The following is a 374,217-nucleotide window of genomic DNA, read 5'->3' as shown; positions in this document are numbered from 1 at the left end:
CTTATTGTTTGCTGTAAAGCAAAAAGATCTTATGGTGGTTTTGCCAAGGGTGTTCACCTCTTCCCATTCCGAACAGAGAAGTTAAGCCCCTTATGGCCGATGGTACTGCACAACAATGCGGGAGAGTAGGTAGCTGCCATATTTATTTAAAAGAGCCTTAGTGATTTCACTAAGGCTTTTTTATTTTATGCCATCCCCAAACACCACTTCAAAAAATACTACCTCTTTTTTCTCATTAACTTCTACATCGTGTTTGCCATACATATATGTCTGAAATGTACTGGAGGTCGACATTTACGGCGATATTTCAAAGGTTCCCTTGCTTGTGAGTACAGATGTGGCCTGGTGTAAATAAGGCACGCAAAGCGGTATTATGTACTATTAAGGGTGCATAGAAAAATGCCACCATGTTGTTTGGCTGTTATCTCCCAATATCTAAAAGTAGCCATATAATGCACTAGTTTATAAAACTGATGAACTCCTCATCAAAGGACCATTTGGTAAAAGTTGTAGTTGTTGTCTCTCTAAAATATTAATAAGTCCTCCGGGAATCAAGGTAGTATTATCGGAAATAAACGCAAGGCTGTAGCTGTATCGGAAAAGTATTCTTGTTTGTCAGTGTAGACGGGCTTAATAATTCACGCAAAGCAGTATTACATAGAAAAGTACCAACATGGTGTTTGGCTGTTATCTCCCAATATCTAAAAGTAGCCGTATAATGCACTAGTATATAAAGCTGATGAACTCCTCATCAAAGGACCAGTTGGTAAAAGTTGTACCTGTCGTCTCCCTAAAAATTAATAAAACCCCGTTCAACTATAAGATAACCGGAAGCTATTGCTGGTGCCGCTTTCATCTCCGGTTATACTAGCCTAATTAACGGTTCACTGGAGTGTACAAAATGATCTCTCAACTGCCGAAAATATCATTAAGGAAATGTTCATTTTAAAAGTAGTTTTCTCCCTAAATATTAATAAAAAATCCCGGCCATCTCTGAGATAACCGGGATCTATTTATGGTGGAGAAAAAGCCGCTTGTGCAACTGTTATCTCCCGATATATTTTTCTTATTTACGATTCTTAGAATGGTACCATTTGGCGATATCGAGTGTTGCTCCCACATTGAAAGAAACGGGTTCAAAGTAGGTGGTAAAACCATTGGTATTATTACTGGAAAGTGAAACAGAAGGCTGCAACTGCATCTGAAATTTTCCGTATTTATATCCCACTCTTACGGTAAATGCTGGTTCATAAAAGAACCTAGTATGCGCTCCAATTTCGTAGAAATTACTTCTGTCATTATAGGTAGAATCATAAGGCGTGGCGCGGCTCCCAGCGTGTAATCCATAGAAGTTGACCATTGAAAAACGACTAGTGAAGATTGTTTCTACCACTGGATGCACCCATGCGATACTTGGCTGGATAAAGATCTTGCTGAACCTGGTTTCTAACTTGTAGTCGTTTGTGCTACCAGTACTATTCTTACCGTCGTAATTTCTGTCTAAAGTATTGAATCCGCCTATGCCATAACCTGCGTAAACATCAAACACTCCGCTTTTTCTCCCCTTATCATTTATGGGAAGAAAATAACCAATAGCAAATTCTCCACTTCCACCCTGCACAAATTTGTCAAATCCATTACTGCTTTTCGTATAGCCGTCGGAGGTATAGAGATTGCTACGGTAGACATATTGTCCGTTGGCCATTACTGCCACATGATCAGTAATCGCGAACGCAGTTTGCAAACTGTTCGGGCCTACTGTTGCTTTGAATTCGTGCTTTTCTTTTAATGCAGGCACATTCGTAGCACTAGGGACATAAACAGTTGTGCGACAGGCGGCTGTAAGCATAACAGTCGCAGCAGCAAGGATTTTAAGATGCCTCATAAAGTGGTAGGTTTAAACAGAAGAATTATCAGAATATAGATCGTTAATTACATAGTTGATTCCCTTTGTATTAATTCTACCGGGAACACATAATTCTTTGTCACTTTAATGCCTTCGTCCTGGTTGATTAACTGAATAATCGTGCTGGCGGCCTTCTGGCCCATGTTGTAGCCTGATTGTTCAATAGTAGTAAGGGATGGAGAGATGATACGGGAAGACAAGTCATTAGAGTAGCCTACAACTTTAATCTGTTTCGGGATATCAATTCCTTGTTTTTTAGCTTCCTGTATAAATGCTACGGCCGATGAATCGTTGGCAGAGAAAAGGCCGTCTGGCAGTTGACCTTTGCTGAAGATCTTTTGAGCCGCAACAGCCGCGGAGGTCATGGTAAGATCGTGTACATGGATCAAGCTTTCATCGAAAGGAATATCGTAAGCCGCTAATGCCGCTTTATAGCCTGCCAAACGTTGTTGATACAGATTACATGTCAGGATACCGGAGAAGTGTGCAATTCTTTTACAACCCTGACGGATCAGATGTTCCGTAGCGAGGTAACCGCCTTGGTAATCATCGCCGGTGATCGTATAGCCATTGAAATCCGTAGGAACGCGATCGTAGAAAACAATAGGGATGTTATTCTTAACGAATGGATTGAAATGATCTGTATTAGTTGTGAACATAGATGAAACGGCGAGCAGACCATCTACGCGGAGGGAATAGAAGGTATGTACCAGTTCCTTTTCCATGGCCACGCTTTCGTCTGACTGGCCGATCATGATCGAAAAGCCATATTTATGAGCCTCATGCTGAATACCGGAGATCGCCGTACTCTGAAAGTACATAGAAGTGCGCGGAACAATCAGACCGAGAATATTTGAACGCTTTTTACGTAGACTCGAAGCTATCCAGTTAGGCACATATCCCATTTCAGTGGCCATTTCCTGTACTTTGAGGCGAGTTTCCTCATTGATCAGGGGATTGTTCTGTAGGGCACGAGAAACCGTGGAAGCGGATAGGTTCAGCTTTTGTGCGATGTCGTATATCGTTATTTTATTAGAGCGATCTTTCACTTTTGAGGCTTAGTGGTTAAAAATTCGCGCTATATTAAGCAATTATCCGTAAAAAATAAGCCCCTTCCATTATGGAAGGGGCTCAGCGATATATTTTAATACCTTGATCTATTTATTATCAATGGCTTTGGAGATAGCAGCCACTAGGTCCTGGTAGTGACCACGGGTAGTTGCATCGCCGGAGGCAGCAGCAGCGCGGAGTTCTGTTCTCAGGGAATTGAGAGAGATGCGCGCCAGGGCAGTAGCATCGGTGAAGCGATTGTTGGCCGCGTTAGGACTGGTTGGTGATGCTGGTGGCGGCGTCATCATTTTGATCAGTTTATCCACATAAGAGCGTTGGAGGTTTCTTTTGAAGACATCCACACTTTGATGGGTAGCTAATTCGGAGAAAATAGTGCCTTTAAGATCCGCCAGCAGTTCTGTTGGTTTATAGGCATTTGCGCCGAGTACAGACTCCGCAGCAACCAGTTTCGCTACAGTGGCGTAGTTGATAATTTTCTCCAGGATAGCATCCTGTTTCTCGCTTATAACATAGGCGCCATCTTCGCTGATTCTGTTGAAGATATCCTGGTTGATGAGCCATTTAGGAGTGGTAAACAGTTGTTGGTTGAGAAATGCAACGGCTTCCTTCTGTGTCGCTTTAGGAACAAATTCCATTACAGCCCCTTCCTGTTCAGAAGTTTTAGGAGTAGTGTAGATACCACCTATATTTTTAGCCACGTGGCCCATGTAGCGGCCGTATTGGGTAACGAGTTCCTTATACAGTTCGGCGAGATTTGCATAACCTTCATTAGGCGTGTTGGTCCAGGTAATGAGATTAGGCATAATGCGTTGCAGGTTTTTGATACCGTACATGCTGGCTTTCATAGCGTTATCGCCGAGGTCCTCGTTTTGGCTACGTGGATCGTTAGGATCCATTTCATGGCCGAACCAGAATTTCTTGTCTTTCAGTTTTTCAACCGTTAGTGTATTCAGTTTAACTTTCTGATCTTCTGCTGTTTTCAGGTCAGGGAACTGGCGATAGCCCCATTCGATAGCCCATTTATCGTAGTAATTGATACGAGGGTAGAGATCAGCGCCAGAGATACCGTCGCCGGGTTGTGCCACATAGTTAAAGCGAGCATAGTCCATGATAGACGCCGCATGTCCATTTTTCTTCACCCATTCTTTATCGCGGAGTTTTTCCACAGGATAAGTAGAGCTGGAGCCGTAGTTGTGACGGAGACCGAGGGTATGGCCTACTTCGTGAGAAGAAACGAATCGGATCAGTTCACCCATCAGTTCATCGCTGAATTGCATGTTACGGGCGCGTGGATCGTTCGGTGCGGCCTGGATGAAGTACCAGTTACGGAGGAGGCGCATTACGTTATGATACCAGTTGATATGGCTTTCCAGGATTTCGCCGGAGCGAGGGTCATGGATATGTGGGCCACTGGCATTAGGAATGGCGGAAGGTTTATATACGATCGCAGAGAATCTTGCGTCATCGAGGGACCAGGTAGAGTCTTCCTCTTTAGTAGGCGCCATTTTAGCGATGATAGCGTTTTTGAAGCCAGCTTCTTCGAAGGCAGACTGCCAGTCGTTCACCCCTTGGATCAGGTATTTGCGCCATTTAACGGGAGTAGCAGGATCAATATAAAATACGATAGGTTTCTGTGGTTCTACGAGTTCACCGCGTTTATATTTCTCCATGTCTTCTGGTTTTGGTTCCAGTCTCCAGCGGGTGATCATGGACAATTTTTTCACGCCTTGTGGGTCTGCGTCGAAGTCGGTAGTGCTGGTAGTAAAGTAACCTACGCGAGGATCCGCATATCGGGCTTGCATAGGCACTTTAGGTAGGAGGACGATCGAGCTATTGAGTTCCACGGTCGCGTTTCCGCCTGGTGTAGGGGGCATACCGGGGAACATTGCAGCGGGTGCTTTCGCGTAAGTTTTAACGGTTCTGATTTCCGTGTTCATCGGGTATGATTTCACGTCGATGATATAGGATTTATCAGGTTGGAAAGCTGCCAATTTGAGGGCAGTTTTCATTTGTTGATCGAAGAAGAGGATATCGTTATCGCTGTTGATATAGTCGGTCAGGTCTATAACAGCGCTGTTATTGTTTTTAGAATAAGCTTTCACATCGAAGGCCGCCACGATTGGTTGGATATTAGAGTTCATCACAGAGGTGAACATTGGTTGTGTGGAGTCTTTCGATGTTTCCGTGAAGGAGATATTCCGGAGGAATATTTTATTATTTGGGCCTTTTTCGAAACGGATAACGTTTTGGTTAATGAGATCGCCGCCGAATCCGGACATGCCGACGCGCAGGTCAGCGGCGGATTTAGAGAGGCGGTTCACGACGAGGATATCACGACCGATGATGGAATCGGGGATTTCGAAGAAGAATTTGTCTTCGTGTTTATAGATATTAATCAGGCCGGAGTCGGACTTAGCGCCTTGCGGGATAACTTCCGCGAAGGGTTTAGGGCCGGGTTTGGGACCTGGTTTCATCATTGGTTGGCTGGCAGGTTTGCTGGTATCTTTAGCCATTGTGGTGGCATTTGGAGCAGCGGGTGCATCTTTTTTCTTTTGTGCTACCGCTGGGACGGCGATGCTACTAAAAGCGATAGCACCGGCCAGGGTGGCCAACACGAGAGGGTGTTGCGACGATTTGTTCATGTTAGTTGGTTGGTTTTTTAGCGGAATGCGGCTAAAATTTTTTTTAGCGCGTTGCAAGTAAGTATATAAAGTCTTAACTTAAGAGGAAATTCCACGAGCGTAAAAAAGATGTTAAGAAAGGGGAAAAGGTGGGATAAAAGAGATGGGTGTTAGGGAAAAACGGAGGAAACGGGGAAATTTTTTTATGTGAGCATTAATTCTTATAGTATATATAATGCTAATATGGGGATTTCACGTTAGTAAAGGATAACTACCGCGATGGTATTGCATTTGGGCGGAAAGTGGTTATAGATATTAGATAAATGTGATGGAAAAGAGGCAGATTTTGGCTCAAAGACAGGACTGGCGCGGAAAGAAATAACTTATAATTCCGACAAGATTTCTGTTGGAACATTTGAAAATTTTCTTAAATTGTGCGTCCAACTTTGAAAAAAATCAATCTATTTCAAGTTTAGGGACAGTGATTGGTCGGGGATACTGACTGCGATAAATATTGGTTTATTTGCTGAATGAAGTGTTTGCTCAAACAAAAACGGGATGAAATGCGCGCTGGTAGTGTATTTCAGTGTAGAGGTTAATTTTCGTGGGATTTTTTGAGCTGCACTTGTTTTTTTGAGCCAACCTTATAACTTTGCGAATCACTGAATAAAGAGTAAATTGAATGCCATCGAGCATTACAGGGTAAAACAGTAATTCATAACTTCTAACAAACAATAGTTTAATTTTTAACACTAAAATTTCAATCAACATGGCTGAGACTAAAACAACTGTGACTGCAGCTACTGCTAAGGCGTCTTCCCATCAACCTAAAAAATCATCCAACTTATTTGCAACGTTGGCTGTACCTATCTGTTTGGTAATTGGTTTTGTGATCTTCTTCTTTGTACTGGGTAACCCTGCAAACTTTGAAGGTAACAATCCTGATGGTCATCCAATTTCCGAAGGTATTGGTAAATGGTTTGGAACCGTTTATAAAGGTGGTTATGTAGTACCAGTTCTGATTTCTGTGCTGCTGATCTGTCTGACTTTCGTAATTGAGCGTTTCCTGTACCTGGCAAAAGCAAAAGGTAAATTCTCTGGTTCTGAGCTGGTACGTAAAGTACAGTACCACCTGGCTAACAAAAACGTTGATGCTGCTCTGGCTGAGTGTGACAAACAGAAAGGTTCTGTTGGTAACGTTCTGAAAGCTGGTCTGAAAAAGTACAAAGAGATGATTTCCAACACTGAGTTGGATACAGACCAAAAAATCCTGACTATTAAAAATGAGATCGAAGAAACTACTGCACTGGAACTGCCAATGATGGAAAAGAACCTGGTGTTCTTGTCTACTATTGCATCAGTAGCAACCCTGTTGGGTCTGTTCGGTACAGTATTGGGTATGATCAAGGCGTTTTCTGCGATGTCTAACGCGGGTGCTCCTGATTCATCTCAGCTGGCATTGGGTATCTCTGAGGCGTTGATCAACACCGCTCTGGGTATCGGTACTTCTGCTATCGCGATCATCATGTATAACTACTTTACTACCAACATCGATAGCATCACTTACGCTATTGACGAGTCTGGCTTTACTTTAACTCAGAGCTTCGCAGCTAACCACAAATAATTTAGATTATTTGTGTGGAAAGTGAGCGGTTTTGAATCTTATTAAAGTAAACCATAAAAAAAGTAAAGATGCCAAAAGTTAAAATGCCCAGGAAAAGCACGTTGGTCGATATGACGGCTATGTGTGACGTGGCTTTTCTGCTCTTAACTTTCTTCATGTTGGCAACTAAGTTCAAGCCGGACGAGCCGGTGACCGTAGTTACACCGTCTTCTATCAACACTACCCTTTTACCTGATTCTGACGTATTGTTATTTACGGTAGATAAGGATGGCAGAGTGTTTTTCAGCATGGACGGTCAGCCTAAAAGAAGAAAACTGATTGAGGATCTGAATACTCAGTTTAAACTGGGTCTGGATGACAAAGAAATGCAGAGTTTTGTACTGGGTGCTTCTGTAGGTACTCCGTTAAAGAATCTGAAACAGTATTTGTCAGAAACTCCTGATCAGCGTAAAAAGACTAATCTGGATACAGGAATTCCAACTGACTCAACTAACAATGAGTTAGCTACCTGGATTGAGTATGGTATGGCAGCGCAAGGCGGTAACTTCGCTAAACTGAAGTTCTGTATTAAAGCGGACAACCAGACTCCTTATCCAAAGATCAAGGACATCCTGGATACATTCAAACAGAAGCATATCCAGAAACTGAACCTGGTTACAAATCTGGAGGCACCTCCTCCAGGTACTGCAGCTTATCAAGAAATGATGAGTGCAGATACTAAAAAACACTAACCGGTACAGTAACTAGTAAATAGCAGCATACGACCGCTGGACGGCGTAACTTCCTGGCCTGGAAGGCTGCTGATTTCAAAACCAAAAAAGCTTACTACTATGGCAGAAATGGATACCAGTAGTAGTGGTGGAAAAGGTAAACACGGTGGTACGAAATCGAAGAAACATTCTACCCGTGTGGATATGACTCCAATGGTGGACTTGGGATTTCTCCTGATTACCTTTTTCATGCTTACCACTACAATGGCCAAGCCCAAAACAATGGACTTGATCATGCCAAAAGATACAAAAGATGAGAAGGACCAGAACAAAGTAAAAGAAAGTACTGCCCTGACCATCTTACTCGGAAAAGATAATAGAGTATATTATTACGAAGGTTTAGCACAAGATCCAAACGCATCAGCTGATCCTAATTTTTTCAAAGCAACCACTTTCGCTAACAAGGGTGGTATCAGAGATGAGATCATCCATAAAAGAGATGAGGTTGCTAAGCAGAGAAATGCAAAAGGTGAACCAGAAGACGTGGTAGTGATTATAAAAGCGGATAACGACGCTACTTATAAGAACTTCGTGGATATCCTGGACGAAATGGCTATCAACCGTATTTCGCGTTATGCGACTGTTGATATCTCCGATCAGGATAAGACGTGGATTAAGCAGACAGAAGCTGCTAATGGCGTGAAATAGTCTTATGGAATAATTTAATTTTTTGCATCCATCATAAAACATTAACAATGGATTCTGCTAAAGTCTTAAAGTCCGATTTTCTGGATATCCTGTTTGACGGCAGGAATAAGGATTATGGGGCTTACGAGCTGAGAAGAGCATATAACAAACGTGTGCGGAACGCCATTATTGGTACTTCTTCACTGTTCGTATTGCTGATCGGTGGTTACCTGGTTTCCAACTGGGTAAAAGCTTCTGAGGGAGATGTTTCGAAGAAGCCGATAATTAAGGAAATTAAGATGGAAGACGTGAAGATTCCGGATGATCCGAAAACTCCACCTCCTCCACCACCTCCTCCGGCACCACCACCACCGGTAAAACCGTCAGTACAGTTCACTCCTCCTGTGATCAAGAAAGATAACGAGGTACCACCAGATGAGATACCTCCTAAACATGAGGATATTAAGGACAAATCTATCGCCACCAAAACTGTAGAAGGTGACCCGAACGGTATCGATGCGGGCCTGCTGGAAGACAGTAAAGGTACAGGTGTGGTAGAAGCGCCTCCTGCTCCTGCGAAAGAAGAGATCTTCACCTTCGTAGAACAGCCGCCAACCTTCCCAGGTGGTGAAGATGCGCTGAACAAATACCTGAACAAGAATATCCGTTACCCACGCGTTGCGCAGGAAAACGGCATCTCCGGTACTGTATTCGTACAGTTCGTAGTTGATTCTGATGGTAATATCAAAGACGTTAAAACAGTCGGAGCCGCAAAAGGCGGCGGTCTGGAAGAAGAAGCTGTTCGCGTGGTGAAAACCATGCCTAAATGGAAACCTGGTAAACAAAATGGTCGCCAGGTATCTGTACAGTTCAACCTGCCTATCCGCTTTACGCTGCAAGAGTAGTACTGTCACAAATATTTGATAGCGAATCCCCGTCCTTCTAGAAAGGACGGGGATTTTTGCATTATACACTTTATACTACCTTTGCAACTTCTAATCAATAACTATTCGATATGCTAGGAAAACTTGCTGGATTTGATGATACCATCGTGGCCGTAGCCACCGCACCTGGATTAGGCGCCATTGCCGTTATTCGACTGAGTGGGAGCCAGGCGTTTGATATCACCAATTCCCTCTTTCCTTCCAAAGACCTTTTACTGCAAGCTAGTCATACGCTTCATTTCGGGGGCGTAGTTGCAGATGGACGATTAATCGATGAAGTAGTAGTAAGCCTTTATAAAGGCCCTAGGTCCTATACTGGTGAAGATGTTATTGAGATCTCGTGTCACGGGTCTCCCTATATCCAACAGCAAATCATTGATGCAGTTACTAAAGCAGGCGCCCGACTGGCAAAGCCAGGAGAATTTACCCAGCGCGCATTTCTGAATGGTAAACTGGATCTTACACAGGCCGAATCCGTAGCAGATTTGATTGCCAGTAATTCTGCTGCCTCCCATCAAACGGCGATGCAACAAATGAGAGGCGGTTTCTCCAAAGAGCTACACCAATTGCGGGAACAACTGATTACTTTCTCCGCCCTCATTGAACTGGAGCTAGATTTCAGTCAGGAAGATGTGGAGTTTGCCGATCGTACCCGTTTATATGAGTTGGTTACTGCTGCTACCAGTACTATCCGTCATTTGATAGATTCTTTCCGAATGGGAAATGTGATCAAAAATGGGGTAAATACGGCTATTGTGGGCAAACCAAATGCTGGAAAGTCTACCCTGCTTAATACACTTTTGAACGAAAATAGGGCTATTGTAAGCGATATTGCGGGTACTACACGCGATACGATTGAGGAGGTATTGAATATCGAGGGGATCCTATTCCGCCTGATTGATACCGCTGGTATCCGCGAGAGTGATGATACCATCGAAAGTATTGGCGTTCAAAAGACCATGGAAAAAATCAAAGAGGCCGGCGTAGTGGTTTATATGTTTGATGTAAATGAAATTTCGGCTGCAGACCTGCAACAACAAATTGATGCTTTCCAAGCAGATAATATCAATTTCCTCCTCGTAGGTAATAAAACAGACATTGCCGGTGAGGCTGCTATAAGGGAGAAATTCTCCAAAATTCCGGGTATTTTGTTCATTTCTGCAAAAAATCATGCCCATGTGGACGATCTCAAGAAAGCCCTTGTGGAAAAAGTGCTGTCCGGAGATATTAACACAGAAGATACTATTATCACCAATGCCCGGCATCATTCTGCCCTGCAAGAAGTACTGAAATCTCTCCATGATGTGAAAAATGGAATGGATAATGGTTTACCTGGCGATTTGCTGGCATTGGATATTCGTAGAGCATTACATTTCTTGGGTGAGATCACTGGGGAGGTGACGAATGAGGATAGGTTGGATTATATATTTAGTAAGTTTTGTATCGGGAAATAAAAAGAATCAAAACAAAGGAATGCAAACTTATAGAAAAGCCTTACTTGTAGGGCTTTTTTTATACCCCCTGTTTTGTGATGGTGTAATATATTTTGCTATGGTTATTTATAGCATAATCATGAATTTGGGAACTGTAATGATACTTATAAGTAGTAGCCCGCAATTATTGAATGTACTACTCTGATTTTAAAAGATATCCATATAATCCTGGACTGTATTTAAATCCTTCTTTTCGTAGCTGAGCGGAAATCTTATCGCGGTGATGCAAGCGAATTATCAACCCTAAAAATGATTTTTTACAAATACAAAGTAAAATGATTGATGATTCTTTTATTGCTGTTTATAGGTATAGGCCTGCTTTTTTATATTTCGTTGGCTTCCAACTCTTACTTGGTTAAAAGTATTTGCTTAATCTTAATGGCACCTCTTTTACTTTTAGCCATGAGGTTTAGCAAAGGAAAAACACTTCTGATATTAAGACGATATATGATTGAGTATGATTTAATCTGCCAATAAGTATGGCAGATTAATAGTGGTAGTAGAGAATTATTATCTAAGTATGAGCTGAAAGCATGTTTACGAATCCTAACATTCCTTTTTTCTTAAAATAAAGGGTGAAATTAGAAGACTTTTTCTTTCCCATTAAGTAACATAACCTATGCAGCGACTGCATCAATTTCTACAAAAACAAGTAGATATATCCAACGAAGACTGGCTTCTTTTCTCTTCGCGTTTTGAAGAGAAAATTTACCCTGCCAAATCCTTTTATTTGAAAGCAGGAGAAACGGAGAACTATCTAACATTTGTGGATCGAGGATTGGTGCGGTTTTATGTGGAAGATATGGAGGGAAACGAAACGACGGTTGGGTTTTCATTTGAAGGTTGGTTTCTGAATGTTTTCAGTTCTTTCTATACCCGCAAGCCTTCGATGTACTATGGAGAAATACTCATAGAAACCAGTCTATGGCGTATCCATTACGATGATTTGCAGGAAATGTATAACCGGTTAAAAATCGTAGAGAGAATAGGGCGATTGGCTACAGAGCAATTGGTATTACTGAAGTCGGAGCGCGAGCTTTCTTTTCTTACAAAGTCCGCCGAGGAGCGCTATCTTGATCTCTTTAATAAAGCACCTCATCTATTGCAGCAGGTACCTTTAAAGTACTTGGCTTCCTATATCGGTGTTACACCTCAGGCACTCAGCCGAATAAGGAAACGGATATCGTAACCTAAAAAGATAACCCGTCCTAAAATGAGCATATTGCAGGACGGGTTATCGTTAGCATTATTATCAGTCGTTATCTTCTTTGGATTTAGGGTCTACTTTCAGACCGAGGGCTTTCAGTCCCTTCTGGTGTGCGCCGAAATATTGTTTAGGAAAGGGTTCGTCGCCATGAATAGTGGACCATACATACTGACTGAATATCAAAGCGTCTTTATCAATCAGGTCTGGCTTGGAGAAATCCATTTTCTCTGTCCGTGGTGCTAATTTGGCGGTAGTTTTACTTTTGATCTTATCCTTAGGAGGATTCATCTCGTTGATGGCAATGGATGGCACCAGGGAGTTGTAAGCAGTGTAGTCAGGGTGCTGTTGAAAGCATTCCGTCATTAACGGAGCTGCTGCCACCAATTGATTCATGGGCTGTACGCCGAATATCTGACAGATAGTATGCAATACAGAGGATTGATTGTAAAAATTACTGATGACAGTGTCGCGCTTTACATGAGGGCCTGCCACCAAGCAATAGGAACGATGTCCGTCCACATGATCTGTGCCGCTTTGAGGATCGTCTTCATTAATGAATATCGCCATATCCTTCCAGAAAGAACTTTTCGAAAGCGCTTCCACCACGCGGCCTGTTGCCCAGTCGTTATCTGTTACATAGGCGCGGGGAGTAGGGCTATGCTCGCTATAGCCACTGGTGTGATCGTTGGGTAAATAAATAACCATAAATTCTGGGAGATTGCCAGTTGCTTCGTATTCCTTCAGTGCATTAATGAATACGTCGGCCCTCACCTGATCTGTAATATCCATGTTCCAGCCGGGGTAGCGCAAATCGCTGTACTTTTCCAGGCTTTTCATGGCATAGGAACATTTGAATTGGGCAGAGTCATTTTTATTTTTCCAGGCGTTATAGACATCGGTCCAGGTTTTTCCTTTAGTTATTTCAGCCAGGTCGGTTTCTCCAAAATTTCTGAAGGAAATACCTTTACGCAGTAAGTGATCCCAAATGAAGCCACAACCTGCATAAGATAGCGGGTCTGTTCCAAAATCATAAGCACAATGGCCATTTGAAAAATCTTTTTCGTGATATGGGGTAGTAATCCCCTGGATAGCCCATTGGTGGCCGTCGCTGGAGTTAACGCCATTACAATAATAGTTGTCCAGGAGCACAAATTGTTTGGCAATTTCATGTGTATTGGGTGTTGTCTCCTTACCAAATTCCACCAATTTTGGATCGCAGTTGCCTTTCCCAAAATCTCCCAGCACCTGGTCAAATTTTTTATTCTCTTTAATGATGTATACTACGTGTTTGATAGAAGAGGGTTCCCCTACGTTATCAGGGATAGGTTTAGGCTTTGCGTTGGAATGGGCGGTGGCTTGGGCTCTCAGCAAATCAATGAAATGAAAACCTTTGGTGGCTTCTATTGTATATGCCTCTATCTCTGCTTTATTAGCTGGAAGTGCCACTTTTTGTAGTTCTCCTTTCATAGCCGTCACATTCCCAATAAATAGATTATTTCCGCTCACGCCTATGGTTCCTGGAAATCCACCTGCTGCAATAAAGCCATAGGGTGCTTTCTGAGGATGTGCGGGGTCGATGAGGGCGATGGAATTATTACCAGCATTGGCTGCCAAGAGTGTTTTTCCGTCGGAACTGAATGCCAGCGCTGTGGTTAGGCTACCATAAGGAAGAGAAGGGTCTGGTTTAGTGTTAATAGTATGCACGACTTTTAAAGACTTTACATCTATCACACTAATGCCATCGCCGCTATCGTCTGTTACGTAAAGGGATTTGCCATCAGGAGATAAAACCATTGACTCCGGGTGGATACGGGTAGTGATCTCGGTAATCTTTTTTCTTGACTGCACATCAATGACTGTAATGGAGCCTCGTAAGGCCACGGACCGGTCGTCTACCGCTACATCTGTTCCGGCTGATTTTTCTGTCCGATCTCCTTTGCCAGCACGTGGTCCTCCGAAATTGCTCACAAATGCGAGCTTTTTATCTTTACTAATGATGACCGCATAAGGACAAACACCTACAGGGATGGTGCTTAATACTTTCCCCTTTGGAAGGTCGACAACGGCAATTTCGTTGGTGATGGCAAGTGCTACAAAGGCGATATTATTGTTGCATAATCCAATTCCTAAAGGGTTGGTTTTTTTATTATTTGCTGATAAGTCGATTTTCTTTGTAAGCGTGAAGGTTCCTGCTTTGCTCACATTTCCAACATATAGATTCTTTTCAAGGCCAGTAAAATAAATGGTAGAATCGTTGTCATCTACGGCAAGACCATTCATGGAGCCGGCTTCCTTATCTTGATAGTCGAAGGAATTTAGCGTGGTGAAGTCTTTCGCATCAATAAAAGACAGGCGCCTGTTGGTTTTTGCAATGAGTATATGTTGTTGCTGGGCGAGTCCTAGGTTTAAAACCCTGGTTCCTTTTGTTAGATTGAGGCTTTGGCCTGCTGGATTCAATAATTGACCATTTGCCAACAGTTTATCTCCCGCCAAAAACTTGTTCCAGGAAGTATCTACGGGTTTTCTGATATCCTTTCTTGGTTCCGGACTATTGGGTATTACCTGTGCCTGTAGGCCTGGAGCGGCCAATAAAAAGCACGCAAAAATGCTTTTTAACGAAAATTGTTGCACTGTTTTCATAATATATTTTAGCAATTATTGAAATTGTTTCGGGAGACATGTGCCCCCGAATGGGCGATGAGGCCATCTAATATAGCAAACCACAAATTTATCCTAAAGTACGGCAGCCAGCTTAATCTTGCAATGAATATATCATTAATAATGTTGAGTGGTTAAAAGGAGTGAAAAACGCATTTATTAACCCAGGTTCATTTTTCGAAGGAAGCTTGTCCACTAATTTTGCTATTGTAAAGTTAAAAGATCTATGATAACTCAATATTTCTGGGGCATTGGCTCCGCCATTATCGGCCTGATGGGCCTCTCGCACGTTCGCGCTACACTCTTTAGCAATAAGTTATATCCGCGTGATGAAAAGCTGATTCCTGAAATGGAAGATAGTTCGCTCTTGTTAACAGACAAGGCTAATATGTGGAAAGCTTGGTTGGGATTTAATGCTACGCATGGTAGCGGCGCCGCTTTTATTGGGATTGTGAATTTATACCTGGCTATAAATGGTTTTACTTTTTTGAAGTCTAGTCAGTTTTTACTGTTGTTAACCATCTTGACAATGGGGTTTTATGTATGGGTAGCCAGAAAATACTGGTTTAAAATAGTGATGGTAATGCTTATGGTGTCATGGACGTTTTTTATTGCATCTTATATATTGATGATGATGCAGTAAGATTATAAAAATTATTATTAACCTACTTAACGTTTAAGGTTAACCCCAATTTTAATAAAGACAAGAAGATTGAGGAAATTATCTTCCTGGTCACCGGAGAATGAATGACCATTACAACCATATATAAATGAAATATGTGTAAATCACCTACTAATATTTTTACCTGAGAAGACCAGCTCCCGCGATAACTTCCTATCTCCCGATCCCTTTCCACCTATTTTTCTGATATTTTTGTTCTTCTGTATTTGATTGATTTTCAATTAAATAAAACTTTGATCGCATTTTGTTTGCACTTTGTACTGGCTTTTTGAGTGATTTAATTTGTATCTCCGTCCATCTCCGTAATATTTTTGGTAGCAACGATTGAGCTTATTTAGTCGCAACTTCTACGTATATGAAAAACATGAATGTGTCCTATTTTATAAGGCGATCACTCCCTTATGGAATTACTTTTCCACGAATGAAAATGCACCGATTGCTATGCATTGTACTTTTCCTGTTGACATCTTTTGCGAGGGCACAGGACCCTCATCCACCGACCACCGTGGTTAAAGGAATGGTTGTTTCTGAACAGAATGAACCAGTTCCCGGCGCCACAGTAGTGGAAGATGGCACCACCAACGGTACCACCACCGATGGTAGTGGCCAGTTTACTATCAAATTAACCAAGGCCTCCGCGAGTTTGACTATCCGCAGTGTTGGATTTACCGACTATAATGTGGCGGTGAGTAAACAAAATGCTGCCCTCAGAATAGTATTAATTTCTTCCTCAAAACAACTGCAAGACGTTGTGGTGATCGGTTATAGCGCGCAGAAGAAAGCGAATCTCTTAGGCGCTGTATCTTCCATCAACACAAAAGATATTTCCAAAATGGCTGTTACCGGGGTGGCCAACATGTTACAAGGTCGTGCGGCGGGTGTACAGGTTACCAACGCCAGCGGCGACCCTCGATCAACTGGTACGGTAGTGATCAGAGGAGTAGGAAATATCCGCGGGATGTCGCCATTATATGTGATTGATGGGGTACCTGCCTTGGGTAATACTGGCTTTGGTATCAATCCCCGTGATATCGAAAATATCCAAGTACTTAGGGATGCCTCTTCCGCAGCGATTTATGGCGCGAGAGCTGCAGGTGGTGTGATTCTTATCACCACTAAAAAAGGCTCCCGGAAAGAAAGAACAAATGTGGATATCTCCCTAAATCAAGGCTTCAGCAATGGCACCTTCATGCCTAAATTACTGGGAACAAAAGATTATAAAAGAGCTTGGTCTGCCATCAATCCCGCGGCTGCCAACTGGGATGAATCTGTAAACACAGATTGGGTAAATTACCTCTATCGCACCGGAAAAGAACAAAACTATAATGTGGCAATTAGTGGTGGTGGCCCTAAACAGAACTATTACATCTCCGCTGGCTATCGTAGGGCCGATGGTATTGTCATTAATTCCTGGTCTGAAAGATATAGCCTGCGTATCAACAGTGATTATGATCTGGGAAAAAGAGTAAAAGTAGGGGAACGTGTGAACCTCTATTCTTATGCGGATAACCCTCCAGTGATCACCGGCAACCAGGCCAATGCTTACGCATTGCCATTCAGGTCATCGCCGATGATGCGACCTAAGAATGCAGACGGTACCTGGGGCGGACTTCCATCTTCCGGTAACTATAACGGCGGTAACTGGGCCGCCTATGTGAATACCACTAATAGAAGATATAATTCCCTCGAAGCAGAAGGCAATCTATACATCGATGTGGAACCCATAAACGGCCTGCATGTACGCGCAACAGGCGGGGGCGACTTCGTTACCAGCATGGCACGTCAGTTTGAGGCGAAATGGTATGTATCCGGTCAATCGAACCAACCACAGGATAATCTCAGAAAGCAAAGTAGCCTCACCATGGCATATGTAGGAAGCATTGTGGCTTCTTATGATAAGAAGATCGGTAATCATGAGTTTAAATTGTTAGCTGGTACGGAAGGAAGAAAATCATCTTCGGATAATCTTTCTGGATCTATCTATGCGGTCAACTCAGCTTATTCTGTACCCGTTATCTCTGATGCGTTCCCGGTTGGCTTCTCTGAGTCTTCCGCGCTGAGTAACGTGCCTGGCAATACCAGCGGACGCTCCTCCGATATGGATTATGGTATCGCCCGCATGCTCAGTTACTTCGGAAAGGTGAACTATGCTTATAAGAATAAATACTTGCTGGAAGCCAATCTGCGTCAGGATATCAGCGACCGCTTTGCGCCTAGCTATCGAAAAGGGAATTTCCCTTCAGCCGCCGCGGGTTGGAGAATCTCAGAAGAAAGTTTCCTGAAAGACAGATTTAGCATTTTATCAGATCTTAAATTAAGAGCGTCTTACGGTAGTTTGGGTAACGATGGCGTAGGTAGCTATGTGTATATCCCATCTCTGGCCAACTACGATAAAACGCAATTCAATGAATTACCTGGAACCGGCGCTGTAAGCGGCTGGGGAATAGGTCGCGTGGCCAATCAGAATATCCACTGGGAAACGGTTACCACCTCCAATGTGGGTATGGACGTGGGTTTACTCAATAATAAATTAACCCTGACCCTGGATTATTATATCCGTGATACAAAAGACATGTTGTATCAACGCAGTCTCCCGCCTAGCGCTGGCATGACTGGTGGTCACTCTGCTTCTGATTCCTATGTATTGGATATGAACCTGGGAAAAATGAGAAACAAAGGGTTTGAATTCACTGTCAACTACCAGGAGAATTTCGGGAAATTGGGTGTTAATATTGGATTTAATGCTGCTTTCAACCGAAATAAAATATTGTCTTTCGGTGGGGAGAGTCTGCCTATTGATGCGGGTACCGCAGGTGAGTACTGGTCTGGTATCGTAACCCGTACGCAACTGAACTCACCTATCTCTCAATTCTATGGCTACAAAACAAAAGGATTGATTCCTGATCAGAAAACCATGGATGAATTGAACGCTAAGGCGCAAGCCGGTGGCAATGCCTACTGGAATGCTGCGGGATCAGGGCCTGGCGATATCTGGTACCAGGACCTGAATGGAGACGGTGTTATCAATGATAAAGACAGAACTATCATCGGGAACCCGCTGCCTAAAATGACTTATGGATTTAACATTGGTCTGACTTATCGCAACTTCGACCTGGCGTGCTTCTTCAATGGCGTATATGGCAATGATGTTTACAATGGAATGGATGGATACTACAACAGTATCTACAACGATTTCAACACCACTGCCAATGTATTCAACAGCTCCTTTATGTACGGCAATGGCCTCACTAATCAACCAAGATGGGGTTATCTCAACAATAATGCCTTCCAGTATGATCCGAATGGTAACTACAAAAAGATCTCGGATTATCACATCCAAAAAGGCTCCTTCCTACGCTTACAGAACTTACAGATTGGCTATAACCTGCCTGAAAAAGTGTTGAGTCGTATCAAAGTAAGACAGCTTAGGGTTTACTACAACGGACAGAACTTATTTGTGATCTCGAAAGTGAAAAATGTAGATCCTGAAGTCGGCTTTTCCGGCGCTAACGGCAGTGCACTCGCGCAAGGAATTATTTCAGCGGAAGTGTATCCGAAAACAAGGATTCATTCCTTCGGTATTGAATTCGGATTCTAATCCCATCTATCAAGCTAAAAATTACGATTCATGAAACGCACCATCATAAAACTTTCCTTCATTCTTGGTTTGGGCATTTCCTTGCTAGGGTGTAAGAAGGATTTTGTAGACGACTCCAAGCCATACAACGTATTGAATCCGGATATTTTCCCGGAGAATATGGCACAGGTAGATTACTTCCTCAATTCTCCTTATGCGAATATTCATAGCGTGGAGCTGTTTGGCCTTACTGGATTAGGAAGATTCTTTTATAATATTGATCACACCGGAGACTTAGCTTGGCTGGGAACCAGCGACTGGAACGAATTACAGGTACTCCACATAAATGCTGCTAATGCATATGCCGGCTCTCAATGGCGGGGATTGTATAGAGGCGTTCAACAGGCCAGAACCTTCATCGACCAGATTGTTCCTAACTATAAACAGAAAAAAGGCAATACTATTTCTGCTGCGGATACCCTTGCCTTAAGGTATAAACTAGGAGAAGCTTACTACCTCCGTGCATGGCATTATTTCTTCCTGATGAATCTCTATGCACAGGAAGTAGTGGTGAAAGGAAATGGAGATAATAAAAATCCTGGTGTTATTCTCTTTACCTCTGATGTGAAAATCGGCGATCGTACGGATGAAATGCGCCCGCGCAGTACGGTGAAGCAATGCTGGGACTACATCATATCCGATCTAAAAAATGCAACCGCATTATTAACCGTTCCCGGCGATGGTACCAAGAAAACATGGATAGGTGTTGACAAAGGCCGTATTGATTATTATGCTGCCGAAGCCTTGCTGGGCCGTTCTCTGATGTATGAAGAGCGCTGGGCTGAAGCGCGGGATGCGTTCTTGGACATTGTGCAAGGCTCCGGCAAATCACTGATGAGCTTCAAGGATTATTACAATATGTGGAATGGTAATCCACAATACGCATACACGGAGAATAATAATACCGAAGCACTGCACCAGATTACTATTGTAAGATCCGGAGATAATGCGATGGCTGGACCTTCCACCGCTTCTGCTGTGGCACTGCTTATTACGCCGTTCTTCGACAATGGTACGCCTGGTGGCGCTACTCCTGGCTATGGCAATATGTATATGCACGATAGAAACCTTGGCCGCTTCGGATTCCCACAGAACTATTACCCTATCATGCAGGGCCTGGGCACTCCTGGCCGTACGGTTGTTTCTTCGTATGTGGATTCCTGTTATCATATGAAAACCCTGAAGCGTTATGATACAGATCCTGATCCTCGTTTGTGGGTATCTGCCTATCAGCCATGGGTAGATACCGTGATGAATGCATCCACCAAAGCCGCCATATTGCCTTATGGTGGCGGTACGGAAACAGAATACCAAATGAATGCTGCACAGGGTAAAGATGTGATCAAACATGGATGGAGTCTGCGCAAATTCAATTTATATGATATGCAGGCCAGCCAGAACCCACGCATGCACGGCGCTGATTTTTATTTCACCCGCTTGCCGGAAGTATACCTGAATTTGGCGGAATGCTATTGGAAACTGAGTGGTAATGATAATGATGCACAAGCACTGGATTACATCAATAGAGTACATCGTCGGGCATGGGATAATCCGAGTCAGTTTGTGGATTATAATGTGATTGCTTCCGGTACTAAGATCACGAAAGCCGCGCTGCATCCCAATAGTGCTGATCCAGGATTCCAGGACCAACTGTCCTTAAATGCACTGTATTATGAAACATGGGCAGAAACATTTGGGGAAGCAAAATGGTGGTTTAATGTGAGACGCTGGTCCCTCGGGCCTAATGAGGCAAAAGTATATGAAAAAAGCAGGGCTGGTGCCATCACTTGGAATACCGATAACCAGTATGCGCTGCCGATCTATCAGACAGAATTAGACAGGAATATCAATTGTCAGCAGAATAAAGGCTATTAGTATGCGAATGATGATGGGGGCCATTCTCCTGCTGCTTTTTTCGGGATTTAAACCTGCTACCCACGTGGTATGGCTGGATCAATTGGATTTAACGAATGTGGATCAGTCGGCAGGCAAAGCTTTGGCCAATCAGTCGATGTGGAAAACGCCGCTGTTGATTGCTGGAACGCATTTCGACAGGGGAGTGGGCACTCATGCCGAAAGTGTCTTCAGGATTGCCCTTGACGGAAGCGCCATTGCTTTCAAAGCCCGCGTTGGCCTGGACGATTCACCGCCAGAACACGAATCCAGGCAGGCGAGTGCTGAATTTATTGTAATGGGAGATGGCCAGGTTCTCTGGCGGAGTGGTATCATGCATGCAAAGGACACGGCCAAACCATTGGCCGTGTCAACGAAAGGAATCAAATCACTGGTGTTATATGTAGATCATACTGGCGATGGCACTGTAGGAGATCGTGCTGACTGGGTAGATGCCTACTTTGAAGTAGCAGGCGCTGATCCTATATCCATCCAGCGGCCAAAAGAACAAGCATATATCACTACGCCGCTTCCGTCAAAAAATCCTGTTATCCATGCGCCTTATGTATACGGCGCACGTGCAGGCAATCCTTTCCTGTTTACAGTTCCTGTATCAGGTGAACATCCTGTATCTATAAAGGCGGTGGGGCTTCCCGAAGGACTGGCACTCAATTCCAAAACAGGAATCATCACCGGCAAAGCGGCCAAGAACGGCACTTACAAGGTGGTGGTTACAGCACAAAACAGTTATGGTGCTGATACGAAAGAACTGGAAATAGTTATCGGTGAGAAAATAGCCCTCACTCCGCCAATGGGTTGGAATAGCTGGAATGTATTTGGCGCTAATATCAACGACCAGAAAATAAGAGATATGGCGGATGCCATGGTCAACCTAGGATTGCTCCAGTATGGATACGCTTACATCAACATCGACGATGGATGGCAGGGTCAACGTGGCGGGAAATTCAATGCCATTATGCCTAATGCCAATTTCCCCGACATGAAAGCACTCGTGGAATATGTGCATAGCAAAGGAATTAAAATTGGTATCTATTCTTCGCCTTGGGTGCAGACTTACGCCGGTTTTATTGGTGGTGGCGCTGATACCCGCGATGGGAAAGTAATCAACTCTTCCCGTAGATATGGCGCATTCTCTTTTGTGAAAAATGATGTGCAACAATGGGCGGAATGGGGCTTTGATTATGTGAAATACGATTGGGTAACCAATGATATTGCACATACCGCAGAACTCACTTATCTTCTGCGTCAATCCGGAAGAGATATGGTGTACAGCATTTCCAATGCGGCTCCTTTTGAACTGGCGGAAGACTGGAGTCGCCTAACCAATTCCTGGCGCACTACCGGCGATATACACGATTCCTGGTGCAGTATGACCACTATCGGATTTATGCAAGATAAATGGCAGCCATATGGACAGCCAGGCAGTTGGAACGATCCAGATATGTTGGTAGTCGGGAAAGTGGGCTGGGGAAAAGATATTCATCCCACGCATCTCTCGCCAGACGAACAGTATACCCATGTTACTCTTTGGAGCATATTGGCCGCGCCCTTATTGATTGGGTGCGATTTAAAACAGGTGGATTCCTTCACCTTGCGCCTATTGACCAATCAAGAAGTAATTGCAGTTGACCAAGATCCAGCAGGCATACAAGGGAAAAGAATCATCGCCGACCGCACTAAAAAAACAGAAATATGGGCTAGGCCATTACAAGACGGCTCCATCGCAGTTGGACTATTTAATTTATCAGACAACAAGCAGGAACTCTCTATTCAATGGGATCAACTCGGTGTAAAAGGATCACAACACATTCGCGACTTATGGCGACAAAAGGAACTAGGAGTGGCCAACAATAGCTATTCCGCCCAGGTGCCTCCACATGGCGTATTATTTTTGAAAATGAAAGCAGCAAATTAAAGATGAAAACCATTATCCATATAAAGACCATCCTATTGTTATTGCTGGTGGCTATCAATATTAAACCTGCATCTGCGCAACAGCATCTGGAACTTCCACTCTGGCCTGAAAAAGCCGGAGTGGAAGATTATAGCGATGCCTCCGTTCAGGTGTTTCTCCCGGAGAAAGGGAATGGAATGGCTGTGGTGGCCTGTCCGGGAGGAGGCTATGCTTATTTGGCGTTGGAAAAAGAAGGGACTAAGTTCGCCTCTTTCTTCAATGAACAGGGCATTGCGTTGATTGTATTGAAATACCGCTTGCCTAAAGGGCGCGCTGCGGTACCACTTGCTGATGCGAAAAAAGCCATGCAGTTGGTCAGAGAACATGCCACGGAATGGCATATAAACCCATCCAAATTGGGTATCATGGGTTCTTCTGCAGGCGGACATCTGGCTGCAACGTTATCCACACATACCACTGGCGCAGAAAAACCAGCCTTCCAGATTTTGCTATATCCTGTTATCACTATGGATGCGGCGCTTACGCATGAAGGTTCCCGGAAATGTTTATTAGGGGAAAAGCCGGGTCGTAAATTAGTAGGTGAGTATTGTAACGAGAGACACGTGTCTCCCGAAACACCACCCGCCTTTATAGCTGTAAGTGATGATGATAAAACAGTGTCGTCTCTCAACAGCATCTGCTACTACAAAGCATTGCATGAAAATAAGGTTCCCGCCGAAATGCACATCTATCCAAAAGGCAACCATGGCTGGGCTTTGAACGACAATTTTATCTACAAGAGCGACTGGACGGCAGCCCTGAGAAAATGGCTGTTGGCCTTATCTGGAAACTAGATCCACATAGTAATGATGAAGAAATATATTACCACGTTATTGTTTGTTCTTTTGGCGATACTCAGTAGCAAGGCACAACAGGTAAACGAAAACCCACCGCCCGTTGAAAAAATAAAAAAGATAGGCGACAAACTAATACGGGAAACTCCTTTCGCTTATCAACTGATATTACCAGCGCGTAATCCACGATTTAATGGCCTTTCCTTTGTTGATTTCGGACAAACATTTGGCAAAGGAAAGGCAGCAGTGGCTTATGCTTACACACAATTGACCGTTGGGAGAGACACGACTTTTACCATTGAAATAGCACATAATGATGCGTGCAAAATATGGTGTAATGGCAACTTGGTCTATGAAAAAAATGGAGACACTCATATTGCTATTGTACGAGATGAAAGGAGTATGACCATGTCGGACTCCTTTCGGGTACCATTAAAAAAAGGGAATAACGACCTGCTAATAAAATCGTCTACTAGTGGAAAAGAGTGGTGTGTTTTCTTACAACCACCCAGTGAACATGATGCCGTATTGAATGGCCCACGGAATTATGCAGCCATCGGATTAAGTCATGTGAAAAATGTGGATAGCAGTGTAGCTAATTTGAGCAACTGGCTTATCTGTGGCCCCTTTGCACCGGAAATCAATACCCCACATGCACCCGAAAATGAATTCCGATTTGGCGCGATGTATCCGGGATTGGCCACCTCTGTAACATGGACAGTTCCTAAACCGGAAGTCCTGGGAGATGTAATCGGCGCCAAAGCATGGGGTACTACTTATCAGTGGAATTATCATAATGGTGGCGTAGCCTGGGCCATGGAGCAATTGAGCGAACTGACGGGAACACCACAATACAATCAATGGGCGGTGAATTTCTGCGATTTCCAAATGGAAGGAATGCCATTTGTGGATTACCAGGTAAATGGGCTCAGGGCTTATAATTCAGCCAATGCTATGGTGATCAATTCCAGGCTGTTGGATTTTACTTTGGCGCCTTCTATTCCGTTGATTTATCGCTTGCGTAAAGCCAAAGATTTTAAAAACGAAGCTATCTATAAAGCCTACATCGATAAAATGATGCACTATGCAAAAGTAGGACAGATAAGGAGTCCGGGTTATACGAACTATACTCGTACCACACCGGAGGAATACACGGTTTGGGTGGATGATATGTTTATGGGGATTCCTTTCCTAATGCAGGCAGGGCTGTATACCACTGACCCACCAGAACGAGAATTATTCTTTGATGATGCCGCCAATCAATTGCTAGATTTTACGAAACATGTATGGGATAAGGATGCGCAGCTTTTTATGCATGCGAACTATTCCCGTCGCCCACAGGTGAAACTGCCTTATTGGTCGCGGGCCAATGGCTGGGCTATCTGGGCCATGACGGAGGTATTGATGGCATTACCACAGGATCATCCAAAATATAAAACCATTCTGCGCCTATATCAGGATTTCTGTAATTCATTAATCCGGTATCAAAGTAAAGAGGGGTATTGGCATAATGTCATCACTCGAAACGACTCTCCCGTAGAGGTTTCTGGCACCGCCATATTCACCATGGCAATGGCCAGAGGCGTGCGATTAGGATGGCTGAACAAGAAAAAGTTTACACCGGTAGTAACAGATGGCTGGAAGGCCATCGCGTCTGAAATTGAGGAAGACGGCACCGTACATAAGATCTGCGTAGGCACCATGTGCTCTGAAGACGTGAACTATTACATGAACCGGCCTTTCTATGATAATGATACTCATGGATCTTTTGCCGTCATCTTTGCTGGCATAGAGGTACAGAAAATGTTGGATCAGCAAAAAAATGGGAAAAAATGAAAAAGTCAATTGCGCTGATCATTGCGTCTGCATGGCTTTTGGGCGGATGTGCTTATCATAGCAGCGATATCCGTACCCATACTGAACGCTTGACGCAGGAAGAGATCGGCCTACTGAAAAAAGAGTTGCATACCAGTGCGGAGCAATATGATGCCGGCCAACATATGATATGGTCCGTTACGAAGGAAAAACACTATCACAGCGATCTGGATAGTGGCGTCAGCGTGCATGATACGCGCAGTTCCATTCAATATGCAGCCGCTTTATTTCATACCGGCGATACTGCAGATATACAGCGCGGCATTGCTATCGTGAAAGCAATACTGCCATTGCAAGAAAAAGATACCAGTAAGGCATATTGCGGCGTTTGGCCTTATTATCCAGAGGATCCGTTGAAAGGTCGGAAGGCGCCAGTGGATTATAACTGGGCCGATTTTATGTCAGTGTCCTTGATTGATATTGTACTCAATGGTTCCTCGCATCTGGATGAAAACCTAAAATCCCAGATAAAAGAAGCGCTTATCCTCGCTGCGCGTTCCATTATGAAACGCAATGTGAAGGCGGATTACACCAATATCTGCATCATGGGAACGTACGTCTGTTACGTAGTGGGACGTTTATATGGGCAGCCTGGTATCAGTAACTATGGCCAGCATAAATTGGCTTACTTCCACGACTATACGAAAAATAGTAAAGGTTTTACGGAATATAACAGTCCCACCTATACGATTGTGGCCATGAATGAGCTGTTGCGCATGAAACAGACCATTATCAATCCTACAGATAAAAAAATGGTAGATGAGTTGTATGCGTTGTGCTGGCGTATGATTGCACGTCATTTTCATACGGGTTCAGGACAATGGTGCGGACCCAATCTGAGAGCCTATAATGACCTATTAACCCCTGAGCTTAAACAGTTATTTTTCTATGCCTCAAAAGGAAAGGTGCATCTTCCCGGAGATTATCCAAGAGAGGCGCGGGTACTGGAACCGCATGAAATCCCTACTGCACTTATTCCCGCTTTCCTGCACCAGGATTTACCACGTATTGCAGTGGATACCTTTATGGTAGGGGCATTTCAATTGCGCAATACAGATGGCGTCCTGAAGGCGAAAGATATTGTGGGTAAATTATATGTACATCCTCAGTATGCCCTTGCTTCCGTGAATCAGGGGTATTTATGGAATCAGTGTCGGCCGCTGATAGCGGATTGGGGAACACCGGAAAAACCTGCTTACCTGCGGGTGCGCTTCCTCCATGACAGCTACGATTTCGCTGCGGTACATATCAAAAATGTGCAGGATTCTTCTACTGTATTATCTATTCTGAATATCGCTTACAACGGTGGGGATAAACACCCCACCATTGATAAAATAAAAGACAGCACGATTACCGCTAATGATTTGCGCTTAAGGATCGAAACTGGCGGTGATGTGGACGTGTCTTCCTTTACTATCTCTGGAAAAAATGAATTGGTGTTTACATCCGGTGCGGTGCGAATGCTGATTCGCGTGCCCTATTGCAATTGGGACGGCATGCAAGGACACTGGGAAACTGGTGGGGCTGGCAATAAAAAATGGGCCGATTATATCATCCACTCTGGCAGTAAAAAGGAATTTAACCTTGCTGCCATGAAAGAAGCCGTGATAGGGCTTTCCTTGATAGTGCAGCCTGGAGTAGAAGAACCGAAAATCGCCGTAAAAACAGAGGATAAGTATCTCCGTTTATCTATGAAAGGCATGTCTGTACAGGCTTTGAAGAAACCCGACGATGAATTCAGGATTAAAAACGATTTCGAAACAGATTCAAAATAATTTTGCCGTGAGACTTTTTATACTGGGAACCATATTGCTGGCTATTGTACAGTCGGCGCAATGCCAAATGAAAGACCCACAGGACTGGGTAAGTTATGAAGAGGTGTTGGGCGTAAAGAACGGATTAAGAAGTTATGATTTTGATGTAAACCTGATAGAATCGTCCGCACCGGCCAATGTATTCTGGCCAGGGGATGCTATCCGGCTGAAATTCCAGTTATTGAATAACACCAATCATGCGATGGATGTAGATGCCAAAGCATATGTTATTCGTTATGGCACCAAAGGCATACCCAATGATATCTGGTTGCCGCAGATGGTGAAAATGGATTACGAAAAGGTCATCCCTGTAAAGCTAAATATGGCACCCAATGGTTGGGCCAATGCGAGTATTACTATTGATGATATTACCGCATATGGTGGTTATGCCGTTGTATTTGATCTGGGGAAAAACGGACGCAGACTGGGCACCAGCTTTGTATACAGCATGCAGCCTTCTCCTGTGAAGATGCAGTATCCGAAGCAATCACTGGACTACCTAGGGGTTGATTTTCTACGTCGTATGGGGGTCCAGGCGATTCGTTATGGCATTCCGTACATCGCCACTACTAATCCTGGTTACCAGGCACATATGCAGGAGTTGAAGCGCTTGATGAAAAACTTCCAAGATAATAATATCACGGTGATGTTGATGTTTGGCGAGGGGCAAACTGCACAGTCGATGCCGCTGGGCATCAGTAGGCCACACTTGGATAGCAGTGGAAAAATGCTGCGCACCAAGCAGGACTTAGCCTGGATGCCAGACATGGATGAAGATTTCAAAAAGTATGTAAAAGAGTTGTGTTTGGAATTTGGCTGGCCTAAAGGACCGATTACTTCGGTATGCTTGTGGAATGAGCCTTGGGAGGGATCGTCGATTTCTGGTTGGCAGGCAGATATGATTCGCTATCGCGAGATATATACCAAAATGGCGGAAGCCGTACTGGAAGCCCGGAAAGAAGACCGAGACGTACTGGTAGGCGGCGGCGATTCCAACTCCAATGCCATGGATAAGTTTTTTGCCGATGGTACCCAAAAGATGCTGCCGATATTCGATTTCCTGTCTATTCACTACCAGGGAATGGAATCGCCGGTATTGTACCCTGAATTTAACCACCGGAAAGATTATAAAGGTCGCGTGAAAATCTGGGATACGGAGAGCTGGGTAGGTAATACCGATGACCGTATTGGGTTGGTAGTAGCAGCGAACCGTTCTGCTGGATATGACCGATCTATGGGTGTTTACGGAGGATATATGTATTCGGGAGACCCGCATCGCTCTGTCCAAACGCTGTCCCTCCGAACAAAGAATGGGCTGGAAACGGTTCCTAAACTGCATAATACCTGGTCTACTGCCGCCGCGATGGGCGCAGTACAAAGCTTTATCGGGGAACGTGATTTTAATCGGCTATTGTTTACAAATGGCCTTCCTTGGGTGATGGTCTTTGATGGCTATAATAAGAACAAAGAGGATGGTAGTATCGTGATTACTGGGGATCTTGGAGAAGCCTTCGGTGCTACACATATTTTGTTCCGGAATGTGCGGAGCCTGACAGAAGCCAAGAAAAGACAGGAATTGTACAAAAAATTAAACGCTACCACGGACAAGGATACACGAAAAAAAATAACAGATGAGCTTTCTCAGTATTATCCTATCACAGATGGAAAGATGATCATCAAGGCAGATTCGGCTTTCTTACTGTATGATTTTTACGGCAATAAAATTGCGCCGCAAAATGGTGTATTCACGATTCCTTTGAATTACCAAGGGTACTTTTTGCGGGTAAATGGCGCCAGTGGCGGATTTGATAAATTAGTAGCTGCTGTTGGTAAGGCGAGGATAGAAGGGTATGAGCCACTGGAGATCATTGCAAAAGATTTCACTGCTCCTATTGCCGCCAAACCCGCGATAGAACTACAGGTAACGAATGTATTAAATCGTGCGGTGAGTGGTAAACTGGTGGCCACAGTAGGTGACTTACAACTTACTTATCCACAAACAGTTTCATTTAAACCCCATGAAACTAAAACCGTATTGGTGAAAGTGAAAAATGGAGCTGCCAACAAAGAAAATAGTTATCCGTTGCATGTGCATTTCGATGCAGGAAAGGATGGTTTTGCAGAGCATTATGAGGAGATGCATGTCAACTATATTGCAAAGAAAACTATCCAAGTGGATGGGGATCTTGGCGATTGGGCAGGGTGCATTCCGCAGACCATAAAAGGATCTTCCAAAGCCAGCATTTCCTTAACAGAAGCCGCTTGGCATCCATATGAAAATTTCGATACCGTTTCCGACGGACTGGCCAATACCTATATGGCCTACGATGATCAGTATTTTTATTTTGCCGCAAAAGTAGCCGATAAAACCCCGAATAAAGGAGCGCCCAGATTTGAAACCCGCGATGAAGATCAACACTTTTATCCAGATACTGCCTACATGCAAACGCAGTATGCGATGGAATCAGTACTCATCCAGCAGCCCGTTTCAGCTACCGATAAAGCCGCGCTGCAACTGCCTACCGGCGGACGTGTGATGAACTACTTTGAGAACTCCGCCACCACCCGATCTATTGGCATGGACATCGATTTACCGCTGGACAAGTATACACGTACTGCCTTGTATTTCCCTGGCATCAATCAGCGAAATGTGACCGTCACTGTATACGACAGAGAGAGCGGGAAGGAATTAATGACCACCAATATTGAGAACTGTTGGAACGGCGCCTATTTAAACCTGGAACTCGCTGGGAAGCTGCGTATTCGTTGCTCCGCCATTAGCTGGGATAGTTGGAGAAATACCACCAAACTGGCAGGTATTTTCTTTGATCCTGCTGATAAGGTAATGAGTAACAATAACAGAAATGCGGCAGCCGCCTTGGTTACAAAAGATTTTGATACCCAAGGTAATTGGATGGGGGTATATGGTAAATCCGGTTATTACTTAGTAGGAGCGCAACATGCATTGGCTGCAAATATACAATGCGCGCCGGTTTCCCAGAATGACCTGGTGCCTTTGGTTTGGCCAAGTGGCGTAAGAAGATTTTCTTATCGTAAAACAGGCACCTTGCCCGATGGCATGACCGGAGAGAAATTTGATAATATCTTGATTGCATTCAACGTACTCCCTATTGGAGAAGATGGCATGGAAGCGGCTCCCAAGGGGACCATGCCTCGTTATACGGGTTATAAGTGCACCGATTATGAATATGCGTTGAATACAGTGGCCGATGAATATGGAGGAGGTTTTGAGATATGGAGACTCCTAGTACCCGGAATGCCACGCAAACACTTTTTCCCGCGTCAGCCTAAATCCCCTTTCGACGGCCCTGTTAAAAACGGAAAACTGGTGACAATACGTAAAGGCAATACCCTGTTTACGGAATGTGCCATCCCATGGAGTGAAATCCCAGATGTGAAGCGGGTGATAGACAGTGGCGGAAAAGTGAAATTTTCTGTAAGAGTGAACGATGATACCGCCGGAGCCGCTTGTATGGAGCTTGCCCGCGACCGCAGTGTGTCCAAAATAAACGCCAGGGCTTTCCATCCGGATTGGAAAGAGCACTGGGCCAATGAAGTGGAATTCGGAGTGGAAAAATAATGTTACCCATGGCCAGATATTTAGTTTTGCTTTTGTGGATCTCCTTCCTGGTGGGATGTAGCGGATCAGAGAATAATCAACAAACCAGTGTGGATGTGCTGGGCTTTGTTAATCCATTTATTGGCACTGGTAATCATGGCCATACATTTCCTGGAGCAGCTTATCCATCTGGTATGGTGCAATTAAGTCCTCATACAGGTGTGGATACATGTGCAGGCTATCATTACCAGGATAGTACCATCACTGGATTTTCTCATGTGCAACTTTCCACACCAGGAAACCCGGATGTAATACTGATGCCTACTGTTGGTAAGGCCACTGGAGCGGATTCCCGCTCCAGGTTTTCGCATGATGAAGAACTCGCATCGCCGGGGTATTATAAAGTGAAGTTGAAGGACTTTGACATCATGGCCGAACTAACAGTCGCGCAACATTGCGGAATGCACCGGTATACGTTTCCGGCTAGTAAGGAATCGCATATTGTAGTGAACTTTACTCAGCCAGGAGGCCGTAATGCTTTACAGGTGAAGGATAGCTGTACGATAACAGGAAGGAGTTCAATTGGGGATAATGCGGAGATGTACTTTGTAATTAAAGTATCTAAACCTTTTCGAGCAGTTATTTCCGCGGAGCAACAGTCGAATGCTATCCTGCATTTTGAAACCTCCGACAATGAAATGGTATTGGTAAAAGTGGGCATATCGCCGGCTAGTGTACAACAGGCGCAGGAAAACCTTTCTGCCGAAATTCCGGATTGGGATTTTAACGAGGTACTTACCCAGGCGCAACTAAAATGGGAGCAGGAATTGTCTGGAATGAATGTTGTCGCGCCAGCTAAAACCAAAATTATTTTCTATACGGCCCTGTATCATAGCCTGATTACCCCATGCAGGGTTTCGGCGCAGCATGATTTTTCATTTACTACCCACGCATCTCTCGATAGCATCACGTCTTTATACACGGATCAACCAGATGGATTGCCAGGAGATGATGACTGTGGACAACTATCATCCTGGTATCTATATAGTGCCATAGGATTATACCTGGTTAATCCGGCTGAAGGCATGTATTTATTGGGAAAGCCTTCGGTCTCTGCTGCATCTGTTAATGTACAGAACCGAAAATTCACCATGAAAGCGACTAATTTGAGTGATAAAAATATATATGTGCAGGCGGTAAAGCTGAATGGAAAGGATTATAATAAATTGTACATTACCAATAAGGATATCATGGAAGGCGGCAGTATTGAGTTTAGTATGGGGCCAACGCCCGGTGTGTTTGAACGGGCAGTACCACCATCTTCACAAAAAGGGATACAGTTATGAAGATTTTAAATACAGTTGCCGCAATGATGGTATTTGTTGCTGGCGCCAGCAACGTTTCAGCGCAGCAATCGCCAGCAAAATGTAATATTGTTTTTGTTGGGAATAGCATTACTTATGGTGCTAACTTGAAATCCAGGGAAGTAGAATGTCCGCCATATCAGGCGGTAAAACTATTACAGGAAAAAGGCTATGCCATTAGATATGCCAATTGTGGCCACAGTGGCAGCACAACGGTAGATTTCTTGCCGAGTGCTCAAAAGCTGTTCACAAAAATATTACAAGCTGCTGATACGCTTTATGATGCAAAAGTGGGACTGATCTTTTCGATTACCCTCGGCACGAACGATAGCGCCATCGAAGGCCCAACAGGAGCGCCGGTTTCAGCGGAAGACTATAAAAAGAACCTACAGATTATCATCGACAGTTTACATAGAAAATATCCACAGAGTATTTTTGTTTTGCATCGGCCTATCTGGTATAGTCCTAATACCTATAACAGTTCGAAGTATTTGGCAGAAGGGTTAAATCGCCTGCAAACCTATACGCCGGCCTTAGATGGATTGGTAAAAGCTCATCCAGACTATATCTTTAAAGGAGACCGGAATGCTTTTGCCTTTTTTAAGAAAAAGCCGGAACTATATTTCACTGCGGAACAGGGAAATGCAGGCATCTTTTTCTTGCATCCCAATGCGTTGGGCGCAGCGCAACTAGGAAGGTTTTGGGCGGAAAATTTACAACCTGTTATTCAGGCACTTTATCGAAATTCTCCTCGTATACCACCTGCCCGTCGAGTTTATTGAGTTTTACATAGTCTACTGCACCACAACCTTTAAATCGTAGGATCAATTCATTGGCTGGGCCTATGGGTTTTGTGTAATCTATATTGTAGATTTTTTGTCCGTCGAGGTAGAAGGTAGATTTTTTGTTTTCCACTTTGATGGCCATGACATGCCAGGAGGATGCATCAAAGTGGAATTTGCTCATATTGTATTCATCTCCTTTGATGCTTTTTTCTCCGCTAATAAACTTGATATAGGCATAGCCTGCCTCGTTTAAAGCAAAGCCGTGCATGCCGGTATCGGAGAGAATGTACATCATCACATCAGAACGCGGTATGGCGAAGTCTTTGGCCGAATTGCGGACCCTCGCTTCCAACCTAAAGTTATCCCCATCCACTAATTTTTCCTTGTAGTAAACATAACTCACAAACAAGTGACCAGGGCGGGCCTCCGGTACTACGCTATCCAAAGGAAGGCTCACATATCCTTCCTGGTGGAAGCCTTGGCTAATAGGTAGCGTTCTGAAAATACCTTTTCGTTCATTGCGCGTATAGATAGACCAGCCTAGTTTGCGGTTTTCTATGGTAATGGATTTTATAGTACGGCCATTGTATTGCAGATGACAGAAGCCGTCGCCTTCATAAATGTAAGTGGCATTTACTTTTCCGATGTTTCTAGTAAGGTGTTTTTCGGAGGTATCGCCGTTGGCTTCCTCATATACTAATTTGATATCTTTTAGCAGAGAAGAGGGAATACTATATGAAAAGCTGACCGTTAAAGGGTTTGCGCCTTTAGGATTAGAGACGGAAAATTCAATTTTAGAGAGCAGGTAATCCGTGTACAGTTCTTTGATTTTTAGTATGTACAGGAGATACGAGCAAACGATTAATAACAATGCCGTTAGTAGGTAGATATAGATGCGATTGGACTTTTGAGCCTTAGCAGGCGCTGGCGCACTAGGTATTTCCTTTGGTACGTCTTCTAGATCGTCTTCGGCTGTTTCAGCAGTAGGATGGGTGGCTTCTACGATGCGGGTTTTTTTAATGACAAAATCAGTATAGCCGGTATAGCCCAGGAATCGGCAGAGGGCATCTCTCGTAGCCAGTTGTGGGTTGCCGGTGCGTTGTTGAAAGAATCTTTTAAGGGTGTTGGCATTTACGGTAATATCTGTAGCGTCCAAGATCATATTCTCCAGTGTTTTGAATTGATCCAGGTCCCAGGATTCCGGCGGGCCCCAAGCAGCAAAACGGGTAGTGTATTCGCTGATGATTTCCTTTATATATCGTCTGTCCCTTACTTCATCCATATAATGTCTACAAAGATAATTTTGGCTAATAAATGATACTGGTGCTATTCTTACGGGAATATTACAACAATTTCCCGCAGCTTCCGTGAAATTTAATATTACTATTTTTCTTAAGCTGGCCTTTCTCTTTTAGGTTGGTGCTGATGTAGCGGGAAAAGAGGATAATTCCTAAAATTACGTTTTTGGAAATGAATTCCTGCTACTTTGTAAGTAAGGTTTCAATAATTAGATATTCAGAATATTCGGGGCTATGGGAGGGGGCTGGGACCCGATTAGCTTCATGATCCCAGTAATGTGTGCAATTGCTTATTAAAGCCTGGCAACTTATTACCCAGTGCAGCAAAAAACTCCTGATCGAATTTTTCTACTACAGGTACGGTTTCTTTAATCAGTTTTTTACCGGTATCCGTTAGTTTAACCACTTTAGCGCGGGTATCTGTAGGATGTTCTGCGCGTAATACCAGCTTTTTTTCCTGGAGCGTGCGCAGGACAGTGGAGGTGGTCATTACGTCAATTTTGGTGTGGTTCGACAGCAATACTTGCGTAACCGCCTGTTCTTGCATGGATAACCAGTAAATGCTGGCGAGGATCACAAACTGCGAATGGGTGAGGCCATGCGGTTCCAGGGCTCTTCTTATTTCGCGTTGCCATATGCTGGTCACCTGCCATAGCAAGAAGCCGGAGCTTTCTCCGGCCTCTTCTACACTGAAAATATGTTCATTGTTTTTCGCCATAATTACAATTTTGATGCAACTGTTATTTTCTTCATCATATCCTTTGGCAAATTATCTCCTAACTGTTTTGCCACCAATTTCACCCAAAGAAAACCCAGTAAGCCCGTTACCTTCAGCGTATTCGTAACACGCAGGCCTTCAGGCGTTTCTTCAAAGATATGTTCATCATACATTTTAGCCAAAGGAAATAGGGTCACATCTGTAAAACGCTTGTTGGGCTGTACGTCTACCAATACTACTTTCACTTTAGGGCCTCCTTTGGGTTTCAACATAAAATGATTCCCCTTTTCGAAAGCGCCTTTCAGGTCTGTTGCTTCCAGCTCATCATCCCATGATGGCCAGTTATTAACGTCTTCGTATAAACGCCAGAGCTGTTCTTTAGTTACTGCTGAAGAGGTGATGGTGTGAGTGCGGGTCCACATAAGTTTAAATTTTTTATTGCTTGTTTTATAAGTGCAAATATAATAAGTGTACTTATAATAAGCAAAATTATATTTTTGGTCATGATAAGATTATGGCAAATAAGAAAGGCTTCGAGTAGTCAGTTTTATGACTGCTGGAAGCCTTTCAATTATTTGGATATCAATAGATTAATTACCTATGATCTCATCAAATGTGGCACTAATAAATCCTTTTTCTTTTAATTTCAGTTTATCGATTTTTTCTATGCCTTTCTGTAAATCCTTTTTGTAAGCGGGATCGAACTGCATCGCTTTATGCCACAGGAGCACCTGTGTTTCGTAGAATGGATGTAGTACACTTTTCTCTTCAATCGGCGCGATGGTTTTCATCGTGGTTTTGATATGCTGTAATCCTTCTTTTACCTCCTGAAGATTGCTGGCTGTTTGGTAATAAAAATACGCTAGGCTATTATGTGCATTACGCAATGCTGCACGAATAGGGTTGAATGATTCCAGGTAATCCCACAACGCCACTTTACCCAACGCTGTCACGATCTTACGACACAGCGCCAGCGATGCTTCTTGTTGACCAGCCTCATATAATGCGTAACGCTGATGGTCCCAAACTTGTGCCCACAGCCCCATCTCACTACATTGCCCATCTTGCAGAAGCTTTTCTACACTGGATAGTAGCGCTAATGCAGGAGGATAATTATTACTTTCTATTAATAAAGCGGCTTCTCGCAGTTGGGCGTCAAATTCATCCCGACGGAATTCATACACATCGTTTACGGGGACTAGTTGGAAGTCGGCGTATGGAAAAGTGAGCCAGTATTCTTTCTCGATTTTCTGTGCTTTAGCATAGTCTTGCGCCTGCTGCCAGTATTCGCTGGCTGGTTGGGTGTCGCCTGTCAGATGATAGCTCCAGCCTAAATAGTAGAGGGCTTGATGCCAATAGTGAGGGCGCACTTCTTCCGCTTTTTCTACTTGCAGCAATATGGATCTTGCCTCCACATATTTTTGCGCTATAATCAGGCCCAGTCCGCGATTGACGAGTAGCATATCTGCATAGAAGTGACCCTTATGCTTTTTAAGCAGCGTCTCAAAAATGGTTGCGTAATGTTCGTAAGGGATAAATTGCAGGTAGTTACTATTGCGTAGCATGACCCGGGTACAAACATCTGCTGTACGTAATGCCAACGGCATGAACCTGATATTTTCCCCATCCCGGCCTAATGCCAGTCCGCAGACTTTCTCCGTGCGCATGGCCAGTGGCACATATTCGAGCGCAGTGCCGTAGTCTTGAGCGCAGGCTGTCTCACACATAGCCGCTGTTATATATTCCTTGGGAACAAATTGGAAGTCGTAGGAATTACGTTGCACGGCGATATCGCATATCTTCTGTGTGAGGTATTGCGGTGGCACCTCATAAATCCGTTCGTTGGACCCCTGACTGTTGGCTGTCAGCGCGCTAATAATGAAGTCTTCATCCCAGAAACAGGCCCATACCTTGCTGAAAGTATTGTAGTCAAATTCCTGAGGGGTATCATAGGAAACAGTAGTCCGTGTCTCCCAACCATATTTCTTCACCTGTTGTTCGAAATCTGGCAGATGTCCCAGGTGTTTTTTGATGTATTGATAGACTTGTTGATTGACACGATCCGCTTCGATGTGTTTGAAAATGTCCATGCCATGTTTCAATAATATCTTACCTATCCATTCAATATCGTGGCTGGATCCGTACCGCCAGGTATTGCGATCGTACTGCTCCACGATAAAAGGCCATTCCGGTTGCTGACCGTATTTATTTGCTGCATATTGATAGACCGTTTTATCTACCAATCTTGTTGGAATGCGGGTAATGACATGGATGCCCAAGTCTATGGCCTGTTGGATGTATTCGCTGGTATGATATTTCGAAGGAAGTACTTTCCCCGATGAATTTCCCAATACGCCACCAGCGATCAACGCAATATTCATTCGTTCATCTTTGAAGGCCGCAGGTATATAGCTATAATTATATTGATTGGTACTTACCGCCAGGAAACAAATATCATAGGTCTTTTTCTCGTCAGACACATAGGACAAATCTATACCTTTTGGATGCGCATTAAAGATTTCCTCCGTGAGCAAAGCCGACGGAATATGCGAATAATGACACGCCGATTGACGGCTAACAGCCAGCAGGGCTAATGCTGGCGTCATCAGTTCCTGGCTGAAAAACTGGATGATATTACCATCTATATCATATTCGCCATTGGTTTGGTGTTGCAGTAATCCCTCCAACATTTCGCCGGATCGGTATTCCTGTGGTATGGTCCCTATTTTACTGGAAAGCCATTGATCAGGGAAGTAGCCGGTGCTTTTGTATAATCCAGGTCCATATTGACTTAGCGCATTATTGAAAAACTGGTTCCAATACGCCTGATCTTTTACCTGAGCTTGCTGTTGCGTTTCCCAGTTAACGTCTACAGAGGCGCCATAGATATAAGAGAGGTCTGTATGTTCGCTATAGGGGCGTGCTTTATTGTTTTTGCTGTAAGCTGTTTTATAAAAGACTTCGGCTTGTGTTGCATCCCCTGTCAGATGGTAAATTAATCCTAAGAGCCAGTTATTGGAAAAAATCGATTTTATGCCGATGGATTGCTCCAAGTAGGTTTTGGCCGCTTCCAACTGTTGCTTTTTTATCAATGCTTCCCCGATGATGCGCATGGCAAAGTGCGCAGAAGGAAATTTTTGTAGAGTCATTTCTGCCCATTCCATGGCTTTGTCGTGAGCACCGGTGATGACTGCACAAAGGGCCGCTTCCTGCATACAATCAAATTCGTAGGCTACTTTTGCTGGTGTATAGGGAATACCCTTTGCGAAATATTCCATCGCCTGCGTATATGCCTTCTTTTCAAACAGGCACTTACCTGCATTGTAATAGCCCCAGTAATAGCCAGGAGCCACTTTAACCGCCTCTTTGAAACACTGATATGCACCAGGCAAATCGTCTTGGTTTTTCAGTTTAATTCCTTTGGCGATCAGTTTAATACCTTCCCCTGTAACGCCCTCCTGGAGGATCGGTTGGTTATTCTGGAGTGCCTCGTAAATTTTAGAGGTATACAACCCGAAGCCATCATGGTAGCTTTCTTCGATCTTGCCGTAGTATTCTGGACGGAAAACATAGGCGTAATCATGCCAAGCTAGGAGGGTGTTATCGGTAGTGTAGGCCGACAAATCTTCCGTATTATAAATAGCGGTGATCAGCGTCTGTGGGGCAAAGTCGAAGCAGTGGAGGTTATAAAACCAGGAGAAGAAATAAGGCGCATTTATTTTCCGATGAGCCATGGTGTGAACTATTTCATCATCCTGTCCCATGGCTATGGCTATATAACGTACCGTTTCTACGCCACATGTTTTCTGAAACTCACTCAGGTGGATATAATCCATGGTAGTGTTGCCTGCCACATAATAGGGAACCCCTGCACCGTAGTAGGAGGTTACTTTCCCTCGGATGTTCATATTACCTTTCACGATGAGTAGGTCCATATCATCGTTCGGGATTTTTAAGTCGCCATCTATATCAAGATCACCGTCACAGAAATAAATTCTGGCATACTGTTCAAAATATTCGCCCTCATTCTCATATTCTTCGGTGGTCCAGTTGGCATTTTCTTCATGTTCCCAATAATCGAATAAGTGGGAAACTCCTAGTCGTTCGAGGGCTTCTTCGTAGCTTATTTTTTCGAGGTGGTATTGATTTAGGAAGACACGCATCTCCCGATCTTCATCTTCCTCCTCTGTGGCTGGTTCTGCTGTATCTTCTACTTCGGGTGCTGGTAGCTGAAAGTGGTCTTTCAAGCCAGTTAGACTAGAGAAGTTTTCTGCAAGAATATCATCGTTGATATCCTTGAATGGGGTAGGGATGTGAATATGGTGTACTTGGCCGGAAGGGTCGCTGAGGAAGAAATGTTTATCCTCATCATTCATGATCATGCCTAGCATCCAGCAGTGGGAGAGCAGGTGTTTTTCTGCTTGGAACCATTCGCTCTCCACGCGATAGATATTGAGAAACATCTGTAAGAGACTGTACGGCGTAGTAGCATTATCTGCATTATCGTTGTAGGCGTAGATCGCGCAGAGAAAATCATCCTTTTCAAAGTAGAAATAGCCTTTGCGGAGCCAGAACTCGCGGAACGCTGTAGGGAGGGAGAAACCTGCTGTCTCCTCCATACGGGCTATATGGGCCTTAGAAGAAGGATGTATTTCCACTTTTTCCGGCCGTTGTTTTTCGAGATAGTCGGCTAATGCGAGGATATCATCGTACAGCGGAGCGGGGATGTTGAAACTATTATCTGTAGTGTCTTCCTGTAGTTGGTATCCTTTTTTTACTTTTTCTGCAATAAGCTTGTCGTAAGCTTTCTGACATTCTGCCTCTGTAGCAAAGGATTTGGTCTGGCTCTGCCCTTGCGTACCTACTTTACCAAAGGTGACATTTATCTCTGTGCCATTGATATCAATGTTCCAAAACTTATGGGAGTTATCGTCTTGGTAAATGAAATTCTTTTTCATGTGTAGCATGCGTTTTCTTCCGTTGTGGCAGTTCTCAGCCCGCGATTTTCATAGATGGTCTGGGGTGTAGCTGCACAGTATATGACGGGTTTACAATAGGACTAAGATAGGGTAAGATCTTTGAAAATCCGAATTTCTGGAAGTAAGGAATGACGGTCTTCATGAATACTTTAAGGATGTGCGATCTATCATCTAAAAAGAGAGCGGCGACCAATTCCTTGATCGCCGCTCCTTTTTATTGTCCACAGTTCTATTTTTTCAATAGATACTCTTTCACACCCATTCCTGGAATGCTGATATTATTATCTACAGCTTGCTGATCTGCGTAAATGCTGGTGGCCTGATAACCTTCCCATATAAATTTCCCTGTTTCGACACTTGTAACGGGATTGTATACACGCACTTTTAATCCGCCATTTTCCACAGGCGTAACGCTGGTGATGATCAGATTTGGGTTAGACAACCGGAACAGCGATCCTGGCAGTTTTATTCCATTCTTCACCTGGAATGCCAGCAATGGTTGCGTAAATGCAGTTGCGGCTTGCTCTTGTTCGGTGGCAGTAGCAACTGTATGCGGGCGCAAAGCATAATGATAACTACTGAGGCCATCTTGGTCCGATTTGTAGTTGGTATGCCAGTAGTTGTTCATAATATAGTTAAACCAAGTAGCAGTAGGCTCCCCTGATTTCCGCCATTCCTTATGACTCTGCATAATTACATTCCGCTCATCTATCATCTGTGAAGGCTCTACCATAGGGGTTTCCAGCAACATCCACTGTACGCCATGGCTAGTATTGGCGATATCCACCCAACGACGGCCAAAAAGAAAATCCATATTGGAGCCGGGGAGCTGATCCGTCAAATAGCGCAAGGTGCCATAACCCGCATCCAGAGTAGTTTGTGGACTGCTGATATTGAATGGAAAACCAAAATGCACCGCCTCTTTTTCACGGACCGCTTTTTTATCCAGGATGTTTTCCAGGATGGCTGCATCTGCATTGGCATATAAAGTGATTCTTTTCTCCAGTTTGTTCAAACCAGGACCTGCACTCATTAACGCGATGGTGGTCACTACAGGGCCTGTTTCCAGCACTTTTACCTGCACTGCATTATTAGTGGTGGCTGCGACAGGATCTAACCCTGGCACATACCAATAGCTGTTTAAGCCCTGCTCCCGATAAACGCCTGCGTAGTTATATACATCGCCTGTGCGGAGCGTGGTAATACTGCCATTATGAGGATCCCAGGTGAGGGTAATGCGGCCATTGCTAAGACTATTATTCGTTTGTGTGAAAACAGTGGCAGCAGGTGCAGGAGCGTCTGTTACTTGGTATACCGCTGTTCCCAGGGCTGGAATATTCCGTGCAAGGAAAACATATTCTCCGGATTGCAGTTGTTGTAAAGGATATCGGTTGCCCTGTGCATCCGTTACGGATTTGCCTGGAGTGGATATCTTCACGATACCGTCTCTGTTCCAGGATAAAGTGTTTACCACAGCAATTTTACGGGACGCAGCATCCGTAAAGGAACCCAAGAGGGAGGTTTCTATTTTACGAGTGATGCTGTCTGCATCCAGCATAAACTGTTTCTTAATGCGCCATTGCTCAGTCACAAAGGGCACATCTGGTTCAGTGATGCTGTTATGAGCTCCCCAGGTATGCTCATGGAACATAATTACGTTGGTCCATGCCCGGTAGTAGTCATTTTCGTTATAGCCGGCAGGATGGAGGATCGCGGCGGCTGTAGTCAGTTCCTGTAGTTTTAGACTATTGATCCTGTTTTGGCCAGATTCCTGGGCCGTAGAAGCGGCACCATCTTCCCAATAGGGAGTGATGTCGCCTCTGACCACAGGTAACTGGTTACCATAACGGGAATTAAAGGTCTCGAATAATTTGTCGGTAGTATTGAGAATGAGTTTAGGTGATTTATATTTTTCATTCCAAGCTTTTACGAACCGGGAAATGGAGGTGTCGATAGGGCCGTTATCTGCCACTATATTGTATCTCCATTGTACCATATCATAGGGGTAGTGTTTGGCATCCAGTTCTTGGAGGTAAGCGGCGATGCGTTGAGGGCCACGTTCAAATACGCCACCAGGGGCAGTTCCATGCCAGGAGGAATAACCTTTACCGCCTGCCCAGAAAAGAATCTTTTCCTTGCCAGAAGGGGATTCCCACCATACGGGCTTATCTCCCCAAGTTCTTACAAAATGGCCAACACGATCCCCTAGGTAAGGATGATTTTCACCCAGGTAGTTGGGGCCGCTGGAAAAATATTTCACACCGCCGTGTGCCAGTGCTGTCACCGTATTCCAGGTATAACCGGGTACATCGGAAATCATGGCAGACGGTATTTTTATGCCGTATTCTTTGGTGAGTTGGTTCGCATAGTCGGTATAGTGGAACATTTCTTCCGGTAAGCTCAAACCTGTTAGGATATTGGCGTACAAAGCAGATAAGCAGATACTGCCAGATTTCACGGCTTGTATGAATGCCGTCTTTTGCTCTGGAGTGGCCTGTTTTAGGTAGTTTTCTACTGCCCAGAGCGACTCAATATTCCATTTAAAACGAGCTGCTTCAGGGTAATCGCGAGTAGCCGCAATCATCTTCAAGGCATCGTCAATGTTTTTTAGGTGGATTTTAAGTACATCTGGTTGCAGATGAGAATAGCCGATATCCGTGTGAGAATGATGAATGAGGCTGATTTCCCTGTAGGTTACGGGCGACAACTGCACATATTTATCCGCCAATATTTTTTTACTATCACGTACGACTATACGAATACTATCGGGGTGAGTAACCGCGTCTACCGGAATATCAAAATGACTAACGCCATCTTCTATTTTATAGGTGGCTACTTGTTTACCGCCGGCGCTAATCTGGATCGTCTGAGGAGTGCCAAAATGAAGCGCAGTGAGGGCTATCGGTTGTTTACCATTTTGCAGAAGGAAGGGTTGTGGATGAATATCCACTTTTTCCTGGAAGGTAAACTTGAAGGTCATGAACCAGTCGTTGCTTTGCTGGGCCTGCCCGATAATTTTCAGTGTAACTGGTTGGCCAGGTGTTACCAGGTTTTTAGGGAGACGCAGAAACATCAGCCCATGGGCGTCACTGGCGCCATCGCGGGTGGTCTGTTGGAATACAAGCCTACTACTGTCTGGTGTTGCAAAAGACCATACAGGAGATTGATTTCCCGGAAGCGTAGTAAAGGTCAGTAGCTTTTTATCGTTGACATAAAGATCGAAATGGCGTGGGCCACTGCTGGTAGCGGTAGAGTGGCCGGCTACCCAACTGAAATAGACATATGGCCCGCTGGTGTTGGCGGGAACCTTGGCCGTTTGCCAGGCAATCGTTTTATGGCCATCCGTGGCGCGCGTCAGGAGGGCAGTGGTGGCATAGTCTGGGAAGGCGGAATAATACTGAATATTTTCTCCAGTAATCTCTTTCTCATAACCACTGATCCAGTTAATTTTTCCCAGCCAGGGAACTGTTTTCTGGGCATAGCCGTGGAGGGCCGACATGATTAGTATGCCGACTAAATACATCAGTTTTGTTTTCATCTTACGTTAAATCGGGCGTTTAATTTCTATGCTATACGTAAACCAGTCGCTGCGATAGTAGCAGATATTATACTCAATAGGCTTTCTGCCAGCGTCCAGTACTAGTCTTTTGCGTTCCAGTACTGGCGCTTCGGCAGGGATTTTCAATAAAGCGGCTATCTGTTCTGAAGCGGCGATGGCTTTAATTTCTTCTTGGGAATAAACAGGAACAGTATGGAATTCTTCATCGAGCAGTTCGTACAACGGACGCTTAAAGTTTTCGTTGCCGGTAAGTCCGATGCGTGGATGGAAGTAGGATTCAAAATATACCATTGGATTGCGGCCGGTACTGCGGGTACGTTCTAGGCATACCACGGGAGTACCTACTGGAATTTGCAATTGCAAGGCCACGTGTTTGTTGGCTTTTACAATGGTGACTTCATGCTTCAAGTCTTTAAATGGAGTACCTTTATCTTCCATCTCATGACTGAAGCTGAGCCAATTGGCGAGGTCTGTTGTGATTTTCTTTTTACGAACGGTGGTACCACTTCTTTTCTTTCGCTCTAAGAGGCCATCCTTTACCAGGTTGGAAATGGCTTGTCGAAGGGTGTTTCGGGAGATACCCCATCTCTTGGCCAAATCCGTCTCTTTCGGAAAGGTGTCACCAACACGAAAATGATTGTCTCGTATCAACTTGCGCAGTTGTTCTTCCGCTTGTAGATGCAAGGGTACTTTACTATCATGATCCAGTAATGGTATATTGTTCATATGTTCAAACATATTACTTTTCTAGCTTCCACACAAAATAACTTTGATGAAATGTTAAGATAGGAAAGTGTGAATTTGTTTTTTATTAGTAATCAATATGTAATAATTTAATTAAAAGAATATTTGAAAAGATCCACTGATTATTTTCAAAGGATGGAGTAGGTCTGGTAATTTTGAGAAAACCATATTTTACCTCCACACTTTATTATGTATAACCAAGTTATAAAGCGGTTGCTATGTGCAACTGCGTTGACCTTTTCTGGCATCTTTGTCCAAGCCCAGCAAACCCAGGTGAAAGAACCTAAAGATGTTCCGGCCGAATGGTCGAAACCATATGCACCATTTAGGATGGCTGGAAACCTGTATTATGTAGGCACTGCTGATCTGGCGTCCTACCTGATTACCACGAATGCTGGTAATATCCTGATCAATACGGGCCTGGCAGGGTCGCTGCCTATCATCAAGCGCAATATTGAAGCGCTGGGATTTAAATTCAAGGACACTAAAATATTGCTCACCATGCAGGCCCATTACGATCATATGGGCGCGATGGCTGCCATTCAAAAAATGACAGGGGCAAAATTTATGGTAGATGAAAAAGAGGAAGATGTGGTCAATTCTGGAGGGGCTACCGATTACGCCCTCGGAAAAGGCGTGTCTACCTACCAACCCGCTAAAATTAACCGGCTACTCCATGACGGCGATACCATTCACCTAGGAGAAATGAATCTCGTCATGCTGCATCATCCTGGCCATACCAAAGGCTCTTGCAGCTTCCTGTTTGATACCCGCGACAGCAGCAGATCCTACAGGGTATTACTGGCAAATTTCCCCACCATTGTTACAGACAAACATTTTCATGATGTAACTACCTATCCAGAGATTGCTAAAGATTACGCCTATACGCTACAATCATTGGCAGGACTACAGTTCGATGTCTGGGCCGCCGCACATGCCAGCCAGTTTAACTTGGCAGCAAAACATCATCCGGGAGATGCCTATAATCCTGCCGTCTTCAAAGACAGAGCCGGATATGACAAAGCCCTGGCTGAATTGAAAGCCCAATACGAGAAAAAAATGATGGAAGAAAAATAGGGAGCAAGTGTCTCCCTAAAAAAACAAAACACCCGGTAGCTCACGCCACCGGGTGTTTTGTTTTTATTTTAAAACTGATTATTTCAGTTTAGTAGCATCGAGATCTTCGATTTCTGCTAATGTAGTTTGTTTGGTCATCAACAGGTTGTTCTGTGCACGCGCTTTGATCCAGCGTCCGAGACCTGGACTATACACGCCACCGAGTTTAATGAAATAACCTGCATCGCCGGTTACATAAGACAAGTACATGGTGTTGGTACCTGCTTTAAAGTAAGGCTGAGTTTTCAGGGTGATAGGATCCTGGACATCGTAGAAATCGTTGTTCGTGATTAGGTATCCTGAAGAAGGCGCTGCATAGATAGAACCGCCATTGCTAATGAAAACAACATCTGTAGGAACAGTAGTAGCAGTTACCTTCGTACCCGCGAAAAGCGCAATACCAAAGGCGTTACCACTGTTGGCCATCAAGTTGGTAGTTTTTGTACCAAAATCATCTCCGTTGTTGGCAGCATAATCAAATGCACGTACCCAGTTGGCCGCACTGATATCTGTTGAGTTTTCGCCGTTGATCGTTTTCTTGGTACCGCCCACATAGCAGTATGTACCTTTTTTCACCACACCGGAAGTGATATTGATTTTATAAGTACGCATACCGCCAGTAGCCCAGCCATTAACAGGATTACCTGTTGGCGTAGAGGCGTTGGCGTTATTATTAACGATGATGGAATATGGCGTTACAGAGAAGTTGATATCCTGCGTAGCCAGCAACTGTACATACTCGTAGTTGGCATCCGGGCCAGCAGGGTCGTTTACAAAACCGGAGATCACCAGTGGCGCTACCGTGATAGTAGAACTGAGCTGCGTGTAATCGGCGCCAGTACGCATATTGAAACGTGGTAATAACGTATCACCGGATGGCGTGTTTAACACGATACCGTAATAGTTTGCCAGTACAGGCACGGTAGTATTTGCAAAAGCTGCTTTCGCATCTGTATGCAGGGTGATTTCACCGAAACCGTCTGTCATGATACGATCGCCACCAAGTGTAGATTGCGCCGGAGGAGTAGGATCGAAGCCCCCTTTCACGATGATAGACAAGGTACTTTCGTAGTTATCGGAATTCGCCATGATAGCACCTGTAGTCACTCTGTTCAGCGGAATGTTATTGCCAGATGATACTTTGGTCACATTAGCCGAAGGTACCCCCGTGATTTGTAAAATACCATCCACTCTTTTCAGAATACCGCCTTCCACTTTGATGATAACGGAGTCTCCTGGAACATACTTCGCAGCGTCATCGCCCAGAGCGATGCTGATACCACGAATTTTGGCGAGTCGGCGTGCATCTTGCACAATCAGCAAACCTTTAGGGAGATTACCACCACTGTGATCAGAAACCACGACAGCAGTGATTTTGGAAGAACCGCCCAGGTTATCGCGGTTAAGGGTGATATCCTTTCCTTTATACAAAGAGCGGACATCCATAATACCGATGATATCAGAAACTATGCCGCCAGGATAGGTGTCATCTTTCGCACATCCCCATAAAAATACCAGGGACATGAGCAGCGATATATATAAGTTTTTGTTGTTCATTGCTACAATTTTTACAGTTAGAAGTGTGTGCCGGTTATGGTTTCTGCCACCATACTTGGGTGGAAATCAGATCTGGCCCCTGTTTGTTGACAGCATCCTTGTAATTGCTTGGGTTGGTAGACTGTACAAATACAGGATAAGGCATTCTGGCAGGCATCACACCATCATTCTTCAGACCAGCCCCTTTAGGCAGCACCGGATGTCCAGTACGACGGTATTCAAACCACTGCTGTAAATCGGTCAGGAACATCGCGTAGTATTTCTGGATATGGATTTTTTCCATTTTATCGTCCAGGGATACGGCATCGTTCCATTGCATATCCGCCGCTGTCAGGTATGGATCGAGGTTCGCCTGCACGAATTTTGGCACCCATTGGTTGATGGAATACAGTACGCCATTGTTATAGTAGGTAGCAGCGCTTCCGCTGATATAGCCTTTGGCAGCACATTCCGCCAGGATGAAGCAAAGCTCCGGATAGTTCATGATCATACCGGTCATGGGATCGTTCATCAAACTTGGCGCAGTATTACCAGCTACATACGAGTTGAAATATGTTTTCTTTGGAACACCCGTACCAGGAGAGTATCCACTTGGTACGCCTACAAACATACCGCTGTAAGGGATGATCGCCCAACGGTTGTAGCCATTGGCGCCATAAGTAGGAATATCGATACGAGGATCGTTCCATGCAGCCAGATGATCTATAAAGAAGCTGCCGATTGCCGGAGCTCTAAAATCTTGTTCCCTAACGCCCAGTAGTGGAGAAGTATAAGGACCAACGCCTGTCCAGCGCAGGATCGCTGATTCCGCAGTGCTGGTCATGATAGGATACTGTGCAGCACTGGTTTCTACGATATCCTTGATTTTAGCTTTCACCATATCCGCTACTTCCGCTTTACCAGAAACACGCAGCAGGAGGCGGAGGTAGAGCGAGTTACCGAATTTGCGCCATTTGGAAACGTCGCCATTGTAAACAGGATCACTACCCGCAGCGATAGCATCGTTTTTAGACAACAGGGAGTTTGCAGAGTCCAACTGTTTGAAAATATCTATGTAGATATCTTTCTGTCTGTCAAATATCGGATGATAGATAGCGCTATCCTTACCGAGAATCGCCTGTGAATAAGGTAAGTCGCCATAAGTATCCGTCAGCAATGAGAATACCCAAGACTGACAAATCAGGGCAATACCTTGGAAAGACCTGTTCCTGGTGAGAGAATCAGAGGCCGTCTTATAGAGTTCTTTGTAATTGGTGATATTCTGGTACCAGGTGGTATACAGGTAATCAGACCAGCTACTGCGGAAATCATATCGGAATACCTTACCCTCTGCGTCATTCATATCTACCGTAATCTGCATCAATTCATTATTGAAGCTACGGTTCCTAGAAAGATTGGCAGATACGGTGTTGACCAATGCAGGCGCCAACAATTGCTGTGGCAGTGCATTCTGGGTACTGTTTGGATCTGTATTGAGGGTATCAAAATCTTTTTTGCAGGATGTCAGCATACCGGTGCTAAACAAGGCCACACATCCTATGATATATATTAATTGCTTCATGTTCGCTTATTAAAGACCAATAATTACATTAAATCCAAATGTGCGGGTAGATGGGAACTGACCGATTTCAAAACCCCTAACGATATCCGTACCACTCAGGGTACCGAATTCAGGATCGAAGATTGGCCATGGAGACCAGATAAACAGGTCACGACCATACACCCCAACAGTTAAACGTTGTAAGCCCAGTTTCTTCAGGGTGGCTGGTTTCAGGCTGTAGTCAATACGTGCTTCTCTGAATTTGATGAAGTCGGTGCTGAATACGCTACCTTCCGCATTATCCATACCGAAGTGAGAGCGGTAGTATTCATCGATATTAGTGGCTACTACATCATTCTTGCGGTAAGTGCCGTCTTCGTTTTGTACTACCCCGTTTCCGATGATACCGCTGTAACGGCCTGGGAGGGTATTGGTAGTTTTACCTTGTTCCGCCAGTTTGTAGTGGGTCAGGGAGTGGCCTACAGCGCCGAATTGCCCATCAAACAGGAGGTTCATGGTAAATTGTTTGTAACTGAAGTTGTTGGTAAAACCTATTTTGTATTTAGGGATGGTGTTACCGAGGTATTTGATATCGGTAGTCAGCAAAGCCACACCGGTTTTACCATCGTATACCACTTGACCGTCTGGAGAGCGCTGATAGCCGCGTCCGTAGAGGTCGCCCATGCTACCGCCAACAGTTGCAACTACCTGACCACCGCCAACAGGGCCTGTTTGCAGTACGAGGAAGCTGTCTGGCAGCGATTTGATAATGTTTTTATTAGAAGAGAATACTACGCTAGAAGTCCATTTGAAACCGCTCTTAGTAGTAATCGGCGTACCGTTAATAGCTACCTCTATACCTTTATTCTGTACCTCACCAGCGTTTACGATCATAGAGCTATAACCGGTAGAAGGATCCAGGAAAGGAGTCAGGATTTGGTTTTTGGTTCTGCCAGAGTACAGCGCGATGTCAAAGCCCAGGCGGTTTCTGAACAACTGCACATTGGTACCCACTTCATAAGTGGTCGTCTTCAACGGCAGGAGGTTTGGATTAGCGAGGGTATTTGGAAGCTGTAAGCCACCACTGTAAAGACTTCCTGCTGAATTATAGTAGAATGCAGTTCTGTATGGAGTAGTCATACCACTACCTACACCGGCTACGGATAAACGCAGTTTACCGAAGGATACCCAGGATGGGAGTTTCGCTACTTCAGAGAAAACGAAGCTACCATTCATAGACGGATAGAAGAAACCGGCGTTATCAGTACGTTTAGGCGTTGCCAGTACAGAGTTCCAGTCTTCACGTGCAGTCAAATCCAAGAAGAGGAAATTTTTATAGCCAGCAGTAATCAGACCATAAAAACTGTTGATACCATATTCTTCTTTTCTTGGCATGGTTACTAGCGGACCTGCAGCATTCGCCAGGGTGAATACGCCTGGATAAGTCAGGGAGTCTGCGCGGTTTTCATCTCTATTGTATTTGTTTCTCATGGTGCTACCACCGACAGTAACAGAGAAGTCAAAATCATTATTAATTTTCTTGGCATACTTCAGGAGGAAGTCGCTGGTAGCTTCCATAGAGAAGATATTCTGCGTACGGAAACTTCCTTTAGCGTATTTAGCACCGGCGCCCCAAGGACGTTGCTGGGAGCGCATTTCGTACGCCAGATCCACAGCCGTTCTCACCTGTAAGCTCAGTTCAGGTGTGAAGGTATACGTAGCACTAAAGTTACCGGTAACGTTATGTCTGTTGGATTTATTCAGGTATTCATAAGCAACTGCATATGGGTTGGAAGGATAAGAGCTGAAAGGATATTTGAGCACTTTACCTTCTTGTCCTTTACCCCAGTAGTTTTTCAACCAGTTGAGATCAGCACTTGGCTGCCAGAAAATATACCAGTACATGATGGATTGGTTACCATAACCTGCACCTGGGAGGTTATCGCTCCATTTGTTGGTATAGTTTACTTTAGTAGACACCTGGAGTTTGTCGTTGATCTTAGAGTTCACAGACATGGCCAGGGTGTTTCTTTTATAGCCGGTATTAGGGATGATCCAGGTATTATTCACGTTAGTGAAGGAGAACCTAGCGGAAGTTTTATCAGTACCGCCATCTAGTGTAACCGTATTCGTGAGTGTTTTACCAGTATTGAAGAAAGAGTTAATATTATTATATGGGACCCAAGGAGTTCTTGTTTTACTCTGTCCCTGAATAGTTGGATCGTACTGGTAAAATGATTGGCCATTAAATTTAGGACCGTAAGCAGAGCTGGTACCGCTGGTACTAGCGCCATCAGGGCCTGCACCGTAAGAGTAATAATCAGCGCCGTCTAACCCTTGACCATATTGATATTGGAGGTCAGGGAAACGGTTTACTTGTTCCATAGAACCGTTAGAATTCAAAGTAACACCGAAGCCTTTCTTTTTCTTGTTACCTGATTTAGTGGTGATGATGATAGCACCGTTTGCACCACGTTGGCCATACAACGCAGATGCGCCTGGGCCTTTCAACACGGTGATGGTTTCAATATCTTCCGGGTTGATGTCATTCAGACTGCTACCATAATCTGCAGGCATGTTGTCGTTGTTTGTGCCATAGGCAGACTCGCCTCCAACGGCAGTTCTGCGGGCACTACCTGTGTTGATAATCACACCGTCTACAACGATTAATGCCTCGTTATTATCAGTAAGGTTGTTTTCTCCGCGAAGGATAATTTTGTTAGAACCAGCAGGACCACTATTGGATCGGATGAGGTTCAAACCTGCTACCTTACCGGAGAGTGCGTCTGTCCAGTTACCGGAGAGAGCTTCCGTGAGTTGTTCTCCTTTTACTACCGTAGTAGCATAACCTAAGGCTTTTTCTTCACGTTTGATACCGAGGGCAGTAACCACTACGTTATCGAGTTGTTTAACATCACTAGCCATTTCCACATGGATGACAGTCTGGTTGCCAACTAGAATTTCTTTTGGCATAAGACCTACAGCAGAGAAAACGAGTGTTTCTTTATCGTCAGCCATAATGGTAAAGAAACCATTACCATCTGATTGTGTTCCGCGGTTGCTACCTTTTACGCGGATGTTAACACCTGGAAGTGCACTCTTATCAGTGCGTTCTTTTACAGTACCAGTGATTTTCTTTTGCTGAGCAAAAAGCACATTATCCGTCATCACGAAGATGACGAAGAATAATAGAAAATTCTTCATACAAGGTTGATTAATACAGTACTATCGGCCGATAACTACGTGTGTTGATTTTTGTTGTGAAAATAGGTTGTGCAATGCGGCCGCAAGCTAATACCGTTTTCACAAACCTTTCACAAATGAGTATTAAGGTTATGTGAACTTTGCGTGCATGGCATAAAATGCGCACATTAATATATACATTAATCATTATGCTTGCAATAGGTGGATTCTATTTTATTTGGGTAGGATATTGATTTGATTGATGAGGGGCGTCTTATGGCTAGACCCAAAGCTCAGCGTAGGCTTCGCCCGGTTGCTACCGCAGGTATATCAATGGTTTTAAAAAGACTTTAGACAGCTCCATCGCGATAATGCGAATAGGAAAGGCATAAAAAAAAGCTGCCGGTGAAGGCAGCTTTTTTTTCGAATTAAGCAGGGTTTAGGAAGAAATATTATTTCAGACCTAAGTTGTACAGGGTTTCTCTGTCTGGAACCACCCATGTCCATTTATTTTTATCTTGAGGCTGGATCTTCACTGCCAGTGGCGTGATGAAGTTACCGCCAGCAGGGTAATCTTTACGATCAATAGGATCAGCCCAACGTTTCATATCGAACCAGTCGAAACCTTCACCCCACAGTTCAATTGCGCGGTAGAGTTTAATCTCGTTCAGCAGATCTGTACCGGTTTTGGTGCAGGTATAAGAAGTATCACGGCCAGTTCCTTTGTTCAGGTTAACCAGCAGTTGCTGAATTTCAGCGGCTGGTTTGTTCTGGAAGTATTTAGCTTCTGCTTCAACGAGTACCATTTCTGAAGATCTGAAGTGGTTCACATTGCTCACACCTGGTTGGTCAATCACTTTGATCTTGAATTGCATGTAAGCAAATACAGAAGCGGTTGCGTACAGATCTGGTCTTTCTGCGAAAGCACGGTTGTACATTGGTTTACCAGCAGCACCAGCAGCGATGGCGCCGGTTTCATAGTTGTAAACATCAGACTTCGGATCAAAGAACAGGTTCCTACGAATATCTGTAGTAGGAATTTTGTTATACAGTTCGCGGCTGATACATTTAGGTGTACTACGTACAGCAGCAGCGCTGGAGTTGTAACCGATCATAGCGCCGTAAGAATAGTAATACAGTGTTTCATCAGATGCACCATAGCTACTCCAGATCCACTCGCTGGTAGGCTTTGCAAAACCGGCGTTGTAATCTGTAACGTTCATCAGGCTATAACCATTTCTTGCCAGGGCTGCATATTTCTCAGCAGTTGCATAATCCTGACGGGTGAGCGCAGCGCGTGCATAAATAGCATATGCTACGTTCGAATTGGTCATGTAGTTATTGGTATGGTTGTTTACATCACCAGAGCTAGCAAACAACTGGATCGCCTGATCCAGGTCGGCATAGATCTGAGCGTAGGTTTCTGCTAGGGTAGACAAAGGCATATCACCGTTAGACAGGTCTGTACGCAGTACCAGCCCTTTTGAAGCACCATTGTTGGAATCAGCCCATCTGTAGCAATACAGTTGAGACGCCATGAAGAAAGCGTATGCACGGAAGGTCAGTGCCTGCGCTTTGATGGACTGTCTTTCTGATTCTGTACCAGCAGCTTTATCGATGTTGTTGATAATCGCATTGGCATTACCGATAATTTTATAGTAGTAATACCATGGATAATAGTTATAGAGAGACTGGGAGTTCTCGTTATAGAGACTGTTAATGATAGCAGCCCAACCACTCAGGTTCACAAAGAAGTGATTACCTGGGTAGTTACCGTAGTACATTTTGATAGTACCTTCCCCATTAAAGCCCTGCTGACCAAGGTACTGCATGGTCATCATTTTAGCCAGACCGTTTACCGCCAACTTAGCGTTGGTGGTATTTTCGAATACAGCCTTGTCGCTTACACTGTCAGTTGGCCTTGTATCCAGCATATCTTTTTTGCAGGCACTTGCAAAAAGTGTCAGTGATAAAAGCCCTATTTTATATATTTTATTCATTTTTATCAGAATTATTATAATCCAACATTAACACCGAAAGAAACTACACGAGGAGTAACGAAAGCGTTCAGGCTTCTACCATTGAAGGACTGTTGAGGGTTCATACCTCTCAGTTTGGTAAAGGTGGCCAGGTTTTCTACGCTGAGGTTCAGACGAGCAGATTTGAGTTCAATTTTCTGTAACAGGGTAGCAGGCAACTGATAGCTCAGTGCGATGTTCTTAATTACAAAGTAGGAACCATCCACCAGGAAGCGGGAAGACATCGCATTGTTCAGTGTACTGCGATTGAAGTCTACCACCGGAATTCCTTTAGAATCCACACGGTTTGTGGAAGTTGCAGTCATACCAGCAGGTATGCCATTCCATGAATTCAGGAGGTCGGTGTGCATCTGGTAAACAGAACCAGTCATAGACATCATGCTGAAGTAAGAATCATCATATACTTTTCCACCCAGTGCATAAGTAAATACGCCGCTCAGTACAAAGCTTTTGTAAGTAAGGCTGGTGTTGAAGCTACCGAATACGTTAGGAATCGGGCTACCAGACCAGTCACGTTTTGCGTAAGTAGCGTTGGTAGTATAGTACTGGCCATTGATGTTAACCAGGTACTGATAGTGCGCACCGGAAGTATTGGTAGGATCGTATTTCTGGTTATCTGGAATATACAGCGCGTTACCAGTCATCTGGTCTACACCGGCATATTGGAAGGTATAGAATTCATTTACACCATGTCCTTCTGCATATTTGTAGTTACCGATTACGATACCATCTTTTCTGTTCTGGTCAGGCAGACGGAGAATTTCGTTCTTGATGAAAGTAGCATTCAGACCTACATTCCATTTCAGATCTTTTTTCTTCAGTACATCTACATCTACACCAATTTCCCATCCACGGTTAGATACGGAACCGATGTTCTGTGTGATAGTAGCTTGTGCTTTATCTACAGAGGTAGCACCGGCAGACAGTGGCAGGTAAGAATCGAACAGCAGGTTTTTGGAACGTTTGTCGAAGTATTCAATGCTGATGTTTGCACGATTGAAGATGCGTGCATCCAGTGCAGCAGAAAGTGCTCCGGAAGTTTCCCATTGAATATCGGCAGCATTCTGTGATTTATATACGGCACCGAGGTTGTTATTCTGATCAGTAGCGTACAGGCTCATGTATGCATATCTTGCAGCAGTGAGGTCATTACCAACCTGGCCGTAAGAAGCACGCAGTTTTGCATAGTTTACATATTTAGTCAGGCTTTCGAAGAAATCTTCTTTAGAAAGTACCCAACCACCACCGATAGAGTAGAAGTTACCCCAACGAGTAGAAGGTGCGAATTTAGAGCTACCATCTCTTCTGAAGGATCCATCCACGAAGTATTTATCAGCATAGCTATAACGGCCACGTGCAAAATAACCTTCAGAACGATAGTTCTGCTGGAAGTCGGTCAGGGAGGATGTTTTGGTGAAGTTCACCCATTCAGGAGCACCAGCCAGGATCTGAGCGGTTTTCATACCATCCAGGTACCAGTAGTTATCAGAGTAGTACTCATGACCCACCATACCTTCCACGCTGTGTAAACCATAAGAATGGTTCCAGTTCAGTAACTGTTGAACAGTATAGGTATTGTAACGGTAGTTAGTACGGGATGCACGACCACCATTACCAGCACCATCACCTACGATAGCGTTGTTGTAGGTAGCCCTGTCAGAGTTACGAACGTTCAGGTCTCCTTTAGCAGTGAAGGTGAAATCTTTCAGGAATTTCACATCCATGTAAATCTGGCCATTCACGGTATTTCTGGTAGTCATATCCTTGTTCAGCATATTTTCATATACCACATGACGTCCCCCAAACTGGTTACGGGAGTTACCATCGCCCAGATCAAAACGCTTGTTGCCATTTTCATCCAGCAGATACTCGCCCGTAGTAGGGTTGTGCATATGTACAGGATAGATAGGAGCAATATTTCTAGCGAACATGAATGGGTTGGTGAAAGCGGAGGCGTTATCAGCATTACCACTGATGTTGTTAGTAACCTGATGAGAACCAGCGAGGTTAAAACCATATTTCAACCAGGTTTTAGCCTGTACGTCCGCATTGATTCTACCAGTAAATCTTTTGTAGTCTGTGTTGGTTACGTAACCTTTTTCGTCCAGGTAACCAGCAGAGTAGTACAGATTAGTTTTCTTGGTGCTGCTGGATGCATTGATAGCATATTCCTGACGGTGGCCCAGTCTCTCCATATCTTTATACCAATCCAGATCATCTGCATAACCACCCAGGATATGAGCATCGCTGCGCAGTTTACCATTGGCGTCAAACAGTTGGTTAGCTGGTTTGTCGTAGATATTCAGGTAGAGATAAACAGGTAACAGGGACTCAGTAGCCTTCGCGTTAGCTGATTCCACAGTAGGGTATTTGGAAGGAGAACCAGATAACAGACTGTTACGGTAACCTCTCCACATGGTTTCCATGAACTCAGTAGTATTCATGGTTTTGTAATCTCTTACACCACGGGAATACACACCCTGGTTTACCATTACATTGATATTACCTTCATTACCTTTTGCACCTCTTTTGGTAGTCATGATCACCACACCATTGGAAGCTTTGTTACCATATAGTGCAGCAGAAGCAGCATCTTTCAGTACAGAGATAGACTCGATATCTGCAGGGTTGATGTCTGTTACATTACCAGTGAACAATACGCCATCAATTACATACAGCGGATCATTATCACCGTTTACAGTGGAGAAACCACGGATTTGAATTTTAGGCTGTGCACCTGGAGAACCAACGGTGTTATTTACTTGGATACCAGTGGTACCTTCCAGTACGCCAACAGCGTTAGATACAGGACGTTTGTCAATGTCTTTTGCTTTAATACCAGATACAGAACCAGTGATGGATCCTTTCTTAGCGGTACCATAAGCTACTACCACTACTTCGTTCAGGTCATCACGTTGAGATGCCAACTGTACATTCAGTACATTGTTGGTTCCAACAGCTACAGATTTAGCGGTAAAACCGATAGAACGGAAAAGGAGTGTTTTACCAGCAGGAACGGTAATAGAGAATTTACCTTCCGGATCGGTAAGCGTACCAGTAGAACTACCTTCTACCATTACAGAAACGCCAGGGATGGCACTTCCGTCGGTAGCAGTTACCTTACCGGTAATTTTTTTGTCCTGAGCAAATGCAGCGATCTGCATCAAACTCAAAAAGAAAAAAACAAGCAATCTTTTTCTCATGAAGATTCGGATTTAGTGTTTAGATTTTAGATATAGAATTATTGATATTGTATTTCGTGTATTCGTTGACGTTATATTTTCAAAAAATGGAATCCATGCCCGACAGCAAAGCCGTCGGAAAAAGCAACATGACTACAATCTGTAAAAATTTACAGATGATTAAATAAGCAAAACCTTTCTCCCTGAAAACAGCCGTTTTCAGCTACATGATTTCCTAAAGCAAAAAATGATGGTAAGCCGCGTGTACTATACTACAGTCTCAGAATAAAACTCCACATAAGCATATCTTGGTATAGCTATTACTATCCTAATTTGTTGTAACTCTAAAAATTTTTATAAGCAAATTTTCCGTCTCGATTCAATGAAATAGCGTTGTTGAGAACTACAGTACGAAATTTTCAAAATCGAGGCCGTGAAATTAATGTAAAATTTTAACTTTTTAGATTAAAATTCGATCGAAAATTATTTGTATGCCGGTTTTATTTCGAAATTAAAAATCTATTACAGATGTTTTAATTTAAATATGACTTATATTCCCCGCTGACTATTTTGAAATCGATGCCGAAGGCATCGATTTTTTAGTTCCGCGCTTCGCGCGGTGCGCTGGCGCTACAGCGCAAATTAAATCCGCACCTAAGCTTAAAATAAAAAAACATCGGGAGTGAAAATCTCCTGTCTGTCACCCTGTACCCTATAAAATAAAAACAAGAGGAGACGAAAATCTCCTGTCTGTCGCCTTGTACCCTATAAAATAAAAACAAGAGGAGATGAAGATCTCCTGTCTGTCGCCTTGTACCCTATAAAATAAAAACGAGAGGAGACGAAGATCTCTTGTCTGTCACCCTGTACCCTACAAAATAAAAACGAGAGGAGACGAAAATCTCCTGTCTGTCGCCTTGTTCACTGTAAAATAAAAACAAGAGGAGACGAAAATCTCCTGTCTGTCGCCCTCGTCACTGTAAAATAAAAACAAAAGGAGACGAAGATTCCCTGTCTGTCGGCCCTGCCCACCGGGCAGGGCCGACGAAAAAAATAAAAAAAGGGAGTGAGGTCGAAGACCTCACTCCCTTTTTTTCACTATAAAATGTATTGCTTAGTTAATCCATCCTGGATTCTGAATCAGATTCGGATTACGCTCAATCTCACTCTGCGGAATAGGCCAGTAGTAAATATAATCGCCTTTCCAGGAATAATTCACCACATTGCCACCCCAGATCTGCTGGATACCAGCGCCAGGTGCAAATGTTTTTTCTTTCCAGGTTTTCCAGCGAAGCTCATCGAAGAAGTTGATACCTTCATTGACAAATTCTACTCTGCGTTCGTTACGGATTCTTTCTCTCATGGCTGATTGATCAGCAACGAAAGTTGGTTTGGTTGCATCTGCATTTTGCAGTGCAGGCATGTTTACTCTTGCACGTACTTTGTTTACCAGATCGAGGGATTGTTGGTTAAACCCTTGTTCGTTCAGCGCTTCCGCCCACATGAGCAAGACGTCTGCAAAACGGATCACAGGGAAGTCTGTAGGACCATAAGCACGGTTGATAGTTTCTGTAGCGCCTTCGTAAACGAATTTGCGGTGCAGATAATAGAAGTATGCTTTGGTATCTGTTGCCACATCCCATGTAGGCGTGGTGTTGGAACGGAATGGCCATCTCGATACATAAACCTGGTTAGCACTACCGTTCACACCCAAGTATTCAGAATACGGGGTGATAACGTTGGCGCCCAAACGAGGATCACGATTGGTATATGCCGCTTTGATCCTGGCTTCATTACCAACAGGCAGATATTTGGTCATATCCAGTCCGCGTGCAGTAGCTCCGGCAATTTCAGAAGCAGTCAAACCATCTCTGAAGAAATACACTTCACGCTGCGCTACTGGCAGGGAAGAGAAACCTGGTACCACCTGGTTCCAGTTAAATTTGCTTCCATCTGCATTTTCGTAGAGGTCTACTACCACTGGAGAAACCAAGTAGGTATTCCAGCAAGAACCGAAAGAGCTTCTGTTACCGCAGAAGAACTGGGTAGTAGAACCGAAGTTCTGTACCGCAATATTCTGAATGGAGAAGATCATTTCATCGCTCTGTTCATTGGCTTCTTTAAACAATGCTTTGTAATCGCCGTTAAACAGGGTATAACCTGCCGACTGTACCTGTGCGAAGTCCGCTGCTGCAGCGGCGTAGTTCTTCATGTACAGGTATGCTTTACCTCTCAATGCATAAGCCGCCCCTTTGGTAATATGGCCATAGTTGGCAGCTCCCTTGGAATATTTTAAAGGGAGATTCGTTTCATTGATACAATCAGTGAGATCATTAACGACTACACGCCATACGCTGTCTTCTGTTTCACGGCCTTTGGTTGCTTCGGTAGCGGAGAAAGGCTTCAGATACACTGGTACGCCATGCCACAGTTGGTTCAGGCGCAGATAGAAGTAGGCGCGCAGGAACTTGGATTCCGCAATATAACGGGCCTTTTTATCGTCGGCAGAAGGTGATTTCAGCGGAATATTCACAATGGCATTGTTAGCACGCTGAATACCATCATAAAGCTGTTTCCAGTTATCGCTAAACATAGAGCTGCTTGGAGTGATGGTACCTACCTGCAAACCATCGGCATCACGTGTCATACCCGTTACGCCGTAACGGTCCAGTTGATACAATTCATTGCCGGAAGCACTGGACGGATCAATATTCAGTCGCAATGCAGCATACACACCAGCCATACCCTGGTCGGTAAGGTTATCCGTTGTCCACATTTGGGAATCACCCTCCTGTGTATAGGAAGTGGTGTCCAGCAGGTTTTTCTTACAACTGGCTAAGGACAATAAACCAGCGGCATATATCAGAATTCTGAATTTTTTCATACAATTTCTTTTAAATACTAGAATGTTACATTAAGACCCAATGCATACTGTTTCATGGTTGGATAACCCACACTAGGACCGATTTCTGGGTCAAGACCCGGATACTTGGTGATAGTCAGCAGGTTTTCACCACTTACATAAATAATGGCCTTGCTAATAGATGCACGTTTGAGCAAACTTTCTGGTATCTGATAACCAATTTGGAGGTTTTTCAGCTTCAGGTAAGATGCATTATAGAGATAGAAATTGTTAGCAAGACTGTTTTGTGGGTCTGTATTGAGTTTCAGACGTGGGTAAGTCGCATTGATATTGTTCGCCGGATCAGAAGGATTGGCGTCATTATAATAGTAGTGATCATTGGCTACTGTCAGACCAATAGCATTACCGGCAGAAGTTACGGAACTCAGATAACCACGGTCATTGTAGTAGTACTGGAATCCTGCACTACCTGCCCAGATCATGTTCACATAGAATCCTTTCCAGGAGGCGCTCAGGTTGAAACCATAGTTATATTTTGGTGTAGCGCTGGTGCCGGTGAACGTTCTGTCATAGTTGTTACCATAAACACCGTCACCGTTGGTATCAGCATAGATGAAATCACCATACCAGATTTTACCTTTATCCACACCTTGGGAAGGCAGGAAGGTATAACCTGCGGCCATCATGTCTTTAACCCACTGCAGATCTTTTGGTGTACGAACCATACCATCTTTCGGACCACCATTTTTGTTTACACTACCATCTGCTTTATAGTAAGAACCATCGCCGGAATACAGTTTGTTCACGTAGTATTCATCAATCTGATGACCTTCTAACCGATAGGTATTAGAGCTGCTAGAAGCTACTTTTCCGATATTGGAAGACCATACTTTATTGCCATTGGCATCAGTAGTCCAACCTTCCTGGAAAGTACCTTGGTATTTGGTGATGACGTTTTTGTTATAAGAGAAGTTACCACCGATGGTAAGGTCTACCTCACCAAATTTATGGTTATAGCTGGCTACCACCTCAATACCTTTGTTATTAACAGTAGCAGTGTTTACTGTTGGAGCAGTGGCATTACCTACTGTCAAAGGAATAGGAGGGGTGGTGATGATACCAGTGGTGGTTTTGTTGTAGTAATCAATCGATACATTCACTGTATTGTTCAGGAACGTTGCATCTACGCCAACGTCTGCAATGGCAGTAGCTTCCCACAGCAGGAACGGATTACCGAATTTGGTTACAGCCAGGGCGTTAACCGCTGTATTGTTGAAAGAGTAATATACCTGGTTGTAGAGTGTTTGCCAGTCGTAGTTGCCTTTAGATCTGTCACCACCGCCGTTGTTACCCAGTTTACCCCAAGAACCACGCAGTTTCAGTTGTTGGAAATCTTTCAACGCATCTTTCAGGAATCCTTCTTCTGTCAGGCGCCATCCTGCGGAGAAGGATGGATAATAACCCCAACGGGAAGCTGGCGCAAAACGGGAAGACCCATCGCGGCGCAGGTTAGCTTCAAAGAGGTATTTGTTTCTGTAAGCATAGTTCACACGACCAAACCAGCTACGCAGTGCGTTGTCATATTCTGTACCATCAAATATGTTGTTGGTATTACCTGCCACGTTGATATTCGTAACGTCTTGGGAAATCAATCCTTTTCTGCTAGCGAAATCGCGGTTATAGTAATAATAGTTCTGGTTGTAACCTACGAGGGCACTGAAGTCATGACCACCTTTGAAGGAAGTGGAATAACGCAGTACGTTATCGAAGGTGGTGGTAAAGTCCTTATTATGCTCTACGCTGGTGGTCAGTTGGTCAGGAGTAGCTGCTGGCGATTTGGCTATATTGGTAGTGAGGTCCCATTTAGCAAAAGGCACATCATGATACTGTTTGTCCTGGAAACGAGTCTGGTAGTTAAATTTAGTTTCGAAAGTCAGTCCTTTAAGGATAGAGATAGTGGCATAAACAGTAGAGTTGAATCTGTTCAGCACATTTTTACCAGCCACGTTATTGAGGTATAACAGAATGTTATTGGCTGTCTGAGATTCTTCCAGGGCAGAAGGGAATCCATATTTGCCATCGTAAATAGCCGGTACGCCTGGGGTAGTCTGACGCAAATAGTTGAAAGCATTATCAGTATTACCCAGTCCGAATGATTCTTGTGATGCAAACGTTTGCGTACCTACTGTAATAAAATTATTGATTTTGCTGTTCACGTTCAAACGGAGCTGATAGCGTTTAGCTTCCGTATGATCCATGGTACCAGGGTTGTTCTGGTAGCCTGCGGACAACAAGAAGGTGGATTTATCTCCGCCGCCGGCAACAGATACATTATGCTGTTGCAGGATGTTGTGTTTGAAGATGGTCTTAGACCAGTCTGTATTCGCATACACCACGGAATTAGGAATACCTACCGCATTCAGGTCATTTGGATGCTGATTGGCATTCACCCAGGTATCGATGGTGGATTGTTTGAATAACTCTGCTTGTCCGAGGTTACGTGCACTCTCGTTGTACAGCTTCATATAACGTACATAGTCGTTTACGAATTTAGGCAGGTTGCTAGGCTGTACGGTAGACATTGTTCCACTGTAGGTTACAGTAGTGCGGTTACGGCTACCTTTTTTAGTGGTAATGAGGATAACGCCATTCGCTGCCAGTGTACCATAAATGGAAGAAGAGGCCGCGTCTTTCAATACAGAAATACTTTCTATATCTGTCGGATTAACGGCATCCATAGATCCAATGATACCATCAATGACTACCAGTGGATCACTGTTGTTCAGGGTACCTACGCCGCGTACACGAATGGTAGCGCCATCGGAACCAGGTTTACCGGAACTCTGACGTACCTGCAAACCAGGACTTAAACCCGCCAGTGCACTGGATACGTTAGTTACCGGACGGTTTTCAATGCTTTTGCTGGTAACAGTTGCAACCGCACCTGTCAGGTTTACACGCTTCTGTGTAGCATATCCCACTACTACCACGTCTGTCAGGTCCGCATTTTTTTGTTTCAGGGTAATGGTAATGGAAGAACGGCCCTGCAGGCTAACTTCCTGTACTTCAAAACCGATATAATTTACTACCAGTACGCCATTTTCAGGGTTGATATTCTTCAGTTGGAATTCCCCTTTTGCATCTGTCATAGCACCTTTGGTGGTACCTTTCAGTACTACGGAAGCACCAGGCAGTGATTCACCTTTTTCATTTACAACCTGACCTTTTAAGTCAATCGTTTGCATAACATTAATAGATGCTTTTTCTTTCTTTGCATCTACTACAATTACTTTATCCACGATGGAATAGGTAAGAGGTTGACCTTGAAAACATGCATCCAGTGCAGATTTCAGATCTACGTTAGTAACGGAGATAGTTACACGTTGTGCTTTGGAAAGCATTTCATTACGGTACATGAAATTGTACCCGCTTTGTTGGGTAATGCTTTTAAAGATTTCGGTGATAGGTGCATTGCTTTTGTGCAATGTCAATGTTTGTGAATAACCGAGTGCTACCACCTGCAAGGAAATAAATACCAGCAGAAAGGCGGTTAGTTTGGCAACCCGGAGTGTGGTTGAATAACGGGATTTAATGGCATGCAACATCCCATTGTACTGAGTGGAACTCATACATCAGCGTGTTTGGTGAATTATAATTGTACCGGAATAGAATAGCAGTGGTCATTTCGACGGAATGACCTTCGTGTGCTGTTTTTTAACTTGAAATTTTCATTGTCCTATTACTTATCAGTTGTTACTTATCAGTTGTTTTACAATATCAGTTTATGTCCCTTTGAATTATTTTAAGTCAGTTTTTACTGACTATAAGTTGGCGATCATTTATTTGACAGTGAATGCCGCTTAATTCTAGCATTTTCAGTACATTTTCCAGACTGGTAGTTCGTGGAAACGCTGCACTGACGTGCCCTTCGGCGGCGCCTTCTTCTATTTGCAGTTGCAGGTCATACCATCTGGTAAGCTGTCGGAGTGCTACAGCAATATCTTCTCCGTTGAATTCAAATTTCCCTTCTTTCCAGGCAATAGCGGCACTTACATCGGCATCGCTCACGGTAAATTGTTCTTGGTGATTCAGGGTAGCCTGTTGTCCAGGAAGTAATCGTTTCGTGGCATTGGCGTTGGTGACGTTAACGGCTCCAGTAACAAGGGTAGTGGTGGTGGCATGCTCATCTGGGTATGCCATAATATTGAAGGACGTACCCAATACTTCCACCTTCATTTTATTCACAGCTACAAAAAACGGTTTGTTTTTATCTGCTGCAATTTCGAAATAGGCTTCCCCTGTCAGTTCCACTGTTCTGTGGTCATCAGTAAAGCTGGTAGGATATTTCAGCGAGCTGGCGGCATTCAACCATACCTTGCTGCCATCCGGTAATACTACAGTAAACTGCCCTCCCTGCGGGGTACGCAAGGTATTATACCGAACGGTGTTGGTGGTATTGCCCGCCTGATCATATACCAGGGATTCCCCTTGTACCTGTGCACCATTGATAGCAGGGTGAATACTGTCATCGAGGGCTACAGGGGTGCCGTCATCCAGGAATAATACAGCTTTGTTACTCCCTGGCATTACTGTTGTAGGTTGGGGCGACACGGTTACGCTGGCATGCATGGTCAACTTGCGTTTAGGCATGAGCGAGAAACCTACTCCCAGCAGCACAGCAATACTTGCGGCTACGGCGGTACGTTTCATCCATACCGGGTACACTTTCCGGCGGTGGACAGGCGTCTCCACAACTTTATCCAGTTGCATTTGTATCCTGCTGAAAATTTCATTTTCGCTGAATCCAGGTACGGGAGGTACCATAATTTCCGCGTCATCGAAGGAGTTATACCACTGATTTACCAACGCGCGCTCCTCTGCAGTGGCTTCCCCACGCAGATATCTTTCTATGGCGTTTAATAGATCTTGGTTTTCTTTCATAACGAGCAATTACATAGGTTAGTCGAACAACTAAAGGAAATCCCCTACGTTGTCTTAAAAAAAGTTAAAAAAAGATGGAAAAGAGGTGCTTGATGTTTCCTTTCAACTGCCGTAACGCTTTGGTGATCTGATTCTCCACGGTTTTGTGAGAGATATTAAGGGTTTGTGCAATTTCCTTTACGGGCATACCTTGTTCCCGGCTGTATTGGAAAATGAGCCGGCATTTTTCGGGCAATTTGTTCACTTCTTCTTGCAGGAGTTGCTGGATATGTTTGTATTGAAGGGCAGCATCAGGGTCGGCAGTGTTAACGGGCAAATCGGTGCTGTAAACCTGCTGGTATTGCCGCAACAACTGCTCCCGGCGGAAACGGTCCAGGATTTTGTATTTGACGGCAGTGGCCAGATAGGCGCCGGCATCATTGATCTGATGATGATGTCTTTGGTTCCAGAGACTGATAAACACATCTTGGACAATATCTTCGGCAGCCTGTAAATCTGATAGTCTGTTAAACGCCATTGCCAACAGCTTCTCGCGATAAGCCTCGTAGATTTCGGTAAAGGCGGCGGCATCATCCTCCCGCAGCCTTTTCATCCACAAAATATCGTTGTTTGGTTGATCTGTCATCGACATATGGCACAAGTACGTACGCGATATTAAAAATTATTTTTCGCTTTCACATAATTATCATGAAATCTTTCAGATTCTAGTGGCATATTCCCCTATCAATTTCTGATGAGGATGAGGCTCATAGCCGGCATCCATCAGGGGCGCAAATTTTAATCGTACTTGCTTTAAGGTGATCAGACCCGCTTCTTCAGCATCGGTAGGATGAAAAGTACTGCAAGGCTCATCCATGAGCCGCTGGTCCGTAATGGGATGCTGACATTGTTCACAGTGATTGAACCAATATACCTGGGAGGCCATATCCGACTTTACTGGCCGGAATTGAGGATATCCTTCCTCCAACAGGTGACGGAGATTATCCGACATCGTGGTAATCTGGTGAAAAAGGATAAAGAAATCCTGTTCCAGCCAAACATGTTCATCCCGTTCATTGATGTCTTTCTCAAAAAACTGCTCTGCTCCAATGGCAATGACCTGATTGGTATGCCCACAATGTGGACAAACCGTCTTCCCCCTGGCTATCAGTAAGGTTTCTGTAAGAATCAGGTAAGCATTTTCAGGCAGGATCCAATTTTCCACCTCTTTTAATCTGCCATAGGCCGTATCCGGCAGTATCCAGACATTCGCATCAGTATTATATACGGCGCCTGCTGCCAGGGCCTGCACTTTGTCTGCCTCAGGAACATTCAGTAATAATGACATAATACGGGTATGAAAAATTCAATTGATCACTGAATTTATGAAAATTCCCGCAAAGGGCATTTGATCAATAGGTATCATTATTTATTTCCAACCAGTATCCATCAGGGTCTTTCAGGTATACCTGTTTGACGCCATCTACACGATTGGTAATGCCACCAGGCTTTCCTGGCCAGTCTTCGTAGGCAATATTATTTTTTTTGAGTTTGGCGAGAAATTCCTCCATAGAAGTCACGGAGAAACAGAGATGGGCGTTTTTGTCGTGTGGCACTGCGGCCGCGGCGCCGGAAATAATATGTACTTGCGCGTGAGGGCCTACTTTAAACCAACTATGACGGCCATCTTTAAATGGTTCGTCCATGGTTTCCAGGCCAATAACATCCCGATAGAAAGCGGTGCTTTGCTCCAGGTTTACCACGTAAATGGCTATATGATTTAAGGACGGTTTTTTCATGGACTGAGCAGTCGCGAACGTGGAAATGCCGGTGAGTGCCAGGGCAGTCAATCCGGACAGCAGTAATTTTTTCATATTACAAGATAACTATCCGGATTGACCGATGCAAGGGCTTTTATCAGTTACTTTTAAAGGAGATGGACTGAATTACCACGTCTAGTTTTTTCAACACGGCCATATCAGAACGAAGTTTTTTATCTCCGGTAACCTGGTCATATTGTTTAGGATCACCGGTATTATTGGCTTTGAGCAAGATAGTAACACCCTTGCCATCGAGCTGACCACCTTCCCAGCTCACTACCATGCCGCCATCGGCCCATTCAAAGCCATTGATTTTGAAGGCGCGACCATTGATTTTGTTCAGTTTTTCCAGGTTATCGCCGGGTTTTATACCGAAAGGAGTTTTCCATTTGGTGTGTTCATGGGCAAAAATCAGGGTATTGCCATTGTCGCCATCCATATTAATTTCTAGCTCATCATCTGACTCTGGATATACTACATAGGCCATTTTGCCGGTGGCATTCCCTGCAATGTCGCTACCATCGCGCTGTCCGATGTTTTCTTTGCCGTATAGTGTGGCCAGTTGGTCGGTGGTGCGGGCTTGGAAAACAGGTTTTACTTCCCAATTACGTGTATCCACTGGCGTAGGAGCTGTTGTCGTAGCTGCAGTAGTACTTTCGGCGGCCACTTCGCCAGGAGTTGCGGCAGGAGCGGAGCTATTACCCGCTGCAGGAGCGGCAGCAGCAACAGGGGCAGCGGCCATATGGCCGGTATGTGGCCCTGTATAAGTCACCAGGAAATCTTTCTTGTCGTCCAGCAGTTCCTTGGTCTGATCTTTATATTTATTAGCGGTATAAGTGGCTACAGGGAAAACATTATTGGTTTTTATCCCCATTTCGCGCAGGTTTTCAATGAACCGTTGGCGGTTACAGTCGCTATATTGATATAAATATTTTAATGCGGCATCTAATGCCACAGGATCTTTGCTGAGATTGGTAACGGTGGAGTCTATATCCAGTCCGCCGGAACCGCTACGGGTAAGCTGTTCCGCGATATACCCCATGATAGAATCATTTTTCAGTTGATAATGGTAGGCTGCCCGGGAGGAAAAATCGTCGATAATATTTTGAGCCAGCTTGCTTTGCGCCTTCATAGTGAGGGGGGCAGCAAGGATGAACAATGCGAGAAACCTTTTCATATACGCTGTTTAATGAGAAATGCTGGTTTACTAATTTAATTATATTTTATGATAGCCGGATAAATAACGGCTTATTTGCACAAAGGTTACTTTAATAACGTTTGTCCGACAGAATAATTTTCTTCCAACCGGTAATTCATTCTTTTATATTCGCATTTCAAAACGTATTGACTGCATGAAATACAGGTCGTTACTGCTGGCAATTTTCGTACTGTTATGCTCCTGTCAGCAGGAGAAACATAAATTCTCCCCCAATGATATCCCAGATCCTAAGCAACAGGATGGCGGTTATGTGAGTGACCCCAAACATATGTTGTCCGACGCTACGGTGTCGGAGCTCAACGGCATGCTAGCTGGCCTCGACAAGGAGGGGACGGCCCAAGTGGCAGTGGTATTGCAGGAACAGATCGGCGATAATGAGCCGAAAGAGTTTGCACACCAATTGTTCAATACCTGGGGAATTGGCCGCAAAGAAACCAATAACGGCCTGTTGATCTTCCTCGTGAAAGATGCGCATAAACTGGTATTTGAAACGGGCAAGGGATTGGAAGGCGATCTGCCGGATATATTATGTTTCCATATTCAGCAGGAGTACATGATTCCTAAGATTAAGGAGAATAACTATGATGAAGCCTTTATTAATGGTGTAAAAGCCGTGGCGTCACAGTTAAAAACAGGGAATTATGTGTATGATCGGCCTTCGGCAGACACGGTTCCGCCAGCCGATAACTCCCTCTTATCTGCAAACGCAGAGGATTCTGCGGGCTATGAAGCCACCCCGTTATTAGAGCGGGTCCCTGTAGCTTCCAACGAAGAATATGTGGATAACTCTCCAGGAGCAGGGTTTGTCATCTGCCTATTCATCTGTTTCTTCCTCTCTATTATATTGATGTATGCATGGTTTGGACGTACGCCGAAGAAAAGGAAAGCCTCCACAGATGAAGACGTAATGCCGGTCAGCATTAGCGACACTGCCAATGAATTCCTGCGACCAGGATGGATTGGATTGGTGATGATCAATTTAGCGGCTGTTGTTGCGCTCTGGTATATGGAAAGCGCTTGGAGTATGCGTATGGGCTTCTTTAAGGTATTGATGGTGTATTATTTGTGCTGGGCCATATTCATGCATGGCGCGGTACTGATTATCCGCATGAGAGCCGAAATTGCTCTGAAGGGAGCGGACCGTCATACCCGCTGGCAGCGCCTGAATGCAGCGCATAAGAACCTGGATTTCGCAGGTTACCTGTTTCCGCTTCCGTTCTTGCTGTTATATATGCGGATTTTTCATCGATATATGCAACGACTGAGAGATGAAAGCTATAGCTGTCCGCATTGTAATAAACCGATGCACAAATTGGATGAAAAAACAGAAGATCATTTCCTGGATCAAGCCCAGATAATTGAAGAAAAATTGCATTCTGTGGATTATGACGTTTGGGTATGCGATACAGATAATTATCAGCTAGTATTGGATTACACCGACCTGCATACCGTTATTTCAGAATGCCCGACCTGTCATCATAAGACATACCAGTGCAAAAAATCGAAAACGCAGAAGCGTGCCACTACTTATTCCGCTGGTTGGGGCTTAAAAACCTATGTCTGTGCTGCCTGTGCTTTTACGGCAGATTATCGGTTTGTTATTCCGAAGATCTCTGAATCGTCTAGTTCTTCATCCGGTGGTTCCTCTTCCTCTTCTTCCTGGGGTGGAGGTTCTTCCGGAGGAGGTGGTGCCAGCAGTAGTTGGTAGCATAAAAATCTCCTGTCCTGTCGTCCCTGCCCAACGGGCAGGGACGACGAAAAACAAACAAAGGGCTGGACGTCGCAGACGTCCAGCCCTTTGTAACTTATTCATTCATGTCAATTATTGACCTGCATCCGTTTTTCCTACAACGATGTATCCCGTAGTACCGTTGACGGTAGTCTGTTGGTAATACATGCCATCAGGTGAAAGGTAATACACCTGTCCGTTGATATTCACTGTCCTGGAACCTTCCGGGAGAGTGGTAATCATATTGTCAGGAGTAGTTGGGGCAGCATTTGTAGCAGGGGCCTGGGAGTTTGTATTCTGAGGCGCTTTACCTACCACTTTATATCTGCGGCCATTATCGGTCATTACTTCCTGGTAGTAAGTACCATTTACATCGTAGTAAACATTACCGTTTACAGTCACTTGCTGCGCGTCATCGGGGATATTCGGAACTACTGCGCCTTCAGGGGCATTAGCTACGGTATATCCTGCACCGTCGTCACTAGGTTGGTAGAAAGTACCGCCATAATAGTACATTGGTCCCCATGGGTAACCCAAGCCGAGGGAGAAATACCCAAATGGAAGGGCGGAAACATAGAAACCATATGGAGGATAATAATAACGCCAGTATGGTCTGAAACCGTGGTAGTGGTAACGGTACATACCAGGATATCCACCACCGAAGCTTACACGATTGTGAACAATGACAGTATTGCGTGGGGCAGCAAAGTCACGGCTGAAGCCAGATGATGGCATTCGGTTAATCCTTGGAGCTGGAGTACTGTTCACTCTTGGGCTGGAGTTTGCAAAATGAGGAGAGGACATTACCCGACCGCTAAAGTGTCCGCCACCGCCACCTCCTCCGAAGTGGCCGCCACCACCGCCGACACGGCCTCTCTGTGCATCTGCTGTTACAACTGTACAGGTGCTTAAAACTCCACACAGCACCAACAGTCGGATTATTTTGTTTTTCATGATTCAAGCATTTCCTGTAGTATCTAAGGCAAATTTGGTACCCGAAATACTAATTATTAGACCTTCAAGCGGGCTGAAAGTTTAATGCAGCTTGGAATCGTTCGGAGAGGGAAAGAATATCTTCATGCCTTGCCAATGCCTGGATCCATTTGGCTGGAATTGCCTCATAACCATAGTGTAATCCGGCCAATGCGCCAGCTACGACCCCGGTAGTATCGGTATCTTCTCCCAGGTTTACCGCTTTGAGTACACATTCTTCATAAGAATTGGTGGTTAGGAAGCACCAAATGGCGGCTTCCAAGGTGTTTACCACATATCCGGAAGCATTTATTTCATTTTCGTTAACAGTAGGAATGACGCCATCTATTACCCTTTTATACAGTTTGATTTCTGCGGGACTAAAATTCCTTACTGCCAGGAAACTCTGGATGGTATTTTGTAATCGCTGGTAGGCCAACATTTTATCAGATGTTGTCATCAGAACACGCATAAATTCCACGTAGATAAAGCAGGCGAATATGGAGCGGAAATGCTGATGGGTGATGGTAGACACTTCTTTCACCATCTGGTATCTTTTCTCTATGTCCATTTCATTGGCAACATAAAAAGCTACCGGGGAGATCCGCATCAATGAACCGTTTCCATTTTCGAAGTCCTCAAATCCACCTGTTAAAGTGGGGGAAGTACCCTGACTAAACCTATGCAAGGCACGACGGGTGGTATGCCCAATATCGAAGAATTTGCCATGAGCGGTCCAGTACCCTTCCGTATACCATTTCAGGAAGGTTTTGGCCATTTGCTGAAGGTCATATCCGTTGATCAAGCTTTCTGCTGTGCAGAATGTCAGGGAAGAATCGTCTGAGAAAGTGCCGGGAGGCTGGTTCCAACTGCCGTAACCAATCATATCGGTAATTGGGTTGTCTTGAAGATAAGCTCTTGTCTTAAATTCCACTGGTACACCAAGTGCATCACCTATGGCAAGTCCAAAGAAAGTCCCGCTAATCTGTTGCAGCATATGTTAAATTTTTTTGGATGTTCGCGTGAAATCTGTATCAGCAGGGTTCTCCGGGATCGCCAGGTTTCACTAAAAATGGTTACTATTTCTTTTACTGCGGTATGAATTACAGGCTGTTCATTTTGTTCAGTCTGCCATTTTCCTGTTCATTCTCATTCGCAGATTTATTTCTTCGTTTTCCAGGATTCTGTACCAATGTGGATACTACCTTTGGGTCATGATAATAACATTATCATTTTAACATTGGTAGTTTAAAACTGGAAGGATAAAATACTTAAAATTTACCAGAATATGAAGTATCAGCCATTATTGTTATTGAAGAACCATTAAGCCGTTTTTTCCGCAGTTAATCCCGGTGTCTTCAGACAGCAGTTATACATTTCAAATTCCCGGATATTCCAATTTACAAAAAATTGGTTGTAGTGAGCTGGCAGTAGTGCCATAGCTATTGCTTTGTCTAAATGTTGGTAATGATTAACTGTTATCAGATGCAGGGATACTGCAAGGTGACTTGAGTATCAGAGGGGGCTTTCTGTCTAGTTAGTCCCGCTATTCTAGGGCTTTGCGTCTAACATGATGTGGATGTCGCTTTGTGCCTAACGCTTTGCGTCAATCATGATATACTTGTCAATTCATTTTGGGGCAGCAGCTTTGTGTTTATCGCATAGTGTTCATCGGTGTCTCTTTTGTCTCTATCGTATTGTCTCTATTGGCTTGTGTTGATTGGTTTGTGTTTATCGGTACGTGAATGAGTTGAGTCAGGTGAATATGCTTAGTCTAGTCATAATATATCGGATTTCTCATGCAAGTCCCAGTTCTATTCTGTCGCTTCTATTGCACAAGGTATTGCATCAAAGAACTTTGACATGCCATAATAGAAGAATAGAAGGAAATGGGTAAAGAACCGGATTGTTTTTCCAAGCAGTCCGTTTGTTTGAACAACCCAGTTGGAGGGAGTTTCCGGCTGTCAATATATTTTTTTCGGCACCATTTGTTGAACGATTGATTCAGTTTCATAGGATAAAAGGGACTTTCTTTCTAGTCAGTCCTGAGTATATCAGCAAATAATTAAGTTTTATAAACAAGTGTGTTCTAGAGTCTATTCATACTATAAGGACATAGCCTACAGGAGCGGCTTTTCCAGGCTGTTCCTTTTATTTAGAAAATCCAGCAGTAGCCTTCAGTGGACTGCTGTCAACATAAAACTACTGTCAACATAAAAGATGAATAAAAGATAGCTGTTAGCATATCATTTAGGGTGGTACAATTGAAGACTGAAATGATGGGCTGTTTGTCTAAGCGGCCCCTGGATTTACATTACGGGCATGCATAATTACAATGCTTTTCTTATTTTGCTGTCAATGCAAATCAATACAGTATGCAATACCATCAATTGGGACGTTCTGAATTACTGGTAAGTGAGATTACCTTCGGCTGTATGTCCCTGGGAGCAGATGATCAGGCAAATGCGAGTCTTATAGGGCATGCATTACAACAAGGGATCAACTTTTTTGATACCGCTGATCTCTATGATCATGGCCGTAATGAGGAAACGCTCGGTAAAGCATTGCTAGGGGTTTCCCGGGAGAAAGTAATGATTGCCTCCAAGGTGGGTAATCAATGGAGGCCTGATAAAAGCGGGTGGGACTGGAATCCCAGGAAGGAATATATTTTGTCAGCCGTGGAGGAGAGCCTCCGTAGGCTGCAGACAGATTATATTGATCTTTATCAGTTACATGGTGGTACCATGGAAGATCCTATTGATGAAACCATCGAGGCTTTTGAAATACTAGTGCAGCAAGGGAAAATAAGATATTATGGTATTTCTTCCATCCGGCCGCAGGTCATCAGGGAATACGTGAAGCGTTCCCAGATTGTCAGCGTCATGATGCAGTACAGTCTCCTGGACCGCAGGCCAGTGGAAACATGCTTCCCGTTATTACAGGAACATAAAATCGGGGTACTGGCAAGAGGAACAGTGGCTAAAGGATTACTGGTAGGAAAAGCGCCCGCACCTTACCTCAATTACACTGCTGAGGAAGTGCAGGCGGCCGCAACAGCAGTGGCCATGGTAGCAGGGGAGGAACGATCTGCTTCTCAAACTGCTATCCGTTATGTATTGCAACAGCCCGCAGTAACAACTGCGGTACTGGGAATTCGTACTTCCAGTCATTTGCAGGATGCCATAGCAGCCACCATCACTCCTGCCTTGACACCAGCCGAAATAGAAAAGCTGAATGCGAGTATTCCCATCAACGTATATGATCAGCATAGGTAAAATGCGGATTGCACTGATAACTCACTAGCAGGCATATACGTTATATTGGTATCTGATCTAAATTCCCGTTTATGCAAAAATTAAAAGTCGGGATGCTGTTATTCCCCGGCGTGACTATCCTGGATTTCACTGGTCCGTATGAGGTTTTCTCAAAAGCTTGGTGTTTTGATGTACTCGTCCTCGGTGAAAATACTACCCCCATAAAGGCGGAGGGAGGTCTTTTATTGCAGGCCAATATCTCATTGGCGGAGTGTCCGCAACTGGATGTAATCTTTATTCCGGGCGGGAAAGGGATCAATGATTTACTGACAAACCCGGCAGTAATAGGATTCCTGCAACAACAAGCGCCACAGGTGAAATATTTTACTTCCGTTTGTACAGGCGCGCTGGTACTGGCTGCAGCAGGTTTACTGGATGGGTATAAAGCTACCACACACTGGCGTTCTCTTGAATTGCTACGCATGTTTGGGGTGGAAACCCTGGAAGAGCGCGTGGTAAAGGATCGTAACCGCATAACGGGCGGAGGTGTAACCGCAGGCATCGACTTTGGATTATCCTTTACCGCAATGATCGCCGGAGAAGAACTGGCTAAAATAATTCAACTACAATTAGAATATAATCCACAACCGCCCTTTCATGCCGGTTCTCCCAGAACAGCAGAAATGCCGGTATTACAACAAACCCGTGAAATAACACAACTCATGCTTGAAACAAGAAAACGAATTATTCGAGATCTATTGCTAACAAAGTCAACCAATTGAGCAACACCACCGAATATTTGTAAAAATAACCATGGATCGTTGAGCAGAATTGCACTCTTTTTGCAGTGCAATCTGGTCTCATTATCACTATTCTGAAATTTTTTTAAGAAAAATACCGCTGTGGAACCTTTGTCATGGCCACTTTCAAAAAGCGGTGATTGTCATCATTGACCGATAATCCAAATAAATCTAATTTATGATACGAAATAGATTGAGAAGCATCTCAGGAGTAACAATTGCGGCCCTGTTGATACTGTTCCTGACCAATTGTGCCCGGAATCCTTATCGCTCTGCAAACAAATCCTATAAAAAGCAGGCGAAGAATTATGGTAGCACCGTACGTCAGCAACCAAACACCCTCCGGGGTGCGGATGGAATTGAACCCGCAAATTGGGTAGGAACAACAAATTTCAACCTTAGAAAGCCGAATATGGTCATTATACACCATACGGCTCAAAACTCCTGCGAACAGACGCTGAGCACTTTTACAATGGAAAGAACGCAGGTGAGTGCGCATTATGTAGTCTGTCGGAATGGTATGATTCATCATATGCTGAACGACTATCTGCGCGCCTGGCATGGTGGCCTCTCCAAATGGGGTAGTTGTACAGATGTTAATTCGTCATCCATAGGTATCGAATTAGACAATAACGGCACTGAACCATTCGCTGATATTCAGATTCAAAGTCTACTCGTACTACTGGATACGTTGCAACACCGCTACAATATCCCAGCAGCCAATTTTATTGGCCATGGGGATATCGCACCCACTCGTAAAAACGATCCAAGCGCCTATTTCCCTTGGCAGCTCCTGGCACAAAAGGGATTTGGCCTTTGGTACAACGATACAACAAATGTCCAAGTGCCGGAGCACTTTAATGCACTCCTGGCACTCAGGTTAATCGGCTATGATATCCGTGATACCACCGCCGCTATGACTGCTTTTAAACGACATTTTATACCGCAAGACTCCGCGGTCATCGGTCTTTCCGATGCTGATAAAAAAATCCTATGGAACCTGCAGCAAAAGTACCAATAAGGTACTCTGCACAGATTCCATAGAATTTTTTGGGGTTTACAATTGAAAAATGAAGACAGAATCCCGGCATCTGCCGGGATTATTTTTTGCCATTTCCCTTAAATATGTTATTTTAATAATAGGTAGTACGAATCGAAACCCAAAATCTGAGCATATCAACCGACTGGTAAAACTGATCATCCCTGTATTTAGCAAATACTCCATTCATCATTAATTCCACATGCCATGAAAATTCATTTAAAATCCCTGTTATTACCGGCATTCCCGGTGTTACTCTTCCTTGGCCTTGCTAGTAAATCATCCGCTGCCATTCCAACGACCCGCATTAATAATGATACTTGCCTCGTCAAAACTGAAACTAATTATGACCTCCCCGATAGTCTCCGTAAAAAAGTGCGGGATATCGTGGAAGATAAATTCGGAGGCGGTATTGAGGAGAAAGGCGTCATCACCTGGGAGAACTCCCCTGATGCAACAGAATATTACCAACTCATTCTCCGGAAAAATAAGCTGTCTCTTAAATACAAAGGCGTTGCCTGCCAGGATAAATTCATCTGGGATAATGTAAAAGCTTGCCAGGAGGAGCTAAAGAAGCTATTAAGTAAATAAAAAAAGGGCGCCTAGAAAAGGTGCCCCGATTGATTCAAATTATAATCACGACTATTTTTTCTTTGGCGGATTGGCAGCGTGATAACGCGCTATTTCAATACCAGCCTCGATTACAGGTCCGATGCCATGAAAATCATTCAACTCTGTCGGACGCGTGTAATAAAATGATATATCAGCAGAAGTATTGGTACCGATGCAGACATCCTTCAGTTGTCCGTCTTCGGTGATCTTCTCTTTTACCAATCCTTCCCAACCTCTTTCTGCAATAGTAATATAACGCTTGTCCAGCCAGCCTTCATTTACAGCGCGTGCTATGCAGTACACAAACATCGCTGTACAAGAAGTTTCTGTGTAGGAGTCCGTACGATCCAGCACTTGATGGAAAATACCACTGGCCGACTGATAAGGCGCCACACCGAGAATCTGTCTGGTAAGATCCGCCACTACCTCATTTCTTCCCGGATGATTTTGCGGCAGATAGTTCAATAACTGTACTTTCGCCATCATAATCCACCCATTCGCTCGTCCCCAATGGGCCACACCCTGACGTTTCAGGTCTTCGTAATAGTAATGCACATATAAACCAGCCTTTTCATCCCAGAGGTAATTGGAGAAATGCTTCACCTGAGAAACGGCATCGTCAAAGTATTTATTGTCACCAGTCAATTTTCCCATACGGGCAAGGAAAGGTACACTCATATACAAATCATCTCCCCAAAGCGTCCATTTGTAAGGATTGGGCCTACAAAGCGTGCCATCTGCCAAACGCTCTTGCTTATTGGAAATATGATTTGCAGCATTGTCTATATAAGTCTTGTAATCAGGTCTTTTCACACTACCATATACATCAATCACACTGGCCCCCATCGCACCGCAGTCGTCTAGTACTCGAAAATTGATCATCTGGTTAAATGGAAACCCAGGATACTTTTCGTTTTTCTGCTGTAGTATCTCGAATGGCTTGTAATTATCGAATGCAAAAGCAAGATGCCGTTTGGCATAGTTGCTATACTTCTCATCTTTTAAGTAATTACCCAAGTCCACCATGGCAATATTCAATACCCCGTTAGGATAATGCCAAGCACTAAGATTATCGGAAATTTTGGCTTTTACACCAGCAGGAATCTCTTTACTGGTATTGTAGGTCAGGTTGTTATCTCCTACAAATTTGAAGGCTGCATGGGCTACAGCATAGTCGGCCACTTTTTTGACCACGGAGATATCATTATTCTCCTGGGCCGAGCAAATACCCGTCAGCCCTATGCCCAGGCATAATAAGGCAAGTTTTCTCATAACGTTAGGTGTGGATTTGTAAGTCCAAATTAAGTCACCTTTTTCATTTATGCAAACGATTGCATAAAATTCTCAGATTCCGATAGTTTTATGCTTTAATTTAGTGGCCCTCAAAATAGCATGAAAGGCTATACGAAAAAATGCCGTTAAATCGGGAAAGACTATGTACAGAGTAATATGCCTGCTGATGTTGGCAGCAACAACCGGCTGCTATAGTAACCAGTCGGTAGAGGAAACCGACCAGGTAGCCGTAGCGGCGCCTGCTGAAAACCTGGAATCGCCAGAAGAGAGAGGCGCAAATATGGAAACCCGACAGGATATATCCTGGGAAATCGTTGAAATATTTGATTTCTCCAATGCAAAGGTGAACAAAACAATGCCACTGTATGCCACCAGGCAGCAGTTCGAGAACGCCTGGGGACAGGCCGACAGCCTGGCAACGCCAGATTATGACGCTGTTTGCGCCGCACAGTTCGACGATGAATTTGAATACTTATACACCCATGGTTCCCGCTTTGAACGCTGTCGGGATTCGGTGGTATGTGATCTCTATAACTTTCAGCCCGGCACCGTACTGACAAGCGGAAACATCACTTTATCGGCTGCCACTAGCTGGCAAGACGCTAAAAAAATGTTTCCTATGGCAGTGCAACAGGCTGAAAATGAGGGCAGATCGGATGTCATCACCCTTCGGGATGCCAAAGAAAGCGATGCCGGTATCCGGCTCCACTTCCGGGATGGCAAGCTGGTTAGCATTAGTTATAACCTGCCCTGCTAATAGGGGATAACCCTATCGGCTACACGTTTTTAGACAAGATATACACTCAAACTCCTGGCGCCCTGTGCGCCATGGACCAGTACTGCCCCAATATCAGCAGTGGCGGATGGTCCCATCATAAAACAACCATAGGCGGTATCTTCCAGGGATACCTTCACATAGGCATCATACATATCCGCTACCAAGGCGGTAGGTTTGAGTAGTATCACCAGGTGCTGCGAAAGAAAGCCCAGTGCATTTACTACCAGGTCTTCTTCTGTTAACCATACCATACCATTTTCGGCTACGCCAAAACTGGCCCTGATAACGCCTACATCTACATCCGCCAGTTCATGCGGATTTTTTACTTTGCGAATATCCCGGTTCCCTTTAATATCAGGAGTAGCAGAGCAGATCACGCTGCCACCTCCATGTTGTTGGACCAGTAACTGCTGGGCTTCTTTTAAATCTGCTGGCAGAAAGAAAGTGGCGCCGGCTTCTAGCAAACGTTCCTCAAATGCGGGCAACAATTCAGTAATCGTTTTCTGGAAAACGGGAATTTGAGGATAATCAATTTTTTCAGCGGGCAGATGATTGCGCACAGCATCGAAGATTTGTTCACGTGGGTTCATCTTGAAAAGTTTTAAAATGTAAACAGTTAAGGTTGCTGCTTGTCTTCCTGGTTTTTAAGTTTATACTGCATAAACCACTCTCGAAAAGTCTGTTTGGCAAAATGTGGTAACTCACGGTGACGCCCCCACGGATTTAGTGCCCGGTTATATAGCAAGAAATGCGGGGTGATCTTTAAAGCCGCACTGGCAACAGTTTCTACACCATGAAATAAGGTGGGCCGCTCAAATATCCTGCCTGCAGCCGTGAAAGCCAACCTCCGACTGATGGGCAAATATTTCTTCTCTGCCATTACCTTTCTCCATCGCAGGATCTGATCGCTGATATCAATTTTTACCGGACAAACATCCGTACAGGAGCCACAGAGCGTAGAATGGTAAGGCAGCTCACTATATTTAGATTCGTCAAAAGTAGGATCTAGGATGATGCCTATAGGGCCAGAATAGGTGGCGCCATAGGAGAGGCCGCCACTACGGCGGTACACCGGACAAGTATTCATACAGGCGCCACAACGAATGCATTTCAAGGAATGCCAGAAATCATCCATGCCTAAACGTTTACTCCGTCCATTATCCGTGATGATGATATGCAGTTCTCCTCCTTTACGCGGTCCGCTGAAATGAGAGGTATACTGCGTAGCCAGTGTTCCCAATGCACTCCGGGATAATAGCCGAATAAAAATGCCCAGGTCTGTTACCTTCGGCAGTATTTTTTCGATACCGATAGACGCGATATGCACCCGCGGAACGGCTGCACCAATATCGGCATTGCCTTCATTCGTACAAACGACAAAAGTACCGGTTTCGGCTATAGCAAAGTTGGCTCCTGTCATTCCCGCACCGGCCTGCAGAAAGCGTTTGCGGGCATCTTCGCGCATAGCTTCATTCAGATAATGAGGATCTGTATTATCTGGATCTGTACCGATGGCTTTGGAGAAAATCTTTGCAATATCCGCAGGAGTTTTATGAATGGCCGGCATCACAATATGACTCGGCGGTTGATTATCCAGTTGCTGGATACGCTCACCCAGATCCGATTCCGTGACAGTAATACCGCGGGTTTCGAGGAACTGTGTCATGCCACATTCTTCCTGTAGCATCGACTTACTTTTGATAATGGAAGATATTTTTCGCTCGTTCAATATGTTCCAAACATGTTGGTTATGTTCGGCGGCATCCCTGGCCCAGTATATTTTTGCACCCCTTTTGGTAGCATTGGCTTCAAATTGTTCCAGGTATTGGTCGAGATGAGTAAGGGTATGCTCCTTAATCTGGGACGCGATGTTCCGGAGCTCTTCCCATTCAGGGATCGCTTTGGCAGCAGCATCCCGCTTCATGCGGGCAGCCCAAAGATTCTGGTCGTGGGCCGGTTCATGGATATCGTCTTGATCAAGAAATGCAGCCGCGTTGGCCGCGGGATCTACACGTTTTGCTGCCATATAAAGCTATTAAAATGGTCCTCCGTTTAATACTTGTGCGATATGTATAAATTTCAGATCAATGCCGGCTTTCCGTGCAATGCCTTGTTGATGCATCAGACAAGACATATCCGGGGATATAATGAATTCCGCCTCATTTCTGATATAATCATCAATTTTGTCCAGCCCCATCTTGGCACTGACTGCTTCATCCGTCACACAAAAAGTACCACCAAATCCACAGCACTCATCGGGCCTGTCCATCGGTACGAGTTCCAATCCTTCTACCATTCGAAGAAGATGCTCGCTTTTATTAAAGTACGGTCCCATCAGCTCAGAAGGTTGTGCAATACCTAGCCCGCGAATAGAACTGCAACTATTATGCAGGGTCGCTTTATATCGGAAATAAGCCCAGGGTAAGGCATCCACGCGTAATACATCATGCAGGAATTCCACCAATTCCCAGGTATTGGCACGTACTGCCTTCACTTCATCCGTTTGGGGGATCGCGTCGAAATGTTGTTTTACATGCTTTACACAACTGCCTGCCGGCCCAACGATGTAATCATACCCAGAAAAATTTTGCACAAAAAGCTTTTCTGCTGCAGCACTGTTTCCTTGGTCTCCTTCATTGGCCATGGGCTGACCACAGCAGGTTTGATTAGGCGGATACTCCACCGTTACGCCGAAACGTTGTAGTAGCTCATAAGTGGCAATGCCTGCTTCGGGGTAAATAGCATCAATGTAACATGGTATAAATAAGGCTACTTTCATACGTAGAGCGGGTAAAGTCCGCCTTTGATTAACACCTTAGCCGATAATTTGTTGCACACAAGCATGAAGGCAAAACGCTCCTGCCTGTCGTGCCTGCCCAACGGCCAGTTATTTATTAAAATACCAAAAGGAAATGAAGGCAAATTGCTGCTGTCTGTCGTGCCTGCCCAACGGTCAGTTATTTATTAAAATTAACCCAAAGGAAATGAAGGCAAAACGCTCCTGCCTGTCGTCCCTGCCCAACGGGCAGGGACGACGAAAAATAAAAAAAACGAAAATGAAGTCGCAGACTTCATTTTCGTTTTTTTATACAGCTATAATAAGACGGTATTGCCTACATGACAGGCGTCTTCCCACCATCAACCGCTATACTGGTACCAGAAATATAAGAAGCAGCAGGCGATGCCAGGAAAGCGGCCAGTGCAGCTATTTCCTTCGGTTCTCCAAAACGTTTCATAGGAATTTCACTTAACCATTCATTGGAAACAACTTCCGGAGCTACCTTCCTCTGTTTGGCGCTATGCTCAAAAAGGGCAGTTAACCTGGCGGTATTAGTAGAACCAGGGAGTACGTTATTCACGGTGATTCCATGTGGTGCTACTTCTGTGGCTAATGTTTTGGCCCAGGAAGCCACCGCCCAACGAATCGTATTAGAAACACCCAGATTTTTCAGTGGTGTTTTTACAGAGGTACTTATGATATTGATGATACGGCCATATCCAGCTTCAATCATACCTGGAACTAACGCTTGTACGAGCACCTGGTTGCAGAGCAGGTGCTGTTCAAAGGCATCTGCGAAAGACTTAGTTTCCGCCTGGAGAATAGGTCCAGCAGCAGGACCTCCAGTATTATTGATGAGAATATGTACAGGAGTAGTAGCCGCTAGATCATTCGCTACGCTGATAACTTCATGGATATCTGAAAAATCAGCTATTTCAATGCGGTGTTTCTGGCCGTGTCCGTTGTGGAGCTGCCCCAAGGCCGCCTGCAACCGTTCTTCATTTCTGGCTAGCAGTATACAGTTGGCGCCCAGTTGCGACAGTTCAATGGCTGTGGCCAACCCTATTCCCTGTGAGCTGCCGCATATCAACGCGGTTTTTCCTTTAAGTGAGAGATCCATATAACCTGTTTATTTGCTACTAATGTAACAATTACTGCTTACACTCGGACATAGATCCGCTTTCTATCCAGTATAAAACCTACCAGCCAACACAGCAGCATAAAACTAAGGGAGAATAACAGCGAACCGAATTTACCGGGAGAAATCGACTGAAAGAAACCATTTACCCACGTATAGGCGCTGCCGTTATTCACTAAGAAAAAGTACAACAGGATCGCCAGGATTTCCGACAAAAGGTATAAAAACAGGGGATTTTTGCCAAAAACAGTAAAAAATCCCGTCCCAAAAGTAATGTGTAAGATGTCTATGAGGTATATCAAAAAGGCAATGATCAGCAAATCAATACCAACTGTCAGGAATACATATGAGCTGGTCCAGAGTTTCTTGTTGATAGGAAAAACAGTATTCCATAAGAGGGCTACTATAATACAACAGATCCCCGCCAGGATCAGTGTGGCTATGCCTTTCGAGGACTTGCCGTCTCTCTGAATATACATTCCTGCATAATATCCTGCTACTACATTTACAATGGCGGGGAAGGTGCTCAATAATCCTTCTGGATCAAAGGCAACGCCTTCTCCATGATAAAGGTGGAGATCTCCTAATAACCAGCGGTCCAGCGCCAAGCCGGCATTGCCTTGCAAGGTGTATTGCTCTCCCGGCGTGCCACAAAACCAAAGTACGGCCCAATAACCCAATAGGAGCAAGGCACTGATGCTCCATACCACCTTGCTGTTGAAATAATAAATCAGCAAGGAGGCGAAACAGTAACATAAGGCTATCCGTTGCAATACCCCAAATACACGGGTATACGAAAATGAGGTGAAGCTGAGCCCACTGCCATCAGTGGTGTGATGGAAAAATGGAAACCAATACATCAAGAACCCCAATAGAAATATGATGGCAGTACGTTTGAATATTTTTCCCAATACCACGGCCTGCGATAGCGTGGAAAACTTCTTCATACTGAAACTCATGGCATTACCAACGGCAAAAAGAAAAGAAGGGAAAACCAGGTCCGTGGGCGTAAACCCGTGCCAGGCAGCATGTTCCAGGGGTGCATATACGCCGCCCGTACCGCCGGTATTGACAATGATCATAAAACAAATGGTAAGTCCCCGGAAAACATCCAGTGGCAGGAATCGTTGGGTTGTCTGTGTCATAGACCAGTTTGGTTGATAAGATAGTAAGGAATGTGAGACGTATTAAATATAGAAAGCAATCTTCCAAAAAACAAATGACTGCCCGAAAAAAGGACATACAACGAACTTTCTATTTGATTATTTTTAGAGAGATGCCACCATGGCCAACTAAAAACGCTACGTTATGCAGAAAACTCTTCTCCTCTTTACATGCTTGTTTTTGCTGCTGATTAGTGCCTGTACAAGGGAACGATCGATTTGGACATTGAAAAAGGCCAACGACTGGTATGCCGCCAAAGGTTGGATGAGCGGGGTGGATTTTATCCCCAGTTCCGCTGTTAATCAATTGGAAATGTGGCAGGCAGCAACTTTTGACTCTGCAGGAATTGACCGGGAACTGGACTATGCGTCCGGCCTCGGCTTCAATGCAGTACGTGTCTACCTACATCATCTCCCATGGGTGGAGGATGCCTCCGGATTCAAAAAACGGATGGATACTTACCTGGCCATCGCTAATCGTCATCGGATAGGTACTATTTTCGTCTTTTTTGATGATTGCTGGAATGATTATCCCCAAAGCGGTCCACAGCCCGCTCCTAGGCCTGGTATTCATAATTCCGGCTGGGTGAGGGACCCCGGATCTGCGATTTATCATAGCCCACATCTCATTGATACCCTCCAAGCCTACGTAAAAGATGTGCTACAAACCTTTAAAAATGATAAACGCATCATTATGTGGGATCTGTATAATGAGCCAGGAAATAGCGGTTATGGAGATTCCAGCGCTGTCTTGCTGACAGATGTTTTCCAATGGGGGCGACAGGTAAATCCGGATCAACCGTTAACTTCCGGCGTCTGGATGCCTGCACTGGCCAATCTGAATAAAATCCAACTAGAGAAATCAGATATCATCACCTATCATAACTACCAGGATGAGCGCACGCATCAAAAAGCCATTGATTCCCTGCGTAAATTTGGCCGTCCGTTGATCTGTACGGAATATATGGCGCGTACGCATGGCAGTAGATTTGAGAATATCCTCCCCATGTTGAAGGAAGAAAAGGTAAGTGCTATCAGTTGGGGATTAGTGGATGGGAAGACGAATACTAAATATGCCTGGAACGACCCTATTCCAAGTGGTGAGGATCCAAAAGTATGGTTCCATGATATCTTACATAAAAACGGTTTACCGTATGATAGCGCAGAAGTGCGACTGATTAAAGAAGTAAACGGTGTAAAACCATAAAGTTGTTGTGGTTAATTCCGCGCCAGGTGTGGAATTAACCACAACAAAAAAGCCCGATAGCGCAGCTATCGGGCTTTTTTGTTGCAGCAATAATATTACATGGAAAATCCTCTTCCCAACACCTCATGCACTTCATGAATCACCAAGAAAGCCTCTGCATCGGTTTCCTGTACGAGTGATTTCAGTCGCATTAACTCCTGCTTCCCGATCACCACATATAGCACCTCTTTAGGCGCTTTCGTATAGGCGCCATGGCCATGCAGTACAGTGCAACCTCTTTTCAGCTCACTAGTAATGCGATCTGCAATCTTTTCCGGCTGTTGGGAGATGATAGTGATAGCACGTTTGGTATTCAGACCATCCACAATGAAATCCACTGTTCTAGCCCCAATGTACACTGCAATAAAGGTATACATGGTTTTCTCAATGCCTATAATGAAGGAGGATATTAGAATAACGAAAATGTCAAAAATCAGCATGGAATTCCCCAAAGACATCCCAGTGAATTTATTGACCAACCGCGCTAAGATGGCGGAACCGCCGGTAGTGCCACCGGAAAGGAATACAAGGCCAATCCCGATACCCACCAGTAGTCCGGCAAAGATGGCTGCCAGTAAGGTATTCTGGGTAATAGGTATCAGCGGGTGTTCGGTAAGATACAGGAACAGGGAACAAAAGATAACGCCCAGCACCGTGTAGGCCATAGTCCTTTTGTCCAGCACTTTATATCCGACTACAAAGAGTATGAGGTTGGCGATCATGTTCGTTATGCCCGGCGACCAGCCAAAATAGTAATAGGTAACGATAGTAAGACCAATCACACCGCCTTCAGAGAGCTTATTGGGGATGGCCAGATAGTTAATGCCCACAGAAAAGATGAAAGCACCTAAAATGATGAGCAGGAGATTTTTCACATGTTCTTTCATGCTGCAAAATTATAGCATTTTAAAGCAACCCGTAAAGTATTACTGCCTTGGATTTGTTACCAGGAAATTATTTTTTAAAAAAATCGAAGATCTGTTTGGAATTATTAAAAGCGGATGTATATTTGTCTACCAATTCGATAGACTAATACATCTCACTGCATCTTGAGCCACCAGCAAGGAGCTGTGCCAGTTAAAACTTAATGTGTAAAAGTATACACTATGAAACAGCACAACCTGACAAGTGGCAAGCGTATAAAAGCGCTTCTCTCCAATCAATATACCTGTTCCCGTTATCCATCCGCAGTTATTTACAGTTGTTGCTGTAACTGCTGAAGGAAAAGTTTATGCGTTCTGTAAGCTGTAAATAGAATGCCTGTGTAGTACGCGGGGACGGTATGCTGCAAATTTATTGGTGGTAAATTTCTCAGTATCATATCTCCCCGTAGCTACCCGGCATATAAGTTACAAAATTTTTTTCCATTTAATAAGTATCAGACACGGTTCTACGAGGCATTGCCGCGAACATACTGGTGGGGTTTGCTGGTAGTCGCCTCTGGAACTGTTTGTCAATTATTCGCTTAAGAAGGTTACATCAAAATATTACTGCTAACAGTGAAACTAACGTCTATGTATATACGTTTTTCGGAAAGCCTAATAACTTAAGGAACCACCTGTTTTCAGGTAAGGTGCCCCAGTGCCAGCAAGTCCCGGTCTAAGGCCGGGACTTCTTTATGCGCTATACTTTCCAAGTGCTCAAAAAAATTTTAAGAAACTTTTATGGAAAATTATTTTCTGCGTCATCTAGTAGAAAAGCCATTCGCCATGAACACAACTAAAATCAGAGGAGATGAATTTCTCGATATTCTCTTCACCGGAAGGAACAAGGATTATGGTGCTTATGAATTGAGGAGTAGGTATGATAAACGTGTACGCAATGCTATTTTGTGCACCGCATCCATTGCATTATTACTCGTAGGTGGTTATGTAGTAAACAACTCTTGGGCAGCAGATAAAGGTGATACAAAACCCTTTGTGTACAAGCCTATTGCGCCGATTGATCCAATAATAGAACAGCCGCGTAATACGCCGCCACCGCCGCCGCCAGTAGCACAAACACCGCCACCAGCCGCGCCTACATCCAAGTTTGTTGCACCCAAAATCGCACCTGATGATCAGGCGCCAGATGAAATACCTCCACAGGAAGAACTAAGGCATAATAACATCGGTGTGAAAAATGAAGTTGGTGTAGAAGGTGGTGCTGATATTCCTCCTGAATTGGCTGGTAATGGAGGATCTGGTGTTGTGAAGCTGGAAGTCCCTCCTGCAAGAGACGAGCCTTTTATCACTGTGGAGATAATGCCGGAATTCCCTGGTGGCTTGGATGCATTGGGCAGATACTTGCAGAGGAATATGCGTTATCCAGATGCAGCAAGAGAGAATGGTATCTATGGAACAGTTCCAGTGCAATTTGTAGTGAGTCCTGACGGAAGTATCGGAGATGTGAAAGTACTTGGTGCCCGTAAAGGAGGTGGATTAGAAGAAGAAGCCATGCGTGTGATAAAAGGGATGCCTAAATGGAAACCTGGCCGTCAGGGAGGACGTAACGTACCAGTGTACTTTACCATCCCTGTTAAATTTCAACTGGATAATTGATGATCATCTGTAGCAAAAATCTCCATGTAACTCTCCTTCCGCCAGAAGCCTGTTGCATCTACTAAAATCAACCGCCGCTCCGATGCAGTTTGCAGACTGTTGGAGCGGCGGGCTTTTTAATGGTTATAATGAGGACATGAATTAATGCCTTGTTTCATTCATCCCTACTGTCTTTGCCATACTATTATTGGCTGCTTTCTTAGAATACACCAGCTTGCCATCTTTGTAAGTCTGTAATATCGTAGTCACGCCTGGTTGTATCTTCAACGGATCGCCTGAAACCAATATCATATCTGCCCTTTTGTCTTTCTCAAATGTTCCTTTGGTACTTTGTTCACCCCATTGGATGGCTGCATTAATGGTCATAGCTTTTAAAGCATTGTATCCATCGAGGCGTTGCTCCGGGCCAAGAACGGTGGGAGTAGGGTCCATCAACGTAGTGCGATTCACTGCACTATACGCTGCTGTGAGCATATCCGGCGGTGTAACGGGAGCGTCTGTATGAATAGTGAAAACAATGTTATTGTCTAATGCTTCTTTACATGGACTGATACGCCTTGCACGATCTGGTCCTATTGTGACATCCCGATGCCATGCTCCCCAGATATAGGTATGTGTAGGGAAAAAACTAGGCATCAGGAAGGCAGCATCTTTTTTGAGTCGTTGTATCTGGTTAGATGTACACATTTGGGTATGTATGATTACATTCGGTAACGGCGCTTTGTAACGACCTATTACACTTTCAATTACATTCAATCCTTCTTCAATAGCAGAGTCTCCGTTGCAATGTATATTCACGCTCATACCCATATCAAATACCTTTCCTACGTATTCTTTCAATTTTGTGGTGTCTGGATAGATGGGATCGCCGTTGAAGTCCGCTGATTCCCAAGTTGGAGGATGGGTGTATGGTTTAACTAGCCATGCATCTCTCCCTTGTGGAGATCCATCAAAGGTGAATTTAACGCCACCGATTTTGAAGTGATGGTAACCAGCGTCGTAATTGTTATAATATGGTTGCCATTTCGCGAGATTATCTTTGTTGGAGTCAAAATCAGGGAGTACAATGAAATCTGCTGTCAGTGCGCCTTTATCATTTAACTGGTGTATCAATTCCAATGATTGCGGATCACAGCGGCCTTCGCAGACAGTCGTCAATCCGTTTGCAAACCAGAGTTTTTCTGCTCTTAGCATCCTTGCTATGGCAGTATCTTTACTAATGGGAGCGTGACTAAATATATATCCCAAAGCCGCAATATTGGCATTTTCTGTCAACAAGCCGGTGGGTTTTCCATGTTCCCGTACAATCGTACCCCCTTCTACGGTAGTATCAGGCTTCATAAATCCTAATAAATTCATCATAGCCGTGTTGGCTACTCCCATATGACCGGACGTATGGATCAGGTACATGGGATGCTTTCCTGAGATAAGATCCAAATCTTCCCTTCTTGGATGCTTCATGGGTTGCAGGCGGGCATCATCATAATTATTACCTACTATCAAGGCTGTTGGATCCTTTACCCCTTTTACAGAGAGATACATGGTATCATATAATTTCTTCATGGTATTGATATCTCCATATGGTTTCGGGGAAAGGTCTATCATGCCATAGGCACTGGTTTGCTGTGCAATATGCGCATGTGGGTCAATGAAGCCTGGCATGAGGATCGTTCCTGGATTTACATAAGTACTGATGAAGTGTACACCGCTAGGATACTTTTGGGCTTTTATAAATGCCATTGCACCTTCGTTACTTCCAACATATTTAATTTTTCCTTCGTCTACCACCATCGATTCCACATAATTATCAGGATCTTTTTCATTCGTACCTCTCATCGTCAGAATGTAGTGTGTTTTGGCACCTTGCGGGGTAGGACGTGATCGGTATACCATAATAGTTTTTACCTGTGCTATGGTAGGTAAACACAGTAAAAATGCCGATAACAGGCAGAATACATGTAAAAGGTTTTTTTTCATAAGATGTATTTTAAATGAGTGCTTCAGAAAATGGTTATTAAAAGCCGACAGTAGCAAACCTTTGTAGGAGCAATGCGGAGGCTTTATCCGCTATGGAAGAGGACTGGTGCGGTACGCACCCGGTTACCAACAGCGCAACAAGGCTGCTGAATAGGATAGTATACTTCATTGGAGTTAATTTCTTTGTCTAATATATAGATAGGATTCCTGATGTTAAAAATGCAAAGAAAATGCGGATGGCGCAATTAAACCTTGACTTATGTCAAATTTTTCTCCTGATCCTGCTTAATGTTTCCATATTAATGCACAAATAAGATGCAATCAAGTGTAACGGTACCCGCCGTACGATTTCACCATGATATTCCAGCAGAAACCTATATCTGTCGGTCGCTTCCCGCTTGCGTAAATTGAATGCCCGCTCTTCACTCAGCATATAATAATGCTCTATCAGGGTCGTATAAATGTTATGAAAACAAGGATGGTCCTGGATTAGCCGCTTCATGTTTTCATATTTCAATCCCACCGCTACACAATCTTCAATAGCAGTAATGGTTTCCTTCGAGGGCTTCTGCCGTAGGTAACTCTCCACAGAAATAACAAACTCATTTTCTTTCATGAACCAAGTTGTAGCCGTGTATTTCGTTTCTTCATAACTACTATACAACAACCCTTCTTCCAGAAATAAGGCATACCTGCAAATTTCTCCATAAGATACCCACTGTGTTTTTCTAGGAATATGTATCGACTCCAATGCCATGGACAAGTCATGGATAAACTCCTCCGACAAAGGCTGAATCTTGGAAAATAGGTTGATCATTTGAGGGGATACATGCATGACAGATTTAAAAATTTTAAATATTTCGGGTTAAAAAATTGTATAACAGATTGGCTATAAAATTGTTCTGAAGGAGAGGAGGCTATTCGGCTTATATTTATATATCTATTTTAGATAAATTTCAAACATTTTAGATATCTGTAAAAAAATAATTAATAAATAATGGGTTTGGTATATAAACAACTAAACAAAATAATTATTAATTTAACGCCCGCTTAGTTACGCATCTTGGTCCAAACATAGGAAAATCATAGTTATGGAAGCTCCGGTTAATAATTCGCTGCAACAGTTTAAGAATCTGGTTGGGACAAAGTTTCAGCTTTATAACAGCCTCTTCACCTCGCTGCCTTTCCATCGCGTAGAGAAGACGGGAATTTTTCTCTCCCTCTTCCTCCTCCACTGCGAAGAAGGCTATGCGAAGGGCGGGAGTCCACATGAAATAATGGACTCTTTCTTCGATCAATACACCAATTACAAGGATGAACAGCAAAAAATAGATCTGCTGTTCCGGTTTGTTCAATACGCAGAAAGACAGGTCGTATTATTCGATGCCCTGGAAGATGCTGCTTTCCGCCATATTCGTGACATGCAAGGCGCCGGTACCCTCCGACACCTGCAATCAGAAGTTGTACAGGAGCAAGCACAGGATAAACTAAAGGAAAAACTGAAGGACTTCTCTGTAAGATTAGTGCTCACAGCCCATCCCACCCAGTTTTATCCCGGCGAAGTACTGGGAATTATTAACGACCTGGCCAAAGCCCTCATTGAGGATAATACGGCCCAGGTGAACATGTACCTCCAACAACTGGGTAAAACGCCTTTCTTTAAAAAGGAAAAACCAACCCCCTATGATGAGGCGATCAGCCTAGTCTGGTTCCTGGAGAATATCTTCTACCAAGCCGGCGGAAGAATTATGTCATTCCTGAAAGGACAACTCCCAGGTGTGGTGACAGACAGCTCAAAGGTCCTCCGTATGGGCTTCTGGCCAGGCGGCGACCGCGACGGGAACCCGTTTGTAAACGCGCCCACTACCGTGGAAGTGGCCGCAGCACTACGCAATAGCATTATGAAATGCTATTTCCGCGAAGTGAGAACACTGCGCCGCCGACTCACCTTCAAAAATGTGGAAAACGTAGTAGCCGCACTGGAAGCCAAATTGTCGCGCAATCTCTTCCAACCAGGACATGTATTTGATATCTCCCAACAGGAAATGTTGGAAACGTTGGCGACTATACGTAAAACGATTATAGAAGAACATAACGGCCTGTTCGTGCACCTTGTGGATAACCTCATCAGTAAAGTGCAGATCTTCGGTTTGTACTTTGCCACACTGGATATCCGCCAGGACAGCTCTGTTCATGAAGCGTTGCTGGATAACATCGCGGCCGTGTCGGATGTGCTACCAAAGCAGTACGCAGAAATGAAAGAAGCGGAGAAAATACAGGCGTTATTAAATATTTCCCGGGAGATGAATGTCGATCTGCTGGAAAAACCCCTCTTCAAAGACACGCTGGAAACCATTGCCGATATTAAGAAAATCCAAAAGGCGAATGGGGAAGAGGGTTGTAATCGCTATATTATCAGTCACAGTACCAGCGCGCTCAGCGTGATGGAGGTATATGGACTGTTCCTGCTCAGTGGCTGGAAAAAAGAGGAGATGTCTGTGGATATCGTACCGCTTTTTGAAACCATCGACGATTTACGTCATGCAGGACGTGTGATGGCCAACCTCTACGAGAACCCGGAGTACATGCAGCACCTGCAACGCAGAAATAGCAAGCAAACGATCATGCTGGGCTTCTCCGATGGTACCAAAGATGGTGGCTACCTGATGGCCAACTGGAGTATATACAAAGCCAAAGAGGAACTGACAGCGGTTTCTGAGAAATACGGTATTAATGTGGTCTTCTTTGATGGCCGTGGTGGTCCTCCAGCGCGTGGTGGTGGTAAAACGCACCAGTTCTACGCCAGTATGGGCCGTAACATTGCTAATAAAGAAATCCAGCAAACCATCCAGGGGCAAACGATTAGCTCCAATTTTGGAACAGTCGATGCCGCACAGTTTAACATGGAACAATTGGTGCATGCCGGTATATCCAATGAACTGTTTTCTTCCAGGGAAGTAACGCTGACCAGGGAGGAAGAGCATGTGATGCAGTCATTGGCAGACGCGGGCTACACGTCTTACAACAAGCTAAAGAATCATCCATTCTTCTTGGAGTACTTGGACCATGCCAGCCCGCTCCGGTATTATGCGGAAGCTAATATTGGGAGTCGCCCCAGCAAGCGAAACGCGTCTGCGAAGCTAAATCTAAACGACCTCCGTGCAGTACCTTATGTGGGCGCTTGGAGTCAACTGAAGCAGAATGTACCCGGCTATTACGGCGTGGGCAGCGCGTTACAGCAGTTGGACCAACAAGGAAAATGGGAGGCAGTACAACACCTTTATAAACATTCCTTGTTCTTCCGCACCCTGCTCGACAACTGTGAAATGGCCATGAAGAAGAGCTATTTCCCGCTGACGGCTTATCTGGCCAATCATCCGCAGTATGGAGAAGTATGGAATATGATTTATAATGAATATGAGCTGACACGCAAATATCTCCTGATGCTCACCGGCGAATCTGAACTGATGGCAGGAAGTCCGATCGACCAATTGTCCATCCAGATGCGGGAAAGAATCGTATTGCCACTATTGACTATTCAACAGTTTGCGCTGACACAAATCCGCGAACTAGATAGTCACGTAGGCAATGGCCAGGGTAGGGAAGTATGGGAGAAACTGGTGATGCGATGCAGCTTCGGTATTATTAATGCCGGTCGTAACAGTGCCTAATTGCAGATAGCCAGCGCAGCGCCACCGCCCGAAAGGGCGGAACCTCGCAAATCGACATCGAAGATGTCGATTTAAATATCAGACAACGATAATTTCCATTGTTGGACAATAAAGTTGACATCGAAGATGTCAACTTGCGGGGTTCCGGGCTTCGCCCGGTTGCTACCGCAGGTTGATATCTATAGATTGAAATATAGTATAGATTGTTTGTTTAGAAGAGGAGTTTGTTGATAATAGCCTTTCTTTTTTCGCTTACAGCATGAATTAGAACATGTGAACACTGTTTTAAAATTGTAAAAATTTTATTACAGAGAAATTACATATAACTAATTCATCTTGTGAGATGTTATGAAAAAATGGGTCACTATTATCAGCAAACTCCTTTACTGCTTTATATAGTGCAGTATTCAAAGATTTTACACATCGGGAAGCTATTAGGGATCATCGGGCATAAAATCAGTATTCATCCACTTGGGCGCAGAAAAAAAACTGTGGCAAGCACGAAAAACAACTACTTTTACAACTCCATTTATAGTAACTATTCTTCATTATGGCAAACAGCTTATATGATTTTGGAATGATTGGTCTGGGAGTAATGGGTCGGAACCTGTTGCTCAACATGGCTGATCATGGCTTTTCCGTTATCGGCTTTGATAAAGACGCCACCAAGACAGGCGCACTGGAATCCGCTGCCACAGCCGGTACTACCGTTAAAGGAGTAGCCGACCTGGCAACTATGGTACAACTGCTGGAGCGCCCCCGCAAGTTAATGATGCTGGTGCCCGCAGGACAACCCGTTGATGATGTTATCGCTTCTCTGCTCCCATTGCTGGAGCCAGGAGATGTGGTAATCGATGGTGGTAACTCCCACTATACAGACACCCTGCGCCGCGTTAAATATCTCCGTGAAAAAAATATTCATTTCATGGGTATAGGTGTTTCCGGTGGGGAACAAGGCGCCCGTACAGGTCCTAGCATTATGCCTGGTGGAGATCAGGACGCTTATGCTAAGGTGAAACCTATGCTGGAAGCGATTGCTGCCAAAGTGAAAGAGACTCCTTGTGTAGCTTACCTCGGTAAAGAAGGCGCTGGTCACTATGTGAAAATGGTGCACAACGGTATCGAATATGCTATCATGCAACTTATCAGTGAAGCATATACGTTGTTGCAGAAAGGTGCAGGCCTCAACAATGATCAGTTGCACGAAGTATTCGATAGTTGGAACAAAGGCGCATTGCAGTCTTTCCTCGTAGAAATTACCGCAGATATCTTCCTGCAAAAGGACGATAAAACCGCTGGTAGACTTGTGGATATGATCTCTGATAAAGCTGGTTCTAAAGGTACTGGTAAATGGACATCACAAGATGCCATGGAACTGCCAGTAGCGGTGCCAGTCATCGATACGGCGGTTGCGATGCGTACCATCTCCGCTTACAAAGACCAACGCGTTGCTGCTGAAGAAATCTACGGCGCACCTGCTGGTATTCATGCTACCGCAGAAATGTGGATCAAACAAGTACATGATGCCCTGTATTTCGCCACCATCCTGAGCTATGCACAGGGCCTGGCGATGCTGCACGAAGCCTCGAAAGATCTCCAGATGGATATTCCACTGCCAGAAGTAGTAAAAGTATGGCGTGGCGGATGTATCATCCGTTCTACCCTGCTGGAAGTATTCACACAAGCATACCAACAAGATGCTGACCTCGCCAATATCCTGCTGGATAAAGGAGTTGCCTACCTCGTTAAATCAGTGGAAGCAAACACCCGCAGCGTAGTAGCACAAGCCGCTACCGCAGGTTTCCCTGTTGCTGGATTTATGTCTGCCCTCTCTTACTTCGATGCATTCCGCACCGGAAGAATGGCGACCAACCTGATCCAGGCACAGCGCGACTACTTCGGCGCTCATACTTATCAGCGTATTGATATGCCTGGCACTTTCCACACAGAGTGGCAGCATCAGTAAACTAAATCTCATCTACAATTAAACATATGCAGATCCATAAACGCCCTCCTGCTTCCATACTATTCATTTTCGGAGGTAGTGGCGATTTAAACTACCGGAAACTTACACCTGCGTTATACAATCTGTTTTTGGATGATTGGATGCCCGAGCAATTCGCTATTGCAGGCTTGGGCCGCAGCCCTTACACCGACGATGATTACCGCAACCACCTCCTCGAAGGTATCAGCAAGTTTTCTCGTCGGAAAGGTGAGGAGAACGGTCACTGGCAGGATTTCAGCCAACACGTATCCTATCTGCAATTGGATGCGGAAGATGCTAGCCACTACAATAAAATTACAGACCTGGTAAAAGCCAAAGAAGAAGAATGGGGCGTACACCCTAATGTTGTCTTCTATCTGGCAGTAGCACCGCAGTTGGTGCCTAATATCGTTACTAAACTGGGTGATCTCAACCTCTGTAGCGATAAGCATTGTACACGTATTGTGGTGGAAAAACCATTCGGCCACGATCTGCAAAGTGCACATGAACTCAATCAACTCCTGGCTTCCCGTTTCACGGAAGAACAGATCTATCGTATAGACCACTACCTCGGTAAAGAAACTGTACAGAACATCCTGGCTTTCCGCTTTGCGAATGCCCTGTTCGAACCAGTATGGAACCGTAACTTCATCGATTATATCCAGATCACTGCCGCTGAAAGCGTAGGCCTGGAAGGTCGTGGCGGTTACTACGAAAGAGCCGGAGCCCTTCGCGATATGGTGCAAAACCATATCCTCCAGATCCTCTGCATGGTAGCGATGGAAGCGCCTGTTTCCTTCGATGCCAATGAAATCCGTAATAAAAAAGTAGACGTACTCAATGCCATCCGTCGTATTACCACGGATAAAGTACATGAGTATGCTGTACGCGGACAATACTCCAGCGGCTGGATGAAAGGACAACAGGTAGTTGGTTACCGCGAAGAAAAAGGAGTGGACCCACAATCTAATATCGATACCTACGCCGCTGTTAAGTTCTTTATCGACAACTGGCGTTGGCAGGGCGTTCCTTTCTATGTACGTACTGGTAAGTACATGCATCAGAAAGCAACCAATATCGTTATCCAGTTTAAAGAAGCTCCTCACTATTCATTCCCTTCTGAAGCTGCACAGACATGGCGCCCTAACCGCCTGACCATCAGCATTCAGCCAGAAATGGATATCCGTATCCGCTTCCAGGCTAAACGTCCTGGCCAGTCCATGACCCTGGATCCAGTGGATATGACTTTCAACTACGATGCGGCCAACGGTGAACATGCTCCTGAAGCATATGAAACCCTGCTGCTCGATGTGATGGAAGGTGATGCTACCCTCTTCATGCGTGGTGATCAAGTAGACGCTGCATGGAAAGTAATCATGCCAATCCTGGAAACTTGGGAAAGTCGCCTTCCGCAAGACTTCCCGAACTATGCTCCTGACTCATGGGGCCCGGATGAAGCAGATGTGCTGGTAGCCCGCGATGGTCACAGTTGGATTAACTTGCCTTCCAAATAATATTCGGTCAAAAATATTGACTCAGGAAAAGGACACCACGCCAAAAGCGCTAGGAGCCTTTTTCTGAGTCATCTTTGTTTAAGCGCGTAAAATTCTTCATTCATGGAAATGCATATTGCCAAAGATCCCGCCCAACTGAGCGAGAATGTGGCGGCCTGGATCAGCAACTATATTCTGGAAGTACTCCAAACCCAGGAGCGTTTCACCCTGGTGATGTCTGGTGGTAGTACCCCCAAACAACTCTTTGGCCTGCTGGCAAAAGCGCCTTATAATCAGATGATCCCATGGGAAAGAATCCATTTCTTCTGGGGCGATGAAAGGGCGGTGCCTTTTGAGGATGATCGTAATAATGCCCGCATGGCTTATGAAGTGCTGCTAGACAAAGTACCTGTGAATCCAGAACATATCCATATCATGCGTACGGATATGGCTCCAGAGGAATCTGCCGCTGCATATGAAAAACTGCTGCATAAATATTTTGGAAAGGAAGAAGTGACTTTTGATTTAGTGTTGTTAGGTATGGGAGACGATGGTCACACGCTATCTCTCTTTCCCGGCACTGCAGTAGTGCATGAGCAAAAAGCTTGGGTAAAAGCGTTCTTCCTGGCAGCACAGGATATGTACCGTATTACCCTCACTGCGCCTGTTGTAAACAAAGCAGCCTGTGTACTCTTCCTCGCTACTGGCGCTGGAAAAGCAATTACTTTAAAGAATGTGATCCAAGGAACTTTCGATGCAGAGAAATATCCATCTCAAATGATTCGCCCTGAAAATGGCGAACTGCATTGGTTTGTGGATGAAGCAGCTACCTCTGCCATGGAATAAAAAAATCTCTGCCTGTCGCATTGGTCCGTGAATAAAGCGGCCAAAAAACTTCTGGCTGTCGTCCCTGCCCTGCGGGCAGGGACGACGAAAAAACAAAAACAAAGGCTTGCCGTCGCAGACGGCAAGCCTTTGTTTTAAATAAAAAAAACTTCAGCTACCTCTGCTTTCTACTTTCATCAAATTTCGCTAGCTTAGAAGTCATAAGCGATGAGATATGTTTGAAAAGCCCATATTCGATGCACACTTGCATATCATTGACCGTCAGCACCCCTTACAACCTAATCAGGGATTCCTGCCGTCAGATTTTACTGTAGCCGACTATAAAAACAGTACAGCAGAAATGGAGATTATAGGTGGTGCGGTGGTATCAGGCTCCTTCCAGGGGTTTGATCAGTCATACTTATTGGATGCTCTCCGAGACCTGGGGCCTTCTTTCGTTGGCGTAACCCAGATTCCTACTACTACCACCGATGAAGAAATTATAGCATTGAATGATGCTGGCGTACGTGCGGTAAGATTTAATGTGCAAAGGGGCGGTTCTGAAAGTATCCGTTACCTGGAAAACCTGGCCCTGCGTGTATACGACCTCGTAAAATGGCATGTGGAATTATATATCGATTCTCGCCAGTTGCCTAGTATGTCTACTACACTCCGCAAATTGCCTAAAGTAGTCATTGATCACCTGGGATTATCCAAAGCAGGATTTAAATACCTGCTGCCATTAGTGGAAAAAGGGGCGGTGGTGAAAGCTACAGGGTTTAGTCGCTGCGATTTTGACGTGGTGCCGGCTATGAAACAGATTGTAGCCATCCATCCTTCTGCGCTGATTTTTGGTACGGATTTGCCTTCTACGAGGGCACCGCGGCCATTCTCTCTGAGCGACTTACAGTTGATCGTAAAAAACTTCTCTTCAGACTTGGTTAATAGAATTTGCAGAGATAATGCACTGAAACTGTACAAACCGGCCCAAACAGCAGTAGCTGGATAGGCCGGAGTGCTGGCTGTCTACCAATGATCTATACTAACTGTTTCCAGTTGCTGACGCAACGCCTCTGAAGCGCTGCCATTCAATAATATACCTGGAACCATGCTAGGGTAGATATCTTCAAATGTTCTTACTTGGTTCATAAATACCCTGCGGTACATATGTCGGCGTGTAACATTATGGATGCTCGGTAATCCTGCCGCTGCAGCCAGTTCTATCGCACTTTCTACGGTATCTCTATGGTAATTCGATACCCTTTGTTTCTTATCCGCTACCACCAAGCCTTTCATCAGCCCTTTGTCCTGCGTAGCCACGCCAGTAGGACAGGTATTGGTATTACACAATAATGCCTGTATACATCCCAAGGCCATCATCATGGCACGAGCACTATTGCAGGTATCCGCTCCCAGCGATAAAGCTCTCAGGATATGATACCCCGTCATGATCTTACCGGAAACAATGAGTTTTACTTTACTACGTATATTGAAGCCCGTTAGGGTATCATGTACAAACGCTAATCCATCCATCATTGGCATACCCACTGAATTCGAAAACTCAGGAGGAGCAGCCCCGGTACCACCTTCGCCACCATCTACTGTAATGAAATCTGGGTAAATATCTGTGGCGATCATTGCTTTACAAATGGCGTAAAATTCGCCCGGCTGGCCTATACACAATTTAAAACCTACCGGTTTGCCTTTGCTGAGCTGGCGCATCCTGCCAATAAATAACATCATTTCTTTCGGCGTGTTGAAGGCCGTATGGTAAGGAGGAGAGAAGACCGTTGTTCCTGGCTTCACATGACGGATAGCTGCAATTTCAGGCGTATTTTTAGAGGCAGGAAGAATACCACCATGGCCCGGTTTAGCGCCCTGAGAGATTTTCAACTCTATCATCTTTACTTGAGGTAATGCCGTTTTCTCTGCAAATAATTCATCAGAGAAATTACCATTTTCATCTCGGCATCCGAAATAACCGGTACCTATCTGCCAGATAATATCTCCTCCTTGCTTCAGGTGAAAATCACTGATACCTCCCTCACCGGTATTATGTGCGAAGTTTCCTAGTTTAGCGCCGCCATTCAATGCCTCTACTGCATTGGAACTCAGAGAACCATAACTCATGGCGCTCACATTGAGAATACTGGCAGAATAAGGTTGCAGGCAGTCTTTCCCACCAATTACTACCCTTGGATCTTTATCCATTTTTTCAAAGTCCTGTGGCTGGATGGAATGGGCCATCCATTCGTAACCTTCTGCATACACATTGAACTGGGTACCGAAAGGCTGTGAGTCCAGTTCTCTTTTAGCGCGCTGATAAACGGTAGACCGGTCGATACGATTGATCGGACGTCCGTCTATATCACTTTCAACAAAGTACTGATGGATTTTCGGACGCATACCTTCCATCCAGTAACGCATCCTGCCCACTACGGGGAAATTGCGGATGATCGCATGTTTGGTCTGCGTCATATCATTGATGCCCATCACGATAAGCGGAACGGCCAGGATTAATAACCACCAGACCCAAGAAAAGAAAAATCCCAACCCGATAATCAGGAATAAACTTATAACAGAAATAGCAACGAATCTTTTAGCCATAGGATGTAGATTTCGTTGAATTTAAGACTTTTTTGCAGCACAATTTGCTTTGCAAAAGTTGCAAATTATTTTTTGCAAGGTTTGCAAAATTGCATAGAACGCTATATATTACGTCATCAACCAGATATTATATGCCATTTGACACAAATCCCGCAGGAACCCAGAGATGTTGTAGAATATTCCATTTTAAGTTCTTACATAATTCATCCAACAAATGATGTTTAAGCATTTCAGTAAACTGGTTGCAGCTCCCATACTGATGGCAGCCTCCATGCATTTACAAGCCCAGGATAACAGCTCTTATGACGTAGCCCGCCTGAAATCTAGCTGGGAAGTTGTGGAAAACAACTACGAAGGAAAGGCGCAATTCCTTTCTTCATTTACGTTTATCAACACCGGAAACAAACCCTTTCCGGCAAAAAATTGGCAGTTATACTTCAACTTCGTGCGAATGGTGAAACCTGGGCAACAGCTCAACGGTGTAACCATCGAACACGTAAACGGCGACCTGTTCAGGGTGGTACCTGGTCCAGATTTTAAAGGCATTGCTCCTGGCGATTCCCTCAAGGTAAACTTCAGCAGTGAGGCTTGGGCCATCAACTTCACCGACGCACCCAAAGGGCTATACGTAGTTTGGAATCAACAACCGGCAAAAGGTTATCCGATCTCTGACTTCAGCATTCGTCCTTCTACATCCGCCAAACAATTAATGCGTTTTGCTGGTGATAAAAGCGCGGTTATAACGCCAACGAATATATTTAAACAGAATGCTGCTGCGAAAGACATTCCGTTGTCGCAGTTGCCTTTAATTTTACCCACTCCGGCATCTTACAAAACCGCATCAGGCGAACTCGTCCTGGATGCGATCCCGGAAGTACAGGCAGACCCTCGTCTGGCCAATACAGCCAAATTCCTCAACAATGAATTGATAACGTTGATGGGTAAACGTGCGAAAGGAAAAGTGGTTATTCATTTAAAGGTGGATGAGTCCCTGGCTCCGGATGCCTATAAACTCGATGTTACGCCGCAAGGTGTTAGCATCAGCGCTTCTGATAACGAAGGCGCTTTTTATGGTGTGCAGTCCTTGAAAGCCCTCATATCACCTGCAGCATGGGCCGGCAACGCTAAGACTATCAGCATTCCGGCCGTGCAGGTGAACGATCACCCACGTTTCAAGCATCGGGCATTTATGATCGATGTTGCCCGCAACTTCCACAGCAAGCAAGATTTGCTTCGTTTGATAGATGTGATGGCATTGTATAAATTGAATATCCTGCACTTCCACTTCAGCGATGATGAAGGTTGGAGACTGGAAATTCCTGGATTGCCAGAACTGACACAAGTAGGCGGTAGAAGAGGCCATACGCCTGACTTTAAAAGCATGTTGCCGCCATCATATGGCTCTGGTCCAGATTCTACCAATACTGCCGGTAGTGGATTTTTCACTCGCAATGATTTTATCGAACTCCTGAAATATGCCACAGAAAGACATATCCAGGTGATGCCTGAAATCGAGAGTCCGGGTCATGCCCGTGCTGCGGTGAAATCCATGGAAGTACGTTACGAGCGCCTTGCAGCACAAGGTCGTCAGCAAGAAGCGGAAGAGTACTTGCTCTCTGATCTGAAAGATAAATCCACTTACCATTCTGTACAAGCCTGGAATGATAACGTGATGAACGTTGCTGTACCTTCTGTGTATAAGTTCCTGGATAAAGTAGTAGTGGAAATACAGGCGATGTATAAAGAAGCCGGTGCGCCGCTATCCACCATTCATATGGGAGGAGACGAAGTACCTAACGGCGTATACCAACAATCACCTGCCTGCCTGGCTTTGATGGAAAAAGATAAATCCATTAAAAGCGTGGATGATCTCTGGTATTACTACTATAGGAATGTACATAATTTGCTGAAGGCAAGAGGCTTAGATCTGGCTGGTTGGGAAGAAGCAGGTATGCGCAAAACCACTATTGACGGCAAAAATGTGGGCATTCCAAACCCGGATTTCGCCAACGATAATTTCCAGATAAATGTTTGGAATAACGTAATTGGTGGTGGTCAGGAAGATTTATCTTATCGACTCGCTAACGCTGGTTATAAAGTGATTCTTTCCGGTGTAAGCAATTTCTATTTTGATATGGCCTACATGAAATCCTTTGACGAACCAGGGTTCTATTGGGGTGGATTTGTAGACATCGATAAACCTTTCTACTTCATTCCATTCGACTATTACAAGAATTCTAAAGTAGATGGTAAAGGCGATCCAGTAACCGCAAATACCTTCATGGGCAAAGACAGGCTGACAGGCTTCGGACAGTCCAATATTCGCGGTATCATGGGATTACTCTGGAGTGAAACGGTATCCAACTCCGAGCGCATGGAATACATGATTCTACCTAAACTCTTGGGCCTCGCTGAGAGAGCATGGGCACAAGATCCTGATTGGGCTACTGAAAAAGATCCTGTAAAAGCAGATGCATTGTATAACCAGGCCTGGAGCGTATTTACAAATGTTGTAGGTAAACGCGAGTTACCGCGTCTGGACAAGCTCAACGGTGGTTATGCCTACCGCATTCCAACGCCAGGCGTACAGGTAGATGAAGGGGAAGTAAGCGCCAATGTGCAGTTCCCCGGCATGGTGATTCGTTACACTACTAACGGTGAAGAACCTACGCTGAAGAGCCCTGTTTATACTGCGCCATTTAAAGCGGTGGGTAAAACAGTGAAATTCAAAGTATTCGATACTCGTGGTCGTGGCAGCAAAACCACTGCTGTAAAGGTTCCGCAGCCGCAAGAACAATTGAGAAACAATAGAGATTAAAAAATCTTTCCAACCAGTCGCCCTGCCCAATGGCCGACAGAAAGGAAATAAATGCAACCCTTTCTGGTTTGTCGCCCCTGGTCATCAGGCTGTGGCTGACGCAAAAAAAGGGTAAATTTTTCTAGCCTGTCGCCCTGCCCAATGGCCGACAGAAAGGAAATAAATGCAACCCTTTCTGGTTTGTCGCCCCTGCTCAACAGGCTGTGGCTGACGCAAAAAAAGGGTAAATTTTTCTAGACTGTCGCCCTGCCCGCAGGGCAGGGCGACGAAAAAAATAAAAAAAAATTGGTTGACGTCGCAGACGTCAACCAATTTTTTTTCTACTATGACCAGCATAATATCTTTTGTATTTTGTAATCAGACCTAACCCAATTTACTGTGTTACGCATTCCACGTTTACTCTGCTTAAGCCTGCTTTGGGCGCCGCTCCTCTATGGACAAAAGAAAAACGAAGCCTGGAAACTATCCATCACCAGGGCAGTATCCCCGATTAAAATTGATGGTATCATGGATGAGGAAGCCTGGAAACACGCCGCTGTGGCCACTAATTTCAGGATGGTGCTGCCAATGGATACCAGTGCTGCCAAACTTCGCACGGATGTACGCATGCTCTATGATCAGCAACGTTTATACATCCTGGTGGAAAACTATACTAGTGGCGGCGGGCCTTATATGGTGGAATCGCTGCGCAGGGATTTTTCTTTTCTGAAGAATGATAACTTCATCTTCTTCATGGACCCCTTCGATGATCAGACGAATGGTTTCACTTTTGGGGCCAATGCCGCAGGCGCGCAGTGGGACGGACTGATGTATGAAGGCGGTAAAGTAGACCTAAGTTGGGATAATAAATGGGTATCTGCTGTGAAGAATTACCCGGATAAATGGGTGTTTGAGGCGGCGATTCCGTTTAAGAGTATCCGTTATAAAAAAGGCATTATGCAATGGGGGATCAACTTCAGCAGGAATGACCTGAAAACAACGGAGAAATCGGCCTGGGCGCCTGTTCCTCGACAGTTTCCAACTGCTTCGCTGGCATATACGGGCACGCTGCAATGGGACACCATTCCGCCGGCTGCGGGACCGAATATTTCCATCATACCTTATGTATTGGGAGGTTTATCGAAAGATTATGTGAGTCAAGGAAAGACGGCCTGGCGTCGGGATGCAGGGCTGGACGCCAAGATTGGGATTACCAGTTCTCTTAACCTGGATCTCACCGTCAATCCTGATTTTTCGCAAGTGGATGTGGATAAACAGGTGACTAACCTCGATCGCTTTGAGTTATTTTTTCCTGAAAAAAGGCAGTTTTTCCTGGAAAATGGGGACCAGTTCTCCAATTTCGGATATAGTACCATCCGACCGTTTTTCTCCAGGAGAATAGGCTTGGGCGTGCCTATACAGTTCGGGGCCAGGCTGAGTGGAAAACTCAATCGAAACTGGCGATTAGGATTGATGAACATGCAAACCGCTGCCAAGGAGGAAATAGGACTGCCTTCGCAGAACTATACCGTGGCTGCATTGCAGCGGAGAGTGTTTTCAAGGTCTAATGTTGGGTTTATATTTATCAACAAAGAATCGCTGAATTATCACCCGGAAGAGGAAGCGCAGAAACCACTCTATACCCGCTATAACCGGAATATGGGATTTGAATATAACCTGGCTTCTCGTAATAATTTCTGGACAGGTAAAGCGATGTTGTTGAAATCGTATAGTCCTGGCCGAGAGGGCAGCGATTTTGCGCATGCCGCTAATCTGCAATATACCAGTAAGGTCTGGAATGTCAGTTGGCAGCACGAATACGTGGGGCATAACTTCAACGCCGAAGTAGGATACGTGCCCCGCCAAGGCTATATAAAGGTAGCCCCGCAGATTACTCGTCTTTTCTTCCCGGTATCGGGAATGGTCTTGAGCCATGGGCCGCAGTTGACAGGGACTATGTTCATGGATGAGCATTTCAATCGCACCGACAATGAAACGATGTTAAACTATGGGATTGTATTCCGTAAACGCAATACGTTGAATATCTGGGCATCTAATACGTATATCCGTTTACTGCAGGGTTTTGACCCAACTAATACGGGGAAAGATAGTTTGCCTGCTGGTAGTACTAATAGCTGGAATACAGTAGGGGCGGACTATGTGTCACAGCCTCAGCAGTTGTTTACCTATGCCTTTTCCGCCCGGTACGGCGGCTATTACGCCGGTGGGCGCCGATTGATGCTCAATTCCGAGTTGGGGTACAGGTTTCAGCCTTATGTAAGTATTGCGTTGAGTGCTAATTATAATAATATAGCGCTGACGCAACCCTGGGGGAATCAATCTTTTTGGTTGGTAGGGCCTAGGCTAGATATCACGATGACGAATACACTGTTTTTCACAGGGTTTATGCAGTACAATGAACAGCAAAAGAACATCAACCTGAATACCAGGCTACAATGGCGATACCGCCCTGCATCTGATTTATTCATCGTATACACAGATAATTATTTACCGGAACCGATGTATGTCCGTAATCGTGCATTGGTGTTGAAACTTGTATATTGGTTTAATATTTAATTTTATGTTGGTTGTAAGTTGCTACTGTGGCTGATTTGGTGACTGTTGGTTAGTTGTGCTGACTAAGATATTTTTTGTTAATCTCGCGGGCGTTAACAAGTAATAAACATTCTGACCGCATGATCCATTTATTATTGCAATACAATACGCGGTTAATTTTCTCCACTGCATTACTACAAGCATTGGGCTACGTAAAGTTTTCATTTACTATCGTTGTGAATACAAGCCCCCTGTGGTGTCTACCATGGGGATTTTGTATGTATATACAGATTAACCATTGCTTAACAAATGCATAACAAGCGCTGGGAACTAATGCGCTTATCATTGCAGTGATGCAGCAATTATATCCTATTCGAAGCCTGTGGTCCCGTTTCATGCTATGGATCATAGCAGGTTTGTTAATCACTACTTGTGTTCGTGGGCAATCTGCCACTATAACCGGGAAAGTAGCCGGTGGAAAAACAGGTCAACATGTATCACTTACCTACTGGGTACAACCAGGCATATCTCCTGGAATAACGATGGACGCTGTTTTAGCAAAGGATTCCTTTTATTTTTCATTACCTCCATGGACAGGAGATCCACTGTTTTTTTATGTGGATGCAGGGGGAGGATTTTATGGGATCATCAGTAGAGGAGATCATATTCATCTGGATTTTACGGGAGACACGATTTACTTTGCCGGCCGCGGATCCGCGGCCAATAGGGCTTTATACCTCGGGCGCATAGCCGGAAAAGGACGGCAAGATATGCGCGTAGCAGATCAGTTGGAGTATGATCGGAAGGCCATACAAGCGGTGGATCAGGTACTACAATCTTATAAAGACAGTATGCCGGGTCAATTGTACTCCGTGCTACGAGCAGATTTGCTGGGGATGATAGGATCGCGAATGATTGGCGCATATTGGGAACAAGAACCGGACGTACAAGAAAGTATTTACAATCGGCATATAGGCCCGGCCTTACCGCAGTTGCCATTGGATGAAACAAGTGCTTTATCCGGGCATTTTCTAGATTATCTTTTAGATAAGGCCCAATTGGATTATCATAGGGCGATGCATCGGCAATGCACACACGGAGCAGTATATGAATGGATTAAAAACCACTACAGTGGCGTGTTACAGGAGAAGTTACTGGCCCATCAACTGTTGCTAGCATTTGCCACTGGCGGCCAACAGGAAGAACTGGAACAATGTGCAGAAGATTATCTGAAGATGGTACGTTCAGAAAGTTGTAAAGAAGCCGTAGCAATTCCTTTCAGCAAAATGAGAAGAGGCATTCGAAGAGGCTTGCCAGCGCCGGGTTTCAGTCTGCCGGATCATAAAGGCAATATGATTTCACTAAGCCAGTTTGCCGGAAAGGTAGTATTACTGCACTTCTGTGCAGATGATGATAACCTGGTAACTACGTTAAATGAGATCAGTAAATGCTTTGATAAAAAAGACGTAGTATTTCTGCATATTGGCATGACCCCATTGCCTATCCATGAAAATGGTATTCAATTATATCCTGGTAATCAATTACCTGCCATTCAACGGGCTTATAATGTTTCCGCTTGTCCTACGCTGATAGTGATCGCCCGCAATGGTCGTGTTTTTGCGGTAAAGCCGCCTAATCCATCCAATGATCAGGGCACCGAACTGACGAATGTAATATATGAAGCACTACAACAATAAAAAATGTGGATTCCTGCCAATATATTGCAGTTAGCTGCGTTATATTAGCGGACTCAGATAACCGAAAGGACGCGACTGTAGCGCATAAGCGCTATTTATACGCAGCATGGATTATCAGAACTTCAATTAAATCAAGTTACTAATATTTATATTTAAATATATATGATACAGCCTTGGTTTAATCAGTACAAATCCGTAAATTAATTATTATACTCATCGTTAAGCCCCTCTATGCCACATGCCAAAGCGTTATTTTGACCGTTTACAGACCATTGATTACTTGATTAGGATCAAAGGTACCGGTAAGCCCGCTCAGTTAGCCAAGCGGCTCCGTATTTCAGAGAGAACTCTGTATGAATTCCTCAAAATGATGAAGGAGTTAGGAGCTCCCATTGAGTACGACCGGTACAAAGAAAGTTACTATTACTCGGAAAAAGGTGGATTCAATATCCGGTTCACCAAGAACCTGGTCACCGCGAGTACAGTCTTTCTAATGATCCTTTTCGCTGCCTGGTAATCATGACCTGACGCTTCACTCACTTCCGGGTGATGCCATCGTACCTGCACCGTACTACACGGTGTTTAGATTCTATTGCCTGCCAGGCCCTTAGCCGGCTTCCACAGAATCTTTTGCTAAATCCATCTTATTAGGTGGACAGGGATACCCTTGTGTCTCTGTCTGCCTAATCTTTTGTTTTTCTTATTCTGTTAACATCCAATATACATTTGCCCCATTTTTTACCTCGACCTTTATCATGGAAAAAAACGAATGATGTGCCAGAACAGTAACAACAAATCATTATCAGCCAGCATAGGCAACCATATAAGATATTTTTTTCATAACGCGGTTTAGATTAGATTTTTGAAACTACGCAGGTTTCTATCCAGTCACCTGCCATTTTTTTAAACTAAACCCAGGCAACGCTTACAGCATGTGCCACGTAATTCAAAACAAATAATACATCAAATAGTATGATGTTAAATTGTCTAATTCTCGGGGAAATACCAAATGGCTTTCAAAACCTCGAAAAGTATATCAATGATACTTCCTTCACCTTCCTGGCAGAACATTGCCAGACCTTCAATGAAGCACTACCACTGCTGGAAACAGAAGCTATACACCTCCTGTTCGCAGGAAATCCACCAGCAAACCCCTTCACGCCCAACCACGAAGATCAACACGATTTAAAAATCCTCGTTATCTCATATCCCGATGAGAATCCTTACCCATTCCATGTTTGCCATGAAGAGATACTGTTCCCTGACTTTACCTACGAAGCTTTTTATAACACCGTACACAGACTTTACAACCTCATCGACATGGAAGGACATGAAACTATTCCCCCTAGAACAGCCGACCACTTTATGCTCCGCTGTGATAATCGCTATGAAAAAATAGTATATGAAGATCTCCGCTATCTGGAAGTAATGGATAACCATATTCTGCTCCATACAAAAGATAACCAGATTGCTACCACGGAGAAACTAGACTGGATCATGGCCCAGTTGCCCATTAACGCATTTATGCACGTGCATAGATGGTATGTAGTGGGATTCCGCCATATAGACCATATCGAAAAAGATCATGTCTATATTGGCACTGCCAGGATTCCACTGGCCAAGAATGTTAGCCAGGAACTGGAAAGAAGATATAAGAAACGTTGGTGAAAATCTTCCAGCACAAAAAAAGAGCAGTGCAACCGCACTGCTCCTGCATTTCATCCTTAAGTATATTTATTGTGCAAACATGGCCATCAGTCGGGCTGCTACACCACCGGCATCCTCATCGTAAGTATGCCCTCCCGGTAATAACAACCGCTTGTAATTGTGAATAGTTAACTCCATTAAGTTGAAGTCTTTCTCCTCAGATCCAAACACCAATAATACAGGTTTACTAATTTTATTGATCTCCGCTGGCACACTCAAACCCTTGTTATTGCTCTTTCCTAGCATATCTGATAAATGTACTTCCAGATCCGTAAACCTAGAGGGAGATAATAAAATTACCTGCTGCACCGCATTTTCCAAATCCCCGGGTAAATGAGTATAGATAAAGGGCATCACGTCTGCCCCTAACGAATATCCTATGAGAATAATACCGTGATGGTTATTCCACTGCGACTGGTAAAACTTTATCAGATTGGCTACGTCAATCCCAGCTTGTGCAGGTGTTTTCTTGTTCCAGAAATACTTCAACGCATTCAGTGCCACTACCGGATAACTCTTTTTATGGAATTCCTCAATTACGTTGACGGAGAATTTCTTCATGCCACCATCTCCAGTAATGTAAAAGATCAATGGCTGGTTACTGTTGATATCTGCAGATTTCGCCTGCACGGGTAGATTCCCTGGTGCGTTTTGTGCCTGTATTCCCGTATGAAGCAGCAGCAATGCCGCAATGGTTAAAATCAGTAGAATTATTCGTCTGTTTCCTGTTATCATAGCTTAAATCCCTTCCACAAAAAAACAAAATCCGTTCCGTATTGTTCGTAACTATTATGGCTGCATTACCTTACTGAGGGCCACCGGCAATTGTAACAAATCAAAATCATGTTCATATACCAGGTATTTATTGGTCCACTCGGTGGCATACTTGTCCTTGAACTCTCTGAGACCCTGGTAATGACGGAATAATCTTAACTTTTCATATGCATATTTCACCATCTGCTCGGCTGCATTTTCCGGCTGACTGATACCAGACATCGGTACCATGCCCAAGTTCAGGAACTCCAGCCCTTTAGCCTGTGCATCCTGAATCAGTGCGATAATCAAAGCATCCATCACACCGCCTGGCGCATCTGAACGTTTACGAATCAAATCGTAAGTACATTCTCCAGGGGTATAGTCCGGAATGATATTCAAAAATGCTACAATCTCGCCTTCAGCATTGGACACTGTAATTACATCCTGATGGCGAATGGCATCCTCATCAAATAAGCCTTGGGAGAATGTCATCTCCTTTACTTCATATTGTTTCAGCCACTCGTCGCTCACGGATTTTAATTCCGCTAGTCGCGCATCCGTTTGTGGCGCCACATGCATCTCCGTGATATAACCTTTGTTGGCAAGACTGTTCAGACCATTACGGAGCGATTTCTTATCCTTACCACTGAGGGTGAAGTTGCGAATGTCCATAAGCGCTTCCTGGCCTATCAACATTCGTTTCTTTTTCAGTATGTTGAAGTAGTAGGTACTTTCTTCATCCACTCGGTAAAATGCCGGTCGCAGACCCATTTTACGGCATTGTTGCTCGAACTCTTCCAGTATCGCGAGTTTGTCGTCTTCACTACAAACCGGTTCTTCCAATACAATCGCAAAACTGCTCGCTACCCTGTAAGCAACAAACCCTTCATATTCTTCTGAAACAAATAGCAGTTTATCGCTACCTACTTTGAAATAATCCATCGGAGAGCTGCCGTATTGACTCAAATAGAACCTTGCTTTTTCCAGTGCGGTATTACTATGCTTGGCTACGTGCAGATAAGGTCGGATGATGGTATAAAATAGGAAAGCCCAAGCACTGACGCCCAATACCCTGATGGCGGACATGAATTCCCGTCCGAATTTGGTGATGGGTACCAGTCCATCGTCGTCTAGCAGCATGAAGCCATGAAAGGCATGACGCAGGGATTGCTGTAAGGTGAAATCAATACCAAAGTGGCGGACATTCAAGAAATAGAATCCGACACTACCGAATATCAGTACTACCATAAAGGTAGCGATGGCCGTGACCACGCCAATATTCACCAGTTGTGGATTGCTTTTTACACGATATTGTTTTGCCGTGATCAGCAGAATTACACTCGTTAATAACGCCAGAGACGCTTCTTCGTAATCCAGCGCTTTACTGATATGTCCAATAACAGACAACAGCGAAACGGAGAGGGCTACAATCCAAGCACTGCGCAATCCACGGAAAAGGAAGGTGGCTGTTACCAGCAATATCAATCCCAGGAAAACCACCAATAGGTTGGAGGCATGGATGGAAGTACCAGGTATCAATGCACGCAGTAAATGCATACGGGAAGCTAATGGTGGCGTCAGTACGGAAAATATATTTACCATTCCCAGCAGGAAGATGAGAATGGGTGGTAATAAACGTAATACCAGTTCTTTACCTTTTAATGCAAAGGCGATCATGCCGGCCATCAATGGTAACCAGAATTCGAACAAGCGGAATAATAAAGTAATTTCCAATGCTTGCAGGGAGGTGAAGCCATACCCGGAAAGCAGATATGTCAGTGACAGTTCAATGGCGCCAAGACCACGCAGGAATGGGGAAATGATCAGGAAGATCGTTGCCACAATGTATCCCACACAAGCCGCTTCCAGTGATGGATGCGCGCCTACAGCCAGCATACTGATATACAAATGAGCTACTCCCGCCACTTCGATAAACACAGATGCTAACACCGTTTTCATGAATGCGGGAACAGACAGATGGAACGTGAAGATCGTGTCTACCTGCTCTGCAGCCCCTGGGAAATATTTCAATAAGAAACGGTATAATACTCCTTTTTGCTGCATGGATCTGACTACGCCCACTACTGCTCCCAGTAGGAGACAGATGGTAACGAGTCCCCATGCTGCATCGCGCATAGAGCCAGCATGTAGCATAGCATACAACACCACGGGTATGCCCACTAGGAATACGGATAGGATACCTACAAATCCATAAATACCTGATGCCTGATGAATTTGTTGTTTATGAAGATGTTGTTCGCGACGTAAACTCTGTGGCAAATAGGCCAGGGAACTGATTCCTCCGGCAGGAAGGAATACAGAAAGTAAATTTCTTTTCAGAAAAAGTTCTGTACTTAAATAAAGATTCAATTTCGCTCCCACAGAACGGAAACTATATACGTACATGCCTGCTTGTAAGAGTATATACGCTGCCGTTATAGCCACGCCAATCACTACCCAAATCCTGTCGGCCTGTTCTATGGCGGGTATCAGGGCTTTTAATTCGTGACGTTGGGAACGGAAAAAATAAATGGCAAGAAGGATGAACAGCACAGCTAATAGTTCCTTCCAGTGTAATTTTCGCAAAAATGCTAAAGAAAAAAAGTTGCTTCCCCTGGACATAATCGATAACGCTTCAGTCTTATAGATTTAACTTACAAAGTTAGCCTTTGTTGGGTTGAAATGGCCGCCTGAGCTCGACTTTAATTATATTTTAATGTCTTATAATCTGTTGATAATGATTACTTTTTCGGTATGAATTATTTTGTTGTCATCAATGATGAACTGTAAGAAGTAAGTTCCTGCGCTGAGATTTGTTGGGATGGTAAATTCATAATAATTCCTGTTAATCGTTGGCTGCGGGAATGTGGCATAGCCTACCCGACGACCAGGAACATCTACGAGAGACATCGCTTTGATATTCAATGGTGCACCATAGAAAATATGCAGTATGGTGCCCGTTTTGACAGGATTTGGAAAGACATAGATTTCTCCATTTACATATTTTCCAGGTACTAATCTGATCGGACTATAGAAGAAACTTCCATCTGTCATGATAACTTTCAGCCTGTAAAGCAGTGTTAATGAGGAGTCTTGTATATCGCTGCTTTGGTAACCAACAGGTACATAACTGATTCCGTTAGGACTCTTGGTTTTCACGAATCCGATAGAATCAAAGTTAGGTGCATCCACCTTTTTCCTTTCTATGCTAAATCCTTTCAGGAAGTATTCCCGCGAGGTGGCCCAGCGTAAAATGATAGAATCTGCATTGGTCGCATCCCTAAATGCATCAAAGAATTCCAGCGTGGTCTTACGTGGACTGTTACTAATTTCCGCTACCATACTTGTAAAGAAGGAGTTGCCGTTCAGCAGTTGGAACCCTCTGCTATTAAAGGCTGCCGACGGATTAGGAGAGCCCGTGGTATAGATATTGGGAGACGAGGGGACCGACTGACTGCGGGCCGTATCCCAATTGGCGCCATTAAACCAGGACACATAGCTGCTGCCCCGATTCGCTTCATAATCCGGTCCTTCATCCGACAATAAATGTACAAGGGTGATATTGGCGTTGGTATTGGGCGTTAGTGGATCTATCTGCCATGTTTTATTCACCGTAGTCAGGAAGAGATTTTGTCCTTGCGTCAATCCGGACAGCACACTATCGCTAACGGCTGCACGAACGGTGCTGTTGTTTCCACTAACGCTGACCGCAGCCGGTGTATACGTTGCGGGCTTCGTACCAATTGGGAATATCACTGCGCCATCATTTGGGGAAATATTGGATCTATAGAGGAATCCGCTCCCAAATTTGCCACCAGTAACAATGAAGTTACTATCGGAATAATTACGTATATCCCCTGACGTATGATGACCTACCACTAAGTTCCATCCATTCAGAAAAATGGAACCCCGCCGTAAATCAAGCACATGGCTGATTTTCAGATCGTTTAGGTCTTCTAATATCAATCCGGGTGAATTGATCAGTCGAAGATTAGGAAATATCGTACCGGAATTTTGGGAGACACTATACCCTCCGCTCACAAACTGATACACTACGGCTGGATTTAATTTTCCTGGTTGGATAAACTGAAACCAGCCGCCAGTGCCGCTTAAACCATCGTTGCTTTCATCCAGGATGGAGGCCCCGGGATTATTTCTCCATCGAAGTCCGTAAAAGTTTACAACAGAATTTGGAGTGGATAAGATGCTTCCTTCATGTGTCATATCTCCGAAAATAGCGACCGTATCGCCGCTATATACAGCCATATTCCCACCTGGATGCAGCCAGGCGCCTGATTGTGCCTGCAATATCAAGGTGCAGTACAACAGAAAGAGAGTTAATATCGTTTTTCGTATATGGATAACTGTTGTTTTAATATCCCGTTATCGTAAAATAAACTTTATGTGTTACGTCAGTGTCCATGACCATACCACTCAGTAGGGCCACCAGTGCGGAATTTCCGACTGTTACTGTGAATTGTATCTTAGTCAAACTAAAAGATGACACTGTCACTAGAGGTGAATTCGAATTATTTGTTCCTCCTACGCCAGTTGCCTGGATATTGACGATTTTGGTAAAAAAACCTGTAGGTAATGTTACGGACGGTAATCCGGTACTGATGTTCGGTATGGAATCGACAATGATTTTTAATGGACTGGTCAGCGGCGTATTGGTGCCTGCTCCGGCAACTGAATAATAAGCTTGAGCGGAATTCGGTGCTGTGATCTTTTGCCAGGTAGTGCCTACGCGCACATATAAACTGCTATCTGTTGTGCTGAAAACAATCATTCCTGCTGGTGCCGAACTTAGCGGAGCTGCTGTCATGGAGGTTTGAGTAACACGTGTAAGCAACAGGCCCTGATTAGTAGAGCTCAATTCCAGCACAGCAGACTTATTAGTGGCAGTGGTACCAAGGTCGCCTAATCGTAATTGCTGAGCATGAGTAACATGACACAACAATAGTAATACCACGGAAAGCCACATCACCCTTAGGTTTTGTTGCATAAGCATTCATTTAAGTGAAATCGTGTGCTGTTATTTGCGTATTACATACCAGTTGGTACCATCGGTCGTTACTGTGACATAGCTGTAATCGTTGTAGATAACATAGGTGCTTGCTCCGTCGATAGTTCCGCTGGTAGGGGAGATCGTGAGACTGTTATCAATCCCTCCTGTACCAATTTTTTTGATAGTATATACTCTCCCAACCATATTGGTAGGCGCGGGCAAGGTAACGGTCAAAGCACTACTGGTAGTATTTACCAGCACGGTATTATCGGTGCCGGTCAATGTATAATTGGAAGTCTGAGTGGTAATATTTAGCGAAAGAGAACCACTTACCTGTAAGGTGGAATTGGCGTCTGCACTACTTCCTATATTGGCGGCTTTTCCTATCTGTATGGAATCACGGAATGTTTTATTGCCTGCAAAGCTTTGTGCTGCAATATTTACCACGCCACGCGCTGTGAGCGAAGCATCGGGAACATTGAACACAATCTTGTTGGTAGTAGTGGTACTGTCAATATTCACATCGGTGCCTGCAGTGCCCGTAGCTAACGAAATAGCAGGTCCTGACTGTCCATTGATAGTTCTGATATCAATAGAAAATGCTGAGGAGTCCACTAGTCTTTTTTCTACTGCACCGGTTGTGGGATTACGGAAAAGCACATACGAAGTAGCAGTACTCACATTATTGGGAGCAGTGGCTAGTACCACATTGCCGGTGATATTAGCGCCTCCACCGGTAACGTTTAATCCGTTCGTGATAGTGGTACCACCCGTTACATGTAATCCGGAGGCTGCAGAAAGGCTATCATTGAAGGTTTTGGGTCCTTTGAAGGCTTGCGTGGTAGTTGTAACAACTCCCGGATTGGTAGCATCTGCTGGTCCTAATTGCAATACGCCATTAGTGAGGGTAATGCCGTTTGGAGTGGAACTGGAGAGCAGTGCTCCGACGGTGATGGCCTGTTGTTTGGCGCTGAAGGAAGCCCAGTCAGCATACGTGAGCAGACCTGTTTTTAGTGTGGTCCCATTTACAATCGGCACATTCATGGTCACCGAGCTATCAGTTGCATTGGCCGTAATTCCATAGGCCGAATTCGCGGTATCCGCTTTGATAGTGACGCCTAAATTTGTAAGTCCGTTGATACTATGTATCGCATTCGTAAATGCAGCGCTGGAGAGGTTACGCTGGCTGATAGCGCCCGTAGTAGGATCGATCACCAGGATACTAATCAGCGAGGTATTCGCGGGTACACTTTTCAGTTGAATGGTTTGATCCGTATTCACGTGAATGGCTTCTGTAGCATTGGTACGGATAGACAGCCCTTGTCCGTCGGAGGTTCCGATGTAATTGCTGGTAGGATTGGTACCAGCGTTTCCGTTCAAGTTCCAGTTTGTGACGTTGACGGAAAGACTGTCGGCTAGGCGAGACCAGTAGCCGTTTCTTCTTACGAGCAAACTTTTATTACCTACATAATAGATAATCATACCATCTGGGGCGGTGCTCAGTGGGGCCAGGGTGGTATCCACAATGCGGGGCAGGAGCAGACCTTGACGGAGGCTCTCCAGTTCCAGCACAGAGGCCTTGTTAATGGTAGATGGATTGTTGCCAACTTTCAACTGTGCGATCGCTGTGGGAGACAATGCGATGAAAGCCAATAATAACAGTAGATAGTGGTAGTGTTTTCTCATACACATGCGCGATTAGGGGTGAGCAAAAGAAATTAGATCCAGTTTTTGGTTGACTGGGTGCGGATGGGGGGAATGCCCTATGGGAGATATTTTGCTGTTTATTCCGAAATAAAGATAACGGTTTTTCCCATTCGAAAATCGCCGGGAAAGCATAAAAAAAACCGTGGCGAAAACCGCCACGGCCCTGTTGTTTTAGTGATTGTTGAGTGTTAAGTAACGTTAATGATCCGCTTTATTGTATGGTATCACTAGTACGGGTATACGTGCATGACGTATAATGGATTCCGCGGTGCTGCCAAGCAGCATGTGATCCAGTCCAGTGCGGCCATGGGTGCCTACTACCAGGTAGGAGACATTTCTTTCATGGGCGATTTCCAGCGTAACCACTTTCGGATTACCGGTAGCCACTACGATATTGATATCAGCTCCGGGGTGTTGGTTCTTAAATGCGGCTAATGATTCTTCTGTTTCTCGGATTCTTGCTGGGAGATCTGCAACTGTTTCAGCGAGGGCGATGCCAAGTCCTACTTCTACTACAGAGAAGAGGGTAACGCTGGCGTTCATACGTTGGGCGAGGGTTACACCCTGCCTGATTACTTCCTCGGAAAATGGGCTGAGATCTACCGCAATCATGATATCTGACATACGACAAGCTGTTTAAAGATGAGTAAAGTTTCCGTTAGTATGAATAATTATTCATTTCGTTATGCTTTCAAAGCATCCCAGCACAGATCAAAAGTCAGATCAATTTTTTTCTTGCTTAAGGTTTCGTTGCTGTAATGCGTTTGTTTCACCAGTTCATTAATGGCACCCATCATAAAGGTCAGTAACAGGCCAGTATCAGCGGTTTTTATGAGCATTTCCTGTTGGCCTCTTTCAATCAGATCATAGAATGGGACTGCCAGTTCTCTGGCTCTTTCTCTAGTTTCTTCCGTGATATAGGGAGAGTGATAACACTGTTCCAGGAATACCACTTCTTCAAAATGCTGCAATTTATACCGGAGGATATTCATCCAAACGGTCCGGAATCCCAGCTTGAAAGGTGTTGTCAGTTCATATCCTCTGAAGGCTACTTGTACTGAATTGGCCCTGCTGGCAGCAAAAAGTGCATTAATGAGCTCGTCTTTGCCTGTAAAGTACACATAAAGGGTGCCTGTAGCAATGCCCGCTTCCCGGGAAATATCACCCATGGTAATACCCGACAGGCCCTTCTGGGCTACCAATTTCAAGGCAGCCTCAAAAATTAGCTCCACTTTCCTGTCATCCTTCAATTTCATAATACAAAGATAAGCGAATAAATATTCACTTCTGTGTCAAATTCTTGTAACGTCGTGTTAAATGAATCCCGTGAAATACCAACCCAGCCTTAAATGAAAAAAGCGTGTCTCAGGAATGAGCACGCTTAATTATCCTTGTTGTTAAGCTTAAAAAGTTTGTTGCCATGAATGGGGGTTCTGACAATCTGCTAGTTAAGTAAAAGTTTCACCAATGTTCTGATTTGATTTCTTGCTGTGTTTGAGATTTTTAATTTTGTTTATGCCCCAGTCAGCCTTGCCATTAGGATAGCCAACAGGAACAATACAAAGGTATCTCCCCCCAAAAAGACAAGTGTTAATTAGAACATTGTTAATACGTGATTAACAAAAAATATTTGCACAAAAAAATACCCTTGCAGTTGCTGCAAGGGTAAAAGTTGAGAACATTCACATTACAATGTTCGCCTTGGAACTATAATGAAATTATTATAACAATTAAAGATAAAAATGTAGATCGTATTATAATTCGGAACCTGTTCACCGATTATCAGACAACCACTAACAATTGTATGGCAGTTGCTGCTAACAATTCAAAAGTAAATAGAAACTTTGGACATTTTAGTTAATCACTGGTTAAGCTGCTCAAATACTTTTCATTAGGTAGTTTTTTCCCTTTCCCTGATACCATTTTTCTATACGCTTGCGCATCCCACTGGTAATGATTATTTTTTCACCTATTTAATTAGCACCTATGTTCCACCGTGTGAAAAAACTACTGTTGTTGTTGTCGCTAACCATCATATCTATACGAAGCTCCGCACAGGAGATGCCGGATATGTGGACCACCGGCGCTAACAACAAAGCCAATCCTAACCTGGAATGGTTTAAATCTGCCAAATTTGGCCTCTTTATTCATTGGGGCCTATACGCTAAACTCGGCGGTAAATGGAAGGACTCTTCCTACTATGGCTCTGGTGAATGGATCATGAACCGTGCAAAAGCCCCCGCAGCAGAATATGCAAAAGTGGCCCAAACCTTCAATCCTACTGGATTTAATGCCGATCAATGGGCGGAAATCGCCAAAAACTCCGGGATAAAATACCTCGTTATCACGGCCAAACATCACGAAGGATTTAGCATGTACGATTCTAAAGTGACGGATTTCGATATCGTAGATGCTACACCCTATAAAAAAGATCCCATGAAGGAACTGGCCGCCGCCTGCAGAAAACAGGATATCCAGTTCGGATTTTATTACTCGCAATTCCTCGACTGGCACGAGCCTAACGGAGGCGGTAATAAATGGGACTTTAAAGAAGCAGATAAAGACTATCAGCAATATTATCGCAGTAAGTCTATCCCACAATTGAAAGAACTCCTTACTAATTATGGCCCTCTGGGCATTGTGTGGTTTGATATGCCAGGAGGACTCACCGTGGAGCAAACTAAAACGATGATTGATAGTCTCCGTAAACTGCAACCCAATTGCCTCTTTAGTAGTCGCGTAGGCCATGACCTAGGTGATTACCGCGATTTCGGAGACTCAGAAGTGCCGCCTACACCTATTGCAGGGGCATGGGAATCTATCTATACGCACAATGATTCTTGGGGCTATATTCAACATGATCTGAACTTCAAATCGCCCCGTGATATTATTCACCTACTTTCTAACGTGGCCTCCAAAGGAGGAAACTTGATGCTGAATGTAGGCCCCGATGGCGATGGCAAATGGCCTGAGTACAGTATCAAATACTTGCTGGAAACGGGTAAATGGTTGAAGAAATACGGTGAAAGCATCTATGGTACTACTTATGGCCTGATCCCAGCACAGCCTTGGGGGGTGACCACTAGCAAACCGGGAAAACTGTATCTCCACATCTGGCAGCAACCAGATAACCATCAATTAAAAATTGCCGGCATCAACGCCAATATTACCAGTATACGTATTTTGGGAACAACCCAGCCACTCACCTGGAAAAAAGTCGGCGGCGAAACGATTATACAACTGCCTGCTACATTGCCGGATGCGCGCAATACAGTAGTAGTCATGGAATACAAAGGCCAACAGCAAGATTTGTCGCAGTTACATACCCAGACGGTCAGCGCGCATTATCCAGAAATTACCATGTCGCCAGTTTGGGCAGTGTTTAACGGTGCTGCATCTACGAAAAGCTTTACCTATTCCCACTATTTCGGCGATTGGAAACATGATAACTGCGCCATCAATATGGTACAACCGGAAGATGCTCTCGTATTCCCGCTGCAGGTACAGGAAGCAGGCGATTATAAAGTAGTGCTGGATTATAATTGTGAAGCTGGCGCTGCTACACAAAATGGATTGGTAACGCTGGGAGCTCAGCAACTGCCTTTCCTGACGCTCCCTACAGGCACCTATGATAGTCATCAACCTATGTTATTCATACAACATGCGGTGGGTGTTATTCATATCGATCAGCCAGGGGAATATAATCTGACCGTGAAACCGGCAAAAACCAATAAGAAAGAGCTGTTCAGGCTGCGTAACGTCATCTTACAACCACTGCAATAACCATTAGAATCAGTGAACAATGAATAAACTAAACATCCTTGCTGCCGCATTACTCCTCCAGTTGCAACAGGCAGGAGCACAGACAGGCAGTAAGCAACAGCCAGATTGGCTGATCAATAACAAAGGCTACAAAGCGGTGGCTGCTGTTCAGGGAAAGGAAATCACCCTTAGTAACGGATTACTGAGTCGGAGTTTTCGTGTATCCCCCAACGTGATATGCACCGATTTTCGGAACCTGACCAGTGGAGAACAATTGTTGCGCGCTGTCAAACCAGAGGCCCAGCTTGTGATTGATGGGAAAGAGGTGAATATCGGTGGCGCCTATACGCAGCGTCAACAGGCTTACTTGCTGCCTATGTGGCTGGATGGGCTACAGGCAGGTCCAACAGATATGCAGTATCAACGCTATGAAATCGCGGATCTGAAGCCTTACCTGGCAGATAATGGCCATACGAAGGCAGCCACAGGGAAATCGTTGATATTTACCTATGCCGCGGCAGCGAATTCAGGCCTGAAAGGACTCCAGGTAAAAGTGCATTATGATTTGTTTGATGGTATACCATTGGTAGCTAAATGGCTGGAAATCTCCAATGGCACTGGCAAAGCCATCCACTTAGATCAGGTGAAAAATGAAATCTTGGCTATGCCGGAAGAAGAATCCGCTGTAGTAGGAAGTGTGAGCCAGATGGCCAACCCCCATGGCATATACGTAGAAAGCAATTATTCCTTCAATAACGCCATGAAAGCCAATCTGAGTGATCAAACCACTCACTGGAAGGCCGATAGTACCTACACTTCTCAAGTAAACTATGACCTGCTAACGCCCTGTGTATTGGAGGTTTATCCGAATGTCCCGGTAGGTATAGTTTTGGGAGACGACAGTCGCTTTGAATCAATTCGTACCTACGAATTATTGATGGATGGATATGACCGGGAACGGAATGGCCTCGCTAAGAGGGCCATGTATCGTACGATTGCGCCATGGACGAATCGTAATCCCATCTTCATGCACCTGGTAAGTACGGAGCCTGCAAAAGTGAAAGCGGTGATCGACCAATGTGCTGCCACTGGTTATGAAGGCGTGATTTTAAGCTTTGGTAGTGGCCTGAATATGGAAGATACTTCTGTCGCTAATATCTCGAAATTCAAATCCCTGGCGGATTATGCCAAAAGTAAGGGAATTCTGCTAGGAGGATATTCCCTGTTTTCTAGCAGGAGGATCAGTGAAGAAGATGACGTGATAAATCCAACCACCGGTAAAACAGGAGGTGCTTTCTTTGGAAATGCGCCATGCCTGGGAAGCAAATGGGGACTCAGTTACATCGCGAAACTGCAATATTTCTTTGCAGCAACCGGCTTCGGGATCTTTGAAAATGATGGACCTTATCCGGGAGATGTATGCGCGTCTTCCACACATCCTGGTCATACTGGTAAAGACGATTCCCAGTGGAAGCAGATGCAATTACAGAAAGAACTTTATCACTGGATGTATGCGAGGAACATTTATGTGAATGCGCCTGATTGGTATTTCCTGGATGGAACCAATAAAATTGCTTTAGGATATAGGGAAGTGAATTTCTCCTTGCCGCGTGCGGAACAACAGATATTAAACAGGCAGAATATTTATGATGGATTATGGGAGAAAACCGGTTCTATGAGCTGGGGCTTTGTACCATTAACCGAGTACCAGGGCGGTGGAGCAGCGGCAACGTTGGAGCCGTTGAAAGACCATCTGTCGGATTATGAAAAGCTCATGATGCAATACTACGGCGCTGGTGTGCAGGCTTGTTATCGTGGCCCCCGTTTATACGACACCGATAGTACCCGTCAGTTAGTAGCGAATGTTGTCTCCTGGTATAAAAAATACAGAACTATTTTAAATGCGGATATCCTGCATCTCAGACGGCCGGATGGCAGGGATTGGGATGGTATTTTACATATTAGTGCTGCACTGCCGCAAAAAGGGCTGGCCATGTTGTATAATCCAACAGCCGCACCTATTACCCGGGAAATCGCATTGCCACTGTACTATAGCGGCCTGACCCAAACAGCACGTATTCGGGAAAAAGAAGGACCATTGAAAACGTATACCCTTGACCGTGAGTTCAACGCACACGTAAAAGTTACCATTCCTGCCGGCGGATATACCTGGCTGGTAGTGGAGTAATTATCTGATCAAACCAAAATTTTAAATCCGACATGAAAAAAATGACACTCGGCTTTCTCACCTTGTTACTGCTGACGCTAGGGCAGTTACAAGCGCAGCAGAAGCTTTCCGCAGAAACGGATGCGCAAAAAGAACAGCGCATGGCTTGGTGGTTGAATGATCGTTTCGGTATGTTTATCCACTGGGGCTTGTATGCTATGCCAGCCCGTCATGAATGGGTGAAAAGTAATGAACGCATTACTGACAGCGCCTATCAAAAGTACTTCGATAACTTCAATCCAGATCTGTACAGTCCCCGCGAATGGGCCAGGATGGCCAAAGCAGCCGGTATGAAATATGCGGTACTGACCACCAAACATCATGAAGGATTTTGTCTCTTTGATTCCAAATTTACAGAGTATAAATCCACCAATACGGCGATTAAGAAAGATCTGGTGAAAGAATGGGTAGAAGCATTCCGTGCAGAAGGACTGAAAGTTGGGTTCTATTATTCGCTGATCGATTGGCATCATCCGGATTATACGATTGATCAAAATCACCCACAGCGACCAAATAATCCTGCCGATTATGACAAGCTGAATAAAGGCCGTGATATGGCTAAATACCGTACTTACCTGCATAATCAGGTGAAAGAACTGATGACCAACTATGGCAAGATTGACATTCTCTGGTTAGATTTCAGCTTCCCTGGCGAGCATGGTAAGGATCATAACGACTGGGGATCAGAAGAGTTGTTGAAAATGGTGCGTAAACTACAACCAGGTATTATTGTAGATGATCGCTTGGATCTGAATAATTATGATGATGGGTTTGACTTCGTAACGCCAGAACAGTATAAAGTATCTGAGTGGCCAATGCGTAATGGTAAGAGAGTGCATTGGGAAACCTGTCAGACTTTCTCCGGTTCATGGGGATATTATAGGGATGAAACCAGTTGGAAGGATAATAAACAACTGTTGGTGTTGTTGATCGAATCTGTTAGCAAAGGGGGCAACCTGTTATTGAACGTGGGGCCCACCTCTAGAGGATTGTTTGATTATCGTGCGCAGAAAGCCCTGGCAGGCATGGGCGACTGGATGCAGTTGAATAGTCGCGCTATTTACGGCTGTACACAGGCGCCAGCGGATATTCAACGTCCAGACAATGCGTTGCTGACGTATAATCCTGACACCAAACGTTTGTATGTGCATTTACTGGATTACCCATTGCAGCGTTTTGAATTGCCTGGTATGAAAGGTAAAATCAAATATGCGCAGTTCCTGCATGATGGCTCTGAAATCAAAATGCGGAATACCAATAAGGGAGATGTAGCCCTGGATTTACCAGTGTTGAAACCTAATGTAGAAATTCCGGTAATTGAGTTGATATTGCAATAACCCAATAACCAGTAAAAAAAATCCGCCTTCGTTTAAAAAACGGGGGCGGATTTTTTACTTTTATAATTCATGAAAAGATTTATTTTTACAAGGGTCAATAAAATCTTTAATATATATGGTGAATCCGTAGTATAATTTTTTACGTACATATAATACCACGGAAGAGAAAAACCATACATATTAGAAAATTTAATTTGATTGGTTTAATAAGATTGCCACCTTTAAGAGTATTGATTATTAGCCATTTACGTTTTTGTTGATCCAGAATATCTTTATTGTCAACCATATTATGAATGTATCTTTATTGTAATATAAAATATCTTGTATATTAATATTTATTGAAAAACCATATACCTATCCGATTGACTGCAACTAGGATTTGTTTCAAATTTGTTATGGTATGGGAACCGTGTAATCATTCCAGTTATTTGTAATCAGCGCCATACCAGCTTCCAAAACTAGCAGTTTACCTGGAGGATCTTTCATATGAAAATCACATAACCCAAAAGGAATATTATGAAAAAAGTGGGGCCTATTAGTGCTGGTCATTGGGGCGAGACGAATGTTTTTGAGGTTGGAGAATTGCATCATGAAACAACTGATTCGTTACAACAATTAGCAAAAGATATCTGTAACCTCGTTTTTATGGATGTAGATATACCTGGATTAACATCAATAGAGGCTGCCAGCATTGTAAAGGCTGCGTATCCTGATATTAATGTTATTCTACTCAGTTTAAGGGAGGATAATAATGCTGTTTCACAGGTACAGGTGCCGGCAGAAGGCATCCAGTTGGATAAAATTCCACCTGTTACGCTTTCGGAGTTTTTATCGAGAGTGTATGAAGCAGCTATTCATTCCAACCTGGTAGCGGTAAATAAAGTGTTGGCTTTTTTTAATAAAGAGCGCTCATCTGTGCAACCAGTACAGCAGGATACTTATGGATTATCGCCAAGAGAAAAGGAAATCCTGCGATGCCTGGTGGATGGGGATACCTACAAACAGATTTCAGAACATTGCCATATCAGCGTGGGCACCGTGCGCTCACATATTATGAACATCTACAGAAAACTGGAGGTTAACTCCCGCTCCAATGCCATCGTTAAAGCAATGAAAGAACATTTAATCTGATGCGTCCCGCACCACAGTATTAATTACTTCCCTCTTCTATTGCCAACGCAGATTTTAGCGGAATTTACCTGTATTCCTGCTCCAGACGCGCTTATCAATGCGCTGGACTACCTGAAAATGCTATGCGAAAAAGATAAAATTTTACCGTATTTTGTGCAATCGATTGCGTAATTTGGATGCCGTAAACAGTGTCAACCAAGCTATTCCATTTTATATTCTAAATTGTAGTGGTGCATACGTTTGCATATTTCACTGATTCGCTAGTATTATTTAAAGCTGCTGTCCCGTTATGATGAGAAAAGTATTTTCCTTTTGGCTCTGTGCCCTCCTTTGTTCCTGCCACGTACTAATGGCCCAACAAACCATTCGTGTCAACAATCAGTGGGATTTCCTGAAAAGTGACCTCGGAGGAGTATGGGAAGCCATGCGCCCAGCCTCAGAAGGAAGCCCGGAAACTGTACCGCTCTGGCAGAAAGTAACCATCCCTCACTGCTTCAACGACCGCGATGGCGTAGATCCAGATGTAAACTTCTACCAAGGCCCCGGATGGTACCGGACCAACATGGATATTAAAAATCCATATAATAACGGTCGCACTTTTCTCCACTTCCTCGGATCAGGACAAAAAACTAACGTATATGTATATACGCAATTGGTAGGCTCCCACACCGGTGGATACGATGAATGGTCTGTGGATATCACTGATGCGGTGAAAAACTTCCTGCAATCCCCTGAAGCCAAACGCTTCAAAGGAAAAGTGCCTGTGGCCATCCGCGCAGATAATACCCGCGACCTGGAAATGATTCCTTCTTCTATGTCGGATTTCAATGTATATGGTGGTGTTTACAGACCGTTGGAACTGGTATACACGCCTGCACTTGCCTTCGATGCTTTCCATATGCAGGCCACTACAGATGCGACCGGAAATGAAGGTACACTGACCTTCTCTTCTTCTTTTATCAATGCCGCAAACCTAAAAGATGCAAACCTGGAAATCACCGTGCGCGACCCGCGCAACCAAGTGGTGAAAATAATCACACAGCCTTTATCGCTCTCCTCCGGAGAACAACAACTGGCAACGATCTCCATTAAAAAACCTGTTCGCTGGTCTCTAGATCAGCCCAACCTATATACTGTCACTGCCCGTATCAGCTCCACTGCTGGTACTGCGGAATGGTCCGGTACTACCGGTTTCCGCCACTTTAAATTTGAAGAGCATGGCCCATTCTTGCTGAATGGTAAACGCCTCCTGCTCCGCGGTACGCACCGTCATGAAGATCATGCGGGCGTAGCGGCTGCCATGGATGATGCGACCATCCGAAAAGAAATGATCCTCATGAAACAAATGGGGACCAACTTCATCCGCCTCGGCCACTATCAGCAACATCCGCTGGTACTCCAACTCTGCGATAGTCTCGGTATCCTCGTATGGGAAGAAATTCCTTGGTGCCGCGGCGGCCTCGGTGGCCCCATCTATAAGGAACAAGCGAGAAGAATGCTGACGAACATGATCAGCCAGCATCGTAATCATCCTGCCGTGATCCTCTGGGGCCTCGGTAACGAAAACGACTGGCCTGGCGATTTCCCTGAATTCGATAAGGAAAAGATCCGCAACTTCATGTCGGAGCTCCATCACCTGGCGCATCAACTGGATAGCACCCGCCTCACCACCATTCGCCGCTGCGATTTCTGTAAGGATATCGTAGATGTGTATTCTCCTTCTATCTGGGCAGGATGGTACCGCGGTCGTTATACGGAGTACAAACAGGAAACCCTGAAGGAAATCGACCGTGTAAAACACTTCTTCCATGCGGAATGGGGCGCGGATAGCCACCAAGGCAGATATTCCGAAAATCCTGAATTCTTTATACAACAGATTGCGACCGGAAAAGGTGCCGATGAACGTACGGGAGATTTCGCGCTTACCGGCGGTAATGCACGCGCCTCCAAAGATGGCGACTGGTCTGAGTCTTATGCGGTAAACCTGGTAGACTGGCACCTGAAGGAACAAGAAACAATGCCTACGCTTACTGGTAGCGCTTATTGGGTATTCAAAGATTTCTCTACGCCACTGCGTCCGGAGAATCCTGTCCCTTATGTTAATCAGAAAGGCATTGTAGCACGCGATCTCACGCCAAAAGAAATATACTTTGTATTCCAATCCTACTGGCTCACACAGCCAATGGCACATATCTACGGCCACAACTGGCCTATTCGTTGGGGCAATGCAGGAGAAGAGAAAGAAGTGCGAGTATATTCCAACTGCCCTGAAGCAGAACTCTTTGTAAACGGCAAAAGTGCCGGTGTGAAAAAACGCGATAGCCAGAACTTCCCGGCTGCGGGCCTTCGCTGGAAAGTGGTACTGCAAGCTGGTCAGAATAATATCCGGGTAGTAGCCCGCAACGGCAAAACCACGGTGACAGATGAAACCACCTGGACTTACCAAACAGAGAAATGGAGCAAACCTGCGAGACTGATTGTGGAAAAGGAAAACCAAGGCAATACCACATTGGTGAAAGTGAAAGCAGTAGACGCAAATGGTGTGCTCTGCCTGGATGCAGCGAACCAGATTACTTGGTCTGTTGCTGGAAATGGCACCCTGATCGATGATTTGGGCACTGCTGGCGGTTCTCGCAAAGTACAATTGGCCAACGGTCAAGCGAGCATTCGCATTGTCAACAATAACGGTAAAAGTGTTGTAGCCGCTACCGCCGATGGTTTAACAACAGGTTTGATAGAATTATAATCCTTAATCTGCCAACAGATGAACAGATATTTTTTAAGCATCAGCCTATGCTTGTCGGCATTAGGAGTGCATGCAGCGCCACCGGATTCTCTCCTGAAGCTTTGGTACAAACAACCTGCCTCACAATGGGTAGAAGCCCTGCCACTGGGCAACGGTCGCATTGGGGCCATGGTATTTGGCGGTGTACAGACGGAAGAACTGCAACTCAATGAAGCGACCCTCTGGTCAGGCACTCCCCGCAACGGCAATAATCCGAACGCGAAAGAAATCCTGCCGCAAGTACGCCAACTCCTGAAAGAAGAAAAGTACATGGAGGCAGATAAGCTCTCCCGTGAAATGATGGGTAAATACAGTGCCCGTTATCTCACACTGGGCAGCCTCTTCTTAGATAATAACATTCCTGGTAATACGGAAGCTTATCACCGGGAACTAGACCTGAATACCGGTGTAAGTACCGTGAAATTCAGTGCTAACGGTATCGTATATACGCGACAAACATTCATCAGCTATCCGGCGCAGTTGCTCGTTATGCGACTCACCGCCAGCAAACCAGGTGCTATTAGCTTTGATACCCGTTTTGCGAACCCAATGCCGCATACCAATAAGGTGGTGGATAAAGCGAAACACTACATTGCGATGAGTGGTAGTTGCCCATCCTACGTGGCTGCCCGCGCTTATGAAAAAGAGCAAGTAGTATACGGTAAAGGCGAAGATGGCAGCGATCCTGTCAGCTATGCGGTGCATTTACAAGCTACCTCAAAAGATGGCAAAATCACCGAAGATACAAGCGGTATCCATGTGAAAAACGCTACGGATGTGGTGTTGCTGCTATCTATCGGTACAAGCTATACCCGCGAGGGCGTACGTGCAGATGCTGTGGCCCGCGCAAAAACGGCACTGGACAAAGCGGCAGCGATGCCATATGCACAGCTCTTGTCTGGTCACGAAAAAGATTATACTAACCTGTTTAACAGGGTGGCCCTCAATCTCGGCGACGACGGCAGCGCGAAACAGGCTACAGACCAGCGTTTGAAATACTACACTGCTGCTGGTGGCAACCGCGATCCACAACTGACTACCTTGTTGTATCAGTATGGTCGTTACTTGATGATAGCTGGTTCCCGCAATGGAGGTACTGCTATGAACCTCCAAGGCCTCTGGAATAAAGAACTACAGCCACCTTGGGGCTCAAACTATACCATCAACATCAATACTGAAATGAACTACTGGCCTTCTGAATCGGCGAACCTCTCAGAATGTACAGAACCATTGTTCAATTTTATCAGCCTGCTGGCCAAGAATGGGCGTACTACCGCTTCCGTTAACTATGGCGCAAAAGGCTGGACCGCGCATCATAATTCCGATCTCTGGGGAATGACTTACCCTGCTGGCGGTATTGATTTCAATGATCCAAGCGGTAATCCTAAATGGGCTATTTGGCCTATGGGCGGCGCTTGGCTGACGCGTCACCTCTGGGAACATTATCAATATACCGGCGATAAAAAATTCCTCGCGTCTATTTATCCACAGTTGGAAGGCTCCTGCGAATTCATGCTGGACTGGCTCATCAAAGATGATAACGGTTATTGGGTAACCAGTCCTGCTACTACACCGGAGAATAATTTCCGTGTAGACGGCAAAGCCACTGGTTCTGTGAGCATTGCCACTACCATGGATCTTTCCATTATTCGTGACTTATTTAACAATACCATCCTCGCATCGAAAGTCCTTGGTAAAAACCCGGAACTGGCCAACAGATTGACCAAAACACTGTCTGAAATGTATCCTTTCCATGCAGGTCAGTATGGACAATTACAGGAATGGTACAAAGACTGGGATGATCCTAAAGACAGCCACAGACACGTGTCTCACCTATATGGCCTTTTCCCTGGCAACTTCATTTCTCCGCGTCATGATGCTACACTATCGGAAGCGGCTAAACGTAGTTTGCTCCTCCGTGGAGATGGTGGTACCGGCTGGTCCAAATCCTGGAAAATCAACTGGTGGGCCCGTCTGGAAGATGGCAACCACGCCTATACGATGTTGAATAAACAGTTGTTCCTCGCTGGCGGACAAGCCGTTAGTGTGGCGGATAACAGCGGTGGTAGCTATGCCAACCTATTTGATGCACATCCTCCATTCCAGATTGATGGCAACTTCGGCGTAACTTCTGGTATCACGGAAATGCTGCTGCAAAGCCATGATGGCGCTATTTACCTGTTGCCGGCTTTACCAGATGCATGGCCAACCGGTTCTGTGAAAGGTTTGAAAGCCAGAGGCGGATTTGAAGTGGATATGAGTTGGAAAGACGGCCAGTTAACGAGTGCGACTATACGCTCTTCGTTAGGAGGGAATTGTCGCGTAAGGGTACAGCAGCCAGTAAAAATTGTAGGTGCTAAACCCGCATCAGGAGCCAATCAGAACCCTTTCTATACATTAGCAATGACAGGAAAAACAGAAGTGAAAGACGCTTCCAAACTGGCTTCGCTGGATCTGAAACAGGTATTTGAATACGATCTGCCAACCGTTGGTGGAAAATCCTATACCATCACCAAATAGTATCAATTTCCGTTATGAAATACCTGAAACATATAATACTGAGTGTAGGCGTTGGCGTTATCGCTGCACCTGCGATGGCACAAGTGAAAGGAGATGATGATGGCGTACTGAGTCAGAAGGCGGTATCCCGCGATCAGCAAGCGATTGATAAAGCCGTGAATGGCTGGTGGAAAACTTCGATGAATGCCCATGATAGTCGCATTGCATGGTGGAGAGACGCCCGCTTCGGCTGCTTTATCCACTGGGGCGTGTATTCTGTACCCGGTGGGGAATGGAAAGGCAAGAAAGTAGGCGGCTATGCAGAACACCTGATGAGAAAGGAGAGGATTCGCAGAGGGGAATATGATTCCCTGTTGATCCGCACTTTCAATCCGGTTGATTTTAACGCAGACGCATGGGTGAAAATGATCAAAGCGGCAGGTATGCGCTATCTCGTTATCACGGCGAAACACCATGATGGCGTAGCGATGTATCCTACTGCTATCGGCGATTACAGCATTAAAAATTCCAAATTCCATCGGGACCCGATGGCGGAATTATCTGCCGCCTGTAAGAAATACGGCATTCGTTTCGGCTTTTATTATTCCCATGCATTTGATTGGGAACATCCAGATGCACCTGGTAACGACTGGGATTACGACAATCCTGGAGGAGATAAAGACCTGCATGGAGGTCGCAACTGGTTTGATGTACATCCGGAATTGTTACCTAAAGCCGTGAAATATGTAGATGAAAAAGCAATACCACAGATAAAAGAACTCATTGCAAAGTATCATCCGGATATTCTCTGGTTTGATACGCCGCATAAACTGCCGTTGAGCGAGAATATCCGTATCCTGGAAGCGATCCGCTCTGTGGATAACAATGTGGTTGTAAATGGAAGACTGGCGCGCAGCAATGACTATTCTTTCGGGGATTATATCAATACTTCCGACCGTCCGGCGGAGTTCTATCCTGTAACCGGCGATTGGGAGGCAATCCCCACTACCAACGAATCTTATGGCTATTCTAAATTCGATGATAGTCATAAACCCGTTTCGTTTTTCATTCGACTACTCGCAAAGGCGGCCGACAGAGGAGGAAATTTACTGATGAATATAGGGCCTGAAGGCAATGGTGTAATAGATCCGAGAGACACGGTTATACTACACGGCATTGGTTCCTGGATGCAACGATATGGTAACAGTATTTATGGTACAGCAGCAGCACCATTGCCCATTCAGCCCTGGGGAGAAGTTACCCAGAAAGACAATAAACTTTTCCTACACGTTTTCTCATGGCCTAGAAATGGCGTCCTGACAGTAGGCGGATTGACAGGTAAAGTGAAAAAAGCTTACCTGATGAATACTACCGCAGCCCTCAAAACAGCAGTGGTAAATCGTACGGACGTTAGCGTTACACTGCCTAAAGCCGCACCTGATACGATCAACAGTGTGGTAGTGCTGGAGCTGGCAGATAAATTGCCTGCTACTACTTTGCCAAGAGAGTTGGATGCGGATGGCATTACAAATCGTTTACTGGCATATGATGCAGACCAGACTGGCAAAGGGTTTTCAAAAGGTGATGGGAAGACGGCCAGTTATTGGGTGGCGGGCATCGCTCGTCCCGATCAGCAGTTGAGCTGGAAAGTGAGGGTGGTAAAGAAGGCTACGTTCAGTTTTTCTGCAAAATACCTGAGCGACCTGGCTGGTCAGCAGTACACCGTAAAAGTAGGACAGCAACAGCTTACAGGTACAGTGCCTGCGCAGAAGGGCGCTATCAATGAATCGATTGGTAAAGTAACACTGGCTCCTGGAGAGTATGTTGTCTCCCTACAGCCGGCAACTAATAACACAAAAGAACTGATGAAATTATTTGAGCTGCAATTAACAGCGCAATAAAATCGTCCTTAATAAATTTCACGATGAAGAAACAGTTTTTCTCTCTGCTGGGTAGCGTCCTGCTGGCGGGCTTGTCGGCCATGGCAGGCGTATCAGATCAGTTTATACAGTCGCTCAAAAACAGCCCTGGTACTATCTATCAGGCCAATGGTGCTGTGGCGCCTGCTACTGTTAAGTTATTCAGAACCTGGAATAATGAAGTTTGTAATATTCGTATAGTCAATACCGGTAGTGCACCTATTCGCCTGAAAGAAGTAATCTTGGGTAGTGTGGCGAAAGTATTGCCTGGTAGTACGCCATTTTATGCAGAAGGTTTCCAGATGCTGACGCAGACGGCCGGCACACTGGAGAAGCCCGAGACCATTGGCAACTACACCGATGCGGGCCATTACCGCATTCCTCAGCCAGACGGCTATCTCGCCGTATATAATCTGTTAAGACTTTATCCATCCGCAGATGCTGAATTATTGTTGGGGTATACCAGCAGTAACCGTTGGGTGGGTAAATTTTATATTTCGAAAGACACGATCAAACTAGCGGAAGATCTGGAAAACATGGAATTGGCGCCAGGCAAGGAATTCCAGTTGGAGGAATTGATGGTCACCAATGGAAAAGATGGTAATCAGTTGCTGGATAAATTCGCTGGAAGAATTCAGAAAAACCATCCTCGATTGGAGTTCAAAGCCCCTCCAGATGGATGGTGCTCCTGGTATTGCTTCGGTCCGAAAGTGACTGCGAAAAACGTATACGATAACCTGGATTATATCAAAACCAATGCGCCCGTACTGAAGTATATTCAGTTGGATGATGGCTATCAGCCGCATATGGGCGACTGGTTGGCAGTAGGTAATTCTTTTGGCGGGAATGTGCAGCAGGTGCTGCATACCATCAAGGAGAAAGGTTTTGAGCCTGCTATTTGGGTAGCGCCTTTTATCTGTGATAGTAATTCCACCGTTTTTAAAGAGCATAAAGACTGGCTGGTGAAAGATAATACTGGTCAGCCATTGCGTAGTGATAAAGTTACCTTCGGGGGATGGCGAATGAAGCCTTGGTATGTACTGGATGGAACGAATCCTGATGTGCAAAAACATTTGACAGAAGTATTCACGGTGATGCGTCAGCAGTGGGGTGTCACCTATTTCAAATTGGATGCGAACTTCTGGGGTGCTATTCATGGCGGCGTTTACTACGATAAGAACGCTACTCGTGTAGAAGCCTATCGCAGAGGAATGGAAGCAATCATCAAAGGAACTGGTGATGCTTTCATACTGGGATGTAACCATCCGCTCTGGCCTTCTCTGGGCTTGGTGCATGGTAGTCGCAGTTCCATGGACATCAAACGTAAATGGGAAGTATTTGAAAAATCAGGACGTGAAAACCTGTATCGTTCCTGGCAGAACGGCCGTCTGTGGTGGAATGATCCAGATTGCCTCGTACTTACCGGTGATATGCCAAATAATGAATATCAATTCCATGCAGCCTTATTGTATGCAACTGGTGGCATGCTCCTCAGTGGTGACGACCTAACCACTATCTCTCCAGAAAGACTGAATATGCTTCGGAAAGCGGCTCCGCCAACTGGTAAAGCAGCGGCATTTGAGAATACAAAGTTCGAAGTAGGCCGTGTGAAAGCTGGTAATGAGCAAAGAATTATCCTACTCAATTGGCAGTCGTCTCCCAAAAAACTCAGTGTAAAACTGGATAAACCAACAGAAGTATTTGACTTCTGGACAGGAAAGCGTCTTGGTAAATTTACAGGTACTTATAGTGTAGAGCTGACAGGCCACGATGGCAAAGTGCTTACATTCAAATAATTGCAAATGATCCGGAATTTATTCCTTTTACTCCTGATGATGATGACACTGGCAGCCAGCGCACAAAAGCGCTGGCGCGACCAGGTGATAAACGATATGCGACCCGCTATCTTAGAAAGGGCAGCATGGGCTGCGGCACAAGCACCTGAAACAATTACTGCGTTTAGGTGTAACCGTAGTGCCGGCGGTATACACGACTTCTATTCAGAAGGCGATTACTGGTGGCCAAATCCTGTGAGTGTGGACAGTCCGTACATTCAAAAAGATGGACAAAGTAATCCGGATAACTTCGTCGCGCATCGTCAGGCGATGATTCGGTTTAGCCGGATTATGGGCGCATTGGCGGCCGGATATATGGCCAGTCAGGATAAGACTTACCTGGAACACGCCCTGTTACATGCAAAAGCCTGGTTTGCAGATCCTGCTACTAGGATGAATCCGAGTTTGCAATTTGCACAGGCGATTAAAGGTCGGGCTACCGGTAGAGGAATCGGTATCATCGATACCATTCAGTTGATGGAAGTAGTGCAAGCGTTGAAAATCATGGAGAAAGCGGGAATAATTCCCGCAGCAGACCTGGAGGCTATCCGCTCCTGGTTTGAAGAATATCTGCAATGGCTAACCACACATCCTTATGGAAAAGATGAAATGAAAGCAGCAAATAATCATGGCACGTGTTGGGTGATGCAAGTAGCGGTATTTGCTTCCTTTACGCACAATGACAGCCTGCTTACCTTCTGTACCGACCGTTATAAAAATGTACTGTTGCCAGCGCAAATGGCTGCAGACGGTAGTTTTCCCTTAGAGCTGAAACGTACTAAACCTTACGGCTACTCGTTGTTCAATTTGGATGCCATGAGCACTCTTTGCCAGGTATTGAGTAAACCGGGAGATAACTTGTGGGCTTATACGTTAGAAAAAACGAAGTCTATTGCAAAGGGGATTTCCTGGATGTATCCATTTGTGAAGGATAAGAATAATTGGCCATTTGCACATGATATTATGTATTGGGAGAACTGGCCAGTGGCACATCCTTTCCTGATTTTCGGCGCGGTTGCTTATAACAAGAAAGAGTATTATCAAACCTGGTTAAGACTGGATCATGATCCACAGGTAGAAGAAGTATTGAGGAACCTACCTGTTAGGAATCCTTTGATTTGGCTATAGAAAAGATAAAAAACCGGGATTTTTTTCAATAAAATGCAAAAAATCCCGGTTTCAATTACCCCAAATTTCCAAAACGTTAAATCTTCCCAACTGAGGTATTATTAACATTAATAATGCGTAAATTTAAAGTCTATGCAAAAACTTTAGCGTATGAGTTGGATGGAAGACCTCTATGTAATTTATCAGAAGCTGGATGCCAACAGTTGTCAAGAGGTAAAAAAAGAAATCATTAAAGCACAGTTGAATGGTTGCAGTGACGGTACCATTTATTTTTTGGTACTGCAACAACTGGTGCGTATTAAGCGCGAGAAAGCGCCTGTATATGAGTTGATCAGGGGAGAAGTGGAGAGCTTTATACACGCTGGTGGTAGTAGTTATATGCACTAGCCTTTTAGTTCCTCAATCAGTTTCTGTACTTTGATATAATTAGGAGCACTTTCCGGGATCTGCACTAGCCAATCCAGGCATTCCTGTTTATGGCCTTCTTTCAGGTAACTTAATGCGATGTAGAAAGCTGCTTCGTAGCGGATCTTGTTATCACCGTTATATACGATGAGCAAGTCCTTTCTGGCTGCTTCTATCTGGTTGAGATCTACTAGGCATACGCCACGGAAGTAACGGGCGTAAATATTTCCTGGATTTTTTTCCAGGACTGTATTGAGCATCTGTAGGGCATCGCTGAAATGTCCGCGGTTGAATTCTCCCATGATTTCTTTCGACAGTTCCAGGCTATCGCTGCCTTGTGCCGACATTTCCGTAGAAGAGAATTGGCTATAGATATTTTTCCGCCATGGGCTGATAAATAGCAGGGTGGCGAGTCCTACTGCGAGGATAGCAACACCGATCACATAATTTCGTATAGGCGTTACCTGGGCATCCCTAGAGGAGAACCAGGCATTGCGGTGTGCGAATAATTGGTGTTGTAGATCATCGCGGTCTGCATCCGTGCAGATGCGCTGTGCCAGCAGTTTACGGATAAGGTCAAAGCGTTTGACTTGACTGTTGAGCGTAATATTGGTGCGTAATTTTTCGGCGTAAGCCTTTTTATCGGCTTCATTCATGAAGTTGCTGAGGAATGCATCTGCATGGCCCACTTCCGTTTCGCTGGGAGCGTCCGAGGTTCTCATAGATGCGTCTATATTGCGGAACAGGCGATGAAAGCAATCGGCTCTTCTAGCAGGAAGTTCTTCTGGTGAAATTTTCATTTCAGCAGCGATATCTTCCTGGAGGTGGTCTGTGAGTGCCCATTTGAGGAGCTCCTTGCAGTTATCATCTAATTGCAGGTATTGATGATAGGCGATTCTTCTTTTTTCACCTTCGCGCATTACATCTTCTAGATCGATCATATCTTCTCTTCCTAGAGCGGCCGTTTCATCGGGCTCTAGGCCGGGAATACGCTGACCTCTTCTTTCTACTTCCTTTTCCCATACCCGTTTGCAGAGCAGGATGAGAAAAGCTTCGAAAGAAGAAACTTGTAAGGGATGGCGTCTGACAAAGAAATAAATATCCAGTAATACTTCTTCGAAAATGTGGGCTGCATCTCTTACTGTGCCTCCTTTTTGCTGGATAAAACGTTGTGCTTTGATCGCGAACTTCTGGTATATATCATTGATAACATCCGGGTTATGATGTAATAGTCCGTCGATATAATCCTGTTCATTATCGGATAGTGATTCAGGTGTCATACGCTGGGGGGATTTAGCCTGTTCGCTTACTAATTTATTAAACCTTCTACAGCTAGCCTAATAATTTTATTCTACCAGTCACATACGGATTTTTCCTATATTTACTGCCGCATTATAATGCAGTTATAGGACAGAGACTTCAGAGAGAGTATTCTCCCTCGTCTTGCACAGGAAGGAATGAAATTATGTACCAGCCGACTACAGACACTACTGATCTGATTGTTCGATTTATCAATGCACCACATGATCCCCAATTACAGGATCAGATAGCCGAGTTGAGAAACAAAGGTCCGGAGCAGGCTGCTTACCTGGAGAAATTACTGCAGCATTGGCTGGAAGACGATTTGCAGCCGCTGCCTGTTACCAGGCGACAACCAAATACACCTGGCCTTTTGAAATGGTGCTTGCTGATTTTGTTATTGATTACCGTCATTATTGCCGGTTATATTTTTTTTTCCAGGACGCCCCTGGTGATAAATAAGAACCGTACGGGATATATTGATTCTTTGTTGTTGAAAGATGGTACCAAAGCCATACTGAATGGGAATGCTGAAATAGCCTATCCTCAGCAGTTTGATAAAGGTAGCAGGAAGGTTTACATGTATAAAGGAGAAGTATTTTTCGATATTCCCAAGGTAACCGGACAAGAGATGCAATTGAAAATTGGCAATGATGTGACGCTATTAACAGAAATGGCGTCCTTTAACGTGCGTATGGATGAAAGTAGTGTAGCCGTATACGTGATCAATGGAAAAGTGAAGATGAAAAGTTCGGGATATGATGACCTCCTGTTAACCCCCGGTATGCAAGGAAGCTTGACAGAAAAAGAAGGGCTACAGCAAAGTATTATGCGTAGTGATGGCGCATTGGCCTGGAAAACTGGCCGTCTCCACTTCAATAATGTTCCCCTACAAGAAGTGTTGGAAGTAGTCAGAAATTACTATGATATACAGGTAGAAGTGCCGCCATCTGCGCGAGAAGCGTTGAAAAGATCCGTCACCGCCAACTTCGATGCCGAAGGGGCGGAGAAGGTATTAGAAGTAGTTAGCAAAAAAATAGGTGTATTTATTACAAAAGATAAGGAAGGAAGATATTATCTTACACTGAAGTAAGCGGCCCTGCCGTTTTAATACTGTGAACATGAAAAAAAGACTTTCCGGGATGGTGGCCAACCTAATGGCTACCACCGCTGCTTTTGCACTTAAAAGTGCCCAAACGCGGCAAATTATCTATAGCTTCATTGAAGATATGCCTGGACAGAATTTTTCTGGTGACAATGCCGTTTAAACCTGTATTCAAATAATCATTCTTTATACGCAGTACTAGAAGCAAACCATTGCTTACATCATGAAAAAATTACTCCTTGCAGGTATCAGCTTACTTGCAGCAACTATTCAACAATCGATTGCACAGGGACGTACAGAACTCCCGTTGACGAAGAACTGGCTGTTTACGAAAGCAGACTATAGTCCGAAAGACAGCGCCGCGCCGCATACCTGGGAAACGGTCAACCTCCCGCATACCTGGAATAACAAGGATATGCAGGCAGGTAAAGATTTCTATGCCGGCAATGGCCTGTATAAGAAGTCACTCTCCATGGACGCCGCCCTCAAAGGAAAACAGGTATTCCTGCGTTTTGAAGGAGCCGGACAAGTAGCGGATGTCTATGTAAACAATAAATTTATAGGTCAACATAAAGGCGGATACAGCGCCTTTGCAATGGAAATCACCTATGCACTGAACTTTGGTGGGGAAAATACCATCCTCGTGAAAGTAAACAATGAACCTCGCAAGGATGTCATTCCTATCAATAACAACCTGTTTGGTATCTATGGTGGAATTTATCGTCCGGTAAGCTTAGTGATTACGGATAGAATGCATATCGCTACAACCGATTATGCCTCTCCCGGTGTGTACATCCGCCAGCAAAATGTGAGCGCAGAAGGAGCGGATATCACTATCAATACAAAGCTCGATAACCGTTTTGAACAAGCGCAGGGTGCACAACTGCGTACCCGTGTCTACACACAATCCGGCCAACTCGCAAAAGAAATCAAAACGGATATCAACGTGCTTGCACAGGGCCGACAAACATTCTCCCAGCAGGTACATATGGATAAACCACATCTCTGGAATGGTTTGAAAGATCCACATCTGTATAAAGTGGTGGTATCCCTCATTGGTAAAAATGACGATATTATTGATGAAATAACGCAGCCATTAGGTATTCGCAAATTTGAAATCAAAGCTGGTAAAGGGTTTTATCTGAATGATCAGCCTTATCGCTTGCATGGTGTTTGTAGACATCAGGACTGGTGGGGATATGGCAACGCCCTCGAAAACTGGCAGCATGCCCAGGATCTGGAAATGATAAAAGAAATGGGCGCGAACTCTATTCGTTTCGCGCATTATCAACAAGCGGATTACATCTATGCCAAATGTGATAGTATCGGTTTTGTTATTTGGGCGGAAGTACCTTTTGTAAACGCTGTTTCCGGCCAAGAAGGAGATAATGCGAAACAACAAATTACAGAACTGGTAAAACAGCAGTTCAATCATCCTTCTATTTATACCTGGGGCATGCACAACGAAGTGTATGAAAAAACACCCGCAGATTTTGTAAGCACCCTCACTGCCGAGATGGTGGATATCGCCAAAACACTGGACCCAGATAGATATACCGTTAGCGTAAACGGTTACGGCACCATGGAACGCCCTGAGAACCGCAATGCGGACATACAGGGTATGAACCGTTATTACGGCTGGTATGAAGGTAAAACGCCTGATCTGGAAAAATGGGTAACAGGATTGGAACAGAAATATCCAGATCATAAAGTGGTAATCAGTGAATATGGTGGCGATGGTAACGTGAACCAACATGCGGAAATATTACCAGAAGTGGAATACGGCGGCCCCTTTATGCCAGAAGAAAGAGAAACCCGTATCCATGAAATTCAATGGGGGATCATTGCCAAACATCCGTATCTCGTGTCTTCCTATCTCTGGAATATGTTCGATTTCTGTGCGCCACTCTGGACTAGAGGAGGCGTGCCTGCACGTAATATGAAAGGCTTGGTCACTTTTGATAGACAACTCCGCAAGGATGCGTTTTATTGGTACAAAGCCAACTGGAGTACAGAGCCTGTGGTATATATCTCTGATCGCCGATTAACAGAAAGAACACAAGCAATTACTACTGTAACGGTATATGATAACATCGGTACCCCAGTGCTCACGCTGAATGGCAAGACCCTGAGCAACCCTAAGCCGGGAACAACTTCTGTGCATTATCTATATGAAAATGTAAAGTTGAAGAAAGGAAAAAATGTACTGGTTTGTACAGGAACAAAAGATGGTAAGAAGTATACTGACAAAGTAGAGTGGATATTGAAGTAGTTCATCACTCCTGCCTGTCGTCCCTGCCCTGCGGGCAGGGACGACGAAAAAGAAAAAAAGGAATTGAAGTCGCAGACTTCAATTCCTTTTTTTGTAGTAAAATATTTTGAAACAGCCCAGACTGTACATGTGATGAGCAATCACTGTATTATTCAGTCACAGGCGCTGTTTTCGCATAGTATCTCAAACCGGCGGTAGTATTGCTGATCCCTACCTTAAATCCTTGCACGGTTCTGATACTGGTAGATTTAAGTCAATCGGCGCTTAAAGCCCCAGCGATACCCATTTCCAGGCCACGCAGTTCAGCCAGTCCGCGGAGGCGGCCAATAGCACTGTAGCCAGGATTGGTTTTCTTATGCAGATCGTCCAGCATCTGGTGGCCATGATCCGGGCGCATAGGGATAACCACATTGCGACGTTTCATGGTGAGCAGAATGTTTTTGATCACATGGAACATATCCACATCGCCTTCCAGGTGGTTGGCTTCATGGAAATTTCCCAGGAAGTCGCGTTGTGTACTACGCAGATGGATAAAGTGGATGTGATCTCCCAAACGTTCTATCATACCTGGTAAGTCGTTATCAGCTCTTACGCCGTAAGAACCGGTGCAGAAGCATAAACCGTTAGATTTATAGGGAGCGGCTACCAGTAATTCTTTTGCATCCTGTTCGGTGCTTACCACACGTGGCAGGCCGAAGATCGGGAATGGAGGATCGTCTGGATGGATGGCGAGTTTTACGCCTACCTCTTCTGCCACTGGTGCAATTTGTTGCAGGAAGTAGAAGAGATGCAATTTCAGTTGTGTTGCATCGATGCCTTTGTAAGTATCGAGTGCAGCTTGGAATTGCTGGAGGGTGAAGCTTTCTTCAGAACCCGGCAGGCCTGCGATGATATTCTTTTGCAGGAGCGTTTTTTCTTCCACAGTCATGCTGTCGAATTTCTCCTTTGCGCGGGCAATTTCTTCTTCGGTATAGTCTTTTTCAGCGTTGGGTCTTGCCAGTATGAAAAGGTCGAACGCCATGTAGGCGGCTTTTTCAAAGCGAAGTGCTTTGGAACCATCTTCTACGGTATAGGCAAGGTCAGTGCGGGTCCAGTCCAGCACCGGCATAAAATTGTAAGTAACAGTTTTAACGCCGCATGCAGCCAGGTTACGTATTGATTGCTGATAGTTGGTGATGTATTCCCGGAAACGGCCACGTTGCGTTTTGATGTCTTCATGTACGGGAATGCTTTCTACTACAGACCAGGTAAGGCCGGCAGCTTCAATCAACTGTTTGCGCTGTAATATATCTTCCTTCGTCCATACCGCTCCGTTAGGCAGATGATGCAAGGCTGTTACGATGCCAGTTGCGCCTGCCTGTCTGATATCAGCTAAGCTAACCGGATCATTAGGCCCAAACCAACGCCATGTCTGTTCCATTCTCAGCATAATGCTATTAGGTTTATAAGTCCAAAAGTAAGTAATCCAAACCCCAAAAATAAAATCTCTCTGCACATATACAAACTTTAAGTGCACGAAAAAGAATACCCTTTTGTGTTATTACGATAGGATGTAATACTGTAGCGGGTTTTGAAAGATGTTAATACAGTGATTAACAATGTGGTTTTCAAGTGATCAGTACTATTTGAATGTCCATCACATTCGTATGTGTAGGACCTGTGATCAACAGGCGGTCTGTTTGACGGAAAAAATGATACGCGTCATTATTATCCAGATAGGCTGCTGTATTGAGTTGTAGGGCTTTACTACGTTGTAGTGTAAATGCGTCGGCGATGGCGCCAGCAGCATCGGTAGGTCCGTCTGTACCGTCAGTACCTGCACTGAGCAAGGTGATATGCGTTGCTTTTGCTGTTGCTTTCTCCAGCTCCAACACTGCCGCCAGCACTAGTTCCTGGTTACGTCCTCCTTTGCCGTTGCCCTTGATGGTGACAGTCGTTTCACCACCTTGGAGTAAACAGGCGGGCAGTTTTTTATCATAGTGCAATGCCTTTTGGGCCAGTTGTGTGCCTATCGTACGTGCTTCACCGGTAGTACATTCCGTAGTGAGCGTAACGTGATATCCCAGTTCCTTTGCCTTTACAGCCGCGGCTTCCAGGGCAATGGCATTGGTGCCTGTTAGGAAGTTATGCACTTTTTCGAAGGCAGGATCTCCGGCTTTGGCGGTTTCCGGAATTGCTCCGGATAAACCTTTGTGGATATGGGAGAGGATAGCGGATGGAATTGTTGTAGTGAGACGATATTTGCTCAGAATGGCCATCGTATCCTCAAAGGTAGTAGGGTCGGGTACTCCAGGACCTGAGCCAATCACTTCCAATTGATCCCCTGGCACATCACTGAGGATGATGGAACATAAAGTAGCCGGGTAAATATGTTGGGCCAATTGTCCCCCTTTCACGGCCGATAAGTGTTTTCGGACGGTATTCATTTCTGCGATATCCGCACCGGAGTGCAGTAGCTGCTGGAATAAATCCTGTACTTCTTCCAATGTACAACCCGCTGGAACATCCGCCAGCAGAGAGGATGCGCCACCGGATAATAATAGAATTACTAAGTCCTCGGAGTGTAAATTGGTAACTGCTCGGAGTATTGCTTGTGTAGCGGATACACTATTTTCATCTGGAACAGGATGTCCTGCTTCCAGTACTTGCAACTGTTGTAAGGGCAGGGCATGATCGTATTTCGTGACTACCGTACCCTTGATGGGGACATGTGGTAATAAAACGGATTCTAGTTCCTGAGCCATGGCAGCAGCGGCTTTACCTGCGCCGATAACGATTACGTCCCCACGAATAGGGAACGGCGTGCCAGCAATGGTGATCGTGTCTCCCTGAAACAATACAGTATTACGCATGAATACAGCCGGTTGTACCGCTGCTACTGCTGCGTGAAAGATCTCCTGGATATGTTGATATGCAGTCATTGCCGATTAATAAAAATGCCATACAAAGGTACTCGCTGACACTTTGTATGGCATATAAATTTTATAGCTAGACACGGATCATTGCTGCTGTAACGCTTCCCGACGCTGCCGTTTTTTCTCCATCTTCGCCTCCAGGTGCTCTTTTTTGTTCAGGTTCCAATCGTTCCATATCTTATACTGAGTGGCAGTTAATACCGTTTTAAATCGCTGGTTACGTTCGTCGTTCAGGTGATGTACCCTGCTCATTCTCTCTTTGCTGGTGAGTGCCTTATTAGCATGGACGCTGTCTATCCGTCGTATGATATCCAGATTGATCGTATAAATTTCCTCGCTTTGATCCTTGGTGAGACCTAATCTACGACTGATTTTATCGGTCATTTTATCGGCTCGTCCTTCTACATTCCACTTGCCGAGATTGGCGGTTGCCGGTTGGTTATTTTGCGCAAAGAGGCTGTTGCTGAGGCCCAGTAACAGAAAACCCGCAATGATCAGGGTATAAGCGGATACTTTTTTCATAGACAGCAAGATTGTAGTAATCGGGAAATTGAACCATAAATTATCCCTTTTTCGTGTTAATCCAAAATGTTTATGGGCCTTTCCGGGGACAGCGGACTGCCATTCATAAAAAAATCGATTTTTTGCTTAGAATGGCATCGGGGAATTATTAAATTTATCGTGAAATCTAAATCGTATAAATAAACGTTTTTCATGAAAAAAGCTTTTGAGAAACCTGGGACACTACTTTTGTCCCGAGGATTAACCTATGCCCTGAAGCGGCATCGCAGTCAGCTATTGTTGCTGGCGCTGCTCCTGGCAGGCTCCGGTGCGAGCGCTCAAAGTACTTTCCCCACAAACGGTATTGCTGAGCCGAAAGAAGGCTGTTACGCGTTTACACATGCCACCATTATACGCGATGCGCAGAATACTATTTCTAACGCTACATTGGTCATCCGAGACGGTAAAATTACCGACGTTGGACCTAGCGCCGCTATCCCTAAAGATGCAGTGGTAGTGGATTGTAAAGGGAAATACATTTATCCTTCCTTTGTGGATATCTACAGCAACTATGGCCTGGGAGATGCCAAAAAAGGTGGATTCAATTGGAATGCTGCCCCACAGTTTCTTTCCAATACCAAAGGCGCTTATGGCTGGAACCAGGCTATCAAAAGTGAAGTAGATGCGGTGAAACTGTTTAATACAGATGGCGCAAAAGCAGCACCACTGCGTAGTGTAGGCTTCGGGACTGTGTTGACACATCAGCAGGATGGTATCGCCAGAGGCACCGCCACATTAGTAACCCTCGCAGATGAACGCGAAAACACCGTTATCCTCCGGGAGAAAGCGGCTGCCGCCTTCTCTTTCGATAAAGGCACTTCCACACAGAACTATCCGGGCTCCCTCATGGGCGTTATTGCGCTCCTCCGTCAGAGCTTCCTAGATGGACAATGGTATAAAAACCGTCCTGCTAAAGAAGGCGTAAACCTCAGTTTACAAGCCTGGAACGATAATCTCCAACTGCCACAGATCTTCGCTGTTTCTGATAAATGGGAAGCTGTTCGTGCAGATAAAGTAGGAGATGAATTTGGTGTACAATACATTATCAAAGGCGCTGGCAATGAATACCAACGTATCAATGATATGGCTGCTACCAAAGCGTCCTTCATCCTGCCGGTAAATTTCCCCTCTGCTATAGACGTGGAAGATCCTGCTGACGCCCGTTTCGTAGCGCTGAGCGATATGAAACACTGGGAAATGGCGCCTACAGAACCTGCTGCTTTCGAAAAGGCAAATATTCCTTTCTGCCTGACAGCTTCTGATCTGAAAGATGTAAAACAGTTCCTGGCCAATGTGCGTAAAGCCATTGAATACGGTCTTTCTGAGCAAAAAGCGCTAGAAGCCCTGACCAAAACACCTGCTACCCTCATCAAAGCGTACGATAAAGTAGGTAGCCTGGAACCCGGTAAACTGGCCAACTTCCTCATCACCAGCGGCCCTGTTTTCAACGAGAATTCAGTGCTCCTCCAAAACTGGGTACAAGGAAATAAATATGTGATCAAAAATGATGGCTGGAACGACCTGCGTGGTACCTATGCGGTATCCCTGAGCAACGGCAACACCTACACAGTGGAAGTGAAAGGCAGTCCTGATAAACTACAAGCAACTGTACTGGGCAAAGATACCCTGAGTGGAAAAATCGATATCAACGATAAACTGGTAACCTTGATGCTGCCACAAGCTAAAGGTAGCAATACGGGCCTGCGCCTCAATGGATTGATCAGCAAGGATCAATGGATGGGTACTGGCGTAGATTCTAGCAATAGCAGCCTTAGATGGACGGCGGTGCTTTCCAAACCATACCAGGAAAAAGCCGATTCTGCTAAGAAAAAACCAGCGCCACAAGTGGGTGCATTATACTATCCATTCAATGGCTATGGCTGGGATAAACTGCCACAGCAACAGGATATCCTGATTAAGAATGCAACTGTCTGGACGAACGAAAAAGAAGGTAAACTGGAGAATACGGATGTATTAATCCGTGGTGGAAAAATCGCCCAGATCGGTAAGAACCTGGCGGCCGGAAATGCCCGCGTAATCGATGGTACAGGCAAACACCTGTCTGCGGGTATCATCGATGAGCACTCTCACATCGCTATCTCTAAAGGTGTCAATGAAGGTTCTCAATCCGTGACAGCAGAAGTACGTATAGCCGATGTGGTGAATCCGGAAGATGTGAATATCTATCGTCAGTTGAGCGGAGGGGTTACTGCTTCTCATCTGCTGCATGGTAGTGCCAATGCCATCGGCGGACAATCACAACTGATCAAGCTGCGTTGGGGCCAGAATGCTGAAGAGATGAAAGTTGCCGGTGCTGATCCTTTCATCAAATTCGCATTAGGTGAAAACGTAAAACAATCCAACTGGGGCGATAGAAACACCGTTCGTTTCCCTCAAACACGTATGGGTGTGGAGCAAATCTATATGGATGCGTTTACCCGTGCACGTGATTATGAAAAAGAAGGAGCAGGCAAACGTCGCGATTTGGAATTGGATGCACTGGTGGAAATCCTCAATTCAAAAAGATTTATCACCTGTCACTCTTATGTACAGAGCGAAATCAATATGCTCATGCACGTGGCAGATACCTTCCATTTCCATGTAAATACCTTCACACATATCCTGGAAGGCTATAAAGTAGCTGATAAAATGAAAGCACATGGCGCAGGAGCCGGCACATTCGCCGACTGGTGGGCTTACAAAATGGAAGTACAGGATGCGATTCCTCAGAACGCTGGTATCATGAGCCAGGTAGGCGTTGTTACTGCTATCAATTCTGATGATGCGGAGATGGCCCGTCGCCTGAACCAGGAAGCTGCAAAAAGCATCAAGTATGCTGGTTTGTCTGAAGAAGACGCTCTGAAAATGGTAACGCTGAACCCTGCTCGCCTCCTGCATGTGGACAACCGCATGGGTAGTATCAAGGTAGGCAAGGATGCGGATCTCGTATTGTGGAGTGATGATCCATTGAGCATCTATGCGAAAGCAGAGAAAACACTCGTGGATGGTATCGTGGAATTCGATCGGGAATATGATCTGCAGTTGCGTCAGCGCATCGCCGCAGAACGTAGTCGCCTTATCAGCAAAATGCTGAATGAAAAGAAAAAAGGTGGACAAGTAGAAAAAGCCGCTTTCCATCAGGATGAAATGTACCACTGTGAAGATTTGCAGGGTGGCCACCAGCATGATGTAATCCAATAGCCGTTCATTTTTAATTATCAGCCTAATGAAAAAACAACATATCATATTTACGGCAGCTCTGGCGATGCTGATCTCTAAAGGTCAGGCACAGGAAACCGTATATCCTGCTCCGGCGCAGCAAAAGCCGGTATATCTGACAAATGCCACTATCCATGTGGGCAACGGCCAGGTAATCACCAATGGAACTATTGGTTTTGAAAAAGGAAAGATCGTCGCAGTAGGCGCGAATGTAAACGCCGCTGCTGGCGCTACCGTATATGACCTGAAAGGACAACATGTATACCCTGGCATCATTGCGCCAGAAACCAATCTGGGCTTGGTGGAATTTGAAAGTGTACGTGCAACTAGGGATGAACGTGAGGTGGGTGAAATCAATCCTTCCGTACGTTCTCTGATCGCTTACAATACAGATTCAAAAGTGATCAATACCCTCCGTTCCAATGGTATACTGCTGGCAGGTATCACGCCTGAAGGCGGTGTTATCAGTGGTACTTCCTCCGTGGTACAACTGGATGCATGGAATTGGGAAGATGCTGCTTACAAAGCAGACAACGCATTGCACTTGTTTATTCCTCGCCTGGTACCAGCGGGAGAGGGCGGTGGTGGCCGTCGTGGCGGTCGTTCGGATGATGGCGGTAACAATGCTTTGACCATGATTGAGAATGTACGCACTTTCTTCCGCGAAGCAAAAGCTTACCTGGCAGAAAGCAAACATACTGCTACCAATCTGAAGTATGAAGCCATGCGCCGTTTGTTTAATAAAGAACAGAAACTGTTTATACATGCGGAGCTACAAAAGGAAATGATGATAGCAGTAGATTTCGCAAAAGAATTTAATGTAGATGTGGTGATCGTTGGGGGAACAGACTCCTGGCGTATTACAGATCTCCTGAAAGCAAATAATATTGCGGTCATCCTCAGCCAGCCGCATAGTTTACCTGTAATGCAGGACGACGATGTGGATCAGCCTTACAAAACACCAGCACTGTTACAAAAAGCGGGCATATTGTTCTGTCTCAGCAACGAGGGCTTTTGGCAACAGCGTAACCTTGGCTTTGAAGCAGGAACTGCAGCTACTTACGGACTTACCAAAGAGGAAGCATTAGCCGCTATTACGAGCAATACGGCAAAAATCCTGGGTGTGGATAAACTGACCGGCACCCTGGAAACCGGCAAGGATGCGAATATTGCTGTGAGCAACGGGGATATGCTGGATATGAAGTCCAGCGTTATTACCCAGGCCTTTATCCAAGGACGTGAAATCAACCTGGATAATAAACAGAAACAGTTGTATGAGAAGTACCAACAGAAATATGGTCTGAAGAAATAGTCTAAAACTCTTCTGCCTGTCGCCCCTGCCCACTAGGCAGGGGCGACGAATAAAAAACGGTAAGTGACGCAGATGTCACTTACCGTTTTTTTATTGGAAAGAAATCGTGTTATTCTGATTTCAATGATTTAACTGGATTCACCAACGCTGCCCTGATAGACTGATAACTCACCGTAATCAATGCAATCATCAAAGCGATGGCGCAAGTGCCCACCAGCAGCCACCAGGGTATGTCTGTACGATATTCATAACGTAGCAGCCATTTATGCATGGCGTAATAAGCAATAGGAACGGCCAAAACAAACGCTATCAGTACTAGCTTCACAAAATCTTTGGTCATGAGGCCCCATAAGTGCAGCACAGAAGCGCCTAATACTTTCCTGACACCTACTTCTTTGATCCTTTGTTCTGCCATGAAAGTGGCCATGCCAAATAATCCCAGGCAACTGATGATAATCGCCAGGATGGCAAAGAAGCTAGAGAGTTGGGCAATACGTCTTTCTGCATCAAATTTATCTGCGTAGTTGTTATCTACAAATTGATAGTTGAAAGGCACACCAGGATTATATTTTTTGAAGACCTTTTCTATTTCTCCAAGTGATTGAGCGGTGGATTTGGCAGGATTAAGTCGTGCGGTGATGAAGTTTTTTTGTTCATCGTTAAGACTAAAAACTGTTCTGAAAATTTTTTGGTAGGGAGATTCCATTACCATATCCTTCACTACGCCAATGACGGTGCGAGGGTGGCCATCCACCATTACAATTTCCCCAACTGGTTTTTTGAATCCCATGAATTTAGCGGCGGTTTCATTTAGGATCAGCCCATTGGAATCGGAAGCGAAATCCTTGGAAAAGTCGCGCCCCTCGAGGATCTGCCAGCCTATCGTTTTTCCAAAATTTTGAGATACAGTAATGGCCGCGAAGTTGCCATCGGTGCCAGGCAGCATGCCTTTCCACGTATATCCGTTGTTGATAGCCATAACACCTGTTGTAGGAGAAGATGCGCCTGCCATATCTACGATAGTTCCGGATGATAGCAATTCCTGTCGGAATGGTTCATAGTTGGAGGCTAATGTTGGCGTGTTGGCCATAAAAGAGATCAATCCTTCCCGGTTATAAGCAGTAGGTCTGCTTTGGGCAAAATTGATTTGTTTGATAACCACGAGGGTTCCTATAATGAGGCTAACGGATACAGTAAACTGTATCACTACCATTGTTTTGCGTGGAATGGCTGCTAATCGGCCGCCACGGAATGTCCCTTTCAATACTTTCACCGGCTCAAAGGAAGACAGGTATAAGGCGGGGTAACTTCCTGCCAACAGGCCAGTAATAAGGGTGATACCCAGTGCTATTAGCCAGAACATCGGATTGGTATAAGGAATACTCACTCTTTTAGTTGCCATGTCATTGAAGGCGGGCAGACTGCATTGCACCAGGAGGAGTGCCACTATAAAAGCAATACCTGCTACCATCAGCGATTCACTGAGAAACTGTACAATCAACTGATGTCTAATGGAGCCTATTGCTTTTCGTATACCCACTTCCTTTGCCCTCTTCTCCGAACGGGCAGTGCTCAGGTTCATAAAGTTGATACAGGCCAATAACAGTACAAAGCCTCCGATAATGGTGAATAGCCATACAAACTGGATCCCGCCCCCGATGTTTTTCCCATTTTCCCAATCGGAGTACAGGTGCCATTTACTCATGGGATGAAGGAAAATCTCAGGTTTAAAAGCCGCATCCTGTGCGCGTACTTTATGTAGTTTAACATCCTTGATTTTAGTGGATACTTTTTCCAGGTCGGCGTGATCTGCCAGTTGCGCGTAGCATTGTGTAAAATTAGAACGCCAGGGGTTTTCCATCTCCCTAATCCATGTCTCCCTATTCAACTTTAATTCCCAGGGCGCCATAAACGCAATTTCGCGAAAAGAGGAGTTGTAAGGCAGATCCTCATAAACGCCGGTTACTTTTACATCCACGGAGCCATCTAATTTGATGAGCTGGTCCATAGGATCTGTATCGCCAAACATGGCTTTGGCGGTGGATGCGGACAGCAAAATGGAATTGGGATCTTTCAGGCCGTTGCGGGTACCTTTCAGCATTTTTAAACTGAGCATTTCCGGAAAAACAGGCTCAAAGAAGTTACCTACTTTGGATATACCATTATTATTGTGGCTGAGGATATGGGATATTGGCCAGTCAGCCATGGATATATATTTGAAGTCGCTGCCGTACTTATCCCGGATTTCATCGCCCAACAGGTAAGGGACGGCGAGTTGTGTGCCTTTAACCCCATTAAAGGTTTGATGTTGCATAACTGCCACTATACGATCATAGTTGTCGTGATTTTTGCTAAAAGTCAGTTCATCCTGCAACCATAGTCCAATCAACATTGTCACCGCCATGCCTAAGGATAAGCCAGCAATGTTGATCAGTGAAAAGGTTTTATTCTTTCGGAGATTTCTCCATGCGATTTTGGTATGATTGCGCAGCATATCATCAATATTTTATTAGGAGCACCGCAAGAAAATTGCCATTTGAATAAGGTGCTTAGTATCAGGTAGTTATCATGGGTGTTGATAAATTTAAATGTCCGCTTATGAACAACAAAAATCAAAAAACGGACGGTTATCTTTTTCAAAAATAAAAAAGGTTGTCTCATTTTGAGACAACCTTTTACTAACGATTATGCATGATCGGTTAGATCGCTTTCAGCAGATAATAATTCTTCTTTCCTTTTTGGAAGAGGATGTATTTATCACGCAATAAAGCTTCGGTGTTGATCACCTTATCAATACCTTCAATTTTTGTTTTGTTCATGCTGACACCGCCGCCCTGCACCATTTTGCGGGCCTCGCCTTTGCTAGGGAAAATTCCTGTTTCTGCTAGCAGCGATACGATATCTTTTCCTGCCTGCAGATCCGCCAGAGGTACTTCTACCTGTGGTACGCCGGTCAGTACATCCAACAGTTGTTCTTCAGTAAGGGATACCAGTAAAGCCGCAGTGTCGTTCTTAAAAAGCATTTCAGACGCTTGTACAGCGAAATCATATGCTTCCTGTCCGTGAATGAATACGGTCACTTCTTGGGCCAGACGTTTCTGAAGTTGGCGTTGTTCTGGTGCCAGACGGTGTTGGGCAATCAGTTCTTCTACTTCCCGTTGTTCCATGAAAGTGAAGATCTTGATATAGCTTTCCGCATCTACGTCGGTGGTATTCAGCCAGAACTGGTAGAACATGTAAGGGGAGGTGCGAGACGCATCCAGCCATACAGTACCAGATTCGGTTTTACCGAATTTGGTGCCATCTGCCTTTTTAATGAGCGGGCAAGTAAATGCAAAAGCTTCTCCCTGCACTTTACGGCGGATCAGTTCTGTACCTGTAACGATGTTACCCCATTGGTCGGAGCCACCCATCTGCAGTTTACAGTTTTTAGCTGTATACAGATGATAGAAGTCGTACCCTTGGATGAGTTGATATGTAAATTCAGTGAACGACATGCCATTATCTCCTTCAAGTCTTTTCTTTACGGAGTCTTTGGACATCATGTAGTTCACCGTAATGTGTTTACCGGTGTCGCGAATAAAGTCGAGGAAAGTGATGTTTTTGAACCAGTCAAAGTTGTTCACCATTTCCGCCGCATTAGTTTTTGCAGGATCGAAATCCAGGAAGCGTTCCAACTGGGCTTTGATACCAGCCACATTTTTGGCGAGGGTATCCAGGTCCAGCATTTTTCTCTCTTCTGCTTTGAATGAGGGGTCGCCCACCATACCGGTAGCACCACCTACCAGCGCCAGGGGCTTGTGTCCTGCCTTTTGCAGGTGTACCAGCAGCAAGATAGGAACGAGACTGCCAATATGGAGTGATTCTGCAGTAGGATCAAAGCCGATATAGGCTGTTGTCATTTCCTTTTGCAGTTGTTCCTCAGTGCCAGGCATCATATCCTGTAGCATGCCCCGCCAGCGCAGTTCTTCTATCAGATTCATGATTCAATAAAATTTGTCAATTCTGCAAACCTACAGAATTAATGGCAACAGTTGCTTTTAAATTAATAATGCGTATATATAATGATTTTTATAACTGTATGCCGCATGTATAAACTTCTCTAGCCTAGGTTATTTCAAATGAATGAATTTTTAGTGCTATAACTTTGCAGCCGAAATTTGTTAATCGTCATTCTAAAGAAAAATGTACTGTATGAAAAAGCTTATGCTACTTGGCGTCGCTGCCACGATGCTTTTTTTTGCTTGCTCCAAAGATAAGGACAAAGACAACGGCAACGAACCCGCTACTACTGTAGATTATAACGGAAACACCCTGACGGCTGCGGTTAAAGTGAACTATGGTACTGTTGTAAAAGGAGACATTCCTGCTGCTTCCAACGATCCTGCTGCACCAATGCTCTCTATTGAGATGGCGCAGAGAACCTATGCTGCCATCGCAGGTCAATATATTGCGATTCCTATCTATATAGAGCAAGGCACCATGGCAGGCGCATATGCGAAATTTGATGGAGCAGACTCCTACTTCAACATTGATTACGCTAAACCTGTCAATGGTCGAGAAGGATTTTCAGCTCCGGAACGTCGCCGGTCTGATTCTTCGATTATTATCAAATTGCCTGCTGACTTCAAGGATAAGGTAATTAATGTGACCGTGGCTATTTATGATGCAACTGGCAAAACAAGTAACAAGTATACTTTGCCGGTTACTGTTATGAATACCCCTTATAGCAATGATGCAAAGGCTTTTGCAGGAAAATGGTATCCTCAGAGAGAGAAGGATACGTTCAAGGTATGGCATGATAATATCAACACTTATGAATCTAAAATGTGGTACACTTGTGTTGCTGGCAAACCTCAGACTACCAATGATAGCCTGACACCTGGCAATTATAAGGCAAAAATAAATTCTCAAAAAGAAGAGGACGCCTGGCTGAATCTGAATGCAAATGGTAGCGGTACTAAGTATAACAAATTTACCAGAGAGGAAGTAAATCTGGGAAAATCTACCTGTGGGGCGTTAGTCTATGATGCAAACACCGCCGAATTCAAATATGAGTGTACCTGGGGATATAATCCTAAAACCAAGAAAATGATATTCATTTATGATTTTACGTCCAATGGCCATCCTGGCTGGATCCAAATAGAAGAACAGGATGTCTATATGGAAAATGGTAAAATGTATACTTTCGATGGGTACTACCTGACGGAATACGCAAAAAAATAAAATCGTATAAATTTAAAAAGCGAAGGTCCTGCCATTTGGCAGGACCTTCGCTTTTTAAATCAAAAACTTAAATATGTTTCAGGCATTCCGCCAGGCTATCACGCCAGTAGGGAATGCTGATACCAAAAGTAGATTTGATCTTATCCTTATTCAAAACGCTGAAAGAAGGGCGTTTGGCAGGAGTAGGATATTTGTCGGATGTGATAGGGGAGACACGGGTCGTCGCACCAGTCAATTCCTTAATAGCTACGGCAAAATCATACCAGCTAGTCACCCCTTCATTGCTGTAATGGTAAACGCCGCCAACAGATGTTTCTGGATGTTCCATTCGATGACGGAGGATCTGCAGCAACACGTTAGCCAGGTCTACAGCATAAGTAGGCGTACCTGCTTGATCGAATACCACATTCAGTTCTGGTCTTTCCTGCATCAGTTCCTTCATACGTTTCGCGAAGTTGACACCGAATTCAGAGTATAACCAGGAAGTTCTTACAACGATATGATTGGCATCTGTACCAACAACGGCGGCCTCTCCACGCATTTTGGAGCTACCGTAAACGCTTTGCGGATCAGTCTCATCACTTTCCTTGTAAGGCACGCTGTTTCTACCATTGAACACATAGTCAGTAGACACATGCAGCAATGGTATCTGTTGTGCAGTACATGCTTCCGCGAGGGAGAGCGCTCCCTGGAAGTTCAACAGGAAGGCTTTTTCTTCCTCTGTTTCTGCTTTATCAACGGCTGTATAGGCAGCGCAATTGATACAGGCAGCAGGTGTATTCGTGTTGAAATATTCGGAAACAGCTTCCGTATTAGTGATGTCTAGCACATCGTAATCCGTGTAAATAAGATTGAATTCAGGGAAAACAGTGGCTGCTTTTCTTAAAGCATGCCCGAGTTGTCCGTTTCCGCCTGTTACCAAAATATTCTTCATGATAACGATTAACGATTATAAGTGAAATTATGGGAGATATCAGCCAGTTTGGGCAACACCAGGTCCTTTTCAGAAACGATGGCATCTTTCAGATCAATACCCCAATCAATTTTAAGGGCTGGATCATTGAAGATAATGCCTCCTTCGCTGCCTTTGTGATAAAAGTTATCACATTTGTACATTACTTCCGCGGTCTCGCTGATTACAGCATAGCCATGGGCGAAGCCTTTCGGTACCAGCAATTGCAGCTTGTTGGCGGCACTCAGTTCAATAGCAAAGGACTGACCATAGGTAGGAGAGCCTGTGCGTACATCCACTGCTACATCAATAATACTACCTTCCAGTACGCGTACCAGTTTGGTTTGTGCATAGGGTTCCAGTTGATAATGAAGGCCACGTAATACCCCATAGGTACTACGAGCCTGGTTATCCTGAACAAAATTATAAGTAATACCTGCAGCACTAAAAGTGTTGGCATTATAACTCTCAAAAAAATAACCCCGATGATCACCATGCACTACTGGTTCAAACACCAGCAGATCTGGAATATGTGTTTCTTTAAATGGCATAGTCGAGATTATCTTTTTTGATATTGTTCCTGGTAATATTGTTGATAAGCGCCACTGGTAACGTGTTGCAGCCATTCTTCGTTGGCAAGGTACCAGTCAACTGTTTTTTCAAGTCCTTCTTCAAACTGAAGAGATGGTTCCCATCCCAGTTCTTTATTCAGTTTGGTAGCATCAATGGCATATCTGAGATCATGACCAGCACGATCCTTCACATAGGTGATCAGTTGCGCAGAAGTACCTTCCGGACGACCCAATTTCTGGTCCATAATACGACATAACAGTTGAATCAGATCGATGTTTTTCCACTCATTGAATCCACCAATGTTATAGGTTTCACCAATTCTTCCCTGATGGAAAATAACATCAATTGCGCGAGCATGATCTTCTACAAACAGCCAGTCACGTACATTTTCCCCCTTTCCATAAACAGGAACAGGCTTATTGTTCTTAATATTATGAATGGCCAGTGGAATCAATTTCTCAGGAAAATGATTTGATCCATAGTTATTGGAACAGTTAGAGATAATCGCTGGCAAATGATATGTATGATAATACGCCATCACAAAGTGATCTGAACTCGCTTTGGATGCAGAATATGGCGAACGTGGATCATATGGGGTTTCCTCTGTGAAGAAGCCTTCTTCTCCCAAACTGCCATACACTTCATCCGTAGAAACATGGTAAAACAGTTTACCCGTTTCATTGCCTTTCCAGTGCTTTCTAGCAGTATTTAACAGAACAGCAGTGCCGAGTACATTTGTTTTTATAAATGCAAGCGGATCAAGAATAGACCTGTCTACATGGCTCTCAGCAGCAAGGTGAATCACTCCGTCGAATTGGTATTTCTGGAAAAGCGCATCTATGAAGGTTTCTTCAGTAATGTCCCCTTTCTCAAAAATGTAATTAGACTTTTCGTTTATATCTGCCAGGTTTTCCAGGTTACCGGCATAAGTGAGTGCATCCAGATTCACGATCTGGTAATCCGGATATTTGTTGACAAATAACCTGACAACATGGGATCCAATAAATCCAGCTCCACCGGTAATTAAGAGTTTCCGCTTCATTTGGAATTTAATATCAATTTTTTATTGTGATAATGCTTTTTTAAAGTATTCGTAAGTGATCTTCAATCCTTCCTGTCTGTTTACTTTTGGTTCCCAACCCAAGAGGGTTCTGGCCTTCGTAATATCAGGTTGGCGTTGTTTTGGATCATCTTTTGGCAGCGGAAGATAGATAATTTTCTGCTTAGAGCCTGTTAATTTAAGGATTTCACCTGCAAAATGATTGAGGGTAATCTCTTCTGGATTGCCAATATTAACTGGTAAATGGTAATCTGATAGCAGTAGGCGATAAATCCCTTCAATCAGGTCTCCTACATAACAGAAGGAACGCGTCTGACTACCATCTCCAAAAACAGTAAGATCTTCTCCATTGAGGGCTTGACTCATAAATGCGGGTAAAGCCCGGCCATCATTGAGGCGCATACGTGGCCCATAGGTATTGAAAATTCTTACTATCCTGGTTTCTACGCCATGGAAATTGTGATAAGCCATGGTGATAGATTCCAGAAAGCGTTTGGCTTCATCATATACGCCACGTGGCCCTACAGGGTTTACATTTCCCCAGTATTCTTCTGGCTGTGGATGTACAGTAGGATCTCCATATACTTCTGAAGTGGAAGCCACCAGGATTCTTGCCTTTTTCTCTTTGGCGAGTCCCAACAAATTGTGGGTGCCAAGGGAACCAACCTTTAAGGTCTGGATAGGCATTTTAAGGTAATCAATGGGGCTAGCAGGGGAAGCAAAGTGTAAGATGTAATCCAGTTTACCCGGAACATGTACGAATTTGGTAACATCATGATGATAGTACTCAAAATCAGGTAAGGGGAACAAATGTTCAATGTTGCTGATATTCCCTGTCAGCAGGTTATCCATGGCTATTACATGATAACCTTCCTGAATAAAACGATCACACAGATGTGATCCAAGGAAGCCGGCAGCGCCGGCTATCAGTATTCTTTTTTTCTGCATAAAAGAAAGGGTTAAGATAATACAGGAGTACGGCCTACACTCTCATAATGATATCCCAATTCCTTCATTCGGCTTACTTCAAACAGGTTTCTGCCATCAAAAATGGCTTTGTGTTTCAGGGCTGCGCTGATCTTGTTAAAGTCAGGTGTTCTGAATACGCTCCACTCAGTGGCAATCAAGAGGGCGTCGGCATTTTCCAAGCAGGTATATTGATGATCTGCATAGGATATTTTGTCTCCCAACTGATTTTTTACATTATTCATCGCTTCCGGATCAAATACAGTAACAGTGGCGCCTTCTTGCAATAACGCTTCAATCATGTATAATGCCGGCGCTTCCCTGATATCATCGGTATTAGGTTTGAATGCAAGCCCCCAGAGCGCAAAGTGTTTTCCTTTCAGATCACCGTTGAAAAAGGCTTTGATCTTAGGCAGGAGAAACAATTTCTGGTCTTCATTCACGTCCATTACGGCGTTGAGTATCTTAAAGTCATAGGCAACTGCTTCGGCAGACCTTACCAGGGCCTGTACATCTTTCGGAAAACAACTTCCACCATACCCAATTCCCGGGAAGAGAAAGCGTTTACCAATACGGTCATCGCTCCCAATACCTCTACGTACCATATCCACATCCGCTCCCAGTTTCTCACAGAGAATCGCAATTTCATTCATGAATGAAATTTTGGTGGCGAGGAAGGAGTTCGCAGCGTACTTGGTCAGCTCTGCGGAGTTCTCATCCATGTACAGTACTGGGTTGCCCTGTCTTACAAAAGGAGCAAAAAGTTCTCCCATGATTTTACGGGCTCTTTCAGATTCTGTACCAATCACTACGCGGTCTGGTTTCATGAAATCATCCACTGCTACGCCCTCGCGTAGAAACTCCGGATTTGATACCACGTCAAAAGGTACCTTGGCATTGCGCGCAATGGCGGCGGTAACTTTAGCTGCTGTACCCACTGGTACAGTGCTTTTGTCTACAATAACCTTATAATCTGTGATTAATTTACCAAGTTGGTCAGCTACATTGAGTACAAAGGAAAGATCAGCAGCTCCGTCAGCGCCTGGAGGGGTGGGCAGGGCAAGGAAAATAACAACTGCATCTTTAATACCTTCTTCCAAACTTGTCGTAAAATGGAGACGGTCTTCTTTCAGGTTCCTTTCGAATAATTTTTCCAGGCCAGGTTCATAAATGGTAATTTGGCCGGAAGAGAGCTTGGCAACTTTGTTTACGTCAATGTCTACGCAGGTAACTTCGTTTCCAGTTTCCGCAAAACAGGTACCGGTTACGAGTCCAACGTAACCGGTACCTACTACTGTAATCTTCATGCAGGGTTCTGATTTAGAAATGATTTTACTGATTGAATAATGTGATCAAGTTGATCAGCGTCCATTTCAGTGTGTATCGGCAAGGAAATCACCTTGTGGGTGAGCGTATCGGTTACAGGTAAGTTAAATTCAGCGCCACCAAAATTAGCAAACATCTTCTGACGATGTGCAGGTACCGGATAATAAATCATCGCCGGAACTCCTTTCTCTGCCAGGTATTTCTGCATCTCATCTCTATTGGCACCTTCCAGTTGCATAGTGTACTGATGGAATACATGGTATCCATTTTCTGCACGGAATGGGGTAATAATTTGCGGAATGTCTGCAAATGCGGCATCATAAGCATCTGCTACTGCACGTCTTGCACGGATATATTCATCCAGCAAAGGCAGTTTAATACGGAGTACTGCTGCCTGTACACTGTCCAGACGAGAGTTAACGCCTACTACATCATGGTAGTAGCGGGCAGACTGGCCATGGTTGGCTACCATTCTGATTTTTGCTGCGATAGCATCATCGTTGGTGAAGATAGCGCCGCCATCTCCATAACAACCCAGGTTTTTGGAAGGGAAGAAGGAGGTACAGCCAATATGACCAATGGCACCGGCTTTCTTCTTGCTACCATCTTTAAATGTATAATCACCGCCAATTGCTTGGGCGTTGTCTTCAATTACATACAGGTTATGTTTATTAGCTACTTCCATCAGCGGCTCCATATCAGCTACCTGACCATACAGGTGCACCGGCACAATCGCTTTGGTTTTGGAAGTAATAGCTTTTTCTACCTGCTCAATATCCAGGCAATAGGTTTTAGGGTCAATATCCACAAATACAGGCTTCAATTGCAGTAAAGCAATTACTTCTGCTGTGGCAATAAAAGTAAAAGATGGAGTAATCACCTCATCTCCTGGTTCCAGACCCAGCGCCATCATAGCTATTTGCAGGGCATCTGTACCGTTTGCACAAGGGATAACATGTTTAATCTGCAAATACTGCTGTAACTCTGCTGAAAACTGCTGCACTGCTCCGCCGTTAATGAAGGCGGAACTCTCCAACACTTCCTGGATGGCTGCATCAACCTGTGGCTTAATTTTATTGTACTGGCGTTTCAAATCGACCATCTGAATAGGAACCATATGCGCTGTATATTTTTATTTTGTTTAAAGTGTGCAAATTTACAAAAATTGAGATTGGGAGGGACCTATCTTTGTACCTCCTCAAAATTTGAGTAAAAGTACGTAAGCAAAACATGATAGCTTCAATTATATATAATTTATTTATCAGGTTATACAGAGCAGGGGTAGGTATAGCTTCCGCAACAGGAAATAAAAAGGCAAGTCTCTGGCTGAATGGCCGCCTGGGCTGGGCAATACGCCTACAACAGCAACAATTGACAGATTCCCGCGTGGTATGGGTACATGCTGCCTCCCTGGGGGAATTCGAACAAGGAAGACCCGTTCTGGAGGCTATCAGGGCAAATTATCCAGGGTATAAAATTTTGTTAACTTTTTTCTCCCCCTCGGGCTATGAAGTGCGCAAGCACTATCCAGGGGCGGATTATATCTGCTACCTCCCATTGGATACCAACGCCAATGCCCGTAAATTCCTGGATCTAACCCGCCCAGATCTGGCTATTTTCATCAAATACGAATTCTGGATGCATTTCCTTACGGAGCTGCATACACGAAAAGTTCCCACTTTATTGGTATCCGGTATTTTCCGGGAGAAACAGATCTTTTTCAAAGGCTATGGCGGTATGTTCCGCAAGCTGCTGGCTGGGTTTACCCATCTATTTGTGCAGAATAAGGCCTCGCTAGACCTTTTGCACCAAATCCAAATGCAAAACGCTTCTATCAGTGGAGATACTCGATTCGACCGGGTGGCGGCGCTACTAGCCGAAACGCAGCAACTGCCACTCATTGCGCAATTTGCGGAAGGGAAACAATTGTTAGTCGCTGGTAGCACCTGGCCGGAAGACGAGCAAATACTGGCCAACTGGTGGAAAACCAATGAAAACAGCCAGTTGAAATTGGTCATCGCACCACATGAAATTCATGAGGCACATATCCAGTCCATTTTATCCTTGTTTCCGCAGGCGGTTCGCTATAGCGCTATAAAGGAGCAATGGCAAGACGCATCCATCCTAATAATAGATAATATTGGAATGCTAACTACTTTATACCGCTATGCCTCCATGGCCTATGTGGGTGGCGGGTTTGGCAAGGATGGTATTCATAATATCCTAGAACCGGCTGTTTATGGCATGCCTGTGATCATCGGACCTGTATATGATAAGTATTTTGAGGCGGTGGAACTAGTGGCAGCAGGAGGTGCAATAGTTATCAACAATGATCAGGAATTGCGGTCTCAAGTAGATTTATTATCGTCAGACACCACTTTGCGGGCACGAAAAGCCGCTATCAGCAAGGATTACGTCTTGTCTAACAAAGGGGCTACCGAGAAAATTTTACATTATATTCAGGAAAATCGTTTCCTGAGCAAGGTATAGAAGTGTTTTACCAGGGGATCTTCATCCTGCCAACCCTGTAAAATCTTTATTTCACGCTGAATCCACCTATCGGCTTCCTGGAGGGTGCCGAAATCATTGATGGTTTTGATGGAGCGTTCGTAGAGATCTTTATCGTTGTTGAAAAGTTCACCAATGAATTGGTACTTGTCGTTGATGCCGATGGCATTACGCAAATCCTGAATCCGCTGCTGGCTCAACTTCTGACCCAACTCTATCTGTTGATGCGCGAGTTTGTCATTCAGCGAATTGCCATTGGCGGGTGTAGGCGCCGGCTGATCGAACAAGGTGGGTGTAGATGTATATTCCTTAGCAACTGGCGCCGCTGCTGCAGCAAAACCCGGTACTGGCGGAGGCACTGGCTGTGGTGCAGGCTTGGTTTCTTCCACGTACTGCGGCCTTACTGGTTCAAAATTGATGGGTTGCACAGGTTTGCTTTCAGGCACATATTGCGGTACCGCCGGTTCAAAATTAATTGGAGTTGGGGTACTTTCTTGTACAAATTGTGGCGTAACCGGTGCTGGATCTGGTATTACAGGCGCCGGAGCCGGAATATTTTCAGGTTCAAAATGATGATGGACAGGTTCCGCTGCTGGCATGGCAGTAGTAGTTGCCGCCTGCGGCGAGACAATATTTTCGGGAACGGCAGTTTGCTGCACAGATACGACCGGCATTTCCTTGAATGGGAGGTCCGTTTCCGTTAGTTCCGGTTTATTTGACGGTAAAGTTGTAGTTTGCACCGCTGGTTCAGGAACGGTAACAAAAGGTTCCTGACGGGCAGGCATTATGACAGCAATCTGTCCGGATGTAGACTGTATCTGCTGTTCATGCGATGATTGATGCTGTCTGTTCCTTGCATGTAAGACCTCAGCCTGCAACATTTGTACGTAATACGAAATGGTTTGCAGGTCTGCACCGGAATATCTTAATTCCTGAAGCTTCTCAATTAATGCATATATTTTTTCCATGCCTTAATTGTTAACGGTGAGTAATAGATAATTATTTCACTAAAATTAGAGTATTTTAATTAATTAATAATCAAAATAGTACATTATGTTTATTGAACCTTCTCTTGCAGGAGGACGCAGGGGCTGGATAGAAGTAATTTGCGGCTCAATGTTTTCCGGAAAAACAGAAGAGCTCATCCGCCGACTGAAACGTGCGCGCATTGCCAACCTGAAAGTGGAGATCTTCAAACCCGCCGTGGATACACGTTACGATGAAAGTAACATCGTTTCCCACGATGAAAATATGATTCATTCTACCCCCATAGATAATTCCCAACAAATTTTGCTGTTGGCCCAGGACGTAGACGTGATAGGGATCGACGAGGCCCAGTTCTTCGATGCGGAACTGCCGGCAGTATGTGATCAACTGGCATTGAGAGGTATCCGTGTGATCATCGCTGGATTGGATATGGATTATACAGGCAAACCTTTCGGCCCTATGCCGGCATTGTTGGCCAAAGGTGAATACATCACCAAGTTGCACGCCATCTGCATGAAATGTGGGGAAGTGGCTAACTTCTCTTACCGTAAATCCGCCACCAAAGACACTGTCCTGCTGGGCGAAAAGGATTTATATGAACCCCGTTGCAGACATTGTTATTATGAACTGCCATAAAATATTATAGGGAGACAACAAGTCCGTGGACCAGTTGTCTCCCTATATAATTATATAAAAACTCTACTACATCAGGCTTTCCAGTAACAGATTACCATCTATATGAAACTTGTTATGCATAGTTTTTAATACCTCTGCATTTGGAGCGGATTTATCATGCAATAACTGACTAAGAAAACCTTTCGATATGTTTAATTCTTCAGCCAATTTGGTCTGACTCATTTTTTTACTATCAAGTATATACTGTAATATGGCTGGGAACTTTGGCTTTATTGGCATGGGGTAATGAATGTTTTCCCATGCTTCAACCACCTCCGCTAACAGGCTTAACCTCTCTTCCTCTTTCTTGCTTAGTTTAGAAAATCCCTTTTGATAAAGACCCTCAATTTCCGCCATCACAGTAAAGTATTCCTGCTTTGATGAAATTTTCATAATTATTAATTGTCCTTGTTATAAATGTAGCAAGGTGCCATTTTTGTTGTGTGCATCATATTCAGCATGTGTCAATATTGCCCGAATGTAAACAAGCTGCGTGTTAAAATGAATACCTGCTACTAATCTAAAATTGTTGCCACCAATATTGAAGACATATAGGTCTGCACCTACATATTCAACTGACCCTGATATTGCATTCTTTAGGTCATTCAGATTACGACAATTAGCATTTCTGATCTTTCTACACCAATCGTTTAATGACGGTGCGGATATTGGATGTTTGGCCTCGAAAGTGTAAATGGGAGGCATAGATATGATCCTCATTAAATCTTAGTTTAATTTTTTTGATGCTTTTTGTCATATCACAACTAATTATTAATCTGTACGAATATAAACAATGGTTTTATAATGTAAAAATAGTTTTATATAGAAAACTATTTTTTGGGAAAAATATCTGCGAAAATGTAATACACAATAAAAAAAGAGCAGCCAATTTTGGCTGCTCTTAATGATATTTGTCTAATGATAATTTTTTTCTTACGCCCGCTGCTCCTTCACCTTGAACGTAAATTTCTTCTGGGTCATATAGCTGAAAATCACTACCAGTGCCGTAGTGCAAATCTTCGCTACAGTTGGGAACAAATGCATCTGCTCTACAAAGATCTTCATCAATGCATAGTTCAACAACACACAAATGCCCACCAGCATGAAATACCGGAATAATTGCGTACGCCCCTGCAGGTTAGATTCGGAGAACACCACATATTTACTCAGCATAAAGCCAGTAGGGAATGTCACCGCCATCGACATGAACATCGCGGCAATGTGCGCTCCCATATTGATATTGATCAACGGCAGATGTACCGCCTGTTTCTCCAGAATGAAATTGTAGCAAATGAAATACAGAAAGATATCCAGCACAGTATTACCACCGCCACAAGCCAGGTAACGGAAGGTCTGCGCGGGAATAATCCCACTGAATGGCTTATGGAAGAAGTCTATGATGTTGAGTATGAGTCTGCGTATCATATAAAAAATTGTCGCAAAGTTAATTGTTTCCACGTTTAACGGAAGCACTTTAACTTATCTTAACATATGTGATAATTTATCTTAACGTATTTCGCTTTTTCCAGTTACTGGTTTCCTGATTCGTGGAAAGCGCTCCCTGTTGTAAAGCTAATTGTTCCTGCTGCCATACTTGCGCAGCCAGAATTGCGGCTACTTTATTTACCTGTTCATCGGCTGTAGCCAAGGATTGAGGAGTAAAATACTTCGCAATAAAATTCGTATCGAAGTTGCCCTGAATAAATGCGGGTTGTTGCAAGGCCCAATGACCAAACGGTAAAGTAGTACGAATACCTTTCACCTGGTATTCTTCAATAGCCCGCAGCAGCCTGTATCTGGCCTCTTCGCGGGTGCTGCCCCATGCAATTAATTTAGCAATCATAGGATCATAATAAATGGGTATATCCATGCCCTGCTCATAACCATCATCCACTCGAACCCCATATCCCTGCGGACGAATATACGTTTCCAGTTTACCCGTATCCGGTAGGAAGTTGTTGGCTGGATCTTCTGCGCATACACGTAATTCGATCGCATGACCATTTATCTGCAAACTTTCCTGGTTAAAGGTAAGTTGTTCCCCGCGGGCTACACGGATCTGCTCTTTTACGAGGTCCAGTCCGGTGATGAGTTCCGTTACCGGATGTTCTACCTGCAGGCGGGTATTCATTTCCAGGAAATAGAAATTAAGCTGTTCATCCACCAGGAATTCCACGGTACCAGCGCCATAATAATTACAGGCCCTGGCCACGTCTACCGCACATTTACCCATCGCTGCCCGAATAGCCGGCGTTAGCACGGAAGAGGGCGCCTCTTCAATCAATTTCTGGTGCCGACGCTGTATAGAACACTCACGCTCAAAGAGATATACATAGTTGCCGTGCTGATCGCCCAATACCTGTATTTCAATATGGCGTGGAGAGCCCACATATTTTTCAATAAATACTGCATCATCGCCAAAGGCACTCTTCGCTTCGCTCTTCGCCAGGCGGATCTGTTCTTCCAGCTCTTCGGGGTTATTTACCACGCGCATGCCCTTACCACCGCCGCCAGCACTGGCCTTGATTAATATAGGAAATCCTGTTTTCTGAACTACTTCCCTGGCTTCTTCCACACTACGCAAAGGCGTTTCTGTGCCTGGCACCATCGGAACGCCAAATTTCTGCGCAGCCTGTTTGGCGGCCAGCTTGCTTCCCATGACTTCAATAGATTCCGGAGAAGGACCAACAAAAGTTATACCTGCCTCCCTCACTTTTTGGGCAAATCCCGCATTTTCACTCAGGAAGCCATAACCAGGGTGAATGGCGTCTGCTCCACGTTCCAGGGCAACGGCAATCATCTTTTCCCCCAGCAGGTAAGACTGACTGGACGGGGCAGGACCGATACATACCGCTTCATCTGCATATTGTACAAATGGCATGGTACGGTCTGCTTCTGAGAACACCGCCACCGTTTTTATACCCATCTCATGGGCAGAACGCATGATGCGTAGAGCTATTTCCCCTCTGTTGGCAACCAGAATTTTTTTCATCAGTCGGAATTTTAATATCTGGCAATATAATGAATAGCTGCCAGTTGACAGCAGCTTTTAAACCCTCATTACCTATCTTTGCCGTTGATCATGAAAAAAAATAATCCAATTCATCAGACCCTTACCCTTGTGAAAAAGGACCTACTTCTGGAAATGCGCCAGCAGTATGCTTTTTATGGTGTCTTACTATATATCGTTTCTACGGTCTTTGTTATAAACCTCATGATGGGCAAACCAGAAGATAAACTCTGGAACGCCCTCTTCTGGGTAGTCCAACTCTTCGTAGCAGTAAACGCAGTAGCCAAAAGTTTTATGCAGGAAAGCAAGGGTCGATTACTTTATTTCTATTCCTTGGTGCATCCCCGGTACTTCATTGCCGCCAAACTGATATATAATATTATATTGATGCTTGTCATGAGCCTGATTGCCTTGGGATGTAGTATCATGCTGCTGGGCAATCCTGTCTCCAAACCAACATATTTCATTGGCGTCGTACTCCTGGGAGGTGTTAGTCTTTCCCTGCTGTTTACCATGCTGGCGGCCATTGCGGCCCAAGCCAACCATAGTGCGGCCCTGATGGCTATTATGGGTTTCCCGCTGATCCTGCCCGTTTTAATGCTGTTGGCGAATATCTCTATGCCGGCCTTTCTGACAGTATACCAGCCGGGTCTGCCAAAAATGTTTTGGCTCCTGGGAGGAATGGACTTCCTTGTAATTGCCCTATCCATGATACTTTTCCCGTTTTTGTGGAAAGACTAGTTAGTCAAATCGCAATAAAAAGCCCTACTTATGGTAATGTTGTTTAATGAGTTTTCAGGCATGTTTGATAAACTTAAAATCCTGTAAAATCTTTGTGATTACCGCTAAAACGTGTAGGTTTGCCCCGGAATATAGCTGCGAAAAAATGGCCAGACATTGGTGGAAAGCATTGGCGATACTGCTTCTTTTATACACAATTATCGCCGGGTTCACTATCGAAATACCATTGATAGGAACGAACGGACAATCATCCCGAGGACTGTTCTTTCATGTACCCATGTGGATGTGCATGTATACGATGTTCACAATCTCTGTTGTCAACTCCCTCCGATATCTTTCAAAATATGATATGAAGAAGGATGTACTGGCAGGTACTGCTGGTACCGTGGGAATGCTCTTCGGTTTACTTGGCTTTGCAACAGGCTCCCTCTGGGCTACCTATACCTGGGGCGGTACCCTCACCAGCGACCCTAAACAAATGAGCACCGCTATTGCCCTGCTCATTTATATGGCTTACCTGGTACTGCGTATGTCGATCCATGATATGGACAAACGCGCACGTATTTCTGCCGTTTTCAACGTTTTTGCCTTTGCCTTACTCATCCCGTTGACTTACATCATCCCTAAAATGGTGGATTCATTGCATCCTGGAAGTGCCTCTACTCCTGGCTTCTCCGGCAAGGATACAGATAGCCATATGAGAATGGTGTTTTATCCTGCTGTCATTGGATGGATTTTATTGAGTGTGTGGATCTACACCCTCGTAGTACGTTATAAGAAATTAGAGCTCAAAAATATTTTTAAATGATCTACAGAATATTCTCCCGTTGCCTGACCATTATGTTGTTGCTGATTTCTTTTGTGGCTAGCGCCCAGCAACAGAATACGGAGACGGGACCTGTAAACGAATTTTTCCGTAGTAATGGTAAAATCTATGTGATTGTTGGTGTTTTAGTGATCATATTCCTCGGTATTGTGTTATTCCTGATTAACCTGGATAGGAAAATCAAGAAGCTGGAAGACAAAGACAAATAACCAACATTGTTAGTGCTTTAGTGATCATTTCATCGGTATTGTGTTATTCCTGATTAACCAACAAAGAACATCAGGAAATGGAAGATAGAGATAGATAGAAGTCTTTAGATAGAAATCTAATCATTATACCAAAACGATATATTATGCCGCAAGATCAGCATTACAGTTTTTTCCAAAGTGTGGAAAGAAGCTTCGACAAAGCAGCCGCATTTACCAAATGGGACAAAGGTATCCTGGAACAAATCAAAGCGTGTAACGCGGTTTACCAGATCAAATTCCCGGTAAGAATTGGTGAATCAGTGCAGGTGATTGAAGCTTACCGCGTGCAACACTCTCATCACAAACTGCCATGTAAAGGTGGTATCCGTTTCAGTGAAGAGGTAAACCAGGACGAAGTAATGGCGCTCGCATCGCTGATGACCTACAAATGCGCCATCGTAAACGTTCCTTTTGGTGGTGCGAAAGGCGGTATCAAAATCAATCCCCGCAATTACACTCCTTTCCAACTGGAAGCCATCACCCGCCGCTACACTGCCGAATTGGTGAAGAAAAACTTTATCGGCCCAGGCACAGACGTTCCAGCACCAGATTACGGAACGGGCGAAAGAGAAATGAGCTGGATCCTCGATACCTACATGAGTCTCCGCCCCGGTGAAATTGATGGCTACGGCTGCGTTACCGGTAAACCAGTGTCTCAAGGAGGTGTTCGCGGACGTACCGAAGCTACTGGATTGGGTGTTTTCTACGGACTGCGCGAGCTGTGCAACATCAAAGAAGACATGGATAAAATCGGGCTTAAAACCGGTATCGAAGGAAAAAGAGTAGTGGTGCAAGGTATGGGTAACGTAGGCTATCATGCCGCCAAATACTTCCACGAAGCCGGCGCCAAAGTAATCTGCCTGATAGAATGGGACGGCGCTATCTACAACGAAAACGGCCTTAACCCCGACGAAGTACTCCAACACAAAAAAGCTACCGGCTCGATCAACAACTTCCCAGGATCTACTAGCCTCAACAAAAATACAGACGGCCTCGAATTAGATTGTGAAATCCTCATCCCCGCTGCACTGGAAAATGTAATCGACAAACATAACGCTCCTAACGTAAAAGCTAAGATCATCGGTGAAGCTGCTAACGGCCCTTTAACGCCAGAAGCAGACGAAATCCTGAATAAGAAAGGAGTGATCGTTGTTCCTGACATGTTCCTCAATGCAGGTGGTGTAACCGTTTCCTATTTCGAATGGCTCAAAAACCTCAGCCACGTTCGTTACGGACGTCTGGGTAAACGCTTCGATGAAAACATGAATTTCCATATTCTCCAAACCATCGAAGATCTCACCGGTAAAAAAGTATCCGATAAAGAAAGAAAATTCATCGCTCATGGCGCTGATGAGGTGGATCTGGTATATTCCGGCCTGGAAGAAACCATGCACGCCGCCCTCCACGAAGTACGCGATGTAATGCTCAGCAATCCGCAAATCCACGATATGCGTACTGCTGCTTATGTATGCGCTATCAATAAAGTAGGTGCCGCATACGAACAACTCGGTATCTTCCCATAATATAATTATAAGCAGTTTGAAATTTGCTGCCTGTCGCCCCTGCCCATCGGGCAGGGCGACAAAAAAATAAGGAAATGGAGTGACGTTGCAGACGTCACTCCATTTCCTTATTTTTTTGATACAGCTTGTTTTTTCTTTAACAACCTATCTTCGCGACATAAATAACGCACGATTGATCCAAATTCAATTTCCAGAGCCAGACTTCAAAGTGATGAAAGAAGGGGATAAAACCCTGATTTTTGACCGATTTAGAAAGAAATATGTAGTACTAACCCCGGAAGAGTGGGTGAGACAGAATTTCCTGCAATACCTGGTACAGGTGCTGCAATATCCTGCCTCCTTGATTGCCGTGGAAAAAGAGATTTACCTGGGGGAGATGAAGAAACGATTTGATATAGTGGTCTATAACCGCGACGCAAAGCCATGGATGCTGATAGAATGTAAGGAGATGAATGTCCCCCTGGGCCCCCAAACTCTGGAACAGGCGGTACGTTATAAAATGGTCATTCCTGCGGATTACCTGGTGATCACCAACGGTAACCATACCTATTGCTGTACTTACCGCGCGGAAACAGCCGGATGGCACTTCCTGGAAGCATTGCCGGGATATGGTAGCTAATACTTTAACAAGCGGTTAATAGCATCCTCCGCCGAAATTGGGAAAAATGCCTTATATTTGCTTGTCAAAAGGCTATGAAGACAAAAGAAGAAATTGTAGCTAATTGGCTGCCCCGCTACACTGGTGAAAAGTTAGAAAACTTCGGAACACACATCCTCCTCACCAATTTCAGTAATTACCTTACTATGTTTGCCGAATGGAACAACGTGGAAATTGTTGGCATTGGTAAACCTATGCAATGTGCTACTGCTGGTAACATTACCATTATCAACTTTGGTATGGGAAGTCCTGGCGCCGCTACCATCATGGATTTGCTCACTGCTATCAATCCTAAAGCGGTATTGTTCCTTGGAAAATGTGGTGGACTGAAAAAGAAGAACCAACTGGGTGATTTGATCCTCCCAATTGCGGCTATCCGTGGAGAAGGAACCTCTACAGACTACTTCCCACCTGAAGTGCCTGCATTACCAGCATTTGCCCTGCAGAAAGCTATTTCCACTACCATCCGCGATGCCGGCCATGATTACTGGACAGGTACCTGCTATACCACCAACCGTCGTATCTGGGAACATGATGCAGAGTTCAAACAATACCTGGAGAAAATCCGCGCTATGGCCGTAGATATGGAAACTGCCACTATCTTCTCTGTAGGCTTCTTCAACAAAATCCCTACAGGTGCACTGTTGCTGGTGTCTGATCAGCCAATGGTACCAGAGGGTGTGAAAACAGAAGAAAGCGATAAGAAAGTAACGGGTAAGTTTGTGGAAAGACACCTGAAAATAGGTATTGAATCGCTGCAGAAATTAATCGATAGTCACCAGACTGTGAAGCATCTACGCTTCTAAGATTTGTTGTATCTTCCCGCTATGCAATCCACGCGGGCAGAGATAAAAGACCTGAAAGTAACTTTTCGGTCGGACCAAAAAGAAATAACAGCCGTTAAAAGTATCTCCTTTACCATTGGGAAAGGAGAGATGATAGGCGTAGTAGGAGAATCCGGTTCCGGAAAATCCGTTACAGCGCTCTCCCTCATGCAACTGGTACAGGAGCCCGGCAGGATTGAAAGCGGACAGATATTATACTATACTGATGCCGATCCAGTCAATCTTCTCCGGCTCTCTCCTGATGCCGTGCGTGGCTATCGCGGGAATGAAGTGGCTATGGTTTTCCAGGAGCCGATGACTTCCCTGAACCCGCTGTTAACCTGTGGATTCCAGGTGTCAGAAGCAATTCGTCTCCATAAAAATATCTCTCGTCAGGAAGCTGCCGCCAAAACAGTTGCCCTGTTCGAAAAAGTGAAGCTTCCCGATCCGGAAGCGATGTTACACCGATACCCGCACGAATTATCCGGTGGCCAAAAACAACGCGTGATGATCGCTATGGCTATCTCCTGCGAACCTAAACTGCTCATCGCAGATGAGCCTACCACCGCCCTAGACGTTACCGTACAAAAAGCTATCCTGGAATTGCTGAAAGAATTACAGCAACAGATGGATATGAGTGTGCTGTTTATTACCCATGATCTGGGTGTAGTGGCCGAAATTGCCTCCAGGGTAATGGTGATGTACAAAGGGGATATTGTGGAAGAAGGCCCCGTAGCGCAGGTTTTCCATCATCCCGTGCACGCCTATACGAAAGGGTTACTAGCTTGTAGGCCGCCGTTGGATAAGCGACTGACAAGGCTCCCTGTGATCCGGGATTTTATGGATAATACTGGAGGTACAGACACCACTTCTGTGAAATCCTTTGTAAATACGTTGATCATGAGTCCTGTACAGCAGGAAGCTCGCCGGACCCAACTGGCTGCGCAACCACCGATGCTGGAAGTAAAAGGACTTTGTACCTGGTTTCCGCTCAAACGTTCCATCACTGGAAAGGTATTGGAATGGCGGAAAGCGGTGGATGATGTGAGTTTTGACTTGCGAGTGGGAGAAACGCTTGGTCTGGTAGGAGAGTCTGGTTGCGGTAAAACCACGCTTGGTAGGAGTTTATTGAGATTGATAGAACCAACTGGAGGAAGTATTGTTTATAAAGGACAGGATTTGAGGAGTTTGTCGGCCACGGCGATGCGGGCCATGCGGAAAGATATCCAGCTCATCTTCCAGGATCCTTACTCTTCGCTGAACCCCAGAATTCCCGTAGGGAAAGCGCTGTTGGAACCAATGGAGGTACATGGATTGTATGGAGATGCCCAGGGGAGAATGCAAAAGGCATTGGAGTTGTTGGACAAGGTAAACCTGCTCCCAGAACACTTTAACCGGTACCCACATGAGTTTTCCGGTGGACAGCGACAGCGTATCGTTATTGCGAGAGCATTAGCAGTAAATCCTTCCTTTATTATCTGTGATGAATCGGTAGCCGCGCTAGATGTGAGCATACAGGCACAGGTATTGAATCTGCTGATAAGTTTACGGGAAGAATTCGGTTTCAGTTGTATTTTTATCTCTCATGATTTATCGGTGGTGAGGTTTATCAGTGATCGCATGCTGGTGATGCAGAAGGGTCGGATTGTGGAAAGCGGGGATGCAGACCGAATTTATCATCATCCACAGGATCCATACACCCAACAACTGATAGCTGCCATACCTAAAGGAATTTAATGTATAATTTATTGATTCATAGCAACAATTACCATTTTTTGACGAAGTGGAGAAAAATAGGTAACTTTGCGCACTTTAAAAATCTATTCATACCGTAATATGAAACTATCACAGTTTAAATTCGACCTGCCTTTAAATCTCATTGCACAGCATCCTTCCAAAACCAGAGATGAATCACGTTTGATGGTGGTACATCGTGCTACCGGAAAAATTGAGCACAAAGTTTTCAAGGACATCCTGGGTTATTTCAATGACAAGGATGTAATGATTGTGAACAATACGAAGGTATTTCCTGCAAGGTTGTATGGTCGCAAGGAGAAGACAGGCGCAAAAATCGAGGTATTCCTGCTGCGTGAGCTGAACAAGCAAAACCGTCTGTGGGATGTTATTGTGGATCCAGCGCGTAAAATCCGTGTTGGTAATAAACTTTATTTTGGTGACGATGAGTCACTGGTAGCTGAAGTAATTGATAACACTACTTCCAGAGGCCGTACCATTCGCTTCCTCTTCGAAGGCAACGACGATGAGTTCAAGCAAGTTTTGGATACCCTGGGAGAAACGCCGTTACCAAAATACATCAAGCGTAAACCAGAAGAAGAAGATAAAGAGCGTTATCAGACAGTTTATGCAAAGTATGAAGGCGCTGTAGCGGCTCCTACTGCTGGTTTGCACTTCAGCCGTGAGCTGATCAAACGCCTGGAAATCAAAGGTGTTAAATTTGCAGAAGTAACCCTCCACACTGGTTTGGGTACTTTCCGTCCTATTGAAGTAGAAGATCTGAGCAAACACAAAATGGATGCTGAGTATTTCCACATCGATGAACATGCAGTGAAAATTGTAAACAAGGCGAAAGAAGAAAACCGCAGAATCTGCGCTATCGGTACTACTTCCGTACGTGCAGTGGAATCTTCCGTAACTGCTCAAAATCATCTGAAAGCGGCTGAAGGCTGGACAAACACCTTCATCCATCCTCCTTATGATTTCGCAATTCCGAATGCCCTGGTAACCAATTTCCATCTTCCTAAAACCAGTCTGTTGATCATGACTTGCGCATTTGCTGGTTATGACCTGGTAATGGAAGCTTATCAGCAAGCAATCAAAGAGAAATATCGTTTCTTCAGTTATGGTGATGCCATGCTGATTCTCTAATGATAATCATCTTTTCAAATTCCCACCCGCCTCCCGCCGGTGGGAATTTTTTTTGTTAATATCTTACTGTACTTTTCAACTTCATGGAACAGCGAAAAAAAGTTGCCATCATTGTTGCCGGAGGTTCCGGTTCCCGCATGCAGAGCGCCATTCCCAAACAATTCCTGGAACTGGCGGGCAAACCCGTTTTATACCATACCATTGCCGCTTTCGCGAATGCTTTTCCTGATATGAGGATTGTGCTGGTATTACCAGAAGCCCATTTTGAAACCGCTGAAAAGGTATTGACTCATTTCGAAGTGCGTCCGGATATTACGTTGGTAAAGGGTGGGGAGACACGTTTCCATTCGGTACGCAATGGTTTGCAACAAGCAGGAAGCAATGCCGTGGTGTTTGTGCATGACGGTGTAAGACCCTTGGTGTCCACTTCGTTGATCCGTAGGTGTTATGAAGCTGCGTTGAGCCATGGTAGCGCCATTCCAGTCATCGATATGAAAGACAGTATCCGGGAAACCAATGCAATGGGAAACCGTGCAGTAGACCGGGAAAAGTATAAAATTGTTCAGACTCCTCAGACCTTTCTTTCTGAAATCATTTTACCCGCCTTTGATCAGCCTTATGATCCCCTCTTCACCGATGAAGCCACAGTAGCGGAACATATGGGACACTTCGTACACCTGGTGGCAGGAGAGGAGGCCAATATCAAAATCACGCGTCCGCTGGACTTGGTGATAGCTGCGGCTTTGCTGGCAGAGCGCTAATTATTTTGTTGGTTTTACACCGGCGTCAATTGCCTTTTGCACATCTGTTGAATAAATAGCCAATACATAACGGCGTCCAGTTTGTTTGCTGCAATCGGGCGACTGTAACAGGGAATCGGCTGTGGAGCCTTCCAATTCCGTGTTGTATGCGGTATGGATACCTTTATCCTGTAGCCATTTGTCTACCAGGGTAGGCGTTGTATTGACTGCTTTTCCCCAGGGATCATTGCAAGCAGTTTCGTTATAAAGTATACGTTGGAAAGAAGGGCCGGGAGGTGGATCTGTAATGCAGGAGGAAAGAAAGAGAATTGCTGTCAGCCAGTAGCAGGTACGTTTCATGGGAAATTTTTATGTATCTGAAACGGACTGACAGCGGAAATAGTTACTTTATTTAGTCGCCTGTTCTTCGGCGAGGGTCTTATTGATTTTGTGGAGGATTTGATGGGCTACATCTACTGCCATGAGGCCATCTACCGCCGTAACTGCAACTGGTTTGTTTTGCAGGATGCTGTCGCGGAACATTTCCAGTTCCATGCGAATGGCATTTGTTTGTTTGATTTCTGGGTTATCGATGGCGATGGTTTTCTTACCGCTGTTGGTTTCGATATCCAGGGTGAATTTACCTTCATCAGCAGGTGATTTCAGTTTAATGATTTCGGATTTTTTGTCCAGGAAATCAATACCGATATAAGCATCTTTCTGGAAGAGGCGCATTTTGCGCATTTTCTTCAGGGAGATGCGGCTGGAGGTCAGGTTGGCTACGCAACCGTTATGGAATTCGATACGTACGTTTGCAATATCAGGAGTATCGCTCATTACCGCAACACCGCTAGCGGAGATACGGCTGATAGAGGATTTCACGATACTGAGCACGATATCGATATCGTGGATCATGAGATCGAGGATAACGCTTACATCTGTACCGCGAGGGTTGAATTCAGCGAGGCGATGTACCTCAATAAACATGGGATTGAGGTCATAACCTTTGAGGCTCAAGAAGGCTGGGTTGAATCTTTCCACATGACCTACCTGGAATTTGATATTCGCTTCTTCCACCAGTTTTACCAGGGTTTTAGCTTCATCGATGGTATTGGTCATTGGCTTTTCCACAAAAATGTGTTTGCCGTTGCGGATGGCCATTTCACAGAGGTTGAAATGGAGGGTAGTAGGAGCGACGATGTCTATGGCATCTACTGCGAGAATGAGTTCTTCCGCTGATTTGAATCGTGGAATATTATATAAATCCGCGATACTGGCTGCGTTTGCGTCGCTGGGATCGAAGAAGCCTACTACTTCAACGTCTTTCATGGTTACTAACTGAGAAAGGTGGATTTTCCCTAGATGTCCTACCCCGAAGATTCCTATTTTGAGCATATTGGATTTGAATAAATTGATGCGAAAGTAATCACAATTATGCATTTTTAAATCACGCCTTCTTCCACCAGGCTTAAATACCCTGTTTCGGCCACTATGATGTGATCCAGCACCTCTATATCGAAAAGGGCTGCCGCACTTTTGATTTTTTTTGTCACGGAGATATCCGCCTGGCTGGGCCGCAGGCTGCCGCTTGGATGGTTGTGACAGAGGATTATTTTGGTGGCATGTAGATCCAGGGCTTCCCGGAAAATAATCCTGGGATCGGCTACTGTGCTGGACATGCCTCCGCTGCTGACGCATTTGCACTGTAAAACTTTGTTGGCGTGATTGAGGAACATGACATAGAATGATTCGTGGTGCTGATCTGCGAGGAGTGGCTTAAAGAAAAGTGCCGCATCCGAACTGGTTTGAATCACGTTTTTCTGGAGTACGCGGGAAGCCTGCCTGCGCCTGGAGAGTTCCAGGGCGGCTACTATGGTCACGGCTTTGGCAGTGCCCATGCCTTTCAGCTTGCGAAGATCATTCACATTAAGCCTACCTAGTTCGGATAGGTTATCTTTTGCGAGCCGGAGTATTTCTCGGGCTAGATCTACGGCAGATTTTTGCTGATGGCCAGTGTGCAGAAGAATGGCTAGTAGTTCTGCATCACTGAGGGCGGTAGCGCCTTTATCGATGAGCTTTTCACGGGGTTTATCCCCATCGGACCATTTTTTAATGGCCACGTAATTGGTTGGGTTAACATTCACAAACATACCTCTCTGACTTTACTTAAAGATACGATCTCATCCTGGAAGATACGTGTCTCCCTAAACATATTTCTTTATTTACTAGGAGCAGCCTAAAAAGTCTTTTCATTACAATTGCTACGCCTGCGGTAGCAACGGGGCGAAGGGCGGTGACGCTGCACTGTGCTGCACTTTGGGGTCAGCTCCGCATTAAAAAGCATTTGTATAAGTAGTGTGTATTGATATGTTTATGAGATAAGTATGAATTAATTATTTCGTCAATATTAAATTTGTGCGAAAAAATTGCTGCGGGAACTCTCAAAAAATCATAGTTTTGCATCCTCTTTTCCACTAGTATGCAACCTTCAGTAAAAATCTTCACAGGCAACAGTAATCCGGCATTGGCAGAGAAAATCGCCAAGCGCTACGGAAACGGACTTAATGGCCTTGGTAAAGCAAAAATCCAGAAATTCAGTGACGGCGAATTTCAGCCTGTATTCCTGGAAAGTATTCGCGGTGACTATGTTTTCCTGATTCAGGGAACCAATGCTCCTTCTGACAATCTGATGGAGCTGCTCTTGATGATCGACGCAGCTAAGCGTGCATCTGCAGGGTATATTACCGCAGTAATTCCTTATTTCGGCTTCGCTCGTCAGGACAGGAAAGACAAGCCACGTGTGGCTATTGGGTCTAAACTGGTAGCGAATTTGCTGACTTCAGCAGGAGCTAACAGGGTAATTACCATGGACTTACATGCTCCGCAAATCCAGGGATTCTTTGATATTCCGGTGGATCACCTGGATAGCTCTGCGATTTTTATCCCTTACATTGAGCAATTAAAGCTGGAAAATCTTACCTTTGCGTCCCCTGACGTAGGTAGCACCAGTCGTGTACGCGAAATAGCTGCCTATTTCGGCGCCGAAATGGTGATCTGTGATAAACACCGTAAACGTGCCAATGAGATTGCCTCTATGGTTGTTATCGGAGATGTGAAAGACAGGGACATTGTGCTCATTGACGATATCTGTGATACTGCCGGTACGCTTTCCAAAGCTGCCAACCTCCTGAAGGAGAAAGGCGCTAGAAGTGTTCGTGCTTTCTGTACTCACCCTGTATTCAGTGGTAAAGCGTACGAAAACATCGAAAATTCCGTACTGGAAGAAATGGTGGTATGTGATACCATTCCATTGAAGCAGCATAGCCCTAAGATCAAAGTGATCTCTGTGGCAGAACTCTTTGCAGTGGCTATCCGCAACATGCACGAGAATAAATCGATCACCAATCTGTTTATTCATAGCCATCGCAGAGGTGATTAATGAAGTAGTATTTATTTATTCATTTATATAAATTGTTTAAACAATGAAAACAATAACCATCGAAGGACAACTCAGGAGCGAATTCGGTAAAAAAGCCACCCGCGCGATCCGTTCTGAGGAAAAAGTGCCTTGTGTTATTTACGGGGGTGCAGAAACTGTAAACTTTTCAGCTCCTGCCAAAGCTTTCAAAACCCTGGTTTACACTGCTGATTTCCAAATCGCTGAAGTTAAATTGGGCGCTAAAACCTACAAATGCGTAGTGAAAGATCTGCAGTTTGACGTTGTTACAGACGAACTGGCTCACATCGACTTCATGGAACTGGTAGAAGATAAACCAGTTAGCGTGACAATTCCTATCAAATTGGTTGGTCAGTCTGTAGGTGTTAAAGCCGGTGGTAAACTGGTTAGCAAACTGAAAGCACTGAAAGTTAAAACATTGCCTAAGCACCTGGTTGAATCTATCGAAGTAAACATCGAAAACCTGGAACTGAACGGTAACATCCGCGTTGAAGACGTGAAAGTTGAAGGTATCGAAATCACCAACTCTCCACGTATTCCTATCGCGTCTGTAGTTATGACTCGTCAGTTGCGTCAGGAAGAAGCAACTGCTGAAAAAGATGCTAAAAAGAAATAATCTTTTAGGAATATTTTTCAAAAGAGCCCACGCCATCGCGTGGGCTCTTTAATTTTGGAACCAACCCAAGCACCCAATCTTCATCTTCTTTAATTTTATACCTGTTAATTGCATTATGAAGTACTTAATAGCAGGACTGGGAAATATCGGAGCGGAATACCAGCATACCCGTCATAATATCGGATTTGACGTGGCAGATGCCTTTGTGGCCAAACATAATGGCTCCTTTCACAACGACCGACTAGCAGATGTAGCCGAAATCAAATGGAAAGGCAAAATATTTATCGTTATTAAGCCTACCACGTATATGAATCTCAGTGGGAAAGCCATCAAATACTGGATGGATAAGGAAAAGATTTCTATAGAAAATCTGCTGGTGCTCGTAGATGAGCTCGCTCTTCCATTAGATGTGATGCGTCTTCGAGGCAGTGGTAGCGATGCGGGTCATAACGGCCTGAAAAGCATCCAGGATTCCCTGGCCACCAGCCAATATCCAAGGCTCCGGTTTGGCATCGGAAATAACTATCCCAAAGGCCGCCAGGTGGAATTTGTATTGGGTAAATGGAAACACGATGAAATCGCCATCGTACAAGAGAAAATCGAGAAATCCGTAGAAATAATCGAGAGCTTTGCCACGACCGGAATTGCCCGGACTATGAATACTTTTAATAACCTTACTTACCCTTCTGTAAAGTAAATTTGTAAATATGGCAGCTATCTGCTTTATTTAACCTTTAAAAACAAGCGCATTATGAAAATTATTTGCGTAGGTAGAAACTATGCCGACCATGCCAAAGAATTGAAAAATGAAGTACCAACCGAACCGGTGATCTTCATGAAACCGAAAAATGCCTTGCTACAGAATAATCACCCATTCTATTACCCGGAGTTTACCAGCAATCTCCACTATGAATGTGAACTGGTACTCAGAGTGAGCAAGAACGGTAAGCATGTTCAGGAAAAGTTCGCTGATAAGTACTATGACCAGATTTCGGTAGGTATCGACTTCACTGCCCGCGATATCCAGGAAAAGCAAAAAGCCAAAGGGCTGCCTTGGGAAATCGCGAAAGCCTTCGATAACTCTGCTATCGTAGGTAAATTCATACCTATCACGCCAGAAATGGATAAAAAAGATATCAATTTCTGCCTGTATAAGAATAAAACACTGGCCCAGCAAGGAAATACGAAAGATCTACTCTTTTCTTTCGATTATCTCGTTGCCTATATTTCCAAATATTTTACCTTGAACATCGGAGATCTCATCTTCACCGGTACCCCTGCCGGCGTAGGCCCGACTGAAATAGGAGATGGCTTCGAAGCCTTTATTGAGGATGACAGCCTGCTGGAATTTTCTGTGAAATAATTATTGGCCGGGAGGACTGGCTGTCTGCCTAAAACCTCCCGGTTTATACCATCTGCTTATGGTACATTTTCATAAATAGTATCCAGAATACGGGTCAACTCGCTATAATCCTGCTCTGAGAGGCCTTTCCAGCCTACCTTACGCATATCATGCACCATGGGCTTTACATCCTTGTACTTTTCTACACCAGCCGGCGTCAGTTGCAGATAAACCTTACGTCTGTCCACACTATCCGCCTCCCGCTGTACCAGCCCTTTCTTTACCAGTAACTCTATAATCCGGGAAATCGTAGTAATGTCCTTAGAGGTATTACGGGCGAGTTCGTTATGGGTCGTCTTCTTATGCTTGTACAGATTTTCTACTAACAACCATTGGTCCACCGTTATGTCTTTTTGCTTGGCATCAAACTGTTTCTGCCAATAATTGCGCAATTTTTTCAGCGTAGCATCCAGCTTAAAAAAAGATGGATTACTGACGAAAGTATCAGTCATATTCATTAATTTGCATTAGCAACAGTTGTTATAGCAACTATTTTGCTTCTTCCATTTACATCACCAAAACAGTCTTACGTGTTTAAAGATAGTACAAGCGTTTCAACTTTAAAAGCGCCGGCTGAAGGGATCGGGGAGACAGTCACCCAGGAAAACCTGCTGACTGCCTATCGCCTGATGTGTGAAGCCGCCGCCATGGCTGCCGTTTATGAAGCCAATCGCCCCATCTGCAAGTATGTACACTCCACCTCCAGAGGTCATGAAGCCATCCAGATTGCTACCGGTTTACAATTACATCCTTGGGATTATGTAAGTCCTTATTACCGGGACGATAGCATGCTGTTGGCCATGGGGTTTTCGCCATATGAGTTGATGTTGCAGTTGCTCGCCAAAGCGGATGATCCTTTTTCTGGTGGTCGTTCCTACTATTCACATCCTAATAGCAATCGACCAGACAGGCCGCAGATCCCACACCAGAGCAGTGCAACCGGTATGCAGGTCATTCCAGCCACTGGAATGGCGCAAGGGCTGCAATACCTAGCACAGATACAATCGAAGCTGCTGAAAACAGGCCCGGATGGCGAAATGCCAGTAGTGGTGTGCTCTCTCGGCGACAGCAGTGTAACGGAAGGAGAAGTGAGTGAAGCTTTACAATTTGCCGTGCTGAAAGAACTGCCCATCATTTACCTGGTACAGGATAATGAATGGGGCATTTCTGTGACTGCTCCTGAAGCCCGTGCAATGGATGCATATGAATATGCTGCCGGTTTTAAAGGACTGGAACGCATGCGGGTGGATGGTAGTGATTATGACGCTGCTTGGCATGGTATGGCCGCGGCTATCAGTTATGTACGTCATGAACGTAAACCGATACTGGTACAGGCTTCTGTGCCATTGCTTGGTCACCATACTTCTGGCGTCAGAAAGGAATGGTACCGCGATGCCGCAGACCTGGAGAAACATGCGAAGAATGACCCAATGCCTAAACTGAAAAGTTTACTCCTGCGCAAAGGCGTTCAGGAAGAGGCATTACATGAAATCGAAACTAACGCGAACGAATATATTATTAAATCTTTCCAGGAAGCCGCTGCTGCTGCTGAACCTTCGCCGGAAACAGTGGCGCAGCATGTATTTGCGCCTACTCCCGTGACGGCAGAAAAAGGGGAACGTACCCCTGCTGGCGGAGCTAAAGTGGTGATGGTGGATGCTGCTTTGCATGCTATTGAAGAGATCATGCAACAATATCCGGAAGCGATCCTCTTTGGTCAGGACGTAGGACGTCGATTAGGCGGCGTTTTCCGCGAAGCCGCTACCCTTGGGGATAAATTCGGTGATCATCGCGTATATAATACCGCGATTCAAGAAGCGTATATTATTGGGTCTACAGCAGGACTTTCCGCGGTGGGCGTAAAACCTATTGTGGAAGTACAGTTTGCCGACTATATATATCCTGGTTTCAACCAATTGGTAACAGAGATTTCTAAATCCTGCTATCTAACGCAAGGGAAATATCCCGTACAGACGCTGGTACGCGTGCCTATTGGCGCTTATGGTGGGGGAGGCCCTTATCATAGCGGTAGTGTGGAATCTACCTTGTTATCCATTAAAGGGATTAAAGTAGTGTATCCATCCAATGCTGCGGATATGAAAGGCTTGCTGAAAGCGGCATTCCTGGACCCTAATCCGGTAGTAATGCTGGAACATAAAGGTCTTTATTGGAGCAAAGTACCGGGAACACAAGATGCGATGACTATTGAGCCCGCAGCCGATTATATACTGCCATTGGGTAAGGCTGCCATTGTGCAACAAGCGCATCCGAAGGATGTAGCCATGGGTAATTCCATTTGCGTTATCACCTACGGAATGGGCGTTTACTGGGCGAAAGCCGCTGCTAAAGCCTTCGAAGGTAATGTGGAAATCATTGATCTGCGTACCCTGTTTCCATTGGATGAAGCATTGATTTTTGAAACTGTCAAGAAACATGGTAAATGCCTGTTGCTGACAGAAGAACAACTAAATAATTCATTCACGCAATCACTGGCTGGTCGTATACAGAAGGTCTGCTTCCGTGAATTGGATGCACCGGTATATATGTTGGGCGCTATGGACTTGCCGGCAGTACCATTGAATATGGGACTGGAAGCGGCTATGCTACCTAATCCTGATAAAGTAACTGCCATGATGCAGGAATTATTGAATTACTAACAGGCTTGCCGTTGATGGATATTTACAGGTGTTTCCCCGCGGGGAAACACCTTTTTTGGGTTAAAGTTTGAACACATCTCCCAGTAGCTGATTTACTGCCACGTGGATATCTTCTTCCTCGATTTTTCTGTTCAAAATAATGACAACCGCTCTTTTGGTATCCGGACAGAAATACAGTAGTGAACTACCTCCAGGTAAATCCCCGCTATGTCCAAAAATATCACTGGTACCTAATTTATAGTGCTGCATGAATAGTCCCTGGGTTGGTGCTACATCAGGAAATGGCACCTTTTTCATAAGATCCAGGGATTGGGGACTTATCAACTGCTTTCCAGAAGCCATACCATTGTTAATGAGCATCCTCGCGAAAGCGGCCAGGTCTGTCAGGTTACTGTGTAATCCTCCACTGCAATAATCCACCATGCTATACTTGCCCGTAGGCATCAGCGTAGTGGTATAGTAATATGGCATGGCGAAGGGCTGTGAGCTGAAATCCCGCAGATGCCAGACTAGTGTGTGGGTACTGAGCGGCGTGAAGAATGCGCTGGTGGAGTAAGTATCAAAACTTTCTCCGGATACCTGCTCTACAATACAGGCTGCCAGGGCCGCTCCTATATTGCTATAAGAGTATATAGCACCTTTACTGTCGTCCATAAAGGTGACTGGGTTATAGAACTGTCCTTCAGGTGTTAGCATGTTTTTTACATATTCTTTCAACGCCATAGGATTGTCTTGGTCCATGGTTAGAAATCCTTCCGTTAAAAGGTCTCTTTCATAGATGGTATCCCTGATGCCGGAAGTATGTGTCAGCAAGTGTTTTAGCGTGATTTTTTTGCCTGGATTGTTGGGGTTAACGACTTTAAAAGGTAGGTAATCATTGATATTGGCATCCAGATTTAGTTTTCCTTCTTCCTGCAATTTTAATACACTTAGTCCCACTATTGTTTTTGCAATGGACCCGAGTTTAAAGACAGTTTTTTCGGTTACAGGTTCTTTCTTTTCCATATCCGCCATCCCATTGGTTTTGCTCCAGAGGATACCATCTGTGCCTACTAAGGCAACAGCCATACCTGGGACCTTCAGGTCATTTACGATCCTCTCCATTTGATTTTCGACGGATACTGTGTTAAAGGCTGTTGCTTCTTTTTTGTTTTTCCTGCAAGCGCTGCAAAGAAGGACCACCGAGAGCAGTCCGATAAAATAGTACTTCATGCTTTTTTTCATAAAAGAAGCGGGAATTCCGCCTGCTATATGGATTTTTATACCAACCAGGGGATAATTGTCTACCAACTCTTATAGTGTGCGGATAAGTTGGACATAGGGGTAAGGATCACCCGGAAGCGTAATATTGGTAGACGAAATGATGAGGTTTGTGGCATCGGCATAAAGATTCGTAGGCTAATTATTCTATTACAGATGGTGAATGGTGGAGATTTAACCATAGGAATGTACTTCCTGCAAAAGTGCCGGCGAGTAGCAGTAAAAGGATGCTGGCATATATTGCCGGCTGCCTTTTTTTACCTGATTATCGATATGAAGGAATATCAGCCTGCCTGGCAGCCTTTAATGCGTGCGATTGCCCTGTTATTTCTGCTGGTAGTGCCTTATACGAATATCTACTATTTTATTCCGTCATTATTGTTGAAGGCCAGGTATAAGGCGTATATCGTGTCTTCCTGTATCCTTTTCACCTGGCTATTTTTGTTAACCATTTGGACAAGGTCCTGGTTTGTGCCCCTAATGAAATCAGAGATTACCTTTATTTCTTATACCGTAAAAGACGTGTTGGTATTTTATATACTGATGGTTTTTTTACTGGCAGCTTCTACTGCTGTCAGCTTGTTGGGGCAGTGGCTGGAAAACCATTATTATAGAGCAGCATATTTAAAAACGGAACTGGAGAATTTAAAAAAACAGTTGTCCCCTCATTTCCTGTTTAACACGCTCAATAACCTGGATGTATTGATATATACAGATCAGCATCAGGCATCGGAAGTGGTACATAGATTATCAGGTCTGCTGCGCTATCAGTTATACCTGACCAGTAATAAAATGATTCCCTTACAACAGGAGATTACGATGGTACAAGATTTCCTGTTTCTTGAAAAACTGCGACATGATAAGCTGGATATCACTTTTGAGGTAGAAGGCTCGATGGAAAATATCGAGGTACCTCCGTTGTTGTTGCTGCCTTTTGTAGAAAATGCCGTTAAGCATAATGATTATGAGAGACAGCCAACCATCCGGTTGCAGTTGTTTATGGAGGCAAGGCGGTTGATATTTCGTTGTGTAAACGCTGTAGGGGCGGCCCAGGGAAGCTATAAAGGCGGAAGTGGACTGAAAAACATTTGCAGGCGACTGGAGATATTATATCCGTCAAATCATGCTATTTCCATTTCGGAAAGCAGTACACAATTTTCTGTGGAAATAACCTTACATATATGAACTGTATAGTAATAGATGATGAGCCACTTGCTAGAGAAAAGATCCGGATGTTGGTGGAAAAGGATGTGACCTTGCAATTACTGGGCTGTTTTGACAGTCCTATAAAGGCAGTTGGTTTCCTGGAGTTGAATCAAGTAGACTTGATTTTTTTGGATATTCGGATGCATGGTATGAGTGGATTGGACTTTGCGCGCACCTATCAGGGGGAGGCATTGGTGATCTTTACGTCAGCCCATGCAGCATATGCGCTGGAAAGTTATGATGTGCGTGCAATCGACTTCCTGGTAAAGCCTATTCACCCTTTACGTTTTGTGCAGGCCGTTCAAAAAGCCCTGGAATATGTGGATTTAAAGCGGCAGTACAAGCGCCAGGCGAATGAAAAACAGGATTATTTCTTTGTACGTGCAGACCGGCGACTGCATCGCATTTCTTTCCAGGAATGTTTATATGTAGAAGGAATCAGAGATTATTGTGTATTACATCTGATTGACCGGAAGATAATGCCGGCGCTAAATCTGAAAACGATACAGGAGTATCTTCCTTCGGATATGTTTTTGAGAATCAGCAAGTCTGTAATCGTCAATATCAGACATGTGAAGAGTTTGACGCATCATGATGTGCAGGTGGGTGAAATGGAGCTGGGTATAGGTAATGCTTATCGGGAACAGGTATTTGCAAATTTTGTGACAAATAATTTGGTAGGTAGATAAGCTGGATAATCAGTTCGGCATAGTTCCTGTTGCTATTCGGCAAATTCGCCTGCATGCACAATATCAAAGACCTGGATATTAAACAACTCATCCCCATTTTTGATGAAACCCAGAATCCTGATGCCCGTGAAATCCTGACAGCATTGATGTTAGACGCGCCTCCCTCGCTTCCGCAAGTGCATGCCAAGCAGCAAATTATTCAAACCATTATTCATAACGGTTACCACTATACGAAAATGAATTATGCGAGTGCTGATTATGGAGAGGTTACCTCATTCCTGCGTCGGTTTATGGAGATGGAGATCAGTGATGCAGCAGACTGGATCGGCAAGATTACCAATTACAAACAGCATAAAAATGATCAATACTGGCTGGCAGGAGGGTTGCGACAAACAGTTAGTTTGTTGGATAATATCCACCGGTATTTTAATCATATACAACCAGAAGTGTTTGATGGGGAGATGGCCGACTCGCTGAAACAACTGAAAGCCATGTTGGAAAAGCTGGCGCCTGCGCATTGGGTGGGACTTTCGAGTGGTGCTGGTTTTTCCGCAGCAGCACAGCGTAAGCTGGTGAAGTTATTACAAAAGGAAATAACTGGTGAAGAATGGAAGCAATTCTGGCAAACCGTTAATACCTATGAAGCCTGGTTGTCTATTGCTAGGAGTACGGTACGACTCAAACTGGTGTTTCCGGAGTTTGTAGAAGAGGGCATATTATTGGAAGACTGCTACCACTTGCAGTTGAAGCATCCTATCAAGAATACGCTGGAGAGCAATGGTAGGGTGTTGTTGCTGACTGGCCCTAATATGTCTGGGAAGTCCACCCTGTTGAAAACCCTAGGAGGATGTGTATTTCTCGCGCATGCAGGAATGCCTGTACCGGCGTCGCGGTGTCGATTGCCTTTTTTTGATGAGATCAGTGTCGTGATACAGTTGACAGATGATTTGAAAAGTGGATACAGTCACTTTATGATGGAGGTAAAGCACCTGAAACATACGCTGGAGCGGGCTACGGAGGGAGCAAATTGTTTTGCCATTTTTGATGAGCTATTTCGGGGTACTAATGTGGATGATGCAACAGATATTTCCAGACAGACTATTGCTGGGTTGTTAACTTATCCGAAAGGCTTCTTTGTTATTTCCACACATTTACATCAACTAGAAGAATTATTGCCTGTGGATAGTAGGCTAGTGGCTAGTTACATGGATTGTTCCATGGAAAATGGTATTCCGCGTTTCTTATATCAGTTGCGCCCGGGATGGGGGAAATTAAAAATCGGTCGGATAATATTCGAGCAAGAAGGATTACCTGCATTATTACACCAGTGGAAAACTTTAACTTAATTCCTAGGAGATGTTGGATTAACGGTGAATATATCACCAGCGGAAAAAAAAGTTGCAAAAACGTTTTAGTTATTGGGAAATATTGCTATTTTTATCGAGCATAAAGCTAAAATGTGAGCCCGGTTTCTGTATTTGTTTGCCAATAGCCATCATCAGAAAATTCAAAGAAAACCTACTGCATAACGGAAAGAAGAACCAGAATAGATAAGCGGATACGATTATAATTCCACGACATGCTGTAAAACTGAAAACTTTAAAATCTTTCTAACTTATGTAAAATTATTTCCACTGACGTTTCCTGGTATATTCATTATGCTAAATCGATTTTGTAAAGGGTTGTAGCACCGTTTTGCAAAAATCGGATACAACCGCCTATGCCGGAAAAACAGCAAATATTTTTGCAGCGTAATGCTTAATAAGAATTGGAGGAGGCCCAGGTTATTTTTCCACGTAAGGCACCAGGTCTTTTCTCCAAGAGTGATTCAATTCCATTATCAATCAGTAAATCTCATGTAAACCTTAAACATTTATTGTACGCTAACTAAGATGGCTATACGAAAACTATAGTAGTCATCTTCCTTTGTACGCTTTCAGTACAAACGGCTTCCTTATTCCCAAAACTTCATCACCGCTATGCTGGGATGACTGGAAGTCTTTTGCTTAATCGATTTAGCAATTGCTGTAACAAAACCAAAAAAATCTAATGTATGAAGAACAGACTGACACTTCGGATGCGGACAGCTCTGCTCAGCACGATTATGCTGTTGGCAGCCCTGGTTGCATTTTCGCAGTCAAAAAAAATCACCGGGCGCGTCTTCGACGGAAGGGATAACACCCCACTGCCCGGCGTAACCGTTCAAGTAAAAGGAACTAGTGTCGGCACACAAACTGCTTCAGATGGCCGTTATTCCATCGAAGCCAAACCAGGTGTCGTATTGGTATTCTCTTTCGTTGGCTACACACCGCAGGAAAAACCTGTTAGTATCAATTTTAATTTCAATTTAGATTTCAACATGTCCCTCACCACCGATACCAAGTCCCTCCAAGACGTGGTGGTAATCGGATATGGTACTACCAAAAGGTCCGACCTGACAGGCTCCGTAGCATCTGTGCGCGCAGCCCAATTACAGGAAAGACCCGCCCCTTCCCTCAACCAGGCCCTCAGCGGCCGTATACCTGGTGTTCAAGTGAATACCAACTCCGGTCGGCCAGGTGGTCAGACCCGCGTACGTATCCGCGGTTTCAGCTCCATCAATTCATCCAATAACCCATTATATGTAGTGGATGGCGTTGTACTGCCAATGGGTACGCAAACCCAAAGCAGCAATGCGATCGACTTCATTAACCCAAGCGATATTGAATCCGTGGAAGTAATGAAAGATGCTTCGGCTACCGCCATCTATGGTGCTCGTGGCGCCAACGGCGTTATCCTCATTACTACCAAAAAAGGTACTGCCACTGGCGGACGCGTTACCTACGATGCATACGCAGGTATGAACACGCCCGGCCCACACCGTGTTCAAATGCTGAATAGCAAAGAATATATGCAAGTGGAAGACCTGGCATGGAAAAACGCGGAAATATATGATCCAGCAGGCTGGGCACGAGGCGACTATGTTTCTAAAAACCCTGCCCTCAAAAGAACGGATCCTAACCTCTTCGATAAAAATGGTCAGCCATACTATGATACCGATTGGTTCAAAGAATCCATCCAACATAAGCTCTCCCAGAACCACCAGTTGGGCTTTACCGGCGGTAATGCGGAGTCGCAGTACGGCCTCTTCCTCGGTTACCTCGATGATGAAGGCTTACTCCTGAATTCCTACCTGAAACGTTATTCCGCTAGGTTTACCATCGATTCTAAAGTGAAAGAATGGTTACGCGTAGGTGGTACCCTTTCCTATAACAACCAGGAAGAAAACCTCGTGGACATTGGTACTGGCGGATTGAACTCTGTTCGTATGATTACGGAAGCGCTGCCTTTCCTGCCGGTTAAACTGAAAGATGGCACCTGGACGAATAATAAAATGTATCCTGGCGCGGAAGGTGGTTCCAACCCTGTTCAAATCCTGACAGACAGAAAATATATCCTGAATACCCAGAACCTCCTCGGAGATGTATATGCTGAACTGCAACTGGCTAAAGGACTTACTTTTAAGAGCGTACTCGGTACCAATATCGTTACCCGTGGCCGCAATGAGTGGAATGGTCGCTCCCTGCTGGACATCTCCGCTAGTCAAAAAGGGATTGCCATTGATGCCAATGATCGCGAAAGCTATTGGTCGTTCGAAAACTACATGACCTATAATAAGCGTTTCAACGAGAAACACAGCTTCACCGGCATGGTGGGTCTCTCCTGGCAGGAAACCAATACTTTCGGCTTCAACGCGAGAGCAGAGAACTTCTCCACGGATTACTTTGAAAACAATAACCTCGGTGCTGGTTCCAATATTCCTGCCAGTGGTGTGGGTTCTTCCCGCTCCAGGTTTGCTTTTAACTCCTATTTCGCAAGGTTGAACTATGGATATAAAGACAGATACCTGGTGACGTTTACAGGTCGTGCTGACGGTTCTTCTAAATTCGGGGAGAATAAAAAATACTCCATCTTCCCGTCTGCAGCCCTTGCCTGGAGAGCAACAGAGGAACCATTCCTGAAAGGAAACAAGGTGTTGTCAAACCTGAAACTCCGTACCAGCTATGGTCTTACCGGTAACTCTGAAATTGCTGCTTACTCTTCTCTAGCATCCCTGGCTGCTAGCGGCACGTATGCGGCAGTGATCAATGGGGCTAAAGTACAAGGGATAGGTACTAATCGCCTCGCCAATGAAGATTTGCATTGGGAAAGAACGGCGCAATATGATGCCGGTGCTGAAATTGGTTTCCTGAAAAACAGGATTAACCTGGAAGTGGATTACTATTATCGTCGTACGAACGATATGCTCCTAGATGCACCCGTACCTACCAGTTCCGGCTATACGACGATTAAAAAGAATATCGGTAGCATGGAAAACAAAGGGTTTGAAATTGGTTTGAATGCAACAGCGATAGATGCGAAGAACTTTACCTGGAACAGTGCTTTCAACATTTCTTTCAACAGAAATAAGGTATTGTCGCTCGCCACTCCTGCGGATATCTTCGGTGTGGGTGGACCTAACTTTACTAACCAGACGAACATTATTCGTGTAGGCGAGCCCGTAGGTTCATTCTGGGGCCTCGTACGCCTGGGAACCTGGAGTACTGCGGAAGCAGCAGAAGCCGCTAAATTCACGGATTACCGAGGTGGTAAGCCGATTTTACCGGGAGACATCAAGTACTTGGATGTAAATGGCGACCACGCCATCAATGATGCGGACCGTCAGATCATCGGTAACGGAAACCCGAAAGGATGGGGCGCTTTCATCAACAATTTCAGATATAAAAATTGGGAACTGTCTATTGACCTGCAATTTATGTATGGTAACGATGTACTCAACATGACACATCACTCTGGTGAAGACCGTACCGGCTTGGCCAACAGCTTTAAATCCGTATTGGATTACTGGACGCCAACACATCAAAATACCATGATTGCTGCGCCACGTAACCCATCTGCGGGATATGTAACGAATGTGGATACACGCTGGGTAGAAAATGGTTCTTTCCTCCGCGGTAGAAACCTGTTACTGGGATATGCATTCCCTGCGGAAACCGTACAGAAAATGCACCTGTCCAGACTCCGTATCTATGGCTCTGTACAGAACTTCTTCCTGAAAACTAAGTTTAGTGGCAATGATCCGGAAGTAACTACCTATGGCGATGTATTTGCCCAGGGACAGACTTTCTTCGACTATCCGAAGCCTACTACTTACACTTTCGGACTTAATGTGGCATTCTAAACTTCAGTTATCTAAAAGTAAACAGTCATGAAACGCAAGATATTCAACAGAACCATACTGCTGGCCTTTGCAGGAGCGCTGTTGCTGGGCTCTGGCACCGGTTGCCAAAAATTCCTGCATGAACAGGATCCGGGAAACCTCTCGCCGGATAATTACTTCACCCTCCCTGAACATGCGGACGCCGCTGTGTTTGCGGCATATGCCCGTACGCGCATCGTGGGAGAAGGCGCTGGTATCTTCTCTAACAACTTCCAGATGTTGGATGCTGTTACGGGTACTGCTACTACCGGAACCGCCCAGAACTCTGACCTGAATAACCTCCTGGGCCTCGTATATAACGGGGATAACCTTCATATCGGTAATTGGTGGAAAGGATTATACAAGGAGATCGCACAATGTAACCTTACCCTAGACAATGTGCCGAAAATCAATCCCATGGATTCTTTGCAGAAGAAGAGAGTTTTGGGCGAAGCAAGCTTCCTCCGTGCATGGGCTTATTTTTATGCAGTGAGATTATGGGGGGATGTGCCATTGATCTTGAAATCACAGACGGCCAGCTCTACAGATTTCTCTCCATCCCGCGCAAAAACGGAGGATGTCTATAATCAAATTGTGAAAGATCTACAGACAGCGGAAGCTGCCGGCCTGCCATGGACGGACGCTACGGGTCGTGTAGGCCTAGCTGCTATCAAAACGCAACTGGCCAAAGTGTACCTGACGATGGCTGGAAAACCTTTGAATAAAGGAGCTGCATATTATAAACTGGCGGCAGATAAGGCGAAGGAAGTGATTGACTATTCCTCCACACATCCGAATGATATCAATCTGTTCCCGACATATAGCCAGTTGCATTCAGTATCTACAAACAACAGGCTGGAACATTTATTCGGTGTACAGTACTTGGCAGGCGTAGAGGAGAATCCGCTGCAATCTATCATGTTGCCAAATAACTCACTGGCAAAAAACATTTCCGCTAAAGGTAGTGGGGTCGGTAGTTCTATGCCTACGCAATCGTTCTACGACTCCTACAAAAAATTCGAGCCAGGAGATAAACGTACAGATGAACAGCAGTTTTTCTTCACTTCTTACTATGTGGATGGGTATAAAGAGGACTTCGCGCTGGGTGCACCTTATATTTTCAAGCATTTCGATGTGGTGGCACACGGTACTAAAGGTACGCCGGGCACAGGTTTGAGTAACTTGAATGTACCGCAGATCCGTTATGCTGAAACTTTATTGATCTATGCGGAAGCACAGAATAGAGCAGATGGATCACCTAACGCTGCCGCCTATACGGCATTGAATGCAGTTCGTGGAAGGGCGGGTATTCCTGCTTTATCCGGACTGGATGTTACTGGCTTTGAAAAGGCGGTATGGCGTGAGCGCTGGCACGAGTTCTGTTACGAAGGTATTATTTGGTTTGATATGGTACGCCTGCAAAAGGTGTATAATGAAGATACCAACGACTTTGATGATTTCATTGGGCATGTCAATAAGAACTCCGGACAGTCATTACAGAAAAAACATTTATTGTTCCCGCTTCCAACATTCGAGATGAAAAACAACCCGAATCTGAAGCCACAAAACGATGGTTACGGTAACTAGTGATGAAGTTACTGGTTTAAGGGGCAGTGTCTTTCCGTGGCATAGCGCGGGAAGCACTGCTTTTTTTATTTGCAGATATTTTCTTTTTCAAGCGTGAAGCGTACTGCAGAAGTGAGTCTTTTCATGGCAATAGATAATTGATTTTCTACCGTTTTGATAGATACATTCAATATAGCAGCCACTTCTCTGTACTTCAGGTCATGTTGCTTAATCATCAAGTAAATGGTTTTGCACTTGGGGGGTAATTGCTCAATGCTTATTTCCATTTTCCTGACCATCTCCGCAGATATCATTAGCTCCTCGGGATTGCTGTCAAATGCAATTTGGATACGCTCATCTTCCGAAATGTCTATCTCCCTGAAATTAGCCTGTTTACGCCTAAAATCGACGGCTTTATTGCGAGCCACTACAAAAAGATATACTTCAGGGTTTTGAATATGGGACAGGGTCTCCCTTTTCTGCCAGCAATGCATGAATACATCATTGGTAATTTCTTCCGCCACTTCACGGGAACGGGTGAGTGAATAGGAGTAACGAAGTAGCCGCACGAAACATTGATTATAGAAGAGCTTAAACGCTTCTTCATCATTGTTCGCTGTCATATCAGTAAATAGCTGATTTATTTTACACTGCTCCATCCCTTTTTACCGCTAGATTCTGGTTGCAATTTATATAACGTAGATTAAGCTAAAGTTAACAAAATATTCTATCCACGTTAACAAATTATTCTCACTGAAAAGTTTAAAAATATTTTTTCTGGCTTTGGGGGTTTTTGATTTTCCCTTCGACCTACTTACATAACGCATCGATTTTTTAATGACTGAGCATAGTCGCATATATATACTGATGGCCAGAAAGGCGGCAGGGGAGGCTTCTCCCGCTGAGCTGGAAGAATTGGACCAGTTGCTGATGCAACATCCAGAGCTACAGTATTCTTTTAATATAGTAGTAGATATTAATCATGTCTTCGACGGCAGTACCTTTACTGATGAAGAAGCGGATGCATTGAAAATGAGGGGTATGGGAAAATTATCCCAATGGCTGGATGAACAACCTCCAAAGATTATCCGTTCTCGTTTCCCTTGGAAAACGGTATCTGCGGCGGCGGCCAGCATCGCTTTAATGGTAGGTGTATTCCTCTTCTGGCCTAAATCTACAGCCACCACTTATGCGAACCAAGTGATTACGAAAAATGGTTCCAAAACAACCCTGTTGCTGCCGGATGGTAGTAGCGTAGTGCTGAATGCATGCAGCAAGCTGCAATATGATGCCAACCAGTTCCTGAAAGGAGATCGAGAGGTAACCCTCACTGGCGAAGCCTTCTTCGATGTAAAACATGATCCTGCTCACCCATTCCTCGTTCACTCAGGTGCAGTGAATATCAGAGTATTGGGAACTGCATTTAACGTCAAGGCATATGCGGAAGATGCAGCAATTGAAACAACACTTATAAGCGGAAAAGTAGCGGTAGATTTCTCTGCCGGTGACCATAATAATGAAAATAAAGAGATCATTCTGTTGCCTTCTCAAAAACTGGTGATCAATAAATTGGATATCGTCAATACTAATAATACTGGCAGCAGTAAACTAGCCGCCAATTTCACCATTGCACCCACTAAATCCGTTACCAACACTATTACTGGCGAAAGCCCGGCGCCGCCAACCGCCTGGATGGATGACCGCTTCGAATTCGACAATCTGACACTGGAAGAATTATCACACGACCTAGAAAGATGGTACAATGTATCCATCTCTTTTAAAAACGATAAGTATAAAGGAGAAGTCTTCACAGGTGCATTTAAAAAACAAACTATTGGGGATGTATTGGATGCCCTCCAAATCACACTGGGCTTTCAGTATAGCCTGGACAATGAAAAAAGAACAGTAACTATTTGGTAACAACTGTATCCATAACAGTTTCACAACTGATTAATCACATAAAATCCATGATCAATGGACATGTAAAAAATTAACTATCATAACTGCTTTAGAATCATGAAAAAAGGGAAATGCGGCAACATTCCCCTTTGACAAAGGCTAAACAACTGAACCGATCGGCAAGATCCGGTAATGGCCTATTATTTAACCTAATGAAACAAATGTATGAAAAAAAGCTATTGGTGGCCTTCGCATATTCCTAACGGGAATATGAGGAAACTCATTATGCGTATGAAATTAACATCCGTATTGCTCTGCGCCGGTTTTTTACAACTGAGTGCACACGGATTCTCCCAGGAGAAAATCAGTGTGGATTTCAGTAACATTCCTATCGGCAAATTGCTGAATGTCATTGGAAAGAAGAGTGATTACACTTTCCTCTATAAAAATGATGCGATCCCTGATAAAAGGATAACCATCAAAATGGATAACGCTCCTGTTCCGGAAATTCTGGAGAAAGCCCTCAATGGCACTCACCTGAATTACCGTATCATGCCGAATAACCTGGTGGTAATTGTAAAATCAGGGGAAACAGTTAAAACTATCCAGATCAAAGGTATTGTGAAAGATGTGGACGGTACGCCGCTCATCGGTGTAACAGTGAAAGTTCAAGGTACCTCCAAAGGCGCTACTACCAACGTAAAAGGGGAGTATGAAATGGAAGTCCCTGAAAATGCGGTACTGGAATTCAGTTACATCGGTTACGAAACCAAGCAGTTTTCTATCAAAGGTGTTCAGAACTTCAACGTTACCCTGAGTGCTAACTCCAGCGGCTTGAACGAGGTGGTGGTAGTAGGTTATGGTACACAGAAAAGAGTGAACCTCAGCGGCGCTGTGGATAATATCTCCGGCAAAACCCTGGAAAACCGTCCTATCACTAACGTGGGTACTGGTTTGCAAGGATTGATCCCGAACCTGAATATCGGCATCAGTAGCGGTCGTTCTTCTAGCGCGCCTACCTTCAACCTCCGTGGTTATACTTCTCTCTCTGGTGGAGATCCTTTTATCCTCGTGGATAATATTCCGTTCACAGCGGATGAAGTCTCCCGACTCAACCCTGCTGACGTAGAAAGCGTTTCTGTTCTGAAAGATGCGGCTTCCGCTGCCATCTATGGTGCACGCGCAGCCTTCGGCGTAGTATTGATTACCACCAAATCAGCGAAGGACGGTCGTCTCGCAGTATCTGCAAATGCAAACTATGCGGTACGCACCATTGGTAAAATGCCTGCTATCGTTACCGATCCGCTGATTACCATGCAGATGAAACATGATGCAGCCGTTCCATTGTATAACCTGTACCCGGATGCTGTGAGAGCTTATGCTGCTCAACGTTCGAAAGATCCTTCCCTTCCGGCTGTTATCGTAGATCCTACCAATCCCAATGCATGGGCTTATTACGGTACTACCAACTGGCTGAGAGAGGTATATAATAAAACAGCTCCTGCTTATAGCGGTAACTTCAGCATTGCTCGTGGCGATGATAAACTGAATTACTACCTCTCTGGTGAATACTATAAACAGGATGGTATGCTGCGTAGTAATCCGGATATCTATAACCGTTATAACCTGCGCGCTAAAGCGACTTATACCTTCAATGATCGCTTTAAACTGGGTACTAATACCACTTATACCAACTCCGTATATGATGCGCCTTCCAATGCAATGGATTACCTGTTCTTCCACAATGCAAACCGCACTCCATCCCTGTCTGTGCCTAAAAATCCAGACGGTACTTGGACTTCCGACGGTGCTGCACTGCTGGGAAGACTCCAGAGCGGTGGCCGCAACAATAACACTATGAACGAGTTCCTCACCAACTTTAATGGTGAACTGGGCCTCGTGAAAGATATATGGAGCCTGAAAGCCGACGCTACTTTCAGACGTACAAACGATAACACCAAAGCATTTACAATCCCTGTTCCTTACCGTACTGGTCCTAATCAACCATTGCAGTATACAGATGGAAATCAGTCTAGTGCTTCATTTGGTAGCAGTACCGTTAAGTATAACGTATATAACGTCTATTCTAATTTCCATAAAGCGTTCCAGAAACATGATCTCACTGCCCTCGTAGGTTTTAACCAGGAATATTACCAATTGGATAACCTCGGAGGAAACCGTAATGGCCTGATCTCTACTAGTTATCCAACCGTGCAACTGGCAACTGGCGTGGCAAATGTCTCTGAGACATACCAAGACTGGGCAGTACGTGGCCTGTTCTATCGTTTGGCATATGGTTACGATGACAAATACCTGGTAGAAGTAAATGGTCGTCGTGATGGTTCTTCCCGTTTCCCAAGCTATAAACGCTGGGGTTCATTCCCATCTGCTTCTGCTGCCTGGGTAATTTCCAAAGAAGATTTCTTTAAGCCGATTGCAAAGGCAATTAAAATGGACTTCCTGAAATTCCGTGGTTCTTATGGCTCTCTGGGCGACCAGACCTTCAATCCATACGGATATTTCGAGCAAATGAAAGCTAACCCAATAGGTACTATCCTGGATGGTAAAATCCCTGTTGGCGTATTCGCTCCTTCTCCTGTAACAGCGAACTACTCTTGGCAGACAGTGCGTTCTGTGAACCTCGGTGTGGATGCGAACTTCCTGAAAGAACGCCTCTATATCAGCTACGATCGCTATACCCGCTATACAGAAGGTATGTTCGTAAAAGGTAAAACCCTGCCAGCGGTTTATGGCGCGGGATCTCCTGCTACAAACGGCGCAGACCTGAAAACAAAAGGTGGAGAATTGACCATCATGTGGAGAGACCAGTTTAATATTGGTAGAGATCCATTCTCTTACAGCATTAAACTGGCAGTGGCCGACAGCCGCACCTTCATTACCAAATATGATAATCCAACAGGTAACCTGAATGATTATTATAAAGGCCAACAATTAGGAGAAATTTGGGGTCTGGAAACAGAAGGCTTCTTCCAAAACGCGGATGAGCTGAAAAATCACGCAGATCAGACACCAGTAGGTGAGGACGATAACGCCTATAAATTCTATGTAGGGGATCTGAAATTCAAAGACCTCAACCACGACGGCGTTATCAGCTATGGTAAAAATACCCTTTCAGACCCAGGTGATAGACGCATCATCGGTAATAGCACACCAAGATTCCCTTACAGCGTGGATCTCAATGCCAGCTTCAAAAGCTTTGACCTGCGCATCTTCGCTCAAGGTATTGGTAAACGCGACTGGTATCCAGGCCCAAGCAACCACTACTTCTGGGGTATTTATGCACAGCCATGGACAAACGTACAGGTGAAAAACATGGACCACTGGACTCCAGATAATCCAAATGCTTATTTCCCTCGCGTGAAAGCATATGCTGCAGAAGATGCCAACATGGAGATGGCAATTCCTCAAACCCGCTACCTCCAGAACGCTTCTTACCTGCGCCTGAAAAACGTGACACTGGCATACACACTGCCTAAGCACATCACTGAGAAAATGAAAATTGCCCGTCTTCGGGTATACTTCAGTGCGGAAAACATCTTAACTATTTCCCACCTGAAAGTAAACCTCGATCCAGAAGGCCTGGATGGCTCTATTTATCCTTTCCAGAAAACCTATTCTGCGGGTGTGAACCTGAACTTCTAAAATGTGAATCATGAAAAAACAGACGCTCTATATAGCTTTAGTAACGGCAGGAATCTTCACTGCCGCCTGTAATAAGGATTTCCTGCAAAGGAATCCACAGACGGAAATGACTCCGGATGCATATTTCAATAATGCTAAGGATCTGGAAACATATTCCAACTCTTTCTACACCGGAACGCCATATGCCACTGACGATATCAACAGCGATAACATTTCCTATTACAACTCTAGTGGAGAAACAGACCTGATGATGGAAGGCGGCCTAAATCCAAATACAGTAGGTACTACCGGCTGGGGCGATTGGTCTGATCTCCGTAAATACAACTACCTGTTAGACAATGCAGGCAAGGCTACCGGAGATACCGCTGCTATCAATCATTTCATCGGTATCGCGCGTTTCTTCCGTGCTAAGTTCTATTTCGCTAAACTGGCCCGCTATTCTGATGTTCCTTGGTATAGCCACGTATTGAAGAATACAGATTCTGCCCTGTATACGCCTCGTAGTCCGCGTACCCTGATCGCTGATTCTATCATGGCGGATCTGAACTACGCGATCGCACATATTAAGCCGGATGAAGGAAACAGAACCCGTATCAGCAAATGGACGGCCCTGGCTTTGATGAGCCGTTTTGGTCTGTTTGAAGGTACTTTCCGTAAATACCACCCTGAACTGGGTCTGAGCGATAAAACTGCGCCTTTCCTGAATGCTGCAGTAGATGCGGCTTCGCAACTGATGGCCAATACACGTTTCCAAATTTCCAATACTGGAAAAGGTGCGGCTGATTATCGTGCACTGTTTGTAAGCACTTCGCTGGCAAACAATCCGGAAGTGATCCAATGGTATGATTGCCAGCAAGCGCTGGGCGTGGGCAACAATACGCACACGGTGCTGGGTTGGTCATGGTCTGTCAGCAATAGTTTGGTGGAGTCTTACTTAATGACCGATGGTACTCCTTTTACATCACAGCCTAATTACAAACAGAAAGGCTTTGTGGATGTATTCACCAATCGCGATCCTCGCATGGCGGAAACAGTTGCCTATCCTGGTTATTCTACTACTAACGATAATCGTTATTATATTCCTAAACCTAACTTCGGTGGGTACGATCAGTTGAAATTCTACCCCCGTGATCCATCTATCCGTCAGGGTTGGAATGCGAACTACACAGCTTTGCCTATCTATCGCATGGCGGAAGTACTGCTGAATTTCGCGGAAGCAAAAGCGGAATTAGGTACCCTGACAGATGCTGACCTGGCTGCTAGTGTGAATAAACTCAGAGCGCGCGTACAAATGCCTAATATGTCTATGGCGGCCGCTAACGGTAACCCTGATCCCGTACAGGTAGCGTTGTATCCGGAAGTATCCGGCGCTAACCAAGGCGTATTGCTGGAAATTAGAAGGGAGAGACGCGTAGAACTCGCATGTGAAGGTCTTCGTCTGAACGACCTGAACAGATGGGCGTCTGCAGCGAGACTGGAACAGGCTCAACAAGGTATGTATGTACCTGCTCTCGGCCCAATAGATATGACTGGCGACGGTGTTCCTGATATTGCTATTTTGGCAAATCCGGGAGACACGGCCTCTCTGGCCGGCCTCACCCCTGACGTTAGAAAGAATATCAGCCTTTACTATCTCAAGGATGCCAACGGTAAAGACAATAACTTCTACCTGGATAACAATACTTCCGGTCATATTTCGTTTACTCGTTACCGTGATAATCCACGCAAATTCATCGGTCCTAAGTATTTTTATCGTCCGATTCAACTGGGTGAAACCGTACTTAACCCGAACCTGAAACAGAATTTCGGTTGGTAATAACAATGAAAAATAAAAGGGTGGGAGCAGGTCGGAAGTCTTGCTCCCATTCGATTTTAAGGTGAACAATAATTATATTATGAAGAATTTAGCACTGACAGCGCTGGGGATTTTACTGGCAGGAGGAATACAGGCACAATCCTTCTCCGGACAGGTTTTCAACGATGTAAACAGAAATGGTGTCCTGGATGCAGGAGAAAAAGGTATTAGCGGTATCAGCGTTTCAGATGGACTGCACGTAGTGAAAACCGGTGAAGACGGCCGATACAGCCTGCCAGGCCACGCCCGCCAAAAATTCGTTTTCATTACGCCAGCTCATGGCTACAACTTTGTTAAAAACTATTTCATCAAAATAGACAGCACCGTCCAATCGTATGATTTCCCCATGTACGCCGCTGCTGTGGCCACTCATCACAATAAAGATATTTCTCGCTTCATCCGTATTACCGATACGGAAACCTATCAGTATGGCGATTGGATCAATGAAACGAGGAATTACGCCAAGAATGAAGAGGCGGACTTCGTAGTACATACCGGCGATATCTGCTATGAGAAAGGGTTACAGTTCCATGCGCAACAAGTAAATACGAAGACTATGGGCCTCCCTGTCTACTATTGCGTGGGTAACCACGACCTGGTAAAAGGCCCTACCGGTGAAGCTTTGTTTGAATCCCTCTTTGGTCCTGTATTCTATTCATTTGAGTATGGCAACACACACTTCGTTGTAACGCCAATGCCTTATGGAGACTACCAACCCTCTTACACCTACGACGACCTATATTACTGGCTGAAGAGCGATCTCGCCAATACAGACCCTCAAAAATCAATCGTCATTTTCAACCATGATCTGCTGACTTACAGCGATCATTTCGCTATCAAAAATTCAAAAGGTGATAGCCTTGTTTTAAATGATCATAACCTGAAAGCCTGGATCTACGGCCACTGGCACATTAACTTCGCCCGCAAACATGGCAATACCGGTATTCGTTCTATTTGCTCTGCCCCCGCGGCAGATGGTGGTATCGATAACTCTATGTCCAACTTTGATGTGATCGAAGTGGCTAAAGAAGGTATTGTTTCCGTTAACAGAAGATATACTTACATCGCTAATCAGTTGGTACTCGTGTCTCCCACTAAATATGGTGCAGCAGTTAAAAACCAACAACTGACAGTGAGCGCAAACGTTTACCAGACGGATGATCCTGTAAAATCAGTTGTTTTCCGCCTGTATGATAACAATGGGAAATTATTGCAACAATCCCAGTTGAAAGCGGCCAGCGACTGGACTTGGAACGGAGCGCTGAAAACTACTGGTCTCCAGCCGCAAACTCTTTATAACAGTACTTTAGAAGCTACTTTAAATACAGGTCGCGTATTATTCAGAAGAGATACTTTCCGCATTAATCCGGCTACGGCCCCTGCTGGCAATAACAACTGGGACCAAGTATTACAGAATACCCAACGATTACCAAATATCGCCATTAATAAGGTGAAACCTCGACTGGTATGGACTTCCAATACCGGCGCTAATATCTGGAAATCATCTCCCATCATTGTCAACGGGAAATTATATCTCGCCACCATCGATGATGAGAATAATACCAAATCGGCTATCATAGCTATGGAAGCCACTTCAGGAAAGATCCTCTGGAAATTTCCTACAGGTAATTCGATCAAACATAGCTTGTCATATACCAACGGGAAAATTTTGGGAACCGATGCGGAAGGTATGACCTATGCCCTGGATGCCAATACCGGTAAGCTTTTGTGGCAGCATGATGGCGGCATGAGACATCTGGCCACCTATAACAGTGCAGGTGTAGTATATAAAAATACTTATATCACTGGTGCTGGCAATTATATGCAAGCATTGGATATCAATACCGGAAACCCGCTCTGGACAAACACTGCCTGGTCAGGAGGAGAGGGTACACCTGCCGCTATGACTATTTTTGGTAATGCCGTAATTACCTCTTCCAACTGGAATGCCTTATTTGCACATGATCTGAATACCGGAAAATTACTATGGAAACGCAGTGATGGCGGTATCCGGTTCCGCAGTGGTACAGCGGTTAATTACGATAATAAACTCTACGTACATGGCATCAATATGCTCCACATGTTGAATGAATCAGGAGCCACTGTAGACAGTATTCCACTGAAATACAATCTGAAAACCATGACTGCGCCTGCCATTGCAGGGAATAAAGTATTGCTCTGTACTGCGGAGGATGGCTTGGTGATTTTTGATAAACAAAGCAAACAGGAGTTGGGCGTATTCAAACCGAAACAATCCCTGACTTTCTCTGCACCATATACATTGCCTCCTGCAGCCGGCATTGAAAGTACGCCACTGGTGGCAGGCAATATCGCTTATGTAGCCGCATCAGACGGACATTTGTATGTATTAAATATAAGTGGTAAACCGGAAGTTATCCAGGATATTGATTTGGGAGCGCCTGTATTGGCGGATATGACGTTGGTAAATGGAATGCTCTATGTAGCGGACTTCTCGGGGAACGTGAATGCTTTTGTACTCGAATAAAGGTTGATAAATACAATTAGAAAAACGCCCTCCTGTTTTCAGGAAGGCGTTTTTGTTTGTATTAGAATTCTGTTTTTCCTGTGTCGGCATTTTTAGAGGCTTGGGCATCACGCGTATTTTTCTGTACCGTGATGGCGCCGAAAACGCTGAGTAGGAAAGCAAATGCATAAAATCCTTTTTCACTTGGAAGTAAGGTAGCATTAAACAATCCGATGGTCAGTAGTACAATGGTCAGAAGCATAGAAACCCAGCTAATGCCATAATAGATGTCAGTTACAGGAATACCTTCAAGTCTGTCGCGTACGCATTTCTGTACAGATACAGCGGCAAATAGGCCATACATAAGGATCGTGAAGTAGTAGCCTTTTTCGTTCAGTTGCATGTTGGAGTTCCACAGCCCGATGAGAAACCCGGTCATACCTGCTCCCAGGGCTAGCCAAGAGGCCATAACAAATGCATTGGATGGTTTTTTCATGTTGTATACGGATTTAAACAGCGGTAATAATACTAACTTAATTTGAGATTACTAACGGTAACGGCTATGTTATAATGTTAGGGAAATGCAAAAATACACAGATGAGAAAAGGGGTATAAATGAAAAAGCCGCTCTGTAAGCGGCTTTTAACTTGTAGCGAGGAGCGGATTCGAACCACTGACCTTCGGGTTATGAGCCCGACGAGCTACCTCTGCTCTACCTCGCAATGTGGTTGCAAATGTAGGCAATAAATATTAACTACAAAATTTAGTGTTAAGTTTTTTTTATCAATGAGTTATGAAGGTTATGTGAATAACTGCTGTAATCCTTTGCTGTAAAGGATTGTAGCTTAATAATTTATTTTTTAATTTTTTTCATTAGATGTCGGAATACTCCGTCGGACGCACAAATATGATGTCCTGATGCGATACATTATGTGCATATTCAGGTGTGGCGGCCAACTTTTTCCACTCCGGATCAGCACTGAATGACTTCCAGTGAGTGTCCCTGTCTGCTTTATTATTGAAGGTGGTCATGTACATCAGGTTCGGCGTTTTGCTCCCAGCGATTACGCTACCGTAGAAAACAGCGTTGAATCCAAGTCGCTTGAATATTTGTACTTCACCACCTGCATTAAACATTTTTACCTTGTTGATGTGATAGCCTTCGGTGGCGCTTTCGTAGCTCCGCAGTTCGTATACCCTTTCATTTTTCGGCGTCTGGAGTGCGGGTAATGCCATCATAGGCATCTGTTCAAAGGCAGTGAGCAGTATTGTTTCGATTCTGTTGTAGGGGGCCGACTCGTTGTACCCTTGCATGAAAGTGCCTGCACTGGCCTGGTACGCGGCATCTTTCTCTAACCTGCCTGGCAGCGCTGCATATTGTTCTAGGTTGTTGAATGCCATAAATACATAGACCTTCACATCTGCAGTATCCTGTGTGATAGGCTTGAATACGCCCACCTGCGCAATACCCGCCCGATGCGCAGCCGGAAGGTACGCCTGTTGTAAATAGGTGTCCAACCCTGATTCCTGGGCCGGCTTAATATGATATACTTTAATCTGGAAGTACTGGTGGCCTCGTTTGTCTTTCGCCATAATGGTCAAAGACAAGCTCAGACCCAACAGTAGTAGGAGTGTTTTCATACGTGAAATTTTGATTGCGGGAGACAAAATACAAAAAGATCTGATTTCCTTACACGCAGCCAGCGGCTCGTGGCCTTTCAAAAAGGGCCCCTATCATCGTTGTCGGCAGATAAGCGTATCTTAGCTAACCTAAAAGTGTAGAAATATGTACAGCGCACCAGAAATGTTAATTGAAGAACCGAATGACCGAGGTACTATGTATGCAATGGTAGAACAGGATAACCGCACCGCCTATTTCTATTTGTACCCCTCCGAACTAATGGGAAATCGGTTCAAACCCCGTCCATGCTGGCTGAGAAACCTACAGCCTGCCCCAGAGAAAATGGATACCGCCGCTATGGAAAATGGCGTGGCACCATTGCTACAAGCCCGTTTCTGTAATCACCCGCAGGGTAAAGAACCCTTGCAGAAAGAAAAAATTTCCTTTATCTGGAATGTTGAAGGAGATGGCGCAGCTTTAGTCTATGATGGTCGTATTCTGGGTATCATTCCAGGATGGGGCCTTTATATGGAGTATCCACCTTCTTATGCAGCAGACTGCCTGGATAGTGGAGATAACAGCATCACCTTCCCATTAGGGACGCCTGAAACCAATCAGACGTATCGCAAATTCATAGAGGCTGATGAATTCTGGAAATCTTGGTCGGGTGATAATAATGGGCAGTGGCAAAAGATCCAACAACAATTCATGGTCGCTTATGAAGATGCTTTCGGCCCTGAAAAAGCCTATTTCGCTATCGACGGCAATAAATGGCCTCCTATGGCAATGGCCAAATTCGAGAAAGATGATATTGTCTATTTCATGACTTTAGGCATGAGCATCCGACCAATGCCTTGGGTAGACATCCTGTATCACGATAATGCAAGGGCCTATCATCGCGCCGAACTGGCTATCGCACTTGATAAGAAAGTCTATACAGACGAACAAATTATGTCTATTGCGCAGGTGCTAGCCGGACTGGCAGACAGACCTTGGAAGATTGTCACTTGGCTAGGAGAGGGCCATACGGTTTCCTCTGGGGCTTTACCACAGCCTTATGAGAGCCTGATTCTTTCCTCCGCATTATATAACGGACCAGAAATCACCATGCCTGAAATGTATGGGGATAAGGTAAATCTCTACTGGGCTGTTCCCGTAACTTTTGAAGAGAGATCTTTTGCACATAGCAAGGATAACGGCGGATATGATCTGCTGGAAAAGATGATTGGCGTAGGTCTTAATCATATTGTTGGAGAACGCGATGCCGTTATCTAGTTTATAACACTGAAGGGTCACAGCTTTCCGCTGGTGTAATAATTGTACATCTGTTATAGGTGCTGTTGTATATTGGGTTCCTTCAACGGCAACCTATATTTCATGCAACGACTATTATTACCCATCCTGTTAACTATGGCAGGGAATGCTGTGGCCCAAACAGACTCCACGACTGTTCGAAAACTGAAAGAATTCTCAGTAACCTCCCGACGGAACACTATTGAAATCAAGAACGACAAGATTGTTTACAATGTTAGCGGAAGCGTTAATGCCTTAGGCAGTAATGCCCTCGACCTACTGAAACGCTCTCCTGGCGTAATGGTAGATCCTTCCAATGCCATCTCTCTGAATGGCAAAGCCGGTGTCACCGTTTACATTGATGGCAAGCCCACTTACATGCAAGGAGATGCCCTCGCTGCATTGCTGAAATCCTTGCAGTCGGCCAATATCCAGGCAATTGAACTGATGCCCAATCCAAGCGGTAAATACGATGCTGCCGGCAGTGGAGGTATCATCAACATACGCCTGAAAAAAATTACCGCAGCCGGCTACAATGGCGACATCGCCGCAGGCCTGCATTTTGGCGAAACACCTAAAACAGAAGCCGCCATCAATATGAACTACCGCACCGGGAAGTTCAATCTCTTCGGTAATTACAACCATTATTTCGGCTATAGAAACATGCAATATGATTTCTACCGTGTGCAAGAAGGCCAGATAATGGATAACCGTACCCGTGATACAGATAAGCGTAATCCTGTGAACTTCAAGCTGGGTATGGATTATAACCTCAGCAGAAATAGTACGCTAGGATTCATGATGAACGCAAATTTGTATATGGGCCCAGGTATTACTTATACCACCACCTATATTTCAGATAGCGCTACCGGTAAGCTGCAATCGATGCTGAATGCTTATAACGACTACTATTCCCAGCGCCAGAACTGGAAAAATTACAATCTGAATTATCAATATAAAGATACCCTTGGCCGCATATTCACTACAGATCTGGATTACGGCGCCTATAAAGCTAGGATTAAAAACATTCTATTTAATCAATTTGTAGCTGCGGATAGTGTTACTGAAACGGGAAAATATTATCTGCGTACGCTCAATAGCAGTGATATCAATATTTACGGACTGAAAGCAGATTATGAACAACCCTTACACGCTGGCAAAATTTATGGTGGCGTGAAAGTCAATACCGTGGAAAGTGCCAACCAGGTGGAGATCTATGATGTACTACCATCGGAAGAAATCCTCAATACGTTACGTAGTAACCGATTCAAATATCGGGAAAGTATATACGCTGTTTACCTGATGGCAGATCAGCAGTGGCGGAAATGGAAGCTCACGGCCAGTATACGCGGAGAGCAAACGAATACGGATGGCAACCTCTTGTCAAAAAGCCAGCATAGCGGAAAAGATACCACTACTACCTTACGAAATAACTATTTCGATCTGTTCCCTTCAGTGCAGCTATCCTGGCGACTTTCAGACGCTCATAGCTTCTCTTTATTCTATAACAGAAAGATTGATAGACCCAACTACGCAGACCTAAATCCTTTCGAATATCAGATGGATGAATTGTCTTACTGGAAAGGGAATTCCTTCCTACGGCCGCAGTACGTCAACAGTGCCACATTGGGATATAATGCTGCGGGAATCATAGCCGCTACATTTTCGTACTCCCATACTCGTGATATGTCTGTCCAAATTACGGATAGTATAGCGGGGAATAAAATGGTGATCACCCCGGAGAATATCGGTTCTCAGCATTTATGGTCATTGAATCTTTCTTCTGGATTCAAACCGTTTGCATGGTGGCAGGTTACGGCTAATGTCAACTTTTTCTACAAGGAGAATCAAATCAATTTTGATCCCCAACGAATAGCCAAGATTACACGTAATACGGTGGCATTGAACATCCAGCAGGTATTTGATCTGGATGCCAAAACGCAAGCGGAAGTAAGTGGCTTTTATAATTCTCCCGGCATAGGTGGCGGCTTTTTGCGCACTGGTGATGTATGGCAGGTGAACATTGGGGTACAGCGGAAAGTATTAAAGGATAAAGGAATGGTGCGTATCGGTATTACAGATTTATTCCAGACATACCGTTGGTATAGCATTCGGGATTTTGATGGTATGTACTACCGGAACAAGGGTTATGAAGATTCTCGACAATTGAAACTGGGCTTCAGTTATCGCTTTGGTAACCTCCGCCTAGGAGCCGGAAGAGATCGTGCTTCTGGACTGGAGAATGAAGCCAGAAGAGTGAAATAAGAACTACTTATAAAAAAAATGGGTGTATCAAGAATGATGCACCCTTTTTTAATTACCAACTATTCTATTTTATCCTAAATCAGTATGTTTCGCATATTGAAACTTGTTTTTTCTTTTGCAAGTACCCCTGTGTAATGCTTAACCAGACAATGATAGACGATCAGTTCATGTAGCCGTTGATTGGCCAGAAAGAAGCGGTTCATCATCATGTGGATAAGATCCGTGGTAAGGCGTTGTAACCGATTTTCCTGTTGTGAAACAGGGTCGCTACAGGCGATACGTAGTTCTGTGCAGTTGTCCTGGCTGTCGTGTTGATATTGACCAAAGAGGTCATAGATCACATCGGCGAGGGGGAAAGACCGTGCAGCAGTCGTCAGAATACCGTTAATGGCATCCTGGTATTCGCGGTACTTGTTGTTCAGTTGAAACTGCAATGCATGATCCCCGTGGAATTCCTGGAATAGGCCAGCTCTTACGGCGGAAAGGGTATCAATTTTTTGTTGCAGTGTCAGGCCGAGATTATGGAGCAATATATCTGCACCTTTTACGGCGAAAATCCAGCGATAGAACTCTTGGTTGCCACTTTGAATATGTGGGAGTAATTCTAGTATCAGCTCGCTGTCCAGATGGAAAAGGTGTTCGCAATGCGCGATGTTTTCAGCGCCATAGCGTTCCAGTTCCCTGGTATAGGTATCGTATTGTATTTTGTATACAATTTCGTCTGTTGTGTAGTCCTGAAGGGCCTGATTGATTTCCTGTATGACAGCCTGGGTATGATCCGGGTCCGTGAGGTGGAATCGAAGGCGCAGGTGATTTTCGGGGTCTTGATAACGCACGAAAAACCAACTGTCTGCTAAGCCTTCATTCTTCAGGTGATTGACAATGGGGAAGACGGCTGTGGTCAGCAGTTTGTCCATCCATTTAGGGCCACAATAGATTTTAGCATACAGCCATTCACTGCCCAGACTGAACGTCCTTTGTACGGGTTTGTCCCGTTTTGGGGTTATTACGCTGGCTTGTGGCGTGAACTGGGTGTTATATAATGGGAAGACGACTTCGTTGCAGAAATACCCTTTGTCATTATTGATAAACAGGTGTTCATCGTCCATGAGGGATTCATACAAGATAACATCTCCTTTTTTCAGTTGTTGTAGTAAGAGTTCCTGTGCCATGGAACAGGATAAATCCAGGAACAATTCATTATCTGATTCCACCATGAGTACCTGCGCTGGGACTTGATATTCATGGAGCATTTCCAGCAATGTACCCGTGTCTCCCCGACCTTCCCTGCGTTGGAATGCAGTGGCGGATAAGTTCCAGCGGGCTCTACTCAGAATAATTTCCTTAAACCGTACTCTTGGAAGGAATGGTTGTTCCTCTAACACATGCCAGTTCCAGACAAGGGCCAGGGTGTGGTCTTGGTGTTGGAGGTCGCCCAAGAATTTATAAATGGGTAGACTGTTAGTATAATTATGGGCGCTTGTTAGTCGGGGTTTGATCTCTTTATTCAGGGACTGAGAGAAGAGAATCGCCCGGTTATTCACCACTTTTATGTACAAATCGCTGACAGAGATCTGGAAATCCTTGGCTACGGAAGCATTTCCGAGGAAAGGAATTTCGTATTCATACAGTTGAGGGCGTAGCAGTACGTTTCCTGTTCGGCCTTCCGGAAGATGAATGACCTCCGCGATGATGCAGTCGGAGAAGAGGTTTTTCTCCATATCAGCTACCTTTTCCATTTCTGCTGTAAGGGAAGCATTGGATGCACCAAATCTAGCGAGCAAAGGCAGTGCTGATGAGCCTCCGCAGGATTTAAGTACGAAGCGGAAATCGCCTTCATCCAGTTTGTTTGCAGAGGAGGTGAGTAAAGTACCTAAAACGGCCGTTGTTGGCGGTAGTGCTGGTAGGGAATCTGTTTGGATTTCCTCCAGGTCTTCCATAGAAAGTACAATTTCTTTGGCTTGCAGTTGTTGGGCTGCAATGAATTTTTTCAAAACCAGTTTATGATAACTGGACCAGGTATTCGGGGAAGTAGAAGGAGCGAGCGGCAGAACTAGATCATCTATGATCGGGGTATAGCTGCTCTTATCACCGGCAATGATACCGTATCCGATGCCGTTTTCACTGTCCAGTGCTGTCAACAGAGGGATGGCTCTGTTTTCGTAGCGTTGCTGGAATTTTTGTTTGAAGTCTGTCAGCTCGACAGAAGGTGCGCCGATATTTAGTACAGTCAACTGGCTGATGGCTGCTGTAATTCGGTCGACCACCTGCCTGTTGAGTTGATTGGCCGTAGTAGCGTGGAACAGGTCTGTGAGGACGAGGTCTTTGCTGAGCATACTAGGGCAAACTTTCTGCAGTAGTTCTCCGATAACATTGAAAGATTTGCCATTATTCTCATAAGCAACTAAATGACGATGTGCTTCGCTTAACAATTGTCGCAATGGGGATTTAACGTCGCGTTCATTCAGTTTGGATACTAATGTACTCAGGTAATCAGGGCCCGATAACGTAGGATGAAAGGCCGAAACGAGTATTTGGTTTTCCATCAACATGCTGATGAAGCTTTTGGCTTCATCAGCCGTGATGGATAAGTCCATTAGCACAGCAGTTAGCTGCTGAATGGTAGCGCCATTGCGGGCAATTGATAGGATTTTCTCGAGATAGATGTTATGGGAGAAACTACTGAGAAAATAGTGTCTTTTATTTTCCTTTATTTGATATTCATAGTATCTGTAGGTATTTCCTGCGCGATAAATACTGCTATTGGGCAGGAAAGTCAGCATATTGGCGATTTCTTCATCTCTCATGAGTTCATCGGCGATAGCTGAGAGGCACTGGATATCCAGTCTGGCTTTTTTGTGATAGGTATCTTCTGTCACGCTAATGGCCGTTGCATTATCTGTAATGCTACCGGCAGCGCAACCTGCAAAGAGGCCATATGGAGTGCTTCTTGCACACATTCTTAGAAGATACTTATAGAGGGTGAGTACCAGTTTATGTTCCTTGATGGGGCGTTTATCGTTTGCCCCGTTGAGCCAATCCATTAAAGCGTGATGCAATTCGGGGCTGGCCAGATATATCGCTTCCTGCAGCGCGGGCTGCTGGTATAATGATTTGATTGTTGCTGTTAAAGAGACTACATCACGATTACTTCCGGTATGAAGGGATTTAATGGTGTTGTAGGGCAGAAGCGGCAACCGTAATAGATAAAAATCGAAAGACTTAACCTGCGGCATCAAAAAGCGATCGTACATGTCTTTAATTTGTGATACAAGGTGCTAACATCTTACTCTATACGGATATAATTTCGACGAAAATCACGTTTTGCGCGACGAAATGCAATAGATTTTCAATATGTGCTTCAGGCCATCTTCAGCATTTTGGTAACCTGTTCTTTAAACCGTGGGAAACTAACCGGTTTGGGCAGATATCCATGGCGTCCTCCCAGTGGGATATCACCAAGGCTAGCCAATGGATATGCTGTAACTACGATAAAGCGACAATCCGCATTTTTCATCAGTTGATTTAATCCGGTGGTCTGTCGGCCATAAATATTTACATCCAACAGAATCAGATCAATCTGTCTGCTTTTAATTAATTCTGATACATCCTGCAGCCTGTCAGTAGCGATGACTAGCTCCATATGATCCATCCTTTCCAGATAGTTGCTAAGAAGCTCGATCGCAAGTGGCTCGTCATCAACTATAGCACAACGGTACTGCATCTCTCGGATTTGTACTGAATTAAAGAACTGTGCGAATAATGCTGCTGGTCATAGTTGCGCCAGTTCCTCCGGTCGTTTCGTTGGTAAGTGTGCCGGATTTACCTTTAGCATTGATTCTTTGAGCAGAAAGGTTACTTACAGCATGGAAGTCGGCTTTGGCGATAATTTCCTTGCGAAGTTCCAGTACTGGTTGGGCTCCTGTCGCGTTAGTCTGCTGTTTCATGAGGGTAAGGACATTTAGTTGTAAACAAAAATGTCGATGTTGTGTTACAGTGCCATATTTATTAGACAAAATGCATGTTCTGCACGACAAACGTAACGTAATCCCAAATTTGGGATGGGTTAAATGGGCTATTCTTCTTCTTGATGGTCCGTTGCAATTCCAAGTCTTCTGTTGAGTTCAGCCTTATATTGTTTCGAAATTATAATAGTATGATTGTTAAGTAGTTCAGCAGTGTTTCCTAGAATGTTTTTAATAGCATTCAGGCGTACTATATAGGATTTATGTACCCGGATAAATTGTTTATCGGGTAGGATTTCCTCCATATGTTTCATACGTTGATAAACGATATGGGTTTCGTTCTGGGTAACAATTTTGATATAATCTTTCATGCCTTCCACATAATAGATATCATCAAACACCACTTTACTGAGTTTCTGTCCGTCTTTTACGAACATGAAAGTATTGGCAGTTTTTTCCTTGGACGGCGCCTGTGTCTGACGTCGTTGCTGCAAGATAATTTTAGCTTTGTTAATAGCTTTAAGCAATCGGTCAAAACCAAATGGTTTCATCAGATAATCTACTACATCCAATTCAAAGCCTTCCACCGCATAATCTGGACTGGCGGTAGTAAATATTACTAATGGGATATTGGGTAAGGAACGAATCATTTCCACCCCATTGATATTTGGCATCCTAATATCGGAGAATAATAAATCAATGGGTTGCTCCTGAAGAATAGCTATTGCTTCAAATGCGTTCTCGCATACTCCAGCCACTTCCAATTGCGGTACTTTAGCAATGTAGGTTGTCATTAATTCCCTTGCAAATGGCTCGTCGTCTACTATCAGGCATCTGATCTGCTGCTCCATCATTCGATTTTGTTAATTAAGATTTATTGAAAGTTTTACGGAATAAATATCACCCTCGTCCTTTATGTCAAGGGTATATTTTCCCGGATAAAGCAGTTCCAGTCGCTTCCTGGAGTTGGCCTGGCCAATGCCGCCCAGCTCCTTGGGCTGGTTGGAAGCCTCGTTTTTACTATTGCTGACACTCATGGTCACCAATTGGCCGTTGGCATTGATATTTATAATTACATGGCATTTACCATCTGGTCCTACATGCCCATATTTAAAGGCATTTTCGAGGAATGGGAACATCAATAACGGACTAATCTGTTGATCCGTAATTTCTGTTTCATTGTAATCAAAAACAATATTCGCCTTGGCGCCATAGCGTACCCGTTCCAGCTCTGTGTAATTCCGCATGAATGCTACCTCATGCTGTAAATCAACTTTGGCCGTATCTGATTCGTATAATGTGTACCTCATCATTTCAGAGAGATGTAGAATCAAATCTGGTGCCTGTTCTGCTCCTTTTAAGGACAACATGTAAATGTTGTTCAATGTATTGAACAGAAAATGTGGGTTTAGCTGTGCTTTTAAGAAATTCAACTCCATATCCAGCCGGTCTTTTTCAAGGCGGAGGGTACGGGTAATATTCCGTAAGGTATCCATGCCCAGCTTTGCTACAATACAAGGTAAAATCGCAGTCAGAACTGCCCAGCTACTCCGTACCATCCGAAGCATAGCAGCTTTGCTGATAAGACCGTCGCTGACAATTTGTTTAACGAGATTACTTACATACGGATTATGAGTGGTAAGATACTTCAAAACTACCAGACTTACCAAGTAACTGGTCAACGAATACACTACCAAAGGCATCATCAGCCCAATGATGCCCAGCAAGAACTTCCCTTTTAATATCCATTTGGGAATCACCAAATACATCAGGAAATAAAAACTGAAGGCGATGCACAGAATATTCCTAAAGGCAAATAACAAACAAACGGGAAGGGACTCTACGTAGTTACTCCTCACAAGTATAATGTGTAATATATATAATAATATCCACATGCATACGTGCGTGGCTATACGAACCTTCGGTGTATAGAATTTGTCGAATGCTCCAGAGGCAATCCATTGGGTTAGGCTGTTCCTCTTTTTCACTTCTATGGTAGCAACGTTATGTCTAGCGGATACTGACATTGGTCGAATAATATTTCACGGGTCCTAAATTCTTTCGTGCTTTGTAACCAAAATAAGAAAAAGTAACAATTCAGAAATTTTTTATTTGTCGAGAGCACTCTGTTTGTAAGCCGCTGGATTTGATTGCCTGGTCAGAATGTTCAAACCGCAGATAATAAATAGGTTAGAGCGAATAAGAGAAGCACTAGAAGAGATTTTTATAATTCAACCAGGAATTACATCCACTGAAGTTTTATCCCTCAAAACAACCTGCCGGAAAACCCTTCCCAAGCCGCAAATTCCCTGAAATGGATTTGCGGCTGTGCAGGTACCCCAAACCACCCTGTTGTCTTGTCCGTAAATTTTACCAGCGCCAACGGACCCCTGGCGCCTGGTTACGGGTGGGAGAGGCCAGTATATTTTTTACACTTCGTCTCCATAAGCACTAAATTTTATAACTTGGCTGTTAATACAACCAAAATAAACAATCGCTTTGCCAGGAACTTCCTGCGCAGATTCTAAAATCTATCGGTTTAAAATTGCCAACTGTTCTGATATACAACGAAGCAGAAGTGCTGAAAAGAGTGGCTGAAGGAGATGAATCTGCCTTCAGGCAAATCTTTGATCGTTATTGGGATACCGTATATGGGGTAGCGTTAGTATTAACCAAATCCCCAGACCTGGCCGAAGAAATGTCCCAAGACGTATTTATCAGGATATGGGTCAAAAGAGAAAAACTCGCAGTCGTAGAAAAGTTTGAAGGCTACCTCTTTACCATCGCCCGTAACCATATCTACAACGAATTCCGACGCAATATTAAAGTAGAAGCCTTCACGGATCATCTCTTGGATTATGTCAATGCCACTGCATTGGCCACCGAAACGCCAGACAAGCGCCTGCTTTTCTCAGAACTGGAAAAGCTGGTAGATAAAGCCGTAGACCAACTCCCTCCCCAACAACGTACCATCTATAGATTGAGCCGCCACCAAGGCCTGAGCCAAGAAGAAATTGCCACTGCCCTGCATATATCTGTCCATACCGTGAAAAGCCATATGAATAAAGCCTTACATGTTATTCGTGGATACCTGCGTCATCATGCTACCCTGGAACTATTACTCCTCTTCTATTTTTGTATAGCACACAGCCGCTGAAAAAAAATTTGTCTCCCCACTCATACCTCCCCATTTTTTTAGTGTCTTTATTATTACCAGACATAAAACGTCTTTTTTACACTTAAAATGGAGCATACACAACTGCAGCATTTATGGCAACAATACCTGGATGATAAACTCCCTCCAGCAGAACTGCCAGTACTACTGGAAATGCTTCGTAATGAAGCACACCCGGAAGCACTGTTGCAGCCCATCGACCAGGCCCTTGCTGGCAATACCTATGCGCAGCCAGTTGATGAGGAAGACAAAAACAGGATTTTTCAGTCGATCCTCCAACAAGCGGCTTTGCAGGAAGGGGCTACCAAAGTGGTACCGATCAGGAAACGTCTCAGCCCTTGGAAAGCTGTAGCCGCTGCGGTGGTATTGCTATTAACCATCACGGTTTCCTACCGTCTCCTATATAATCGGCATACTCCTAATAATATCACGGCTACGGATATACGATTTCGTTACGACCACCAACCAGGTGGCAATAAAGCTATCTTGACACTGGCAGATGGCAGCAGCGTAACATTGGATAGTACCTCAGGAGGAATACTCGCAAAACAGAACGGCACAAATGTGCTGCAACAAAAGGCCGGCGAAATCGCCTATGATCCATCAGCACAGGCTTCCACTACGGTGGTGTACAATACCGTGACCACCCCTCGTGGCGGGCAATTCCAGATTATGCTGCCAGACGGCAGCCATGTATGGCTCAACGCTGCTTCTTCCATCCGATTCCCTACCACCTTCACCGGAACAACACGTAAGGTGGAACTAACAGGCGAAGCCTATTTTGAAGTGGCCCAAAATCCATCACAACCCTTTACAGTAACAGTAGCAGGGGTAGCCGTAAAAGTGCTAGGAACACATTTTAATATCAATGCCTATAACGACGAACCTGCAGTGAATACCACCTTGCTGGAAGGTAGCGTAATGGTGGCCCATCAAGGCAAAGAGGCGATTATTAAACCTGGTCAGCAGGCCAGCGTGAAAGAAGGTATCACCGTAAAAGATCATGTGGATATAGATGCGCTCATGGCCTGGAAAAACGGACGATTCTCCTACAATGAAATGGACATTCATGGTATCATGCGCCAAATCAGCAGATGGTATGATGTGGATGTGGTATTTGAGGATAACATCAATGATTCCTATACCATGGAAATCTCCAGAAATGTACCGTTGTCAAAATTGCTGAAATTCATGGAGATCAGCGGTGGCGCTCATTTTGAAATGAAAGAAAAGAAAATTATAGTAAGAAAATAAAACCAAAATCAGCAAGAACGAAATTGATGCAACAAAAAACCGGAAAGTGTTCGCGGCACTTCCCGGCGGAAAGTTGGATCCATACAGTTATACAATCGATTCAGGACTGCTAATTGTTTACATCCAAACCTTAACAAAAATATGCAAAATGTTTTTTGTGATTCCACTTTTATGAAAAGAGGTGGCGATCAGCGCCCACTAGTACCAAAAGGACGCTTCGCCCAAATTAAATTAACCATGAAGCTGGTAACCATTCTGCTTTTGGTGTTCGTGATACAGGGAAATGCTGCAACGAATGCCCAGACGATTACACTCTCACTGAAAAATGTACCGCTAAAAACTGTCTTCAAAGAAATCAGCAGACAAGGCGGTTACAACTTCGTTTACAACGATCACCTGTTACAAAATGCAGGTAGGGTAGACATTGAAGTGAACAAAGTACAGGTGGAAGAAGTACTGAAACTCTGTTTCCGCCATCAACCTGTTACTTATGAAATCATCGACAAAACGATTATTGTCCGTAAACCGGAAAACCATACGGAGAGCATGGCTTCGGAAAAATCGATGCCACCACCAGTATCTATTCGCGGTAGAGTGACGGACGAAAAAGGAGATCCATTAATCGGCGTAACCGTACAAGTTAAAGGTCAGACCGCTGGTACTGTGACCAAGGATAACGGGGAATTCCAGATCAGCGCTCCGGACAACGCATCCGGCATCCTGGTATTTTCATTCCTGGGGATGGAAAAACAGGAAGTCCTCCTCGGTAAAAGTTTATTCGTTACCGTAGTGATGAAACGCCTGGTATCACAGCAACAGGAAGTAGTGGTAGTCGGATATGGTACCCAGAAGAAAGCCACCCTGACTGGCTCCGTGGCCCTTTTGAAAGGGGAAGAAATGGCGAAAGTACCTAGCGCCAACGTTACCAATGCTTTTGCAGGTCATGTACCCGGCGTCATTGCGAACAACCGTTCTGGCCGGCCAGGTGATGATAACTCTTCTTTATATATCAGGGGTTTCAACTCCTTCAGTGGTGGTGTGGACCCGCTGATATTGATAGATGGTATTCCAGACAGAAATATAGATCGACTCAATCCCAACGATATCGAAAGTGTTACGGTGCTGAAAGATGCGTCTGCGGCTATTTATGGTGTTCGTTCCGCGAATGGCGCCATTCTCGTGACCACCAAAAGAGGTAAGGCAGGTAAGCCACAGATTTCTTATGAAGGGTCTTATGACCTGCAACAACTGACTAGGATGGATCACCGCGTAAACTCCTGGCAGTACATGACTTACTACAATGAACTAAACAGCAACCTGGGTAGCACTTTGCCTTATACGCAGGCGGATATCGATAAGTACAAAGCCGGCAACGATCCGAATTATACCAGCACCGACTGGCAGAAAGCAGTGTTCAGAAAGAATGCGCCAGCCACTAATCATAGCCTTTCTGTTCGTGGAGGGTCTGAAGCCGTGAAATTCTTTATCTCCGGCCAATACCTCTCTCAGCAAAGCAACTGGGCTAATAGTGACGAAAACTTCAAAAACTATAACCTGCGCTCCAATATTGATGCGAATGTTTCTAAAAATCTGAAACTGACATTTGATATGGCTGCCAGGAAAGAAGAACGGCAATACCCAGCTATTTCTCCCAATAGTATCCTGCATGAAACGGTAAGTATGTATCCGTTTATCCCGGTACATTGGACCAACGGCCTCCCTTCTGCTGGTATTGCGAATGGCCGTAACCCTTACCTGATGACCTCTTCTCAAACTGGCTATGATAACGTTACTGACCTGTTCGTACAACCCAAAGTAGGATTCGACTGGCAGTTGCCTTCTATCCTGAAAGGTCTCTCTGTTAGCGGTTATATGGCTTTTGATTACCGTCTTCGCAGTGAAAAGATCTTTACTCGCCCTTGGGATGCGTATTCTTTCAGCCTGGCTACTAATACCTATAACAATCAGCGCAGCAGTACTGCCATTCTCAGCCTGACACAGGATGAAAGAGTGTACAATGAAAATACTTACTTCTATAAAGTGGCATTTGACAGAACTTTTGGAAAACATACCTTCAATGCTTTCCTGGGTTATGAACAAACCACTTCCAATTTTAGACGTACCACTGCTTTCAGAAAAAATCTGGTGAGCGATCAGTTGGATCAGTTGTTTACTGGGAGCGCAGTAGATCAGTCTGCAACAGGTAGTGCTACGCAGGATGGTAGGGAAAGTTATCTCGGCAGACTATCTTATTCCTATGCTGATAAATATTTGGCAGAAGTGGTTGGCCGCTATAATGGCTCCTTTAATTTCCCGAAAGGTAAACAATGGGGGATGTTCCCTTCTGTGTCTCTCGGCTGGCGTATTTCAGAAGAAAACTTCTTCAAAGACAATATCCATTTTGTGGATAACCTGAAATTGCGTGCATCCTGGGGGATTATGGGAAGTGATGCGGTGGCGAAATACCTGTATCTCGCTAGATATTCTCTCGTAAGCAATATGTCTTCCGATTACTGGGGTTCCCCGAAAGAATATTATACTTTCTTCGGACCTAACTATTCAGAAGCAACGGCCCTCTATCTCGCTTCTGTTCCTAATATCAATATCACGTGGGAAAAGCAAGACACGAGAAACTTTGGTCTGGATGCAGTTCTCTTAAATAACAAACTGAGTGTAACCGTTGATTATTTCCGTAATCTTCGCAAAGATATCCTGGCGCCAAGAAACGCATCCGTACCTTACTATTCCGGTATGACTCTGCCTGATGAAAACATCGGTAGAACGCTTAATAGAGGAGTAGACTTCATCGTTAACTATAACAGCAGTGTAGGTGAGGTGAAATATAATGTAGGCTTCAACTTTACCTATGCTAAAAGTAAAGTGATCTTCAAAGACGAAGCGCCTAATATTCCTGATTATCAAAAAACTACCGGACTGCCAATCGGTTCCTGGTTGGTATACCAGACGAAAGGAATTTACCGCACTAAAGAAGAAGTGGCTAATTCTCCGCATATGGCCGGCGCAGCTCCTGGCGATTTATGGATCGTGGATAAAAATGGCGATGGCAACATTACTTCTGATGATCAGGTGCGTATTCCTGAGTCTGCGTTTCCACAAATTGTAGGCGGTGTTACGATGGGAGCCAGTTATAAAGGATTGTCTTTAGATCTCGTATGGGCGGGTCAAACCATGGCAAAACAATTGATCCTTCCTCAGATGCAAGGTTCAGTAGTAGCCCCACCACAATGGCTATACGACAACAGATGGACGCCAAATAATCCAGATGCTGCTTACCCTCGTGCTTTCAATTCAAAAGATCCGCGAAACTCCGTGTACGCCGACTTCTGGCTGATGGATGCTTCTTTCATCAGATTGAAATCTGCGCAGTTGTCCTATATGATCCCGAAAAGTGTTTATAGTCGCATTGGCATTGAAAATATACGCGTATTCGTTAGTGGATTCAACCTCTTTTCCATTGACCACATGAGGAAATTCAACCGTGACCCAGAAACGAATAACATCACGGGTATCAATTATCCACAGACAAGAACCTATCGGGCTGGAATCAGCATTGGGCTGTAATTCTATTTTATTCGTGTACGCTTAAATCTACTAATCGTGAAAAGTTTATATAGGAATTTAGGAGTTGCATTACTGGCCGCTTGTAGTATGATGGCCTGCCAGAAAGATGTGCTGAACAAGATACCACTGGATTCATTTTCAGATCAGTCCGTATGGAAAGATATGAAGTTGGCGGAGGCTTTTGCAGATTTTCAATATACCATCCTGCCAAACCCTGGCCACTATTGGGATAAACTAACCAATCGATCATGGGCTTTGTCTTCCGCCTGTGATGAAGCATTCAATAAATTTGATGATTACAATGCTTCCATCATGAACTCCGGTTCATTAACGCCTGATAACCTGAACAATTTTGATATCTGGCAGGAAACTTACAAGCGAATACAAGACTGTAATACTTTCCTTTCTAAAATCGATAATGTACCAGGTGATTCAACTGTGAGAAGTCGCCTCAAAGCGGAAATTACCTATCTGCGTGCCTATGGCTATTTTCGACTTATCAGTGATTATGGCGGGGTGCCTTTGGTAACGAAGCCATTTGATCTGAACAGCAAATTTGATATGCAACGCAGTAGTTTCGATGATTGTGTAACATTCATTGTAGGGGAATGTGATGCGGCCGCCGCAGTGTTGCCAGCTAGTTATGCCAACTCCGCTGGTGAACTGGGACGCGCTACCAAAGCCGCCGCGCTGGCCTTGAAATCCAGAGTATTGTTATATGCCGCCAGTCCGTTATGGAATCCTTCCAATGATTCCAAAAAATGGCAACTGGCTGCTGATGCCGCCAAAGCAGTAATTGATCTACCGGGATACCAGTTGTATACTGGTAATTATGCCGACATGTTTACCACCAGAAACCCAGAACTCATTATGACAAGAGCTGGTAGCAAACAATATATGTGGGATGCTTTCCAAGGTGTAGAAATGTTTATGGCGCCTAATGGTTACCATGGCTGGTCTTCATTTGCCCCTAGCCAGAACCTGGTGGATGCATTCGGGACTGCAGATGGAAAAGATATAACCGATCCAACTTCCGGATATGATCCCCAACATCCTTATGCCAACAGGGATGCCCGTTTTTACAGCGATATTATTTGCGATGGGCTCCCTTATGGTCGTGCTGAATTCTTCAAAGACAGGTACAACGCAGGTCACAGCAATGTAGCGGAAATGTATGAAGGAGGTTTGGATTCTCAGCAGGGCTGGGATACCTGGAATGCCAGTCTTACCCGTTACAGTTTTCGTAAATATCAGGATACTACTTATAACTATAACGTAGAGACACAAACGAATAAGTTTTGGATCATCGCTCGTTTATCCGAAATATACTTGAACTATGCGGAAGCGCAGTACCAGCTTAAGAATGAGGCGGATGCTCGTCACTACTTAGATTTACTGCGTCATCGTGCAGGTATTGTGAATGATCTCCCTGGCACCCTGACCGGACCTGATCTACTGAAAAAAATACAGAATGAAAGACAGGTGGAACTTTGTTTGGAAGGGCATCGTTACTATGATGTACGTCGCTGGAAGATTGCCGATGCTACAGAGAATAAGCCTTTAGGAGGGATGAAGATCATCAAAAATGCGGATGGTACTAAGACCTATTCCTACATTAAAGTACAGGACAGACGCTTCCTGCCGCAACATTATCTGCTTCCTATTCCAAGAGAAGAAATCAGAAGAACCAATCTACAACAAAATCCAGGATACAATTAATTGCTCCTGGAACAGAATAGGTAATCAATAATTGAACTAGCATAATTCACACTGATATGAAAAAATGGATGATATGGATGCTGGGATTGGCTTTAACCCAAACAGCCTCCGCTCAGAAATTCGAAGGACTTGCGCCAACGCCGCCAATGGGCTGGAATAGCTGGAACACTTTCCAGGTAGACATCAACGAAAAGATGATCATGGAAATGGCGGACCAGCTAGTAAATTCAGGCATGAAAGATGCCGGATACAACTACCTCGTTCTCGACGATGGATGGATGGCCATGGAAAGGGATAGTCTTGGTAACCTCGTGCCCGATCCAAAGAAATTTCCACATGGATTGCGTGCCGTGGTGGATTACGTACATGCGAAAGGGTTAAAGTTTGGTATGTACAATTGCGCTGGAACACTCACCTGTGCTAAATATCCTGGCACGCGCGGATATGAATACCAGGATGCCAGGAATTATGCCGCCTGGAATATCGATTACCTGAAATACGATTGGTGTAATACGAAAGGAATCAATGCCCAAGAGGCTTATACCACTATGAGTAATGCATTGCGTAAGGCAGGTCATCCTATGATTTTCAGTATCTGCGAATGGGGCGTGAATAAACCCTGGGAATGGGGCGCACCTGTTGGCCAACTCTGGAGAACTACAGAAGATATCTGGCAAGTCTTTGACTCAGTTCATAACCACGGTACCTGGAATGCTTTGAGTGTAATGCGAATTTCGGACTTGCAGGATACCCTGCGCAGATATGCAGGCCCAGATCATTGGAATGATCCGGATATGCTGGAAGTGGGAAATGGTATGACCTTATCAGAAGACAGAACACATTTCTCTTTATGGGCCATGATGGCGGCGCCGCTGATGGCTGGGAATGACATTCGCAAGATGACGCCTCAAACGAAGGAAATCCTTACCAATAAAGATGTTATCGCTATTGATCAGGACCCAATGGGGATACAGGGATTTAAATTTTCTGATAAGGATAGTCTGCAAATTTGGTTTAAACCCTTGCAACATGGCGATTGGGCCGTTTGCTTCCTGAATCGTGGTAGCAAAGAAAAAGCAGTCAGCTTCAACTGGCAGCAAACACCAGTGGTGGATAATATTTTTCATCATACGCTAGACAACAAAGCTCGCTACACCTTGTATAATGTCTGGTCCCATAAGAATGAAGGCACAACAGAGAAGCCTTTCAATGCTAGCATTAAATCTCATGACATTGTGATGTTCCGGTTAAAGAAATAATTGATCATGAAGCAATTACTTTTATTGGTAACGGTTTTTTGCCCGTTCTTTCTACAAGCGCAAGGACCTGCGAAATTCACCAGCAGCGATACTTCTTTACAACAATCGTACAACTGGGCCGTGCAGATGGCGCTTCATTATCGGGGGAATCCATCAGACCCCGTAGGTCCCTGGTATGAAGCCGCATTACCTTCCCGCGATGCGTACTGTATGCGGGATGTAGCGCACCAGACTATCGGTGCAGCTATTTGTGGAATGGATAGGGAAAATAAAAATATGCTCTCCTCCTTTGTACGGAATATCTCTGAAAGCAAAGACTGGTGCTCTTATTGGGAGATTAATAAATTCGGAAAACCGGCCCCTGAAGATTATCGAAATGACCACGAATTCTGGTATAACCTGAATGCAAATTTCGATATCATGTACGCCTCTTGGAAGTTATTTCAATGGACGGGAGATAAAACGTACATCGCAGATCCAGCGTTTAAGGAGTTCTTCAACAAAACTACGGAGGAGTATATACGAAAATGGATACTACAGCCAGAAGCTTTAATGTCGAGGCCCTTGCATCCAAATGCACCGTCGCCTTTCAATGCCCAGGATTATTTTCATCGTTGTAGGGGCTTGGCTTCCTATGTAGAAAATGTGGGGGATCTGAAGGTAGGAGTGGACTTGATAGCTACGATTTATCGCGGTATGTTGTCCTATTCCAGCATCCAGGCTGCAAATGGTGATACCGCTGCTGCAGTTGAATTCCGAAAGAAAGCGGAGGTGTATCGCCAGTTGATAGAGGGGCAGTGGTGGAATGCCTCTGCATCGCGCTATTACACTTACTATACAGGTGCTGGAAAATTTGGAACAGGAGAAGGGGAGATGTTTCTGCTTTGGTTTGATGCGTTGCACGATGCTACACGTCGGAAGAAAACCATCGAGCATTTGCTGAATGGTAAATGGAATGTGGAAACGATGTCTTATATGCCCGTGATTCTTTTCCGGGAGGGCTATTGGCAGCAGGCATTGGACTACATTCGATTACTTAGCAACCCTGCTACAGAGAGACGGGAATATCCGGAAGTTTCTTTTGGTGTAGTGGAAGGAATTGTACGTGGATTAATGGGGATAAATCCCGATGCGGATAATAATCGTATTACCACTTTATACAGGGGAAGCCACACCACCACCGCTTCTTTGAGTGATGTACAGTTATTAGGGACTTCCATCTCCCTACAACATACTTCCTCCTCCACCATTCTTAAAAATCAAGGAAAACACGATGTATTATGGCGTGCAGCTTTTGTAGGAAATTACAAAAGTATTAAGGCAGATCAGGTCTTCATAAAAGCACAGCATATGATCGATAACAATGGAAATGCCATTTCATTTGTGGATATCCCTGTTGGTCATGGCAAAACCGTGAAAGCAATGGTGCATAAAGGTTAAGTTCAATACAGCATATACGGTTTACTTGAAAAGGCGTCTGGTTCTCCAGATGCCTTTTTTCTGAATTGATTTTTCTGATTTTGGGAGGAATTTCCTTTTTTTAGGTAAGAAATCATTGCGTTGCTAATAAATGAAAAATCTCCTTACAGAAAAAGAGCTAATCTGGTCCCCGATTGTAGCCAATAACAGCATGAATCGCAAGCGAGTGGCTGTTGGCGTAAATAGTTATGAGAAGGATATAAACTTTAACCCAACCGTTTTTCTGGATACCAAACTATCCGCTCAACCACAGGTATCATGGCTGGATTTGTGCTGTGGCGAAGGAAATGCATTGATACAATATGCGCAAACCATTGCCACAAAAGGCTTACAACAGCATATTAGTTTGATAGGAATTGATTTGGTAGACGCGTTCCAGTCGATACCACCTGGTGTAAACTGTGTCACGTTTCAGACTCGATCACTGGTTAATATATCGCATACTTCACAATATGATCTCATTACCTGTGTTCATGGGTTACACTATATTGGGGATAAACTGAATGTTCTTCGTTCATCGTTGCAGGCGCTGCATCCGCATGGATTGTTTACTGCCAACCTGGATCTGAACAATATTAAGATACAAGGTGATAACAATCACAAATACCTGAAGCAGCTCTTTAAAGACAATCAAATAGGGTACAACAGTCGTACTAAAATATTGCGGTGTGAAGGCCCGAGAAGTCTGCATCTCCCTATATCCTATTTAGGGGCAGATGACAAAGCTGGCCCTAATTATTCAGGCCAGCATGCAGTGGATAGCTATTATTCGTTATTTTGAAAACATAATTGAATATTTATAATGGAATTCGGAGTCGATATATACATACAAACAGATGCAGATAACAATATATACACGGATGAATTTTATGCTGCCAAATTAAATATCCGTTACTATTTAAGCAGAGGGTTTTGCCGTTTGATTCATGACAGACATCAGATCAATGGAGAGCCTGAGCTGGATCAGATTGCAAGGATTACATCCACAGATGTCTCTGTATTTTATAAAATGGAGGAATTTTTCAAAGATCCTGCGCTCCTTGCTGAGTTGAGAAGAGTGGGTTGGGAACAAGCGGTATCAGATGCTATTAAAAGAAAATATGATAATAATATAGATATTGTCTTGGAAACAATTAACGCATTGATAGAAAAATTATCTGCCATCAATGATTTTTCCCATCTGCTCACTAATCCTGAAGCTGTAGAACATGCCTGGTACTTCAGTAATTTTAATACTGACACCGGAGTGAAATATACAGGCCATAACTTGGGTCATGATTTACGAACCTTCAAACGTTTCCTCGAGTACGCAAAAGGAAAGGGCGCCACGATGACGTTTTTCTTGTATGACTGATGGCAATAAAAAGTTATAATAGAGGATGTCTGCCAATGAACTAGATAGGATTCGATAGATTTTTAAGAAGCGTATGAAGTAAATTATGGATATTGTAATCATTATGAAGGACCGGAAATCAATATTCACAGCCATCTTTGGAGCTGTATTAACCCAATTTTCAATTTCAGCGGTTGCCCAACAATCTTTACGAACTGAAATAGCCACCATTGCGGGAAAGATACCTGCAAAAGTGGGCGTATTTGTCCATGTGCTGGAAACCCATGATACGGTTTCCCTCAACCGGGATTTGCGTTTACCCATGCAAAGTGTTTATAAATTTCCCATAGCGATGGCAGTTTTAGATCAGGTAGACAAGGGTCGCCTAACGCTCCATCAACCCATTAAGATTGAAAAGGCGGATCTCACAACGGACGGTGTTAGCCCATTGCGTGAAAAATACCCCAATGGAGGAGTGAGTCTTACTATAGATGAGTTACTGGATTATAATATTCGCGCCAGTGATGGCAGTGCCTGCGATATCCTGCTGAAAGTGATTGGAGGCACGGCTGTTGCCAACCGATATATCCATCAATTGGGGATAAAAGACATGAATATCGCCACAACAGAACAGGTGCAAGTGCAACAGAACGATATGAAATCCCAATACAAAAATTGGTGTACACCAGCCGCTATGACGCTTCTCCTGGAAAAATTCTATCGTGAGCCCGTACTCTCGGATTCAAGTAAACAATACTTATATCACCTAATGGCTACCTCTGGCCCTGGTAAAAACCGCCTGAAGGCACAATTACCCGCAGGCACGGAAATAGCCCATAAAACAGGCACCTCCTGGACTAAAAACGGTATTACCGCGGCTACCAATGATGCAGGTATTATTACACTGCCCAATGGTAAGCACGTAGCGATAACGGTATTTGTATCCGATGCTAAAGCAACTGAAACAGAGCGGGAAGGAACGATTGCAGCGATTGCGAAGGCGGTATGGGATGCGTATGGGAAGTGAGTTTTATTCGAGGACGTATTTGAATTTTAAGTCTGTTTCATTTTTAAGTATGATTTCCTGAAGGGTAGTGGTTAATATTGCTACTGCTAAAATGGTAGCATTAAACAATTCATCCTGAAATTTTTCATCATCTGGATCATCATCATAGGGGAAATTATTAGGAGGGATATCAATATCTCCATGAATTAATCGTGAACGGAAGTTATACATGCCCTTAATTTTCTTTTTTGATTCACTAACGGGACCTAATACAAGTTGTACTTTTTCGTAAATCTGTTCAGATATGCCCTCTTTGCTGGTGCAGTATAGCGCTTCAATCCCAATTAAACTCCAGAATAAATCAAAGACTAAATTTTCAGGGGAATATTTAAATAGATAGGTAAAGGCATTTAGAGCTCTGGCAACTTTTGTTTTACTGTGGGATCGAAAAGAAAAATTATTGATTTGCATCCAGTTCCAAACCTGAATTAAGTCAAAGGTTTTATAAACTGGCCACTTTAGCTGAAAGATGTTATCTAGACTTTCCCTATGAACGCTATATAAACCTGGAATTGATCCAAATATTTCCTTATTTAAGTAAATAACGCCTTCTCGAGTTTTAATACCTCCAGGTCGGGCCAGATTACCTAGTACCAATAGATAGAAAATTTGGTGTTTAAATTCATCCACAATCATGTGGATAAATAATGATAATCGCTCCTCATCTGAAATCTGATGATCATTATTGGTGATGATCTCTATTTTGTCCGCTGTATTCGGAACAATTATTTGAAATGTTAAAATATCTGCTGTAATGCGGAAATCGTCAACCTTAATCTCTTCTTTGCCCGTTTCAATTATATTCAGTTGGTAGCAACCAATTTCCTCAATGTTGATTTCAATTTTCTGGTGAAGTGACAAAATATCCTTCAGTGCATTGTTTACATATTCTGATAAATGGATTTCAGGTGCATATACAGGAACAAGGGGAATACAAATATTAATTTCAAATGATTTATCCATGCTTTAATCTTTTGTGGAATAATATTAAAGGCAAAATAATGATGGATGTGCGTAATCTTTTTGCGTAGCAAAAATTTTCCCAAGAAATATTTAACAAACAATAAAAATCGACCTTCCTGCATTCTGAAAATGACAGTTATTTACCATTCTAAACCTTTGTATTTCCATTCAACATTTTTACTATCTCTTCATGCCCCCTCCCTTCGGCCAGGGATAAAGCGGTATGGCCTGCTGAAGAAATATTTTTATCCGCTCCACTTCTTAATAAGGAGACCACAATATCTGAAAGGCCCATTTCAGCAGCACGGTGAAGCGCCGTGAAACCACGCATGTCTGTAGCATTAGGGTTAGCTCCTGATTGCAAAAGCAGATTTAAATGGTGAATTTTATTCGATTGTACAGCATTCATCAGAGGTGTTGCTCCTTGATTTGATCGAGAATCGGGATTTGCTCCCAACGCTAATAGCTTTTCCATGGCTTGGATCTCTTGAGCTGCAATGGACCAATGCATGGGGGCAAGGCCATCACCTGCCAGTAGATCCAGGCTAATACCGTTTTGAAACTGCTTTTCAATTTCATTTATATTACTTTGAGCTACCGCAATGTGCAAGAGTGAGTGAGATCGAAGCGGTCTATCTACTGGTGGGTCAAAACGCTCGTCAAAGACACCTACCTGCGCAATATTACCATAGGTAGAAAATGCCCACAATGCTGCTTCATTAGGGGTAGATGCTAATTCAGATGGTAGGGGAGCGGGAACAACTTTATCCATAGCGTGGCTGATCAATAAGTACTTAACTAACCGTCTTGTGAACTCCGGACTTTCATTATTGGTAAATTTTCCTGTTATGGATTCAATAATGAGCACGTCTTCTTTTTGTGTAGTTTTTGCAGTAACAAGTACTTCTCGTAGCCAACTCCTCACAAAAATCAGGGTATTGTTATGATAGTATATAGCCCATTTATGCTCCATTGTCTGCGGTATAAATAAAACGCCAGGAGCTAGCATTTTATCGGTAGGAAGGATGATATGGCTACTGATCGTAGTGCTGTCAGGAGGTACAATATCTATGAATACAGTACCATCTTCAGCGCTGTAAGAAACAGCATTGGTAGCACATTGAGGGTCAGTGGATGTGGCAAGCACTGTATGCGTGACAGGTCGCAAATCCAGCAGTCTTATTCCCCAGGGGTTTTGTGATGCTTCAATCCAGGGTAGAGGTGTTTCTTTTGGTTCCTGTTTTTTTTCTTTGTTGAACCATTTTTTGAATAAGGACATAGGTTAGGTATTGTGGTAGGGGAAGATAAATAAAAGATCTTGATTGTCGCGATAATGGTCATCCTATTTACTAATGTCTTTAGGTAAAATTAACATGACTCAGTACATCAGGGTCAAATGAGATCTATATTGTAGAAATATCGTGAGTATATGACTTTTCACGCACATGCCAAAAACAAAAACCGCAAACACTTCTTATCAAAGTATTTGCGGTTTAGATTATTCGTAGAGGCAAAGGAATAAATATTGGACCAATTGGTAAAAGACCCCAAAAATTTCAAATCAATTATATAAAAAAGTGGTCAGCCCAAGGCTGACCTAAAAACCACTTTTATTTAGTCCAGAAGAGTTTGAACTTAATCCACCCTCCAAAGACTAGGCTAATTTTAAGTTTTTTCTTTGCCATTACTTATTACTTAGGCTCACAATCCGAAATTCTGGGAAGTTCGGTTTCAACCCATGACTATATTAATAAGCTTATGAAATCACTTACTGAACATCGCCATGTCATCCCCCTACGGGTGCGTGGTAAAAATTACTCCGGCCGACTACATTCCTTGGGAATTGTCAACTACTGGCGATTGGCCTAAGAAATGGCAAACCAAATATCGGAAAAAAGCCTCTGAAACAAAAATGCCTTATAACATATTTATAACTCTTTCTAGCATAGTAGCTGGAACAAGTAATTTATCTAATTTTTTATTTATCAACAATCAAGCTTTACTTAAACACTTCAGTCGGTACGAATATCCTGCTAAATATCGTAGTCCTTTTTTAGATCATTTATTATCTTATTTGGATTATGCCCTTTTAAAGTACCCTTATAAGTATTTTCAATTACTTGTTTTAATGCCAAGGTTGAGATACCAACACAAAGTCTCGTAGTGTCAGTAATATATTTCAAATCTAAAGGTGCTTTCTCTCCTAATTTGAACGTACTGGATTTCACCTCATTTAAATATTTACTATCAACTCTCCCGCTGTTGTGAGTATATAAATTCCGCCTAGCTATAATTTCACCATATTTACTCAACGTAATTTGAAAATTATTTTTAAAATAATCATCGAATCCAATTTTAGCTTTATCCTTTATGAAAAAATCTAATGGTTTTCCATAAAAAATTCCTCTTATTTTTTCTTCTATTAATCTTTCTACTATCTCATTTTTATCAGAACTTTTAATAATAAGGTGTAATAATTTTTGATACTTCTTCTCGTCTTCAGAATTTTCATTTGCAGCACTGGCTAATCTTTCAGGATAGTCTTTGTAAACCCTATAAACCAAATCTTGCAAGAAATCTTCTGTTTGCGCGACCTGATCAAGAAGGATGGTTTTAAAAAGCGTCTTTTTTTCGATCCTTGCAGCAACACCAAGCAATAGATTTGAGTTATATTTTTTGTAGAACTTTCCGGGTTTATTATCTATATCAAGAAGAGAAAATTGTTTAATAGAACCTTTTTTAATTAGAGGCCTTAATTCACTAAGGTGGAAAAGCAAAAAATTGACTATCTCCCAATTATCTAAAAGAGAACCCCGAAGAATTCGCCATTTTGTGGCAATATCTGATATACTATGAAGTTTGTTCATAACTTGGAATCAATATTTAGGTAGTTAACTTTATAAACCTTTACAAATCGGGTACTTATCAAATATACAATCTATGATTTATGATCCTCAAAACTCTGATAATCATTATGCTATTAATCTAAAACAAAAAAGGCTTTCAAGCATCTGCTTAAAAGCCTTTTTATCTGTAGCGAGATCGGGAGTTGAACCCGAGACCTTTGGGTTATGAATCCAACGCTCTAACCACCTGAGCTACCTCGCCATATTGTTTTGAGAGTCACCGCCGTAGCGCTATTCCCAAAACGGGAGTGCAAAGATAACGGCTAAAAAATGAATAATCAAAATGTTGTGACAACTTTTTTTAAATTTTTTTTGAAATCACTCCTTTTCCTCCTCAGAAGGACTGTCTTTTTCCCATGATTTTAATACGTCTTCATCGATGCTTCGAATGTGCAAATCCCGCTGTGGATAAGGCAATTCAATACCTGCCTTATTCAGCGCATCGTAAATATACTCCAGTACGTCACTCTGCAAACTACCTGCATTCCCCAGATCAGAAATCCAGAATAAAACTCTGAAATTAATAGCGTTATCGGCAAATTGACTCAATAAAACCACTGGCGCAGGTATGGTTAATACCCCTTCTCGCTCAGGAAAGGCACTGTAAATAATCTCTTTTACTTTCTCGACTTCACTGCCATAACCCACTCCAATCACTACCTCCACCCGACGGGTACGGTTACTCAATGTCCAGTTGATTAACTGCTGAGATATCAGTTCCCCATTCGGCACAATCACCTCTGAGCCATCATACGCGGATATCTTACTGGAACGTATGCCTATATCTTTCACTATCCCGGAACGCGTCCCCAACTCTATGACATCGCCTACTTCTATCGGCTTCTCAAAAGCCAGGATAATCCCCGATACCAGATTGTTGACAATATTCTGTAACCCAAATCCTATACCTACCCCCAACGCGCCTATTACGATGGTGATCTTATCCATCGGAATGCCGGAGGCGGAAAATGCCAGCAATATGCCTCCTGCTAACACTGCCAGCCGAATCAGCAACATGGCGGAACCCAACTTGTTTTTCTTACCTGCTGCCTGCTGTCCTGAGGTGCCAAACAGATAGGAGATCAACTGAGAAACGATAAACGCAACCCAGATAACCAACACAAATACAATGATACTACTGAAGGAGAACTCTAAATTGCCCAATGTCCGCGAGGTAGAAAGGAAGGTCATCACCCAATCATAAATGTCATCATACACATACAGATTTCGCGCTACAACCATCAACCAACCAATAAACGCCATTACGGTAAACAACGTACGAAGTTTACGCTGTACTTCTTGGAAGTCTACAAAGGAAATAAAACTGCTACTGCTCTTATTGGCTTCTATCTGTAAATAAACGGCTTCTAGCAAAATGGTGGTCAACATATAAAGATTCACTGCCATCACGGTATTGACGACTGCACTGGACCCTAAAATCTTAGCCAGACTTACCCTTGCAATCAATACCATCACCAACGATAATCCCGCTGTAATAATGAATAATTTAAACAAGGGTCGCACAAATTTCGGCGCGGCAAAGCTGTGTATACTCTCTTCGTGCAGTAGTCGGAACCCCAATAGTATAGAGAAAATAGCGCCTATAAGAATGCCCCATTGCTCGGCGTAAGTAATCTCCAATAACAGGTTATTCAGGGAATATAAAATTAATAACCCGGCGAGTAGTAGCCAATCTCGGAATAATTTCTCTGACAATTCCTTTCGAAAAATTCGCGAAACTGCCGCCAGCGTAATCATCCAGGTGAGCTCTGTATATAACACCGGATAACGGATAGATAATACCGCCGATAAGGTGGAGATAAGGATAATCGTACTAGCTATTGGATATCGAGATAAATATTTAGAATGTGTGAGGATAGCCTCCGCTTCTTCTTTTTCATGCCTTATTCGTATGCGCCGAATATTGTTATAAGTCCACCAGGCAAATAGCGCGGCCAGTATGATCCATATAAATATCACCGGCCACTGAATGGAAAAGAATAGCCCCAAGACTTTCGTACTCTTATGCAACGACTGTCGGGCTACATGCACAAAGCTCAACGGATTTATACTATCCCGATGCGGATTCCAGATATACCGGTAATCTCGGCTGAACATATGTTGGGTAAACAGTTGCAGGCGATAGGTCATGTCTTCCAACAAATCACTCACTTCGATATATCTATTCGCCACTTTATTCTGTAACAACCCAATCTTTATCAGGTTAATCCTATTGGCACTATCCACCGATCGAAACTTGGTAATCAGATTAGATAACTGCCCGACATAAAATCCATACAGCTCATCTTCCGATGGAATATTACGCATAGCCGTATCCCGACGCAAAGAATGAATCGTATCATTAATGAGCACCAACTGATCATAATAGGAGAATAATATGGATTGCCAGGAACTAAGCTTACGTTGTAATTGCTCCAACATCATTTTGTTGGTCTGGATATCGTTGAGATTCGGAGTTCTGGAAAGCCCGCCTATATTCCTTTTCACCAATGCCAACGAACTGTCTACCAACGGCAAATTGTCACTAATGGCCATGGTGTCAAATCCCTTTCTCAAGGAACTCATTTCCTGGTTCAGCAACAACGTATAATTTTCGATGCGGTTAATCAGCAGGGCTACCGTGGTATCAGACCGCCGGATAAGAGCGCCCTTGCTGGTATCGGCCGCCAGTCGTTTGAGATTCCGACTAATAGTGGCACTGTCTACCGGCTTTAAGGTATCATGTATCTGGCTGGTGATGGGTACGATTTTCTTCCGCTGTGCAAGGCTTTGCTGGCAAAACAGTAGCGTAAAACAGCAGCAGAGAAGTGAAAATATGGTTCTGTATCTGTTCTTCATGGTATACTAGCGACATTTACAGGAACGCTTTTTAATGGTTAAAAGTTTGCCCAGTCCAAACATTTGCTGCCTTGTATCGTTTAGATGAGGTATCCACTGCAGGAAAATCGCTGTCTATGAAAAGAGAAGAAATCGTTGCTACACTTAGAACTGACCTCCAGCCCTGGGATATTATTGTAATCGGTGGTGGTGCTACCGGACTGGGAGCCGCCCTGGAAGCAGTTACACGGGGCTACCGCACCCTACTCCTCGAACAGGTGGATTTTGCACAGTCTACCTCTAGTAAAAGTACCAAACTGGTCCATGGTGGCGTCAGGTACCTCGCTCAGGGAGATGTAGGCTTAGTGCGCGAGGCCAGCAGGGAAAGAGGCCTGCTGGCAAGTAATGCTCCCCATTTAGTCAGAAATCTGTCTTTCGTTATCCCAACTTTCAATTGGTGGGAAAATCTGAAATACACGATCGGATTGAAAATGTATGATTGGCTGGCCGGGAGACTAAGTCTCGGTAAATCGAAACATATATCCCGAGCAGAAGCCCTGGAGCGACTCTCCACCCTGAAACCCGATAAGCTGGCAGGTGGCGTCCTATACCACGATGGCCAATTCGACGATAGCCGCCTCGCTATTAATCTAGCCCAAACCATTGTGGATAAAGGCGGCACTGTCCTCAATTATATGAGAGTGACGGCCTTACATAAGGATCAATTCGGACGCATATCTGGTCTAACGGTAAGGGATATACTGGATGGGGGAGACGATATATACCTAAACGCTAATGGTGTCATCAATGCTACGGGCGTATTTGCGGATGATATCCTGGAAATGGACAATCCCGCTGCTCCGAAATCTATTGCGGCCAGCCAGGGTGTCCACGTGGTGCTGGATAAAAAATTCCTTCCCGGTCATGATGCCCTGATGATTCCCGCGACCAGCGATGGACGGGTACTATTCGCCGTTCCATGGCATAATAAAGTAGTGGTGGGCACTACCGATACGCCTACCAATACGATCTCGCTGCAACCGCATGCCCTGGAAGCGGAGATAAACTTCATTCTCACCACTGCGGATCAGTACCTGGCAGCTCCACCGAGTCGTGCGGATGTCAAGAGTGTTTGGGCCGGACTCCGTCCGCTGGCTGCTGCAAAGACAGAAAAGCATAAAACGAAAGAGATTTCCCGTAGCCATAAAATAATCGTGGCTGATTCCCAGCTCATAACGATCATCGGAGGGAAATGGACTACCTATCGCCGTATGGGACAAGATGTTGTGGAGAGATTGGAAAAAGTATTAGTCTGGAAACCAACCCAGTCTGTAACGGCGGAACTGCCTATCCACGGCGCTCAGGGCCAGGCCAATTGGGATGATCCCTGGTACTTTTATGGTAGTGATGCCGTCAGGCTTCGCGATCTAGAAGCAGATCAACCGGAACTGCATGAAATGCTGAGCGAGGAATTTGGTATTAGAAAATCGCAGGTGGTATGGGCGGTGAGAGAAGAGATGGCGAGATCCATAGACGATTTTCTTTCTCGCAGGGTAAGACTCCTTTTCCTGGACGCTCAGGAGGCACTACGTATAGCCCCTGCCGTTGCTGCTATAATGGCGAATGAATTACGGAAAGACGAGAGCTGGATTGCCCAGCAGTTGGAACACTTTAATACGATTGCTGCCACCTATATATTAAAACCGGCGAACTAATATCGTTCGCCGGCAATTAGATTACATCCATTTTACTTTTTCTTCCATCGGTTTTACGCGACGACCCGCTACTGCTGGTTCATCGGTGTAGCCCAGGTAGAAGAAGCCAAGCACCTGGTCTTCGTCTCCTAATCCCAAGTAATCTTTCATGGCAGGGTGAAAGGTCATTCCACCGGTACCCCAGTAAGCAGCAATATGACGTGCAGTGGCACTTAACCACATATTCTGCACGGCGCATGCCACGGAAGCAACTTCTTCCACAACAGGAATATTGGGCTTGTTGCCACGTTTCATACAGATAGCTATTACGTGAGACGCGAGATCGCCTTGCGTCTTTAGTTTATCATAGTTACCGGCGATGTACTTTTCAGCAGGAGTATACTGCTTGTACAGGTCTGCATGGGCAGTACAGAATTCCTGTACCTTTTCGCTTCCAAACACTACAAAATACCAAGGCTCTGTGTAGCCATGGGTGGGAGCCCAATCGGCCATCTGGAGCAGTTCTTGAACTGTTTCGTCTGCAATTTTCTGACCATTCATGCTGGTCGGTTTGATATTGCGTCTGCGACTAATCACATTATCCACCAAAGTGGCTGCTGTTGTATCTACCATATTCTTTCTTTTTTATTTTTCAAGACTGGCCTTCATTTCGGCGGACAGCCTGGATACTTTACGAGTGTTATAATCAAAGCATACCATACCGGTTTTAGCTTCTGCTACTGAGATGGTTTTCTCCTCACGGGTAGTGGTGATGCGGTAATACAGTTCAAAACCGAAAGGACTGAATTCAGCCGCTGTGACTTCCACTTTCAAGATATCGCCATGAAAAGCTTCTCCTTTGTAAGTGATGGCAACATCCGCCATAATCAAACCAGTATTGGTGATATGATCGAGTTCCGGATAACCCAGGTGTAACAGGTATTGCAGACGGGATTCGTGCATGATGCTAAGGATCGCATCATTGCCCACATGACCGCCATAATTGACATCTTGTATCCTGACTGGTATATTAATGCTGAAACTAAAATTTGATGGTAAATCGAGCTTAATTCTTGCCATTTTTAGGTTTTAGGGAGATGATTATGCTTTGATAGTATTCAGGAAAGCGGCAAACTGATGGAAGGCCTTCGCACGGTGACTATACTTGTTCTTTTCTCCCAGATCCATTTCTGCAAAGGATTTGGTAGCTCCTTCTGGAACAAAGATAGGATCATATCCGAAACCCTTTTCTCCAGTCACAGCAGTGGTAATCGTACCACGACAAACACCTTCAAACTGATATTCTTTATCATTGAGAATAAGGGAAATAACCGTTCTGAACTGCGCTTGGCGATTGATGACGCCATTCAGTTCCTGCAATACTTTCACAATATTATCGGATGCTAGCTTTTGTTCTCCGGCATATCTGGCGGAAAGTACCCCTGGAGCGCCGTTAAGGGCGTCGATCTCCAGTCCAGTATCCTCAGCAAAACAATCGGTGCCTGTCATCTTATGAATGGTTTCAGACTTTTCGCGGGCATTTGCCTCCAGTGTATCATGTGGTTCTGGAATGTCTATGTCGATGCCTGCTTCATGGAGGGTAATGATCTCTAAATGATCGCCTACCAAAGATTTAAATTCCTTTACTTTATTCGCGTTGTTCGTCGCAAAAATTAATTTCATCCTAAAATATTTATAATCAAGCGATTGTTAATAATTGTTTGAGTCCGGACCAGAGCCTGGCTTTAAGTGCTTTGTCTGTACCAATGATTTGCAGATGGTCAGAAAACAGGACCGCACTTTCTCCTATTGTAAACAATTGATAGGAGGGAAGCTCATCGATGGAGAGTTGCCCCGGTGCAATCCCAAATACAACGGCTTGGTTTATTTTCAGTGACTGTTGCCAGTCGCGGAAGGTGAATTCCGGCTGTGAACTGATGTTAATGAGGGCTACATCCTGCATTCCCAGTTTACAAGCGTTTAATATATTGGTTAAGAGGTTGAATAATTCGTCGTTTAAATAGGGTTCATTTTCATTTTGTATGAAGAGCGCAACGTTTTTTTGATTTTCTCCTAAATATTTGACTTTCGGCAGCAGTTTTTGCACAGGTACAGCTTCCGGTGTTTTACCTGGAATCAGCGGCTGGGCAAAGAGTTTAGCCAAAAAGAAGGGGTCCAGTTGCAAATCTTCAAGCGACATAATTATTATTATTAATTATTATATGAAAGCCCCGCGTGGGGAAAAATCAGTTTATTTGCACAGTCGCGCCTTTTCAGGCAGTGACGCAAGCAACGAAAGTGTAAAAATATTGAGATAAAATTGATTAACCATGATGGTAGCTAAATCAACAGCAAGGGAAGAAGCTGTAAAGAAGATCAAAGTCACCAAAACAGAACACAGTAGAATAGGTGAGGTAGATTTTAATAATCTGGTTTTTGGGAAGAAATATGCAGACCATATGCTGGTAGCAGATTTCGACGGTAAAGAATGGGTCAACGCACAAATTATCCCTTTCCAGAACTTTTCAGTAAGTCCTTCCAACGCTGCCTGGCACTATGGTCAGGCCATTTTTGAGGGTATCAAGGCTTATAAAGATCAAGCGGGTAACCCCATCATCTTCCGGCCTTACGATAACTACAAACGCTTTAATCTGTCCGCAGAAAGAATGGGGATGCCATCTGTACCTGAATGGCTGTTCATTGGCGGATTGGATATGCTGATCGACCTGGATCGTAACTGGGTGCCAACAGGAGAAGGCTGTTCCCTGTACCTGCGTCCGTTTATGATTGCGGCAGATGAGTTTATCGGTGTACGTCCTTCCGAGACTTACCGTTTTGCTATTATTAATTCTCCATCTGGACCATATTTCAACAAACCAATTAAACTGTTGGTGCAGGATAAATATGTACGTGCATTTCCTGGTGGCGTAGGTTTCGCAAAAGCTGCCGGTAACTACGGTGGTGCGATGTATCCTACTATGCAGGCGAAGAAAGAAGGCTATGACCAAATCCTCTGGGTAGATGGTTACGAACATAAATACCTGCAAGAATGCGGTACTATGAACGTTTTTGCTATCATCGGCAATACTGCCATCACTCCTGATCTGTCTCAGGGCACCATCCTAGAAGGGGTTACCCGCGGCAGTGTGATGGAAGTACTCCATGATATGGGCCTGACTGTTGAAGAACGCCCAATCTCCATTGACGAAATCGTAACAGCTTATAATAATGGTACCCTCCGTGAAGTCTTCGGTACAGGTACCGCTGCCAGCGTAGCTTATGTAGAGGAGCTGTCTTACAAAGACAATCACCTGAAACTGGATACCACTAAATATGAAGTAGGTTCCGAAGTGATCCGCCGACTGGATGGTATGCGTACTGGTAAATCGGCAGATATCCATAACTGGAACTACATAGTGGGCGAATAATCAGCTTGTTATATAATTATTTTTATAGAGACTTATGTCCCTCGGGAGGCATAAGTCTTTATTTTTAGGGGCCTTGGGAATTTTTTATGGTAGATTAATTGAGAAATCATACCTTTGCGTTCCGGTTAAAGGTAAGCGTATCAATTACCTTGGACCCGAAGCCACTTCCGGGGTAGTTGCACCCACTGACGGTGTGACAAAAAATTTTCGAAACAATTTTGTTATTCACTTATATAGTTTTACCTTTGCCGTCCCAAAATTCCCATATGGGAAATTTGGATGTCATTGTAAACAGACATAAAAAACTAGGTAAAGAATGCCTACTATACAACAATTAGTAAGAAAAGGAAGAGAAATTATCCGGGCTAAGTCCAAGTCCAGGGCATTAGATAGCTGCCCTCAGCGCCGTGGCGTTTGTACTCGTGTATACACTACTACGCCTAAAAAACCTAACTCCGCATTGCGTAAAGTTGCGAAAGTGCGTTTAACAAACAAAGTTGAGGTGATTGCCTATATCCCAGGTGAAGGTCATAACCTCCAGGAGCACTCTATCGTACTGATCCGTGGTGGAAGGGTAAAAGATTTACCAGGTGTTCGTTACCACATCGTTCGCGGTTCTTTGGATACTGCAGGTGTGAAAGACAGAAAACAGAGCCGTTCCAAGTATGGTACCAAAAAGGACAAAAAGGCTAAAAAATAATAATAATAACTAGTAGTAATTTTCAATATAAATGAGAAAGCAAGCTGCAAAGAAATTGCCTCTGGCTCCTGATCCAAGATTTAATGACAAGCTGGTTACCCGCTTTGTTAATAACGTTATGGAACAAGGAAAAAAGAGCATTGCCTATAAAATTTTCTACGATGCTGTGGATAAAGTGAGCCAAATGACCGGCGAAAACGGTTACGAGGTTTGGAGAAAAGCATTGACTAACGTAACTCCTGCTGTAGAAGTTAGAAGCCGCCGTATCGGTGGTGCTACCTTCCAAATTCCTGCTGAGGTTCGTCCTGATAGAAAAGTATCTCTGAGCATCAAATGGTTAGTTCGCTTCGCTGGCGAAAGAAACGGTAAGAGCATGGCTGATAAGCTGGCGAATGAAATCGTAGCTGCAAGCAAAGGTGAAGGTGCCGCTTTCAAAAAGAAAGAAGATACTCACCGTATGGCTGAAGCTAACAAAGCTTTCTCTCACTTCAGAGTATAGTTCTTGCCCTCCGGGCAAACTCAATATATTTGGCGAACAGTTCTGTTATCGGGACTGTTCGCCTTTTTATGCTTAGTAAGCCCCCACATAGAAGTTCGTTCCCCCTGCACTCCAAACATGCGCTAGTTCCCCGCACAACTGCTCTAACCGTAAGTTTACCAATTCTTAGTCGCCTGACTAAGGCCATTTACTTATACATTTCCATTCTTCTTAATCCCATCTATTAACCCATGCATCCTCAAATCCTACCCCCCAATAGGATAAGCCTTATTATGCTCTTTTCCCAACTCCCAATCAGTGCATCCCATCCCACCAGCCAGACTCATGTCTCCCAAAATTCTAACCCAGCAACATCCAACAGTTAGCTGACTACCTTTATCATTTTGAACCTCCATAGAATCCTAGCTCGCCCGATAATCTCGTGTCTCCCTAAATATTCCAAATAAAAAACCGGACACAAAACTGTGCCCGGTCCATTTGGCTTATACTGATTACTACTGGTTATTTCACATTTACCAATACCCGAATCTTCCCTTCACCAACCTTCATCTCTTCCAGCGCCTTTCCTATCGCCTGACCCGGTTTTAATTTATTTAGATCCGCTTTCATGGCATAACCCGCTTTGCTAGCGGTTACCAAGATATCCCCACGATGAATTGCACCACCTTCATCACATACCTTAGTAGGAATTACACCTACCACGCCCATAGGTACTTTATCTGAAAGATCTGTATCTATATGCTCTTCTGTCATCAACATACCCGGTTTAGTGGCATATACGCCCGCTACCAGCGTGGAATACGCTTCGTTGGATTTAACAACAGTTCTATCCTTGTCTACATCGATGATTAAAACATCACCTGGTTCATAGTTGGATACATTTCCGCTTACATCAAATGCCTCGGCCATATCCGCACCACCTGTCTGGGTACCTCCATCAAAGAAGCCCCTACCAGTGCGATCAATACGTGCCATATTAAAACCACCTACCTGAAAAATTGCCGGATCCCCGGTTGATCCGTTATGATTTACGACAAATGCGGATCCCTGGCCGTTAGTATTAACCATGAGTGCAATTCCGAAACCAGTTGAATTAGTATGCTCAAAATATCCGCCGTAACCCCCCGTTCCGGAAGCAACACCATAAACGCCAGCAGTACCCTGATTACCAAAGATGCTAGTTACTTCGCCCCTCACACCGGCTGCCACTGAGGTGGTATTAGAATTAACGAAATTACCGACGTTGCCCAAAGAACGGTCCCCAATGGAACCATTGGCAGAAGAGAGTACCTGTAAGGTATTATCTGTATTGGTAGCATTGAAGGACTGAATCAAAACGGTATTGCCGCTTGGACCATTGTGGTCTAGTTCTGTTGCAGAACCCTGTCCCTGGGAGGTAACATATAACGCGCGTCCAAAACCGGTGGCACTGGTATGCTCAAAATAGCCACCATATCCACCTGTTCCGGAAGCTACCCCGTATATTCCAGCGGTTCCATTGTTACCGAAAATACTATTCACTTCGCCACGTACTCCGGCGCCAACTCCAGAGGTATTGTTCATGAAGAAATTAGCGGCATTACCTTGGCTATGATCTGCAATCACCCCAGGCCCGATATTCACTACTTCCACTGTATTATTGGTGTTGGTATTGTTGGTATTCTCAAAAAATCCTGCTCGGCCCTTGGAACCAGATATCCCAACCCGGCCCGCTACAGCAGCCGAGGTTCCAGACGTATTAGTAGCTATAAATCCATATACGCCATATCCACCTCCATCATTCCTACCTACTACTGCTCCAATGCCAGCAGCGCTATTTCCCCGTCCTGTTACGGCTTCTCCTCCTGCACTGTTATCCCCAACTATACCACCGCCCGAAATATTATTAGCGGTGCCATGTACGGCGAATCCTGCATTTGAACTTGCATCTATGCCATTTCCTCCGCTGGCAGTGGTGACCGTCACGGTACTGATATTATTAGCACTGTTTATGTTCTCAAACTTACCCGCCATCCCAGAACTTCCACTTACGCCAACACGGCCCAATACGCCTACGCCATTACCAGAGGCATCTGTAGCCACAAAACCCTCTACACCATAGCCAGGGCCATCATTTCGGCCAACTACTGCACCTGTAGGCGAACCAGTATTACTGGTGGTAAGCCCGGTTATAGCTTCCCCTCCAGTGGTGTGATGCCCAAGTACACCTGCACCAGACAAAATATTGGATGTTGCATTCACACCGGAACCTCCTGTACTAGTGGCATTTATGCCATTACCACCACCACTGGCACTGACCTGAATGCCTGCGCCAGCACCACTTGTAGTAACAGTCAGCACATTATTGGTATTGGCATTATTGGAAATAGCGAAATTTCCTGCCATGCCTGTAGTACTGGTGGCATACAGACCTGTTCCCGAACTGGAGTTAGCATATACGCCAAACCCAGACCCAGTCGCATTTCCATAAACACCAATCCCCGTTGGGGTAGTCCCATATACGCCCCAGCCGGCACCATTTTGCGATCCCCATACACCTATGCCAAGTCCCCCTGTTCCATTGTTGATTCCTCTCAACGCTGTTGCAAAACCACCAGGTGTGGTGGAGGATATCGTTCCCCGAATAGCGGAAATATTAGCGGATGTAGAATTGGCGATGCCTTCCAACTGTGTACCATCGCCATTATTGGTCAATGACAACAGTGTACCAGGAAGATTAAAGGTGGCGGCGTAAGGGATGGTTATTCCTCCAGTGTTAGCAGCCGGGCCCCAATTGGTACCATCAAATGTTAGTATCTGCCCCGCTGTAGGCGCGGTAGTAACGACCGGTTTTCCCTGCAATTTCGCAACGGTTGGATTAGGATAAGTGCCACTCAGGTCTCCTCCGGCTGGAATGCCAGTAATAGTACCTGCTGGTCCCTGTGGACCAGTTGCTCCTGTTGCACCAGTTGGTCCTATCGGTCCTATTGGTCCTGCTGGCCCTTGTACACCTACCGGTCCTGTAGGACCTATTGGCCCAATTGGTCCTATCGGTCCTATTGGCCCCTGTGGCCCAGTTGCTCCTGTTGGTCCCGTGGCCCCAGTCGGTCCTGCTGGTCCCACTGGTCCTACTGGCCCAGGAGTCCCACTGTTAGCAGAAAACATGGCGAAGGGTACGCTCATTAATTGTGAGGTGCCCAATTCTGAAAAATTACTGCCGCCGGTAGATACTTCTACTCGCAGATATTGATTAGCTTGGGCCCAAGGTATTGCTGCAAATGTGCCACTCACTGGCGTCCCCTTACCGATCTGCAAAGTGAACAGCCCCAACTGATTCGTAGTAACATCCTGTGTTTCCTGATATTGCACATTGCCAGCAGGGGAGCCGCTCAAGATGGTAAACCTTATCTGCAACGATTGGTTGGGAAGGGTAGTACCATTTGCATTTCGCGCTACCGCCTGATAGTTGATACCGCTTAAGCCACTCTGGGCATGAGCTCGCTGTTGAAATAGTGCTAACAGGAAGATAACATATAGTAAAAGTTTCCTTTTCATACGGGGGGTATTTTATTGTTTAGCAGGTTGTGGGGTAATAAATGGTCTATTGGAATTAGCCGGACCTTGTTGTTCTATGATCGGAGGCCGATTATCATTGACAACAGGTTTGAATAACTGCTGGGTGGGAAGGGTGGAAGTGGTGTTGGTTATTTTGCCCGTAGCAGCCGGAGTTACCACAGTCTGGCTCTTATCCGCAGGAACCATGGATACTGGTTTGCCGCTTTGTTGTGCCTGGCTGGCAGCAAAGGTCTGAGGCATTGCTGCAGGAGCTCCCGAACCAGGTTTGATCGGTACGACTTCCTGTTTCAGTGGGGCTATCGCTCCATCCGATGTCTTGATCGGCACTTTTTGATCCTGTGCGCTCGCCAGGTTAGGCAACTGTAATGCCACAATGAATAGCATTAAAATGATCAGTGGTTTCATATGGGGATGTTTGTTTTTTTGATTAAATGTGATGATGTGTTTTAGAGAGACACCAGTCGCTTAAGACGCTTTGGTATCATTTATCTCCGGAAATATTGTATACCAACGAGAATAGGAGTGTTTTCTTGGCATAAAGGCTTCCATCTGTTGGTATCAGATAAGCCATATTCAGCGCTATATTCTGAAAGCGCAAACCTATGCCACTGCTGAAATGCTGCCGGTAACCTTTGTTGGGATGCTCATAGAAATAACCGGTTCTTAGGAAAAGCATCTGCTTGTAGGAATATTCTATTCCCGAACCAATGGTAAATTCTCTCAACTCCTCTGTAAATCCGCCAGGGGCATCTCCAAAAGAGGAAAAGATGGAGCTTACCACACTCCTGTCTGGATCCTGTCCCTTGATAATTGTATTGGTAACTACGCCGTTGGAGTCAACTGCATAAATAGGTGGGGTTGGCACAAGGAGCTTATTAATTTCTGCGGTGAGCGTAAATGTATGCTCCGATGTATTGACAAATGCATATCCGCCACCAATCCGCAGATTCATTGGCAGAAAGCTTTTACGGACCTTATCATCTGTATACGATAGTTTACTACCTAGGTTGGTAATACTTACACCAAAACAGTACCTGTTGCCAAAATCCATTTTGTCCACACTGTTCTGATAATAAAAGCCAATATCTCCTGCCACTGCAGATGCAGGTTTTTGCTGAAGACCATTGAAATTTCCCTGTCCCAGTTGACTGCGTATATACCTCAACGATATAGCCAATGAGGTATGTTGTCCCAACTTCCTGGCATAACTGCCATCTACAGCGAATTCCTTTGGTGTGTAGTCCTGAATGACCGTACCATTGTCATCCCGAAAGGTAATGTTACCATAGTTGAAGTATTTCATAGACAGGCCAACAGCCTGATTTTCCTCTTTCCCAATATTTTTGAAGGCTGCTACATAAGCCATATTGGATTGACTGTTATTTATTCCCCACATCCAGGGGGCATAGTTGGCACTTACGCCCCAGTTGCCGGCAAATACTATTTTGGCGGCATTAGACCATAGAGCGTTAACATCAGGACTTAAACCCGTGGGGGCATCGCCGGTACCAGCGCTGCGTGCATCCGGATTGACCAGCAGGAAACTCGCGCCAATGTCGGCCGGTCGTTGCTGACTTTTCTGTGCCATCATCAAAGATGGTAGCAAAAGGGTGCACACCAGCAAAATCAATACGTAACATTTTTGCATGATGAAATTTTTTAGTGGGGTGCGATGAAGGTTACTGGATAATGACTTTTTCGTAGAAGATCGTGGGTCCGACTTTCAATCGAAGGCTGTAAATCCCTGCGGCAAAGCGGTTTACACTTATGACCATCGTATTCCTTCCAGCTCCCATGGATTGCTGTTCGGTATACATTGTCTGACCTGCGGTGTTAATGAGTTCAATCTGAACATAAGACGGTGCCAGTAAATCCATCTGAATTTTCAGATTGGTGGATGCCGGATTTGGGAAGATGATATACCCTTTTAGCAAATTGGCTCCTGGGGGCGCTGGGGGGAGTTCTTCGGGTTGCTGGAATCCTTGCGTTAGTAGTAGGTGCCCGTCCGTTATCAGCGTTATCACCGGTTCCCCGATGGTATACTGCATCCGGAGCGTCCCTACAGTGCCGCTGCCACCTGAGGTGGCTACTACTTGCCTGTTGAGGACTAACTGCGCTTTTGCACCGGTAATGCCTACTCCCAGCAACGTGAATAGGCAAATACCTGTACGTGTTAAAACATTCATAAGTGAGACTGTTGTTATGTATTATTATCAGATTTTGAGATAATTACATCTTTCCACATACCAGACTCCGATTCTTCCTCTAGGAGCTGGATCAATTTGTCAGTAGCTTCTAATACCGCTTTCAAGTGCTCATTTTCCGCTCTCAGTACTTCCGCAGGCACTTGTTGTTTGTTCGAATGGCTGGATTTTTGAAGGAATTGATGCAACATCCGGAGGTCCTCCAGCATGGTGCGTATGATAATTTCCATATCTCTGCATTTTAATGAGGCACCCTTACCAGTCAGTTCCCGGAATTTCTTCAGTTTCGCCACTACACAGCCATCCCATGCCGTATTGTGCATGGGTTTGTGATAGCATTAGTCGACATATACCAATTGGAGGTAAACATGAAAACTGCATTATTTTTTCAGCAGCTAAAATGAGTACTACCAGGATGGTATGGAATAAATTACCGTGTCCTTCTGCGCAAGGATGAGTGTTGAAAAATTCGCGTGATTGCATTTACTGCCCCATGAATTGCGGTCGGCAATGAACAGTAACTATGGGGTAAATTAGATTTGTCGCTTATCCTACAGAATTTAAGGCCTGATTTAGCGTGAAAACCTGTTCTGTATTGATTTTGGAGTCTTTCTGAAATAATGTGCTGATACGAGGATAAGTATTATTTTATCATGGTTTATCGGTTTATAAAATAAAGAATTATGTCGCTGGTGCTTTAGTTTGTTAAAACATTCAATTAGAATTGTTTACCCTAGCTTTTTGGGGACCGCCTGAGCAATTGAACACCAGATACCACATAAATGTTCTCTAAATGTATCGAATCATTTAAAAAATTATCTTGAATAAGTGAAATCTGGCAGATAATTTTTCGAATCCGGTAGTTTTTGAAGGGCTGACGGCAGAGCTATTACATGAGAAAAATCGTTAAAGAAGAAATAACATTTTCCCAATGTGGGACGTTTTATTTATTGCTGGAAAAAGATTACCTTTGCCCCCCAAATTGCATTATTTAGTCATTTTAATATTATGGCAGACTTAAAATTTCAAAGGAACTTTGGTATTGCGGCGCACATTGATGCGGGTAAAACCACTACCACAGAGCGTATCCTGTATTACACAGGTAAATCCCACAAGATTGGTGAGGTACACGAAGGTGCCGCTACCATGGACTGGATGGCACAGGAGCAGGAGAGAGGTATTACCATTACATCTGCTGCTACCACTTGTTTTTGGAATTTCCCAACTTTACAGGGTAAAGGTACTCCAGACACCAAGCAATATAAATTCAACATCATCGATACTCCAGGTCACGTGGACTTCACCGTTGAGGTAGAACGTTCTCTGCGTGTACTGGACGGTCTGGTGGCACTGTTCTGCGCTGTATCTGGCGTTGAGCCTCAGTCTGAAACCGTTTGGCGCCAGGCTAACCGCTACCGCGTACCACGTATCGGTTTCGTTAACAAAATGGACCGTTCCGGCGCTGACTTCCTGAACGTAGTTAAGCAGGTTAAAGAAATGCTGGGTGCTAACCCTGTTCCTTTAGTACTGCCTATCGGTGCAGAAGATACTTTCAAAGGCGTGGTTGACCTGATCACCATGAAAGGTATCATCTGGGACGAAGAAGGTAAAGGTGCTACCTACCAGGAAGTTGAAATTCCTGCTGACATGGTAGAAGAAGCTAACGAATGGAGAGCTAACCTCGTAGAAGCAGTTGCTGATTACGATGATAAACTGATGGAGAAATTCTTCGAAGATCCTAACTCTATCACCGAAGCAGAAATCCACGAAGCTATCCGTAAAGCTACCATCGATATCGCTATCATCCCTATGATGTGCGGTTCTTCCTTCAAAAACAAAGGTGTTCAGAAAATGCTGGATGCGGTTTGCCGTTACCTGCCTTCTCCAATGGACATCGAAGCAGTAAAAGGTACTAACCCTGATACTGGTGAAGATATCGAACGTAAACCGGATGCTAAAGAACCATTCGCTGCTCTGGCGTTCAAAATCATGACAGATCCTTTCGTAGGTCGTCTGGCATTCTTCCGCGCTTACTCCGGTCACCTGGATGCAGGTTCTTATGTCCTGAATACACGTACTGGTAAAAACGAGCGTATCAGCCGTATCATGCAGATGCACGCAAACAAACAGAACCCTATCGATTTCATCGAAGCTGGTGATATCGGTGCGGCTGTTGGTTTTAAAGATATCAAAACCGGTGACACTTTGTGTGATGAAAATAACCCAATTGTCCTGGAATCAATGACCTTCCCTGAACCAGTTATCTCCATCGCTATCGAGCCTAAAACTCAAGCAGACGTTGATAAAATGGGTATGGCCCTCGCTAAACTGGTAGAAGAAGATCCTACCCTGAAAGCGAAAACTGACGAAGAAACTGGTCAAACAGTTCTTTCCGGTATGGGTGAGCTTCACTTGGAAATCATCGTTGACCGTATGCGTCGCGAGTTCAAAGTAGAAGTTAACCAAGGTGCTCCTCAGGTGGCATACAAAGAAGCCCTGACCGCTAAAGTTGAACACCGTGAGGTATTCAAAAAACAAACCGGTGGTAAAGGTAAATTCGCTGACATCCAAGTTGAAATCGGCCCTGCTGATGCAGAATGGATGAAAGAAAACGACGGTAAATACTTCCAGTTCATTAACGACATCTTCGGTGGTGCTATTCCAAAAGAATTTATCCCTGCTGTTCAGAAAGGCTTCGAAGCTTCTATGACCCAAGGTGTTCTGGCTAACTTCCCACTGGTGAACATGAAAGTACGTCTGTTTGACGGTTCTTACCACAACGTGGACTCCGATGCTATGGCATTCGAGTTGTGCGCTAAATCTGCTTTCCGTGAAGCTGCTCGTAAAGCTAAACCAGTTCTGCTGGAGCCAATCATGAAAGTAGAAGTTCAAACCCCAGACCAATACATGGGTGACGTAACAGGTGACCTGAACCGTCGTCGTGGTATGCTGGAAGGTATGGACTCTAAAAACGGTGTTCAGGTAATTAAAGCAAAAGTTCCATTGAGCGAAATGTTCGGTTATGTAACTCAGCTCCGTTCCCTGTCTTCCGGTCGTGCAACTTCTATCATGGAGTTCTCTCACTATGCTCCAGCACCAAACAACGTTGCTGAAGAAGTGATCGCGAAAGTTAAAGGAAAAGTAAACGCTTAATCATTAAGCGTCAACGAATAAGAAAAGGGTGTTCCTTCCAGGGACACCCTTTTTGTTTTAAACTATTCCGCCCCAAGGACTGGCTGTCTCCCCATAATCCCCCTAAAATGGTATTGTGAATGCAGTAAGTTTCTATATTTTACAGATAATAACCTGCAACTGTATAAATGCTTTTTGCCTGCCAGGGTTTTCGGTCTTTTCCGGGAGCCCTTTTTTTATTTTTTTATAATAGAGGGTAATGCATTACTGGCGCGTCATAGGTATTGAAGTGTGAATTAGTGTTAAAATTAATACCTGTTTCGTTTACTGATAGCCGTCAGAACTATGTCATATACAGTAACATTACCTATAGTACAGCAAGCACCTCCTGCAACTGTTATCATAAAACCGGCAGAACCGGTTGTTCTTACTCCTGGCCTCGATTTGATCCTCCCATGTTGGAATCCATCAGGCCAGTGGGTAGAATCGCTGATCCAGCATTATCATGAAGTAGTGAATGTGATGGGAACTGTGCCAGTACAGTTGATTCTGGTAAATGATGGTTCTCTGAAGAATTTTACAACAAAACACATCTCCTGGCTAGAAGCAGCTATTCCTGGAATTATTATCGTCGATAACAAAATAAACCGAGGTAAAGGTTTTGCTGTTAGAGAAGGCGTGAAACGCTCTCAACATGCTTATCAAGTGTATACAGACTTGGATTTCCCTTTTGGCATTCCTGCCATCAGGTCAGTGTATGATTCCCTACAACATGGTGCAGATGTTGTAGCAGGAGAAAGGGGAGACGCGTACCTGCGTGAACTGCCGCGCAAACGTCGCATCATCACGCGTATCAACCGTGCGATGAATAAATTCATTCTCAGAATGAAAGTGAGCGATGCGCAGGCTGGCCTCAAAGGTTTTAATATGTTGGGCCGCGATATTCTCCTGAGTACTACCATCGATGGTTTCCTGTACGACAGCCAATTTATGTATAAAGCAGGAAAACGTAACCGCCTTAAAATCGGTACCGTGCCTGTATTCTGCCGTCCAGGTATCACTTTTTCTGCTTTCCGCTTCAAATTGTTGCTGAAAGAACTGAAAAATTACCTCCAGATTATCAAAGGCGCCTAGCCATATAGTATAGCGGAAATTAATATGAGCCAACAGAAAAGGATATTGATTAGTGTAGATGTGGAAGAGTTTGATATACCCGAAGAATTTGGGCGACAAGTTTCCCTGCAAGACAAACTTGAAGTCTCTCGTCGTGGGTTGCAAACAACACTGGATATTTTTGAAAAATATAATGTCCGTGCTACCTTCTTCATCACTGCCTACTGGGCACAGCATTATCCTGAACTGATTCGTCGTATTGCCGCACGTCATGAGGTCGCTTCCCATGCTTATTATCACAGTAGTTTTACCGATGCAGACCTGGAAGGGTCTCGCCTTGCCTTACAGGAAATTAGTGGGCAGCAGGTAAAAGGTTTCCGTATGCCTCGTTTAAGAGAGGTGAATATGGAGGCACTGCAAAAGGCTGGTTATCAATATGATTCTTCTGTAAACCCCACTTGGTTACCCGGCCGATACAATAACTGGCATCTCCCTAGAACGATGTTCCGCAAGGATAATCTCTGGATTATTCCCAGTTCTGTATCGCCGATGGTGCGTTATCCCATATTCTGGCTCAGTGTCAAGAATGCCCCTTTATGGCTGACTAGGCATTTTAGTCGCCAAATCCTGAAAAAAGACCCTTATCTCTCCTTTTATTTCCATCCCTGGGAGCTCACAGACCTTCAGGGTTACAATTTACCGGGTTATATCAGCCGCGTAAGTGGAGAAAAGATGTGCCGCAAACTGGAAGGATTCCTCGCCTTTTTACAAAAGAAAGGGAAGTTTTGTGCGCATGCAGACATCCTTCCCTCCTGATTTCATTTTCTAATAATTTTCTTGGTCATTCATTCAACAACCTGAATGTAAAAACTGTTATTGACGGTAAGTAGCTGAAAACAACCGCTTTACTGCTGGTATTGTACTATCTGAAGTACAGTGTTTAGCTGGTAGATGTTATCATTCATACTGTATTGGCAGATCCTGTGAAGAGAGACTATGAGCGCCTATCTTATTTAATCCCACCTGCGAATAGATTCCATCGTCTTTAACAGTCAGCATGACATTCAATAATTAAAATTTAGACTATGAAAAAAATTCGTCTCTTAACCCTTGTATTTTTTACCCTGATTTTAGGTAGTGCCAGTGCTCAGATTCAGAAAGGAAATCTCATGATAGGCTCAGATATTACCAATATGGCCGTAGTGTTTCAGAATTCCAGTACGACCTTCAATTTTGTGTTGGATCCTAAGATTGGTTGGTTTATCAAGGATGGGCTGGCTATTGGGGGATATGCAAATTTTGGGTTGCAGACCTCGAAGGGAGCTGGATCAGATGTAAGTTACGGGGTAGGTGCTTTTGCCCGTTATTACGTGGAAGATAAGAACATTCGTAAGTTGGAGTTTTCTAAGCGTGTACGGTTCTTCGCAGAAGCGAATGCTGGTTTTGCAGGGCGTAACCCAGCAAATGGAACTACTACCAATGGTTTTAACGTAGGTATCGGACCTGGTATCTCTTATTTTATTACCCCAAATGTAGGTTTGGAAGGTTTATTCAAGTATGATCTAACTGTGGGTGGTGGTAATTCTACTACAGCAAACAGGTTGAGCCTGGGAATAGGTTTCCAGATTTATCTGCCTACTGCAAAAGCAAAGCAATTGTACAGAGAAGAACGTAACAAAAAATAATGGTTTAGTCTGTTATATTGAGATGATCCTGAAGAAAACCTTCAGGATCATTTTGTTTAGGAATCCTTACTGGATAAGGAATGAACAGAATGAACAAGTGATTAAATAATGAATATACTGAATGAATGGAATGTCGCTATCACCATGTACTTTAGCGAAATAGGCTTGAAAGAAGTCTTGCATGGGATTGCCGAAAACCAAGAAAAGAGTAGGCTCGGATAACTAAAATTGTTGTTACTATGTTAAGTACAATCCTTTTTGCAGTGATCAAATTTGTGAACACTGTTACTGCATCTGCTTGGTAAGATAAGTTAGGTTGTCAAAAGGACAGCCTGTCAATTACCAGGATTATGTCAAAACCCTGAAAAAGAAGGCGCAAACAAAAAAAGTATTTTAACACAATGATCTTGAATGCATTACAAGCCTTTTTAAAGGGTTTACTGGCATCGCTGTTATCAGCTTTAGGAGGAATATGACTTCCTGCTGGGGTATTGCCGAAAACCAGGGAATAGAGTAGGCAAAATAAAAATGAACATGTTGTTGCTAAACTGCGCAGCCTTTATTCCGCAGTGATATTATTCTGGACATTATAACTGAGTTGCTGAAAAATGCTATGTGGCTTGTTGAAAGACTAGCTGCTTTATTTTAGCAGGGAAACGCCGAAAACCCTTACTAGAGTAGGCATAAGTTTAAAAACCTTTTATTATGTTCCAGGATTCTATTGACGCTAATGGAGGATCACTGTGTGATCTCTTAAAATGCTTGTTTGCATGGCTTGCAAGTTTTTGTGGAGGTGGTGATGGAGGTTGTGGCAGAGGTTGCAATTAACATCCCTAGGGGTTTAGCCGAAAACCCGGAATAGAGTAGGCAATCACTATGAAATTCACTACCAATGAGTGCTCTGAATCAATTACTGCAACAACTGATTGCTCTGCTCAAGTCATTACTGGGTGGACTGTAAGTGTCCCCTAAAAGGGAATTAGTTAGGTGCAATAATATTCCCTTTCCAAATCGATTGGCCGCTGTGTGATAAACGCAGCGGTTTTTTTATTAGGATTGCTTACTGAATTAATTTTTTTAGATATATAATGGGCGTGAAAGCCTTTACTGTAGCGGAATGAATGAAATGAACAGGATGGTGTAAATGAACAAAATGAATGGCTGTTAAGTGGTGGAATGCGTTTATTTTCGGGGCCTGGTAAGAAAGTTACCCCTGGCGAAGCCGAAAACCGGGTAAATAAAGAGAGTAGGCGATTACCTATTAAAACCTTCTTTTATGGCATTACTGAATCAACTGCTGTCACTGATCTTAGGATTAGTAAACTCATTACTGGGCGGTATCGGTGGTGGTCTGCCTCTGTAAGAGGTAGCCATAGGCTGATTTTTTGCTCTGGTTATTCCAAAGGGCTGCTCTGAGGGGCAGCCCTTATTTTTTGGAATTTTTTTGGGATTGGGAAAAATATTTTTGGTTTTCTGTGGGAGGTTTATATATATTTGTCAACCCAGCATGTTAACAAAACATAAGGCCTAAGCAACACAAAATGAATGCTTTCTATCGGCCTCATCATGCGGAGAAAAACCTAATAACCCCACCTGCTGCGCTGCCAAAGCATGTCTTTTGTCAGTCATCTTATATTTTTTTCCGGAGAATTATTTGCCAAATAAAAAGAAAGGATTACCTTTGCCCTCCCAAATTGTAAAGGGAAAAAACAAAGAGAAGTTCATTGCATATGTCTCAGAGAATAAGAATCAAGCTGAAGTCCTACGATCATAACCTGGTAGATAAATCTGCTGAGAAGATCGTTAAAACCGTGCGTAACACGGGCGCCGTGGTAACAGGTCCAATTCCTTTACCAACAGAGAAGAAAATTTTTACAGTGCTGCGTAGCCCGCACGTAAATAAGAAAGCGCGCGAGCAATTCCAGTTGTGCACACACAAGCGTTTACTGGATATCTACACCTCTTCTTCTAGAACTGTAGATGCGCTCAGCAAACTGGATTTACCTTCCGGTGTTGAAGTTGAAATTAAAGCATAGGACAACAGCAAGGCTGGGCAAAAGGCCCGCCTTTAATTGATTTATGGTTACTCTGCTGATTAGCAGTGAGTAACAATTTTAACATAATTGACATAGGTCGCGCCTTCTGGGCGGCCGCCCAATAAATGTATTTAAACCGCCCATCCTGGGGATAGCTAGAAATCCCCCAGGCGCTGGGTAAAATCATATAAAAATGAAAGGTATTATTGGTAAAAAAATTGGTATGACCAGTATCTTCGAGGAGAATGGTAAGCAAACTGCTTGCACCATTATCGAAGCTGGTCCCAATGTTGTAACACAGGTAAAAAACCTGGAATCAGACGGTTACAATGCAATTCAGGTTTCTTTCGGAGATAAGAAAGAGAAACACACTACAAAAGCTGAATTGAGTCACTTCGCGAAAGCAAACACCTCTCCCAAACGTTTTGTAAAAGAATTCCGCAACCACGATGTACAGAAAGCCCTCGGCGAAACTATCACCTGTGATATCTTCACAGAAGGTGAATTAGTTGACGTTGTAGGTACTTCTAAAGGTAAAGGTTTCCAGGGTGTTGTTAAACGCCACGGATTTAGCGGTGTGGGTGAAGCTACCCACGGTCAGCACGACAGATCCAGAGCTCCTGGTTCCGTTGGTGGATCTTCTTATCCTTCCCGCGTTTTCAAGGGTATGAGAATGGCAGGTCAGACAGGTAATGAAAGAGTGAAAGTGAAAGGCCTGAAAGTTCTGAAAATTTTCCCTGAAAAGAATTATATCCTGGTAAGTGGTTCCGTTCCCGGCCACAATGGTTCAATCGTTTTAATCCAGAAGTAACATGAAGATCGATATCTTAAATATACAAGGTAAGCAAACAGGAAGATCTATTGATCTGCCTGAGGAGATTTTTGGTGTTGAGCCTAACAACCACGTAATCTACCTGGCAGTTAAACAATACCTGGCTGCTCAGCGTCAAGGTACTCACAAAGTGAAAACCCGTGCTGAAGTAAAAGGTGCTTCCCGTAAACTGCACAAACAAAAAGGTACTGGTGGTGCTCGTAAAGGTAACATCCGTAACCCTCTCTACAAAGGTGGTGGTACCATTTTCGGACCAAAACCTCACTCTTGGGCTATTAAACTGAACAGAAAAGTGAAAGATCTGGCTAAGATCTCTGCCCTGTCAGTTAAAGCTAAAGAAAACAGCATCATCATTGTTGAGGATCTGGCTATCCAGACTCCAAAAACAAAAGAATTCGTTGGTATCTTAAAGAACCTGAACATCAACGTTGAAGGAAAGAAAACTATGTTTATCACTCCTGAATACAACGAAAGTGTTTACCTGTCTTTAAGAAACATTCCTACTGTGGACGGAGCTATGCTGAGTGATATCAACACTTATGATATCATGAATAGCAACTTCCTGGTATTCACAGAAAGCGCTGCTAAAATCTTCACTGAAGAGCCTGTAGAAGCTTAAGGAGTTGTAAACCAATTAAATAACACAGCTATAAAGCTATAAGCTATATAAGATGAGACCATCAGATGTTTTAATCAAACCGGTAGTAACCGAAAAGGTGAATAAAGCCACCGAAAAATTCAACCGCTACTACTTCATCGTTGACAAAAAAGCCAACAAACTGGAGATCAAAAAAGCAGTGGAAGAATTCTATGGTGTTGCTGTGGCAGAAGTGAATACCGCAGTTATGCCAGGTAAAGCTAAATTCCGCTTTACTAAAGCCGGTTTCATATCAGGTAAAAAACCGTCTTACAAAAAGGCGATTATTACCCTCGCAGAAGGCGAAACTATCGATCTGTATGCTAACATGTAGTGCCGTTCCGGCCGAATAAGCCGGGATGTGGATGTATATACAGATTAGTAACTATAAACAATAACATTAACTTTTTAGGAAGTAAATAATGGCACTGAAGAAATTTAAACCAATGACAGCCGGTACCCGCTGGAAAATAGGCAACGCTTACGCTGAGCTGACTGCGGATACCCCTGAAAAAAGTCTCCTCGAGCCTGCTAAGAGAAGTGGCGGTAGAAATGCTCAAGGTAGAATGTCCATGCGTTACATCGGTGGTGGACACAAGAAACAATACCGTGTAATCGACTTCAAACGCGATAAACAAAATATCCCAGCTACCGTTAAAACGATCGAGTACGATCCAAACCGTAGCGCATTTATCGCACTGGTGAGCTATGCTGACGGTGAAAAACGTTATATCATCGCTCCTCAAGGTCTGCAAGTTGGTGGTACCGTTATCAGCGGTCCTGAAGTTGCACCTGAAGTAGGTAACGCACTGTTGCTGAAAAACATGCCTCTCGGTACTGTTGTTCACAACATCGAGCTGCAGCCAGGTAGAGGTGGTGCTATCGCAAGAAGCGCTGGTGCTTATGCCCAACTGAGCAACAAAGAAGAAAAATATGCAGTACTGAAAATGCCTTCTGGTGAGCTCCGTAAAGTGCTGAACACCTGTATGGCTACTGTAGGTACCGTTTCTAACTCTGATCACGCACTCCAATCTATCGGTAAAGCAGGTGCTAACCGTTGGAGAGGTATCCGTCCTCGTAACCGAGGCGTTGCGATGAACCCAGTAGATCACCCAATGGGTGGTGGTGAAGGTAAATCTTCAGGTGGTCACCCTAGATCTAGAACAGGTAAATATGCGAAAGGTCTGAAAACCAGAAAACCGCATAAGAGCTCTGACAAACTGATCATCAGCAGAAAGAACGGTAAAAAATTATAATATTTCGGCATTCGGATTCCGGTCCTGAAAAACCGGAATCCGAAAATGAAAATCATAAATAAATAGACATGGCTCGTTCCATAAGAAAAGGTCCTTACGTAGACCAGAAATTAGAGAATAAAGTAGAAAAAATGAATGCAGGCACCAAACGTACTGTTATCAAGACTTGGAGCCGCCGTTCTACTATCACTCCTGATTTCGTAGGCCACACTTTCGCAGTTCACAATGGCAACAAATTTATTCCTGTTTATGTAACGGAATTCATGGTTGGCCACAAACTGGGCGAATTTGCACCTACTCGTAACTTCAGAGGACACGCTAACAAGAAAATGTAATTATAGTCTGAGCAATCAGACGCTAAATAATAAAAGAAATTTATAAAATGGAAGCAGTAGCTAAGCTGAACAATAATCCGACATCTACCCGCAAAATGCGTTTGCTGGCAGACCTGATCCGTGGTCTGGATGTCGAAAAGGCTTTGAATATTTTGAAATTCCATCCTAAGCACCCAAGCGTACCTTTAGAAAAACTGCTGGTATCTGCTATCGCTAACTGGAAAGTGAAGAACGAAGGTGCAAGGGTAGAAGATGCTAACCTGATCGTTAAAACTATCATGGTTGACGGCGGCCGCACCCTGAAAAGAATGCGCCCAGCTCCACAAGGTAGAGGTTACAGAATCCGTAAGAGAAGTAACCACGTTACGATCGTAGTGGACGGTAAAAACGCTTAAGTGTTTCATACCAAAGAGAGAAATTAAAACTATTAAACTAATAGACAAATAACCAGAACATGGGTCAGAAAACAAATCCTATTGGTAACAGGTTAGGTATCATCAGAGGATGGGACTCTAATTGGTATGGCAGCAAAAAAGATTTTGCTACCAAACTGATCGAAGATAACAAGATCAGAACTTATCTGAATGCCCGTATCAACAAAGGTGGCATTTCTAGAGTTGTGATCGAAAGAACTTTAGGTAAGTTGATTATCACTGTTCATACTTCTAAACCTGGTATCATCATAGGTAAAGGTGGTAACGAAGTTGACCGCATCAAGGAAGAACTGAAGAAGCTGACAGGTAAAGAAGATGTTCAGATTAACATTCTGGAGATCCGTCGCCCTGAAATGGATGCCAACATCGTTGCCGAAACAATTGCTAAACAAATCGAAAGCCGTATCAACTACAAACGCGCTATCAAAATGGCAATTGCTACTGCACTGAGAATGGGTGCTGAAGGTATCAAAATTAAAGTAAGCGGACGTCTGGGTGGTGCTGAAATCGCACGCGCTGAAGAAATGAAACAAGGTCGTGTTCCTTTGCATACTTACCGTATGGACATCGATTACGCTTCCCTGTTTGCACTGACCGTTTACGGTAAAATCGGTATCAAAGTATGGATCTGTAAAGGTGAAGTACTCGGTAAACGTGATCTGAATCCTAACGTCCTGACTGGTAAAGAAGGCGATAACCGCGGTGGCCGTGAACATGGCGATCATCACCGTGGCGGAGAAAGAAGAGAGCGTGGTGAAAGAAGAGGCGGTGACAACCGTGGCGGTGGCCGTAGATAATATCAAACGGTACCAGACTTAAACAATTACTATTAACATTAACAATATAGACGATGTTACAGCCAAAAAGAGTGAAACATAGGAAGATGCACAAAGGTCGCATCAAAGGGAACGCTAAAAGAGGCGCTACCCTGTCCTTTGGTACTTTCGGCCTCAAAGCATTAGAACCTAAATGGATCACTGACAGACAAATCGAAGCTGCTCGTGTTGCTTTAACTAGGCACATGAAACGTGAAGGTAACGTTTGGATCCGCATTTTCCCTGATAAACCTATCACTGCAAAACCTCTCGAGGTAAGGATGGGTAAAGGTAAAGGTGCACTTGACCATTGGGCAGCAGTAGTGAAACCAGGTAGAATCCTGTTCGAAGCAGACGGCGTTCCTTTACAAGTTGCTAAAGAAGCAATGGAACTCGCAGCTCAGAAACTGCCTATCAAAGTGAAATTTGTAACCAGCCGCGACTTCGTTGCGTAATCTGAGGTACACAATCTAACAAATAATCCAGTTCCCGCTAAAACGGGTACTGTTCAAATCAAATACAATGGCAAAAGAAAAGCTGGATCTGAAAAGCCTGAGCGAACAGGAGCTGAAAGAGAAAATCTCTGCTGAGCAACTGCGCTTGAAGAAAATGACATTCGGTCATGCAATTACGCCAATCGAGAATCCAATGAGCATCCGCTCCGTGAGACGCGATATCGCACGCATGAACACCGAACTGCGCAAAAGACAACTGGGCTTCTAATCCTCCAAGCATTAGTATAACATTTATGACCTCCTCCGGGAGAGTTAAATAATTTAACAATGACGACCGAAAGAAAATTAAGAAAATCCAGGATTGGTGTGGTTTCCTCCAACAAAATGGATAAAACCATTACAGTAAAGGTGGAACGTAAAGTAAAACACCCGATCTATGGTAAATTCCTTAAAAAAACTACCAAGTTCATGGCTCATGATGAAAAAAATGAGTGCAGCATTGGCGATACCGTGAAAATCATGGAAATCCGTCCTATGTCTAAGAACAAATGCTGGAGACTGGTAGAAGTAATCGAAAAAGTAAAATAATTTATAATTGTTTCAAGCTGTGGCCAGCAATCCTGGTTTCAGCCGCTGATTAAACAACAAACTCATTACGATGATACAACAGGAATCAAGACTGAACGTAGCTGATAACTCTGGTGCTAAAGAAGTTCTTTGCATCCGCGTATTAGGTAACTCCGGTCAGGACTACGCTAAAGTAGGTGATAAAATTGTGGTAACCGTTAAGGATGCTATCCCTGGCGGTGGTGCGAAAAAAGGTATGGTTACTAAAGCCGTAATCGTAAGAACCAAAAACAAATTACGTCGTAAAGACGGTTCTTATATCCGTTTCGATGATAACGCGGTTGTACTGCTGAACAACTCAGACGAACCTCGCGGTACCCGTATTTTCGGTCCGGTTGCTCGTGAGCTCAGAGACAAGGGTTATATGAAAATTATCTCCCTGGCTCCTGAGGTGTTATAAGATATTATCGAATTTGGAATTTTGGTTTTTTCCTGTTTTTTACCGGAAAATCCCAAAATTCCATTATTTGTAAATATTTCTTATCTTTGCAGCCCGTTTGCAAGAACGAAAAAACATTTATCAAGCGAAACAGACGTTTCGCTTGGCGTTTATAAATAAATCAAAGTAATGAAAACTAGATTTAAGCCTAAATTCAACATTAAGAAGGGCGACCTGGTTGCGGTTATTGCCGGTGATGACAAGGACAGAACCAAAGCTCGTAAAGTGCTGGAAGTTCAGCCTGACAAAGCCCGCATTATTGTAGAGGGCGTTAACATTATTACCAAGCACACGAAGCCTACTGCTCAAAATACCAAAGGTGGTATCGTTAAGCAAGAAGCTCCTATCGCTCTTTCCAATGTGATGCTGTGGGATGCCAAAACTGGCGCTCCTACCCGTATCAACAGACAGAGAGAAAACGGTAAATTAGTTCGTATCGCTAAAAAATCAGGGGAGGTAATTAAATAATGGCTAACACTACATATACTCCAAGACTGCAGAAAAAATACAAGGAGGAAGTTGTTGCTGCACTGATGAAGAAATTCCAGTACAAAACTGTAATGCAGGTTCCTCGCCTGGTAAAAATCTGCCTGAACCAAGGTATCAATGGTGCTGTAGGTGATAAAAAACTGGTAGACATCGCTGTGGATGAAATGACTCGTATCGCTGGTCAGAAAGCTATCCCAACCCTGTCTAAAAAGGATATCTCCAACTTTAAACTCCGTAAGAACATGCCTATCGGTGCTCGCGTTACACTGCGTGCTACTAATATGTATGACTTCCTGGATCGCCTGATCGCTGTATCCCTGCCACGTGTACGTGACTTCAAAGGTATCAACGAGAAAGCTTTTGACGGTCGTGGTAACTATACCATGGGTGTTACAGAACAAATCATCTTCCCTGAAATCGATATCGATAAAGTGACCAAAATCTCTGGTATGGATATCACTTTCGTAACAACTGCTACCACCAACGAAGAAGCTTACGAGCTGCTGAAAGAACTGGGTATGCCGTTCAGGAACATGAAAAAAGATAATCAGTAAATCGAAACGATAATAAAACTATGGCAAAAGAATCCGTAAAAGCCAGACAAAGGAAAAGAGAAGCTATGGTAGCCAAATTTGCAGAGAAGCGCGCTGCGCTGAAAGCTGCTGGTGACTATACTGCTCTGGACCAACTGCCTAAGAACGCTTCTCCTGTTCGTCTGAAAAACAGATGCCAACTGACCGGTCGTCCTAAAGGATACATGCGTCATTTTGGCCTTTGCAGGAACATGTTCCGCGACCTGGCACTTGCTGGTAAAATCCCTGGCGTAAGAAAAGCTAGCTGGTAAAATTTTCCTGGAATGCAGCTCAAATGGCCCATTAAGGCGCCATTTTCCCTGCTTCCCCTTTAGTTATTTGATTCCCATCTTATACTGATTGGATATCGCATTGTAAAACATCATCAAACTATTTAAACAATGGTTACTGATCCAATAGCAGACTTCCTGACTAGAATCCGGAACGCGCAAATGGCCACCCACAGGATCGTGGAAATTCCGGCTTCAAAGCTGAAAAAACGTATTACAGAAATTCTGTACGATAAAGGTTATATCCTGAAGTACAAATTCGAAGAAGACAACAAACAGGGCGTTATCAAAATCGCGCTGAAATACGATCTTCAAACCAAAGAACCCGCTATCAAAGAACTGCACCGCATTAGCCGTCCAGGTCTGCGTCAATACGCAAAACCTGAAGAGTTCAAACGCGTTAAAAATGGTTTAGGTATCGCTATCATCTCTACTTCTAAAGGAGTAATGACTGATAAAGAAGCTAAAGCTCAGAACGTAGGTGGTGAAGTTGTTTGCCACATCTATTAATAAATTCTTTGTTTAGCGGTTGGTCTCCAACCGCTAAACTTACGTAGATTATCTGCCATCTAAGCTCACTATACGGCGCTGAAAACAGATAATCGGTACTATATCACTAACAACTTTAAAATTAAAGTTATGTCTCGTATAGGTAGAGCTCCTATCAAACTGGCTGCCGGCGTTACAGTATCTGTTTCCGCAGCTAACGAAGTGACTGTAAAAGGTCCTAAAGGCGAACTGAAAAAAACTATTGATAGAGATATCAAAGTTGAAGTAGCTGACGGCGTTGTAAACGTTATCCGTCCTACTGACCAGATCCGCCACAAAGCACTGCACGGTCTGTACCGCGCACTGTTGCAAAACATGGTAACTGGTGTAACTGAAGGTTATAAGAAACAACTGGAACTGGTGGGTGTGGGTTATAAAGCTGCTCACTCCGGACAGTTACTGGATCTGGCCCTGGGTTACTCTCACAATATCGTATTCGAAATTCCTCAAGAACTGAAAGTTTCTACCTTGACTGAAAAAGGTCAGAACCCTAAGATCATGCTGGAAGGTATCGACAAACAATTACTTGGTCAGGTTGCCGCTAAACTCCGCAGCCTCCGTAAACCAGAGCCTTACAAAGGTAAAGGTGTACGCTACAGCGACGAAGTTGTACGTAAAAAAGCTGGTAAGTCAGCAGGTAAATAAAATATTTAAGTTAGCTAACCAGTTGAAAATGGCTGGTTAGCTGATTTTAACAAAATCCCGGCAGCATCGGGGTTATAAAAAACAACTCACAATGAGCACAAAAGTTAACAGGAGACAGAAGATCCGTTACCGCATCCGTAAGAAAATCTCTGGTACCGCTCAGAATCCAAGATTATCTGTATTCCGCAGTAACAGCGACATCTATGTGCAACTGATCGATGATACCAACGGTACTACCCTGGCTTCCGCTTCATCTCGCGATAAAGATATCAAAGCGCAGAAAGGTACTAAATCTGAAAAATCCAAAATGGTAGGTGCTGCACTGGCTACTAAAGCTACTGCACTGGGCCTGACTACATGCGTATTTGACAGAAGTGGTTATTTATATCACGGTCGTATTAAAGCCGTAGCTGACGGAGCAAGAGAAGGCGGTCTCCAGTTTTAATAACAGGGTCCGAATTTTTATAATTCTGAACAAGTAATTCTTATAAAATAAAATGGCAAAGAATTCATTCAATAAAGTAAAAGCCGGTGACCTGGAACTGAAAGAGAAAGTTGTGGCGATCAACCGTGTTACTAAAACCACCAAAGGCGGTCGTACTTTCAGTTTCTCCGCGCTGGTTGTTGTAGGTAACGAAAACGGCGTGGTAGGTCATGGTCTTGGTAAAGCTAAAGAAGTACAGCAAGCTATCACTAAAGGTATAGACGATGCTAAGAAGAACCTGATTAAAGTTCCTGTTATGCACGGTACTATTCCTCATGATCAGTTCGCAAAAGAAGGTGCTGCCAAAGTATTGATCAAACCTGCTGCTCATGGTACTGGTGTGATCGCTGGTGGTTCTATGCGTGCTGTGCTGGAAAGCGCTGGCGTTACCGACGTACTGGCTAAATCTTTAGGTTCTGCTAACCCACATAACGTGGTAAAAGCTACTTTCAAAGCTCTGGGTCTCCTGCGTGAACCAGTTAGCGTAGCTAAAACCAGAACTGTTTCTCTGAAGAAAGTATTCAACGGTTAATCTGTTCTCCGCAAGGAGAACCGGTTTAACCCGGAATATCGGAACATATTTTATTAACAATTAAATTACTCCGCTTTCAGCGGATAGGGATTTATGGCAAAGATCAAAATCACTCAGGTGAAAAGTGGTATCGACCGTCCTGAAAGGCAGAAACTGACCTTGAAGGCTCTGGGATTGACTAAAATGCACGCTTCTGTAGAAGTTGAGGCTACTCCTCAGATCCTGGGTATGGTTACCAAAGTGAACCATCTGGTTAAAGTTGAAGAAGTAAACGGTTAATCCGTAACACTGCTGTGGGATTGTCTGTTGATAATCTTACATTTACATTTGCAACTTTACAATAGATATTTTACATTTAAAGCGAGCGGTTAATTTCCGCGTAAGTAAAAAAAATTAGATTATGAATCTGCATTCGTTACAGCCTGCTCAAGGCTCCGTACATAAAGAGAAACGTCTGGGTCGTGGTGAGGCTTCCGGTAAAGGTGGTACCTCTACAAAAGGTAACAAAGGTATTCAATCTCGCGCTGGTTACTCCAGCAAGAGAGGCTTCGAAGGAGGTCAGATGCCTATCCAGCGCCGTATGCCTAAACGTGGCTTTAAAAATAATAACCGCGAAGAATACCAAATCTTCAACCTGGGCCAGATGGACCAATTAGTTGAGAAATATGGTCTGCAGGAATTTAACCTGGATACCCTGTTCATGAATGGTCTGATCAACAGAACTGCTAAAGTTAAGATCCTGGCTAACGGTGAACTGAAAGGTAAGGTGACTGTTAAGGTGAACGCTATCAGCGAAAAAGCTAAACAGGCCATCGAAAGTGCAGGTGGTTCAGTAGAACTGGTATAAGACTTTACGACTGAGGAGACGCCTACGGAGTAGTGCGTCTTTTCATATTTAATAGCGCTATTAAACCTTTATCTTCCTGTGAAGAAATTTATCGAAACGATTAAGAATATCTGGAGTATTGAGGATCTGCGTAACCGCATCTTAACCACCCTGCTCCTGGTCCTCATTTACCGTGTAGGATCTTATATTACGTTACCTGGTATTGATGCCAACGCCCTCTCCAACTTTTCCAAGAGTTCTAACCAGGGGATTCTGGGGCTGTTTAATATGTTTGCGGGTGGATCGTTTTCAAGAGCTTCCATCTTCGCGTTAGGTATTATGCCTTACATTTCTGCATCTATTGCTATTCAGTTGTTAACTATAGCAGTACCCTATTTTCAGAAATTGCAGAAAGAAGGAGAAAGCGGCCGCAAAAAGATCAACCAATACACCCGTATTCTCACAGTTATAGTAACTGGATTCCAGGCGAGCGCTTATGTGGCTTACCTGCGTAACCAGTCCGGTGGCGCTATTATTCCTGAATATGGCACCTTCTTCTTCTGGTTATCTACCACCATCGTCCTCACAGCTGGTACTATGTTCGTGATGTGGCTTGGTGAGAAAATCACAGATAAAGGTATCGGTAATGGTACTTCCATCATCATCATGATGGGTATCCTTGCTCGTCTACCTCAGGCTATCATTGCTGAGTTCTCTACGAAAGTAGAAGGCGGCGGCGGTGGTCCTATCCTCTTCTTGATTGAGATCGCAATCTTCATCCTGATTACGGTAGGATTGATTCTGCTGGTACAAGGTACCCGCAAAATACCGGTTAACTACGCAAAACGCATTGTAGGTAATAAACAATATGGTGGCGTACGCCAGTTCATCCCACTGAAAGTGAATGCTGCCGGTGTAATGCCGATCATCTTCGCTCAGGCTATTATGTTTATTCCTGCCACCGTTATCGGTTTCGCGACTTCTTCAGAAAGCGCTTCCGGCTTTGTTCGTATCTTCTCTGATCATACTAACAGTTGGTATAACCTGATCTACGGTATTTTAGTGATTGTATTTACTTATTTCTATACTGCGCTGATTTTCAACCCTACCCAAATGGCGGATGAAATGAAACGCAACAACGGTTTCATCCCTGGCATTAAACCAGGTACAGCTACTGCTGATTATATCGGCGCTGTAATGGACCGTATTACCCTGCCTGGTGCATTCTTCCTGGCACTGGTAGGTATCCTGCCAGGTGTTGCAGCCGCATTCAGAATTAACAGTAACTTTGCTACCTTCTTCGGAGGTACTTCCCTCCTGATTATGGTGGGTGTTATCCTGGATACCCTGCAACAAATCGAAAGCCAGCTCCTCATGCGCCATTACGATGGTCTGATGAGCACCGGCCGTATCAAAGGCAGAACTGCTCCGGCAAACGCATAAGCATTATGCTGCCCTTAGGGCATTAGAAATAAACATAGCCACAGAAGCATACACCTATGCTTTAGTGGCTATGTTATTTAACTGTCAGGTAAGAAAAAGATTGTTATGATTCATTATAAGACAAAAGAAGAGATCGAACTCATCCGTAAAAGTGCCCTGCTGTTGAGCGCTGCCCTGGCCGAAGTGGCCAAGTCCATCAAACCAGGCATGACTACGCTGGATGTAGACGCGGTGGCTGACAGATACATTGTTGAAAACGGTGGAACGCCTTCTTTTAAGAATTACAAAGGTTTCCCGGCTGCCTGCTGCATCTCTGTAAATGAGGCAGTAGTACACGGTATTCCGAATAAATACGTGCTGAAAGACGGTGATATCATTACCGTGGATTGCGGTGTGTATATGAATGGTTTTCATGCCGACAGCGCCTACACGTTCGCCATCGGAAACGTGGCTGAAAATGTACTGCGACTGATGGGTGCTACCAAAGCATCGCTCTACAAAGGTATTGAGAAGGCTATCGTAGGTAACCGTGTTGGTGATATCTCTTACGCTATCCAGGAATATACCGAGAAGGAGAGAGGTTATGGCGTAGTAAGGGAATTGGTAGGTCATGGCCTTGGTCGTAATCTGCACGAAGATCCACAAGTGCCAAACTATGGTAAACGTGGCAGTGGTCCGGTGATGAAAGAAGGACTGGTAATTGCCATTGAACCTATGATCAACCTGCGCTCAAAAGATGTAGAATACCTGGAAGACGGTTGGACAGTAGTAACGAGAGACAACAGTCCCTCTGTACATTTTGAGCATACCGTAGCTGTAGGAAAGGGAAAAGCGGATATTTTGTCCAGCTATACCGACATCGAAAAGGCAGAGAAGAATAATCCGGAATTGAATACAAACTATTAATTATAAGGGAGCTATCTATTTATAATTAATCATATTTAAAGGCGAAGAGGCAGGAATTAATATAAACCGGCAATAATATTAAGAATAATCCGGGGAAATTTTTCTAATTCAAAAGATAAATGCTATCTTTGCAGTCCTAAAAATTTTTATGGCAAAACAGGCACTCATTAAGCAGGATGGAATTATATTAGAAGCCTTATCGAACGCTATGTTCCGTGTAAAACTGGAAAACGGGCATGAGATTCTGGCCACCATTTCTGGAAAGATGAGAATGCACTATATCCGCATTCTGCCAGGAGATAAGGTGGGGGTTGAGATGAGCCCGTACGATTTATCGAGAGGCCGTATAATTTTCAGATACAAGTAAGAGATTGGTATTTGTCGGGCTGGAAACTATAATTTAAAAATATAACCTTTTATAAATAATTACTCATGAAGGTAAGAGCTGCAATCAAAAAAAGAAGTGCGGATTGTAAAATAGTTCGTAGAAAAGGTGTTCTGTTGGTAATCAACAAAAAGAACCCTCGCTTCAAACAACGTCAGGGTTAATTTCTGGAACTTGACGGAATTTGATTTTTTAATCAGAATCATATAAAATCTAAAATAGAAATATGGCACGTATAGCCGGTATAGATCTTCCTAAAAATAAAAGAGGAGAAATTGGCCTCACCTATATTTTCGGTATAGGCCGTTCTTCCGCCCAATATATCCTGAACAAGGCGGAAATTGATGTAAATAAAAAAGTGAAGGATTGGAATGACGATGATCAAGCTGCCATCCGTAACATTATCAACGGCGAGTTTAAGGTAGAGGGTCAACTGCGTTCCGAAGTACAAATGAATATCAAGCGTCTGCTGGATATCGCTTGCTACCGTGGTCTGCGTCACAGGAAAGGCTTACCGGTAAGAGGTCAGCGTACACGTACTAACAGCCGTACTCGTAAGGGTAAACGTAAGACAGTAGCTGGTAAGAAAAAAGCAACTAAGAAATAATAAATAAAATCCCAGGTTGAAATCCCGAATTCCGAGTTCAGGGGGTTTCAATTGACAGAGATAGTCGTGTTAATTTGGGATCTGGATTTCATATTTGGAATTTAATATAATTATGGCAAAAGCAACTAATACAAAAACTGCTGCTAATAAAAAGAGGGTAGTAAAAGTAGATAACTACGGAGATGTTCATATCTCTGCTAGCTTTAACAATATCATTGTAAGCATCACCAACAAACACGGTCAGGTTATCTCCTGGTCTTCTGCTGGTAAAATGGGCTTCAGAGGTTCTAAAAAGAACACTCCATATGCAGCTCAGCTGGCTGCACAGGATGCTGCTAAAGTTGCTATGGACGCCGGTCTGAAAAGAGCAGACGTATTTGTAAAAGGCCCGGGTGCTGGTCGTGAGAGCGCTATCCGTGCGATTGCAAATTCTGGTATCGAAGTGAGCATGATTAAAGACGTTACTCCTTTACCACACAACGGTTGCCGTCCTCCTAAGAAAAGAAGAGTGTAGGTATATATAATTACAGATTCCAGATACTGGTCAGGATACAACTGACTGGTGTCTGGACTTTGTAGTTTATTATTATAAAATGGGTGTATGATCAGGTTTTTAGATTTTTTGAAGAGCATACATCATTAACTAAAAAATCTTTATTATATTCAATTATGGCAAGGTACACAGGACCAAAGACCAAAATTTCCAGAATTTTTGGTGAGCCCATTCTCGGCAATGGCAAGTATTTAGGTAAAAACAGCAACCCTCCGGGTCAGCATGGTGCAAACCGCAAACGTAAACAATTAGGTGAATACGCCCTGCAGTTGAGAGAAAAACAGAAAGCAAAATACACTTACGGTGTACTGGAGCGTCAGTTCCGCAACCTGTTTGACGAAGCTAACCGTAGAAAAGGTGTAACTGGTGAGGTATTGATCAAATTACTGGAAGCTCGTCTGGACAACACCGTGTTCCGTCTGGGTATCGCGCCTTCCCGCCCTGCTGCTCGTCAGCTCGTGTCTCACAAACACATCACTGTTAACGGTATCATCGTTAACACTCCATCTTTCCAACTGAAACCAGGAGACATTGTTTCCATCAAGAACAAAACCGCCAACAATACCGCTTTAACCAGCGTTATCCGTGGTAAAAATCCAAAATTCAGCTGGTTGGATTGGAACGAGAAAGAAATGAAAGGTACTTTCATTGCTTATCCTGAGAGAGAGAGCGTTCCTGAGAATATCAAGGAACAACTGATTGTGGAATTGTATTCTAAGTAATAAAGAGTAGTCCATGGCCGAGGTCATGGACTAATTTCATATTTAAACTCATAAATCTATCATATCAATGGCAATTTTAAATTTCCAGAAACCTGATAAGATCGTATTGCAGAAGTCTACCGACTTTGAAGCTCAATTCGAATTCCGACCATTAGAACCAGGTTATGCTGTGACTATCGGTAATGCGTTGCGTCGCGTGCTGTTGTCTTCTTTGGAGGGCTATGCCATTGTGGGTATCAAGATTGAAGGAGCAGATCATGAGTTCGCTACGCTGAAAGGTGTTACTGAAGACGTTACTGAGATTATCCTGAACCTGAAACAGGTTCGTTTCAAGAGAATCTCTGAGAATGATGTAACGAACGAAAAGATCACGCTGTCGATCAAAGGTAAAACAGAATTCCGTGCGGATATGATCGAAAAAGCTACCAGCTCTTTCCAGATCATGAACCCGGAACTGCTCATCTGCACGCTCGATCCTTCTGCTAAGATGGATATCGAACTGACTATCGGTAAAGGCCGTGGTTACGTTGCTGCTGAAGAGAACAAACCTAAAGATGCAGTGTTTGGCTACATCGCTATTGACTCTATCTTTACGCCAATCAAAAACGTAAAATATAGCATAGAAAATACCCGTGTGGAACAAAAGACCGACTATGAGAAACTGATCATGGAGGTTGTTACCGACGGTACTATTCATCCTGAAGAAGCAGTGAAACAAGCTTCCCGCATCCTGATTCAGCACCTGATGATCATCACCGATGAGAACATCAGTTTTGATACCAAAGACGCTGAAAAAGAAGATGTAGTGGACGAACAAACACTGCAACTGCGTAAGATTCTGAAAACACCACTGGAAGATCTCGATCTGTCCGTACGTGCATTCAACTGTCTGAAAGCAGCGAAAATCAACTCCCTGAGCGAACTGGTTCAGTACGAACAGGAAGAACTGATGAAATTCAGAAACTTCGGTCAGAAATCTTTGAGCGAAATCGAACAAGTACTGGGCGAAAGAGGTCTGCACTTCGGTATGGATCTGTCCAAACTGAAACTCGACGAAGAATAATCTTTATATCCCCTTTTCACCAAAAGTGTGAAGGGGATTCTTATTTCTAATAAAAGTACCCTGCAATTCCTGACACGGTGCAGGGGGTAAAACAAAATGTCATGCGTCACGGAGTTAAATTAAACAAATTAAGCAGAACTGCTTCCCACCGTAAAGCCCTGATGTCTAATCTGGCTTGCGAACTGATCAGCCACAAACGTATCACTACTACCCTCGCTAAAGCGAAAGCACTGCGCGTGTATATTGAGCCAATGCTGACCAGAGGTAAAAACGACTCTACCCACAACCGTAGAATCGTGTTCAGCTATCTGCAAGACAAAGAGGCCATCAAAGAACTGTTCGGTACTATCAGCGAAAAAATCGCTAACCGTCCAGGTGGTTACACCCGTATCATTAAACTGGGTAAACGTGTTGGTGATAACGCTGAAGTAGCGATGATCGAACTCGTTGACTTCAACGAAATCTACGGTAAAACAGCTGAAGCTGATAAAGCTCCTGCTAAGAAAACTCGCCGCGCTGGTGGTGCTAAGAAAAAAGCTGAAGGTGAAGCTGCTGCTGAAACCCCAGTTGAATCAGCTGAGTAATTTATTCTTTAGATTACAATATTTAAAAAGCCTCGCGCAACCCGCGAGGCTTTTTTATTGCCAAGAACCATATCATCTCCCGAAACTTCGTCTCCCGATACGCTTTCTCTACAAATAATAAATTATATATATTTATAATTATTAGTATATTTATACTGCCAGCCGACGCTGCCCATAACCATACCAGACCTATGAAACACCTCCTTTGTTCTAGCTGTAAACATCCTAATCCTGTCAAATCGGAATACCAGACTTTTTGCGAAGCTTGTGGGAAAAAGCTACCCAATACCTTTTCAGATTGGCGACAAGCACACCCCATGGCCAGTTTTGAAGAGTTTCGAGAAACAGTAGGCGTAACCATCAAAGCCCCTAAAAAGAACATTTTTGGCGCCTGGATGAAGCAACAAACCATGCCACAGAATAGAGGAAAAGTAATCATCTTCTTTACCTTGCTGTTTGTTTGTATTGCTACGGCCGGTACGCTCTTCGGTAAAAGAGCTGTATACTCGTTATTATATCCTAAAGTGCCGAAATCTACCCTTTTCGCCAACTGGACTACTGCTACTATCGGCCGTCAGCCAATGACCATTAGCACCCCGCTAAAGCTATGGGTACACGATGAGCCTGTAAAGCCAGAAGATGCTGGTAAAATTACTTATGCCAAAAGTTTTCGTAATGAAGATGGGGGCGGCGTACAAATCGCTGTAAGTATGCACACTTATTCGGATAGTATAGGGAATACATTGGAAGGTGCAGAGGCTGTCTCCCGAAATGATTTAAAAAATAATACAGAACTCACTGATATCCAGACAACTCCAGTGCCGGTTCTCATCTCCGGACTCCCAGGTTCCTTGGAAGAAGGTACTTATTTATATAAAGGGGCTATCCGACTGGGCTATTCTAATCTTGTAATTGTCAGAGGAAAAAGCCGTTGGCAGATACATATCAACTACCGTGACGATGATCCAAATGGCCAAGAAGTGGCTAGGAGAGTATTGAAATCTGTTAAAATTAAATAACCTTCCAAAACTGAGGCAAAAAAAATCTGTATTTAACCGTTGCTTTTCATAACTTTGCACGGTTTTTTATCCGAACCTTCCTGGGCCCAAGCTCACGAAGGTTTTTTTTAAAAATAAAACAAAGACAGATACCAGAAATGCCTCAGACGAGAACCATCCAACCTGCCATACTGCTGTTAGAAGACGGTACGGTTTTTCAGGGAAAAGCTTTTGGGAAAATTGGCACTGCTGCCGGTGAATTAGCTTTCAATACCGGTATGACGGGTTACCAGGAAGTGTTTACAGACCCTTCCTACAAAGGACAGGTGCTGATTATGAACAACTGCTACATCGGTAACTACGGTACTAAAACCGACGATGTGGAAAGTAGCAGTGTGAAGATCAGTGGTCTGATCGCTAAAAATATCGCGTACAACTATTCTAGGAAAATGGCCGATGAGTCCCTGGAAAAGTTCCTGACCGATAACAACCTGGTAGCAATCTATGATGTAGACACCCGCGCCCTGGTTACACACATCCGCAGCAAAGGAGCTATGAACTGCATCATTTCTTCTGAAATTCTGGATGTGGAAAAACTGAAGGAAGAATTGGCAAAAGTTCCATCCATGGAAGGTTTGGCACTGAGCCAGGAAGTGAGCACCAAAGAATCTTACACTATTGGTGATCCTGAAGCGCCTATCCGCATCGCGGTTATGGACAACGGTGTTAAGCGTAACATGCTGAAATGCCTGTCTGAAAAAGGTGCTTACCTGAAAGTATTCCCAACAGATTCCAAATTCGAAGAAACCGAAACTTTCCAGCCACATGCTTACTTCATTTCTAACGGTCCTGGTGATCCAGCTCCACTGAAGTATGCAATCGACACTGTTAAACAGATCCTGGCTGCAGAAAGACCATTATTCGGTATTTGTTTGGGTCATCAGTTGCTGGCTCTGGCGCACGACATTCCTACTTACAAAATGCACCACGGTCACCGCGGTCTGAACCATCCGGTGAAAAACCTGAAAACTGGTCTGTGTGAAATCACTACTCAGAACCATGGTTTCGCAGTAGATGCTAAAGCGGTGGAAGCAAATCCTAATGTGGAAGTGACACACATCAACCTGAACGATAATACCGTGGAAGGTATCCGCATCAAGAACAAACCGGCATTCTCTGTACAGTACCATCCGGAGTCTACTCCTGGTCCACACGATAGCCGTTATCTGTTCGATGACTTCTTTACGATGATTAAAGCTAACATGAAGTAAGACTTCGGTTGTTTTTAATATAAATCATGAGTCCCACTACTGCAGAGTAGTGGGATTTCTATTTTTGGGGATCTCCGTTTATGCCTTCGGCATGAACGGAGATCCCTTTTTCGCGCGCGCCATAGGCGCGCGCGAAAAAGGAGTGGGAGTAGGGATACCATAAATAGAGACGGTCCCGAAGAGTCGGGACCGTTGCATTTTAAAATTCCACGTTATGAAAACAAACGAAAATATCACCATGCAAAGCATGGGAATGTTCCGCCGTTTTATTACATAACAATATTATAAAAAAATCAGGTGTAATAGTGAAAAGACGAGGGTAAATTTTTCGATTTAATAAGGAAATGCTACGAAAATGGAAAATTCCGGGACGAAATTTGGAGTTAGGACAAAAAAATACGGCTCTGTGATCAGAGCCGTTTGCCTTTATAAATTCCACGTTATGAAAAACTGATACAAAAATACGATATTTTGCTAAAACGTTTTAGTTAAACTTTGTTTTTTACAGATTGCTGATAATTCAATCTTGTAAATTAAGAGATTCAAAGGTCGGACCAAAAATACGTTTCTAAAAATTCTACAGGTTAAATAATTCTTAAACAAGTTTAGATATTGCAGAACCTATCGTATGTGTAAATATTTTTATGTTGTAATTTTTTGACTTATTTGTTCTTTCTGTACCAAATATACAAAACAAAAAGCGAAAAATGCAAGAGGTGGATCTGAAAATTTGTGTGTTTTGTACGAAAAACAATATATTAAATTAATTATAATTTGTTTCTCGTTCATTTTTTAGTTCCACCTCCTGCAACAAGAAGTAATTATTTTATTTCAGTACGACCAGGATATACCTTCAGCGCTTCTGCCAGGCAGACCATTGCATGACGAATATCTTCCAGGTTCAGTACATAAGCCAATCTTACCTCATTTTTTCCGAGTCCTGGCGTAGCATAGAAACCAGTAGCTGGAGCCATCATAACTGTTTGACCCTCATACGTGAAATGCTCCAGGATCCATTGACAGAATACATCGGAATCGTCAATAGGTAACTGTGCCATCGCATAGAAAGCACCACCTGGATTAGGGCAGAATACCCCTGGAATTTCATTCAGCATTTTTACCAGTAGGTCGCGGCGACTCTGATATTCTGCTTTGATACCATCGAAATAATCAGCAGGCAGATCCACAGCAGCTTCGCCAGCGATTTGAGCGAAAGAAGGAGGACTTAATCTAGCTTGTGCAAATTTCATCGCGGCATCCAGTACCTCTTGGTTTTTGGTCACGAATGCACCAATACGACCACCACAAGCGCTGTAACGCTTAGAAATGGTGTCCATGATGATAACGTTGTTATCCAAACCTTCCAGGTTCATAGCGCTGAAGTGTTTGCCGGTATAGCAAAACTCGCGGTAAGCCTCATCCGAGAAGAGGTAGAGGTTATGTTTCAGACACAACTGTTTCAGTACTTCCATTTCTTCTTTACTGTAGAGGTACCCAGTTGGATTATTCGGGTTACAGATTAGAATTGCACGGGTGCGGGAAGTAATGGCTTTTTCAAAATCTTCCATTGCTGGGAGGGCAAAGCCAGTACTGATATTAGCAGTGATCGTTTTGATTTTTACTTCTGCTTCTACTGCGAAACCATTGTAGTTTGCGTAGAAAGGCTCAGGAACGATGATCTCGTCTCCTGGATCCAAGCAGGCCATAAATGCAAAAAGAATGGCTTCGGAACCGCCAGTAGTAACGATGATCTGGTTGTGTGTTACATCGATGTCAAATCGTTTGTAATATTCCGTCAGTTTACGGCGATAGCTTTCATTTCCGGCACTATGGCTGTATTCCAGGATCTTGAATTCGGAGTGACGAACTGCGTCCAAGATTGGTTTTGGTGTTTCGATGTCAGGTTGACCGATGTTGAGGTGGTAAACCTTCACACCTTTTTTCTTTGCAGTTTCTGCAAATGGAACAAGTTTTCTGATGGGAGAGGAGGGCATTTGCTTACCTCTCTGGCTAATGGTAGGCATAAAATTGTTTTGATTCTTTTGCAGTGCAAAGATAGGTGAAATAGGTGTCTGGAAGTCAGGATAAAAGGAAACAAAAAAGCCTTACAGATCTGTCTGTAAGGCTTTTTTTATCTAAAGTAATTTTTTACTTATTTGCTAGCTGGATTTCCAACTGTACCAGTCAGGTGCAGTTCTTTATCAGATTCAACGCCTCTGAATTTAACCCAGATAGTTTTGTTCTGTTGACCGATGCTGCTAGCATTGTAGCTGGCAGTTACTTTACCTTTTTTACCTGGCAGAATTGGTTCGGTTGTCCATTTTGGAGTAGTGCAACCGCAACTTGCGCGAGCCGCTTCGATCAGTACTGGTTCTTTAGAGATATTGGTAAATTCAAAATCTACAGAAACAGGTTTGTTCAGCTCAGTTTTTCCGAAATCAATGGTTTCCTTTGCAAATTTAACTTTGGTATCAGCAGGGTTTTGTTGTGCCCACAGCGCTGTAGAAATCATCAAAGTTGCAAATAGGGATAGAATAAACTTTTTCATTTTTATATACTGGTTTTAAAAGCGACTGGTTAAAAAAAATTAATTTGTTGCTTGTTCCAAAACAAATTTACGGCCAAAAACTAATAGATACCTTACAATTTATTAAATTCTTATTAAAAAAATCAGATTATTTTAAATGTGAATTTTTCAGACATTTCTGAACTGTATAATTAACCGTACTTTTGTGCTTTAACCATGAGGCATGATAGAAAATAACGAACTCGCTATGAATATAGAAAGCCGGTTGTCATTCGAAGAATTCCGTAAGGAGGTGTTAAATGACTACAGGTTGGCCTGCGAGAGCAGGGAAGTTAGTCTCCTCGCCCGTAAGGAGGTACTTACTGGTAAAGCTAAGTTTGGCATTTTTGGAGATGGAAAGGAAGTGGCGCAGATAGCGATGTCCAAATACTTTCAACCAGGGGATTTTCGCTCAGGTTATTATCGCGATCAAACTGTTGCTTTTGCAACGGGTATTGCTAATCCTGAACAATTCTTTTCGCAATTATATGCAGATCCGGATGTAAATCATGATCCGTTTTCTGGTGGCCGCCAGATGAACTCTCACTTCGCTACTCCAAATATGGATAAAGAAGGAAACTGGCTACCCCTGGCGGAAATGAAGAACTCCGCTGCAGATATGGCGCCTACCGCTGGTCAGATGCCTCGTTCTTTGGGGCTGGCATTGGCTTCCAAGCTGTTCCGTAAAGTGGAGCAACTGGAAGACATGACCCATCTTTCCAACCACGGAAATGAAATCTGCTTTGCTACTATCGGAGATGCGTCCACGTCAGAAGGTCATTTCTGGGAAACCATGAATGCTGCTGGTGTATTGCAAGTTCCTCTTGCTGTTTTTGTATGGGATGATGGTTATGGTATCTCCGTTCCACGTAAATACCAGACTACTAAAAATTCCATTTCCAAAGCACTGGAAGGTTTCCGTAAAACCGATGGTACCAACGGTTTTGATATCTATAACCTGAAAGGTTGGGATTATGCTGGTATGTGTGAGATCCTGGAACCTGCTATCCGCAAGATCCGTGAAACACATACACCTGCACTGTTCCACGTAGAGGAAATCACACAGCCGCAAGGCCACTCTACTTCTGGTTCTCATGAACGCTATAAGAGCAAAGAGCGTTTGTCTTGGGAAAAAGAATTCGACTGTAATGTGAAAATGCGTTCCTGGATACTGGAAAACGCATTAGCTGATGAGGCTACATTGGTTGAAATCGAAGCTGCTGCAAAAACTACTGCTCAAGATGCCCGTAAAGCAGCTTGGGAAAAATATATCGCACCTATTAAAAACGAAGTACAGCAGTTCATTGCACTGGCCACTCCAATTGCGGAAGTAGCAGGCGCAAAAGCTGATTTCGTACAGCAGTCAATTCGCGAACTGCAGGCCAACCGTGAGCCACAGCGTCGTGATATTTTGAAAGCTGCTGCTGGTATTTTGGTACGTCACAAAGCACTGAAGAATGACCCTGCAGTACAACAACTGCAAGCTTATTACGATACTTACCTCGCACACGAAAAAGAAAATTACAATACTTTATTGCATGCGACAGGTGTCAACTCTGCATTGAATGTACCAGTAGTACCTGCTGAATTCGGTGATGAACCTACTGTTATCAACGGTTACGAAGTGCTGAATAAATACTTCGATCAACTGTTTACCCATAACCCTAAAGTCTTTGCATTCGGTGAAGATGTGGGTAGAATCGGAGATGTTAACCAAGGCTTCGCTGGTTTACAGCAGAAACATGGCGGTTTCCGTATAGCCGATACCGGTATACGCGAATTGACCATCATGGGACAGGGTATTGGTATGGCGCTGCGTGGACTTCGTCCAATCGCGGAGATTCAGTACCTGGATTACCTGTTGTATGGTCTGCAACCACTCAGCGATGATGTGGCATCACTGCAGTATCGTACGAAAGGCGCGATGTTCTGTCCGCTGATTGTACGTACACGTGGCCACCGCCTGGAGGGTATCTGGCATAGCGGTTCTCCAATGGGTATGATTATCAACTCTCTGCGCGGTATGTATGTATGCGTGCCACGTAACATGGTGCAAGCAGCAGGTATGTACAATACTTTACTGCAAGCGAATGAACCAGCTATCGTCATTGAATCCCTCAACGGCTATCGTCTGAAAGAGCAACTGCCGGTAAACCTGGAAACATTCACTGTTCCATTGGGTGTGCCTGAAGTGTTGAAACAAGGTGATGACGTTACCATCGTTACTTATGGCTCTATGACAAGAATTGTGGAAGAAGCTGTGGTTACGTTGGAAGAACTGGGTATCTCTTGTGAAGTGATTGACGTTCAAACATTACTGCCATTTGACATTCACCATATCATCCTGGAATCACTGAAGAAAACAAACCGCATTCTCTTCACGGATGAAGATGTGCCTGGTGGTGGAACTGCTTATATGTTCCAGCAGGTGATGGAAAATCAGGGTGGTTATCGTTGGTTGGATGTCGCTCCTCGCACGCTGAGTGCACAGGCACATCGTCCGGCGTATGGCTCTGATGGAGATTACTTCTCCAAACCAAATACCGAAGATGTAGTGCGGGTGGTAATGGAAATGATGGAAGAATAGTTTCTAAAACTTTGAATATTAGGGAGAAGGCCAGTCGTCGGACTGGCCTTTTTTCGTTATGGCCCGGATGGGGCTCTGTCATAATTCTGCCATTAAAGGAAATATGATTTAGTTTTATTAAAGGTGGATTTTACTTTTATTATTGTTGATGACCCGAACCCGCGCAAATCTGTATTTTTTTCAGTGGACAAGTAATAGTGAACTGGTTAATCCTTTTGTACATGGAGCACTCCTCAATAATAACTAACCAAAATCCACATCATTCACATGAAAAAGCACCCTATTATTCTGCTTTGCCTGTTATTGTCGGCATGCGCAAAGTATAACAGCAGTGAACTACTTTCTAAACAAACTATTGCTAAAGACGGCATAACCGCATTATTGATAGCCACAGACACGGTTACGCTCTATTCTAACGGTTACGTATATCCGAAAGATCAGAGTAATGGTTACGGATCTATTGGCACAAACGGATTGGGAGCATGGACGGATACTGCTGGAATTACCCGAGTTTACTTCTATCCAACCACTACTGGTAGCATGGATGTTTCCATTCGGGTGAAAGCACCATCCAATACAAACACACTACGGATACGATTGGACAGCTCAGGAACTAGTTACAATGTAGTGGTCAATCAAACCTCCTCTTATGTGACATTAAACGTAGGAGCATTTAATATTTCGTCGGCTCAGTATCATTGCTTAGAGATCAAGGCAGTGACCAAGAATGGTACGTATCTCCCGGATGTTCAATCCGTAATTATCAATAGCTCATTGGGACTGAAATATAACAAGAGTCAGTATCGCAGCGCGCCCGCCACACACCTGAGTTACAAGTATCCTGGCGACAGTGCTATCACTTGGTTTTATACAGAAGTAAATGTACCAACAGGAGCAGATCCGTTGAATGCATATTACATGACTAATGGCTTCTGGGATGGTTATTTTGGAATACAGGTAAATGGTCCTACAGAAAGAAGAATTCTCTTTAGCATTTGGAGTAATTACAATACCAATGATCCTACCCAGATACCGGCAGATTATGCCGTCACACTGGTCCGCAAAGGAACTGGCGTAGTGAGTAATCAGTTCGGCGGCGAAGGATCTGGTGGACAAACCTATCTCGTGTTTCCATGGGTAACCGGAAATACGTATAAAATGCTCGTAAATGCCGAAGCATCGGGAACACATACACTCTTTACCGCCTGGTATTATGCGCCCGAAAATGGCGCCTGGAAATTGCTGGGAGAATGGGATAAATCAAAGACCAATGGGCAGCTACTCGGAGGACTATATTCTTTTGTAGAAAACTTCGGCAGTAATGGTCAGGATTTCTTCAAAGCAAGATATGGTAATCAATGGGTCAGAACCAAGTATGGCAACTGGATTGAAGTATCGCAGGCATCTTTCAGCACTACCGCCAGCGATGCAGCGCATCAGCGTTATGATGAAGGCGCTGGCGTTGAAAATAATATGCTGTATATGTACAGTGGCGGATTCCGTCAGGTGGGTAATAGTGTAGGTGTTATCTACACAAGGCCAACAACTGGTACGCCTCCATCTGTTGATCTGACAACGCTTCCATAAATCAGCGGCTCCATGTAATAAAAAAAGCACGGTAAATTTTACCGTGCTTTTTTTATGCTTTTTATTGAAAATGATGATTAGTAATTGGTAACTGGATATGGCGACTCATAACTGCTAGCATTTGAAGATGTACCAACGGAGCAGGTATTGTCTTTATACCAGAAATAGCGCTTGTCTGAAGTTTCAGCGATTCCCACCGCTCTGATATCTGAGAAGGATTTTCCAGCAGGAACGGTGTATGGTTGAGGACCGCTATAGTAGGCGAAATTGCCGGAATTACCTACTGAGTAGGTTCCATCATTATACCATGCATAGCATTTACCATCCTGTTTGCTGATACTGATACCAACGATATTAGCAGGTGTTTTTCCTGCTGGCAGCGTATATGGATAAGTTATATTCAAAGCCGGATAGGTATTGAGTTGGGAGAACCCGCCAGTACTGAGGGTTCCATCCTTATACCATACGTATACCAGGTTTGTATTTGCGATACCGATTTCTACTACATCAGCGGGAGTTTTACCAGCAGCGAGGCTGTAGGAATTCATTTCGCCATAGATAGAGCCGGAATTACCACGGGTAACATTTCCACCCAGACCGAAGTAGAAGCTACCATCATCGATGCCGATATCAACGCCTGCCATGGTATTTATGCTACCAGAGTTACCACTGGCATTAGGTGTTCTTGGGTAGATGTAACGGGCGGCTGTCAGGTCATAGTAGTCAAATACAGGAGATGGGGCTGTGGTTGGAATAACAGGCCACATCAGAGAGTTTTGATCACTTGATGGAGTACCAGGAATCAAAGCTCCGCCACTGCCGTCTGCGTGCATGAAGCCAAGTGTATGTCCTAATTCATGGGTAATTGCATATGCTTTCAGCTCTGGGCTTAAATAGTTGTGAAAGGTGTTGATTCGTAGAGAATCGCCTGTTGCCCCATTTGATTTGGGATAATAAGCATATGCGATAGTGGTGGAATTTTCATACATGTTATCACTTGCCACCAGGTCTGTAGCTACATCGTCAGAGTAGATGGTAAAAATGATTTTGGTAGAAGATCCCAACATATTGTAGTTGTTCCAGTATTTGATGGCATCCCTAAGTGCTTTTTTCCAGGAAGGATCAGAGATGTGATCTTTTATCCTAATATTGGTGACAACAGTGTTGTTCAACACATAAGGATATCTGTATTGTTCTGTTGTCGGGCCATTGCCTGAATAAGGCTTGTTTTTCATATAATCCTGTACATCTTTCCTGGACAGGACTATATCACCCTGCATGAAGAACACTTGTCTGTCTGCATCATAAACAATCAAGGATTCCTTTAATCCGGTGGTTTGGGTAAGATATTGTTTCATCTTACTGATTTCCTCCGCGGAAGCAGGTGCTTCCTTTGTGATAGATTGAGATTCGACGTTACCTTTTTTACAGGCAACAAAAAACAGGGCCATGGATACTGCTGCAGTACCTGCGAGTTTCACAAACGTTTTGTTCATAAATGGATTTATGTATTTGGTTAAAATGACTGAGGTTATATGCTACATGAAAATTTATTATAGGGATTCGTTATGTTCAAGGTAGGATGATATCAGCATATAGTAATTATATTTTTTTAGCTAGATAACCGACTTAAATTGACGAAGCCACTGCAGAGCATATAAGAGTGCTGTTGCGGTGGCTTCTGATGTAGATTAAAAATTAAAGCAGTTCCAGGCTTAGATAATTTCTTTTCTTTATGGCGCTGCAAAGGTGTGGGAATCTAAGAGATGAAACTACAGTGCAGTGGGGAATTAATGATTTGTTTACATGAAATGGGGGAGTAGATGGATGTAAAGGCCAGGGAGACAAAACTTCACAGGCACCGCTGCCGGTACCTGTGAAGCGATTTTAAGGCTAATTCCAGCCCGGATTCTGCGTCATGGTGGAACCGGGTACCTGCAACTCTGATAATGGAATAGGAGACAGATAATCCCTATTTATGTTGAATTTATAACCGGAACTCATCGCGCCGATCTTCTGAAACAGTTCAATATAACCGTTGGCATCCACTGGATAGCTAGACAGGAGGTTTGCTGGAACAGTATTTACCCATTGTTTGAGTTTTGCTCCTTTAGGCTTCCAACCCACGATCAGTTTGCCCGCAGCGCCCCAACGCAGAATATCGTCTCTCCTAAATCCTTCGCACGCCAGTTCAATTCTTCTTTCCCGACGAACTTCATTCAGGATTGGGCTGATATTGTTGAATACCCAGTTTGGATCTGAAACAATAGCGCCCATTACGAGGTTCGGCATACCAACTCTACCACGGATTTTGTTGATGGTGATGTCGATATCTGCTTGTGTCAACGAACCCAATTCTGCTTTTGCTTCTGCATAGTTCAACAGTACTTCTGCATAACGCATCAGGATGAGTGCAGTGGTGCCCACGTCACCAGCGTATTGCTGATAATAATCTGGGTTATGGCCTTTATACACTTGGTAACCAGTGGCAGGCTTTCCTTCGTTGGCCGCGTTGAAAGTAGGTACCTGGAAAATTAGGTTAGCTGCACCTGCTGGCTGGTTGTTGGTAACGATATGCTGACCATCGTTTACATACATGGTTTGCATCAGTCGCGGATCTCTACCCTGTACAACTGAATTCAGGGAGTCATCCCCTTTATACAACGGACTAACAGCAATCGGCTGGCCATCCAAGCAGAGATAATCATCCACCAGGTTTTTAGTGAGGCCACGACCTGCTCCACTATTCGTATATCTGTGCCAGTTATGAGTAGGTCCTGTGGTCACATTGTACTGACGCCAGAACATGACTTCCTTACTACCACTGAAATCTGTTTGATTAAAGAGGGACCAGTAGCCAAATGGTTTACCCACGTTATCCAACGAGAAGAGACCGGAGTTCATCACAGCAGTAGCTGCATCTGCGGCCGCTTGCAGGTATTTGGTAGGGTTGGCATTGGCAGGAGAGAATGGTGTCCCACTTAAATATTTCTCCCAGGTACCTTCAAACAGCGCCACACGGGATTTAAATGCCATTACATATTCTTTGTATACGCGTCCTGCCTGGCTGGCTGGTTTGGAGGGCAGATAAGCAATTGCACTATCCAGATCGGCCATAATGGAGTCTGCTATAACATTGCGCGGAAGTCGTTTGTTAAACAGCTCCGGAGAATTCGGAGTTAAGGCTTTGCCTACCCAAGGCAGATCACCGTAGGCTTTCATCATTCCGTAGTAGAAATAAGCACGGAAGAATTTTGCTTCACCAACGTATGGTTTCACATTGTTCCATGGCTCATTTACTTTGGAGTAATTGTCTAACAGATAATTGATATTACGAAGAGTTCCCCAGCTCCAGCCACCGCCGCTGGATGGAATTACAGTTTCCCCATTTAGCCAGGTATTATAACCCATGCTAATCATATTATCACTGCCCTGGTCTGCATCCAATCCATAAATACCAATCGTACCGTAACCGGTGTAAGCAGGGATGTTATTGTAAAAGCTATTGCTATACAACTTCAGATCGTTGGATGTTTTCCAGTATTGGGCATCACTGATCACTGTTTCAGGGCTTCTGTCCAGGAAATCCTTTTTGCAGGAAGCCAATCCGACAGCAGCCAGTAAACATGCGGAAATTATCTTAGGAAAACGCATATGCGGAATATTTTTTAATTAGAGAATGATGTTGATACCACAGGAATAAGTTCTTTGCAGCGGATAAATTTTCGAATCGCTGATCGATAATTCCGGATCAACAGTTTTGATGAGTTTGGTGAACGTGGCGAGGTTTTCCACACTCATGTATACACGTACTTTTTGTGCATGTATGCGTGTAATCATATACTTCGGAAGTGTGTATCCCAACTGCAAATTCTTGATACGCAAGTAAGCTGCATTTTGCAGGTATCTTGTCTGTACTTGCGTATTCTTATTGTTTTCACCGCTCATATAAAACTTAGGGAAATAACCATTCTGATTGGTAGGAGTCCATCTGTTCATTTGTGCAGTGAAAGGAGAACTCTGCCACTCATCGCCTACGATACCCCAGAAGTAGTTGGAGCCAATCCATGCATCTCTTTTAGCAACGCCTTGCAGGAATATACCCAGATCAAATCCTTTGTAATCAAAATTCAGATTCAGGCTGTATTGATAACGTGGTGTGTTGTTACCGATAACACGTAAGTCGCCACTGCTATCCACTGTATTTTTACCATTATTAATGATACCATTGCCATCAAAGTCTTTGTAGATAACATCTCCGGCGTGCCAGGTGCTATTCCAGAAAGAGGCTTTAGGTGCTTTAGCTGCGTCTGCATCTGTTGCGTATAATCCCAATGTGGTGTAACCCCAGATTTCGCCCATTGTCTGGCCTTCGTACCAGGTATCCAGTGTGCGGGATGGGTTATTGTATTTTACTACCTTTCCTTTATAGTCAGAGAGGTTTGCTCTAACGCCATAACCCAGTTCACCAATTTTATCATTCCATGAGATGGTCAATTCAAAACCTTTTGTCTGAATGGCTGCGTTGTTGATTTTGGGAACGCTTGAACCCAGCAGTCCTGGCAAAACCTGTGCAGGCCCAGCGAAATCATCTGCTTTACGGATATAGTAATCGAAGTTTACTCCCAGTCTGTTATTAAGCATACCAATGTCGGTACCGATACCGTAAGAAGTAGTGGTTACCCAAGTCAGATTAGAATTTACCAGTGGTGGCATACTTACAGAGGCTTGTTTGTTGCCGCCGAATAACCAGCTAGTATTTGTAGGAGTAGTGGTTCCCAGGCTAGGATAGAACGGATAATAAGTACTGATAGCAGGATCTCCCAAGAACAGTTGATCTGGTGAAGAACCGTAGCTACCTCTGATTTTGAATGCGTTCACTACTTCTTTCAATGATGCCCAGAATGGCTCTCTGTCTACATTCCAACCGGCAGATACACCTGGACTAAATTTCCATCTGTGACCAGCCAGGAATCGGGATGTACCATCGTAACGTCCGTTTACTTCCAGTAGGTATTTGTCGGCATAATTGTAGTTGAATCTTCCGAAAAATCCTTCTACGGCTAATCTTCTTATCTGGTCTGAAACGGAAGGAGTGGTATTATAGGTCAGACTTAAAGAAGGAATATCATTGGAATATAAAAGAGAGTTGGAGGCACCATAGGCTGTATAGTTAGTCAGCTCACTAGTAAAACCGCCTAATAATCTGAAGTTATGATGACCGAACCCTTTTTCATATGATGAATAGGCGTTAATGATATGGTGTTCGTTACGATAATTATTGCGAGCAAAAGAGTTTGGAGTAGTACCGCTGGTAGGGGCGGTAGAGCCGTCCGGCAAATAAGTGTAAACTGTTTTCAGTTGATTCTGTTGATCGTATAAATCACCGTCAAAGGTATAGTTACCAACGATTTCCCAGCCTTTCAGCGGGGTTAATCTGATTTCGCCGGTCAACATCGGCTGATCTTCCGTGATTTTGTTTCTACCGCCTTCCTGGTGCAATGGCACATTACTTTCCGCGCTATAGTGGCCGTCAGGATTGATGAGGGATACCGTAGGGAATTTCCTGGCGATTTGGTGCATATAGTTACCACCTGTTTGACCGGAGTATACGTTAGGTGTATTGAACATGGATCTGCTGATGGTACTGCGCAGGGTAAAAGACATCCAGTTAGTAACATTGGATGTTAAGTTTGCCCGGATATTGAAGCGTTTGAACTCATCATTTCCATAATTATACATACCTGCATGGTCGTTGTAACCGATGCCGATATAGTAGTTGCTTTTCTCTGTAGCTCCGCTGATACCAACATTATGTTGTTGGCTGAAAGCAAATTTTTTGAAGTAAATTTTAAACCAATCGTTGTTGGCATTACCGGCGTTCCAGTTTAACCAGCTATTGGAGTTAGGATCTTTGATGGTTTGTGTGGTAATCGTTCCTGCCTGATAAGCTTTAATCCTGTCGATGGTTTCCTGGCTGAAGAATGGTGCCCTGCCTGCATTTGCGAAAGCTTCGTTGTAGATATTCGCGAAGTCCAGGGAGTTCAGCATTTTAGGGAGATTGATCGTTTGTGCCCAGGCGAAGTTGTCATCGTAAGTAATTTTAGTCATTCCCATTTTACCTTTTTTGGTAGTGATGAGAATAACGCCATAAGGAGCAGAAGACCCATAGATAGCGGTAGACGCCGCGTCTTTCAGTACGGAAATGCTTTCCACATCACTAGGGTTAATGGCATTGATATCGCCGCCCTGAATACCATCAATTACTACTAATGGGCCACCTGTTGCATTTAATCCCGTATAGCCTCTGACGTTAATATTCTGTGTAGCATTGGGAGCGCCTCCACTAGTATTGGTAGTGATGTTCAGACCAGCCACCATCCCTTGCAAGCCTTGCGAGATGCGGGTAATAGGTCTATTTTCCAGTACTTTTCCGGACACCTGTGCTACAGAGCCGGTGAGATTTACTTTTTTCTGTGTACCGTAACCTACTACCACTACGTTTTCCAGTTGCGATACTTCCGGAAGAAATTTAATAGTGAGGGAAGATTTTCCAGCCACTGGTACTTCCTGCGTTTGAAAACCGATATTTGAAACAACGAGTACAGCATTATCAGGAATACCCGACAAATGAAATTCCCCATTGACATTGGTGATAGCAGCTTTCTTCACACCTTTTACCATTACCGTGGCGCCTGGAACCGGACTCCCGGTATTGTCTACCACACGTCCATGCACGGTATCGGCTGGTGGTGCGGCAACTGGCGCTGGTAATGCAGCCGCTTTATTGAGTATAATCGTTTCGCGAATGAGTTTCCAGGTGAGACCTTGATCTTTCAGGAACATGTCCAGCACACTGGGTAATGGTTCATCCACCACTTCGATCGTTACATTCCGTGTATTAGACAGCACATTGGCGTGATACCAGAATTTGTAGCCTGTCTGTTTTTCGATTTCTGTAAGCGCTTCCTGAATAGGTCTGTTTTTCTTACTCATGGTAATTTTCTGAGAAAAACTTTTGGCGCTGATTTGAAGGAAACTGACTAGTAGAATTACAGTTGTTAGTTTCATAACCTTCCAGATTTTGGTTTTCGGACGTGCAGGTCCGCGCTGATTGATTGTTTGCGGTGACAACAGCATAGTTGGATTATTAAGGATAACAGAATAGTGAAGAGATGAGCAGATCCTTACCGGATGTGATGATCCGGCTGATATACTATCAGTTCGTTACGTGTTGAATCGTGATTAATTGGTCATAACCGGGGAAGCGGAATTATCCGGTTAGATTGTTCACTGGCTGTTTGATGTTGGTAAATAAATATCAGGTGATAACCGGTACTCGTAATAGTCCGGCTGCATGGTGTTTGGTAGTAGGGGAGCCCCCTTGACACGACGATTTTAAAAACATAAATTTGATTTAGGTGATAAAATATGCTTGATCGACTGGCGTTTTTATTGCCGTTAGAACCGGGTAATGTTGGCGCATTCCCGGTTTTTTATGTGATTTAATTGATTACACGATAAGTTTACTTATTCAGGATATACTATCAGTTTATTTTTGTCCACTTTCGTATGAATACCGCTTTCCGTCAGGATGGCGAGTACATCTGCGAGTTCGTAACTTTTCTTGATGTTTCCAGCGAATTTGAGATCCGGAACATTGCCAGCATACACTACTTCGAGGTTATGCCATCTTGCGATTTGCCGGATGATGACTGGCGTACTTTCGCCATTGAGGGAGAAGTAGCCGTTTTTCCATGCCATTACATGATCAGTGTCTGCATGTGAAACAAATTCAATTCCTTTATCCGTGGCCATTTTGGCTTGTTGTCCTGGTTTTAGTAATAGGGAATCGTTTTGCTGATAAACTTTTACTGCGCCATCCATTAATGTAACATTCGTCCGTGGCTCGTCCGTATAGGCGTTAATGTTAAAACTGGTGCCTAAGACTTTCACTGACTTATCACCGGAATGTACCACGAATGGTTTTTCTGTGTGTGGCGCTACTTCAAAATAGGCTTCGCCGATGAGTTCCACAGAGCGCTCCAGACTGTGGAATGTATTAGGGAAGCGCAGTTTCGAACCTGTATTCAGCCATACTTTCGTACCATCTTGTAACACCATGAGGAATTGGCTTCCCGCAGGTGTGACTAATTCATTGATTTGGTTGTCGGCTTCGCCGTTATTTTGGGAGACCACTAGTCCTCCCGACAGATGTATGCTATCGTTGCCCTGTGTAAGGGTATTATTATCGTCATTTAGCTCAATTTCGCGGCCATCGGCCAGTTTGAGTACTGCTTTATCTTTTTTGTCACGGGTGCTTTGCCGGGCCAATGTTTTGGTCGTGCTATCTTTTTTGTGATTCCAATAGGACAGTGCGCCAACAGTCATTAGTAAAGCCACCGTAGCGGCTGCACCGATGCGGAGTAAACGAATTTTCGTTTTTCTCCTGGCAATACCTGTGCTTTCATAAATACGATCCTTCAGGATAGCATCTATTTCAGCGGGTGTACCCATTTGTTCTACATTCCACTGTTCATCTTGCTCAAGGGTGTCCAGCAGCTCATGGTATCGGTTGATATCCGTATCTGTTGCGGTTCCCAGGGCGATTTTTTCGGCCAGGGAAGCCAGTTCTTCGTGGATCAATGCGATGGCTGTTTTATATAAGTAACGTGAGAAAAGGTTATCCCCCAAAGAGAAGGAAAAAAATTATAAAAAATAATAGAGGAGTAAAAACCAGCATATAACGCCAATGAATAAACGAATTCGCTTAAGTGCAATAGTGATCTGGTTTTCCACTGTTTTTACAGAGATATTTAGGCGGCTAGCTATTTCCGCATGGGAGAGGTGTTCATTCCTACTAAGACTGTACACTGTTCTGCATTTATCTGGCAAAGTGTTGACAGCATGTGCAATCCTAGTTTTCAGTTCGCGTAGGTGTACATCCTCTTGCGTGACTGTTTTTTCTGTGAGGTAGTAGAGAGAGTTGATGAGTTGCTGGCGCGACTTATCTGCACGAAGATAATTGGCCATTTTATACCTGGTAGCGGCTTTAAGATATTGTTTAAGGCTGGTAATTTCGATTGTTTCTCGATTCAACCAGAGCCATGTAAATACTTCCTGGACTACATCGAGGGCCATTTCTCTATCTTTCAGGGTACAGAAAGCGTGTTTATAGAGATCGGGCCAGTGCCTGGCATAGATGGTATCAAATGCCGGTACTTTTCCATTTTTCAAGTGGAATAAAAGTTCACTGTCCTCCATCGCGTTCCAACCGATCATAATCGATTCGATAAATAATTAGGCGATAATAATATCTTAATTGCAATCTATACCTAATTGTCTAGTGAAGATTATAGTATTTTGATCAAGGGTTATGCTATTTTGACTCTTATTTGGCGGCGGATAGTTTCTGCACGCATTGCTGCATTTCATCCTCGGAAAAGAGGAGGCGTTTTTTGTAGCCTAATTCTTCCCCATTGAGATATCCGAAAGTAAGCGTGTACTGCGCTAGGCGTTTCGATTTTTGAAGGCCTGGGAGGGATTTCAGTAAGTTGGTTTGCCCGCTGTGGGTGCCGTGGATAGTGAGTTCGAAAGAGGTTTTAACGGAGGTTATTACAGCAATGAATGGTTTTTCCATAAAAGATAATTTTTGCTGAAGTTAATAAAAAGAATAATTAAACTTCTAAAAGAGATAATAAAAATAACAAAAAAGTTTATTGAATTTCTTAAATGGATATTAATTGTCTGTTTAGAAAGTTTGAATGTATATTCCTTTTTAGAAATGAGTCTTAATGAAAGATCAACGATATAAGGCGATAAAGGCATTATTTTCTACAGGAGGGGTAGATAGTGTTCAGACAATATTCAATATTGTTCCGATTTCTGTTGTTCAGAAAGATATGGGAGTGAATTATTCAACGCTTCATAGGAAAGTACAACAGCCTGAATTGTTTAATGTACGAGAGCTTATGCAGATGGCGGACTTATTCGATATTGATGCAGTGGATTTATTCGAAGTGATCGTAATAGATCTCAATAAGAAAAAGAAGAAGGGACGATAATTCATCGTTAAAAATTACTCACATGATCAACATAGTTGTACTGGACGGATACGCATTAAACCCTGGAGATCTAAGCTGGGATGGACTCAAAGCCTTGGGTAATGTTACTATTTACGACCGTACGCCAGAGGCGCAGGTAGTAGAGCGTGCCATTGATGCGGATATCGTACTGACGAATAAATCCATACTCAGTGCGGAGAGCATCGCGCGGTTACCACAGTTGAAATACATCGGGGTGATAGCTACCGGCTATAATGTAGTAAATATTGAAGCTGCGAAAGCACGGAATATACCTGTTACGAATGTACCGGCGTATAGTACATCGGCGGTAGCACAGTTGACATTTGCCTTGATATTGGAATTGTGTCATCGGACGGGCGCGCATAGTGATGCTGTGAGGGCCGGGCGTTGGGCGAGTAGTAAGGATTTTTCTTTCTGGGATTTCCCGTTGGTAGAGCTGGAAGGGAAGACATTGGGGATAGTTGGATTAGGACAGATAGGCCAGGCGGTTGCGCGGATAGGGTTGGCATTTGGTATGAAAGTCATTGCACATCATAAGCATCCGGAGCGAGATCAAATGGAAGGCGTCACTTTTGTGGACCTGGCTACTTGTTTTAAAGAGGCGGATGTGGTGAGTTTGCATACTCCGATGAGTGCCGCTAATAAAGAGTTTGTGAATGCTGCCTTGCTGCATACGATGAAACGCACCGCTTTCCTGATTAACACTAGTAGGGGTGGATTGATCAATGAAGCCGATGTGGCTGCGGCCTTGCAGGAAGGGCGCATTGCAGGAGTAGGCTTGGATGTTTTATCAACTGAGCCGCCGGCAGTGGATAATCCTTTAATTGGGAGTCCGAACATTATTATAACCCCTCACATTGCCTGGGCAACTTCTGCTGCTAGGGGAAGATTACTGAACAAAGTAGTAGAAAATCTTGCCGCATTTCTATCTGGGCGGGCCCAAAATGTCGTAAACAAATAAGATATTTTATATGTTATTAAACGTATAGTTGATAAAAAACTTAAACTGTTTTTTATTGCTATACGTTTTTTAATTGTATAATATACCCTTATAGATATGTTCATTTACCAAGTCAAAAATGAACAAAATGAACAAACCCCCTAAATAATGAATGAAAAGACTGATTGCAGATCCATTAGTAAATCGGTACTTTGAATAAACGTAAAAAATACCCTTTGTCAGGGTAATCCCAAATCGAGATTCGTAGTGCGCATTTTTTCTAGTTACAACAATTAAATCTATCTAAAATGAAACCGACCGTTTTATTGGTAGAAGATGATCAGTTTTTTGCCAAGGTTATGAAAAGGCATATAGAAAAAGCCGGCTATGAGGTAATATATTGTACGGATGGTGCGGAAGGATGGGACACCTTTCAACAAAAGGATATAGACCTATGCGTTATCGATGTGGTCATGCCCAAGAAAGACGGTTTCGAACTTACCCACGATATTCGCAAAATCAATGAAAATGTCCCCATTTTAATCACTTCCTCCCGATATATGGACCAAGACCGTATGCAAGGGTTCGAAGCCGGTGCGGACGATTACATTGTAAAACCATTCAACATGCAGGAATTCCTCCTGCGGTTGGAAGTCTTCATAAAAAGGGCTCGCTTACTCCGCAGTGAAAAGCAAATCACTTATACCGTCGGTAATCTCTGCTTCAATTATCAACAATGCGCTGTTACCATGGACGTAGAACGTCCTGACCCTTCAGGCACTGGTACCCGCTTGGAAGCAACCGTTACGCAACTGCCTCCTAAAGAATCAGACCTCTTTAAATATCTATGCGAAAATCCCAATAAAAAGCTCAAACGGGACCAAATTATGTCTTGTGTTTGGGATGGGGAAGAATCGTATAATAAACGCACTATGGACGTATACCTGACCCGCTTACGCAGGTATATAGCCCCGGACCCTTCTGTCAGCGTTCAAACATACCATGGAAAAGGTATCATGTTTATAGCCGATGAAACGGGCCGGACCCAAGAAATTGTCAAAGCCTGACTTTAATTTTTGGCTGCTACTATCCGTTGAAAATCAATAAACGTCCTGCTTCAAACAGGACGTTTCTATTTATAGATCTTGCCAGCAAACGCATCGCATCCACCTAGCAAGGGGAGAAAGTAATCCGAGTTCTGGCTGTCTCCCAACATCTGTCTTAAACATAACGTCCTGTTCTAGCAACAGGACGTTTTTATTTTAGCGATTGCCATTAAATGCATTGCATCCACCTAGGAAGGGGAGAAAGTAATCCGAGGCCTGGCCATCTCCCTACAATATCCCTAAAACAAAACGTCCCGCCATAAGGCAGGACGCTTCGCTGTTATTGTGTTTGTACTTACTTCAGATTGTGGAAAACTGCCTGTACGTCGTCGTCTTGTTCTAGACGGTCTACCAGCTCCAGTACTTCTTTAGCCTGGTCCTCTGATAATTCAACGAGATTGGCAGGAATACGCTTCAGTTCAGTACTGATAACTTCCAAACCTTTGTCTTCCAAAGCTTTAGACATGTTACCGAACTCAGTGAACGCAGCGCGGATAATAATATTACCTTCTGCATCCTCTCCAATTTCTTCCAGACCGAAATCGATCAGTTCCAGTTCCAGATCATCCAGGTTTTGGCCAGCATTCTTCACCTTGAACTCACCCACGCGGTTGAACATGAATCCTACGGAACCACTGTTACCAAGGCTACCACCGCATTTGTTGAAGTGCATACGCACGTTTGCAACAGTACGGGTAGTGTTATCAGTAGCAGTATCCACCATAATGGCGATGCCATGAGGTGCATAACCTTCGTATACAACTTCTTCGTAGTCAGTTTTATCCTTACCCATAGCGCGTTTGATCGCAGCGTCAACACGGTCTTTCGGCATGTTCACTGCTTTCGCATTCACTATGCAGCGACGCAGGGCAGGGTTATTGTCAGGATCAGGGCCGGCTGCCTTTACGGCGATTGCTATATCCTTACCAATTCTGGTAAACTGTTTTGCCATCCTGTCCCAGCGGGCAAACATGGTAGATTTTCGAACTTCAAATATTCTTCCCATTGGAGTGGTATTCTATAATTGGATCTTTAAAATAATGCGCAAATTTAAGTTAATCTGGCAAAGTAATGAAATCCACGCTTGGGACTAATCCATCATCTTACGTGCCTTACTGTGTTTGACACTATAATTAAAGTAGATCAAGAAACCGATACCCAGCCATACAAACAGACGGGTCCAGTTTTCCAGACCGAGACTGATAATCATAGTCAGGCAGGCTACAGCACCCACTATCGGAAGAACTGGCACCCAAGGTGTTTTGAACCCACGAGGCGCATCCGGATTGTTTTTACGCATGATAATCACCCCAACACATACCAGCACAAAGGCAAACAAGGTACCGATGCTGGTCATATCGCCTACAACGCTGTCTGGTACAAATGCCGCAAACAAGGTGGTGAACCCGAAGAACATCCACTGAGAACGGTATGGCGTACGATATTTAGGGTGCAGTTTTGCAAATACAGGAGGTACCAGACCATCGTTACTCATAGAGTAGAATACACGGGTCTGACCCAGCAGCATCACGAGGATTACGGAGGAGAAACCAGCCAGGATAGCTACCGTAATGAAGGTAGACAGCCAAGCGTAACCGTGCATGTAAGTATCGATGGTATAAGCAACAGAAGCCTCACCACCAGCTCTTACAAAGTCTTTATAAGGTGCGATACCCGTCAATACATAAGAGAACAGGATATACAGTAAAGTACAGATAGCCAGAGAAACCAGGATACCGATAGGCATGTTTTTCTTAGGATTCACTGTTTCCTGTGCAGCAGTAGATACTGCATCGAAACCGATGAATGCAAAGAATACCACACCAGCCCCTCGCAAAACGCCTCCCCATCCATGGTTGAAGAAGTTGGAGTAATCCACTACCTGGCCATTGTGCATGGTAACAGTACCAGCATCAGCAGCGATAGTGAATGGAGTATGGTTAACAGGGTTGATAAACTGCCATCCCAGGATAATAAAGAGGATTACGATCGCCACTTTACAAATAACAATGATGTTATTAACAATGGCGGAACCCTGAATACCACGTACCAGCAACATCGTCAGCAGCAGCAGGATACCTATAGAAGGTACGTTCATGATACCTCTTACGCCAGCATCGCTGATCTCAAATGGGCTGTGACACCATTGATAGGGTATCGTAATGTGGAAAATGTTGGTGAGCAATTTATTGAGGTACTGAGACCATCCAATAGCCACAGTGGCGGCTCCGAGGGCATATTCCAGTACAAGATCCCAACCGATAATCCATGCGATGAATTCACCTAATGTAGCATAGGAGTATGTGTAGGCACTTCCTGCAATCGGAATCATAGAAGCAAATTCGGCATAGCATAAACCCGCGAGGGCGCAACCAAATGCTGCAATGATAAAGGAAATTGTAACGGCTGGTCCGGCGTGTTGACCTGCGGCAGCAGCTGTTCTAACGAAAAGACCTGCACCAATGATGGCGCCGATACCCAGTGCGATCAATGATCCGGCACCAAGCGTTCGTTTAAGACCTTTCTCTGAATCGGATGCTTCCGAAAGTAATACGGAGAGTTGTTTCTTGGCAAATAGTTTGCTCATAAGCCAAATTGTTGGTTGATTGTTTTAAGGTAGATTTGTTTGTTGTTGATTGTTAATCGCCAAATATAATATTTGCAAACCAAAATCCCTCGCTTTATTTTACCTTCGGCGACTCATAATTAAGCCAGTAACCTTATTTTTGAGAAATTTTTGGTTACAACGAAAAACATCACAGCATTTAATTTTACCGTCGCATGAAGAAATCCAACAAGCTTACTTTGTACATCTTTGTGGCCATGGTTGTAGGGATCGCAACAGGATACATAGTAAACTACTCTTTTGGACAAGCACATCCCACGCCAGAACAACAGGCTAGCATTCAGAAATTTAGCAGTAATATTTCAATTCTGACTGATATCTTTCTCCGTCTTGTAAAAATGATTATCGCGCCACTTGTATTCTCCACCTTGGTGGTAGGTGTGGCTAAAATGGGAGATATCAAAGCAGTGGGTCGTGTAGGTGGAAAAACAATGCTGTGGTTTATCAGTGCAACCTTTGTATCATTGTTTTTGGGATTGATACTGGTAAATATCATGAAACCAGGTGTTTCCCTGTCATTACCCCTCCCTGATACACACGCTGCTTCAGGGGTTTCCAAGGCGGATATGACGCTTAGAGGCTTTTTCCAGCACGTGGTGCCGGACTCTGTGGTGAATGCAATGGCACACAATGAAATTCTGCAAATCGTAGTATTTGCTATTTTCTTTGGTGTAGCCGCTGCGGCCGTAGGTGAGCAGGCCAATCCAATTGTGAAACTGATGGATAGCTTGGCGCATATCATGCTGAAAGTAACTGGCTTTGTAATGAACTTCGCACCATTTGCCGTTTTTGCTGCAATGGCTGCTATCGTAGCAGATAAAGGATTAGGTGTTTTATGGACGTACGGTAAATTCATTACCCAATTCTATGCGGGATTATTCAGTTTATGGATCGTTTTAGCCATGGTAGGATTCCTGATACTTGGCAAACCAGTATTCCGTTTACTGGGTTTGATTAAAGATCCGGTACTGCTGGCTTTCGGTACTGCTTCCAGCGAAGCGGCTTACCCACGTACCATGGCTGAACTGGAGCGTTTTGGTTGTGACAATCGGATTGTGAGCTTTGTACTGCCACTGGGTTACTCCTTTAACCTGGATGGTTCTATGATGTATATGACGTTTGCTAGTTTGTTCATTGCCCAGGCGTATGGCATGCATCTGCCTATAGATCAGCAGATCACAATGCTCCTGGTGTTGATGATTACCAGTAAAGGGATTGCCGGTGTTCCTCGTGCCAGCCTGGTAGTAATTGCAGGCACCCTGTCTATGTTCAACATCCCAGAAGCGGGCTTACTGTTGTTGTTGGGTGTGGATCACCTGCTGGATATGGGCCGCTCTGCTACTAATGTAATCGGTAATGCCATGGCTACCGCTGTTGTTTCCAAATGGGAAAACAAACTGGAGCTTGAACCCGCTGAGGCCAATGCCAATGCCTAATGCCAAACATTAACATTCTTATTAGAGATTATTCTATATTTTACCGATCCCGAACGTATTTTTTATCGCATGGACCAGATAATTGAGTTATTCAGACACCTTATTAATCCGAAATGGATTATTGATCACGGAGGATTATATCTACTAGTAGCAATCATTTTTGCAGAAACCGGCCTGTTTGTGGGCTTTTTTCTGCCAGGAGATTCTCTGCTGTTCTTGGCAGGATTCTTTGGTAAAGAGTTATGTGCCGGCTTTCACGATGCACCTTTCTTTGTATTGATGTTAATCATTGCCCTGGCTGGGGTTTTAGGTAATATGGTAGGTTTTTGGTTCGGACGTAAATCCGGCCCCCTGTTATTTAAAAAGAAGGATTCCCTGCTTTTCAAGAAAAAGCATCTTTACCAGGCTAAAGAGTTTTATGACAGATATGGCGGCGGCGCTATCTTTTTTGCCCGTTTTCTGCCAATAATCCGCACTTTCGCACCAATTGTGGCCGGAATTGTGGGAATGGAACGCAAACGTTTCATGATGTTTAATATTATCGGTTCCTTCTCTTGGGTATTTTCCATGATGCTGGCCGGTTTTTATCTGGGACAAAAATTCCCTGGTCTTAAAGATCACCTGGAACTGATTGTGATCATCCTGGTGCTGATTACTACGCTGCCAGTACTACTGAAGCTGATATTCGGAAAGGCGAAGGTGCCACATGAACACCACGAAATAGAGCAAAACAAACCGGATGAAATAACGCAATCCAAATAAAACATTAATAAAAAATGCCATGAAGTATTATCTTTCATGGCATTTTTGTTTTTATCAACCACGTTTATTTTTCCAATGTTATCAACCAAAGAAATGAAAACTGAAAGCCAGACAGCTTCCATCTTCAACATTGCGGTCATTGTTGCGTCGCTGGGATATTTTGTCGATATCTATGACCTGCTGTTATTTACTATTGTTCGTGTGCCGAGTTTGAAGTCGTTGGGACTTCCTCAATCAGAAATTGACGCCGGTGCTGGCTTGTTATTGATTAACATCCAGATGGTCGGTTTATTGATAGGCGGTATTTTCTGGGGGATTTTAGGAGATAAGAAAGGGAGACTTAGTGTGCTCTTTGGGTCTATTCTCATTTATTCAGTGGCTAATATCGCCAATGGCTTTGTACATGGTATCAATGGTTATGTACTCTGGCGCTTTGTGGCAGGCTTTGGTCTGGCAGGAGAGCTGGGAGCGGGTATTACCCTTGTATCAGAAATATTGCCCAAAGAGAAACGAGGATACGGTACTATGATTGTGGCTACTGTAGGGGTTTCCGGGGCCGTTGCTGCGAACTTGATTGCCAAAGCAGTAGGCGATTGGCGCATTTGTTACTTTATTGGTGGCGGTTTGGGATTGGCTTTGCTGCTCTTGCGTATTAGTGTGATGGAGTCGCAAATGTTCAACAAGGTGAGGGAGGCTGCTACTGTCAGAGGCAGTTTTGTAGCGCTTTTTACCAGTAAGGAAAGATTGTTGAAATATTTAAAATGCATTTTACTGGGTACGCCTACCTGGTTTGTAGTAGGTATTTTAATTGCGTTTTCGAATAAGTTTGCCAGTGAGATGCAAGTCCAGGGCGTGATTAGTCCCGGCGATGCCGTGGCATTTTGTTACGCTGGGTTAGTGTTAGGAGATTTCAGCAGTGGCTTGATCAGCCAGGTGTGGAAGAGCAGGAGGAAAGTAATGTTATTGTTTCTGCTGATGACAGCGGTGATGGTGGCGATTTACCTGAATCTGCACGGCGCCAGCACAGTTGTATTTTATACCGTATGTTTCTTCATGGGCTTCAGCGTAGGGTTCTGGGCCATCTTTGTAACGATAGCTGCAGAGAGCTTTGGTACCAACCTCCGTGCGACCGTGGCTACCACGGTGCCTAACTTTGCGAGAGGAATGCTGCCGCTGATTTCTTTATTATTTATTTCTGTGCAGGGCAAGTTTAACCTATTGCAGAGTGGCGCTATTGTGGCGGCAGTATGCATAGGCGTATCCATGCTCGCAGCGTGGAGCATAGAAGAAACCTTCGGGAAGGATTTAAATTATTTGGAAAAGCTCTAGGGGTTTTAGGAGTAGTGATCCAGCACTTTATCCAGTAGGTTATTCAATTGTGCTGCCTCTTGCTCGTCCAGTCCTTTCAATATATTTTCCAGTTGATTGATGTCTTCATCTATTCTACTGAGGAGTTCCAATCCTTTTGAGGTTATTCTTACATCAACGGATCTTCTGTCGAGCTCACTGCTTTTGCGTTCCACTAGTTCCGTTTTTCGGAGTCGTTCAACGAGTCGGGATACATCGCTCATTTTATCGAGCATGCGATCTTTAAGCACATTGATGCTAGCGGCTTGAGGGTGTTGTCCGCGGAGGATGCGCAGTATATTAAACTGCTGCATGGTGATATCATAGTTCTTAAAGAATTGCTGATGACGGGAGGTCAACCAGTTGCCCACAAAGATGAGGCTTACTAGCCCTTTGTGATACTCGTTACTAAAGGATTTCTGAGTAATTAACTTTTCCAGGTTAGACATACGCACAAAAAGATGTAACAATATTATTATATCGAAATTACGATTCTTTTTTAACACTACTTAACAGTTAGACCCCCATCCCGGTTTTAATTGATTGAAAATAAAAAGGATCAGTGGGTAACCACTGATCCTTTTACTTTCTTTGAATGGTGGAATAGGATTAGACCTTTTCCTGCATATTATCGAGGACGTCCATTACTTCTTTCACGTGTTTCGCGGAAGTACTGAGCAATTCTTTTTCGCTGGCGTTGAGCTGGAGTTCAATGATTTTTTCGATACCATTTTTTCCCAGCACTACGGGTACTCCCAGGTAAATATCTTTCAGGCCATATTCGCCGGTGAGCCAAGCGCACACGGGGAATACGCGTTTTTCATCTTTGAGGATGGCTTCTACCATTTGGGCCGCAGCGGCGCCTGGAGCGTACCAAGCGGAAGTTCCGAGGAGATTGACGATTTCGCCGCCTCCTACTTTAGTGCGTTGGATGATGGCTTCCAGTTTGTCTGTGGCAACCAGTTCAGTTACGGGAATACCTGCAACGGTGGTATATCTTGGGAGGGGAACCATGGTGTCGCCATGGCCGCCCATCAGGATAGCCTGAATATCTTTTGGAGAGCATCCTATTTCATCTGCCAGGAAAGCGCGATAGCGGGCAGTATCGAGGATACCGGCCATACCGAATACCTTGCTGCTATCTTTTTTAGCGGTGAGGTAAGCGCAATAGGTCATTACGTCCAGCGGATTGCTGACAACGATAATGATGGCGTTTGGTGAATGTTTGGTAATATTTTCAGTTACTGAGCGCACGATACTGGCGTTTGTGGAAATCAGATCGTCGCGGCTCATACCGGGTTTCCGGGGGAGGCCGGATGTAATTACTACCACCTCGCTACCGGCTGTTTTAGAGTAGTCGTTCGTAACACCGGTGACTTTGGTTGTGTAATAATCGATTGGTGCCTGTTGCCATGTATCCAATGCCTTTCCTTCAGCTGTTCCTTCCTTGATATCAAGCAAAACCACCTCCGTTAAGAAATCTCTGTGAGCAAGTACGTTGGCGCAGGTGGCGCCTACGTTTCCGGCTCCTACTACTGTAACTTTCATCTTGTCTATGGCTTTTAAAGTGAACAAAAAATGTATTATCAAGTTACGCATTTGGAATCAACAAAATGCGTTTTGCGCCGATAATAATTAATTTAATCAATTAAAAGAGCTGACTAAAAAATCTTTTCAACACGATCGCATACCTGTGGTAGCTAACCGGGCGAAGCCCAGAACTCCGCAGGTTGACATCGAAGATGCCAACTTAATTACCCTATAATGGTAATTATCGTTATCTGCGATATTTAAATCGACATCGAAGATGTCGATTTGGTCTGTTCCGCCCTTCGGGCGGTGACGCTGCGCTGAGCTTTTGGTCAGCCCTTAAATTATTTTTTGAGGTAATAGAGAAGGGAGTCTATTTTTGCAGTGCCCTCGAAGCCGTGGACGAATTTGTCTTTGGCGGTGTAGATGTAGAGGCCGGGGAAGAACTTCAGGTCATAGAAATACATGATTTGACGGGAAGGTTCGCTGGCCATGATGATGTTCGAATACTTTGATATATTATAATGATTATAGTATTCTTTCATTTGGTCTACCTGGAATGGGGTCACCATCAGGATCTGGTAGTTCTTGAATTTGTCGATGTTTTGGATCAATTCTTCAGTGAGGTGTTTGCAATGGTCGCAGTCCACACTGAATACGAAAACCATGGTTTTGTCCTTTTTCAGGTCCTTTTTGGTGATAACATGGCCATCGGGGAGGGTCATGGGGAATGCAGGTACGATTGGGTACTGCAAATACGGAGGTTTCCCTGAATTTGGATTAAACTGGGCTTTAAGCAGCATTGGCATGCAGATAGACAGCAGTAGAAACAGATAACGCATACTATTTGGATTTCTTGAATTTTGAGGTCAATTTACCCCTTTAATGTCATTTTCTGCATTAAAATGCAGAAAAAAGGGTTAAAAAGGCACTAATCTGTCTATTTTTGGGAATAAGTTGTTCGTTCATATGCAGAAATTTTTACTTTTGCATTCCTTATAAATTTTTAACTTAAAAATTAGTAACCTTTTATGGCTACCACCGCAGATATCAGAACAGGATTGATTATCAAGCTGGATAACAGCTTATATTCTGTTGTAGAGTTTGGTCAGAACAAAACCGCCCGTGCAGCAGCAAAGGTTTGGGCTAAATTGAAGGGCGTTGACAATACACGTTCTATTGAGCACACCTGGAACTCCGGCGATACCATCTTCCCGGTTCGTATCGAGAAGAAACCTTTCCAATTCTTATATAAAGATGAGACCGGTTATAATTTCATGGACAACGAAACTTTCGAGCAGATTGTGATGGAAGAGCAGACTATCGATGCTCCACAATTCCTGAAAGATGGCCAGGAAGTTAGCGTTCAGATCAATACTGAAACTGACCAATACATGGCAGTTGAATTACCTGATAAGATCGTTGTGCTGGTTACTTATTCTGAGCCAGGCGTAAAAGGTGATACTGCTACCCGTACCTTGAAACCAGCAACCGTTGAAACCGGTGCTACAGTAATGGTTCCTTTGTTCGTAGAAGAGGGTGAAATGATCCGTGTCAACACCAAAACTGGTGAGTATATCGAGAGAGTAAAATAATTGATAGTCTAACTATATCACATTTCTAAACCAAAAGCTGTCTACATGGACTTTAAACAGATTCAGGAACTGGTAAAAATGATTAACAAATCAAATATCAGTGAACTGAGCATTGAGCAGGACAAGTTTAAGATTACAATAAAACAGAAAGACAATGAAGTACAACAGGTTATTGCTGTACCTGCGGCGGTTGCGCCAGTGCAGGCAGTAGCACCTGCAGCTCCAGTAGCTGCGCCTGTTGCACAAGCAGCACCTGTTGCTGCAGCACCTGCTCCAGTTGCTGCAAAAGCAGATAACCTGATTACCATCAAATCACCAATGATTGGTACTTTCTACCGTTCTGCTGGTCCTGATAAGCCTGCATTCATCAATGTAGGAGATGAGGTTTCTTCCGGTAAAGTTGTTTGTATCATTGAAGCGATGAAACTGTTCAATGAGATTGAAAGTGAAGTATCCGGTAAAATCGTGAAAGTGCTCGTTGATGACGCTACTCCGGTAGAATACGATCAACCATTATTCTTAGTTGAACCATAATAGCATGTAGCCTTTGGTCGTTAGCCTTTAGTTTTCGCATTACTGCATAACTAAAGGCTAATTGCTGAAGGCTATACTCTTTTATTAACTTATCAGGAAAACAATGTTCAAAAAAATATTGATTGCTAACCGTGGAGAAATTGCCCTGCGTATTATCCGTACCTGTAAGGAAATGGGTATCAAAACGGTGGCGGTTTATTCTACAGCAGATAAAGACAGCCTGCATGTGAAGTTTGCAGACGAGGCCGTATGTATCGGTAAGCCGCAGAGCAGCGAATCTTATCTGAATATCCCTCACCTGATGGCCGCTGCCGAGATTACCAACGCAGATGCTATCCACCCTGGTTATGGCTTCCTGGCTGAAAATGCCCGTTTTGCCGAGATCTGTGGTGAACATGGAATCAAATTTATTGGCCCAACTGCGGAGATGATCCGTAAAATGGGTGATAAAATGACTGCAAAAGAAACAATGATTGCAGCAGGTGTACCTGTAATTCCAGGATCTGAAGGGTTGCTGAAAGATGTTGCTGAAGCAAAAATGCTGGCAAACAAAATGGGCTACCCGGTGATTATGAAAGCTACTGCCGGTGGTGGTGGTAAGGGTATGCGTGTGGTTTGGGAAGAAGGTGAACTGGAGAATGCTTACAATATGGCTAAAAATGAAGCTCGTGCTTCATTTAACAATGATGGTATTTACATGGAGAAATTCGTGGAAGAGCCTCGCCACATTGAGATCCAGGTTGCCGGCGACCAATACGGAAAAGTATGTCACCTCTCTGAGAGAGATTGCTCTATCCAGCGTCGTCACCAGAAACTGGTAGAAGAATCACCTTCTCCTTTCATGACACCTGAACTCCGTGAAAAAATGGGTGCTGCTGCTATTGCTGCTGCATCTGCTATCAACTACGAAAGTGTTGGTACCATTGAGTTCCTGGTAGATAAACACCGTAACTTCTACTTCATGGAAATGAACACTCGTATCCAGGTAGAACACTGTGTTACTGAAGAAGTTATCAACTTCGATCTGATTAAAGAACAAATCAAGATCGCTGCTGGTATTCCTATCTCTGGTAAAAACTATACACCGCAGATGCACGCTATTGAGTGCCGTATCAATGCGGAAGATCCATACAATGATTTCCGTCCGTCTCCAGGAAGAATCACTACGCTTCATATCCCAGGTGGTCACGGTGTTCGTGTGGATTCACATATCTATGCTGGTTACGTTATTCCTCCTTTCTACGATTCTATGGTAGCTAAGATCATTGCTATCGCACAGACCCGTGAAGAGGCTATTAACACCATGGAACGTGCACTGAGCGAGTTCGTAATTGAAGGTGTGAAAACTACTATTCCTTTCCATCAGCAGTTGATGCGCGATGAGAACTTCAGAAAAGGTAATTTCACTACCAAATTCATCGAAACTTTCACAATGCAGTAGAACCGTGTCTCCCTGAGACATATCTATTGTTATTTGAGAAATAAGTAGAAAATGTATCAAAAGAACGAAATTGACGTCACAGACGTTAATTTCGTTCTTTTGTTTTTTCGTCGTGCCTGCCCAGCGGGCAGGCGCGACAGGCAGGAAATAATAAAAAAAAGGTCGCCTAGATGGCGACCCTTTTTATTTCGAGGTTCAATTCCTTTCGAAGGAATCTGGATTTAATTAAATGGATGGAGTCAGGCCGTGAAAGTAAGTAACTGCAATTGTGATAAGCAATTGCGGCATAATTAGTTAGTTCCTGCCGGGAGTGTTTCTCCCAGGAATATCCCTGCTTTGTGTTTTTTTCAGGTTTTGCATCCTTTCCTGCATACGAGCCGAGATGGCTTTATATCTCGTATACTGGTCGGTGTTAAGAACTCCCTGTACCTGGTTGTCTTGCTCATTCTTCAGGGAATCCAGTTTCTCTTTTCTAATTTGTTTGGAGATACCGTTATCCTGTCTGATGGCTTTGGCCTGATTCCTAAAATCTTTATTGATATTTTTCAATTGCTGTGCCTGTTCATTGGTCAAACCCAGTTCTTCTATCATTTTGGCTCTAACCTTCTGACTATCAGTGCGATGCATATCGGCCATTTGGTGCATAGCAATATGTTGCTGCTGCCATTTGGCGAGCTGATCAGGTGTGAGAACAGTTTTGATTTTATCTTCTCGGTTGAAGCTAAGCTCCTGTAGTTTGACTTTTTTATCTTCTGCTGAGAGGCTTTTATCGGTTCTGATCTGTTGGGCATCTTTGATAAATGCTTTGTTGATCACTTTCAATTGGGCAGTCTGAGTAGCAGATAGGTTCAGGTTTTTCGTTCCAGAGGAATCCTGCGCCCTGGTGTGGGAGGCAGCAGTCAAAAAGATAAAGATAAGGAGTAACAGGTGTCGCATGTTACAGTAAATTTCCCTATTTGACTGCTGATTCCTGGATTGGTTTAAAGTTATTCGTAGATAACCTGGTTGTTGGCCAGCCATATGTTATAGATGAAATCGCCGGCAGGATCCGCGCCATCAATTGCTGGGATGGATGTGGGCAGTTGATGGATATTATAGTTAGGTGCAATAAAGCCATTGTTTTTGCTAAAATCCAAACTAAGCAATTGCCATACAGGATGTAAGGATTTGATGTTTGTTTTATTATCTGTAGTGCGATAGCCAGTCAGGTTGCCGGCGGAATTGTAATTGAAAGTATAGTGCAGGATAATTGGAGGATAAGCCCCTATCATATTTCTATCCATCGATGTAATGCGATGCTGATTGTCCCAGGAATAGGTAGTGGTTAATACTTCTGAATAACCATCTCTCATGAGTACATTTCCGTTATAGAAGCCACCCAAATAGATAGAATCCGATACTGGAAAATCGTTTTTTCCATAGAAGAATTTATATGCCTTTTCGAAACGAAAATCGTTGTAATAGGCGATAAAAGTGATGAGCCGGCCTTGGGCATCATAATTAAAACGATAGTTGGGGTAACCGGTACTAACTGATTGGCGAATAATGCTGATGGGGGCGCCTTTCGAGTTGTAATAAAAGTTGAGTGTGTCGGGTTTTTTATCAAGTTGCCAAATAAGTTGTTTGATTTTGGGTTTATTAGAGGGCAGGTGCCAGCAAGGATCATTTTTTTTACAACTGGCGAGTACAGTACATGCGAGCATGGCCAGGGCCATGAGGTGAAGGGGTAACTTCATTTGGTGGTAGGGTTAAATATGAATAATTAGGTTAGGCAGGCCTACAGAGGGTATAGGTTAAGATTATCGGGAGTTTAAGTTATGTAGATTAGGTGCGGTGAGAAATATAGTGGGAAAAATAAAGCCCCGGATGAAAATCCGGGGCTAATCATACACCAAAACAATCTTACGGTTTTATCGCAAGAAAAGCAGCTCTCTATATTTAGGCAATGCCCATTTTTTGTCATCTACGAGGAACTCCAGTTTATCGGAGTGGTAACGGATTACGTCAAAGTAAGGCTTGATTTTCTCACAATAGTCGATCGCTTTCTGGCGGCTGTCGGTCAATTTATTGGCCACTTTGCGCGCTTCGATCATAGCCTGTACATTCTCACTGATGACATTGATATGTTCAGAAATTTTGTTAGCGATTTGTTTCTGTGCTTTCACATTTTCTTCGCCCAGACCAATTTCTTTCAGGCCTTTGATGTTTGTTATCAGTTCGTTGAGGTAGCTGATAGCAGAAGGCAGAATAGTGTTGGTAGCGAGATCGCCGATTACGCGAGCTTCGATCTGCACTTTTTTCACGTAGTCTTCCAGGAGGATTTCGTGACGTGCGTGTAATTCTTTCTCGTTGTAAACGCCTACTTCGGAGAACAGGGTGGCAGCTTTTTTAGTTAAGAAAGCATCCAGTGCTTTAGGAGTGGTCTTGATATTTTCCAGACCTCTTTTTTCAGCTTCTTTTTCCCACTCTTCGCTGTAGCCGTCGCCTTCGAACAGGATTTTTTCCGAATCTACAATATATTTTCTAAGAGTTTGCATAATTGCAATCTCTTTTTTCTCACCTTTTTCGATCAGGCTATCTACTTCTGCTTTGAAGTCGATCAGCGTTTTCGCAACGATAGAGTTCAGAACGGTCATTGCAGAAGCGCAGTTAGCGGAAGAACCTACGGCGCGGAACTCGAACTTGTTGCCGGTGAAGGCGAACGGAGAAGTACGGTTACGGTCAGTGTTATCCAGCATCAGTTCTGGAATATGACGGTGCAGGTCCAGTTTCAGGATAGCTTCGTCTTGTTCGTCGAACTTGTTGTTTACGCGGGTTTTAACTTCCTGCAGCACTTCGTAGAGGTATTTACCGGAGAATACGGAGATGATAGCAGGAGGCGCTTCGTTTGCACCCAGGCGGAAATCGTTGCTTGGGGAAGCGATGCAAGCTCTCAGCAGGTCAGCGTAATCGTGAACGGCTTTGATCGTGTTTACGAAGAAAGTGAGGAACATGAGGTTGGTCTTAGGTGTTTTACCAGGAGCCAGCAGGTTAACGCCGGTATCGGTAGCCAGAGACCAGTTGTTGTGTTTACCGGAGCCGTTGATACCAGCGAATGGTTTCTCGTGCAGTAACACTTTCAGTTTGTGACGTTTAGCCACTTTATTCATTACATCCATCAGCAGGGAGTTGTGATCCACCGCGATGTTTACTTCTTCAAAAATAGGAGCGCACTCGAACTGAGAAGGAGCCACTTCATTGTGACGTGTTCTCAAAGGAATACCCAGTTTATAGGATTCTTCTTCGAAATCGCGCATGTAAGCATAAGCTCTTTCTGGGATAGCACCGAAGTAGTGGTCTTCCAGTTGCTGACCTTTAGAAGGAGCGTGACCAACTACGGTACGACCGCAGAGGATCAAGTCAGGGCGAGCATTTGCGAGGTTTTCGTCTACCAGGAAGTACTCTTGTTCCCAACCGAGGGTTGGCGTAATCTTGGTAACGTTTTTATCAAAATAATTACAAACATCTACGGCAGCTTTGTCGATTGCAGACAGTGCTTTCAACAGAGGAGCTTTATAATCCAGGGATTCGCCGGTGTAAGCAACGAAAATAGTAGGGATACAGAGGGTTTTACCATAACCTTGTTCCAGGATGAATGCTGGAGAGGATGGGTCCCAAGCAGTGTAGCCGCGTGCTTCAAAAGTTGCTCTCAGACCGCCGTTAGGGAAGCTGGAAGCATCTGGTTCTTGTTGTACGAGCGCATCACCATCAAAAGTTTCCAGGGCAGAGCCATCACTTTTCAGGGTGAAAAAAGAGTCATGTTTCTCAGCGGTAGTACCAGTCAGTGGTTGGAACCAGTGGCTGTAGTGAGTAACACCTTTTTTCATCGCCCAGGCTTTCATACCAGAAGCGATTTGCTCAGCCATTTTACGCTCAAGCTTGGTGCCGTTCTTAATAGAGTTCATCAGGCTCTTGTAAGCCTCATCGCTCAGGTATTCACGTACGATTCGTCCGGCAAATACATTAGAACCGAATACTTCGGTGATTTTGCCATTATGCTCGGTGAGTTTGGAGTCGACGCCAGCTAAACCTTCCAGCGCGGTAAAACGTAACGATTGCATGCTGTATTTAATTTTACACAAAAAAACGCAATCCTCAGCGGAAATGCAACAAATTTGTTCACTTTAACTAAAAAATTACATTACGAGTCTAAAAAAGGCGGTTATTTTTTCATTTGATCAAAAAAAAGCGGGCTGGATATATTGAAACTGATAGATTAAAAAATTAATAATATGATAAGCGCTGTTAGATTAATACATGAAAAATTGACCCTAGGCGGGTTGGTTATGAAAGGTGTTTAAAAGGAGGGGGATAGTTTCGGTGAATCGGGGGCTGACTCTTGGGATTTGCCAGAAAATCATGTAGGTTTGCATCTTCTTTTTAATTACTCGGTTTTTTATAATTAAATACATGCAAACCACCGTAGAAATTGCTGAACAGCTAGGACTTACCGCTGACGAGTTTGAACGAATTAATTCCATCTTAGGCCGCACTCCAAATTTTACTGAATTGAGTATGTACTCTGTAATGTGGAGTGAGCATTGCAGCTACAAAAACTCAATCGTGTGGCTGAAATCACTGCCTCGTGAAGGAGATCGCCTGCTGGTAAAAGCCGGTGAAGAGAATGCCGGTCTCGTTGACATCGGCGATGGCTATGCAGTGGTATTTAAGATCGAATCTCACAACCACCCTTCTGCTATTGAGCCTTTCCAAGGTGCTGCAACTGGCGTAGGTGGTATTCACCGTGATATCTTTACCATGGGTGCCCGCCCAATCGCAGCATTGAACTCTCTGCGTTTCGGTAATATCAACGACAAGAAAACCCAACACCTCGTTAAAGGGGTAGTAAGCGGTATCGGACACTATGGTAACTGCTTCGGTGTTCCAACTGTTGGTGGTGAAGTATATTTTGAAGACTGCTACGGTACCAACCCATTGGTTAACGCTATGAGCGTAGGTATTGTAAAAGTAGGTCAGACTGTTTCCGCTACTTCCCATGGTGAAGGCAACCCTGTTTTCATCGTTGGTTCCGCTACCGGTAAAGACGGTATCGGTGGTGCTTCTTTCGCTTCTGCGAACATCACTGAAGACAGCGTGGAAGATCTGCCAGCAGTACAGGTAGGTGATCCATTCCAGGAAAAGAAATTACTGGAAGCTTGTCTGGAAATCATCAAAACCAAAGCTATCATTGGTATGCAGGATATGGGCGCTGCCGGTATCACTTGCTCTACCGCTGAAATGAGTGCTAAAGGTGAACATGGTATGAACATCTGGCTGGATAAAGTTCCTACCCGCCAGGAAAATATGAAAGCATGGGAGATGCTGCTGAGCGAAAGCCAGGAGCGTATGCTCATCGTTGTGAAGAAAGGACAGGAAAAAGCAGTACTGGATATCTTCGAAAAATGGGATCTCCACTGTGTTCAGATCGGTGAAGTAACCAAAGATAAAAACCTGAAATTCTACATGAATGGCGAACTCGAAGCCGATGTTCCTGCAGAATCAATGGTACTGGGCGGTGGCGCTCCTCAATATCACAGAGCTTACACGGAGCCTGCTTACTTCGCTAAAGTAAAAGCATTCGATATCCAGAATATTCCTGATACTACCAATGCTAAACTGGTAGCTGAAAGAATTATCGCTCAACCTAACATCGCTTCTAAACGCTGGATCTACAACCAGTACGACAGCATGGTAGGTACTGCAAATGCTAGTACCAACGCTCCTTCTGATGCTGCGATCGTATTAGTAAAAGGTACAGAGAAAGCACTGGCGGTAACTACCGACTGTAACAGCCGCTACGTGTTCGCTGATCCACACATCGGTGGTCAGATCGCTGTAGCTGAAGCTGCTCGTAATATCGTTTGCTCTGGTGGTGAGCCTGTAGCAATCACCAACTGTCTCAACTTCGGTAACCCTTACGATCCGGAAGTATACTACCAGTTCGTATATGCTATCAAAGGAATGGGCGAAGCTTGTCGTAAATTCAATACTCCTGTTACCGGCGGTAACGTGAGCTTCTATAACCAATCTCCAGACGGTCCTGTATTCCCTACCCCTACCATCGGTATGCTGGGTGTACTGGATAATATGAACCTGCGTCTGACCCTCGATTTCAAAAACGAAGGCGACCTGGTTTACATCTTGGGCCGCAGCCGTAACGATATCAGCAGCTCTGAATACCTGCACAAAATCGTTGGCGTGGAATTCAGCCCAGCTCCTCACTTCAACCTTGAAGAAGAATACCGTCTGCAACATGCAGTTGCCAAATTGAACAAAGCTGGTATCCTGCAGTCTGCACACGACGTGAGCGAAGGTGGTCTGTTCGTAACACTCTTCGAAAGCGCTATGCCAAACGGTTTGGGCTTCGAAGTGAAAACTAACAACCATTTCCGTAAAGATGCTTACCTGTTCGGTGAAAGCCAAAGCCGTGTAGTTGTATCCGTTAGACCACAAGACAAAGAGAAATTCGAGTCTATCCTTCACGGTCTGTTAGATGCTACTGAAACCTCTGTTCGTCATGAACTGATTGGTACCGTAAAAGGCGAAAACATCGTTGTGAATGGTGAAGTTTGGGGTACTGTAAGCGACTGGAAAAAACCTTACAACACTTCCGTTGAAGAACATCTGAAATAGTTGATAGATATTCTATAAAAGAAAGAGGGTGTCTCAAAAGTAAATGAGGCACCCTCTTTCATTTTATGGCGTTGTATAGGAGTTCATATCAGGAATGGTCGAAGATGTTAGGAAACCAGGTAAGCTCGCTATATTTCTAAGGTTCATTTTTCATTCTGGCGTACCTGAAAACAAAATACCAGGTAATCAATATCTGGAATAAGATAACCGATGGCAAAAGGAAGGGATAGGTGATGAATGGATTCAACATATAGCCCTGAGCCAACATCATAGGCAGGTCGAGGACATTGAAAATTACTATGACCCAGAGCAATCTTCTGCTCCCCTTAAAGTACCACCAGCAAAATATTCCATATGCAAATTCAATGATGAAATTCAGGATGGGGTAATCAATGATTCCCAGTCCCATTACAGGCCTGTCAGAAAAGGGCGACAGTCGAATGTCCTTTTCGTGAAAGACCATGTCGATAATGACATGCGATATGACGCCAATAGCCACCGCAATGGCAAGCCTCCTATTTTTAAAGCCCCAGTTGACTATACAAAATGACAGGGCCGCAGCCACAACACCCGAAAACAGGGAATGTGAATAGGGGAGAAAATCGAGATGTACTTTTCCACCGGAAATTGAAAAATGTTCCCAACCCAGATAACTGAAAAGAACCCATAAAATTTCCACCAATTGCACCGAGATCAGTAGGGGCAGCAATGGCAGATTCGAATCTTTTTTTCTCAGCAGTAAAGCAGTAGAAGCATGATTGATCGCATACATAAAAATAGTTTATGCAAAGATGCGACTGTTACTCTCGCTAGGCTTGTATGATTTGGCTATTTTTCAACAATGAGGTAGGGGCTGCCCCAAACATCCTCTTAAATGTGCGGTTGAAGTGGGGGGCGTCTGAAAAACCACCTTCCAGCGCCGCAGCGGTGATATCACTGGCTTGAATAATATGCTGCAATGACGTTAAGAGCCTCGCCCATAACACATATTTTCTTATTGGAATACCCACCTGCGCCGTGAATAAATGGACGAGCCGACTCGGTGATAGGTATACCATTTCCGCCAAATCCTTGACCTTGAAGGTTAAATGCCCTGGCTGGTGAAGAACCTTCAGGATCTTGGCGATCCGATCGTCCAGCGCTTCATTGCGATCTGTATGCGAAAGCCCCCGGAGGAACTGGAGTGTACTGTTAAAAATGGTGTCCCTATTCCAGTCACCCGACAACGATGGCTCTATTTCCGCCAACAACCTTTTAACTGTTGTTTCGGGCAATGCGGCTGCTTTTTTGCCCGCCAACCAGGTGGACTTGAGGCCTTTCCCAATGGTGCACTCAGGATCGATATTGATAAGCAAGAACGTATTATCGCCTGTTTTGCATTTATGCGGCTCATCGGAATCAATAAGAATGGCTCTTACCTTCATGGTTGAATCCGGCAAAACGATTTCAATTTCGTCCTGAAGACTTGCGACCATCTGTATGGCATGATGCGCGTGGACTGTTGTATCGACCGCACGGCCTATGTAGATAAAATATCCCGTTGAGAAAAGCAACAGGGGTTGTTTTGGCTTGTCCATAGGAAGACTTTTGTCCTAAAGTTACATCCTTTGTATTTGTTCGCTCATGCGAGTAAACTCGCATTGTTCCCCAACACAAAAAAGAGGGTGCCTCATTTACTCTTGAGACACCCTCTTTTTATTTAGAAGATTCTGTTTTGATTCTCCAAATCAGCTACCTCACTCAGCATTTCACCATTTGCCCCCTGAAGATACAACTCCAGGCTCCATATTAATTGTTGTCCAATGTAATGAACAAAGTAATCCAGATTACCTCCATCTGCTTCATTGAGAGCGAAAAGATAATTCCTTTTATCAATTGATTTAATAATGACTGGCGGATAGTTATTTCTTAGTAATGCATAGTTCATCAATAGACGGGACAACCGCCCGTTACCATCATCAAAAGGGTGAACCCTTACAAATTTGTAATGTAGTAGCGCGGCAAGTTGTAAAGGATGTAATTGCCTAGCATTTTCTTCCTTACGATACCAATCAACCATTTCCTGCATTAAGGCGGGTGTTTCTTCCGGCATGGCATAATGAAATATCCTACCGTTCGACAGCCGCACATTATTGGGCTCAGTTTTATAAGTGCCCACTTGTATTTGTTTTCTTGAGGGTTGTCCAGATGATGTAACCGCATCTTTCCAATATGGCCGCACTAGTAATACTACATGCAAGCTTCTGATGGTTGATTCTGAAAGAGGACGTTCTTTATCTGCTGCCATTTCTTTAATGATTTCAAAGGCGACGTCGTGTGCTTTCATCTCTTCAAATTCTCGTAGGTCATGATTACCACTAGTTTTGTCAAATATCAGTAGTTGTTTGGTTTCTTGATAGGTAAGCGTATTCCCTTCAATATGATTCGAATTATAGTTGAATTCCAAGCGCATTTTTTTGTTAATATGGTCCTGAAATTCGGGCTTAATTGGTTGCAGATCCCGCAGCTTTTGGGCAAGCTCGTTAATTGTTGAAATTTGGTTTTTCATGGGGCTGGTTTGTTAATTAAATGCTCCTGTAATTTCCCCAAAAACACTGGTGCCACCAAACAAAAATGCCGGAAAATCTAGACTTTCCGGCATCATGATATTGATAATTCCAATCTTAAAATCTATAATTCAATCCGAGATTAAACCTCGCACCTGCCCCTTTAATATAACTATCCGTAGTTACTCTAGACTGTGCCATCACGGGATAATAATCTGCATTCAGCAGGTTATCTATACCTAAGCGAAGCGTAGTTGCTTTATTGAAATGATAAGCTGTATACAGGTTCACGAGACTGAAACTGTTAACCGGACCAGCTCCCAGATCCCAATCTTTGGTTTTTGGATTCAACGCAAAACGTTTGCGGCTGCCGCTGTATACATAATACATGCCGATGTCCAGCTTTTCTTTGATAGGGGAGTAGTTGACATTAAAGGTTCCTTTATCAGGGGAGATGCGACTGCCAGGGAGATAAACACTACCTGCTGTGGCATCTTTCTTTCCTTCTACATGGGCATAGGATGCATTTACAGAGAGTGTTGGCAGAAACTGGTAGCCGGCAGTCAGTTCAAAGCCTTGGATACGCTCTGGCGCACGCTCAGGAGTGGCTACGCCATTGATATCTACGAGGCTGCTACCCAGGTTGGAAGTGCTGATATAATAAGATCCGGACGCATTGAATTTGCCGATGGCGCTGGAGAAACCAACTTCATAATTGTTGGTGATAATTGCATCTGTTTGGATAGAACCCTTTATGCTAGCGCCTCCCGGAACATCTTTGGCCAATCGTAAAGTACGACCCAGGTCATACAGGGAAAAGCTTTGTGAGAAACTGATAAATGGATTAAACCAGTCGAACCGTGTGTAACGAAGACCAGTATTGAATGTCAGTGCTTCATAAGAAAGGTTGCCGCCTTTTACATGCACGCCGCCAGCATAGTTACCAAATTTGATAGTGGTAAAGTCCGGGATATCCAGTGATACATTCTCATAACGGGCGCCCGCTTTCAAGAGAAAATCCTTGAAGATAAATGCTTTCAACTGTGCATAGGGAGCATAGTTTTTCATGTCCATTTTAGGCACAAACCTGCGACCGTCTACCAGTGGCTGCTCGGTTACATCATTGAGTACATCCACTCCGTAGGTGATATCTCCATTAAGATTAGGACTAACGTTGATGGCTGTATTAAAGTTTGCACGGATCCCTTTTTTTCTAGAAGAAATAGCGGAGTTCCCGCCACCTTCATAATAATCAGAATATTCGAAGATGGTGTAGAAGTCTTGGTAGTAAAGGTTTACATCCAGACTAGTATTCCTGAAAATTCGTTTATTGGTATACGTTAGATAGGCATTATGGTTATAAGGCGTGCCTTGTTTTGCACCAGGAGAGGTGCCAGGAACACCGATGATAGGACTCTCCCCGAATTTACCGCCGGAGTTGACGTAAGTCGCATTCTGCATGCTACGGTAGTAATTGTACATAACCTCAATGCGGTTATTGGCATTGATGTTATAGCCCAGTTTCGCGAAGCCGTTGATGTTTTCGTTTTGTGCGAGTGACTGGAATGGCGCGATTACCTCGCCTTTGGCATCTTTGTAGACGCCAGTTTGCTCATAGGTACCACTTACGATGTAATCGAATTTATGCACCTTACCACTGAAGTTTTGGGAAATTCTGCCGCCCATACTATTGGCTGCGGAAGTCAGGGAGCCGCTGGTGCTGATATCGGTGGAGCCACTGAATGCAGCGTCCTGGTTTGCTTTTTTCGTGATGAAGTCGATGATACCACCATCGGCGCCGTTTCCATAGATGGCAGTGGCCCCTTTGATCACCTCAACTCTTTCAATTACTGACACATCGATGCTGCGCATGTCTTTATCGCCATTTCGGAGTGGTGTTGATTGAGGAATTCCATCAATCATAATTAGCATGCTGCGGCCACGGAGGGTTTCCCCTTTTTTAGTGGCCGTATTGGTACCGAGGGTAAGGCCTGGTACGTTTAGCCCTAGGAGTTGGTTAATATCTGTCGTGATGGCACTTTGTTCCCGGAGTTGTTTGCCACTGATGATCGTAATAGAGCTGGGAACCGTTCCGATGGTTTCGCGGTTACGGCCTGCGGTAACCACCACTTCTCCGAGTCCTACATTGGATGGACTGATTTCCAGTGAGAGGTTTATGTCTCCCTTATCCATAACTACCTCTTTTTCAGTGGTGTTATAACCAATGCCGGTAGCAATCAGTTTATAGGTGCCGGGTTGAATATTGCGAAGGGTAAATGCGCCATCCGTGGTGGTAATTGCATGTTTCTGGGTACCAGCAAGGTATATACGAAGGCCAGGTATAGGTTGGTGGGTAGTATCCTGGATTTTTCCTGTAATGTTTTGTGCTACTAGTTGTAAGGAGGTCAAAAAAAATGCTAATCCTACTGTTAAAATCTTCTTCATGTGAATCTTCTCAAAATGGTGCCGGCACGAATGTGTTATTATATTTAGTCTTTATATTAAAAAATAAAACTATGCAACAGTACTTGCCGGCAAATTTCATTTGCCGGTGCAAAGGTAGGTCTGGGTGTTCTTTATGATTTACGCAAAAGGGAAAAAGAAATATCGAAAGCGGAAAAATTGGCGTTTCACTGATTTATTATCGCAGTGGGGATATTTAACAACCCGTTAACAAAATACAACGATCATGTTATTAAATCTTAGCGAATGAAGTCTATTTTTGAAAAGAATCAAATACGAACGATTTCTGAATTAAAGAAATCTTGACCATATAAATTATTTGGAATCAATAGATTCTAACGTTCTATGAAGACCATTGTTCTCTACCATGTCCTATCGAAAACAAGTGAACTTTACACCTAGTGAAAGAACGATTTGTTGTAAGGGCTGCGCACAAGGCGCGGCCCTTTTTGTTTTTTATACCCCCTCTATTACTCCGAAGGGGGGTAAAAAAGAAACCGGGTCAGTCGTCTGCCGAAGGCAAATAACCAACCCGGTAATATATTGCTTGCTTTGTAAGAAAGCGATTATACCATTGGAATTTCCGCTACCTCATACACTTTTGCATCCAGCTTTTGTTTTGTTTCAGTGAATGCTTTCAGTGTCAGCTCGATATCCTCATCGGAGTGAGCTGCAGTAGGGATGATACGGTAGATGATCTGTCCTTTAGGAATAACCGGATATACTACGATAGAGCAGAAGATATTGTAGTTTTCGCGGAGATCCAGGCACATAGCAGTTGCTTCTGGAATATCGCCCTGCAGGTAGATAGGAGTAACAGGGGAGTTGGTAGAACCGATATTGAAACCTCTGTCTTTCAGACCTTGTTGCAGTTTCTGCACATTAGACCAGAGTTTTTCTTTGAACTCAGGGTGTTTGCGCATCAATTGTACACGTTTCAGGTGACCGATAACGATAGGCATTGGCAGAGATTTCGCAAAGATCTGTGAGCGCATGTTATAGCGCAGGTAGTTGATGATTGCTTTGTCGCCGCTAATGAAACCACCGATAGAAGCACCGGATTTAGCGAAGGTATTGAACAGCAGGTCAATTTTATCCTGAACGCCTTGTTCTTCACCAGTACCAGCGCCAGTTTTACCCATAGTACCGAAGCCGTGAGCATCGTCTACCATTAGGCGGAATTCGTATTCATCTTTCAGGGCAGCGATTTCTTTCAGTTTACCCTGATCACCAGCCATACCGAATACGCCTTCTGTGATCACAAGGATACCACCACCGGAGGATTTAACCATTTCAGTGGCACGTTTCAGTTGTTTTTCCAGATCAGCAATATCGTTGTGTTTGAACACATAACGGTGGCCTTGGTGCAGGCGCAGACCATCGATCAGGCAGGCATGTGCTTCCGCATCATACACAATCACATCACGACGGTTACATATAGCATCAATAGCACTCATAAAACCCTGGTAACCATAGTTTACCAGTGTGGTATCTTCTTTACCCATATAGTCGGAAAGCTCACGCTCCAGCTGCTCGTGGTAATTAGTGTTACCGGTCATCATGCGCGCTCCCATTGGAGCCGCCAAACCAAACTCAGCAGCAGCCTGTGCATCCGTTGCACGCACTTCTGGGTGATTTGCCAATCCCAGATAGTTGTTCAGGCTCCAAACGATTTTCTCTTTACCCCTAAATTTCATACGGGGTCCTATTTCTCCTTCCAGTTTAGGGAATGCGAAATAGCCATGGGCTCTGTCTGAATGTTCCCCGATGGGGCCCATATGTTTCAGCAGTTTCTCGAAAATATCCATATGCTATATTATGAAATGGTTAATTACCTTAATTTAAAAACGGACACAAAGGTATTAAAATTATAGTTTTTGTAAACTTGAGTTCGATTTCATTGTTTTAGCCAAACACATGCCAATTCATGTAATTATTATGCCAAAACATTGATTCTCTTGGTATTCAGTTATATATTAATAATAAAAATTTGATGAAAAGGATTTACCGTTTATCCTGCCTTTTTTTGTTGGCAGTATCTTCTGCCTCGGCACAGAAAGCCACTTCTCCCAAACCGTTTAATCATCAGCACACTGCCAAAAGCACCGCCACTGCTGCCAAACCTAAGCTGGTAGTAGGAATGGTGGTAGACCAGATGCGTTGGGATTACCTGTATCGCTATAATGCCAGGTATGGAGCAGGAGGTTTTAAAAGATTGTTGCAGGATGGGTTTACCTGTGAAAATACCCTGATTAATTATACGCCCACTATCACTGCTTGCGGTCATACCTGCGTTTATACCGGTTCAGTACCTGCTATTCATGGTATTATTGGGAATAACTGGTATAGCCCTGACCTGAATAGATCCGTATACTGTACGGAAGATTCCACCGAAACTACCGTTGGTAGTACTTCTGGCGCTGGAAGGATGAGTCCACGTAATATGTTGGTAACCACCATCGGCGATGAGCTGCGTCTCTCTAACAATTTCCAGAGCAAGGTTATCGGGGTAGCGATTAAAGACAGAGGAGCTATTCTACCTGCGGGCCATAGCGCGAATGCGGCTTATTGGTACGATGGGTCTACTGGCAATTGGGTGACCAGTACTTATTACATGAAGGCATTACCAGCATGGGCGCAGGAATTCAACAACGAGAAATTCCCACAACAATACCTTGCGAAGCCGTGGAATACGTTGTATCCCGCGTCTACCTATATCCTCAGCACCGCTGATGAAAAACCTTACGAAGGAAAGTACAAGAATGCTGCTAATACCTCCTTCCCTCATGATTTGAGCAGCATTGCCAACGGAACAATTGCTGCTACTCCTTTTGGTAATACCATGACCTTGGAATTTGCCAAGAAAGCGATTGAAGCGAATGCGATGGGCCAGGGGGAGACAACCGATTTTCTGGCCATTAGCTTGTCGTCTACGGATTATGTGGGGCACCAGTTTGGCCCTAATTCCGTGGAAATTGAAGATACTTACCTGCGCCTGGATCAGGACCTTGCTACTTTCTTCAAATACCTGGATGCCAAGGTGGGTAAAGGAAATTACCTATTCTTTATCACCGCAGATCATGGTGTAGCGCATGTGCCGGGCTTTATGGAAGAAAACAAGCTTCCTGGCGGTACCTGGAATGATGCCACGGCCATGAATACACTGAATGATGAAGTGAGTGCGCAATTTGGTATCAAAGGCGCTATTCGTGCGGTTGAAAATTATCAGTTCTGGCTGAACCATGCTGCTATTCAGGCTGCAGGCAAAGATGAAGCAGCAGTATCTGCGTTTATATGTGCCCGTTTGATGAAATCTCCGGCTGTTGCGAATGCTTTCCCACTGAAAGATCTGAATGCCGTTTTGCTGCCTACCGTTATGCATAATATGCTGACAAATGGCATGAACGCCAAACGCAGCGGAGATATTCAAATCGTTTTAGCTCCAGGTTATATCGATGGCGGTAAAACCGGTACTACCCACGGTTTATGGTATCCTTACGACGCGCATATTCCATTGGTTTGGATGGGCTGGGGTATTCATCCTGGCAAAACCAATCGTACCATTGGTATGACAGATATTAGCCCTACACTGGCGGCATTGTTGAAAATACAGATGCCTAGCGGTAATGTGGGACATGTTATTGAAGAGATTACCAGATAATATTCGTATAGCCTGTACAGTGAGGATCAATTGAGTACGGATTAATGTTTTTTTCTTACATTGCTGTCACTCTCACTGGAGGAATAGCAGAAAGGTGTAATGGGAGCTTATCGTTCCATTACACCTTTCCGTTTTTTCGGAGGGTACAACTAAATACTGATCAATGGCTTACTCGTTTTTACTGTATGAAGTGGCGGATCGTATCGCCACCATTACGCTGAATCGTCCGGAGAAAAGGAATGCATTGAATGGAGCGCTGGTAGCGGAATTGCGTCAGGCATTTCAGGCAGCAGAACAGGATGATGCAGTGAAAGTAATTGTATTGAAAGGAAAAGGGGAGGCATTTTGTGCGGGGGCAGACCTGGACTATTTACAGCAGTTGCAGGTGAATACTTATGAGGAAAATTTGGCGGATTCCCAGGAACTGATGTCATTATTTAGGGAGATTTACGAACTTAATAAAGTAGTGATTGCCCAGGTAGAAGGCCATGCAATTGCGGGTGGATGCGGACTGGTAACGGTTTGCGACCTCAGTTATGTGGTACCGGAAGCGCAACTGGGATATACAGAGGTGAAAATTGGGTTTATTCCGGCGCTGGTAGCGGTTTTCCTTGTTAGGAAGATTGGCGAAGGCAGGGCCAGGGAATTATTGCTCACTGGTAGACTGGTAACCGCAGAAAAGGCCGCAGTATCCGGACTAATCACCGCAGTGATACCCGCCGCCGAAATCCGCGAACATGTGGCGAAAGTGGCCACTGCACTGTGTAAGGAAGCATCGGGGAATTCCCTGAAGGTGACCAAAAAATTGATTGGCACAGTGTTGGACTTACCTTTACGGGAGAGTCTGGAAATGGCGGCCGAACAAAATGCTACTACCAGGGGGCATGAAGACTGCAGGAAAGGAATTGCTGCATTTCTGAATAAAGAAAAGCTCATTTGGTAGTTGGGAAGCCATAAAAGCCCCTCCTGTCAAAGAAAAATAGACCATACTATGTCACACCGGTTATTTTTAACATTATTATGCCTGTGGATAAATGTTGCCGCATTTGCGCAACGTACTGTCTCCGATGCGAAGATTACCTTCAAAATGGAATTACCACCGGAAATGGCGCAGACAGATGCCGTGATGCAGGACTGCAAGCTTATTCAGTATATGCGCGGGCATATGAGTCGTGTTGATATTAACTTCAACATTATCAATTACACTTACCTGATTAATTCCCGGGAAGAAATCACGACCACGTTGATAGATCAACATGGGACCAAGTATTTGATCCGGGGGAGTAGGGAGCAGTTTGAGAAGGATCTAAAGCAATATGAAGGCACTAAATTCGTGGATCAAGGGGAGGTGAAAGAGATAGCAGGGTACAAGTGTAAAAAGGCGATTGCCAAGCTTCCAGACAGCAGTAGTTTTGTGGTGTATTACACCCCTGATTTGATCCCTGAGAACAAACGTTACAATCAACGTTTTGTGAACCTGAATGGGATCGCGTTGGAATTTGAGATTCCTACTAAAACGGGTGGAAAGATCAATGTGACGGCTACGAAGGTGGAGTTGATCCCGATTCCCGCTTCTTATTTTGATGTGCCTAAATCAGGGTATAAGGAAGTGAGTCAGCAGGAGTTAAGGAATATGTAAAATATTGTTAGGAAGGATATTTAAAAGAAAAGGCTGGTCATTGACCAGCCTTTATTATTTGTACTGAAGAAACGTTAATTAGCCTTTTTTAAGTGGCAGGATAATCTGCAATTTCTGGAAATTAAGATTACCTGGCATTTGCTGTTGTACCTGTACACTGTAAGGAACAACATAGGTAACATTCCCTTTGGTGTAGGTCATTACCTGCTGGAAGTTAACAGCACTATTATTAGTGTTGGTATTGGTAAACTTAAAACTGGAGCTGAACGCACCGGAATAGCGGTATCCAGCATCCAAACCCAGGTTTGTTTTGGGCATGGTTGTATTCAGAACAAAGTGCGTGTTCTCCGTCTTTTTCACCTTGTCTTTATTATCGGTTGACAAATTTGTATTTGCCGTCGCAGCCGTAGCGAACAGCGCCATAACGCTTGCCAACATGCAAGACAATGAAAAGACCTTCAATATGTTAGTTTCCTTTTTCATTGTACATCAAAGATACAACAAATTTGCTTAATTATATAACAAATTTTTAACGCTAGATAATGTTAAAACTTAATGAAATGTTAAAAAATTTATAAAAAGTTAAATACCACTGCTTTTTGGTGGAAACGGAAATTGATTATATTTACATTAATGAGTAAAGACTTTTCATTTTTAAACGAGGATTTTGATGATCTGAGAGATTTATTGCAGCAGTTTGAAAACCTCAGAGCTGGTAAGTCTCATTCGTTCTTGGACGAAGATTCATTTGAACAGATCATAGACTATTACGACGAGCATGATGAGATGCCTATTGCACTTCAGGCCGCTGAAATAGCCATAGAACAGTTTCCTTTTTCTGCCACTTTATTGTTAAAAAAGGCCAACTTACTGATAGAAACCAAGAAGTACCACGAAGCGCTCAATTTACTGGAAAAAGCCGCTCTCCTTGACAGTAACGATATCAATCTCTACATATTACAGACGGATGTATACCTGGCACTGGGGCAACACCAGAAGGCTGCTAACGTACTGGAAGAGCAGATTGATCAGTTTGAGGGAGACGACCGTTCCGAGCTGCTGTTGGAACTGGCGGATGTGTATGACGATTGGGAGGAGTTTGAAAAGGTATTTGATTGCCTGAAAATGGCCTTGGAGTATGATCCGAACAATGAAGAAGCATTGCATAAGATCTGTTTCTGGACGGAATTCACTGGCAGAAATGAGGAAAGCATCCGACTGCATAACCATATTATTGATGAGTTCCCTTATAATCACTTGGCCTGGTTCAACTTGGGTACGGCCTATCAGGGACTGAAATTGTATGAAAAAGCCATAGATGCTTATCAGTATGCGTTGGTAATCGATGAGAAATTCGATTATGCCTACCGTAATCTGGGAGACGCCTATATCCGCCTTCGTAAATATACAGAAGCGATTGAAGTACTCCAGAAACACCTGGAAATCGCTAAGCCAGAGGATGTTATATATGAGGCCATCGGGCATTGCTACGAGCGGCAGCGTAAATACACGCAGGCGCGTTATTATTATCGCAAAGCGTCACATCTTAGTCCAAACGACGACAAACTACATTACAAGATTGCAGTGGCCTACATGATGGAGGCTAATTGGAATAATGCTATCAAATCTCTGCAGAACGCACTGAAAATCAATAAAACAAGTGCGGAATACAATATGAGCATGGGGGAATGCTTGCTGGAATTGGGGAAATATAAGGATGCGCTTGTTTATTTTATGAACGCAGTGCGTACCCGTCCGAAGAGCGTTTCTACCTGGCAGGAGCTCATTAGAGGTCTGTATGTAGGAGGTTTCCTAGAGGAAGCCCTTTCCCAGCTTGAAATGGCAGAGGAAAAGGCAGGTAGAAAGCCTGTATTCCAGTATTACAGGGCTGCCCTCCTTATTACTATGGGGAAAACCAAAGAAGGCTTGCTACATTTGGAAACTGCCCTCCAGCAGAATCCTAAAGCTTTAAAAAAGTTGGTAGAGCTGGATCCGGCTATTTTACAGCATGTGAGTGTTGTTGATCTCATTGCGCAGTATCGCCGCAAACGTTAACCAATGTTATTTGCTTTTAAAATAAAGTATACTTCTTATTTTTGCGCCGGTTTTTAATTGTCATGGTTAAAAACCGACTACTATTTCCGGTTACTAAAATTGCCCACTAAGCTATCCCATAGTGCCTGGCTGAACTAGTTGAGTGTTTTAATGACCATAAGAAGATAAAAATATTGCAAATGAATTTTAATCTGACACAAATCCCGGAAAGGACTCAGAAGCCTCGCAAACATGGACTGACCATGGTCATGGATAAGGGGCTAAGTTTGGAAGAAGCGCGTAATTTTTTATCTGCAGCCTCGCCACACGTTGATATCGTAAAACTGGGTTTTGGTACTTCCTTCGTCACACCCAATCTCCGTCAGAAAATCGAATTGTACCAAGCCGCCAACATCCCTGTTTACTTTGGTGGAACTTTATTTGAAGCCTTCCTCATACGCAATCAGTTTGATGAATATGTAAGAACTGTACAGGACTACGGTATCAGTTACATGGAAGTTTCCGACGGTTCTATCATCATTCCGCATGCTGAAAAATGCGGTTACATCGAAAAACTCGCTAAACTCGGTCTGGTACTGAGTGAAGTAGGTTCTAAAGATGCTGAACACATTATTCCTCCATATAAGTGGATTGAACTGATGAGCGCTGAACTCAAAGCTGGTGCTACTTACGTCATTGCGGAAGCACGCGAAAGCGGAAACGTAGGTATTTACCGTGGCTCTGGGGAGGTGCGTGAAGGTCTGGTACAGGAAATCCTGACACAGATTCCTGCTGAAAAAATCATCTGGGAAGCTCCTCAGAAAGCACAGCAATTGTACTTCCTGGAGCTGGTAGGTTGCAACGCCAACCTGGGTAACCTCGCTCCACATGAGGTAATTTCCCTGGAAGCGATGCGTGTAGGCCTTCGTGGTGATACATTCAACCTCTTCCTGGATAAAGAATAGTATTAGGTAAGTGGACATCCTTTCGATGTCGGTTTCCGGAGTTCCGCGTTTCATGCGGATTAAGGATGCTGAATCAAAAAAAAGGAATTGACGTCTGCGACGTCAATTCCTTTTTTTATTTTTTCGTTGTTCCGGCCCAGCGGGCCGGAACAACAGACAGCAGCGTTTAGCCTTCATTTTTTGATACACACCCTTTATTAACTATCAACTAAATTACTGTATGAAAACATACGGTCTTATCGGATACCCACTCAGCCACTCCTTCTCAAAAGGGTACTTCGCAGAGAAATTCAACAAGGAACAGATTACAGGCTGTCAATATGAGAATTTCCCTATCCCGGAAATTGCCGCTTTCCCGGCATTGTTGCAACAGCAGCCGGATCTGGTGGGACTGAATGTAACTATTCCCTATAAAGAAGTAGTCATCCCCTTCCTGGATGAACTCAGCGATGCGGTAAAACATATTGGCGCAGTGAATTGCATCCGTTTTGAAGAGGGGCGGAAAATTGGCTACAATACAGATGTTATTGGGTTTACGAATTCTTTGAAACCTTTGCTGCAACCGCATCATACCCGTGCCTTGGTATTGGGTACCGGTGGCGCCGCAAAAGCAGTGATGTACGCGCTGCAACAACTGAATATCTCCTTTACTTTAGTGAGTAGGAAGGCTGGCCCCAATGCGGTGGCCTATGATGCGCTGACCCAGGAAGATATGGCTGCCAATACGCTTATTATCAATACAACGCCATTAGGTATGTATCCTAATGTGGATGATATGCCGCCAATCCCTTACCAGTACCTCGATAGCAGACATTTACTGTACGACCTGGTGTATAACCCGCCTGAAACCAAGTTTTTATTGGCTGGAAAGGAAAGAGGAGCTACCATTAAGAATGGGCATGAAATGCTGATTCTACAGGCAGAAGCGGCTTGGGAAATCTGGAATAAATAGAAGGCAAAACGCTTTTTTGTCGTTCCTGCCCAGCGGGCAGGAACGACAAAAAGAAATAAACAAAAGGGAAGTGACTTTGTCACTTCCCTTTTGTTTATCACAGCCTCTTTTTTATTGTGGCTTAATCATGTAATACACACAAGTGGTCAGGAAATCTCTGAAGTAAGGAATGGCGGCTATTGGGCCCCATTGCTTTTTGGCACTCACACCGAATTTATATTTATAAATAGGGTTGATCAGATAGAGACGTCGTTGGGTGATGTTGTAGCCCTGACGTTTTACGATTCTTTCAAATCTTTCTATGGAGATGCCGGTATCTTTTACTTCCATCAGATCTTTGATGGTCAGTTCATGTTCTTTGAATGCTTTCAGCATACCCTTGTACAGGGGCCTTGGTAGCAGATGGATATAAGGAGCCATACTCAAGAATTTGTTGGCACAGATCTGCTGATGCCCGCCATGCGGCATATACCAAGGTGGAAAGCCAAAGTATATTTGTCCGCCTGGACTTAGCAATTGCTTCATATGGCCCACAATCTTCTCCTGGTCAGGGATGTGTTCAATGGCATCTTTGAGGATGATTATATCGAAGGAGTTGCGGAACTCCCCTAAGAAATCAACATCATAAATGTTTTTGGCAATGAGTTTGAGTTGTCCGCTGGAGACATAATCTCCCAGGAAGCTGTTGGCTAGCTCAATTCTATAGGGTACAAGATCTACACCTACACACTGGCAGCCATTTTCCAGGAACGGAGTTAATACTCCCCCTTCTCCGCAACCTACTTCCATTACACGAAGTCCCTTCATTTGAGGGAATTCCTGTTGGATAAAAGGTATCACGTAGTCGCGGGAATTTTCTACCTGTTGCTGGTAACGTAATTTAGCGTCTGTATGATGTTGTAACGACATGGTTTGAAAATTCCGTGAAAATAGGTAAAAAAAGCAAAAGCTGAAAGCTGATTGCTTAAAGCTATCTTTGCAAAATGCAAACTGAAGAAAAAAATAACTTCCAGGAAGGGGCAGTGGTACTGATCAACAAGCCACTGACCTGGACTTCCTTCGATGTTGTACGTAAGATAAGAAATACCACCAAAGCGAAAGTAGGACACGCCGGCACATTAGATCCACTGGCAACAGGTCTGCTCATCTGCTGCACTGGTAAAATGACTAAAAAGATAAATGAGTACCAGGCTCAGGAAAAAGAATATACCGGCACTTTCACACTGGGATCTACTACGCCTACTTTTGACTTGGAATCTGAACCAGAAAATTTCAAAGATACCAGTCACCTCACGGAAGCCGACATCAAAGCGGCTACCAGCCAGTTTTTAGGAGAAATCATGCAATTGCCGCCAATTCATTCGGCTATCAAACAGAATGGAAAGCCTATCTATCACCTGGCCAGACAAGGAGTAGAAGTAAAGGTAGAGCCACGCAAAGTAACCATCACTGAATTTGAGATTACCAATATTGAAATGCCAGTGGTGCATTTCAGAGTGGTTTGTAGTACGGGTACCTATATCCGTTCCCTGGCAAACGATTTTGGGGCAGCCTTGGGTGTAGGTGGTTATATGAGTAGTCTTTGTCGTACGCGGATTGGCGAATTTAAACTGACAGATGCCGTTGAAATGAATGATTTCATTGCACAGCATAGTGTGAAGAAAGAACAATAATTACTACGTGTCTACATAAATAAAAGATGCTATATCAAAAAAGCGCAAATGATGTCGCAGACGTCATTTGCGCTTTTTTATTTTTTTTCGTCGCCCCTGCCGCGGGCAGGCAGTAGATTTTAGAACGGATAGCCGATGGCCACGTTCCAGATAATATTATTTCTTCTCCATACAGCACTGCCAAGATCCCACTGGCTTATATACCAGCCGTTTTTATTGCCGGTGAAATAAGGTACTTTCAGAGGAATACCCCAGTCGAGGCGTATGAGGAAGTAGCTGAAATCCAGTCGGACACCCACACCAGTACCTACTGCGAGGTCGTGATACAGTTGATTGAGACGAAACTCAGACCCAGGGCGGGTAGAGTCGGCCTTTACCATCCAGATATTACCCATATCCAGGAAGGTAGCCCCTTTCAGGTTTACACTTCCACCGAACATTCTTAACAGATCGAAACGATATTCCACGTTGCCTTCCAGCTTCATGTCGCCGGTTTGATCAGGGAATATTTTTGCAGTAGCGGAACTGTCTTTAAATGCGCCAGGGCCCAATGTACGGAGTCTCCAGGCGCGGATACTGTTAGGACCGCCTGCTGTAAACTGACGCACGTAAGGGAGTACCTGTGAATAGCTATACGGAATGCCGATTCCCGCATATGCACGTGTAGCCAAGCCACTGTGTTGGTTTATCTTCCAATAGTGTCTGTAGTCAGCCTCCAGCTTCACAAAATTGGAAATACTCACATTGGTCATCGTTTCCAGGTTACCTTTCTTGCTGGAAACAGCGCCCACAAGGCTATTGATCCCATTCAGCCAAAGGCCGGATTCCTCCAGGTTTATGCGGAAATAGCTATAATGGCGCTGATGCAGCACATCATTATTACTGTAGATATAAGAAATGTTTTCCCCACCAATGAGCGCCGGTTCGAAGCTGCGCTTCAGATAAGGGTTTGGGTCCACGATGGTGTCCTTGAAGGCCTGGTTCAGGATAACACCTACATAGTTCAATGTGAATGGCCTAACTATCCAGCGGCGGTAGTTACTGGAATTCCAGTCGTAGCCGTAAGAGAGATTGATATTGGTGATATCGAACTTCTGCACACGGGAGAGATAGTTGGCGCCCACTGTCAGCCTGGTTTTCACATTAGAACGCGGGTTCTGGTGAATATTGAAAGGCAGGGCAAACCGTGGCCAGGTGAATCCGAATTCACCACCGATTTCCTTGGATTGTAAAGCCCATTTATTATTCTGGTCCTTGATAAGTTCTATACCTGTGTTTAAGCTGAAACCGAATTGGGTAGCGCTTTTGCTTAGGTTGATATGGCGATAGTTCAAGCTCACGCCACTACCCAGCAGATAGTCCGAGCTATTGCTCACCTCAAAATTCACCCCTAACTCCTGTTTCTTACGGGGAGTCAGGAAGAGATAAGCATCGAGGGAGTTACTAGTATCCTTCGCTTCTTTGTATTGCAGCGTTACGAAGAGCCACAGGCCCAGGTCGTATAGTTTGTTAACGGTATTATTGTACTGTTGAATGGAATACACTTCGCCCGGACGCAGGAGGATGGATTTGGATAATATTTTCGGGCGCAGCATCTCCTGGTGTTGCCGGATGGTAATGTATTTGCGGGCATCCTCTTTAAAAGTAGGATCATTTGGATTGCCATTGATCGGATAATCAGGATAGGCGTATATCTTCCGAATAAAATATTTCTGCCATTCTGATGTAGCGCTGTCTTCCGGGTTCTTTACAATCACTTCCACATTCATGGTCGGTTTTTCTCGCCCTTTGTTTTCCTGGAAGATATTGACCACTCCTTCGAATGGGTTCAGTGGGTTTTTGAACAGTGCTTTGTTCAGGGTATCCACACTGAATTCGATCGCGTCTCTGCTGAATTTATAGTAGCCAGCATCTTTGATGATGCGGGTAAGGCGTTCCCTTTCGCTGCTGAAGTTGGACGATTTGAATGCTGTCCCTTTCTGGATAAGGGAAAGGTTTTCGTGTGCCTTTACCACATTCAGGATATTAGTGTCCGGGATATTATAGGTAATGCGGTCGATGACGAAGTTCTTGCCAGTATTGGCACTATACACCACGCTTGCTTTCCGGCCTTTAGTGGAGGCAGCGGCAGTAACGGTAGCGTAGAAATAGCCCTGGTTGTGCAGGTAGGAGGTCATGCGGTCGATGGCTTCCTTGGTTTTGGAGCTGTCGTATATGGAAGGTTCTTCCAGGTTACGTTTGGAGAGCATGAGGTTCCAGAACCAGTTGGATTTTTTCTCGTTATACTTCTGATTATACAGCCATACTTTGATACGGGTACCCAACAGTTTGGAGTTGGGTTGCTGTACCATTAAGGATTTGGAGGATAATGCACTGCGGATATCCTGTTTTTCGGCGGTCATCAGGTCTCCCTGAACACTTACTTTACTACTTACGTACAGTGTTTGGTTCTGTTGCAGGTATTTAGTATTGGAGCAGGCGCCCAGCGTCAGTATTACGAGCAGTAACAGCAAATAATTCAGCAGGACTGTCCTTAATTTTTTTGGCGGCTGCATCACGGGCGAAAACGTTATTAAATCTTTTAAAAGGAAATGCTGACATGTGGGCTACACGGCCTGTTCTTGGCTGATTAAAAGAAAACGTGTAGGTTTGGGCCCATGTTGTCAAAGGCGCAAATTAAATATATTCAATCATTACAGCACAAAAAAAACAGGCAAAAATCCAGCCAGTATATCGCCGAAGGAGATAAAATTGTCCAGGAGCTGATATTGGCGGGAATGCCCGTAAAAGCCGTATATGCTACTGCCGAATGGGTGGCGCAGCATGCGGCAGCATTGGGGAAACTCCCTGCGGATGCTGTGTATACTGTGGAAGAGCATGTGCTGAAACAATTATCTGCACTGACAACTCCAAACAGGGCCATGGCCTTGCTGGATATGCCAGCGGTTTCCTATACCGTGCCTGCATCTGGGCAACTGGTGCTGGCGCTGGAAGCCATCCAGGACCCAGGCAATATGGGCACCATTATTCGTATAGCCGACTGGTTTGGCATTTCCCAAATCATTTGTTCTCCGGATTGTGTGGATGTGTATAATCCCAAGACCATACAGGCCACCATGGGCAGTATTGCCAGGGTTCGTATAGTCGAGACCGATATTAAGGAAATGCTGGCGCAGACGTCATTACCTTCCTATGCAGCTACCCTTCATGGCAAGGATATAACAGAATACTCCCGGCTGACTGAGGGTATTTTGTTGATCGGCAACGAGGGCAGAGGCTTGTCGGATGAGGTGATTGCGGCATCTACGCATAAAATTACCATACCCAGAGTGGGCGGGGCGGAGTCGCTCAATGCCGCTGTAGCTACGGGTATTATCTGTGGTCGTTTACTCATATGAGATATCTCCTGATTATTTTTTCCCTGTTGTTCTTGTTGACCGCCTGCAAACCTACTGGTTCGCGGCAGGTGACTCCTGCATTTTATTTCTGGAAACAAAGCTGGACGGGAAATGCCACAGAACTGGCCTATCTCCAACAGTTGCCGGCCCGGAAACTATATGTGAAGATGTTTGATGTGGCCCCAGGAGAGAAAGCCGGAGAGGCCGTACCTGTTGCTCTTTTTCAGCAACAGCAGCCACTACCAGCCGATCAGGAAATTGTGCCTGTCGTATTCCTGATGAATGAAATCTGGAATACTCCAGATACCACCATGGCAGTGCAACTGGCGCAGAAAACAGAGAAACTACTCAGCCAGTTATGTAGTAGTCTCCCTAATAAACATATCACAGAAATCCAGATCGATTGTGACTGGACCAAAAATACCAGGGAAACCTACTTCCGATATCTGCAAGCCTTGCAACGATTACCCTTCTTTAAAGGGAAAGAAATATCCGCTACCATTCGTATGCACCAGATAAAATATACGGGTAGTAGCGGCATTCCGCCTGTGAATAAGGGATTGCTCATGTGTTATAATATGGGAGATCTTCGTAAACCAGGGGATCATAACTCTATACTGGATATCAGTACGTTGGAATCCTATATTGGTAACAACCGTATTTCAAATTATCCTTTACCTTTGGACATCGCTTTACCGCTTTTTCAGTGGACCGTATTGTTTGAAAACAACCAGTACAAAGGCATTCTGAGAAGTGTAGGCACACGGGAACTTGAAAATAAAAATTTGTTTATACCTCATGGCAGGCAGCTTTTTGTAGTACAGAAAGATACCCTAATCAATGGTTACATGCTGAAAAAAGGCAGTGAACTTCGCCGCGAAATTACCAACGTAAAACTGCTGGAAGACGCAGCGCAACTTATTTCCGCACAACGACAGTCATATAACCCAACGGTCATTTTCTATCATCTCGATGCTGCTACCCTGGACAATTATCCATTGCATGAATTACAAAAAGTGTATCGTCTTTTCAATTAGCTTTTTAGCTGTTTTTTTCGGGAACATCATCTATACCCTTTCCTGTGGCGGAGATACGGACCCATATGATTATTACATTTCCTATTTCAATCCATACCTGAAAGGGCAGGGTTACGAACCATTTTTTTATACTTCTCTTGAACGGTGGTATGATGATGAGGTGTCTCCTGAATGGCAATCCAATGTGGAAGAGTGGAAAAATTATACAGGAGAGAAAGGCATCTCCACGGATGATATTTTCAAATATATCTATCATTACAGCCGCGAACAAATGGCGCAAGTATCTGCGTGCAGTGCGGGTGGAAATGACTGTATGTTTCCAGATAGTGTGAAAAATAACGGTTTTGCGCAATTCCTGAAAGAAGGAAAAAACAAAGAGGCTGCGCGTTACCTGTTGTTTGCGAAAGACTGTGAGAAGTACGTGAATATTGAAGATCGTTGGGCAGACCCGGTAGATAACACCATCCCTATGCAGCAACTGCTGAAGCAAGGTACAGAGCTGGTGCCTGGTGTAAAGGATAAAGAAATTGCACAACGTTATAAATTCCAATTGCTGCGCTTAAAGCATTATACCAAAGCGTATGCAGAAACCATTCAGTCATTCGATCGTGATTTCTCAAAAGCGACACCTAATTCCCTGATTTATAATAAGGCCCTTGCGCTGAAAGGCGGCGCTTTACTGCGTTTGAAGGATTCTGTAAATGCGGCTTATGTGTTTTCAAAAGTATTTGAGAATGCTGCGAGTCAGCGTCGGATGGCGTTTACCAATATTATGTGGAGCAATACTGCCGCGAAAGATGTATTTCCACTTTGCCGGAATAATAAGGAGAAAGCCAATGTAGTGGCTATTTTCAGCTTTGCTACTCCTACGATAGATATCTCCGCATTGCGTACAGTGAATCAGCTAGATCCGCAGTCGCCCGCTATGAACGTACTGCTGGCAAGAGAAATTAATAAGCTGGAAGATGAATACATGACCCCAGCTATACAGAAAGAAATTGATAGTACTGGTATCGCCCTGGGATATTATAACTATTCTTATTACTACCATTCGCCTGGAGATACAGCCTATAAACCATATGTCAAGCAGCTCCAGCGTTTTACAGATAGTATTGCCGACAAAGGCAATGTAAAAGATCCAGATTACTGGAAGCTGAGCGCCGCTTATATCGCATATGTAAGGAGAGATATGGCCGGAGCGAAATCCAGGCTGAGCAAGTATTCTATTTCCGATCCTGCTGTAAAAGATGCTTGGGAACTGGTGAAAATATTGGTGACTGTAAATCAACAGCAAAAAATTGATCCTGCTTTCGAAGCGCAGTTGCTGCCTTCCCTCAAATGGTTGGATACCAGATTGGCAAAGCAAAATCCTGAAAGATGGTACAATGTGGATAAAGAAGTGTTTTTCAATAAAGCATATCGTAACCTGTTGACATCCGTGCTTGCGCCTGCCTATCGTAAACAGGGCGATTACGTGAAAGAAGCGTTGGTGCGTGGCCGTTGTGACTCTATTCACCTGGGTACTCCTCCTTATGGCGCTGAAGACATGCTGAGTGATCAAATGACCGCAGAGCAATTAATTGCCTTCAGCGATTTCATGAAAGGTGGTAATAAATCGGCCTATGAGAGTTATTTGGCCAGCTATCTCCCGAAAGGTCAGAACATGAACCTCTTGATTGGCCGAGCTTTCATGCGTGTGAACAACTTTACGGCTGCATTGCCATATCTGAAAAAAGTACCTGTGAAAGATCAGCCGGTTTCTTACCAGGTGTTTGTGGATCAGTTGCAAGATTTTGGAGATGATAAGGAGACACCAAGTAATCGTTCCAAAATTACCATCTCGCAGTTTTGTGAACAGATGGTGAATTTAATCGCGAAAACCAAGACCACTCCAGTAGATCCGAAGGTTTATCATAAGCTGGCCACCGGCCTTTTCAATCTTTCCTACTATGGTAAAACCTATTACTTCCTGAAGGATTACAGACATAGTACAGAGTGGTATACGACTGCACGTGAAAAAGATCCTTTTGAAAGACAGTACTATGGTGTGTATGATGCAGAGATCTTCTATGCAAAGGCTGCCCAAGCTGCAACAGACAAGGAGTTTAAGGCAAGATGCCTTTTCCTCGCCGCCCGTTGTTCACAGAAGCACGTGCCAGAAAATGAAGACTCCAAGAAGTATTATAATGCGTTGATGCGTAACCGTTATTTCCCAGTACTAACCGCTAATTATGTGCAAACGCAGCAGTACCAGGAAGTATTTGATCAGTGTAGCTATTTGCAAGACTACGTTCGCAGTACGAAGAAGAAATAATTATTTGAACTGTATTGCTTTTACCGGTGTGATTTTTCTGATAATCAACGAAGGTAGAAGCAATACAGTGACACAAATCAATAGGGTGCCTACGTTGATGAGTACCACCTCTTTCCAGCGTAAGGAAATGGCTGCAACAGACATGTAATAGGAATCTTCAGGCAGTTTGAAGAACCCGTAAGTTTGTTGCAGCCAGGCCAAGCCCAGACCTACAACATCCCCAATCAGGATTCCCATAATAACGATATACGCCGCCTGGTAAATGAATATCCGTTGGATTTTCCAGTTGCGCATCCCCAAAGATTTAAGTATTCCCACCATATTGGTACGTTCCAAAATCAGGATGAGAATAGCCGTAATCATATTGATGATGGCCACAATCGTCATGATGACGATGATAATAATTTCGTTTTTATTCTGCAGTTGTAGCCAGTCGAAGATATTCGGATAGATTTCTTGTATGGTACGGGTGAAGAGTTCGTCTGTAAGCACATGCTCATCGATATAACGGGCCACAGGTTGCATTTGATGGTAATCTTTCAAGGTTACTTCATAACCGCCGATTTCCGTGCGTGTCCAGTCGTTTAGTTTGCGAATAAGATCGATATCCCCGATCACATAGGTTTTATCGTATTCTTCGATGGCAGTTTTGTATATACCCGTTACCGTTAGTTTGCGGGCGCGAGGCGGCTGGCTGCCTCCCTGGATGAAATAAACAATAATCTTATCGTTTACACCTACCTGTAATTCCTTCGCCATACTGGCGGAGATGAGCACTCCCTGGGAGTAGCTGCTGTCGTTGAATTGTAGCAGGTTGCCGGCTACTAGGAATTGTTGGAGTTTTGGCCAGTCGTAGTTTTTGTCTACTCCTTTGAACATCACCCCATCTATTTCCTTATCTGATTTGATGATAGCGGATTTAGTAGCATAGGGGGCGATGAAATTCACCTGGGGTACCTGGCCTATCTTTTGCATCAATGCGGGGCTCAGTTCGAAGGATTTCTCCTGTGTGAGCGGGCCCGCATTAGGTTGGTATTGGTTAATATGGATATGTCCCCAGAAACTGAAGATCTTATCCTGGATTACTTGCTGGAAGCCATTGACCAGTCCTGTCGCCAGGATCATCACCGCAACACTGATGGCCGTAGCGCACAACGCGATGTTGATGATGAATTTGGAGAAGGAAGAGCTTTTATTAAAAGCGATCCGGGTAGCGATAAAGCGAGATAAATCCATTAACTGTTTGAATATTTATAAAAATAAAGGTAACCACGCTGGCGACAAAATCAAAAATTCCGGGCTGCCTAAATGTTAAAATAGTCGTAACTTGACTAAATCAATTACTGAATATGCGTAAAGCACTTATATTATTGGCTGTCCTGTATGCGACGTTTGTACCAGCCATATTGAAAGCCCAGGCCAATACAATTACTCCGGATCACGTATATATGAACAATATTAAGTCTGTCAAGTTGAACCAGGCGGGAGATCCATTGAGTCTGCCGATGGTGATACTTGGATCAAGTGAGCGACTAGACTTATCATTTGATGATCTGGACAATGACGTAAAAGATTACTACTATACATTTGTGCTCTGTAATGCAGACTGGTCGCCGGCTCAGGTGAATCAGTTGGAATATTTGAGGGGATTTTCAGAGACGAGAATTCAGAATTATCGTTTATCCAGTATTGCTTTTCAGAAGTACACGCATTATAGTGTTTCTCTCCCTGGCAATAATAGTTTTCCTACCCGTGCAGGGAATTATATACTAAAAGTATACCTCGAAAGTGATACCAGTCAACTGGCGTTTACGCGTAGATTGCTGGTGGTGGATAACCGTGCAGGCATTACCGGATTTATTCAGCAGCCTGTTAGTCCGAAATTATTCCGTACCAGTCAGAAAGTGAACTTTGAAGTGAATATGGGCGCACTGAATATCCCGAACCCATTTGACCAGGTGAAAGTAGTAGTGCTCCAGAATGGTCGTTGGGACAATGCTGTTTCAGGACTTAGACCACAGTTTATCAATGGGAATGTGATCAAGTACAATACAGAAATGGATTGTGTTTTTCCTGGTACTAAAGAGTGGCGGTGGATAGATCTACGTAGTTTCCGGTTGCAGACGGAGCGTGTGAAACATACAGAGTATCACCCTAGCAGTACAGATGTATATGCACAGCCGGATGTAGAGCGTGCCGATAAGATATATCAATTTATAAAAGACATTAACGGGAAATATTACCTCGCTACATTGGATGATTATGATCCCAGTTTTGAAGGGGATTATGCCACTGTGCATTTCCAGTTTTTATCGCCGGAGCCTTATGCACAGTATAATATGTACATTTTCGGGGAGATGACCAACTACGAATGTAATGATGCCAATAAGATGACTTACAATCCCGCTACCAGGGCTTATGAGTGTTCTTTATTCTTGAAACAGGGCTATTACAATTATTTCTATGGGTTGGTAGATCAACATGATCCATCCGCTAAATTCGATACCTCCTTAACAGAAGGAGACAGTTGGGAAACCGAGAATAATTACACCATACTGCTGTATTATAGAGCGCTGGGCGCGAGATACGACGAGCTCGTGTCTACCTTAACTATCAATTCCATGCTGAATAGAAAATAAAAAAAGAGGCTCCTTTACAAGAGCCTCTTTTAGTTTTATTATTGTTCAATAGATTGCCGGAGCTTAACGATATTGGCAGCGCCACGTTTAATGATGATGCGCGTACCTCTTTCAAAAGTAAAGTAGCGGTAGAACCAGTTGATGAATACCACCAGTTTGTTACGGAAGCCCAGAAGGCTCATTAGGTGTACCACCATCCAAACCACCCAAGCGAAGAAGCCACTCATTTTCATGCCTCCTATTTCCACCACAGCGCGGTTTCTACCGATGGTAGCCATGCTGCCCAGGTCTTTATAATGGAAAGCAAGGATCGGTTTATTTTGCATGCCCAATTTGATATTTTTAGCCAGGTTCACCCCTTGCTGAATGGCCACTTGTGCCACCATTGGATAGCCTCTAGAGAAGCGCGGATCATTCGTCATCTGGGCAATATCGCCGATAGCATATACATTTTGGAAGCCTTTCACCTGGTTGAATTCATTCACCAGGATACGACCATTTGGCAGGAGAATGTCGGCAGGAATGCCCTTTACTGGAATGCCTTTTACACCCGCAGACCACAGCAAAGAGTGAGATTTGATCTGTTCACCATTGCTCAGTGTTACCACTTTTCCATCGTAGTTGTCTACGTGGGTAGATACCATTACGCGAACGCCCAGTTCCTCTAGGCTTTTCATGGTTTTCTGAGATGTTTTTTCACTGAAAGAAGCGAGGAGTTTTGGTCCAGATTCAATCAGGTAAACATTCATGAGATTTTGCGGAATGGACGGATAATCTTTAGGCAGAATATATTTGCGGAGTTCAGCAAAGGCGCCGGCCAATTCCACGCCGGTAGGGCCTCCGCCTACCATTACAAAGTTCAGTTTAGGTTTTATCTCTTCTGGATCGGAGAGGAGCAGGCTTTCCTCGAATTGTTTCACTACATAATTTCGGATCTGCACCGCTTCGATGAGGGATTTCATGCCGATAGCATTTGACTCAACGGTTTTATTACCGAAGAAGTTAGTATTGCTGCCGGTGGCAAATACTAAGTAATCATAGCGAAGTTCACCAATACCGGTTTCCAGGATGTTTTCTTCCGGGCGTACGCCTGTTACTTCCGCCATGCGGAATACCAGGTTTTTTTGTTTGCGGAATATGCCGCGGAGAGGGAATGCGATACTATCCGGTTCCAGGCCTGCAGTAGATACCTGGTACAGCAAAGGCTGAAACAAGTGATAGTTGTTCCTGTCCAGTAGTACCACCTGCACAGGTAAATTTTTCAAATGTTTGGCCAGGTTAATACCTCCAAAACCACCACCTACAATGACCACTCTAGGGTTGTTCGTTTCCGGAATGTTGAGCTGACTCATAAAGTTTATTTTAAGAAGAGATATCGTTTCGCGGTTCTACAGCATTATGCACAATTCCTGTGCGGTGTTAATAATTATCAAAGTTACTAAACTTTCAGAAAAAAATGAAAGTATTTTTGTGTATTTTCTACACAAAGCTCAATGATTTTATTGTAACAGCGAAAAAATTATTCTAGTGGTTCGGTCCAGGCTTGTGCGGCGTGGATAGCGCGTTTCCAGTGGTAGTATAGTTTTTTGCGGGTATTTTCTTCCATACCGGGTTTAAAAGTAGCATTGATTTGCCATTGTGCTGCGATGGATTCGATGCTATCCCAGAAGCCAACAGCGAGGCCTGCGAGGTATGCAGCACCGAGGGCGGTCGTTTCGGTGATATTGGGGCGTACCACAGTGGCATTGAGGATATCGGCTTGGAATCGCATGAGTAGGTCATTGCTGGTAGCGCCGCCGTCTACGCGTAGTTCGGAGATGGTAATGCCGGCATCAGCCTCCATGGCTTTGAGTACATCCATCGTTTGGTAGGCAATGCTTTCCAGGGCGGCTCTGGCGATATGTGCAGCAGTGGAGCCGCGCGTGAGGCCTACCATGGTACCACGCGCAAACTGGTTCCAGTATGGCGCTCCCAATCCGGCAAAGGCGGGTACTAAATAAACGCCATCGCTATTTTCAACGGTGGCAGCTAGTTTTTCCACATCTTCGGAGTGACGGATAATGCCGAGTCCATCGCGGAGCCATTGTACCACTGCACCGCCAATGAAAATACTGCCTTCCAGGGCGTAACATGTGCGGCCATTGATTTTCCAGGCAATAGTAGTAAGGAGATTATTATTGGAAGACATGGGCTTGTCGCCGGTGTTGAGTACCATAAAACAACCGGTTCCGTAGGTATTTTTGATCATGCCCGGTTCGGTGCAGAGTTGTCCGAAGAGGGCTGCTTGCTGGTCTCCTGCAATGCCGGCTACAGGGATTGCATAAGGCGTAATAGTAGCTTGGGTTTTGCCGTAAACTTCGCTGGATTGGCGGACATCCGGCATCATGGATATGGGGATATCAAACAGTTGGAGCAGGTCTTTATCCCATTGCAGTTCGTGGATATTGAAAAGTAGTGTTCTGGAAGCGTTACTTACATCGGTGATATGGAGTTCTCCGCGGGTATAATTCCACACGATCCAGCTATCCACTGTACCGAAGGCCAGTTCGCCGTTTTCCGCTTTGGCTCTGGCGCCAGGAATATTATCCAGGATCCATTTTACTTTAGTGCCGGAGAAGTAGGCATCGAGGATCAGGCCTGTTTTATCTCTGATCATTTGTTCTTTTCCTTCTTGCTTCAATTGGTTGCAGTATTCGGCTGTTCTTCTGTCTTGCCAAACAATGGCATTATGTATTGGTTTCCCTGTTTTTCTATCCCAAACGATGGTAGTTTCTCGTTGGTTGGTGATACCGATAGCAGCGATATCTGCGCCGGTGGCGTTTGCGCGGAGGATAGCTTCTCCTGCAACACCGGCTTGGGTGGTCCAAATTTCCATGGGATCATGTTCTACCCATCCGGCTTGTGGGAATAATTGTTTGAATTCCTTTTGTGCGACGGCTACGATAGCGCCTTGTTTATCGAAGATAATAGCGCGGGAAGACGTGGTTCCCTGGTCCAGTGCGAGGATATATTTTGCCATACGGGTGGATTTGCTGCGTACATGTTTAACAGCGGGGCAGGCGATTTGTTGTTGGAGGAGAGGAGGGGTATAGGGAGACACGGTTACAAAAAAAATCCCCGGTACATCTCTGCACCGGGGATACACCATCTAAAAAATATTGCGATTACATTTTCTTGGCATCTTCCAAGAATTTCGCCAGCCCGATATCTGTTAAAGGATGTTTCAGCAGACCCAGGATAGAGTCTAACGGGCAGGTACAAACGTCTGCACCTACTTCAGCACATTTCACGATGTGGAGTGCGCTGCGGATAGAGGCGGCGAGAATTTCAGTTTTGAATCCCTGAACGCTGTAGATCTGTGCGATTTGAGCGATCAGTTCAACACCATCCCAGTTGCTATCATCGATACGACCGATGAAAGGGGATACGTATTTAGCACCTGCTTTAGCAGCCAGGATAGCCTGACCAGCAGAGAATACCAGTGTACAGTTAGTTCTGATACCGTTGTCGGTAAACCATTTGATGGCTTTAATACCGTCTTTAATCATTGGCACTTTCACCACGATGTTAGAGTCGATTGCAGCCAATTTCTGTCCTTCTTCGATGATGGATTTGAAGTCGGTGGAGAAAACTTCAGCACTTACATCTCCGGAACCAACGATTTCGCAGATGTCTTTGTAGTGCTGCATGATAGCCGCTTCACCTTTAATCCCTTCTTTCGCCATCAGGGATGGATTGGTGGTTACACCATCCAGGATACCGAGATCGTGAGCCTCACGTATTTGCGCCAGATTAGCTGTATCAATAAAGAATTTCATACTATGTTAAGTTAAGGTTGTAAGGTTTGTATCAATTTGCGGAGCTACTGTCATTAGAGAAGGAGGTGAGAATGAAACCAGCTGACTACTGACAGCGACTAATGACCTTTTTAAAGAAAAAAAAAGGCAAGTTACTTATATCGCACCGCTACAACCGCCTACCCTTGCTACATTCCTGTCCTGGGGGGATTCAGCAGGAGCTGGTCGTATAAGACTTGCCGGTTGCAAAGGTAATACAATGTGTTGTAAATCCAAATTTTATGCGGTTTTTCTTGAAAAAAAAATTTGCAACGACTTTTACAATAACCCTGAAACCCTTTGTGGGTTTACTTTTCAACGGTAGTATAAAAGTTGTAGTCGTTCAGTACGGTTTCAAGAAAAACAGTGTCAGGCAGGGTGGTATTGATTTTCAGCACCTCTTTTATACGAGTGGCTACTCGTTCCGCCAGACCTTTATCTCCCGATAATGCTCTATCCAACATCTCCTTAATTTTATTCATGTCTCTGTCAGATAACCGTAAAATCTCAGGAAACTGTGGTTTATAGTCGGTCATAGAGAGATCGCGGAAAATGGTTTCTTCAATACTGCCTTTTGGTTTAATACTGATGACAATGGTGCCAGCAGCAATATCACCTACCCGTTGCTTCAGCGGAGAGCGCAACATGGAGATGACTGGAATGATCGCCCAGAAGAATATGGGTTGTTCTATAATACGGAAAAACCAACGTGTAAAGAGTTGACTGCGAGAAGGCGTATTACCAATCAAACCTACTACCCGAATGTCCATCGCTTTTTTACCGGGCGTCTGGCCATTCATATACATTTCAAACAATAAGGGGTATAACATGACAGGAATAACAATCACGAGGAGAAATAAAACCGACAAGCCATCGTTGTTGATGATATCCTTCATACTCCCTACGATCAGTACAAAAACTACGACGAATACCGTCCGGATGACCGTATCTATCAGCCATGCAAGGAAACGCTGCCCAATTTCTGCAGCCTGAAACTCCAGATCAATGTTAAACGAAGTAGGGATTTTAATGGTGCTCATGCTCAAATCTACACAAATGTTTATATATTGTTCCGACAATCAAGCATGAGAGAATCTCTATTTATCAAGAAGAATTTAGCACGCTGGAAAAAATACCAGGAGGAACCCACCGATGATCCGGATGAGATGTCTGATCGTTTTGTATCTGTTCTGGATGACTTGGCCTATGCTAAAACGTTCTATAGCTTCAGTAAAGTAACCCGCTACATCAATAGTATCGCGGCAAATATATTCCAACGCATTTATGCTCATAAGAAAGATGAAGACGGAAGATTCCGGTTATTTTTCAAGTATGAGCTGCCCTTGCTGTTCCGAAAATACCACCGGACGCTGTTATATTCTTTTTCCTTTTTCATGATCTTCGTATTGATCGGCACCTTTTCTAGTGCCCATGACGATACCTTTGTCAGGGGAGTATTGGGGGATGAATACATCAACATGACGGAAAGGAACATTGCCAGCGGGGACCCTTTCGGGGTATATAAGAGCGAGTCTCCCCTTATCATGTTTCTCTATATTGCCGTTAACAATATTTACGTAGCCGTTAAATGCTTTGTATTCGGGATCTTTTTATCTGTGGGCACACTGTATTTATTATTTACCAACGGCGTGATGGTAGGCGCTTTTCATTACCTGTTTGTGAAACATGGTCTTGGTTGGAAAGCAGTGTTAACAGTGATGATTCACGGTACATTGGAGTTGTCTAGTATTGTAATCGCTGGTTGCGCCGGTATGATACTGGGTAATAGTCTGCTATTCCCCGGAACACTTACCCGACTGGAATCGCTGAAGAAAGCGGCAAGAGATGGCGTTAAAATTATGATCTCACTGATTCCTGTATTTATTGTAGCTGCATTCCTGGAAGGTTTTGTTACCCGATATTCGGCTATGCCCATACCAGTAAGTATAGTGATCCTATTGGGTTCTTTAGCTTTTATCATCTACTATTTTATCTGGTATCCCATCCAGCTCCATAAGAAAGGTTACGGTATCAGTGAAGAAAATGGAAAGGTAACTATTACTCACACCTTACCAACATCCCAGGACTGACATGACGAAAGCACTGTGTAAAATTCTGATCATTATTGTTGGTATGTTGCTGATTGGCAACAGAGAAACATTGCATGCACAACAGATAAAAGACTCGTCTTATGAAGGTAAAATAGCTGATATTGTTAGGAATGACAGTATGATGGATATAGCGGATGTACCGAATGGTGAGGAAGAGGAGGCTGCAGCGGTAGATACCGCAAATGCAGGATATCTGCACCCTGGAGCAGACCTTCGGTCTGTAGATGAAAAGAAGCTGGCAGAATTAAAGGAAGATAAATACCTGAATTATATTGACTTAAAAAAGCAACAATCAGGTAAGCCTAGCTGGTGGCAACTCACCCTGGGAGCTATTATCATTTATATCACCTTGCATATCATAATATTCCGCTGGCTGATCATAGGGGTTATTGCGGCCATCCTGCTGTATATCCTTTACCGTTATATGAAAAAGCATGGCTTGGGTTTCTTCCGAAGTATGCCGGTAGTAGGAGAGATACAGGCATCCCAAGAGGTAGTATTACATACTGCTGGCGACTATGAAAAGAAAATCTTACAGGCTACTGAAGAGGGGAATTTCAAAGAAACCATCCGTTGGTGGTATCTGTATTCACTGTTTCAATTGTCTGAAATTAATTTGATCAAGCCATCCATAGAAAAGACGAATAAAGATTACCTGCGGTCATTGAGGAATACCCCTTATTACCGACAGTTTTCTATACTGACCATGGAATACGAATATGTGTGGTATGGCAGCTTTGAGATTCCAAGGAATGATTTTGAACAGATGGAACAACAGTTTCAGGATTTTAAACATCAAATTAGCAAGCGCGCGTGAGGAGGATATTCTACTATATTGCCGGTACTGTCTTAGCGATACTCATAGCGTTGCTGATGATGAACAGTATTCAATCCAACATCGATGAGCAGCGGAGTAATGATATGTCCAAACCTTCCTTCTCCGGAAAGGATAAGAAGGCTGGAGGAACATATGCTGCTACGCAATTGTTGCCTTCTCTTTTTAACAATCAGCCGTTGCAGGTGGTTACAAAGTCATTTGCAGTAACCTACAGAAAAGAAGAGACCCTTAAAAATTCTGGTAACGTTTATATCATCGTTGCTGATAAACTTTTTGTAACAGAACAGGATGTAATTGACCTGCTGAAATATGTAGGCGATGGCAATGAACTGTTTATCGCCTCCAATCAATTGGATGAATACCTGAAATCCAGATTGGGACTGGAAACAGAGGTAATGGGATATGGTGAAATGGTGAAACCTGGTATTCAACGCTATTCGGATTCTATCAACAAAATTGAGGCTACTTATCGGTATAATGGTCCTATGTTGGAAAGATATTTTTCCAAATGGGATTCTTCCAGGACCAATATACTGGGCTATTCGGCGCATGATCAACCCAATTTTGCCAGTGTGCGTATTGGCGATGGTACTGTATATGTATTATTGAATGCTTATACATTTACTAATTACTTTGTAATGCATAACTTAAACGCCAATGCATTAGCCACACAAATGAGTTACTTGGATCCCCATGCCAGCAATGTTTACTGGGATGAATTTTATAATACACAAACAGGCCCTCGTAATAATGAATTCTCAGAATGGCAGGTATTACTGAAATATCCTGCTTTTCGATGGGCACTTTGGCTGAGCGTTATTTTAATGCTGCTGTATGTGGCTTTTGAAAGTAAACGTCGTCAGCGTATTATTCCTTTAAAACCGGTAGTGGCGAATGCTTCCCTGGAGTTTGTGGATGCCATTGGCCAATTGTATTTCCAACAGCAGAATCATACGAATATCTCTCATAAAATGGTGATGCATGCATTGGAGTATATCCGTACCCGTTATTACATCAATACTAATTTACTGGATGATAATTTTACTACACTTTTAGCTAATAAATCAGGCGCCCCAATAGATCAGGTGAAACGCATGACCGGCTTGATGAAAGTGGTGCTGGATAACGGTTATATTGACAGTGAATTTGTAACAGACTTATATAGAAGCATTCAACTTTTTTATCTAAATACTAAATAAATGGATACGAATACCTTTCAACCCCGGACTGATTTGTCTGCACTCCAGGCTGGTGTGGAAGCGATCAGAGACCAAATCGGCAAAGTGATAGTTGGACAATCAGAGATGGTGGACCTGCTAATAACCGCATTACTGGCCCAAGGACATGTGCTGATTGAAGGTGTGCCGGGAGTAGCTAAAACATTGACCGCAAAACTGCTGGCGCAAAGTATTGATGCCGGCTTCTCACGTATACAATTCACTCCTGACCTGATGCCTGCAGATGTACTGGGTACTTCTGTATTCAATCCACAGACCAGGGAATTTGAATATAAAAAAGGACCGGTTTTCTCAAATCTCGTACTGATAGATGAGATCAACCGCGCTCCCGCCAAAACCCAATCTGCTCTCTTTGAGGTGATGGAAGAACGCCAGATCACCAACGATGGTACCACCTACCATCTGGACAGGCCGTTTATGGTAATCGCCACGCAGAACCCAATTGAACAAGAAGGTACTTATCGCCTGCCGGAAGCGCAGTTAGACCGATTCCTGTTTAAAATTCAGGTGAAATATCCTGATCTGCAAGAAGAGGTAGCCATCCTGGAAGCCATGAACAGATTACATTCTCCTGCTGATCTTGCAAGTGTGGTGAATAAAGTACTCGCGTCTGCGGAGCTTATTCATTACCAACAACAAGTAAAACAAGTGAGAGTGGATGAGAAACTCATGCGTTTTATTGCAGAGATGGTACATGCTACCAGACAACATTCTTCCCTTTATTTAGGCGCTTCTCCGCGTGCATCCATTTCCGTTATGAACTGTGCAAAAGCGCAAGCTGCCATGAGTAACCGCGATTTTGTGATACCAGAAGATGTGATTGGTATGATCACACATGTGTTGCGTCATCGTATCATCCTGACGCCAGAAAGAGAGATGGAAGGCATTACCACAGATGATGTGATTGCCCAGATTATCAAAACAGTAGAAGTTCCAAGATAAACACCAATATGCCAGGAGCAATTAAAAGTAATTTCTATCAAAAACTATTCTTTAACAACAGATGCTATCTGCTGATAGGAGCTGATATTCTGCTGTTCCTGGTAGCATTTTTTATTCCTGCTTTATTTTTGTTAGGAGTCCTGTTTGTTGTATTAACGGTGTTGTTAGTATTGGTAGACATGTTGTTATTGCTGACCAAACCGTCTGACACCATAACAGCAGATAGGTCTATGGCCAATCGGTTGAGCAACGGGGACCCTAATGAGGTGAAGCTGGTAGTGCGCAATGGATATCCTTTTCCTGTTAATGTGACTATTCTAGAGGAAGTGCCGCCGCAATTCCAATGGCGGAATTTTACCTTACAGGCGCAAATGGCGGCAGGGGGAGAAAAATCTTTTACGTACTCATTACGTCCAGTGGAAAGAGGCGTGTATACATTTGGTAATAGTAACGTTTATGTAAGCACGGCATTAGGACTTGTTAGCAGAAGATTTGTGATAGATAACCCGGCTGAAGTGGGCGTTTATCCAAGTTTTCAGCAATTGCGCAATTATTCTTTAAAATCATTCATCGCGCAGTTAGATACTACTGGTATACATCGTAAAAGAATTGTTGGGCATAGTATGGAATTTGATCACATCAAACCCTATTCAAAAGGGGATGATGTTCGAACGCTTAACTGGAAAGCAACGGCACGTACTGGCAGCTTGATGGTGAATAGTTTTGTGGAAGAGAAAAGTCAACAGATTTATTGTGTGGTAGATAAAGGTCGTGCGATGCGCATGCCTTTCGATGGATTGTCTTTGTTGGATTATGCGATCAACTCCACCCTGGTTTTCAGCAATATTGCCCTTTCCAAAGGGGATAAAGCAGGACTGATCACCTTTACGGAGAAGAAAATGGAAATGATTCCTGCCAGTAGTAAAATGGTGCAACTCAACACTATTTTGGAATCGTTATATGCGCAGGAAACGCAGTGGCAGGAGAGTGATTATGAATCTTTGAGTGTGCAGTTGAGAAGCAGGCTATCTCAGCGTTCCTTGCTGGTGTTGTATACGAATTTTGAGTCGATGTCTGGCTTGCAGCGGCAATTGCCCTATCTGCGTCGGTTAGCGAAATATCATTTGTTGCTGGTGGTGTTTTTTGAGAATACAGAATTGAAGAAAGTAACAGAAGACGTTGCATATGACTTGGAAGGCATCTATAAACAGACGATTGCACAGAAATTTGCCTATGATAAACGACTGATAGCGAAGGAGCTGGGTAAATATGGCATTATGTCTATTCTTACTCCTCCGGAGCAACTTACTGTAAATGTGGTGAATAAGTATCTGGAGTTAAAATCCAGGATGTTGATTTAATTTTTATCCGGCATTTGTTTGACAGGTATGTCAGACAAGAGATACATAGCCGGATTTAGCTTATACCAAGCTTCCACCCGAATTATCTTAGTTGTATCGCCGGCAGGCAGCAGTAGATCCTGACCGATTAATTTGCCGGCTGATATTTGAAAATGTACTTCATTGGTATCCAGCGGAAGAATTTTGCCGGTGCTGAACATTCCTTCCACATTCAGGTAAAAGTGAATATTCCTCTTAAGGCTGTCCGCATAATGATTGAAGCGCATGCCGGTGAGTTGCGGCAGCTCTAAATCAGCGGTGATGGGGTTTTCGCCGGGGAGGGTAATTGTCAGTTTGATATGATAGTTATCCTTTACCAGTTGAGATCTGTCGAACGTGAGTATGCCATTGCGAATTTCGCCATTAGAAGATTTTACCTCCATTTTATTCCATCTGAGCGATCCGTTGAAACCATTGGCAGTAGCTACTTTGCTACTATCGCTGTAGGTGAGCTGAATCCCAATAGGTGTGCGGTTATACAATTCCGGAACGGCATTATCATCATAGGCTGCGTAGGCGGCCACCAACTTCCGTTGCTGACCGAAGGCCAGCAGCGGAAGAGTGATGCTTATCAGCAGTAATAACTTCTTCAAGCAAGTAATTTTTATGGACGGACAGACAGTTGTCTCGCTACATATTTCCCTAGGATATCAAATTCCAGATTGACTGAATTGCCTGGTTGGATATACTGGATATTGGTGAATTCGAAGGTATATGGAATGATGGCCACAGAAAACTCGTTGTTGGTCACATCAAAAATGGTGAGACTGATACCATTGAGGCAGATAGACCCTTTTTCCACGAGGAGGCCAGCAAATTCGCCAGGGTATTGGAATCTGAACAGCCAGCTTCCATCTTGCGATTCGCGCGACACGCAGGTGCCGGTTGTATCCACATGTCCTTGTACGAGGTGACCGTCAATGCGGGCATTGAAAACCATGGCGCGTTCCAGGTTTACTTTCTGGCCAGGGGTTAGCAGGCCCAGGTTGGTCTTTTGCAGGGTTTCTGCCACTGCCACCGTGGTATAAGTATCTCCTTCTACACCAGTTACAGTGAGGCAAACGCCATTATGAGATACGCTTTGATCTATTTTCAAATCTGCTGCCATAGCAGATTTTATGGTGATAGTCAGGTTTCCGCCTTCCTGTCTGGTGGAAATTACTTCTCCTTGTGTTTCAATGATTCCTGTAAACATATCGCAAATTTAGTAAAATCTGAATTGGGCTAGCTGACTCTTGGTTTCCATGGAATTTCTTCTGCGCCCAGTTTATGGCCGGTCCAGCGGGCGAGCACGAAGAGGTAATCACTGAGGCGGTTGAGATATTTGAGCACCAGTGGTTCGATGAACATTTCCTGTTCCTGCATACCTACGCAGAGGCGTTCCGTACGGCGGCACACGCATCTCGCGATATGACATGTTGAAACCGCCACATGCCCGCCCGGCAAGATAAAAGAGCGCATGGGAGGAATTTCTTCGTTCATCTTATCGATGGATTTTTCCAGCAGGGTAATATCTGCTTCATGGAGATCAGGGATCTTCATTTTGGTTTCCTTATCTGGATCGCAGGCCAGTGCGGCACCGACAGTAAAAAGACGGTCCTGGATTTCCCGAAGGAGATTTTTGGTATCCGGATCGGCGGTGTAATCGTTTACCAGGCCAATGTAGGAGTTCAGTTCATCGACCGTGCCGTAGGCATCGATGCGTATATTGCTTTTAGGCACTTTGGTACCGCCTATGAGGGAGGTTTTTCCTTTATCGCCTGTTTTGGTATATATCTTCATGTACTAAAATTAAAACAAAAAATCCTTCCGGTATTGCCGGAAGGATCGAAGTATATAAAGGGATAGGGCGATAAATCAGACCCCTACCACATATTTTTCATTTACACGGTCAGATTCGATCACGCCATCGCGGAGGCGGATAATACGACGGGCATGGTCGGCGATATCTTCTTCGTGGGTAACTAGTACTACGGTGTTGCCGGAGGCGTGGATACTGCCAAAAATGTCCATGATTTCAATGGAAGTTTTGGTATCCAGGTTACCGGTGGGCTCATCGGCGAGGATGAGGGAAGGATCATTTACCAGGGCTCTGGCGATGGCCACGCGTTGGCATTGACCTCCGGAGAGCTCATTGGGTTTGTGATCCGCACGGTTTTCCAGTTTTACTTTTTCCAGCATGGCCATGGCTTTTTCCAGGCGTTCTTTTTTACCGACACCCTGGTAAATTAGGGGAATGGCCACATTTTCCAGTGCGGTAAGGCGTGGCATCAGGTTAAACTGCTGGAATACAAAGCCAATTTCTTTTCCTCTCACATGCGCCAGGGAATTGTCATCCATTTTACTGACATCGTGCCCGCTGAGGATATACCTGCCGTTGGTAGGGGTATCCAGGCAGCCCAGAATGTTCATGAGCGTGGATTTACCGGAGCCGGAAGGTCCCATGAGGGCTACGTATTCATTTCGGAAAATATCTAGGGAAACGCCCTTCAATACCGGCAGTTCATTTTTGCCGAGATAGTAGCTTTTTCTGATTTCTTCCAGGTGGATAACAGACTTTTGCATGTAAGGTTATTTCTTTATTATTTTGGGCACTTTGAAGTATTCCTCGTTGGCGGCAGGCGCGTTCTGTAGCGCTTCTTCTCTGCTGATGGATGGTTTCACCTGGTCTTCCCTAAACACATTATAATCTTCCGTAAGATGGAGGAGTGGTTTAACGTTGGAAGTATCCAGTTCGTTGAGTTTTTCTACGAAGGTGATCATCCGTTGGAGGTCGCCGGTAAATTCTTTTTTTTCTTCCGCACTGAATTCCAGTCTGGAAAGATCTGCCAATTGCTGTACCAGAGTATCGTTGACTTCCATAAACAAATTAAACGAAAAGGTAATGAATTATAAAAGGTAAATTGATAGTATTCCAAAATTAGGGATAAACGGCCAGATATTTTTAAATTGCGCCCTGTTATGGCAACAGAAAAAGAAATTGTGGTGAGCGGCATACGCCCCACAGGATATTTACACTTAGGTAATTATTTTGGTGCTATCCGTAATTTTATTCGGATGCAGGAGGACTTTAACTGCTACTTCTTTGTGGCAGATTGGCATTCACTTACCACCCATCCTGATCCGAAAGATCTCCGTGGTAACGTAGAGCGCGTACTGGCAGAGAATATTGCTTCCGGCCTGGATCCAGAAAAGGTAGTACTGTACGTACAGAGCGACGTTCCCGAAATCGCAGAGCTTTATTTGCTGATGAATATGCTGGCTTATGTAGGTGAGCTGGAAAAAGTGCCAACGTTCAAGGACAAGGTAAGATTGCAGCCACAGAACGTGAATGCAGGTTTGCTGACCTACCCAGTGCTGATGGCCACCGATATTCTTATCCAGCGTGCCGTGAAGGTACCTGTTGGAAAAGATCAGGGCCAACATCTGGAAATGGCGAGAAATTTTGCGCAGCGTTTTAACCATCGTTATGGTAATCTGTTCCCTGAACCAGAAGCTTTTAACTATGGTGATAGCCTCGTTCGTATTCCAAGCTTAGATGGAACCGGTAAAATGAGCAAAAGTGAAAATGAATTGGCGACACTTTACCTGGCAGATGAGGACGATAAGATTCTCAACAAAATCAAGAAAGCTAAAACCGATAGCGCTACCGGAGTAATTGGATCCCCTATGCCAGAATCAGTGAGCAACTTGATCGACCTGATGAAATTGGTGTCTGCACCGGATGTAGCCAAATTCTATACAGAAGCTTGGGATAATCAGACCATTCGTTTTGGTGATATGAAAAAGCAACTCGGTGAGGACATGGTGAAATTCATTGCCCCTATCCGTGAGAAAGCGAAAGCATTGCAGCAAGATCACGCTTATATGCAGCGTATTATGAAACATGGTGCGGAAAAGGCCAGAGAGAATGCATCTAAAACACTGAATGAGGCCAAGAAATTAATCGGTATAAAATACTATTGATAAAGTGAAATCAAGTAGCTATTTTCAATAATTACATACCATATCAACATACGCATGGCAAAACAAGCAAATAAAGTTAAACATATCGCAATTGCAGGCAATATTGGTGCAGGAAAAACGACGCTGACAGAAATGCTTTGCAAACATTATAAATGGCATCCGCAGTACGAAGATGTGGAACATAATCCTTACCTGAATGATTTCTACGAGGATATGCCACGTTGGTCTTTTAATCTACAAATCTATTTTCTGAATGGTCGTTTGAAACAACTGTTGGAAGTACAGAATGGTAATCAAACTGTTATCCAGGATCGTACGATCTACGAGGATGCGCACATCTTTGCGCCTAACTTGTACGAAATGGGACTGATGACCAAAAGGGATTTTGACAACTATTTCAATTTCTTTGAGACGTTGAAATCCATGGTTAGACCTCCAGATTTACTGATTTACCTGCAAGCATCTGTTCCTACCCTGGTAGCACAGATTCAAAAAAGAGGTAGAGAGTATGAGGAGAATATCCGCCTCGACTACCTGAAACGACTAAACGAATATTACAACAACTGGATTGAGAAATATAAAGAAGGTCCATTGTTGGTGATAGATATTGATAAAAACAAGTTTCCAGAAAGTGAAGAAGATCTGGGAGAAATCATCTCCAAGATTGATTCTCAATTGTATGGATTGTTTTAATTAGTTAAAGGAATTTAAAAAGCGGCTATCTCAAATGAAATTTGAGATAGCCGCTTTTTTATTGTCGCTTTTTATCTTAATCCTAGATTATCATGGAGCTGTAAATTCAACGCTAGGTTTTTCGTTAGTGCCTCTACTTGTTAACGTAATTCCATTATTCTGTGCTGTAATATTTGTTTTATTGGAAAAGAGCAAGATGACCTTTGCATTGAATTTCCATGTGTCATGGCCAGCACCATTATGCGTTTGTTGCCAGATTACTGTTTTAAATTTTTCGCAATCTGATTTGGACATGCCCACAGCATCGCCTAGTTCGAGATCGAATTGATGGTTTGAATTGTCTTTGTACTGCCCGCCATCATCATTGGTGTCGTCCTTATCATATGCTTTACCAATCAATGATTTACCATCAGCAGTGTATACCTCGATAAAAACGCCGGTATCGTGATCTTTGTCATCATCATTGGTATGCGTAAAAAGAGTGGCTTTCACCAATGTAGGTTCGTCAGTTTTCTTTGATGGGATGAATGAAAGCAGTGTGATCGCAGCGAGCGATGTCATACACCATTTAAGAATTTTGGAGTAATGCATAAACTTAAATTTTGGTTTTTTAGGGTATGGTAGATCTAAGAAGAATTGATGAGGTTACAGTCTATAAGCTAATACTAAATTTCACTATTAAAATGAGAAAAAAAAAGGGTGTTTTCACCCAAATTGAATACACAAACCCAGCAGGACAGTAAAGGTTGTAGAAGTACTTGTGGGTCGCTTTTTTTGTTTGTTAACATGTAGTAAAGGTTTGTGCAACCTGCATGGGATAATTTTGTGCTTGATATGTTTGTTTGATTAACCCGTAATTAAGAAGTATTTATGTTAACCCAGTCATGGAGGATGCTTATCCTGCATTTGTTGATAATATTTTTTCAGTTGATTTATGGAGACGTAAAGGCCTTTGCTGTTCAGCTTACAGCTTATGGTAGGTTCTGGGGAGGAGCGGCCTATGGGAGCGGATTCACGGACGCCCTTGTAGCGGCAGATAACCCTGCAGTGCTGGCGGATTGCAGGCATTTCAATGCCGGTATCTTCACAGAAAGAAGGTTTGGACTTGCAGAAGTACCGATGTATCTAGCGGCATTAGTTATTCCTGCCGGCGGCACTGCATTAGGAGTGCAGTTGCGGCAGTTTGGGAATAGTTACTGGAAGGAACAGGCACTGAGCGGCAGTATGGGGCTGCATTTGGGAGAAGGCCTAGGAGTAGGCGCACAGTTAGGATATCATAGTAAATCCGTATACCAGTATGGTAGTAAAGGAGTACCTAGCGCGGTACTTGCTGTACGATGGCGCCCAGGCCCAGGGTGGATGGCCGGTGTACAGGTAATCCGGGAGGACGATTGGCAATATAGGCTGGGAGTGGGCTGGCAGTCGGGGCAAGGGTTCCTGCTAGCTGCGGAATACAGGCAGCAGGAAGGGAAACTATCACCTGCTATTCAAGCGATATACCGGATCATTCCCGTATTGGCGATGGAACTGGGTCTCAGTGGATGGCCTCCTGCTCCGCAATGGGTGGTCATGCTGACACGAGGGCTATTACGAATTGACGGTGGAGCATCCATACATCCACAATTAGGCTTCACACCTACAATAGCGTTGATATGGGGAAAATAGCGGGGATAATCCTGTTATTACTCGTAGGGCTCCAAGTATATGGACAGGAAGAATTGCCAGCTACTATACAACAGTCAATGGAAGCGGAAACTGCAGCCACCACTGCGGTTAGTGAGGATGATGAGCAGTGGCAGTTGTTACAAGAAAGAGCGCATCATCGTATTTCATTGAATACCGCGGATGCCGAGGAGCTTACCGCATTAGGCATTCTATTGCCTCATCAAGTGGAAAGCCTGTTGCAATACCGCCAGTTACTGGGCGATTTTGTGAGTATCTATGAATTGCAGGCGGTGCCAGGATTTGATATTAGTCTGATTAAACAGTTGCTGCCCTACATCAGTACAGATGAGGGTTTTAAGCCAAGGTATCAATTGCGCGACTTGTTCTCAAAAGGAGGCAAAAGTTTATTGGTGCGTTATGGGAGGCAACTGGAAGCTTCAAAAGGATACTTATCCGCCAATGGAGGGGCTAAGGCGTACCAAGGAAGCATAGATAAGGTGTTTATCCGTTACCGTTATAACCTCACTGGATATACGAGCTATGGCATATCGATGGAAAAAGATCCTGGGGAGGCTTTCTTTCGGGGTGCACAGCGATATGGATTTGATTTTTATAGTGCGCATTTATTTATCAGTAATTACCGACATGTGAAAGCAGTGGCAGTAGGGGATTTCACGGTAAATATGGGACAGGGATTGTTGCAATGGCATAGTCATGCTGCAGGAAAAAGTGCCGCTGTATTGCAGGTAAAGAAGGAAGGGGAAGTGTTGAGACCTTATACCTCCTCTGGGGAATATTACTTTTTTCGTGGAACTGGAGTGACCATGCAAGTAGGGAAGGTACAACTGACAGCCTTTGGCTCTCTGCGCAAGCTGGATGGAACAGTGGCAGGTGCGGATACCCTTACGGACGGGCAGGTAGCTACCGCATTACAATCAGCGGGTTATCACCGGACATCTTCTGAAATAGCTAAGATGAATGCAGTGACCCAATTCAGCAGTGGTGCGGTAGTTCGTTATATGGGCAAATGGAATTTAGGCGCCAATATTATTTATCATCATTTGTCGCCAGGATTAGAGAAACCGCTGAAACCTTATAACCAGTTTGATTTCCGAGGGAATGGCTTGGTGAATTATAGCCTGGATTATTCTCGAACACTGGGGAATATGCATCTTTTTGGAGAATTGGCCCGCGATCAGCAGGGCAGGTTAGCAGGATTACAGGGGGCATTGATTAGTATGTCCGCCAATGCGGACTTTTCCCTTGTTTACAGGAATTACGATAAAGCTTATCAGAGCTTTTATAGTAAAGGGTTTGGAGAGAATTATAATACCCGAAATGAACAGGGTATATATATGGGATGTAGCTTGAGGCCCACTTCCCGATGGTTGCTAAGCGGATATGTAGATTGGTTCCAATTTCCTTGGCTACGGTATGGGGTAAACTTTCCCTCAGGAGGATGGGAATACTTGTTACAGTTATCCTGGACTTGCAAGAAAAATGTGATGTTCTCTGGCAGGGTACTTAGTCGGAAAAAAGATGAGGCGCAGTTAACGCATATACGTTTTCAGGCGGATATAACAGGCAAGAAAAAATGGGCCACCAGTACGCGATTTGAGTATGCTGGGTACAATGCTGGAGGCATTTTGCAACCGGGGATTTTATTTTACGAGGAATGCAGTTATAAACCGCGTCGACTACCAGTGCAGTTGGATGCTAGAGTGGGGGTGTTTCATACTGGAGGCTATCAGTCACGTGTATACGCGTATGAAAGTAGTGTTATGTATGAGAACAGCGTAGGGCAGTATTATGGTGATGGGTGGCAGTACTACCTGAATTTGAAATGGAAACTGGATAAGAATATTACTTGTTGGGGGCGTATCCATCAAGTGATTTATCCTGGTAAACAGCGCATTGGCAGCGGTTGGGATATGATACAAGGTAATAAAAAAACGATGCTGCAATTTCAGTTAATCTATGCGTTTTAGAGACTGATTATTAAAATTGCCTTAATTTTTAGGGTGTTAAAATGTTGAAAAACAAGAGTTTGAATCAATTAGATAACATCAGTTAAAATAATGTTAATAGATTTTGCGCGTCGATTTACTTTTTTTTCTACCTTGTGCGTATTCAACCAAAATCTAAATCTAAAACGTTACATGAAAGAGGCTCCAATCTTTTTCAGACAACTTAAATGGGGTGTTAACCAGTTGAATGAAGCTTTTGAGAAAACTGGGTTTGTTAGCAATGCGTTATGTTACACCACGTAAATTAGTTGACCGTTTTTAATTTGGAATTTTTTACCTGTTAGTGATTTTACTTTTATTAGAAAATTTAGTCTCACAAAAAACTATCATTTTCATATGCTGACTAACGATGTTAAATGTCTTGCAACGTAACCTGCTTAAGTTTCTAACAGATACAATCTGATATTAGCAACCAATAATATATTGTTATTTTTTCTTTTCAACCAAAATCTGAATCATCTATGAAAAAGATGCTACTCTTTTTCGTTGTGTTCCTTGCAATGATGAACATGACTTATGCCCAGCAGCAACAGGTTGCTGGAAAGGTTACCGGATCGGATGGAGCACCAATTCCTCTAGTAACCATACAAATCAAAGGTACTACCAAGGGTACTACTACCGATGCAAATGGTAATTTCAAACTCAGTATTGATGGCGCGAGTGCCGTACTTATTTTCAGAAGCGTAGGCTATCAGAATAAGGAAGTTACTGCAGCAGGAGGTTCTACTCTCAACATATCGCTGGCAGCAGATAATAAAAATCTGGAAGAAGTAGTGGTAACGGCGTTGGGTATTAAACGTGAGAAAAAATCACTGGGATATTCCGTACAGGAAGTGAAAGGTGATCAGTTGATGAACAACAAAGACAACGTTATCTCAGCGATGTCCGGTAAAGTAGCCGGTGTCCAGGTTACCAACTCTACTGGTATGCCAGGTTCCTCTTCCAACATCGTTATCCGTGGTAACCAGTCTATCTCCGGTAACAACCAGCCGCTGTTTGTAATTGATGGTATTCCTATCGATAACAGCGTGAACTCTACTGAAAGCAATCTGCAAGGTGTACAAAACTCCAACCGTGCAATTGACCTCAACCCTGATGATATCGCTAGCATGTCTGTTCTGAAAGGCCCTGCTGCTACTGCATTGTACGGTATCGGTGCTTCCAATGGTGCGATCATTATCACCACCAAAAAAGGTTCCAATACTGCTGGTAAAATGAATGTTTCTGTGAACTCCGCAGTGACCTGGAGCCAGGTAAATAAACTGCCAGAATTCCAAACAAGATACGCACAAGGTAGTAACGGTAAATATGTGGGTCCAGATGTTCCTGCAACACGTTCCTGGGGTCCAGATGTAAAAAATCTGACCTACTACAATAATAAATCTAACCCTAATGACCCTAATAACCCTGGTAATTATCTCTGGAGTTACCTGGGTAACCTTACCTATTTAAACGATGTAACAGATCCTTCTAAACCAGGAAACCCTACCATTGTTGGTCATAAAGACCCTAATGGTACTGGTGCTCCTGTTGCGATCTATGATAACGTAAAGGATTTCTTTGTAACTGGTCACACCTACGATAACTCCGTATCATTGTCTGGTGGTAATGATAAATCTTCTTATCGTTTGTCTTTATCCAATCAAAAAAATAATGGGGTAGTACCTAACAGTTCTTTCAATAAAACAACTGTAAGGTTAACCGCTGATTCAAAAATGACCGATAAACTGACATCCAGCGCAACTATCTCTTATATCAATTCCGGTGGTACACGTATCCCTCAGGGTGGTGGCCTTTCTGGTATCGGTCTGGGATTGTATCGTACACCTATTACTTTCGATAATAAAAATGGTGCTACCAGCCCTACTGACCCAAGAGCATATATTCTTCCTGATGGTCAGGGCTCTCAACGCGCGTTCAGCGGTGTTGGTGGAGATGGCGTACACTCACCAGTTTTTGATAACCCTTATTGGGCAATCAACAACGAACAGTTTAAAGATGAAGTAAACCGCGTAATGGGATCAGCTACCATCAGCTATGATGTACTGAAATGGCTGAATGTATCCTACCGTGTAGGTGGTGATATTTATTCCGACAGACGTAGACAACCTTATCCACTGTATTCTGCAACTGCACCTACAGGGATGCTCATAGAAGATCAGTACCTTAACAGAATTCTCAACTCCGACTTCTTCGTTACATTCCATAAACAACTGAACAGGGATCTGGACATGACATTCATGTACGATAATAACCTGTACAGCTTCTACAAAGAAAATATCACCCCAACCGGTAATAACCTCACTTTCCAGAACTTCAATAACCTCTCCAATGCGGTGAATATTCTGGCTACCGAAGGTGTGTTCAAACAGAGAAGAGCTTCTAATATCGGGGATCTCCGTCTGGCTTATAAAGATCAACTGTTCCTGCATGCCAGCGGCCGCGTGGATAAAAGCTCCACACTGCCAAGAAGTAACAATACCTTCTTCTATCCTTCCGTTGACTTAGGCTGGGTATTCAGTGAACTGGGCGGCCTGAAAAATAGCAACGTCCTTTCCTTCGGTAAACTGCGTGTATCTTATGCAGAAGTAGGTAACGATGCTCCTATTTATTACCTATACCCTAACTATGTAAGCTCCTTCTTTGCGGATGGTTTTACAAATGGTATCACTTTCCCATTTGCAACAGCTAACGGTAACGTGGGTGGTTTCATGGCCAACGGTACTTCCAGCTCTGGTGGTTCCCGCCTAAATAACCCTAATCTGAAACCAGAAAGAATCAAACAGTTCGAAGCCGGTGTGGAATTGAAATTCCTGAAAAATCGTATCGGCGTAGACGTTGCTTACTATCGTAAAAAATCAATCGATCAAATCCTCGCAGTACCTGTTTCCAGCACTACCGGTTATGGAAGCATCGTATTGAATGCGGGTGAAATCACCAACCATGGTGTGGAAGTACAGTTAAATGCTACTCCTGTTAAAGCACGCAATTTCACTTGGGATATCAATATCAACTGGGCAGCTAACCGCAGCCTTGTGGGTGAACTCTATCCTGGTGTAGATCAGATCGGCCTTGGTGGTTACACCGGAGCTGTTGCTAGTGCCATGAAAGGTCAGCCTTATGGCGCCATCTTCGGAAACAAATATCTGCGTGATGCACAAGGTAATCTCGTAATCGAAGATCGTCCTTCTGAAGGTGCTGGTAAATATGGTTTCCCAATCCCAGACCTCTCTAAAAGCGTATCTCTCGGTAGCTTCAACCCTGACTGGATCTCTGGTATCGGTAACACCTTCACTTACAAAAACTTTAGCCTCTATGCCCTGATCGACATCAAACATGGTGGCGTAATGTGGAATGGTACCCGTGGTGCCCTGGTTACCTACGGTCGTGCTAAAGAAACTGAAAACAGAGGTACAACTACTGTATTCAAAGGTGTAGCTGGTCACCTGGATGATAACGGAAATACCGTACTGGCAGGTAAAAACAACGATGTTACCGCAACACTGGGACAAGCTTGGTATACCGGTAACGGTGGTGGTTTCGGACCTGTTGCTGAACCATTCATTGAAGATGCAGGATATGTAAGACTGCGCGAAGTAAGCCTGTTTTATAAATTCAATCCTAAACTGCTGAATGCTACAAAATTCATCAAAGGACTGGAAATTGGCTTTGTTGGAAGAAACCTCTGGCTGCATACCAAATATACTGGTGTAGATCCTGACGGAAGCCTCACTGGTGCTGGTAACGCACAAGGTCTGGATTATTTCATGGCTCCATCTACTAAAAACTATTCAATACAGTTGAAATTATCCCTTTAATACCACTAGTCTTTAATTCTTAAAATGTTGATTGTATGAAATTCAGAAATATTATCGCTACAGGGTTATTGGGGTGTGCACTCTTCTCAGGGTTCTCCTGCACAAAAGCTTTTGTAGATCCAGATATCAATAAAGATCCGAATAACCCGGTGTCTGTGTCTTCATCTGCATTGCTGCCTTCTGCGGAAGTGGCCATGGGCTATACTTTCGGAAGTGACTTCTCTCGCTTCGGTAGTATGTTTGCACAACAAATCACTGGGGTGGACAGACAATTCGAAGCTTATAATAGCTACATCTTTTCCACACAGGACTTTGATAACGTTTGGTCATTGGTGTATTCTTCCATCATGAAGAACCTGCAACTGATGATCGTCAACTCTCCTAAAGGAAATGGCGGCTATAATCCTTATAGCAGCATCGCCAAAATCCTGATGGCTTACTCTATTACTACTGTTTCTGACTATTGGGGCGATGTTCCTTATTCAGAAGCATTCAGTGGCTTGGATAAACTCCAACCTAAATACGACAAACAACAGGATATCTACACTGCTGCACAGAAACTGCTGGCAGACGCCATTGCCAACCTGTCTTTACGTCAGGCACAACCAGGTACTGTTGAACCAGGAGCAGATGACGTAGTATTCGGTGGAGACATCAGCAAATGGACAAAACTCGCTAGAGTACTCCAGGCACGTTTGTATATCCATGTGTCTAAATTCGATAACACCGCTGCCCAGAAAGCTCTCGATGCGCTTAACGCAGGTGGCGGCGGCTTCGCCAGCAATGACGATAACTTCTCCGTAACTTTCGGTGCTGCTGCAACTTCCAACGCACCATACTATCAGTTTGAAACTGGTCGTGGTGGATACCTGGAATATGATATCAGCTACTGGTCTGAAACCTTGAAGTCAATGAATGACCCAAGGTATCCAAGACTCATTGATACTACTGCTGGAGGTTTGAATAAAAATTATTATTTCAACCCTGCTGGTACTGTACCACTGACTACTTATGTAGAAATGCTGTTCATTCAAGCAGAAGCCTACTGGCGCGTGGGTAACCTGCCACAGGCAGCTATTGCATACCAAGCAGGTATAGCCGCTTCCATGAAACAATATGGTGTTGCTGATGCAGATGCAGCTACTTATATCGCTGCAAATGGAACACTGTCTACCGTTGCTGCTACTGCATTTACGCAGATCATGACACAGAAATACTTCGCCATGTATCTGAACCCTGAAGTGTTTACAGACTGGCGCAGAACCAATGTGCCTACACTCACTCCAGTTGCCGGTACACAGATTCCTCGCAGGTTCCTGTATCCACAACAAGAGCTCAGTTACAATGCTCCTAACGTAAACTCGAAACTGGGACTTTTCAGCAAAGTTTGGTGGGATCAATAAAGAGATTTTCTCTGCTAATAAAAAAAGAGGGCCATTTGAGCCCTCTTTTTTTATTTTTGTACCGCTAAACTATAAATCATGGAAAATCAGCAGGAAGAACAACAGCAACTTAATATTGAGTTGAGTGAAGAAATGGCAGAAGGACAGTACGCGAATCTCGCTATCATCACCCATTCCAACGCAGAATTTGTAGTAGATTTTGTAAATGTGATGCCAGGTCTGCCTAAAGCAAAAGTTAAATCCCGAATCATACTCACCCCGCAGCATGCCAAGCGCTTCATGAAGGCAATGCTGGAAAATATCAAGAAATACGAATCTGTACACGGTACTATCCAGGATCAGGAACCTGTTTCCCTGCCAATGAATTTTGGTGGTCCTACCGCTCAGGCATAAGCCAGTATTGATTTTAGTACGTATTTCAGCTTTCTTGTCATGGAAAAAACATTTTCATATCATCATTTAAGAGAATTTACCCTGGAAGTTTTTATTCATATGGGTTGTTCTCTCGAACACGCGCGCCTGGCCAGTGAAGTGCTGGTGTCAGCGGATCTCAGAGGAATTGACTCTCATGGCGTAGCCCGCCTGTCTGGGTATGTGCGCCTTTGGGAAGCTGGCAGAATTAATGCTAAACCAAACATCCGCATTGTCCATGAAACCCCCAGCACTGCTGTGGTAGACGGAGATGCCGGATTAGGCCTCGTGGTAGCGCCTTTTGCGATGCAGGTGGCTATTCAGAAAGCCGCTGCAGTAGGTACCGGATGGGTAAGCGTGAAAAATTCCAATCACTTCGGTATTGCTGGATATCATGCGATGCAGGCACTCGATCAGGATATGATCGGTATGGCAATGACCAATGCCAGTCCCCTCGTAGCGCCTACTTTCTCCAAAGAAAGAATGTTGGGTACTAATCCTATTGCCGTGGCTATTCCAGCTAAAGAGCAACCACCATTTGTGGCTGACTTTGCTACCACCACTGCTGCCAATGGCAAACTGGAAATATTACAGCGTAAGAACGAAGAAGCGCCATACGGCTGGATCCAGGATAAAGACGGACAACCAAGTACTAATCCACATGAACTGAAAGATGGCGGTGCATTATTGCCATTGGGAGGAGATAGAGAACACGGAAGTCATAAAGGGTATTGTTTGGGAGCAATTGTTGATATATTTTCGGCCGTGCTTTCAGGAGCCAATTATGGTCCATGGGCGCCTCCTTTTGTAAGTTTCTTGCCACTGGCGCCAGATCCAGTAGGAGAGGGCCTTGGCCACTTCTTTGGAGCGATGCGGGTAGATGCTTTCCGCCCAGCAGACGAATTCAAAGAACACATGGATAAGTGGATTACCCGTTTCCGGGCAGCCACTCCTGTAGCTGGTAAGGAAGTATTGATTCCCGGCGATCCGGAAAGAGAAATGCAGCAACACCGCCTGGAAAACGGTATTCCTGTGCTGGCCCCTGTAGTCAAGGATTTACAGGAAGTTGCGGCTAAGTTTAAGCTCAATTTTTAAAATATTCTCAATCATTTATATACAATTCTATTCAGATGAAAGTGTTAAAATTTGGTGGAACCTCCGTGGGAAAACCAGAGCGTATGCATTCGGTAGCACAACTGATCACAGCGGATGCTGATCAGAAAATTGTAGTGCTATCTGCACTGTCAGGTACTACTAACTCCCTCGTGGAAATTAGCCAGTCATTGTCAGAAGGGAAGAAGGACCAAGCGAAGCAGCAGATCGATAAGCTGGAAGGTCACTACCGTTCTTTCTGTGACGAACTGGTCAAGACCGAGGCTGGCCGTGCTAATGCAAAGGCTATCATTGATGAACACTTTGAATTCCTGAATATTATCCTGAAGATCTCCTTCAATGAAGCATTGAATAAGGATATTCTGGCACAAGGTGAACTGCTGTCTACCCGCCTTTTCTGCGTTTACCTGGAAGAAGCAGGCATTAAAGCAGCACTGTTGCCAGCACTGGATTTCATGAGTATCGATGAATTCGAAGAGCCTGAAATTCCAAAAATTAAGTCTAAACTCACTTCCCTGATCGAAAAAAACAAGGATGTAAATCTGTTCATTACACAGGGTTATATCAGCCGTAATGCAAGAGGAGAAGTGGACAACCTGAAACGCGGTGGCTCTGATTACTCTGCATCCCTGATTGGTGCAGCTATTCAGGCGGATGAAGTGCAAATCTGGACAGATATCGATGGTATGCACAACAACGATCCTCGCGTGGTGAAGAAAACTTTCCCAATCGATCAACTGTCTTTCGATGAAGCTGCGGAGCTGGCCTATTTCGGCGCTAAAATCCTGCACCCTGCTTCTATCTGGCCTGCACAGCATTTCAACATTCCAGTGAAATTGCTGAACACCATGCAGCCGGAAGCAAAAGGTACTATCATCACTGAACTGCCTAATGGTAACGGTGTGAAAGCTATCGCTGCAAAAGATGGTATCATCGCGATCAAAATCAAATCCAGCCGCATGCTGCTGGCCTACGGTTTCCTGCGTAAAATCTTCGAAGTATTCGAGAAATTCCGCACACCAATTGATATGATCACTACTTCTGAAGTGGCAGTATCACTGACAATCGACAATCCTCAACAACTGGATCAGATCGTGAAAGAGCTGCAACCATTCGGTACAGTGGAACTGGATTATCAGCAGGCAATTGTTTCCATCGTTGGTAATGAAGTAGCAGCTACTCCTTCTATCATCACGAAATTGTTCTCTTCTCTGGAAGATATTCCATTGCGTATGATTTCTTACGGTGGTAGCAGACATAATATCTCCATTCTGGTGAATGCCCAGTTGAAAGAGAAAACACTGCAACTGTTGAATAAGGGCTTATTCGGTCTGGAATAGTATTCGACCTAAAACTCTCCTGCCTGTCGTCCCTGCTCGGGCAGGGACGACAAAAAAAATATAAAAAAATGAGGCGTGACGTCGCAGACGTCACGCCTCATTTTTTTATAAAAATCGCCCCCAAACACCACTTTATGACTTGCTCAATCGCTGATCAAACACAAATGGTTTCGTTTCACTGACGATGATCCCCTGTGCTTCTGGATGTTCCGGGTTGATCAGGTAATTAAATTCATCTGCAATTACCACAGACGGAATTTTCAAGACTGCATACTTTGAAGTAGCTATCCACTCGTCGCCAATACACTGCAATTCAGGCAATGGCGCCAGCGATTGCCATTTGGCTGGCAAGTCTTTCTCTGTAAGGGTTCTAATGGCTATGTTGTCGGGAATATGGATAGCTGCGATGCAGAAATCCTGTATAATATTTTTCAGCGGAATATGTACCAGTACTTCCAATGCTGCCAGTGCCCTGGAGCCTGCGGTGTAAACAATAGAATGTCCTTTGCTGTTCCAGCGACCACCATACAGGCGTGCGCCGGTCCCGCTCAGATCATTGATGTATGCACACTTACTGATCCTGTAAACGTCCATGATATATGTATCGAAGTGATGCTATGCAAACAAGCCATGTTCTATACGTCCCAATTCATCTTGGATGAGCTGGAAGCCAAACGTAGTGTCTAATAGCGAAATAGGGAGTTGATAGTTGAAAGCCGGCAATGGAGTACGCATCCATTCCTTGAAATTTTCGAGATCACCGAATACCTCGGTACCTCGTTGGTAGAGCGCAGAGAGCATAATGGCTCGCTCACTGGTATCCAGGGATAGCTTGGCATCATCTGCGTAACGCTGTAATGTTCTTTCTGATATATGGACGACCTGCGCAAGCTCCGTCAGGGAAAATGAAATCTGCCTACTCAGGTTAAGTAACGCTCGTTTAATAATGCCGCTACGGGATAACGCGATGAAATCGAAGTACCCGGCACCCATAGCATGACTGGCATGACTTGTATCTATCAACAAGGCATTCTCTTGTACTTGATAGCCATTGAAATTTGACATAACCGACATTTGTCGCAAAAATACAACAATTTGTCGTATTAATTGCTTTTGTCTTCAAAATATCCAATTTTTCGCATCCAACTGATTTCCAATGTAATAACGCCATAGTCAGAAACTACCTTCCCCTGTAGAATATAAAATCCACTCTTCTGGAAAGGATATTGGCGCAAACTGTCTGGAAAATGTACCGTATCTACAAATTGATCTTCCGCATCCAGGAAAGTACCAAAACACATCGGATCACCTTTGGAAGTACGCAGCATTTTCATGGTGACATAATACCCCAGCGTCATGACCTGTTGACCAATATGTTTATGAAAATCCCGGGCAAGGGTATAAGTGGATTGCTCGTGCTGTAATATACTGAAGGGGGACTGCAAAGGAAATCCCAACAGATCAATTTCATCAAAGGCATCTTCATGCGCATGGTAAGCCAGTTGAGGAAGTGTACAATCCACCGGCGTTGGCCTGAATAATGGAAGGTGATGTATTTGCTTAACTTCACGGGCTTTCGCGAGCAGACTGCCTTTCCACAGTAGTTCTTTTTTCGTATAGCCGGTAAAGTGAAAGCAACCAATACGAATAAGAATTTCCAATTGCTCCGGTCCAGGGCCTGTACGGGAAACAAAATCTTCTAGACTTACAAAAGGGCCACTATTTTTTCTTTCCTCCAGGATGCGCTCTACCAGCGCGAATTCCAACCCCTCGATGTGAATAAAGCCCACAAATACTTCTTTGCCATGGATGTTGGTGAGATAGTCGCTTTGGTTGATACATGGGGCATGCAGTTGAATGCCTGTCTGTTTCAGTTGGTTGAAATACAGTTCCCTGCTGTAAAACCCTCCGAAATTATTGATGACTGCCACCATAAACTCAGCAGGGTAGTAGGTTTTCAGGTAAAGACTCTGGTAACTTTCCACTGCAAAGCTCGCAGAATGGGCTTTAGAGAAGGAGAAATTGGCAAAGCTGGCTATTTGTCTCCACACTTCTTCACTCACATGACGAGGATGCCCTTTTGCATCACAGTTACGGAAAAACCTTGCCTGTATTTGTTCTAAATCTTTCATCCCCCTGTATTTGCCTGCCATGGCTCTTCGCAGTCGATCCGCATCTGCGAGTTCCATGTCAGCAAATTTATGCGCCACTTTGATCACATCTTCCTGGTACACCATGATACCAAATGTTTCCTTCAGTAACTCCTCAATGACCGGATGCAGGTATACTACTGACTGTGGATTATTGAATCGGTCAATATACTGCTTCATCATGCCGGATTGCGCTACACCGGGGCGAATGATAGAACTGGCGGCCACCAGGGAGCGATAGTCGTCGCAGCGCAATTTGGTGAGCAACTGTCGCATGGCAGGAGATTCAATGTAAAAACACCCGATGGTATTTACGCCACGAAGATTGGCTTTCACCTGTTCATCCACCATAAAGGCTTTTACATTGTGGATATCGATGTCTACATCATGATTTTGTTTGATGAGATCAATCGCATCTCGGATATGTCCAAGTCCGCGCTGGCTGAGGATATCGAATTTATACAATCCGATTGCTTCTGCCTGAAACATGTCCATCTGCGCTGTGCTGAAGCCTTTGGGAGGTAGATAGGTTGTACAATAGTGATGGATAGGCGCCTCACTAATCAGGATGCCGCCTGCATGGATACTGAGATGATTGGGAAATGATTTTTCCTGGTTATCCATGAGTTGGCAGAAATGCAGAATTTTTCGTTGTATTCTATCTTCATCCAGCTTCACACTGAAGCCTCCTTGCAGGATACGATCAATTTCTTTTTTAGGCAATCCATACGCTTTCCCCAGTTCCCTAACGATGGCATGTGTCTGGAATGTGGTGACGGTACCCAGTAGCGCAGTATGTTCCGGACCATATTTATTGAAGATATAGGTCGTGATTTCATCGCGGTCTTTCCAGGAGAAGTCGATATCAAAATCAGGTGGAGAGCTGCGATAGAGGTTCAGGAATCTTTCAAAATAAAGGTCCAGTTCTATGGGGTCTACATCTGTAATACGTAGGCAGTAGGCCACGATAGAGTTGGCGCCACTTCCACGGCCTACATAGAAAAATCCTTTTTCCTGGGCAAAGCGAATGATATCCCAAGTAATGAGAAAATAGGATTCGAAATTGAGTTTTGCGATGATATCCAGTTCTTTTTCAATACGGGCGGCTGCGGATTCATGGTTGGAACCATAGCGGTATATCATTCCTTCGTAAGCTAGGTCCCGTAAGAGTTTGCGGTCTTCTTCCACGCTCGCTGAAAAAGTTTTTTTATTGCGGGGGATATTCATTTGCATTTCCACCTCGCAGGCATGCAGTACCGCCAGCGTATTGGCTACTATATGTGGATATCTTTCAAAATGCTCCACTAAATCGGCAGGATGAATAAACGTTTCATCAGGAGCAGCATAGGTTTCGGGCAATAGCTGGGATATCAGGATGTTTTGATCGATGGCTCTCAATACCTGGTGTAATTCATAATGCAGTTCATCCTGGAAGGTAACGGGTTGCATGATGACCAGTTTATCTTTCAGTGCAAGGGTATCCACTCGAAATAATTTATTGATATCCTTGACGCGTACGCCTAGAAGTTCATGTGGCGCTAATGTATGCGGATTGTGGGTTCCCCAGGGATAGATCACGAATGTATCCGGCATTTCGGGCGCTTGTTCTGGGAATGGTTCTCCGGTATGTAATTTATAGGAGAGGAATTTATTGATATGATACCAGCCGTTCTGGTTGCGGGCCAGCAGCAGGTAGCAGAGGGTGTGTTCATTTCTGCATTCCAGTCCCAGTACGGGTTTGATATCTTGTTCCCTGCATTCAGTCACGAAGGTCCATGCATCGGAAGTGATGTTGATATTGGTAAGCGCAAGTGTGGTGATACCGCGTTCTTTTGCTTCCCGGATGAGTGTTTCTACGTGCATGGTGCCATATCGCAGGCTGAAGAATGTTTTGCAGTTCAAGTACATGATGTGGTTTTTGACAATTGCTTACATTGGTTAGTTGCCTAAATTATCTTTTATGGAATGGGGAGATGTCACGCTTCCGGGCCAGCATTTTCTTATCTGGGGGAAGTACATTGGTGCCTTTCATGAGAAATTCCCATCCGAACCTGTTTTTGATCTGATCGATAGCTTGATAGAGTGCAATCATTTCTTGGCTGTCGTCAAAAAGGCTGATCTGATGATTTCCTTGTACAAGGTGACTGAATCTAACGCCAATGAGTCGGACTAACAGTCTGCGGTCATATAATTTTTTAAAGAGTTCTTTTACTTTTTCCAGCAGTACGTGATCGGAGCAGCAGTAGGGGATAGACATCTGTTTGGTAACAGTTTCGAAGTCGGAGTACCGTATTTTAACCGTGATGCATCCGGTTAATTTATTTTGTTGTCGTAATTCGAAGGCGATTTTTTCTGTCATGCGCACCAGTTCGGCGTGCATGAATTCCATATCGATGGTATCGGCATGGAAGGTACTTTCTGTTGAAATGGATTTTTGTTCATAGTAGGGCACAACGGGGGATTCATCGATCCCATTGGCTTTTTTCCAGAGGGAGATTCCATTTTTTCCCATCCAGGCTTCCAGGAGAGAAATGGGCACTTCGCTGAGTGTTTTCACTGTTTCCACGCCGCGCCGACGCAATTGGGCGGCGGTTTCTTTCCCTACCATAGGGATTTTTTCTATGTTGAGTGGGGCGAGGAATGATTTTTCTTCACCGAACATAATTTCCAGTTGTCCATTTGGTTTGGCCTCATCGGTGGCCACTTTGGATACGAGTTTGTTGGAGGCGAGGCCAAAGGAGATGGGCAGTCCGGATTCTTTTATGATTGTTTTTCTGAGTTCGGTAGTCCATTTGAGGGAGCCGAAATACTTATCCATGCCACTGATATCGATGTAGAATTCATCGATAGAAGATTTTTCGTAGAGGGGGGCTTTGTCAGCGATGATTTCGGTGACTTCGCGGGATTTATTACTGTATGCCTCCATATCTCCGCTGCGTATGATGGCATGCGGACAAAGGCGGAGGGCGGTTTTCATGGGCATGGCGGAGTGGATGCCGTAGCGTCTGGCTTCGTAGCTACAGGCGGCTACAACGGCGCGGTCGCTATTGCCGCCTACGAGGAGGGGTTTGCCTATCAGGCTGCTGTCCTGCTGGCATTCTACAGAAACAAAGAAACAATCGAGGTCGAGATGCGCAATAGCGCGTTGTTGCAACGATATCATAACTCACAGATTTAAAGTGATGTAATCGTTTCAGGGAAAAGTTGGGCTAGGTGCTGTATAGCCCGCATAGTAGCGGGACTTCAAATATACTAACATTTTTAGTTTTACTAAAATAATTAGTATGAAGGATAGAGGCTGGAATGAATTTTGTAATTTTACAACATATAGGGGATTTAATCTGTAATTAGTTAAGTATATGAAAATGAACTAGAAGGGAATAGACCATATTCATCTTTCAAAAGCAGGTTCCTATGACAAAAACAGATCTTCGCAAAGAGCTCCTTCTCCTGCTACTATTTGTAGCTCCTCTCATCTATATGGGTTTAGAATGGCGAAATATACCGGACGTCTTCGGGCAGGCGGCAGAGCCGGTTCAGCAGCAGATAAAAACGAAAGAAGACTTCTTGTTGTTGATGATATTTTTCTTCTTTACCAACGCCTTAATATATTTTTTATTTAGGTATTTACCCAAGACAGACGATGAAGCTGTATCAGATCCAGAATTGATGCACCGGGAGTATTACAAGGTGAGGTATGTTATTCAGATCTTTCTTTCGGCCATCGCATTTATCATTATTCTGATGGTGCAAACGGGTCACACTTATGCGATGGAGCGTTGGGCATTTATTGGCATTGGCCTGCTGATGGCGGGTGTGGGCTTATATCTGAAGGGATTAAAGCCCAATAATTATGTAGGCGTGCGCACACCATGGACGCTCAAAGATCCGGTGGTATGGAAGAAAACACATGCTATGGCCAGTAGTTTGTGGACAGCCGTAGGACTTGTACTAATTGCCGGAGCGTTTTTTATGTCGCTCATCACCGGAGTTTTTGTTATATTTGCCTCATCCTTCCTTCTTCCAATATTACCTTATATTTATTCATTCCGGTTAGCGAATGAGGATAAGGGATAACAACAAGCTATTAATAGTGGTCAATACATAAAAAGAAAATGGCGGCTCTTGACAAGGCCGCCATTATTATTTTGGGAATAATTACACGGATTAATAAAAACCTCTCTGGCCTTTGGTCATTACCAAACCAATGATGATAAGAATTAACACGAGGGCAATGCTGTAGAAATTTCTTGCCAGCATGTGTTTTTTGGCAGCATCGGTTGCCTTCTTCACTTTCGACTTACCAATATGTACCAGTGCAATGGCGATAATAGCCAAAGTCTCATGTTCTACGGTAAAGAACCGGAGCATGGGATCTTTCATGGCAACGCCCATGTCTGCACGCGCGGTGGTCACCAGGCTGCTCGTAAAGAACAGGATAATACCAACCAGCAGTTGGATATCGCAGGCGATCATGAAGAAAAGCCCTGCCTTATTATCGGCAGCGGTGAAAGGCGTTTTGCCGGAAACCCCTTTAAAAGCACGGATGACGGCCCAGATACCTGTGAGCAGTACTGCCCATCTTAAAATGGAATGTACAAGTAACATAAGTTAGTGAGTTGATTAATCCGGGCAAAAATAAGTTCTGATTCGCAGATATATTTGGTAAATGATAAAAATATTTGCTAATTTTGTTAGCAAAGTACTAAATTGTTTAGGTTATGTCCGTAGTATGCCAGAATTTGAAATATCTGCGTAAGCAAAAAGGCTGGACGCAGCAAGAGTTTGCCGATAAACTTGGCATCAAGCGTTCCCTGCTCGGCGCATATGAAGAAGAGCGTGCGGAGCCGAGAACAGAAGTGCTGGAACAGGTGAGCGATATGTTCCGGGTTACCATTGATGACCTGCTTCGCAGGGATCTAGGTTCCCAAAAGGATAATTTCCTGGAAAAACGTCGTCAGCAAAAATTGGGCAGCAGCAGGCAGTCCATCACCTTCGTTCCGGTAAAAGCTGCTGCAGGTTATCTGGCAGGCTATAATGATGAGGAATTCATCGAAGAGTTGAACACCTTTACGCTGCCTATGCTGGGTGCGGGTGATTACAGAGCTTTTGAAATCGCCGGGGATTCTATGTTGCCGGTGACGTCTGGATCTGTTATTGTCTGCCATAAAGTAGATGGCTGGGAAGAAATTAAAAACAATGAAACCTATGTGGTGGTAACCGCCCGTGGTGGTATTGTTTTTAAACGAATAGTAAAAAGCAACCGCTCTAAATCGAAGATTACCCTCGTCTCCGATAATAATCAATTTGAGCCTTATGCGGTAGAAATGGAGGATGTGCTGGAACTTTGGCAGTCGGATGCTATTGTCAGCAAATCCAACCAACAAAGCCGTATGAGCGTGAATCACCTAGCAGATATGGTTAGCCAACTGCAGGATCAGGTGAGCATGTTGAAAAAGAAAATAAAAGATTAAGTATAATCACCTGTTGCCAACAAACTGCTCTTCGGGCGGTAAATTCCACAGGTAGCGCCATGCCGTTGCGGGATGTGCGTCATTTCATTGATTTCTTACTGCGGGAAGAATGCCCGCAGTCTTTATCTGCGGGAGCGGATCGGGCGCCCTATTCCGTATCTGTTCTCTGCTATCCAGATTTCCTTGTTTCCGGATTTTCCTACGTTTCCGAGAACAACCCCGTTATTGCCCGGTTGCCCGCTGATCCCGGTAATTCAGCAGTTATTACCGTGACCACCAGGTAACCGTAGCAAACGGGAAAAACAGGCAAAAATCGGCGGAAAAGCCGCCACTACCCAACTTACTAATTCAAAGTAATTAGTACATGCCTGAAAAACCGGTACACAAAGGCACAAGATGATGCCCGTTGCAATTTTGCGCCTTTGTGTGCCGCGGCAACTCCGGTTATTCTTTGGCTAATCGGCCGAAAAATCATAATTTAAAAGACGATTTCAATCCGATCACCCAAATAATCTATCCATGAGGTTCCATGTATCTATCGCTGAAGCTATGCAACAGCTCCAGAAAAGTGATGATGATTTCGCAGTCCTATTCGAACATGGCAGTATGCGCGGCATTATCTTCGGACCGGATGAACTGGATGATCAAGAACCACATATTCAGGATGAAATCTATATCGTATTGAAAGGCACCGGCGAATTTACCCTGGAAGAGAAAACAGTAAAGGTCGCACCCGGTGATTTCCTTTTCGTTCCGGCAGGCGCCGAACACCATTTCTCCAACTTCAGCCCAGACCTACTTTTATGGGTCATTTTCTACGGAGAAGAAGGCGGAGAGGAGGATTGAGAGAAAAAAAAGTGAACCTTTTTGTTTTTAAAAAATATTGTTTTATCTTTGCGTTCCTAAAAATAAGAGGCAAAAATTATGTTGATAATTGATTCTAAAGATTGCGAAAACATAGACAAGGCGCTGAAAAAGTACAAAAAGAAATTTGAGAAAGCTCGCATCCTGCTGCAACTCAGATCACGCCAGTCTTTTACCAAACCTTCTGTTAAACGTCGTAATGAAGTGCTGAAAGCAGTTTATAAACAACAGTTGGCTTCTGGTAAAATTGAAGGATAATTCCTATTGCTAAGTAACTTATTAGCAACTCAAAATATTTGATGATTGTAAGGTTTTTAATAACTTTACAATCATCAATCTTTTTGTGTTGAACGAAGAACTCTACTCTCTATCCGAGCGTTTCCTTACTCACCTGGAGCTCGAACACCGGTATTCAGAACATACCATCAGGGCCTATCGCAGCGATATGGACCAATTCCTTTCCTTTATTACCGCCAGATTTGGCCGTACCCTACTAACAGATATATCTCATGTCATGATACGCGATTGGCTATCTACCAACATAGATAAATCAGTTACTGCCAAAAGCGTTAACCGGAAAATCTCTACCCTTAAATCATTTTTTAAATACTGCATGCGGCAAGGACTGCTGAAAGTCACGCCCATGACCAAGGTGATCGCGCCGAAAATCGCGAAACGCCTTCCCGGATTTATTGAAGAAAAAGGAATGCGCGCCCTGGAGGAGAATGTCAGCCCCGTTTCAGTGACATCGCCGAATATTTTTGAAAATGACTTTGAAGGGCATACACACCGACTCATATTCGAAGTGTTTTATCAGACGGGCGTTCGTCTGTCAGAGCTGATTGGCCTGGAGGAATTCAAGGTGGATAAACGCAATTTGACTATTAAGGTGATGGGTAAAGGCGGAAAGGAAAGGATCATTCCCATCAGTAACGGCTTGTCAGCCATGATAGAAGACTATAAAGCTGAAAAGAGGGCGCACCTGGAAGGTTTCGAAGAGCGAGTGCTATTCGTTCATCCACACACGGGAAAGCGTTTATATTCCAAATACGTTTATCTCACGGTAAGAAAGTACCTGTCAGAACATCAGATTACCACGTTGAAGAAAAAGAGTCCACATATACTCCGACATACATTTGCTACCCATCTGACCAATAATGGGGCAGATCTGAATGCTGTAAAAGAGTTGTTGGGGCATTCCTCCCTGGCGTCTACACAGGTATATACCCATAATACGATCGGGAAATTAAAAGAAATCCATAAACAGGCACATCCGAAAGCATAGGAGTGCTTGATGTCAAAACGCGAAAAGGGGCTGAATTTCGGCCCCTTTTCGCGTTTTAATCGGGATTTGCCTGAAGTAGGGTGCTAGACGTATAGGATACCGTTACAACGGCAATGGGTATATGTTAGTGTTTCGGGAGACACGTGTCTCTCGGTTTTCCTGGCTTTCTATCCGCTACGTGTATGCACTTCACGAGAAAGTAAAAGTAATTTTGGGGGTAAATACTAGGTGAATGAAGATGGATGGTTGCATATATAGTACATTTTTCATGCATTGTTTTTTGCATACACAACATAAAAGGAGGCATATGGTAAGGATAAATGAATGTGAGGCGGGGCGTGGGTTTGCAAGATGTGTAACAAAAGGATGATTACGGTGTTGAATATGTTAGATATCAGGCAGATAATTTCATTTTAACAAAATATTACGCGGCATAGTAGCAGCGAATAGATAAAGTGAGTATATTAGTACAAGAAGTTCTTTCACACTAAAGAGAATGCCTATAGCCAAGCATTACCCATTAGTACACAGATTGTTAAAATTTAAAAAAATTAGTGCTATGAACGTTCAAATTCAAACTGTGCATTTCGATGCTGATTCAAAATTGATTGATCACGTGAACAGAAAAATTCAGAAATTGAACACGTTCCATGATCGAATAGTAAGCGTGGATGTTTTTCTAAAATTGGACAATTTAGCGCATCAGATAAAAGACAAAATTGCGGAGATTAGGGTCCGAATACCGCGACAGGACTTGTTTGTGAAGCACGAGTCCAAATCCTTCGAAGAGTCATTTGACCTGGCGTTTGACGCATTAATCAACCAAGTAAAACGCAACAAGGAGAAAAAAATTCAATAATTTTTTAAAATAATTTTGGAAATATCAATTCCTTTGCTACCTTTGCCATCCCGATTACAAAAAGGGGTCGGTAAAAGGTAGCAAAGTTCTTTATAGCAGGGCGTTTTAGGGGAAACAAATGATTTTTTAATAATTTGTAAGAAACTAAAAAAAAGATTTGGAGAATTGATAAAAACTCTTAATTTTGCGCTCTCTTTCAACGAGTTACTAATTGAAAGAATGTTTTTTGAAAGATGCCAGCATAGCTCAGTTGGCCAGAGCTACTGATTTGTAATCAGTGGGTCGGGGGTTCGAATCCCTCTGCTGGCTCATCGTTTTGGTTAAGTTGTCTGGATACTAACGGTATCCGGACAACGAAAATCAAAGATCAGAAAAATTGTTAGGGCAGGTTCCAGAGCGGCCAAATGGGGCGGACTGTAAATCCGCTGTCTACGACTTCATAGGTTCGAATCCTATCCTGCCCACCAAACGGCGTGTTCCGCCTTTGCCTTAGCAGAGGCGGAACATAGTTGTGAAATGGCAGGTGAGTCGTTAACATCACCAACCCTGTGGTACAACAGCCTTTATGTTCTTTAATTTAATTTATTAATTCGTTTCCTGGTTCGTCCAGGAGGCAGGATTAAAATGCGGGAGTAGCTCAGTTGGTAGAGCGACAGCCTTCCAAGCTGTAGGTCGCGGGTTCGAGCCTCGTCTCCCGCTCGCATTTTTATCAGATGCAATTTTTCAAGCTGTTGTAGCTCAGGGGTAGAGCACTTCCTTGGTAAGGAAGAGGTCGAGAGTTCAATTCTCTTCAACAGCTCAATTGAATTTTTTTGAAGAATAGTTGTAGTGAGTAGTTAATAATCGCATCAACAACTCCATAAAATTCGAATTTCGGAATTCGAATTTACCAATTCCCACTCCGAAATTAAACTTAGCGTTGTAGCTCAATGGAAGAGCAGTTACAGCATTTTGCTGTGAAAGGAAATGAGTTCAATTCTCATCAGCGGTACAAGTTTGTAAATCGTGTTTTAAACAACTATCAATACAATCTTTACAAACCATCTAAAAAGAAAATACAATGGCAAAAGAAACCTTTAAGCGGGATAAACCCCACGTAAACATTGGTACCATCGGCCACGTGGACCACGGTAAAACTACCTTGACTGCTGCCATTACCACAATTTTGGCAAACAAGGGTCTGGCAGAGAAGAGAGGTTATGATGAGATCGATGCGGCTCCTGAAGAAAAAGAAAGAGGTATCACTATCAATACAGCTCACGTTGAGTATCAGACTGCAAATCGTCACTATGCTCACGTTGACTGCCCTGGTCACGCTGACTATGTGAAAAACATGATTACCGGTGCTGCTCAGATGGACGGTGCTATCCTGGTGGTTGCTGCTACTGACGGTCCTATGCCACAAACAAGAGAGCACATCCTCCTGGCTCGTCAGGTAGGTGTTCCTCGTATCGTTGTGTTCATGAACAAAGTTGACCTGGTTGACGATGCTGAATTGCTCGAACTGGTTGAAATTGAAATTCGTGACCTGCTGAGCTCTAACGGTTTCGACGGCGATAACGTTCCTGTTATCAAAGGTTCTGCTACCGGTGCGCTGGCTGGCGACGAAAAATGGGTTGGTGCTATCGACGAACTGATGGCTGCAGTTGATGAATACATTCCTCTGCCTCCACGTCCAGTTGATCAACCATTCCTGATGTCTGTAGAGGACGTATTCTCTATCACAGGTCGTGGTACTGTAGCTACTGGTCGTATCGAACGCGGTCGCATCAAAGTTGGTGAGAACGTTGAAATCGTAGGTCTGGTTGCTGAGTCTCTGAAATCAACTTGTACTGGCGTTGAGATGTTCAAAAAACTCCTCGACGAAGGTGAAGCTGGTGACAACGCAGGTCTGTTGCTCCGCGGTATTGAGAAATCTCAAATCCGTCGTGGTCAAGTAATCTGCCAGCCAGGTTCTATCACTCCACACACCGAATTCAAATGCGAAGTTTACGTACTGAGCAAAGAAGAAGGTGGTCGTCACACTCCATTCTTCAACAAATACCGTCCTCAGTTCTATTTCCGTACAACTGACGTAACTGGTGAGTGCGAACTGCCAGCAGGTACTGAAATGGTTATGCCTGGTGACAACACCAACCTGCATGTGAAACTGATCCAACCCATCGCGATGGAGAAAGGTCTGAAATTCGCTATCCGTGAAGGTGGACGTACCGTAGGTGCGGGTCAGGTTACAGAGATCATTAAATAAGTTGATTCTCAATAAAAAGCCATTAGCGATTTGCTGGTAGCTATTAGCCTCGGATTTCTTATATTTGCTAACAGCTCTTGCATTCACTAATGGCTTTTATACGGGCATAGTTCAACGGTAGAATAGAGGTCTCCAAAACCTTTGATCAGGGTTCGAATCCTTGTGCCCGTGCACACAACGCGTTCATATGAATAAAGTAACCACCTATTTCAGGGAGTCTTACAAAGAGCTGCTTGAAAAAGTAAGTTGGCCCACTTGGACTCAATTGCAGCAGTCTACTGTGATCGTCCTCGTTGCAACTATCCTTATTACCGCTATCGTTTGGGTAATGGATATCGCTGCACAATCGGGTCTTAAATTCATCTATTCATTAATTCACTAATGGAACAAACTACTCAACAACAGGAAACCAAGTGGTACGTGCTGCGTGTGGTGAGCGGCAAGGAGAGGAAGGTAAAGGAGTACCTCGATAAGGAGATTTCCCGCGGGGGATGGAGCGAGGTGGTGAAACAGGTTTTTCTGCCAGTGGAGAAAGTATACAAGGTTCAGAATGGTAAGAAGGTGATGCGTGAAAGAAACTATTATCCCGGTTATGTAATGATCGAGGTAGTAGATGGAAAATTATCTGACGACCTGAAAGAAGCAATCAAAAATACTACCAACGTTATCCACTTCCTCGGAAAAGACAATCCGATCGCTCTCAGAAAAGCGGAAGTGAACAAGATGCTCGGTAAGATGGATGAAATGGCTGAAGTTGGCGGCGTAAGCATGATTGAGCCGTTCATCGTTGGCGAAACCATCAAGATCATTGAAGGACCGTTCAACGACTTCAATGGTATCATCGAAGAAGTGAACGACGAGAAAAAGAAACTCAAGGTGACCGTAAAGATCTTCGGTCGCTCCACACCGGTGGAACTGAACTATATGCAGGTAGAAAAACTCGCATAAGCTCAGGGATACCTGATAAAAGAAAAGCCACAGCAAACGCTGTGGCTTTTTTGTTGAAATTAACCTTGGGCTGTAATGGATATATGTGGCCATAGTACATTGAGGGAGTTGATTTCGATGGCCTGAAAGTATGATTCCTGCAGACACACCGCAACGGATAGGATACTGCTTCAGTTTTTGATTTCCTGCCTTCAGGGAAAACTACCGGAAATGGGTTCGGCCAATACAGATCATACACTGTATTTTACTGAATGCATTTAGCTGTTCCAGGTAGCTGCTTCCGCCGGGGAGTGGGAGACCACTTCAGTTTGAAGGTTACTA

298 protein-coding genes, 8 tRNA genes, 1 rRNA gene, 1 other RNA gene and 1 pseudogene are annotated in these 374,217 nt (G+C 44.1%); 181 read left to right on the top strand and 128 right to left on the bottom strand.

Going from position 1 to position 374,217, the window contains the following annotated elements; translation table 11 throughout:
• Positions 1–30 precede the first annotated feature (30 nt).
• Positions 31–142 (top strand): 5S ribosomal RNA (gene rrf, locus JO154_RS16050).
• Between the two features lie 924 nt (positions 143–1,066).
• Here the strand turns inward: rrf and JO154_RS16045 are convergent.
• From JO154_RS16045 to JO154_RS16035, 3 genes are all read right to left on the bottom strand, one after another.
• Entirely contained in the window at positions 1,067–1,885 is an 819-nt protein-coding gene (locus tag JO154_RS16045; RefSeq protein WP_291947318.1) for a hypothetical protein, read from the bottom strand.
• A 47-nt stretch (positions 1,886–1,932) separates the two neighbouring features.
• Positions 1,933–2,955, bottom strand: a complete 1,023-nt coding sequence (locus tag JO154_RS16040; RefSeq protein WP_291947316.1) for a LacI family DNA-binding transcriptional regulator — start codon at positions 2,953–2,955, stop codon at positions 1,933–1,935.
• Positions 2,956–3,063: 108 nt separating this feature from the next.
• Complete coding sequence (locus JO154_RS16035; RefSeq protein WP_291947314.1) at positions 3,064–5,619, bottom strand: zinc-dependent metalloprotease; 2,556 nt, start codon at positions 5,617–5,619, stop codon at positions 3,064–3,066.
• A gap of 748 nt (positions 5,620–6,367) precedes the next feature.
• On the opposite strand from JO154_RS16035, the gene JO154_RS16030 reads away from it, so the two are divergent.
• The 6 genes from JO154_RS16030 to JO154_RS16005 all read left to right on the top strand — a co-directional run bounded on the left by JO154_RS16030 (position 6,368) and on the right by JO154_RS16005 (position 12,245).
• Positions 6,368–7,222: a MotA/TolQ/ExbB proton channel family protein gene (locus JO154_RS16030; protein WP_199074782.1), complete on the top strand. Its 855-nt coding sequence runs from the start codon at positions 6,368–6,370 to the stop codon at positions 7,220–7,222.
• 68 nt (positions 7,223–7,290) lie between these two features.
• Positions 7,291–7,953, top strand: a complete 663-nt coding sequence (locus tag JO154_RS16025; RefSeq protein WP_291947307.1) for a biopolymer transporter ExbD — start codon at positions 7,291–7,293, stop codon at positions 7,951–7,953.
• 99 nt (positions 7,954–8,052) lie between these two features.
• Positions 8,053–8,640, top strand: a complete 588-nt coding sequence (locus tag JO154_RS16020) for a biopolymer transporter ExbD (protein WP_291947305.1) — start codon at positions 8,053–8,055, stop codon at positions 8,638–8,640.
• A 47-nt stretch (positions 8,641–8,687) separates the two neighbouring features.
• The gene (locus JO154_RS16015) at positions 8,688–9,524 is read left to right on the top strand and encodes an energy transducer TonB (RefSeq protein ID WP_291947304.1); all 837 of its coding nucleotides are present in this window, start codon (positions 8,688–8,690) and stop codon (positions 9,522–9,524) included.
• A 110-nt stretch (positions 9,525–9,634) separates the two neighbouring features.
• Positions 9,635–11,017, top strand: a complete 1,383-nt coding sequence (gene mnmE / locus JO154_RS16010; RefSeq protein WP_291947302.1) for a tRNA uridine-5-carboxymethylaminomethyl(34) synthesis GTPase MnmE — start codon at positions 9,635–9,637, stop codon at positions 11,015–11,017.
• Positions 11,018–11,675: 658 nt separating this feature from the next.
• Positions 11,676–12,245: a Crp/Fnr family transcriptional regulator gene (locus JO154_RS16005; RefSeq protein WP_291947300.1), complete on the top strand. Its 570-nt coding sequence runs from the start codon at positions 11,676–11,678 to the stop codon at positions 12,243–12,245.
• Between the two features lie 63 nt (positions 12,246–12,308).
• Here the strand turns inward: JO154_RS16005 and JO154_RS16000 are convergent, their stop codons facing one another.
• The gene (locus JO154_RS16000; RefSeq protein WP_291947298.1) at positions 12,309–14,903 is read right to left on the bottom strand and encodes an alkaline phosphatase family protein; all 2,595 of its coding nucleotides are present in this window, start codon (positions 14,901–14,903) and stop codon (positions 12,309–12,311) included.
• Between the two features lie 244 nt (positions 14,904–15,147).
• Between JO154_RS16000 and JO154_RS15995 the strand changes: the two genes are divergently transcribed.
• The 10 genes from JO154_RS15995 to JO154_RS15950 all read left to right on the top strand — a co-directional run bounded on the left by JO154_RS15995 (position 15,148) and on the right by JO154_RS15950 (position 33,317).
• Entirely contained in the window at positions 15,148–15,564 is a 417-nt protein-coding gene (locus JO154_RS15995) for a hypothetical protein (protein ID WP_291947296.1), read from the top strand.
• 460 nt (positions 15,565–16,024) lie between these two features.
• Entirely contained in the window at positions 16,025–19,201 is a 3,177-nt protein-coding gene (locus JO154_RS15990) for a TonB-dependent receptor (protein ID WP_291947294.1), read from the top strand.
• A 30-nt stretch (positions 19,202–19,231) separates the two neighbouring features.
• A complete protein-coding gene (locus JO154_RS15985; protein ID WP_291947292.1) occupies positions 19,232–21,115 on the top strand; it encodes a RagB/SusD family nutrient uptake outer membrane protein in 1,884 nt (627 codons plus the stop codon).
• Position 21,116: 1 nt separating this feature from the next.
• Complete coding sequence (locus tag JO154_RS15980; RefSeq protein WP_291947291.1) at positions 21,117–23,069, top strand: NPCBM/NEW2 domain-containing protein; 1,953 nt, start codon at positions 21,117–21,119, stop codon at positions 23,067–23,069.
• A gap of 2 nt (positions 23,070–23,071) precedes the next feature.
• Positions 23,072–23,902: an alpha/beta hydrolase gene (locus JO154_RS15975; protein WP_291947289.1), complete on the top strand. Its 831-nt coding sequence runs from the start codon at positions 23,072–23,074 to the stop codon at positions 23,900–23,902.
• A 12-nt stretch (positions 23,903–23,914) separates the two neighbouring features.
• Positions 23,915–25,738, top strand: coding sequence for a glycoside hydrolase family 88 protein (locus tag JO154_RS15970; RefSeq protein ID WP_291947287.1), 1,824 nt, complete (start codon positions 23,915–23,917; stop codon positions 25,736–25,738).
• Positions 25,735–27,552: a hypothetical protein gene (locus JO154_RS15965; RefSeq protein ID WP_291947285.1), complete on the top strand. Its 1,818-nt coding sequence runs from the start codon at positions 25,735–25,737 to the stop codon at positions 27,550–27,552. Before JO154_RS15970 ends, JO154_RS15965 begins: the two co-directional genes overlap by 4 nt.
• 7 nt (positions 27,553–27,559) lie before the next feature.
• Positions 27,560–31,192 (top strand): hypothetical protein, encoded by a 3,633-nt coding sequence (locus JO154_RS15960; protein ID WP_291947283.1) that lies wholly within the window; start codon positions 27,560–27,562, stop codon positions 31,190–31,192.
• A gap of 8 nt (positions 31,193–31,200) precedes the next feature.
• Positions 31,201–32,517, top strand: a complete 1,317-nt coding sequence (locus JO154_RS15955; RefSeq protein ID WP_291947281.1) for a glycoside hydrolase domain-containing protein — start codon at positions 31,201–31,203, stop codon at positions 32,515–32,517.
• The gene (locus JO154_RS15950; RefSeq protein ID WP_291947279.1) at positions 32,514–33,317 is read left to right on the top strand and encodes a GDSL-type esterase/lipase family protein; all 804 of its coding nucleotides are present in this window, start codon (positions 32,514–32,516) and stop codon (positions 33,315–33,317) included. Before JO154_RS15955 ends, JO154_RS15950 begins: the two co-directional genes overlap by 4 nt.
• Here JO154_RS15950 and JO154_RS15945 read toward each other — a convergent pair.
• The 6 genes from JO154_RS15945 to JO154_RS15920 form a co-directional block, all read right to left on the bottom strand.
• Positions 33,259–34,602, bottom strand: coding sequence for a hypothetical protein (locus tag JO154_RS15945; protein WP_291947277.1), 1,344 nt, complete (start codon positions 34,600–34,602; stop codon positions 33,259–33,261). The two genes, JO154_RS15950 and JO154_RS15945, sit on opposite strands and share 59 nt — an antisense overlap.
• Before the next feature lie 278 nt (positions 34,603–34,880).
• Positions 34,881–35,336 carry a MarR family transcriptional regulator gene (locus tag JO154_RS15940; RefSeq protein WP_291947275.1) on the bottom strand — a complete coding sequence of 152 codons (456 nt, stop codon included), beginning with the start codon at positions 35,334–35,336 and terminating at the stop codon, positions 34,881–34,883.
• Between the two features lie 2 nt (positions 35,337–35,338).
• Positions 35,339–35,758 carry an SRPBCC family protein gene (locus tag JO154_RS15935; RefSeq protein WP_291947272.1) on the bottom strand — a complete coding sequence of 140 codons (420 nt, stop codon included), beginning with the start codon at positions 35,756–35,758 and terminating at the stop codon, positions 35,339–35,341.
• A gap of 168 nt (positions 35,759–35,926) precedes the next feature.
• Entirely contained in the window at positions 35,927–40,294 is a 4,368-nt protein-coding gene (locus tag JO154_RS15930) for a WGR domain-containing protein (protein ID WP_291947270.1), read from the bottom strand.
• Positions 40,295–40,544: 250 nt separating this feature from the next.
• Positions 40,545–43,853: a glycoside hydrolase family 38 C-terminal domain-containing protein gene (locus JO154_RS15925; protein WP_291947268.1), complete on the bottom strand. Its 3,309-nt coding sequence runs from the start codon at positions 43,851–43,853 to the stop codon at positions 40,545–40,547.
• A gap of 6 nt (positions 43,854–43,859) precedes the next feature.
• A complete protein-coding gene (locus JO154_RS15920; RefSeq protein WP_291947266.1) occupies positions 43,860–44,600 on the bottom strand; it encodes a GntR family transcriptional regulator in 741 nt (246 codons plus the stop codon).
• A gap of 207 nt (positions 44,601–44,807) precedes the next feature.
• On the opposite strand from JO154_RS15920, the gene bla (JO154_RS15915) reads away from it, so the two are divergent.
• A complete protein-coding gene (gene bla / locus JO154_RS15915) occupies positions 44,808–45,695 on the top strand; it encodes a subclass B3 metallo-beta-lactamase (RefSeq protein ID WP_291947264.1) in 888 nt (295 codons plus the stop codon).
• A gap of 78 nt (positions 45,696–45,773) precedes the next feature.
• Here the strand turns inward: bla (JO154_RS15915) and JO154_RS15910 are convergent, their stop codons facing one another.
• The 12 genes from JO154_RS15910 to JO154_RS15855 all read right to left on the bottom strand — a co-directional run bounded on the left by JO154_RS15910 (position 45,774) and on the right by JO154_RS15855 (position 68,015).
• Complete coding sequence (locus JO154_RS15910) at positions 45,774–47,291, bottom strand: DUF5689 domain-containing protein (RefSeq protein WP_291947262.1); 1,518 nt, start codon at positions 47,289–47,291, stop codon at positions 45,774–45,776.
• A 34-nt stretch (positions 47,292–47,325) separates the two neighbouring features.
• Positions 47,326–48,852 (bottom strand): SusD/RagB family nutrient-binding outer membrane lipoprotein, encoded by a 1,527-nt coding sequence (locus JO154_RS15905; protein ID WP_291947260.1) that lies wholly within the window; start codon positions 48,850–48,852, stop codon positions 47,326–47,328.
• Positions 48,853–48,861: 9 nt separating this feature from the next.
• Entirely contained in the window at positions 48,862–52,035 is a 3,174-nt protein-coding gene (locus JO154_RS15900; RefSeq protein ID WP_291947258.1) for a SusC/RagA family TonB-linked outer membrane protein, read from the bottom strand.
• A 431-nt stretch (positions 52,036–52,466) separates the two neighbouring features.
• Entirely contained in the window at positions 52,467–54,014 is a 1,548-nt protein-coding gene (locus tag JO154_RS15895) for a RagB/SusD family nutrient uptake outer membrane protein (protein ID WP_291947256.1), read from the bottom strand.
• A gap of 14 nt (positions 54,015–54,028) precedes the next feature.
• Positions 54,029–57,256: a SusC/RagA family TonB-linked outer membrane protein gene (locus tag JO154_RS15890; RefSeq protein WP_291947254.1), complete on the bottom strand. Its 3,228-nt coding sequence runs from the start codon at positions 57,254–57,256 to the stop codon at positions 54,029–54,031.
• A gap of 1,093 nt (positions 57,257–58,349) precedes the next feature.
• Complete coding sequence (locus tag JO154_RS15885; protein ID WP_291947251.1) at positions 58,350–60,119, bottom strand: RagB/SusD family nutrient uptake outer membrane protein; 1,770 nt, start codon at positions 60,117–60,119, stop codon at positions 58,350–58,352.
• Between the two features lie 17 nt (positions 60,120–60,136).
• Entirely contained in the window at positions 60,137–63,727 is a 3,591-nt protein-coding gene (locus JO154_RS15880) for a TonB-dependent receptor (protein WP_291947250.1), read from the bottom strand.
• Positions 63,728–63,905: 178 nt separating this feature from the next.
• A complete protein-coding gene (locus tag JO154_RS15875) occupies positions 63,906–65,039 on the bottom strand; it encodes a FecR family protein (protein ID WP_291947248.1) in 1,134 nt (377 codons plus the stop codon).
• A 64-nt stretch (positions 65,040–65,103) separates the two neighbouring features.
• Entirely contained in the window at positions 65,104–65,670 is a 567-nt protein-coding gene (locus tag JO154_RS15870; protein WP_291947246.1) for an RNA polymerase sigma factor, read from the bottom strand.
• Between the two features lie 66 nt (positions 65,671–65,736).
• The gene (locus JO154_RS15865) at positions 65,737–66,366 is read right to left on the bottom strand and encodes a hypothetical protein (protein ID WP_291947244.1); all 630 of its coding nucleotides are present in this window, start codon (positions 66,364–66,366) and stop codon (positions 65,737–65,739) included.
• 64 nt (positions 66,367–66,430) lie between these two features.
• Complete coding sequence (locus JO154_RS15860; RefSeq protein ID WP_291947242.1) at positions 66,431–66,892, bottom strand: VOC family protein; 462 nt, start codon at positions 66,890–66,892, stop codon at positions 66,431–66,433.
• A gap of 43 nt (positions 66,893–66,935) precedes the next feature.
• Positions 66,936–68,015 carry a hypothetical protein gene (locus JO154_RS15855; RefSeq protein WP_291947241.1) on the bottom strand — a complete coding sequence of 360 codons (1,080 nt, stop codon included), beginning with the start codon at positions 68,013–68,015 and terminating at the stop codon, positions 66,936–66,938.
• A 175-nt stretch (positions 68,016–68,190) separates the two neighbouring features.
• Between JO154_RS15855 and JO154_RS15850 the strand changes: the two genes are divergently transcribed.
• A complete protein-coding gene (locus JO154_RS15850; protein WP_291947239.1) occupies positions 68,191–69,765 on the top strand; it encodes a YgcG family protein in 1,575 nt (524 codons plus the stop codon).
• 114 nt (positions 69,766–69,879) lie between these two features.
• Here the strand turns inward: JO154_RS15850 and JO154_RS15845 are convergent, their stop codons facing one another.
• Together JO154_RS15845 and JO154_RS15840 are read right to left on the bottom strand one after the other, a co-directional pair.
• Positions 69,880–70,740, bottom strand: coding sequence for a DUF6515 family protein (locus JO154_RS15845; protein ID WP_291947237.1), 861 nt, complete (start codon positions 70,738–70,740; stop codon positions 69,880–69,882).
• A gap of 64 nt (positions 70,741–70,804) precedes the next feature.
• On the bottom strand, positions 70,805–71,755 hold the full coding sequence (locus tag JO154_RS15840; protein WP_291947235.1) for an ADP-ribosylglycohydrolase family protein: 951 nt from the start codon (positions 71,753–71,755) through the stop codon (positions 70,805–70,807).
• Positions 71,756–73,133: 1,378 nt separating this feature from the next.
• On the opposite strand from JO154_RS15840, the gene JO154_RS15835 reads away from it, so the two are divergent.
• From JO154_RS15835 to JO154_RS15820, 4 genes are all read left to right on the top strand, one after another.
• Positions 73,134–74,033 (top strand): aldo/keto reductase, encoded by a 900-nt coding sequence (locus JO154_RS15835; protein ID WP_291947233.1) that lies wholly within the window; start codon positions 73,134–73,136, stop codon positions 74,031–74,033.
• Positions 74,034–74,104: 71 nt separating this feature from the next.
• On the top strand, positions 74,105–74,794 hold the full coding sequence (locus JO154_RS15830; RefSeq protein WP_291947231.1) for a DJ-1/PfpI family protein: 690 nt from the start codon (positions 74,105–74,107) through the stop codon (positions 74,792–74,794).
• 196 nt (positions 74,795–74,990) lie between these two features.
• Positions 74,991–75,833, top strand: coding sequence for an N-acetylmuramoyl-L-alanine amidase (locus tag JO154_RS15825; protein ID WP_291947228.1), 843 nt, complete (start codon positions 74,991–74,993; stop codon positions 75,831–75,833).
• Positions 75,834–76,058: 225 nt separating this feature from the next.
• Positions 76,059–76,442: a hypothetical protein gene (locus tag JO154_RS15820; RefSeq protein WP_291947227.1), complete on the top strand. Its 384-nt coding sequence runs from the start codon at positions 76,059–76,061 to the stop codon at positions 76,440–76,442.
• 51 nt (positions 76,443–76,493) lie between these two features.
• Here JO154_RS15820 and JO154_RS15815 read toward each other — a convergent pair whose 3' ends face one another.
• On the bottom strand, positions 76,494–77,735 hold the full coding sequence (locus tag JO154_RS15815) for a glycoside hydrolase family 88 protein (protein WP_291947225.1): 1,242 nt from the start codon (positions 77,733–77,735) through the stop codon (positions 76,494–76,496).
• 163 nt (positions 77,736–77,898) lie between these two features.
• Between JO154_RS15815 and JO154_RS15810 the strand changes: the two genes are divergently transcribed.
• The gene (locus tag JO154_RS15810; RefSeq protein WP_291947223.1) at positions 77,899–78,513 is read left to right on the top strand and encodes a hypothetical protein; all 615 of its coding nucleotides are present in this window, start codon (positions 77,899–77,901) and stop codon (positions 78,511–78,513) included.
• Positions 78,514–78,542: 29 nt separating this feature from the next.
• Here JO154_RS15810 and JO154_RS15805 read toward each other — a convergent pair whose 3' ends face one another.
• The 5 genes from JO154_RS15805 to JO154_RS15785 form a co-directional block, all read right to left on the bottom strand.
• Complete coding sequence (locus JO154_RS15805; RefSeq protein WP_291947221.1) at positions 78,543–79,124, bottom strand: LUD domain-containing protein; 582 nt, start codon at positions 79,122–79,124, stop codon at positions 78,543–78,545.
• A gap of 26 nt (positions 79,125–79,150) precedes the next feature.
• Positions 79,151–80,560 carry a lactate utilization protein B gene (locus JO154_RS15800; RefSeq protein WP_291947219.1) on the bottom strand — a complete coding sequence of 470 codons (1,410 nt, stop codon included), beginning with the start codon at positions 80,558–80,560 and terminating at the stop codon, positions 79,151–79,153.
• 9 nt (positions 80,561–80,569) lie between these two features.
• Positions 80,570–81,313: a (Fe-S)-binding protein gene (locus JO154_RS15795; protein WP_291947217.1), complete on the bottom strand. Its 744-nt coding sequence runs from the start codon at positions 81,311–81,313 to the stop codon at positions 80,570–80,572.
• Between the two features lie 334 nt (positions 81,314–81,647).
• A complete protein-coding gene (locus tag JO154_RS15790; protein WP_291947216.1) occupies positions 81,648–82,433 on the bottom strand; it encodes an SDR family oxidoreductase in 786 nt (261 codons plus the stop codon).
• Between the two features lie 38 nt (positions 82,434–82,471).
• Positions 82,472–83,596 (bottom strand): DUF5009 domain-containing protein, encoded by a 1,125-nt coding sequence (locus JO154_RS15785; RefSeq protein ID WP_291947214.1) that lies wholly within the window; start codon positions 83,594–83,596, stop codon positions 82,472–82,474.
• Positions 83,597–83,759: 163 nt separating this feature from the next.
• On the opposite strand from JO154_RS15785, the gene JO154_RS15780 reads away from it, so the two are divergent.
• A complete protein-coding gene (locus JO154_RS15780; protein WP_291947212.1) occupies positions 83,760–84,821 on the top strand; it encodes a glycoside hydrolase family 2 TIM barrel-domain containing protein in 1,062 nt (353 codons plus the stop codon).
• A gap of 95 nt (positions 84,822–84,916) precedes the next feature.
• Here JO154_RS15780 and JO154_RS15775 read toward each other — a convergent pair whose 3' ends face one another.
• Entirely contained in the window at positions 84,917–85,747 is an 831-nt protein-coding gene (locus JO154_RS15775) for a YitT family protein (RefSeq protein ID WP_291947210.1), read from the bottom strand.
• A 777-nt stretch (positions 85,748–86,524) separates the two neighbouring features.
• On the opposite strand from JO154_RS15775, the gene JO154_RS15770 reads away from it, so the two are divergent.
• The gene (locus JO154_RS15770) at positions 86,525–87,400 is read left to right on the top strand and encodes an energy transducer TonB (RefSeq protein WP_291947208.1); all 876 of its coding nucleotides are present in this window, start codon (positions 86,525–86,527) and stop codon (positions 87,398–87,400) included.
• Between the two features lie 141 nt (positions 87,401–87,541).
• Here the strand turns inward: JO154_RS15770 and JO154_RS15765 are convergent, their stop codons facing one another.
• From JO154_RS15765 to JO154_RS15755, 3 genes are all read right to left on the bottom strand, one after another.
• Complete coding sequence (locus JO154_RS15765) at positions 87,542–89,377, bottom strand: amidohydrolase (RefSeq protein WP_291947205.1); 1,836 nt, start codon at positions 89,375–89,377, stop codon at positions 87,542–87,544.
• Between the two features lie 37 nt (positions 89,378–89,414).
• Positions 89,415–89,546: a hypothetical protein gene (locus tag JO154_RS15760; protein ID WP_291947203.1), complete on the bottom strand. Its 132-nt coding sequence runs from the start codon at positions 89,544–89,546 to the stop codon at positions 89,415–89,417.
• Between the two features lie 93 nt (positions 89,547–89,639).
• A complete protein-coding gene (locus JO154_RS15755; RefSeq protein ID WP_291947201.1) occupies positions 89,640–90,212 on the bottom strand; it encodes a hypothetical protein in 573 nt (190 codons plus the stop codon).
• A gap of 256 nt (positions 90,213–90,468) precedes the next feature.
• Between JO154_RS15755 and JO154_RS15750 the strand changes: the two genes are divergently transcribed.
• The 5 genes from JO154_RS15750 to JO154_RS15730 all read left to right on the top strand — a co-directional run bounded on the left by JO154_RS15750 (position 90,469) and on the right by JO154_RS15730 (position 98,359).
• Positions 90,469–93,048, top strand: coding sequence for a phosphoenolpyruvate carboxylase (locus tag JO154_RS15750; RefSeq protein WP_291947199.1), 2,580 nt, complete (start codon positions 90,469–90,471; stop codon positions 93,046–93,048).
• Between the two features lie 550 nt (positions 93,049–93,598).
• Positions 93,599–95,014: an NADP-dependent phosphogluconate dehydrogenase gene (gene gndA / locus JO154_RS15745; RefSeq protein WP_291947197.1), complete on the top strand. Its 1,416-nt coding sequence runs from the start codon at positions 93,599–93,601 to the stop codon at positions 95,012–95,014.
• Positions 95,015–95,040: 26 nt separating this feature from the next.
• The gene (gene zwf / locus JO154_RS15740) at positions 95,041–96,546 is read left to right on the top strand and encodes a glucose-6-phosphate dehydrogenase (RefSeq protein ID WP_291947195.1); all 1,506 of its coding nucleotides are present in this window, start codon (positions 95,041–95,043) and stop codon (positions 96,544–96,546) included.
• A 102-nt stretch (positions 96,547–96,648) separates the two neighbouring features.
• The gene (gene pgl, locus JO154_RS15735; RefSeq protein ID WP_291947192.1) at positions 96,649–97,371 is read left to right on the top strand and encodes a 6-phosphogluconolactonase; all 723 of its coding nucleotides are present in this window, start codon (positions 96,649–96,651) and stop codon (positions 97,369–97,371) included.
• A gap of 214 nt (positions 97,372–97,585) precedes the next feature.
• The gene (locus tag JO154_RS15730; RefSeq protein ID WP_291947190.1) at positions 97,586–98,359 is read left to right on the top strand and encodes an amidohydrolase family protein; all 774 of its coding nucleotides are present in this window, start codon (positions 97,586–97,588) and stop codon (positions 98,357–98,359) included.
• A gap of 17 nt (positions 98,360–98,376) precedes the next feature.
• On the opposite strand, the gene JO154_RS15725 is transcribed toward JO154_RS15730, so the two are convergent.
• Positions 98,377–99,957, bottom strand: a complete 1,581-nt coding sequence (locus tag JO154_RS15725) for an FMN-binding glutamate synthase family protein (RefSeq protein ID WP_291947188.1) — start codon at positions 99,955–99,957, stop codon at positions 98,377–98,379.
• Positions 99,958–100,171: 214 nt separating this feature from the next.
• Here JO154_RS15725 and JO154_RS15720 point away from each other — a divergent pair, with 214 nt between their 5' ends.
• The 5 genes from JO154_RS15720 to JO154_RS15700 all read left to right on the top strand — a co-directional run bounded on the left by JO154_RS15720 (position 100,172) and on the right by JO154_RS15700 (position 108,675).
• Complete coding sequence (locus JO154_RS15720; RefSeq protein ID WP_291947186.1) at positions 100,172–102,775, top strand: family 20 glycosylhydrolase; 2,604 nt, start codon at positions 100,172–100,174, stop codon at positions 102,773–102,775.
• A 378-nt stretch (positions 102,776–103,153) separates the two neighbouring features.
• A complete protein-coding gene (locus JO154_RS15715) occupies positions 103,154–105,331 on the top strand; it encodes a DUF5916 domain-containing protein (protein WP_291947184.1) in 2,178 nt (725 codons plus the stop codon).
• A gap of 374 nt (positions 105,332–105,705) precedes the next feature.
• Entirely contained in the window at positions 105,706–107,007 is a 1,302-nt protein-coding gene (locus JO154_RS15710; protein ID WP_291947182.1) for a peroxiredoxin, read from the top strand.
• A gap of 238 nt (positions 107,008–107,245) precedes the next feature.
• Positions 107,246–107,524, top strand: coding sequence for an HTH domain-containing protein (locus JO154_RS15705; RefSeq protein WP_291947180.1), 279 nt, complete (start codon positions 107,246–107,248; stop codon positions 107,522–107,524).
• A 455-nt stretch (positions 107,525–107,979) separates the two neighbouring features.
• On the top strand, positions 107,980–108,675 hold the full coding sequence (locus JO154_RS15700; protein ID WP_291947178.1) for a LytTR family DNA-binding domain-containing protein: 696 nt from the start codon (positions 107,980–107,982) through the stop codon (positions 108,673–108,675).
• Positions 108,676–108,741: 66 nt separating this feature from the next.
• On the opposite strand, the gene JO154_RS15695 is transcribed toward JO154_RS15700, so the two are convergent.
• The 7 genes from JO154_RS15695 to JO154_RS15665 all read right to left on the bottom strand — a co-directional run bounded on the left by JO154_RS15695 (position 108,742) and on the right by JO154_RS15665 (position 117,441).
• Positions 108,742–109,449 (bottom strand): AcvB/VirJ family lysyl-phosphatidylglycerol hydrolase, encoded by a 708-nt coding sequence (locus JO154_RS15695; RefSeq protein ID WP_291947176.1) that lies wholly within the window; start codon positions 109,447–109,449, stop codon positions 108,742–108,744.
• Positions 109,450–109,503: 54 nt separating this feature from the next.
• A complete protein-coding gene (locus tag JO154_RS15690; protein ID WP_291947174.1) occupies positions 109,504–112,056 on the bottom strand; it encodes a phosphatidylglycerol lysyltransferase domain-containing protein in 2,553 nt (850 codons plus the stop codon).
• 135 nt (positions 112,057–112,191) lie between these two features.
• Positions 112,192–113,796, bottom strand: a complete 1,605-nt coding sequence (locus JO154_RS15685) for a T9SS type A sorting domain-containing protein (protein WP_291947172.1) — start codon at positions 113,794–113,796, stop codon at positions 112,192–112,194.
• A gap of 46 nt (positions 113,797–113,842) precedes the next feature.
• Complete coding sequence (locus JO154_RS15680; RefSeq protein WP_291947169.1) at positions 113,843–114,475, bottom strand: hypothetical protein; 633 nt, start codon at positions 114,473–114,475, stop codon at positions 113,843–113,845.
• Between the two features lie 30 nt (positions 114,476–114,505).
• On the bottom strand, positions 114,506–116,164 hold the full coding sequence (locus JO154_RS15675) for a hypothetical protein (RefSeq protein WP_291947167.1): 1,659 nt from the start codon (positions 116,162–116,164) through the stop codon (positions 114,506–114,508).
• 219 nt (positions 116,165–116,383) lie between these two features.
• Positions 116,384–116,809: a universal stress protein gene (locus JO154_RS15670; RefSeq protein WP_291947165.1), complete on the bottom strand. Its 426-nt coding sequence runs from the start codon at positions 116,807–116,809 to the stop codon at positions 116,384–116,386.
• A gap of 59 nt (positions 116,810–116,868) precedes the next feature.
• Complete coding sequence (locus tag JO154_RS15665) at positions 116,869–117,441, bottom strand: TetR/AcrR family transcriptional regulator (protein WP_291947163.1); 573 nt, start codon at positions 117,439–117,441, stop codon at positions 116,869–116,871.
• 730 nt (positions 117,442–118,171) lie between these two features.
• Here JO154_RS15665 and JO154_RS15660 point away from each other — a divergent pair.
• The 10 genes from JO154_RS15660 to JO154_RS15615 all read left to right on the top strand — a co-directional run bounded on the left by JO154_RS15660 (position 118,172) and on the right by JO154_RS15615 (position 135,195).
• The gene (locus JO154_RS15660) at positions 118,172–119,968 is read left to right on the top strand and encodes an alpha-L-fucosidase (RefSeq protein ID WP_291947161.1); all 1,797 of its coding nucleotides are present in this window, start codon (positions 118,172–118,174) and stop codon (positions 119,966–119,968) included.
• 19 nt (positions 119,969–119,987) lie between these two features.
• Entirely contained in the window at positions 119,988–122,135 is a 2,148-nt protein-coding gene (locus tag JO154_RS15655) for an alpha-galactosidase (protein ID WP_291947159.1), read from the top strand.
• A gap of 32 nt (positions 122,136–122,167) precedes the next feature.
• The gene (locus JO154_RS15650; RefSeq protein WP_291947157.1) at positions 122,168–123,511 is read left to right on the top strand and encodes an alpha-L-fucosidase; all 1,344 of its coding nucleotides are present in this window, start codon (positions 122,168–122,170) and stop codon (positions 123,509–123,511) included.
• A 516-nt stretch (positions 123,512–124,027) separates the two neighbouring features.
• Complete coding sequence (locus JO154_RS15645; protein WP_291947156.1) at positions 124,028–124,642, top strand: response regulator transcription factor; 615 nt, start codon at positions 124,028–124,030, stop codon at positions 124,640–124,642.
• Positions 124,643–124,931: 289 nt separating this feature from the next.
• Positions 124,932–127,388, top strand: a complete 2,457-nt coding sequence (locus tag JO154_RS15640; RefSeq protein ID WP_291947154.1) for a glycoside hydrolase family 2 TIM barrel-domain containing protein — start codon at positions 124,932–124,934, stop codon at positions 127,386–127,388.
• Positions 127,389–127,406: 18 nt separating this feature from the next.
• On the top strand, positions 127,407–129,947 hold the full coding sequence (locus JO154_RS15635; RefSeq protein ID WP_291947152.1) for a glycoside hydrolase family 95 protein: 2,541 nt from the start codon (positions 127,407–127,409) through the stop codon (positions 129,945–129,947).
• A 14-nt stretch (positions 129,948–129,961) separates the two neighbouring features.
• Entirely contained in the window at positions 129,962–131,827 is a 1,866-nt protein-coding gene (locus tag JO154_RS15630) for an alpha-L-fucosidase (protein WP_291947149.1), read from the top strand.
• A 23-nt stretch (positions 131,828–131,850) separates the two neighbouring features.
• A complete protein-coding gene (locus JO154_RS15625; protein WP_291947147.1) occupies positions 131,851–133,641 on the top strand; it encodes a glycoside hydrolase family 36 protein in 1,791 nt (596 codons plus the stop codon).
• A 6-nt stretch (positions 133,642–133,647) separates the two neighbouring features.
• Positions 133,648–134,808 carry an alginate lyase family protein gene (locus JO154_RS15620; RefSeq protein WP_291947144.1) on the top strand — a complete coding sequence of 387 codons (1,161 nt, stop codon included), beginning with the start codon at positions 133,648–133,650 and terminating at the stop codon, positions 134,806–134,808.
• 150 nt (positions 134,809–134,958) lie between these two features.
• Positions 134,959–135,195 carry a hypothetical protein gene (locus tag JO154_RS15615; protein ID WP_291947142.1) on the top strand — a complete coding sequence of 79 codons (237 nt, stop codon included), beginning with the start codon at positions 134,959–134,961 and terminating at the stop codon, positions 135,193–135,195.
• Here the strand turns inward: JO154_RS15615 and JO154_RS15610 are convergent.
• Complete coding sequence (locus JO154_RS15610) at positions 135,192–136,493, bottom strand: tetratricopeptide repeat protein (RefSeq protein ID WP_291947139.1); 1,302 nt, start codon at positions 136,491–136,493, stop codon at positions 135,192–135,194. The two genes, JO154_RS15615 and JO154_RS15610, sit on opposite strands and share 4 nt — an antisense overlap.
• 185 nt (positions 136,494–136,678) lie before the next feature.
• On the opposite strand from JO154_RS15610, the gene JO154_RS15605 reads away from it, so the two are divergent.
• From JO154_RS15605 to JO154_RS15595, 3 genes are read left to right on the top strand one after another with little or no spacing between them, the layout of a single operon-like run.
• Positions 136,679–137,605: a FecR family protein gene (locus tag JO154_RS15605; protein WP_291947137.1), complete on the top strand. Its 927-nt coding sequence runs from the start codon at positions 136,679–136,681 to the stop codon at positions 137,603–137,605.
• 28 nt (positions 137,606–137,633) lie between these two features.
• Positions 137,634–137,780, top strand: a complete 147-nt coding sequence (locus JO154_RS15600) for a hypothetical protein (protein WP_291947136.1) — start codon at positions 137,634–137,636, stop codon at positions 137,778–137,780.
• Between the two features lie 60 nt (positions 137,781–137,840).
• A complete protein-coding gene (locus JO154_RS15595) occupies positions 137,841–139,889 on the top strand; it encodes a glycoside hydrolase family 2 TIM barrel-domain containing protein (protein ID WP_291947133.1) in 2,049 nt (682 codons plus the stop codon).
• 253 nt (positions 139,890–140,142) lie between these two features.
• Here JO154_RS15595 and uxuA read toward each other — a convergent pair whose 3' ends face one another.
• The 3 genes from uxuA to JO154_RS15580 all read right to left on the bottom strand — a co-directional run bounded on the left by uxuA (position 140,143) and on the right by JO154_RS15580 (position 143,326).
• Entirely contained in the window at positions 140,143–141,318 is a 1,176-nt protein-coding gene (gene uxuA, locus JO154_RS15590) for a mannonate dehydratase (RefSeq protein WP_291947131.1), read from the bottom strand.
• Positions 141,319–141,496: 178 nt separating this feature from the next.
• Entirely contained in the window at positions 141,497–142,810 is a 1,314-nt protein-coding gene (locus JO154_RS15585; protein WP_291947129.1) for a glycerate kinase, read from the bottom strand.
• A gap of 78 nt (positions 142,811–142,888) precedes the next feature.
• Complete coding sequence (locus JO154_RS15580; RefSeq protein WP_291947126.1) at positions 142,889–143,326, bottom strand: hypothetical protein; 438 nt, start codon at positions 143,324–143,326, stop codon at positions 142,889–142,891.
• A 192-nt stretch (positions 143,327–143,518) separates the two neighbouring features.
• Between JO154_RS15580 and JO154_RS15575 the strand changes: the two genes are divergently transcribed.
• Together JO154_RS15575 and JO154_RS15570 are read left to right on the top strand one after the other, a co-directional pair.
• Positions 143,519–146,566: an amidohydrolase family protein gene (locus JO154_RS15575; RefSeq protein ID WP_291947123.1), complete on the top strand. Its 3,048-nt coding sequence runs from the start codon at positions 143,519–143,521 to the stop codon at positions 146,564–146,566.
• Between the two features lie 25 nt (positions 146,567–146,591).
• Positions 146,592–147,896, top strand: a complete 1,305-nt coding sequence (locus JO154_RS15570) for an amidohydrolase family protein (RefSeq protein ID WP_291947120.1) — start codon at positions 146,592–146,594, stop codon at positions 147,894–147,896.
• A gap of 109 nt (positions 147,897–148,005) precedes the next feature.
• Here the strand turns inward: JO154_RS15570 and JO154_RS15565 are convergent, their stop codons facing one another.
• Together JO154_RS15565 and tyrS are read right to left on the bottom strand one after the other, a co-directional pair.
• Positions 148,006–150,390 (bottom strand): ABC transporter permease, encoded by a 2,385-nt coding sequence (locus tag JO154_RS15565; protein WP_291947117.1) that lies wholly within the window; start codon positions 150,388–150,390, stop codon positions 148,006–148,008.
• Positions 150,391–150,595: 205 nt separating this feature from the next.
• Positions 150,596–151,879, bottom strand: coding sequence for a tyrosine--tRNA ligase (gene tyrS, locus JO154_RS15560; protein WP_291947114.1), 1,284 nt, complete (start codon positions 151,877–151,879; stop codon positions 150,596–150,598).
• Between the two features lie 211 nt (positions 151,880–152,090).
• On the opposite strand from tyrS, the gene JO154_RS15555 reads away from it, so the two are divergent.
• Positions 152,091–153,122, top strand: a complete 1,032-nt coding sequence (locus JO154_RS15555) for a hypothetical protein (protein ID WP_291947111.1) — start codon at positions 152,091–152,093, stop codon at positions 153,120–153,122.
• 67 nt (positions 153,123–153,189) lie between these two features.
• Here JO154_RS15555 and rfbD read toward each other — a convergent pair whose 3' ends face one another.
• The 6 genes from rfbD to JO154_RS15525 are packed head-to-tail and all read right to left on the bottom strand — an operon-like array spanning position 153,190 to position 159,116.
• Positions 153,190–154,056 carry a dTDP-4-dehydrorhamnose reductase gene (gene rfbD / locus JO154_RS15550; RefSeq protein ID WP_291947108.1) on the bottom strand — a complete coding sequence of 289 codons (867 nt, stop codon included), beginning with the start codon at positions 154,054–154,056 and terminating at the stop codon, positions 153,190–153,192.
• An 8-nt stretch (positions 154,057–154,064) separates the two neighbouring features.
• The gene (rfbC, locus tag JO154_RS15545) at positions 154,065–154,625 is read right to left on the bottom strand and encodes a dTDP-4-dehydrorhamnose 3,5-epimerase (protein ID WP_291947105.1); all 561 of its coding nucleotides are present in this window, start codon (positions 154,623–154,625) and stop codon (positions 154,065–154,067) included.
• Positions 154,626–154,633: 8 nt separating this feature from the next.
• Positions 154,634–155,689, bottom strand: a complete 1,056-nt coding sequence (gene rfbB / locus JO154_RS15540; protein ID WP_291947103.1) for a dTDP-glucose 4,6-dehydratase — start codon at positions 155,687–155,689, stop codon at positions 154,634–154,636.
• Positions 155,690–155,710: 21 nt separating this feature from the next.
• On the bottom strand, positions 155,711–156,655 hold the full coding sequence (locus JO154_RS15535) for a UDP-glucuronic acid decarboxylase family protein (RefSeq protein WP_291947100.1): 945 nt from the start codon (positions 156,653–156,655) through the stop codon (positions 155,711–155,713).
• 11 nt (positions 156,656–156,666) lie between these two features.
• Positions 156,667–157,980 carry a UDP-glucose/GDP-mannose dehydrogenase family protein gene (locus tag JO154_RS15530; protein ID WP_291947097.1) on the bottom strand — a complete coding sequence of 438 codons (1,314 nt, stop codon included), beginning with the start codon at positions 157,978–157,980 and terminating at the stop codon, positions 156,667–156,669.
• Positions 157,977–159,116 (bottom strand): DegT/DnrJ/EryC1/StrS aminotransferase family protein, encoded by a 1,140-nt coding sequence (locus JO154_RS15525; protein ID WP_291947094.1) that lies wholly within the window; start codon positions 159,114–159,116, stop codon positions 157,977–157,979. Before JO154_RS15525 ends, JO154_RS15530 begins: the two co-directional genes overlap by 4 nt.
• A 113-nt stretch (positions 159,117–159,229) precedes the next feature.
• Here JO154_RS15525 and JO154_RS15520 point away from each other — a divergent pair, with 113 nt between their 5' ends.
• On the top strand, positions 159,230–160,489 hold the full coding sequence (locus JO154_RS15520) for a glycosyltransferase N-terminal domain-containing protein (RefSeq protein ID WP_291947092.1): 1,260 nt from the start codon (positions 159,230–159,232) through the stop codon (positions 160,487–160,489).
• Here JO154_RS15520 and JO154_RS15515 read toward each other — a convergent pair.
• Positions 160,459–161,475 (bottom strand): hypothetical protein, encoded by a 1,017-nt coding sequence (locus JO154_RS15515; RefSeq protein WP_291947090.1) that lies wholly within the window; start codon positions 161,473–161,475, stop codon positions 160,459–160,461. The two genes, JO154_RS15520 and JO154_RS15515, sit on opposite strands and share 31 nt — an antisense overlap.
• An 85-nt stretch (positions 161,476–161,560) precedes the next feature.
• Between JO154_RS15515 and JO154_RS15510 the strand changes: the two genes are divergently transcribed.
• Positions 161,561–162,130, top strand: a complete 570-nt coding sequence (locus JO154_RS15510; protein ID WP_291947088.1) for a thymidine kinase — start codon at positions 161,561–161,563, stop codon at positions 162,128–162,130.
• A gap of 66 nt (positions 162,131–162,196) precedes the next feature.
• Here the strand turns inward: JO154_RS15510 and JO154_RS15505 are convergent, their stop codons facing one another.
• The 4 genes from JO154_RS15505 to accC (JO154_RS15495) all read right to left on the bottom strand — a co-directional run bounded on the left by JO154_RS15505 (position 162,197) and on the right by accC (JO154_RS15495) (position 165,161).
• On the bottom strand, positions 162,197–162,562 hold the full coding sequence (locus tag JO154_RS15505; RefSeq protein WP_291947086.1) for a helix-turn-helix domain-containing protein: 366 nt from the start codon (positions 162,560–162,562) through the stop codon (positions 162,197–162,199).
• Between the two features lie 18 nt (positions 162,563–162,580).
• Entirely contained in the window at positions 162,581–162,874 is a 294-nt protein-coding gene (locus JO154_RS26525; RefSeq protein ID WP_366935590.1) for a type II toxin-antitoxin system HigB family toxin, read from the bottom strand.
• Between the two features lie 228 nt (positions 162,875–163,102).
• Positions 163,103–163,594 carry a GtrA family protein gene (locus tag JO154_RS15500; protein WP_291947084.1) on the bottom strand — a complete coding sequence of 164 codons (492 nt, stop codon included), beginning with the start codon at positions 163,592–163,594 and terminating at the stop codon, positions 163,103–163,105.
• Positions 163,595–163,670: 76 nt separating this feature from the next.
• Positions 163,671–165,161, bottom strand: a complete 1,491-nt coding sequence (accC, locus tag JO154_RS15495; RefSeq protein ID WP_291947082.1) for an acetyl-CoA carboxylase biotin carboxylase subunit — start codon at positions 165,159–165,161, stop codon at positions 163,671–163,673.
• Between the two features lie 90 nt (positions 165,162–165,251).
• Between accC (JO154_RS15495) and JO154_RS15490 the strand changes: the two genes are divergently transcribed.
• The 9 genes from JO154_RS15490 to JO154_RS15450 all read left to right on the top strand — a co-directional run bounded on the left by JO154_RS15490 (position 165,252) and on the right by JO154_RS15450 (position 173,646).
• Positions 165,252–165,920 (top strand): heme exporter protein CcmB, encoded by a 669-nt coding sequence (locus JO154_RS15490; RefSeq protein WP_291947079.1) that lies wholly within the window; start codon positions 165,252–165,254, stop codon positions 165,918–165,920.
• A gap of 145 nt (positions 165,921–166,065) precedes the next feature.
• Positions 166,066–166,728: a cytochrome c biogenesis protein CcsA gene (gene ccsA, locus JO154_RS15485; protein WP_291947075.1), complete on the top strand. Its 663-nt coding sequence runs from the start codon at positions 166,066–166,068 to the stop codon at positions 166,726–166,728.
• On the top strand, positions 166,725–166,955 hold the full coding sequence (locus JO154_RS15480; RefSeq protein ID WP_291947074.1) for a CcmD family protein: 231 nt from the start codon (positions 166,725–166,727) through the stop codon (positions 166,953–166,955). The genes ccsA and JO154_RS15480 overlap by 4 nt, the downstream gene beginning before the upstream one ends.
• 143 nt (positions 166,956–167,098) lie before the next feature.
• Positions 167,099–168,517: a Glu/Leu/Phe/Val dehydrogenase gene (locus JO154_RS15475; RefSeq protein WP_291947072.1), complete on the top strand. Its 1,419-nt coding sequence runs from the start codon at positions 167,099–167,101 to the stop codon at positions 168,515–168,517.
• 172 nt (positions 168,518–168,689) lie between these two features.
• Positions 168,690–169,136, top strand: coding sequence for a type I restriction enzyme HsdR N-terminal domain-containing protein (locus tag JO154_RS15470; protein WP_291947070.1), 447 nt, complete (start codon positions 168,690–168,692; stop codon positions 169,134–169,136).
• 74 nt (positions 169,137–169,210) lie between these two features.
• Complete coding sequence (locus tag JO154_RS15465) at positions 169,211–169,981, top strand: AMP nucleosidase (protein WP_291947067.1); 771 nt, start codon at positions 169,211–169,213, stop codon at positions 169,979–169,981.
• A gap of 21 nt (positions 169,982–170,002) precedes the next feature.
• Complete coding sequence (locus tag JO154_RS15460) at positions 170,003–171,736, top strand: ABC transporter ATP-binding protein (protein ID WP_291947064.1); 1,734 nt, start codon at positions 170,003–170,005, stop codon at positions 171,734–171,736.
• 99 nt (positions 171,737–171,835) lie between these two features.
• On the top strand, positions 171,836–172,885 hold the full coding sequence (gene queA / locus JO154_RS15455) for a tRNA preQ1(34) S-adenosylmethionine ribosyltransferase-isomerase QueA (protein WP_291947062.1): 1,050 nt from the start codon (positions 171,836–171,838) through the stop codon (positions 172,883–172,885).
• Positions 172,886–172,968: 83 nt separating this feature from the next.
• Entirely contained in the window at positions 172,969–173,646 is a 678-nt protein-coding gene (locus JO154_RS15450; RefSeq protein WP_291947061.1) for a 2-C-methyl-D-erythritol 4-phosphate cytidylyltransferase, read from the top strand.
• Here the strand turns inward: JO154_RS15450 and JO154_RS15445 are convergent, their stop codons facing one another.
• The 3 genes from JO154_RS15445 to radC are packed head-to-tail and all read right to left on the bottom strand — an operon-like array spanning position 173,647 to position 175,775.
• Positions 173,647–173,985, bottom strand: a complete 339-nt coding sequence (locus JO154_RS15445; RefSeq protein WP_291947060.1) for a hypothetical protein — start codon at positions 173,983–173,985, stop codon at positions 173,647–173,649. It lies immediately after the preceding gene.
• 48 nt (positions 173,986–174,033) lie between these two features.
• Positions 174,034–175,020, bottom strand: a complete 987-nt coding sequence (locus tag JO154_RS15440) for a Gfo/Idh/MocA family oxidoreductase (protein WP_291947058.1) — start codon at positions 175,018–175,020, stop codon at positions 174,034–174,036.
• 47 nt (positions 175,021–175,067) lie between these two features.
• The gene (gene radC / locus JO154_RS15435) at positions 175,068–175,775 is read right to left on the bottom strand and encodes a DNA repair protein RadC (protein ID WP_291947056.1); all 708 of its coding nucleotides are present in this window, start codon (positions 175,773–175,775) and stop codon (positions 175,068–175,070) included.
• A gap of 329 nt (positions 175,776–176,104) precedes the next feature.
• Here radC and JO154_RS15430 point away from each other — a divergent pair, with 329 nt between their 5' ends.
• The 4 genes from JO154_RS15430 to JO154_RS15415 all read left to right on the top strand — a co-directional run bounded on the left by JO154_RS15430 (position 176,105) and on the right by JO154_RS15415 (position 179,061).
• Positions 176,105–177,064 carry a ribose-phosphate pyrophosphokinase gene (locus JO154_RS15430; protein WP_291947054.1) on the top strand — a complete coding sequence of 320 codons (960 nt, stop codon included), beginning with the start codon at positions 176,105–176,107 and terminating at the stop codon, positions 177,062–177,064.
• A 43-nt stretch (positions 177,065–177,107) separates the two neighbouring features.
• Positions 177,108–177,698 (top strand): 50S ribosomal protein L25, encoded by a 591-nt coding sequence (locus JO154_RS15425; RefSeq protein WP_291947052.1) that lies wholly within the window; start codon positions 177,108–177,110, stop codon positions 177,696–177,698.
• Between the two features lie 115 nt (positions 177,699–177,813).
• On the top strand, positions 177,814–178,395 hold the full coding sequence (pth, locus tag JO154_RS15420) for an aminoacyl-tRNA hydrolase (RefSeq protein ID WP_291947050.1): 582 nt from the start codon (positions 177,814–177,816) through the stop codon (positions 178,393–178,395).
• Positions 178,396–178,449: 54 nt separating this feature from the next.
• Positions 178,450–179,061, top strand: coding sequence for a fumarylacetoacetate hydrolase family protein (locus JO154_RS15415; protein ID WP_291947047.1), 612 nt, complete (start codon positions 178,450–178,452; stop codon positions 179,059–179,061).
• 56 nt (positions 179,062–179,117) lie between these two features.
• Here JO154_RS15415 and JO154_RS15410 read toward each other — a convergent pair whose 3' ends face one another.
• Positions 179,118–179,552: a MarR family winged helix-turn-helix transcriptional regulator gene (locus JO154_RS15410; protein ID WP_291947044.1), complete on the bottom strand. Its 435-nt coding sequence runs from the start codon at positions 179,550–179,552 to the stop codon at positions 179,118–179,120.
• 78 nt (positions 179,553–179,630) lie between these two features.
• Here JO154_RS15410 and JO154_RS15405 point away from each other — a divergent pair, with 78 nt between their 5' ends.
• A complete protein-coding gene (locus tag JO154_RS15405; RefSeq protein ID WP_291947042.1) occupies positions 179,631–181,757 on the top strand; it encodes a thiamine pyrophosphate-dependent enzyme in 2,127 nt (708 codons plus the stop codon).
• A gap of 60 nt (positions 181,758–181,817) precedes the next feature.
• Here the strand turns inward: JO154_RS15405 and JO154_RS15400 are convergent, their stop codons facing one another.
• Entirely contained in the window at positions 181,818–182,861 is a 1,044-nt protein-coding gene (locus JO154_RS15400; protein WP_291947039.1) for a serine hydrolase, read from the bottom strand.
• A 429-nt stretch (positions 182,862–183,290) separates the two neighbouring features.
• Here JO154_RS15400 and JO154_RS15395 point away from each other — a divergent pair, with 429 nt between their 5' ends.
• From JO154_RS15395 to JO154_RS15375, 5 genes are all read left to right on the top strand, one after another.
• Positions 183,291–184,202 (top strand): histidine kinase, encoded by a 912-nt coding sequence (locus JO154_RS15395; RefSeq protein ID WP_291947037.1) that lies wholly within the window; start codon positions 183,291–183,293, stop codon positions 184,200–184,202.
• Positions 184,199–184,912: a LytTR family DNA-binding domain-containing protein gene (locus JO154_RS15390; RefSeq protein WP_291947035.1), complete on the top strand. Its 714-nt coding sequence runs from the start codon at positions 184,199–184,201 to the stop codon at positions 184,910–184,912. Before JO154_RS15395 ends, JO154_RS15390 begins: the two co-directional genes overlap by 4 nt.
• A gap of 53 nt (positions 184,913–184,965) precedes the next feature.
• On the top strand, positions 184,966–186,258 hold the full coding sequence (locus tag JO154_RS15385; RefSeq protein WP_291947033.1) for a hypothetical protein: 1,293 nt from the start codon (positions 184,966–184,968) through the stop codon (positions 186,256–186,258).
• Positions 186,259–186,965: 707 nt separating this feature from the next.
• Positions 186,966–190,133 (top strand): TonB-dependent receptor, encoded by a 3,168-nt coding sequence (locus tag JO154_RS15380; protein WP_291947031.1) that lies wholly within the window; start codon positions 186,966–186,968, stop codon positions 190,131–190,133.
• A gap of 27 nt (positions 190,134–190,160) precedes the next feature.
• On the top strand, positions 190,161–191,738 hold the full coding sequence (locus JO154_RS15375; protein ID WP_291947029.1) for a RagB/SusD family nutrient uptake outer membrane protein: 1,578 nt from the start codon (positions 190,161–190,163) through the stop codon (positions 191,736–191,738).
• A 65-nt stretch (positions 191,739–191,803) separates the two neighbouring features.
• Here JO154_RS15375 and JO154_RS15370 read toward each other — a convergent pair whose 3' ends face one another.
• Positions 191,804–192,340 (bottom strand): RNA polymerase sigma-70 factor, encoded by a 537-nt coding sequence (locus tag JO154_RS15370; RefSeq protein ID WP_291947027.1) that lies wholly within the window; start codon positions 192,338–192,340, stop codon positions 191,804–191,806.
• A 244-nt stretch (positions 192,341–192,584) separates the two neighbouring features.
• Between JO154_RS15370 and JO154_RS15365 the strand changes: the two genes are divergently transcribed.
• From JO154_RS15365 to JO154_RS15350, 4 genes are all read left to right on the top strand, one after another.
• On the top strand, positions 192,585–193,637 hold the full coding sequence (locus JO154_RS15365; RefSeq protein WP_291947025.1) for a FecR domain-containing protein: 1,053 nt from the start codon (positions 192,585–192,587) through the stop codon (positions 193,635–193,637).
• Positions 193,638–193,841: 204 nt separating this feature from the next.
• Positions 193,842–197,279, top strand: a complete 3,438-nt coding sequence (locus tag JO154_RS15360; RefSeq protein ID WP_291947023.1) for a SusC/RagA family TonB-linked outer membrane protein — start codon at positions 193,842–193,844, stop codon at positions 197,277–197,279.
• Positions 197,280–197,289: 10 nt separating this feature from the next.
• Positions 197,290–199,095 (top strand): RagB/SusD family nutrient uptake outer membrane protein, encoded by a 1,806-nt coding sequence (locus JO154_RS15355; protein ID WP_291947020.1) that lies wholly within the window; start codon positions 197,290–197,292, stop codon positions 199,093–199,095.
• A gap of 79 nt (positions 199,096–199,174) precedes the next feature.
• On the top strand, positions 199,175–201,640 hold the full coding sequence (locus tag JO154_RS15350; RefSeq protein ID WP_291947017.1) for a PQQ-binding-like beta-propeller repeat protein: 2,466 nt from the start codon (positions 199,175–199,177) through the stop codon (positions 201,638–201,640).
• Positions 201,641–201,701: 61 nt separating this feature from the next.
• Here the strand turns inward: JO154_RS15350 and yiaA are convergent, their stop codons facing one another.
• From yiaA to JO154_RS15335, 3 genes are all read right to left on the bottom strand, one after another.
• Complete coding sequence (gene yiaA, locus JO154_RS15345; RefSeq protein ID WP_291947015.1) at positions 201,702–202,115, bottom strand: inner membrane protein YiaA; 414 nt, start codon at positions 202,113–202,115, stop codon at positions 201,702–201,704.
• Between the two features lie 154 nt (positions 202,116–202,269).
• A tRNA-Met gene (locus JO154_RS15340) sits at positions 202,270–202,341 on the bottom strand.
• Positions 202,342–202,492: 151 nt separating this feature from the next.
• Complete coding sequence (locus JO154_RS15335; protein WP_291947014.1) at positions 202,493–203,260, bottom strand: NIPSNAP family protein; 768 nt, start codon at positions 203,258–203,260, stop codon at positions 202,493–202,495.
• Between the two features lie 145 nt (positions 203,261–203,405).
• On the opposite strand from JO154_RS15335, the gene JO154_RS15330 reads away from it, so the two are divergent.
• Both JO154_RS15330 and JO154_RS15325 read left to right on the top strand, forming a co-directional pair.
• Positions 203,406–204,515: a suppressor of fused domain protein gene (locus JO154_RS15330; RefSeq protein WP_291947012.1), complete on the top strand. Its 1,110-nt coding sequence runs from the start codon at positions 203,406–203,408 to the stop codon at positions 204,513–204,515.
• A gap of 102 nt (positions 204,516–204,617) precedes the next feature.
• Complete coding sequence (locus JO154_RS15325) at positions 204,618–206,798, top strand: outer membrane beta-barrel family protein (protein WP_291947011.1); 2,181 nt, start codon at positions 204,618–204,620, stop codon at positions 206,796–206,798.
• Positions 206,799–206,872: 74 nt separating this feature from the next.
• Here the strand turns inward: JO154_RS15325 and JO154_RS15320 are convergent, their stop codons facing one another.
• From JO154_RS15320 to JO154_RS15300, 5 genes are all read right to left on the bottom strand, one after another.
• On the bottom strand, positions 206,873–210,052 hold the full coding sequence (locus JO154_RS15320; RefSeq protein ID WP_291947009.1) for a lantibiotic dehydratase: 3,180 nt from the start codon (positions 210,050–210,052) through the stop codon (positions 206,873–206,875).
• 107 nt (positions 210,053–210,159) lie between these two features.
• Positions 210,160–210,522 carry a response regulator gene (locus JO154_RS15315; RefSeq protein WP_291947007.1) on the bottom strand — a complete coding sequence of 121 codons (363 nt, stop codon included), beginning with the start codon at positions 210,520–210,522 and terminating at the stop codon, positions 210,160–210,162.
• 19 nt (positions 210,523–210,541) lie between these two features.
• Positions 210,542–210,745: a hypothetical protein gene (locus JO154_RS15310; protein WP_291947005.1), complete on the bottom strand. Its 204-nt coding sequence runs from the start codon at positions 210,743–210,745 to the stop codon at positions 210,542–210,544.
• Positions 210,746–210,873: 128 nt separating this feature from the next.
• Positions 210,874–211,617, bottom strand: coding sequence for a LytTR family DNA-binding domain-containing protein (locus JO154_RS15305; protein ID WP_291947003.1), 744 nt, complete (start codon positions 211,615–211,617; stop codon positions 210,874–210,876).
• Between the two features lie 9 nt (positions 211,618–211,626).
• Positions 211,627–212,790 carry a sensor histidine kinase gene (locus JO154_RS15300; protein ID WP_291947001.1) on the bottom strand — a complete coding sequence of 388 codons (1,164 nt, stop codon included), beginning with the start codon at positions 212,788–212,790 and terminating at the stop codon, positions 211,627–211,629.
• Positions 212,791–213,308: 518 nt separating this feature from the next.
• Between JO154_RS15300 and JO154_RS15295 the strand changes: the two genes are divergently transcribed.
• The 9 genes from JO154_RS15295 to bla (JO154_RS15255) all read left to right on the top strand — a co-directional run bounded on the left by JO154_RS15295 (position 213,309) and on the right by bla (JO154_RS15255) (position 225,591).
• Positions 213,309–213,920, top strand: a complete 612-nt coding sequence (locus tag JO154_RS15295) for an RNA polymerase sigma factor (protein ID WP_291946999.1) — start codon at positions 213,309–213,311, stop codon at positions 213,918–213,920.
• Positions 213,921–214,007: 87 nt separating this feature from the next.
• Entirely contained in the window at positions 214,008–215,192 is a 1,185-nt protein-coding gene (locus JO154_RS15290; protein ID WP_291946997.1) for a FecR family protein, read from the top strand.
• Between the two features lie 141 nt (positions 215,193–215,333).
• A complete protein-coding gene (locus JO154_RS15285; protein WP_291946995.1) occupies positions 215,334–218,774 on the top strand; it encodes a TonB-dependent receptor in 3,441 nt (1,146 codons plus the stop codon).
• 36 nt (positions 218,775–218,810) lie between these two features.
• Positions 218,811–220,493 (top strand): RagB/SusD family nutrient uptake outer membrane protein, encoded by a 1,683-nt coding sequence (locus JO154_RS15280; RefSeq protein ID WP_291946994.1) that lies wholly within the window; start codon positions 218,811–218,813, stop codon positions 220,491–220,493.
• A gap of 56 nt (positions 220,494–220,549) precedes the next feature.
• Positions 220,550–221,752: a glycoside hydrolase family 27 protein gene (locus tag JO154_RS15275; protein WP_291946992.1), complete on the top strand. Its 1,203-nt coding sequence runs from the start codon at positions 220,550–220,552 to the stop codon at positions 221,750–221,752.
• 6 nt (positions 221,753–221,758) lie between these two features.
• Positions 221,759–223,192, top strand: coding sequence for a hypothetical protein (locus JO154_RS15270; RefSeq protein ID WP_291946990.1), 1,434 nt, complete (start codon positions 221,759–221,761; stop codon positions 223,190–223,192).
• A gap of 130 nt (positions 223,193–223,322) precedes the next feature.
• Positions 223,323–224,012 (top strand): bifunctional 2-polyprenyl-6-hydroxyphenol methylase/3-demethylubiquinol 3-O-methyltransferase UbiG, encoded by a 690-nt coding sequence (locus tag JO154_RS15265; RefSeq protein ID WP_291946989.1) that lies wholly within the window; start codon positions 223,323–223,325, stop codon positions 224,010–224,012.
• 21 nt (positions 224,013–224,033) lie between these two features.
• On the top strand, positions 224,034–224,585 hold the full coding sequence (locus JO154_RS15260; RefSeq protein WP_291946986.1) for a hypothetical protein: 552 nt from the start codon (positions 224,034–224,036) through the stop codon (positions 224,583–224,585).
• 85 nt (positions 224,586–224,670) lie between these two features.
• Positions 224,671–225,591 (top strand): class A beta-lactamase, subclass A2, encoded by a 921-nt coding sequence (bla, locus tag JO154_RS15255; protein ID WP_291946983.1) that lies wholly within the window; start codon positions 224,671–224,673, stop codon positions 225,589–225,591.
• Positions 225,592–225,594: 3 nt separating this feature from the next.
• Here bla (JO154_RS15255) and JO154_RS15250 read toward each other — a convergent pair whose 3' ends face one another.
• From JO154_RS15250 to JO154_RS15230, 5 genes are all read right to left on the bottom strand, one after another.
• Positions 225,595–226,593, bottom strand: a complete 999-nt coding sequence (locus tag JO154_RS15250; RefSeq protein ID WP_291946979.1) for a hypothetical protein — start codon at positions 226,591–226,593, stop codon at positions 225,595–225,597.
• A gap of 148 nt (positions 226,594–226,741) precedes the next feature.
• The gene (locus JO154_RS15245; protein WP_291946974.1) at positions 226,742–227,872 is read right to left on the bottom strand and encodes an ankyrin repeat domain-containing protein; all 1,131 of its coding nucleotides are present in this window, start codon (positions 227,870–227,872) and stop codon (positions 226,742–226,744) included.
• 754 nt (positions 227,873–228,626) lie between these two features.
• Positions 228,627–229,460 carry a hypothetical protein gene (locus JO154_RS15240; RefSeq protein WP_291946971.1) on the bottom strand — a complete coding sequence of 278 codons (834 nt, stop codon included), beginning with the start codon at positions 229,458–229,460 and terminating at the stop codon, positions 228,627–228,629.
• Between the two features lie 167 nt (positions 229,461–229,627).
• Positions 229,628–229,701: transfer RNA gene (locus tag JO154_RS15235), tRNA-Met, on the bottom strand.
• 116 nt (positions 229,702–229,817) lie between these two features.
• The gene (locus JO154_RS15230) at positions 229,818–232,358 is read right to left on the bottom strand and encodes a mechanosensitive ion channel domain-containing protein (RefSeq protein ID WP_291946968.1); all 2,541 of its coding nucleotides are present in this window, start codon (positions 232,356–232,358) and stop codon (positions 229,818–229,820) included.
• A gap of 116 nt (positions 232,359–232,474) precedes the next feature.
• On the opposite strand from JO154_RS15230, the gene JO154_RS15225 reads away from it, so the two are divergent.
• Positions 232,475–234,052, top strand: coding sequence for a glycerol-3-phosphate dehydrogenase/oxidase (locus JO154_RS15225; protein WP_291946965.1), 1,578 nt, complete (start codon positions 232,475–232,477; stop codon positions 234,050–234,052).
• A gap of 21 nt (positions 234,053–234,073) precedes the next feature.
• Here the strand turns inward: JO154_RS15225 and JO154_RS15220 are convergent, their stop codons facing one another.
• The 4 genes from JO154_RS15220 to JO154_RS15205 are packed head-to-tail and all read right to left on the bottom strand — an operon-like array spanning position 234,074 to position 236,231.
• Positions 234,074–234,664, bottom strand: coding sequence for a nitroreductase (locus JO154_RS15220; RefSeq protein WP_291946963.1), 591 nt, complete (start codon positions 234,662–234,664; stop codon positions 234,074–234,076).
• Positions 234,665–234,676: 12 nt separating this feature from the next.
• Positions 234,677–235,111 (bottom strand): thioesterase family protein, encoded by a 435-nt coding sequence (locus tag JO154_RS15215; protein WP_291946961.1) that lies wholly within the window; start codon positions 235,109–235,111, stop codon positions 234,677–234,679.
• A gap of 21 nt (positions 235,112–235,132) precedes the next feature.
• Entirely contained in the window at positions 235,133–235,714 is a 582-nt protein-coding gene (gene rdgB / locus JO154_RS15210; protein WP_291946957.1) for an RdgB/HAM1 family non-canonical purine NTP pyrophosphatase, read from the bottom strand.
• A gap of 16 nt (positions 235,715–235,730) precedes the next feature.
• Entirely contained in the window at positions 235,731–236,231 is a 501-nt protein-coding gene (locus JO154_RS15205) for a hypothetical protein (protein ID WP_291946954.1), read from the bottom strand.
• 130 nt (positions 236,232–236,361) lie between these two features.
• Here JO154_RS15205 and JO154_RS15200 point away from each other — a divergent pair, with 130 nt between their 5' ends.
• The 3 genes from JO154_RS15200 to rpsG all read left to right on the top strand — a co-directional run bounded on the left by JO154_RS15200 (position 236,362) and on the right by rpsG (position 238,658).
• Positions 236,362–237,459, top strand: a complete 1,098-nt coding sequence (locus JO154_RS15200; RefSeq protein ID WP_291946951.1) for a branched-chain amino acid aminotransferase — start codon at positions 236,362–236,364, stop codon at positions 237,457–237,459.
• 316 nt (positions 237,460–237,775) lie between these two features.
• Complete coding sequence (gene rpsL, locus JO154_RS15195) at positions 237,776–238,159, top strand: 30S ribosomal protein S12 (RefSeq protein ID WP_291946948.1); 384 nt, start codon at positions 237,776–237,778, stop codon at positions 238,157–238,159.
• A 31-nt stretch (positions 238,160–238,190) separates the two neighbouring features.
• The gene (rpsG, locus tag JO154_RS15190) at positions 238,191–238,658 is read left to right on the top strand and encodes a 30S ribosomal protein S7 (RefSeq protein ID WP_291946945.1); all 468 of its coding nucleotides are present in this window, start codon (positions 238,191–238,193) and stop codon (positions 238,656–238,658) included.
• A gap of 501 nt (positions 238,659–239,159) precedes the next feature.
• Here the strand turns inward: rpsG and JO154_RS15185 are convergent.
• The 5 genes from JO154_RS15185 to JO154_RS15165 form a co-directional block, all read right to left on the bottom strand.
• Positions 239,160–242,192: a hypothetical protein gene (locus JO154_RS15185; RefSeq protein WP_291946942.1), complete on the bottom strand. Its 3,033-nt coding sequence runs from the start codon at positions 242,190–242,192 to the stop codon at positions 239,160–239,162.
• A 12-nt stretch (positions 242,193–242,204) separates the two neighbouring features.
• On the bottom strand, positions 242,205–242,618 hold the full coding sequence (locus tag JO154_RS15180) for a hypothetical protein (RefSeq protein WP_291946939.1): 414 nt from the start codon (positions 242,616–242,618) through the stop codon (positions 242,205–242,207).
• A 76-nt stretch (positions 242,619–242,694) separates the two neighbouring features.
• Complete coding sequence (gene porV / locus JO154_RS15175) at positions 242,695–243,861, bottom strand: type IX secretion system outer membrane channel protein PorV (RefSeq protein ID WP_291946936.1); 1,167 nt, start codon at positions 243,859–243,861, stop codon at positions 242,695–242,697.
• Positions 243,862–243,892: 31 nt separating this feature from the next.
• Entirely contained in the window at positions 243,893–244,399 is a 507-nt protein-coding gene (locus JO154_RS15170; RefSeq protein WP_291946933.1) for a T9SS type A sorting domain-containing protein, read from the bottom strand.
• 14 nt (positions 244,400–244,413) lie between these two features.
• On the bottom strand, positions 244,414–244,740 hold the full coding sequence (locus JO154_RS15165) for a hypothetical protein (RefSeq protein ID WP_291946930.1): 327 nt from the start codon (positions 244,738–244,740) through the stop codon (positions 244,414–244,416).
• 685 nt (positions 244,741–245,425) lie between these two features.
• On the opposite strand from JO154_RS15165, the gene fusA reads away from it, so the two are divergent.
• The 36 genes and pseudogenes from fusA to carA all read left to right on the top strand — a co-directional run bounded on the left by fusA (position 245,426) and on the right by carA (position 271,132).
• The gene (gene fusA, locus JO154_RS15160; protein ID WP_291946927.1) at positions 245,426–247,570 is read left to right on the top strand and encodes an elongation factor G; all 2,145 of its coding nucleotides are present in this window, start codon (positions 245,426–245,428) and stop codon (positions 247,568–247,570) included.
• Positions 247,571–247,894: 324 nt separating this feature from the next.
• Positions 247,895–248,683, top strand: coding sequence for a glycosyltransferase (locus JO154_RS15155; RefSeq protein ID WP_291946925.1), 789 nt, complete (start codon positions 247,895–247,897; stop codon positions 248,681–248,683).
• 24 nt (positions 248,684–248,707) lie between these two features.
• On the top strand, positions 248,708–249,478 hold the full coding sequence (locus tag JO154_RS15150) for a polysaccharide deacetylase family protein (protein ID WP_291946922.1): 771 nt from the start codon (positions 248,708–248,710) through the stop codon (positions 249,476–249,478).
• A 269-nt stretch (positions 249,479–249,747) separates the two neighbouring features.
• Positions 249,748–250,347, top strand: coding sequence for a hypothetical protein (locus JO154_RS15145; protein ID WP_291946920.1), 600 nt, complete (start codon positions 249,748–249,750; stop codon positions 250,345–250,347).
• 1,730 nt (positions 250,348–252,077) lie between these two features.
• Entirely contained in the window at positions 252,078–252,383 is a 306-nt protein-coding gene (gene rpsJ / locus JO154_RS15140; RefSeq protein ID WP_012789286.1) for a 30S ribosomal protein S10, read from the top strand.
• Positions 252,384–252,576: 193 nt separating this feature from the next.
• Positions 252,577–253,194 (top strand): 50S ribosomal protein L3, encoded by a 618-nt coding sequence (rplC, locus tag JO154_RS15135; protein WP_291946916.1) that lies wholly within the window; start codon positions 252,577–252,579, stop codon positions 253,192–253,194.
• Position 253,195: 1 nt separating this feature from the next.
• The gene (rplD, locus tag JO154_RS15130) at positions 253,196–253,834 is read left to right on the top strand and encodes a 50S ribosomal protein L4 (protein WP_291946913.1); all 639 of its coding nucleotides are present in this window, start codon (positions 253,196–253,198) and stop codon (positions 253,832–253,834) included.
• 52 nt (positions 253,835–253,886) lie between these two features.
• The gene (rplW, locus tag JO154_RS15125) at positions 253,887–254,186 is read left to right on the top strand and encodes a 50S ribosomal protein L23 (RefSeq protein WP_291946911.1); all 300 of its coding nucleotides are present in this window, start codon (positions 253,887–253,889) and stop codon (positions 254,184–254,186) included.
• 88 nt (positions 254,187–254,274) lie between these two features.
• Complete coding sequence (gene rplB / locus JO154_RS15120; RefSeq protein ID WP_291946909.1) at positions 254,275–255,108, top strand: 50S ribosomal protein L2; 834 nt, start codon at positions 254,275–254,277, stop codon at positions 255,106–255,108.
• Between the two features lie 68 nt (positions 255,109–255,176).
• Positions 255,177–255,443 carry a 30S ribosomal protein S19 gene (gene rpsS / locus JO154_RS15115; RefSeq protein ID WP_111590145.1) on the top strand — a complete coding sequence of 89 codons (267 nt, stop codon included), beginning with the start codon at positions 255,177–255,179 and terminating at the stop codon, positions 255,441–255,443.
• Positions 255,444–255,490: 47 nt separating this feature from the next.
• Positions 255,491–255,838, top strand: a complete 348-nt coding sequence (gene rplV, locus JO154_RS15110; protein ID WP_111590146.1) for a 50S ribosomal protein L22 — start codon at positions 255,491–255,493, stop codon at positions 255,836–255,838.
• 59 nt (positions 255,839–255,897) lie between these two features.
• Positions 255,898–256,674: a 30S ribosomal protein S3 gene (rpsC, locus tag JO154_RS15105; RefSeq protein ID WP_291946905.1), complete on the top strand. Its 777-nt coding sequence runs from the start codon at positions 255,898–255,900 to the stop codon at positions 256,672–256,674.
• A gap of 53 nt (positions 256,675–256,727) precedes the next feature.
• A complete protein-coding gene (gene rplP, locus JO154_RS15100; protein ID WP_111590148.1) occupies positions 256,728–257,147 on the top strand; it encodes a 50S ribosomal protein L16 in 420 nt (139 codons plus the stop codon).
• Positions 257,148–257,214: 67 nt separating this feature from the next.
• Complete coding sequence (rpmC, locus tag JO154_RS15095) at positions 257,215–257,415, top strand: 50S ribosomal protein L29 (protein ID WP_199079388.1); 201 nt, start codon at positions 257,215–257,217, stop codon at positions 257,413–257,415.
• 59 nt (positions 257,416–257,474) lie between these two features.
• On the top strand, positions 257,475–257,735 hold the full coding sequence (gene rpsQ / locus JO154_RS15090; RefSeq protein WP_111590150.1) for a 30S ribosomal protein S17: 261 nt from the start codon (positions 257,475–257,477) through the stop codon (positions 257,733–257,735).
• Positions 257,736–257,805: 70 nt separating this feature from the next.
• Positions 257,806–258,174 carry a 50S ribosomal protein L14 gene (rplN, locus tag JO154_RS15085; protein WP_073083202.1) on the top strand — a complete coding sequence of 123 codons (369 nt, stop codon included), beginning with the start codon at positions 257,806–257,808 and terminating at the stop codon, positions 258,172–258,174.
• Between the two features lie 168 nt (positions 258,175–258,342).
• On the top strand, positions 258,343–258,681 hold the full coding sequence (rplX, locus tag JO154_RS15080; protein WP_291946900.1) for a 50S ribosomal protein L24: 339 nt from the start codon (positions 258,343–258,345) through the stop codon (positions 258,679–258,681).
• The gene (gene rplE, locus JO154_RS15075; RefSeq protein ID WP_291946898.1) at positions 258,681–259,256 is read left to right on the top strand and encodes a 50S ribosomal protein L5; all 576 of its coding nucleotides are present in this window, start codon (positions 258,681–258,683) and stop codon (positions 259,254–259,256) included. Before rplX ends, rplE begins: the two co-directional genes overlap by 1 nt.
• Before the next feature lie 20 nt (positions 259,257–259,276).
• Entirely contained in the window at positions 259,277–259,546 is a 270-nt protein-coding gene (gene rpsN / locus JO154_RS15070; protein ID WP_167020975.1) for a 30S ribosomal protein S14, read from the top strand.
• A gap of 129 nt (positions 259,547–259,675) precedes the next feature.
• Positions 259,676–260,074, top strand: coding sequence for a 30S ribosomal protein S8 (gene rpsH / locus JO154_RS15065; protein ID WP_291946893.1), 399 nt, complete (start codon positions 259,676–259,678; stop codon positions 260,072–260,074).
• 129 nt (positions 260,075–260,203) lie between these two features.
• The gene (rplF, locus tag JO154_RS15060; RefSeq protein ID WP_291946891.1) at positions 260,204–260,758 is read left to right on the top strand and encodes a 50S ribosomal protein L6; all 555 of its coding nucleotides are present in this window, start codon (positions 260,204–260,206) and stop codon (positions 260,756–260,758) included.
• Positions 260,759–260,849: 91 nt separating this feature from the next.
• Positions 260,850–261,203 carry a 50S ribosomal protein L18 gene (gene rplR, locus JO154_RS15055; RefSeq protein ID WP_291946889.1) on the top strand — a complete coding sequence of 118 codons (354 nt, stop codon included), beginning with the start codon at positions 260,850–260,852 and terminating at the stop codon, positions 261,201–261,203.
• Between the two features lie 52 nt (positions 261,204–261,255).
• The gene (gene rpsE, locus JO154_RS15050; RefSeq protein WP_143307708.1) at positions 261,256–261,774 is read left to right on the top strand and encodes a 30S ribosomal protein S5; all 519 of its coding nucleotides are present in this window, start codon (positions 261,256–261,258) and stop codon (positions 261,772–261,774) included.
• 93 nt (positions 261,775–261,867) lie between these two features.
• Complete coding sequence (gene rpmD / locus JO154_RS15045) at positions 261,868–262,053, top strand: 50S ribosomal protein L30 (RefSeq protein ID WP_291946885.1); 186 nt, start codon at positions 261,868–261,870, stop codon at positions 262,051–262,053.
• Positions 262,054–262,174: 121 nt separating this feature from the next.
• Entirely contained in the window at positions 262,175–262,621 is a 447-nt protein-coding gene (gene rplO, locus JO154_RS15040) for a 50S ribosomal protein L15 (RefSeq protein ID WP_291946883.1), read from the top strand.
• A gap of 78 nt (positions 262,622–262,699) precedes the next feature.
• Entirely contained in the window at positions 262,700–264,043 is a 1,344-nt protein-coding gene (gene secY / locus JO154_RS15035; RefSeq protein ID WP_291946880.1) for a preprotein translocase subunit SecY, read from the top strand.
• A 105-nt stretch (positions 264,044–264,148) separates the two neighbouring features.
• Positions 264,149–264,949 (top strand): type I methionyl aminopeptidase, encoded by an 801-nt coding sequence (map, locus tag JO154_RS15030; protein ID WP_291946878.1) that lies wholly within the window; start codon positions 264,149–264,151, stop codon positions 264,947–264,949.
• Between the two features lie 148 nt (positions 264,950–265,097).
• Positions 265,098–265,316 (top strand): translation initiation factor IF-1, encoded by a 219-nt coding sequence (infA, locus tag JO154_RS15025; protein WP_012789309.1) that lies wholly within the window; start codon positions 265,098–265,100, stop codon positions 265,314–265,316.
• Positions 265,317–265,381: 65 nt separating this feature from the next.
• A complete protein-coding gene (rpmJ, locus tag JO154_RS15020) occupies positions 265,382–265,498 on the top strand; it encodes a 50S ribosomal protein L36 (RefSeq protein WP_073083232.1) in 117 nt (38 codons plus the stop codon).
• 62 nt (positions 265,499–265,560) lie between these two features.
• Complete coding sequence (gene rpsM, locus JO154_RS15015) at positions 265,561–265,941, top strand: 30S ribosomal protein S13 (protein WP_116976890.1); 381 nt, start codon at positions 265,561–265,563, stop codon at positions 265,939–265,941.
• A gap of 112 nt (positions 265,942–266,053) precedes the next feature.
• Complete coding sequence (gene rpsK / locus JO154_RS15010; RefSeq protein ID WP_073083840.1) at positions 266,054–266,455, top strand: 30S ribosomal protein S11; 402 nt, start codon at positions 266,054–266,056, stop codon at positions 266,453–266,455.
• Between the two features lie 155 nt (positions 266,456–266,610).
• Positions 266,611–267,216: a 30S ribosomal protein S4 gene (rpsD, locus tag JO154_RS15005; RefSeq protein WP_291946872.1), complete on the top strand. Its 606-nt coding sequence runs from the start codon at positions 266,611–266,613 to the stop codon at positions 267,214–267,216.
• Between the two features lie 67 nt (positions 267,217–267,283).
• Positions 267,284–268,279 carry a DNA-directed RNA polymerase subunit alpha gene (locus JO154_RS15000; protein ID WP_111590163.1) on the top strand — a complete coding sequence of 332 codons (996 nt, stop codon included), beginning with the start codon at positions 267,284–267,286 and terminating at the stop codon, positions 268,277–268,279.
• 101 nt (positions 268,280–268,380) lie between these two features.
• Positions 268,381–268,731 (top strand): annotated as a pseudogene (gene rplQ, locus JO154_RS14995) (50S ribosomal protein L17); the annotation flags it as partial.
• Positions 268,732–269,054: 323 nt separating this feature from the next.
• Positions 269,055–269,882 carry a zinc ribbon domain-containing protein gene (locus JO154_RS14990; protein ID WP_291946868.1) on the top strand — a complete coding sequence of 276 codons (828 nt, stop codon included), beginning with the start codon at positions 269,055–269,057 and terminating at the stop codon, positions 269,880–269,882.
• 137 nt (positions 269,883–270,019) lie between these two features.
• The gene (carA, locus tag JO154_RS14985) at positions 270,020–271,132 is read left to right on the top strand and encodes a glutamine-hydrolyzing carbamoyl-phosphate synthase small subunit (protein ID WP_291946866.1); all 1,113 of its coding nucleotides are present in this window, start codon (positions 270,020–270,022) and stop codon (positions 271,130–271,132) included.
• A gap of 821 nt (positions 271,133–271,953) precedes the next feature.
• On the opposite strand, the gene JO154_RS14980 is transcribed toward carA, so the two are convergent.
• Together JO154_RS14980 and JO154_RS14975 are read right to left on the bottom strand one after the other, a co-directional pair.
• On the bottom strand, positions 271,954–273,156 hold the full coding sequence (locus JO154_RS14980; protein ID WP_291946864.1) for a pyridoxal phosphate-dependent aminotransferase: 1,203 nt from the start codon (positions 273,154–273,156) through the stop codon (positions 271,954–271,956).
• A 128-nt stretch (positions 273,157–273,284) separates the two neighbouring features.
• Entirely contained in the window at positions 273,285–273,680 is a 396-nt protein-coding gene (locus JO154_RS14975; protein ID WP_291946862.1) for a DUF1573 domain-containing protein, read from the bottom strand.
• A gap of 202 nt (positions 273,681–273,882) precedes the next feature.
• On the opposite strand from JO154_RS14975, the gene JO154_RS14970 reads away from it, so the two are divergent.
• Both JO154_RS14970 and JO154_RS14965 read left to right on the top strand, forming a co-directional pair.
• Positions 273,883–276,285 carry a thiamine pyrophosphate-dependent enzyme gene (locus JO154_RS14970; RefSeq protein WP_291946860.1) on the top strand — a complete coding sequence of 801 codons (2,403 nt, stop codon included), beginning with the start codon at positions 273,883–273,885 and terminating at the stop codon, positions 276,283–276,285.
• A 267-nt stretch (positions 276,286–276,552) separates the two neighbouring features.
• Entirely contained in the window at positions 276,553–277,872 is a 1,320-nt protein-coding gene (locus JO154_RS14965; protein ID WP_291946858.1) for a DUF3472 domain-containing protein, read from the top strand.
• Between the two features lie 77 nt (positions 277,873–277,949).
• On the opposite strand, the gene JO154_RS14960 is transcribed toward JO154_RS14965, so the two are convergent.
• The 6 genes from JO154_RS14960 to JO154_RS14935 all read right to left on the bottom strand — a co-directional run bounded on the left by JO154_RS14960 (position 277,950) and on the right by JO154_RS14935 (position 287,512).
• A complete protein-coding gene (locus JO154_RS14960; protein ID WP_291946857.1) occupies positions 277,950–279,368 on the bottom strand; it encodes a M57 family metalloprotease in 1,419 nt (472 codons plus the stop codon).
• 397 nt (positions 279,369–279,765) lie between these two features.
• A complete protein-coding gene (locus JO154_RS14955; RefSeq protein ID WP_291946856.1) occupies positions 279,766–281,526 on the bottom strand; it encodes a RagB/SusD family nutrient uptake outer membrane protein in 1,761 nt (586 codons plus the stop codon).
• Positions 281,527–281,544: 18 nt separating this feature from the next.
• Positions 281,545–284,943, bottom strand: coding sequence for a TonB-dependent receptor (locus JO154_RS14950; protein ID WP_291946855.1), 3,399 nt, complete (start codon positions 284,941–284,943; stop codon positions 281,545–281,547).
• A 459-nt stretch (positions 284,944–285,402) separates the two neighbouring features.
• Entirely contained in the window at positions 285,403–286,518 is a 1,116-nt protein-coding gene (locus JO154_RS14945; protein ID WP_291946854.1) for a FecR family protein, read from the bottom strand.
• Between the two features lie 63 nt (positions 286,519–286,581).
• The gene (locus JO154_RS14940) at positions 286,582–287,154 is read right to left on the bottom strand and encodes an RNA polymerase sigma-70 factor (RefSeq protein WP_291946853.1); all 573 of its coding nucleotides are present in this window, start codon (positions 287,152–287,154) and stop codon (positions 286,582–286,584) included.
• 109 nt (positions 287,155–287,263) lie between these two features.
• Complete coding sequence (locus tag JO154_RS14935) at positions 287,264–287,512, bottom strand: hypothetical protein (protein ID WP_291946852.1); 249 nt, start codon at positions 287,510–287,512, stop codon at positions 287,264–287,266.
• A 154-nt stretch (positions 287,513–287,666) separates the two neighbouring features.
• On the opposite strand from JO154_RS14935, the gene JO154_RS14930 reads away from it, so the two are divergent.
• The 3 genes from JO154_RS14930 (at position 287,667) to JO154_RS14920 (ending at position 289,964) form a co-directional block, all read left to right on the top strand.
• The gene (locus JO154_RS14930) at positions 287,667–287,936 is read left to right on the top strand and encodes a hypothetical protein (protein WP_291946851.1); all 270 of its coding nucleotides are present in this window, start codon (positions 287,667–287,669) and stop codon (positions 287,934–287,936) included.
• Between the two features lie 22 nt (positions 287,937–287,958).
• On the top strand, positions 287,959–288,918 hold the full coding sequence (locus tag JO154_RS14925; protein WP_291946850.1) for a D-2-hydroxyacid dehydrogenase: 960 nt from the start codon (positions 287,959–287,961) through the stop codon (positions 288,916–288,918).
• 287 nt (positions 288,919–289,205) lie between these two features.
• Positions 289,206–289,964, top strand: coding sequence for a response regulator transcription factor (locus JO154_RS14920; RefSeq protein WP_291946849.1), 759 nt, complete (start codon positions 289,206–289,208; stop codon positions 289,962–289,964).
• 334 nt (positions 289,965–290,298) lie between these two features.
• Here JO154_RS14920 and JO154_RS14915 read toward each other — a convergent pair whose 3' ends face one another.
• Both JO154_RS14915 and JO154_RS14910 read right to left on the bottom strand, forming a co-directional pair.
• Positions 290,299–291,009 (bottom strand): YebC/PmpR family DNA-binding transcriptional regulator, encoded by a 711-nt coding sequence (locus tag JO154_RS14915; protein WP_291946848.1) that lies wholly within the window; start codon positions 291,007–291,009, stop codon positions 290,299–290,301.
• 84 nt (positions 291,010–291,093) lie between these two features.
• On the bottom strand, positions 291,094–292,590 hold the full coding sequence (locus JO154_RS14910; protein WP_291946847.1) for an amino acid permease: 1,497 nt from the start codon (positions 292,588–292,590) through the stop codon (positions 291,094–291,096).
• Positions 292,591–292,784: 194 nt separating this feature from the next.
• On the opposite strand from JO154_RS14910, the gene JO154_RS14905 reads away from it, so the two are divergent.
• The 3 genes from JO154_RS14905 to JO154_RS14895 all read left to right on the top strand — a co-directional run bounded on the left by JO154_RS14905 (position 292,785) and on the right by JO154_RS14895 (position 296,156).
• Entirely contained in the window at positions 292,785–294,065 is a 1,281-nt protein-coding gene (locus tag JO154_RS14905) for a dicarboxylate/amino acid:cation symporter (protein ID WP_291946846.1), read from the top strand.
• Between the two features lie 69 nt (positions 294,066–294,134).
• Complete coding sequence (locus JO154_RS14900; RefSeq protein WP_291946845.1) at positions 294,135–294,827, top strand: VTT domain-containing protein; 693 nt, start codon at positions 294,135–294,137, stop codon at positions 294,825–294,827.
• A gap of 93 nt (positions 294,828–294,920) precedes the next feature.
• Entirely contained in the window at positions 294,921–296,156 is a 1,236-nt protein-coding gene (locus JO154_RS14895; RefSeq protein WP_366935589.1) for an MFS transporter, read from the top strand.
• Positions 296,157–296,161: 5 nt separating this feature from the next.
• Here JO154_RS14895 and JO154_RS14890 read toward each other — a convergent pair whose 3' ends face one another.
• From JO154_RS14890 to JO154_RS14880, 3 genes are all read right to left on the bottom strand, one after another.
• Positions 296,162–296,623, bottom strand: coding sequence for a MarR family transcriptional regulator (locus JO154_RS14890; protein ID WP_291946841.1), 462 nt, complete (start codon positions 296,621–296,623; stop codon positions 296,162–296,164).
• Between the two features lie 160 nt (positions 296,624–296,783).
• Positions 296,784–297,722, bottom strand: coding sequence for a malate dehydrogenase (gene mdh / locus JO154_RS14885; protein WP_291946839.1), 939 nt, complete (start codon positions 297,720–297,722; stop codon positions 296,784–296,786).
• Positions 297,723–298,048: 326 nt separating this feature from the next.
• Positions 298,049–298,546: a redoxin domain-containing protein gene (locus tag JO154_RS14880; RefSeq protein ID WP_291946837.1), complete on the bottom strand. Its 498-nt coding sequence runs from the start codon at positions 298,544–298,546 to the stop codon at positions 298,049–298,051.
• A 189-nt stretch (positions 298,547–298,735) separates the two neighbouring features.
• On the opposite strand from JO154_RS14880, the gene efp reads away from it, so the two are divergent.
• From efp to accC (JO154_RS14865), 3 genes are all read left to right on the top strand, one after another.
• Complete coding sequence (gene efp, locus JO154_RS14875; RefSeq protein ID WP_291946835.1) at positions 298,736–299,299, top strand: elongation factor P; 564 nt, start codon at positions 298,736–298,738, stop codon at positions 299,297–299,299.
• A gap of 45 nt (positions 299,300–299,344) precedes the next feature.
• Positions 299,345–299,833 carry an acetyl-CoA carboxylase biotin carboxyl carrier protein gene (gene accB / locus JO154_RS14870; protein ID WP_291946833.1) on the top strand — a complete coding sequence of 163 codons (489 nt, stop codon included), beginning with the start codon at positions 299,345–299,347 and terminating at the stop codon, positions 299,831–299,833.
• Between the two features lie 103 nt (positions 299,834–299,936).
• Complete coding sequence (gene accC, locus JO154_RS14865; RefSeq protein ID WP_291946831.1) at positions 299,937–301,274, top strand: acetyl-CoA carboxylase biotin carboxylase subunit; 1,338 nt, start codon at positions 299,937–299,939, stop codon at positions 301,272–301,274.
• A gap of 294 nt (positions 301,275–301,568) precedes the next feature.
• Here accC (JO154_RS14865) and JO154_RS14860 read toward each other — a convergent pair whose 3' ends face one another.
• The 3 genes from JO154_RS14860 to JO154_RS14850 form a co-directional block, all read right to left on the bottom strand.
• Positions 301,569–302,210, bottom strand: a complete 642-nt coding sequence (locus JO154_RS14860; RefSeq protein ID WP_291946829.1) for a hypothetical protein — start codon at positions 302,208–302,210, stop codon at positions 301,569–301,571.
• Between the two features lie 50 nt (positions 302,211–302,260).
• Positions 302,261–303,010 carry a hypothetical protein gene (locus JO154_RS14855; RefSeq protein WP_291946827.1) on the bottom strand — a complete coding sequence of 250 codons (750 nt, stop codon included), beginning with the start codon at positions 303,008–303,010 and terminating at the stop codon, positions 302,261–302,263.
• A 174-nt stretch (positions 303,011–303,184) separates the two neighbouring features.
• Entirely contained in the window at positions 303,185–305,374 is a 2,190-nt protein-coding gene (locus tag JO154_RS14850) for a glutamine synthetase III (RefSeq protein ID WP_291946825.1), read from the bottom strand.
• Positions 305,375–305,723: 349 nt separating this feature from the next.
• Between JO154_RS14850 and purL the strand changes: the two genes are divergently transcribed.
• Positions 305,724–307,946, top strand: coding sequence for a phosphoribosylformylglycinamidine synthase subunit PurL (purL, locus tag JO154_RS14845; RefSeq protein WP_291946823.1), 2,223 nt, complete (start codon positions 305,724–305,726; stop codon positions 307,944–307,946).
• Between the two features lie 136 nt (positions 307,947–308,082).
• Here the strand turns inward: purL and JO154_RS14840 are convergent, their stop codons facing one another.
• The 5 genes from JO154_RS14840 to JO154_RS14820 form a co-directional block, all read right to left on the bottom strand.
• Positions 308,083–308,718 carry a hypothetical protein gene (locus JO154_RS14840; protein WP_291946821.1) on the bottom strand — a complete coding sequence of 212 codons (636 nt, stop codon included), beginning with the start codon at positions 308,716–308,718 and terminating at the stop codon, positions 308,083–308,085.
• A gap of 37 nt (positions 308,719–308,755) precedes the next feature.
• Positions 308,756–309,523, bottom strand: coding sequence for a helix-turn-helix domain-containing protein (locus tag JO154_RS14835; RefSeq protein WP_291946819.1), 768 nt, complete (start codon positions 309,521–309,523; stop codon positions 308,756–308,758).
• A gap of 122 nt (positions 309,524–309,645) precedes the next feature.
• Positions 309,646–310,494 (bottom strand): Fic family protein, encoded by an 849-nt coding sequence (locus tag JO154_RS14830; RefSeq protein ID WP_291946817.1) that lies wholly within the window; start codon positions 310,492–310,494, stop codon positions 309,646–309,648.
• A 115-nt stretch (positions 310,495–310,609) separates the two neighbouring features.
• Complete coding sequence (locus JO154_RS14825) at positions 310,610–312,937, bottom strand: TonB-dependent receptor (protein ID WP_291946815.1); 2,328 nt, start codon at positions 312,935–312,937, stop codon at positions 310,610–310,612.
• Positions 312,938–313,521: 584 nt separating this feature from the next.
• On the bottom strand, positions 313,522–314,763 hold the full coding sequence (locus JO154_RS14820) for a pyridoxal phosphate-dependent aminotransferase family protein (protein WP_291946813.1): 1,242 nt from the start codon (positions 314,761–314,763) through the stop codon (positions 313,522–313,524).
• 185 nt (positions 314,764–314,948) lie between these two features.
• Between JO154_RS14820 and pafA the strand changes: the two genes are divergently transcribed.
• The 3 genes from pafA (at position 314,949) to JO154_RS14805 (ending at position 318,255) form a co-directional block, all read left to right on the top strand.
• Positions 314,949–316,616 carry an alkaline phosphatase PafA gene (pafA, locus tag JO154_RS14815; protein WP_291946811.1) on the top strand — a complete coding sequence of 556 codons (1,668 nt, stop codon included), beginning with the start codon at positions 314,949–314,951 and terminating at the stop codon, positions 316,614–316,616.
• 163 nt (positions 316,617–316,779) lie between these two features.
• A complete protein-coding gene (locus tag JO154_RS14810) occupies positions 316,780–317,559 on the top strand; it encodes an enoyl-CoA hydratase-related protein (RefSeq protein WP_291946809.1) in 780 nt (259 codons plus the stop codon).
• Positions 317,560–317,607: 48 nt separating this feature from the next.
• Positions 317,608–318,255: a hypothetical protein gene (locus JO154_RS14805; protein WP_291946807.1), complete on the top strand. Its 648-nt coding sequence runs from the start codon at positions 317,608–317,610 to the stop codon at positions 318,253–318,255.
• A 78-nt stretch (positions 318,256–318,333) separates the two neighbouring features.
• Here JO154_RS14805 and JO154_RS14800 read toward each other — a convergent pair whose 3' ends face one another.
• A complete protein-coding gene (locus tag JO154_RS14800) occupies positions 318,334–318,738 on the bottom strand; it encodes a hypothetical protein (RefSeq protein ID WP_291946805.1) in 405 nt (134 codons plus the stop codon).
• 150 nt (positions 318,739–318,888) lie between these two features.
• Here JO154_RS14800 and JO154_RS14795 point away from each other — a divergent pair, with 150 nt between their 5' ends.
• The 3 genes from JO154_RS14795 (at position 318,889) to JO154_RS14785 (ending at position 322,206) form a co-directional block, all read left to right on the top strand.
• Complete coding sequence (locus JO154_RS14795; protein ID WP_291946803.1) at positions 318,889–320,310, top strand: tetratricopeptide repeat protein; 1,422 nt, start codon at positions 318,889–318,891, stop codon at positions 320,308–320,310.
• A 179-nt stretch (positions 320,311–320,489) separates the two neighbouring features.
• Positions 320,490–321,254, top strand: coding sequence for a phosphosulfolactate synthase (locus JO154_RS14790; RefSeq protein ID WP_291946800.1), 765 nt, complete (start codon positions 320,490–320,492; stop codon positions 321,252–321,254).
• 220 nt (positions 321,255–321,474) lie between these two features.
• Positions 321,475–322,206, top strand: a complete 732-nt coding sequence (locus tag JO154_RS14785; protein WP_291946798.1) for a shikimate dehydrogenase — start codon at positions 321,475–321,477, stop codon at positions 322,204–322,206.
• Between the two features lie 111 nt (positions 322,207–322,317).
• On the opposite strand, the gene JO154_RS14780 is transcribed toward JO154_RS14785, so the two are convergent.
• Entirely contained in the window at positions 322,318–323,115 is a 798-nt protein-coding gene (locus JO154_RS14780) for a bifunctional 2-polyprenyl-6-hydroxyphenol methylase/3-demethylubiquinol 3-O-methyltransferase UbiG (RefSeq protein WP_291946796.1), read from the bottom strand.
• A gap of 74 nt (positions 323,116–323,189) precedes the next feature.
• Here JO154_RS14780 and truB point away from each other — a divergent pair, with 74 nt between their 5' ends.
• Positions 323,190–323,879 carry a tRNA pseudouridine(55) synthase TruB gene (gene truB / locus JO154_RS14775; RefSeq protein ID WP_291946794.1) on the top strand — a complete coding sequence of 230 codons (690 nt, stop codon included), beginning with the start codon at positions 323,190–323,192 and terminating at the stop codon, positions 323,877–323,879.
• A 119-nt stretch (positions 323,880–323,998) separates the two neighbouring features.
• Here truB and JO154_RS14770 read toward each other — a convergent pair whose 3' ends face one another.
• Positions 323,999–326,434: a BamA/TamA family outer membrane protein gene (locus JO154_RS14770; RefSeq protein WP_291947320.1), complete on the bottom strand. Its 2,436-nt coding sequence runs from the start codon at positions 326,432–326,434 to the stop codon at positions 323,999–324,001.
• A gap of 102 nt (positions 326,435–326,536) precedes the next feature.
• On the opposite strand from JO154_RS14770, the gene JO154_RS14765 reads away from it, so the two are divergent.
• From JO154_RS14765 to JO154_RS14755, 3 genes are read left to right on the top strand one after another with little or no spacing between them, the layout of a single operon-like run.
• Positions 326,537–327,277, top strand: a complete 741-nt coding sequence (locus tag JO154_RS14765) for an RNA methyltransferase (protein ID WP_291946792.1) — start codon at positions 326,537–326,539, stop codon at positions 327,275–327,277.
• On the top strand, positions 327,274–328,314 hold the full coding sequence (locus tag JO154_RS14760; protein WP_291946790.1) for a hypothetical protein: 1,041 nt from the start codon (positions 327,274–327,276) through the stop codon (positions 328,312–328,314). Before JO154_RS14765 ends, JO154_RS14760 begins: the two co-directional genes overlap by 4 nt.
• Positions 328,280–330,628 carry a hypothetical protein gene (locus JO154_RS14755; RefSeq protein ID WP_291946789.1) on the top strand — a complete coding sequence of 783 codons (2,349 nt, stop codon included), beginning with the start codon at positions 328,280–328,282 and terminating at the stop codon, positions 330,626–330,628. The genes JO154_RS14760 and JO154_RS14755 overlap by 35 nt, the downstream gene beginning before the upstream one ends.
• Here the strand turns inward: JO154_RS14755 and JO154_RS14750 are convergent, their stop codons facing one another.
• Positions 330,629–331,864: an ABC transporter permease gene (locus tag JO154_RS14750; RefSeq protein ID WP_291946787.1), complete on the bottom strand. Its 1,236-nt coding sequence runs from the start codon at positions 331,862–331,864 to the stop codon at positions 330,629–330,631.
• 113 nt (positions 331,865–331,977) lie between these two features.
• On the opposite strand from JO154_RS14750, the gene JO154_RS14745 reads away from it, so the two are divergent.
• The gene (locus tag JO154_RS14745; RefSeq protein ID WP_291946785.1) at positions 331,978–333,267 is read left to right on the top strand and encodes a DUF5103 domain-containing protein; all 1,290 of its coding nucleotides are present in this window, start codon (positions 331,978–331,980) and stop codon (positions 333,265–333,267) included.
• A gap of 38 nt (positions 333,268–333,305) precedes the next feature.
• On the opposite strand, the gene JO154_RS14740 is transcribed toward JO154_RS14745, so the two are convergent.
• From JO154_RS14740 to JO154_RS14720, 5 genes are all read right to left on the bottom strand, one after another.
• The gene (locus JO154_RS14740) at positions 333,306–334,619 is read right to left on the bottom strand and encodes an NAD(P)/FAD-dependent oxidoreductase (protein WP_291946784.1); all 1,314 of its coding nucleotides are present in this window, start codon (positions 334,617–334,619) and stop codon (positions 333,306–333,308) included.
• A gap of 167 nt (positions 334,620–334,786) precedes the next feature.
• Entirely contained in the window at positions 334,787–336,286 is a 1,500-nt protein-coding gene (gene glpK / locus JO154_RS14735; protein WP_291946783.1) for a glycerol kinase GlpK, read from the bottom strand.
• A gap of 145 nt (positions 336,287–336,431) precedes the next feature.
• On the bottom strand, positions 336,432–337,085 hold the full coding sequence (gene fsa, locus JO154_RS14730; RefSeq protein WP_291946782.1) for a fructose-6-phosphate aldolase: 654 nt from the start codon (positions 337,083–337,085) through the stop codon (positions 336,432–336,434).
• A gap of 121 nt (positions 337,086–337,206) precedes the next feature.
• Positions 337,207–337,306: signal recognition particle sRNA small type (gene ffs / locus JO154_RS14725), an RNA gene on the bottom strand.
• 105 nt (positions 337,307–337,411) lie between these two features.
• Entirely contained in the window at positions 337,412–338,143 is a 732-nt protein-coding gene (locus tag JO154_RS14720; RefSeq protein WP_291946781.1) for an RDD family protein, read from the bottom strand.
• A 45-nt stretch (positions 338,144–338,188) separates the two neighbouring features.
• Between JO154_RS14720 and JO154_RS14715 the strand changes: the two genes are divergently transcribed.
• From JO154_RS14715 to JO154_RS14695, 5 genes are read left to right on the top strand one after another with little or no spacing between them, the layout of a single operon-like run.
• Positions 338,189–339,193: a stage II sporulation protein M gene (locus tag JO154_RS14715; RefSeq protein ID WP_291946780.1), complete on the top strand. Its 1,005-nt coding sequence runs from the start codon at positions 338,189–338,191 to the stop codon at positions 339,191–339,193.
• Between the two features lies 1 nt (position 339,194).
• The gene (locus JO154_RS14710) at positions 339,195–340,031 is read left to right on the top strand and encodes a hypothetical protein (RefSeq protein ID WP_291946779.1); all 837 of its coding nucleotides are present in this window, start codon (positions 339,195–339,197) and stop codon (positions 340,029–340,031) included.
• A complete protein-coding gene (locus tag JO154_RS14705) occupies positions 340,028–341,251 on the top strand; it encodes a DUF4350 domain-containing protein (protein ID WP_291946778.1) in 1,224 nt (407 codons plus the stop codon). Before JO154_RS14710 ends, JO154_RS14705 begins: the two co-directional genes overlap by 4 nt.
• Entirely contained in the window at positions 341,252–342,232 is a 981-nt protein-coding gene (locus JO154_RS14700; RefSeq protein ID WP_291946777.1) for a MoxR family ATPase, read from the top strand.
• Between the two features lie 8 nt (positions 342,233–342,240).
• Entirely contained in the window at positions 342,241–343,593 is a 1,353-nt protein-coding gene (locus tag JO154_RS14695; RefSeq protein ID WP_291946776.1) for a DUF58 domain-containing protein, read from the top strand.
• Here the strand turns inward: JO154_RS14695 and JO154_RS14690 are convergent.
• From JO154_RS14690 to gatC, 5 genes are all read right to left on the bottom strand, one after another.
• Positions 343,590–344,225 carry a hypothetical protein gene (locus tag JO154_RS14690; protein ID WP_291946775.1) on the bottom strand — a complete coding sequence of 212 codons (636 nt, stop codon included), beginning with the start codon at positions 344,223–344,225 and terminating at the stop codon, positions 343,590–343,592. The genes JO154_RS14695 and JO154_RS14690 overlap by 4 nt on opposite strands.
• An 11-nt stretch (positions 344,226–344,236) precedes the next feature.
• The gene (locus JO154_RS14685) at positions 344,237–344,827 is read right to left on the bottom strand and encodes a riboflavin synthase (RefSeq protein ID WP_291946774.1); all 591 of its coding nucleotides are present in this window, start codon (positions 344,825–344,827) and stop codon (positions 344,237–344,239) included.
• 29 nt (positions 344,828–344,856) lie between these two features.
• Positions 344,857–345,414, bottom strand: a complete 558-nt coding sequence (locus JO154_RS14680) for a cob(I)yrinic acid a,c-diamide adenosyltransferase (protein WP_291946772.1) — start codon at positions 345,412–345,414, stop codon at positions 344,857–344,859.
• Positions 345,415–345,489: 75 nt separating this feature from the next.
• The gene (locus tag JO154_RS14675) at positions 345,490–346,197 is read right to left on the bottom strand and encodes an ABC transporter ATP-binding protein (RefSeq protein WP_291946770.1); all 708 of its coding nucleotides are present in this window, start codon (positions 346,195–346,197) and stop codon (positions 345,490–345,492) included.
• A 6-nt stretch (positions 346,198–346,203) separates the two neighbouring features.
• Positions 346,204–346,494, bottom strand: coding sequence for an Asp-tRNA(Asn)/Glu-tRNA(Gln) amidotransferase subunit GatC (gene gatC / locus JO154_RS14670; RefSeq protein WP_291946768.1), 291 nt, complete (start codon positions 346,492–346,494; stop codon positions 346,204–346,206).
• Positions 346,495–346,593: 99 nt separating this feature from the next.
• Here gatC and trpS point away from each other — a divergent pair, with 99 nt between their 5' ends.
• Both trpS and JO154_RS14660 read left to right on the top strand, forming a co-directional pair.
• The gene (trpS, locus tag JO154_RS14665; RefSeq protein WP_291946766.1) at positions 346,594–347,598 is read left to right on the top strand and encodes a tryptophan--tRNA ligase; all 1,005 of its coding nucleotides are present in this window, start codon (positions 346,594–346,596) and stop codon (positions 347,596–347,598) included.
• A gap of 54 nt (positions 347,599–347,652) precedes the next feature.
• Positions 347,653–348,291 carry a deoxynucleoside kinase gene (locus JO154_RS14660; protein ID WP_291946763.1) on the top strand — a complete coding sequence of 213 codons (639 nt, stop codon included), beginning with the start codon at positions 347,653–347,655 and terminating at the stop codon, positions 348,289–348,291.
• Positions 348,292–348,381: 90 nt separating this feature from the next.
• Here JO154_RS14660 and JO154_RS14655 read toward each other — a convergent pair whose 3' ends face one another.
• Complete coding sequence (locus tag JO154_RS14655) at positions 348,382–348,882, bottom strand: hypothetical protein (RefSeq protein WP_291946761.1); 501 nt, start codon at positions 348,880–348,882, stop codon at positions 348,382–348,384.
• Positions 348,883–349,182: 300 nt separating this feature from the next.
• On the opposite strand from JO154_RS14655, the gene JO154_RS14650 reads away from it, so the two are divergent.
• The 7 genes from JO154_RS14650 to JO154_RS14620 all read left to right on the top strand — a co-directional run bounded on the left by JO154_RS14650 (position 349,183) and on the right by JO154_RS14620 (position 360,068).
• Positions 349,183–349,956 carry a hypothetical protein gene (locus tag JO154_RS14650; protein WP_291946759.1) on the top strand — a complete coding sequence of 258 codons (774 nt, stop codon included), beginning with the start codon at positions 349,183–349,185 and terminating at the stop codon, positions 349,954–349,956.
• A complete protein-coding gene (locus JO154_RS14645) occupies positions 349,944–351,944 on the top strand; it encodes a helix-hairpin-helix domain-containing protein (RefSeq protein ID WP_291946757.1) in 2,001 nt (666 codons plus the stop codon). Before JO154_RS14650 ends, JO154_RS14645 begins: the two co-directional genes overlap by 13 nt.
• A 500-nt stretch (positions 351,945–352,444) precedes the next feature.
• Positions 352,445–355,801 (top strand): SusC/RagA family TonB-linked outer membrane protein, encoded by a 3,357-nt coding sequence (locus tag JO154_RS14640; protein ID WP_291946755.1) that lies wholly within the window; start codon positions 352,445–352,447, stop codon positions 355,799–355,801.
• A gap of 35 nt (positions 355,802–355,836) precedes the next feature.
• The gene (locus tag JO154_RS14635; protein WP_291946753.1) at positions 355,837–357,204 is read left to right on the top strand and encodes a SusD/RagB family nutrient-binding outer membrane lipoprotein; all 1,368 of its coding nucleotides are present in this window, start codon (positions 355,837–355,839) and stop codon (positions 357,202–357,204) included.
• Positions 357,205–357,282: 78 nt separating this feature from the next.
• Positions 357,283–357,597 carry a DUF3467 domain-containing protein gene (locus JO154_RS14630; protein WP_111590233.1) on the top strand — a complete coding sequence of 105 codons (315 nt, stop codon included), beginning with the start codon at positions 357,283–357,285 and terminating at the stop codon, positions 357,595–357,597.
• A gap of 39 nt (positions 357,598–357,636) precedes the next feature.
• Complete coding sequence (locus tag JO154_RS14625) at positions 357,637–358,710, top strand: Ldh family oxidoreductase (RefSeq protein WP_291946750.1); 1,074 nt, start codon at positions 357,637–357,639, stop codon at positions 358,708–358,710.
• A 35-nt stretch (positions 358,711–358,745) separates the two neighbouring features.
• On the top strand, positions 358,746–360,068 hold the full coding sequence (locus JO154_RS14620; protein WP_291946748.1) for an aspartate kinase: 1,323 nt from the start codon (positions 358,746–358,748) through the stop codon (positions 360,066–360,068).
• Positions 360,069–360,200: 132 nt separating this feature from the next.
• Here the strand turns inward: JO154_RS14620 and JO154_RS14615 are convergent, their stop codons facing one another.
• The 4 genes from JO154_RS14615 to dinB are packed head-to-tail and all read right to left on the bottom strand — an operon-like array spanning position 360,201 to position 365,381.
• Entirely contained in the window at positions 360,201–360,662 is a 462-nt protein-coding gene (locus JO154_RS14615; protein ID WP_291946746.1) for an RES family NAD+ phosphorylase, read from the bottom strand.
• A gap of 21 nt (positions 360,663–360,683) precedes the next feature.
• Positions 360,684–361,133 (bottom strand): antitoxin Xre/MbcA/ParS toxin-binding domain-containing protein, encoded by a 450-nt coding sequence (locus JO154_RS14610; protein ID WP_291946744.1) that lies wholly within the window; start codon positions 361,131–361,133, stop codon positions 360,684–360,686.
• 38 nt (positions 361,134–361,171) lie between these two features.
• A complete protein-coding gene (dnaE, locus tag JO154_RS14605; protein ID WP_291946742.1) occupies positions 361,172–364,126 on the bottom strand; it encodes a DNA polymerase III subunit alpha in 2,955 nt (984 codons plus the stop codon).
• Positions 364,127–364,169: 43 nt separating this feature from the next.
• Entirely contained in the window at positions 364,170–365,381 is a 1,212-nt protein-coding gene (gene dinB / locus JO154_RS14600; protein ID WP_291946739.1) for a DNA polymerase IV, read from the bottom strand.
• A 251-nt stretch (positions 365,382–365,632) separates the two neighbouring features.
• Between dinB and JO154_RS14595 the strand changes: the two genes are divergently transcribed.
• Entirely contained in the window at positions 365,633–366,295 is a 663-nt protein-coding gene (locus JO154_RS14595; RefSeq protein WP_291946737.1) for an SdpI family protein, read from the top strand.
• 90 nt (positions 366,296–366,385) lie between these two features.
• Here JO154_RS14595 and JO154_RS14590 read toward each other — a convergent pair whose 3' ends face one another.
• Positions 366,386–366,826 (bottom strand): hypothetical protein, encoded by a 441-nt coding sequence (locus JO154_RS14590; RefSeq protein WP_291946735.1) that lies wholly within the window; start codon positions 366,824–366,826, stop codon positions 366,386–366,388.
• A gap of 113 nt (positions 366,827–366,939) precedes the next feature.
• Here JO154_RS14590 and JO154_RS14585 point away from each other — a divergent pair, with 113 nt between their 5' ends.
• From JO154_RS14585 to nusG, 15 genes are all read left to right on the top strand, one after another.
• A complete protein-coding gene (locus JO154_RS14585) occupies positions 366,940–367,692 on the top strand; it encodes a LexA family transcriptional regulator (protein WP_291946733.1) in 753 nt (250 codons plus the stop codon).
• A 59-nt stretch (positions 367,693–367,751) separates the two neighbouring features.
• On the top strand, positions 367,752–367,976 hold the full coding sequence (locus JO154_RS14580; RefSeq protein ID WP_291946731.1) for a hypothetical protein: 225 nt from the start codon (positions 367,752–367,754) through the stop codon (positions 367,974–367,976).
• 235 nt (positions 367,977–368,211) lie between these two features.
• The gene (locus tag JO154_RS14575) at positions 368,212–368,538 is read left to right on the top strand and encodes a cupin domain-containing protein (protein ID WP_291946729.1); all 327 of its coding nucleotides are present in this window, start codon (positions 368,212–368,214) and stop codon (positions 368,536–368,538) included.
• Positions 368,539–368,616: 78 nt separating this feature from the next.
• On the top strand, positions 368,617–368,814 hold the full coding sequence (rpsU, locus tag JO154_RS14570; RefSeq protein WP_111590245.1) for a 30S ribosomal protein S21: 198 nt from the start codon (positions 368,617–368,619) through the stop codon (positions 368,812–368,814).
• 88 nt (positions 368,815–368,902) lie between these two features.
• Entirely contained in the window at positions 368,903–369,841 is a 939-nt protein-coding gene (locus JO154_RS14565; RefSeq protein ID WP_291946727.1) for a tyrosine-type recombinase/integrase, read from the top strand.
• Between the two features lie 496 nt (positions 369,842–370,337).
• Positions 370,338–370,700, top strand: coding sequence for an HPF/RaiA family ribosome-associated protein (locus JO154_RS14560; RefSeq protein WP_366935588.1), 363 nt, complete (start codon positions 370,338–370,340; stop codon positions 370,698–370,700).
• A gap of 235 nt (positions 370,701–370,935) precedes the next feature.
• A tRNA-Thr gene (locus JO154_RS14555) sits at positions 370,936–371,009 on the top strand.
• A gap of 73 nt (positions 371,010–371,082) precedes the next feature.
• A tRNA-Tyr gene (locus JO154_RS14550) sits at positions 371,083–371,167 on the top strand.
• Between the two features lie 159 nt (positions 371,168–371,326).
• Positions 371,327–371,399: transfer RNA gene (locus JO154_RS14545), tRNA-Gly, on the top strand.
• A 28-nt stretch (positions 371,400–371,427) separates the two neighbouring features.
• Positions 371,428–371,499, top strand: a tRNA-Thr gene (locus JO154_RS14540).
• Between the two features lie 116 nt (positions 371,500–371,615).
• Positions 371,616–371,691: transfer RNA gene (locus JO154_RS14535), tRNA-OTHER, on the top strand.
• A 69-nt stretch (positions 371,692–371,760) separates the two neighbouring features.
• A complete protein-coding gene (tuf, locus tag JO154_RS14530; protein WP_291946723.1) occupies positions 371,761–372,948 on the top strand; it encodes an elongation factor Tu in 1,188 nt (395 codons plus the stop codon).
• A 100-nt stretch (positions 372,949–373,048) separates the two neighbouring features.
• A tRNA-Trp gene (locus tag JO154_RS14525) sits at positions 373,049–373,119 on the top strand.
• Positions 373,120–373,135: 16 nt separating this feature from the next.
• Positions 373,136–373,330, top strand: a complete 195-nt coding sequence (gene secE / locus JO154_RS14520; RefSeq protein WP_291946722.1) for a preprotein translocase subunit SecE — start codon at positions 373,136–373,138, stop codon at positions 373,328–373,330.
• On the top strand, positions 373,330–373,896 hold the full coding sequence (gene nusG, locus JO154_RS14515) for a transcription termination/antitermination protein NusG (protein WP_291946720.1): 567 nt from the start codon (positions 373,330–373,332) through the stop codon (positions 373,894–373,896). The genes secE and nusG overlap by 1 nt, the downstream gene beginning before the upstream one ends.
• The last annotated feature ends 321 nt before the right edge of the window (positions 373,897–374,217 follow it).

Source organism: Chitinophaga sp. (assembly GCF_019236475.1).
Classification (GTDB): Bacteria; Bacteroidota; Bacteroidia; order Chitinophagales; family Chitinophagaceae; genus Chitinophaga.
Note: the sequence above shows the minus strand (reverse complement) of the source record. Positions and strands in the feature narration are given on the sequence as shown.

Coding starts and splice junctions, on each gene's coding strand:
- JO154_RS16045 (WP_291947318.1), bottom strand. CDS start 1,885: ATGAGGCATCTTAAAATCCTTGCTGCTGCGACTGTTATGCTTACAGCC.
- JO154_RS16035 (WP_291947314.1), bottom strand. CDS start 5,619: ATGAACAAATCGTCGCAACACCCTCTCGTGTTGGCCACCCTGGCCGGT.
- JO154_RS16030 (WP_199074782.1), top strand. CDS start 6,368: ATGGCTGAGACTAAAACAACTGTGACTGCAGCTACTGCTAAGGCGTCT.
- JO154_RS16025 (WP_291947307.1), top strand. CDS start 7,291: ATGCCAAAAGTTAAAATGCCCAGGAAAAGCACGTTGGTCGATATGACG.
- JO154_RS16020 (WP_291947305.1), top strand. CDS start 8,053: ATGGCAGAAATGGATACCAGTAGTAGTGGTGGAAAAGGTAAACACGGT.
- JO154_RS16015 (WP_291947304.1), top strand. CDS start 8,688: ATGGATTCTGCTAAAGTCTTAAAGTCCGATTTTCTGGATATCCTGTTT.
- mnmE (WP_291947302.1), top strand. CDS start 9,635: ATGCTAGGAAAACTTGCTGGATTTGATGATACCATCGTGGCCGTAGCC.
- JO154_RS16005 (WP_291947300.1), top strand. CDS start 11,676: ATGCAGCGACTGCATCAATTTCTACAAAAACAAGTAGATATATCCAAC.
- JO154_RS16000 (WP_291947298.1), bottom strand. CDS start 14,903: ATGAAAACAGTGCAACAATTTTCGTTAAAAAGCATTTTTGCGTGCTTT.
- JO154_RS15995 (WP_291947296.1), top strand. CDS start 15,148: ATGATAACTCAATATTTCTGGGGCATTGGCTCCGCCATTATCGGCCTG.
- JO154_RS15990 (WP_291947294.1), top strand. CDS start 16,025: ATGAAAATGCACCGATTGCTATGCATTGTACTTTTCCTGTTGACATCT.
- JO154_RS15985 (WP_291947292.1), top strand. CDS start 19,232: ATGAAACGCACCATCATAAAACTTTCCTTCATTCTTGGTTTGGGCATT.
- JO154_RS15980 (WP_291947291.1), top strand. CDS start 21,117: ATGCGAATGATGATGGGGGCCATTCTCCTGCTGCTTTTTTCGGGATTT.
- JO154_RS15975 (WP_291947289.1), top strand. CDS start 23,072: ATGAAAACCATTATCCATATAAAGACCATCCTATTGTTATTGCTGGTG.
- JO154_RS15970 (WP_291947287.1), top strand. CDS start 23,915: ATGATGAAGAAATATATTACCACGTTATTGTTTGTTCTTTTGGCGATA.
- JO154_RS15965 (WP_291947285.1), top strand. CDS start 25,735: ATGAAAAAGTCAATTGCGCTGATCATTGCGTCTGCATGGCTTTTGGGC.
- JO154_RS15955 (WP_291947281.1), top strand. CDS start 31,201: ATGGCCAGATATTTAGTTTTGCTTTTGTGGATCTCCTTCCTGGTGGGA.
- JO154_RS15950 (WP_291947279.1), top strand. CDS start 32,514: ATGAAGATTTTAAATACAGTTGCCGCAATGATGGTATTTGTTGCTGGC.
- JO154_RS15945 (WP_291947277.1), bottom strand. CDS start 34,602: ATGGATGAAGTAAGGGACAGACGATATATAAAGGAAATCATCAGCGAA.
- JO154_RS15940 (WP_291947275.1), bottom strand. CDS start 35,336: ATGGCGAAAAACAATGAACATATTTTCAGTGTAGAAGAGGCCGGAGAA.
- JO154_RS15935 (WP_291947272.1), bottom strand. CDS start 35,758: ATGTGGACCCGCACTCACACCATCACCTCTTCAGCAGTAACTAAAGAA.
- JO154_RS15930 (WP_291947270.1), bottom strand. CDS start 40,294: ATGAAAAAGAATTTCATTTACCAAGACGATAACTCCCATAAGTTTTGG.
- JO154_RS15925 (WP_291947268.1), bottom strand. CDS start 43,853: ATGAAAACAAAACTGATGTATTTAGTCGGCATACTAATCATGTCGGCC.
- JO154_RS15920 (WP_291947266.1), bottom strand. CDS start 44,600: ATGAACAATATACCATTACTGGATCATGATAGTAAAGTACCCTTGCAT.
- bla (WP_291947264.1), top strand. CDS start 44,808: ATGTATAACCAAGTTATAAAGCGGTTGCTATGTGCAACTGCGTTGACC.
- JO154_RS15910 (WP_291947262.1), bottom strand. CDS start 47,291: ATGAACAACAAAAACTTATATATATCGCTGCTCATGTCCCTGGTATTT.
- JO154_RS15905 (WP_291947260.1), bottom strand. CDS start 48,852: ATGAAGCAATTAATATATATCATAGGATGTGTGGCCTTGTTTAGCACC.
- JO154_RS15900 (WP_291947258.1), bottom strand. CDS start 52,035: ATGAAGAATTTTCTATTATTCTTCGTCATCTTCGTGATGACGGATAAT.
- JO154_RS15895 (WP_291947256.1), bottom strand. CDS start 54,014: ATGAATAAAATATATAAAATAGGGCTTTTATCACTGACACTTTTTGCA.
- JO154_RS15890 (WP_291947254.1), bottom strand. CDS start 57,256: ATGAGAAAAAGATTGCTTGTTTTTTTCTTTTTGAGTTTGATGCAGATC.
- JO154_RS15885 (WP_291947251.1), bottom strand. CDS start 60,119: ATGAAAAAATTCAGAATTCTGATATATGCCGCTGGTTTATTGTCCTTA.
- JO154_RS15880 (WP_291947250.1), bottom strand. CDS start 63,727: ATGAGTTCCACTCAGTACAATGGGATGTTGCATGCCATTAAATCCCGT.
- JO154_RS15875 (WP_291947248.1), bottom strand. CDS start 65,039: ATGAAAGAAAACCAAGATCTATTAAACGCCATAGAAAGATATCTGCGT.
- JO154_RS15870 (WP_291947246.1), bottom strand. CDS start 65,670: ATGTCGATGACAGATCAACCAAACAACGATATTTTGTGGATGAAAAGG.
- JO154_RS15865 (WP_291947244.1), bottom strand. CDS start 66,366: ATGTCATTATTACTGAATGTTCCTGAGGCAGACAAAGTGCAGGCCCTG.
- JO154_RS15860 (WP_291947242.1), bottom strand. CDS start 66,892: ATGAAAAAATTACTGCTGTCCGGATTGACTGCCCTGGCACTCACCGGC.
- JO154_RS15855 (WP_291947241.1), bottom strand. CDS start 68,015: ATGAAAAGGTTTCTCGCATTGTTCATCCTTGCTGCCCCCCTCACTATG.
- JO154_RS15850 (WP_291947239.1), top strand. CDS start 68,191: ATGAAATACAGGTCGTTACTGCTGGCAATTTTCGTACTGTTATGCTCC.
- JO154_RS15845 (WP_291947237.1), bottom strand. CDS start 70,740: ATGAAAAACAAAATAATCCGACTGTTGGTGCTGTGTGGAGTTTTAAGC.
- JO154_RS15840 (WP_291947235.1), bottom strand. CDS start 71,755: ATGCTGCAACAGATTAGCGGGACTTTCTTTGGACTTGCCATAGGTGAT.
- JO154_RS15835 (WP_291947233.1), top strand. CDS start 73,134: ATGCAATACCATCAATTGGGACGTTCTGAATTACTGGTAAGTGAGATT.
- JO154_RS15830 (WP_291947231.1), top strand. CDS start 74,105: ATGCAAAAATTAAAAGTCGGGATGCTGTTATTCCCCGGCGTGACTATC.
- JO154_RS15825 (WP_291947228.1), top strand. CDS start 74,991: ATGATACGAAATAGATTGAGAAGCATCTCAGGAGTAACAATTGCGGCC.
- JO154_RS15820 (WP_291947227.1), top strand. CDS start 76,059: ATGAAAATTCATTTAAAATCCCTGTTATTACCGGCATTCCCGGTGTTA.
- JO154_RS15815 (WP_291947225.1), bottom strand. CDS start 77,735: ATGAGAAAACTTGCCTTATTATGCCTGGGCATAGGGCTGACGGGTATT.
- JO154_RS15810 (WP_291947223.1), top strand. CDS start 77,899: ATGTACAGAGTAATATGCCTGCTGATGTTGGCAGCAACAACCGGCTGC.
- JO154_RS15805 (WP_291947221.1), bottom strand. CDS start 79,124: ATGAACCCACGTGAACAAATCTTCGATGCTGTGCGCAATCATCTGCCC.
- JO154_RS15800 (WP_291947219.1), bottom strand. CDS start 80,560: ATGGCAGCAAAACGTGTAGATCCCGCGGCCAACGCGGCTGCATTTCTT.
- JO154_RS15795 (WP_291947217.1), bottom strand. CDS start 81,313: ATGAAAGTAGCCTTATTTATACCATGTTACATTGATGCTATTTACCCC.
- JO154_RS15790 (WP_291947216.1), bottom strand. CDS start 82,433: ATGGATCTCTCACTTAAAGGAAAAACCGCGTTGATATGCGGCAGCTCA.
- JO154_RS15785 (WP_291947214.1), bottom strand. CDS start 83,596: ATGACACAGACAACCCAACGATTCCTGCCACTGGATGTTTTCCGGGGA.
- JO154_RS15780 (WP_291947212.1), top strand. CDS start 83,760: ATGCAGAAAACTCTTCTCCTCTTTACATGCTTGTTTTTGCTGCTGATT.
- JO154_RS15775 (WP_291947210.1), bottom strand. CDS start 85,747: ATGAAAGAACATGTGAAAAATCTCCTGCTCATCATTTTAGGTGCTTTC.
- JO154_RS15770 (WP_291947208.1), top strand. CDS start 86,525: ATGGAAAATTATTTTCTGCGTCATCTAGTAGAAAAGCCATTCGCCATG.
- JO154_RS15765 (WP_291947205.1), bottom strand. CDS start 89,377: ATGAAAAAAAACCTTTTACATGTATTCTGCCTGTTATCGGCATTTTTA.
- JO154_RS15760 (WP_291947203.1), bottom strand. CDS start 89,546: ATGAAGTATACTATCCTATTCAGCAGCCTTGTTGCGCTGTTGGTAACC.
- JO154_RS15755 (WP_291947201.1), bottom strand. CDS start 90,212: ATGCATGTATCCCCTCAAATGATCAACCTATTTTCCAAGATTCAGCCT.
- JO154_RS15750 (WP_291947199.1), top strand. CDS start 90,469: ATGGAAGCTCCGGTTAATAATTCGCTGCAACAGTTTAAGAATCTGGTT.
- gndA (WP_291947197.1), top strand. CDS start 93,599: ATGGCAAACAGCTTATATGATTTTGGAATGATTGGTCTGGGAGTAATG.
- zwf (WP_291947195.1), top strand. CDS start 95,041: ATGCAGATCCATAAACGCCCTCCTGCTTCCATACTATTCATTTTCGGA.
- pgl (WP_291947192.1), top strand. CDS start 96,649: ATGGAAATGCATATTGCCAAAGATCCCGCCCAACTGAGCGAGAATGTG.
- JO154_RS15730 (WP_291947190.1), top strand. CDS start 97,586: ATGTTTGAAAAGCCCATATTCGATGCACACTTGCATATCATTGACCGT.
- JO154_RS15725 (WP_291947188.1), bottom strand. CDS start 99,957: ATGGCTAAAAGATTCGTTGCTATTTCTGTTATAAGTTTATTCCTGATT.
- JO154_RS15720 (WP_291947186.1), top strand. CDS start 100,172: ATGATGTTTAAGCATTTCAGTAAACTGGTTGCAGCTCCCATACTGATG.
- JO154_RS15710 (WP_291947182.1), top strand. CDS start 105,706: ATGCTATGGATCATAGCAGGTTTGTTAATCACTACTTGTGTTCGTGGG.
- JO154_RS15705 (WP_291947180.1), top strand. CDS start 107,246: ATGCCAAAGCGTTATTTTGACCGTTTACAGACCATTGATTACTTGATT.
- JO154_RS15700 (WP_291947178.1), top strand. CDS start 107,980: ATGATGTTAAATTGTCTAATTCTCGGGGAAATACCAAATGGCTTTCAA.
- JO154_RS15695 (WP_291947176.1), bottom strand. CDS start 109,449: ATGATAACAGGAAACAGACGAATAATTCTACTGATTTTAACCATTGCG.
- JO154_RS15680 (WP_291947169.1), bottom strand. CDS start 114,475: ATGCAACAAAACCTAAGGGTGATGTGGCTTTCCGTGGTATTACTATTG.
- JO154_RS15675 (WP_291947167.1), bottom strand. CDS start 116,164: ATGAGAAAACACTACCACTATCTACTGTTATTATTGGCTTTCATCGCA.
- JO154_RS15670 (WP_291947165.1), bottom strand. CDS start 116,809: ATGTCAGATATCATGATTGCGGTAGATCTCAGCCCATTTTCCGAGGAA.
- JO154_RS15665 (WP_291947163.1), bottom strand. CDS start 117,441: ATGAAATTGAAGGATGACAGGAAAGTGGAGCTAATTTTTGAGGCTGCC.
- JO154_RS15660 (WP_291947161.1), top strand. CDS start 118,172: ATGTTCCACCGTGTGAAAAAACTACTGTTGTTGTTGTCGCTAACCATC.
- JO154_RS15655 (WP_291947159.1), top strand. CDS start 119,988: ATGAATAAACTAAACATCCTTGCTGCCGCATTACTCCTCCAGTTGCAA.
- JO154_RS15650 (WP_291947157.1), top strand. CDS start 122,168: ATGAAAAAAATGACACTCGGCTTTCTCACCTTGTTACTGCTGACGCTA.
- JO154_RS15645 (WP_291947156.1), top strand. CDS start 124,028: ATGAAAAAAGTGGGGCCTATTAGTGCTGGTCATTGGGGCGAGACGAAT.
- JO154_RS15640 (WP_291947154.1), top strand. CDS start 124,932: ATGATGAGAAAAGTATTTTCCTTTTGGCTCTGTGCCCTCCTTTGTTCC.
- JO154_RS15635 (WP_291947152.1), top strand. CDS start 127,407: ATGAACAGATATTTTTTAAGCATCAGCCTATGCTTGTCGGCATTAGGA.
- JO154_RS15630 (WP_291947149.1), top strand. CDS start 129,962: ATGAAATACCTGAAACATATAATACTGAGTGTAGGCGTTGGCGTTATC.
- JO154_RS15625 (WP_291947147.1), top strand. CDS start 131,851: ATGAAGAAACAGTTTTTCTCTCTGCTGGGTAGCGTCCTGCTGGCGGGC.
- JO154_RS15620 (WP_291947144.1), top strand. CDS start 133,648: ATGATCCGGAATTTATTCCTTTTACTCCTGATGATGATGACACTGGCA.
- JO154_RS15615 (WP_291947142.1), top strand. CDS start 134,959: ATGAGTTGGATGGAAGACCTCTATGTAATTTATCAGAAGCTGGATGCC.
- JO154_RS15610 (WP_291947139.1), bottom strand. CDS start 136,493: ATGACACCTGAATCACTATCCGATAATGAACAGGATTATATCGACGGA.
- JO154_RS15605 (WP_291947137.1), top strand. CDS start 136,679: ATGTACCAGCCGACTACAGACACTACTGATCTGATTGTTCGATTTATC.
- JO154_RS15600 (WP_291947136.1), top strand. CDS start 137,634: ATGAAAAAAAGACTTTCCGGGATGGTGGCCAACCTAATGGCTACCACC.
- JO154_RS15595 (WP_291947133.1), top strand. CDS start 137,841: ATGAAAAAATTACTCCTTGCAGGTATCAGCTTACTTGCAGCAACTATT.
- uxuA (WP_291947131.1), bottom strand. CDS start 141,318: ATGCTGAGAATGGAACAGACATGGCGTTGGTTTGGGCCTAATGATCCG.
- JO154_RS15585 (WP_291947129.1), bottom strand. CDS start 142,810: ATGACTGCATATCAACATATCCAGGAGATCTTTCACGCAGCAGTAGCA.
- JO154_RS15580 (WP_291947126.1), bottom strand. CDS start 143,326: ATGAAAAAAGTATCCGCTTATACCCTGATCATTGCGGGTTTTCTGTTA.
- JO154_RS15575 (WP_291947123.1), top strand. CDS start 143,519: ATGAAAAAAGCTTTTGAGAAACCTGGGACACTACTTTTGTCCCGAGGA.
- JO154_RS15570 (WP_291947120.1), top strand. CDS start 146,592: ATGAAAAAACAACATATCATATTTACGGCAGCTCTGGCGATGCTGATC.
- JO154_RS15565 (WP_291947117.1), bottom strand. CDS start 150,390: ATGCTGCGCAATCATACCAAAATCGCATGGAGAAATCTCCGAAAGAAT.
- tyrS (WP_291947114.1), bottom strand. CDS start 151,879: ATGAATCTGATAGAAGAACTGCGCTGGCGGGGCATGCTACAGGATATG.
- JO154_RS15555 (WP_291947111.1), top strand. CDS start 152,091: ATGAAAAAGCTTATGCTACTTGGCGTCGCTGCCACGATGCTTTTTTTT.
- rfbD (WP_291947108.1), bottom strand. CDS start 154,056: ATGAAGAATATTTTGGTAACAGGCGGAAACGGACAACTCGGGCATGCT.
- rfbC (WP_291947105.1), bottom strand. CDS start 154,625: ATGCCATTTAAAGAAACACATATTCCAGATCTGCTGGTGTTTGAACCA.
- rfbB (WP_291947103.1), bottom strand. CDS start 155,689: ATGAAGCGGAAACTCTTAATTACCGGTGGAGCTGGATTTATTGGATCC.
- JO154_RS15535 (WP_291947100.1), bottom strand. CDS start 156,655: ATGCAGAAAAAAAGAATACTGATAGCCGGCGCTGCCGGCTTCCTTGGA.
- JO154_RS15530 (WP_291947097.1), bottom strand. CDS start 157,980: ATGAAGATTACAGTAGTAGGTACCGGTTACGTTGGACTCGTAACCGGT.
- JO154_RS15525 (WP_291947094.1), bottom strand. CDS start 159,116: ATGGTTCCTATTCAGATGGTCGATTTGAAACGCCAGTACAATAAAATT.
- JO154_RS15520 (WP_291947092.1), top strand. CDS start 159,230: ATGATAGCTTCAATTATATATAATTTATTTATCAGGTTATACAGAGCA.
- JO154_RS15515 (WP_291947090.1), bottom strand. CDS start 161,475: ATGGAAAAAATATATGCATTAATTGAGAAGCTTCAGGAATTAAGATAT.
- JO154_RS15510 (WP_291947088.1), top strand. CDS start 161,561: ATGTTTATTGAACCTTCTCTTGCAGGAGGACGCAGGGGCTGGATAGAA.
- JO154_RS15505 (WP_291947086.1), bottom strand. CDS start 162,562: ATGAAAATTTCATCAAAGCAGGAATACTTTACTGTGATGGCGGAAATT.
- JO154_RS26525 (WP_366935590.1), bottom strand. CDS start 162,874: ATGCCTCCCATTTACACTTTCGAGGCCAAACATCCAATATCCGCACCG.
- JO154_RS15500 (WP_291947084.1), bottom strand. CDS start 163,594: ATGATACGCAGACTCATACTCAACATCATAGACTTCTTCCATAAGCCA.
- accC (WP_291947082.1), bottom strand. CDS start 165,161: ATGAAAAAAATTCTGGTTGCCAACAGAGGGGAAATAGCTCTACGCATC.
- JO154_RS15490 (WP_291947079.1), top strand. CDS start 165,252: ATGAAAAAAAATAATCCAATTCATCAGACCCTTACCCTTGTGAAAAAG.
- ccsA (WP_291947075.1), top strand. CDS start 166,066: ATGGCCAGACATTGGTGGAAAGCATTGGCGATACTGCTTCTTTTATAC.
- JO154_RS15480 (WP_291947074.1), top strand. CDS start 166,725: ATGATCTACAGAATATTCTCCCGTTGCCTGACCATTATGTTGTTGCTG.
- JO154_RS15475 (WP_291947072.1), top strand. CDS start 167,099: ATGCCGCAAGATCAGCATTACAGTTTTTTCCAAAGTGTGGAAAGAAGC.
- JO154_RS15465 (WP_291947067.1), top strand. CDS start 169,211: ATGAAGACAAAAGAAGAAATTGTAGCTAATTGGCTGCCCCGCTACACT.
- JO154_RS15460 (WP_291947064.1), top strand. CDS start 170,003: ATGCAATCCACGCGGGCAGAGATAAAAGACCTGAAAGTAACTTTTCGG.
- queA (WP_291947062.1), top strand. CDS start 171,836: ATGAAACTATCACAGTTTAAATTCGACCTGCCTTTAAATCTCATTGCA.
- JO154_RS15450 (WP_291947061.1), top strand. CDS start 172,969: ATGGAACAGCGAAAAAAAGTTGCCATCATTGTTGCCGGAGGTTCCGGT.
- JO154_RS15445 (WP_291947060.1), bottom strand. CDS start 173,985: ATGAAACGTACCTGCTACTGGCTGACAGCAATTCTCTTTCTTTCCTCC.
- JO154_RS15440 (WP_291947058.1), bottom strand. CDS start 175,020: ATGCTCAAAATAGGAATCTTCGGGGTAGGACATCTAGGGAAAATCCAC.
- radC (WP_291947056.1), bottom strand. CDS start 175,775: ATGTTTGTGAATGTTAACCCAACCAATTACGTGGCCATTAAAAAATGG.
- JO154_RS15430 (WP_291947054.1), top strand. CDS start 176,105: ATGCAACCTTCAGTAAAAATCTTCACAGGCAACAGTAATCCGGCATTG.
- JO154_RS15425 (WP_291947052.1), top strand. CDS start 177,108: ATGAAAACAATAACCATCGAAGGACAACTCAGGAGCGAATTCGGTAAA.
- pth (WP_291947050.1), top strand. CDS start 177,814: ATGAAGTACTTAATAGCAGGACTGGGAAATATCGGAGCGGAATACCAG.
- JO154_RS15415 (WP_291947047.1), top strand. CDS start 178,450: ATGAAAATTATTTGCGTAGGTAGAAACTATGCCGACCATGCCAAAGAA.
- JO154_RS15410 (WP_291947044.1), bottom strand. CDS start 179,552: ATGACTGATACTTTCGTCAGTAATCCATCTTTTTTTAAGCTGGATGCT.
- JO154_RS15400 (WP_291947039.1), bottom strand. CDS start 182,861: ATGGAGAGGATCGTAAATGACCTGAAGGTCCCAGGTATGGCTGTTGCC.
- JO154_RS15395 (WP_291947037.1), top strand. CDS start 183,291: ATGAAGGAATATCAGCCTGCCTGGCAGCCTTTAATGCGTGCGATTGCC.
- JO154_RS15390 (WP_291947035.1), top strand. CDS start 184,199: ATGAACTGTATAGTAATAGATGATGAGCCACTTGCTAGAGAAAAGATC.
- JO154_RS15385 (WP_291947033.1), top strand. CDS start 184,966: ATGCACAATATCAAAGACCTGGATATTAAACAACTCATCCCCATTTTT.
- JO154_RS15380 (WP_291947031.1), top strand. CDS start 186,966: ATGAAGAACAGACTGACACTTCGGATGCGGACAGCTCTGCTCAGCACG.
- JO154_RS15375 (WP_291947029.1), top strand. CDS start 190,161: ATGAAACGCAAGATATTCAACAGAACCATACTGCTGGCCTTTGCAGGA.
- JO154_RS15370 (WP_291947027.1), bottom strand. CDS start 192,340: ATGACAGCGAACAATGATGAAGAAGCGTTTAAGCTCTTCTATAATCAA.
- JO154_RS15365 (WP_291947025.1), top strand. CDS start 192,585: ATGGCCAGAAAGGCGGCAGGGGAGGCTTCTCCCGCTGAGCTGGAAGAA.
- JO154_RS15360 (WP_291947023.1), top strand. CDS start 193,842: ATGAAAAAAAGCTATTGGTGGCCTTCGCATATTCCTAACGGGAATATG.
- JO154_RS15355 (WP_291947020.1), top strand. CDS start 197,290: ATGAAAAAACAGACGCTCTATATAGCTTTAGTAACGGCAGGAATCTTC.
- JO154_RS15350 (WP_291947017.1), top strand. CDS start 199,175: ATGAAGAATTTAGCACTGACAGCGCTGGGGATTTTACTGGCAGGAGGA.
- yiaA (WP_291947015.1), bottom strand. CDS start 202,115: ATGAAAAAACCATCCAATGCATTTGTTATGGCCTCTTGGCTAGCCCTG.
- JO154_RS15335 (WP_291947014.1), bottom strand. CDS start 203,260: ATGAAAACACTCCTACTACTGTTGGGTCTGAGCTTGTCTTTGACCATT.
- JO154_RS15330 (WP_291947012.1), top strand. CDS start 203,406: ATGTACAGCGCACCAGAAATGTTAATTGAAGAACCGAATGACCGAGGT.
- JO154_RS15325 (WP_291947011.1), top strand. CDS start 204,618: ATGCAACGACTATTATTACCCATCCTGTTAACTATGGCAGGGAATGCT.
- JO154_RS15320 (WP_291947009.1), bottom strand. CDS start 210,052: ATGTACGATCGCTTTTTGATGCCGCAGGTTAAGTCTTTCGATTTTTAT.
- JO154_RS15315 (WP_291947007.1), bottom strand. CDS start 210,522: ATGCAGTACCGTTGTGCTATAGTTGATGACGAGCCACTTGCGATCGAG.
- JO154_RS15310 (WP_291947005.1), bottom strand. CDS start 210,745: ATGAAACAGCAGACTAACGCGACAGGAGCCCAACCAGTACTGGAACTT.
- JO154_RS15305 (WP_291947003.1), bottom strand. CDS start 211,617: ATGATGGAGCAGCAGATCAGATGCCTGATAGTAGACGACGAGCCATTT.
- JO154_RS15300 (WP_291947001.1), bottom strand. CDS start 212,790: ATGTCAGTATCCGCTAGACATAACGTTGCTACCATAGAAGTGAAAAAG.
- JO154_RS15290 (WP_291946997.1), top strand. CDS start 214,008: ATGGAGCATACACAACTGCAGCATTTATGGCAACAATACCTGGATGAT.
- JO154_RS15285 (WP_291946995.1), top strand. CDS start 215,334: ATGCAAAATGTTTTTTGTGATTCCACTTTTATGAAAAGAGGTGGCGAT.
- JO154_RS15275 (WP_291946992.1), top strand. CDS start 220,550: ATGAAAAAATGGATGATATGGATGCTGGGATTGGCTTTAACCCAAACA.
- JO154_RS15270 (WP_291946990.1), top strand. CDS start 221,759: ATGAAGCAATTACTTTTATTGGTAACGGTTTTTTGCCCGTTCTTTCTA.
- JO154_RS15265 (WP_291946989.1), top strand. CDS start 223,323: ATGAAAAATCTCCTTACAGAAAAAGAGCTAATCTGGTCCCCGATTGTA.
- JO154_RS15260 (WP_291946986.1), top strand. CDS start 224,034: ATGGAATTCGGAGTCGATATATACATACAAACAGATGCAGATAACAAT.
- bla (WP_291946983.1), top strand. CDS start 224,671: ATGGATATTGTAATCATTATGAAGGACCGGAAATCAATATTCACAGCC.
- JO154_RS15250 (WP_291946979.1), bottom strand. CDS start 226,593: ATGGATAAATCATTTGAAATTAATATTTGTATTCCCCTTGTTCCTGTA.
- JO154_RS15245 (WP_291946974.1), bottom strand. CDS start 227,872: ATGTCCTTATTCAAAAAATGGTTCAACAAAGAAAAAAAACAGGAACCA.
- JO154_RS15240 (WP_291946971.1), bottom strand. CDS start 229,460: ATGAACAAACTTCATAGTATATCAGATATTGCCACAAAATGGCGAATT.
- JO154_RS15230 (WP_291946968.1), bottom strand. CDS start 232,358: ATGAAGAACAGATACAGAACCATATTTTCACTTCTCTGCTGCTGTTTT.
- JO154_RS15225 (WP_291946965.1), top strand. CDS start 232,475: ATGAAAAGAGAAGAAATCGTTGCTACACTTAGAACTGACCTCCAGCCC.
- JO154_RS15220 (WP_291946963.1), bottom strand. CDS start 234,664: ATGGTAGATACAACAGCAGCCACTTTGGTGGATAATGTGATTAGTCGC.
- JO154_RS15215 (WP_291946961.1), bottom strand. CDS start 235,111: ATGGCAAGAATTAAGCTCGATTTACCATCAAATTTTAGTTTCAGCATT.
- rdgB (WP_291946957.1), bottom strand. CDS start 235,714: ATGAAATTAATTTTTGCGACGAACAACGCGAATAAAGTAAAGGAATTT.
- JO154_RS15205 (WP_291946954.1), bottom strand. CDS start 236,231: ATGTCGCTTGAAGATTTGCAACTGGACCCCTTCTTTTTGGCTAAACTC.
- JO154_RS15200 (WP_291946951.1), top strand. CDS start 236,362: ATGATGGTAGCTAAATCAACAGCAAGGGAAGAAGCTGTAAAGAAGATC.
- rpsL (WP_291946948.1), top strand. CDS start 237,776: ATGCCTACTATACAACAATTAGTAAGAAAAGGAAGAGAAATTATCCGG.
- rpsG (WP_291946945.1), top strand. CDS start 238,191: ATGAGAAAGCAAGCTGCAAAGAAATTGCCTCTGGCTCCTGATCCAAGA.
- JO154_RS15185 (WP_291946942.1), bottom strand. CDS start 242,192: ATGAAAAGGAAACTTTTACTATATGTTATCTTCCTGTTAGCACTATTT.
- JO154_RS15180 (WP_291946939.1), bottom strand. CDS start 242,618: ATGAAACCACTGATCATTTTAATGCTATTCATTGTGGCATTACAGTTG.
- porV (WP_291946936.1), bottom strand. CDS start 243,861: ATGCAAAAATGTTACGTATTGATTTTGCTGGTGTGCACCCTTTTGCTA.
- JO154_RS15170 (WP_291946933.1), bottom strand. CDS start 244,399: ATGAATGTTTTAACACGTACAGGTATTTGCCTATTCACGTTGCTGGGA.
- JO154_RS15165 (WP_291946930.1), bottom strand. CDS start 244,740: ATGCACAATACGGCATGGGATGGCTGTGTAGTGGCGAAACTGAAGAAA.
- fusA (WP_291946927.1), top strand. CDS start 245,426: ATGGCAGACTTAAAATTTCAAAGGAACTTTGGTATTGCGGCGCACATT.
- JO154_RS15155 (WP_291946925.1), top strand. CDS start 247,895: ATGTCATATACAGTAACATTACCTATAGTACAGCAAGCACCTCCTGCA.
- JO154_RS15150 (WP_291946922.1), top strand. CDS start 248,708: ATGAGCCAACAGAAAAGGATATTGATTAGTGTAGATGTGGAAGAGTTT.
- JO154_RS15145 (WP_291946920.1), top strand. CDS start 249,748: ATGAAAAAAATTCGTCTCTTAACCCTTGTATTTTTTACCCTGATTTTA.
- rpsJ (WP_012789286.1), top strand. CDS start 252,078: ATGTCTCAGAGAATAAGAATCAAGCTGAAGTCCTACGATCATAACCTG.
- rplC (WP_291946916.1), top strand. CDS start 252,577: ATGAAAGGTATTATTGGTAAAAAAATTGGTATGACCAGTATCTTCGAG.
- rplD (WP_291946913.1), top strand. CDS start 253,196: ATGAAGATCGATATCTTAAATATACAAGGTAAGCAAACAGGAAGATCT.
- rplW (WP_291946911.1), top strand. CDS start 253,887: ATGAGACCATCAGATGTTTTAATCAAACCGGTAGTAACCGAAAAGGTG.
- rplB (WP_291946909.1), top strand. CDS start 254,275: ATGGCACTGAAGAAATTTAAACCAATGACAGCCGGTACCCGCTGGAAA.
- rpsS (WP_111590145.1), top strand. CDS start 255,177: ATGGCTCGTTCCATAAGAAAAGGTCCTTACGTAGACCAGAAATTAGAG.
- rplV (WP_111590146.1), top strand. CDS start 255,491: ATGGAAGCAGTAGCTAAGCTGAACAATAATCCGACATCTACCCGCAAA.
- rpsC (WP_291946905.1), top strand. CDS start 255,898: ATGGGTCAGAAAACAAATCCTATTGGTAACAGGTTAGGTATCATCAGA.
- rplP (WP_111590148.1), top strand. CDS start 256,728: ATGTTACAGCCAAAAAGAGTGAAACATAGGAAGATGCACAAAGGTCGC.
- rpmC (WP_199079388.1), top strand. CDS start 257,215: ATGGCAAAAGAAAAGCTGGATCTGAAAAGCCTGAGCGAACAGGAGCTG.
- rpsQ (WP_111590150.1), top strand. CDS start 257,475: ATGACGACCGAAAGAAAATTAAGAAAATCCAGGATTGGTGTGGTTTCC.
- rplN (WP_073083202.1), top strand. CDS start 257,806: ATGATACAACAGGAATCAAGACTGAACGTAGCTGATAACTCTGGTGCT.
- rplX (WP_291946900.1), top strand. CDS start 258,343: ATGAAAACTAGATTTAAGCCTAAATTCAACATTAAGAAGGGCGACCTG.
- rplE (WP_291946898.1), top strand. CDS start 258,681: ATGGCTAACACTACATATACTCCAAGACTGCAGAAAAAATACAAGGAG.
- rpsN (WP_167020975.1), top strand. CDS start 259,277: ATGGCAAAAGAATCCGTAAAAGCCAGACAAAGGAAAAGAGAAGCTATG.
- rpsH (WP_291946893.1), top strand. CDS start 259,676: ATGGTTACTGATCCAATAGCAGACTTCCTGACTAGAATCCGGAACGCG.
- rplF (WP_291946891.1), top strand. CDS start 260,204: ATGTCTCGTATAGGTAGAGCTCCTATCAAACTGGCTGCCGGCGTTACA.
- rplR (WP_291946889.1), top strand. CDS start 260,850: ATGAGCACAAAAGTTAACAGGAGACAGAAGATCCGTTACCGCATCCGT.
- rpsE (WP_143307708.1), top strand. CDS start 261,256: ATGGCAAAGAATTCATTCAATAAAGTAAAAGCCGGTGACCTGGAACTG.
- rpmD (WP_291946885.1), top strand. CDS start 261,868: ATGGCAAAGATCAAAATCACTCAGGTGAAAAGTGGTATCGACCGTCCT.
- rplO (WP_291946883.1), top strand. CDS start 262,175: ATGAATCTGCATTCGTTACAGCCTGCTCAAGGCTCCGTACATAAAGAG.
- map (WP_291946878.1), top strand. CDS start 264,149: ATGATTCATTATAAGACAAAAGAAGAGATCGAACTCATCCGTAAAAGT.
- infA (WP_012789309.1), top strand. CDS start 265,098: ATGGCAAAACAGGCACTCATTAAGCAGGATGGAATTATATTAGAAGCC.
- rpmJ (WP_073083232.1), top strand. CDS start 265,382: ATGAAGGTAAGAGCTGCAATCAAAAAAAGAAGTGCGGATTGTAAAATA.
- rpsM (WP_116976890.1), top strand. CDS start 265,561: ATGGCACGTATAGCCGGTATAGATCTTCCTAAAAATAAAAGAGGAGAA.
- rpsK (WP_073083840.1), top strand. CDS start 266,054: ATGGCAAAAGCAACTAATACAAAAACTGCTGCTAATAAAAAGAGGGTA.
- rpsD (WP_291946872.1), top strand. CDS start 266,611: ATGGCAAGGTACACAGGACCAAAGACCAAAATTTCCAGAATTTTTGGT.
- JO154_RS15000 (WP_111590163.1), top strand. CDS start 267,284: ATGGCAATTTTAAATTTCCAGAAACCTGATAAGATCGTATTGCAGAAG.
- JO154_RS14990 (WP_291946868.1), top strand. CDS start 269,055: ATGAAACACCTCCTTTGTTCTAGCTGTAAACATCCTAATCCTGTCAAA.
- carA (WP_291946866.1), top strand. CDS start 270,020: ATGCCTCAGACGAGAACCATCCAACCTGCCATACTGCTGTTAGAAGAC.
- JO154_RS14980 (WP_291946864.1), bottom strand. CDS start 273,156: ATGCCTACCATTAGCCAGAGAGGTAAGCAAATGCCCTCCTCTCCCATC.
- JO154_RS14975 (WP_291946862.1), bottom strand. CDS start 273,680: ATGAAAAAGTTTATTCTATCCCTATTTGCAACTTTGATGATTTCTACA.
- JO154_RS14970 (WP_291946860.1), top strand. CDS start 273,883: ATGATAGAAAATAACGAACTCGCTATGAATATAGAAAGCCGGTTGTCA.
- JO154_RS14965 (WP_291946858.1), top strand. CDS start 276,553: ATGAAAAAGCACCCTATTATTCTGCTTTGCCTGTTATTGTCGGCATGC.
- JO154_RS14960 (WP_291946857.1), bottom strand. CDS start 279,368: ATGAACAAAACGTTTGTGAAACTCGCAGGTACTGCAGCAGTATCCATG.
- JO154_RS14955 (WP_291946856.1), bottom strand. CDS start 281,526: ATGCGTTTTCCTAAGATAATTTCCGCATGTTTACTGGCTGCTGTCGGA.
- JO154_RS14950 (WP_291946855.1), bottom strand. CDS start 284,943: ATGAAACTAACAACTGTAATTCTACTAGTCAGTTTCCTTCAAATCAGC.
- JO154_RS14940 (WP_291946853.1), bottom strand. CDS start 287,154: ATGATCGGTTGGAACGCGATGGAGGACAGTGAACTTTTATTCCACTTG.
- JO154_RS14935 (WP_291946852.1), bottom strand. CDS start 287,512: ATGGAAAAACCATTCATTGCTGTAATAACCTCCGTTAAAACCTCTTTC.
- JO154_RS14930 (WP_291946851.1), top strand. CDS start 287,667: ATGAAAGATCAACGATATAAGGCGATAAAGGCATTATTTTCTACAGGA.
- JO154_RS14925 (WP_291946850.1), top strand. CDS start 287,959: ATGATCAACATAGTTGTACTGGACGGATACGCATTAAACCCTGGAGAT.
- JO154_RS14920 (WP_291946849.1), top strand. CDS start 289,206: ATGAAACCGACCGTTTTATTGGTAGAAGATGATCAGTTTTTTGCCAAG.
- JO154_RS14915 (WP_291946848.1), bottom strand. CDS start 291,009: ATGGGAAGAATATTTGAAGTTCGAAAATCTACCATGTTTGCCCGCTGG.
- JO154_RS14910 (WP_291946847.1), bottom strand. CDS start 292,590: ATGAGCAAACTATTTGCCAAGAAACAACTCTCCGTATTACTTTCGGAA.
- JO154_RS14905 (WP_291946846.1), top strand. CDS start 292,785: ATGAAGAAATCCAACAAGCTTACTTTGTACATCTTTGTGGCCATGGTT.
- JO154_RS14900 (WP_291946845.1), top strand. CDS start 294,135: ATGGACCAGATAATTGAGTTATTCAGACACCTTATTAATCCGAAATGG.
- JO154_RS14895 (WP_366935589.1), top strand. CDS start 294,921: ATGAAAACTGAAAGCCAGACAGCTTCCATCTTCAACATTGCGGTCATT.
- JO154_RS14890 (WP_291946841.1), bottom strand. CDS start 296,623: ATGTCTAACCTGGAAAAGTTAATTACTCAGAAATCCTTTAGTAACGAG.
- mdh (WP_291946839.1), bottom strand. CDS start 297,722: ATGAAAGTTACAGTAGTAGGAGCCGGAAACGTAGGCGCCACCTGCGCC.
- JO154_RS14880 (WP_291946837.1), bottom strand. CDS start 298,546: ATGCGTTATCTGTTTCTACTGCTGTCTATCTGCATGCCAATGCTGCTT.
- efp (WP_291946835.1), top strand. CDS start 298,736: ATGGCTACCACCGCAGATATCAGAACAGGATTGATTATCAAGCTGGAT.
- accB (WP_291946833.1), top strand. CDS start 299,345: ATGGACTTTAAACAGATTCAGGAACTGGTAAAAATGATTAACAAATCA.
- accC (WP_291946831.1), top strand. CDS start 299,937: ATGTTCAAAAAAATATTGATTGCTAACCGTGGAGAAATTGCCCTGCGT.
- JO154_RS14860 (WP_291946829.1), bottom strand. CDS start 302,210: ATGCGACACCTGTTACTCCTTATCTTTATCTTTTTGACTGCTGCCTCC.
- JO154_RS14855 (WP_291946827.1), bottom strand. CDS start 303,010: ATGAAGTTACCCCTTCACCTCATGGCCCTGGCCATGCTCGCATGTACT.
- JO154_RS14850 (WP_291946825.1), bottom strand. CDS start 305,374: ATGCAATCGTTACGTTTTACCGCGCTGGAAGGTTTAGCTGGCGTCGAC.
- purL (WP_291946823.1), top strand. CDS start 305,724: ATGCAAACCACCGTAGAAATTGCTGAACAGCTAGGACTTACCGCTGAC.
- JO154_RS14840 (WP_291946821.1), bottom strand. CDS start 308,718: ATGTATGCGATCAATCATGCTTCTACTGCTTTACTGCTGAGAAAAAAA.
- JO154_RS14835 (WP_291946819.1), bottom strand. CDS start 309,523: ATGGACAAGCCAAAACAACCCCTGTTGCTTTTCTCAACGGGATATTTT.
- JO154_RS14830 (WP_291946817.1), bottom strand. CDS start 310,494: ATGAAAAACCAAATTTCAACAATTAACGAGCTTGCCCAAAAGCTGCGG.
- JO154_RS14825 (WP_291946815.1), bottom strand. CDS start 312,937: ATGAAGAAGATTTTAACAGTAGGATTAGCATTTTTTTTGACCTCCTTA.
- JO154_RS14820 (WP_291946813.1), bottom strand. CDS start 314,763: ATGGATATTTTCGAGAAACTGCTGAAACATATGGGCCCCATCGGGGAA.
- pafA (WP_291946811.1), top strand. CDS start 314,949: ATGAAAAGGATTTACCGTTTATCCTGCCTTTTTTTGTTGGCAGTATCT.
- JO154_RS14810 (WP_291946809.1), top strand. CDS start 316,780: ATGGCTTACTCGTTTTTACTGTATGAAGTGGCGGATCGTATCGCCACC.
- JO154_RS14805 (WP_291946807.1), top strand. CDS start 317,608: ATGTCACACCGGTTATTTTTAACATTATTATGCCTGTGGATAAATGTT.
- JO154_RS14800 (WP_291946805.1), bottom strand. CDS start 318,738: ATGAAAAAGGAAACTAACATATTGAAGGTCTTTTCATTGTCTTGCATG.
- JO154_RS14795 (WP_291946803.1), top strand. CDS start 318,889: ATGAGTAAAGACTTTTCATTTTTAAACGAGGATTTTGATGATCTGAGA.
- JO154_RS14790 (WP_291946800.1), top strand. CDS start 320,490: ATGAATTTTAATCTGACACAAATCCCGGAAAGGACTCAGAAGCCTCGC.
- JO154_RS14785 (WP_291946798.1), top strand. CDS start 321,475: ATGAAAACATACGGTCTTATCGGATACCCACTCAGCCACTCCTTCTCA.
- JO154_RS14780 (WP_291946796.1), bottom strand. CDS start 323,115: ATGTCGTTACAACATCATACAGACGCTAAATTACGTTACCAGCAACAG.
- truB (WP_291946794.1), top strand. CDS start 323,190: ATGCAAACTGAAGAAAAAAATAACTTCCAGGAAGGGGCAGTGGTACTG.
- JO154_RS14770 (WP_291947320.1), bottom strand. CDS start 326,434: ATGCAGCCGCCAAAAAAATTAAGGACAGTCCTGCTGAATTATTTGCTG.
- JO154_RS14765 (WP_291946792.1), top strand. CDS start 326,537: ATGTTGTCAAAGGCGCAAATTAAATATATTCAATCATTACAGCACAAA.
- JO154_RS14760 (WP_291946790.1), top strand. CDS start 327,274: ATGAGATATCTCCTGATTATTTTTTCCCTGTTGTTCTTGTTGACCGCC.
- JO154_RS14755 (WP_291946789.1), top strand. CDS start 328,280: ATGAATTACAAAAAGTGTATCGTCTTTTCAATTAGCTTTTTAGCTGTT.
- JO154_RS14750 (WP_291946787.1), bottom strand. CDS start 331,864: ATGGATTTATCTCGCTTTATCGCTACCCGGATCGCTTTTAATAAAAGC.
- JO154_RS14745 (WP_291946785.1), top strand. CDS start 331,978: ATGCGTAAAGCACTTATATTATTGGCTGTCCTGTATGCGACGTTTGTA.
- JO154_RS14740 (WP_291946784.1), bottom strand. CDS start 334,619: ATGAGTCAGCTCAACATTCCGGAAACGAACAACCCTAGAGTGGTCATT.
- glpK (WP_291946783.1), bottom strand. CDS start 336,286: ATGGCAAAATATATCCTCGCACTGGACCAGGGAACCACGTCTTCCCGC.
- fsa (WP_291946782.1), bottom strand. CDS start 337,085: ATGAAATTCTTTATTGATACAGCTAATCTGGCGCAAATACGTGAGGCT.
- JO154_RS14720 (WP_291946781.1), bottom strand. CDS start 338,143: ATGAGCACCATTAAAATCCCTACTTCGTTTAACATTGATCTGGAGTTT.
- JO154_RS14715 (WP_291946780.1), top strand. CDS start 338,189: ATGAGAGAATCTCTATTTATCAAGAAGAATTTAGCACGCTGGAAAAAA.
- JO154_RS14710 (WP_291946779.1), top strand. CDS start 339,195: ATGACGAAAGCACTGTGTAAAATTCTGATCATTATTGTTGGTATGTTG.
- JO154_RS14700 (WP_291946777.1), top strand. CDS start 341,252: ATGGATACGAATACCTTTCAACCCCGGACTGATTTGTCTGCACTCCAG.
- JO154_RS14695 (WP_291946776.1), top strand. CDS start 342,241: ATGCCAGGAGCAATTAAAAGTAATTTCTATCAAAAACTATTCTTTAAC.
- JO154_RS14685 (WP_291946774.1), bottom strand. CDS start 344,827: ATGTTTACAGGAATCATTGAAACACAAGGAGAAGTAATTTCCACCAGA.
- JO154_RS14680 (WP_291946772.1), bottom strand. CDS start 345,414: ATGAAGATATATACCAAAACAGGCGATAAAGGAAAAACCTCCCTCATA.
- JO154_RS14675 (WP_291946770.1), bottom strand. CDS start 346,197: ATGCAAAAGTCTGTTATCCACCTGGAAGAAATCAGAAAAAGCTACTAT.
- gatC (WP_291946768.1), bottom strand. CDS start 346,494: ATGGAAGTCAACGATACTCTGGTACAGCAATTGGCAGATCTTTCCAGA.
- trpS (WP_291946766.1), top strand. CDS start 346,594: ATGGCAACAGAAAAAGAAATTGTGGTGAGCGGCATACGCCCCACAGGA.
- JO154_RS14660 (WP_291946763.1), top strand. CDS start 347,653: ATGGCAAAACAAGCAAATAAAGTTAAACATATCGCAATTGCAGGCAAT.
- JO154_RS14655 (WP_291946761.1), bottom strand. CDS start 348,882: ATGCATTACTCCAAAATTCTTAAATGGTGTATGACATCGCTCGCTGCG.
- JO154_RS14650 (WP_291946759.1), top strand. CDS start 349,183: ATGCTTATCCTGCATTTGTTGATAATATTTTTTCAGTTGATTTATGGA.
- JO154_RS14645 (WP_291946757.1), top strand. CDS start 349,944: ATGGGGAAAATAGCGGGGATAATCCTGTTATTACTCGTAGGGCTCCAA.
- JO154_RS14640 (WP_291946755.1), top strand. CDS start 352,445: ATGAAAAAGATGCTACTCTTTTTCGTTGTGTTCCTTGCAATGATGAAC.
- JO154_RS14635 (WP_291946753.1), top strand. CDS start 355,837: ATGAAATTCAGAAATATTATCGCTACAGGGTTATTGGGGTGTGCACTC.
- JO154_RS14630 (WP_111590233.1), top strand. CDS start 357,283: ATGGAAAATCAGCAGGAAGAACAACAGCAACTTAATATTGAGTTGAGT.
- JO154_RS14625 (WP_291946750.1), top strand. CDS start 357,637: ATGGAAAAAACATTTTCATATCATCATTTAAGAGAATTTACCCTGGAA.
- JO154_RS14620 (WP_291946748.1), top strand. CDS start 358,746: ATGAAAGTGTTAAAATTTGGTGGAACCTCCGTGGGAAAACCAGAGCGT.
- JO154_RS14615 (WP_291946746.1), bottom strand. CDS start 360,662: ATGGACGTTTACAGGATCAGTAAGTGTGCATACATCAATGATCTGAGC.
- JO154_RS14610 (WP_291946744.1), bottom strand. CDS start 361,133: ATGTCAAATTTCAATGGCTATCAAGTACAAGAGAATGCCTTGTTGATA.
- dnaE (WP_291946742.1), bottom strand. CDS start 364,126: ATGTACTTGAACTGCAAAACATTCTTCAGCCTGCGATATGGCACCATG.
- dinB (WP_291946739.1), bottom strand. CDS start 365,381: ATGATATCGTTGCAACAACGCGCTATTGCGCATCTCGACCTCGATTGT.
- JO154_RS14595 (WP_291946737.1), top strand. CDS start 365,633: ATGACAAAAACAGATCTTCGCAAAGAGCTCCTTCTCCTGCTACTATTT.
- JO154_RS14590 (WP_291946735.1), bottom strand. CDS start 366,826: ATGTTACTTGTACATTCCATTTTAAGATGGGCAGTACTGCTCACAGGT.
- JO154_RS14585 (WP_291946733.1), top strand. CDS start 366,940: ATGTCCGTAGTATGCCAGAATTTGAAATATCTGCGTAAGCAAAAAGGC.
- JO154_RS14580 (WP_291946731.1), top strand. CDS start 367,752: ATGCCGTTGCGGGATGTGCGTCATTTCATTGATTTCTTACTGCGGGAA.
- JO154_RS14575 (WP_291946729.1), top strand. CDS start 368,212: ATGAGGTTCCATGTATCTATCGCTGAAGCTATGCAACAGCTCCAGAAA.
- rpsU (WP_111590245.1), top strand. CDS start 368,617: ATGTTGATAATTGATTCTAAAGATTGCGAAAACATAGACAAGGCGCTG.
- JO154_RS14560 (WP_366935588.1), top strand. CDS start 370,338: ATGCCTATAGCCAAGCATTACCCATTAGTACACAGATTGTTAAAATTT.
- tuf (WP_291946723.1), top strand. CDS start 371,761: ATGGCAAAAGAAACCTTTAAGCGGGATAAACCCCACGTAAACATTGGT.
- secE (WP_291946722.1), top strand. CDS start 373,136: ATGAATAAAGTAACCACCTATTTCAGGGAGTCTTACAAAGAGCTGCTT.
- nusG (WP_291946720.1), top strand. CDS start 373,330: ATGGAACAAACTACTCAACAACAGGAAACCAAGTGGTACGTGCTGCGT.